At 72.2% G+C, this 457,500-nt stretch carries 437 protein-coding genes and 9 pseudogenes (1 of these 446 running past the window's edge); 193 read left to right on the forward strand and 253 right to left on the reverse strand.

Going from position 1 to position 457,500, the window contains the following annotated elements:
• Positions 1-1,542, forward strand: partial view of an aminomethyl-transferring glycine dehydrogenase gene (gcvP, locus tag O7620_RS08740; RefSeq protein ID WP_278122624.1) — the 3' portion only. It extends 1,281 nt beyond the left edge of the window; only the last 1,542 of its 2,823 coding nucleotides appear in the window; the start codon falls outside the window, past its left edge; its stop codon occupies positions 1,540-1,542.
• Between the two features lie 101 nt (positions 1,543-1,643).
• Here the strand turns inward: gcvP and O7620_RS08745 are convergent, their stop codons facing one another.
• Positions 1,644-1,844, reverse strand: a complete 201-nt coding sequence (locus tag O7620_RS08745) for a DUF5999 family protein (RefSeq protein WP_139582101.1) — start codon at positions 1,842-1,844, stop codon at positions 1,644-1,646.
• A gap of 96 nt (positions 1,845-1,940) precedes the next feature.
• Between O7620_RS08745 and O7620_RS08750 the strand changes: the two genes are divergently transcribed.
• Both O7620_RS08750 and O7620_RS08755 read left to right on the forward strand, forming a co-directional pair.
• A complete protein-coding gene (locus tag O7620_RS08750; RefSeq protein ID WP_278126915.1) occupies positions 1,941-3,191 on the forward strand; it encodes a chorismate-binding protein in 1,251 nt (416 codons plus the stop codon).
• A gap of 31 nt (positions 3,192-3,222) precedes the next feature.
• On the forward strand, positions 3,223-3,732 hold the full coding sequence (locus O7620_RS08755) for a peptide deformylase (protein WP_151489629.1): 510 nt from the start codon (positions 3,223-3,225) through the stop codon (positions 3,730-3,732).
• Between the two features lie 4 nt (positions 3,733-3,736).
• On the opposite strand, the gene O7620_RS08760 is transcribed toward O7620_RS08755, so the two are convergent.
• Both O7620_RS08760 and O7620_RS08765 read right to left on the reverse strand, forming a co-directional pair.
• Positions 3,737-4,507 (reverse strand): GNAT family N-acetyltransferase, encoded by a 771-nt coding sequence (locus O7620_RS08760; protein ID WP_278122625.1) that lies wholly within the window; start codon positions 4,505-4,507, stop codon positions 3,737-3,739.
• Entirely contained in the window at positions 4,507-5,280 is a 774-nt protein-coding gene (locus tag O7620_RS08765) for a TSUP family transporter (protein ID WP_278122626.1), read from the reverse strand. The genes O7620_RS08760 and O7620_RS08765 overlap by 1 nt, the downstream gene beginning before the upstream one ends.
• A 184-nt stretch (positions 5,281-5,464) precedes the next feature.
• Here O7620_RS08765 and O7620_RS08770 point away from each other — a divergent pair, with 184 nt between their 5' ends.
• The 3 genes from O7620_RS08770 to O7620_RS08780 all read left to right on the forward strand — a co-directional run bounded on the left by O7620_RS08770 (position 5,465) and on the right by O7620_RS08780 (position 7,377).
• The gene (locus O7620_RS08770) at positions 5,465-6,244 is read left to right on the forward strand and encodes an endonuclease/exonuclease/phosphatase family protein (protein WP_151490257.1); all 780 of its coding nucleotides are present in this window, start codon (positions 5,465-5,467) and stop codon (positions 6,242-6,244) included.
• A gap of 31 nt (positions 6,245-6,275) precedes the next feature.
• Positions 6,276-6,662, forward strand: a complete 387-nt coding sequence (locus O7620_RS08775) for a hypothetical protein (protein WP_278122627.1) — start codon at positions 6,276-6,278, stop codon at positions 6,660-6,662.
• A 76-nt stretch (positions 6,663-6,738) separates the two neighbouring features.
• Positions 6,739-7,377 carry a fasciclin domain-containing protein gene (locus O7620_RS08780; protein ID WP_278122628.1) on the forward strand — a complete coding sequence of 213 codons (639 nt, stop codon included), beginning with the start codon at positions 6,739-6,741 and terminating at the stop codon, positions 7,375-7,377.
• A gap of 6 nt (positions 7,378-7,383) precedes the next feature.
• On the opposite strand, the gene O7620_RS08785 is transcribed toward O7620_RS08780, so the two are convergent.
• On the reverse strand, positions 7,384-8,385 hold the full coding sequence (locus O7620_RS08785; RefSeq protein WP_278122629.1) for a tyrosine-type recombinase/integrase: 1,002 nt from the start codon (positions 8,383-8,385) through the stop codon (positions 7,384-7,386).
• A 60-nt stretch (positions 8,386-8,445) separates the two neighbouring features.
• Here O7620_RS08785 and O7620_RS08790 point away from each other — a divergent pair, with 60 nt between their 5' ends.
• On the forward strand, positions 8,446-9,129 hold the full coding sequence (locus tag O7620_RS08790; RefSeq protein WP_278122630.1) for an AAA family ATPase: 684 nt from the start codon (positions 8,446-8,448) through the stop codon (positions 9,127-9,129).
• A gap of 123 nt (positions 9,130-9,252) precedes the next feature.
• On the opposite strand, the gene O7620_RS08795 is transcribed toward O7620_RS08790, so the two are convergent.
• Both O7620_RS08795 and O7620_RS08800 read right to left on the reverse strand, forming a co-directional pair.
• A complete protein-coding gene (locus O7620_RS08795; protein WP_278122631.1) occupies positions 9,253-9,993 on the reverse strand; it encodes an alpha/beta hydrolase in 741 nt (246 codons plus the stop codon).
• Positions 9,994-10,223: 230 nt separating this feature from the next.
• Complete coding sequence (locus O7620_RS08800; protein WP_278122632.1) at positions 10,224-11,855, reverse strand: beta-N-acetylhexosaminidase; 1,632 nt, start codon at positions 11,853-11,855, stop codon at positions 10,224-10,226.
• Between the two features lie 191 nt (positions 11,856-12,046).
• Between O7620_RS08800 and zwf the strand changes: the two genes are divergently transcribed.
• Positions 12,047-13,426 (forward strand): glucose-6-phosphate dehydrogenase, encoded by a 1,380-nt coding sequence (gene zwf / locus O7620_RS08805; protein ID WP_278122633.1) that lies wholly within the window; start codon positions 12,047-12,049, stop codon positions 13,424-13,426.
• A 51-nt stretch (positions 13,427-13,477) separates the two neighbouring features.
• Complete coding sequence (locus tag O7620_RS08810; protein WP_278122634.1) at positions 13,478-14,320, forward strand: hypothetical protein; 843 nt, start codon at positions 13,478-13,480, stop codon at positions 14,318-14,320.
• A 168-nt stretch (positions 14,321-14,488) separates the two neighbouring features.
• Here the strand turns inward: O7620_RS08810 and O7620_RS08815 are convergent, their stop codons facing one another.
• Both O7620_RS08815 and O7620_RS08820 read right to left on the reverse strand, forming a co-directional pair.
• On the reverse strand, positions 14,489-14,686 hold the full coding sequence (locus O7620_RS08815) for a DUF397 domain-containing protein (protein ID WP_278122635.1): 198 nt from the start codon (positions 14,684-14,686) through the stop codon (positions 14,489-14,491).
• On the reverse strand, positions 14,677-15,444 hold the full coding sequence (locus O7620_RS08820; RefSeq protein ID WP_151490242.1) for a Scr1 family TA system antitoxin-like transcriptional regulator: 768 nt from the start codon (positions 15,442-15,444) through the stop codon (positions 14,677-14,679). The genes O7620_RS08815 and O7620_RS08820 overlap by 10 nt, the downstream gene beginning before the upstream one ends.
• A gap of 202 nt (positions 15,445-15,646) precedes the next feature.
• Here O7620_RS08820 and O7620_RS08825 point away from each other — a divergent pair, with 202 nt between their 5' ends.
• The 4 genes from O7620_RS08825 (at position 15,647) to O7620_RS08840 (ending at position 17,856) form a co-directional block, all read left to right on the forward strand.
• Positions 15,647-15,940: a hypothetical protein gene (locus O7620_RS08825; protein WP_278126917.1), complete on the forward strand. Its 294-nt coding sequence runs from the start codon at positions 15,647-15,649 to the stop codon at positions 15,938-15,940.
• Positions 15,941-16,017: 77 nt separating this feature from the next.
• Positions 16,018-16,188, forward strand: a complete 171-nt coding sequence (locus tag O7620_RS08830; protein WP_278122636.1) for a hypothetical protein — start codon at positions 16,018-16,020, stop codon at positions 16,186-16,188.
• 133 nt (positions 16,189-16,321) lie between these two features.
• Positions 16,322-17,734: an OFA family MFS transporter gene (locus O7620_RS08835; protein WP_278122637.1), complete on the forward strand. Its 1,413-nt coding sequence runs from the start codon at positions 16,322-16,324 to the stop codon at positions 17,732-17,734.
• Entirely contained in the window at positions 17,731-17,856 is a 126-nt protein-coding gene (locus tag O7620_RS08840) for a hypothetical protein (RefSeq protein WP_255473694.1), read from the forward strand. Before O7620_RS08835 ends, O7620_RS08840 begins: the two co-directional genes overlap by 4 nt.
• A 31-nt stretch (positions 17,857-17,887) precedes the next feature.
• On the opposite strand, the gene O7620_RS08845 is transcribed toward O7620_RS08840, so the two are convergent.
• Positions 17,888-18,616, reverse strand: coding sequence for an SDR family oxidoreductase (locus O7620_RS08845; protein ID WP_151490239.1), 729 nt, complete (start codon positions 18,614-18,616; stop codon positions 17,888-17,890).
• Between the two features lie 184 nt (positions 18,617-18,800).
• Between O7620_RS08845 and O7620_RS08850 the strand changes: the two genes are divergently transcribed.
• Together O7620_RS08850 and O7620_RS08855 are read left to right on the forward strand one after the other, a co-directional pair.
• Positions 18,801-19,262, forward strand: a complete 462-nt coding sequence (locus O7620_RS08850) for a peroxiredoxin (protein ID WP_278122638.1) — start codon at positions 18,801-18,803, stop codon at positions 19,260-19,262.
• A gap of 73 nt (positions 19,263-19,335) precedes the next feature.
• The gene (locus O7620_RS08855; RefSeq protein ID WP_278122639.1) at positions 19,336-20,016 is read left to right on the forward strand and encodes a hypothetical protein; all 681 of its coding nucleotides are present in this window, start codon (positions 19,336-19,338) and stop codon (positions 20,014-20,016) included.
• Between the two features lie 341 nt (positions 20,017-20,357).
• On the opposite strand, the gene O7620_RS08860 is transcribed toward O7620_RS08855, so the two are convergent.
• The 3 genes from O7620_RS08860 to O7620_RS08870 all read right to left on the reverse strand — a co-directional run bounded on the left by O7620_RS08860 (position 20,358) and on the right by O7620_RS08870 (position 25,118).
• Positions 20,358-22,448: a hypothetical protein gene (locus O7620_RS08860; RefSeq protein ID WP_278122640.1), complete on the reverse strand. Its 2,091-nt coding sequence runs from the start codon at positions 22,446-22,448 to the stop codon at positions 20,358-20,360.
• A gap of 244 nt (positions 22,449-22,692) precedes the next feature.
• A complete protein-coding gene (gene cydB / locus O7620_RS08865) occupies positions 22,693-23,691 on the reverse strand; it encodes a cytochrome d ubiquinol oxidase subunit II (RefSeq protein ID WP_278122641.1) in 999 nt (332 codons plus the stop codon).
• 14 nt (positions 23,692-23,705) lie between these two features.
• The gene (locus tag O7620_RS08870) at positions 23,706-25,118 is read right to left on the reverse strand and encodes a cytochrome ubiquinol oxidase subunit I (protein WP_151490234.1); all 1,413 of its coding nucleotides are present in this window, start codon (positions 25,116-25,118) and stop codon (positions 23,706-23,708) included.
• A gap of 167 nt (positions 25,119-25,285) precedes the next feature.
• Between O7620_RS08870 and O7620_RS08875 the strand changes: the two genes are divergently transcribed.
• The 5 genes from O7620_RS08875 (at position 25,286) to O7620_RS08895 (ending at position 30,063) form a co-directional block, all read left to right on the forward strand.
• Positions 25,286-26,059: a lysophospholipid acyltransferase family protein gene (locus O7620_RS08875; protein WP_278122642.1), complete on the forward strand. Its 774-nt coding sequence runs from the start codon at positions 25,286-25,288 to the stop codon at positions 26,057-26,059.
• Positions 26,060-26,194: 135 nt separating this feature from the next.
• Complete coding sequence (locus tag O7620_RS08880) at positions 26,195-27,037, forward strand: SDR family NAD(P)-dependent oxidoreductase (RefSeq protein WP_278122643.1); 843 nt, start codon at positions 26,195-26,197, stop codon at positions 27,035-27,037.
• A gap of 74 nt (positions 27,038-27,111) precedes the next feature.
• Positions 27,112-27,879, forward strand: coding sequence for a glycerophosphodiester phosphodiesterase (locus O7620_RS08885; RefSeq protein ID WP_278122644.1), 768 nt, complete (start codon positions 27,112-27,114; stop codon positions 27,877-27,879).
• 16 nt (positions 27,880-27,895) lie between these two features.
• Entirely contained in the window at positions 27,896-29,290 is a 1,395-nt protein-coding gene (locus O7620_RS08890) for an MFS transporter (RefSeq protein ID WP_278122645.1), read from the forward strand.
• Between the two features lie 164 nt (positions 29,291-29,454).
• Positions 29,455-30,063, forward strand: coding sequence for a thymidine kinase (locus O7620_RS08895; protein ID WP_225854687.1), 609 nt, complete (start codon positions 29,455-29,457; stop codon positions 30,061-30,063).
• Here the strand turns inward: O7620_RS08895 and O7620_RS08900 are convergent.
• The gene (locus O7620_RS08900) at positions 30,030-30,188 is read right to left on the reverse strand and encodes a hypothetical protein (RefSeq protein WP_278122646.1); all 159 of its coding nucleotides are present in this window, start codon (positions 30,186-30,188) and stop codon (positions 30,030-30,032) included. The genes O7620_RS08895 and O7620_RS08900 overlap by 34 nt on opposite strands.
• Positions 30,189-30,682: 494 nt before the next feature.
• Between O7620_RS08900 and O7620_RS08905 the strand changes: the two genes are divergently transcribed.
• The gene (locus tag O7620_RS08905) at positions 30,683-31,450 is read left to right on the forward strand and encodes a DUF5753 domain-containing protein (protein ID WP_278122647.1); all 768 of its coding nucleotides are present in this window, start codon (positions 30,683-30,685) and stop codon (positions 31,448-31,450) included.
• Positions 31,441-31,632, forward strand: a complete 192-nt coding sequence (locus O7620_RS08910; RefSeq protein WP_278122648.1) for a DUF397 domain-containing protein — start codon at positions 31,441-31,443, stop codon at positions 31,630-31,632. The genes O7620_RS08905 and O7620_RS08910 overlap by 10 nt, the downstream gene beginning before the upstream one ends.
• Positions 31,633-31,715: 83 nt before the next feature.
• Here the strand turns inward: O7620_RS08910 and O7620_RS08915 are convergent, their stop codons facing one another.
• Entirely contained in the window at positions 31,716-32,174 is a 459-nt protein-coding gene (locus O7620_RS08915) for a hypothetical protein (protein WP_278122649.1), read from the reverse strand.
• 137 nt (positions 32,175-32,311) lie between these two features.
• Between O7620_RS08915 and O7620_RS08920 the strand changes: the two genes are divergently transcribed.
• Together O7620_RS08920 and O7620_RS08925 are read left to right on the forward strand one after the other, a co-directional pair.
• Positions 32,312-34,015: an acyl-CoA dehydrogenase family protein gene (locus tag O7620_RS08920; RefSeq protein ID WP_278122650.1), complete on the forward strand. Its 1,704-nt coding sequence runs from the start codon at positions 32,312-32,314 to the stop codon at positions 34,013-34,015.
• Between the two features lie 30 nt (positions 34,016-34,045).
• Positions 34,046-35,221, forward strand: a complete 1,176-nt coding sequence (locus tag O7620_RS08925; RefSeq protein WP_278122651.1) for a hypothetical protein — start codon at positions 34,046-34,048, stop codon at positions 35,219-35,221.
• A gap of 84 nt (positions 35,222-35,305) precedes the next feature.
• On the opposite strand, the gene O7620_RS08930 is transcribed toward O7620_RS08925, so the two are convergent.
• Positions 35,306-36,304: a tyrosine-type recombinase/integrase gene (locus tag O7620_RS08930; RefSeq protein ID WP_151491744.1), complete on the reverse strand. Its 999-nt coding sequence runs from the start codon at positions 36,302-36,304 to the stop codon at positions 35,306-35,308.
• Between the two features lie 952 nt (positions 36,305-37,256).
• On the opposite strand from O7620_RS08930, the pseudogene O7620_RS08935 reads away from it, so the two are divergent.
• Positions 37,257-37,363, forward strand: a pseudogene (locus tag O7620_RS08935) (IS5/IS1182 family transposase); the annotation flags it as partial.
• 525 nt (positions 37,364-37,888) lie between these two features.
• On the opposite strand, the gene O7620_RS08940 reads toward O7620_RS08935, so the two are convergent.
• The 3 genes from O7620_RS08940 to O7620_RS08950 are packed head-to-tail and all read right to left on the reverse strand — an operon-like array spanning position 37,889 to position 40,030.
• Positions 37,889-38,473 carry a GNAT family N-acetyltransferase gene (locus O7620_RS08940; protein WP_151491745.1) on the reverse strand — a complete coding sequence of 195 codons (585 nt, stop codon included), beginning with the start codon at positions 38,471-38,473 and terminating at the stop codon, positions 37,889-37,891.
• Positions 38,474-38,495: 22 nt separating this feature from the next.
• Positions 38,496-39,002 carry a DUF664 domain-containing protein gene (locus O7620_RS08945; protein WP_151491746.1) on the reverse strand — a complete coding sequence of 169 codons (507 nt, stop codon included), beginning with the start codon at positions 39,000-39,002 and terminating at the stop codon, positions 38,496-38,498.
• The gene (locus O7620_RS08950; protein ID WP_278122652.1) at positions 38,999-40,030 is read right to left on the reverse strand and encodes an aldo/keto reductase; all 1,032 of its coding nucleotides are present in this window, start codon (positions 40,028-40,030) and stop codon (positions 38,999-39,001) included. The genes O7620_RS08945 and O7620_RS08950 overlap by 4 nt, the downstream gene beginning before the upstream one ends.
• 110 nt (positions 40,031-40,140) lie before the next feature.
• On the opposite strand from O7620_RS08950, the gene O7620_RS08955 reads away from it, so the two are divergent.
• Positions 40,141-41,691 carry a glycosyltransferase family 39 protein gene (locus O7620_RS08955; RefSeq protein WP_278122653.1) on the forward strand — a complete coding sequence of 517 codons (1,551 nt, stop codon included), beginning with the start codon at positions 40,141-40,143 and terminating at the stop codon, positions 41,689-41,691.
• A gap of 7 nt (positions 41,692-41,698) precedes the next feature.
• On the opposite strand, the gene O7620_RS08960 is transcribed toward O7620_RS08955, so the two are convergent.
• Positions 41,699-42,115 carry an Rrf2 family transcriptional regulator gene (locus O7620_RS08960; protein WP_278122654.1) on the reverse strand — a complete coding sequence of 139 codons (417 nt, stop codon included), beginning with the start codon at positions 42,113-42,115 and terminating at the stop codon, positions 41,699-41,701.
• Between O7620_RS08960 and O7620_RS08965 the strand changes: the two genes are divergently transcribed.
• Entirely contained in the window at positions 42,102-42,752 is a 651-nt protein-coding gene (locus O7620_RS08965; RefSeq protein WP_278122655.1) for an NAD(P)H-binding protein, read from the forward strand. The genes O7620_RS08960 and O7620_RS08965 overlap by 14 nt on opposite strands.
• Before the next feature lie 765 nt (positions 42,753-43,517).
• Positions 43,518-43,979, forward strand: coding sequence for an HNH endonuclease (locus tag O7620_RS08970; RefSeq protein WP_151493202.1), 462 nt, complete (start codon positions 43,518-43,520; stop codon positions 43,977-43,979).
• 67 nt (positions 43,980-44,046) lie between these two features.
• Here the strand turns inward: O7620_RS08970 and O7620_RS08975 are convergent, their stop codons facing one another.
• Complete coding sequence (locus tag O7620_RS08975) at positions 44,047-44,541, reverse strand: GNAT family N-acetyltransferase (RefSeq protein WP_278122656.1); 495 nt, start codon at positions 44,539-44,541, stop codon at positions 44,047-44,049.
• A 40-nt stretch (positions 44,542-44,581) separates the two neighbouring features.
• On the reverse strand, positions 44,582-45,064 hold the full coding sequence (locus tag O7620_RS08980) for an NUDIX domain-containing protein (RefSeq protein ID WP_278122657.1): 483 nt from the start codon (positions 45,062-45,064) through the stop codon (positions 44,582-44,584).
• A gap of 75 nt (positions 45,065-45,139) precedes the next feature.
• Between O7620_RS08980 and hemC the strand changes: the two genes are divergently transcribed.
• Positions 45,140-46,117, forward strand: a complete 978-nt coding sequence (gene hemC / locus O7620_RS08985; protein WP_278122658.1) for a hydroxymethylbilane synthase — start codon at positions 45,140-45,142, stop codon at positions 46,115-46,117.
• A gap of 136 nt (positions 46,118-46,253) precedes the next feature.
• On the forward strand, positions 46,254-46,988 hold the full coding sequence (locus O7620_RS08990) for an alpha/beta hydrolase (protein WP_278122659.1): 735 nt from the start codon (positions 46,254-46,256) through the stop codon (positions 46,986-46,988).
• Positions 46,989-47,326: 338 nt separating this feature from the next.
• Here O7620_RS08990 and O7620_RS08995 read toward each other — a convergent pair whose 3' ends face one another.
• Together O7620_RS08995 and O7620_RS09000 are read right to left on the reverse strand one after the other, a co-directional pair.
• Positions 47,327-48,055, reverse strand: a complete 729-nt coding sequence (locus O7620_RS08995) for a maleylpyruvate isomerase family mycothiol-dependent enzyme (protein ID WP_278122660.1) — start codon at positions 48,053-48,055, stop codon at positions 47,327-47,329.
• Between the two features lie 62 nt (positions 48,056-48,117).
• Positions 48,118-48,708, reverse strand: a pseudogene (locus O7620_RS09000) (DUF6596 domain-containing protein); the annotation flags it as partial.
• Here O7620_RS09000 and O7620_RS09005 point away from each other — a divergent pair.
• Entirely contained in the window at positions 48,632-49,117 is a 486-nt protein-coding gene (locus O7620_RS09005; RefSeq protein ID WP_278127237.1) for a hypothetical protein, read from the forward strand. The pseudogene O7620_RS09000 and the gene O7620_RS09005 sit on opposite strands and share 77 nt — an antisense overlap.
• A 63-nt stretch (positions 49,118-49,180) precedes the next feature.
• Positions 49,181-49,654, forward strand: coding sequence for a hypothetical protein (locus O7620_RS09010; protein ID WP_151491774.1), 474 nt, complete (start codon positions 49,181-49,183; stop codon positions 49,652-49,654).
• Between the two features lie 59 nt (positions 49,655-49,713).
• Here O7620_RS09010 and O7620_RS09015 read toward each other — a convergent pair whose 3' ends face one another.
• Entirely contained in the window at positions 49,714-50,301 is a 588-nt protein-coding gene (locus O7620_RS09015) for an ABC transporter permease (RefSeq protein WP_278122661.1), read from the reverse strand.
• Between the two features lie 106 nt (positions 50,302-50,407).
• Between O7620_RS09015 and O7620_RS09020 the strand changes: the two genes are divergently transcribed.
• On the forward strand, positions 50,408-50,983 hold the full coding sequence (locus tag O7620_RS09020; RefSeq protein WP_225854692.1) for a maleylpyruvate isomerase N-terminal domain-containing protein: 576 nt from the start codon (positions 50,408-50,410) through the stop codon (positions 50,981-50,983).
• A 528-nt stretch (positions 50,984-51,511) separates the two neighbouring features.
• Here O7620_RS09020 and O7620_RS09025 read toward each other — a convergent pair.
• From O7620_RS09025 to O7620_RS09045, 5 genes are all read right to left on the reverse strand, one after another.
• Positions 51,512-52,117, reverse strand: a complete 606-nt coding sequence (locus O7620_RS09025; RefSeq protein WP_278122662.1) for a GNAT family N-acetyltransferase — start codon at positions 52,115-52,117, stop codon at positions 51,512-51,514.
• Positions 52,096-52,587, reverse strand: a complete 492-nt coding sequence (locus tag O7620_RS09030) for a DUF1992 domain-containing protein (protein ID WP_278122663.1) — start codon at positions 52,585-52,587, stop codon at positions 52,096-52,098. Before O7620_RS09030 ends, O7620_RS09025 begins: the two co-directional genes overlap by 22 nt.
• A gap of 365 nt (positions 52,588-52,952) precedes the next feature.
• On the reverse strand, positions 52,953-53,765 hold the full coding sequence (locus tag O7620_RS09035) for an SDR family NAD(P)-dependent oxidoreductase (RefSeq protein ID WP_151491768.1): 813 nt from the start codon (positions 53,763-53,765) through the stop codon (positions 52,953-52,955).
• The gene (locus tag O7620_RS09040) at positions 53,762-55,096 is read right to left on the reverse strand and encodes an NAD(P)-binding domain-containing protein (RefSeq protein WP_278122664.1); all 1,335 of its coding nucleotides are present in this window, start codon (positions 55,094-55,096) and stop codon (positions 53,762-53,764) included. The genes O7620_RS09035 and O7620_RS09040 overlap by 4 nt, the downstream gene beginning before the upstream one ends.
• A 55-nt stretch (positions 55,097-55,151) precedes the next feature.
• Positions 55,152-55,799: a TetR/AcrR family transcriptional regulator gene (locus tag O7620_RS09045; protein ID WP_278122665.1), complete on the reverse strand. Its 648-nt coding sequence runs from the start codon at positions 55,797-55,799 to the stop codon at positions 55,152-55,154.
• Between the two features lie 57 nt (positions 55,800-55,856).
• Here O7620_RS09045 and O7620_RS09050 point away from each other — a divergent pair, with 57 nt between their 5' ends.
• Together O7620_RS09050 and O7620_RS09055 are read left to right on the forward strand one after the other, a co-directional pair.
• Positions 55,857-57,227, forward strand: a complete 1,371-nt coding sequence (locus O7620_RS09050; RefSeq protein WP_278122666.1) for an MFS transporter — start codon at positions 55,857-55,859, stop codon at positions 57,225-57,227.
• 26 nt (positions 57,228-57,253) lie between these two features.
• Positions 57,254-58,411, forward strand: a complete 1,158-nt coding sequence (locus O7620_RS09055) for a hypothetical protein (RefSeq protein ID WP_278122667.1) — start codon at positions 57,254-57,256, stop codon at positions 58,409-58,411.
• Positions 58,412-58,423: 12 nt separating this feature from the next.
• On the opposite strand, the gene O7620_RS09060 is transcribed toward O7620_RS09055, so the two are convergent.
• The gene (locus O7620_RS09060; RefSeq protein ID WP_278122668.1) at positions 58,424-59,905 is read right to left on the reverse strand and encodes a peptide MFS transporter; all 1,482 of its coding nucleotides are present in this window, start codon (positions 59,903-59,905) and stop codon (positions 58,424-58,426) included.
• 222 nt (positions 59,906-60,127) lie between these two features.
• On the opposite strand from O7620_RS09060, the gene O7620_RS09065 reads away from it, so the two are divergent.
• On the forward strand, positions 60,128-60,469 hold the full coding sequence (locus tag O7620_RS09065) for an RNA polymerase-binding protein RbpA (protein WP_046564157.1): 342 nt from the start codon (positions 60,128-60,130) through the stop codon (positions 60,467-60,469).
• A gap of 63 nt (positions 60,470-60,532) precedes the next feature.
• On the opposite strand, the gene O7620_RS09070 is transcribed toward O7620_RS09065, so the two are convergent.
• The 9 genes from O7620_RS09070 to O7620_RS09110 all read right to left on the reverse strand — a co-directional run bounded on the left by O7620_RS09070 (position 60,533) and on the right by O7620_RS09110 (position 70,829).
• The gene (locus tag O7620_RS09070; RefSeq protein WP_278122669.1) at positions 60,533-61,057 is read right to left on the reverse strand and encodes an FxsA family protein; all 525 of its coding nucleotides are present in this window, start codon (positions 61,055-61,057) and stop codon (positions 60,533-60,535) included.
• Between the two features lie 67 nt (positions 61,058-61,124).
• Positions 61,125-61,934 (reverse strand): polyprenol monophosphomannose synthase, encoded by an 810-nt coding sequence (locus tag O7620_RS09075; protein WP_151490057.1) that lies wholly within the window; start codon positions 61,932-61,934, stop codon positions 61,125-61,127.
• A 34-nt stretch (positions 61,935-61,968) separates the two neighbouring features.
• Positions 61,969-63,552 carry an apolipoprotein N-acyltransferase gene (gene lnt / locus O7620_RS09080; RefSeq protein ID WP_278126919.1) on the reverse strand — a complete coding sequence of 528 codons (1,584 nt, stop codon included), beginning with the start codon at positions 63,550-63,552 and terminating at the stop codon, positions 61,969-61,971.
• A 535-nt stretch (positions 63,553-64,087) separates the two neighbouring features.
• Positions 64,088-65,425, reverse strand: coding sequence for a glutamate mutase L (locus O7620_RS09085; protein ID WP_278122670.1), 1,338 nt, complete (start codon positions 65,423-65,425; stop codon positions 64,088-64,090).
• Positions 65,426-65,465: 40 nt separating this feature from the next.
• Entirely contained in the window at positions 65,466-65,873 is a 408-nt protein-coding gene (locus O7620_RS09090; protein WP_151490054.1) for a hotdog domain-containing protein, read from the reverse strand.
• A complete protein-coding gene (locus tag O7620_RS09095) occupies positions 65,870-66,619 on the reverse strand; it encodes an OAM dimerization domain-containing protein (RefSeq protein ID WP_278122671.1) in 750 nt (249 codons plus the stop codon). The genes O7620_RS09090 and O7620_RS09095 overlap by 4 nt, the downstream gene beginning before the upstream one ends.
• On the reverse strand, positions 66,616-68,175 hold the full coding sequence (locus O7620_RS09100; protein WP_278122672.1) for a lysine 5,6-aminomutase subunit alpha: 1,560 nt from the start codon (positions 68,173-68,175) through the stop codon (positions 66,616-66,618). Before O7620_RS09100 ends, O7620_RS09095 begins: the two co-directional genes overlap by 4 nt.
• A 34-nt stretch (positions 68,176-68,209) precedes the next feature.
• Positions 68,210-69,775: an amidohydrolase gene (locus O7620_RS09105; protein WP_278122673.1), complete on the reverse strand. Its 1,566-nt coding sequence runs from the start codon at positions 69,773-69,775 to the stop codon at positions 68,210-68,212.
• Positions 69,776-69,779: 4 nt separating this feature from the next.
• Positions 69,780-70,829, reverse strand: a complete 1,050-nt coding sequence (locus O7620_RS09110; protein WP_278126920.1) for a zinc-binding alcohol dehydrogenase — start codon at positions 70,827-70,829, stop codon at positions 69,780-69,782.
• 153 nt (positions 70,830-70,982) lie between these two features.
• On the opposite strand from O7620_RS09110, the gene O7620_RS09115 reads away from it, so the two are divergent.
• The gene (locus O7620_RS09115) at positions 70,983-72,374 is read left to right on the forward strand and encodes a lysine 2,3-aminomutase (protein ID WP_278122674.1); all 1,392 of its coding nucleotides are present in this window, start codon (positions 70,983-70,985) and stop codon (positions 72,372-72,374) included.
• 7 nt (positions 72,375-72,381) lie between these two features.
• Here O7620_RS09115 and O7620_RS09120 read toward each other — a convergent pair whose 3' ends face one another.
• Positions 72,382-73,500, reverse strand: a complete 1,119-nt coding sequence (locus O7620_RS09120) for an NAD(P)/FAD-dependent oxidoreductase (RefSeq protein ID WP_278122675.1) — start codon at positions 73,498-73,500, stop codon at positions 72,382-72,384.
• Between the two features lie 53 nt (positions 73,501-73,553).
• On the opposite strand from O7620_RS09120, the gene O7620_RS09125 reads away from it, so the two are divergent.
• Positions 73,554-74,246 (forward strand): TetR/AcrR family transcriptional regulator C-terminal domain-containing protein, encoded by a 693-nt coding sequence (locus O7620_RS09125; RefSeq protein WP_278122676.1) that lies wholly within the window; start codon positions 73,554-73,556, stop codon positions 74,244-74,246.
• A gap of 17 nt (positions 74,247-74,263) precedes the next feature.
• On the opposite strand, the gene O7620_RS09130 is transcribed toward O7620_RS09125, so the two are convergent.
• The 5 genes from O7620_RS09130 to O7620_RS09150 all read right to left on the reverse strand — a co-directional run bounded on the left by O7620_RS09130 (position 74,264) and on the right by O7620_RS09150 (position 77,123).
• Entirely contained in the window at positions 74,264-74,986 is a 723-nt protein-coding gene (locus tag O7620_RS09130; RefSeq protein WP_278122677.1) for a hypothetical protein, read from the reverse strand.
• A 104-nt stretch (positions 74,987-75,090) separates the two neighbouring features.
• Positions 75,091-75,441, reverse strand: coding sequence for a sigma factor (locus O7620_RS09135; RefSeq protein WP_278122678.1), 351 nt, complete (start codon positions 75,439-75,441; stop codon positions 75,091-75,093).
• Positions 75,442-75,496: 55 nt separating this feature from the next.
• On the reverse strand, positions 75,497-76,177 hold the full coding sequence (locus O7620_RS09140; protein WP_225854505.1) for a polysaccharide deacetylase family protein: 681 nt from the start codon (positions 76,175-76,177) through the stop codon (positions 75,497-75,499).
• A gap of 336 nt (positions 76,178-76,513) precedes the next feature.
• Positions 76,514-76,855, reverse strand: a complete 342-nt coding sequence (locus O7620_RS09145; RefSeq protein WP_151490045.1) for a YnfA family protein — start codon at positions 76,853-76,855, stop codon at positions 76,514-76,516.
• A gap of 73 nt (positions 76,856-76,928) precedes the next feature.
• Positions 76,929-77,123 (reverse strand): CsbD family protein, encoded by a 195-nt coding sequence (locus tag O7620_RS09150; RefSeq protein WP_278122679.1) that lies wholly within the window; start codon positions 77,121-77,123, stop codon positions 76,929-76,931.
• 156 nt (positions 77,124-77,279) lie between these two features.
• Here O7620_RS09150 and O7620_RS09155 point away from each other — a divergent pair, with 156 nt between their 5' ends.
• Positions 77,280-77,891, forward strand: coding sequence for a histidine phosphatase family protein (locus O7620_RS09155; RefSeq protein WP_151490043.1), 612 nt, complete (start codon positions 77,280-77,282; stop codon positions 77,889-77,891).
• On the opposite strand, the gene O7620_RS09160 is transcribed toward O7620_RS09155, so the two are convergent.
• From O7620_RS09160 to O7620_RS09170, 3 genes are all read right to left on the reverse strand, one after another.
• Positions 77,821-78,327, reverse strand: coding sequence for an Lrp/AsnC family transcriptional regulator (locus tag O7620_RS09160; RefSeq protein ID WP_151490042.1), 507 nt, complete (start codon positions 78,325-78,327; stop codon positions 77,821-77,823). The genes O7620_RS09155 and O7620_RS09160 overlap by 71 nt on opposite strands.
• Positions 78,328-78,435: 108 nt before the next feature.
• Positions 78,436-79,578 carry an acyl-CoA dehydrogenase family protein gene (locus O7620_RS09165; RefSeq protein WP_278122680.1) on the reverse strand — a complete coding sequence of 381 codons (1,143 nt, stop codon included), beginning with the start codon at positions 79,576-79,578 and terminating at the stop codon, positions 78,436-78,438.
• Entirely contained in the window at positions 79,575-80,684 is a 1,110-nt protein-coding gene (locus O7620_RS09170) for a Xaa-Pro peptidase family protein (protein ID WP_278122681.1), read from the reverse strand. The genes O7620_RS09165 and O7620_RS09170 overlap by 4 nt, the downstream gene beginning before the upstream one ends.
• 203 nt (positions 80,685-80,887) lie before the next feature.
• Here O7620_RS09170 and O7620_RS09175 point away from each other — a divergent pair, with 203 nt between their 5' ends.
• Positions 80,888-82,258, forward strand: coding sequence for a glycosyl hydrolase family 18 protein (locus O7620_RS09175; RefSeq protein ID WP_278122682.1), 1,371 nt, complete (start codon positions 80,888-80,890; stop codon positions 82,256-82,258).
• Positions 82,259-82,296: 38 nt separating this feature from the next.
• Here the strand turns inward: O7620_RS09175 and O7620_RS09180 are convergent, their stop codons facing one another.
• Complete coding sequence (locus tag O7620_RS09180) at positions 82,297-83,184, reverse strand: winged helix-turn-helix transcriptional regulator (protein WP_278122683.1); 888 nt, start codon at positions 83,182-83,184, stop codon at positions 82,297-82,299.
• A 408-nt stretch (positions 83,185-83,592) separates the two neighbouring features.
• On the opposite strand from O7620_RS09180, the gene O7620_RS09185 reads away from it, so the two are divergent.
• Both O7620_RS09185 and O7620_RS09190 read left to right on the forward strand, forming a co-directional pair.
• On the forward strand, positions 83,593-83,820 hold the full coding sequence (locus O7620_RS09185) for a hypothetical protein (protein WP_278122684.1): 228 nt from the start codon (positions 83,593-83,595) through the stop codon (positions 83,818-83,820).
• A gap of 58 nt (positions 83,821-83,878) precedes the next feature.
• Positions 83,879-84,805, forward strand: a complete 927-nt coding sequence (locus O7620_RS09190) for a 5'-3' exonuclease (RefSeq protein ID WP_151490035.1) — start codon at positions 83,879-83,881, stop codon at positions 84,803-84,805.
• Positions 84,806-84,846: 41 nt separating this feature from the next.
• Here O7620_RS09190 and O7620_RS09195 read toward each other — a convergent pair whose 3' ends face one another.
• Both O7620_RS09195 and O7620_RS09200 read right to left on the reverse strand, forming a co-directional pair.
• Complete coding sequence (locus tag O7620_RS09195) at positions 84,847-85,563, reverse strand: isocitrate lyase/phosphoenolpyruvate mutase family protein (protein ID WP_278122685.1); 717 nt, start codon at positions 85,561-85,563, stop codon at positions 84,847-84,849.
• A 13-nt stretch (positions 85,564-85,576) separates the two neighbouring features.
• Positions 85,577-85,891, reverse strand: coding sequence for a GNAT family N-acetyltransferase (locus O7620_RS09200; protein ID WP_347403793.1), 315 nt, complete (start codon positions 85,889-85,891; stop codon positions 85,577-85,579).
• 79 nt (positions 85,892-85,970) lie between these two features.
• Between O7620_RS09200 and O7620_RS09205 the strand changes: the two genes are divergently transcribed.
• A complete protein-coding gene (locus tag O7620_RS09205) occupies positions 85,971-86,675 on the forward strand; it encodes a DUF1223 domain-containing protein (protein WP_278122687.1) in 705 nt (234 codons plus the stop codon).
• A 67-nt stretch (positions 86,676-86,742) separates the two neighbouring features.
• Here the strand turns inward: O7620_RS09205 and O7620_RS09210 are convergent, their stop codons facing one another.
• Both O7620_RS09210 and O7620_RS09215 read right to left on the reverse strand, forming a co-directional pair.
• The gene (locus O7620_RS09210; protein ID WP_278126921.1) at positions 86,743-88,038 is read right to left on the reverse strand and encodes an endo-1,4-beta-xylanase; all 1,296 of its coding nucleotides are present in this window, start codon (positions 88,036-88,038) and stop codon (positions 86,743-86,745) included.
• 418 nt (positions 88,039-88,456) lie between these two features.
• On the reverse strand, positions 88,457-90,238 hold the full coding sequence (locus O7620_RS09215; RefSeq protein ID WP_278122688.1) for a family 43 glycosylhydrolase: 1,782 nt from the start codon (positions 90,236-90,238) through the stop codon (positions 88,457-88,459).
• 559 nt (positions 90,239-90,797) lie between these two features.
• On the opposite strand from O7620_RS09215, the gene O7620_RS09220 reads away from it, so the two are divergent.
• Positions 90,798-90,956, forward strand: coding sequence for an AbfB domain-containing protein (locus O7620_RS09220; RefSeq protein WP_278122689.1), 159 nt, complete (start codon positions 90,798-90,800; stop codon positions 90,954-90,956).
• Positions 90,957-90,962: 6 nt separating this feature from the next.
• Here the strand turns inward: O7620_RS09220 and pdxY are convergent, their stop codons facing one another.
• Positions 90,963-91,814, reverse strand: a complete 852-nt coding sequence (gene pdxY, locus O7620_RS09225) for a pyridoxal kinase PdxY (protein WP_278122690.1) — start codon at positions 91,812-91,814, stop codon at positions 90,963-90,965.
• Positions 91,815-92,122: 308 nt separating this feature from the next.
• Here pdxY and O7620_RS09230 point away from each other — a divergent pair, with 308 nt between their 5' ends.
• A complete protein-coding gene (locus tag O7620_RS09230; RefSeq protein WP_278122691.1) occupies positions 92,123-93,316 on the forward strand; it encodes an endo-1,4-beta-xylanase in 1,194 nt (397 codons plus the stop codon).
• A 46-nt stretch (positions 93,317-93,362) separates the two neighbouring features.
• Here the strand turns inward: O7620_RS09230 and O7620_RS09235 are convergent, their stop codons facing one another.
• From O7620_RS09235 to O7620_RS09270, 8 genes are all read right to left on the reverse strand, one after another.
• The gene (locus O7620_RS09235; RefSeq protein ID WP_278122692.1) at positions 93,363-93,692 is read right to left on the reverse strand and encodes an NIPSNAP family protein; all 330 of its coding nucleotides are present in this window, start codon (positions 93,690-93,692) and stop codon (positions 93,363-93,365) included.
• Positions 93,693-94,301 carry an LUD domain-containing protein gene (locus tag O7620_RS09240; RefSeq protein ID WP_192580315.1) on the reverse strand — a complete coding sequence of 203 codons (609 nt, stop codon included), beginning with the start codon at positions 94,299-94,301 and terminating at the stop codon, positions 93,693-93,695.
• Positions 94,298-95,719, reverse strand: coding sequence for a LutB/LldF family L-lactate oxidation iron-sulfur protein (locus O7620_RS09245; RefSeq protein WP_278126922.1), 1,422 nt, complete (start codon positions 95,717-95,719; stop codon positions 94,298-94,300). Before O7620_RS09245 ends, O7620_RS09240 begins: the two co-directional genes overlap by 4 nt.
• 20 nt (positions 95,720-95,739) lie before the next feature.
• Positions 95,740-96,489, reverse strand: coding sequence for a (Fe-S)-binding protein (locus O7620_RS09250; RefSeq protein WP_278122693.1), 750 nt, complete (start codon positions 96,487-96,489; stop codon positions 95,740-95,742).
• A 19-nt stretch (positions 96,490-96,508) separates the two neighbouring features.
• A complete protein-coding gene (locus tag O7620_RS09255) occupies positions 96,509-97,258 on the reverse strand; it encodes an SDR family oxidoreductase (RefSeq protein WP_278122694.1) in 750 nt (249 codons plus the stop codon).
• The gene (locus tag O7620_RS09260; protein ID WP_278122695.1) at positions 97,255-98,106 is read right to left on the reverse strand and encodes a fumarylacetoacetate hydrolase family protein; all 852 of its coding nucleotides are present in this window, start codon (positions 98,104-98,106) and stop codon (positions 97,255-97,257) included. Before O7620_RS09260 ends, O7620_RS09255 begins: the two co-directional genes overlap by 4 nt.
• A gap of 108 nt (positions 98,107-98,214) precedes the next feature.
• Positions 98,215-99,099 (reverse strand): MHYT domain-containing protein, encoded by an 885-nt coding sequence (locus O7620_RS09265; RefSeq protein ID WP_278122696.1) that lies wholly within the window; start codon positions 99,097-99,099, stop codon positions 98,215-98,217.
• 165 nt (positions 99,100-99,264) lie between these two features.
• Positions 99,265-102,066 carry a DEAD/DEAH box helicase gene (locus O7620_RS09270; protein ID WP_278122697.1) on the reverse strand — a complete coding sequence of 934 codons (2,802 nt, stop codon included), beginning with the start codon at positions 102,064-102,066 and terminating at the stop codon, positions 99,265-99,267.
• A gap of 86 nt (positions 102,067-102,152) precedes the next feature.
• Here O7620_RS09270 and O7620_RS09275 point away from each other — a divergent pair, with 86 nt between their 5' ends.
• Positions 102,153-102,923, forward strand: coding sequence for an HAD-IA family hydrolase (locus tag O7620_RS09275; RefSeq protein ID WP_278122698.1), 771 nt, complete (start codon positions 102,153-102,155; stop codon positions 102,921-102,923).
• A 134-nt stretch (positions 102,924-103,057) separates the two neighbouring features.
• A complete protein-coding gene (locus tag O7620_RS09280; RefSeq protein WP_225854581.1) occupies positions 103,058-103,969 on the forward strand; it encodes an EamA family transporter in 912 nt (303 codons plus the stop codon).
• Here O7620_RS09280 and O7620_RS09285 read toward each other — a convergent pair.
• The 6 genes from O7620_RS09285 to O7620_RS09310 form a co-directional block, all read right to left on the reverse strand.
• The gene (locus tag O7620_RS09285) at positions 103,932-104,855 is read right to left on the reverse strand and encodes a diacylglycerol kinase (protein ID WP_278122699.1); all 924 of its coding nucleotides are present in this window, start codon (positions 104,853-104,855) and stop codon (positions 103,932-103,934) included. The two genes, O7620_RS09280 and O7620_RS09285, sit on opposite strands and share 38 nt — an antisense overlap.
• Before the next feature lie 137 nt (positions 104,856-104,992).
• Positions 104,993-105,943 (reverse strand): twin-arginine translocase subunit TatC, encoded by a 951-nt coding sequence (gene tatC / locus O7620_RS09290; RefSeq protein ID WP_278122700.1) that lies wholly within the window; start codon positions 105,941-105,943, stop codon positions 104,993-104,995.
• An 18-nt stretch (positions 105,944-105,961) separates the two neighbouring features.
• Complete coding sequence (gene tatA, locus O7620_RS09295) at positions 105,962-106,273, reverse strand: Sec-independent protein translocase subunit TatA (RefSeq protein WP_139584298.1); 312 nt, start codon at positions 106,271-106,273, stop codon at positions 105,962-105,964.
• 169 nt (positions 106,274-106,442) lie between these two features.
• Complete coding sequence (locus O7620_RS09300) at positions 106,443-106,688, reverse strand: hypothetical protein (RefSeq protein WP_278122701.1); 246 nt, start codon at positions 106,686-106,688, stop codon at positions 106,443-106,445.
• Positions 106,689-106,698: 10 nt separating this feature from the next.
• A complete protein-coding gene (locus O7620_RS09305) occupies positions 106,699-107,745 on the reverse strand; it encodes a YafY family protein (RefSeq protein ID WP_278122702.1) in 1,047 nt (348 codons plus the stop codon).
• A complete protein-coding gene (locus tag O7620_RS09310; RefSeq protein ID WP_151490693.1) occupies positions 107,742-108,740 on the reverse strand; it encodes a WYL domain-containing protein in 999 nt (332 codons plus the stop codon). Before O7620_RS09310 ends, O7620_RS09305 begins: the two co-directional genes overlap by 4 nt.
• Positions 108,741-108,869: 129 nt before the next feature.
• On the opposite strand from O7620_RS09310, the gene O7620_RS09315 reads away from it, so the two are divergent.
• The 3 genes from O7620_RS09315 to O7620_RS09325 all read left to right on the forward strand — a co-directional run bounded on the left by O7620_RS09315 (position 108,870) and on the right by O7620_RS09325 (position 111,326).
• Positions 108,870-109,877 carry a cation diffusion facilitator family transporter gene (locus O7620_RS09315; RefSeq protein ID WP_278122703.1) on the forward strand — a complete coding sequence of 336 codons (1,008 nt, stop codon included), beginning with the start codon at positions 108,870-108,872 and terminating at the stop codon, positions 109,875-109,877.
• Positions 109,878-109,938: 61 nt separating this feature from the next.
• Entirely contained in the window at positions 109,939-111,024 is a 1,086-nt protein-coding gene (locus tag O7620_RS09320; protein ID WP_278122704.1) for a DUF3866 family protein, read from the forward strand.
• 116 nt (positions 111,025-111,140) lie between these two features.
• Complete coding sequence (locus O7620_RS09325) at positions 111,141-111,326, forward strand: hypothetical protein (protein WP_151488933.1); 186 nt, start codon at positions 111,141-111,143, stop codon at positions 111,324-111,326.
• Between the two features lie 99 nt (positions 111,327-111,425).
• Here O7620_RS09325 and O7620_RS09330 read toward each other — a convergent pair whose 3' ends face one another.
• From O7620_RS09330 to rfbA, 4 genes are all read right to left on the reverse strand, one after another.
• Positions 111,426-111,620 carry a hypothetical protein gene (locus O7620_RS09330; protein WP_151488934.1) on the reverse strand — a complete coding sequence of 65 codons (195 nt, stop codon included), beginning with the start codon at positions 111,618-111,620 and terminating at the stop codon, positions 111,426-111,428.
• Positions 111,621-111,687: 67 nt separating this feature from the next.
• Complete coding sequence (pafA, locus tag O7620_RS09335) at positions 111,688-113,046, reverse strand: Pup--protein ligase (RefSeq protein ID WP_278122705.1); 1,359 nt, start codon at positions 113,044-113,046, stop codon at positions 111,688-111,690.
• 68 nt (positions 113,047-113,114) lie between these two features.
• On the reverse strand, positions 113,115-113,738 hold the full coding sequence (gene rfbC / locus O7620_RS09340) for a dTDP-4-dehydrorhamnose 3,5-epimerase (protein WP_151488936.1): 624 nt from the start codon (positions 113,736-113,738) through the stop codon (positions 113,115-113,117).
• Positions 113,735-114,625: a glucose-1-phosphate thymidylyltransferase RfbA gene (rfbA, locus tag O7620_RS09345; RefSeq protein WP_151488937.1), complete on the reverse strand. Its 891-nt coding sequence runs from the start codon at positions 114,623-114,625 to the stop codon at positions 113,735-113,737. Before rfbA ends, rfbC begins: the two co-directional genes overlap by 4 nt.
• A gap of 87 nt (positions 114,626-114,712) precedes the next feature.
• Between rfbA and rfbB the strand changes: the two genes are divergently transcribed.
• Genes rfbB through O7620_RS09375 form a run of 6 tightly spaced genes read left to right on the forward strand, consistent with a single transcriptional unit; the run spans position 114,713 to position 119,992 of the window.
• Positions 114,713-115,714: a dTDP-glucose 4,6-dehydratase gene (rfbB, locus tag O7620_RS09350; RefSeq protein ID WP_151488938.1), complete on the forward strand. Its 1,002-nt coding sequence runs from the start codon at positions 114,713-114,715 to the stop codon at positions 115,712-115,714.
• Positions 115,711-116,598: a dTDP-4-dehydrorhamnose reductase gene (gene rfbD, locus O7620_RS09355; protein WP_278122706.1), complete on the forward strand. Its 888-nt coding sequence runs from the start codon at positions 115,711-115,713 to the stop codon at positions 116,596-116,598. The genes rfbB and rfbD overlap by 4 nt, the downstream gene beginning before the upstream one ends.
• Positions 116,595-116,966, forward strand: a complete 372-nt coding sequence (locus O7620_RS09360) for a DUF2304 domain-containing protein (RefSeq protein WP_139584287.1) — start codon at positions 116,595-116,597, stop codon at positions 116,964-116,966. The genes rfbD and O7620_RS09360 overlap by 4 nt, the downstream gene beginning before the upstream one ends.
• Positions 116,959-117,660: a glycosyltransferase family 2 protein gene (locus tag O7620_RS09365; RefSeq protein WP_151488940.1), complete on the forward strand. Its 702-nt coding sequence runs from the start codon at positions 116,959-116,961 to the stop codon at positions 117,658-117,660. Before O7620_RS09360 ends, O7620_RS09365 begins: the two co-directional genes overlap by 8 nt.
• Positions 117,657-118,967: a polysaccharide biosynthesis protein gene (locus O7620_RS09370; protein ID WP_278122707.1), complete on the forward strand. Its 1,311-nt coding sequence runs from the start codon at positions 117,657-117,659 to the stop codon at positions 118,965-118,967. The genes O7620_RS09365 and O7620_RS09370 overlap by 4 nt, the downstream gene beginning before the upstream one ends.
• Positions 118,964-119,992: a glycosyltransferase family 2 protein gene (locus O7620_RS09375; RefSeq protein WP_278122708.1), complete on the forward strand. Its 1,029-nt coding sequence runs from the start codon at positions 118,964-118,966 to the stop codon at positions 119,990-119,992. The genes O7620_RS09370 and O7620_RS09375 overlap by 4 nt, the downstream gene beginning before the upstream one ends.
• Positions 119,993-120,062: 70 nt before the next feature.
• Here O7620_RS09375 and prcA read toward each other — a convergent pair whose 3' ends face one another.
• From prcA to arc, 7 genes are all read right to left on the reverse strand, one after another.
• A complete protein-coding gene (gene prcA / locus O7620_RS09380; protein ID WP_151488942.1) occupies positions 120,063-120,884 on the reverse strand; it encodes a proteasome subunit alpha in 822 nt (273 codons plus the stop codon).
• A 61-nt stretch (positions 120,885-120,945) separates the two neighbouring features.
• Entirely contained in the window at positions 120,946-121,785 is an 840-nt protein-coding gene (gene prcB, locus O7620_RS09385; RefSeq protein ID WP_278122709.1) for a proteasome subunit beta, read from the reverse strand.
• Positions 121,704-122,183, reverse strand: a complete 480-nt coding sequence (locus O7620_RS09390; protein ID WP_278122710.1) for an endonuclease VII domain-containing protein — start codon at positions 122,181-122,183, stop codon at positions 121,704-121,706. Before O7620_RS09390 ends, prcB begins: the two co-directional genes overlap by 82 nt.
• Positions 122,184-122,418: 235 nt before the next feature.
• Positions 122,419-122,634 carry a ubiquitin-like protein Pup gene (locus O7620_RS09395; protein WP_278122711.1) on the reverse strand — a complete coding sequence of 72 codons (216 nt, stop codon included), beginning with the start codon at positions 122,632-122,634 and terminating at the stop codon, positions 122,419-122,421.
• A 108-nt stretch (positions 122,635-122,742) separates the two neighbouring features.
• Positions 122,743-124,260 carry a depupylase/deamidase Dop gene (dop, locus tag O7620_RS09400; protein ID WP_347403757.1) on the reverse strand — a complete coding sequence of 506 codons (1,518 nt, stop codon included), beginning with the start codon at positions 124,258-124,260 and terminating at the stop codon, positions 122,743-122,745.
• Between the two features lie 110 nt (positions 124,261-124,370).
• Positions 124,371-126,362, reverse strand: coding sequence for a hypothetical protein (locus tag O7620_RS09405; protein WP_278122712.1), 1,992 nt, complete (start codon positions 126,360-126,362; stop codon positions 124,371-124,373).
• A 164-nt stretch (positions 126,363-126,526) separates the two neighbouring features.
• Complete coding sequence (gene arc, locus O7620_RS09410) at positions 126,527-128,311, reverse strand: proteasome ATPase (RefSeq protein ID WP_278122713.1); 1,785 nt, start codon at positions 128,309-128,311, stop codon at positions 126,527-126,529.
• 178 nt (positions 128,312-128,489) lie between these two features.
• Between arc and O7620_RS09415 the strand changes: the two genes are divergently transcribed.
• On the forward strand, positions 128,490-128,780 hold the full coding sequence (locus tag O7620_RS09415; protein ID WP_278122714.1) for a ferredoxin: 291 nt from the start codon (positions 128,490-128,492) through the stop codon (positions 128,778-128,780).
• Between the two features lie 51 nt (positions 128,781-128,831).
• On the opposite strand, the gene O7620_RS09420 is transcribed toward O7620_RS09415, so the two are convergent.
• The 4 genes from O7620_RS09420 to O7620_RS09435 are packed head-to-tail and all read right to left on the reverse strand — an operon-like array spanning position 128,832 to position 131,753.
• Positions 128,832-129,404 (reverse strand): hypothetical protein, encoded by a 573-nt coding sequence (locus O7620_RS09420; RefSeq protein ID WP_278122715.1) that lies wholly within the window; start codon positions 129,402-129,404, stop codon positions 128,832-128,834.
• Positions 129,401-129,604, reverse strand: a complete 204-nt coding sequence (locus tag O7620_RS09425; protein ID WP_278122716.1) for a hypothetical protein — start codon at positions 129,602-129,604, stop codon at positions 129,401-129,403. Before O7620_RS09425 ends, O7620_RS09420 begins: the two co-directional genes overlap by 4 nt.
• Positions 129,601-130,554, reverse strand: coding sequence for a tRNA (adenine-N1)-methyltransferase (locus O7620_RS09430; protein ID WP_278126925.1), 954 nt, complete (start codon positions 130,552-130,554; stop codon positions 129,601-129,603). The genes O7620_RS09425 and O7620_RS09430 overlap by 4 nt, the downstream gene beginning before the upstream one ends.
• Positions 130,555-130,598: 44 nt before the next feature.
• Entirely contained in the window at positions 130,599-131,753 is a 1,155-nt protein-coding gene (locus O7620_RS09435) for a M50 family metallopeptidase (protein WP_278122717.1), read from the reverse strand.
• 77 nt (positions 131,754-131,830) lie between these two features.
• Between O7620_RS09435 and O7620_RS09440 the strand changes: the two genes are divergently transcribed.
• From O7620_RS09440 to O7620_RS09455, 4 genes are all read left to right on the forward strand, one after another.
• The gene (locus O7620_RS09440) at positions 131,831-132,745 is read left to right on the forward strand and encodes a PD-(D/E)XK nuclease family protein (protein WP_278122718.1); all 915 of its coding nucleotides are present in this window, start codon (positions 131,831-131,833) and stop codon (positions 132,743-132,745) included.
• 207 nt (positions 132,746-132,952) lie between these two features.
• Positions 132,953-133,639: a response regulator transcription factor gene (locus tag O7620_RS09445; RefSeq protein ID WP_278122719.1), complete on the forward strand. Its 687-nt coding sequence runs from the start codon at positions 132,953-132,955 to the stop codon at positions 133,637-133,639.
• Positions 133,640-133,973: 334 nt separating this feature from the next.
• Positions 133,974-134,741: an ABC transporter ATP-binding protein gene (locus tag O7620_RS09450; protein ID WP_278122720.1), complete on the forward strand. Its 768-nt coding sequence runs from the start codon at positions 133,974-133,976 to the stop codon at positions 134,739-134,741.
• Positions 134,741-137,296: an ABC transporter permease gene (locus tag O7620_RS09455; protein ID WP_278122721.1), complete on the forward strand. Its 2,556-nt coding sequence runs from the start codon at positions 134,741-134,743 to the stop codon at positions 137,294-137,296. The genes O7620_RS09450 and O7620_RS09455 overlap by 1 nt, the downstream gene beginning before the upstream one ends.
• 51 nt (positions 137,297-137,347) lie before the next feature.
• Here O7620_RS09455 and O7620_RS09460 read toward each other — a convergent pair whose 3' ends face one another.
• Both O7620_RS09460 and O7620_RS09465 read right to left on the reverse strand, forming a co-directional pair.
• Positions 137,348-137,998, reverse strand: coding sequence for an HAD family phosphatase (locus O7620_RS09460; protein WP_278126927.1), 651 nt, complete (start codon positions 137,996-137,998; stop codon positions 137,348-137,350).
• Between the two features lie 122 nt (positions 137,999-138,120).
• On the reverse strand, positions 138,121-138,864 hold the full coding sequence (locus O7620_RS09465; protein ID WP_278122722.1) for a neutral zinc metallopeptidase: 744 nt from the start codon (positions 138,862-138,864) through the stop codon (positions 138,121-138,123).
• Between the two features lie 164 nt (positions 138,865-139,028).
• Here O7620_RS09465 and O7620_RS09470 point away from each other — a divergent pair, with 164 nt between their 5' ends.
• Together O7620_RS09470 and O7620_RS09475 are read left to right on the forward strand one after the other, a co-directional pair.
• The gene (locus O7620_RS09470; protein ID WP_278122723.1) at positions 139,029-139,391 is read left to right on the forward strand and encodes a hypothetical protein; all 363 of its coding nucleotides are present in this window, start codon (positions 139,029-139,031) and stop codon (positions 139,389-139,391) included.
• A 299-nt stretch (positions 139,392-139,690) separates the two neighbouring features.
• A complete protein-coding gene (locus O7620_RS09475) occupies positions 139,691-140,035 on the forward strand; it encodes a hypothetical protein (protein ID WP_278122724.1) in 345 nt (114 codons plus the stop codon).
• 23 nt (positions 140,036-140,058) lie between these two features.
• Here the strand turns inward: O7620_RS09475 and O7620_RS09480 are convergent, their stop codons facing one another.
• Entirely contained in the window at positions 140,059-141,159 is a 1,101-nt protein-coding gene (locus O7620_RS09480; protein WP_278122725.1) for an ionic transporter y4hA, read from the reverse strand.
• A 90-nt stretch (positions 141,160-141,249) separates the two neighbouring features.
• Between O7620_RS09480 and O7620_RS09485 the strand changes: the two genes are divergently transcribed.
• Positions 141,250-141,612, forward strand: a complete 363-nt coding sequence (locus O7620_RS09485) for a metalloregulator ArsR/SmtB family transcription factor (protein ID WP_278122726.1) — start codon at positions 141,250-141,252, stop codon at positions 141,610-141,612.
• A complete protein-coding gene (locus O7620_RS09490; protein WP_278122727.1) occupies positions 141,609-142,124 on the forward strand; it encodes an SRPBCC family protein in 516 nt (171 codons plus the stop codon). Before O7620_RS09485 ends, O7620_RS09490 begins: the two co-directional genes overlap by 4 nt.
• A gap of 46 nt (positions 142,125-142,170) precedes the next feature.
• Here the strand turns inward: O7620_RS09490 and O7620_RS32050 are convergent, their stop codons facing one another.
• Together O7620_RS32050 and O7620_RS09500 are read right to left on the reverse strand one after the other, a co-directional pair.
• Entirely contained in the window at positions 142,171-142,980 is an 810-nt protein-coding gene (locus O7620_RS32050; RefSeq protein ID WP_347403758.1) for an alpha/beta fold hydrolase, read from the reverse strand.
• Between the two features lie 51 nt (positions 142,981-143,031).
• Positions 143,032-143,298 carry a hypothetical protein gene (locus O7620_RS09500; RefSeq protein ID WP_278122729.1) on the reverse strand — a complete coding sequence of 89 codons (267 nt, stop codon included), beginning with the start codon at positions 143,296-143,298 and terminating at the stop codon, positions 143,032-143,034.
• Between the two features lie 80 nt (positions 143,299-143,378).
• Between O7620_RS09500 and O7620_RS09505 the strand changes: the two are divergent.
• Positions 143,379-144,395, forward strand: a pseudogene (locus O7620_RS09505) (XRE family transcriptional regulator); the annotation flags it as partial.
• Here O7620_RS09505 and cutA read toward each other — a convergent pair.
• Complete coding sequence (gene cutA / locus O7620_RS09510; RefSeq protein WP_192580186.1) at positions 144,370-144,693, reverse strand: divalent cation tolerance protein CutA; 324 nt, start codon at positions 144,691-144,693, stop codon at positions 144,370-144,372. The pseudogene O7620_RS09505 and the gene cutA sit on opposite strands and share 26 nt — an antisense overlap.
• 231 nt (positions 144,694-144,924) lie before the next feature.
• On the opposite strand from cutA, the gene O7620_RS09515 reads away from it, so the two are divergent.
• Together O7620_RS09515 and O7620_RS09520 are read left to right on the forward strand one after the other, a co-directional pair.
• Positions 144,925-145,227, forward strand: a complete 303-nt coding sequence (locus O7620_RS09515; protein ID WP_278122730.1) for a flavin reductase — start codon at positions 144,925-144,927, stop codon at positions 145,225-145,227.
• Positions 145,197-145,427, forward strand: coding sequence for a hypothetical protein (locus O7620_RS09520; RefSeq protein WP_278122731.1), 231 nt, complete (start codon positions 145,197-145,199; stop codon positions 145,425-145,427). Before O7620_RS09515 ends, O7620_RS09520 begins: the two co-directional genes overlap by 31 nt.
• Before the next feature lie 129 nt (positions 145,428-145,556).
• Here O7620_RS09520 and O7620_RS09525 read toward each other — a convergent pair whose 3' ends face one another.
• On the reverse strand, positions 145,557-146,057 hold the full coding sequence (locus O7620_RS09525; RefSeq protein ID WP_278122732.1) for a hypothetical protein: 501 nt from the start codon (positions 146,055-146,057) through the stop codon (positions 145,557-145,559).
• Complete coding sequence (locus O7620_RS09530; RefSeq protein WP_278122733.1) at positions 146,054-146,368, reverse strand: hypothetical protein; 315 nt, start codon at positions 146,366-146,368, stop codon at positions 146,054-146,056. Before O7620_RS09530 ends, O7620_RS09525 begins: the two co-directional genes overlap by 4 nt.
• A 205-nt stretch (positions 146,369-146,573) precedes the next feature.
• Here O7620_RS09530 and O7620_RS09540 point away from each other — a divergent pair, with 205 nt between their 5' ends.
• The 4 genes from O7620_RS09540 to O7620_RS09555 all read left to right on the forward strand — a co-directional run bounded on the left by O7620_RS09540 (position 146,574) and on the right by O7620_RS09555 (position 152,099).
• The gene (locus O7620_RS09540) at positions 146,574-147,317 is read left to right on the forward strand and encodes a methyltransferase domain-containing protein (RefSeq protein WP_278122734.1); all 744 of its coding nucleotides are present in this window, start codon (positions 146,574-146,576) and stop codon (positions 147,315-147,317) included.
• Between the two features lie 44 nt (positions 147,318-147,361).
• Positions 147,362-147,718 (forward strand): CPBP family glutamic-type intramembrane protease, encoded by a 357-nt coding sequence (locus O7620_RS09545; RefSeq protein WP_347403794.1) that lies wholly within the window; start codon positions 147,362-147,364, stop codon positions 147,716-147,718.
• Positions 147,719-147,999: 281 nt separating this feature from the next.
• The gene (locus tag O7620_RS09550) at positions 148,000-149,184 is read left to right on the forward strand and encodes a ThuA domain-containing protein (RefSeq protein ID WP_151488964.1); all 1,185 of its coding nucleotides are present in this window, start codon (positions 148,000-148,002) and stop codon (positions 149,182-149,184) included.
• An 86-nt stretch (positions 149,185-149,270) separates the two neighbouring features.
• Positions 149,271-152,099 carry a PQQ-dependent sugar dehydrogenase gene (locus tag O7620_RS09555; RefSeq protein ID WP_278122736.1) on the forward strand — a complete coding sequence of 943 codons (2,829 nt, stop codon included), beginning with the start codon at positions 149,271-149,273 and terminating at the stop codon, positions 152,097-152,099.
• Positions 152,100-152,171: 72 nt separating this feature from the next.
• On the opposite strand, the gene O7620_RS09560 is transcribed toward O7620_RS09555, so the two are convergent.
• From O7620_RS09560 to O7620_RS09570, 3 genes are all read right to left on the reverse strand, one after another.
• The gene (locus O7620_RS09560) at positions 152,172-153,116 is read right to left on the reverse strand and encodes an acyltransferase domain-containing protein (protein ID WP_278122737.1); all 945 of its coding nucleotides are present in this window, start codon (positions 153,114-153,116) and stop codon (positions 152,172-152,174) included.
• A gap of 50 nt (positions 153,117-153,166) precedes the next feature.
• Positions 153,167-153,751 (reverse strand): hypothetical protein, encoded by a 585-nt coding sequence (locus tag O7620_RS09565; RefSeq protein ID WP_278122738.1) that lies wholly within the window; start codon positions 153,749-153,751, stop codon positions 153,167-153,169.
• Positions 153,752-153,818: 67 nt separating this feature from the next.
• A complete protein-coding gene (locus O7620_RS09570; protein ID WP_278122739.1) occupies positions 153,819-154,517 on the reverse strand; it encodes a hypothetical protein in 699 nt (232 codons plus the stop codon).
• Between the two features lie 113 nt (positions 154,518-154,630).
• Between O7620_RS09570 and O7620_RS09575 the strand changes: the two genes are divergently transcribed.
• A complete protein-coding gene (locus O7620_RS09575) occupies positions 154,631-155,542 on the forward strand; it encodes an NAD-dependent epimerase/dehydratase family protein (protein WP_278122740.1) in 912 nt (303 codons plus the stop codon).
• A gap of 5 nt (positions 155,543-155,547) precedes the next feature.
• Here the strand turns inward: O7620_RS09575 and O7620_RS09580 are convergent, their stop codons facing one another.
• Positions 155,548-155,985, reverse strand: a complete 438-nt coding sequence (locus O7620_RS09580; protein ID WP_278122741.1) for a GNAT family N-acetyltransferase — start codon at positions 155,983-155,985, stop codon at positions 155,548-155,550.
• Positions 155,986-156,130: 145 nt separating this feature from the next.
• Here O7620_RS09580 and O7620_RS09585 point away from each other — a divergent pair, with 145 nt between their 5' ends.
• The 3 genes from O7620_RS09585 to O7620_RS09595 all read left to right on the forward strand — a co-directional run bounded on the left by O7620_RS09585 (position 156,131) and on the right by O7620_RS09595 (position 159,792).
• Positions 156,131-156,364 (forward strand): hypothetical protein, encoded by a 234-nt coding sequence (locus O7620_RS09585; protein ID WP_278122742.1) that lies wholly within the window; start codon positions 156,131-156,133, stop codon positions 156,362-156,364.
• A gap of 48 nt (positions 156,365-156,412) precedes the next feature.
• Positions 156,413-156,925, forward strand: a complete 513-nt coding sequence (locus O7620_RS09590; RefSeq protein WP_278122743.1) for a hypothetical protein — start codon at positions 156,413-156,415, stop codon at positions 156,923-156,925.
• Positions 156,926-157,188: 263 nt separating this feature from the next.
• The gene (locus O7620_RS09595; RefSeq protein WP_278122744.1) at positions 157,189-159,792 is read left to right on the forward strand and encodes a M48 family metalloprotease; all 2,604 of its coding nucleotides are present in this window, start codon (positions 157,189-157,191) and stop codon (positions 159,790-159,792) included.
• Between the two features lie 306 nt (positions 159,793-160,098).
• On the opposite strand, the gene metH is transcribed toward O7620_RS09595, so the two are convergent.
• Positions 160,099-163,614: a methionine synthase gene (gene metH, locus O7620_RS09600; RefSeq protein ID WP_278122745.1), complete on the reverse strand. Its 3,516-nt coding sequence runs from the start codon at positions 163,612-163,614 to the stop codon at positions 160,099-160,101.
• 262 nt (positions 163,615-163,876) lie between these two features.
• Between metH and O7620_RS09605 the strand changes: the two genes are divergently transcribed.
• Together O7620_RS09605 and O7620_RS09610 are read left to right on the forward strand one after the other, a co-directional pair.
• Positions 163,877-164,746, forward strand: a complete 870-nt coding sequence (locus O7620_RS09605) for a PAC2 family protein (protein WP_278122746.1) — start codon at positions 163,877-163,879, stop codon at positions 164,744-164,746.
• Between the two features lie 125 nt (positions 164,747-164,871).
• Positions 164,872-165,663 (forward strand): GntR family transcriptional regulator, encoded by a 792-nt coding sequence (locus O7620_RS09610; RefSeq protein ID WP_278122747.1) that lies wholly within the window; start codon positions 164,872-164,874, stop codon positions 165,661-165,663.
• A gap of 380 nt (positions 165,664-166,043) precedes the next feature.
• Here the strand turns inward: O7620_RS09610 and mshC are convergent, their stop codons facing one another.
• The 4 genes from mshC to O7620_RS09630 all read right to left on the reverse strand — a co-directional run bounded on the left by mshC (position 166,044) and on the right by O7620_RS09630 (position 169,625).
• Positions 166,044-167,282 (reverse strand): cysteine--1-D-myo-inosityl 2-amino-2-deoxy-alpha-D-glucopyranoside ligase, encoded by a 1,239-nt coding sequence (gene mshC / locus O7620_RS09615; protein WP_278122748.1) that lies wholly within the window; start codon positions 167,280-167,282, stop codon positions 166,044-166,046.
• Between the two features lie 66 nt (positions 167,283-167,348).
• On the reverse strand, positions 167,349-168,188 hold the full coding sequence (locus O7620_RS09620; protein ID WP_278122749.1) for an SCO1664 family protein: 840 nt from the start codon (positions 168,186-168,188) through the stop codon (positions 167,349-167,351).
• Complete coding sequence (locus O7620_RS09625) at positions 168,185-168,769, reverse strand: DUF3090 domain-containing protein (RefSeq protein ID WP_278122750.1); 585 nt, start codon at positions 168,767-168,769, stop codon at positions 168,185-168,187. The genes O7620_RS09620 and O7620_RS09625 overlap by 4 nt, the downstream gene beginning before the upstream one ends.
• A gap of 142 nt (positions 168,770-168,911) precedes the next feature.
• The gene (locus O7620_RS09630; RefSeq protein ID WP_278122752.1) at positions 168,912-169,625 is read right to left on the reverse strand and encodes a histidine phosphatase family protein; all 714 of its coding nucleotides are present in this window, start codon (positions 169,623-169,625) and stop codon (positions 168,912-168,914) included.
• A gap of 706 nt (positions 169,626-170,331) precedes the next feature.
• On the opposite strand from O7620_RS09630, the gene O7620_RS09635 reads away from it, so the two are divergent.
• Positions 170,332-170,892 carry a hypothetical protein gene (locus O7620_RS09635; protein ID WP_278122753.1) on the forward strand — a complete coding sequence of 187 codons (561 nt, stop codon included), beginning with the start codon at positions 170,332-170,334 and terminating at the stop codon, positions 170,890-170,892.
• A 156-nt stretch (positions 170,893-171,048) separates the two neighbouring features.
• Here O7620_RS09635 and O7620_RS09640 read toward each other — a convergent pair whose 3' ends face one another.
• Together O7620_RS09640 and O7620_RS09645 are read right to left on the reverse strand one after the other, a co-directional pair.
• Positions 171,049-171,885, reverse strand: coding sequence for an undecaprenyl-diphosphate phosphatase (locus O7620_RS09640; RefSeq protein ID WP_151490386.1), 837 nt, complete (start codon positions 171,883-171,885; stop codon positions 171,049-171,051).
• Complete coding sequence (locus O7620_RS09645; protein WP_151490385.1) at positions 171,882-172,934, reverse strand: LLM class F420-dependent oxidoreductase; 1,053 nt, start codon at positions 172,932-172,934, stop codon at positions 171,882-171,884. Before O7620_RS09645 ends, O7620_RS09640 begins: the two co-directional genes overlap by 4 nt.
• A gap of 186 nt (positions 172,935-173,120) precedes the next feature.
• On the opposite strand from O7620_RS09645, the gene O7620_RS09650 reads away from it, so the two are divergent.
• Entirely contained in the window at positions 173,121-174,092 is a 972-nt protein-coding gene (locus O7620_RS09650; protein WP_278122754.1) for an aldo/keto reductase, read from the forward strand.
• A 296-nt stretch (positions 174,093-174,388) separates the two neighbouring features.
• Positions 174,389-174,580: a DUF5703 family protein gene (locus tag O7620_RS09655; RefSeq protein ID WP_013734349.1), complete on the forward strand. Its 192-nt coding sequence runs from the start codon at positions 174,389-174,391 to the stop codon at positions 174,578-174,580.
• A gap of 66 nt (positions 174,581-174,646) precedes the next feature.
• On the opposite strand, the gene O7620_RS09660 is transcribed toward O7620_RS09655, so the two are convergent.
• Both O7620_RS09660 and O7620_RS09665 read right to left on the reverse strand, forming a co-directional pair.
• A complete protein-coding gene (locus tag O7620_RS09660; protein WP_278122755.1) occupies positions 174,647-175,309 on the reverse strand; it encodes a hypothetical protein in 663 nt (220 codons plus the stop codon).
• A gap of 32 nt (positions 175,310-175,341) precedes the next feature.
• Positions 175,342-176,649 carry a M20/M25/M40 family metallo-hydrolase gene (locus O7620_RS09665; RefSeq protein WP_278122756.1) on the reverse strand — a complete coding sequence of 436 codons (1,308 nt, stop codon included), beginning with the start codon at positions 176,647-176,649 and terminating at the stop codon, positions 175,342-175,344.
• A gap of 161 nt (positions 176,650-176,810) precedes the next feature.
• Here O7620_RS09665 and O7620_RS09670 point away from each other — a divergent pair, with 161 nt between their 5' ends.
• From O7620_RS09670 to O7620_RS09680, 3 genes are all read left to right on the forward strand, one after another.
• Complete coding sequence (locus O7620_RS09670) at positions 176,811-177,419, forward strand: hemerythrin domain-containing protein (RefSeq protein WP_278122757.1); 609 nt, start codon at positions 176,811-176,813, stop codon at positions 177,417-177,419.
• 85 nt (positions 177,420-177,504) lie between these two features.
• The gene (locus O7620_RS09675) at positions 177,505-178,476 is read left to right on the forward strand and encodes a LysR family transcriptional regulator (protein WP_278122758.1); all 972 of its coding nucleotides are present in this window, start codon (positions 177,505-177,507) and stop codon (positions 178,474-178,476) included.
• Between the two features lie 68 nt (positions 178,477-178,544).
• Positions 178,545-178,790, forward strand: a complete 246-nt coding sequence (locus O7620_RS09680; protein WP_151490379.1) for a hypothetical protein — start codon at positions 178,545-178,547, stop codon at positions 178,788-178,790.
• A 55-nt stretch (positions 178,791-178,845) separates the two neighbouring features.
• Here the strand turns inward: O7620_RS09680 and O7620_RS09685 are convergent, their stop codons facing one another.
• Genes O7620_RS09685 through O7620_RS09695 form a run of 3 tightly spaced genes read right to left on the reverse strand, consistent with a single transcriptional unit; the run spans position 178,846 to position 181,960 of the window.
• Positions 178,846-179,196 carry a DUF3140 domain-containing protein gene (locus tag O7620_RS09685; protein ID WP_151490378.1) on the reverse strand — a complete coding sequence of 117 codons (351 nt, stop codon included), beginning with the start codon at positions 179,194-179,196 and terminating at the stop codon, positions 178,846-178,848.
• Entirely contained in the window at positions 179,196-179,408 is a 213-nt protein-coding gene (locus O7620_RS09690) for a hypothetical protein (protein ID WP_151490377.1), read from the reverse strand. Before O7620_RS09690 ends, O7620_RS09685 begins: the two co-directional genes overlap by 1 nt.
• Entirely contained in the window at positions 179,405-181,960 is a 2,556-nt protein-coding gene (locus O7620_RS09695) for an ATP-dependent Clp protease ATP-binding subunit (RefSeq protein ID WP_278122759.1), read from the reverse strand. Before O7620_RS09695 ends, O7620_RS09690 begins: the two co-directional genes overlap by 4 nt.
• Before the next feature lie 139 nt (positions 181,961-182,099).
• On the opposite strand from O7620_RS09695, the gene O7620_RS09700 reads away from it, so the two are divergent.
• The 7 genes from O7620_RS09700 to O7620_RS09730 all read left to right on the forward strand — a co-directional run bounded on the left by O7620_RS09700 (position 182,100) and on the right by O7620_RS09730 (position 187,947).
• A complete protein-coding gene (locus O7620_RS09700; protein ID WP_151490375.1) occupies positions 182,100-182,480 on the forward strand; it encodes an NYN domain-containing protein in 381 nt (126 codons plus the stop codon).
• A 152-nt stretch (positions 182,481-182,632) separates the two neighbouring features.
• Entirely contained in the window at positions 182,633-182,893 is a 261-nt protein-coding gene (locus O7620_RS09705; RefSeq protein WP_151490374.1) for a hypothetical protein, read from the forward strand.
• Positions 182,894-182,899: 6 nt separating this feature from the next.
• On the forward strand, positions 182,900-183,940 hold the full coding sequence (locus O7620_RS09710) for a hypothetical protein (protein WP_278122760.1): 1,041 nt from the start codon (positions 182,900-182,902) through the stop codon (positions 183,938-183,940).
• The gene (locus O7620_RS09715) at positions 183,933-186,608 is read left to right on the forward strand and encodes an FtsK/SpoIIIE domain-containing protein (protein WP_278122761.1); all 2,676 of its coding nucleotides are present in this window, start codon (positions 183,933-183,935) and stop codon (positions 186,606-186,608) included. The genes O7620_RS09710 and O7620_RS09715 overlap by 8 nt, the downstream gene beginning before the upstream one ends.
• Positions 186,605-187,267 carry a hypothetical protein gene (locus O7620_RS09720; RefSeq protein ID WP_151490371.1) on the forward strand — a complete coding sequence of 221 codons (663 nt, stop codon included), beginning with the start codon at positions 186,605-186,607 and terminating at the stop codon, positions 187,265-187,267. Before O7620_RS09715 ends, O7620_RS09720 begins: the two co-directional genes overlap by 4 nt.
• Before the next feature lie 36 nt (positions 187,268-187,303).
• Entirely contained in the window at positions 187,304-187,618 is a 315-nt protein-coding gene (locus tag O7620_RS09725) for a hypothetical protein (protein WP_278122762.1), read from the forward strand.
• Positions 187,615-187,947 (forward strand): hypothetical protein, encoded by a 333-nt coding sequence (locus O7620_RS09730; RefSeq protein WP_278122763.1) that lies wholly within the window; start codon positions 187,615-187,617, stop codon positions 187,945-187,947. Before O7620_RS09725 ends, O7620_RS09730 begins: the two co-directional genes overlap by 4 nt.
• A 1-nt stretch (position 187,948) precedes the next feature.
• Here O7620_RS09730 and O7620_RS09735 read toward each other — a convergent pair whose 3' ends face one another.
• Together O7620_RS09735 and O7620_RS09740 are read right to left on the reverse strand one after the other, a co-directional pair.
• Complete coding sequence (locus tag O7620_RS09735) at positions 187,949-189,217, reverse strand: cupin domain-containing protein (protein WP_151490368.1); 1,269 nt, start codon at positions 189,215-189,217, stop codon at positions 187,949-187,951.
• Positions 189,218-189,226: 9 nt separating this feature from the next.
• A complete protein-coding gene (locus tag O7620_RS09740) occupies positions 189,227-189,532 on the reverse strand; it encodes a hypothetical protein (protein WP_007459745.1) in 306 nt (101 codons plus the stop codon).
• 156 nt (positions 189,533-189,688) lie between these two features.
• On the opposite strand from O7620_RS09740, the gene O7620_RS09745 reads away from it, so the two are divergent.
• Positions 189,689-190,468 carry a DUF72 domain-containing protein gene (locus tag O7620_RS09745; RefSeq protein WP_278122764.1) on the forward strand — a complete coding sequence of 260 codons (780 nt, stop codon included), beginning with the start codon at positions 189,689-189,691 and terminating at the stop codon, positions 190,466-190,468.
• 43 nt (positions 190,469-190,511) lie between these two features.
• Here the strand turns inward: O7620_RS09745 and O7620_RS09750 are convergent, their stop codons facing one another.
• The 12 genes from O7620_RS09750 to O7620_RS09805 all read right to left on the reverse strand — a co-directional run bounded on the left by O7620_RS09750 (position 190,512) and on the right by O7620_RS09805 (position 202,218).
• Positions 190,512-190,940 (reverse strand): DUF2267 domain-containing protein, encoded by a 429-nt coding sequence (locus tag O7620_RS09750; RefSeq protein WP_151490365.1) that lies wholly within the window; start codon positions 190,938-190,940, stop codon positions 190,512-190,514.
• Positions 190,933-191,118: a hypothetical protein gene (locus O7620_RS09755; protein ID WP_151490364.1), complete on the reverse strand. Its 186-nt coding sequence runs from the start codon at positions 191,116-191,118 to the stop codon at positions 190,933-190,935. The genes O7620_RS09750 and O7620_RS09755 overlap by 8 nt, the downstream gene beginning before the upstream one ends.
• Before the next feature lie 124 nt (positions 191,119-191,242).
• The gene (locus tag O7620_RS09760) at positions 191,243-192,112 is read right to left on the reverse strand and encodes a DUF72 domain-containing protein (protein ID WP_278122765.1); all 870 of its coding nucleotides are present in this window, start codon (positions 192,110-192,112) and stop codon (positions 191,243-191,245) included.
• A gap of 48 nt (positions 192,113-192,160) precedes the next feature.
• Complete coding sequence (locus O7620_RS09765; RefSeq protein ID WP_151490362.1) at positions 192,161-192,559, reverse strand: TraR/DksA C4-type zinc finger protein; 399 nt, start codon at positions 192,557-192,559, stop codon at positions 192,161-192,163.
• Between the two features lie 164 nt (positions 192,560-192,723).
• On the reverse strand, positions 192,724-193,371 hold the full coding sequence (locus tag O7620_RS09770) for a uridine kinase (RefSeq protein ID WP_278122766.1): 648 nt from the start codon (positions 193,369-193,371) through the stop codon (positions 192,724-192,726).
• A gap of 55 nt (positions 193,372-193,426) precedes the next feature.
• Positions 193,427-194,437 carry a helix-turn-helix transcriptional regulator gene (locus tag O7620_RS09775; RefSeq protein ID WP_278122767.1) on the reverse strand — a complete coding sequence of 337 codons (1,011 nt, stop codon included), beginning with the start codon at positions 194,435-194,437 and terminating at the stop codon, positions 193,427-193,429.
• A gap of 95 nt (positions 194,438-194,532) precedes the next feature.
• Positions 194,533-198,846, reverse strand: a complete 4,314-nt coding sequence (locus tag O7620_RS09780) for a S8 family serine peptidase (RefSeq protein ID WP_278122768.1) — start codon at positions 198,844-198,846, stop codon at positions 194,533-194,535.
• A gap of 441 nt (positions 198,847-199,287) precedes the next feature.
• A complete protein-coding gene (locus O7620_RS09785) occupies positions 199,288-199,893 on the reverse strand; it encodes a winged helix-turn-helix domain-containing protein (protein ID WP_151490360.1) in 606 nt (201 codons plus the stop codon).
• A gap of 260 nt (positions 199,894-200,153) precedes the next feature.
• Positions 200,154-200,708 carry a winged helix-turn-helix domain-containing protein gene (locus O7620_RS09790; protein WP_278122770.1) on the reverse strand — a complete coding sequence of 185 codons (555 nt, stop codon included), beginning with the start codon at positions 200,706-200,708 and terminating at the stop codon, positions 200,154-200,156.
• Positions 200,709-200,759: 51 nt separating this feature from the next.
• Positions 200,760-201,242, reverse strand: coding sequence for a rhodanese-like domain-containing protein (locus tag O7620_RS09795; RefSeq protein ID WP_192580292.1), 483 nt, complete (start codon positions 201,240-201,242; stop codon positions 200,760-200,762).
• Positions 201,243-201,294: 52 nt separating this feature from the next.
• Entirely contained in the window at positions 201,295-201,750 is a 456-nt protein-coding gene (locus O7620_RS09800; protein WP_151490357.1) for a cysteine dioxygenase family protein, read from the reverse strand.
• Positions 201,751-201,831: 81 nt separating this feature from the next.
• A complete protein-coding gene (locus O7620_RS09805; protein ID WP_151490356.1) occupies positions 201,832-202,218 on the reverse strand; it encodes a signal peptidase I in 387 nt (128 codons plus the stop codon).
• Between the two features lie 64 nt (positions 202,219-202,282).
• Between O7620_RS09805 and O7620_RS09810 the strand changes: the two genes are divergently transcribed.
• Together O7620_RS09810 and O7620_RS09815 are read left to right on the forward strand one after the other, a co-directional pair.
• The gene (locus O7620_RS09810) at positions 202,283-202,675 is read left to right on the forward strand and encodes an ankyrin repeat domain-containing protein (protein ID WP_151490355.1); all 393 of its coding nucleotides are present in this window, start codon (positions 202,283-202,285) and stop codon (positions 202,673-202,675) included.
• A 32-nt stretch (positions 202,676-202,707) separates the two neighbouring features.
• Positions 202,708-203,658, forward strand: a complete 951-nt coding sequence (locus tag O7620_RS09815; RefSeq protein ID WP_278122771.1) for a DUF3500 domain-containing protein — start codon at positions 202,708-202,710, stop codon at positions 203,656-203,658.
• Between the two features lie 389 nt (positions 203,659-204,047).
• On the opposite strand, the gene O7620_RS09820 is transcribed toward O7620_RS09815, so the two are convergent.
• From O7620_RS09820 to O7620_RS09850, 7 genes are all read right to left on the reverse strand, one after another.
• Positions 204,048-204,812, reverse strand: coding sequence for a class I SAM-dependent methyltransferase (locus O7620_RS09820; RefSeq protein WP_278122772.1), 765 nt, complete (start codon positions 204,810-204,812; stop codon positions 204,048-204,050).
• A 62-nt stretch (positions 204,813-204,874) separates the two neighbouring features.
• A complete protein-coding gene (locus tag O7620_RS09825) occupies positions 204,875-205,366 on the reverse strand; it encodes a DUF2231 domain-containing protein (protein WP_151489163.1) in 492 nt (163 codons plus the stop codon).
• Between the two features lie 116 nt (positions 205,367-205,482).
• Positions 205,483-206,223: a GAF and ANTAR domain-containing protein gene (locus O7620_RS09830; protein WP_151489162.1), complete on the reverse strand. Its 741-nt coding sequence runs from the start codon at positions 206,221-206,223 to the stop codon at positions 205,483-205,485.
• 177 nt (positions 206,224-206,400) lie between these two features.
• Entirely contained in the window at positions 206,401-208,692 is a 2,292-nt protein-coding gene (gene secA2, locus O7620_RS09835; protein ID WP_278122773.1) for an accessory Sec system translocase SecA2, read from the reverse strand.
• Between the two features lie 73 nt (positions 208,693-208,765).
• Positions 208,766-210,514: an ABC transporter ATP-binding protein gene (locus O7620_RS09840; RefSeq protein WP_278122774.1), complete on the reverse strand. Its 1,749-nt coding sequence runs from the start codon at positions 210,512-210,514 to the stop codon at positions 208,766-208,768.
• 41 nt (positions 210,515-210,555) lie between these two features.
• Entirely contained in the window at positions 210,556-211,644 is a 1,089-nt protein-coding gene (locus O7620_RS09845; RefSeq protein ID WP_278122775.1) for a zinc-binding dehydrogenase, read from the reverse strand.
• Positions 211,637-212,647 carry a Gfo/Idh/MocA family oxidoreductase gene (locus tag O7620_RS09850; protein WP_278122776.1) on the reverse strand — a complete coding sequence of 337 codons (1,011 nt, stop codon included), beginning with the start codon at positions 212,645-212,647 and terminating at the stop codon, positions 211,637-211,639. Before O7620_RS09850 ends, O7620_RS09845 begins: the two co-directional genes overlap by 8 nt.
• A 230-nt stretch (positions 212,648-212,877) precedes the next feature.
• Here O7620_RS09850 and O7620_RS09855 point away from each other — a divergent pair, with 230 nt between their 5' ends.
• From O7620_RS09855 to ctaD, 5 genes are all read left to right on the forward strand, one after another.
• Positions 212,878-213,861 (forward strand): glucosyl-3-phosphoglycerate synthase, encoded by a 984-nt coding sequence (locus O7620_RS09855; RefSeq protein ID WP_225854282.1) that lies wholly within the window; start codon positions 212,878-212,880, stop codon positions 213,859-213,861.
• Between the two features lie 22 nt (positions 213,862-213,883).
• Positions 213,884-215,041, forward strand: a complete 1,158-nt coding sequence (locus O7620_RS09860; protein ID WP_278122777.1) for a glycosyltransferase — start codon at positions 213,884-213,886, stop codon at positions 215,039-215,041.
• A gap of 98 nt (positions 215,042-215,139) precedes the next feature.
• Positions 215,140-215,586: a DUF4383 domain-containing protein gene (locus tag O7620_RS09865; protein ID WP_278122778.1), complete on the forward strand. Its 447-nt coding sequence runs from the start codon at positions 215,140-215,142 to the stop codon at positions 215,584-215,586.
• A gap of 93 nt (positions 215,587-215,679) precedes the next feature.
• Positions 215,680-216,408, forward strand: coding sequence for an STAS domain-containing protein (locus O7620_RS09870; protein WP_151489154.1), 729 nt, complete (start codon positions 215,680-215,682; stop codon positions 216,406-216,408).
• Between the two features lie 124 nt (positions 216,409-216,532).
• The gene (gene ctaD / locus O7620_RS09875; RefSeq protein ID WP_278122779.1) at positions 216,533-218,524 is read left to right on the forward strand and encodes a cytochrome c oxidase subunit I; all 1,992 of its coding nucleotides are present in this window, start codon (positions 216,533-216,535) and stop codon (positions 218,522-218,524) included.
• Positions 218,525-218,590: 66 nt separating this feature from the next.
• Here the strand turns inward: ctaD and O7620_RS09880 are convergent, their stop codons facing one another.
• Together O7620_RS09880 and O7620_RS09885 are read right to left on the reverse strand one after the other, a co-directional pair.
• A complete protein-coding gene (locus tag O7620_RS09880; protein ID WP_278122780.1) occupies positions 218,591-219,733 on the reverse strand; it encodes a SigB/SigF/SigG family RNA polymerase sigma factor in 1,143 nt (380 codons plus the stop codon).
• 223 nt (positions 219,734-219,956) lie between these two features.
• A complete protein-coding gene (locus O7620_RS09885) occupies positions 219,957-221,360 on the reverse strand; it encodes a hypothetical protein (protein ID WP_278126931.1) in 1,404 nt (467 codons plus the stop codon).
• Positions 221,361-221,544: 184 nt separating this feature from the next.
• On the opposite strand from O7620_RS09885, the gene O7620_RS09890 reads away from it, so the two are divergent.
• A complete protein-coding gene (locus O7620_RS09890; RefSeq protein WP_278126932.1) occupies positions 221,545-221,775 on the forward strand; it encodes a CDGSH iron-sulfur domain-containing protein in 231 nt (76 codons plus the stop codon).
• Between the two features lie 52 nt (positions 221,776-221,827).
• On the opposite strand, the gene O7620_RS09895 is transcribed toward O7620_RS09890, so the two are convergent.
• Genes O7620_RS09895 through O7620_RS09905 form a run of 3 tightly spaced genes read right to left on the reverse strand, consistent with a single transcriptional unit; the run spans position 221,828 to position 225,872 of the window.
• A complete protein-coding gene (locus tag O7620_RS09895; protein WP_278122781.1) occupies positions 221,828-222,952 on the reverse strand; it encodes an iron-containing redox enzyme family protein in 1,125 nt (374 codons plus the stop codon).
• Positions 222,953-223,000: 48 nt separating this feature from the next.
• A complete protein-coding gene (locus O7620_RS09900; RefSeq protein ID WP_278122782.1) occupies positions 223,001-224,755 on the reverse strand; it encodes a thiamine pyrophosphate-binding protein in 1,755 nt (584 codons plus the stop codon).
• Entirely contained in the window at positions 224,748-225,872 is a 1,125-nt protein-coding gene (locus O7620_RS09905; protein WP_278122783.1) for a Vms1/Ankzf1 family peptidyl-tRNA hydrolase, read from the reverse strand. Before O7620_RS09905 ends, O7620_RS09900 begins: the two co-directional genes overlap by 8 nt.
• A 142-nt stretch (positions 225,873-226,014) precedes the next feature.
• Between O7620_RS09905 and O7620_RS09910 the strand changes: the two genes are divergently transcribed.
• The gene (locus tag O7620_RS09910) at positions 226,015-226,563 is read left to right on the forward strand and encodes a hypothetical protein (protein ID WP_278126933.1); all 549 of its coding nucleotides are present in this window, start codon (positions 226,015-226,017) and stop codon (positions 226,561-226,563) included.
• Positions 226,564-226,602: 39 nt separating this feature from the next.
• On the opposite strand, the gene O7620_RS09915 is transcribed toward O7620_RS09910, so the two are convergent.
• Positions 226,603-226,941 carry a DUF3817 domain-containing protein gene (locus O7620_RS09915; RefSeq protein WP_151489165.1) on the reverse strand — a complete coding sequence of 113 codons (339 nt, stop codon included), beginning with the start codon at positions 226,939-226,941 and terminating at the stop codon, positions 226,603-226,605.
• 132 nt (positions 226,942-227,073) lie between these two features.
• Between O7620_RS09915 and O7620_RS09920 the strand changes: the two genes are divergently transcribed.
• Positions 227,074-228,552, forward strand: a complete 1,479-nt coding sequence (locus tag O7620_RS09920; protein WP_278122784.1) for a glutamate--cysteine ligase — start codon at positions 227,074-227,076, stop codon at positions 228,550-228,552.
• Positions 228,553-228,781: 229 nt separating this feature from the next.
• Here the strand turns inward: O7620_RS09920 and O7620_RS09925 are convergent, their stop codons facing one another.
• The 5 genes from O7620_RS09925 to O7620_RS09945 form a co-directional block, all read right to left on the reverse strand.
• A complete protein-coding gene (locus tag O7620_RS09925; protein ID WP_278122785.1) occupies positions 228,782-229,129 on the reverse strand; it encodes a GNAT family N-acetyltransferase in 348 nt (115 codons plus the stop codon).
• Positions 229,130-229,256: 127 nt separating this feature from the next.
• Positions 229,257-229,643 carry a DUF2267 domain-containing protein gene (locus tag O7620_RS09930; RefSeq protein WP_278122786.1) on the reverse strand — a complete coding sequence of 129 codons (387 nt, stop codon included), beginning with the start codon at positions 229,641-229,643 and terminating at the stop codon, positions 229,257-229,259.
• A 129-nt stretch (positions 229,644-229,772) separates the two neighbouring features.
• Positions 229,773-230,417 (reverse strand): hypothetical protein, encoded by a 645-nt coding sequence (locus O7620_RS09935; RefSeq protein ID WP_278122787.1) that lies wholly within the window; start codon positions 230,415-230,417, stop codon positions 229,773-229,775.
• Positions 230,418-230,570: 153 nt separating this feature from the next.
• The gene (locus O7620_RS09940) at positions 230,571-231,743 is read right to left on the reverse strand and encodes a zinc-dependent alcohol dehydrogenase (protein WP_278122788.1); all 1,173 of its coding nucleotides are present in this window, start codon (positions 231,741-231,743) and stop codon (positions 230,571-230,573) included.
• A 26-nt stretch (positions 231,744-231,769) separates the two neighbouring features.
• Positions 231,770-232,720 carry an SRPBCC family protein gene (locus O7620_RS09945; RefSeq protein ID WP_278122789.1) on the reverse strand — a complete coding sequence of 317 codons (951 nt, stop codon included), beginning with the start codon at positions 232,718-232,720 and terminating at the stop codon, positions 231,770-231,772.
• 241 nt (positions 232,721-232,961) lie between these two features.
• Between O7620_RS09945 and O7620_RS09950 the strand changes: the two genes are divergently transcribed.
• From O7620_RS09950 to O7620_RS09970, 5 genes are all read left to right on the forward strand, one after another.
• The gene (locus tag O7620_RS09950) at positions 232,962-233,327 is read left to right on the forward strand and encodes an SCP2 sterol-binding domain-containing protein (protein ID WP_278122790.1); all 366 of its coding nucleotides are present in this window, start codon (positions 232,962-232,964) and stop codon (positions 233,325-233,327) included.
• A gap of 8 nt (positions 233,328-233,335) precedes the next feature.
• Entirely contained in the window at positions 233,336-235,378 is a 2,043-nt protein-coding gene (locus tag O7620_RS09955) for a glycogen debranching N-terminal domain-containing protein (protein WP_278126934.1), read from the forward strand.
• A 298-nt stretch (positions 235,379-235,676) separates the two neighbouring features.
• A complete protein-coding gene (locus O7620_RS09960; protein WP_278122791.1) occupies positions 235,677-237,179 on the forward strand; it encodes a DUF1996 domain-containing protein in 1,503 nt (500 codons plus the stop codon).
• 208 nt (positions 237,180-237,387) lie between these two features.
• Entirely contained in the window at positions 237,388-237,945 is a 558-nt protein-coding gene (locus O7620_RS09965; RefSeq protein WP_278122792.1) for a hypothetical protein, read from the forward strand.
• Between the two features lie 102 nt (positions 237,946-238,047).
• Positions 238,048-238,755, forward strand: coding sequence for a carbonic anhydrase (locus O7620_RS09970; protein ID WP_278122793.1), 708 nt, complete (start codon positions 238,048-238,050; stop codon positions 238,753-238,755).
• Positions 238,756-238,797: 42 nt separating this feature from the next.
• On the opposite strand, the gene O7620_RS09975 is transcribed toward O7620_RS09970, so the two are convergent.
• Positions 238,798-239,241 (reverse strand): DUF5990 family protein, encoded by a 444-nt coding sequence (locus O7620_RS09975; RefSeq protein WP_278122794.1) that lies wholly within the window; start codon positions 239,239-239,241, stop codon positions 238,798-238,800.
• A gap of 335 nt (positions 239,242-239,576) precedes the next feature.
• On the opposite strand from O7620_RS09975, the gene rph reads away from it, so the two are divergent.
• Positions 239,577-242,129 carry a rifamycin-inactivating phosphotransferase gene (gene rph / locus O7620_RS09980; RefSeq protein WP_278122795.1) on the forward strand — a complete coding sequence of 851 codons (2,553 nt, stop codon included), beginning with the start codon at positions 239,577-239,579 and terminating at the stop codon, positions 242,127-242,129.
• Between the two features lie 526 nt (positions 242,130-242,655).
• Complete coding sequence (locus tag O7620_RS09985; RefSeq protein WP_278122796.1) at positions 242,656-243,687, forward strand: hypothetical protein; 1,032 nt, start codon at positions 242,656-242,658, stop codon at positions 243,685-243,687.
• A gap of 163 nt (positions 243,688-243,850) precedes the next feature.
• Here the strand turns inward: O7620_RS09985 and O7620_RS09990 are convergent, their stop codons facing one another.
• Together O7620_RS09990 and O7620_RS09995 are read right to left on the reverse strand one after the other, a co-directional pair.
• Positions 243,851-244,750, reverse strand: a complete 900-nt coding sequence (locus O7620_RS09990) for a hypothetical protein (RefSeq protein WP_278122797.1) — start codon at positions 244,748-244,750, stop codon at positions 243,851-243,853.
• Positions 244,747-245,148, reverse strand: coding sequence for a hypothetical protein (locus O7620_RS09995; protein ID WP_278122798.1), 402 nt, complete (start codon positions 245,146-245,148; stop codon positions 244,747-244,749). Before O7620_RS09995 ends, O7620_RS09990 begins: the two co-directional genes overlap by 4 nt.
• 74 nt (positions 245,149-245,222) lie before the next feature.
• On the opposite strand from O7620_RS09995, the gene O7620_RS10000 reads away from it, so the two are divergent.
• The gene (locus O7620_RS10000; protein WP_278122799.1) at positions 245,223-248,021 is read left to right on the forward strand and encodes a CHAT domain-containing protein; all 2,799 of its coding nucleotides are present in this window, start codon (positions 245,223-245,225) and stop codon (positions 248,019-248,021) included.
• A gap of 16 nt (positions 248,022-248,037) precedes the next feature.
• On the opposite strand, the gene O7620_RS10005 is transcribed toward O7620_RS10000, so the two are convergent.
• From O7620_RS10005 to O7620_RS10035, 7 genes are all read right to left on the reverse strand, one after another.
• Complete coding sequence (locus O7620_RS10005; RefSeq protein ID WP_278122800.1) at positions 248,038-249,150, reverse strand: tetratricopeptide repeat protein; 1,113 nt, start codon at positions 249,148-249,150, stop codon at positions 248,038-248,040.
• Positions 249,151-249,428: 278 nt separating this feature from the next.
• Positions 249,429-250,733, reverse strand: a complete 1,305-nt coding sequence (locus O7620_RS10010; RefSeq protein ID WP_278122801.1) for a nucleotide disphospho-sugar-binding domain-containing protein — start codon at positions 250,731-250,733, stop codon at positions 249,429-249,431.
• An 81-nt stretch (positions 250,734-250,814) separates the two neighbouring features.
• A complete protein-coding gene (locus O7620_RS10015; RefSeq protein WP_347403759.1) occupies positions 250,815-251,978 on the reverse strand; it encodes an ABC transporter substrate-binding protein in 1,164 nt (387 codons plus the stop codon).
• A 164-nt stretch (positions 251,979-252,142) separates the two neighbouring features.
• Positions 252,143-253,213 carry a branched-chain amino acid ABC transporter permease gene (locus tag O7620_RS10020; protein ID WP_278122803.1) on the reverse strand — a complete coding sequence of 357 codons (1,071 nt, stop codon included), beginning with the start codon at positions 253,211-253,213 and terminating at the stop codon, positions 252,143-252,145.
• A complete protein-coding gene (locus O7620_RS10025) occupies positions 253,210-254,091 on the reverse strand; it encodes a branched-chain amino acid ABC transporter permease (RefSeq protein ID WP_151491790.1) in 882 nt (293 codons plus the stop codon). The genes O7620_RS10020 and O7620_RS10025 overlap by 4 nt, the downstream gene beginning before the upstream one ends.
• A gap of 41 nt (positions 254,092-254,132) precedes the next feature.
• Positions 254,133-254,858 (reverse strand): ABC transporter ATP-binding protein, encoded by a 726-nt coding sequence (locus O7620_RS10030; protein WP_278122804.1) that lies wholly within the window; start codon positions 254,856-254,858, stop codon positions 254,133-254,135.
• Positions 254,855-255,643, reverse strand: a complete 789-nt coding sequence (locus O7620_RS10035) for an ABC transporter ATP-binding protein (protein ID WP_278122805.1) — start codon at positions 255,641-255,643, stop codon at positions 254,855-254,857. Before O7620_RS10035 ends, O7620_RS10030 begins: the two co-directional genes overlap by 4 nt.
• Positions 255,644-256,041: 398 nt before the next feature.
• On the opposite strand from O7620_RS10035, the gene O7620_RS10040 reads away from it, so the two are divergent.
• On the forward strand, positions 256,042-257,565 hold the full coding sequence (locus O7620_RS10040) for a DUF1996 domain-containing protein (protein ID WP_278122806.1): 1,524 nt from the start codon (positions 256,042-256,044) through the stop codon (positions 257,563-257,565).
• Positions 257,566-257,674: 109 nt separating this feature from the next.
• On the opposite strand, the gene O7620_RS10045 is transcribed toward O7620_RS10040, so the two are convergent.
• On the reverse strand, positions 257,675-258,676 hold the full coding sequence (locus O7620_RS10045; protein WP_278122807.1) for a hypothetical protein: 1,002 nt from the start codon (positions 258,674-258,676) through the stop codon (positions 257,675-257,677).
• Between the two features lie 246 nt (positions 258,677-258,922).
• On the opposite strand from O7620_RS10045, the gene O7620_RS10050 reads away from it, so the two are divergent.
• Positions 258,923-259,294: a hypothetical protein gene (locus O7620_RS10050; RefSeq protein WP_278122808.1), complete on the forward strand. Its 372-nt coding sequence runs from the start codon at positions 258,923-258,925 to the stop codon at positions 259,292-259,294.
• Between the two features lie 3 nt (positions 259,295-259,297).
• Here O7620_RS10050 and O7620_RS10055 read toward each other — a convergent pair whose 3' ends face one another.
• Both O7620_RS10055 and O7620_RS10060 read right to left on the reverse strand, forming a co-directional pair.
• Positions 259,298-260,572, reverse strand: a complete 1,275-nt coding sequence (locus O7620_RS10055) for a helix-turn-helix domain-containing protein (RefSeq protein WP_278122809.1) — start codon at positions 260,570-260,572, stop codon at positions 259,298-259,300.
• Positions 260,559-260,720 (reverse strand): hypothetical protein, encoded by a 162-nt coding sequence (locus O7620_RS10060; RefSeq protein ID WP_278122810.1) that lies wholly within the window; start codon positions 260,718-260,720, stop codon positions 260,559-260,561. The genes O7620_RS10055 and O7620_RS10060 overlap by 14 nt, the downstream gene beginning before the upstream one ends.
• A gap of 224 nt (positions 260,721-260,944) precedes the next feature.
• On the opposite strand from O7620_RS10060, the gene O7620_RS10065 reads away from it, so the two are divergent.
• Together O7620_RS10065 and O7620_RS10070 are read left to right on the forward strand one after the other, a co-directional pair.
• Positions 260,945-262,306: a hypothetical protein gene (locus O7620_RS10065; RefSeq protein ID WP_278122811.1), complete on the forward strand. Its 1,362-nt coding sequence runs from the start codon at positions 260,945-260,947 to the stop codon at positions 262,304-262,306.
• A gap of 40 nt (positions 262,307-262,346) precedes the next feature.
• Positions 262,347-262,880 (forward strand): NUDIX hydrolase, encoded by a 534-nt coding sequence (locus O7620_RS10070; protein ID WP_278122812.1) that lies wholly within the window; start codon positions 262,347-262,349, stop codon positions 262,878-262,880.
• A gap of 429 nt (positions 262,881-263,309) precedes the next feature.
• On the opposite strand, the gene treZ is transcribed toward O7620_RS10070, so the two are convergent.
• From treZ to glgX, 3 genes are read right to left on the reverse strand one after another with little or no spacing between them, the layout of a single operon-like run.
• Complete coding sequence (treZ, locus tag O7620_RS10075; protein WP_278122813.1) at positions 263,310-265,040, reverse strand: malto-oligosyltrehalose trehalohydrolase; 1,731 nt, start codon at positions 265,038-265,040, stop codon at positions 263,310-263,312.
• Positions 265,040-267,343, reverse strand: coding sequence for a malto-oligosyltrehalose synthase (treY, locus tag O7620_RS10080; protein ID WP_278122814.1), 2,304 nt, complete (start codon positions 267,341-267,343; stop codon positions 265,040-265,042). The genes treZ and treY overlap by 1 nt, the downstream gene beginning before the upstream one ends.
• 1 nt (position 267,344) lies before the next feature.
• Positions 267,345-269,462, reverse strand: a complete 2,118-nt coding sequence (gene glgX, locus O7620_RS10085) for a glycogen debranching protein GlgX (protein WP_278122815.1) — start codon at positions 269,460-269,462, stop codon at positions 267,345-267,347.
• Positions 269,463-269,916: 454 nt separating this feature from the next.
• Between glgX and O7620_RS10090 the strand changes: the two genes are divergently transcribed.
• Positions 269,917-271,188, forward strand: a complete 1,272-nt coding sequence (locus O7620_RS10090; protein WP_278126936.1) for a glycosyltransferase family 4 protein — start codon at positions 269,917-269,919, stop codon at positions 271,186-271,188.
• Between the two features lie 302 nt (positions 271,189-271,490).
• On the opposite strand, the gene O7620_RS10095 is transcribed toward O7620_RS10090, so the two are convergent.
• The 4 genes from O7620_RS10095 to O7620_RS10110 form a co-directional block, all read right to left on the reverse strand.
• Entirely contained in the window at positions 271,491-272,774 is a 1,284-nt protein-coding gene (locus O7620_RS10095; protein ID WP_278122816.1) for a citrate synthase, read from the reverse strand.
• A gap of 174 nt (positions 272,775-272,948) precedes the next feature.
• The gene (locus tag O7620_RS10100) at positions 272,949-274,979 is read right to left on the reverse strand and encodes a sulfatase-like hydrolase/transferase (RefSeq protein WP_278122817.1); all 2,031 of its coding nucleotides are present in this window, start codon (positions 274,977-274,979) and stop codon (positions 272,949-272,951) included.
• On the reverse strand, positions 274,972-276,396 hold the full coding sequence (locus tag O7620_RS10105; protein WP_278122818.1) for a methyltransferase: 1,425 nt from the start codon (positions 276,394-276,396) through the stop codon (positions 274,972-274,974). The genes O7620_RS10100 and O7620_RS10105 overlap by 8 nt, the downstream gene beginning before the upstream one ends.
• A gap of 17 nt (positions 276,397-276,413) precedes the next feature.
• Positions 276,414-276,563 carry a hypothetical protein gene (locus O7620_RS10110; protein WP_167517342.1) on the reverse strand — a complete coding sequence of 50 codons (150 nt, stop codon included), beginning with the start codon at positions 276,561-276,563 and terminating at the stop codon, positions 276,414-276,416.
• 193 nt (positions 276,564-276,756) lie between these two features.
• On the opposite strand from O7620_RS10110, the gene O7620_RS10115 reads away from it, so the two are divergent.
• The gene (locus tag O7620_RS10115; protein ID WP_278122819.1) at positions 276,757-277,614 is read left to right on the forward strand and encodes an arginase family protein; all 858 of its coding nucleotides are present in this window, start codon (positions 276,757-276,759) and stop codon (positions 277,612-277,614) included.
• A 12-nt stretch (positions 277,615-277,626) separates the two neighbouring features.
• Here the strand turns inward: O7620_RS10115 and O7620_RS10120 are convergent, their stop codons facing one another.
• The 5 genes from O7620_RS10120 to O7620_RS10140 form a co-directional block, all read right to left on the reverse strand.
• Complete coding sequence (locus O7620_RS10120) at positions 277,627-278,856, reverse strand: glycosyltransferase (RefSeq protein WP_278122820.1); 1,230 nt, start codon at positions 278,854-278,856, stop codon at positions 277,627-277,629.
• Positions 278,853-281,276, reverse strand: a complete 2,424-nt coding sequence (locus O7620_RS10125) for a glycosyltransferase family 39 protein (RefSeq protein ID WP_278122821.1) — start codon at positions 281,274-281,276, stop codon at positions 278,853-278,855. Before O7620_RS10125 ends, O7620_RS10120 begins: the two co-directional genes overlap by 4 nt.
• A gap of 44 nt (positions 281,277-281,320) precedes the next feature.
• Entirely contained in the window at positions 281,321-282,772 is a 1,452-nt protein-coding gene (locus tag O7620_RS10130) for a HAMP domain-containing sensor histidine kinase (RefSeq protein WP_278126937.1), read from the reverse strand.
• 31 nt (positions 282,773-282,803) lie between these two features.
• Complete coding sequence (locus O7620_RS10135; RefSeq protein WP_151491094.1) at positions 282,804-283,550, reverse strand: response regulator transcription factor; 747 nt, start codon at positions 283,548-283,550, stop codon at positions 282,804-282,806.
• Positions 283,551-283,647: 97 nt separating this feature from the next.
• Positions 283,648-283,938, reverse strand: a complete 291-nt coding sequence (locus O7620_RS10140) for a hypothetical protein (RefSeq protein ID WP_225854618.1) — start codon at positions 283,936-283,938, stop codon at positions 283,648-283,650.
• Between the two features lie 142 nt (positions 283,939-284,080).
• Between O7620_RS10140 and O7620_RS10145 the strand changes: the two genes are divergently transcribed.
• From O7620_RS10145 to O7620_RS10165, 5 genes are all read left to right on the forward strand, one after another.
• Positions 284,081-285,019: a serine/threonine-protein kinase gene (locus O7620_RS10145; RefSeq protein WP_278122822.1), complete on the forward strand. Its 939-nt coding sequence runs from the start codon at positions 284,081-284,083 to the stop codon at positions 285,017-285,019.
• A 69-nt stretch (positions 285,020-285,088) separates the two neighbouring features.
• Complete coding sequence (locus O7620_RS10150) at positions 285,089-285,514, forward strand: OsmC family protein (protein ID WP_278122823.1); 426 nt, start codon at positions 285,089-285,091, stop codon at positions 285,512-285,514.
• Between the two features lie 368 nt (positions 285,515-285,882).
• On the forward strand, positions 285,883-286,644 hold the full coding sequence (locus tag O7620_RS10155; protein ID WP_278126938.1) for a hypothetical protein: 762 nt from the start codon (positions 285,883-285,885) through the stop codon (positions 286,642-286,644).
• Between the two features lie 42 nt (positions 286,645-286,686).
• Entirely contained in the window at positions 286,687-287,520 is an 834-nt protein-coding gene (locus tag O7620_RS10160; RefSeq protein WP_278122824.1) for an inositol monophosphatase family protein, read from the forward strand.
• On the forward strand, positions 287,486-287,821 hold the full coding sequence (locus O7620_RS10165; RefSeq protein ID WP_347403760.1) for a hypothetical protein: 336 nt from the start codon (positions 287,486-287,488) through the stop codon (positions 287,819-287,821). Before O7620_RS10160 ends, O7620_RS10165 begins: the two co-directional genes overlap by 35 nt.
• 21 nt (positions 287,822-287,842) lie before the next feature.
• On the opposite strand, the gene O7620_RS10170 is transcribed toward O7620_RS10165, so the two are convergent.
• The 5 genes from O7620_RS10170 to O7620_RS10190 form a co-directional block, all read right to left on the reverse strand.
• Complete coding sequence (locus O7620_RS10170) at positions 287,843-288,391, reverse strand: ATPase (protein WP_278122826.1); 549 nt, start codon at positions 288,389-288,391, stop codon at positions 287,843-287,845.
• A gap of 112 nt (positions 288,392-288,503) precedes the next feature.
• A complete protein-coding gene (locus tag O7620_RS10175; RefSeq protein ID WP_278122827.1) occupies positions 288,504-288,950 on the reverse strand; it encodes a response regulator in 447 nt (148 codons plus the stop codon).
• 69 nt (positions 288,951-289,019) lie between these two features.
• Positions 289,020-289,367, reverse strand: a complete 348-nt coding sequence (locus O7620_RS10180) for an STAS domain-containing protein (protein WP_278122828.1) — start codon at positions 289,365-289,367, stop codon at positions 289,020-289,022.
• Between the two features lie 105 nt (positions 289,368-289,472).
• Entirely contained in the window at positions 289,473-290,522 is a 1,050-nt protein-coding gene (locus tag O7620_RS10185) for a cobalamin-dependent protein (protein WP_278122829.1), read from the reverse strand.
• Complete coding sequence (locus O7620_RS10190) at positions 290,519-292,285, reverse strand: PP2C family protein-serine/threonine phosphatase (protein WP_278122830.1); 1,767 nt, start codon at positions 292,283-292,285, stop codon at positions 290,519-290,521. The genes O7620_RS10185 and O7620_RS10190 overlap by 4 nt, the downstream gene beginning before the upstream one ends.
• A 210-nt stretch (positions 292,286-292,495) precedes the next feature.
• Between O7620_RS10190 and O7620_RS10195 the strand changes: the two genes are divergently transcribed.
• Positions 292,496-292,936: an STAS domain-containing protein gene (locus O7620_RS10195; RefSeq protein WP_278122831.1), complete on the forward strand. Its 441-nt coding sequence runs from the start codon at positions 292,496-292,498 to the stop codon at positions 292,934-292,936.
• Between the two features lie 76 nt (positions 292,937-293,012).
• The gene (locus O7620_RS10200; RefSeq protein ID WP_278122832.1) at positions 293,013-293,357 is read left to right on the forward strand and encodes an STAS domain-containing protein; all 345 of its coding nucleotides are present in this window, start codon (positions 293,013-293,015) and stop codon (positions 293,355-293,357) included.
• Between the two features lie 68 nt (positions 293,358-293,425).
• On the opposite strand, the gene O7620_RS10205 is transcribed toward O7620_RS10200, so the two are convergent.
• On the reverse strand, positions 293,426-293,740 hold the full coding sequence (locus O7620_RS10205) for a hypothetical protein (protein ID WP_278122833.1): 315 nt from the start codon (positions 293,738-293,740) through the stop codon (positions 293,426-293,428).
• 202 nt (positions 293,741-293,942) lie between these two features.
• On the opposite strand from O7620_RS10205, the gene O7620_RS10210 reads away from it, so the two are divergent.
• The 3 genes from O7620_RS10210 (at position 293,943) to O7620_RS10220 (ending at position 296,921) form a co-directional block, all read left to right on the forward strand.
• On the forward strand, positions 293,943-294,917 hold the full coding sequence (locus tag O7620_RS10210; protein ID WP_151491938.1) for a DUF2267 domain-containing protein: 975 nt from the start codon (positions 293,943-293,945) through the stop codon (positions 294,915-294,917).
• A 79-nt stretch (positions 294,918-294,996) separates the two neighbouring features.
• A complete protein-coding gene (locus O7620_RS10215; RefSeq protein ID WP_151491939.1) occupies positions 294,997-295,782 on the forward strand; it encodes a fused MFS/spermidine synthase in 786 nt (261 codons plus the stop codon).
• A gap of 65 nt (positions 295,783-295,847) precedes the next feature.
• Positions 295,848-296,921 carry an AI-2E family transporter gene (locus O7620_RS10220; protein WP_278122834.1) on the forward strand — a complete coding sequence of 358 codons (1,074 nt, stop codon included), beginning with the start codon at positions 295,848-295,850 and terminating at the stop codon, positions 296,919-296,921.
• On the opposite strand, the gene O7620_RS10225 is transcribed toward O7620_RS10220, so the two are convergent.
• A complete protein-coding gene (locus O7620_RS10225) occupies positions 296,892-298,193 on the reverse strand; it encodes an NAD(P)/FAD-dependent oxidoreductase (RefSeq protein WP_151491941.1) in 1,302 nt (433 codons plus the stop codon). The genes O7620_RS10220 and O7620_RS10225 overlap by 30 nt on opposite strands.
• Positions 298,194-298,248: 55 nt before the next feature.
• Positions 298,249-300,402 carry a glycogen debranching N-terminal domain-containing protein gene (locus tag O7620_RS10230; RefSeq protein ID WP_278122835.1) on the reverse strand — a complete coding sequence of 718 codons (2,154 nt, stop codon included), beginning with the start codon at positions 300,400-300,402 and terminating at the stop codon, positions 298,249-298,251.
• A gap of 119 nt (positions 300,403-300,521) precedes the next feature.
• Between O7620_RS10230 and O7620_RS10235 the strand changes: the two genes are divergently transcribed.
• On the forward strand, positions 300,522-301,970 hold the full coding sequence (locus O7620_RS10235) for a M20/M25/M40 family metallo-hydrolase (protein WP_278122836.1): 1,449 nt from the start codon (positions 300,522-300,524) through the stop codon (positions 301,968-301,970).
• A 64-nt stretch (positions 301,971-302,034) separates the two neighbouring features.
• On the opposite strand, the gene O7620_RS10240 is transcribed toward O7620_RS10235, so the two are convergent.
• Positions 302,035-302,577: a GNAT family protein gene (locus tag O7620_RS10240; protein ID WP_278122837.1), complete on the reverse strand. Its 543-nt coding sequence runs from the start codon at positions 302,575-302,577 to the stop codon at positions 302,035-302,037.
• A 47-nt stretch (positions 302,578-302,624) separates the two neighbouring features.
• The gene (locus tag O7620_RS10245; RefSeq protein ID WP_278122838.1) at positions 302,625-303,563 is read right to left on the reverse strand and encodes a LacI family DNA-binding transcriptional regulator; all 939 of its coding nucleotides are present in this window, start codon (positions 303,561-303,563) and stop codon (positions 302,625-302,627) included.
• Between O7620_RS10245 and O7620_RS10250 the strand changes: the two genes are divergently transcribed.
• Positions 303,538-304,095, forward strand: coding sequence for a CGNR zinc finger domain-containing protein (locus O7620_RS10250; RefSeq protein ID WP_278122839.1), 558 nt, complete (start codon positions 303,538-303,540; stop codon positions 304,093-304,095). The two genes, O7620_RS10245 and O7620_RS10250, sit on opposite strands and share 26 nt — an antisense overlap.
• Positions 304,096-304,279: 184 nt before the next feature.
• On the opposite strand, the gene O7620_RS10255 is transcribed toward O7620_RS10250, so the two are convergent.
• The 3 genes from O7620_RS10255 to O7620_RS10265 all read right to left on the reverse strand — a co-directional run bounded on the left by O7620_RS10255 (position 304,280) and on the right by O7620_RS10265 (position 307,590).
• Entirely contained in the window at positions 304,280-305,008 is a 729-nt protein-coding gene (locus tag O7620_RS10255) for a VOC family protein (RefSeq protein ID WP_347403761.1), read from the reverse strand.
• A gap of 495 nt (positions 305,009-305,503) precedes the next feature.
• Complete coding sequence (locus O7620_RS10260; RefSeq protein WP_278122840.1) at positions 305,504-306,679, reverse strand: alginate lyase family protein; 1,176 nt, start codon at positions 306,677-306,679, stop codon at positions 305,504-305,506.
• Positions 306,680-306,855: 176 nt separating this feature from the next.
• Positions 306,856-307,590, reverse strand: coding sequence for an SDR family oxidoreductase (locus tag O7620_RS10265; RefSeq protein ID WP_278122841.1), 735 nt, complete (start codon positions 307,588-307,590; stop codon positions 306,856-306,858).
• On the opposite strand from O7620_RS10265, the gene O7620_RS10270 reads away from it, so the two are divergent.
• Positions 307,526-307,873, forward strand: a complete 348-nt coding sequence (locus O7620_RS10270; protein WP_347403762.1) for a TetR family transcriptional regulator C-terminal domain-containing protein — start codon at positions 307,526-307,528, stop codon at positions 307,871-307,873. The genes O7620_RS10265 and O7620_RS10270 overlap by 65 nt on opposite strands.
• A 48-nt stretch (positions 307,874-307,921) precedes the next feature.
• Here O7620_RS10270 and O7620_RS10275 read toward each other — a convergent pair whose 3' ends face one another.
• The 5 genes from O7620_RS10275 to O7620_RS10295 all read right to left on the reverse strand — a co-directional run bounded on the left by O7620_RS10275 (position 307,922) and on the right by O7620_RS10295 (position 311,347).
• A complete protein-coding gene (locus tag O7620_RS10275) occupies positions 307,922-308,215 on the reverse strand; it encodes a DUF6510 family protein (RefSeq protein WP_278122843.1) in 294 nt (97 codons plus the stop codon).
• Between the two features lie 41 nt (positions 308,216-308,256).
• Entirely contained in the window at positions 308,257-309,021 is a 765-nt protein-coding gene (locus O7620_RS10280) for a ferredoxin reductase (protein WP_278126940.1), read from the reverse strand.
• Positions 309,022-309,028: 7 nt separating this feature from the next.
• A complete protein-coding gene (locus O7620_RS10285) occupies positions 309,029-309,628 on the reverse strand; it encodes a sulfite oxidase-like oxidoreductase (RefSeq protein ID WP_278122844.1) in 600 nt (199 codons plus the stop codon).
• A 76-nt stretch (positions 309,629-309,704) separates the two neighbouring features.
• Positions 309,705-310,727: a TerC/Alx family metal homeostasis membrane protein gene (locus tag O7620_RS10290; RefSeq protein ID WP_278122845.1), complete on the reverse strand. Its 1,023-nt coding sequence runs from the start codon at positions 310,725-310,727 to the stop codon at positions 309,705-309,707.
• Positions 310,728-310,936: 209 nt separating this feature from the next.
• A complete protein-coding gene (locus tag O7620_RS10295) occupies positions 310,937-311,347 on the reverse strand; it encodes a DUF2267 domain-containing protein (protein WP_151492379.1) in 411 nt (136 codons plus the stop codon).
• A gap of 177 nt (positions 311,348-311,524) precedes the next feature.
• Between O7620_RS10295 and O7620_RS10300 the strand changes: the two genes are divergently transcribed.
• Both O7620_RS10300 and O7620_RS10305 read left to right on the forward strand, forming a co-directional pair.
• A complete protein-coding gene (locus O7620_RS10300; RefSeq protein WP_151492378.1) occupies positions 311,525-311,797 on the forward strand; it encodes a DUF2795 domain-containing protein in 273 nt (90 codons plus the stop codon).
• Between the two features lie 42 nt (positions 311,798-311,839).
• Entirely contained in the window at positions 311,840-312,508 is a 669-nt protein-coding gene (locus O7620_RS10305) for a DUF1345 domain-containing protein (RefSeq protein ID WP_278122846.1), read from the forward strand.
• A 205-nt stretch (positions 312,509-312,713) separates the two neighbouring features.
• Here O7620_RS10305 and O7620_RS10310 read toward each other — a convergent pair whose 3' ends face one another.
• From O7620_RS10310 to O7620_RS10330, 5 genes are all read right to left on the reverse strand, one after another.
• The gene (locus tag O7620_RS10310; protein WP_278122847.1) at positions 312,714-313,382 is read right to left on the reverse strand and encodes a hypothetical protein; all 669 of its coding nucleotides are present in this window, start codon (positions 313,380-313,382) and stop codon (positions 312,714-312,716) included.
• An 85-nt stretch (positions 313,383-313,467) separates the two neighbouring features.
• Positions 313,468-314,439: a pirin family protein gene (locus tag O7620_RS10315; RefSeq protein WP_278122848.1), complete on the reverse strand. Its 972-nt coding sequence runs from the start codon at positions 314,437-314,439 to the stop codon at positions 313,468-313,470.
• Between the two features lie 189 nt (positions 314,440-314,628).
• The gene (locus O7620_RS10320; RefSeq protein WP_278122849.1) at positions 314,629-315,420 is read right to left on the reverse strand and encodes a hypothetical protein; all 792 of its coding nucleotides are present in this window, start codon (positions 315,418-315,420) and stop codon (positions 314,629-314,631) included.
• 293 nt (positions 315,421-315,713) lie between these two features.
• Complete coding sequence (locus tag O7620_RS10325; RefSeq protein WP_278122850.1) at positions 315,714-316,274, reverse strand: hypothetical protein; 561 nt, start codon at positions 316,272-316,274, stop codon at positions 315,714-315,716.
• A gap of 691 nt (positions 316,275-316,965) precedes the next feature.
• Entirely contained in the window at positions 316,966-317,277 is a 312-nt protein-coding gene (locus O7620_RS10330; RefSeq protein WP_151492973.1) for a MazG-like family protein, read from the reverse strand.
• A 179-nt stretch (positions 317,278-317,456) separates the two neighbouring features.
• Between O7620_RS10330 and O7620_RS10335 the strand changes: the two genes are divergently transcribed.
• Positions 317,457-318,824: a hypothetical protein gene (locus O7620_RS10335; protein ID WP_278122851.1), complete on the forward strand. Its 1,368-nt coding sequence runs from the start codon at positions 317,457-317,459 to the stop codon at positions 318,822-318,824.
• A gap of 66 nt (positions 318,825-318,890) precedes the next feature.
• Here O7620_RS10335 and O7620_RS10340 read toward each other — a convergent pair whose 3' ends face one another.
• From O7620_RS10340 to O7620_RS10360, 5 genes are all read right to left on the reverse strand, one after another.
• Complete coding sequence (locus O7620_RS10340; RefSeq protein ID WP_278122852.1) at positions 318,891-319,625, reverse strand: hypothetical protein; 735 nt, start codon at positions 319,623-319,625, stop codon at positions 318,891-318,893.
• Between the two features lie 195 nt (positions 319,626-319,820).
• Complete coding sequence (locus O7620_RS10345) at positions 319,821-320,936, reverse strand: DUF3626 domain-containing protein (protein ID WP_278122853.1); 1,116 nt, start codon at positions 320,934-320,936, stop codon at positions 319,821-319,823.
• Positions 320,920-321,390 (reverse strand): VOC family protein, encoded by a 471-nt coding sequence (locus tag O7620_RS10350; RefSeq protein ID WP_278122854.1) that lies wholly within the window; start codon positions 321,388-321,390, stop codon positions 320,920-320,922. Before O7620_RS10350 ends, O7620_RS10345 begins: the two co-directional genes overlap by 17 nt.
• Before the next feature lie 410 nt (positions 321,391-321,800).
• Positions 321,801-322,430 (reverse strand): MBL fold metallo-hydrolase, encoded by a 630-nt coding sequence (locus tag O7620_RS10355; protein WP_151492967.1) that lies wholly within the window; start codon positions 322,428-322,430, stop codon positions 321,801-321,803.
• Positions 322,430-323,515: an S-(hydroxymethyl)mycothiol dehydrogenase gene (locus O7620_RS10360; protein ID WP_151492966.1), complete on the reverse strand. Its 1,086-nt coding sequence runs from the start codon at positions 323,513-323,515 to the stop codon at positions 322,430-322,432. Before O7620_RS10360 ends, O7620_RS10355 begins: the two co-directional genes overlap by 1 nt.
• Positions 323,516-323,701: 186 nt before the next feature.
• On the opposite strand from O7620_RS10360, the gene O7620_RS10365 reads away from it, so the two are divergent.
• The 3 genes from O7620_RS10365 to O7620_RS10375 all read left to right on the forward strand — a co-directional run bounded on the left by O7620_RS10365 (position 323,702) and on the right by O7620_RS10375 (position 325,966).
• Positions 323,702-324,121 (forward strand): hypothetical protein, encoded by a 420-nt coding sequence (locus O7620_RS10365; protein ID WP_151490426.1) that lies wholly within the window; start codon positions 323,702-323,704, stop codon positions 324,119-324,121.
• Between the two features lie 24 nt (positions 324,122-324,145).
• Entirely contained in the window at positions 324,146-324,430 is a 285-nt protein-coding gene (locus O7620_RS10370; RefSeq protein WP_278122855.1) for a low temperature requirement protein A, read from the forward strand.
• A 75-nt stretch (positions 324,431-324,505) separates the two neighbouring features.
• Complete coding sequence (locus tag O7620_RS10375) at positions 324,506-325,966, forward strand: cryptochrome/photolyase family protein (protein ID WP_278122856.1); 1,461 nt, start codon at positions 324,506-324,508, stop codon at positions 325,964-325,966.
• Here the strand turns inward: O7620_RS10375 and O7620_RS10380 are convergent, their stop codons facing one another.
• From O7620_RS10380 to O7620_RS10395, 4 genes are all read right to left on the reverse strand, one after another.
• Complete coding sequence (locus O7620_RS10380) at positions 325,967-326,857, reverse strand: SDR family NAD(P)-dependent oxidoreductase (protein WP_278122857.1); 891 nt, start codon at positions 326,855-326,857, stop codon at positions 325,967-325,969. It lies immediately after the preceding gene.
• A 22-nt stretch (positions 326,858-326,879) separates the two neighbouring features.
• Entirely contained in the window at positions 326,880-328,388 is a 1,509-nt protein-coding gene (locus O7620_RS10385; protein WP_278122858.1) for an NAD(P)/FAD-dependent oxidoreductase, read from the reverse strand.
• A gap of 68 nt (positions 328,389-328,456) precedes the next feature.
• Positions 328,457-328,915 carry a hypothetical protein gene (locus O7620_RS10390; RefSeq protein WP_278122859.1) on the reverse strand — a complete coding sequence of 153 codons (459 nt, stop codon included), beginning with the start codon at positions 328,913-328,915 and terminating at the stop codon, positions 328,457-328,459.
• A complete protein-coding gene (locus tag O7620_RS10395) occupies positions 328,915-329,394 on the reverse strand; it encodes a hypothetical protein (RefSeq protein ID WP_278122860.1) in 480 nt (159 codons plus the stop codon). The genes O7620_RS10390 and O7620_RS10395 overlap by 1 nt, the downstream gene beginning before the upstream one ends.
• 44 nt (positions 329,395-329,438) lie before the next feature.
• Between O7620_RS10395 and O7620_RS10400 the strand changes: the two genes are divergently transcribed.
• Genes O7620_RS10400 through O7620_RS10410 form a run of 3 tightly spaced genes read left to right on the forward strand, consistent with a single transcriptional unit; the run spans position 329,439 to position 332,545 of the window.
• The gene (locus O7620_RS10400; protein ID WP_278122861.1) at positions 329,439-330,458 is read left to right on the forward strand and encodes a WYL domain-containing protein; all 1,020 of its coding nucleotides are present in this window, start codon (positions 329,439-329,441) and stop codon (positions 330,456-330,458) included.
• A gap of 45 nt (positions 330,459-330,503) precedes the next feature.
• Positions 330,504-331,127, forward strand: a complete 624-nt coding sequence (locus O7620_RS10405) for an ABC transporter ATP-binding protein (protein WP_278122862.1) — start codon at positions 330,504-330,506, stop codon at positions 331,125-331,127.
• A complete protein-coding gene (locus tag O7620_RS10410; protein WP_151490417.1) occupies positions 331,124-332,545 on the forward strand; it encodes a DUF6297 family protein in 1,422 nt (473 codons plus the stop codon). The genes O7620_RS10405 and O7620_RS10410 overlap by 4 nt, the downstream gene beginning before the upstream one ends.
• A gap of 14 nt (positions 332,546-332,559) precedes the next feature.
• Here O7620_RS10410 and O7620_RS10415 read toward each other — a convergent pair whose 3' ends face one another.
• Complete coding sequence (locus tag O7620_RS10415) at positions 332,560-333,591, reverse strand: PHB depolymerase family esterase (RefSeq protein WP_278122863.1); 1,032 nt, start codon at positions 333,589-333,591, stop codon at positions 332,560-332,562.
• A gap of 244 nt (positions 333,592-333,835) precedes the next feature.
• Here O7620_RS10415 and O7620_RS10420 point away from each other — a divergent pair, with 244 nt between their 5' ends.
• Positions 333,836-334,483 carry a hypothetical protein gene (locus O7620_RS10420; RefSeq protein ID WP_278122864.1) on the forward strand — a complete coding sequence of 216 codons (648 nt, stop codon included), beginning with the start codon at positions 333,836-333,838 and terminating at the stop codon, positions 334,481-334,483.
• A gap of 40 nt (positions 334,484-334,523) precedes the next feature.
• Here O7620_RS10420 and O7620_RS10425 read toward each other — a convergent pair whose 3' ends face one another.
• Together O7620_RS10425 and O7620_RS10430 are read right to left on the reverse strand one after the other, a co-directional pair.
• Positions 334,524-335,126, reverse strand: a complete 603-nt coding sequence (locus O7620_RS10425; RefSeq protein WP_278122865.1) for an MBL fold metallo-hydrolase — start codon at positions 335,124-335,126, stop codon at positions 334,524-334,526.
• 54 nt (positions 335,127-335,180) lie between these two features.
• The gene (locus O7620_RS10430) at positions 335,181-335,789 is read right to left on the reverse strand and encodes a hypothetical protein (protein WP_278122866.1); all 609 of its coding nucleotides are present in this window, start codon (positions 335,787-335,789) and stop codon (positions 335,181-335,183) included.
• A 178-nt stretch (positions 335,790-335,967) separates the two neighbouring features.
• Between O7620_RS10430 and O7620_RS10435 the strand changes: the two genes are divergently transcribed.
• The 3 genes from O7620_RS10435 (at position 335,968) to O7620_RS10445 (ending at position 338,371) form a co-directional block, all read left to right on the forward strand.
• A complete protein-coding gene (locus O7620_RS10435) occupies positions 335,968-337,065 on the forward strand; it encodes a DUF5919 domain-containing protein (RefSeq protein WP_278122867.1) in 1,098 nt (365 codons plus the stop codon).
• A gap of 76 nt (positions 337,066-337,141) precedes the next feature.
• Entirely contained in the window at positions 337,142-338,029 is an 888-nt protein-coding gene (locus O7620_RS10440; protein WP_278122868.1) for a pentapeptide repeat-containing protein, read from the forward strand.
• 105 nt (positions 338,030-338,134) lie between these two features.
• Positions 338,135-338,371 carry a preprotein translocase YidC gene (locus tag O7620_RS10445; RefSeq protein WP_278122869.1) on the forward strand — a complete coding sequence of 79 codons (237 nt, stop codon included), beginning with the start codon at positions 338,135-338,137 and terminating at the stop codon, positions 338,369-338,371.
• Positions 338,372-338,379: 8 nt separating this feature from the next.
• On the opposite strand, the gene rnhA is transcribed toward O7620_RS10445, so the two are convergent.
• The 3 genes from rnhA to O7620_RS10460 form a co-directional block, all read right to left on the reverse strand.
• Positions 338,380-338,853, reverse strand: a complete 474-nt coding sequence (gene rnhA, locus O7620_RS10450) for a ribonuclease HI (RefSeq protein WP_151490409.1) — start codon at positions 338,851-338,853, stop codon at positions 338,380-338,382.
• A 123-nt stretch (positions 338,854-338,976) separates the two neighbouring features.
• Positions 338,977-340,212 (reverse strand): lycopene cyclase family protein, encoded by a 1,236-nt coding sequence (locus tag O7620_RS10455; protein WP_278122870.1) that lies wholly within the window; start codon positions 340,210-340,212, stop codon positions 338,977-338,979.
• A 57-nt stretch (positions 340,213-340,269) separates the two neighbouring features.
• Positions 340,270-341,541 (reverse strand): MFS transporter, encoded by a 1,272-nt coding sequence (locus O7620_RS10460; RefSeq protein ID WP_278122871.1) that lies wholly within the window; start codon positions 341,539-341,541, stop codon positions 340,270-340,272.
• Positions 341,542-341,918: 377 nt separating this feature from the next.
• Here O7620_RS10460 and O7620_RS10465 point away from each other — a divergent pair, with 377 nt between their 5' ends.
• The 6 genes from O7620_RS10465 (at position 341,919) to O7620_RS10490 (ending at position 346,180) form a co-directional block, all read left to right on the forward strand.
• Positions 341,919-342,365, forward strand: a complete 447-nt coding sequence (locus tag O7620_RS10465; protein WP_278122872.1) for a hypothetical protein — start codon at positions 341,919-341,921, stop codon at positions 342,363-342,365.
• Between the two features lie 82 nt (positions 342,366-342,447).
• A complete protein-coding gene (locus O7620_RS10470) occupies positions 342,448-343,059 on the forward strand; it encodes a class F sortase (RefSeq protein WP_278122873.1) in 612 nt (203 codons plus the stop codon).
• A gap of 99 nt (positions 343,060-343,158) precedes the next feature.
• Complete coding sequence (locus tag O7620_RS10475; RefSeq protein WP_278122874.1) at positions 343,159-344,277, forward strand: magnesium and cobalt transport protein CorA; 1,119 nt, start codon at positions 343,159-343,161, stop codon at positions 344,275-344,277.
• Between the two features lie 200 nt (positions 344,278-344,477).
• Positions 344,478-344,897: a YchJ family metal-binding protein gene (locus O7620_RS10480; protein WP_278126941.1), complete on the forward strand. Its 420-nt coding sequence runs from the start codon at positions 344,478-344,480 to the stop codon at positions 344,895-344,897.
• A gap of 201 nt (positions 344,898-345,098) precedes the next feature.
• Positions 345,099-345,797: a hypothetical protein gene (locus tag O7620_RS10485; RefSeq protein ID WP_278122875.1), complete on the forward strand. Its 699-nt coding sequence runs from the start codon at positions 345,099-345,101 to the stop codon at positions 345,795-345,797.
• On the forward strand, positions 345,794-346,180 hold the full coding sequence (locus O7620_RS10490; protein WP_278122876.1) for a VOC family protein: 387 nt from the start codon (positions 345,794-345,796) through the stop codon (positions 346,178-346,180). Before O7620_RS10485 ends, O7620_RS10490 begins: the two co-directional genes overlap by 4 nt.
• Before the next feature lie 43 nt (positions 346,181-346,223).
• Here O7620_RS10490 and O7620_RS10495 read toward each other — a convergent pair whose 3' ends face one another.
• A complete protein-coding gene (locus O7620_RS10495; RefSeq protein WP_278122877.1) occupies positions 346,224-347,486 on the reverse strand; it encodes an MFS transporter in 1,263 nt (420 codons plus the stop codon).
• Between the two features lie 373 nt (positions 347,487-347,859).
• On the opposite strand from O7620_RS10495, the pseudogene O7620_RS10500 reads away from it, so the two are divergent.
• The 3 genes and pseudogenes from O7620_RS10500 to O7620_RS10510 all read left to right on the forward strand — a co-directional run.
• A pseudogene (locus O7620_RS10500) lies at positions 347,860-348,012 on the forward strand (IS3 family transposase); the annotation flags it as partial.
• Between the two features lie 832 nt (positions 348,013-348,844).
• Complete coding sequence (locus O7620_RS10505; RefSeq protein WP_278122878.1) at positions 348,845-349,165, forward strand: integrase core domain-containing protein; 321 nt, start codon at positions 348,845-348,847, stop codon at positions 349,163-349,165.
• A 189-nt stretch (positions 349,166-349,354) separates the two neighbouring features.
• Positions 349,355-350,470, forward strand: a complete 1,116-nt coding sequence (locus O7620_RS10510) for a hypothetical protein (protein ID WP_278122879.1) — start codon at positions 349,355-349,357, stop codon at positions 350,468-350,470.
• A 7-nt stretch (positions 350,471-350,477) separates the two neighbouring features.
• Here O7620_RS10510 and O7620_RS10515 read toward each other — a convergent pair.
• Positions 350,478-351,037: pseudogene (locus O7620_RS10515) on the reverse strand (transposase family protein); the annotation flags it as partial.
• A gap of 78 nt (positions 351,038-351,115) precedes the next feature.
• On the opposite strand from O7620_RS10515, the gene O7620_RS10520 reads away from it, so the two are divergent.
• Together O7620_RS10520 and O7620_RS10525 are read left to right on the forward strand one after the other, a co-directional pair.
• The gene (locus O7620_RS10520) at positions 351,116-351,607 is read left to right on the forward strand and encodes a winged helix-turn-helix domain-containing protein (protein ID WP_278122880.1); all 492 of its coding nucleotides are present in this window, start codon (positions 351,116-351,118) and stop codon (positions 351,605-351,607) included.
• Positions 351,571-352,191, forward strand: a complete 621-nt coding sequence (locus O7620_RS10525) for an IS630 family transposase (RefSeq protein WP_278122881.1) — start codon at positions 351,571-351,573, stop codon at positions 352,189-352,191. The genes O7620_RS10520 and O7620_RS10525 overlap by 37 nt, the downstream gene beginning before the upstream one ends.
• 5 nt (positions 352,192-352,196) lie before the next feature.
• On the opposite strand, the pseudogene O7620_RS10530 reads toward O7620_RS10525, so the two are convergent.
• Positions 352,197-352,322, reverse strand: a pseudogene (locus O7620_RS10530) (transposase family protein); the annotation flags it as partial.
• A gap of 183 nt (positions 352,323-352,505) precedes the next feature.
• Between O7620_RS10530 and O7620_RS10535 the strand changes: the two are divergent.
• The 6 genes and pseudogenes from O7620_RS10535 to O7620_RS10560 form a co-directional block, all read left to right on the forward strand.
• Positions 352,506-352,832: a hypothetical protein gene (locus tag O7620_RS10535; protein ID WP_278122882.1), complete on the forward strand. Its 327-nt coding sequence runs from the start codon at positions 352,506-352,508 to the stop codon at positions 352,830-352,832.
• A gap of 91 nt (positions 352,833-352,923) precedes the next feature.
• On the forward strand, positions 352,924-354,039 hold the full coding sequence (locus tag O7620_RS10540) for an IS701 family transposase (protein WP_278122883.1): 1,116 nt from the start codon (positions 352,924-352,926) through the stop codon (positions 354,037-354,039).
• A gap of 120 nt (positions 354,040-354,159) precedes the next feature.
• Entirely contained in the window at positions 354,160-355,440 is a 1,281-nt protein-coding gene (locus O7620_RS10545; RefSeq protein ID WP_278126943.1) for an IS701 family transposase, read from the forward strand.
• A gap of 138 nt (positions 355,441-355,578) precedes the next feature.
• Positions 355,579-357,039 carry an NF041680 family putative transposase gene (locus O7620_RS10550; protein WP_278122884.1) on the forward strand — a complete coding sequence of 487 codons (1,461 nt, stop codon included), beginning with the start codon at positions 355,579-355,581 and terminating at the stop codon, positions 357,037-357,039.
• 69 nt (positions 357,040-357,108) lie between these two features.
• Positions 357,109-357,888 carry a transposase family protein gene (locus O7620_RS10555; protein WP_278122885.1) on the forward strand — a complete coding sequence of 260 codons (780 nt, stop codon included), beginning with the start codon at positions 357,109-357,111 and terminating at the stop codon, positions 357,886-357,888.
• Between the two features lie 1,021 nt (positions 357,889-358,909).
• Positions 358,910-359,098: pseudogene (locus O7620_RS10560) on the forward strand (IS701 family transposase); the annotation flags it as partial.
• Between the two features lie 920 nt (positions 359,099-360,018).
• Here the strand turns inward: O7620_RS10560 and O7620_RS32055 are convergent.
• From O7620_RS32055 to def, 3 genes and pseudogenes are all read right to left on the reverse strand, one after another.
• A pseudogene (locus tag O7620_RS32055) lies at positions 360,019-360,741 on the reverse strand (hypothetical protein); the annotation flags it as partial.
• 114 nt (positions 360,742-360,855) lie between these two features.
• Positions 360,856-361,458 (reverse strand): DUF998 domain-containing protein, encoded by a 603-nt coding sequence (locus O7620_RS10570; RefSeq protein WP_278122887.1) that lies wholly within the window; start codon positions 361,456-361,458, stop codon positions 360,856-360,858.
• Positions 361,459-361,486: 28 nt separating this feature from the next.
• Positions 361,487-362,032 (reverse strand): peptide deformylase, encoded by a 546-nt coding sequence (def, locus tag O7620_RS10575; RefSeq protein WP_151491118.1) that lies wholly within the window; start codon positions 362,030-362,032, stop codon positions 361,487-361,489.
• A 17-nt stretch (positions 362,033-362,049) separates the two neighbouring features.
• Between def and O7620_RS10580 the strand changes: the two genes are divergently transcribed.
• The 5 genes from O7620_RS10580 to O7620_RS10600 all read left to right on the forward strand — a co-directional run bounded on the left by O7620_RS10580 (position 362,050) and on the right by O7620_RS10600 (position 366,739).
• Positions 362,050-362,760 (forward strand): sigma-70 family RNA polymerase sigma factor, encoded by a 711-nt coding sequence (locus O7620_RS10580; protein WP_278122888.1) that lies wholly within the window; start codon positions 362,050-362,052, stop codon positions 362,758-362,760.
• 115 nt (positions 362,761-362,875) lie between these two features.
• Positions 362,876-364,006 (forward strand): N-acetylmuramoyl-L-alanine amidase, encoded by a 1,131-nt coding sequence (locus tag O7620_RS10585; RefSeq protein ID WP_278122889.1) that lies wholly within the window; start codon positions 362,876-362,878, stop codon positions 364,004-364,006.
• Positions 364,007-364,136: 130 nt separating this feature from the next.
• Positions 364,137-364,316, forward strand: a complete 180-nt coding sequence (locus O7620_RS10590) for a hypothetical protein (RefSeq protein ID WP_278122890.1) — start codon at positions 364,137-364,139, stop codon at positions 364,314-364,316.
• Positions 364,317-364,346: 30 nt separating this feature from the next.
• Complete coding sequence (locus tag O7620_RS10595; RefSeq protein ID WP_278122891.1) at positions 364,347-365,921, forward strand: FMN-binding glutamate synthase family protein; 1,575 nt, start codon at positions 364,347-364,349, stop codon at positions 365,919-365,921.
• Positions 365,922-366,166: 245 nt separating this feature from the next.
• Positions 366,167-366,739, forward strand: coding sequence for an N-acetyltransferase (locus tag O7620_RS10600; protein WP_278122892.1), 573 nt, complete (start codon positions 366,167-366,169; stop codon positions 366,737-366,739).
• Here O7620_RS10600 and O7620_RS10605 read toward each other — a convergent pair.
• Complete coding sequence (locus tag O7620_RS10605; protein ID WP_278122893.1) at positions 366,660-367,697, reverse strand: WYL domain-containing protein; 1,038 nt, start codon at positions 367,695-367,697, stop codon at positions 366,660-366,662. The two genes, O7620_RS10600 and O7620_RS10605, sit on opposite strands and share 80 nt — an antisense overlap.
• Positions 367,698-367,791: 94 nt before the next feature.
• On the opposite strand from O7620_RS10605, the gene O7620_RS10610 reads away from it, so the two are divergent.
• The 3 genes from O7620_RS10610 (at position 367,792) to O7620_RS10620 (ending at position 369,758) form a co-directional block, all read left to right on the forward strand.
• A complete protein-coding gene (locus O7620_RS10610; protein WP_278126945.1) occupies positions 367,792-368,229 on the forward strand; it encodes a VOC family protein in 438 nt (145 codons plus the stop codon).
• A 61-nt stretch (positions 368,230-368,290) separates the two neighbouring features.
• Positions 368,291-369,286 carry a DNA polymerase IV gene (locus O7620_RS10615; protein WP_278122894.1) on the forward strand — a complete coding sequence of 332 codons (996 nt, stop codon included), beginning with the start codon at positions 368,291-368,293 and terminating at the stop codon, positions 369,284-369,286.
• Positions 369,287-369,392: 106 nt separating this feature from the next.
• A complete protein-coding gene (locus O7620_RS10620; RefSeq protein WP_151491125.1) occupies positions 369,393-369,758 on the forward strand; it encodes a hypothetical protein in 366 nt (121 codons plus the stop codon).
• A gap of 68 nt (positions 369,759-369,826) precedes the next feature.
• Here O7620_RS10620 and htpG read toward each other — a convergent pair whose 3' ends face one another.
• Entirely contained in the window at positions 369,827-371,743 is a 1,917-nt protein-coding gene (gene htpG / locus O7620_RS10625) for a molecular chaperone HtpG (protein ID WP_278122895.1), read from the reverse strand.
• A gap of 160 nt (positions 371,744-371,903) precedes the next feature.
• Here htpG and O7620_RS10630 point away from each other — a divergent pair, with 160 nt between their 5' ends.
• Positions 371,904-372,602 carry an SDR family oxidoreductase gene (locus O7620_RS10630; RefSeq protein WP_278122896.1) on the forward strand — a complete coding sequence of 233 codons (699 nt, stop codon included), beginning with the start codon at positions 371,904-371,906 and terminating at the stop codon, positions 372,600-372,602.
• 106 nt (positions 372,603-372,708) lie between these two features.
• Here O7620_RS10630 and O7620_RS10635 read toward each other — a convergent pair whose 3' ends face one another.
• Both O7620_RS10635 and O7620_RS10640 read right to left on the reverse strand, forming a co-directional pair.
• Positions 372,709-373,215, reverse strand: coding sequence for a hypothetical protein (locus O7620_RS10635; RefSeq protein WP_278122897.1), 507 nt, complete (start codon positions 373,213-373,215; stop codon positions 372,709-372,711).
• A gap of 135 nt (positions 373,216-373,350) precedes the next feature.
• A complete protein-coding gene (locus O7620_RS10640) occupies positions 373,351-375,108 on the reverse strand; it encodes a M28 family peptidase (protein WP_278122898.1) in 1,758 nt (585 codons plus the stop codon).
• Positions 375,109-375,312: 204 nt separating this feature from the next.
• Between O7620_RS10640 and O7620_RS10645 the strand changes: the two genes are divergently transcribed.
• Positions 375,313-378,147: an ATP-binding protein gene (locus O7620_RS10645; RefSeq protein ID WP_278122899.1), complete on the forward strand. Its 2,835-nt coding sequence runs from the start codon at positions 375,313-375,315 to the stop codon at positions 378,145-378,147.
• A gap of 12 nt (positions 378,148-378,159) precedes the next feature.
• Here the strand turns inward: O7620_RS10645 and O7620_RS10650 are convergent, their stop codons facing one another.
• Complete coding sequence (locus tag O7620_RS10650; RefSeq protein ID WP_278122900.1) at positions 378,160-378,915, reverse strand: hypothetical protein; 756 nt, start codon at positions 378,913-378,915, stop codon at positions 378,160-378,162.
• Positions 378,912-379,415 carry a SigE family RNA polymerase sigma factor gene (locus tag O7620_RS10655; RefSeq protein WP_278122901.1) on the reverse strand — a complete coding sequence of 168 codons (504 nt, stop codon included), beginning with the start codon at positions 379,413-379,415 and terminating at the stop codon, positions 378,912-378,914. The genes O7620_RS10650 and O7620_RS10655 overlap by 4 nt, the downstream gene beginning before the upstream one ends.
• 139 nt (positions 379,416-379,554) lie before the next feature.
• Here O7620_RS10655 and O7620_RS10660 point away from each other — a divergent pair, with 139 nt between their 5' ends.
• The gene (locus tag O7620_RS10660) at positions 379,555-380,412 is read left to right on the forward strand and encodes a DUF3152 domain-containing protein (protein WP_278122902.1); all 858 of its coding nucleotides are present in this window, start codon (positions 379,555-379,557) and stop codon (positions 380,410-380,412) included.
• 7 nt (positions 380,413-380,419) lie between these two features.
• Here O7620_RS10660 and O7620_RS10665 read toward each other — a convergent pair whose 3' ends face one another.
• Complete coding sequence (locus O7620_RS10665; RefSeq protein WP_278122903.1) at positions 380,420-381,058, reverse strand: hypothetical protein; 639 nt, start codon at positions 381,056-381,058, stop codon at positions 380,420-380,422.
• 293 nt (positions 381,059-381,351) lie between these two features.
• Here O7620_RS10665 and O7620_RS10670 point away from each other — a divergent pair, with 293 nt between their 5' ends.
• From O7620_RS10670 to O7620_RS10700, 7 genes are all read left to right on the forward strand, one after another.
• Positions 381,352-381,921, forward strand: coding sequence for a hypothetical protein (locus O7620_RS10670; protein ID WP_151491186.1), 570 nt, complete (start codon positions 381,352-381,354; stop codon positions 381,919-381,921).
• 88 nt (positions 381,922-382,009) lie between these two features.
• The gene (locus O7620_RS10675) at positions 382,010-382,690 is read left to right on the forward strand and encodes a response regulator transcription factor (RefSeq protein WP_278122904.1); all 681 of its coding nucleotides are present in this window, start codon (positions 382,010-382,012) and stop codon (positions 382,688-382,690) included.
• 14 nt (positions 382,691-382,704) lie between these two features.
• Positions 382,705-384,102, forward strand: a complete 1,398-nt coding sequence (locus O7620_RS10680) for a HAMP domain-containing sensor histidine kinase (RefSeq protein ID WP_278122905.1) — start codon at positions 382,705-382,707, stop codon at positions 384,100-384,102.
• Positions 384,099-385,010 carry a Gmad2 immunoglobulin-like domain-containing protein gene (locus O7620_RS10685; protein WP_278122906.1) on the forward strand — a complete coding sequence of 304 codons (912 nt, stop codon included), beginning with the start codon at positions 384,099-384,101 and terminating at the stop codon, positions 385,008-385,010. Before O7620_RS10680 ends, O7620_RS10685 begins: the two co-directional genes overlap by 4 nt.
• Before the next feature lie 140 nt (positions 385,011-385,150).
• Complete coding sequence (locus tag O7620_RS10690) at positions 385,151-385,780, forward strand: TetR/AcrR family transcriptional regulator (protein WP_278122907.1); 630 nt, start codon at positions 385,151-385,153, stop codon at positions 385,778-385,780.
• Between the two features lie 33 nt (positions 385,781-385,813).
• Positions 385,814-387,307, forward strand: a complete 1,494-nt coding sequence (locus O7620_RS10695; protein ID WP_151491190.1) for an MFS transporter — start codon at positions 385,814-385,816, stop codon at positions 387,305-387,307.
• 109 nt (positions 387,308-387,416) lie between these two features.
• Positions 387,417-388,208, forward strand: a complete 792-nt coding sequence (locus O7620_RS10700) for a maleylpyruvate isomerase family mycothiol-dependent enzyme (protein WP_278122908.1) — start codon at positions 387,417-387,419, stop codon at positions 388,206-388,208.
• 48 nt (positions 388,209-388,256) lie between these two features.
• On the opposite strand, the pseudogene O7620_RS10705 reads toward O7620_RS10700, so the two are convergent.
• From O7620_RS10705 to O7620_RS10720, 4 genes and pseudogenes are all read right to left on the reverse strand, one after another.
• A pseudogene (locus O7620_RS10705) lies at positions 388,257-389,456 on the reverse strand (RtcB family protein).
• 404 nt (positions 389,457-389,860) lie between these two features.
• Positions 389,861-390,745, reverse strand: coding sequence for a maleylpyruvate isomerase N-terminal domain-containing protein (locus O7620_RS10710; protein ID WP_278122909.1), 885 nt, complete (start codon positions 390,743-390,745; stop codon positions 389,861-389,863).
• Between the two features lie 73 nt (positions 390,746-390,818).
• Complete coding sequence (locus O7620_RS10715; RefSeq protein WP_278122910.1) at positions 390,819-391,757, reverse strand: hypothetical protein; 939 nt, start codon at positions 391,755-391,757, stop codon at positions 390,819-390,821.
• A 275-nt stretch (positions 391,758-392,032) separates the two neighbouring features.
• On the reverse strand, positions 392,033-393,343 hold the full coding sequence (locus O7620_RS10720; protein ID WP_278122911.1) for an RICIN domain-containing protein: 1,311 nt from the start codon (positions 393,341-393,343) through the stop codon (positions 392,033-392,035).
• Between the two features lie 158 nt (positions 393,344-393,501).
• Between O7620_RS10720 and O7620_RS10725 the strand changes: the two genes are divergently transcribed.
• Positions 393,502-394,689, forward strand: a complete 1,188-nt coding sequence (locus tag O7620_RS10725; RefSeq protein WP_278122912.1) for a spore photoproduct lyase family protein — start codon at positions 393,502-393,504, stop codon at positions 394,687-394,689.
• Positions 394,690-394,714: 25 nt separating this feature from the next.
• On the opposite strand, the gene O7620_RS10730 is transcribed toward O7620_RS10725, so the two are convergent.
• Positions 394,715-395,545, reverse strand: a complete 831-nt coding sequence (locus O7620_RS10730; RefSeq protein WP_278122913.1) for a M15 family metallopeptidase — start codon at positions 395,543-395,545, stop codon at positions 394,715-394,717.
• Positions 395,546-395,584: 39 nt separating this feature from the next.
• Entirely contained in the window at positions 395,585-396,553 is a 969-nt protein-coding gene (locus tag O7620_RS10735) for an acetylxylan esterase (RefSeq protein WP_278122914.1), read from the reverse strand.
• A gap of 233 nt (positions 396,554-396,786) precedes the next feature.
• On the opposite strand from O7620_RS10735, the gene O7620_RS10740 reads away from it, so the two are divergent.
• Entirely contained in the window at positions 396,787-397,824 is a 1,038-nt protein-coding gene (locus tag O7620_RS10740) for a LacI family DNA-binding transcriptional regulator (protein ID WP_278122915.1), read from the forward strand.
• 115 nt (positions 397,825-397,939) lie between these two features.
• Here O7620_RS10740 and O7620_RS10745 read toward each other — a convergent pair whose 3' ends face one another.
• The 3 genes from O7620_RS10745 to O7620_RS10755 all read right to left on the reverse strand — a co-directional run bounded on the left by O7620_RS10745 (position 397,940) and on the right by O7620_RS10755 (position 400,818).
• Positions 397,940-398,785, reverse strand: a complete 846-nt coding sequence (locus O7620_RS10745; protein ID WP_278122916.1) for a peptidylprolyl isomerase — start codon at positions 398,783-398,785, stop codon at positions 397,940-397,942.
• 70 nt (positions 398,786-398,855) lie between these two features.
• Positions 398,856-400,058 (reverse strand): serine hydrolase, encoded by a 1,203-nt coding sequence (locus O7620_RS10750; RefSeq protein WP_278122917.1) that lies wholly within the window; start codon positions 400,056-400,058, stop codon positions 398,856-398,858.
• Between the two features lie 10 nt (positions 400,059-400,068).
• Positions 400,069-400,818: a MerR family transcriptional regulator gene (locus O7620_RS10755; protein ID WP_278122918.1), complete on the reverse strand. Its 750-nt coding sequence runs from the start codon at positions 400,816-400,818 to the stop codon at positions 400,069-400,071.
• A 161-nt stretch (positions 400,819-400,979) separates the two neighbouring features.
• Here O7620_RS10755 and O7620_RS10760 point away from each other — a divergent pair, with 161 nt between their 5' ends.
• Positions 400,980-403,274: an excinuclease ABC subunit UvrA gene (locus tag O7620_RS10760; protein ID WP_278122919.1), complete on the forward strand. Its 2,295-nt coding sequence runs from the start codon at positions 400,980-400,982 to the stop codon at positions 403,272-403,274.
• A gap of 57 nt (positions 403,275-403,331) precedes the next feature.
• Here the strand turns inward: O7620_RS10760 and O7620_RS10765 are convergent, their stop codons facing one another.
• The 3 genes from O7620_RS10765 to O7620_RS10775 form a co-directional block, all read right to left on the reverse strand.
• The gene (locus O7620_RS10765; protein WP_278122920.1) at positions 403,332-403,745 is read right to left on the reverse strand and encodes a protein-tyrosine phosphatase family protein; all 414 of its coding nucleotides are present in this window, start codon (positions 403,743-403,745) and stop codon (positions 403,332-403,334) included.
• A gap of 670 nt (positions 403,746-404,415) precedes the next feature.
• On the reverse strand, positions 404,416-404,976 hold the full coding sequence (locus tag O7620_RS10770) for a hypothetical protein (protein WP_278122850.1): 561 nt from the start codon (positions 404,974-404,976) through the stop codon (positions 404,416-404,418).
• 603 nt (positions 404,977-405,579) lie between these two features.
• Positions 405,580-406,362: a DedA family protein gene (locus O7620_RS10775; RefSeq protein ID WP_278122921.1), complete on the reverse strand. Its 783-nt coding sequence runs from the start codon at positions 406,360-406,362 to the stop codon at positions 405,580-405,582.
• A 52-nt stretch (positions 406,363-406,414) separates the two neighbouring features.
• Here O7620_RS10775 and O7620_RS10780 point away from each other — a divergent pair, with 52 nt between their 5' ends.
• From O7620_RS10780 to O7620_RS10795, 4 genes are all read left to right on the forward strand, one after another.
• Entirely contained in the window at positions 406,415-407,131 is a 717-nt protein-coding gene (locus O7620_RS10780; RefSeq protein ID WP_278122922.1) for a carbon-nitrogen hydrolase family protein, read from the forward strand.
• A 159-nt stretch (positions 407,132-407,290) separates the two neighbouring features.
• Complete coding sequence (locus tag O7620_RS10785) at positions 407,291-407,731, forward strand: VOC family protein (RefSeq protein WP_278122923.1); 441 nt, start codon at positions 407,291-407,293, stop codon at positions 407,729-407,731.
• 46 nt (positions 407,732-407,777) lie between these two features.
• Complete coding sequence (locus O7620_RS10790; RefSeq protein ID WP_278122924.1) at positions 407,778-408,275, forward strand: DinB family protein; 498 nt, start codon at positions 407,778-407,780, stop codon at positions 408,273-408,275.
• Positions 408,276-408,294: 19 nt separating this feature from the next.
• Complete coding sequence (locus O7620_RS10795; RefSeq protein WP_278122925.1) at positions 408,295-408,819, forward strand: GNAT family N-acetyltransferase; 525 nt, start codon at positions 408,295-408,297, stop codon at positions 408,817-408,819.
• Here O7620_RS10795 and O7620_RS10800 read toward each other — a convergent pair.
• The 7 genes from O7620_RS10800 to O7620_RS10830 form a co-directional block, all read right to left on the reverse strand.
• Positions 408,809-409,450 carry a histidine phosphatase family protein gene (locus O7620_RS10800; RefSeq protein WP_278122926.1) on the reverse strand — a complete coding sequence of 214 codons (642 nt, stop codon included), beginning with the start codon at positions 409,448-409,450 and terminating at the stop codon, positions 408,809-408,811. The genes O7620_RS10795 and O7620_RS10800 overlap by 11 nt on opposite strands.
• A 33-nt stretch (positions 409,451-409,483) precedes the next feature.
• Complete coding sequence (locus O7620_RS10805) at positions 409,484-410,932, reverse strand: serine/threonine-protein kinase (RefSeq protein ID WP_278122927.1); 1,449 nt, start codon at positions 410,930-410,932, stop codon at positions 409,484-409,486.
• Positions 410,933-411,025: 93 nt separating this feature from the next.
• The gene (locus tag O7620_RS10810) at positions 411,026-411,220 is read right to left on the reverse strand and encodes a hypothetical protein (RefSeq protein WP_225854173.1); all 195 of its coding nucleotides are present in this window, start codon (positions 411,218-411,220) and stop codon (positions 411,026-411,028) included.
• Between the two features lie 2 nt (positions 411,221-411,222).
• Positions 411,223-412,266: a LacI family DNA-binding transcriptional regulator gene (locus O7620_RS10815; RefSeq protein ID WP_278122928.1), complete on the reverse strand. Its 1,044-nt coding sequence runs from the start codon at positions 412,264-412,266 to the stop codon at positions 411,223-411,225.
• 191 nt (positions 412,267-412,457) lie between these two features.
• Positions 412,458-413,300, reverse strand: coding sequence for an SAM-dependent methyltransferase (locus O7620_RS10820; RefSeq protein ID WP_278122929.1), 843 nt, complete (start codon positions 413,298-413,300; stop codon positions 412,458-412,460).
• A gap of 87 nt (positions 413,301-413,387) precedes the next feature.
• Positions 413,388-414,275, reverse strand: a complete 888-nt coding sequence (locus tag O7620_RS10825; RefSeq protein ID WP_278122930.1) for a helix-turn-helix transcriptional regulator — start codon at positions 414,273-414,275, stop codon at positions 413,388-413,390.
• Between the two features lie 128 nt (positions 414,276-414,403).
• Positions 414,404-414,643 carry a DUF397 domain-containing protein gene (locus O7620_RS10830; protein WP_151488475.1) on the reverse strand — a complete coding sequence of 80 codons (240 nt, stop codon included), beginning with the start codon at positions 414,641-414,643 and terminating at the stop codon, positions 414,404-414,406.
• Between the two features lie 267 nt (positions 414,644-414,910).
• On the opposite strand from O7620_RS10830, the gene O7620_RS10835 reads away from it, so the two are divergent.
• On the forward strand, positions 414,911-415,561 hold the full coding sequence (locus tag O7620_RS10835) for a GGDEF domain-containing protein (protein WP_151488474.1): 651 nt from the start codon (positions 414,911-414,913) through the stop codon (positions 415,559-415,561).
• Between the two features lie 18 nt (positions 415,562-415,579).
• Here O7620_RS10835 and O7620_RS10840 read toward each other — a convergent pair whose 3' ends face one another.
• A complete protein-coding gene (locus O7620_RS10840) occupies positions 415,580-416,578 on the reverse strand; it encodes an aminoglycoside phosphotransferase family protein (protein WP_278122932.1) in 999 nt (332 codons plus the stop codon).
• 136 nt (positions 416,579-416,714) lie between these two features.
• Between O7620_RS10840 and O7620_RS10845 the strand changes: the two genes are divergently transcribed.
• Positions 416,715-417,362, forward strand: a complete 648-nt coding sequence (locus O7620_RS10845; RefSeq protein WP_278122933.1) for an NAD(P)H-dependent oxidoreductase — start codon at positions 416,715-416,717, stop codon at positions 417,360-417,362.
• Between the two features lie 16 nt (positions 417,363-417,378).
• Here the strand turns inward: O7620_RS10845 and O7620_RS10850 are convergent, their stop codons facing one another.
• Positions 417,379-417,870: a type II toxin-antitoxin system PemK/MazF family toxin gene (locus O7620_RS10850; protein ID WP_278122934.1), complete on the reverse strand. Its 492-nt coding sequence runs from the start codon at positions 417,868-417,870 to the stop codon at positions 417,379-417,381.
• A 66-nt stretch (positions 417,871-417,936) separates the two neighbouring features.
• Here O7620_RS10850 and O7620_RS10855 point away from each other — a divergent pair, with 66 nt between their 5' ends.
• Together O7620_RS10855 and O7620_RS10860 are read left to right on the forward strand one after the other, a co-directional pair.
• Positions 417,937-418,452 carry an NUDIX domain-containing protein gene (locus O7620_RS10855; protein WP_278122935.1) on the forward strand — a complete coding sequence of 172 codons (516 nt, stop codon included), beginning with the start codon at positions 417,937-417,939 and terminating at the stop codon, positions 418,450-418,452.
• Between the two features lie 26 nt (positions 418,453-418,478).
• A complete protein-coding gene (locus O7620_RS10860) occupies positions 418,479-419,717 on the forward strand; it encodes a hypothetical protein (protein WP_278122936.1) in 1,239 nt (412 codons plus the stop codon).
• Between the two features lie 157 nt (positions 419,718-419,874).
• Here O7620_RS10860 and O7620_RS10865 read toward each other — a convergent pair whose 3' ends face one another.
• From O7620_RS10865 to O7620_RS10875, 3 genes are read right to left on the reverse strand one after another with little or no spacing between them, the layout of a single operon-like run.
• A complete protein-coding gene (locus O7620_RS10865; RefSeq protein WP_278122937.1) occupies positions 419,875-420,012 on the reverse strand; it encodes a hypothetical protein in 138 nt (45 codons plus the stop codon).
• A 15-nt stretch (positions 420,013-420,027) separates the two neighbouring features.
• On the reverse strand, positions 420,028-420,219 hold the full coding sequence (locus tag O7620_RS10870) for a DUF397 domain-containing protein (protein ID WP_278122938.1): 192 nt from the start codon (positions 420,217-420,219) through the stop codon (positions 420,028-420,030).
• Entirely contained in the window at positions 420,210-420,977 is a 768-nt protein-coding gene (locus O7620_RS10875; protein ID WP_278122939.1) for a DUF5753 domain-containing protein, read from the reverse strand. The genes O7620_RS10870 and O7620_RS10875 overlap by 10 nt, the downstream gene beginning before the upstream one ends.
• Positions 420,978-421,188: 211 nt before the next feature.
• On the opposite strand from O7620_RS10875, the gene O7620_RS10880 reads away from it, so the two are divergent.
• Together O7620_RS10880 and O7620_RS10885 are read left to right on the forward strand one after the other, a co-directional pair.
• Positions 421,189-421,524: a hypothetical protein gene (locus O7620_RS10880; RefSeq protein ID WP_278122940.1), complete on the forward strand. Its 336-nt coding sequence runs from the start codon at positions 421,189-421,191 to the stop codon at positions 421,522-421,524.
• On the forward strand, positions 421,521-421,757 hold the full coding sequence (locus tag O7620_RS10885; protein ID WP_151488490.1) for a flavin reductase: 237 nt from the start codon (positions 421,521-421,523) through the stop codon (positions 421,755-421,757). The genes O7620_RS10880 and O7620_RS10885 overlap by 4 nt, the downstream gene beginning before the upstream one ends.
• A 71-nt stretch (positions 421,758-421,828) precedes the next feature.
• Here the strand turns inward: O7620_RS10885 and O7620_RS10890 are convergent, their stop codons facing one another.
• From O7620_RS10890 to O7620_RS10955, 14 genes are all read right to left on the reverse strand, one after another.
• Positions 421,829-427,333, reverse strand: a complete 5,505-nt coding sequence (locus O7620_RS10890; RefSeq protein WP_278122941.1) for a non-ribosomal peptide synthetase/MFS transporter — start codon at positions 427,331-427,333, stop codon at positions 421,829-421,831.
• Positions 427,330-430,446 (reverse strand): amino acid adenylation domain-containing protein, encoded by a 3,117-nt coding sequence (locus tag O7620_RS10895; RefSeq protein WP_278122942.1) that lies wholly within the window; start codon positions 430,444-430,446, stop codon positions 427,330-427,332. Before O7620_RS10895 ends, O7620_RS10890 begins: the two co-directional genes overlap by 4 nt.
• Positions 430,443-430,631: an MbtH family NRPS accessory protein gene (locus tag O7620_RS10900; protein WP_151488463.1), complete on the reverse strand. Its 189-nt coding sequence runs from the start codon at positions 430,629-430,631 to the stop codon at positions 430,443-430,445. Before O7620_RS10900 ends, O7620_RS10895 begins: the two co-directional genes overlap by 4 nt.
• Positions 430,631-431,584, reverse strand: coding sequence for a TauD/TfdA family dioxygenase (locus O7620_RS10905; RefSeq protein WP_151488462.1), 954 nt, complete (start codon positions 431,582-431,584; stop codon positions 430,631-430,633). Before O7620_RS10905 ends, O7620_RS10900 begins: the two co-directional genes overlap by 1 nt.
• Positions 431,585-431,607: 23 nt before the next feature.
• Positions 431,608-437,061, reverse strand: a complete 5,454-nt coding sequence (locus tag O7620_RS10910; RefSeq protein ID WP_278122943.1) for a type I polyketide synthase — start codon at positions 437,059-437,061, stop codon at positions 431,608-431,610.
• Positions 437,062-437,075: 14 nt separating this feature from the next.
• The gene (locus O7620_RS10915; protein ID WP_278122944.1) at positions 437,076-440,612 is read right to left on the reverse strand and encodes an amino acid adenylation domain-containing protein; all 3,537 of its coding nucleotides are present in this window, start codon (positions 440,610-440,612) and stop codon (positions 437,076-437,078) included.
• Entirely contained in the window at positions 440,609-442,918 is a 2,310-nt protein-coding gene (locus tag O7620_RS10920) for a lantibiotic dehydratase (RefSeq protein WP_278122945.1), read from the reverse strand. Before O7620_RS10920 ends, O7620_RS10915 begins: the two co-directional genes overlap by 4 nt.
• Entirely contained in the window at positions 442,915-446,013 is a 3,099-nt protein-coding gene (locus O7620_RS10925) for a thioesterase domain-containing protein (protein WP_278122946.1), read from the reverse strand. Before O7620_RS10925 ends, O7620_RS10920 begins: the two co-directional genes overlap by 4 nt.
• Positions 446,010-449,591: an AMP-binding protein gene (locus tag O7620_RS10930; RefSeq protein WP_278122947.1), complete on the reverse strand. Its 3,582-nt coding sequence runs from the start codon at positions 449,589-449,591 to the stop codon at positions 446,010-446,012. Before O7620_RS10930 ends, O7620_RS10925 begins: the two co-directional genes overlap by 4 nt.
• 319 nt (positions 449,592-449,910) lie before the next feature.
• Positions 449,911-450,321 carry a DUF2267 domain-containing protein gene (locus tag O7620_RS10935; RefSeq protein ID WP_278122948.1) on the reverse strand — a complete coding sequence of 137 codons (411 nt, stop codon included), beginning with the start codon at positions 450,319-450,321 and terminating at the stop codon, positions 449,911-449,913.
• Positions 450,322-450,387: 66 nt separating this feature from the next.
• Positions 450,388-450,786 (reverse strand): NUDIX domain-containing protein, encoded by a 399-nt coding sequence (locus O7620_RS10940; protein WP_278122949.1) that lies wholly within the window; start codon positions 450,784-450,786, stop codon positions 450,388-450,390.
• Positions 450,787-450,846: 60 nt separating this feature from the next.
• Complete coding sequence (locus O7620_RS10945; RefSeq protein ID WP_278126946.1) at positions 450,847-452,169, reverse strand: hypothetical protein; 1,323 nt, start codon at positions 452,167-452,169, stop codon at positions 450,847-450,849.
• Between the two features lie 38 nt (positions 452,170-452,207).
• The gene (locus O7620_RS10950) at positions 452,208-453,029 is read right to left on the reverse strand and encodes a sugar phosphate isomerase/epimerase family protein (RefSeq protein WP_278122950.1); all 822 of its coding nucleotides are present in this window, start codon (positions 453,027-453,029) and stop codon (positions 452,208-452,210) included.
• Positions 453,030-454,067 carry a zinc-binding dehydrogenase gene (locus O7620_RS10955; protein WP_278122951.1) on the reverse strand — a complete coding sequence of 346 codons (1,038 nt, stop codon included), beginning with the start codon at positions 454,065-454,067 and terminating at the stop codon, positions 453,030-453,032. It abuts the gene before it with no gap.
• Positions 454,068-454,183: 116 nt separating this feature from the next.
• Here O7620_RS10955 and O7620_RS10960 point away from each other — a divergent pair, with 116 nt between their 5' ends.
• From O7620_RS10960 to O7620_RS10970, 3 genes are read left to right on the forward strand one after another with little or no spacing between them, the layout of a single operon-like run.
• A complete protein-coding gene (locus tag O7620_RS10960; RefSeq protein WP_278122952.1) occupies positions 454,184-455,578 on the forward strand; it encodes an extracellular solute-binding protein in 1,395 nt (464 codons plus the stop codon).
• Complete coding sequence (locus tag O7620_RS10965) at positions 455,575-456,531, forward strand: sugar ABC transporter permease (RefSeq protein ID WP_278122953.1); 957 nt, start codon at positions 455,575-455,577, stop codon at positions 456,529-456,531. The genes O7620_RS10960 and O7620_RS10965 overlap by 4 nt, the downstream gene beginning before the upstream one ends.
• Positions 456,531-457,397 (forward strand): carbohydrate ABC transporter permease, encoded by an 867-nt coding sequence (locus O7620_RS10970; RefSeq protein ID WP_278122954.1) that lies wholly within the window; start codon positions 456,531-456,533, stop codon positions 457,395-457,397. Before O7620_RS10965 ends, O7620_RS10970 begins: the two co-directional genes overlap by 1 nt.
• Positions 457,398-457,500 lie beyond the last annotated feature (103 nt).

Raw genomic sequence — 457,500 nt, forward strand, 5'->3', positions numbered from 1 at the left:
GTGTGGGCGGCGTTCGGTGTGCCCGCGTTCGACGGCGCCGGCGACCCGGCCCTGCCGGTCGACCTGGCGCGCCGCAGCGACTTCCTGACGCACCCGGTGTTCCGCAGCCACCACTCGGAGACGGCGATGCTGCGCTACCTGCGCCGGTTGTCGGACTTCGACTACGCCCTGGACCGGGGCATGATCCCGCTCGGGTCGTGCACGATGAAGCTGAACGCGACCACCGAGATGGAGCCGGTCAGCTGGGCGGAGTTCGCGAACATCCACCCGTTCGCGCCAGACGCGCAGACCGTCGGGTACCGGGAGATGATCGGTCAGCTGGAGTCGTGGCTGGCGGAGGTGACCGGCTACGACGCGGTCAGCGTGCAGCCCAACGCGGGGTCGCAGGGCGAGCTGGCGGGCCTGCTGGCGATCCGCTCGTACCACGCGTCGCGGGGTGAGTCGCACCGCGACGTGTGCCTGATCCCGTCGTCGGCGCACGGCACGAACGCGGCGTCGGCGGTGATGGCCGGCATGCGGGTCGTCGTGGTGGCCTGTGACGACGACGGCAACGTCGACCTCGTCGACCTGGACGCGAAGATCGACAAGCATCGGGACGCGCTCGCCGGGATCATGGTGACGTACCCGTCGACGCACGGCGTGTACGAGACGGGCATCGCGTCGCTGTGCGCGAAGGTCCACGACGCCGGCGGGCAGGTGTACGTCGACGGGGCGAACCTCAACGCGCTGGTCGGGTTCGCCAAGCCCGGCCAGTTCGGCGCGGACGTGTCGCACCTGAACCTGCACAAGACGTTCTGCATCCCGCACGGCGGCGGTGGCCCGGGTGTGGGTCCGGTGGCGGTGCGCGCGCACCTGGCGCCGTTCCTGCCCGGTGATCCGCTGGGCGCGCACGTCGACGCGACGCCGGCGATCTCGGCGGCGAAGTACGGGTCGGCGGGGATCCTGCCGATCCCGTGGGCGTACCTGCGGATGATGGGCGCCGAGGGGCTGACCCGGGCGACCGGCGTGGCGGTCCTCGCGGCGAACTACGTGGCGGCGCGGCTGCGCGGGCACTTCCCGGTGCTGTACGCCGGCAACAAGGGCCTGGTGGCGCACGAGTGCATCCTCGACCTGCGGCCGTTGACGAAGGCGACCGGGGTAAGCGTGGACGACGTGGCGAAGCGGCTCATCGACTACGGCTTCCACGCGCCGACGATGTCGTTCCCGGTGGCGGGGACGCTGATGGTGGAGCCGACCGAGAGTGAGGACCTGGCGGAGCTGGACCGGTTCTGCGACGCGATGATCGCGATCCGGGCGGAGATCGAGCAGGTCGCCTCCGGGCAGTGGCCGACGGGGGACAACCCTCTGGCGAACGCCCCGCACACCGCGGCGATGGTCAGCGGTGACGAGTGGCCGCACCCGTACCCGCGGTCGGTGGGCGCGTACCCGGCCGGGGTGGACCGGGCGGGGAAGTACTGGCCGCCGGTGCGGCGGATCGACGGCGCGTACGGCGACCGGAACCTGGTCTGCTCGTGCCCGTCGCCGGAGGCGTTCGAGGACTGACGACGGGCGTGCCGGGGCGGGCGGTACGGGCCGCCCCGGCAGCCGCTGTGACCTGGACTAGCCTGGTCGACGGCGGCTGTACGGTGACGCTGAGTGGTCGATCAGGCCACGAGGGCGTGACGGGCAGGGCCGCGGTGCGGGGCGATGCTGCTGCCGTCGGGGAGGAGCTCGCCGGTGTCCTCGAAGACGATGACACCGTTGCAGAGCAGGCTCCAGCCCTGCTCAGGAAAGCAGGCGAGGACCCGGGCGGCTTCGCGGTCGGTCGCTGCGGCGGAGGGGCAGGTCGGTTGGTGCTGGCACATCGGGTTCTCCGGACTGTGGGGGCACTGTGTCATGGTTCACATGACCAGTGACGCACAGTACCAAGCGAAAGTGTCCAGCATCGAGCAGGTGTCGGCCTGGCGCACGGGAAATCCACTGAACGGATGAGGAAGGTCGGACCATACGGCGTGGAAACGCTCCCACAGGTGTATGCCGCGTCGTCCCGCGGCCCGGCGGCGTTGGTCGACGCACCCGCGGCACCGCGCGCGTGCCGCCACACTCTCGTCGAACGGGCCCGCCTGCACTGGCGCCGCACCGACGGCGGCGACCCCGCCGCGCTCGCCGAGGAGTTCCTCGCCGCCCACGGGCTGGCCCTGCACGACCTGAGCCGACCCACCCCCACCCACCACGACACCAACCCCTGCGGTGCCGCGCTCTACCTCTCCGCCGCCGCCGGGGCGCTGCTCGCCGGCGCCCCCACCGGGGCACCCGAACCCGCGCCGAGGGTGCCCGACCTCGCCGTTGTCGTCTACGACCACGGACCCGCCCGAGCGACCCCGAGCGGCCCCCCGACACCCTGGTGGCTCGGCACGTGGACCGACAGCTGGACACCGCGCCAGCACGCCGCCGCCGTCGACGCCGTCCGCGCCGCCATCGGCCGCGGCGACGTCTACCAGAGCAACCTCGTCGGCCACGCCGCGGCCCGCTACACCGGCGACCCGCTGCCCGCCCTGCGCCGCCTCGGCGCGCTCCCCGGCGCCCGCTACGGCGGCGTCCTCACCGGCGACGGGTGGGCCATCGGCTGCGCCTCCCCGGAAACCCTCATCGAGGTCACCGACGGGCACCTGATCACCCGGCCCATCAAGGGCACCCGCCCCGCCACCGCCGCCGGCCGCGCCGACCTGCTCGCCAGCGCCAAGGAACGCGCCGAACACATCATGATCGTCGACCTGGAACGCAACGACCTCGCCCGCATCGCCCGCACCGGCACCGTCACCGTCGACGACCTGTTCGCCGTACGCCGCTGGTGCGACCTGTGGCAGGCCGAATCCACCGTGCGCGCCACCGTCGCCGACGGCCTCGGCCTCGCCGACCTGCTGCGCGCCACCTGCCCCGGCGGCTCCGTCACCGGCGCGCCGAAACTCGCCGCCCTGCACCAGATCGCCGCCCTCGAACCCGTCGGCCGGGGCGCCAGCATGGGCGCCCTCGGCTGGGTCGCCCCCGGCCACATCGACCTCGGCCTGACCATCCGCACCGCCGCCGCCGACGGCGAGCGGCTGCACACCTGGGCCGGCGGCGGCATCACCTGGGACAGCGACGCGGCCGCCGAGGTCGCCGAGGCCGCCGCGAAGACCGCCCCGATCCGCGCCACCCTGGCCGGCCGCTGAGCCCGCCACCGCCGGCGATACGCTGACCCGCATGACCATGCGGCCCATCCGGATCATCGGCGACCCCGTCCTGCGCACCGAATGCGACCCGGTCACCACCTTCGACGCGGAGCTGCGCGCCCTGGTCACCGACCTGATGGACACCCTGCTCGGCGCGCCCGGCCGCGCCGGCGTCGCCGCACCCCAGATCGGCGTCAGCGCCCAGGTGTTCGTCTACGACGCCGACGGGCACCGCGGGCACCTCATCAACCCCACCCTCGAACTGTCCGACGAACTCCAGGACGACGAGGAGGGCTGCCTGTCCATCCCCGGGCTGTACTTCCCGACCGCCCGCGCCCTACACGCCACCGCACACGGCGTCGACCAGAACGGCGAACCCCTCAGCATCACCGGCACGGGCTTCCTCGCCCGCGCCCTGCAACACGAGACCGACCACCTGCGCGGCACCCTGTACGTCGACACGCTGCGCGGCGACATCCGCCGCCGCGCCCTACGGGAGATCCGCGCCGGACGCTTCGACTCACCCAGCCGCCGCCGCTGACGCCCTACCGGGCCGTCACCGTCCACTCGTCGTAGTCGGCCACCCGGGTGAAGCCCACCCGCTCGTACAGGCGCACCGCCGCCGCGTTGTCCGCCTTCACGTTCAACGTCACATGCGTGACGCTGTCCCGCAGCCGGCCGCACAACCCGGCCACCACCGCCGCGCCCACACCCCGCCCCCGCCAGCGCGGATGCGTCGTCACGTTGCCCACCGCCGCCACCCGGTACACCGGCGAGAACACGTGCACCCCGGCCACCGCGATCAGCTCACCGCCGGCACGGACCCCCAGGTACTGCCCGGTGTCCAGCATCCGCGCGTCGAACCAGTTCCCCGGGTACGACCGCGCGTACAGCTCACGCACCTGCGGCAGATCCGCCGCGCCGAGCACCACACCCTGCGGGGCAACCGCCGCGAGCCGCGCCGGGTCCGTCAACGCCATCCGGTGATGCCGTCCACCGGAGTCGCACCGGAACGACCCGGACAGGGCGTCGACCAGCCCGGGGGACAGGTGCGCGTACAGCCGGGCCGGCAGCACCGGCGCCAGGTCGGCCAGCAACGCCGCCATCGCCGCGGTGTCCGCCGGCGCGGCGAACGCCAGCACCGTCGGCGGATCCACCCCGTGGTACAGCAACACCACCTGCTCACCCCGACGAAACCACGACGTGTACGGCCAGAAGAAGTCGTCCAGGTCGCCCAACTGGTAGGCGTGCAGCACCGGATCACGACCCAGCAGCCCGGCCAGGACCACCCGGTCGTGCTCGGCGCGCACCGGCATCAGCGGGCCACCCACTGGTCATGGCCCAGCTTCGCCACCAACGCCACGACCACCACCAGCAGCACCACCCGCACGAACCCCGACCCGCGACGCAACGCCATCCGCGCCCCCAGCACCGCTCCGGCGATGTTGCACACCGCCATGCCCGCGCCCAGCAACCACCACACGTGCCCGGTCACCCCGAACACCACCAGCGCACCCAGGTTCGTACCCGCGTTGACGACCTTCGCCATCGCCGAACCGTGCACGAAATCCGCACCGACCAGCGCCGTGAACGCCAACACCAGGAAGGTGCCCGTACCCGGGCCGATCAGACCGTCGTACAGGGCGACACCCACCCCGGCCACCGCGACCACGGCCACCACCCGCCGCGGGGTCCGCTTCGCCGGCGCCGCCACCACCCCCAGCCGGGGGCGCAGCAGCACGAACACCGCCACCGCCACCAGCACCACCAGCACCACCGGCCGGTACGCCGACGCCGGCACCGCCCCGGCCAGCGCGGCACCCACCCCCGCGCTGAGCACCGCCAACCCCGCGGCCGGCCCCGCCACCCGCCAGTCGACCGTCGTGCGCCGCGCGTACGTCACCGCCGCCGTGCCCGTCCCGAAGATCGCCGCCAACTTGTTCGTGCCCAACGCCGTCGCCACCGGCAACCCCGGCGCGGCCACCAGCAACGCCGGCAACAGCAACAACCCACCACCACCGACCACGGCATCGACCCACCCCGCCATCGCCGCGGCGGCCAGCAGCGTACTCAACGAAACGGCGTCCACGGGCCGCCATTCTCCCCACCCGACCCCACCCGACCAGCACCCGAGTGGCCAGCCTCACCCACTCACCGACCCCGCGTACGCCGCAACCACACCCCCACCGCGCCAACCGCCACGAACACCAGCACGGAACACAGCAGCACCTTGACCACCCGGCAACCCTGCCACGGGGACGTAGGGTGCAGGAGTGCGCCTGGCCACCTTCAACCTGCTGCACGGACGATCCCTCACCGACGGGCTCGTCGACTCCGACCGACTCACCGCCGCCATCGGCGCCCTCGACGCCGACGTGCTCGCCCTGCAGGAGGTCGACCGCGACCAGCGCCGCAGCGGCAACCTCGACCTCACCGCCATCGCCGCCCACGCCCTCGACGCACCCCACCACCGCTTCGCCGCCGCCGTCGTCGGCACCCCCGGCGAACAGTTCCGACCCCTGCGCCACGACGACGACGGCCACGGCGAACCCTGCTACGGCATCGGCCTGATCAGCCGCTACCCGGTGCGCAGCTGGCAGGTCACCCGCCTCAAGCCGGCACCCGTGCGCTCCCCGGTCTACGTGCCCGGCCCCCGCGGCGGCCTCATCCTGTTGCACGACGAACCCCGCGTCGTCCTCGCCGCCGTCCTGGACACCCCGCACGGCCCCCTCACCGTCGCCGCCACACACCTGTCCTTCGTCCCCGGCTGGAACGCCCGCCAACTCCGCCAGACCGTCCGCGCCCTGCGCGCGCTGCCCGCACCCCGCGTCCTGCTCGGCGACCTCAACCTGCCCGCCGGCCCGGCCCGGCTCATCTCCGGCTGGCAACCCCTGGGCCGACGCCCCACCTACCCCGCCGGGCAACCCCGCGTCCAACTCGACCACGTCCTCGCCGACCGGCACGCCCTCGACCAGCTGCCACCCGTCCGGGCCGTCACCGCTCCGCTGTCCACCATCTCCGACCACCGCCCCCTGCTGGTCGACCTCGGCTGAAGTCACCGACCACCGCGGCCACGAATGCCCCGTGGTCGTCACCGGGTTCACCTGCGCCACCGACGCCACCATCAACGGCCCCGTCACCGTCCGCGCCGGCGCGGCACTCGTCACCACCCGAACCACCATCAACGGCCCCGTCACCACCACCGGCGCCGCCGGCATCCTCCTCGCCGACAGCACCATCAACGGCCCGGTCCGCATCGCGAACACCACCGACGCCATCTCCCTCATCGACGTCACCACCGCCGGCCCCGTCCACCTGTCCGCCAACACCACCGGCACCGACACGCCCCTGCTCGCCGACAACACCATCCGCGGCCCGCTCAGCTGCACCGGCAACAACCCCACCCCGAGCAACCTCGGCATCGCCAACACCGTGCACGGCCCCCGCACCGCACAGTGCGCGGCACTGTGAGCACCACCTAGCCGCACCGGTGTGCCGGCGGCGCGCGGATCGCGCCGCCGGCACCCCCCGACCCGTGGAGACCGCCGTGGCACACCCCACCCCCGCACCGCGGCACCCCCGCGCGCTCCGACCCCTCACCGCACTGCTGCTGGCCGCCACCGCCTGCGCCAGCACACCCCCACCAGACCCGCGACCGACGCCACCTCAGGTCACCGGACCACTCTGCGCCGCCCTGCCCACCGGCACCGAACCCGGCAACCCGACCTTCCTCGCCAACCAACCCGTCGACGAGGCCCTGCGCTGGATCCCCACCCTCCCCACCTTCGAGGCGGCCCTACGCACCAGCGGCGTCCTCACCGACCTGCCCGCCGGCACCGCCGTCACCCTCCTCGCGCCCACCGGCGACGCCTTCGCCGCCACGTTCTCCGAGGACAACTGGGACGACCTCATGACCCACCACACCGACCAACTCCGCACCCTGCTGAGGGCACACCTCAGCACCGGAGCCCACTCGATCGACGAACTGGCCACCACCGGCACCGTCACCACCCTCGACGGCGCCACCCTCACCGCCGTCCGCACCGGACCCACCACCCGCCTCGCCGACCGCGCCGACACCGTCTGCGCCGACTACCGGGCCACCAACGCCCGCATCCACCTCATCAACGCCGTCCTCGGCCCACTGCCCGTCACCGCCGACGGCACCGGCCACCGCGCCCACTGACCCCACTCACTCCCGGTCCACCGCCACCAGAGCCGCCAACGCCCGGTTGGTCCGGTTGGCCCGCACCGCGTCGCGCTGCTGCCCGGCCGTCACCTCGATGTACGTCTGCGACGACGCCAACGACGCGTGCCCCAGCAACCGCATGATCTCCGCGGCGCTGGCACCGTCCTCCGCCAACCGCGTCGCGAACGTGTGCCGCAACGCGTGCAACCGCGCCCCACGCGGCACCCGGTCACCGATGCCCGCCCGCCGGTAGCATGAATCGACGAGATACTGCAGCCCACCACGGCGCAGCGGCTCACCGTGCCGATCCACCAGCAACGCCGAGTCGGGGCGTACCGACCGGGCCCCGAAACGCCGACGGCGACTGTCCAGATAGTCCAACACCACCCGATCCAGATCCGCCTCGATCGGCACCACCCGGGGACGCCCACCCTTGCCGGTGACCTCGACCCGCCGCTCACCGGGCCGCCCCGTCAGCGACCCAACCCGCAGCGCCAGCAGCTCCGACAGGCGCAGCCCCGCGCACAGCGCCACCGCCAGCACCGCCACATCCCGCTCCGGCCACGGGTCACGCTGGCGGCCGTCGTCGCGCGCGACCGACGCCAGCAGCACCTCGGGGGTGTCCGCGCCACGCAGCGGCTTCGGCTGGGGGAGTAGCGCACGGGGCCGGCCGACCGCCGGCATCGGATTGCCCGCCACCACCTGATCGGCGACCAGGAACGTGAAAAAGCTGTTCCAGGTGGACCAGGCACGGTGCACCGACGCGGGCGCCCGGGGTGCGGCGAACCGGGCGAACGCCGACCGCAGCACGCGGGGGGAGATGTCGGTGATCGACAGCTCGTCGAGGGGGAGGGGAGTGGCGTCCCCGTCGGCGACCAGGGCGGCCACCGCGTACAGGTCCCGCCGGTAGGCCGCCAGGGTGTGCGGGGAGGGCTTGCGGGTGGCCCGGGCGGTCAGGAACTCCTCGATCAGCACCCCGAGCGATTCGTCCTTTTTGTCATGCATAAGGGATATTATGCAGCATTCTCGCGTTTCCGGGAAGCGCGGGGAGAGGAAGAGAAGACCATGCCCGAACCACTGCGGTACGTCCTGACCGGAGCGCCCAGCGCCGGCAAGACGACTGTGCTGGAGGCGCTGCGCCACCAGGGATACGCCACGGTGCGGGAGGCCGCCACCGACGTCATCGCCGAGCGCCAGGCGCAGGGCTGCGCCGAACCATGGCGCGAGCCGGCGTTCGTCGACGCCGTAGCCGCCGTGCAGCGCCACCGCCAGATCGAGGCCGACGGACCCCCTGTCGCCCCCGTCGATCATGGACTTGTGGTGGCGGATGAACTGCGCAATCAGGGTGACGCCGGGCACCACAACTCCATGATCGACGCGAGTCTCCTGCGGCGGCCGACGCGGCTGTACGACCGGTCGCCCCTGTGCACGCTGGCCCTGACCCGACACCTGGGCAGACCAGCCGGCCCGACGCTCGCCGCCGAGGTGGACCGGATCGCGCGGCAGCGCATCTACCAGCGCACGGTGTTTCTGGTCAGCCCGCTGGGCTTCATCACCCGCACGGCCGCACGCCGGATCAGCTACGCCGAATCGCTGGCCTTCGCCCGCGTGCACGAGCAGGTGTACGAGGCGTACGGGCACCACCTGGTCCACGTGCCGGCTGGGCCGGTCCCGCAACGGGTCGCCCTGATCGAGGAGCACCTGTCCGCGCTCGGCGGGGACGGCCTCGGATCGCCTAACTTTACATAATGTTCATTATCGAATCGGAGCTTCGGCTCGGCAGAGGCACCAGGCGCACGGGTACTCATGACAAAAGTCAGGTCCGCGCGGCCGGCGGGCGCCCGGGACGCGCTCGGGTGCTCGCCGCCCAGGTCAGTCGCGGGTGCGGCGCAGCCAGTGGTGGGTGTGCGCGCGCAGCAGGGCGGGCTGCTCGTAGGGCAGGTAGTGGCCAACCTCGTCGATCACGCTGAAGGTGCCGTGCGGGTAGCGGCGCATGGCGTGGAACTGGTCGGCGTAGCCGACGATGCCGTCCTGCCGGCCGGTGAGCACGCTGACCGGGCCGTCGAAGACGGTGTCGGCGGTCTCGTCGGGCAGCGCGTACCCGGGTCCTGTGCGGAGGTCGTGTTGGAATGCGTCGTCGCCGGGGCCGCCGGAGTTCAGCGCGGCGAGGACCGTGGCGACGACGCCCGGGGTGCGGTGGCCCAGCGCGGTGTCGAGGTGCGGGTGCAGGTCGGCGGGGGCGGCGTCGAGCCAGCCGGTGGGCGCCGTTGACGGGTGGGGGTCGGGCAGGGTTCGGCTGGCTGGTGCGATGGTGACGCCCGGGCAGACGAGGAGCAGGCCGCGGACCAGGTCCGGTCGCTGGCGGGCCGATCCCGGCGGCGAGATAGGCGCCGTAGGACGCTCCGGCGAGCAGGACGGGCGCGTCGGTGTGGCGGTCGAGCCATGCGCAGACGGTGTCGAGTATGGCTTGGGAGGCGGGGTGGTCGGTCGCCGGTGAGTCGCCGTGGCCGGGCAGGTCCAGGTACGTCTCGTGCAGGCCTGCGCCGGCGAGGGCGGGGCTGAAGGCTGCTGCCGTGGCGGCGCGGGTGGTGCTGAACATAGGCAGGCAGACAATCGTCGGTCCGGTTCCCGTTGTTTCGTCAACCGCCAGGTCCATTCCGGGAGCCTAGCGAGCGGACGTGGAACGGGTGTGCGTCGCCTGCTCGTGCTGGCCCGACTGCGCTGCCTGCGATCCGTCGCCGGCAGCGGATCGCAGGCAGCGCCGAGTCCGTCGGCGGACACCTCCTGCGGTCGCTGAGGGATGCCGGGGCGCCGGCTGGGTTCGGTCGGCGCCCCGGGTCGGCTCAGATCCAGGGCACCTGGGGGGACGGGTAGAAGTCGACCTGTTGCAGCCGCCAGCGGGGTGCCTGCTCCCCCAGCCGGGTCCGGAATGACTCCCAGTCGTGGCTGGTGGTGGTCGACCAGCCGAGTTCGGCGATCGCCGGCAGGCGGGGGAAGGCCATGTACTCGATGTCGTCGAGGCTGCGCAGGGTCTCGGACCACAGGGGCGCCTCGACGCCGAGGACCGCGCTCTCGCCGACGCCGGTGACGCGCGTGGCGGGGTCCCAGCCGTACGCGTCGGACACCTCGATGAGGCCGGCCCAGCGCAGTCCGAGGCGGGTGGTGGCGTCGTACTTCATGTCCAGGTAGGACTTGTTGGCCGGGGACATGATGACCTTGGTGCCGCGGGTGACGGCGTCGACGAGGTCGGCGTTGGTGGTGCCGGTGCCCCAGAACTGGGCGACGGCGTCGGCGGGCGGATCGGCCTGCGCGATCTCGTTCCAGCCGGAGGCGCGTTTGCCGTACTTGCTGACCAGCGGCAGCACGCGGTTCATGAACGTGCGGTAGTCCTCGTCGGTGGTGGCGTGGGCTTCGTCGCCGCCGATGTGCAGGTACGGGCCGGGGGTGATGGCGGCGAGTTCGCGGATGACGTCCTCGACGAAGCGGTAGGTGAGCTCGTCGTTGATGCACAGGGAGCTGTAGCCGACGGCGATGTCGGTGCGTGGGGGCGGTGCGACGCCGTCGCAGTTGAGTTCGGGGTAGGTCGACTGGGCGGCGTTGGTGTGCCCGGGCATGTCGATCTCGGGGACGATGGTGACGTGCCGGGCGGCGGCGTATGCGACGACGGCCTGGTAGTCGGCTTTGGTGAGGTATCCGGGGCCGACGCCGTCGACGCCGGTGCCGGGCCCGCCGCCGACGGTGGTGAGGCGGGGCCAGGAGTCGATCTGGATACGCCAGCCCTGGTCGTCGGTGAGGTGCAGGTGCAGGTAGTTGATTTTGTACTGGCTGATGAGGTCGACGTACGCGGTGATCTCGTCGACGGTGTGGAAGTGCCGGGCGAGGTCGAGCATGGCGCCCCGGTAGGCGAAGCGCGGGTAGTCGATGATCCGTCCGCCGGGGATGGTCCAGGTGGTTCGTTGCCGGGTGGGTGCCTCGATGTCGGCGGGTAGGAGTTGGCGCAGTGTCTGGGTGCCGGCGAACAGCCCGGCGGGGGTGGTGGCGCGGATCGTCACGCCGCGGCGGGTGACGTCGAGCTGGTAGCCCTCCTGGCCGACGCGGTGGTCCGCTCCCCCGAGGACGAGGGCGATCTCGGGCAGTGGTGTGGAGGGCACGGGCAGGACGGGCAGGGGGTAGCCGGTGGCGGGGCGCAGTGTGTCGGCGAGTTGGCGGCCCACCTGCCAGGCGGCGGAGGAGCCGGGTGCGGTGCGGATGACCGTGAGGGGGCTGAGCCGGAATGCGGCGCGGGCGTCGGGGCGGGTGTCGACGGGCGCGGGGATCACGTCGGTGAGCTGTCGGGCCGGGGTGCTCGGTGTGGCGACGGCGGGGGCTGCGGAGAGGGTGAGCGGTAGCGCGAGCGCGGCTATGGCCAGCAGCCGCGTCGTGGTGTGTCGGCGACGCACGGATACCTCCAGGCCTTCGTCGTGATCGGTGGTCATCGATCCGATTCGCACGCTACCCGGGACGCGACCGGACTGTAAACCTTCCTAATCGTTGATCCGGGGACACCGCCGTCCCCGGGTGGTGCGGCTGTCGCCGTGCTCACGGCCACCCTGTCGGGGGAATGCGCAGGTGGGCCGGGCCGTTCACCGATTGGAAGATCAGGTTCACATGATCGGATGGAAGTGCCATGCCCATGCGCTCAGACGCGGTAGTGCTGTTCGGCGTCACGGGAGACCTCGTCTCGAAGAAGCTGTTCCCGGCGCTGTACGAGCTGACCCGCCGCGGCCGCCTCGACGTCCCGGTGATCGGCGTGGCCCGCTCCCCCTGGGACGATCAGCAACTGGTCACCACCGCCCGCAAGTCGGTCACCGAGGCCAACGACGAGGTCGACGACGAGGCGTTCGACGCCCTGGCGGGCAACCTGTCGATGATCTCCGGCGACTACGCCGACCCCGACACGTACCGGCGGTTGGCCGAGCGCCTGCGTGACGCCGAGCGGCCGATCTTCTACCTGGCGATCCCGCCGGCGGTGTTCGGCGCCGTCGTCGAGGGCCTGGCGGCGGCCGGCCTGGCCGACCGGGGCCGGGTGATCGTGGAGAAGCCGTTCGGGCGTGACCTGGACTCGTCGCGGGAGCTGGACCGGACGCTGCGCGCGGCGTTCGACCCGCAGCGCGTCTTCCGCATCGACCACTATCTCGGTAAGGAAGCCGTCGAGGGCCTGTACGCCTTCCGGTTCGCCAACCGGTTGTTCGAGCCGCTGTGGAACCGCGACCACATCGACAACATCCAGGTCACCCTCGCCGAGGGGTTCGGCACCCAGGGCCGTGCCGGTTTCTACGACCACGTGGGCGCCACCCGCGACGTGCTGCAGAACCACATCCTGCAGGTCGTCGCGTTGATCGCGATGGACGCGCCGGCCGCCGACGACACCGACGCCTTCCGTGCGGCGGAGAGCGCGGTGCTGCGCCAGATCGAGGCGCTGTCGCCGGAGAGCACCGTGCGGGGCCAGTACGCGGGCTACCGCGACGAGCCGGGCGTCGCGCCGGGCTCGAACACCGAGACGTTCGTGGCGACCCGGTTGACGGTCGACTCCCCCCGCTGGGCCGGAGTGCCGTTCTACCTTCGCACCGGCAAGTCCCTGCCGGGAACGGCCACCGAGGTGGTGGTCGAGTTCAAGCAGCCCCAGCGGACGCTCATCCCGGCCGAGGGCGGGGCCGCGGCGCCGGCGAACCTGCTGCGCTTCCGGCTCGGCCGCGGTGACGGCATCACGATGTCGATCCAGGCGAAGAGCCCGGGCGCCGAGGTGACCAGCCGGCCGGTGGACCTGTCGGTGGACTTCGGCGCGGCGTTCGGTCGCCGTCAGGAGGCGTACGAGCGGCTGCTCGACGACGCGATGGACGGGCAGCATCTGCGGTTCGCGCGCGCCGAGACGATCGAGGAGGAGTGGCGCATCGTCGGGCCGATCCTGGACCTGGCCGACGAGGTGCAGCCGTACGACAAGGGCACCTGGGGTCCGGCGGACGCCGACGCCCTCGCCGGCGGCTGGCACACCCCCGACCTGCGGTAGTGGCGCTGCTCACGGTGCCGGCGCCGCCGGCGTCGTGGCAGGCTGTGCCGGGTGACAGGTGATCATCAGGGTCAGGACGCGGTACGCGCGCTCGCCGAGCTGGCGGAGGCCGAGTTCATGTTCCGGTACGAGTCGGGGGCGCCGGCCGACGTCCGGGACGCGCTCGGCATCCGCACCGCCCGGATCGGTGGCGGGGTGGTGCTGTCGATGCGGCACGACCCGACCGGCTACTGGAGCAAGGCGCTCGGGTTCGGCTTCGACGAGCCGGTCACCGGTGACCTGATCGCCCGGGTGTGCGACGTGTACCGCGCCGAGGGCACTCCCGGTGCGGTCATCCAGATCGCGCCGGACCGGTTGCCGGCGGACTGGGACGAGATCTGCGCGCGGGAGACCATCACCCCGGGGAGCGTCTGGGTGAAGATGGCCGGCGAGATCGCGGCGCTGCGGCCTGGCCGCACGGACCTGCGGGTCGGACCGGTCCCCGACGAGCTGGTGGACGAGTGGACGTCGGTGGTGCTGCGGTGCTTCGGCATGCCCGAGCAGCACCTCGCGCCGATGCTCGCCGCCGGTGTGCGCGATCCCGGCTTCCGTCCGTTCGCGGCCTGGGACGGCACGCAGATGGTGGCCGCCGCCAACCTGTTCGTGCACGGCGAGGTCGCCTCGCTCAACACCGGCGCGACCCTGCCGACGCACCGGGGTCGGGGCGCGCAGTCGGGCCTGTTGGCGGCCCGGGTGGCCGCCGCGGCGGCGGCGGGCTGCCGGTGGGTCACCGCCGAGACGGGCCGACCCGATCCGGGTACGTCCAACCCGTCGCTGGACAACATGCGACGCCTGGGTCTCACGCTGCTCTACGAGCGGCGCAACTGGGTGTGGCGGGCGCAGCCGGCCGGCTAGCGGCGATCGGTGGCAGCTCAGACGCGCGACGCCCGGCGTGTCGCATTGCTCATCTGCCAACGATCAAAGGGCGCCCGGCCCGTCCGGCTCGGTTTCCTGGAAATGGGGTATCCGACCGTCGTCGATACCCCATTTCCCGCGAAACGGAGTCGATCGCGCGGGCGCTGGTCAGGCGGCGTCGAGGGCCTTCGCGAAGCGGACGAAGCCCTGCCACTGCGCGGAGCCGAAGCTCAGCGTGCCACCGTCGCGGTCCTTCGTGTCACGGACGAGGACGACGCCAGGCAGGTTGTCGGCGACCTCCAGGCAGTTGCCGCCGTTGTTGCCGCTCTTCGTGCTTTTACGCCACTGCGCACCCGTCACGTCCATGATGCTGCCGCTTCCTTAATGAGGTCGAGAGACTGCGCCCGCGGTAATGCCTCACCGCTGATCCGCGCCCACCGCCGGTCAAGGGTAGCAATATCGACCGCTGACTCGATGATTTGTGCCTGCGCTTGGCCGTCGACGTGCGCGACACGTATGCCGTCGCGCATCTCAGCGATGCTGAACGGCCCACCCAGACCGGGATACATGCCGACATTGGCTGGAACAATGTGGACTTGCACGGTGGGCAGCGTCGCATACGAGGCGAGTTGTTCGCATTGCTCACGCATCATGTCCCGGTCGTCTCCCAGCGTCCGGCGCAACACGCCTTCGTCGATGATGGCAACGAAGAGCGGTGCTCGATCGCGATGGAGAAGGGTTTGCCGGGCGATGCGCGCCGCTGCGAGTTCGTCGACTTCCTCGGCACTCAGCGCCTCTCCCGCCAGCGTCGCCCGGGCGTAAGCCTCCGTCTGTAGGAGCCCCGGCACCCAGGCGAATTCAAAGCCGCGCAGGGACAGCGCCTCGCGCTCGATGTCCGCCCAGGGTCGGAACCACGCCGGTTCGCGACGGGTCAGGACGTCCGGCCATAGTTCACCGACCTCCTGACCGAGCAGGCGAGCGACCTCGGCGCGGTGTCTCGCGCGGGGAATGCGTCCCGGGTTGGCCCACCGTGCGGCCGTCTTCGGATCGACCCCAACCTGGCCAGCGAGACTCTCGGCTGTTTCGCCCGCCTCGGCCATCGCTGCGATGAGTACGTGGTTCACTGCGCGCCTTCCCTCTGACGTCCCGAACGTCCCAGAAAAATGCTTATACGGAGTGTATGCGTCCCGCAACCCCCAGCGAAGGTGGGAGGTAGACGGCGCGGCCGGTAGGGACCCGAACCCGGCGGACGCGTTCGTAGCGGGGCCGCCCCACGGGCGAGCACTCACCGGGGCGGCCCGCACATCCGAGGGGAAGACCGTGCCCATCGAGAAGCTGAAGCCCGCCGGCGCGAGTGCACGGGAGGTGCGCTCTGGCGACCTGCTGCACCTGACCCGTGCCGCGAGTCCGCAGTTCGTCCGGCCCATCACGGTGTGGGTGATCCGGGCATTGAGCGACCGGCACACGTACGACGGCTGGCTGTGGATCGACGCGTACCAGCTCGGCCGCAACGGCGACGCCGTCGCGCGGCGCGAGTTGTACCTGATGCCGGCGGGCGCGCGATGGTTGACGGCGGTGCCGGCGCCCGTCCGCCGTACTCCGGTGGGGGTTGGTCGGTGACCCGTCGTCGGTTCGCGCATCTGCCGACGCGACCGACCTGGCGGTGTCGGGCGTGCGGCATCGCCTGGCCGTGCTCGGTGGCGAAGCTGAACCTCCTCGCCGAGTACCGCGAGGATCGAGCCGCCCTGCTGGATTATCTGACGACGCTGCGCGACGATGCTGTGGCACAGCTCAGCGCCGAGCTACTTGACGGCGTGCCGCGCGCTGATATGACCGAACGGTTCACCGGCTGGGCGTCCGCCCGGTAGTTCCTCGGCCCGAGGGGCTGACTGACCGCTCAGCTCACGGCATCGACCGTCCGGCGCTGGCGAGGTTTGCCGACGAGGCGCGGTGTGGGCATGTGGAGGACGTCTCCCGTCCGCTCCGGAGAGGAAGCAGCGCATGCTTTCCGCACTCGATCGTCGGCACACCGTCGCGCCGCCCGGCTACAGCCGGTGGCTCATCCCTCCGGCGGCGTTGGCCATTCACCTGTGTATCGGTCAGGTCTACGCGACCAGCGTGTACAAGAACTCGCTGATCGCCCACTTCGACGCCAGCCAGACCGCGATCGGGGTCATCTTCAGCATCGCGATCGTGATGCTGGGGTTGTCCGCCGCGGTCGCCGGGACGTGGGTGGAGGCGAACGGGCCCCGCAAGGCGATGTTCGTCTCGGCCTGCTTCTGGGCGGCGGGCTTCCTGGTGGGCTCGCTGGGCATCGCCACGAAGCAGCTGTGGCTGCTGTACGTGGGTTACGGGCTGCTCGGCGGCATCGGCCTGGGCATCGGGTACATCTCCCCCGTCTCCACGCTGATCAAGTGGTTCCCGGACCGGCCGGGTCTGGCCACCGGTCTGGCGATCATGGGTTTCGGTGGTGGGGCGATGGTGGCCTCCCCGCTGTCGCGGCAACTGCTGTCGTTCTACGACCCCGCCTACGACCCGTCCAACGCCGGCTCCACGGCGTCGGGCAGCGCGCTGGTGTGGCTGTTCGTGACGCTCGGCCTGGGCTACTTCGTGATCATGATGTTCGGGGTGGCGAACGTGCGGGTGCCCGCCGAGGGGTGGCGTCCGGACGGCTTCGACCCGGCGAGCGTCGCGGCCAAGCCCCTGGTCACCACGGCGAACGTGTCGGCGGCCAACGCGGTGAAGACCCGCTCGTTCTGGCTGCTGTGGGTGGTGCTGTTCTGCAACGTGACCGCCGGCATCGGCATCCTGGAACAGGCCAGCCCGATGATCCAGGACTTCTTCCGGGACAACGGCACCTCGGCGGTGACGGTGGCGGCGGCCGGCGGGTTCGTGGGCTTGCTGTCGCTGTTCAACATGGCCGGTCGGTTCGTGTGGTCGTCCACCTCGGACGTCATCGGACGCAAACCGATCTACCTGGTGTACCTGGGGGTCGGCATGGTGCTGTACGCGCTGCTGGCGCTGGTCGGGCAGACCGCGACGGCGCTGTTCGTGCTGCTGGCCTGCGTGATCCTGTCGTTCTACGGCGGCGGGTTCGCCACGGTGCCGGCGTACCTGCGGGACCTGTTCGGGACGTACCAGGTGGGTGCGATCCACGGTCGGCTGCTGACCGCCTGGTCGGCGGCGGGGATCGCCGGCCCGCTGATCGTCAACGGGTTCCTCGACGCGCAGGGCGAACCGGGCACGTTGACGGCGGCGGCGTACCGGCCGGCGCTGTTCACCATGGTGGGCGTGCTCGCGGTGGGCTTCGTGGCGAACCTGCTGGTGCGTCCGGTGCCGCAGCGCTACCACGAGCCGGCGCGGGGTCAGAGCGCGGACGAGGACACGGCGGTCGAGAGGAGCGGTACGCGATGAGCGACGACGGTCGGCACGGGCAGCAGGCCCGGTTGTGGATCTCCTGGTTGGTGGTGGCGGTGCTGCTCGGCTACGGGGTCGTGCAGACGGTGATCACGGCGGCGAAGCTGTTCACCCACTGAGGCGGTGAGCCGGGGCGCACCACGCCCCGGCTCACAGGCCGCCGGAGACGCGCAGCACCGTGCCGGTGGCGTACGAGGCGTCCGGGCCGAGCAGCCAGGCGATGGCGGCGGCGATCTCGTCGGGTTCGCCGGCGCGGCCCATCGGGATGCGGCCGGCGGCGCTGTCGGCGCGATCGGGCACGCCGGAGTCGGTGTGGATGTCGGTGCGCACCAGGCCGGGGGCGACGGCGTTGACGCGGATGCCGCGGGGCGCGAGTTCCTTGGCCAGGCCCACGGTGAGGGTGTCGGTGGCGGCCTTCACAGCGGCGTAGTGCACGTACTCCCCCGGGCTGCCGAGCGTCGCGGCGGCCGACGACACGTTGACGATGGCGCCGCCGTCGCCCAGCCGGCGGGCGGCCTGCTGGGCACACAGGACGTAGCCGACGAGGTTGACGTCGACGACGCGGCGCAGGTCCTCGACGCGCAGCTCGGTGAAGGGGCCGATGAGGCTGGTGACACCGGCGTTGTTGACCAGGCCGGTGATGGGGCCGAGACGTGCGGCGGCGTCGAACAGCGCGACGACCTGCTCGGGGTCGGTGGTGTCGGCGCGTACCGCGACGGCCTGCACACCGGTGGCCCGCAGGTCGGCCAGGACCGCGTCGGCGGCGGCGTCGTCGCGGCGGTAGCACAGGGCGATGTCGTGCCCGGCGCGGGCGAGCCGGCGGGCGGTGGCCGCGCCGATGCCCCGGCCGCCGCCGGTGATGACGGTGACGGGTGCCACGGTGCCTCCAGGGCTGTCGGGTGGGATGGGCCGACGCTACCGTGACCGGCGCGGATCAGTCGTCGAGAGGAGGGTCACATGCGGCGGGCGGTGGTGCTCGGCGGTGGTGGCGGACGAGGTGTCGGCGCTCTGGGCGTGATCGCTTACGCTCACCGCGCGTTCGATCGGACAACGGAGGTGCGCGGTGGCGGGTGTGGGTGTCGGCGACGTGGTGGAGGACTTCGAGCTGCCGGATGAGACGGGCACGCCGCGGCGGCTGTCGGAGTTCCTGGCGACCGGTCCGGTGGTGCTGTTCTTCTACCCGGCGGCGATGACCCGGGGCTGCACGGCGGAGAGCTGCCATTTCCGGGATCTGGCCGCGGAGTTCACGGCGCTGGGCGCGTCGCGGGTGGGCATCAGCCGCGATCCGGTGGCGAAGCAGGCGGAGTTCTCGAAGCTGCACGGCTTCGACTACCCGCTGCTGTCGGATGTGGACGGCACGGTGGCGCAGGCGTTCGGGGTGAAGCGGCGGGTGCCGTTGGGGCCGCTGAGCATGAAGCGGATGACGTTCGTGATCGGCGCCGACCGGCGGGTCATCGAGGTGATCCACAGCGAGGTCAGCATGAACGACCACGCCGACCGGGCGTTGCGGGCACTGGGCGGCTGAGCCCCGTGCGGCGGGTGTCGCAGCGGGCTGGTATCAAGACAGCAATCAAACAGGTGTACGGAAGAGGGTTGTGATGGATGCCGGCCAGGGTTTGTCCACTGACGAGGTGCAGAGCATCCGGGAGGCGTTGGCGGCCGGGCGTAAGCCGCGGGTGGTGTTCACCGCGTCGGCGGGGCAGATCGCCGGTCAGGTCGGCCAGGTGGTCGAGCTGACCGACCCCGAGGTGTCCGACGAGTTCGTGGTGGTGCGGTTCGGTCGCGACGAGCTGCCGTTCTCCGCCGCGGATCTGGCGGTGGCACCGAAGGGTGCGGGCCGTCGGGTGGTGGAGCCGGAGCCGGAGCCGTCGGTGTCGCCTTCGGTGCCCGCGCCGGAGTTCGTGTTGGACACGCCGCGGGTGCCCGCGCCGCGACAGGAGGAGCCGAAGGTGGAGCAGACGGAGAAGGCGCCGGCGCGGCGGGCGGTCAAGGCCGTCAAGCCGAAGAGCCCCACCGGCCTGACGGTGACGCTGGCGTACGCCGACGGCGAGTGGACCATCGCCGCGCAGCAGGGCAGCAAAGCCCTGGCGAAGCCGTACGTGGTGAAGCCGGCGGAGGCGTTGAAGATGGTGGCGCTGGTGGATGTGCCGGGTGTGCAGGAGGCGGTGGAGCAGATCCTGGGCGCCGAGCGGGCCGAGGCGGAGCAGCAGGCGGAAAAGCTGCGCGCGGAGTTGGCCGAGATCGAGGCCCGATTGGCGGAGCTGCGCGAGGCGAGCTGAGTGCTGGGTTTTGCTCGCGGCGGGTCTGCCCGGTTGGGTGGGCCCGCCGTGGTGGTGTTGCGGTCAGTGGCCGCCGTGGTGCTCGAGTAGTCGGGTGAGCAGGCGGGTCAACATGCCGTTGCGGTGCCGGGTGACCCTCTCGTACAGAGTACGGTGGCGGCACGCCGTCCGCCTCCCACCCGCAGGCACGGTACGGGGCGCGGGCAGGCCCAGCTATCCGGGCCGCGCCCGCCCTCGGCGACAACCACCGGCCGGCAGCCCGTCGATGTCGGGTTTGCGGGGGCGTAGGGCCAGCGCTCCGGCGTGCAGGGCGGCAGCTGCGGAAGCAGGGTCGCCACCGGTCATTGTCGACGGACGGCCTGGCTGAGTCCGGCGCCCAGCGCCGCGGCGAGCAACCAACCGATGATGATCATGAGCCAGGTCCAGCCGAGCAGGAACGTCGACCACCAGCCCCTCGTGGCGTCCGGCACCCATTTGTCGACCTCGTGCAGATTCGACACCGGGATGAAGAGCTGGATGGAGTAGGCGAGCGGGTTGAAGCACGGAAAGTCGGTGGGGCAGTGCTTCACATTGTGATGCTCCTGGCTCTCCTTCGCGCCCACCGACTCCATCAGGTTGTGGTGTTCGGCCGTGTGGTAGATCGGGAAGTTCAACACCACGAGGGCGAGCGCGATGACGAATGGCCGCCAGAGCCGGTAGCCGTACCCGACGGTGTGTTCCAGGAACAGGTTCCACATCCGCTGCGGCCACTTGAGCTTGCCCCGGTTGCGATAGTCGCGCAGACCGGCGATGAGGACCTCTCGCTCTTCCTTCGTCTTGCTCGCCTCCCGGTAGACCTTGCCGAGCTGCCGGTACGGCTGAAGCGAGAAGGCCTTCGTTCCTTGCAGGATCTCGATGCGCCCACTGCACGGGATGTTGCTGACGCTCTGGTAGGTGAGGCCCTCCATCGAGGTCTGGCGAGTGGGCCAACTCGACGGCGAGTCGTTGAGTCGCCTGACGTCGGCGAACCGCACATCGACCTCCGCCTTCGGCGGCTGCGCCAACTGGAACGTGAAGGTGCCGCCGACCCGAAGGCCGAACGCGTCGAACACCTTCGTGCCGGTGCCCTCCAGGTGCGCGGTGGACAGATCAACGTCGCGGCTGACGTCGGCGTCGCGCATCCGCACCTGGCCCGCCGCGCGGAAACCCGATGTCAGCAGGACGTCCCCGTGCCCGACCAGGCCGGTCAGGTCCAGTGCCGGGTTCTCGGTCGAGACGAACGAACTCGCGCCGCAGTCCAGTTGACGTCCGATCGTGGCACGGCTCAGCCGTACCCGGCCGACGGCGCGGAACCCCTGGTTGAGGCGTACGTCGCCGACGGCGTTCAGCCCGTCGGCGTCGAGCGCGACGCCACCCGGGAACTCGAACAGACCACTGCTGCACACGAGTGACTCACCGATGCTGGCGCCGCACATCTGCACCCGACCGTGGGCGTGGAAACACTGCTCGTGCTGCGGATCCTGGTTGAGGTAGACGCTGCCCGTGCAGGTGATGCCGGTCAGGTCCAACGCGTCGCCGGCCGGGTTCTCGAAGTGGCCGCCGGTGCAGGTGAGCTGGCGGGCCAGTTGCGCGCCGACCAGCCGGACCACACCGTCGGCGCGGAAGCCCCGGTCGAGGTACACGTCCTTGGCGACCAACCGCTCGGCCTCGATGGCCGCCCCGGAAGCGCTGGTGAAGGTGCTGGCGGTGCAGGCTAGCTCACCGTCGATCTGCGCGCCCACCAGCCGCACCGTGCCGGAGGCGGTGAGCCCCTGGTCCAGGTAGCAGCCGAGGCTCACATGGATCGAGTCGGCCCGCAGCGCCACGCCACCGGGTTTGTGGAGTTCCGCCGCGCGGAAGGATATCGAGGACATCCGCCCCCAGCACAGCCGGATCTCCCCCCGAGCCGTGAAGCCGTCGTCGCCGCGCAGCTGTCCGCCGACGATCACGGACGTCGCGTCGAGCGCCAGGCCGGCGCCGTTGTCGAGGTGCGCGGAGCGCAGGTCGAGATCTTGGCCCACGTGACTGAAGGGGATTCGCACCTCCCCCGTGATCCAGGTTTCGTCCAGGCGTAGCGACTTCTCGATCACCATGTTCGGCCCGTGTAGCGCCACATGGTCGACCTCGTGCGAGAGGCGGCTCTTGCTCAGTCGTAGGTCCTCGGTGATCTGCGCGCTGGCGAAACTCACCCTCCGCAGCTGACAGTCCACGACGCTGAAGCCCTTACGGGCGATGATGTTGTCGGCGTGCAGGTCGTTCAGCTCGCAGCCGACGAACTGGATCAGCTCCTCGCACACCGCGCCACGGAGGTCCACCCCGTCGTCGAAGTGGCAGTCGCGAAACAGCAGCCCGTGCGCCAGGTGCTGTTGGGACAGGTTCAAGCGGCCCTGGACGGTGACCCCTGTCAGCGTCACCCGATCGGTGTCGGACCGGCCAACGGGGCACCTGCTCAGCACGACATCGGCGGGCAGGGTCTGCCCTGTGAGCTGCTGGCAGTCGGTCTCGGGCTCGCGTTTCCTGCCGCACATGACGCCCCCCGTGCGACCGTCGGGTTCGACGCCGGGTCTGAATCCGGCCCTCGAATCGTATCGTCCGGTCACGCTCCGTCAGGGGCGAATGCCGTTCATCGGGGGCCGGCACGCCGGCCCCCGATGACGGTCAGTGTTGCGGGATGTTGGCCACGCCGATGCGCTTGCGGAACACCCAGTACGTCCACGCCTGGTAGGCCAGCACGACCGGCGTGAAGATCACGGCCACCCAGGTCATGATCTTCAGGGTGTACGGGGTGGAGGCGGCGTTGGTGGCCGTCAACGTGCCGGCCGCGTCCAGGGTGGACGGCAGCACGTTCGGAAACAGCGCCGCGAACAGGGTCGCCACGGCCAGGCCGATCGCCACGGCGGTACCGGTGAACGCCCAGCCCTCCCGTCGTACCCGGGCGGCGGCGAGACCACCGAGCAGGGCGAGGGCCGCGCCGACGGCGAGCACGACGGCGGCCGCGCTGGAGCGGATGCTCAACGTCCAGGTCAGGAACCCGACCGCGAGCACGGCGGCGCCGACGCCCAGGCGCACCGCGAGCGCGCCGGCGCGCTCGCGGATGTCGCCGGTGGTCTTCAGGGCGAGGAACACCGCGCCGTGGGTCAGGAACAGCGCCAGGGTGGTCACGCCACCCAGCAGGGCGTACGGGTGGAGCAGGTCCACCAGGCCACCGACGTACTCGTGGTCAGCGTCCAGGGGCACGCCGCGCAGGATGTTGGCGAAGGCGACGCCCCACAGGATCGCCGGCAGCAGCGACCCGAGGAAGATCGCCGCGTCCCAGCGGCGCTTCCAGGACGCCTCGGGCCGCTTGTGCCGGTACTCGAAGGCGACCCCGCGGGCGATCAGCGCCAGCAGGATCAGCAGCAGCGGCAGGTAGAAGCCGGAGAAGAGGGTGGCGTACCACTCGGGAAACGCGGCGAACATGGCGCCGCCGGCGGTGATCAGCCACACCTCGTTGCCGTCCCACACCGGGCCGATGGTGTTGATCAGCACGCGGCGCTCGCGGTCGTCGCGGCCCAGCACGGGCAGCAGCATGCCGACGCCGAAGTCGAAGCCCTCCAGGATGAAGTACCCGGTGAACAGCACGGCGACGAGGAGAAACCAGATGGTGGTCAGGTCCACGATGGGCTCCGGGGTCAGTAGGCGAAGGCGAGCGGACGCTCGGCGTCGTCGGTGTCGTCGGTGGGGTTCTCCTCGCTGACGTCGGGCACCCCGGCCTTGGCGTAGCGCAGCAGGAGCTTGACCTCGATCACGGCGAGGGTGGCGTAGATCAGCGTGAAGGCGGTGAACGAGGTGAGCACCTCGGTCAGCGAGACGCTGCGGGACACGCCGTTGCGGGTGAGCATCTCGCCGAAGACGATCCACGGCTGGCGGCCCATCTCGGTGAAGATCCAGCCGAAGGAGTTGGCCAGCAGCGGCAGCACCGGCATGGCCAGCCCGGCGCGCAGCAGCCACCGGCTGCTCGGGGTGCGGCCCTTGCGCTGGCTCCAGAGCACCAGCAGGGCGATCGCGCCGGCGGCCATCCCGAAGGCGATCATGAAGCGGAAGCTCCAGTAGGTGACCGGGATGATCGGGGTGTAGCTGCCCGCGCCGTACTGGGTGGCGTACTGGGCCTGCAGGTCGTTGATGCCCTGCACGGTGCCGTGCGGGTCGCCGGTGCCCAGGTACGACAGCAGGTACGGGATCTTCAGGGCGAACACCTCGCGGCTGCCGTCGAGGCTGCCGATCGTGAGCACGGAGAACGAGGCGGGGCTCTCGGTGGTGTACAGGCCCTCGGCGGCGGCCATCTTCATCGGCTGCACGTCCGTCATGATCTTGCCTTGGATGTCGCCGGTGAACAGCACGGCGGCGGAGGCGACCAGGACCACCCAGGAGCCGAACTTCGTGGCGAAGCGGTACGCGCCGGTGTCGGCGGAGTCGCGGTTGCGGATCACATGCCACAGCCCGACCGCGACGATCAGCGACCCGGCGACCAGAAACGAGCCGGCCAGGGTGTGCGGGAAGGTGATCAGGGCGACCTTGTTGGTCAGCACGGCCGGGAAGTCGGTCAGCTCGGCGCGTCCGCTGTCGGGGTTGATCCGGAAGCCGACCGGGTTCTGCATGAACGAGTTCGCCGCGAGGATGAAGTACGCGGACAGGTTCGTGCCGATCGCGGCGGCCCAGATGCTGGCCAGGTGCGCCCGCTTGGGCAACCGGTCCCAGCCGAAGATCCACAGGCCGATGAAGGTGGATTCGAGGAAGAACGCGACAAGCGCCTCGATGGCCAGCGGCGCGCCGAAGATGTCGCCGACGAAGCGGGAGTAGTCGCTCCAGTTCATGCCGAACTGGAACTCCTGCACGATGCCGGTGACCACGCCCATCGCGAAGTTGATCAGGAAGAGCTTGCCGTAGAACTTGGTGAGCTTGAGGTAGCGCTCGTTGCCCGTGCGGTGCCACATCGTCTGCAGGATGGCCACCAGCACGGACAGGCCGATGGTCAGCGGAACGAAGAGAAAGTGGTAGACGGTGGTGACACCGAACTGCCACCGGGCGACGTCCAAGGCGTCCACCTGAATACCCCCAGCTATGCGTACTACGAGACGTAGTAAATACTACTGCTCGTCGTAGAGAATCGGGCAGGGTCGGGCGGCCCGAACCGGCCCGGGACCAATGACCCTGATCACCCCGGCCAACCAGCCCTCGCGACCGGGCCGACGCGTGCGACGATGTCGCGCTGATGGACACCGCGAACTCCACCTGGCAGCCGCCGCTGATCTGGCGCGCCGCCCTCCTGCTGGCCCGAGCCCTGGTCGGCCTGCTCGCCCGCCTCGAGGTCAGCGGCGACGTGCCCGCGCACCTACGCCGCGGCCCACTCGTGCTGGCCGCCAACCACATCAGCCCGTTCGACCCCGTCGTGATGGCCGCCGCCTGCCAGACCCGCGGCATCGCCCCCCGGATCATGGCGACCGCCGGACTGTTCCGCGCCCCGGTGCTCGGCGCCGCCATGCGTCACGCCGGCCACATCCGCGTCGACCGGGGCACCAGCGCCGTGCACCGGGCCCTCGACGACGCCGCCACCGCCGTCGCCCGAGGGTCGGTGATCCTCATCTACCCCGAGGGGCGCATCGGCCTGGACCCCGGCATGTGGCCCGAACGCGGCAAGACCGGCGCCGCCCGACTCGCCCTGGCCTGCGCCGCCCCCGTCATCCCGGTCGCCCAGTGGGGCTCCCACGAGGTGCTGCCCTACCAGGCGCCCCGGGGCATGCTGCGCGGCGTCGCCCGCGCACTGTGGCGCCGCCCGGTGATCCGGGTGCACTTCGGCACGCCCGTCGACCTGGCCGAGACGACCGCCGCCACCCCGGGGGCGGCCCGCAGGGCCACCGACCGGATCATCGACGCGCTCACCGACACCCTGGCCCCGCTGCGGCCCGACGAACCGGACCTGCCCCGCCACGTCGACCCCGGCCGCCCGAGCGACCCCAGCCGCGCCCACCGCCGCCGCCCAGCCTGAACCAGCACCCCGCCGCCCCCCGCGATCGGGCGGGTGCCGGGCATCTCCCGGCACCCGACGCCAGCCCTGGCCATACCATGCGGTGACCCTCATCAGAGTTCACGCGCAGCCGCCCGGGCAGGAAAGCAGGAAATCATGAGCGAGCAGACGGTGCTGATCACCGGCACGTCCACCGGCATCGGGCTGGAGATCGCACTCGGCTGCGCCCGCGCCGGCTGGCGCAGCGTCGCCACCATGCGCGACGTCGGCCGCGCCGAGCGGCTGCGCGCCGCCGCCGACGCCGCCGGGGTCGCCGACCTGATCGACGTACGCCGCCTCGACGTGACCGACCCCGACTCGGTGAGCGCCTGCGTCGAGGAGGTCGTCGGCACGTACGGGCGGCTCGACGCGGTGATCAACAACGCCGGCGCCGGGCATGTCGGCACCCTGGAACAGGACACCGTCGACGACGTGCGGGCCGTCATGGAGGTCAACTTCTTCGGGGTCCTGCACGTCAGCCGGGCCGCCCTGGCGCACCTGCGGGCCAGCCGGGGCCGCCTGATCACCGTCTCCAGCGTCGGCGGGATCGTCGGGCAGCCGTTCAACGAGGCGTACTGCGCCGCGAAGTTCGCCGTCGAGGGGTACATGGAGTCCCTCGCCCCGCTCGCCGCCACCACCGGGGTACGCGTCACCGTCGTCGAGCCGGGCGCGGTGGCCAGCGAGTTCGTCGCCAACATCGGCATCGACTCCGACGCCGCCAGCGCCGCCGCCGGGGTGTACGGGCCGGCGCTGCGCGCGTACCTCGCCCGCACCGGGCAGGCGTTCGCCGCCGCGCAGTCCGCGGCCGACGCCGCTGCGGTGGTGGTCGCCACCCTGACCGACCCGGCGCCGCCGGCGCGGGTGCAGACCTCCGACGGCGCCCGGCAGTTCGTCGGCGTCAAGCTCGCCGACCTCGACGGCTCCGCGGTGGCCCGGATGACCGGCGGCTGGCTGGCCTGAACGTCGTCACGCCGGACGACGAATGTCGCCGGGAGGTCACCCGGCCTCCACCGGCGGCAGGCATACTGCGTCGCGTGCTGACCCGATTCGGCTACCTCGACGCGCCCGCGCCGCTGGCGTTCGCCCACCGTGGCGGCGCCGCAGACGGCGACGAGAACACCACCGAGGCGTTCGCCCGCGCCATCGGGCTCGGCTACCGGTACGTGGAGACCGACGTGCACGCCACCGCCGACGGCGTCGCGGTGATCTTCCACGACCCGACTCTCGCGCGGGTCACCGGCGAACCGGGACGCATCGCCGACCTGCGCTGGGCCGACCTCGCCTCGGTACGCGTCGGCGGTGCTGCCGTCGTACCCCGCCTCGACGAGGTGCTGGGCGCCTGGCCGCAGGTCCGCTTCAACATCGACGTGAAGGCCGACGGCGGCGTCGAGCCGACGGTCGCCACCGTGACCCAGGTCGGCGCCGCCGACCGGGTGCTGCTCGCCTCGTTCAGCGACGCCCGGCTGACCCGGCTGCGCGCCCTCACCGGGGGACGGGTCGCCACCAGCCTCGGCATGCGCGGGGTCGCCCGGCTGCGGCTGGCCTCCCTGCACGGACGTCCGCTGCGCCTGCCCCCCTCGGTGGTCGCCGCGCAGGTGCCCCCGCGCTACGGGCGGGTGCCCGTGGTGGACCGCCGGTTCCTCGACTACTGCCACCGCCTCGGCCTGCAGGTGCACGTCTGGACGATCGACGAACCCGCCCAGATGCACGACTTACTGGATCGTGGCGTGGATGGCATCATGACCGATCACGTCGGCGTGCTGCGCGACGTCTACCGCAGCCGCGGCCACTGGGCCGCCTGACCATCAAGGACCCCCGATGGCCGAGACCGTGACCCCCACGGTGCACGACACCCCGCCTCCGGCGAGCACTCGCCGGGAGCGGCGCGGCTGGTACATCTACGACTGGGCCAACTCGGCGTTCCAGACCACCGTCATCACGGTGTTCCTGGGCCCGTTCATCACCACCGTCGCCGAGCTGGCCGCCGGGTGCGAGCTGGGCGCGGACACCTGCGACGGGTACGTGCACCCGCTGGGCATCCGGGTGGCGGCGGGGTCGTACTACCCGTACCTGATCTCGCTGTCGGTGTTCCTCACCGTGTTCGTGCTGCCGGTGATCGGGGCGATCGCGGACCGGTCGGCGCACAAGAAGCGGCTGCTCGGCGGCGCCGCGTTCACCGGTGCCGGCGCGACCATCGCGATGGCCTTCGTGACCGGCGACCGCTACCTGCTCGGTGGCGCGCTCTTCCTGATCGCCAACATCTCCTTCGGCGCCGCGATCGTGGTGTACAACTCGTTCCTGCCGCAGCTCGGCGGCCCCGACGAGCGCGACGGCATCTCCAGTCGCGGCTGGGCGCTGGGCTACCTGGGCGGCGGGCTGCTGCTGGCGTTCAACCTGGTCGCGGTCACCCTGTTCAGCGAGGACGACAACCCGCAGCGCACCCTGGACCTGGCCCGCTGGTCGATCGTCTCCGCCGGGGTGTGGTGGGCGGTGTTCACCCTGGTGCCGCTGCGCTGGCTGCGGGAACGCCCCAGCGCGGAGGCGGCCCTGGGGCAGCGGGGCAACGTGCTCCTCGACGGGTTCCGGCAACTGGGCCGCACCCTGCGCGAGATCAAGGCGTACCCGCTGACGCTGTTCTTCCTGCTGGCGTTCCTGGTCTACAACGACGGCATCCAGACCGTCATCACCCTGGCCAGCCAGTACGGCACCGAGGAGCTGCGGCTGGAGCAGAGCACCCTGATCGTCACGATCCTGCTGGTGCAGTTCCTCGCGTTCGGCGGCGCGTTGAGTCTCGGCGCGCTGGCCCGGCGCATCGGCGCGTGGAAGACCGTGCTGCTCAGCCTGGTTCTCTGGACCGGTGTGATCATCGCCGCGTTCCGGCTTCCCGCCGAGGCGCCGGTGCCGTTCATGGTCCTCGGCGCGGCCATCGGCCTGGTCCTCGGCGGCAGCCAGGCGCTGAGCCGGTCACTGTTCAGCCAGCTCATCCCCGCCGGCAAGGAGGGCGAGTACTACGGCTTCTACGAGATCAGCGACAAGGGCACCAGTTGGCTCGGGCCACTCGCCTTCGGGCTGGTGTTCCAACTCACCGCCTCCTACCGGGTGGGCCTGGTCTCGCTGCTGATCTTCTTCGTGGTCGGGTTCCTGCTCCTGGCGGCCGTGCCGATCCGCCGGGCCATCGTCGCGGCCGGCAACACGCCACCCCGGGTGCTCTGAGCACGCATCCCGCACCCGACAGATCAGGCACGGTCGATCGGCTAGGCTGCCCGACCGTGACTGACGACGCCGCTGCCGCCCCGACCTGCCTGGCCCACCCGTTCCCCGGCCAGCCGCACGCTCCGGCGGGGTGCGCGGCGGCACGCGGTCTCGACGGGCGTCCGGTGCACGCGGCGGCGTTGAAGTTCTTCTGGGGGCCGATGGACTGTGGCAAGTCCACGATGGCGTTGCAGATGAACTACAACCACGCCCGGCAGGGCCGCCGCGGGCTGGTCACCACCCGCATCGACCGGTCGCTGGGCCCGCAGGTCACCACCCGCATCGGCCTGGCCCACGAGGCCATCGAGGTCACCGACGACCTGGACCTGCGGGCTCTCGTGCGGGGCCGGTGGGCCGACGGGGTACGCGTCGACTACCTCATCTGCGACGAGGCGTGCTTCTACACCGTCGAGCACGTCGAGCAGATGGCCGAGCTGGTCGACAGCTACGACGTGGACGTGTTCGCGTTCGGTCTGGCCACCGACTTCCGCTCCAGCCTGTTCCCCGCCGCGCAGCGTCTGTTCGAGCTGGCCGACGAGGTGGCCCGCATCCAGGTCGAGGTGCTCTGCTGGTGCGGCCGGGAGGGGCTGCTCAACGCCCGCGTCGTCGACGGTCGGGTGGTCCGCGAGGGCGCCCAGGTCGTCATCGGCGATACCGTCGACACCGCCGACGTGCGCTACCAGGTGCTGTGCCGCCGGCACTACCGCAGCGGCGACCTCGGCCCCCGCGTCTGACCACTCCCGCCGTCGCCGCGCGGACGGACCCATTGCAGGAACCGTTCGACGTACGCCGCCGGGTCGGGCGTCAAACCCAGCTTCACCGCGTCGGTGTACGCCTCAGTGAGCAGGGTCGTCAGCATGAGCACCATCCCGACGCGGTCGCCGTGCCACCGGGAGAGCAGCGACAGGCGTGCGGGCGAACACGGCCAGGGGGCACCGCAGCGCCGGCACCGCCAGTGCGGCAGACCGGGATGGTGTGCTCGCGCGGCCGCCGTCATCCGGTGACCCAGCGGTGCGCGGGGGCGAGGTTGCGGAACACCCGGTCGGGTCGCGGCAACGGTGGAGCGGGAAACCCGATCGGGTGTTCCGGCGGGAGGCTCGGCGGTTCCGGCTTCTCGGGTTCTGCGGGCTTCGGCGCTTGCGGCACGGCTGTCCCCCTGCGTGTCGTCGGGAGGGGGCCCGGCCTCGGTGCTCGCCGTCGTGCCAGCCGGGCCCCCGGCCACGACGCGCCCGCGGACAAGGGCCCCTTACCGTCAGTCACGTCGTCTACAAAAAACCTTGCCAGGGGTTGCGGTACGCATACACTCCGTAGCAGGGTTCCCTTGGGACGTTCGGGACGTCAGGAGGGGACGCGATGAATCAGGGACTCATCGCCGCGATGGCTGAGGCGGGAGTAACCGCTGAAAGCCTCGCAGGTCAGGTGGGAGTCGATCCGAAGACCGCCGCGCGTTGGGCCAACCCGGGACGCACGCCGCGCAGCCGGCACCGCGCCGACGTGGCGCGGGTGCTTAGCCGGGACGTAGCCGACCTGTGGCCGGAGGTGATGACGCGACGGGAACCGGTCTGGTTCCGGCCCTGGGTCGACATCGAACGCGAGGCGGTGACATTGCGGGCCTTTGAACTCGCCTGGATACCTGGCCTGCTGCAAACCGAGGCGTACGCCCGGGCGACCCTGGCCGGCGGCGTGCTGGCGGCAGACAAGGTCGCCGAGCTCGCGGAAGCCCGGATGAGCCGACAGTCGATCCTGACCCGCGACGGCGGGCCTCTGCTGGTCGCCGTGCTCGACGCCGGGACGCTCAGTCGACGCGTCGGTGACGATCGCGCCCTCATGGCGGCGCAACTCGCGCACCTGCTCGCCTACGCCGAACGGGGGACCGTCCAGCTTCACATCGTGCCGGCCGACGCCCCCAGCTACCCCGGGCTGGACGGTCCCTTCACGATCGCGGACATGCCGGACGGGACCCGGGTGGCACACGTCGACAGCCCGGCACGCGCTCAGATCCTCGACCAGCCGGCAGATCTTGTTACGCTCGAACGACGTTGGGAACGCATTCGAGGCGAGGCACTTCCCCGAGGGCGCTCCTTGGAATTTCTCAGAGAAGCGGCAGCATCATGGACATGACCGGCGCGCAGTGGCGTAAGAGCACCAAGAGCGGCGGTAACGGCGGCAACTGCGTCGAGGTCGCCGACAACCTCCCGGGCGTCGTCCTCGTCCGCGACACCAAGAACCGTGACGGTGGCACCCTTTCCTTCACCCCCGCGTCGTGGCGCGGCTTCGTCGCGATGGCGAAGACCGCTCGCTGACCGACCGACCGCAGAGCCCCCGGCGCAGGCCGGGGGCTTCTTGCGTGCCACAGCAGCCCCGGCAATGCTCGCGGACCGGCGGCTCAGAACGGGTCACCGCACACCCGCCAGTCCCCGTCCTCACGGACCACCGGCAGGCGGCGCTCCTCGCTGATCCCGCCGTCGCGGGTGACCATCACCGTCACCGTGCCGTGCGGGCGCCCGCTCCTGGTGGCCACCGACACGTCGGTGATCTCGTAGTCGGTGACCATCGGCGGGGTACGCACCCAGCTGGTGAAACCGATCGCGCTCCAGCGGCTGCGCGCGTCCTTGCACAACCGGTCGTACGCGCCGGTGGTGTCGCCGAGGGTCACCTCGTTGAGGAAACCGTCGGCGGTCTCCCGGATCGGGCCGGCGGCCCCACGAACCGTCTGCAGGTTCCAGGCGGCCAGCCCCGCCACCCCGACGCAGCACAGCGCCACGCCGAACCCGGCGAACGCCAGCCCGGTACGCATCGGACGGGTCCGCCGGGCCGGTCGGCTCCACGGCTGGCCGGCACCCACGACTACCGACCGTAGAGAACACCATCACGCCGCAGCGGGACAAGTCAGAAATCCGGTGCGCCGGTGCGCCCTGTTCGGACTGGCCACGGATCGTCTACCGTCGGCGCACACCCCCGAGCAGTGCCAGGAGCCGATCGATGAACCGCTTCGTGCAGCCGGTACCACCCCCCGCCGACCCGTACGCCGACGACACCCTGCTGCGGTCCTGGCTGGAACGTCACCTCGGCCCGGCCGGGCACGCCGCCGCGAAGGGCCGCCTCGCCGACCTGGCGGCCGACGTCAGCGGGCCGCTGCGCGCGGCGCACGCCGACGCCGAAGCGCACCCGCCGACGCTGGTCCGCTACGACCCGTGGGGCGCTCGCGTCGACCGGATCGAGGTGTCCGCCGGCTGGCAGACGCAGCGTGCGGCCGCCGCCCGGCACGCCGTGGTCGCGTTGCCCTACCTGCCGGACGCGCGCGGCACCTGGGGCGCCGCCGCGCGGGTCGTCCAGCACGCCCTGCTGCACCTGTACGGCCCGGAGTCGGCGACGTTCTCCTGCCCGGTGGCGATGGCCGACGGTGCGGCGGCGCTGCTCAGCATGCCCGACGTCGACGCCGTGGTCCGGGACGCGTGGCTGCCCCGGCTGATCTCCACGGACCCGGCCACGGCGATCACCAGCGGGCAGTGGATGACCGAGTCGCAGGGCGGCTCCGACCTGGGCCGATCCAGCACCGTTGGCCGGCCCGCCGCCGACGGGTCGTGGCGGCTGACCGGCCAGAAGTGGTTCTGCTCGGCCGCGGACGCGGCGATGGCGGTGGCGTTGGCCCGGCCGGAGGGCACCGGACGGGGCAGCCGGGTGCTCGCCCCGTTCCTGGTGCCCCGCTACGCGGCCGACTCTCCCCTGGCCGACGGGGCCGCCGCCGACGCGCCGGCGCCGGGTGTCACCGTGCACCGGCTCAAGGACAAGCTCGGCACGCGGGCGTTGCCGACGGCCGAGATCGGCCTGCACGACGCGTACGCGCTGCCGCTGGGCGACCCGGCGGTGCCCGGCCTGGTCCGGGCGATGACCCTGGTCGTGGTGACCCGGGTGCACAACGCCGCGGCGGCGGCCGGTGGGATGCGCCGCGGTCTCGCCTACGCCCGGGCGTACGCCGACGTGCGGCACGTCGCGGGCGGCGCGCTGGCGTCCTCGCCACTGCACCGGGCCACCCTGGGCGCCCTCGCGGTCGACGCGGCGGGTGCGTTCGCCCTGGCCGGGCACGCGTTCGCGCTGCTCGGACGCGTCGAGGTGGGCGCCGATCCGACGGCCGCGGCGGAGCTGCGCATCGTGGCACCGTTGGCGAAGCTCGCCACCGGCCGGCTCGCCGTCGGCTCGGCCAGCGAGTACGTGGAGAGCTTCGGCGGGGCCGGCTACGTGGAGGACACCGGGGTGCCCCGGCTGCTGCGCGACGCGCAGGTGCTGCCGATCTGGGAGGGCACCACGAACGTGCTGGCCCTGGACGTGCTGCGCGCGTTGACCCGGGAGGACGCGGGGGCGCCGCTGCTGAGCCGGCTCGCCGCCGCCGTGGACCTGGCCCGGCCGCTGTCGCCGGCGCTGGCCGACACGCTGGCCGCGGCGACCGCGCAGCTGCGGGACACCATCGCCGCGGTGACCGCCGACGCGGGCGCCGAGGCGGTCGTCGCGGGTGCCCGTGGGCTGGCGCTGCGCCTGTCGTACGCGCTGACCACCGCCCTGCTCGTCGAGCACGCCGCCTGGGGTGACGAGCAGGCGGAGCTGGCCGCCCGGCTGTGGGCGCGACGCTGGCTGCGGCACGAGGAGATCGCCGAGGACGCCCACCACCACCTGGACCTGCTTTGCTGAACGGCCGGCGCGAGCGGAGGGCGGGCACCCGTGTCGGTGCTGATCGAGTTGGGCGACACCCGGGGTGCGCCCCCGGACGACGAGCACCGGCCGCCGGCCGGGCCGTCGCCGCGCTGGCGGGTGGCGCTGCTGCTGGCGATGTGTGCCCTGCTCGGCGGTGCCGCCGCGCCGGCGCGGCTGAGCGCCCAGGTGGGGCCGGCACTGCCGAGCCGGGCGATCCTGCTCAGCGCGGGCCCGCTGTTGCTGGTCGTCGATCCGGGGGCCGACCCGCCGACGCTGAGCGCGTACGACACGGCGGCGTCGTACCGCACGCCACGGTGGCGGGTCGGCATGTCGCCGGCCACCGGATGGTCCGCCGAGATCGCCGGCGACCTCCTGCTGATCACCGAACGCGACCAGCTGCGCCGGGCGTCGGCGACGACGGCCCGGTCGGTGCGGACCGGCCTGCCGCTGTGGCGGCGACCCGAGCGGGTGTACGCGGTCGGCGACACGGCGGTGGCGGTCAGCGAGGTGCGCAGCGCGTCCGAGCCGGGGCGGCGGGTGGAGGGGGTGGTGCATGGCGTCGACGCCGGCACCGGCGCCACCCGGTGGTCGGTGCCGGTGCCCTCGACGGCCGTGCTGGAGGTGCTGCCCGATCCACCCGCGCGGGTGCTGCTGGTGCAGGACGACGGGCTGGCCCGGCTGCTCGACGCGCGTGACGGCAGGGTGCGCGGGCAGGGGTCGTTGCCGCCTGCGGACTACGGCCCGGACAACCCGCAGGCCGTCGGCGGGCACCTGGTGCTGCGCCACCCCAGTGGTGCGGGGGTGACGCTGACCGGGTACGACCTGCCCGGCCTGGTGCCGCGCTGGCGGATGCCGGTCGAGGCGGGTGACCTGACGCTGCGGGCCTGTCAGGGTCTGCTCTGCGCGCAGGACCGGGGCGGCCGGTGGGCGTTCGACCCGGGATCCGGGACGCGCGCCTGGACGTGGCCGGCCGGGCAGCGGTGGCGCACGGTGGCGGGCGCCCGGGGTGCCACCGACACGCTGGTGCTGTTCGGGACGGCGGCGGACGGGCGGCGGACCCTGGTCGCGACGGTGGGTCGTGACGGCCCTCGGGTGCGCGGCGTCCTCCCGGCCGGGATCACCGACTGCCGCCGGGCCGGCGCCCGGCTGGTCTGCCGCGAGAGTGCCGCGCGGGTGTCGGTGTGGCCGCTCGACGTGCGCTGACCCACGATGCGCGGCGGGTCGGGAATCGCCGGCGTACCTGACAGTGGCTGGCAGGTAGACCGGGGCAGGAAGGGGGTACGACGCTCAGCCGCGTCGCCGCGAGCGCGCCGCCCACACCACGTACGCCGGATCGCGGTCGAGGTTGTGCCGGTCGCGGTCGTAGCGGCGGGTGGTCCGTGGGTCGGCGTGCCCCATCGCGTCCTGCACATCCTCCAGAGGGACGCCCTCGGAGCGGGCGGTGGTGGCGAAGGCGTGGCGTAGGGAGTGCGGGGACAGTCTCGCCCAGGCCGGGATGCCGGCCGACCGGGCCAGCCGGCGGACCATCCGGAACACCGAGTGTCGGTCGAGCCGGGCGCCGCTGGCGGTCACCAGCAGCGGTCCGGTGAGCTGCGGCACCGGCACGCCGGTGGCGGCGGCCCGTTCGGCCAGGTAGGCGTCCACGGCGTACCCGGTGCCGGGGGTGAGGGCGCGGCGGCGCTGCTTGCCGCCCTTGCCGACGAAGCGCACGCTGCGGTGGCCGCGTTCGGTGCCGAGATCGGTCAGGTCCAGCGAGATCAGCTCGCCGACCCGCAGGCCCAGGTCGGCGAGGAGCGCGATGGCGGCCCGGTTGCGCGCGGCGGTTGGGCCGGTCTCCGCGTCGGCGGCGCCGAGCAGCGCGTCGACCTCCTCGGGGGTGAGCCCGACGGTGGCCGAGTGGTCCCGGTCGACGCGGGGACGGTCCGCGCCGGCGACCGGGTTGGCCGGCACCGCGCCGAGCTTGACGAGGAAGTCGTACCAGCTGGACAGCGCGGAGAGCCGACGCGCCACGGTGGCGGGGGTCAGCGGTCGGCCGCTGCGCGCCCCGATGGTGGACTCCAACGCCCGGGCGTACTCGTTGACATGCAGAAACGTGGCCCGCAGCGGATCGAGGTCGCGGCCAGCGCACCAGGTGAGCCAGCCGGTGACGTCCCGCCGGTACGCGTCGCGGGTGTGCTCGGACAGTCGCCGGTTGCGCAGCCACGCCTCGGTGACGTCGACCGGCCCGCCGGGCAGGGCGGGACGGGCGGCGGGGCGGACGAGCACCGGAGCGTCGGAGGACACCATGTGAAAAAGGTTCTCAGGCTCGGATGGATTGGCGGTGCAGGCGCGCCGAGGCCGGGCGCTACCGCATCCGCACCGGCAAGAACACCGGCTTCGGCCGATCCCGTCCCAGGTCTTCGCGATCAACCAGGCCTGCCTCCAGTTGGCCGCGCGGTAGTTTCCCGCGAAAAACAACTCCAGCGCTGGTCAAGGCGACCCTGCTCGGACGTCTGGAGCCCGGCATGATCAGCCCGTGTGACCAGCGCTGGAGTTGTTTATGGTCTGGAAACTACGGACGGGTCCACTCCCAACTGACACACGGTCTTAGGGCAGCCCTTCACCAACGGCCAGGGCCCCGATTAACCGACCATCTGTTGCGGCCAAATGGGAACACATTCGATAGACGGGAAAGGCGGCCGCCAGCACCTGCCTCAGGCCCACCACCCCGCGCTTTGCCAAACACTGTCCGTTGAGATCGGCTCGCAGCAGCAGCCGCCACCCGAGCCTGGCGGCGCGCTTCTGTAGCTCGGATGCGAGCTTGAACCGCCGCCTCGTCGGCTAGCTCTCTAAAATCTCGCTCATGCTCATAAATTCGACGAGCGAGATCGTGTGCCGTCACCGCACGGCCGTCTTGATTAGACCCCGCAGTCCACCCAGGGGTCAGGCGGTTGTCGAGGGCAAAGTCAGCCCACTGCCGAAAATGAGCTGCGGCAGCATTCTGGTCATGCGCGTCCCACGCCTCCATACCCTTTGAATAAAGTTCTCTATACGTGGATTTAATCTCGTCCAGATTCTCTGGCATTCGTCGCCTCCAATGGTTGTCATGACTCGCCGCTGCTGCGTGACACCTTCGAAGCGTTCAGCGCCCAACTCCACCGCCCCTGGCCTGAGTAGGTCGCGACCCCCCCTCGATCGCGGCTACGACAGCAACCGCACTCGTGAGATCTCTGCTCGACGATATCGGCGCGTCGACGCCGATATCGCCCGCAAGGGAGTGCGCCCGCCCCGGTCCAAGTCGGCAAGCAGTGGGTGGTTGAGCGCACGAACTCATGGATCAACCGATCCGGCGAGATCCGCCGCTGCACCCGGCCAACAACCCGCCGACTCAGGTGACGCCTATTGGCCGGTCGCTGTTAAACCACCAAGTCGGGCACGCCGCTCGCGGCGACGATCAGAACGCCATCTGCGGGGACTGCACCTATAGGTGTTGCGCCGTCCCGCGGTCAGCCGGGTGAGCGCTCCCAGGCTAGGCCCCGATTGTCCTCCGGAAGGAGCTCCAAGGGTCTCTGTACACCTGACTTCCGCCGGGCCAGGCGGGTCCGACCCCGCCGCCCGCAAGTGCCGCTACATGCCGATTCTCCCTTGAGCTATTGGTGTGGAGCGCATGCCGCGATCAAGTGGCACACCTATGTAACGGGACCACCAGAGGCCGTGGTTCAGTGAGGTGATCTCGAACTTCGATCCGCCAGATGGCTTCGCGACCTGTCTGAGCATGTCGGCTTGACCGTTTTGTCCGCTCGGGGTGGGTGCGGAGGTGCCGGGCCGAGGGTTTCACCCGCCGTACGAGCAGCCGTAGTGCGCCGGTGATTCGATCCGCCCGCTGAGGCGTCACATCGGGTCGGTGCGCAGCCGCGCGTGCAGGTGCATGTCGTGCCAGCCGTCGGCGTGCCGCACCGACCCGCGCAGCACACCCTCCACGGTGAACCCGGCCCGCGCGGCCACCCGGCACGACGCCGCGTTGGCGGTCGAATGCTCCAGGGCCAGCCGGTGCAGCCCGGCGCGCGTGAAGCTCCACCGGGTCAGCGTCCGCGCCGCCGCGGCGGCGACACCCCGGCCACGGGCGGTGGGCAACACCCAGTACGACAGGTGCGCCGACGCCTCGCTGAGCAGCACACCCCGCCACCCCACCTGACCGACCGGCCGGTCGTCGGCGTCGACGATCGCCCAGCTGGCGGCCGTCTCGGCACGCCACCGGCCGGCCCACTGCGCCGTCCACGCCCGCGCCTCGTCGTCGCCGTCGAAGCGGCGCACATGCCACCGCTGGATGTCCGGGCAGTCGAAGGCGACCCGGACGAGCGGGGCATCGCCGTCACGCCACGGTCGCAACGCCAGCCCGGGGCGTACCGGAAGGTGGGGCTGCTCCTGCCCGCCGACGCTCCCGGCGGGCAGGGCAGGTGCGACGAGCAGCGGCATCGTCCCAGTATCGCGGCTGGCCTCACTCGCCGGTCGGGCCGCCGGCGAGTTCGGCGACCACGTCGAGGTGGCCGAGGTGACGGGCGTACTCCTGCACCAGGTGGAACAGCACACGCTCCAGCGACGCCGGTTCGGCGCCGTTCCACCGCGGGCCCGGCGCCCCGACCTGCGCCAGGTCGTGGCCCGTCACCACGGAGCTGGTGTGCGCGCCCTGCGCGCGCAGTGCCGCCACCAGGTCCGCGCGGGTCTCCTCGGGCGCCACGTACCAGCGCTCCCCACGACGGTCACCCCACGGCTCGGCGACCTGCCGGCCCTGAAAGCCCCACTCGATCCAGCGCAGCTCGACGTGGCGCAGGTGCGTGAGCAGTTCCAGCGGCGTCCAGCCCGACGGCAGCCGGCTGCGTCGCACCTCCGTCTCGTCCAACGCCGACACCTTGGCCAGCACGGACTCCCGGAAGTAGTCCAGGTAGCGCAGAAAGACCTCGCTGCGACTGCCGGCCGCCGCGGTGGGCTCGGGAAACGGGATCACGGTGCGGTCGGCAGGTCGCGGCCGCGCTGGCGCACCCCCGCGCCGCCGTACGGGTAGTCACCCACGGGCGGGGCGCTCGCCTCGTCCAGCAGCCGCATCTGCTCGGCGTCGAGGACCAGGTCGGCGGCGGTCAGGTTGTCGTCGAGCTGCTCGATGGTGCGCGCGCCGAGGATCACCGAGGTGACCGCCGGTCGGGCGGCCAGCCAGGCCAACGCCACCGCCGACATGGACACGCCACGTTCCCCGGCGACCTGGCCGACCGCGTCGAGTACCCGCCAGGTGCGCTCGTCGGCGTTGCGACCCGCGTACGCCTCGACGCCGCGCTGCGGGTTCTCACCGAGGCGGGTGGCGCCGGTGGGCGTGCTGTCGCGCTGGTACTTGCCGGTCAGCCAGCCGCCGCCCAGCGGCGACCACGGCAGGATGCCGATGCCCTCGTTCTCGCAGACCGGCACCAGCTCGAACTCGATCTCGCGGGCCAGCAGGTTGTACTGCGGTTGCAGCGTCACCACCGGGGTGAGGTTGAGGTGCTGGGTGAGCAGGGTCGCCTTCTGCAACTGCCAGCCGGTGAAGTTGCTGACCCCGGCGTAGCGGATCTTGCCCGCGCGGACCGCGTCGTCGAAGAACCGCAGCGTCTCCGGCAGCGGGGTCAGCGGATCCCAGGCATGCGCCTGGTACAGGTCGACGGCCTCGACACGGAGCCGCCGCAGGCTGGCGTCCAGGGCGCGGGTGAGGTGCACCCGGGACAGGCCGGCGTCGTTCGCGCCGGGGCCCATCGGGAAGCGGCCCTTGGTGGCGATCACCAGGCGGTCCCGCACGCCCGGCCGTTCCGACAGCCACCGCCCGACGATCTCCTCGGAGATGCCGGCGGAGTAGACGTCAGCGGTGTCGATGAAGGTCCCGCCGGCGTCGACGAAGCGGTCGAGCTGCGCGAAGCTGCCCGCCTCGTCGGTCTCGGCGCCGAAGGTCATCGTGCCCAGACACAGGGTCGACACCACCGTGCCGGTGGCGCCCAGAGTGCGATATCGCATGTCGTCCTTCCGGTCCGAGTGACGAAGCTGATCTTCGCACCCGGCCGGGGCACCTGCACCCGGAGGCTCGCGGGCACCCGCGCGGCGGCCACGGGGGCGATGATGGGCGGGTGAGCGAGTCCGCGATCGGCATCGACCGACCTCACCAACCGGCCCAGCCCTCACCGGGTCGGCCACCGCAGCCCGGCCCGCGCGCGCTCGGCCCGTGGCTGGCGGCCGCGGCGACCAGCCTGACGTTGCTGCTGCTCGCCGGCCGCTACGGCTACCACCGCGACGAGCTGTACTTTTTGCTCGCCGGCCGACACCTCGACTGGGGCTACGTCGACCAGGGTCCGCTGGTTCCGGCGCTGGCCCGGCTGCTCGACACCATCGCGCCGGGCAACCTGGTGCTGCTGCGTACCCCCTCGGCGGTGCTCGCCGGCGTGGCGGTGCTCCTGGTCGCCGCCATCGCCCGGGAGCTGGGCGCCGGCCGGGGCGGGCAGAGTTTCGCGGCGGTGCTCGCCGCGTTGTCCGGCATCGTGCTCGCCGGCGGGCACCTGCTCAGCACCACCACCGTCGACCTGCTGGCCTGGCTGGCCGCGGCCTGGTGCGCGGTACGGCTGCTGCGCACCGGTGACAGCCGCTGGGCGCTCGGTATCGGGCTGGCGCTCGGCGTGGGCATGCTCAACAAGCTGCTGCCCGCCCTGCTGGCCGTGGGTCTCATCGCCGGGGTGCTCATCGCCGGGCCGCGTCGGCTGCTGCGCGACCGGTGGGTGCTCGCCGCCGCCGGGGTCGCCGTGCTGCTGGCCACACCGAACCTGATCTGGCAGGCGACGCACGGCTTCCCGCAGCTCGGAGTGGCGGCCTCCATCTCCGAGGGCGACAGCTCCTACAGCGGTCGCCTCGACGCGTTCGTCCTCCAGTTCGTCATCATCAGCCCGTACGCCGTACCGATCTGGATCGCCGGTCTCGTCGCGCTGCTGCGCCGGCCGGTGTGGCGGGCGTACCGGGCGGTGGGCTGGGCCTGGCTGGTCGTGATCGGCGTCGTGCTGATCGCCGGCGGCAAGGGTTACTACGACGCGCCGCTGCTGCTGGTCCTGACCGCCGCCGGCGCGGTCGTGACGGTGGCGTGGGCCTCGCGCGGGTCGGTCCTGCGCCGTCGGGGACTGCTCGCGGTGGGCGCGGTGCCGTTCCTCCTGCCCACCGTGGTGCTGCTGCTGCCGGTGCTGCCGGCCGAGCGGTTGCCCGGTTTCGTGGTCGACGTCAACTACGACGCCGGTGAGACGATCGGCTGGCCGGCGTTCACCGACTCTCTCGCCGCCGTCCATCGTGGCCTGCCGACGCAGGAGCGTTCGCGAGCGGTCATCCTCACCGGCAACTACGGCGAGGCCGGTGCCGTGGCCCGGTACGGTCCGGCCCGTGGCCTGCCCCGCGCCTATTCGGGGCACAACAGCATGGCCGACTTCGGCCGACCGCCGGCCGACGCGGACGTGGTGGTCGCCGTCGGCTGGGAGCGCCCCGACCGGTTGACCGCCTGGTTCGACGCGTGCGCGCTCGCCGGGCGGGTGGACCAGCGGGTCGAGGTGGACAACGACGAGAACGGCGGCCCGATCTACGTGTGCCGGGGGCTGCGGCGTCCGTGGGCGCAGATCTGGGACACCGAGGTACGCCACACGGGCTGACCCGTGCTCAACCGTCCTTGTCGCCGCCGAGCCAGGCGCTGACGCTGACCAGGGCCTCGGGGCCGGAGTCGACGTCGACGTCGCGGGCCAGGTCGGCGATCGTGACCCCGGCGAGCGCCTGGCGCCACGCGTCCTCCGCCGCCCACATGGCGCGGGCGATCGGGCACGGGCTGGTGCAGGCGGCGGCCGGGGTGGACAGCGGGCCGCGCTGGCGGATCTCCGTGCAGACGAACGTGGGGCCGGGGCCGTCGACGGCCCGGACCACGTCGAGCAGGGTGATGCTCTCCGGAGCGCGGGTCAGCACGTAGCCGCCCGACTTGCCCTGCACGGAGTGGATCAGGCCGGCGCGTGCGAGCGACTGCAACTGCTTGGCGAGGTAGCTGCTGGAGACGTCGTGCAGCTCCGCCAGCTTGGCCGCCGGCACGGGCGCGCTGCTGGCCGACGCCCTCACCGGCGCCGACGCCGTCGTCAACCTGACGAACTCGCCGACCTTCGACGACGCCTCCCCCGCCTTCTTCCAGACGACCATGGACAACCTGCTCGCCGCCGCCACGAACGCGGGCGTGGGCCACGCCGTGGTGCTGTCCATCGTCGGCGTCGACGAGGTGCCCGACCTGGCCTACTACCGCGCCAAGGTCCTGCAGGAGGACCTCCTCAAGGCCGGCCCCATCCCGTACTCGATCGTCCGCGCCACCCAGTTCTTCGAGTTCGTCGACGCGATCCTGTCCTGGACCGCCGACGAGAACACCGTCCGGCTGCCCGCCACCCCAGTGCAGCCGATGGCCGCCGCCGACGTGGCACAGGCCGTCGCCGACGTCAGCATGGGCGCCCCTCTGGGCGGCGTCCGCAACGTCGCCGGCCCGGACGTCTTCGGCCTCGACGACCTGGGGCGGATCACCCTCGCCGCCCACGGCGACCAGCGCACCGTCACCACCGACAACAGCGCCGGCATGTTCGCCGCCGTACCCGGCGACGCCCTCATCGCTCCCGACGGCGCCGTGATCGCCCCCACCGCCTACCGGGACTGGTGCCGGCGGTCGCCCAGCCAGGCGCGCCGATAGCCGCCGCCGGCCGCTCAACCCATGAACCTGTTAGTGCGCTCACGGGTTGAGCGGCCGGTTTGCATCGCTAAGCCCTGCGGCTTTGCCCCGTGGACGGCGCCGAACCGCTGTCCCGCCGCATCGCGTTTCGGCGAGCGAGCGTGGGTTGGGCTGCAGGGGTATTCCGACCAGGGGTGCCCGCAGATGTCGACGATGTGAGGGAGGCAGCAGAGGCAATCGCCGCCATGTGGTCGACCACGCCTGGTGTAACTCGTCCTGCGGCTGCTCGGCCACCACTTCTCTGACGCGCGACCGCGGCGACGCCGGGGGCTTGGAGCAACGTCAGATCGGAGTATCGATGCTCGCGCCGGCTCGGGCCACTGTCCGCGGGCGCCGAAGCCGGAGAGGATCCGTCGACACCGTGTGCGAGGGATTCGCTGGCGGATCTTCCGGTGAGGTTCTCGGCCCGCCTCGGCATGTCTCCATCGAGAGTATGCGCGAGGAATTCGCGGGCAGATTCCCCGGTGAGGTTCTCGACTTTTCTAGGCATGAACTATTTCTCCTCCGACAATCGTGAACGAACCATGCGAGGCCACCTGGCCGCGCCACCATCCGTGCCGGGCCAGCCAGGACGACTGCGGCAGCCGACATGGCAGGAACGGCTCCCGCCCTCTTAAGTTCACGGCAGGGGTACCGCCGGTTCCTGACCTCGGTGGCGACGGCGTGGGTGGGTTCGTGCGCCGGGCCTGAGCAGGCGTATCCGCGACGCGCGGGTACGGTGACATCGTGCTCTCGGCCGTGCGGGGTCTGTCCCGCTACCACACCGAGGAGTCGCTGCGCGCGTACCTGCTGCAACGCGCACACCGCACCGACGGCGGCTGCCTGGTCATCCACGGCTACGGCTCCCGCCGCGGGGTCCACCAGAAGGTCGCCGGCCGGGCCTGGGCGCACATCGCCGCGTACGTGGTCCTGGTCGGCGGGTACGACCCCGCCCTCGACGTCGACCACACCTGCGGCGCCGCGGACTGCATCGAGCCGACACATCTGCGTCAGGTCAGCCGCTCCGAGACCCGCCGCGGCCGCACCCAACGCGCGCAGTGCCGCAACGGCCACGACCGCGAACTCGACGAGAGCACCGGCCGCTACCGCCGGGTCTGCCGGGCGTGCAACCGGGAGGCGCAGCGCCGGTGGCGTGAGCGCGAGGCCGCCGAGGTGGCCCAGGCACGTGCCGCGTACGGCCGCTCGTAGTCGTCAGCCCCGCGGCCGCCACTCGTCGGACAGGACGGCGAAGACAAGCTGGTCCGCCCACTCTCCGTCATACAGGTAGCTCCGCACATGGTGGGCCTCCCGGACGCATCCCGATCCGGGCCATCAGACGGGCTGACGCCTCGTTGCGGGCATGACACCGACCGAAGACCCGGTGCAGCCCGGCCTCGTCGAACCCCCAGTCCACCAGCGCCGTGACCGCCTCCGTGGCCAACCCACGACCGCCGTGGTCGGGGTGGAAGACGTACCCGAGTTCCGCCGTGCGGTCACGCTCGCCGTGCCACACCAGCTCGACGGTCCCGATCACCCCCGTGTCGCCGACCACGGCCACCGTCAGGCAGTCGCCCTCCGCGCGCCACGCGTCCTCACCCGCCATGACGCGCACCGACGCCCGCGACTGCTCCCGGGTACGCGGCTCGGCCCCGAGCATCCAGCGGACGACGTCGCGTCGGCTCTGATACGCGTACACGTCGTCGAGGTCGTCCATCGTGACCGGGCGCAGCGTGAGCCGCTCGGTGCGGATCGGGTAGCTCGGCTGCACCATCAGGCGATCGTAGAGAACCGGACCGACTGGTGCCGAGAATTCAGTGTCGCAGCAGGGCCGTCATCGGGATCGGCTCCATGTGCCCGGTGGGTGGCGCGCCGCGGTGCAGCTGAAGTCCGATGTCAACCACCACGGAACGCTCCAGGGTGGCGACCCGCGTCATCGGTATCCAACGCGCCAGGTCGGTCGTGCCGTCCGTCTCGGGTCGAAGCTCACCGCCCACGATCCGGGACCGATAGAACACGGCCAGCATGTGCAGCTCGACGACGTCGCTGTCGGTGCGCTCGACGTGCCGCGTTCGCGAGTTCACCCCGAGCAGATGCTCGACCCGCGCCTCGTACCCCGTCTCCTCGGCCACCTCCCGCACGACGGCGTCGAACGGATCCTCGGCGTGCTCGACCCCTCCACCGGGCAGCGTCCAATGTCGCCGCGCCCCGTCGGGCGAGACCCAGCGGGCGAGCAGCAGATGCTCATCTCGCAGGCACACCGCGTACGCGGCGACCCGGAACCGTTGCGTGATCACGTCGCTCTCCTGATCCTCTGGGTGCCCGCGCACCTGGTCGTCCGTGCTGGCATCGGCCGGACTACCCTCGCGGACATGTCCGACTCCCGCCTGCTGCGCATCGGCACCCGCAACTCTCCAATGGCCCTCGCCCAGGTCGAGCGGGTCCGCGCGATGCTCGCCGACCGGCACCCCGACGTCACCGTGGACGTGCTGTCGATGTCGACCAGCGGGGACCGGTGGCACGGTGACCTGGCCGCGCTGGGCGGCAAGGGGGCGTTCACCAAGGAGGTCGACGCCGCCCTGATCGCCGGAGACGTGGACATGGTGGTGCACTGCGTCAAGGACATCCCCGGGGACCGACCGGCACCGGCTGACACGGTGATGGCCGCCTACCTGGCCCGCGACGATGTCCGGGACTGCCTCGTGCACCCGGGCGGGCTGCGGATCGACCAACTGCCCGCCGGCACCCGGATCGGCACCTCCGCCGTCCGGCGGGTCGCGCAACTGGCCCTGCACTGGCCGACTCTGGTGCCGGTGTCCATCCGGGGCAACGCGAACAGCAGGCTCGCGAAGCTCGACGCCGGTGACACCTACGACGCGCTGCTGCTCGCGGTCTCCGGGCTGGAGCGGATCGGGCAGGACGCCCGGATCACGCACCCGATCGACGTCGACACGATGGTCCCGGCCGTCGGCTCCGGGACCCTCGTCCTGCAATGCCGGGACGACGACCTCAGCACCCGTGACCTGGCAGCCAGCCTCGACGACCCGCGGGCCCGGCAGGAGACCGTGGCCGAACGGACCATGCTGCACATCCTGCAGGGCAACTGCCACTCCCCGATCGCCGCGCTCGCCCGCACCGAACCCGACGGGCGCCTCGGCCTGCGGGCGAGGGTGCTCGGCCTCGACGGTAGGACGGTGCTCGACGTGCACGAGTGGGCGGCCGACCCGATCACCCTCGGCACCTCCGTCGCCGCGGCCCTGCTCCGGCAGGGCGCCCGCGACCTCCTCGACCCGCCCGCCCACGGGGCCTCCGCGGAAACCCGTTTGGCGGATCACGGCGGCCGCTGCTAGTTTCCGGGAGGCCGTGCGAGAGACCGAGGAGGTGGTACCCGTGAACGTTTCGACATGGGTGCTCCCCTCTGGGGTCACGGTTGGGCGATAGGTCGTCCGGGAGCGCCGTTCACGAGCACTCCCGAAAGGCACGACCATGCGATTCACCACTGAGCGGCGCCTCGATGACGGCGTCCTCGAACGCGAATTCACCCTCGGCGAGATCCCCGGCATCCTGTGGACACCCGCAGCCGCATCCGCACCGGTGCCGCTGATCCTGCTCGGCCACCCCCCGCTCGGGCTGCGCACGATGTACCCCCGTCTGGTGGCCCGGGCCCGGCGCTGCGCGGCGGATGGCTTCGCCGCGGCCACCATCGAGCTTCCCGGTAGCGGTGACCGGCCCCGTTGGGCCGCCGCCGAGCAGGCCCGCGCCGACCTGCGCCGGGCGCTGGAGGCCGGCGAGCCGGTCCGCGACGAGATCATCGACGCCCTCATCCTGCCGCTCGTCGACAAGGCGGTCCCGGAATCGCAGGTTGCCCTGGATGCCCTCCTGACGCTGCCCGAGATCGGCGGCCCGGTCGGGTACTCGGGGGGAGTGATCTCCGTCGGGATCCGGCTTGCGGTGGTCGAGCCGCGCATCGTGGCCGCCGGCTTCTTCGCTGGGAGTTTCGTGCCGCGCGCCATGGTCGAGGAGGCCCACCAGGTCACCATTCCGCTGCATGTCCTGCTGCAGTGGGATGACGAAGGGAACGATCGGCAGGCGGCCCTGGATTTGTTCGACGCCTTCGGCTCCACGGAGAAGACGCTGCACGCCAACATGGGCGGACACACCGGTGTCCCGCAGTTCGCGGGGGAGGACGCGGCCCGGTTCTTCGCCCGGCACCTGCGCTAGCCGCGGGCAGGGGCCGCCGTCAGGCCAGCGCTGGCCGGCGCGCCGCTCTCCGAGGGAAGACGCCGGCCCTCCTCGGTGGCGGTGGCCAGCTCTGCACAACCGCCCCGATCGCGGCGGTGTCGCGAGGCCCAATACATCAGACACAATGCTTACGCACAAGAACTGTCATTATGATGCGCGCACCTTATGCCCGTTTCGTGGCGAGTATTTGTTGGATTAGCGTTACCGATAATCCAATAAATAGCTGATGCTGAAGCCGGTCCTGCCCCGCGCTGCGCTGAGGGCTTCGTCAGGAGCTGACCGAGGAGCGCGCCACGTCCTCGTCACCGAGGTCGGGGTCACGTCGCTGACCAGACGGGACCGTCGACGCAGCCGTAGCAGGACATGACCAGCTCATTGGCCGTGCCGCGGGCGGAGACATAGGCCACCTCCGGGCCCTCGGCGGCGACCGGCGCGGGGAGGCGGGCGGCCCGGGCGCCGTCGGCGGAGAACCAGAGCCGCCAGGAGCGGCCCTCGGTGGCGTGGTAGTCGATGACCGCGGGCTTGTGCGGCCACGCGGACGTCGTTGCGACGCAGGTGGTCACGAACTCGTCGACACCGTCGAGGGCCACCTCGTCCGGCAGCGGCTGCGGGGCACCCACGGCGACCTGGGCGTCGTAGGTGTGCACGGCGACCTGCTGAAGCTGGTGCCGGGCGACGGCAACAGTCGTCTGCGGTGACTGCGACGAACCCCACCACGTCCAGCAACCACGATCCGGGCCGGCCTCCCGCAGCGCGTTCAGCAGCTCCTCCGTCGACGCGGCGAACCAGGCCAGTAGGGCGTCACGCTCCCGGGGCGCCATTGGGGCCGACCAGGCCGGCGGAGCGTCGGCGGGCCCTGCGGCCACGATGGCGGCCCACCTGCGGCGCCCCTCGCCCAGGTGCTGCACCAGGTCGAACAACGTCCACTCAGGGCAGGTCGGCACCCGTACGTCGAGGCTGGGTGCTGCGGCGACCGCCGCCCGGAACGCGGTCGATCGGTCGTCCATCAGCCGCAACAGGTCGGCGAACTCCAGAGACCTTTCCACCGCGGCTTTCTACCACCCCGCTTCGACAACCGGCATCGGGTTTTCCCCACCCAGGGTCTCGTCGCGGCCTGCAGCTGGTAGCGCCCGGGCGGGTCACCGCCGGCCGCCACCGCCTCGACCCGCTCGCGGATCAGTGCTCTGCCCTCGGCGATGAGGGCCCGGTCCCAGGCCCCGCGGTCCTGTTCGTCGAGGGTCACCAACTCCCCGGTACGGGACACCCGCGCCGGCCGCCGGGCGTCCGTGAGGAGCATCAGGGCGAGCAGGCCGGTCACCTCACCGTCGCCCGGGAGGAGAGTGCGGAGCAGGCGGCCGAGCCGGATCGCCTCGTCGGTCAGGTTGACACGCACCGCTTCGCCGCCGGCACTGGCGAGATAGCCCTCATTGAAGACGAGGTAGACGACCGCGAGCACGCCGGCGAGTCGCTTGTGGATGTCGTCGGCCCGGGGCACCCGGTAGGGAATGCGGGCCGCCGTGATCTTTGCCTTGGCGCGGGTGATCCGTCGCGCCATCGTCGTCTCCTGCACCAGGAAGGCGCGGGCGATCTCGGCAACGGTGAGACCGCCGAGCAGACGCAGGGTGAGCGCCACCCGAGCCTCCAGCGCGAGCGCGGGGTGGCAGCAGATGAAGACCAGCCGGAGCCGGTCATCCTCGACCGGACCGGTCGAAACCGGACAGTTGGTGGCGCCGTCGGACGGCCCGGTCTCCTGGACCGCGCACGCCGACCTGGCCGAGGCCGCAGCCATCGCCCTCACCGAGGACGTCCTCGACGGGATCACGGCTGCGCTGACCGCACCGGAGATGCTCGACCTCGCAGCGGTGGCGGGCATCCTCACCGAGATCACCGGACGCGCCATCACCCGAGTGGTCCTCGACGACGAGGAGTGGAAGGCTGCCGCCGTCGCCCGTGGCATGCCCGCGGCGGCAGCCGACTTCACCCTCGGCATGTACCGCGCGGCGCGACGCGGAGAGTTCGCCGTGACGGACCCGACGTTGGAAACCCTCATCGGTCACCGGCCGGCATCCGCCCGCTCGGTGCTGGAGGCCATCGTCGCCCACGCCTGAGGCGTCCCGGCGGTACGTCCCTCGGTTGACCGTCGACCTGGTCGAGGCCCGAACATCGGCGGCATGAACGAGCCGACATCAGACCCGACCATGACCCGCATCGGTGCGGCGGTGCAGCTCGGCCGATCGGGGCAGAAGGCCCTCGCCCGGGACACCCTCACCGCCCTGTGGGACGAGATCGGTGCCGACGGCGACGCCCTGCACCGCTGCACCCTCGCCCACTACCTCGCCGACCTGCAGGACAGCACCGAAGCGGAGTTGAGCTGGGACGAGCGTGCCCTGGCGGCCGCGTCCGACCTGACCGACGAACGGGCTCAGCACCAGCTGTCCTCGCTCCGGGTCCAGGCGTTCCTGCCGTCTCTGCACCTCAACCTGGCCGACTGCCACCGGCGTCTGGGCAACACCGCACTCGCCATCGAGCACCTGTCCCGGGCGCGCGAGCATCTCGGGCATCTGCCGGACGACCCGTACGGCGAGGCGATCCGCACCGCCATCCGCGACTTCCGGGTGGACGACCCGACCGACCTGCGGAGGTAGGGCAGGCCGACCGCGGGCGCGCCGACGCTGAGCTGGGCGCGCCCGCGGACCGAGGCAGGTCAGCGCAGCATCGCCCGGGTCATCCGGCGGGTGGCGACGTACATGGCGATCGAGCCGAACGCGACGAGGTAGACCACCGGGATCAGCAGGTCCCAGCCGAGGTGGCCCAACGCGGGCTCCCGGACCAGCTCGATGCTGTGGTAGAGCGGCAGCGCCCGGATCAGGGGCTGCACCGCCGCCGGATAGACCGACAGGGGGTAGAACGTCGTCGCGAACAGGTACATCGGCAGCATTACGAGCTGGATGTACTGGAAGTCGGGGAAGTCGCGCAGGTACGTCGTGACGGCCAGCCCGCCGGCGGCGAAGGCGTACGCGATCAGCACCGACGCCGGTAGGGCCAGCTGATACACGTCGGCCTCGGCTCGGCGGACCAGCTGCGAGGGTCGAGTCGAATCCAGCGACGGGTACCGCAACGACGTCAGCCGGATCCGGCCGAGATCGATGGCCCGGGCGTACCCGACGAAGTTGTCCAGGTGGGCGCTGGTGATGTGCGCCGGCGCCGTCTCCCGAGCGACCAGGGCGTACCAGAAGTCGAACCTCTCCGCGGGCGGCAACACCGTCGTGTCCACCAGCAGGTTGGGCAACACTCTGCTGACCTCCCTCAGGTCCGAGGGAGGATTCTCGCATGCTTCGATCTGTCCTGCCCAGCACAGCGTTCCCGACGCGTACCGGTGCCACCTCGCGAGTTGGCGGGTGGCAGCGGTGATCGGCGCCGACCTGCTCGCGGCGGCCGACGAGATGACCCGGACGCTGATGCCGCACCGCGAACGAGACTGGTCCGTGCCCGCCGGCACGCTGACGTGGAGCTGCTGGACCACCGCCGCGCACGTCGCGCACGACCTCCTCGCGTACGCGGGCCAGGTCACCGGCCGCCCGGATGACAGCTACCTGCCGTACGACCTGAGGGTCTCCCCCGCCGCGAGCCCGGCGCAGACCCTCGCCGTGGTGCGGGCCTGCGCTGGTCTGCTCGCCGTCGCCGTCGACGCCGCCGGACCGGACGTGCGGGCCTGGCACTACGGCCCCTGCGACCCGGCCGGGTTCGCCGCGATGGGTGTGGCCGAGACCCTGCTGCACACCCACGACATCACCCTCGGCCTCGACGTGCCCTGGCAGCCGCCGCAGCGGCTGAGCGCGCTGGTGCTGCGGAGACTCTTCCCGGACGCCCCGGCCGGGGCGGCTCCCGAGGTGCTGCTCTGGATGACCGGCCGCGGCGAGCTGCCCGGCCGGGCGAGGCGCACATCCTGGACCTGGCGGGCCGCGGTGGACTGACACGCACCGGCGGCGAGGGGGTGGGTGGTTGACCACGAAGAGGAGCACCACCAGGGCCGGCGCGGGCAGGTCCGGCAGCGCCGCCAGCGGGATGAGCGCCGCGCGACCACAGTCGCACGCGATCATCACGCTTCGCCGGGGGAACCGGTCGGCGAGACCGGACAGCAGCGGTCCGCCCGTGAGCCAGGCCAGATAGGAACTGGCGTAGGCGGCCGCCGCCAGTGCGGCCGAGCCGGTTTCGCTGAAGACGAGATACGCCACGGTCACGGCCGTGAGCTGGTCGCCGGCCAGGGACAGCAGGTACGCCCCGAACAGGTGGCGGTATTCGCGCACCGCGAACACCTCGGCGTACGTCGCGGTGCGCTCGGTCACGTCGCCCCGTCTCCTCCCGCGCCGGCTCTCGTCCGGGCGCTCGGCCCAGACCGTAACCGCGTTCGCGCCGTCGGGCGGGCGAGCAGGCGTTCGGAGCTGTTCGGATCCGTTCGCGGCGGGTTCGGACGGCCGGCGGGGAGGTGTCGTGCCGCCCGGCTAACCGGCGTCGAGCGTGTGCCGGTGACCGTCGAGCGGGAAGGGCGGCCGGGCCGGCACGAGCTCCTGGAACACGAAGCCAGACTTCTGTGCCACCCGGCAGGACGCGACATTGTCCACCTGGTGCAGCAGGTCCAGACGCGCCACGTCGGGGAACCGGTCGAACGCCCAGCGACTCAGTGCGGTGACCGCGCGCGGGGCGACACCGCGACCACGTGCCCACGACGCCGTCCAGTAGCCGACCTCCGGGACCGGACGCTGCGGCGTGATCCCCTTGAGCACCACGTTGGCCACCAGCCGGGGCCCGTCGGTCTGCTCCTGGAGCACGGCGAAGGTGTACCGCCGGCCGTCGTCCCAGTCCTGCCGCGCGCGGTCAAGCCACCGTCGTCCCTCGGCGAGGCTGGTCACCGGCACCGAGGTCCACCGGCGCAGCACCGGGTCCCGGTACGCGTCCAGCAGCGCCCGCAGATCATCGTCTTGCCACGGTCGCAGGGTGAGGTCCGGCGTCGCGGAGATGCCCGACGCCCGCAGCTCGATCATCATCCGCACAGTCTGCCGGTGGCGTACCCGACCGGCCAGCCCGCTCAGCGCGGCCGGCGCCGCCACGGCAGCCACCAGGTGCGGCGGGACCGGCGCGGCGTGGCGGCGGCGGTCACCGGCTCGGTCGTGGGGGTGACGGTGCGGGGCGGTGTGTGCTCGGCACGCCAGCGGCGGACCACGTCCTCGGTGTTCACCGGACGCACCGTCACCCGGGGTCCGTCGTCGGGAAAGCGCAGCCACGCCACGATCTGCGCGTTCAGCTGCCCCACGAAGTCGCGGACGGCCTGTTCGGTGGGCAGGTCACGGACCTCGTCGGGGACCTGCTCGACGCGTCGGCGCAATTGCAGCGAGGTGGGCAGCAGCAGGTCGCTGGGCAGTGCCTCGCGCTCCAGGAAGCTCTTGATCCACCACGCCTCGTCGTACGGCATCCCGCGCCCGGGGATCGGCTTGCCCATGCCGGGCAGGTTGTCGAACTCGCCGCGCTGCACGGCGTCCTGGATCTTCGCCTCCACGGACGCTTTCCATGCCTCGGTCACCGTGCGGCACCTCCCTGGCCACCGTAACGCGCCACCTCCGGCCGGCGACGCGTACCCGCAAGGGGTCAGCGCGCCCGCGACGGTGACCATTCCCGCCGCAGGTCCCGGGCTCTCACCGCACCCGAGCGGAGCACGCTGGGCCGCGGGCCACGGCCTGTCGGGTGGCCCTGGGCCGGGATGTTCATCCTGATTGCGGTCGGTGTGGGGACTATCGAACGGAGGACGCGTGATGGTGGGTTCGGGTGCGCTGCTGGGCATCGCGTTGGTGGCTGAAAATGCTCACGCCCGGCCCGACCATGGTCTACCTGGTGTCCCGTTCGGTGGCGCAGGGCCGCCGGGCCGGTCGCCGCGACCTGACCCGACGCTCACCGCCCCCGGTGGCGACGCAGCATCCCGGCGGCCAGCGGCGCGGCGTCCAGGTCGCCGGCGGTGAGCCGGGCGGCGAGGGTACGGCGCACCATCCGGTCGGCCAGCGCCGGCGCGTGCCGGGCCACCGCCATCTCCAGTCGTCCACGCCGGGTGGTCGCCACGTCCCGGGGCGCGCGGCGGGCGGTGGCGGCCCGCAGGATCGCCGTGACCACCCCGTCGACGGGTTCCGGGCGGGACACCCCGCGCAGGGACAGGCCGGCCGCGGCGGTGCTGTCGTGGATCGGGGAGGCGACCATGCTCGGGTAGACGACGCTCACCCCGACGTGGGTGCCCACCTCGTGGCGCAGCGCGTCGGCGTACGCGACCAGGGCCCGCTTGCTGACTCCGTACGCGGCGGCGAGCGGCAGGGGCAGCACCGCCATCCGGCTCGACACGAAGATCACCCGCCCGCGTGCCGCGACCAGCGGGGGCAGCGCGGCGGCGGTGGTCCGCCAGGCGGCGAGCAGGTTGACCTCCAGCTGCTGGCGGACCACCTCGTCGGGCGGCAGTTCGGCGGGCGCGGGGCCGCCGACCCCGGCGTTGTTGATGAGCAGGTCCAGCCCACCGAGCCGCTCGACCGCGGACCGGACCGCCGCGGGCACGGCCGCCGGGTCGGTCAGGTCGCAGCCGAGCACCGGCGGGTCGTCGGCGGGGTGCAGGTCGAGCCCGACGACCCGGGCGCCGCCGGCGCGCAGGGCGGCGCCGAGGTGCCGGCCGAACGTGCCGCTCGCCCCGGTGACCAGCACCCGCCGGCCGGTCAGACCGGTCACCGCCCGGCTCCGGTCGACGCGTTCGGGCGGGCGCGGCGGGCGCCCGAGGCCAGCTCCCGGGTCAGCTCGGCCAGGTAGGCGTCGAAGTCCACCCGCATCGCCGGCCGGCGCTGGCCCCAGCGGGCCGTCGCCGCGCGCAGCTCCGCCCGGCAGGCGGCGCGCTGCCGGGCCGGCTCGGGCAGCGCGTACCGGCCGGCGAGCTGCGCGGCGATCAGTTTGGCCTGCGCCTCCACCAGGGGGAACGCGGAACCGGTGGACTGCATCAGCCCGACGAACGTCAGGCCGGGCGCGTCGGGGTGGAACACGTGCCGGTACAGCGGCACAGTGTCGGCGCCGCCGCCGAGCAGTTCCGGGTCGAGAAACGGGATCTCCACCCGGTAACCGGTGCACCAGACGATCAGGTCGACGTGGTCGCTGCGCCCGTCGGTGAACTCGACCCGGTCGCCGTCGAGCGCGGCGACGCCGGGCCGCGCCTCGATGTCGCCGTGCGTGAGCCGGGACAGCAGCCCGTCGGAGAGCGTCGGATGGTCCTGCAGGAAGCCGTGCGTCGGCGCGGGCAGGCCGTAGCGGGTGGGGCTGCCGACGGTCGCGGTGAGCATCGTCTGACTGATGCGCTGGCGCAGTCGCCACGGCAGCCGGCGGGCCAGCGCGCCGTTGAGGGTGTCCGAGGGGCGGCCCAGCAGGTACTTGGGCACCACCCAGACGCCGCGGCGCAGCGACAGCAGGGTGCGCCCGGCGGCGTACGAGGCGTCGACGGCGATGTCCATCGCGGAGTTGCCACCGCCGACGACCAGGACCCGTTTGCCGGCCAACTGCTCGGGGCCGCGGTAGTCGTGGCTGTGCAGCTGCTCGGCGGTGCAGGTGCCGGCGTACGGCGGGTGGGGCAGCCGGGGCACCCGGTTGTGGCCGTTGGCGACGACGATGGCGTCGACGGTGACCTCGACGGGCCCGTCCGGTCCACTCGCGCGCACCGTCCACCGGCCGGCGGGATCCCGGGTGACCCGCTCGACGGTGTGTCGCAGGCGGATGCTGTCGTGCAGGCCGAAGCGGTCGGCGTAGTCGGCCAGGTAGCCGGCGACGCGACGGTGGTCGGGGTAGTCGGGCCAGTCACCGGGCATCGGGTGGTCGGCGAACTCGGTGCGGCCACGGCTGGTGTTCAGGTGCAGGGTGCGGTACGCGGGCGAGTCGGGCGCGCCGTACACCCACAGGCCGCCGACCTGGTCGGTGGCCTCGAAGCAGACCGTCGGCCGGCCGGCGTCGCGCAGTGCCTTGACGGCGGCCAGCCCGGCCGCGCCGGCGCCGATCACCGCCACCTGAGGTGGTACGCCCATTGCCGCCCCCACTAATCCAACGTCCGATGGATAATCGTCGCGTGGCGTCGGCCCGTCAAGGGGCCGGGGTTCCGTACAGCCCGTCCAGCAGGCGGTGCACGAACACCCGGAACTCGCGCCGTTCCCGGGCGCCCGGCGCTCCGGCGGCCAGCGCCACCACGTGCCCGTGCGTCGCCCACACCAGGCTGCGCACGGTGATGTGCGGGGTCGGCTCGGCCAGCGCGCCGGCCGACGCGGCGGCGGTGAGCAGTTCCGCCACCAGCCGGTAGAGCGGTTCGGCGTAGCGCTGGTCGAGGTCGGCGTGCCGCTGCGGTTCCAGCCAGCGGCGCAGCCACAACGCGGTGGTCTCCGGCCGGTCCTCGAGGAAGTCGACGAAGACGTCGACCAGATCGTGCAGGGCCCGTCGCGCGGCGTCCGGGCCGGCGTCCAACGCGCGGTGGGCCTGCTCGGCCGCCTCGGTCAGCACCTCCCGTTCGGCGGCGAACACCCGCGCGAAGCAGGCGTCGTAGAGCGCTGCCTTCGTACCCGTGTGGTGGGCGACCGTGGCCACGTCGACGCCGGCGGCGGCGGCGACCTCCCGCAGCCCGACGGCGTCGAAGCCGCGTTCGGCGAACAGCGCGGTGGCCGCGTTGAGCACGACCTCGCGCGTCGGTCGGGTCTCGTCGCGCCGGGGCCGACCGGGACGGCGACGGGGCATGGTCATGGCCGCCATTCTGCCCCTAGAATCCAGCAACCGTTGGATTGCGGAGAGGAAGCGGCGATGACCGGGCTCGACCGGCGGCCCGCGGCCGCCACCGACACGCGGCTGCCCCGTGGCCCCCTGGCGGGGTTCGCCGCCGGCTCGATCGGCATGGGCGTCTGGGTGACCGTGCCCGGCCTGCTGCTGCTCTACTTCCTGACCGACGTGCTGGCCGTCGGGCCGTGGCTGGCCGGCCTCGCGCTGCTGTTGCCGAAGATCGCCGACGTGCTGCTGCACCCGTGGGTCGGGCACCGCGCCGACGTCGAACAGGCCCGCCGGGGCGACCGGCGGCGGTTGCTGCTGCTCGGCTGCGTGTTGCCGGTCGTGTTCGCCGCGCTGTTCGCGGTGCCCGGCGGCCTGACCGGCGCGTCGGCCGCCGGGTGGGTGGCGGTGTTCTTCGTCGCCGGCAACCTGCTCTTCGCCGCCTACCAGGTCCCCTACCTGTCCACCCCGGCCGACCTGCGGATCGGCTACCACGAACGCACCCGGCTGATGGCGTTCCGGATGGTCGTGCTGACCCTGGGCATCCTGCTCTCCGGGCTGCTGGCCCCGCTGCTCACCGGCGGGGACGCCGCGACCCGCGCCGGATACCAGCGGATGGGGCTGGTCCTCGCCGTCGGGATGCTGGTCGCCATGCTGATCGGCGTGGCCGGCATCGCCCGGCTGCGCGCCGGGGCGGCGGACCCCGCCCCAGCGGGGCACGGCGGGTGGCTGGCGCTGCGCACGGCGCTGCGCGACCGGCAGTTCCGCTGGCTCGTCGCCGCCTACCTGGCCATGTCCACCACCACCCACCTGGTGCTGGCCGGGGTGCCCTACTACGCCGAGTACGAGTTGCGCGCGCCCGGACTGACCACGGTGCTGGTGGCCGCGTTCGTCGCCCCGGCGCTGCTGGTCACCCCGGGGTGGCTGGTGCTGGCCCGCCGCGTCGGCAAGCAGCGGGCGCTGCTCGGCGCGCAGGGCGCGTTCGCGCTCGGCTCGGTGGTGCTGGCGGTGGGCCGCCCGGCCGGGCTGGCGGTGCTCATCGGCGCCGTGGCGGTGCTCGGGGTGGCCTTCGCCGGCATGCAGCTGCTGCCGTTCTCGATGCTGCCCGACGTGATCCGCGCCGCCGATGCCAGCGCCGCCGAGCCGGGCGCGACCGGCGCGGGCACCTACACCGGGGTGTGGACGGCCACCGAGGCGACCGGCGCGGCCCTGGGCCCGTACGCGTACGCCCTGTGCCTGACCATCGGCGGTTTCGTGGCCTCGACGGCCGGTGAGTCCCCGGCGCAGCCGGACGCGGCACTCGCGGCGGTCCGCTACGGGTTCGGCCTGCTACCGGCGGTGGCGATGCTCGCCGCGCTGCTGCTGCAACGCCGCTACACCCTGGACGCGACGGCCCGGGCCACCAGCTGAACGGCCGGCACTAGACTTCGCCCTCGATGGACGCGCAGCTCACCCCCGCCGAGACCCGTCCGTGTGCCCACTGTGGACGGCCGGTGCCGCAGCGTGTCGGCGCCGGTCGGCCGTTTCGCTACTGCCGGGACAACGACGGCGCCTGCCAACGGGCGTCGCGCAACAGCCGGATGCGCCACCGCAACGCCCCCGGCCTGCCCGGGCAGGTGGCCCGCACGTGGGAGGCCGTGGACCGGCTCGACCAGATCGTCGAGACGTTGACCGAGGCGCTGCACGCCGAACTGTCCCCGGTGGGGGTGCAGCGACAACTCGCACAGGCCCGCGCCGAGGCGACCACCGAGATCGCGGCGGCGCAGACCGAACGCGACGAGGCCCGCGACGACGCCGAGACCGCCGCGGCCGACGCGGCGCGGGCGCGGGAGCAGGCCCGTACCGCCCGGGTCGAGGCCGACGACGCCCGCCAGCGCGCCGAGCGGGCCGGGCAGCAGGTCACCGCCGCCGACGAGCGGGCCCGGCTCGCCGAGGCGGCCCGGGACGAGGCCCGCCGCGACGCCAGCGCGGCGCAGGCGCTGCGCGCCCAGGCCGAACACGACCGGGACCAGGCCCGCCGCGACGCGGACGAGCTGCGGGTGGCACGCGACGCGGAGCGGCAGCGGGCGGCCGACCTGACGGTGGAGCGCGACGCGGCGCGCGCCGACGCGCAGCGGGCCACCCGGGCCGCCGCCGAGGCCACCGAGCGGGCCGGGCGGTGGCAGACCGAGGTGCAGGACGTCCGGCGCCAGATCGACCAGGCCCGCGCCGACGCCGCGCGGACCCGCGCCGAGGCCGCCGACGCGGCCCGCGCCCGCGAGCAGGCCGAACGCGCCCGTGACCGCGCGCAGGTCGCCGCCGACCAGGCCGACACGGCCCGTCAGGAGGCCGCCGAACTGGCCGTGCGGCTGCGCGCGGAGCTGACCGCCACCCTCGCGCACCGCGACGCGCTGACCGCCGAGCTGACCGCCGCCCGGCACGCCGCGGCCACCGCCGAGGGCCAGGTCAGCACCCTGACGGTACGACTGGACGCCGCCGAAGCCGACCGGGACGTGGCCCAGCGGCGGGTGGCGCAGCTCGGTGACCAGGTCAGCGACCTGGCGCTGGCGTTGGCCCGCCTCGGCGCCGCCACGCCCGACGACGCCACCGGCTGACCGCCGGGCCGGTCAGTGGATGCCGGCCATCAACGCGCGGATGTGTCGGGCGAACATCACCGCGCCCACCCCGAACGCCACCGACGCCAGGCCGAAGGTGAGGAAGTAGGTCGACTCGGACCAGGTCTGCGCGAGCCGGGCCACCTGACCGCCGATGGCGTCGCCGACGGCGGTGGCGAGGAACCACAGCCCGAGCATCTGACTGGCGTACTTCACCGGCGCGAGCTTCGTGGTGGCGGACAGGCCGACGGGGCTCAGCGACAGCTCACCGGCGACCTGGATGGCGTACACCGCGACCAGCCACCACGGTGACACCCGCTCGCCGCCGACGGCGGCCTGCGCCGCGGCGGCCATCAGCACGAACGACAGGCCGTTGAGGATGAGCCCGACGGCGAACTTCACCGGGGTGGACACCCGGTTGCCGGCGCGCAGCCACAGCAGCGCGAACAGCGGCGCGCCGATGATGATCAGGATCGGGTTGACCGACTGCAACCACGACGCGGGGAAGGTGAACCCGGCGACGTCCCGGTCTGTGCGGTCGGCGGCGAAGATGTTCAGCACCGAGCCGGCCTGGTCGTAGATCAGCCAGAACGCGGCGGCGAACACGAACAGCCACAGGTACGCCCTCATCCGCAGACGTTCGGTCGTGCTGAGCTCCCGGTCGGTCATGATCCGGGCGAAGTAGCCGATGGCGACGAGCACGGTGACCGCGGTGAGCACGTTCACCACCGTGTTGACGGTGAACAGCTCGAGCAGGGCGAGGACGGCCACGACGACGAGCAGCGCCACCAGCGCCAGGCCGGCCTGGGTCAGCGCCCGCCGGCGGTCGGCGCCGAGCAGCGGGTCGGCCGGCCGGTCCCCCGTGTCGCCCAGGTTGCGCCGGCCCAGCACGTACTGGATCACGCCGGCGGTCATGCCGACCGCGGCCACGGCGAACCCCAGATGCCAGTTGATCTTTTCGCCGAGGAAGCCGGTGATCAGTGGGGCGAGGAACGCGCCCAGGTTGATGCCCATGTAGAAGATCGAGAAGCCGGCGTCGCGGCGCGGGGAGTCCCGGTCGTACAGGGCGCCGACCATCGTGGAGATGTTCGGTTTGAGCAGCCCGGTGCCCAGCACGATGAGCGTCATCCCGGCGAACACGCTCCACCGCACCGGCACCGCCATCACGTAGTGCCCGGCGGCGATCACCACCCCGCCCCACAGCACGCTGCGGCGGGCGCCGATCAACCGGTCGGCGACCCACCCGCCGGGCAGCGCCAGCAGGTACACCATCGCGTTGTACGTGCCGTAGACCGCGTTGGCGCTGGCCTCGCCCAGCCCCAACCCGTCGTCGGAGACCTCGGCCGTGAGATACAGCACGAGGATCGCCCGCATCCCGTAGAAGCTGAACCGCTCCCACATCTCGGTGAGGAAGAGCGTCGCCAGGGCCCGGGGATGCCCGAAGAACGTGCGCCCGGTTGCGGCTCGGCGTTCGACCGGGACGTCCTGGGCCATCGCAACCTCCACTGCGCTCGGGCGGTTAACATCCCCGGTGGCAGCCGAAACACTCCACCAACGCGACCCGCCCGGGGATCACCTGGCCGGGTGGCCGCCCCGGCCGGCTACCCTTGGTCGCGGCCCACCCGTGGACGCCTCACGCCCTCGGGCGGGAATGGGGCGACGGGCACGCACCGTTACACCCAGAAGACCAGCACCACGAACGAGGGGAAGTCGATCATGGGCGAGCGTATGCTGCGCGGAAGCCGCCTGGGCGCGGTCAGCTACGAATCCGACCGCAACACGGAGCTCGCGCCGCGTCAGACCCGCGAGTACCTCTGTGCCAAGGGCCACCAGTTCGAGGTGCCGTTCGCCGTCGACGCCGAGGTCCCGACGACCTGGGAATGCAAGTTCGACGGCAGCGTCGCCCGACTCGTCGACGGCAGCGAGCCGGAGCAGAAGAAGGCCAAGCCGCCGCGTACCCACTGGGACATGCTGCTGGAGCGGCGCTCGATCGCCGAGCTCGAGGACATCCTCGCCGAACGGCTCCAGGAGGTTCGTACCCGTCGCGGCCGCGCCTGAGCCGCACACCGCACGACACGGCGCCCCCGGGGTTCTCCCCGGGGGCGCCGTCGTGTCGTAGCGTCAGTTGCGGCCAGGCTCGATGATCTCGCCCTCGATGGCCCCGCCACCGTCGACGACCACCGGCTGCTGCGGCTGCGCGCTCGGCGTCGGCTGCGGTGCACCCTGGCGCACCCGCACCGTCCGCGGCCCGAACAGGTCACCGGCGACCATCGACGACACCCGCCGCTCGGCGGTGCGTTGCACCCCGCAACGGGCCAACCGTCGCAGCGGCGGCACCATCAGCAGCAACCCGACCAGACCGCTGACCAGGCCCGGCACCGCCAGCAGCAGCGCACCGGCCAACCCGACGAGCCCGTCGGTCACCTGCCGCCCCGGTGGCTGCCCGGCCGCAGCGGCGGAACGGAACCCCCGCCAGGCGCGCATGCCCTCGCGGCGCAGCAGCACCAGCCCCAGCAGCGACGCGGCGAACACCAACAGCACCGCCGCGCCGAACCCCAGCGCCCGCCCCACCGCGACGAACACCGCCAGCTCCAGCACCACCGTCAGCAGCAGGGCCAACGGCACGAACCTCAGTCCTCGGCGCATCTCACCTCATCGCCATTCCCGCGACACCATGGGCGTGTCCCGCCCATCCAGCATGACACGGCCGCGCTCACGGCCACCGCACCTGACCGGTGGGGGTGCCGTTGAGGCCGCGGCGTACCGCCTGGCGCCGGTCCTGCACGCCCCACGTGGTGATCCGCCACAACGCCTCGGCCACGATGCGCGGGCTCATCTTGCTGTCCCCGCGTTCCCGTTCGGCGAACGTGATCGGCACCTCCACGATCCGCACGCCGGCCTGATGCGCCAGCCGGGACAGCTCCACCTGGAACGAGTAGCCCTGGGAGCACACCGAATCCAGGTCGATGGCGTCCAACGCGCTGATCCGGTACACCCGGTAGCCGCCGGTCGCGTCGGACATCGGCATGCCCAGGGCCAGCCGCGCGTACAGGTTGCCGCAGCGCGACAGCAGCAGCCGCCGCAGCGGCCAGTTCACCACCCGCGCGCCGCTGGTCCACCGTGACCCGATCACCACGTCGGCGTCTCGGGCGGCCGTCAGCAGCGCCGGCAGGTCCTCCGGGGCGTGCGAACCGTCGGCGTCCATCTCCACGACCGCGTCGTAGCCGCGCTCCCGCGCCCACCCGAACCCGGCCAGGTAGGCGGCGCCGAGGCCCTGCTTGCCCTCGCGGTGCAGCACCTGCACGTGCGCGTCGCCGTCGGCGAGGGCGTCGGCGATCGCGCCGGTGCCGTCGGGGCTGTTGTCGTCGGCGATGAGGATCTGCACGGCCGGGGCGGCCCGGCGGACCCGCCCCACGATCGCGGCGACGTTGTCGGCCTCGTTGTAGGTGGGGATCACCACCAGCACCCGGCCCACGCCGGGCACCTCGTCGGGACGCCGGATCGTATCGGTCGCCTGGATCACGGTTCCTCCGCTCCCGCCGGCGTACCGGCTGCTGCTATCCGGGCATGACCCGCTGCCGCCGGCGCAGCACGGCCGCGCCGACCAGGGCCGCCGCGGCCAGCCCGGCGAGCGCCACCTCCGGCCACCAGCCGAGGCGGGTGGCGAGGGTACGTCCGCCGTCGAGCCGCATCTGCCGCACCACGACCTCCCGGGTGTTGAACCCGGTGGCATCGCTTACCCGCCCGTCCGGGGCGACGAACCCGGACACCCCGACCGTGGAGGCCATCAACGCCGGCCGGCCGTGCTCCACCGCCCGCAGCCGCACCATCGCCAGCTGCTGGCGGGCCTCAGCCACGTTGAAGGTGGCGTTGTTGGTCTGCACGACGAGCAGCTGGGCGCCGCCGGTGACGGTGTCGCGGACCACCTCGTCGTAGGCGACCTCGAAGCAGATCACGTCGCCGAGCACCGTCGGGCCGGCGCGTACCACGCCCGGGGTGCTGCCGGCCACGAAGTCCGACCGGATCAGGTCGACCTTGTCGCTGACCATCCGTGCCACGTCGCGCAGCGGCACGTACTCGGCGAACGGCACCGGGTGGCGTTTGGCGTACAGCTGGCCCAGGTCAGGGCCGGTGCCGGGCCGCCACAGGATGCCCACGTTGCGGACCTGACCGGCGCCGGGGCCCTGCAGGACCGCGCCGACGAGGATCGGCGCGCGGACCGCGTCGGCCGCCTGCGAGATCCGCGCCCCGGCGGTGGGGTTGCGCAGCGGGTCGATGTCGCTGGAGTTCTCCGGCCACACCACCAGGTCGGGTTGGCGTTGCACGCCGGCGGTGACCTGCGCGGCCAGCAGGAGCGTGGCGTCGACGTGGTTGTTGAGCACCGCCTGGCGTTGCGCGTTGAAGTCCAGGCCCAGGCGCGGCACATTGCCCTGCACGATCGCCACGGTGACCGTGTCGCCGCCGCCCGTGACGGCGACCGGCACGAGCAGGCTCGCGGCGGTCAGCGCCACCGCCAGGGCGGCCGGTGCGGCCACCGGCGCCCACCGGGCGGCCGACGGGCCGTCGCTGCGCGCGGTGGTGCGGGCGGCGACCCAGCCCCGCCAGACGGCCGTGACGAGCAGACCACCGACGAGGGCCACCGCGAAGGTGACCAGCGGCGCGCCACCGAGCGCGGCCAGGCGCAGCAGCGGCGACGAGTCCTGGCTGAACGCCAGCCGGCCCCACGGGAACCCCCCGAACGGGGTGCGGTCGCGCAGCGCCTCCTGCCCCACCCACAGCAGGCCGGTCAGCGCCGGCCACGCCCAGCGGCCGCGGTCGGCCAGCGGCGACACCCAGGCGGTGGCCATGCCCAGCAGCGCCAGGTAGCCGGCCTGCAACAGGGACAGCAGCACCCACGGCAGGTAGCCGGTGTGCAGGTTCGTCCAGGCCAGCAGCGGCGCGAACAACGCCACGCCGGTGAGGAAGCCCAGGCCGGCGCCGGCGCGCAACCGTCGGCGGTGCGCCGCGGCGGCCAGCAACGCCACGCCCACCGGCGCGAGCGGCCACACCCCGTACGGCGGGAACGCCACCAGCAGGGCCAGCCCGGCGGCGACCGCCATCAGCGCGGCGGCCGGCAACGGCAGCGGCGCGGCGGCGACCACCGGACGGGTCGACGCCTGCGGGGTGTGGGTCTCGTCCCGGTCCAGCGTCGTCACCGCAGCTTCACCTCGATCACCCGGCGAAGGCTACCTGGCCGGCGGTGGTGTCGGCCGCATCGGGCCGTGAGGGACGATCCGCCCGGCGGACATGAAATCGGGGCGCGGCTCGCGCCGCGCCCCGATGCTCCCAGGCCCTCCCCGGCCGGTGTGGCGAGGATGTGGCACGCCGACCTTCGGACCGACCGGACGCGGACTGGCTGCCCCCGCCGGGCCGTTGTCTACTGGCCGTGCACCTCACCCTGCCCGTACACCGGTAACCGCGACCGGTTCGCGCCGCCCCGCCGACCCCCGCCCGCTGGACCTGGCCGCCGCGACGATGACGCTCAAAAATGTCGCTCGGCCAGCGGACGAAGGGACGAAGCGAACAACAGCCGCTTCCCGTGGTAGGACTCAAAGACGGTACGTGCTGCACCCCGTCTCCTGTCAACCCACGCCGGCCTGTCGTGTGTTCCGACACGGCGTGTCGGGTCGGCACGTCTCAATGCGTACGCAGATGGTGGCGCAGCAGAGTCCCCGCCGCCGCCCGGTGTTCATCGGCGAGCAGCCCAGCGGCGGCCAGCACGTAGTCGACGTCCACCACCGCGTCCGCGGCGCGGGGCAGCGGCCACCCGCCGGCGTAGTCGCCGAGGACGGCCGCCAGCACCCGCCCGGCCGCGTCCGGCGGCGCGTGCCGCAGCACCCCGCCGGAGCCCACCATCAGCCGCACGTCGCGCAGGTCCCGTCCGGCGCGTTCCCCGGTGGCGGCGCCGCGGGCGTGCCGGCGCAGCGCCACCGTCGCCGCGAGGGCCGCGATGCGGGCGTCCACGGCCCGTTCGGCGTCATCGACGGCGAGGAACCCCGGGTCGGTGCCGCGGCGTGCCGCGGCGGCGGCGAGGATCTCGGCTTCACCGGCGGCGAGCAGCCGCTCCTCGGCGGCGGCGCGCACCACCCCAGGCGCGCTCCACCGCATCCCCAGGTCACCCTCCACGGTGCGGGCCCGCCACAGGCTGCCGGCGACCTCCCGGCCCGGCCCGGTGGCCCGCTCGTCGGGGGTGAGCACCGAGTACACGTCGGTGGTGGCGCCACCCACGTCGACGACGGCGAGGTCCCCGCCGATGGTGTCGGCGAGCACCTCCACGCCGGTGAGGACCGCGTCGGGGGTGGCCGCGCGCACCAGCCGCGCGAACCGGCCGCCCTTCGACAGCCGCTTACCGCCGATGACGTGGCGCAGGAACACCGCCCGGATCGCGGCGCGCGCCGAATCCGGGGCGAGCAGCCCGATGCGGGGCAGCACGTTGTCCGCGCCGGTCACCGGCACCCCGGCGGCCTCCAGCAGCCCGGTCAGCTCCGCCCGCACGTCGGCGTTGCCCGCGTACACCACCGGGATCCGCCAGCGGGCCCGCGCCAGCCGGGTCGCGTTGTGGGTGATCGTGTCGGCGTCACCGCCGTCGGTGCCGCCGACGAGCAGCACCACGTCGCATCGGGCGGCCCGCAGCGCCGTCAGGTCCGCCGCGCCGAGCCGCCCGGCGGCGGTGTGCACCACGTGGGCGCCGGCGGACAACCCGACCCGCCGACCCGCCTGCGCGGTGACCAGCGGCTCGTAGCCGATCACGGCCAGCCGCAGCCCACCGCCGGCCGACGAGCACACGTACCACGGCACGTCGCGGACCCCGAGCCCGGCGGTGGCCGCCGTGACCGCGGCGTCCAGGCCGTGCAGCACGTCGCTGCCGACCGTGGTGGGCGCGGCCGCCGCGCCGACGAGGACACCGGCGGCCACGTCCACCACGGCCACCTTCGTGTACGTGGAGCCGACGTCGGCGCAGACCGCCAGGGTCACGAGTTTCCCTGTTCGCGACTGCGGGGCTCGCAACCCCGGCTCACTCCTCGCGACTCACGCTGGCGGCGGGAACGACCACGGTGCCGGTCGCGGTGACCGCCACGATCGGCGGGTCGAGGACCTCGGCGGCGGACTCGGAGCGGTCCGGGCGGCCCCGGCACACCACCGCGCAGCTCAGCTCCAGGGTGCGGCTGCGGGCACCCACCCGCGACACCTGGGCGGTCACCTCCACCACGTCGCCGGCGCGGATAGGCGCGGTGAACCGCACGTCGGAGTACCCGGCGAACAGTCCCTCGTCACCATCGGTGCGGATGCACACCTCGGTGGCGACGTCGCCGAACAGCCCGAGGGCGTACGCCCCGTCGACGAGGTTGCCGGCGTAGTGGGCGTGCGCGTACGGCACGTAGCGCCGGTGCGTCACCGTCAACCCGAGCCTTGCGTCGGTCATGCCATCGCCTTCCGCTGCGTGATCAGGGCGTGCACCAGGTAGCTGGCGACCTCGCCGGGCGTGGTGCCCCGGCCGAAGATCCGGTCCACGCCCAACTCGTCGGTCATCGTCTCGTCGAAGCGGGGACCGCCGACGATCAGCAGCGGACGCCGTCCCGCCGGCATCGCCTCACGGAACGCCGCGGACATCTCCCGGGTGTTGTGCAGGTGCGCGTCGCGTTGGGTGACGACCTGGGAGACGAGCACCGCGTCGGCCTTCTCCGCCCGGGCGGCCTCCACCAGCTCCGGCACGCTCACCTGCGCGCCCAGGTTGGTGACCTTCAACTCCCGGTAGTACTCCAGGCCCTTCTCCCCCGCGATGCCCTTAACGTTGAGGATCGCGTCGATGCCCACGGTGTGCGCGTCGGTGCCGATGCACGCCCCGACCACGGACAGCTTGCGCCGCAGCCGCTGCTTGACCACCGTGTTGACCTCCTTGGCCGACAGCAGCGCGAAGTCGCGTTCCACCACCTGCACCGCGTCGAGGTCGACCAGGTGGTTGACCCGCCCGTACACGACGAAGAAGGTGAACCCGTCGCCCATCGGCTTGGCGTGCACCACCATCGCCGGGTCGATGCCCATCTTGTTGGCCAACTGCACCGCCGCGCCCTCGGCCCGCTTGTCGTGCGCCACCGGCAGCGTGAACGACACCTGCACCATCCCGTCGCCGGTGGTGTCCCCGTACGGCCGCACGATCTGCCCACTCACGCCGCCGCCTCCAGGATGTCGGTGGCCGGGTTGCAGTAGTCGGCCTCGTGCGCGGCGACCCCGTCGAGGCCCTTGCCCCGGTCCGCCGGCCGCTTCATGATCCCGAACGTGCCCTCGGCGATGGCGGTGAGCAGCGTCTGCTCCCCGATGCGCTCCAGCAGGTCCAACGCCTCACCGAGGACCTGGTTGGCGCGGCGGCGGATGAACCCGCCGGGCGCGGGCACGAAGTCCTCGTGCAGCCCACCGGCCGCGCCCAGCACGTAGCGCACGTTCTGCAGGGCGATGTCGCGGTCGGACAGCCACGGCGTCACCACCGCCTCGGTCATCATCCCCACCAGCAGGATGCCCTGCCCGGTGAGCGTGCCCGCCAGGTTGAAGAACCCGTCGAGCAGGTTGCCCCGGAACACGTCACCGGTCATGTGCTTCGTCGGCGGCATCCACTTCAGCGGCGCGTCCGGGAACAACTCCCGCGCCAGCAGGGCGTGCGCCAGCTCCAACCGGAACGACTCCGGCACCTCCGGGTTGATCTCGAACGCGTGCCCGAGCCCCAACTGCCAGTCGGCCAGGCCCGCCTCGTGCGCGAAGAACTCGTTGAGCAGCTGCGACACCGTCACCGTGTGCGCCTCGTCGACGGCGTCGGCGGTGGTCAGGTAGTTGTCCTCACCGGTGTTGATGATGATCCCGGCGCGGGCGTGCACCTGCCGGGAGAACCGCTGGTCGACGAACGTGCGCACCGGGTTGATGTCGCGGAACAGGATCCCGTACATCGAGTCGTTGAGCATCATGTCGAGGCGTTCCAAACCGGCCAGGGTCGCCATCTCCGGCATGCACAGCCCCGACGCGTAGTTGGTCAACCGCACGTAGCGGCCCAACTCCTTCGACGACTCGTCCAGCGCGGCGCGCATCAGCCGGAAGTTCTCCTGCGTGGCGTACGTGCCGGCGAACCCCTCCCGCGTCGCGCCCTCGGGCACGTAGTCCAGCAGCGACTGCCCCGTGGAGCGGATCACCGCGATCACGTCCGCGCCGGCGCGCGCCGCCGCCTGCGCCTGCGGAACGTCCTCGTAGATGTCCCCGGTCGCGACGATCAGGTAGATCCACGGCCGCTGCCGCGGGTCACCGTGGCGCGTGACGAGCCGGTCCCGCTCGGCGCGCCGACGGTCGATGCGCCGCACACCCGCGCCGACGGCCCTGCGGGCCGCCGAGCGGGCCGCCGTCGCCGCCCGTCCGGTGGGCAGCGCGAAGCGCACCGACCCGGCGGCGGCCTTCTGCGCCAGCAACGTCACGTCGGTGATGCCCTCGCGGGCGAGGGCATCGAACACCGGCACCGCCACCCCGTGACCCAACCCGACGTCCGCGACGACCGCGTCGACGAGCCGGTTCACCCACGGAATGCCGTCCGGGTCGGCGCCGGTCACCCCGGCCAGCCGCAACACCGCCCGCTCCACCGACACGGTGGTGTGGCTGCGCGCCAGGTCCACCACCGGCTGGCCGGCCCGCCGCGCCAACTCCCGCGCCCGCGCCACCAACACCGGGTCAAGATCAAGCTTGCCGGTCACGCCGTCGCCCCCGCCACACCGCTCGTCCGCTCGTTCACGACGACCCTTCCTCGTAGATGACCTCACCGCGCAGCACCAGACGCCGGCACACCGGCAGCGGCGTCGGATCGTCCGGACCCCGCACCTCCGGGTCCTCGGCGAGCAGCACCGGCAGGCCCCGCTCCACCCCCGCCGGCGTCGACCACACCGCGAACGTCGCCGGCGCGCCCAGGGCCAGGACACCCTCGACGTCCAGGTGCACCGCCCGCCACCCACCGCGGGTGTGCGCGGCGAACGCCGCCCGCACACTCATCCGCTGCGCCGGGTTGTGGTGCGCCGCGGCGGCCCGCACCGAACCCCACGGGTCCAGCGGCGTCACCGGCGAATCCGACCCGAACGCCAACGCCACCCCGACCGAGTGCATCGCACCCATCGGGTTGGACTCCAACGACCGGTCCAGACCCAACCGCGACTCGTACATCCGGCCCGCGCCGCCCCACAACCGGTCGAACGCCGGCTGCATGCTCGCCACGATCCCGTACTCCACGAACCGGGCGATCATCGCCTTGCTCATGATCTCCGCGTGCTCGACGCGGTGCCGCGCCGCGCGTAGCCGCTCCACACCCACCGTGCGGGCGGCCTGCGCGAACCCGTCGAGGACGGTGCCGATCGCCGCGTCACCGATCGCGTGGAACCCGCCCTGCAGGCCGTGCGCCGCACAGTCCAGCAGATGATCGCGCACCTGCTGGACCGTCAGGTAACCGTGCCCGCAGCCGTCCCCGTCACCGTACGGCTGCGACACGTGCGCCGTGCGTGACCCCAACGCCCCGTCGGCGAACAGGTCACCACCGGCGCCCACCGCACCCAGCTCCCGGGCCCGCGCCGCGCCGCCCAGCTCACCCCAGTACCCGTACACCTCCGGCAGCCCGGCGCCGGAGATGCCCAGCAGGCCGGTGAAGTCCTCCTCGTCGGAGATCTCCGGGCCACCGCACTCGTGCACCGCCGCGATGCCCAGCGACGCCGCGTGCGCCAGGGCCACCCGCTGCGCGGCGACCCGCTGCGCCCGACTCACCGACGCCTGCGCCGCGGCCCGCACCACGTGGTGCGCGTCGCGCCGCAACCAGCCCGACGCGTCGAACCCCGCCGCCCGCGCCGCCTGCGGACACGCCGCCAGCAGCGCCGACGACACCAGCGCCGAGTGGATCGACGCCTGCGACAGGTACACCCGCCGGCCCCCGGCCGCCCGGTCCAACGCCGCCGCGTCCGGCAACGCCGGATCCGGCCAACCCGACTCGTCCCAGCCGTGCCCCAGCACCACCGCGTCCGCCGGCAGACCCGCCGCGAACCCCGCCACCGCGTCGAGCAGCTGCCCGGCCGAGCGCACCGCGGACAACTCCAGCCCGGACAACGTCAACCCGGTGTCGGTGGCGTGCACGTGCGCGTCCACGAACGCCGGCGTCACCAGCGCCCCGTCCAGGTCCACCACCCTGTCCGCCGGCGGCGCGTCACCGTCGGTCCCCAACCAGGTGATCCGCCCACCGGACACCAGCAGCGCGGTCGCGCTCGGGTCGGCGGGGCAGTGCAGCACGCCGCCGCGGTACAACGTCGAGGGGTTCGTCATGGCCTCAGTCTGCCGCGACCCGCGCCGCGAACAGCTGACGCACCCCCGGCTCGGCGCGCAGCAGCCCCAACGCCAACTCCGCGTGCCCCGGCACGTACCCGTTGCCGACCAGCATCGTCACGTCCGCCGCCAGCCCCTCCGCGCCCAGCGCCGCCGCGGAGAAACTCGTCGCCATCGAGAAGAAGACCACCGTGCCGCCGTCCGCGGTGGCCAGGACCGCGCCGTGCTCGCAGCCGGGCACGTCCACGCACACCACCGTGACGTCGGCCGGGGCGCCCAGCGCCGTGGTCACCGCCGTGGACAGCCCCACCGGGTCGCGCGCGTCGGCCAGCGCCACCACCGAGGCCAGACCGGCGGCCGTCAGCGCGTCGCGCTCCGCGGCCACCGGCACCACCCCGACGGTACGAGCGGCGCCCGCGCGCCGCGCCGCGGCGAGGGACAGCGATCCGCTCTTGCCGGCCCCGCCGATCACCGCGACCCGCACCGGCGTCGGATCATCGGTACGCCGACGGTCCTCGACGTAGCGCGACACCACCCGGGCGGTCAGCGCGGGTGCCCCGCACACGTCCAGCACGGCGAGGGACAACTGCGGGTCCTCGTCGTCGGGCAGCACCGCGGCGATGGAACGGGCGAACAGGATCGCCCACCCGTCGCACGGCACCTGCTCGCTGCGCCCGTCCCAGCGCGCCAGCCCGTCGGTGATCACCAGCGGCGTCAGCGTCAACGACACCAGCGTCGCGACCCGCTCACCGGCCTTGAGCCCGAGCGGGGACCGCCGGCCGGCCTCCTCAACCGTGCCGATCAGCATCCCACCGGACCCGGTCACCGGGTTCTGCATCTTGCCCCGCGTGGAGACGATCTCCAGGACCTCGGCGCGGACCGCGTCGCCGTTCCCGCCGTGCTTCTCCGACAACTGCCGGAAGCTCGCCGCGTCCAGGTTGAGCCGCTGCACCCGGATCCGGACCTCGTTCGGCGCGATGGCGGCGGACGCGTCCAGCCGCCAGGCCGCCTGCGGCAGCACCCCCGCCGGTTGCACGACGCGGTGCAGTCCCACCGGTGACGTCACGCCGACCTCCCCTGTCCAGCCGCCCGAAGCCCCGGTCAAGGCTCGCGTAACGGGAAAACTTACGGCAGACTAATTTCTTTGCCGAATATTTTCCAGTAGCCTTCGAGCTTCGATGATCAGCCGCAGCACCAAGGAGGGGCCGTGACCCACACCATCCCGCACCCCCGTCACGCCCCGGTCGACGCGCCGACCGCCGGGCAGCCGTACGAATACCACCGCCGCCCCCTCGTCGAGCCCGACTGGACCCGCTTCCCCGGCTGGCGTCACGTCACCCGCGACCAGTGGGAGTCCGCCCAGTGGCAGCGCGTCAACTGCGTCAAGAACATCAAGCAGCTGCGCACCGTCTTCGGTGACCTCATCGACGACAGCTTCTACACCGACCTCGAGGCCGATCAGAAGGCCCTGGCCACCATGTCCATGCTGGTGCCACCCCAGATGATCAACACGATGGTGCCGTTCGCGCCCCTCACCACCGAGGCGCTGCTTGCCGACCCCATCCGCCGCTACATGATCCCGGTCGCCTCCGACCGGCGCACCGACTGGCCGTCACACCCCTACGCCAGCCGCGACAGCCTCCACGAGCACGACATGTGGGTCGCCGAGGGCCTCACCCACCGCTACCCCACCAAGGTCCTCGCCGAGCTGCTCTCCACCTGCCCGCAGTACTGCGGGCACTGCACCCGCATGGACCTGGTCGGCAACTCCACCCCCGCCGTCGACAAGCTGAAGCTCACCCTCAAGCCCGTCGAGCGCTACGACGCCCACATCGCCTACCTCAAGGCCCACCCCGGTGTCCGCGACGTGGTCGTCTCCGGCGGCGACGTCGCCAACGTGCCGTGGCGCAACCTCGAGTCGTACCTCATGCGCCTGCTGGAACTGGAGACGGTCCGCGACATCCGGCTCGCCACCAAGGCCCTCATGGGCCTGCCCCAGCACTGGCTGCAGCCCGACGTCGTCGAGGGCCTGGAGCGCGTGGCCCGCACCGCCGCCCGGCGCGGCGTCAACCTCGCCATCCACACCCACGTCAACCACGCCCAGTCGCTCACCCCGCTGGTCGCCAAGGCCGCCCAGACCGCCCTCGACGTCGGCGTCCGCGACGTCCGCAACCAGGGCGTGCTCATGCGCGGCGTCAACGCCACCACCCCGGAACTGCTCGACCTCTGCTTCGCGCTGCAGGGCGAGGCCGGGATCCTGCCCTACTACTTCTACATGTGCGACATGATCCCCAACGCCGAACACTGGCGTGTCCCCGTCTGGCACGCCCAGCAACTCCAGCACGACATCATGGGCTACCTGCCCGGCTACGCCACCCCCCGCATCGTCTGCGACGTCCCCTTCGTCGGCAAGCGGTGGGTGCACATGCTCACCGACTACGACCGTGAGCGCGGCATCTCCTACTGGACCAAGAACTACCGCACCTCCATCGAGTCCGCCGACCTGGAGGCGCTCAACAAGCGCTACGCCTACTACGACCCGATCGACACCCTCCCCGAGGGCGGGCAGCAGTGGTGGGCCGACCACCGCGACGACTGACCACCGGTCAGGACGGCTGAACGTGGTCGAAGAGGGCGACGGCTTCGGCAGGGTCCGGGCTCACGAGGCGTTCCAGACCGGCCGTCGTGATCTCCGCCCACCTGCCGGCCCGTGCCCACATCCGCTCCTCGAAGGCGCGGACGGCCTCGTCCAGCTCCTCCGGGTCGGCAGCGACGGACTCCGCGAGCTCGGCACCATCCAGCATCGCGAGGTTCGCGCCCGCCCCCAACGGTGGCATCAGGTGGGCGGCGTCGCCCAGGAGCGTCACGCCACGTACGTGCGCCCAGGTGTGGGATCCGGGCAGGACGAAGAACGGGCGGTGGACGAACGCGCCGCCGCGGCGAAGCAGGTCGAGCACGGGCTCGGCCCAGCCGTCGAACAGCGCCAGAAGGGCCGACCGCGTGGCCTCGGCGTCGGCCAGGTCCAGGTCCGCGTGCCAGTCCAGGGGCGCGCGGAACTTGGCGTACACCTTGACGTGACCGCCGCTGTTGCGCTGGGCGACGAGAGACCGATTCACGCCGTACGCGGCCACCGAACCGTCACCGATCAACCGGGCGAGATCGGGGTGGCGGGCGTCGACGTCGTCGAGAGAGGTCTCGACCGAGGTGACGCCGGTGTACTGCGGCGTCACCGTCGAGACCGCCGGGCGGACCCGGGACCAGGCGCCGTCCGCGCCCACCACGAGATCGAACGTCTCCTGCCGTCCGTTGGCGAACTGGACCAGCACGCCATCCCCGCTGCCCGGCACCACCCGCGTCACCTCGCTGCCCCACCGCACGTCGAGGGAGCCGAGCAGCAGGTCACGCAGGTGCCCGCGGTCGATCTCCGGATGGGCCCGCTCATCCGGAGACGGTCGCCAGTCCCGCAGAACGGTCCCGGCGGTGTCCAGGATGCGCATGGCCTGCCCCTCGGGACGAGACAGCGCCTCGAACTCTGCCCGCAGCCCCGCCTTGTCCAGTGCCAGCTGGCCCAGCCCCTCGTGCAGATCCAGCGTGCCGCCCGGAGGACGGGAGTCGGGTGCCAGATCGCGTTCGAGGACGGTGACGGGGTGGCCGTGGCGGCGCAGGACACGGGCGAAGGTGAGGCCCCCGGGGCCACCCCCGACCACGGCGATACGGTGTCTCATGGCGATACACTGTATCGGGGCCGTACACTGCGCCGCAACAGCAGGGAGTGACCATGACCGTGTGGGACCGGCCGGAACCACCGAATCCCCCCGTGCCGCTCGACCGGGAACAGATCATCGCCGCCGCCATCGCGCTGGCCGACGAGGGCGGCCTGGCGGCGGTGTCGGTCCGCAAGGTCGCCGCCCGGCTGAACGCCGGCCCGATGCGCCTGTACGGATACATCTCCACCAAGGACGACCTCTTCGACCTCATGCTCGACCAGGTCCACGCCGAGATCCTCCCCGCAGAACAGCCCGACGACTGGCGGGACGCCCTGCGCACCCTCGCCCACCGCACCAGGCAGGCCGCCCTGCGTCACGAATGGCTGGCCGACCTGCTCGGCGGCCGCCCATCCCTGGGCCCGAACGGCCTCGCCCTCACCGAGACAAAACTGGCCGCCCTCGACGGCCTCGCCGACATCGACACCGTCCTGCGCGCCACGGAAACTGTCAGCGCCTACGTCACCGGCGCGATCAGGCGCGAGATCGCGAACCGCCGAGCCGAACACGCCACCGGCCTGTCCAAAAGCGACTGGCAGCGCGCCTCCGGCCCGCGCCTGACGACAATGCTGGCCACGGGCCGCTATCCCGCCCTCACCAAGGCCGTGCACGACGGCGCAGACGCGGACGCCGAGCAATCCTTCGCCACCGGCCTGGACTGGGTCCTCGACGCCGTGGCCGCCAAACTCACCCGACCGCCGGCGTAACCCCCGCTCCGGCCAGGTCAGGCACAGCCCAGACCCTGGGAGTAACCGGCCCGCAACGTCCCCGCCGCGGCCTCATCGGCGTACCCCCAGAACACCTCCGGCCAATCACCGGCCCGGTCCAACTCGCGCAGCACCCGCCACCCGTGACTACCGCGCAGCACGTCCGCGGCCCGCCGCACCGCCGCCTCATCCCCACTCGCCCGCGCCCGCTGCCACTCCGCGATCCACCCACACCCGACCCGGGACATCACACCCACACCGAACTGGTAAGCGTCACTCACACCAATGTCCTCCAGGGCGGCGACATCGAACCCGGGTGGCAACGGCACATCGGCGAGCACCGCCGCCGCCCGCTCCCCCACCGGCGCGACCATCTCCGCCGGAAGCGCCGCCAACCACGTCCGCGCATCCACCCGGACAATGTCTGCGACAACCCGGTCCAGATCCTTACGCGACCAGTTGCCCGAGGTACGCATCTCGACGAACACCCCGTCACGCGGACGCACCAGCACCGCGAAATCACCGGCGACGTACTGGAACAGATCAGCCGGCCACCGGTCGACCTGCACCGACGTCGCGGGCCCGACACCGAGCCGGTCGGTACGGCGCTCCGCATACCCGGACGCCGGATACCAGTTCATCTCCAACTCCTGCCCACCCCGGCGGAACACGACCGTGCCATGCTCCTCGACGAACCCGTACAGGCTGGTCACCTTCCAGCCGGACCGGTTGATCAGCAACCGCGGGTGCCTCTGCGCCGCCGCCACCGCCAGCGGCGAATAGACGGCCTGAGCGTCAGCGGTCGCAATGGGCGACGCCCCACCATCCACCGACTGCCCCCGCATCACCACAACGCCGCCCGGACCGCAAGCCGCTCCGGCACCTCACCACCCGGATCGGCGACCGCCGCCACGATCTGCTGACGTAACCGCTCACCGAGCCGCTGCCGGCGAACACCACCACGGTGATAGTTGGCCAGCACACGACGGGCCACCCCGTACAACCACAGCCGCGCCTCACCCTCAACCGGAATGTCCCGCCTGCGGCGCCACGCGACGAGGAAGGTCTCCGCGACGACATCCGCCGCGTCCTCGGAGTGCGCCACCCGCCGCAGCGCATACGCCAACAGCGACTCGAAGTCCTCGGCGTAGACACGCCGGAAGCGATCCTCGTCGTTCATCTCCCCGGAACTCACAACAACTCCATGTCCGGGGCGACCTCAACCGTGACAGGCCACGGGAGGCTGAACCTCAGGCGCCGGCCAGGACCTCCGACAACGGCGCCGGCGCCAGACCCCGCTCGCGCAACCCGGCCAGGATGTGCGGCAGCGCCTCATCGGTCATCGCGGCGTTCGCCTCGGTCACATGCATGATCACCACCGACCCGGGGCGCACGCCGTCCAACACCGCCCGCACCAACGGCTTCCACGCCGTCGCGAAGGGATCGCCACTCACCACGTCCCCGTCGACCACCGTCACGCCCAGCGGCGCCAGGGCGTCCAGCGCCGCCGCGTCATGGCACAGCCCCGGAAAGCGGAAGTACCGGGTCTGCCGACCCCCGTACGGCTCGATCACCGCGAACGTCCTCGCCACGTCGTCGGCCAACTCGCCGACGGGCAGGCGGGGCAGGTCGTAGCAGTCGTCGGTGAACGCCGCGTGCCCGTAGGTGTGGTTGGCCAACTCGAAGCGCGGATTGCCGGCGATCCGCCGGGTGACCTCCGGGTACCGCTGCACCCACTTGCCGGTCAGGAAGAACGTCGCCGGCACCTGCTCCCGCTCCAGCAGGTCGAGGATGCGCAGGTTGGCGTACGACTTCACCCGACCGGCCCGCAGGTTGGCCAACATCCCGTCGGTCATGTCCGCGTCGAACGTCAACGCCACCCGGTTGCCGGTGCGCGGCCCGTGGTCCACCACCGGCGCCCTGGTCCCCACCCACGTCGCCCCGGACACCATGGCCGTCGGAGCCACCTGCGGTGTCGTCGGTCCGGCCGACGGCATGGCTGCAGAGGCCGGAGCGGCCGCGGTCGCAGAGGTCGAGGGCGCGGGCGCAGAGGCGGACGTGCCGACGAAGACCGGCTGGTCCGGCGGTGGCACCCGCGACGCCGTGCATCCGGCAGCGGCGACGACGGCCACCACAACCAGTACGCCACACCAGAACGGGCGAAGCCGGGGTCCGATCACGCCGCCGATCATCGCAGACGCGAGGATCCCTCAGTGTCCCGCGCGAGTCGCCCTGACGATCGCAGTCGATCCAGGAGACTGCACCGGCTACGCGGGACCGCCTCGCGGGGCGTACATGATGACGGCCACGCCGAGCAGGCACAGCGCCGCGCCCGTCACGTCCCACCGGTCCGGGCGGAACCCGTCCACCACCATCGCCCAGACCAGCGAGCCCGCCACGAACACCCCGCCGTACGCGGCCAGGATCCGGCCGAAGTTCGCGTCCGGCTGGAACGTGGCGACGAAGCCGTAACAACCCAACGCGATGACACCGGCGGCGATCCACCACAGGCCACGCTGCTCACGCCAGCCCTGCCACACCAGCCAGGCGCCACCGATCTCGGCCAGCGCCGCCAACGCGAACAACACCAGAGAACGCAGCACCGTCACCCCGCGACCCTAACCGCCGCACACGGCGGTCCCCGGACGACCGTGCCGCCCGGGGACCCGCCAACCGCTCAGGTCACTTCGTGAAGGAGTCCTTCACGTTGCGGCCGGCGTCCTTGACGTTCTGACCGGCCTGCTTGGCGCGCGCGTCGCTCTGCTGGCTGGCACCCTCGCCACGCATCCGCTCGTTGTCGGTCAGGTCGCCGACCCGCTCCTTCGCGGCACCGGCCATCTGCTCGGCCTTGTTACGTGCCTTCTCGGTGAAGCTCATCGCGCCTCCTCGGTCTGGCGTGTGTCCCGGTTCGGTTGCCCGGTCTTCGGGTGCTGAAACCGGCGGTGCCGGTCCGCACACCCGCTAGGGCATCCTAGGAAGATAGGTTGAGGCAGGGCCGCATGTCGGCCCGCCCACCGATGGTTAACTGGCCGCATGGGAGAGCTCCTGCTGATCCGGCACGGCGAGACCACCTGGAGCGCCAGCCTGCGGCACACCTCGTACACCGATCTGGAGCTGACTCCCGACGGTGAGCGCCAGGCCCGCACCCTCGCGGCGTTCCTGGCCGGCCGCCGGTTCGTCACCGTCCTCGCCAGCCCCCGCTCCCGGGCGCTGCGCACCGCGCAGCTCGCCGGGCTCACCGTCGACACCGTCGACGAGGACCTCAGCGAATGGAACTACGGCGAGTACGAGGGCCGCACCACCGTCGACATCCACGAGGACGACCCGCACTGGAACATCTGGACCGACGGCTGCCCCGGCGGGGAGTCACCCGCGCAGGTGGGTGAACGGCTCGACCGCGTGCTGGCCCGGGTCACCCCGCTGCTCGACCGGGGCACCGTGGCGCTGGTGGGCCACGCGCACAGCCTGCGGGTGCTCGGCGCCCGCTGGATCGGCCTGCCCCCGTCCGCCGGCGGCCGACTGCGGCTGGACACCGCCACGGTCAGCGTGCTCGGTCACGAACACGGACGGCAGGTCATCCTGCGGTGGAACCAGCCGGCTCCTCCGGCACCCGGGACCGCGACCGACTCGGCGCCCCAGCACTGATCTTCGGCGGACGGTTCTCGTACGGGGTGGACAGCACCACCGTCGTCCGGGTCGTCACGTTCGCCGAGGTGCGGATCTCCTGCAGCACCCGCTCCAGGTCCGCCGGGCTGGCCACCCGCACCAGCAGCAGGTAGAAGTCCTCCCCCGCCACCGAGTAGCAGGAGTCGATCTCGGGCAGGTGCGCGAGCCGCTCCGGGGCGTCGTCGGGCTGCGACGGGTCGAACGGGCGGATCGCCACGAACGCGGTCAGCGGCAGGTCCAACGCCTCGAACGACACCCGGGCGGCGTACCCCTTGATCACCCCGCGCTGCTCCAGCCGGCGCACCCGCTGGTGCACCGCGGACACCGACAGGCCCACCTTCTCGGCCAGATCCGTGTACGACAGGCGGCCGTCAGCGGTCAACGCTGCGACGATGGCGCGGTCGATCTCCTCCACGGCGAGCAACCTACCGCGAAAACGGCCCGACGGCGACAAAGCACCCGCCGCACGCGCGGACGGCGGGCCGCGGTGGACCGACCGCGGCCGCGCCACCACGTACCGTCCTCAGCCCTTCGCCAACGAACGGGAGATCACCAGCCGCTGGATCTGGTTGGTGCCCTCCACGATCTGCAACACCTTGGCCTCACGCATGTACCGCTCCACCGGGTGATCGCTCACGTAGCCGGCGCCGCCGAGCACCTGCACCGCGTCGGTGGTCACCCGCATCGCCATGTCGGTGGCGAACAGTTTCGCCTTCGCCGCCTCGATCGAGTACGGACGGCCGGCGTCGCGCAGCCGGGCCGCCGCGAGGGTCAGCGCGCGGGCGGCGGCGATCTGGGTGGCCGCGTCGGCGAGCAGGAAGCCGAGCCCCTGGAAGTCGATGATGGACCGGCCGAACTGCTGCCGCTCCCGGGCGTAGGAGACCGCGTAGTCCAGCGCCGCCTGGGCCAGCCCGACCGCGCACGCCGCGATGCCCAACCGACCCGAGTCGAGGGCGGACATCGCGATGGTGAAACCGACGCCCTCACCGCCGATCAACCGGTCGGCCGGCACCCGCGCCCCGTCGAACGCGATCTGCGCCACCGGGGAGGACCGCAACCCCATCGTCCGCTCGGCCGCCTGCGGGGCGATGCCGGCGGTGCCGGCGTCGGCGAGCAGGCAGGAGATCCCCTTCGCGCCGGGCCCGCCGGTGCGGCAGAAGATGTTGTAGAAGTCGGCCGTCCGGGCGTGCGTGATCCACGCCTTGGTACCGGAGACGACGTACGCGTCGCCGTCGCGTACGGCCCGGGTGCTCAACGCCGCTGCGTCCGAGCCACCCTGCGGCTCGGACAGGCAGTACGCGCCGAGCAGCTCGCCGCCGAGCATGTCCGGCAGGAGCTTGCGCTGCTCGTCCGTGCCGAACGCGGCCACCGGGTAGCAGGACAGGGTGTGCACGCTGACCGCCTCGGCGACCGCCAGCCAGCGGCTGGCCAGGACCTCCAGCACCTGCAGGTACACCTCGTACGGCTGGGCCGCCCCGCCGTGCTCCTCCGGATACGGCAGGCCGAGCAGGCCGGCCCGGCCGATCGTGCGCAGCACCTCGCGGGGGAACTCGGCGCGTTCCTCGAAGGCGGCGGCCTTTCCGGCGAGCTCGCGGTCGGCGATCTCGGTGGCGAGGTCCAGCAGGTCGTGGGCCTCGTCGGTGGGGAGGATCCGGTCGACAGTCATAGCGCGATGAGCTCCGTGGGGGTGGTGTTGAGCCGTTGCACGCCGTCGGTGGTGCAGACGACGATGTCCTCGATGCGGGCGCCGTGGCGGCCCGACAGGTAGATGCCCGGTTCGATGGAGAACGCCATGCCGGCCTCCAGGGGCCGGTCGTTGCCGGCCACCAGGTAGGGCTCCTCGTGACCGTCGAGCCCGATGCCGTGCCCGGTGCGGTGCAGAAACGCCGGGCCGTAGCCGGCGGCGGCGATCGGTTCGCGGGCCGCGGCGTCGGCCTGCGCGCCGGTGATGCCGGGCCGCACCGCCGCCACCGCCGCGCGCTGGGCGTCGCACAGCACCGCGTAGTAGTCCCGGAAGTCCGCCGGCGCCGGCTCGCCCGCCACGTAGGTGCGGGTGCAGTCCGAGCGGTAGCCCGACGCCATCGTGCCGCCGATGTCGACCACCACCGGCTCGCCGGCGCCGATCGGCCGGTCCGAGGTGCCGTGGTGTGGGCTGGCCCCGTTCGGTCCGGCGGCCACGATGACGAAGTCCACGCTGACGTGCCCGGCCGCCCGGATCGCCGCGGCGATGTCGGCGGCCACCTCCACCTCGGTGCGGCCGGGGCGCAGCCACTCCCCCATCCGCAGGTGCACCTCGTCAATCGCCGCGCCGGCCTCGGCGAGCGCCGCGACCTCCGCCGGGGACTTGCGGATCCGCAGCTCGCGCAGCACCTCGCCGGCGAGCCGCTGCGCGGCGCCGGGCAGCGCCGCGCGCAGGGCGAGGACCTGCTCGGCCCACATCCGGTCGGTGAGCCCGACCGCCGCCGGCGGGCCGTCGAGGGCGGCCACGACCAGGGGGTACGGGTCGGTGCCGTCGGGGTGGTCGACGATGCGGACGCCGGTGTTCGGTGCCGCCTCAGCCGCCGGACGTTCCAGTCTCGGCACGATGAGCGTGGGCTCACCCTCGGCGGGCAGCACCAGGCAGGTCAGCCGCTCACCGGCGTGGGCGTCGTACCCGGTCAGGTAGCGCAGGTCGGAGCCGGGGGTGAGCAGCAGGGCGTCCAGGCCGGCGGCGGCCGTGGCGCGTCGCGCGGCGGAAAGCCGGTCCGGCGGGTACAGCTCGTCGGTTCCCACCCCGTCAGCTTAACGGTCGTTTGGGCCTGATCCGAATTCGGACAACCGGCACGAAGGAAATCTACCGACGTTGATTGACGTCGACAGTTAACACTCTTTAAGATTTGGCTGCCTCGAGGCCCACCCGTCCCTGCTCCCGCACCTCCCGCCCGCGACAACCCTGCGCGGGCGGGCGTCGTCCCCCGCCCACGGGAAGGCCCCCGATGTCCTCACCACTGCGCCGCGCCCTCGCCGCCGGCCTGCTCGCGCTGGCCACGGCCGGCGCCACCCTCACCCTCGTACCCACCGCGGCGCAGGCCGTCGTGCTGCCGAACAACTTCAAGAGCGTCGGCTACATGCCCTCGTGGGCCGGCAACGTCAACAGCATCCAGTACAACAAGCTCACCCACATCAACTACGCCTTCGTGCTGCCCAACAACGATGGCAGCCTGCGCGCCGTGGAGAACCCGAGCAAGCTCTCCTCGCTGGTCTCTCTCGCGCACGCCAACAACGTCAAGGTGTCGATCGCCGTCGGCGGCTGGAACGACGGCAACGACTCGGCGTTCGAGGCCCTCGCGGCCAACTCCGGCAGCCGGACCACCTTCGTCAACAACCTGGTCAACTTCGTCAACCAGTACAACCTCGACGGCGTCGACATGGACTGGGAGTACCCGGACCCGGGCGCCTCGGCCACCAACTACACCCAGCTCATGACGCAGCTCGGCAGCGCCATGCACAGCCGCGGCAAGCTGCTCACCGCCGCCGTGGTCTCCGAGGGCTACTACCTCGACGGCGTACCGACGGCCGTGTTCAGCCAGGTCGACTGGCTCAACATCATGGCGTACGACGGCGGCAGCCCGCACTCCAACTACGACTGGTCGATCAACAGCATCAACCTGTGGAAGGCCCGCGGACTGCCGGCCAGCAAGGCCGTCCTCGGCATCCCGTTCTACAGCCGCCCCGGCTACTACACCTACTCGGCGCTGGTCGCGATGGACCCGGCCAACGCCAACCGGGACTGCACCACCGCCGGCGGCGCGCAGCAGTGCTACAACGGCGTCCCGACGGTCAAGCGCAAGACGCAGTGGGCCCTCGCGAACGCCGGCGGCGTGATGAACTGGGAGCTGTCGCAGGACACCACCGGCTCGACCTCACTGGTCAGCGCCATGTACGACACCATCATGGGCGGCACCACCCCGCCGCCGACCGGTCGTACCGGCCGGATCACCGGCATCGGCGGCAAGTGCGTCGACGTGGCGGGCGCGAGCACCACCAACGGCGCCGCCATCCAGCTCTTTGCCTGCAACGGCACCGCCGCGCAGACCTGGACCGTGGCCAGCGACGGCACGCTGCGTGCCTTCGGCAAGTGCGCCGACGTCACCGACCACTCCACGGCCAACGGGGCCAAGGTCCAGCTCTGGGCCTGCACCGGCGGCGGCGCCCAGGTGTGGCAGGCGCAGTCCAACGGCACGCTGCGCAACCCGCAGTCGAACAAGTGCCTGGACGCCACGGACAACAGCTCGGCCGACGGCACCCGGCTGCAGATCTGGGACTGCTTCGCCGGCGCCAACCAGCGCTGGACCCTCCCGGCCTGACGGTGCGTTCCGCAGAGGTCCCCGGTCGACGCCCGGCGTCAGCCGGGGACCTCTGCGTACTCGCGGACCAGGGCGAGCATCTCGTCGACCGAACCGGCCGGATCGGTGACCGGGAACTGCACCGACCGGACCACCGACCCCGGGTCGACCAGGAGCGTCATCCGCTTGAACCGGGTCAGCCCTCCGGCCCGGAAGACCGGCAGCAGCAACCCGGCGCCGAACCGACCATCCTGGTCGGACAGCAGCGGGAACGGCAACCCGGCGTACGCGGTGAAGGCGGCGAGCTGGTCCGGCCGCTGGGTGCTGATCCCGTACACCCGCGCCCCGGCGGCCCGGAAGTCCGGGTGCCGGTCGGCGTAGGTGCTCGATTCGAGGGTGCAGCCCCGGGCGCCGGGGATTCCCTCCCAGCCGGGCGGATAGTCGTGCGCGTCCGGCGCGTACGCCCCGGGGAAGAGGTAGAGGACGCTCCAGGCGTCCGACGTGGTCAGCGGGACCGGCCGGCCGTCCGGGCCGGGAAGGGCGACCTCGGGTAGCCGCCGCCCGACCAGGTCCCGCACCCGGCGCGCCTCGGCCGACGCGGCGTCGGCGGTCGCGGTCAGATCACCGTCACCCATCAGATGCCTCGTTCCCCAGTCCTGCAGGGCGATCAGCACCGGCAGCAGTCCCTCGCCCTTCGCGGTGAGCAGGTAGTCGTGCCGTGGCGGGTGCGCGGAGTACGGGCGGCGTCGCAACACGCCGTGCTCGACCAGGGCGGTGAGACGTTCGGTCAGCGCCCGCCGGCTGACCCCCAGGTCGCGTTGAAGCGCGTCGAAGCGGGTCGTGCCGCCGGCGACGTCGCGCACGATGAGGAACGTCCACCAGTCCCCCAGCACGCCGAGCGCCTGCGCGATGCCGCAGTCCGCGTCGGCGAGATCCTCTCGTCGCACCCGCTTCCCCCTCTCGTCTCTCGCGACTATAGTCCGTTCCAGATTGAAACGCATCGACGTCGGGAACGCGTCGGCACGGCGGACGGGGGCCGGCGACACGCGCGTCGACGAACGGACCGGGGTGTTCCGGCGATGGTGGACCGCCGGCACGACCAGCATGGTCGGGTCGGCGGTCGGCGTGCCCAGCCCGGCCACTGACCGCGCCCACCCTCGGCGATCGGTGACCTCGGCGCCCGACCACAGGCCGTCGGCCACCCGGCGAACCCGGGTCGCGTCGCCGAGCACGTACCGGTCGGCGCCGCGCGGTGTGTGGGCCGGCCCGCGCGGTGGTTTTCCTGGTCGGACGGCAGCGGGGGCCATAGCCTGGGATCGGGTCGCCCGCGCGGGCAGGCCCGACCGGGAGGACCAGTGGCAGCGAACGAGGCGAACCGGGCGGCGACACGCCGTCGCTGGCAACTGTGGGCCGGAGTCCTCGCGCTCGTCGGCCTGGTGCTGCTGATCATCGGCCTCACCGCGGCCGACGGCGTCGCGGCCTGGGTCGAGGTGCTGGTCGCGATCCTGCTGCTGGTGACCAGTTACGTCGTGCAGCACCTGGCCCGGCGGGAGACCGTCTACCGGCACGACGAGCAGCGCTGATCACGTCGACGGCCGGGCGTACCCCTGATCGTCGGAGGGTTGTGCCAGGCTGTCCGGCGTGGCACACCGATCCCCGATCCTGCTGATCGACGCACCCAGCCTCTACTTCCGGGCGTACTTCGGCATTCCGGAGTCCGCCGCCCGGGCCGAGGACGGCACCCCCGTCAACGCGGTGCGCGGCTTCCTCGACATGCTCGCCACCCTCATCCGGGGGCGCGGCGCCGACCGGATGATCTGCGCTCTGGACTACGACTGGCGGCCGGCGTGGCGGGTCGACCTGCTGCCGTCGTACAAGGCGCACCGGGTGGCGCCGCAGGGCGGCGAAGTCGTACCGGACACGCTCTCCCCGCAGGTGCCGATGATCCTGGAGGTGCTGGAGGCCGTCGGCATCACCGCCGTCGGCGCGACCGGCTACGAGGCCGACGACGTGCTCGGCACGCTGTCGGTGACGCAGCCGGGTCCGGTCGAGGTGGTCTCCGGCGACCGGGACCTGTTCCAACTCGTCGACGACGCCCGGGGCGTCCGGCTGCTCTACATCGGGCGTGGCGTGGCCAAGCTCGATGACTGCGACGACGCCGCCGTGCGGTCGCGCTACGGCGTGCCGGCCGACCGGTACGCCGACTTCGCCGCGCTGCGCGGCGACCCCAGCGACGGCCTGCCCGGGGTGGCGGGTGTCGGCGAGAAGACCGCCGCTCGGCTCATCGAGCGCTACGGCAGTATCGCCGGCATCCTGGCCGCGCTGGACGACTCCGACTCGTCCTTCGCTCCAGGTCTGCGCACCAAGCTGGTCGCCGCCCGCGACTACCTGGGTGTGGCACCGACCGTGGTCCGGGTCGCCCTGGACGTCCCCCTGCCGGAGCTGCCCACCGCGCTGCCCACCGCGCCCGCCGACCCGGACCGGCTGCTCGACCTGGCCTCCAGGTGGAACCTGGCCGGTTCCGCCCGCCGCCTGGTGGACGCCCTCGCCGCCCGCGCCGACGCCTGAGGGCCGAGCGGCCCGCGGCCGACGCTCCAGGGCCTGAGCTCTCAGGCGCGCAGCGCCGCCGCCAGGTCGGCGATCGCCCCCATCGCGTGGCGCTGCATGCCCGGGCCGAAGGTGATCCGGGTGGCGCCGAGCCGGGCCAGCTCGGCCACCGACTCCCGGGCAGGGCCGGCGGCCATGGTGAGCGGACCCTCGATGCCGTCGCGCAGCACCGGCAGCACCGCCGTCGGCGCCAGGATCGGGTAGACGCAGTCGGCGCCGGCGGCAACGTACAGCCGAGCCCGCGCCACCGCGTCCGCCGGGTCGCCGGTCCCGACCAGGAACGTGTCGACGCGCGCGTTGATGAACAGGGCGTCGCCCGCCGCCGCGCGCACCTCGGCCAGCCAGTCCGCGTGCCGCCGCGGGTCCTTGAGGGTGGTGTGCCCCTCGGAGTCCTCCAGGTTGCAGCCGACGGCGCCGGTGTCGAGGATCCGCCCGACCAGCTCGTCGGGTGCGAGACCGTAGCCGCCCTCGACGTCGGCGGACACCGGCACGGAGACGGCCCGGACGATCCGCGTCACCGCGGCGAACATCTCGGCCGGCGGCGTCGAGCCGTCCTCGTAACCGAGCGACGCGGAGACGCCGGCGCTCGGGGTGGCCAGCGCCGGGAAGCCGGCATCGGCGAGCACCCGGGCGCTGGCCGCGTCCCAGGGACCCGGCAGGACGAGCGGGTCGCCGGCGGTACGGCCATGGTGCAGGGCACGGAAGGCGACGGCGGTCACGTCTTTCCGTCCCCTATTTCACCTTGCGGGTCGATCGGGCCACGATGTCCTCGTATTCCGGATGCTTGGTCAGCCACTCGGCGAGGAACGGGCAGATGGGCACCACCGTCCGGCCCCGGGCCCGCGCGTCGTCCATCACCGCGCGCGCGAGTGTCGAGCCGATGCCCCTGCCCTCGAACGCCGGATCGACCTCGGTGTGGGTGTAGGCGATGATGCCGCCGGTCAGCTGGTACGTGACGAACCCGGCGACCACGCCCGCCTCGTCGCGCGCCTCGAAGCGTTCCCGCGCCGGCGCGTCTGTCACGGAGTACTGCACCGGATCATCCAACCACAGCGGCGAGCAGGCATTGTCGCGGCCGTAACGGGAACCGCAGAGCCGCCCGCAGGCCCCTGGAAGGAGATGCGCCGTGACGGACCCGTCGACCGGCGGCGGTTTCGCCGTCGTGGAGCTGTTCACCTCCCAGGGCTGCTCGAGTTGCCCGCCCGCGGAGGAGCTGCTCACCGAGATCGACAGCGACGCCCGGACGAGGGGGCGGCCCGTGTTCGCCCTCGGCTTCCACGTCGACTACTGGGACGACCTGGGTTGGCCGGACCCGTACGCGGACGCGGTGCACACGGCGCGGCAGGAGGCGTACGCCCGCGCGTTCGGCTCCGGGCGCCTCTACACCCCGCAGATGGTCGTCAACGGCACGGAGGAGTTCGTCGGGTCCGACCGGCGACGGGCGGCCGACACGATCGCGTCCGCGCTGACGTCGGCCGCCACCACGCCCCTCGCGCTGTCGGTGCGGAACCGTGACGGGGGCCGTCGGGTGGAGGTGGACTACCGGGCCGAGCGGCCCCCGCTGGACGCGGTGGTGAACGTGGCGGTCGTGGAGCGCGGACTGCGCAGTGCGGTGGCCCGCGGGGAGAACGCCGGGCGGGTGTTGCGGCAGGACAACGTCGTACGCGCCTTCACCTCGGTGGCGCTGAACGCGGGGCAGGGCCGGGTGGATCTGCGGACGCCGCCGGACCTGGACCCCCGGCAGGCCGCGGTGGTCGGCTACGTGCAGCACGACGGCAACCAGGCCGTCGTGGGTGCCACGGCTATCGAACTGCCCGTCGCGTCCGAGTGAGGCGGCCCCCGCAACAGGCGGGTCGGTGCGGAGGACCGGTGGTGGTCCTCCGCACCGACGCCGTGATTCAGCTGGCCGAGCAGGTGGGGGTCAGGCCGGCTCCGCTGCCGTTGCCCTGGAAGCCGAACTCGGTGACCTGGCCCGCGCCGAGCCGCCCGTTGTAGTCCACACTGGTGAACCGGACGGCGCCGGTGGAGCCACTGGCCGTGGCGCTCCAGGTGTTGGTGACGCTCGCACCACCCGGAAGCGTCATGCTGACGGTCCAGCCGTTCGTGCCGGACGAACCGGCGGTCACCGTCACGGTGGCCACGAATCCACCGGTCCACGAGTTCAGCGACACCGACGCGGAGCATCCACCCGGGCCCGGCGGCGGGGTCGTGGGCGGAGGCGTGGTGGGCGGCGGGGTCGTGGGCGGAGGCGTGGTGCCGCCGGCGTTGAGGGCATTGAGGACGGAGGTGTACGCGGCCTTCTTGTTGCCGCCGCAGTCGAACAGCAGGGCGTTGTCCGATCCTCGCCAGGAGTCGCAGTCGCGCACGCCCCACACCGTGATGCCGGTGCAGCGCGAGACGTTCATGCAGGCCCGGGTGACCGTGCCGTAGATATTGGCCTGGTTGCCGCCGGTCATCACGTCCAGCTCGGTGATCTGCACGTCGACACCAAGATCGGCGAAACGCTGCAGGTTCGCCTGGTAGTCACCGGGAATCGTGGTGCCCAGGTGCGACTGGAAGCCGACGCAGTCGATCGGCACGCCACGAGACGTGAAGTCCCGCACCATGTTGTAGATACCGGTCGACTTCGCGTTGATCCCGTCGGTGTTGTAGTCGTTGTAACACAACTTCGCACCCGGATCCGCGGCCCGCGCGGCCCGGAACGCCGCCTCGATCCAGTCATTGCCGGTGCGCTGCAGGTTCGAATCACGCCGACCACCGCCGCCACCATCGGCGAACGCCTCGTTCACCACATCCCAGGCATAGATCTGCCCCCGGAAATGCGTCGCCACCTGAGTGACATGGTTGATCGCCGCACTGCGCAACGCACTGCCGGACATCCCCTGCGCCCAACCGGGCTGCTGCTGGTGCCAGAGCAGGGCATGACCCCGCACGCTCATCCCGTTGGCGCGCGCGTGACTGACCAGACGATCACCACCGGTGTAGCTGAACCGGCCCTGCTGCGGCTCGGTGGCGTCCCACTTCATCTCGTTCTCGGCCACGACACTGTTGAACTCGCGGTTCAGGACGGTCACGTACGTGTTGTCGGACAGCTTGCCGGTCGCGACGGCCGCGCCGAAGTAGCGGCCCTTCTCGGCCGCCGACGCCCCGAGGGTCGTCCCGGCACTGGCGGCGGTGGACAGCGTCATCGCCATCCCGGCGGCGAGCACGCCGGTGACGGCGATGGTCACCGCCGCTCGCAGGGCTCTTGCGTGGTTCATGTGGGTTCCTTCTCTGTGGTGGTGTTCCAGCGGTGAAGGTGCGGCGTCGGAGGCGTCGACGATGTCGACGCCGGTCCGACCGCGTTTTCGTCCCAAGCTGGCGAGACCATGACGGGCAAGAGCCCGGTCGCCGTCAACGGCACCCACTGATGGGAGTCCTGACACGACGCCCGGCATGCCCTGGGCGGACGTCGTGCTCCGAGGTACGGCCAGCGGGCTCGCCCGGTGAACCTCGGGTGCGGCCGTCCTCAACCATCGACTGTGAGCGATAACATGCCGTTCGTCAAGTCGTAACGAATGCCGGTGCGTCGGGTGCCGGAGCCGCACGCAGGCGACCCCGGCACCCCGTGCGTCACTGCAACGAGACGTCGTCGACGAGGAGGCTGTCGGTCCCCTCCGCGGTCTCGACGTAGAAGGTGGCACCGGTCAGCGTCCCGCTCCACGACGCGGTCGCGGTGCCGGTGAGCTGGGTCCACCCGTTGGCGTTCACCCCGGTCGCCGGGGTCAGTTGCAGGTAGTTCGTCGTGCCGTTGGCGGTCAGGGAGAGGGTCGCCTTCGCCGACGGCGTCCCGCTCTGCGACCGTACCCAGACGCTCGTGGTGTAGCTCTTGCCGTTGGTGAGCTTCGACGTCACGTCCTGGCCGGGGCCGTTCCACGACGCGGTCCGGCCGGTGATCGACAGCGAGCCGGTGCCGCCGTGCACGACGGCCGTGTTCGACGACAACGTGCCGCTGCCCACCACACCCCAACCCGTCGTCCCGCTCTCCAGGTTGCCGTTGGTCAGCAGGTTGCCACCGCTGCCGCCGGTGCCGCTGAACTGCCACCAGTTCACGTTGAACAGGTTGCCGCTGCCACCCGCGAAGCGGAGGAACACGTCGCGCGTCCCGGTCGCCCCGCTCACCGCGCAGGTGCTGGTGGTCCAGGTCTGCCAGCCACCGGTGACCGGAACGGTGCAGGTACCCACCAGCGGGCCGGTGCTGTTGTCGAGCCGCACCTCGATGCGGCCACCGCTGCCCGCCGAGGCGACCCGGGCGGCGAACGAGGTCGCGCCCGCGCCGAACGCGACGCCCTTGACCTTGATATAGTCGCCGTTCTCGATCCAGCCGACGTTCATCCCGCCCTCACTGGACGGTTCCGTCTCGATGCCGGAGCCCCAGGCGATCGTCTCGGCCTCCTGCCGCACGTACGGGTTCAGCGTGCCCACCTGCGGCGCACCCGTGGTGGTCATGTTGATCGTCGGGAAGGTGCCGTTGGAGTTGTAGCTGAACTTCTCCACCGCGACCGAACGGGTGTAGCCGCCACCACCGGGCAGGGCGCCGTTGTGGTAGAAGAAGTACGAGCCGCCGTTGACGTCGACGACGCCGGCGTGGTTGGTGAAGCTGCCGCCCTGCCGGGGCATGATGGTGCCCCGGTAGGTCCACGGTCCGGTGGGGCCGGGGGCCGTCGAGTAGGCGATGAACTCGGAGCAGCACTCCGCCGCGAACACGTTGTAGTACGTGCCGTTGCGCTTGTAGACCCAGGGCCCCTCCTCGTAGAGGGTGGGCCTGCTCGCGTTGCCGTTTCGGGTGCCGAATCCGGCGGTGGTGAGAGCGATCCTCGTCGCCGCACCGGAGTAGGAGATCATGTCCGGGTTGAGCTTGACGTACCACAGGTTCGGGTTGCCCCAGTACAGGTACGCCTGACCGTCGTCGTCGATGAACACGGTCGGATCGATCTCGCCGTTGCCCACCAGGGGTCGGCCGATGGCGTCGCGGAACGGTCCGGTGGGGCTGTCGCCCACCGCCACGCCGATCGCCATCGAGTTGGTCGCCCGGTTGGTCACCGGCACGTACCAGTAGAACCTGCCGTTGCGGGCGACGACCTGGCCGGCCCACGCGTTCGCGCTCGCCCAACTGAAGGTGCTGATGTTCAGTGGCGAGCCGTGGTCGGTCCAGTTGACCATGTCGGCGGAGGACCAGACCCGCCACTCCTTCATCGTGAAGTACGTGGAGCCGTCCTCGTCGTGGCCGGTGTAGAGGTACACCCTGCCGTTGTACACCAACGGGGCCGGATCGGCGGTGTAGATGTGCTGGACGATCGGGTTGTCCGCCCTGGCCGTGCCCGGGACCAGTGCGAGGACGCAAACCAGGCTCATCAGCCAGGCGATGCCGCGCCTGGCGCCGGACCTGCTGCGTGCTGTGGTTCGGTGTGCCACCTTCACGGTTACTCCCTGAGAGTCGCGGCGGCCTGCCGCGACGCCGGCTGCCGATCGACCGGATCCCATCCCGGACCGTGATCGACGTGATTGCTCGTGATCTGTTAGCGCTAACACCTTGCCAAGGGCACCTCCCGAGCCCGCTTGTCACCTGCTTGACCTGGGATTTCAGGGTGTGCAATGTCAACGACGTAATCGCGTTGCCGCATTGTCGTATCGACGTTGACATCTAAGATTTACGATGGACCGTACTGAGCGGCACGCCGGCCGTCAACGGAGGAACCGCACTTCTCGCGCTGACCCTCCGTCACGGACGACGGCGGATGGCGTCGACACGCGGCGCGACCGCGCCCCGGATCGGCCGCCGTCCGGGCCTGCGGCCGTGGCGCACCCGGGGGCATCGCCGCGGTGGCACCCCGGGCGGCGTCGGTGCCGACCGACAAGGGGTTGCGAGGGCTCGCACCCACCCGAGCCGCTACCCATCCAGATGTGGCGAACGGTGCCCGGCCTCGCCGACGCCACCTGGACGTCGTTGCGCTCCTACAACATCCCGACCCGCTACCTGCGACACGCCACCTACCTGCCGCGCATCGACCCGCTCGGCGGCAGTTCGAGCGCCGCTGACCGGCAGGACGCCACCTTCCGGATCACCTCGTAGGTCGCCTCAGCGCAGTCGCCGGGCGGCGAACCGCGCCGGCGGCGCGGCGATCGCGTCCTGGGCAGCGATGAGCTGGATCTCCCGGGTGCCCGCCGCGAGGGTGGCCTCCAGGACGGCGAAGACGGAGGAGACGGTGCGTTCCAGCGCCGTCGCGGGCGAACCCGTCGTGCACAGGTGCGCGAGGTAGAGCGCCGCGGTGACGTCGCCGCCACCGTTCGGGTTGATCGGCAGCAGGGGCGTGGTCACCGACCAGGCGCCGTCGTCCGAGACGGCCACCACCTCCAGTGATCCCGCCGGCACGTCGGCGTGCAACACGCTGGTCACCAGCACGTGCCGTGGCCCGGTCGCGCGTACCGCGTCGACCGCGTCCAGCACCTCGGCCAGGGTGGTGGTCGCACGGCCGGCGAGGAAGTCCAACTCGAAGTGGTTCGGGGTGATGATGTCCGCGCGCGGGACCACGACGTCGCGCATGTACTCCGGGATGCCCGGGCGGACGAACATGCCCCGGCCGACGTCGCCCAGCACCGGGTCGCAGCAGTACACGGCGTCCGGGTTGGCCGCCTTGACGGTGTCCACCGCGTCGAGGATCACCGCGCCCATCGCCGGGTCGCCCTGGTAGCCCGACAGCACCGCGTCGGCGCTGCCGAGGACCCCCCGGTCCGCGATCCCCGCGATCACCTCGGCCACCTGGGCCGGATCCAGCAGCGGCCCGCGCCACGCGCCGTACCCGGTGTGGTTGGAGAAGTGCACGGTCAGGACCGGCCAGACCTCGTGCCCCAGCCGTTGCAGGGGGAATGCGGCGGCGGAGTTGCCGACGTGGCCGTAGGCGACCGACGACTGGACGGACAGGATCTTCACCGGACCATCATGGCCGGTCCCGTCAGTGCCCCGCGTCCTGCCCGGCGATTCTGTCCGCTGGCCCACACCGCGCCCTCCGCCGCCGAAACTTTCGGTCGCGCTCCACCCGACCGGATCGCAGGTCATCGGACGTATTTCCGAAGTTTCCACGGTTGACGCCGGACATCGATCGGCTTAACGTTTCGGGCACGTTTCCGGCCCCGCTCCGGAACGACCGGCACCGGCCCCGCTCCCCCGCACATCCGCACCGGACCCGAACTCTCGCGCCCATGATCGAAGATTGTCGATCACCGTCGAAGGGAAGGCAGATGAAGCCAAGGCAGTGGCTCACCGTCGGGGTGGTCGCCGTCGCGACCGTCGCGGCGCTGAACACCGTGCCGGCCACCGCGAGCCGGCCGTACGACCCGACCACGCAGAGCCTGGCGACGCTCGGCCAGCGCCACGGCCTGCACATCGGCACCGCCGTGAACGCCACGGCCCTCAACGACGCCACCGACCCGCAGTACCGCCGGCTGGCCAGCACCGAGTTCTCCTCGGTCACTGCGGAGAACGCGATGAAGTGGGAGAGCCTGGAGCCCACCCGCGGCACCTACAACTGGGCCGAGGCCGACCAGCTCGTCGAGTTCGCCAAGCGCAACCGGCAGAGCGTGCGCGGTCACGTGCTCGTCTGGCACAACCAGTTGCCCACCTGGCTGACCAGCGGCGTCGCCGACGGCTCCATCAGCAAGCAGGAGCTCCGCGAGCTGCTCCGCAAGCACATCACCACGGTCGTCAACCGCTACAAGGGCAAGATCTGGCAGTGGGACGTGGTCAACGAGGCGGTCAGCGACCCGTGGGACACCCCGTCCACGCTGCACTACAAGGGTTTCTGGGCGCAGAACCTGGGCCCCGGCTACATCGCCGACGCGTTTCGCTGGGCGCGCGCCGCCGACCCGAAGGCGCTGCTGTTCTACAACGACTACAACATCGAGGCGTTCGGCTCCGGCAACCCCGCCGACGACAAGACGCAGTTCGTGTACGACATGGCCAGAGACCTGCTCCGGCAGGGCGTCCCGATCGACGGCGTGGGCTCACAGGGCCACCTCGGCACCCAGTACGGCAACTTCGACACCCTCCAGGTGACCGCCGCGCTGAAGAGGTTCGCCGCGCTGGGCCTCGCCACGGCGTTCACCGAGGTGGACGTCCGCAGCCAGCTGACCGAGGCGGTCCAGGCCGGCGCCGCGAACGAGATCAACCCCCGTCTGCAGGCGTCGGCCGCCAACTTCAGCGTGCTGATGAAGGCGTGCCTCGCCGTACGGAGCTGCCTGTCGTACACCGTCTGGGGTTTCACCGACAGGTACTCGTGGGTGCCGGACTGGTTCAACGACCCCCCGGAGGGTCTGGCCACCATCTACGACGAGAACTACCAGCCCAAGCGGGCGTACCAGGAGCTGAAGTCCGACCTGATCGTCGCCGGGCCGCCGTACGTTCTGCCCCGCAGCACGCCCAGGCCGCGCCGCTGAGCTGACACGGACCGTGCGGGGTCCACCCTTCCCCGCACGGTCCGCGTCAGCGCGCGGCGGCCGCTCCGTCGTCCGGCAGGAGTGGACGCATGAAGGTTCGTTCGTAGCGGAGCACACAGCCCGACTCGTCGCGGATGCGGTCCGCCGCCACGACATCCGGGTCGCTGCCGAAACGGACCCGGTACCGCTCGTACGCCGCCAGGCTCTCGAAGCTGAACAGCGCCTCGGCCCGGTCGCTGGCGCCCTCGGCCGGCAGGAAGTAGCCGTGGTGCACACCACCGTGCCGGGCCACGAGCTCCATCCACGCGCGGGCGAAACGCTCGAACGCCTCGATCTGCGCCGGGTCGATGGTGTAGTGCACGACGCACGTGATCATTCATTCACGATAGGGCAGCAGGATGACGTGCAGCTGGCGCGGGCCGTGCACACCCTCCACCCGGATCAGTTCGATGTCGCTGGTGGCCGAGGGACCGCTGATCCAGGTCAGCGGACGGTGCGGCGTCAGCCGGGCGAGCGCTTCCGGCACGGTGGCCACCACCTGGTCGGCCCGGAGCACGCACACGTGCCGGTCCGGCAGCAGACTGAGCACCCGCCGCCCCTGGTCGGGCGAGCCGTCGAGGACGACCGTGCCGGTCTGGGCGACGGCGACGGCGGCGCCGGTCACGACGGCGTCCGCGGCGCCGATCCGCATGTTGTCGAGGCCGTCGTCGGGCAGGGCGGTCACCGTCGGCGGCAGCCAGGCCGGGGGCAGACCCGGGGGTACGACGACGGTGCCACCGGCCGGCAGGATGTCGGCGATCGTGTCGGCGACGGCGGCCTCGACGACCCGGTGCACGTGCGCCCGGTAGTCGGTCAGCCGCTCCACCAGCTGGTCGAGGTCGAGTGTGCCGGTGTGCCGGTAGTCGCGCGGCACCTCGACCGGGGCATGGGCGCCGGAGGCGAGTGCGGCCCGCAGTCGGCCGAGGACGAGATCCCGGGCGCTCATCGGTCGGCCCACCACTCGCGGAACGTCTGCGCCGGCGGCTCCGGCAGGTCCCGGCTGCCGGTCCAGCCGTTCAACGGCGGCGGCAGACCCCGTCCGCGCCGGCCGGCGACCCGGCTCATGCGGGCGGCGCGCTGCGCGGCCTCGTACAGCCGGGGATGATCCATCGTGTACGCGGCGGCGGCCATCGCGATCGACTCGGCGGTGGGCCGGCGACGCGCGTCGACCGCCTCGGCACGCAGGTGCACCAGCACCTCCGGAATGTTGATCTTCACAGGGCAGGCGTCGTAGCAGGCACCGCACAGCGTCGACGCGTACGGCAGGGACGCGTTGTCGTCGATGCCGGTGAGCTGGGGCGACAGCACGGCACCGATCGGCCCCGGATACACCGACCCGTACGCGTGCCCACCGGCACGCTCGTACACCGGGCACACGTTGAGGCAGGCCGAACAGCGGATGCACCGCAACGCCTGCCGCCCGACCTCGTCGGCGAGCACCGCGCTGCGCCCGTTGTCCAACAGGACCAGGTGGAACGCCTGCGGCCCGTCGCCCGGGGTGACCCCGGTCCACATCGACGTGTACGGGTTCATCCGCTCCCCCGTCGACGCCCTGGGCAGCAGTTGGAGGAACACCTCCAGGTCCCGCCAGGTCGGCACGACCTTCTCCACGCCCATCACCGTGATCAACGTTCGGGGCAGGGTGAGGCACATCCGCCCGTTGCCCTCGGACTCCACCACGGCCAGGGTGCCGGTCTCGGCGACGGCGAAGTTCGCCCCGGACACCGCGACGGGCGTACTCAGGAACGTCTCCCGCAGAAAGCGGCGCGCGGCGGCGGCGAGGGCCGCCGGATCGGCGGTCAACTCCGGGTCGACGCCAGGCATCTCGCGCAGGAAGATCTCCCGGATCTCGGCCCGGTTGCGGTGGATCGCGGGGACCAGGATGTGGCTCGGCCGGTCGTCGCCGAGCTGCACGATCAGCTCCGCCAGGTCGGTCTCGACGGCGGTGACGCCGGCGGCGTGCAGTGCCTCGTTGAGGCCGATCTCCTGGGTGGCCATCGACTTGACCTTGATGACGCGGTCCGCGCCGGCCGTCCGGACGAGGTCGGTCACGATGGCGTTGGCCTGCACCGCGTCCGCCGCCCAGTGCACCACCCCACCGGCCTCGGTGACCCTCGCCTCGAGCTGTTCGAGCAGCTCCGGCAGCCGGTGCAGGGTGTCGGCCTTGATCGCCGCGCCGGCCGCCCGCAACTGCTCCCAGTCCGACTGTTCCGCGATCACGCCGGCGGACTTGGCGCGGATCGTGGTCGTCGCGTGCCGGAGGTTGCGCCGCAGTTGCGGGTCGGCCAGGCTGCGTCGCGCGGCCGCCGGGAACGACTCGTCGCCGCGCAGGTGCCCCACGCCGGGCGGGGCGGTCGTCGGCATACCGAGGAACGTCCGGCGGGTCACCGTCGCACCGCCGATTCCTGCTCGGTCGAGGCCAGGATCTCGGCGAGGTGCACCGTCCGCACGCCGGTCCGCAGCCGGGACAACCCGCCGCCGATGTGCAGGAGACAGGAGGCGTCGCCGGCGGTGCACACGTCGGCGCCGGTGGAGAGCACGTGGCGCATCTTGTCCGCCAGCATTGCCGTGGAGGTCTCCGCGTTCTTCACGGCGAACGTGCCGCCGAACCCGCAGCACTGCTCCGCGGCCGGCAACTCGACCAGGTCGAGGCCGCGCACCGCCGCCAGCAGCGTCCGCGGCCGGTCGGCGACCCGCAGCATCCGCAACGAGTGGCAGGTCGGGTGGTACGTCACCCGGTGCGGGTAGTACGCGCCCACGTCCGTCACCCCGAGCACGTCGACCAGCAGCTCGGACAACTCGTAGGTGCGCGCCGCCACCGACTCGGCCCGACTGGTCAACGCCCGGTCGCCGGCGTGCCGGGCCACCATCGCGTGCTGATGCCGCACCGCCCCCACGCACGAGCCCGACGGCGCGACGATCACGTCGTACGGGTCGAAGACCCGTACGTGCCGGCGCACCAACGGCACCGCGTCGGACCGGTAGCCGGTGTTGATGTGCATCTGCCCGCAACAGGTCTGCCCCGGCGGAAAGACCACCTCGTGGCCCAGCCGTTCCAGCAGGCGCACCGTTGACGTCGCCGCCTGCGGGAACATGGTGTCGGCCAGGCAGGTCACGAACAGCGCGATCCGCACGGCACACCCCCGACCGTCGTCACGGCCGCACCCGCAGGTGGGTGACTCCACCGTCGACGTCCAACACCGTACCCGTGGTGGAACCCGCCCTCGGCGACGCGAGGTAGACGATCGCGTTCGCGACCTCCTCCGGCGTCACCAGGCGTCCGATCGGCTGGCGGGCCCGCAGCGCCACCCGCTCGGCGTCCGGATCCTCCGCCTGCGCCAGCAGACGCCCGACCCACGGTGTGTCCGCCGTACCGGGGCACACGCAGTTGACCCGGATGCCCTCGCGGACGTGGTCGGTGGCCATGGCGAGGGTCAGCGACAGCACCGCACCCTTGCTGGCCGAGTAGAGCGCCCGCCCCGGCAGGCCGTTGAGCGCGGCGATGGACGAGACGTTGACGACCGACGCGTGCTCGGAGCGGCGCAGCCACGGCAGGGCCTCGCCGACGACTCTCGCCATGCCGACCACGTTGACGTCGAGCACGCGGTGCCACTCGTCGTCGCTGTTGTCGACAACGGTGCCGGTCGCTCCGACCCCGGCGTTGTTGACCACCACGTCGATGCCGCCGAGCGCGTCGGCGGCCGCGGCAACCGCCGTCGCCACCGACGGACGGCTCGCCACGTCGGCGGCGAAGCCGGCGATGTCCTCGGCGAGCCCGCTCGGGTCGAGGTCGAGGACGGCCACCCGGGCACCCCGGGCGCGCAGCTCCTCGGCGGTGGCGCGACCGATGCCGGACGAGCCACCCGTGACGATCGCGCTCAGCCCGTCGAACTCCCCGCTCATGCCACCACCAGCGTCTGGCGCGCCCGCCCCAGGCCGGTGATCTCCAGCTCCACCACGTCACCGGCGCGCAGGTACGGATGATCCGGCAGCCCGAGCGCCACCCCGGCCGGCGTCCCCGTGTTGATCACGTCGCCGGGATACAGGACCATGAACTGGCTGAGATACCAGACGACGTGCGCGACCGGAAAGATCATGTCCTTGGTCGTGCCGTCCTGGCGGAGCAGCCCGTTGACCCACAACCGCAGCGACAGCGCCTGCGGATCGTCCACCTCGTCCGCCGGCACGAGGCACGGCCCCAGCGGGTTGAACGTCTCGCAGCTCTTGCCCTTGTCCCACTGACCGCCGCGCTCAAGCTGGAAACCACGCTCCGAGACGTCGTGCGACACCGCGTACCCGGCGACGTGCCGCAGGGCGTGCTCCGGGGACCCGGCGTAGCGAACGGTCGTACCGATGACGACCGCGAGTTCGACCTCCCAGTCGGTCTGCGTCGAGCCGCGCGGGACGTGGACGTCGTCGAACGGCCCGACCATCGTCATCGGGTCCTTCATGAAGACCACCGGCTCGGCGGGGAGCGGCGCACCCGTCTCCGCGGCGTGGTCACGGTAGTTCAGTCCAATGCAGACGATCTTGTTGGGGCGCGCGATGGGCGCCCCAACCCGCAGTGTGTCCGCGTCGGGCAGCTCGACCAACTCGCCGCGGTCGAGCGCGGCCCGGGTACGCGCGATCCCGTCCGACGACCAGAACACCCCGTCCAGATCGGCGGTGAGGGCGCGCAGGTCGAAGGTCGTACCGTCACGCTGGACGACCGGGATCTCCCGACCGGCCGGGCCGAGGCGCAGAAAGTTCAACTCTGTCTCCTGTGGTTGCCGTGCCGAGCCGCTGTCGAGAGCGGCTCTCACATTCAACACCGACACCACCTGCGGATGGCAGAGCGGGAGACCTGACGCCGGGATCGCCTACCGGGGCGGGTTGTCCCGCCGGGACGGGAACGGAGTGCCGGGCTGACCGAGGGTGGAGCGGGCACGCAGCCCGACCGGGTCCGGTGCCGCGGTGGGTGCCGCCGGGGCCGCCTCGGGCAACCGCCGTGCGTCCAGGTACGCGGCGGCGGCCCGGTCGTCGTCGGTGGGGGCGGCGAGCAGCGCGTAGAGCAGACCGACCACCCCGAAGATCACCGCGAGGACGATCGGCACCAGCAGCGCGCCCACGCTGGCGCCGGTCACCGCACCACGGGTCTCGTGCTGGTGCACCGAGACCGCGCTCATGCCGGTGAAGTGCATGCCGTTCACGGCGACGCCCATCACCAGCGCGGAGCAGAAGATGGCCACCGCGCGGCGGACGGTCATCGCGAGCCACAGCGCGACGGTGGCCGCCACGACCGCGATGACCACCGAGAGCACGACCCGGGTGGTGTCGTAGCCGAGGTCGCCGTTGAGGCGCATCGCCGCCATGCCGGTGTAGTGCATGGCGGCGACGCCGGCGCCGGTGAAGATGCCGCCGGCGATCAGCCGTGCCGGGTTCAGGCGGCCGGTGCCGACGATGGCCAGGCCGATGGCGACCGCGACCACGGCGATGGCGGTGCTGGCGGCGGTGAGCGGCACGTCGTAGCGGATCCGGGTGCCGTCGACGGCGAAGCCGAGCATGGCCATGAAGTGCATGGCCCAGATGGCGGTGCCGCCGAGCGCCCAGGCGGCCAGCAGGCCCCACCAGGCGCGCTGCCCGGCGGTGCGGGCCGTACGGATGCGCCCGGCGCAGACCAGCCCCAGGATCGACCCGAGCACGGACAGCGCGTAGCTCAGCGCGGGCGTGATCCACCCGTACTCAAAGTGATTGATCTCCGCCACGGCGGCCTTCTCCCCATTCGTTACCGGCGCGTAAACACGGCGCTCGGGCAATGATCAGGGGTGCTCCGAGCAGCCGCAACAGCGCCCCCCGAGCTATCCGGGGGGTGCCGTCGCGGTGACCGTCCGATGCGTCGATTCGATAGCGGCGTTGACCGAAAGTGATGATCAGGCAGAGGTGTGGTATGCCAGTACACCCCGGTTGATGGCCGCTATCGCCTGCCGGGCGGTGGAGCGCAGCTCCGGCGACGCGCCCCCGGAGTCGGAAAGCTGACCGAGCAGGTCGACCACCTGCCGCGCCCAGCGGACGAAGTCACCGGCCGGCATCTCGCCGTCGATCTCGTGCCCGCTGCCGAGCACCTTGGCCAGCGCCTCACCCCGCGCCCACCGGAAGACCGGCCAGGCGAAACCGAGATCCGGTTCGCGGGTCGCGGTCAGGCCCCGGGCCGCCTCGTCGGCCTCGATCTCGCCCCACAGCTTCAGCGTCTCGTCGACCGCGTCGGCCACCGGGCCACGCGGCAACGACGCGCGCTCGTCGACGTCGCGGCGCGCCTCGAAGACCACCACGGACACCGCGGCCGCCAGTTCAGCCGGGGAGAGGCCGTCCCACACGCCCCGGCGCAGGCACTCGGCGACCAGCAGGTCCGCCTCCGTCCAGATCCGCCCCAGCATCCGGCCGGCGTCGGTCACCGCACCGTCGCCGGCGAGGTAGCCACGGTCGGTCAGCAACGCGACGATCCGGTCGAACGTGCGAGCGAGCGACCCGGTACGCCCGGAGACCCGCTCGCGCAGCTCCTCGGTGTCGCGCTCCAGCCGTCGGCGTCGCTCCGCCCACCGGGCGTGCTCCTCCCGCTCCGGGCAGGCGTGACAGGGGTGGCGGCGCAGCTCACCGCGCAGTTGGGTGAGCCGGTGGTCCTCGCCGGCCACCTGCCGGGAACGGCCGCCCCGGCGGCCACCGTGCCGGTCCAGGCCGGTGCCGCTGACCTCGGCGGCCAGATCCCGGCGGGCACCCGGCGACCGGTGGTTGAAGTGCTTGGGCACCCGGATGCGGGCCAGCACCTCGGCCGGGGTGGTGAAGTCGCCGGGGCTGACCCGACCCGCCCAGCGGTCCTGGGTGAGCACCAGCGGCCGGGGTTCACCGAACCCGCCGGTGGCCGGGTCCAGCACGACGGCCAGGCCGGCGCGGCGGCCGGACGGCACCCGGATCACGTCGCCGACGCGTAGCCGCTCCAACGACGCCACGGCGGCGGCCTTGCGCTGCGTCTGCCCCTGCCGGGCGATGGCCTTCTCCCGGTCGGCGATCGCCACCCGCAGCGCGAAGTACTCGTCGAAGTCGCCGTGGTGGCAGGCGGCCTCCGCGCCGTACGCCTCGATGGTCTCGGTGTTGCGCTGCACCTGCCGCGCCAGGCCGACCACCGACCGGTCCGCCTGGAACTGGGCGAACGACGACTCCAGCAACGCCCGGGCGGGTTCCGCGCCGACCGTGCCGACGAGGTTCACCGCCATGTTGTACGAGGGCCGGAAGCTGGAGCGCAGCGGGTAGGTGCGGGTGGAGGCGAGCCCGGCCACGTGCCGCGGGTCGGTCTCCGGGGACCACACCACGACGGCGTGCCCCTCGACGTCGATGCCCCGCCGGCCGGCCCGACCGGTGAGCTGCGTGTACTCCCCCGGGGTCAGGTCGACGTGCGCCTCGCCGTTGTACTTCACGAGGCGTTCCAGCACCACGCAGCGCGCCGGCATGTTGATGCCCAACGCGAGGGTCTCGGTGGCGAAGACCGCCTTGACCAGACCGCGGACGAACAGCTCCTCGACGACCTCCTTGAACACCGGCAGCATGCCGGCGTGGTGGGCGGCCAGACCGCGCTCGAGGCCGTCGAGCCACTCCCAGTAGCCCAGCACCGACAGGTCCTCGCCGGGGATGGCGGTGACCCGGGACTCGACGACCCGGCGGATCTCGGCGCGTTCGTCGGGCGAGGTGAGCCGCAGGCCGGCGGCCAGGCACTGCTGCACCGCGGCGGCGCAGCCGGCCCGGCTGAAGATGAACAGGATCGCCGGCAGCAGACCCTCCCGGTCCAGCCGGTCGACGATGTCGGGGCGCATCGGGCCGCGCCACCGGGGGCCGCGCCGACCGGAGCCCGGCCCGGCGCTGCGGCCCTCCCCCAGCTCCAGGCGGCGCATCTGGTCGCGGGTGTAGCGCAGCAGCTCCGGGTGCACGTCGTGCTTGCGGGCCGCGTCGGCGTCGTGGAACAGGTCGAACATCCGCTTGCCGACCAGCATGTGCTGCCACAGCGGCACCGGCCGGTGCTCGCTGACCACCACGGCGGTCTCGCCGCGCACGGTGACCAGCCAGTCGGCGAACTCCTCCGCGTTGGAGACGGTCGCCGACAGCGAGACCAAAGTGACCGAGGCGGGCAGGTGGATGATCACCTCTTCCCACACGCCGCCGCGGAACCGGTCGGCCAGGTAGTGCACCTCGTCCATCACCACGTACGCCAGCCCCTGCAGGGTGCTGGAGCCCGCGTAGAGCATGTTGCGCAGCACCTCGGTGGTCATCACCACCACCGGCGCGTCGCCGTTGATCGCGTTGTCGCCGGTGAGCAGGCCGACCTGCTCGGCGCCGTACCGGGCGACCAGGTCGTGGTACTTCTGGTTGGACAGCGCCTTGATCGGCGTGGTGTAGAAGCACTTGCGCCGGGTCGGCGGCGTCGCCGGGTCGTCGGCCGCCGCCGGGTCGCCGGGCCGCCCGCGCAGAGCCAGGTGTACGGCGAACTCGCCCACCACGGTCTTGCCGGCTCCGGTCGGGGCGCACACCAGAACGCCGCTGCCCCGCTCCAGCGACTGGCACGCCTCCCGCTGGAAGTCATCGAGGTCAAACCCCAGGTCAAGGGCGAACTCGTCCAGCGCCGGGAACTGTGCGGCCTGCGCGGCTCGGCGGCGCGCCGCTGAGTACCGCTCGGCGGGGCTCGACATGGCACCAAGATTAGTGCGTGCCAGGACAGGACACCCCACAAGGCCGTCCGGAGGGGTCGTCGGCGGGGCTCGGTAGGGTGCACGGCGTGCCGGACCATGCCGAACCGCCCCAGACCCCTGCGCCGGGCAGCGCCGAGGCCGCGGCCGCCCCGCGGGCGTCCCGACGGCCCGTCAAGGCGGTGCTCTTCGACTTCCACGGCACCCTCGCCCAGGTCGAGGAGCCCCGGCAGTGGGTGCTGGAGGCCGCGGCGGCCTGTGGGGTCACCCTGGACCGGGTCCGGGCCACCTCGCTGGCCGACCGGCTGCTGACCGCCGGGCGCGCCGGAGGGCCCCTGCCGGCGCGGGTGCCGCCCCGGCTGGCCGAGCTGTGGGCCGACCGGGATCTCTACCCGCACGCCCACCGGGGCGCGTACACCGGTCTCGCGGAGACCGTCGACGCGGGCATCGAGGGCTTCGCCGACGCTCTCTACGAGCGGCTGCTGATCGCCGAGGGTTGGCTGCCGTACCCGGACACCGCCCCCACGTTGACCGCGCTGCGTGACGCCGGGGTGCGGGTGGCGGTGGTCAGCAACATCGGCTTCGACCTGCGGCCACACTTCGACGCCTGGGGCCTGACCGACCTGGTCGACGCGTTCGTGCTGTCGTACGAGGTGGGGCGCTGCAAACCCGACCCGGCGATCTTCTGGCGTGCCTGCGGGATGCTGGGCGTCGACCCCGAGCAGACGCTGATGGTCGGCGACACCCCGGCGGACGCGGGCGCGGTCGCCGCCGGCTGCGCGGTGCTGGTGCTCCCGGCCGCCGACCCGGGTCGGGAGAACGGGCTCGGCGCCGTCCTGGACCTGGCCCTGCCCGCCTGACCCGCGGCTGCGGTGCCGTCGGACGGGCATGCGGCTCACCGGTAGCTCGCCGTCGCCGTACCGGCCGCCCTCCGCCGCCAGGATGGTGGACACCGCCGGGAGGTGGGCGACGGCGACCGCCTAGCGTCGTGCCCGTGACCGACACCCTGCTGCCCACACCGCGACCGGCCGACGCGCCTCTGCAGCGCCGTGGTGGCGTCGCCGCCGTGGGGCTGGTGCTCGGCGGGGCGCTGTCGGTGCAGTTCGGCTCCGCCGTGGCCGCGCTGATCTTCCCGCGTACCGGGGTGGCCGGCGCGGTGACCCTGCGGCTGACGATCTCGGCGATGCTGCTGCTCGTCGTGTGCCGGCCCCGACTGCGCGGCCACGACCGGTCGGCCTGGCTGGCCGCGGGCGGCTTCGGGTTGGCGCTGGCCGGCATGAACTCGCTGTTCTACCAGGCCATCGAACGCATCCCGCTCGGTCCGGCGGTCACCCTGGAGGTGCTGGGGCCGCTGGCGCTGTCGGTGTGCACGGCCCGCCGGCTGGTCAGCTGGTGCTGGGCGGGTCTCGCCCTGGCCGGGGTGGCGCTGCTCGGGCAGGGCGGCTTCGACCGGCTCAACCCGGCCGGGGTGGCGTTCGCGTTCGGCGCGGGCGCGATGTGGGCCGCGTACATCGTGCTGAGCGCCCGGGTCGGCGGCCGGTTCCCGGGCGCGGACGGGCTGGCCCTGGCGCTGACCGTCGCCGCGCTGGTGACCCTGCCGCTGGGCATCGTCGACGGCGGCGCGGTACTGCTCGACCCGCCGGTCCTGGCACTCGGTACGGCCCTCGCGGTGCTCGCCTCCGGCCTGCCGTACACGCTGGAGCTGCTGGCGCTGCGGCGGATGCCCACCGCCACCTTCGCGGTGCTGATGAGCCTCGGCCCGGCCATCGCCACGCTCGCCGGGTGGCTGGTGCTGCGTCAGGCGTTGACCCTGCTGGAGTGCGCCGCCATCGTGCTGGTCATCGTGGCGAGCATCGGCGCGGTGCGGGTCAGCGCAGCAGCTTCAGGGCGCCCGGCACGGCGCTGATCGTCACCGGCAGCTTCAGGGAGCGCTCCCCGTCGGCGTACGTGGTGATGCCCTCGCCGGCCAGCTCCACGGTGCGGGCCCGGTAGCTGGTCACCAACGGGTGGCTGACGTGGGTGCCCTGGTAGATGCGCGGCTTCACCCGGATCAGGGTCCGCCGGTTGACCCGGCCCGCCACCACCACGTCCAGCAGCCCGTCGGTCGGGTCGGCATCGGGGCAGATGCGCATCCCACCGCCGTAGGTGGGGCAGTTGCCCACCGCCACCAGCACCGCGTCCAGCTCGTGCGGCACCCCGTCAAGGCGCAGCGTGTAGCGGCGGGGCCGCAGCCGGGCCAGCTCGACCACGATCGCCAGGTCGTACCGGCGGGGGCCGCGCGGCCAGCGCATCCGGTTGGCCCGCTCGTTGACGATCGCGTCGAACCCGGCCGCGAGGACCGCCCCGTACCAGCGTTCGACGCCGTCGGCGCCGGTCATCCGGGCCAGGTCCACCACGTGGGTCCGGCCGGCACGCAGCGCGTCGGCGATGACCGCCACCGCGGCGAGCGGATCGGCGGGAAAGCCGGTGTCCAGCGCGAAGTCGTTGCCGGTGCCCGCCGGCACCGGCCCGAACGGCACGCCGGTGCCCGCGACCGCCTGCAACGCGCGGTGCACGGTCCCGTCCCCGCCGATCGCGACGAGCGCACCGGCGCCCTCGGCGACCGCGGCACGGCACGCCGCCTCCGCCTCGGCGGGACTGGACGCCGACAGCAGCCGGACCGGCCGGCCGGCGACGGCCAACCCGTCCAGCAGCCGGGGCAGCACGGCGCGGTGGCGTCCCCGCCCCGCGGTCGGGTTGGTGAGCACGGCGACCGGGCCGGGCAGGTGATCGTCTGCGGTCACGGGCAGCACCGTACCGGTCGGACACCCGCCGTTCACCGGGGGCAGGCACCGTCACGGCCGGTCCCGGCGCCGGCGCGGCGGGTGACGCGGCGACGCCGCCCCCGGACAACGGGGACGGCGTCGGCGAACCGGGCGGCGCGCAGCCGTCAGGTCATGTCGTCGTAACGACGCTCGATCGGCGCTGGCTTCGCGATCGGCTCGGGCGCACCGATCGGCGCGGACGCGTCGACCCGCTGCCCGGCCACGACCGGATCCGCGTCGTACTCCAACGGCGACACCTCGTCGTCGTCGATGCCGGCGTAGATCTCCTTGCCACGCCCGCGCCGCCGGTCGTTGATGAAGGCGATGCCCACCGCACCGAAGTAGAGCGCGGACAGGCAGATCGCCAGGGCGGTCATCCCGAACGGGTCCGGGGTGGGGGTGACCACGGCGGAGAACGCGAAGAACACGAAGATCGCCACACGCCACCAGCTGAGCAGCCGCTTCGCGCTGGCGATGCCCACGAAGTTGAGCATCAGCACGATCAACGGGAACTCGAACGCCACACCGAACAGCAGGATCAGGTTGGTGACGAAGGAGATGTACTTGGTGATCTCCAGTGTCGTGCTGATCTCGCTGTCCGAGATGCTGAGCAGGAACTCCAGGCCCTTGGCCGTGACGAAGTACGCCAGCACCGCACCGGCCGCGAACAGCGGCGCGGCCAGAGCGGTGAAGAAGTACGCGTAGCGCCGCTCGTGCCGGTGCAACCCGGGCGCGATGAACGCCCAGAGCTGGTAGAGCCACACCGGCGCGGCCACGATCAGGCCGACCCAGAGCGCGACCTTCAGGTTGAGCAGGAACAGGTCGGCCGGGCCGAGCTGCACGAACTCACACTTGCCGTTGACGATCCGGGCCTGCGGCAGGTCACAGTAGGGCTGCTGCAGCAGGTGCAGCACCGGCTTGGCCAGCCACACGCCCAGGCCGAAGCCGATCAGGATCGCCACGGACGCGCGGAAGAGACGGTTGCGCAGCTCGCGGACATGCTCGATGAGCGTCATCGAACCGTCGGCGGCCCGCTCGAAACTGCTCGGGCCGCGTTTACGCAGTGCGAAGGCCACGGGACTCGGGCCCTTCGGTCAGTTGTCGCGGACGCGGTGCACCGGGTCGACGACCGGCTGCTGCGGCGGGGCCTGGTACGGAGCCTGCTGCGGCTGACCGGCGTACGGCGCCTGCTGCCCGGCGTGCGGCGGCAGCGGCTGGTAGCCGGCCTGCGCGTCGGCCTTCTCGGCGAGGTCGCGGTCGTCGTCCTGCAGGCTCTTGGTCTCGGCCTTGATGATCCGCAGCGAACGGCCCAGCGAACGGGCCGCGTCAGGAAGCCGCTTCGCGCCGAAGAGCAGGATCAGCACAACCACGAGAACTGCGATGTGCCACGGCTTGAGGGCACCCATGAGAAGCTCCAGTCGCTCTGTGTCCGGGGGTGGTACGCAGCCCATCGTACGTGCGGATCGGTCGGTTGCCACCCGCCGGGTGGTGGTGGTCCGCCCCGGCCGGTGAAGTCTTGACCAACGCGTGATGATCCGTCAACCGCCGCGGGTGGGGTGCGGCGACGCCGGTCGGTCAGCCGCGCTTGGCCTTGATCACCGCGAGCCGCCGCTGCGCGGTGTCGCGCTGCCGCTGGACCCCCTCGGCGCGTTCCTGCAACGCCTCGGCGGACTCCCGCAGCGTCTCGGCCTCGGCGGCCCGCCGCTGCAACGCCACGGCCGCCCGGCGCAGGCGGGGCAGCCGGGTCAGCACCGGACGCACGGCCAGCGCCAGCGCCACGAGCGGGAGCAGCACCACCGCGAGCACGATCCAGATCAGCACGGCGGTCAGCCTACTGGGTGCGGCCCGCCACCGCCGGGTCGCCCGACGGCGCGCCACCGAGCACCGCCGGGTCGACGGCCGCGGGCGCGGGCACCGCGTACGCGTCCAGCGCGGCGGCCGCCGTCGCCCGGACCTGCTCGGCCAGCTCGGGCGGGGACACCACGGTGACCTCCGGGCCGAGCCCGAGCACGAACCGACGCGCCCACCCCAGGTCGGTCACCCGCAGCGAGACGAGCCACTGGTCGCCGTCGCCGGCCTCCACCCGCTCGCACGGGTAGTACTCGGTGATCCACCGCTCACCCCGTCCGACCCGCAGGGTGATCAGCGGCAGGTCGGGCGAGGGACGGAAGACGCCCTCGGTGAGATCGTGCGGCACGGCCTGCGGCGGCACCGTCGCCGGCTCGTCCAACTCGGTGATCGCGTCGATCCGGTCGGCCCGGAACAGCCGGACCGCCTCAGCGCGTCGACACCACGCCTCCACGTACGCCCGGCCACCGACCATCAGCACCCGCAGCGGGTCGATGACCCGTTCGGTGGTCTCGTCCCGGGCCGCCGTGTAGTAGGTGATCCGCAGCGCCTTCCCGCCCTCCACGGCCGCGCGCAGCGCCTCCACCCGCCGGTTGTCCCCAGGCAGCCGGACCGCCACCGGCGCGCCCACCAGGTCGCCCGCGTCCTCGATCTTGGCGAGGGCCCGCTCGACGGCCTCCCGGTTGGCCACCCCGGGCGTCTCGGCGAGCATCCGCAGCGCCACCACGAGCGCGAGGGCCTCGTCGGGGGTGAGCCGCAGCGGCCGGTCGATACCGGCGTCGTAGGTGATGGTCACCCGGTCACCGTCGAAGGCCATGTCGATCAGGTCACCGGGGCCGTACCCGGGCAGGCCGCACACCCAGAGCAACTCCAGGTCCTCCCGGAGCTGCCGCTCGGTGACACCCAGGTCACCGGCCGCCTCGGCGATCTCGATGCCCGGCCGGGCCAGCAGGTACGGCACCAGGTTGAGCAGCCGGGCCAACCGGTCGGCGGACGCGCGGGAGCCACCCCGGGCGGCGGGACGGGTCACCGGGCACCTCCGGTCACGGTCAGCTCGTCGTGGCGCACGGCGATCTCCTTGAGCCGCTGGATGACCGCCTCGCGGACCTCCGGCGGGTCGAGCACCCGCACGTCCGGGCCGTACCCGACGAGGTGCCCGGCCAGCCCGTCCGGGTCGGCGTACGGCAGGACCAGCCGGTCGCCGTCGGGCCCGGCGGTCACCTCGACCGCCCAGCGGCGCAGCCCGGCGGCCCGGCCCGGCACGGCCAACACGGTGGCGCGGCCGGTCCGTTCCACCGGCCCCGACCAGCGGGCCACGTGGTTGATCAGGTCCTCACCGGCCGGCGGCTGGTAGGCGCCGGGCGCGCCGGTCACCCGGACGGCACCGACCACCCGGGACAGTCGGAAGCAGCGGGTCGCCGCGCGGTCCAGGTCGTGGCCGACCACGTACCACCGGCCGCGCCAGCAGACCACGCCCCACGGTTGGAGCCGGCGGCGGCTGGGCGCGTCGCGGTCGGGCACCCGGTAGTCGAAGCCGACCTCGCGGCGGTCCCGGGCGGCGGCGGTCAGCGGCGCGAACGCCGGGTCGACGGTGACCATCGGCTCCAGGCCGAGGGTGGCCTGCGGGTCCACGTCCACGCCGGCGGCGCGCAGCTTGGCCAGCCCGGACGACGCGGCGGCGGCCAGCCCGGCGTGCTGCCACAGGCGGGCGGCGATGCCCACCGCAGCGGCCTCGTCCGGTTCCAGGGGGATGTCCGGCAGCGCGTACTCACGGTGGGCGATCCGATAGCCCGGTTCGGCGTCGAAGGCGCTGGCCGTCCCGGTCTCCAACGGCACGCCCAGCTCACGCAGCTCGGCCTTGTCCCGTTCGAACTTGCGCTGGAACGCCTCGTGGTCCCGCGCGTCGTCGGGATCGTGCTCGTAGCCGGGCACGGTCGCGGCGATCTGCGCGGCGGTCAGGAACCGTCGCGTGGACAGCAGGCAGATCACCAGGTTGACCAGGCGTTCGGTGCGGGTCCGCGACACGGGTAGACGCTAGCAGCCGACGCGCCCGAGCCGTGCACCCGCGCGGGCGTGCCGCACATCTGTTCGGATCGGTGGTGTCGCGGGCCACTACCGCGGCGCGCCGCCACCACCGGTCATAGGGTGGCTCTCATGTCGCAAGCGGAGGCCAGGCCGGAGAGCGAGAGCGTCGGCACCGTGGTCGTCGCGGGCGCCGCGAACCTCGCCATCGCGGTGGCGAAGCTGATCGCCGGACTGATCTCCGGGTCGGCCGCGATGCTCTCCGAGGCGGCGCACTCGGTCGCCGACACCACCACCGAGGTGCTGCTCTTCCAGGCGCTGCGCCGCGGCGCCCGGCCGGCCGACCAGCGGCACCCCTTCGGGTACGGCAAGGAGAGCTACGTCTGGGCGTTCTTCGCCGCCATGTTCACCTTCGTGGCCGGCGCCGGGTTCGCCGTCACCCACGGCGTCACGACGATCCTGGTGCACGAGCACAGCGGCGACTACCTGATCTCGTACATCGTGCTCGGGGTGTCGTTCGTCATCGAGTCGATCTCGCTGGCCCGGGCGGTGCGCCAGGTCCGTCGCGAGTCCCGCCGCTGGGAGACGACCCCGTGGCGGTTCCTGCGGCTGACCGCCGACACCACCGTCAAGGCGGTCTTCCTGGAGGACAGCGCGGCCCTGATCGGTCTGCTGCTGGCCGGCCTCGGCGTCGGCCTGTCGCACGCCACCGGCGACGAGGTGTGGGACGGCGTCGCGTCGATCCTGATCGGTCTGCTGCTGCTGACCGTCGCCGGGATCCTGGCCGCCAACAACCTGTCGCTGCTGGTCGGCCGGGCGGTCCCGGCGCGGCTGCGTCGGGAGATCGAGCGGGAGCTGGCCGAGCTGCCCGAGGTGGAACGCATCGACACCCTGCTCACCATGCAGCTCGGCCCGGACGACATCCTGGTCGCCGCGAAGGTCGACTTCCGCGACGAGGCCACCGGCGCGCAGATCGAGGCCACCGCCGACGAGGCCGAGCGGCGACTCACCGAGCGGTACCCGGAGATCCGCTTCGTCTTCCTCGACCCCACCCGCTCGCTGCCCGGCGCCACCGGCACCGCCCGGCACACCCAGGCCCGGCCGAGCCCGGACGCCGGCGGCGGCCCCGAGCAGACCTGAACCACGCCACGGCCCGCACCCGGGCGCGGGCCGCCGGGCACGCGCGGCTAGCGTGCCCGTCATGGTGCGATGGCGTACGGGGACGGTGGCGACGCTGCGACGGCAGTGGACCGGGGCGGTGGAACTGGACGTCGACCTGCCCGACGGCACGCGGATGCGGGCGCTGGCGTACCCGGAACTGGTCGGCACCCCCGCGCCCGGCGACCGGGTGCTGCTCAACGCGGGAGCCCTGCTGATGGGGCTGGGCACCGGCGGTTACGCCCTGGTGGTGGCCCTGCCGGACCGGTTGCCGCCGGACCCGCCGGACGCCGGTGACACCCGCGACGCCGGACACCTCGTGAAGGCCCGGTACACGCCGCTGCAACCGATCCTGCTCGGCGTCGACGAGGAGGCCTCCCCGCACCGCGACGTGCTCGCCGACTCCGACGACCTGGCCGGCCTGCCGGTGGTCACCGCCGACCTGCACTCGGCCCTGCCGGCGATCCTGGCCGGCATCCGGGCCGACGCTCCGCACGCCCGGGTGGCGTACCTGCTCACCGACGGCGGGGCACTGCCGGCCTGGTTCTCCCGCACCCTCGCCGGGCTCCGCGGCGACCTGGCCGGCACGATCACCGTCGGGCAGGCGTTCGGCGGCGACCTGGAGGCCACCACCCTGCACGGCGGCCTGCTCGCCGCCCGACACGTGCTGCACGCGGACGTGGCCGTGGTCGCCCAGGGGCCCGGCAACCTGGGCACCGGCACCCGGTGGGGCTTCTCCGGGGTGGCCGTCGGCGAGGCCGTCAACGCGGTCGCCACGCTGGGCGGCCGGCCGGTCGGATCGCTGCGGATCTCCGCCGCCGACCCCCGCCCCCGCCACCGGGGCGTGTCCCACCACAGCCTCACCGCGTACGGCCGGGTCGCGCTCGCCCCGGCGGACCTGGTGCTGCCCGACGACCTGGAGCCGGACCTCGCCGCCGAGGTGGACGCCGCGCTGGCCCCCCTGGCCGCCCGGCACCGCGTCGTCCGGGTGCCCACCGGCGGCCTCGACGCCGCGCTGCGGGCCAGCACCGTGCCGCTGTCCACGATGGGCCGTGGCCTCGACGCCGACCACGCCTACTTCCTGGCCGCCGCCGCGGCCGGTCGGCACGCCGTCACCCTGCTGCCCTGACCGGTGTCCGTCGCCACCGCGCGGCGCTGCCGACCGTGGCGGGCACGGTGACAGCGCCAACAAATCCCAACCGGACCCTCACGGGTTTCTGACAAGTCGACGTTAGCGTCGTGCCCATGAGACGACACGTCATCTGGGCAGGCACCGCAACGACCGGTCGCGCGGCCGGCACCGGCGAAGACTGGCACACTTCGACCGCCGACACGAGCGGCGAGGACTGGCTGGCCGGGGCCGCCCACAGCCCGGGTGGCGGCGGAACCCACCGCCGCACGCCCACGGTCCGGGGCCGCCTCGACTCCTGACGTCCGCCAGCGCTCGGCGCGACACGGACGGCGCGTACGCCGGTGCGGGCTGGATGGTCCCGCGCAGCAGCCCGCACCGCGTACCGGCCCGCCGCGGGGTCAGGCCAGGAAGATCAGGGCGAGCCAGCCGCCGACGATCAGCACCAGCGCCAGGGCCAGCACCCAGGTCGGCACGGTGTACTCGCCGCGGCGGTTACGGTCGATCTCGGCGCGGATCTTCTCCCGCCGGCGTTCGACCCAGTTCTGCCGCTCGGTGCCGCGCTCGGGGCGGTCGGAAGATCCAGAAGTCGTCATGGCGCGCCCAGCCTACCGGGCCGGCCGGCCTCGGCGACGGATACCACCGCCGGGGCCGGCACACCCGTCACATGCTGGCGATCAACCGCTCCACCCGCTCGTCGTAGGCCCGGAACGGGTCCTTGCAGAGCACGGTGCGCTGCGCCTGGTCGTTGAGCTTCAGGTGCACCCAGTCGACGGTGAAGTCCCGCCGCTTCTCCTGGGCGTGCCGGATGAACTCGCCGCGCAGCCGCGCCCGGGTGGTCTGCGGCGGGGTCTCCTTGGCCTCGAAGATCTCCGGGTCGGTGGCGACCCGGTCCACCTCACCACGGCGCTCCAGCAGCCCGTAGAGGCCCCGACCCCGGCGCAGGTCGTGGTACGCCAGGTCCATCTGCGCGACCCGGGGATGCGACAGCGGCAGGTCGTGCTTGCGCTGGTAACGCTCGATCAACCGCAGCTTGGTGACCCAGTCGATCTCACGGGAGACCGGCTCCAGATCCCCGGTCTCCACGGCGTTGAGCACCCGGCCCCACAGCTCGACGACCCGCTTGGCGGCCTGGTCGCCGCCCCGGCGCTCCACGAACTCGGTGGCCTTGGACAGATACTCCTGCTGGATGTCCAGGGCGCTGACCTCCTTACCGGAGGCCAACCGGACCTTGCGACGCCCGGTGATGTCGTGCGACACCTCCCGGATCGCCCGGATCGGGTTCTCCAGGGACAGGTCGCGCATCACCACCCCGGCCTCGATCATCCGCAACACGATGTCGGCGGTGCCGACCTTCAGCAGCGTGGTGACCTCGTTCATGTTGGAGTCCCCGACGATCACGTGCAGCCGCCGGTAACGCTCGGCGTCGGCGTGCGGCTCGTCGCGGGTGTTGATGATCGGACGGCTGCGGGTGGTCGCCGAGGAGACGCCCTCCCAGATGTGCTCGGCCCGCTGTGACAGGCAGTAGACCGCGCCGCGCGGGGTCTGCAGAACCTTGCCGGCCCCGCAGATCAACTGCCGGGTGACCAGGAACGGGATGAGCACGTCGGCGAGCCGCCCGAACTCGCCGTGCCGGGAGACCAGGTAGTTCTCGTGACAGCCGTACGAGTTGCCGGCCGAGTCGGTGTTGTTCTTGAACAGGTAGATCTCACCCGCGATGCCCTCGTCGTGCAGCCGCTTCTCCGCGTCGACGAGCAGACCCTCCAGGATCCGTTCGCCGGCCCGGTCGTGGGCGACCAGGTCGGTCACCGAGTCGCACTCCGGTGTCGCGTACTCCGGGTGCGACCCGACGTCCAGGTAGAGCCGGGCCCCATTGCGCAGGAACACGTTGCTCGACCGACCCCAGGAGACCACGCGACGGAACAGATACCGCGCGACCTCGTCCGGGGACAGCCGCCGCTGCCCGCGATAGGTGCAGGTGACGCCGTACTCGGTCTCGAGGCCGAAGATTCGCCGCTCCATGGTGTGACATTAGCCGCCCGGAGGCCCGGTTCGTCACTGTCACACCGCAGGTCGTGCCTCGGGGGCGGTCACATACCGGCTGAGTGCGACATTCCGTCCGCCCCGAGGCTCGAAACGAACCGCCGGCACGCGTCGTACTCCGGCAGCAGGCCCCGCTCGCGGGCCTGGGCGAGGGTCGGCGCCGCGTCGTCGCGCGCCGACAGCAGCGGGACGTCGGCGGGCCACTCGATGCCCAACTCCTCGTCCAGCGGGTGCACCGCGTGCTCACCCGTCGGGTTGTACGTCGCCGAGCAGAGGTAGCTCAACGTCGCGTCGTCGGTCAGCGCGCAGAAGCCGTGCCCCAGGCCCTCGCTGAGGTAGACGGCCCGGCGGTCGGTGTCGTCGAGCCGGACACCCTCCCACCGGCCGAACGTCGGCGAGCCCACCCGCAGGTCCACGATCACGTCGAGGACCGCGCCACGCACACACGTGACGTACTTGGCCTGGCCGGGCGGCACGTCGGCGAAGTGCACGCCACGCACCACGCCACGCGCGGAGACCGACAGGTTGGCCTGCGCCAGGCGCAGCGGGTGCCCCACCGCCTCGGCGAGCCGGTCGAAGCGGTACCACTCCATGAACATGCCGCGCGCGTCACCGTGCTGCTGCGCGGTGATCTCCCAGGCGCCCTCGATGCTCAGCTCCCGCAGCTTCACCAGGACACCCCGTGGCTGCCGTCGCGCTCGTCCAGGAGGCGAAGCAGGTAGTCGCCGTACCCGCTCTTGGTCAGCGGCGCGGCCAGCGCGCGCAGCTGGTCGTCGTCGATCAGGCCGGCCCGCCAGGCCACCTCCTCGACGCAGCCGATCTTGAGGCCCTGCCGCTCCTCGACCACCCGGACGAACTCGGCGGCCTGCATCATCGAGGTGAACGTGCCGGTGTCCAGCCAGGCGGTGCCCCGGTCCAGCACGGTCACCGACAGCTCGCCGGTCTCCCGGTACACCTCGTTGACCGCGGTGATCTCCAGCTCGCCCCGGGCGCTCGGGGTGAGCTTGCGGGCGATGTCGACCACCCGGTTGTCGTAGAAGTACAGACCGGGCACCGCGTAGCGGGACTTCGGCCGGGCCGGCTTCTCCTCGATCGAGAGCACCCGGCCGTCGGCGTCGAAGTCGACCACGCCGTACTCCTGCGGGTTGGCCACCTGGTAGGCGAAGACCCGCCCGCCGACGGGGTCACCGTGGTCGGCGAGCTGCCGGCCCAGACCCACGCCGTGGAAGATGTTGTCGCCGAGGATCAACGCCACCGACTCGTCGCCGATGAAGTCCGCGCCGAGGATGAACGCCTGCGCGATGCCCTCCGGGCGCTCCTGGGTGACGTAGTCCAGCCGCAGCCCGAACTGGCTGCCGTCGCCGAGCAGCCGACGGAACTGGTCCTGATCCTCCGGGGTGGTGATCACCAGGATCTCCTGGACCCCGGACATCACCAGGGTGGAGAGCGGGTAGTAGACCATCGGCTTGTCGAAGACCGGCATCAGCTGCTTCGAGACCGCCCGGGTGATCGGCCAGAGCCGGGATCCGGTGCCGCCGGCAAGTAGGATTCCACGCACCGGGGAAGCCTACCGGCACGGCTACGGAACGTGCGTGGGGGTCGCGTCCCACGCCCCGGGCGCAACTTCGCGTACACTTCCGGACCCGTGAGGATCCTCGTCACCGGCGGAGCCGGATTCATCGGGTCGGAGTACGTTCGTCTGCTCTTGGGCAAGCCCCTGGGCAGCGCCGAGGGCGTGCCGCCGCTCGAGCCGGCGGTCGTGACCGTGCTCGACAAGCTGACCTACTCGGGCAACTTGGCCAACCTCGACCCCGTACGCGACGACCCGCGACTACGGTTCGTGCAGGGCGACATCTGCGACCCGGTCGTCGTCGACCAGGTCGTCGCCGACCACGACGTGATCGTGCACTTCGCCGCCGAGTCGCACGTCGACCGGTCGATCGAGGGCGCCGCGCCGTTCGTCACCACCAACGTGCTGGGCACCCAGACCCTGCTCGACGCCGCGCTGCGCCACCGCACCGGCCGGTTCGTGCACGTCTCCACCGACGAGGTGTACGGCTCCATCGACGAGGGCTCCTGGACCGAGACCTGGCCGCTGGCCCCCAACTCGCCGTACTCGGCGTCCAAGGCCGGCTCCGACCTGCTCGCCCTGGCCTACCACCGCACCCACGGCATGGACGTGGTCGTCACCCGCTGCTCCAACAACTACGGCCCGTACCAGTTCCCCGAGAAGGTCATCCCGCTGTTCGTGACCAACCTGGTCGACGGCGGGACCGTTCCGCTCTACGGCGACGGCGGCAACATCCGCGACTGGCTGCACGTGCACGACCACTGCCGCGGCATCGCCCTGGTCCAGCAGAAGGGCCGCGCCGGCGAGGTCTACAACATCGGCGGCGGCACCGAGCTGACCAACAAGGAACTCACCGGCCGGCTCCTCGACGCCTGCGGCGCCGGCTGGGACCGCGTCGTGCCCGTCACCGACCGCAAGGGCCACGACCGCCGCTACTCCCTCGACATCAGCAAGATCAGCGCGGAGCTGGGCTACCAGCCCAGCATCACCCTCGACGAGGGCCTCGCCGACACCGTGCGCTGGTACCAGGAGAACCGGGCCTGGTGGGAGCCGCTGAAGTCGGCGCCCACCGCATGACCCGACTACTCGTCACCGGCGCCGGCGGGATGCTCGGTCGGGACCTGGTCACCGTGCTGGGGGCCCGGCCCGACCTGAAGGTCACCACCGCCGCCCGCGCCGACCTGGACGTCACCGACCCCGCCGCCGTGCGCGCCGCGGTCGCCGGACACGACGTCGTGATCAACGCGGCGGCGTGGACCAACGTCGACGGCGCCGAGGCCGAGGAGGCCGCGGCCACCGCCGTCAACGGCCACGGCGTCGCGAACCTCGCGGCGGCGTGCGCCACCGGCGGCACCCAGTTGATCCAGGTCTCCACCGACTACGTCCTCTCCGGCGACGCCGACACCCCCTACCCGGAGGACGCGCCCACCGCGCCGGTCAACGCGTACGGCCGGGGCAAGCTGGTCGGCGAGCAGGCCGTCGCCCGACTGCTCCCGGACACCGGGTACGTGGTCCGGACCGCCTGGCTGTACGGGGCGCACGGGCCGAACTTCGTGGCCACCATGCTGCGGCTCGCCGGGCAGCACGAGCACCTCGACGTGGTCGACGACCAGCACGGGCAACCCACCTGGTCCTACCGGCTCGCCGAGCGGCTGGTCGCGCTCGCCGACGCCGCCCTGGCCGGTCGGGCGGCGCCCGGCGTGTACCACGGCACCTGCGCCGGCCAGACCACCTGGTACGGGCTCGCCCGCGCCGCGTTCACGCTCGCCGGACTGGACCCGGACCGGATCCGACCCACCACCAGCGACCGGTATCCTCGTCCCGCCCCCCGTCCGGCGTACAGTGTGCTAGGGCACAACCGCTGGGCGGCCGCGGGTCTGCCGCCACTTCAGGACTGGCACTCCACCCCGGTTGACGCGTTCCACTCCCCCGCTCCACCCGCCCCGTGGAAGGTCGCATGAAGCTCACCCTCGTCACCGGCCTGACCGGCCTGCTGCTGCTCGGCACCATCGTCGAGCTGCTGCGCCGTCGTCAGCTGCGCGAGAAGTACGGCATGCTCTGGCTCGCCGTACTGATCATCGTGATCCCGTTGTCCCTGTTCCCCCGGCTGCTCGACAACGTCGCCGAACTCCTCGGCGTCGCCTCCGGTGTCAGCCTGGTGCTCTTCCTGGGCATCGTCTTCCTGCTGCTGGTGTGCGTACATCTCAGCTGGGAGGTCAGCGCCCTGGAAGAAGAGACCCGCACCCTGGCCGAAGACTTCGCCCTGCTCCGCGCGCAGATCGACGCGGACCGGGCGGCCCGAGACGAACTGGTGTCCACCGATGGTTAACGGCAAGCGCACCTTGATCATCATCCCGGCCCTCAACGAGTCGGGCTCCATCGCCGACGTCGTCGGGGAGGTCCGCGGCGAGCTGCCCGGCGTCGACGTGCTCGTCGTCGACGACGGCTCCACCGACCGCACCGCCGACGTCGCCGCCGCCGCCGGCGCCCGGGTCGCGAAGCTGCCGTACAACCTCGGTGTCGGCGGGGCCATGCGCCTCGGCTACCGCTACGCCCGCGACAACAACTACGACGTCGCCATCCAGATCGACGCCGACGGCCAGCACGACCCCCGGTACGTGCCAAAGCTCGTCGACCTGCTCGACGACAACGACCTGGTCATCGGCGCCCGCTTCGCCGGCGAGGGCGACTACAACGTCCGCGGCCCCCGCCGCTGGGCCATGGTCATGCTCTCCGCCGTGCTGTCCCGGGTCGCCCGCACCAAGCTCACCGACACCACCTCCGGCTTCCGGGCCGCCAACCGGCGGGTCATCGAGATGTTCGCCGGGTGGTACCCGGCCGAATACCTCGGCGACACGGTGGAGACCCTGGTGCACACCGCCCGCCGCGGCTTCCGCATCCGGCAGGTGCCGGTCGCCATGCGCAAGCGGATGGCCGGCACGCCCAGCCACTCCCCCGCCAAGGCGATGATCTACCTCGGTCGCGCGTTCGCGGTACTCACGCTGGCGCTCATCCGCCGGTGATCCGTCGCCTGCTGCGCCTGATCCCGCCCGGCACCATCGCTGTTGGTGCCGGGCTGGGTCTTCTCGGCCTCGCCTCCTACGTCCACCTCGCGGTCGCCGGCCACAACCTCACCGAAGTCGACTACTCGTCGCTCTCGGTGCTCTGGTCGATCGTGTTCACCCTCGGCATCGGCATGTTCATGCCGGTCGAGCAGGAGGTCGCCCGGGTCGTCGCCGCCCGACACAGCCAGGGGCTCCCCCCGGGGCCCGTGCTGGCCCGCGGCGTCACCGTGGCCGCCGTGATGCTCGCCGTGCTGGTGCTGGCCGTCACCGCCGGCCGCCAGCTGCTCGCCGACAAGCTCTTCCACGGCGACGGCACCATGGTCACCGTGCTGGTCGGCGCGCTCGCCGCGATGGCCGTCGCCTACGCCACCCGCGGCGTCCTCTCCGGCCTGCAACTCTTCCCCTGGTACGGCACCCAGCTCGGCGTCGACGGCGGCCTGCGGATCATCCTGGTCGCCCTGCTCGGGCTCGCCGGAGTGACCTCCCCCGTCTGGTACGGCCTCGTCCTGGTCGCCGCCCCACTGGTCAGCGTCCTGCTCACCCTGCCCCCGGTGCTGCGCGTCATCGGCGGCGGCGCACCCGTGGCCTGGGCCACCCTGCTGCGCGGCCTCGGCCTGCTCACCGCGTCCAGCCTGCTCTCCCAGGTCGTGGTCAACATCGGCGTGATCAACGTGCAGTTGCTCGCCCCCACCGAGACGGCCGCCGCCGGCGCCCTGCTCTCCGCCCTCGTGCTGGTCCGCATCCCCCTGTTCGTCTTCGGCTCACTCCAGGCGTCCCTCCTGCCCGGCCTCGCCACCACCGCCACCACCGGCGACCAGGCCGGCTTCCACAGCCTGCTGCGCCGCGCACTCGGCATCGTCACCGCACTCGGCCTCACCGGGGCGCTCGGCGCCGTACTGATCGGCCCATGGCTGGTCCGCACCCTCTTCGACGCCCCCGACGTGCTCGGCCACGGCGACTTCGCGTGGCTGGCCGTCGCCACCCTCGCCTACCTCTGGGCCATGGTGCTCGGCCAGGCCCTGCTCGCCCTCGACCGGCACCGCGCACAGGCCCTCGCCTGGACCGTCGGCGTCGCCGCCCTGGTCGCCGTGACACTGATCCCGGCCCCGGTCACCCTGCGCGTCGAACTGGCCTACACCGTCGGCTCCGTCGTCGTCGCCGCCACCATGGCCGTCCTGCTGCGCGGCGGCTTCCGCCGACCCACCACCCCCACCCGGCCCCTCGACGACGCCGTCGCCCCTGCCGTAACCGGAGGCATCCGATGACCCGCCCACAGGTGACCGCGGTGATGCTCGCCTACGGCACCGAGCCGTACCTGGTCGACGCCGCCCGTGCCGTGCTGGCCAGCACCGACGTCGACATCGACCTGGTGGTCGTCGACAACGGCTGCACCGGCGACGGCATCGACATCGTCAAGGGCTTCCCCCAGGTCCGGGTCGTCCGACCCGAACAGAACACGGGCTATTCCGGCGGCTGCCGCGTCGGCGCCGCCGAAGCCACCGGAGACTGGCTGGCCTTCGTCAACTCCGACGCCATCGTCGCCCCCGACGCCCTCGCCAAGACCGTCGCGGTGGCCGCCGAACCGGGCGTCGGCGCGACCATGGCCTCCATCCGGCTCGCCGACAACCCCGAGCTGATCAACACGTCCGGCAACCCGCTGCACTTCACCGGGCTGTCCTGGGCCGGCGGCAACGGCGAACCCGCCACCGCACACGCCGTACGCACCACCGTGCCCTCCCTCAGCGGCTGCTGCTTCGTGATCAGCCGCGAACGCTGGCAGGACCTCGACGGCTTCGCCGCCGAATACTTCGCCTACCACGAGGACACCGAACTCAGCCTGCGGCTGTGGCAACGCGGCCTGCGCCTGGAGTACGTCCCCGACGCCGTTGTCCGCCACCACTACGAGTTCTCCCGCAACGACCTCAAGCTCTACCTGGTGGAACGCAACCGACTGGTCACCCTGCTCACCGCCTACCAGACCCGGACGCTGGTGGTGCTCGCCCCGATGCTGCTGCTCACCGAGGCAGCCATGCTCGCCGCCGCGCTCGCTGGCGGCTGGACCAGGCAGAAGACCCGCGGCTGGGGCTGGCTGTGGAGCAACCGCGCCTGGGTGGGTTCCCGCCGCCGTCAACTCCAACGCGAACGCACCGTGCCCGACGGGGTCATCGCCGACCTGATGACCGCCCGCGTCGCCCCGTCGAACGTCGATTCGCCGCCCGGCATGGGCGTGTTCAACGCCGTCGCCGCCGGCTACTGGGCCCTCGCCCGACCGCTGCTGCAACGCCGCTGACCCACCCGACAGACAGACCGAAGCGCCGGCGCCCACCTCACGTGGGCACCGGCGCTTCGTCGTCACACCGTCAGTTGTCGGGCTGACCCGGCCGGTCCTCCAGATCCGCGGAACCCGCCGAACTGGTCGGCTTACCGGCCTCCCCGGTCGGCACGCTCGGCGTGTCCGGTCGGTCGCTGGTCGGCGGCGTCGACTCCCCGTCCAACAGGGCGGTCAGCGCGGCCCCGGTGATCCGCCGGAACGTCCGACCGACCCGCTGACGGTCCAGCACCGCCACCTCAAGCTGGTTCGCGGCGATCGTCCGGGCGGCACCGCCCTCCCCACCGACGGTGCTCAACGCCTGCACCGCCACCTTCGCCGCCTCGGCGAGCGACATGTCCGGCCGGTGGTTGGACTTCAACACGCCGGTGATCGCCTCGGCCTGCCCGCCCATCGCCATCCGCCCCGGCTCGTCGTTGACCGAACCGTCGTAGGTGAGCCGGTACAACTCGTCGTCGGCGGGTGTCGGCCCGACCTCCGCCACGCAGATCTCCACCTCGAACGGCTTCGACTGCTCCGTGAAGATCGCACCCAGGGTCTGCGCGAACGCGTTGGCCAGGGCCCGGCCGGTCACGTCCCGACGGTCGTAACTGAGCCCGTTCAGATCCGCCATCCGCACACCGGCGCGACGCAGATTCTCGAACTCGTTGTACCGGCCCACCGCGGCGAACCCGATCCGGTCGTAGATCTCACTGACCTTGTGCAGGGCACTGGAGAGGTTCTCCGCGACGAAGAGCACCCCGCCGGCGTAGCTCAGGACCACCGCGCTGCGGCCCCGGGCGATGCCCTTACGGGCCAGCTCGGAACGGTCGCGCATGATCTGTTCGGGCGAGGCGTAGAACTGCATGGCCACGGCGGCGATTCTCCTAACGGCGCTGTGCTGACGACTGCTGGCTGGTGGGGGTGGGCGCGGCTCAACCGCCCGGGTTCTCCATCCGACCGGCGACCACGCCCTCGGCGATCGTCGCCGTCTCGGCGTCGGTGAGCCGGTGGGTGCCCTCGGCGGTCGCGGTCATCACCACCGGGTAGATCCGCCGGGTCAGGTCCGGGCCACCGGTCGCGGTGTCGTCGTCGGCCGCGTCGTAGAGCGCCTCGACCGCGAGCCGGGTCGCGTCCGCGACGGACAACCCGGCCCGGAACCGCTTCTTCAGCGCGGACTTGGCGAACAGCGACCCGGAACCGATCGCGTCGTAACCGGTCTCCTCGTACGGGCCACCCGTCACGTCGAAGCTGAAGATCCGACCGGCCTTCGCCGGATCGGCGGCGGCCAGGTCAAAGCCGGCGAAGAGCGGCACCACGGCCAGCCCCTGCATGGCCGCGCCCAGGTTGCCCCGGATCATCGAGGCCAACCGGTTGGCCTTGCCGTCCAGCGAGAGCATCGCGCCCTCGATCTTCTCGTAGTGCTCCAGCTCCACCTGGAACAGTCGCATCAGCTCGATACCGATGCCCGCGGTGCCCGCGATACCGACCAGCGAGTACGCGTCGGCCGGGTGCACCTTCTCGATGTCGCGCTGGGCGATCAGGTTGCCCATGGTGGCCCGCCGGTCGCCCGCCATCACCACACCGTCAACGGCCGCGATGGCCACGATGGTGGTCGCGTGCGGCGCCAGGTCGGCGGCCATGCCCGGCGGCAGCGGTCGCCGGCCGGGCAGCATCTCGGGTGCCACCCGGCTCAGAAACGTCGTGAAGGAGGACGTCCCCGCGTTGGTGAACACATCTGGTAGACGCCCGGATGGATCAAAGCCCGCTGCCACGTGGTTCCTCTCAGGTACGTGATTGCCCTGGCCAGCCTCGTGGGACTGTCACGGAACTGGCCAAGACCACCGTTGCAGTTGAAGCAGAGTATCCCGCGCACCCATCCGGTGCGATGATCGTGGTCCAGATGTTGCGGGTCCGCGCCGCCGCAGATCGCGCAGAAGCCGCCCTGCTCGGCCAGGAACTCCTGGAACTCCTTCTCCCCGACGCCGTAGCGCCGCCGCAGGTGATACTCGCGGTTACCCCCGTACAGGCACTCTTTCGTCTCTTTGGTCTTGGTGTTGTGGCAGGGCTTGCAGTAGGTGGCGTAGCCGGAGGTGTCCGCCCGGTTGCGGGGGAAGGCATCGAACGGCTCGACCGCGTCGCAGGCCGGACAGTGCTTGTACCCCTCCGGCACGACGCGACCTCCGCGCACCTCGCGGCCAAAATCGGCTCTCACCCGCCGCGCGTAGCTTGCCTTGGATCGCTCGTTGAAGCTGAGCTTGCAGTAGCTACCCCGCCCGCCCGCCCGCCCGGCCTCTTGGAGCTCACACAGAACTGATCGAACGCCTTCCATTCGCCGCAATCTCGGCAGCGACGGAGCCCGTCACGATCATCGCTCGCTTTAGCCATGTCCGAATTGCCCTATATGTTCACTGACCTCCCTTTTGAACGTAGCCCCTCACAAACTCTTCTGCGTTTTCTTCGAGAACCTCGTCGATCACGTCGAGGAGGTCCTTGGTGTTTTCGGTGGTCTCGGCGTGCCGCTCGGCCACCTCGGGGTTGACCTCGGTGACGACGTCCTCGATCTCCTCGCCCTGGCGGGACTTGCCGGACTGCGACTGACCGCCGCTGTCATGAGTGGCCATAGCTGTCTCCTCCACGATCGTCTGCGATGAACTTACCTCGCGCGGACGACGAAAAGCCCGCCGCGCGCCGGCTCGCGGCACACACATGACGGACTTTCGGGCCCGTGCTCAGCCACCGGTCAGCGTCTCCAGCAGGTCCTTGGCGCTGGCGCAGCGGTCGAACAGCGCCCCGACATGCGCGCGGGTGCCCCGCTCCGGCTCCATCATCGGCACCCGGACGAGCGACTCCCGACCCACGTCGAAGATCACCGAATCCCAGCTGGCGGCAACCACCTCGGAGGCGTACTGGGCCAGACAGCGGCCCCGGAAGTAGGCCCGGGTGTCCTCCGGGGGCTCGGTCATCGCCGAGCGCGTCTCGTCGTCGGTGAGCAGCGTCTTCATCGCCCCCCGGGTGACCAGCCGATTGTAGAGGCCCTTGTCCGGCCGGACGTCGGAATACTGCAGGTCGACCAGCTGGAGCTTGTGTGAGCCCCAGCCGAGCTTCTCGCGTTCCCGGTAGCCCTCCAGCAGCCGCAGCTTGGCCACCCAGTCGAGTTCGTCGGCGCACAGCATCGGGTCGCGGCCGAGCCGGTCGAGGACGCTCTCCCAGCGGTCGAGCACGTCCACGGTCTGCTCGTCGGCGTCGGTGCCGTACCGGTCGTCGACAAAGGACCGGGCCCGCTCCAGGTACGCCCACTGCAGGTCGAGGGCGGTGAGCCGGCGGCCGTCGCGCAGCCGCATCAGGTGCGACAGGGCGGGGTCGTGGCTGACGGCGCGCAGCTCGCTGACCGGGTCGGCGATGCCCAGGTCGGCGCCGAGCGCCTTCTCCTCGATCATGGTGAGGATCAGCGCGGTGGTGCCCACCTTGAGGTAGGTGGAGATCTCGGAGAGGTTGGCGTCGCCGATGATGACGTGCAGCCGCCGGTACTTGTCGGCGTCGGCGTGCGGCTCGTCGCGGGTGTTGATGATCGGCCGCTTGAGGGTGGTTTCCAGGCCCACCTCGACTTCGAAGAAGTCGGCACGCTGGGAGATCTGGAAGCCGCTCTGCCCGCCGTCCTGGCCGATGCCGACGCGGCCGGCGCCGCAGACGATCTGCCGGGTGACGAAGAACGGCGTCAGGTACGCCACGATGTCGGCGAACGGCGTCTGCCGGCGCATCAGGTAGTTCTCGTGGGCGCCGTAGCTGGCGCCCTTGTTGTCGGTGTTGTTCTTGTACAGGCGGATCGGTTGGCTGCCGGGGATGGTGGCGGCACGGCGGGACGCCTCGGCCATCACGCGCTCGCCGGCCTTGTCCCAGCGGACGATGTCGCGGGGAGTGGTGACCTCGGGGGTGGAGTATTCGGGGTGGGCGTGGTCGACGTAGAGGCGTGCGCCGTTGGTGAGTATCACGTTGGCCAGGCCGAGGTCCTCGTCCGCGAGGGCCTCGGCCGGATCGTAGGCCGCGCCGGAGTAGGTGAAGCCGCGGGCGTCGCGCAGCGGCGACTCTTCCTCGTAGTCCCAGCGGGCCCGCCCGCCCCGGTTGAGTTCGGGGCGGGCCCCGTAGGCGTTGACCACCTGCGATGAGGTGACCATCGGGTTGGCTCCGGCCTGGCCGGGAACGGAGATGCCGTACTCGACCTCGGTGCCCATGATCCGACGTACCGTCATGCGACCACTCGCTTCGCTCGCCCCACGGAGCCGGCGTGCCCGCCGCTCACACCATCGAGACTAGTCTGCGTGGTGGCCGACCGCGCGGCCCCGCCGGTCGGCGCGGCGCGTTACCGCGCCGTGGCGGGCTTGAGTGGCACCAGGGTCAGGCCGTCGCGCAGGGTCGGGTCTGCCGTGAGCGCGCCGTCGATGGCCCGCTGGGCAGCCGGGTCGGCGACGATGAGGCGCAGCGGGCGGGGAACGCGGCGCAGGATCTCCGCGGTCCGGGCGGGTTCGTCGTAGATCCGGAAGTAGATGCCGGGTTCGGTCTGGCCGCTGGTGCCCTGCATGGCGGAGAGGAAGATCGACTCCCGGTAGCCCTGGAGGCCCTGCTTGTCCACGACAAGGGTGACGGTGCCGGGGATCGCCGGGTAGTTGCGGTAGGCGATGGAGGTGACCGACGCGGAGCGGGTGATGTTCCGGACGTCCCGGCTGGCCCAGTCCTTCGCCCACGTGCCGTTGCTGCCGGTGCGGTGGAAGTAGCCGCCGGTCCAGCCGAGCACGCCGGTGCCGGCGAGCACCGCGAGCGTCACGAGGGCGGCGGTGGCGACGGCGGGGAGGGCGCCGGTGATGGGGCGTCGCCGTGGCTCGGAGTCGGTGCTCTGGGCGGGCACGGGCAGCAGTCGGGCGGGTGCGGCGGCGCCGATGATGAGGACGGCGATGACCAGGTGGGCGGTCTTGCCGAAGTAGTAGGCCGGTTGGGTGCCGTTGGCCAGGTTCACGGCGGCCATGCTGGCGGAGAAGAGCAGGCCGACGCCGAGGGTGACGAGGTAGCGCCGCCAGGTGGACTCGGCGAGGTTGGTGCGGACGAGGATGGCGGCGACGACGACCGCGCCGAGGCCGAGCATGGTGTTGTAGGTCTCGACCGGGGGTGTGCCGCCGGGGGCGGCGAGGGCCTCGCTCTGGCCGGCGACGAGCAGGCCGAGCAGGGGGATCAGCGGGGCCAGCGCGGCGGTGGGCACGGCGATGGCGGCGACGGTGCCGGGGCGGGCGCGAAGTCGGCGCCGGTCGGCGATGAGCCAGCAGAGCACCATGGCGCCGGTCGGGAAGAGGAAGAGGTAGTAGCTGAAGCCGATGCCGATGAGCAGCGCCCCAACGAGCAGGAGTTGTTCGCGCAGCCGGTTGAGGGGGCGGACGACGAGGGCGACGAGGATCGCGGACAGGCTGAGCCCGAAGGTCTCGCTGGGGTAGCCGGCGACGAGCAGGCGGGGCAGCTCGGTGCCGAGGGCCAGGGCGGCGACGGCGACGATGAGGACCAGGCGGCGCAGTGGGTGCAGGGGGCCGGCGACGTGCTGGGCGGCCCAGCTGAGCGCGAGCAGCAGCCCGGCGAAGGTGAGGAGGCACCAGAGCACGTAGTGGTCCATGAGTCGCGCGCCGGTGGGTGGGTCGCCGGCGCTGCGCAGGAAGCCGTCGAGCAGGGCGGTGGTGAAGTGCCAGCCCTGCGGGTAGTGCACGAGGCCGGAGAAGATGTTCTCGCGGGCGGTGTCGGCGTCGAGGAAGAGGTAGCCGCCGAGGCGGCCGATCACGTCGAAGAGGGCGGGGTGGCGTCCGTTGTCCTCGCCGACCATGGCGAGGTTGAGTCGCTGACCGAAGGTGTCGGCCCGCAGGTAGGGGGTGGCGAGGTAGCCGGCGGCGAGGGCCGCCACGGCGAGCGTGGCGAGGTCGGACCAGCTGGGGCGGGGCAGCCGGGGTGCGCGCCGGGACAGCACGGCGGCCAGGGTCAGGACGGTCAGCGCCAGGCCGGTGACGGGGACCGGGTGCAGGCCCCAGGGCCACACGGTGAAGAGCAGCCCGGTGGCGCAGGTGAGGCCGGCGAGCAGGGCGAGGGCGAGCATCATCCGGTCGAGCAGGGTGCGGCCGGAGCGCAGCAGGCTGGCCGTGCCGAGCAGGATCACCGGGGGCAGCAGCCACGCGGCGTGTACGGCGTTCGCGGCGAACGGGACGAGCCAGCAGGCGAGCAGGATGGCGAGCAGCGGGCCGATTCCGAGGCGTCGGGCGGCTGGTGGCGCGGGCGGCTGTTCGGCCGGCCTCCGGTTGTCGGTGCCACCTGGCACTGCTGGCATTTCCATGGTGGCGTCGGCACGCACGGGAGTCCTCGTTCGGTTGGTCGGCGGAGTCGCCGCAGTCTAGCGGGAACGGGCGCGGCCGTTGGCCCGCCGGTGGGGTGGGTGTCGCACATGTGCAGCGGCGGCACCGGACGACGTGTCCGGTGCCGCCGCTGGGTGGTTCAGAGGTACTGGCCGGTGTTGCTGGCGGTCTCGATGGACCGGCCGGCCTCGGTGCCCTTGCCGCCGGAGACGAGCGTGCGGATGTAGACGATCCGCTCGCCCTTCTTGCCGGAGATCCGGGCCCAGTCGTCGGGGTTCGTGGTGTTGGGCAGGTCCTCGTTCTCGCGGAACTCGTCGACGCAGGAGTCGAGCAGGTGCTGCAGGCGCAGCCCCTTACGGCCGGAGGTGAGGAACTCCTTGATGGCCATCTTCTTGGCCCGGTCGACGATGTTCTGGATCATCGCGCCGGAGTTGAAGTCCTTGAAGTAGAGGACTTCCTTGTCACCGTTGGCGTAGGTGACCTCGAGGAAGCGGTTCTCCTCGGTTTCCGAGTACATCCGCAGCACCACGGCGTCGATCATGGCGGCGACGGTGGCCTGCGGGTCGGCTCCGTGTTCGGCCAGGTCGTCCGGGTGCAGGGGCAGCCCGGAGAGGATGTACTTGGAGAAGATGTCCTTGGCCGCCTCGGCGTCCGGTCGCTCGATCTTGATCTTCACGTCGAGTCGTCCGGGGCGCAGGATCGCCGGGTCGATCATGTCTTCCCGGTTGGAGGCGCCGATGACGATGACGTTCTCCAGCCCCTCCACGCCGTCGATCTCGCTGAGCAGCTGCGGAACGATGGTGTTCTCCACGTCGGAGGAGACACCGGAGCCACGGGTGCGGAAGATCGAGTCCATCTCGTCGAAGAACACGATCACCGGGGTGCCCTCGCCGGCCTTCTCCCGAGCACGCTGGAAGATCAACCGGATGTGCCGCTCGGTCTCGCCGACGTACTTGTTGAGCAGCTCGGGGCCCTTGATGTTGAGGAAGAAGCTGGTGTGCTTCTCCTTGCCCTGCCGTTCGGCGATCTTCTTGGCCAGCGAGTTGGCCACCGCCTTGGCGATCAGCGTCTTGCCGCAGCCGGGCGGGCCGTAGAGCAGGATGCCCTTGGGCGGGCGGAGTTGGTGCTCACGGAACAGTTCCGCGTGCAGGAAGGGCAGCTCCACCGCGTCGCGGATCTGCTCGATCTGTGACTGGAGGCCACCGATGTCGGAGTAGTCGACGTCGGGCACCTCCTCCAGGACCAGCTCCTCGACCTCGCTCTTCGGGATCCGCTCGTACGCGTACGCCGAGCGGGGCTCGATCATGAGCGAGTCGCCGGCCCGGATCGTCGAGCCGATGAGCGTCTCGGCGAGGTGCACGATGCGCTCCTCGTCGGAGTGGGAGACCACCAGTGCCCGGTCACCCGGCCCGCCGCCCGGACCCTCCAGGATCTCCTTGAGCATCACCACCTCGCCGACCCGCTCGTAGCCGAACGCGTCGACGATGTTGAGCGCGTCGTTGAGCAGGACCTCCTGCCCCCGGCGCAGCTCGGCCACGTCCAGCGAGGGCGAGACGGCGACGCGTAGCTTGCGGCCGCCGGTGAAGACGTCCACCGTGCCGTCGTCGTGCTTGGCCAGGAAGACGCCGTAACCACTCGGCGGTTGCGCGAGGCGGTCGATCTCCTCCTTGAGCGTCACGATCTGCGTGCGAGCCTCCTTGAGGGTGCTCACCAGCCGGTCGTTGTTTTCGGTCAGCCGCGCCAACTGTGCCTGGGTGGCCGCCAGCCGCTCTTCGAGCTGCCGGACGTGTCGGGGGCTTTCGGTCAACTTACGCCGCACCAGGGCGAGTTCCTCTTGAAGAAACGCGACCTGCGTGGAGAGATCGTGGGCTTCCTTCTCCCACCGTGCGGCGCGCGAGTCCGCGTCGTCGCTGCGTGCTGCCACGTCCCACCTCCCCGGGGGGCTTGAACGTTCTGCCCTAACACTAGCCGCTATGAGGCCGATTCGGTCCCATGCAACACCCTCGTCACCGAACCTTGATCGCCAAGGGTGGCCCGGCGGGCCGGTACTGGCGTTCGGGTACCGTCGGAGGCTGGTACGGGAGAACATGGGGGGTGCACCGGTGGCCGAGGTCGCGACCGACCAGTTGCAGGTCTGGGTGGACCAGGATCTCTGCACGGGCGATGGGCTCTGCGTGCAGTACGCGCCGGAGGTTTTCGAGTTCGACATCGACGGCCTGGCGTACGTCAAGGGCGCCGACGGTGAGCTGCGGATGGCGCCGGGCAGTCGCGTCGACGTGCCCGAACACCTGCGACTCGAAGTGATCGACTCCGCGAAGGAGTGCCCGGGCGACTGCATCCACGTGATGCGCGGCGACGGCGTCGAGGTCGCCGGCCCGGACGCCGAGGACTGAAGCCCACCACCGGCCGGGCCGCGCGGCCCGGCCGGTGGTGGGGGGTACGCCTCAGAGCATCGGGCGGCCGACCACCGAGGCGACGAGCCGGGCGAACTCCTCCAGGCGGGCGATCTGCCCGGCGCCACCGTCGTCGAGGGTCTTGCCGAAGCGCAGCGCGTCATGCCGCGGCGTGCCGGCCATCTCCTCGCTCGGCGGCGCCTCGTCCAGCGAGGTGAGCAGCAGGTAGACGTCGATGCTGTCGACCCGGATCTCCCCGCTCTCCAGGCGGTTGAGCCGACGCCGGCAGCCGACCTCGGTGACGGTCGACACCGGCACCACCCGTAGCGACGAGGTCATCGACCCCGGCGGCCCCTCCCCCGGCGGCACGTCCTCGCCGTGCCAGAGGATCAGCCGGCTGCCGTCGCAGACCACGACCTCCTGCCACACGCCGTTGACCTCGTTGACGAAACGCTCCAGGGTGAAACCGAGCACCGACGCGCCCCGCAGCACCCCGCCGAGCGCCTCCAGGGCCACGTCCGGGTCGCGCAGGTACGCCCGCGCCGCCGACTCCAGGTCCTGGTAGGGCGACCAGTCCGGAAACACCGCGGGTAGGTCGCCGCCGCCGTAGCCCGGTCGGCTCATGCCGCCGCCTCCCCCCGCCCGGCGGGGCCGGCACCCAGCTCGATCCGCCCGGCGGGGCCGGCACCCAGCTCGATCCGCCCGGCGGGGCCGGCGCCCAGCTCGATCCGCCCGGTCACGCCGGCGCCCAGCTCGATCCGCCCGGTCACGCCGGCGCCCAGCTCGATCCGCCCGGTCACGCCGGCGCCCAGCTCGATCGTCACGGCCTGTCCATCTCCCCCGTCGCGTCGGGCTGCGCGCCGGCCGCCTGCGAGGCGGCCGCCTGCCGGGCCGCCTCCGCCGCGCGCAGGTCCTGCCGGCGCTGCGCGTACGCCTCGGTGCCCTTGCTGGGCTTGCGCCGCCGGGGCGGGGCGGTGACGCCGGGGGCGAGCTTGCGCGCGGAGACCAGGAACGCGGTGTGCGCGATCATCCGGTGGTCCGGGCGGACGGCGAGGCCCTCGGCGTGCCAGTCGCGCACCAGCGACTCCCAGGCGCGCGGCTCGGTCCAGCCACCGCGCTCGCGCAGCGCCTCGACCAGCTCGGAGAGCTGCGGTGTGGTGGCCACGTAACCGATGAACACACCGCCGGGCACCAGCGCCCGCTCGACCATGTCGAGGGTCTCCCACGGGGTCAGCATGTCCAGGATGATCCGGTCGAAACCGGTCTCCTGGCACTGTGCCACGTCGCCGACGTGCAGGTTCCAGGACGGGTGCGGGCCGTTGAAGAACGCCTCCACGTTGCGCTTGGCGATCTGCGCGAAGTCGTCGCGCACCTCGAACGAGTGCAGCTCACCCTCGGTGCCGACGGCCCGCAGCAGTGAACAGCTCAGCGCGCCGGAGCCGGCACCGGCTTCGAGGACCTTCGCGCCGGGAAAGATGTCGCCCATGGCGACAATCTGCGCCGAGTCCTTCGGGTAGATCACCTGTGCGCCGCGCGGCATGGAGAGCACGTAGTCCGACAGCAGCGGCCGCAGCGCCAGGAACGCCGTGCCGCCGCCGGCGGTGGTCACCACGCTGCCGTCGGGCAGCCCGATCAGCGTGTCGTGCGCCAGGATGCCCCGGTGGGTGTGGAACTCCTTGCCGGGCTCCAGCGTCACGGTGTGCATCCGCCCCTTCGGGTCGGTCAGCTGCACCCGGTCGCCGGGCCGGAAGGGCCCACGGTGCACGGGTGTCAGTGCCGGGGTGGCGGCGTCGGCCGGGACGGTGGAGGACGTTGCGGTCACGATGTCATCTTCCGGTTGGGTTCGAGGAGCTGTGCCAGGTCCCCGATGTGCAGAATGCCGACGACATCTTCGCCTGACGTCACCACGTACTGCGCGCCCGGGTGGGTCTGTACGGCATCCATCACCCGCTCCCCGTCGAGCCCGGCCGCGAGGGTGGGCAGCGCGCCCAGCGACCAGGCGACGGCGTCGACCGCCAGCCAGGGGCGTCGCTCGGCGGGCACCGCCTCGGCGGCGGCCGGGTCGACCAGCGCGACCGGCCGGCCGGTGGAGTCGGTGACCAGCAGCGCGGCGCCGGGCTGTCCCGCCTCGGCGCGGCGGCGTTGCGCCTCGGCCAGCGGCGTGCCGGTGGGCACCGGCCAGACCGGTCGGGCCAGCCGGGACAGGTCGATCAGCGGGAACCGGCGGCTGACCCGAGCGGCGCGGATGGCCTGCCCGGCGCCGCGCCACAGGGTGAAGGCGACCAGCAGCATCAGGGGCAGCGCCAACGGCGCGAGGTAGTCGGCGAGGGTGAGCAGCAGAACCAGGGCGGCGGTGCCGACGGCGACCGCCCGTCCCGCCCAGCCGGCGACTTCGGTGCCGCGGTGCCGGTCGCGGGTCAGCCCCCAGACCAGGGCGCGCAGTGCCCGTCCGCCGTCGAGCGGCAGCCCGGGCAGGCTGTTGAACACCGCGACGATGACGTTGCTCACGGCGAGCTGCAGGGCGAGCTGGTGGGCGACGGTCCGTTCGGGCAGCGCGACGGTGGCGGCGACGGCGAGGACGCCGAGCACCGCGGAGACCGCCGGGCCGGCCAGCGACACCAGCAGGTCGACGCGGGGTGACGGGGCGTCGCGGTCCATCTCGGTGTAGCCGCCGAGCAGTTCCAGGGTGATGCCGCGCACACCGATGCCGTAGTGCCGGGCGGTGAGCGCGTGGCCCAGCTCGTGCAGCAGCACCGAGCCGAGCAGCGACACCACGAACCCGAAACCGATCAGGTAGCCGGCGAGCTGTGGCAGGTCCAGCTGGCGGCGGGCGAATTCGGCGTACAGCACGGCGACGAGCACCGCGAGCAGGACCATCGACCCGTTGAGGTGCAGCGGCACACCGAACACGCGTCCCACGCTCAGGCCGGGACGCCGGTCGGGCCGGCGCGACGGGCGGGATGTCTGCTCCATCGCAACGATGCTACGGACCGGTGCTGCCCGGGGCGGGTGGCGGTGGGTGTCACACCGGTGCCCTAACCTTTGCCGACATGACGGCGGAACCGGTCACCACCACCCAGTCCCCCCTACCGGCGCAGGTCCCGCCGACGGTGCGGGCGTCGCTGTCCCCGTCGCGGGCGGCCGATTTCAAGACCTGCCCCCTGCTCTACCGGTTCCGCAGCATCGACCGGCTGCCCGAGCGCACCACCGTCGAGCAGGCCCGGGGCACGTTGGTGCACGCGGTGTTGGAGCGCCTGTTCGACCTGCCGGCCGTCGGGCGTACGCCGGCGGCGGCCGGCGACCTGGTGGCCCCCCAGTGGGACCGGCTGGTTACCGAACAGCCCGACCTGGCCGAGCTGTTCGACGGGTCGGAGCCGGCCGGGCCGGTGGAGTTCCTGCGCTCGGCGGCGGGGCTGCTGGAGGGTTACTTCGCGGTGGAGGATCCGACCCGGCTGGAGCCGGCCGAACGGGAGAGTCTGATCTCCGCGGTGGTCGACGAGGAACTGCTGATCCGCGGTTACCTCGACCGGCTCGACGTGGCCCCGGACGGCGCGTTGCGGGTGGTCGACTACAAGACCGGTGGCGCTCCGCGGGAGGCGTTCGAGGCGCGGGCGCTGTTCCAGTTGAAGTTCTACGCGCTGGTGCTGTGGCGCACCCGCGGCGTGGTGCCCCGGGTGCTGCGGCTGCTCTACCTGCGCGACGCCGAGGTGTTGGACTACACGCCGGACGCCGACGAGTTGGTGCGCTTCGAGCGCACGGTCGTGGCGTTGTGGCGGGCGATCGAGCAGGCCACCGCCCGGCAGGACTTCCGGCCCCGGCCCAGCCGGCTCTGCGACTGGTGCAGCCACCAGGCGCTGTGCCCGAGCTTCGGCGGCACTCCGCCACCGTTCCCGGTCGCGGCGACGGGCGCCGACCCGCTGCGCGACGCCCGGTCCGCTCCGGTGACGCCCGGCGCCGACGAGTGATCCACCGGTAGCCGGGTCCGCGCGCCGTCGACCGGGTGGCGTCCGGCGCCCACCGGAGCCGGCCTCGCGACCGGACCCGACCGGATCGGTGCCACGCCGATCGGGACAGGGCGCCGGGTCCGTCTCTACCGTGGTCCACGACGCACCGGCCCGCGTACGGGAGGATGACCGGTGCGGCGGCACGGCGTGGGCGGGACGGGAGACGAGATGACCGATCGGGTGGCCTCGGCGCGGCCGGTGCGGATCCTGCTCGCCGACGACCAACCGCTGCTGCGGACCGGCTTCCGGATGGTGCTCGGCACCGAGGGCGACCTGGACGTGGTGGCCGAGGCCGGCGACGGCGTGGAGGCGGTGGAGCTGGCCCGTCGGCTGCTGCCCGACGTCGTGCTGATGGACATCCGGATGCCGCGGATGGACGGGGTGGCCGCGACCCGGGCGATCGTCGACGCCCGGCTGCCGGTGCGGGTGCTGGTGCTGACCACGTTCGACCTCGACGAGTACGTGGTGGGCGCGTTGCGGGCCGGTGCCAGCGGGTTCCTGGCCAAGGACGTGCCGGCCGAGGAGTTGATCGCGGCGATCCGGACGGTCGCCGGTGGGGACGCGGTGGTGACACCGCGGATCCTGCGGCGGCTGCTGGACCGTTTCGCCGAGCTGCTGCCCGATCCGGCGCGGACACCGTCGGCGGCCCTCGACGCGCTCACCGACCGGGAACGCGAGGTGCTGGTGCAGATGGCGCGCGGGTTGTCCAACGCCGAGATCGCCGCGGTGCTGTCGGTCAGCGAGACCACCATCAAGACCCACGTCGGGCACCTGTTGACCAAGCTGCGGCTGCGGGACCGGGTGCAGGCGGTGGTGCTGGCGTACGAGTCGGGGCTGGTCCGCCCTCGGGCGTAGCCGCGCCGGGCCGGAATACCTCACCCGGCGTACCCGAAGATCCCTCCGTGGGGTGACGGCCGCCGTTGCCGCCGTCACCTACCGTGACCGGAGACGGTCTGGCGGGGTTGACCCTCCTGTGACGTGAGGGGGCAGGCTCGCGAAACACGCTCGACCGACCATCGGGTCAGGGGCAACCCTGATCCGGCATGGGGGTGCACCCGCAGCGGGAAATCCGCGCCGAGTCCCCCCAGGGGCGGACGGGACGGGCGTGTGCGGCACCAATGATTGAACAGTCGCGCCGGACCATCGGGGGGCGGCGTGCATTTTCGGACAGACGGAAGAGGTAGATGACGTGACCGCGACGGTAGGCCAGCAGGCGCAGGCCGCGGCCCGGGCGAACGACGTGTGGAAGGTGTACGGCAGCGGCGAGGCTCAGGTCATCGCGCTGCGGGGCGTCAGCGCCGAGTTCGAACGTGGCCGCTTCACCGCGATCATGGGCCCGTCGGGTTCCGGCAAGTCGACGCTGATGCACTGCCTGGCCGGCCTGGACTCGGTGACCCGGGGGACGGTGTCGATCGGTGAGACGACGGTCACCGGGCTGGGCGACGGCGGGTTGACGAAGTTGCGCCGCGACCAGGTCGGGTTCATCTTCCAGCAGTTCAACCTGCTGCCCACGCTCACCGCGAAGGAGAACATCCTGCTGCCGTTGTCGATCGCCGGGCGCAAGCCGGACCCGGCCTGGTACGACACGGTGATCGACACGGTGGGTCTGCGGGACCGGTTGGACCACCGGCCAGCACAGCTCTCCGGCGGGCAGCAGCAGCGGGTGGCGTGCGCGCGGGCGCTGGTCTCCCGCCCCGAGGTGATCTTCGCCGACGAGCCGACCGGCAACCTGGACTCGCGTTCCGGCGCGGAGGTGCTGGGTTTCCTGCGCAACTCGGTACGCGAGCACGGCCAGACCATCGTCATGGTCACCCACGACCCGACGGCCGCCGCGTACGCCGACCGGGTGGTCTTCCTCGCCGACGGGCAGATCGTGTCGGAGCTGATCGAGCCGACGGCCGACACGGTGCTGGACACCATGAAGAAGCTGGACACTCCGGCCGAGGTGGGCAACTGATGTTCCGGGCGACACTGAAGAGTTTGCTGGCCCGCAAGGTCCGGCTGATCCTGTCCGGGTTGGCGGTGGTGCTCGGGGTCATGTTCGTGTCGGGTGCCTTCGTGCTCACCGACACGCTGGGCCGCTCCTTCGACTCGGTCTTCGCCGACGGCTTCTCCGAGATCGACGTGAACGTCGCGGCGAAGCCGAAGGTCGAGATCAGCGAGTTGGAGGGCGAGCAGACCGCCTCCCCGCTGCCGGCCGCCGTGGTGGACCGGGTCAAGCAGGTGCCGGGGGTCGCCTCGGCGACGGGCATCGTCAACGCCGACGGTGCCCGGGTGATCGGCAGCAACGGCAAGGTGGTGACCTCGTTCGGTCCGCCCCAGTTGGGTGAGAACTGGACCGGCGAGAGCGACCTGCTGCAACTGCGGGAGGGACGCGCTCCGCAGGCCGAGGACGAGATCGTCATCAACCGGGCGTTGGCCACCACGGCGAAGGTGCAGGTTGGCCAGAAGGTCGGCGTGCTGACCGCGTTCGAGTCGAAGAAGCGCGAGTTCACCCTGGTCGGCGTCGCCGGTTACAGCGGTGACCGGGACTCGATCGGCGGGGTCAACGAGGTCTTCTTCACCACGCCGGTGGCGCAGCGGCTGATGCTGGGCGAGCCGGACACGTTCAGCAGCGTCACGGTGCGCGCCGCGGACGGCGTGTCGGACGAGGCGCTGCGCGACGACGTGGCCCGCACCCTGGGCGCCGACTTCGAGGTGAAGACCGGCGAACAGGTGGCCGCGGACGCCTCGGCCAGCCTGAAGGAGGGTCTGTCGTTCTTCAACAAGATCCTGCTCGGCTTCGCCGCGGTGGCGCTGCTGGTCGGCACCTTCCTGATCCTCAACACCTTCTCCATCATCGTGGCGCAGCGCACCCGGGAGTTGGCGTTGATGCGTGCCATCGGCGCCAGCGGTCGGCAGATCATCGGCTCGGTGGTGCTGGAGGCCATCGCGGTCGGGTTGATCGCGTCGGTGCTCGGCCTGGCCGCCGGCATCGGTGTGGGCGCGCTGCTGGCGTTCCTGTTCGGCAAGCTGGCCGGTGGGCTCACCCTCGCCGGGATCGGTGTGCCGGCGGCGGCGGTGATCGGCTCGTTCGCCGTCGGTCTGGTGATCACGGTGGTGGCGGCGTTGCTGCCGGCGCTGCGGGCGTCGCGGATCCCGCCGATCGCAGCGATGCAGGACGTGGCCACCCCGGACCGGCCGTTGACCAAGGTCACGGTGGCCGGGTCGCTGGTCACCGGCATCGGCGCGGTGCTGCTCTTCCTGGGTCTCAGCGGCAACGCGGGCGGGCAGACCCTGGCGACCATCCTGGGTGGGGTGCTGTTCGCCTTCATCGGCGTGGCGCTGCTGACCCCGCTGATCAGCCGGCCGGTGGTGAGTCTGCTCGGCGCGATCTTCTCCTGGTCGGTGCCGGGCAAGTTGGGCCGGCTCAACTCCGGGCGCAACCCGCGCCGTACGGCGATCACCGCGGCGGCGCTGATGGTCGGCATCGCGCTGGTCACCGGCGTCACGGTGATCCTCGACTCGGCCAAGGGCAGCCTCAGCGCGCTCGCCCAGGACACCATCAAGGCCGAGCTGGTGATCTCCGGGCAGCAGGGCGGTCCGCGTCCGCCGAGCTTCGACCCGGGCGTACTGGACCGGACCAAGGCCCTACCCGGTGTGCAGCTGGTCGACGGCGAGTACGGCGACATGGCGAGGATCGACGGCGAGAGCACCTGGGTCACGGCGAGCAGCGACATCGCGTCCCTGCGGCAGATCTTCGGCGCGAAGGCCACCGCCGGTGACATCGACCGGCTCGGGCCGACCCAGATGCTGGCCAGTTCGGACACGGCCACGTCGCGGGGCTGGTCGGTGGGCTCGACGGTGAACGTGCAGCTGACCCGGGGTGAGGCGCGCACGTACACGGTCAGCGGCATCTACGAGTCGACGCAGTTGACGAACCCGGTGACGCTGCCGGCGACGGCGGCGAAGGACTTCGCCATCCCGCAGCCCATCCAGGCCTTCATCCAGCTGGCCCCCGGCGCCCGGGTGGCCGACGTGCAGCCGCAGGTGGAGACGCTGCTCGCGGACAGCCCCGAGGTATCGGTGGCCGACCGGGACGCGTTCATCAAGCAGCAGACCAGTCAGCTCGACGGGCTGCTCACGATGATCCAGATCCTGTTGGCGTTGGCCATCGTGATCGCCGTGCTCGGCATCATCAACACCCTCGCGCTGTCGGTGCTGGAGCGGACCCGCGAGTTGGGTCTGCTGCGGGCGATCGGCCTGCGCCGTGGTCAGACGATGGGCATGATCACCGTGGAGGCGGTGGTGATCTCGGTGTTCGGCGCGCTGCTCGGCGTGGCGGTCGGCACCGGACTCGGCGCCGCGGTGGTCGAGGCGCTCAAGGACGAGGGCATCACCGATCTGATCCTGCCGTGGGGGCAGATGGGTGTGTTCCTCGGTCTCGCCGCCGTCATCGGTGTGGTGGCCGCGGTGCTCCCGGCCGTGCGGGCCGCCCGGATCAACGTCCTGGGCGCCATCGCCCACGACTGAGTGCCCGGCAGGAAGGGGGCCCCGCGAGCCGCGGGGCCCCCTTCCCTGTCGCTAGGCCGCGGCCCGGTCGGCCAGCAGGGCCGCGAGCAACTCCAGGTCCACGCCGGTGAGGCTCTCCGCCTGGTGTACGCCGGCGATGTCCGGCAACGCCACCTCCGCCGGTACGGCCAGCACCGCCGCGCCGGAGGCGAGCGCGCTGGCCACCCCGGTCGGCGAGTCCTCGATCGCCACGCACCGCTCGATCGGCACGCCGAGCAGCCGCGCCGCGGTCAGGTACGGCTCGGGGTGTGGTTTGGCCGCGATCACCTCGTCACCGGCGACCACCGTGTCGAAGTTGTCCCGGCCCAGGGTGTCCAGGGCGATCTCGACCAGCGCCCGAGGGCTGGAGGTCACCAGGGCGGTGGGGATCTCCGCCGCGCGGACCGCGCGCAGCAGGGCGAACGCGCCGGGACGCCAGCGCAGGTCGGTGCGGAACAACTCCAGGATCCGTGCGTTGATCCACGCGGCGCTGATGTCCGGATCCCGTTCGGGTTGCCCCAGGTCGTCGTGCAGGATGCGCATCGACTCGGCCATGGCGGTACCGATGATCGACTGGCGGGCGTCGGCGGAGAGTTCCCCGCCGTACTCCTTCGCGAGTTCCTGCAACGCGACGTCCCACAGCTTCTCGCTGTCGACCAGCGTGCCGTCCATGTCGAAGAGCACGGCGGCGGGGTGATGGCTGTTCAGCGGATCCTCCAGGGTCACGGGCCGACACCGGCGATCCTGCCAGCACCGCCCGTCGCCGGTGGCGGCAACGGGCGCCAGGGTGATCCGGGCAACCCCGCTCAGCCCAGGTCGCACTCCCCCAGCGAGCGCTCGTAGCCGCGGAAGAACGAGTCGGTGCGCTGCTCGGCGGTGCCGTGCGCGCCTTCGGCGAACCACGGCTGGTCCGGGTCGTCGCCGACCGCCGCCACGCCCTCCCGGAACTCGTCCAGGTCACCCTCGGCCAGGGTGAGGGCGCCGGCGCGCACCGAGTCCCCGAGGTACGCCCCGGCCATGCAGTCGGCCTGCAACTCCTGCTGGATGGTGAAGCTGTAGTTGATGCCGAGACGCACCTGGATGCCGTGGGCGTACTCGTGGCCGAGCAGGTAGAACACGAACGCGTCCCCGACCTGCCGGAACGCGCCCACCGACCAGGCCACGTCGTACGCGATGAAGTCGCCCTGGGAGCAGTAGACCGCGTTGTTGCGCGGCAGCGGCTGCCCGCCGCAGGACACCTCCCCGGCCCGCTGGTACGGGGTGATCTTCCGGATGGGTTGGAAGCGCTGCCCGGATTCCTTGAACTGGGCCGCCCAGTACCGTTCGGCGATCTCCTGCGCGTCGGCGACGTCCTGCTCGAACTCGGCGACGCTGGTGGTGCTGTCGGCCCGGGTGGTGCTCGGCCCGGGTGAGGCGGCGGGCGGGTTCGCCCCCGGGCGGTCACCCTCCGGCTCGGCAACGCCGCCGCCGGCGCAGGCGACCGACACCAGCGCGGCGATCAGCAGGCCCGCCAGCGGACCTCGGGCGTCGCGTCCTGACCGTGCCCCCACTGTGCCTCCCCAGACATCGTGCTCGCGGTGCGCAGTACCCCGACGGTACGACCGCCACGCACGTCACCGGATTCACGCGAGGCGTGCCCGGACGGTTCACCTGGGCGGGGCTGGGCCGCCACAATGGCCCGGACGGGTGTGACCGCCCGCCGAGGAGGGTCGCGATGCACGAGTTGGGCAGCCGTCTGCGGCGTCAGCCGGCGCCGGCGCACGTCGTGTGGCGTTCGCTGCGTGACCCGTACCAGGCTGGCAGCCGGCCGTGGCTGGAGTTGCGCGACGACGAGGTGGCACCCCGGGTGGTGGCGGGCTACGCGCCGGTGCTGCTGGTGTGGTCGTCGTTGTGGCCGCACCGGCCGCTGGACCGCGTCCGCTTCGACCTGACGTCCGGGCCGCCCGGCGGGGACTGCGCGCTCCGCTGGACGCTCACCACCGACGGCGACCTGCCGAGCGAGAGCACCCTCGGCTACCTGCGACACCGCCTCAACTACCTGATCAACCACCGGCTGCGCCGTTCCTACGGCCAGTAACCCCACCCGCGGGGCTCCCGCTCCCTCCGCCTGGGTGATCACGAGGTTGGCGTCAGCCCGACCGGCGTGTCGTGACGCGAACTTCTTGATCACCGAGGTTGCTGGGTGAGGGTGTCCGGGGACGGGGGGCGGGTTCGACGTTTCTGGTGGACGGTGCCAGCCGGCACCAGGGACAGGAGGAACCATCGTGAAGTACATGATTCTGCTCTACGGGTCGCAGCAGGACTACGACGTGCTGTCGGGGCGGGCTTCCGACCGGCCGGCGATATCGGCGGAGCAGATCGCCGCCATGCGCGGCCGTGCACGACGAGGCGCCGAGCGCGGCGGCGACCGACTGGGCGCAGATCACCGCCCTGTACGAGGTGCTGCTGGGCTTGTCCGACAATCCGGTCGTGTCGCTCAACCACGCGGTGGCGGTGGCGATGAGCCGGGGCGCGCCGGCCGGGTTGGCGCTGCTGGCCGACCTGGCCGACGACCCCCGGCTGCCGGCCGCCCGCGCCCACCTGTGGGAGCTGGTCGGCGAACGGGTGGCGGCGCGGGAGGCGTACCGGATGGCGGCGTCGCGGTCGACGAACCTGGCGCAGCAGCGCTACCTGAACGCCCGCGCGGACCGGCTGGCGGACGACCCGCCGGACGCCGGCTGAGCCGGCGGTCGAGCGGCGAACGGTCAGGGACTGGCGGCCAGGAAGACGAACGCGGCCAGCAGCACCAGGTGGACGCCGCCCTGCAACACGTTGGCCCGGCCCGGCACGACGGTCAGCACGGCCGTCACGGCGGTGAGCGCGAGCAGGGCGAGTTGGGTGCCGCCGAGGCCGAGCAGCAGCGGGCCGTCCAGCCAGATCGAGGCGATGGCGATGGCCGGGATGGTCAGGCCGATGCTGGCCATCGCCGAGCCGAGAGCGAGGTTGAGGCTGATCTGCACCCGGTCGCGGCGGGCGGCGCGGGCGGCGGCCAGGGTTTCCGGCAGCAGCACGAGCAGGGCGATGATCACGCCGACGAACGCGTGCGGCAGGTTCGCCGCCGCCACCCCGGCCTCGATGGTCGGCGAGACGGTCTTGGCGTCGCCCACCACCGCGACCAGTGCCACCAGCAGCAGCCCCAGGCTGACCAGGGCCGCGCGGGTCGTGGGTGGCTGGGCGTGCTCCTCCGCGTCGATGACCCGGCCCTGGCTGTCGACCGGCAGGAAGTAGTCGCGGTGCCGGCCGGTCTGCACGAGCACGAACAGCCCGTACAGGGCGAGCGAGGCGACGGCGGCGAACGTGAGCTGGGCCGGGCTGAACTCCGGGCCGGGCCGGGCCGTGGTGAAGGTCGGGATGACGAGACTCAGCGTGGCCAGGGTGATCACGGTGGCCAGGGCGCCGCCGGTGCCCTCGGGGTGGAACACCGCGACCCGTCGCCGTAAGGCGCCGAGCAGCAGGGACAGGCCGAGGATGCCGTTACAGGTGATCATGACGGCGGCGAAGACGGTGTCCCGGGCGAGCGACTGGGTCTTCTCCGGTCCGCTGATCATCAGCGTGACGATGAGGGCTACCTCGATCACGGTGACCGCGACGGCGAGGACCAGTGAGCCGTACGGCTCCCCCACCCGGTGGGCGACCACCTCGGCGTGGTGCACGGCCGCCAGCACCGCGCCACCCAGCAGCAACGCCACCACCACGATGACCGGTCCGGGCAGGTCCCGCCCCCAGGTGGCGATCAACACCAGGACGGCGAGCACGGGTACGACGAACGTCCAGTCGGTCAGGCGGGATCGAAGCAGGGCGGCCATGACCCCAAGAGTGCCAGGTCACGTGATCATGTGCCCACCATCGACGCGGCGCGGTGCGCAAACCCGTAACTCATAGGTTACGCTTTGGGGGTGGATGAGGTGGCCACCGCGATCGCGGACCCGGTACGACGGCACATCCTCACCCTGCTGCACGACGAACCCCTCTCCGCCGGCGACATCGCCCAGCGGTTCACGATCAGCCGGCCCGCCATCAGCCGCCACCTGCGGGTCCTGCGCGAGAGCGGGCTGGTCCGTGACGAGGTGATCGGCCGGCAGCGGATCTACCGACTCGACGTCGGTCCGCTCGCGCCGCTGCTCGACTGGCTCACCGGGCTCGTCGCCACCGACCGGTGGGGACGGCATCTCGACGCGCTGGAGACCGAGGTCTATCGCACCCGCCGAGAGCGCCGCGCCCGCGGCCCGGCGGAGCACCGAAGGGAGCACACGGCATGACCCGCACACCCGCCGGACGCCTGTTTCGCACCGCCACCGGCCACGATCTCGTCCTCACCCGCACGTTTCGCGCCCCGGCGGCGGACGTGTGGGCCAGCCTGACCGAGTCGGAGCGCACGGCCCGCTGGTTCGGGCCCTGGGAGGGCGACGCCGGGCCCGGACGGACCATCCGGGTCCAGATGGCGTACGAGGACCAGCAGCCCTGGTGCGACGTCCACATCGACGCGTGCGAGCCGCAGCGGCGCCTCGCCGTGTCGACGACGGACAGCTACGGCACCTGGCTGCTGGAGATGTCGCTGGCCGAGACGAACGGCACCACCGAGCTGCGGTTCGTGCAGCACCTGAGCAGCGTGGAGGGCATCGCCGAGGTGGGTGCCGGCTGGGAGTACTACCTGGACATGCTTGTCGCCTCGCGCGACGGTTCGGCCCGGCCCGAGTTCGACGAGTACCACCCTGCCATGCAGTCCTACTACCAGGGCCTCACGGCCGAGGAGGCCGTGCCGCACGCCTAGCGGCGTCGCCGCCGCCGATGATCGCCGCCAAGGCCGCGAGCCCTCGTCAACCGCGCCGGCTCTTGGACATCTGCATCGACGGCGCGGTGGCGCGGGCGGCGCTGTCGATGAAGTCCGCGACCGGGCCGGGTTGCGAGACCGCCACCGCGTGGGAAGCGGCGATCTCCATTGTCGTGGACCCCGCCCTCTCGGCCAGGAAGCGCTGCAGGTCTGGCGGGATGCCCTGGTCCTGGGCGCTGATCAGCGCCCAGGAGGGAATCGTCTTCCAGGCGGCCTTGGTCACGCTCTCCTCCTGGGTGCTCGCGGAGGCGGGCCGCTGCGTCACCGCCATGAGTTCTGCGGTGCCGGCGTCGACGTCGGCGGCGAACACCTCGTGGAACTTCTCCTGCAGGATGTGCTCGCTGTGTACTAGGAACTCCGTCACCACGCGGCGGTCACCTCTGCGAGCGGCGTCGACAGGACGGTGGCCAGTCTGACGAACGCGCTGAGCGACAGCCACACGCCCAACTTCAACTTGGCCCGCGCCCTCGACGAGCACACGGCCATGATGCGGCGCTACGTCGAATCCCTCCAACGCTGAAGGACCGGGCGGAGACGGTCGATCTGTTCCGAGTTGAGCGGTGGCGCTTCCCGCACGGTCGCTTCGATGATGTGACTGGGTACGTGAGGCGGCGGGGCGGAAGCCAGAAGGCGGGCGAGCGTCGCTCGTTGAGCGTCGTCCAGCTCCGGCCAGTCGGCGGCAGTCTGCTTGGCCTGCTCCTCCATGTACTGCTGAAGCCGCGGGATCCTGTATCGGGGCACGTCGTAGCTTCGGCAACAGAGATGATCTCAGAGTGACAGCAAGATTAAATAGCACGTACGCCGAGGTTGCGGCGGAGGGACGCCGGTGTCGGGCGTCCCTCCCGCGTCACCGTCTGGCGGCCTTCCGCTGGTCCTGATACTTGCACTCGGCCGCCACTTCCTCAGTCGTCGGATCGGCGGCGCCGGGCGGCAGGATCTTCCAGAAGCCGTCCCCGAAGTCAACTTCGAAGACACGCCCCTCCCATTCACTCGAATGAGTTGCGGCGATGACCCTCCGCTCGTAACCCTCGACGGGTTCCTCGTGAACATGCTCGCGGCCGTCGCGGTAGACCCCGTACCTCTCCTGCACAAGCCACCCGACGACCGGGTCCACTCGAAGGCTGCCGTCGTCGTCAATGAAGCATGCGCGCCATCCATGGACCTGCGCGGGCCGGAAGTCAATGGTCCGGTACCGGTGAACTCGTCGCCCTCGCCACCCAGCCCACCATTCGGCGCCGCGAATTCGTGGCCGCCGCCGGACTCGCCGCCGCCCTACCCCACACCCTGCTCGGCCACGGCCGACACGTCGGTCCCGGAACCGCCGGACGGCTCGCCGAACGCACCGCCCGACTTCGCCGCCTCGACAACTTTCTCGGCGGCGCCGACACCCACCGCCTGTACCAAGCCGAAGCGGACTCCACCACCCGACTCATCCAAGAAGGCTCCTACAGCGAACCCGTCGGCCGGCAACTCCTTGCCGTCCTCGCCGAGCAAACCCAACTCGCGGGATGGGCGGCATTCGACTCCGGACGGCACGCCGACGCAGAACGGCTGTACCGGACCAGCCTTTCCGCTGCCCGCGACGCCGACGACCACGCCCTCACCGGCAACGCATTCGCGTTCCTCGCCTACCAGCAACTTGCACTCGGCCAGCCCGCCGCCGACACTGCCGCAGCCGGATGCCAGACCGCCTCGACCGCAACGCCAACCGTTCGCGCGCTGCTGCACCTGAGGGCCGCCTGGGCGTACGCCGTCGAGGGCAACGCCGCAGCCGCCGACCAGCAGCTTGCGCACAGCACCACGTGCCTGACCGAGCACGACGATCGGCCCGAGCCTGACTGGGTGTACTGGGTCGACCATGTGGAAGGCGAAATCATGACCGGGCGGTGCTGGACGGTCCTGCGCAGGCCGATGCGCGCCATCCCCGTGCTGGAACGCGCCCTCGCCCGATTCGACGACACTCACTCCCGCGACAAAGCCCTCTACCTGTCGTGGCTGGCAGACGCCTACCTCGACGCCAACGAGGTCGAGCAGGCGTGCGCCACTGCCGGGACCGCGATCGGCCTCGCCGGTGGGGTCGGGTCGGTGCGGCCCGCCCAGCGCCTCAACACGTTCCTCAACCGGCTGGAGCCCCACGCCGAAATGCCGTGCGTCGTTGAACTGCGATCCCTGGCCGCCGAGGCGTCTACACGCCCTCGACTGTCCGTGTGATCCATTGCAGGTAGGCGGCCGAGCCGCGAACAACCGGGACGGCGGTGACCTGCGGGTTGTCCCAAGGATGAGCGTCTAGCAGGTAAGCCTCTAGCTGCGGATACCGGTCGTCGGTCGTGTACAGCAGCACCTGCCACTCCTCGCCTGTGCCTTGCTCGCCGAGGTGCCAGAAGACTGATGTCACCGGGCCGACGACTTGAGCGCCGGCCGCCAATCGTGCCGCTGCTGCTCCTTCGGCCAGCTTCACCGCCGCATCCCGGGTGGGTGCGGCCGTCGACACCTGCACGTAGTCGCTCACCTGTACAGGCTAGCGGGGAGGGTGTCCGCGGACGGTTGCGGACAGTCGGCGGACAGCCGACCCCACCTCACCGCCCTTGGTTGTCCGTAGCGTCCGATTGACGGGACGGCCGTGGTGAATTCCGAACCTATGCGATGTGTGCGGCGACCACGGCCGTCCCGCCGAGAGGCGGGGGGCGTCCGCGCCGGAGATGACCGGGCGCCCCTCCAGCCACTGACGGAGGGGGCAGCGTTGATCTCGGAGGCACCAACCACCATCCGCGACGCCCGGCGAGCCGACCGCGAACGCGGGCGCAAGGCCGTCGACCGGCGGCTCGACGGCCAGCACACGCCGCGCCGGCCGCAATGGGACTGCGCCGGCTGCGGTGCCGACTGGCCGTGCGCCCCGGCGCAGGTCCGCCTCGGCGAGGCATACGGCAGGGACCGCATCGGCCTAGCCATGTACTGCGGCGCGCTCTACGCCGCCGCCGTCAACGACCTGCCGGTCACGACCAACGGTGAGACGTGGGCACGGTTCGTGAGCTGGGTGCGCTGACGCTCGGCGTGGGGAGCATCCACCGCGGCGACGAAGGGTTGCACCACTCGGACTGGTCGCACCGCTGGTCCGGTGGCCCGGCCGACGAAGCGGGGCAGGCCACGTGGCAGGCGGCGCTCAAGACGCACATGGAGGATCACCAGCGGGGCTTGGATGTGCGCCGGCCCCGAATCGACGACAACGCCCCGCCGACCCGGTGAAGGGTCGGCGGGGCGTCTCGTCGGGCCTGCCGCTGGGGAGTAGCAGACCAGCTCATGGGCGTTCCCGACGGGAACGGTAATTCTCGGGGGTACCCCCAAACGGGGGCTCCGGGTTGGGCCAAACCGGTCTTACTGCTTGGGGCTGTCGGTGGAGTTGGGCACGACGTACACGCCGAGCGCCCCCAGCACGGCCAAGGCCACCGAGATGCCCTCGGTGGCGGTCAGGGTGTCGTCACCCATGGCCACGGTGAGGGCAACCCCACCAGCGACGACGACGGCGACGATGGTCTTGGCGTAACTGCCGATCTTCACGGATGCCTCCCGGGCATGAAGAAACCCGCTCCGGCAGGTCCGGGCGGGCACGATAGGTGGGTCAGATGGCAACAGGATTCGTCCGCTACGGGCAGTTGAACCGCTGCCCCGCAGCTCGCGCAACCGGTCGGCGATCTTCTTGCCCGTCGGAGTCTGCGGCGGCGTCTCTCGATAGGCGTCATCGAACGTGGACCGCAGATCGCACCACTTGCGCTCCGACGCAGCCGCTGCACGATTCGAGTACGCCATCGATGCCGCCCCGGTCAGCACCGCGAACAGCAGCGCCACCACCAAGGTTTGCCAGGCTCGGAACGTCACGACGAATCACCCGCCCCTGACGGCGCGGGCGACGGTGATGATGATGGCGGCGGTGAGCCCGAACCCGGAGAGGGCAACGGCGGCAACGTTGTACCGGTAGCGCCACTGCTCCGCAGCGACAGCAGCCCCACGCCGGCCGGGATCCCCAACACCGACACGGCCGCCACCAGCAGCGCCTCGGACGCCTGCCCCGGCGGCATCACCACCGTCTGATGGATGATCACGCCCAGACCAGTCACGATGCAGCCGAAGTCCAGGCTCAACCGTTTGACGCGTTCTGCTCTCGTCACCACGCACAGTCCCTTCAACAAGGGCGATCCGATACGCGGTCACCCCGAGGATCGCCACCCAGCGCGGCCGGTACCGCTCCGCCTTGACCGCCAGGCCGGTGACGCCCGCCACCAGCTCCGCCGCCGTCAGCTCGGCGGCGCGGGCGGTGGCCCGGTTGCTCAGGCTGGTGATGCCGACACCCTGTCGCGGCGTGCGCCGTCAATCGCGACTTGGCACCCTCAACGGATGCAGGCAACCGACCACCTCGCCGCCAGCCGCTACGCACGGATGCGCTGGAACACGCCCCTGTCCGAGGAGCACGCCGCGCTGCTGCTGCAACGGCTCGACGTACGCCCCGGCGCGCGGGTGCTCGACCTCGGCTGTGGCTGGGGTGAGCTGCTGCTGCGGGCCGTCGCGGCCGGTGGCGTGTCCGGCCCGCTCGCCACCCGGGGCGTCGGTGTCGACACCGACGACGACGCGCTCGCCCGAGGGCGGCGGCTCGCCGCAGGTCGGTCGCTGAACCGGCATGTCGCGTTCGTGATGGGCGAGGCGGCGGCCTGGCAGGAGCCCGCCGACCGGGTCCTGTGCATCGGTTCGGCACACGCCTTCGGTGCCACCGGTGCCGCGCTGGACGCGCTCGCCACCGTGGTCCGGCCAGGAGGCCGGCTGTTGTTCGGCGACGCCTACTGGGAACGACCCCCAAACCCGGCGGCCGAGCAGATCTTCGGCACCGAGGTCACGGCACTGGCGGGCCTCGTCGAGGCAGCTCGGGAGCGTGGCTGGCGGGTGCTGCACCTGAGCACCGCCGACCAGCGGGAATGGGACGACTTCGAGTCCACCTGGCTCGCGGGCCGGCAGGAGTGGCTGTTCACGTACCCCGAAGACCCCCGCGCCGCAGAGGTCCGCGCGGAGCTCGACGACCGGCTGCGCCAGTACGTCGGCACCTACCGAGGGCTCCTTGGCCTGGCCTACCTCGTCCTCGGTCGCTGACGACCGTCGTTGACGCCGCTGCATACGCCGCGGGTGGTGAACGACTGCCGGCCTGGCAGGCGGTCATCGGGCAGGCGGTGCTGTTCACCCTGTTCGGGTTCCTCGTCGGGGCAGCCCGATCCCCCGGCCGGCTCGCGCTGTTCGTCGTCTTCGCGCTGCTGCTCGGCGGCTTCCGGGCGGCCACCGGGAACATCTGGGCGGGCATCGGCTTCCACGTCGCCTTCCAGAGCGTCGCCCAACTGTTCGGAGATGTCGGCGGGGTCTTCGACGTGACCGGGTCCGACGTTCTGGGGCTCGTGGCGCTGGGCGGCCTGCCCTTCGCCCTCGGCTGGATCGTCATCGAGCGACGACACCGGCATCACCTGAACTGGCAGGCCCTCGAACCGGAGCCCGCCTCCTGAGGATTCGTCGGCGGCACGGTTCCAGCCTGTGGACGCGGCCGATCGTGGGCTTGACGGGGCCCAGACATCGGAGGTTTACTGCCTCAACGATGCCAGTCGATGTTCCTGACCGTCCACACTGGGTGGTCGGAGTCGCCGGCTGGTCCACCGCACCACGACACCACCACCTCGCACCACCTCAGCCGAGCATCGGCGGCCCGGCTTCCGCACCACCGCCACCCTGGCCCCCGGCGTGCCCTCGTGCACCGCCCCGGGCCGACGCTCAGCAGAGGAGCACCACCATGCGTTCCCGTCCCCGTGTGCTGGCATTCGTCACCGGCCTGGCCGTGTTACTGGCCGGCCTGGTCGCCCTGCCGACTCCCGCCTCGGCGGCCCCGCTGACCAAGGTTCTGGTCTTCAGCAAGACCGCGGGCTTCCGCCACTCGTCCATCCCCAACGGCATCGCCGCGATCCAGCAACTCGGCTCGGCCAACGGCTTCACCGTGACCGCCACCGAGGACGCCGCCCAGTTCACCACCTCCAACCTGGCGCAGTACCAGGCGGTGGTCTTCCTGTCGACGACCGGCGACGTGCTCAACGCCTCCCAGCAGACGGCCTTCGAGTCGTACATCGCCGCCGGCGGCGGGTACGTCGGCGTGCACGCCGCCGCCGACACCGAGTACAGCTGGCCGTGGTACGGCGGGCTGGTCGGCGCCTGGTTCGACTCGCACCCGGCGATCCAGACCGCGACCGTGCGGATCGAGGACCAGACGAACCCGTCGACCGCCCACCTCGGCACCACCTGGGTCCGCTCCGACGAGTGGTACAACTACCGCACCAACCCCCGCTCGGGCGCGCGGGTGCTCGCCAGCCTCGACGAGTCGTCGTACAGCGGCGGCAACATGAGCGGGGACCACCCGATCACCTGGTGCAAGGCGTACGGCGGCGGGCGGGCCTGGTACACGGGTCTCGGGCACACCGAGGCGTCGTACACCGACCCGAAGTTCACCCAGATGCTGCTCGGTGGCCTGCGCGTCGCGGCGGGCGCCGTGACGGCCGACTGCTCGCCCCGCACCACCACCCCGCCGCCCACCACCAGCGGCTCCACCCTGCGGGCCCGGGCCAACAACCAGTACGTGAGCGCGCCCAACGCCACCACCGCGCTGATCGCCAACAAGACCTCCGCCGGCACCACCGAGCGGTTCGACCTGGTCGACCTCGGCAACGGCAACGTGGCGCTGCGCTCGAAGGGCAACGGGCAGTACGTCGCGGCCGAGAACGCCGGTGCCGCCGCGCTGATCGCCAACCGGGCCACCGCCGGCGCGTGGGAGACGTTCCAGCTGATCCGCAACTCCGACGGCACGGTGAGCCTGCGGGCCACCGTGAACAGCCGCTACGTCGCCGCCGAGAACGCGGGCGCGTCCGCGCTGATCGCCAACCGGACCTCGATCGGCCAGTGGGAGAAGTTCGACCTCGTCACCAACTGACCTCGGGCTGGCACACCTCTCACCACCCCCACCTGGCCGTGGTGCGCCCCCGCACGCCCGGCCCCGGTCGTCGAGGAAGGACGATCATGTTCTCGTACCCCCGGCGCTGGTCCCGGGTCCTCGTCGCGGCGCTCACCGCCGCCGCGAGCGTGACCCTGGCCGTTGCCGCACCATCCACCGCTCAGGCGGCGGTGATTCCCGCGTCCGACTATCAGCAGGTCAAACTCGCCACCGGCTCGGCCGAGCTGGGTGAGGCGATGTCCCTGGCGGTCCTGCCGAACAGGTCGGTGCTGCACACCGCCCGCAACGGCGTCCTGCGGGTCACCGACGTGGCCGGCAACACCAAGGTCTCCGGCACCCTGTCGGTCTACACCCACGACGAGGAGGGGTTGCAGGGCGTCGCCGTCGACCCCAACTTCGCCACCAACCGGTGGATCTACCTGTACTACTCCCCCACGTTGAGCACCCCGTCCGGGGACGCCCCGACGACCGGCACGCAGTCCGACTGGGACCGGTGGAAGGGGCACCTGCGGCTGTCCCGGTTCACCCTCAACTCCGACGACACGCTCAACCTGGGCAGCGAGAAGATCGTGCTCCAGGTCGCCAACGACCGTGGACAGTGCTGCCACGTCGGCGGTGACCTCGACTTCGACGCCGCCGGCAACCTGTACCTGACCACCGGCGACGACACCAACCCGTTCGAGTCGTCCGGCTACGCGCCCATCGACGAACGGACCGACCGCAACCCGCAGTTCGACGCCCAGCGCTCGGCGGCCAACACCAACGACCTGCGGGGCAAGGTGCTGCGGATCAAACCGCAGGCGGACGGCACGTACACGATCCCGTCGGGCAACCTGTTCGCGCCCGGCACGGCCAACACCCGGCCGGAGATCTACGCGATGGGTATGCGTAACCCGTTCCGGATGAGCGTCGACAAGGCCACCGGCGTCGTCTACCTCGGCGACTACGGCCCCGACGCCGGGTCCACGAACTCCAGCCGTGGTCCCTCCGGTCAGGTCGAGTTCAACCGCATCACGGCACCCGGCAACTACGGCTGGCCGTACTGCACCGGCAGCAACACCAGCACCGAAACATACAATGAATACACATTCCCGTCCGGGCCGTCGCAGTCCAAGTACAACTGCACGGGCGGGCCGACGAACAACTCGTTCCGCAACACCGGGCTCACCACGCTGCCCGCGGCGAAGCCGGCCTGGATCAAGTACGCCGGCGACTCCGGGTCACCGTCGGAGTTCGGCAGCGGCTCCGAGTCGCCGATGGGCGGCCCGGTGTACCGGTACGACGCCTCGCTCAACTCCAGCATCAAGTTCCCGGCGTCGCTGAACGGCCAGTTCTTCGCCGGCGAGTACGGCCGCCGCTGGATCAAGGCCATCGCGGTCAACGCCGACGGCAGCCGCGGCGAGATCTCCAACTTCCCGTGGAGCGGCACCCAGGTCATGGACATGGCCTTCGGCCCGGACGGCGCCCTGTACGTGCTGGACTACGGCACCGGCTCGAACAACCAGGCGCTGTTCCGGATCGAGTACATCGGCGGCGGCAACCGCAGCCCCATCGCGGTCGCCTCGGCGAACCCCACGTCGGGGGCCAACCCGTTGACGGTCACCTTCTCGTCGGCCGGCAGCTCCGACCCCGAGGGCGGAGCGCTGAGCTACCTGTGGACGTTCGGCGACGGCACCACCTCGACGGCGGCGAACCCCACCAAGACGTACACCACGAACGGCACGTACTCCCCCACGTTGAAGGTCACCGACCCGACCGGCCTGTCCGGCACGGCGAGCCTGGTCGTGACCGTGGGCAACACCGCTCCGACGGTGACGCTGACCTCGCCGGCGGACGGGCAGCTGTTCACCTTCGGTGACACGGTGCCGTACACGATCTCGGTGAGCGACCCGCAGGACGGCACGATCGACTGCTCCAAGGTGAGCCTGACCTACGCGCTGGGCCACGACAGCCACGCCCACCAGATCACCTCGAAGACCGGGTGCAGTGGCTCGATCACCGTCCCGACCGACGGGGAGCACGACGCGGCGGCCAACATCTACGGCGTCTTCGACGCCGCGTACACCGACAACGGTGGGCTCACCACGCACAGCATCCGGACCCTGCAACCGAAGCACCGCCAGGGTGAGCACTTCGGCGCCCAGTCGGGCGTCCAGGCCACCGACCACACCAGCGCCGAGGGTGGCCGCACCGCCGGGTTCATCGAGAACAACGACTGGATCTCGTACCAGCCGTACAACCTGTCCAACGCGAATCGCATCACCGTGCGGGCGTCGTCGGCCGGCGCCGGCGGCACCATCGAGGTACGGGCCGGTTCGGCCACCGGGACCCTGCTGGGCACCGTCACGGTGCCGGTGACCGGCAACTGGGAGACCTTCACCGAGGTGTCCACGACCATCACCAACCCGCCCGCCTCGACGACCACGCTGTACCTGGTGTTCAAGGGCGGGTCCGGCTACCTGTTCGACGTGGACGCGTTCACCTTCACCACCGGCACGACCGGCGGCACCGGGGTGATCAGTCTGCGGGCGCAGGTCAACAACCAGTACGTGTCGGCGGTCGGCACCGCCGCCTTGATCGCCAACAAGGCCAGCGTCGGAACGACCGAGCAGTTCGACCGCGTGGACGCCGGCAACGGCACCATCGCCCTGCGGTCGCGGGCCAACGGGCTGTACGTCTGCGCCGAGAACGCGGGCGCGGAGCCGCTGATCGCCAACCGCACGACGATCGGAGCGTGGGAGACGTTCCAACTCGTCACCAACACCGACGGGACGGTCAGCCTGCGCGCCACGGTCAACAACCAGATCGTGGCCGCCGAGAACGCCGGTGCGGGATCCCTGATCGCCAACCGCACGACGATCGGCGCCTGGGAGAGGTTCACGCTGACCGGTTAGCCGGTGGTGGGTCCGGCCCGCCCTGGTCGGCGGCCGGGCCGGACCCACCGAACCACCGGCTGCGCAGAGCCCTCAGACCGGGAAGCGGCCGTGCCGCCACTGCCAGTGGCGGCCGGCCCTCAGGTGGTCGACGACCGCGCGCTGCAGCGCGGTGCGGCGGGGCAGCTCGTCGAGCGGCGTGCTCAGGGTACGGAACACGAAACGCAGCACCTCGACGTCGGCGTCCGGCCCCTCCTGCTCCTCGTAGGGGGTCAGCTCGAACCGCCGCTGGAATCGGACGATGTTCGACTCCGCCGGCAGGTACTCCCGCAGCTGCGGGTCGAGCAGCCACGAGCCGCAGGAGAACGCCTCGTAGTGCTCGTCGGGAAAGTGGCGCGGGAAGAACGCGCGGGCCTCGTCGAGGGACGCCTCAACCGCGTCCGGGGTCAACGGCCCCGCATCGGGGACGTGCAGGGCGATGGCGCTGCCGCCGCGGTGGTGCTGCAACCGACCCAGCTCGTAGACGCTGCCGCGTACGTGCAGCGTCAGCCAGCTCTGCATGACCGGCCAACCCTCACCGCGCATCCGCCGGTCGATCGCGAGGTTGCGGCCCAGATCGGCGAGGCTCAGCCACGACACCGCGTCGGCGATGCCATGGTCGCGGTGATAGGCCCGGGCGACGTCGACCAGGGCGAGGTACGCGTACACGTAGAGGTGCCGCGAGGCGAGGCCACGCTCACGCGGCAGCTCCGGACCCGGCGGCAGCCACTCGTGGCCACCGAGATCGGCGCGGACCAGGGCGATCGAGCGGTCGAGCAGCCAGCGCAGCTCCGGGGTCCACAGTGGGGAATCCGGGTCGGGCCAGCCGTCCATGATCTCGACCGCGTCGTCCGGTGGCACGCCGAGCCGGTCGAGGATCGCGGGCGCATCGGCCCGGGCGGGCAGCGGAGCCGAGGGTCGGTCGCCGGCGAGCCGGTGCACGCGGTCGACGTCCTCGACGGGTACGCCGAGCCGTGCGGCGGTGTCGTCCAGATCCACGAGGGCGACCCTACCGGCGAGGAGGGCTCCCGGTGGCCCGCCCCGAGGGCTCAGGAGTCGGCGGGTACCCCGGCGTCGAGCTGGCCGATCATCGGCGCGAGGAGGTCGTTGAGTTCCCGAGCCAGCACCACGACGGCCCGACGCGCCGCGGACGCGACGTCGTCGTCCGGGCCGCCGGGGGCCGGCGGCAGATCGTCGAGCGGGACCGGCGCCTGCACCTGGAGCAGCGCGCGCAGATGGGGGCGGCGCGTCTGGTCCTGCTCCGTGGGGTCCGTGAACTGGCCGAACAGCCGGGGCCAGTCCTGCCAACCACGGTCGCGCTGCCACTGCTTGGTCCAGGTGAGCTCCGCCGGCCAGCGGGACGCCACGGTCACCGCGCAGACCATGCTGCCGTCCCACGGGCTGCGCGCGCAGTCCGCCGAGATGATCCGCCGGTGCCAGCGGACGAATCCGGGCGACAGCTCGCTGGCCACCCGCCAGGCCGTCGCCGCGAACGCGACGGGCGCGAAGTCACCCCACGTGTCGGCGAACTCGTCGATCCGGGCGTGCACCTCAACCTCGTAGCGACCCCGCCCGTCGGTGCCGTGTTCGCGGTCGAACTGCTCGTCCAGCCAGAAGGCGCGCGTCTCCGGCATTCTTCCCCCGTTCATCACGGCGTGAGGACTACTCATGCGGGCGGTGCGTCCCACAGTCGGGCAACCGTCACTGAACGTATACGACTCCACCACTATGGATCAACAACTCATGCCGAGCGACGGCGGTGTGCCGTTCGGGTGTCTCGTGCACAGGCTCGGGTCGACCCGAGCCCCCGTACGCGGCCGCGTCTACACGCCGGAGGCCATGAGGGCCGTGCGTGCCGTGTCGAGTGCCTGGTCCGCCGGCACGGGCACATCGGGGACCACCCCGACGCCCTCCCAGTTGGTGCCACATCGCGGCTCCCTCCGGCGCGCCACCGGCGCAGCCGCGCAGGTCCAGGATGAGCGCGGAGCTGAGGGCGACCAACTGCATGGCCGCGCCGATCGCGGCGGCGCCTTCATCGGCGTACGCGATGCGCCGCACGTCGATGAGCCCGACGTTGCCGTCCAGGTGCTCGACACGGCGGATCCCCTGGTTCTCCGCCCTGAGCAGCGCGAGGAACGCGGCGCGCCCCCCGTCCTCGTCCGCCGGATCCAGCGACTGCGGCTGGTCCACCCACAGCAGCCGCAGATGCTTGTCCGGGCACACCTGCTGAAGATGAGCGGTGACCGTCTCGCAGAGCACCGGCCCGTCCAGGTCGTCGTACTCGCCCACCGCGAGACGGCGCCGGATCGCGGCGTCGATGTCCTCGACCTTGTCAGCAAAGACGTACCCTGCCTCGATCCGATCCAGGGCCTGTCCGATTATCTGTTCGTTTGAGAGCACGGCGGGCCACGGTAGACCCCAAACGGTCTCGACACTACCGACATTCGAGAGCCGCCCCGCCCGGTGCCGATCGTGACTTGACAAACGACCGGGTCCAGAGTGGACGATGCAGCGTGCGAATTCTCGTGGTGGGTGGCAGCGGTCTGATCGGCGCGCATGTCGTGGACGTGCTGCGCGAGCGGGGCCACGCCGCGACCACAGTGGCGCGTACCGCCCAGCCGGGCGTCGACCATCTCGTGGATGTCGACGCCGCCTCGATCGACGAGCTGCGGGCGCTGCTCGCCGGCCACGACGGCGTCGTGTACGCCACCCGCACCGACGAGCAGCGACCGCTGCCCAAGCCGATCTATCCGCGGTTCCGCCGGGACAACGTCGAGCCGGTGGTACGCCTGTTCACCGCCGCCCGCCAGGAAGGTCTCACCCGCGGCGTCGTCATGGGCTCGTACTACACCTATTTCGACCGGCTGCACCCGCAGTGGCGGCTCGCGGAGCGCCACACGTACATCCGCTGCCGGGTCGAGCAGGCCGTGGAGGGGCGGGCGGCGGCAGGCCCGGACCTGCCGATCGCCGTACTCGAACTGCCCTTCGTCTTCGGTCGGGCCGGCGACCGGCTCCCCAACTGGGCCGGGCCGCTGGACCGGTGGGCCCGCTCCCGTACACCCCTGGTAGCCCCGACCGGCGGGACCGCCGCGACCTCGGCGCGCAGCGTGGCCGAGATCGCGGTGGACGCCCTGGAGCAGGCCCGCGGTGACGACATCCCGGTCGCCGACGAGAACCTCACCTGGACGGACATGATCGGCCGCATCGCCGAGGCGGTCGGCCGACGCCGCCGGGTGGCGCGGATGCCGTCCGGCGCCGCGCGGGCCGCCCTGCGACTGGGCGGCGCGCTACAGGCCCTCGGCCGCAAGGAGTCCGGCGTCAACCCGAGCCACCTGGCCGACCTCCTGCTCGCCGACCTGTTCGTCGAGCCGACGACCGGGCGGTCGCTGGACTCCGCGCTGCGCGAGACGTTCCCCGCCACCTAGCCCCGTCACGACGGCCGGGCCAGGTACGCCGTCTTGGCGTCCGGGGAGAACCCGCAGGCCCGGTAGAAGGTGTGGGTTCCCGGCGTCCGCGAGCCCGTCATCAGCATCGCCTTGTAGCAGCCCGCATCCCACGCGGCCTGAAGTGTGCCGGCCATGATCTGCCGGCCCAGGCCGGTGCCGCGCCGCGACTCGTCGACGACGACGTTCTCGATGACCGCGTACGGCGACGCCGACCGGGTGAGGTTCGGGATCACGTTGAGGTACGTCGTGGCGACGACGACCCCATCGACGTCGAGGACGAACAGGTGCAGCGCCGGCGAGTCCAAGATCTGCTGATAGGCCGCCGCGTCAGATCCGTCGTCGAGAACCGGATCGTCGGGATTCAACTGCCGGTAGAGGTGGACGATCTGCGCGAAGTCGTCGGGCCGAGCCGTACGAAACATGTCAGGAGCCTAACCACGGCGCGGCACGCCGGCGGACCCTTGCGTGTGGGCTGGGCGGCTGGCGTCCCGACAACCATTTCGAATGGCCGGACTCAGTCGTTTGTGACATCAGGCGGCCCGCCACCGCTTCTTGGGATCCTTTGCGGTGGTCGTACACACCATCGGCTTGCCCGTCTTCGTCACGCCGCGAGCGCCCTGCTTCGACCAGAACGATCCGGGATGCACTGTCGAGACTGTTGGCGGATTGGTTTTGGTGGTGGCCGGCTTCGGTTTCGGCGCTGCCGTTGTCGACTTCGGTTTGGGTTTACTGGTCGTCGGCTTGACGGCCGGCCGAGATGTCGACTTACTAACGGCAGCAGCCCTGTCTTCTGCCCGATGAGGCTGGCGGACGTTGCGTATCCTAATGCCTACTCTGTGGAGGGTGGGCATGGTCGACACGCACACGCAGTTGCCGGGCCTCATTGAGGCCGCCGCACGCGCCGGGGTGGCCCGGCTAGCCCCCGAGGAGCTGGCGGTCTTCGCCCCGGTCGCCCAGAAGTGGCGGCGGGACGGGTCGTCGCTACGGGGCCGACCGGCGCCTGGCGGGTCGATCGGGTTCGGGATCGACTCGGTCCTGGTCAGCGAGATCGCACTGCAGGCCGTCACGTCGGGTCTCGCTGACATCCTCGCGACCGGTGCGACCGCGGCTGGTGCCGGTTGGTGGCGCAGCAGGCGCCGGTTACGCCGGTCGACGGCTCCGGCAACGGTCGAGTCGGGCGGCGACGAACCCCAGCCGGTCATCGACGGGGACCGGCTGGTGCTGACTGATGCGCAGGCACAGGCTCTACGTGAGGCATGCCGGCGCCACGGAATCACCCTTGGGCTCACCGAGGAGCAGGCCGTCCTGTTGGCCGACGCGGCGGTGGGAGCCCTGCACGTCCGCAGGTCCGCACCGGAGTGATCCGCACCGACGCGCCGCCGCCGGCTGCTCCGCAGGCCCGGAGACCCGGCGGACATCCCACCCCACTGCTCTGGCTCTATCTCCAAGTCGTTGGCGTGGTGGGTGGCGTCGGTGTCGCGCTGGGCACAGTTTTCTTCTTCGGTCGCCGTCCACTGGCGCAGCCCTACGCGCAGGCGACCGTCCGGTGTTCCCGGACCTATGACATCGACCCAAGCAGTTCCGCCGAGTTCGATGCCACCCGGACAATGCAATTCCTGACCTGCATGTCCGACCCGTCCCGGATACGCGGGTTGGTCATGCTCACCGGCGGCGTCCTGCTGCTAGTCGGGCTCGCCCTGGTCGTCACGCTCACCCCGGTGGTCGATCACTGGCGGCTGCGTCGCCACCGACTCCCGGGCACCATCGCCGGTGCCGAGCAGCGGTTTGCCGAGCTCTGCGATCAGCAAGGGCTGCACAGTCGGCACCGGCCCCGGCTGTTCGTGGCGGGACCATCGGTGCGGCAGGCGTTCACCACCGTCCGGCCCGGCGGCCGACCACTCGTGGTGCTGCCAGCCGCGGTGGCGGTGGGTCACCGGGATCCGGCGCGGTTCGACCCAGTCGTCCAGCACGAGTTGGCGCATGTGCAGGGTCGGGACGTCCGGTGGGTCTCCGCCGTGCGTGGTCTGCTGTGGCTGGTCGTACCGGCGGTGGCGGTGGCCAGCGTTTCCGAGATCCGCCGGGAAGGGCTCACCGAGATCCCGGTCGTCACGCTCAGCCGGGCGCTGCTGCTGGTGCTGCTGAGCGCCCTGCTGCGGGCGCAGGTGCTGCGACTGCGCGAACACGAGGCGGATCAGCAGGTCAACCGGACCGGTGATCGGACCGCGCTGGTCTGGCTGCTGGACGCCGCCGCCTCGATCCGACCGCACCGCCCCGGGCGGCTGCGCCGGCTGTTCGCCCGGCACCCGACGCCGCAGCGACGGGCCGCCGCGCTGCGTGGCGGGCAGCAGGTGTCGGTTAGTGGCCCGATGCAGGCTGCGGTGACCGGGGCGGTGACGGCGATCGTCGCGGGGGCGGCGACCCAGGCGGTCAGCGCATTGGCGATTGACCGGGATCTCTCCGTGCTGCCGGCCGGTCTGGTCGGTGTGCTGCTCGGGTTCGGGCTGACCCCCGCGCTGCGCCGCAGGGCGCTCACCGGTGCGCCGTCGCGGCGTTGGCTCCCGGTCGTCGCGGCCGCTGCCGGTCTCGCCGTGGGCGGCTTCCTCTTTCCTACCGGGACGACCGGTGGCGGTGCGTCGTTCCCGGCCGGCACGGCCAGTCTGGGCGTCAGTCTGCGGTTCGCGATCGTGGTCGCACTGGCCGGCGTGGTCGCCGTCACGACCTGCACCGTGCTCGCCGAGATCGCGGCCCGCCGGGGCCCGGACCGGTACACCCGACTCCGGCGAGGGTTCACCTATCTGGCGGCCTCCGCGACCGTCACGGCGATCTGCTGGCCGTTGCAGCCCCTCGTCGTCGGCCTGGAACGGCCGGTGCCGGTACGTGCCTGGCTGGTCTACGCGCTGCCCGACGCGCCGTGGCCGTGGCTGGGCCTAGCCTTGCCAGCGGCGGTCGTGGCCCTGCTCGGTTGGCGCCGGGTCGCCACCCGTGCCGTCCTGTCCATCGTGGTGGTGACGGTGCTGATCGGTGGGAGCCTCGCATCGGCACAGGCGCTGCGGCACCCACCGATCACGCTGGACGCCGCGCTCTCCCTTTCCCAGCAGCGATGGTGGATCTGCGCCCTGGCCGGGTGGGCGGCGCTCGTGGTGCTCGCCATCGGACGTGGTGACCCCGGTCTGGGGCGGGCCCTTGTTGCGGGTGCGGGTGTCGCGGCGCTGGCCGGGTCCTCGCAGTTCGTGCACCAGATAGTCGCCGGTCGCACCTCGGATGCGACCCTGCTCCGGCTCTATGTCGGTGTGCCGGTGATCTGGTGGCTCTACCTCGCGGTGCTCACGATGCCCGTCCTGATCGGGCTCTCCGCTCTCACCGGACGGCTCGGACAACGACCCGACCCAATCGGATGGCCGCCCGGCCGGGCTGACACGCGACCGCAGGTGTGGCCGGCGGTGGGTCCGGTGACGGCGGTGCTCCTGGTCGGGGCGGCGGCGGTCATCGGCCTGCCCGGTGGGCCGGTGCTGCTGCTGCCCACAGGGGCACCGGCCACCACCGGCCCGGCGGTCGTGGTGGTGCCGTCATCGACCACCGCCGGGCCGAACGCCAGCGTCTCGTCCGGTGCGCGGACCGGTGCGGATCCCGGCCGGCTGCTTACCGTCGCGGAAGCCGGTGCCGCCGCCAGCGCCGTCCGGGGGCCACTGCCGGCGTTCTGGAAGCCGGAGCCGCAGGAGCAGGAGACCGAGGACCCCGACACCGTCATCGCGCCGGCGGCCTGCCGGGAATTGGCCCGGGACGACTATCTGCGCCGGATCGAGTCGGACGAACGGGTCGACGAGATTCGCGGCTTTGCCACCAGGAAATTGCCGAGCAGCATCAGGCAATCGACCGTCATCGTGATCGTCACCTCGTACGCCCACCCCGTGCCCGACACCCTTCTCGACGAGGCCGAGGCAGCCCGCGCCGCGTGCCCCCGGTTCGACACTACCGTCCCCGGCAGCTCACCAGTGCGGTTCGCCGTGAGCGCCCAGCCGGCTCCCCAGGTGGGGGAAGAGTCCTGGGGGGTGCGGTATGACCTCTCCCTCGGCAGTGGTTCGAGCAGGATCACCGGTACAACCCTGTTCGGCCTGGTCCGGATCGGTCACAACCTGGTGCAGGTGCAGCTGACCGCCATCGCGGAGCCGCTGGACGAGGCGGTGTTCAATGCGGCGGTCTCCTTGACGGTGGCTGCCCTCAGCCGCTAGGCCTGCGCGGGATCCGGTGGTCATGATGCTGTTTAACCTACGCCTCGGTCCTTCTGGACGCCGGGGAGAGCATCAAGGCCCCTGTCGACGCACCTGGGCCATGCCGACCCCGGGTTCACCCGGCGGACCTACACGCATCTCCTACCGACCAGCGAGGACCGGACGCGGCGCGCCATCGACACCGCGTCCGGCGAGAACCAGGCCGCCCAGGATGGACCGGCACCCGTTGACGGCCTGGAGACGGCATGATCATGGTTCAGTGGCCTTCCGGACGGCCTCAGGTGCAGGTCAGGGCACCTGTGCCCGTCACTTGGCGTTGAAGTAGCTTGCCTCCGGGTGGTGGACCACGATCGCGTCGGTGGCCTGCTCCGGCATCAGCTGGAACTCCTCGGACAACTCCACCCCGATCCGCTCCGACCCGAGCAGGTCCACGATCTTCGCCCGGTCCTCCAGGTCGGGGCAGGCCGGGTAGCCGAACGCGTACCGGCAGCCCCGGTAGTCGTTGCGCAGGATCCCGGCCAGATCCGTCGGGTCGTCGTGGCCCAGCGGACGTCCGTCGGGCAGGGTCAGTTCGGCGCGGATACGCCGGTGCCAGTACTCGGCGAGCGCCTCGGTGAGCTGCACCGACAGGCCGTGCACCTCCAGGTAGTCGCGGTACTCGTTGCGGGCGAACAGCTTCGCCGCGTACTCGCTGACCGGCTGACCGACGGTGACCAGCTGCAACGCGACCACGTCGAGCTGGTCGCCCTTGGGCCGGAAGAAGTCCGCGAGGCAGAGTCGACGCTCCTGCCGCTGCCGGGGGAACGAGAACCGGGCGCGCTCCGCGTGCCCGTTCTCGTCGAGCACCACCAGGTCGTTGCCTTCGGAGTACGCGGGGAAGTAGCCGTACACGACGGCTGCCTCGAGCACCTGGTCGGCGATCAGCCGGTCCAGCCAGTACCGCAGGCGCGGGCGACCTTCGGTCTCCACGAGTTCCTCGTAGGACGGTCCGTTGCCGCCGCGGGCGCCGTTGAGCCCCCACTGCCCGCGGAAGGTGGCCCGCTCGTCGAGCAGTGCCGCGTAGTCGGCCATCGGCACGCCCTTGACCACCCGGGTGCCGAAGAACGGCGGGGTGGGCACCGCCACGTCCGCGGCCACGTCGGAGCGGACCGAGGAGTCGTGCAGCTCCGGCAGCGACTCGGTGACCATCGACCGCTGCCGCTCCCGGCGGGCGCGACGGGCGGCGAGGGCCGCCTCCCGCTCCGGGTCGATCACCGGTGCGCCGCCGCGCTTGGCGGTCATCACCTTGTCCATCAGGGACAGCCCCTCGAACGCGTCCCGCGCGTAGTGCACCTGCCCGGGGAACATCGACCGCAGGTCGTCCTCGACGTACGCCCGGGTCAACGCCGCACCACCGAGCAGGACGGGCCAGCGCTCCGCGACCCCGCGGGTGGCCATCTCGGCCAGGTTCTCCTTCATGATGACGGTGCTCTTGACCAACAGGCCGGACATGCCGATCGCGTCCGCGCGGTGCTGCTCGGCGGCGTCGAGGATGGCGCTGATCGGCTGCTTGATGCCGATGTTCACGACCTCGTAGCCGTTGTTGGACAGGATGATGTCGACCAGGTTCTTGCCGATGTCGTGCACGTCGCCGCGCACGGTGGCGAGCACGATGCGGCCCTTGCCGCCGTCCTCGCTGGTCTCCATGTGCGGCTCCAGGTACGCCACCGCGGTCTTCATCACCTCGGCGGACTGGAGCACGAACGGCAGCTGCATCTGGCCCGAGCCGAATAGCTCCCCGACGACCTTCATGCCGTCCAGCAGGATGTCGTTGATGATCGACAGTGGGGACCGGCCGCCGGCCATCGCCTCGTCCAGGTCGGCCTCCAGGCCGTTGCGCTCACCGTCGACGATCCGCCGCTTGAGCCGCTCATCCAGGGGCAGCGCCGCCAACTCCTGCGCCCGGCTGGCCCGCGCGCTGGTCACGTCGACGCCCTCGAACAGCTCCAGGAAGCGCTGCACCGGGTCGTAGCCCTCGCGGCGACGGTCGTACACCAGGTCCAGTGCGACCTCGCGCTGCTCCTCGGGGATCTTCGACATCGGCAGGATCTTGCTGGCGTGCACGATCGCCGACGTCAGACCGGCCTGCACGCACTCGTGCAGGAACACCGAGTTGAGCACCTGCCGCGCCGCCGGGTTGAGTCCGAACGAGATGTTCGAGATGCCCAGGGTGAAGTTGACCCCCGGGTACCGCTGGGCGATCTCCCGGATCGCCTCGATCGTCTCGATGCCGTCGCGGCGGGTCTCCTCCTGGCCGGTGGCGATCGGGAACGTCAACGCGTCGATCAGGATGTCGGAGCGGTCCATGCCCCACCGGCCGGTCAGGTCGTCGATCAGCCGCGCCGCGACCCGGACCTTCCACTCCTGGGTACGCGCCTGGCCCTCCTCGTCGATGAGCAGCGCCACCACCGCCGCGCCGTGCTCACGGACGATCGGCATCACCCGCGCGTACCGGGAGTCGGGGCCGTCGCCGTCCTCGAAGTTCACCGAGTTGACCACACAGCGGCCGCCGAGCATCTCCAGCCCCGCCTCGACGACGGCCGGCTCGGTGGAGTCCAGCATGATCGGCAGCGTCGACGCGGTGGCGAACCGGCCGGCCAGCTCCCGCATGTCCCGCGTGCCGTCGCGGCCGACGTAGTCCACGCACAGGTCCAGCAGGTGCGAACCGTCGCGCGCCTGACTGCGGGCGATCTCCACGCAGGCCCGGAAGTCACCGGCGAGCATCGCCTCCCGGAACGCCTTCGAGCCGTTGGCGTTGGTCCGCTCCCCCACCATCAGCACCGAGGCGTCCTGGGCGAACGGCACCGGGTGGTACACCGAGGAGACGCCCGCCTCGTGCCGCGGCTCGCGCGCCGGGGCGGTGACGCCGTGCAGCCGCTCCGCCAGCACCCGGATGTGCTCGGGGGTGGTGCCGCAGCAGCCGCCGACCAGCCCCACGCCGTACTCGGTGATGAACCGCTCCAGGGCCTCGGCCAGCTCCACGGGAGTCAGCGGGAAGTACGCCCCGTCGGCGGTCAGCACCGGCAGGCCGGCGTTCGGCATCACCGACAGCGGGATGCGGGAGTGCTGCGACAGGTACCGCAGGTGCTCGCTCATCTCGGCCGGGCCGGTGGAGCAGTTCAGCCCGATCAGGTCCACCCCGAGCGGCTCGATCGCCGCGAGGGCGGCACCGATCTCGCTGCCCACCAGCATCGTGCCGGTGGTCTCGACCGCCACGTGACAGATGATCGGCACCGACTGGCCCAGCTCGGCCATCGCCCGCTTCGACCCGACGACGGCCGCCTTGACCTGGAGCAGGTCCTGGGAGGTCTCGACGATCAGCGCGTCCGCGCCGCCGGCGATCAGACCGGCGGCGTTCTCCTGGTACGCGTCGCGCAGGGTCGCGTAGTCGGCGTGCCCGAGGGTGGGCAGCTTGGTGCCCGGCCCGATCGAGCCCAGCACGAAGCGGGGGCGCTCCGGGGTGCTGGCCGCGTCGGCGGCCTCCCGGGCGATCCGGGCACCCGCCTCGGACAGCTCCCGGATGCGCTGCGGGATGTCGTACTCGGCGAGGTTGGCCAGGTTGGCCCCGAACGTGTTGGTCTCCACGCAGTCCGCGCCGGCGGCCAGGTAGGCGTCGTGCACCCCACGCACCACGTCCGGACGGGTGACGTTGAGGATCTCGTTGCACCCTTCGAGGCCGTCGAAGTCGTCGAGCGTGAGGTCCGCGGCTTGCAGCATCGTGCCCATCGCCCCGTCGGCGATGAGAATCCGGTCGGCCAGCACATCCATCAACGAAGTCCGCACCCGTTCAGGTTAGTGCGGTACCGACCGAGCCCCGAGTCCCTCGGCACCCGATCCCATATTGTGTCAGCGGGATCACGCTGTCTGGTTCGCGGGCTTATGTCCGGTTGTCGGTGCGGCCGACCGGCGCGGCCGACGGGCCGCGCCCCCGCCCGGCACGTAGGCTGGCGGACGTGAAGGACAACAGGGACTCCGCCGTGCACCACGGCCCGACGACCGGGCGCGGTCCCGGCGCCGGCCGCGACGAGCAGGGTGAGGTGACGGCGTGACCGAGTTCGACGGACTGCCGGTGCTGCGGTCCCCGGTGGCCATCGCCGCGTTCGAGGGCTGGAACGACGCCGCCGACGCGTCCACCGCGGCCGTGGAGCACCTCGAGCAGGTCTGGAACGCCCGACAGATCGCCGAGCTGGATCCGGAGGAGTTCTACGACTTCCAGGTCAGCCGACCCACCATCACCATGGCCGACGGGGAGACCCGGCGGGTGGAGTGGCCGACGACCCGGTTCATGGTGGCCAGCCCGGAAGGCACCGAGCGTGACGTCGTGCTGATCCGGGGCATCGAGCCGAGCATGCGCTGGCGGACGTTCTGCGAGCAGGTCCTGGAGATCTGCCACAGCCTCGAGGTGGAACGGGTGGTGCTGCTCGGCGCGTTGCTCGCCGACGTGCCGTACACCCGGCCGTTGCCGATCAGCGGCAGCGCCTCGGACGCGCAGGCCGCCGAGCGCTACCAGCTCACCCCCACCCGCTACGACGGGCCGACCGGCATCGTCGGCGTGCTGCACGACGCGTGCGCCCGCGCCGAGGTGGACGCCGTGTCGTTCTGGGTGCACGTACCCCACTACGCCAACAACCCGCCCTGCCCGAAGGCCACCCTCGCCCTGCTGCACCGGGTCGAGGAGGTCGTCGACCTGCCGGTGCCGATGGCCGACCTCGCCGAGGAATCCGCCGAGTGGGAGCAGCGGGTGCGCAGCGCCGCCGAGCAGGATGCCGAACTCGGCGAGTACGTGCGCGAGCTGGAGGAACGGGTCGGCGACGAGGGGATCACCCCGCTGACCGGTGACGAGATCGCCCAGGAGTTCGAGAAGTATCTGCGCCGCCGGGGCGGTTCGGCCGGCCCCACCGCCGGCTCCTGGTAGCACCGTCTTCGCCGCGGGCCCTCGGACCTTCATGGTCCGGGGGCCCGTTTCTTTGCGTGTCCGGGCTGGCGCCGTCACACCCTCTAGGGCATCCTAGGAACCTAGATGTGATCAAGGAGGCGGGTGTGCAGATCAATCCCGGTGCCGCGGAGTTCCCACACCGACAGATCGCCGCGCAGCTCAAGGCCCAGGTCCGCCGCGGCGACTGGGGACCCGGCGAACGACTGCCGTCCATCCCGGCCATCGCCGAGATGTTCGGCGTCGCCAAACAGACCGTGCAACGCGCCGTCGACCAGCTGCGGGTCGAGGGCATCCTGATCACCAAACCCGGCTCCGGTACGTACGTCCGCGGCACCCGACGCCGACTCAACCGGCTCTCCCGAGGCCGGTACGGCGGATTCCGCGGCTACCACACCGACCTCGCCGCCCGATACCGCCAACAACTCGTCTCGGTCGGCCGCTCCCCCGCACCCGCCGAGGTCGCCGACGCGTTCGGAGTGAGCGACGGCACCGAACTGCTCTGCCGGCGACACCTCGTCCGCACCGACGACTCCCCCGTCGAGGTGGGCGCCTCCTGGTTCCTGCCCCGCGACACCGCCGGCACCTCGCTGGAGCGCACCGAGGCGTTCGGCCGGCCGCTCTACCAGGAGGCCGAGGAGGCCACCGGCCGGCGGTACGTCTCCGCCACCGACACCATCAGCGCCCGCCAGCCCAGCCGGGAGGAGGCCGAGACCCTCCAGATCCGGCCGGACACCCCGGTGCTGCACCTGCTGCACGTCGCGTACGACGCGAACCGCAAGCCCATCGAGGTGTCCCAGGCGACCTGGCCCGGCCCCATGACCACCCTCACCGAGGAGTACAAGATCCCCGGCCCGACCCCAGACCCGGAACCCGACCCGGGCCTGGTCCTCGGCTGACCCTCCACGGGTCAACGGGCTACCCAGCAGGCCGGCGGCGGAGGGCGGGGTTGGTGGTTGCGCCCTGTCGAGCTGCCCCATGTTCGGGGCAGGGCAGCCCGGACAATCGGGTCCGCGGCGACCCGAAGGTGACCCGGGACAGCTCGACCGGAGACCGCATCAGCACCGAGCGCCCGCCCAGCGCCGCACATCCGGGCAGCTCGCCGGAGACCGCATCAGCACCTGACGCCCGCCCCACCGCCCCACCGCCCCACATCTGGGGCAGCTCTACAGGGCACCGCACAGCCACGCCCACCCGGCCGGCGAAGTCCCCTCGGAACACGCTGCAGGAGTGCCGCAACGGGCCGGCCTCGCGGGGCCGCGAGGCCGGGGCGTACGTGTCAGAGGCGGATGCCCAGGAGGGCGTCCACCGTGTTCGCGAAGAGGGCGGGCGCTTCGGGGTCATCCGTGGCGCCCGCCAGGGTCGCGTCGGCCCAGCGGTCGGCAGCCGCCAGGGCTCCGGGGGTGTCGAGGTCGTCGGCCAGACGTTCGCGTACCCCGGCCAGCAGCTCGGCCCCGGACGGCCCGGCGGGCGCGGTGGCGGCCCGCCGCCAGCGGTCCAGGCGCTCCTGCGCGGCCGTGAGCAGCTCGTCGGTCCAGGTGCGGTCGCTGCGGTAGTGCCCGGAGATCAACGCGAGCCGGATCGCCATCGGGTCGACCTTGTCGGCGCGCAGCCGGGAGACGAAGACCAGATTGCCACGGGACTTGGACATCTTCTCGCCGTCCAGGCCAATCATCCCGGCGTGCACGTAGTGCTCGGCGAACGGCGCCTGGCCGGTCAACCGCTCGGCGTGCGCGGCGGACGCCTCGTGGTGCGGGAACAGCAGGTCGTTGCCGCCGCCCTGTACGTCGATCCGGTCGCCGAGCAGGTTCAGGGCGATCACCGCGCACTCGATGTGCCAGCCGGGGCGGCCCATGCCCAACTCCCCGCCCGGCCAGGACGGCTCACCCTCGCGGGCGCCACGCCACAGCAGCGGGTCCAGTGGGTCGCGCTTGCCGGCCCGGTCCGGGTCACCGCCGCGCTCCGGGAAGATCTTCAACATCTGCTCGCGGGTCAGGTTGGACTCGTAGCCGTAGCGGCCGGTGGCGGAGATGTCGAAGTAGACGTCGCCGGTGCCGTCGTCGAGGCGGTACGCGGCACCGTCCTTGACCAGCACCTCGACCTTGTCGACGATGTCCGGGATCGACTCGACCGCACCCACGTAGCGCTCTGGCGGAATGATCCGCAGCGCTTCCATGTCCTCCCGGAACAGCGCCGTCTCCCGCATCGCCAGGACCACCCAGTCCTCGCCGTCGCGGGCGGCCCGCTCCAGCAGCGGGTCGTCGATGTCGGTGACGTTCTGCACGTAGCGCACCGGGCGGCCGGCGTCGCGCCACATCCGCTGCACCAGATCGAAGGTGATCATCGTGGCGGCGTGGCCGAGGTGGGTGGCGTCGTACGGGGTGATGCCGCAGACGTACATGCGTCCCGCGTCGGCCGGCGCACTCGGGTGGACACCCTGTCGCGCTGAGTCGTACAACGCCAACGACTCGCCCCTGCCCGGCAGCCGTGGCACCTCGTGTCCCGCCCAAGACTCCATGGCCTCAGCCTAGCCAGCCTCGCGACGGCCCCGGGCCGCCCCACAGGTGATCAAGATGACAGCGGATCACATGGGGGGCCAGGGCACCGCCGGCCAGTCCTCGGGCGGCTGCGGGAAGCGACCGGTCTCGCGCAGCCGGTCGACGCGGGCGGCCACCTCGGCGACCTCGCTGATCGTCAGGTGATCGGCCAGTTCCGCGCCGAGCGCCCCGGCGACCTGGCCGGCGAGCCCGTCGAGCATCTCCACCGCGTCCGGCGGCAACTGCTTGCCGGCCCAACCCCAGAGCACCGTACGGAGCTTGTCCTCCACGTGGAAGCTGACCCCGTGGTCCACGCCGTAGATCCGGTCGTCCGCGCCGACGAGCACGTGGCCGCCCTTGCGGTCGGCGTTGTTGAGCACCGCGTCGAGCACCGCCAGTCGAGCCAGCCGCGGGTCGTCCGCGTGCGCGAGCGCGTACGCGGTGCCGTCGTCGTCCCGTGCCGCCGCGATCGGGAACCAGCGCGGCGGCAACGCCTCCGCCGGCACGAACCCGACCAACGGCTCAGCGGTCTCCGGCTCGTCGATCCACAGCTGGCAGGAACCCGGCCCGAACGGCCCGTCGCGCAGCACCGTCGGCGGCACCAGGTCCCAGCCGGTGGCCCGGGACACCAGGTACGCCGACACCTCCCGGCCGGCGAGGGTGCCGTCCGGGAAGTCCCACAGCGGGCGCTCCCCACGGACCGGTTTGTAGACACAGCGGGCCGTGGCGCCGTCGAGGGTCAGGATGCCACGCAGGGTCGTGTTCGACGCGTCGACGAGCCGCCCCTCCAGATCGAGCGTGCCGTCGCGCAACAGCCGCAGCGCGACGTCGCCGTCCTGGCGGGGCTGGTCGCCGTCCTGGCGGGGCTGGAGGCCGGACGAGGTCACCGGTGGTAACCGTTGTGCCGCGGGCACAGGTGCCCGGCGGGGTCCAACGGCTGGCCGCACAGCGGGCACGGCGGCCGGCCCGCGTTCACCACGCGCCGGGCCCGCTCGATGAACTGGCGGGTCGCCTGCGGGGTGAGCCGGACCCGAAGCCGGTCCAGGTCCTCGTCCGGCTCGTCGTCGTCCTCGTCGTCCTCGTCGTCGTCGTCCTCGTCGCCCAGCTCGACCTCGGGTTCGACCTCGCCCGCCGCGATCGCCTCGATCACCACGGTCGCGGTGTCCACGTCGAAGGCCAGCCCGAGAGTCCCGACGCGGAACTCCTCGTCGACCGGAGTGTCCAGCGGCTCGTTGTCGCCGATCACCGGGGCCAGCTCGGGCAGGTCCACCCCGAAGCGGCGCTGCGCCTCGGTGAGCAGTTCCTCCAGCTTTTCGGCGAGCAGTGACACCTGGACCTTCTCCAGCGCGACGCTGACCAGCCTGCCGCCGCCGCGGGCCTGCAGGAAGAACGTGCGCTCCCCCGGCGGCCCGACAGTCCCGGCGACGAACCGCTCCGGCGGTTCGAAGGCGTGCACCTGGTGGGTCATACCCACGACCCTATCCGGCCCGCCATGGCATCGCGCACCCCACCGACGCGAATCGCCGCAGGGGCGGCGCGCCCGGCGTACCAGGGGTTGCACCCGGGCGTGGCGGCCGTGGGGGCCGTCGGCGGGGGTGTCGTGACACGCGTCACCGGGACGCACCCGCCCCGCCGCCGACGGCCGCGTCCGAGTCGGCCGCGCGGGCCGCCCGCCGGCGCCGCTTCGGAGGCGGCGGCACCAGCACCGCCAGGTCGCCGCCGGTGTCGTTCAGCCGGACGAGGAACGGCCGCAGCGGCGTGAACCGGATCGCGGTCACCGACGCCGGGTCGGCCACGATCCGCTGAAAAAGATCCAGGTGTACGCCGAGCGCGTCCGCCACGATGGCCTTGATCACGTCACCGTGGCTACAGGCCAGCCAGACCGCCTCGGGCCCGTGCTCCGCGGTCACCCGGGCATCCCACGACCGCACCGCCGCCACGGCGCGCGCCGCCATCGCCGCCATCGCCTCCCCGCCCGGGAAGACCGACGCGCTGGGATGCTGCTGGACCACCGGCCAGAGCGGCTCCTTGGCGAGCTTCTTCAGCGGCTGCCCCTCCCAGCTACCGTAGTCGCACTCGATCAACCCCTCCTCCACCACCGGGGCAGCCTGCGGAAGCGCCAACTCCAGCGTCTGCCGACAGCGGATCAACGGGCTGGTCACGACGGCGGCCAGAGGCACCGCCCGTAGCCGTTCGCCCACCGCGGCGGCCTGGGCGCGCCCGGTGTCGTCCAGCTCAACGGGTTGCCGGCCGGCCAGGCCGCCGTCGGCGTTCGCCGTGGTCCGGCCGTGTCGCAGAAGCAGAAGGGTCGCCACCCTGACCACCCTAGGGCCTCCGCCGCACCCCCCGACCGCCACGGGCTCCGGCCCGCCCACCGGGTCCTGCGACATGCGAGGTGCCTGTCGGAGCCCGGGTGAATCGGGCGTTTCGGCCGGGCTGGGCTGGTTGCCCAATGATTGTCGACTCGATTTCCTGGAATCCGGGGGTGTCACCCCGTGTCTCGGATACCGCGTTTTCGCTGAACCTGAGTGGATCACCCGGTGATTGCCCGACGGGGGTCGTGGTCGGTCGCGTCGGGGTGGGTGGTTTGTCCGGTGGTGGGGGTTTGTGGGTTGTGACCGGCTGCACTCGGGTGGTGGAATGGTGGCTGGCCGGGGGTCGTTGCACACCCTGACGATCGCAGGACCACCGCGGCCGGCTCGACCCCGGGTGCGGGGTGGGAATGCCCGGCCCGGTGCGGTCGTTGCAGACCCGGCCAGCGACCAGGCGCCGCCGTGATGCGGCCGCCGGCTCGACCGGGCGGCCTCGGGGAATGACCCCCGGCAGCTGGTCGTTACATCCGGTCCCGGCGCCGCGAGCCCCCCGGGCTTGGTAGGCCGCCGACATCGGCGCCGCGAGCCCTCGGGCTCGTAGGCCCCCAGACTTTTCCCCCGTGTGTTTGTGCGGCGCCGGATGAGGTGCTCACACCCTGCCCGCCGTTTTCCCCCTTTTGGCGGTGTGGGTGTTTCTACCCCCGAAGGAGCTACCCCCATGACCACGATCTTCCGTAAGAGTGTGCTGTCCGTTGCGGGTCTCGCGTTCGCCGGTGGCGTGTTCGCCGGTCCGATCGCCGCCCACGCCAACCCGGTCGACGCCAAGCCCGTCGCGGTGGCGGTGCAGACGGGTGCGCCGAAGCCGCAGGGCGAGCAGTCGCACATCACCCTCAACGGTGAGCAGACCGCGAACGTCAAGGCGATCATCGCCGCGACGAAGAAGGCCCGCCTGCCCGAACGCGCCGCGGTCATCTCGATCGCGACGAGTTTGCAGGAGTCGAAGCTGGAGAACCTGGGTCACCTGGGTGACGCCAACGACCACGACTCGTTGGGCCTGTTCCAGCAGCGCCCGAGCTCCGGTTGGGGCACGCCGGAGCAGATCACCGACCCGGCCTACTCCACCACCGCGTTCCTCAAGGGCCTCACGCAGGTCGACGGTTGGCAGGACATGGCGCTGACCGACGCCGCGCAGACCGTGCAGGTGTCGGCCTACCCGGACGCCTACGCCCAGTGGGAACAGCAGGCCACCGACCTCGTCAACCAGCACTGGAACAGCTGACCCGCAGAACAACACCGAAGGCCGGCACCCGCACAGGGTGCCGGCCTTCGCCGTACCCAGACGTGAATCGTGGACATCTTCCGTCAGCAGCCGACGGGAACCCCCACCTGCGCCGAGCCGGGGCCAGGGGAATGAACCGCCGTTGACGGGTGGCGATCAGGTGGCGTCGATCGCGCCGGTCAGCAGGAGGGCGAGGACCAGGGTGCCCAGCGCGACCCGGTACAGGACGAAGACGTACAGGGTGTGGTGGGCGACGTAGCGCAGCAGCCAGGCGATGGCCGCGTACCCGATGCCGAAGGCGATCACCGTCGCCACGATCATCTGGGCCACGGAGGGCACGGATGTGCCGGGGGCCGACGGTTCGAAGACGTCGCCGAGGCTGAATACGCCGGACATGACCACGGCCGGGATGGCCAGCAGGAACGAGTACCGCGCCGCCGCCTCCCGGGTCAGGTTGAGCAGCAGGCCGGCGGTGAGCGTTCCGCCGGAGCGGGACACGCCGGGGACCAGCGCCATGGCCTGGGCGAAGCCCATCACCACGCCGTCCTTCATCCGGAAGTTCTCCAGGGTGCGGGTCTGCCGCCCCCAGTACTCGGCGAACGCCAGCACGAACGCGAACACAATCAGCGTGGTCGCCACGACCCACAGGTTGCGTCCGGCGGTCTTGATCTGGTCCTTGAAGAGGAACCCGAACAGCCCGATCGGGATCGAGCCGACGATGACGTACCAGCCCATCCGGTAGTCGAGGCTGGAGCGCACCGAGCGGTCGCGCAGCCCGACCAGCCAGGTACGGGTGATCCGCCAGATGTCCTTGGCGAAGTAGATCAGCACCGCCGCCTCGGTGCCGAGCTGGGTGACCGCGGTGAACGACGCGCCGGCGTCGCGGTCGAAGAAGATCGCCGAGGTGATCCGCAGATGCCCCGACGAGCTGACCGGAAGGAACTCGGTCAGTCCCTGGACGATGCCCAGGACGATGGCCTCGACCCAGGTCACTCGCCGACTCCCGAGAGCTCGAGAGCCTCGGCGACGGTACGCAGGGTCTGCACGCCGCTGTCCCGGTCGGCCACGAACAGGGTGACCGACAGCGTGGTGACTCCGGCGGCGGCGTACTCCCGCATCCGCTCGGCGATGCGCTCCTTGGGGCCGAGCAGCGAGGTGCGGTCGATGAACTCCATCGGTACGGCGGCGGCGGCATCACGCTGCCGCTTGGCCAGGTACAGGTCCTGCACCTCGCGGGCGGCGTCGCCATAGCCCATCCGGGTGGCGAGCTGGTTGTAGAAGTTCTGCTGCCGGCTGCCCATCCCGCCCACGTAGAGGGCGGCGTACCAGCGCACCAGTTCGGCGCAGGACGCCACGTCGTCGCCGATCACCACGGGCACGGACGGCACCACGTCGAAGCCGGCCAGTTCCTTGCCGACCTTGGCGCGTCCGGCGGCGACGGAGGCGAGCTGCTCGTCGGCGAACTCCGGGGCGTAGAACACGGCGAGCCAGCCGTCGGCGATCTCGCCGGCCAGTTCCAGGTTCTTCGGGCCGACCGCGGCCAGGTAGATCGGTATGTGTTCGCGGGGTGGGTGGAAGCCCAGGCGCAGGGCCTTGCCGGGGCCGTCCGGCAGCGGCAGCGTGTAGTGCTCGCCGTCGTACGCGACCTCCTTGCGGGCGATGGCGAGCTTGACGATGTCGACGAACTCACGGGTCCGGCCGAGGGGCTTGGCGAAGCGCACCCCGTGCCAGCCCTCGGAGACCTGCGGGCCGGAGACGCCCAGGCCGAGCCGGAACCGGCCGCCGGAGAGCGCGTCGATGGTGGCCGCGGTCATCGCGGTGGCGGCCGGCGTACGGGCGGGGATCTGCATCACCGCGGCGCCGACGTCGATCCGTTCGGTCTGGCCGGCCATCCAGGCGAGCATGCTCGGCGAGTCGGAGCCGTAGGCCTCCGCCGCCCACACCACCGAGTAGCCGAGCCGGTCGGCCTCCTGGGCCAGCGCCAGGTGGTCGGCCGGCGTGCTCCACGCCGTCTGGTATCCGAGGCTGAGCCCGAGTCGCACTGGTCCTCCCCCATCCGTGGCACAGGTCGCATCAGGTTACGCAATGCCGACAACGGACTCGATCACCGGCTCTCCTCCAATGGTCCCCCCTCCATCGGGGCAGTCCACGGCGGCGGAACCGGCAGAACCGGCAGAGATACGGGAGCGAGGATATCCGTGGCGGCAGGTTCGAAATAAGGTTCACCCATGCAACAGCGACCGCTCGGCCGAAGCGGGCTGGCGGTTTCCCGGCTCGCACTCGGCACCATGACCTGGGGTCGGGACACCGACGCCGACGACGCGGCCGCCCAGCTGAAGAGTTACCTGGACGCGGGCGGCAACCTGATCGACACCGCCGACGTGTACGGCGACGGTGACGCCGAGTCGGTGATCGGCTCGCTGCTGGGCACCCTCGTCCCCCGCGACGAGTTGTTGATCGCCACCAAGGCGGGGTTGCGCCCGGGCAGCGGCCGGCGCCGGGACGGCTCCCGTGGGCACCTGCTACGGACGCTGGACGCGTCGCTGCGGCGGCTCGGCACGGACCACGTCGACCTGTTCCAGGTGCACGGGTACGACCCGGACACCCCCCTTGAGGAGACGCTGGCCGCTCTGGACCACGCGGTGGCCAGCGGCAAGGTCCGCTATGTGGGGGTGTCGAACTTCTCCGGTTGGCAGACCGCGCGGGCCGCCGCCTGGCAGACGGCCTGGCCGGGTCGGGCACCGGTGGTCGCGTCCCAGGTCGAGTACTCGTTGCTGGAGCGGGGGGTGGAGCGGGAGGTGCTGCCCGCGTGCGACGCGCTCGGCCTGGGCATGCTGCCCTGGTCGCCGCTGGGCCGGGGGGTGCTCACCGGAAAGTACCGGCACGGCCGTCCGGCGGACTCGCGGGCCGCCTCGCCGCACTTTGAGCGGTTCGTGGCGACGTACCTGGAGCCGCGCTGCTCCAGCATCGTGGAGGCGGTGGCGACCGCGGCCGGCGGGCTGGGCGTGTCGCCGTTGGAGGTGGCGCTGGCGTGGATCCGGGACCGGCCGGGGGTGACGGCGCCGATCCTCGGCGCCCGGACGGTGGGGCAACTGCTCGGCGCGCTGCAGGTGGAGCGGATCACCCTGCCCGAGGAGATCACCACCGCGTTGGACGACGTCTCCGCGGTGCCGGTCGGCTACCCCGAGCGCGACGGCTGACCCGTCGACCAGGCCGGGGCTACCGACGGGTCACGGCGACGGACGCCAGGGCCACCGACGGGTCACGGCGACGGACGCCAGGGCCACCGACGGGTCACCGCCGTCGCGCGCTACCTCCTCGACGCCGTCAGCGACCCGCAGGGTGACCCACGGCCGGCTGTCCGACGGCATTCTGGTCGACCCGGTCGGGAGGGACCACGCGGGCGCGCACAGGGAGGCACGAACCGCCACGGCAGCGGCGTTGGTCACCCCGGAGGGGGTGGCGGACGGCCGCTGGGCTGGGCAGCATGGGTGGCATGGACTACGAGTACGCGCCGCTGCGGCTGCCGCCGAACGTCGACCGGTTGACCGCCGCGGCGCAGTTGGCGATCCAGGCGGAGTTCTCCGGATGGGAGTTGGCCCGGGTGCGGCTGTACCGGGACGGTACGCGGCAGGTGGTGCTGCGCCGTCGGCGGGTCAACCAGCCGCAGCCGGGCCTGTCGTACTGAGGGCCGGGCGGAAACGACGCCCGGGGCCCGGTCGGTGACTCGACCGGGCCCCGGGCGTCGTACGGCCTAGTGCTGGTGGCCGGCGTGGTCGTGGTCGTCGTCGAGCTCCAGGAACGGGTGCTCGTCGAGGCGGCCGACCAGCCGGTCGTCGGCCCCCGGTTGGAACGGGCCGACGGCGTCGTCGTCGTCGAACGACTCCAGGTCGACGGGAGTGCCCACCTCGCTGACCATGACCACCCCGTCGAGGGGCTCCAGCTCGGGGACGTCCAGCGCGCCGAGTGAGCCGTCGCCGCTCTGCAGCAGCTCCAGCACCGCCTCGCCGACACCCTCCACGGGTGCCGGCTCGTCGTCCTCCGGGGTGCCCTCGCGGCGGGCCGCCTCGGCGACGCGCAGCAGCGCGGAGACACTCGGCACCCGGTAGTCGCGGCGTTGGCGTACCGAGATCACGCGGGGGTGCGGGTCACTGGCCTCGGAACCCTCGGGGCCGCCGAATCGCTCGTCGGCCTCGTCCGGGTCGATCGAGTCGACGTCCCACGGCGTCACCTCGCCGAAGGCGTCGAGCAGACGCTCGTCGTACGCGTAGGACGCGTTGTTCAACGCGACGTACGCCTGCCAGACGTCGTCGTCGTCGACGCGGCCCTGCGCGGCGCGTACGGCGGCCAGGTGGTGGCGGGCCGCTTCGATCACCCGCTCGAGAGCGGCGTCCAGCTCACCGTGCTGGTCGGTCATGTGGGGCAGTCCCTTCACGATGGGGGAAACGGCTAGCAGGTGCGGAGGAACCGGTCGAGAACCCGCACGCCGAACTGTAGTCCGTCGACCGGAACGCGCTCGTCGATGCCATGGAACAACGCGGAGAAGTTCAGATCGGCGGGCAGTTGCAGCGGGGCGAACCCGAAGCAGCGGATGCCGAGCTGGGAGAACGCCTTGGCGTCGGTGCCGCCGGAGAGCATGTACGGTACGGGCCGGGCGCCCGGGTCCTCGGCGCGCAGCGCCGCCGACATGGCCTCGACCAGGTCGCCGTCGAAGGTGGTCTCCAGGGCCGGCTGCCGCTGGACGTACTCGATGGCGATGTCCGGGCCGACCAGCTCGCGCAGCTGCCGTTCCAGCAGCTCGGACTGGCCGGGCAGGCTGCGGCAGTCGATGGTGGCGGTGGCCCGGCCGGGGATGACGTTGTCCTTGTAGCCGGCGCTCAACCGGGTCGGGTTGGCGGTGTTGCGGATGGTCGCGCCGATGATGTTGGCGATGGGGCCGAGCTTGGCGATGGCGGTTTCCGGGTCGTCCGGGTCCAGTTCGATGCCGAGCAGGTCGGAGACCTCGGTCAGGAAGGCCCGCACGGTGTCGGTGACCACGACCGGGAAGCGGTGCCGGCCGATCCGGGCGACGGCCTCGGCGAGGGCCGTGACGGCGTTGTCGTCGTGCATCATCGAGCCGTGCCCGGGGCGGCCCTTGGCGTGCAGCCGCAGCCAGTCGATGCCCTTCTCGGCGGTTTCGATGAGGTAGAGCCGCTGGCTGTCGCTGACCGAGTAGGAGAAGCCGCCGACCTCACCGATCGCCTCGGTGCAGCCGTCGAAGAGGTCCCGGTGGTTGTCCACCAGGAACCGCGCGCCGTAGTCGCTGCCCGCCTCCTCGTCGGCGGTGTACGCGAGCACGATGTCGCGCGGGGGTCGCACGCCGGTGCGCTGCCAGTGCCGCACGACGGCGAGCACCATGGCGTCGAAGTCCTTCATGTCGATGGCGCCCCGGCCCCACAGGTAGCCGTCGCGCAGTTCGCCGGAGAACGGGTGCACCGACCACTCGTCGGCGTCGGCGGGCACCACGTCCAGGTGGCCGTGCACCAGCAGCGCGCCCCGGCTCGGGTCGGTGCCGGGGATGCGGGCCACGACGTTCGCCCGGCCCGGGGCGGATTCGTGCAGGACGGCTTCGACGCCCACCTCGGCGAGCTTCTCCGCCACGTACTCGGCGGCGCGGCGCTCGCCGACGCTGGTGCCGTTGTCCCCCGTGTTGGTGGTGTCGATACGCAGCAGATCGCGGCAGAGGTCCACGACCTCGGCGGTGGGTTCGCTCGTCATCGCCTCTTCATACCAGCCCGAGGTGGCCGGCAGGGCAGCGCACCGGCCTGCGCGGGCGATGCATCGACGGGCCCGGTTTCACCACGAGCGGGTCCGGGTATCGCCGCTCACGACCGCACATCCCCTGCCGGAGCTTCCGCCCGCCAGTCGAGGAGGGCACCATGTCCGCCGTTCCCCTGCCGCCGCTGCCGCCCGCGCCCACGCCCGACGAGGGCTTCCGCCCCGGTGGCCGCAGCATCGCCGACATCGTGGACCGGGAGCACCAGCAGTTGCTGGCGCTGCTGGACCAGCTGACCGGCCCGGACACCACACCGCAGGAGGGCCTGGCGGTGCTCACCGCCGCGCTGTCGCGGCACCTGTCGGCGGAGGAGCAGTACCTGCTGCCGGCGGCGCGGGCCGCGCTGCCGAACGCCGACGAGCGGGTGGACGCCGAGATCGCCGCCGACGCCGCGCTGCTCAGCGTCCTGAAGGGGTTGTCGGAGGAGGCGCTGACCGAGGTTGCCGCGCGGGTGCGCCGGCACGTCGAGGGGGTCGGCGCGCTGGTCGTCGAGCTGCGCACGGTGGCCACCCAGGAGGAGCTGATCCGGCTGGGCAACCGGCTGGAGATCGCCGAGGAGGCGGCGCCGACCCGGCCGCACCCGGGCACCCCGGCCACCCCGCCGTGGAACCGGATCGTCGAGCCGGCGGTGGGTGTGGTGGACAAGGTCCGCGACGCGGTGACGCGGCGGCCGACGTACCTGACGGACCTGCCGGAGCCGCCGCGCGGCTGACCGGCGGCGACACCACCTGTGCATTCAATCTCACCAATCCCCTCGGGCTCTTCCGCACGCTGCGGCGTGGTCCTACCGTCACCGTATGAACCTGGAGTTGCGTCACCTGCGGGTGGTCTGCGCGATCGCGGAGACGGGGAGCGTGACCAAGGCGGCGTCGGCGCTCGGCCTGGCTCAGCCGGCGCTCACCGCTCAGCTTCAGCGGATCGAACGGACACTGGGCGGACCGCTGTTCGACCGGGACCGGCGCGGCGCACGCCCGACCGCGCTGGGTGAGTTGGTGCTGGCCCGGGCCCGGGTGCTGCTGCCGGCGATGAAGGGGCTGCAGGACGAGGCGGCCCGGCTGGCCGGTTCCGGTGACGCGCCACCGTGCTACCGGTTCGGCGGGGTCAACAGCCCGATCCTGGGTCGGTTGGTGCACCGGTTGGCGGCCGAGCACCCACCCGCCCAGATCACCACGTACGCCTCCTGGTCGGTGGACGAGTTGGCGCAGCTGGTGGCGGGCGGCCGGCTGGACTTCGCGCTCGCCGGCGTGTGTGGCGACGCCAGCCCGTCGGCCGGGTTCGGGTTGAGCTGGCGGGAGGTGGCCATCGATCCGGTGCTGGTGTTGCTGCCGGAGACCCACCCTCTCGCGGGGCGCGCCGAGGTGCGGCTGGCGGACCTGCGCCACGAGCAGTGGGTGGCGGCGCCCGGCGACGGCTGTTTCGGCGACTGCTTCGCCGCCGCCTGCGCCCGCGCCGGTTTCACTCCCCGCAAGATGTACGAGACCGACATCCGCGGCTGCGTCGACCTGGTCGACGCCGGCGTGGCGGTGGCGTTGTGCCAGGCGACGTTCCGGCCGGTGGCAGGGCTGGTCACCCGCCGGTTGGCGGGGATTCCGCTGCGCTGGCGGCTGCTGCTGGGCTGGCATCCGGACTCTCCCGCCGCGCGGGGCGCGCAGCTGGTGTTGGAGACGGCCAAGGCGGCGTACACCGACTCGCTGGCGCCGCACCCCACCTACCTGGACTGGCTGCTGCGCAATCCGGGGTTCGGTGTGCGGCAGCCCAGCGGGGTGTGAGCCCACCCGGCCGGGTGATGACCCGCCGGTGGCGGTGCGAACCGGCGTTGGCGGGGTATCAGGCGGACATGACCGACCTCTACCCGCCCGCCGACGACCGGGAACTGCTGCGCCAGGCGGCCGCCGCGCACACCGCCGCCACCCGCGAGGTGGAGGCGTTCCTGCGCCGCCTGCCGGAGGTGCCCGACCCGGCCGACGTCACCGAGTACGCCAACCTGCTCAGCCGCGAGGACCAGACCCGCGGCGACCGGGACGCCGCGGCCGACGCGGCGGGGCTGACCATCGCCAGCATGGAACCCGACCAGGGCCAGTAGCGGGGCACGACGGTGCCGCCCCGAGCCGGGGCGGCACCGTCGGGTGTGGCACCGTTCAGCGTTCGACGAGCGGGTCGTGGCCCAGGTCGAGCAGCGAGTGCCGCCAGCTGTCGTCGGCGTTGCCGCGCTTCGGTTTGGCGTCCATCAGCTCGCGGATCCGCTCGACCGCCTCCCGCATCACCTCGATGTCCTCGCCGGTGAGGTCGACCTTGCGCTTGTTGAGCACCTTGAGGATCTCCCGGCCCGGTTGGGGCAGGTCGAGGTTCGGGTTGGACCCGAACGAGTCCTCGCCGGACCCCCGGGTGAGCAGCCAGGTGCGCAGCTGCTCCGACGGGACGTTGACCTCGGCGTGGAAGTCCTCCCAGAGCACTTCCACCTCGGGGTCGAGCCGAGCTTCGCGTACCATCAGGTCTCCTCTCGCGGGCGGTGTCCGGACGTCTCCGGGTCGTCCTGGTCGGTCTTCGGGTGCAGGCCCTCGGGTGGCACCCGCGTACGGCGGGGGTTCGCGGTGGGCGACGCCACGATCGGGTCGGGATGGTCGTCCTCGTCCCGGGTCTGCTCGGAGTCCGCGGGTTGGTGCGGCTCCTCGTGCTCGCCTCGCCGCGCCGCCCCGCTCATCGCGGGTGTGTTGTCGTGGCGGCGGTGTACCCCCGCTCGCCCGCGGTGACGTCGAAGGTGAGCTGCCCGTCGCGGGCGTCCACGGTGACCTTCTGTCCGGGTGAGATCGCCGACTCCAGCAGCATCCGGGACAGGTGGTTGTCCACCTCGCGTTGGATCACCCGGCGCAGCGGACGGGCGCCGAACTCCGGCTGGTAGCCGTGCTCGGCGAGCCAGTCGACGCCGGCGGTGGTGAACTCCACCTGGATGTCCTGGGCGTGCAGCCGACGGCGGGTCTCCTCCAGCAGCAGCGCGGTGATGTCGCGCAGCTGCTCGGCCTCCAGCCGACGGAAGATGATCACCTCGTCGATGCGGTTGAGGAACTCCGGGCGGAAGTTCTCCTGCAGGCGACGCATCAGCCGTTCGCGGAGCTCGTCGTTCTCCTGCTCGCTGCCCGGCTCCCCGGTGCCGAACCCGACGGCCCGTTGGGTACCGGTGATCAGCTCGGAGCCGAGGTTGCTCGTCATGATCAGTACGGTGTTCTTGAAGTTCACCGTGCGGCCCTGGCTGTCGGTCAACCGCCCGTCGTCGAGCACCTGGAGCAGGATGTTGAACACGTCCGGGTGGGCCTTCTCGATCTCGTCGAGCAGCACCACCGCGTACGGGCGGCGGCGCACCGCCTCGGTGAGCTGGCCGGCCTCCTCGTAGCCGACGTACCCGGGTGGGGCACCGACCAGCCGGCTGACGGTGTGCCGTTCCTGGAACTCGCTCATGTCGACGCGCACCATTCGGTCGGCCTCGCCGAACAGCGCCTCGGCCAGGGCGCGGGCCAGCTCGGTCTTGCCGACGCCGGTCGGGCCGAGGAACAGGAAGCTGCCCATCGGGCGCTCCGGGTCGGCCAGCCCGGCGCGGGAGCGGCGGACGGCCTCGGCGACCGCGCTGACCGCGTCGTCCTGACCGACGACCTTCTCGTGCAGGTGGCCCTCCAGGCGCAGCAGCCGGTCGCGTTCCTCCTCGGTGAGCTGGCTGACCGGGATGCCGGTGGCCCGGGAGACCACCTCGGCGATCTCCTGTGGACCCACCTCGGGCACCTGGGAGCTGGTGCCGTCGTCGCCGTTGGCGCGGCGCATCTCCTCCTCCAGCTCGGAGATCCGGTCGCGCAACGCCGAGGCGCGCTCGTACTGCTCGTCGGTGACGGCCTGTTCCTTGTCCCGGCGTACGTCGTCGAGTTCCTGTTCCAGCTCCCGCACGTCGGACGCCGGGGTACGGGTGCGCAGCCGCACCCGGGCGCCGGCCTGGTCGATGAGGTCGATGGCCTTGTCCGGCAGGAACCGGTCGGTGACGTACCGGTCGGACAGCTCGGCGGCGGCGACCAGCGCCTCGTCGGTGATGCGCACCTGGTGGTGGGCCTCGTAGCGGTCGCGCAGCCCGCGCAGGATCGCGATGGTGTCGTCGATGCTCGGTTCGGGCACCAGCACCGGCTGGAAGCGCCGGGCCAACGCGGCGTCCTTCTCGATGCTCTTGCGGTACTCGTCGAGCGTGGTCGCGCCGATGACGCGCAGCTCACCGCGGGCGAGGGCCGGTTTGAGCATGTTGGACGCGTCCATCCCGCCCTCGCTGCCGGCGCCGCCCGCCCCGACCAGGGTGTGAATCTCGTCCATGAAGATGATCAGCTCGTCCCGGTGCGCGCGGATCTCGTCGATGACCTTCTTGAGCCGCTCCTCGAAGTCACCCCGGTAGCGGGTGCCGGCGACCAGGCCGGCCAGGTCCAGTTGGACGACCCGCTTGCCGAGCAGGGTCTGCGGCACGTCCCCGTCGCAGATCCGCTCGGCGAGGCCCTCGACGATCGCGGTCTTGCCGACGCCGGCCTCGCCGATCAGCACCGGGTTGTTCTTGGTCCGCCGGGACAGGATCTCCACGGCCTGCTCGATCTCGTCGGCGCGGCCGATCACCGGGTCGATCTGGTCGTTGCGGGCCAGGTCGGTGAGGTCCTGGCCGTACTGGTCGAGCGTGGGGGTGCCGCGGTCGGGCTTCGGCCCGGTCATCGGCCCGCGCTCGGCGTTGGCGGCCTGCAACGACTCGGGTTGGATCCGGCCGGCGGCCAGCATCCGCCCGGCGGGCGACTCCGGGTTGAGCGGCAGCGCCATGAGGATGTGCTCGGGGCCGATGTAGTTGGCGCCCATCGCCCGGGACAGCTGGTGGGCGTCGAGCAGAGCCCGCTTGGCCGCCGGCGTCAGCGACAGGTTGGGCGGCACCTCACCGCGCGGCGCGCCGTCACCCTTGCCGCCCAGCGCGTTGAGCAGGGTGTCCGGGTCGGCGCCGGCACGGCGGACCAGGTCACGCAGGGGTTCGCGTTGCAGCGCCGCCCACAGCAGGTGGTCGGTGTCGAGGTCGCTGCTGTGCCGTTGCGCCGCCCGCCGGGCCGCGTCGGCCAGCATCTCCCGCGCGTCGGCCGTCATCAGGCGGGTGATGTCGACCCGGTGCGGCGGTCGGCGTCCTCCCTCACCCCGGCCGAAGTACCGGGCCAGGAATTCGTCCCACGGGTCGGAGCCGAGGTCACCGGGTCCCATCATGTCTGTCCTCCGCAGTTGGGTGCGGCACGGTCGGCAGGGGCTACCCGGCGCGCGCCCCGACAAACGCCGCACGATTGCCCTCGGGTGGTTCCGGGTGTGGCGTCGGGCCCGCGCCGCCCGGTGGTGGCAGGCTGGTGGCATGGATGAGACCCCGCTGCTGATCGTGGACGGCGCCAACGTGGTGGGCTCCCGCCCGAACGGGTGGTGGCGGGACCGGGCCGGAGCCGCCGCGCGGCTGCGAGACTCCCTCGCCCCGGTGGCGACGATCGGGCTGCCGGCCCGGCTGCCCGCTCCCGTCGAGGTGGTGCTGGTGGTCGAGGGCGCCGCGCGGGACGTGCCCGGCACCGACGGCGTCCGGGTGGTCTCGGCTCCCGGCTCCGGCGACGACAGCGTGGTCGACCTGGTCGCGGGCGCTCCGCAGCGCCGCCGGCTGGTGGTCACGGCCGACCGGGAGTTGCGCGAGCGGGTCACCGCCCTGGGCGCCGAGGTGTACGGGCCCCGCTGGCTCCGCGAGAATTGAGAATTTCTCGCACTGGGACTCCCACAGAACGGACTCCCGACACTTCCGGGTGCCTTCCGGACAGGCGGGCAGGAACACCGACAGGGCGGATGTTCTTTCGCTGCCGCCGATAAGCTCTAATGGAGATCTCCCCGCCCCCAGGAGGTTCCGCCGTGGCGAGCGTCGCCGAGCTGAAGGCTGCCATCGATGTCGCCCTCCAACAGATCTCCGACGGGCAGACAGCCGTGCAGGCCGCCGGTGAAAAGTTGGCCGAGGCGCAGCAGACCCTGGCCGGCGCGCTGGAGGGCAGCGGACACGAGACCGTCGAGACGGCCCAGGCGTCCCTGACCCAGGCCAGCCAGGAGCTGGAGGAGTGCCTCGCCGCGACACTCGTCGCGGTGGAGCAGGCGCAGCTCTACGTCGCGACCCTGTAGGCCGCCGTGTCCATCATCGAGGATGTCGGTGGGCAGGTCCGCGCCGCCAGCGAGGAGTTCCCGGTGGCGCTGCTCGGGCAGGCGCTGGAAAAGTTCGGCCTGGCCGCGGAGCGGCTGCGCTGGGTGCGCCAGGAGTCGTCCAACCCGATGGGGGTGCCGGAGCTGTCCGCCGCCACGGAGCACGCCGAGAGCGCCGGCTACGCGCTGCGGGTGGCGCAGGAGCAGCTGTCGGCGTACCTGGCCGCGATCGGCCTGGCCGCCGATGGCGCCCCACCACCCCGCCCGGAACAACGCGCTCCCCGGCACGACACGCCGCCGGAGGCCGGGCCGACCACCGTGGCGCCGGAGCCGGCCGAGCAGGTCCGGATGCGCCGCTGGTGGTCGGTGCGGGTGGCCGAGCTGACCGGCGGGCGCGAGGGCGCCGACGACACACCCGACGAGCGCCTGAACGACTCCCAGGAACTGCTGCGCCGGGTGGTGGGTGGCGTCCGCTCCGGTGACCGGGACCGGCTGCGCGCCGAGCTGCGCCGCGCCCCGGCCGACGTGGGGTTGGGGATGGCCGCGCTGGCGCCGCCGCTGCTGCGCGAGCTGGCCGGCGAGCTGCTGGGGCACCCGCCCCGCGCCGCCGACCTCGGCCGGCTGCGCGGCGAGCTGGACGGGCGGGTACGCGACCTGCTGCCCGGGTTGCCGCCGCCGGTGCTGGAGACGCTGCTGACCCGGGTGTGCCGGATGCCTCCACCGCGTGGCTCGGGAGAGCCGCCACACGCCGCCGACTCGGCGGTGACCGCCGGTGTGGCGACCGGGCTGCTGCTCGCCCGCCTCGGCCGGGATCTGCCGGCGGGCGGCGCGGGTCGAGAAGCGGACACGGGCCGGCAAACCAGCGCGGACCGGCAAACCGGTACGGGCCAGGCAGCCGGCGCGGTTTCCCGTCCCGGTCCCGCCGCGCGGCGGCCGGGGGACGCCGGCGGGCAACGCTCCGGTGGGCTGCCGCCGCGCTCGGTCAGCCCCTGGCGGGACGCGCCGACGCGTCGGGGCTCCGATGGCTGACCGGCGTGGCCAACTCGCCAGTCGGGTCCGGGAGACCCTCGCCGAGGCGTTGGGCGCCACCCGTACCCGCCTGTCCGCCGCGCAGGCCGAGCTGACCGCCGGGCGGGAGCGGCTGGCCCGGGTCCAGCGGGCGGCGGCAGCCGTGCCGGAGCGGGTGGGCGCCCAGCGGGATCGCCGCATCGCCGAGATCGACGCCCGGTATTCTGCGCGGATCACCGAGCTGGCCCAGCGCGCCGCCGAGGCGGCCCGTGCGGAGGCGCCCGGGTGTGCGCGGGCCGACTGGGCGGGATGGGCGCCGACGCCGACCCGACGGGCGGAGCCACCCGGCGCGCTGCGGGTCGGCACGGTCCGCATCGACGACGTCGACCCGGTGCCCGCGCTGGTGCCGCTCCTCGACGCCGGGCACGTCCACCTCACCGGCGACGATCGGGCCGGCTGCGACGCGGTGGTGTCCGCGTTGTTGCTGCGGGCCGTCGGCCGCGCCGACCCCGGGGCGGTACGGCTGGTCGGGTACGACCCGGAGCAGCTCGGCGGTGGCCTGGCCGGGTTCGCGCCCCTGGGCACGGCGGGGCTGCTCACCTTCGTGGGCCCCGGCGGGCTGGGTCCCCTGCTCGACGACCTGGTGGAACAGATCCGCCGGATCAACGAGACGGTGCTCGCCGGCGAGTACGCGTCGCTCCGCGAACTCGCCGCGGCGACCGGCCGGCGACCCGAACCGTGGCGGGTGGCGGTGCTGCTCGGCGGTGACGAGCTGAACCGGCACGAGCGCGGCCAGTTGGACCGGATCGTTCGCGCCGGCCCGGCGTGCGGGGTGCACCTGGTGGTGCACGGTGTGCCGTTGCCGGACGATCCGACGGTGACCCGGGTGGTGGCCGGGGCGTCCGGAGCGCGGATCGGCGGGTCGGCCGGTCTGCCGATCCGGCTGGACCCGCCGCCACCGGCGACGCTTGTCACCGAGACCTGCCGGGAGATCGCCGCCCGGGTGAACGCGGGCCCACCGCCGACCCCGTTCGCCGACCTGCTGCCCCCGCCCGAGCTGATGTGGCGGGAGGACTCCGCGGACGGGTTGACCGCGCCGATCGGTGAGGGGCCGCAGGGCCGGCCGGTGCGGCTGACGTTGGGTGACTACCCGCCGCACGCGCTTATCGGCGGGCCGTCCGGCACCGGCAAGACCAACCTGATCTTCGCGTGGATCGGTGCCCTCGCCGCCCGCTACTCCCCCGCCGAGCTGGAGTTCTACCTGCTCGACTTCAAGGAGGGGGTGTCCTTCGCGCGGTTCGCGCAGGGCCGGCGCGACCCGAGCTGGTTGCCGCACATGCGGCTGGTCGGCATCAACGTCAACACCGACCGGGAGTTCGGGTTGGCGCTGCTGCGGTTCCTCGCCGAGGAGCTGCGCCGGCGTGCCGACGCGGCCAAGAAGCACGAGGTGACAAAGCTCGCCGAGCTGCGGGCCGTCGACCCGACCGGGCACTGGCCACGGATCGTCGCGGTGGTCGACGAGTTCCAGATGCTGCTGGCCGGCCGGGACGTGGTCGCCCGGGAGGCGGCCGACCTGCTCGAGGACCTGGCCCGACGCGGCCGGTCGCAGGGCATCCACCTGGTGCTCGCCTCGCAGGACGTCCGAGGCATCGAGGCGCTGTGGGGCCGTCCCGCGCTTGTCGCCCAGTTCACCCTGCGCATCGCCCTGCCCAAGGCGCTGCGGATCCTCGCCGAGCGCAACGACGCGGCGCAGTCGTTGCCCCGCTGGCACGCGGTGGTCAACGCCGAGTCGGGAATGGTGGAGGGCAACGAGGTCGCCCGGATCCCGTCGGCGAGCGACTGGGAGACGTGGAGCGGGTTGCAGCACCGGCTGTGGCGGATGCGCCCACCCGACGCGGCACCGGCCCGGCTCTTCGACGGCGACGCCATCCCCCGGCTGGCGGACGCGCCGGACTTCCGGGCGCTCGCCGTGCCCGCCGACCAGGCCACGCCGCGTAACCCGGTGGCGCTGCTCGGCGAGATCATCGACGTGCAGTCCCGATCGGCGGCGCTGCGGCTTCCCCGCGCCCCCGGGCGCAACCTCGCGGTGCTGGGCACCAGGGTGGACGAGGCGTGCGCGGTGCTGGACGCGGCGGCCCGGTCGCTGGCCCGCCAGCACCCGCCGGGCACCGCCCGGTTCTCCATCGCCTGCCTCGACGCGGACGCCGACCCGATGGCCCGTGCCCTCTACGACGACCTTGCCGACGACGCCGCCTGGTACGACGAGGAGACCGTTGGCGAGCTGATGGCCGAGACCGCCGACGGGCTGACCGGGCCGGGCAGCCCGCACTATCTGCTGCTGTTCGCGGTCGACGCGGCGGCCGGCGCGCTGGCCGCCCGCGCGGGTCGGCGTACCGGCCTGGAGCAGCTCCGCCGAATCCTGCACGACGGGCCGGAACGGCGCACCCACGTGCTGGCCTGGTGGCGGGGCGTGGCCCGGATGCGCGCCGACCTCGGTGGGCCGGCCGCCCGCACCGACCAGATCGGTGCCTGGGTGGCGCTTGACGCACACGGGGGCGAGCTGGGTGCCTCGCTGTACCCGGGCACCGGCGGCCCAGACTGGTATCCGCGCCCCTGGCGGGGGCTCTTCTTCGACCGGGCGGTCCACCGCACCGGACAGGTCATCATCCCGTATGGACCGTCACGATGAACGAACCAGTGGCCAGCCAGACGTACGCGGCGCAGTTGCGGCGGCTGGCCGACATCACCGCACGCGTGCGGGAGCAGCGGGCCGAGGCGCACACCTGGTACGAGCGGCAGTGCGCCGCCGCCGAGCGGGCCGTCGCGGAGGCCACCGAGCAGGTGCGGCACGCCGAGGAGGAGCTGGTCGAGGCACGCGAGCAGCAGGAACGGGTTGACGCCGAGGTGGCGCACCTGTGGCAGCAGGTGCGGACGCGCCTCGGCGCCCGTCGCCTCGGCGGCCCGCCCGCACCCGTCAACGGCGGCGGGGGCACCGACGCGGTGCTGCTGCTGACCCGGGCCCGGGACCTGCTCGACCGGGCCGGGCAGCCGGGTGAGTTGCCGGGTTCGGTCAACCCGCTGCTGGCCCTCTGCGGGGTGGCCGGGGCCGTGGTGGCGTACGCGCTGGGGGCCGGCGCGCGGGCGTTGGGCGTCGGGTACGGCGGCGACCTGGCGGTCGGGCTGCCGGTGCTGGCGCTTGTGGTGACGCTGCTCGGGCCGCTTGTCGGCCTCGTGCCGGCGCGGGTGCTGGCCGACCGCCGGCACGCGGTGCTCGGGCCCCGGCCGATCACGGTGGTGCTCGGCGCGGGCCTGCTGACCACCGCGCTGCTCCTCACGCTCGGCCGCTGACCCGGCACGGCGCGAGGGACTGTCGAAGAACCGACCGTGGGCGCAGCGAATCGCGGTCAGAACTTCGACAGCGTACGCGAAATGGTCAGCTTCTTTCTCAGCTACCGCGCGGACGACGGGGGCTTCGTCGCGCGCTCGATCGCCGGTGCGCTGCGTGACCGATTCGGCAAACACCGTGTCACCAGCAATTGTCGCTCCTTTGTCGGCAATCCCGGGCTTTCGGCGGCGATTCGGAAGCGCCTGGCCGGCACGACAGCACTGATCGTCGTGATCGGGCCGCGATGGCGCGACGGCGTGGACGGTCTGCTGGGGCCTCTTTCGACAAGCTTGCGGCTCTCCGAGTGCCGGTGATCGGTTGGAAGGTCAGGGGGAGCGGCAGCCGCTCCCACCAGAAGACCCACGCCATCGACATCACGCTCGTCGCCAAGGATCTCCAGGAGCGGCACGAGCTGCGCCACAGCGCGGTCGAGGCGACCCTGGTGGACGCGATCACCACGATCCGCGCCGTGGTCGCCGCCGGGACCGGGGGCGACGACCCGCTGGTGCTGAAGGCCGGCACTGCGGAACTCGTCTTCGGCGTCACCGACCAGGGCACGATCTCGTTCGGCGCGGAGGGTGAGCTGACCGACGAGATCACGAACACGCTCCGGATCGAGCTGGTCGCGGCCACCGCCGGGTAGCTCAGGCCGGGATCAGGACGGCCTCGCGCAGCAGGCGTCGGGCCAGGGTCACCCGGTCGGCGTCGTCGGGCAGGCCGGGTAGGTCACCGACGCGGGTGACCGCGCCGGTGAGCAGGGCGCGGGCCGCCGCCTCGCAGCTCGCCGGCAGGGTGATGGTGCGGTCGAACAGCCGCAGCGCCACCGTGTCCGCCCCGTGCGGCACGAGCTGCCAGCGCAGACCCGGCCGCAGGGTGAGCCGGGAGTCGGCGTCCAGTGCGGCGAGTGCGTCGGCCTGGGCGAGCGGCCGGATCGGCGCCGGTCGGGCGGCCGGCCAGGCACGCTGGCGCAGCCGCGCGGCGACGGCCGCCGGGTCGGCGCGCAGCAACCAGTCCCGTAGGGCCTCCACCGTCTCGGTCAGCTCCGGTTCGATGGCGTCGGGGTCGGCGACGTCGGTGCCGAACGGCAGGCTGGCCCGCAGCCGCTGATCCTCGGAGGCCAGCGTCAGCAGCTCCTCGACCAGGGCGTACCGGGTGAGCGCGCGGATGCCCACGGTCAGGTGCAGGGAACTGGCGTCCTGCGCCTGCGCGCTGTGCAGCCAACCGCGCGGCAGGTAGAGCGCGTCGCCCGGGGCGAGCACCACGTCCAGTGCGGCGGGGCCCTGCGCGGTGGCGGAGACCTCGTCGGCGCGGCCGCCCCACGGCTGCTTCTCCAGCGGGTCGGGCAGCACCGGCGGGTGGATCCGCCAGTGCTTGCGGCCATCGACCTGCAGCACGAACACGTCGTGGGTGTCGTAGTGGGTGGCAAAGCCCTGACTGCCCGCCGGCGTGAGGTAGGCGTTGATCTGGAGGGGCTGGTTGAGCGCGAGACCCAGGTCGCGGGCGAAGTCGACGAGCGGCGGCCAGATCCGGTGCAGCCCCTGCAGCACCAGCGTGGCGCCGGCCGCGTACTGCTCCAGGACCCGCTCGTCGAGCACCTGGTCGCCGATCTCGGCCCCGGCGCCGCCGCCACCGGTCCAGCGGGCCGCCGGCACGAGCTGGCCGTCCTTGGCGACGCGCAGGAACGGGGTACGCAGGCCGCGCCGGCTGAGCAACTCGTCGGCGTCGGCGGGGCTGAACAGGTCGGTGAAGCCGGACGGGTCGGGCAGTTCGGCGGCGCGCGACAGCAATGGGGTGTGCCCCCAGTGCGCGGCGGCGAACTTGGCCGGCTCGACCGAGACACAGCGGGCCAGCGCCGCGGCGGTGGACGAAACCGCCGGGCGGCCGTGGCCGCCCGGCGGGTCGAGGTACGTCATGACGGGCCGTTACCGGGCACTGCCGTCGGCGCCGCCGTCCTGCTGGCCGGGGGTCGCGCCACCGTCGGCCGGACCCTCCGCGCCACCGTCGGCGCCACCATCCTGGTGACCCGGAGTCGCACCGCCGTCGGCCGGACCCTCCGCGCCACCGTCGGCGCCACCATCCTGGTGACCCGGAGTCGCGCCACCGTCGGCCGGACCCTCCGCGCCACCGTCGGCGCCACCATCCTGGTGACCCGGAGTCGCACCGCCGTCGGCCGGACCCTCCAGGCCGCCGCCGCCCGTGGTCTGCATGTCATCGTCGTTGAGTGCCATCGGTACTCCCTCGGGTGTGCCGCCCCGCCGTACGCCGGGGTCCGTCGTGCTGCGGGTGGTACCCCACGCGCGATCTTCTCTAACCCTCACCGTAGACGTCGAACCGGGGCGACACGGGCGGTTCACCTGCGGCGGGGGTGCTGCCAGGATGGTGGGGTGATTCTGGTGGGCACGTCCGGCTGGCAGTACCGGGACTGGCGGGGCCGCTTCTACCCGGAGTCGACGCCGCAGCGGCTGTGGTTGAAACATTTCGCGGAACGGTTCGCCACCGTCGAGGTCAACAACGCGTTCTACCGGCTGCCGGAGCGGGACACCTTCGCCGCCTGGCGGGCACGGACGCCGCCGGATTTCTGCGTGGCCGTGAAGATGAGCCGCTACCTGACGCACATCAAGCGACTGCGCGACCCGGCCGAACCGGTGGCCCGGTTCCTCGGCCGGGCCACCGCGCTCGGTGACCGGCTCGGCCCGGTGCTGCTGCAGCTCCCACCCAACCTGCGGGCGGACGTCGACGCGCTCGACGCGACGCTGCGGCTGTTTCCGGCCGAGGTGCGGGTCGCGGTGGAGCCCCGGCACCCGTCCTGGTGGACCGGCGCCACCCGGGCGGTGCTGGAACGCCGCCGAGCCGCGCTGGTCTGGGCGGACCGGCTGGGTCGTCCGGTCGCCCCGCGCTGGCGTACCACCGACTTCGGCTACCTGCGGCTGCACGAGGGGCGGGCCCGGCCCTGGCCGCACTACGGGCGTACCGCGCTCGGCTCCTGGGTGGGGCGGCTGGCCGACGCCTTCGGCGCGGACGAGCCGGCGTACGTCTACTTCAACAACGACCCCGGCGGCGCGGCCGTCACCGACGCCGTCACCTTCGCCGCGCTGGCTCGGCGGGCCGGCCGCCTGGTGTCACGGGTGCCGTCCCCCGCCGAGGCGGACACCTCGGACGGCTGAGCCCGCCCGAGGTGTTCCCGGGCGGGCCCACGACGTCACCGCGTCACGGCATGAACGTGGCGAGATCCTTGGGCATGGTGTCCTTCACGTCCTGCCACTCACCCTGGGTGACGTGCTGGCGCAGGGTGTCCAGCACCACCTGCGTCACCCGCTCCGGGCCGCCGTCGACGTCGTACGGGAAGCCCTGGCGGACCTCGTAGAGGAAGTCGTCGCGGTTGAGCTTGATCGGTACGTCCGACGGGTTCCAGCCGTCGAAGTAGATCCCCCGGACCAGCACCGGCAACTGCTGGGCGAACTCCACGCTCTCGTCCACCGGCAACCGGTCGCGCAGCAGGTGCAGCACCGTGCGCAGAGCCGCGTACGACTGGTTGCGCCGATCCTTCGGCCAGCCGTAGGCGGTCTCGATGTCCTTGAGGATCAGGTTGGTCTTGTCCAGCGAGGACTCGAATGCGGAGATCATCGCGTCAGCCATCGGTCGACCTCCGTTCCGTGGTCTCCCACCGTCGGTCGTCGTCGCGGCGCGGCGGCCCCACCGGGCCGCGTCGAGCCCGCACCGGGCTGCGCTGCGGCGCGCCGCGGGCGTCGTCGGCCGCGCCGACCACGTGCAGGACGGCGCCACGCCGTCGATCCGTCACCACTCGAACCGTCATCCCCGTCACCTCCGTGTCGTCTCCGGCGTGGGCCGCCCAGGGGCGACCGCACGCACCGTGTCCACCCTGCCGGCGCGGCGGGTGAGACGGCCCCACCCCGATCAGGTGAGCCGGCGACGGGAGGTCAGTCGACGAGGAGCCCCGCGAGGGTCGTCGCGTTCGTCTGCGCGTAGTCGCGGTAACAATTGTTCATGAGCACGTGGGTCTGCCCCGTGTCGTCGGCCAGTTCGCGCAGCTTCGGCGCCCAGTCGGCCAGCTCCCGCGTGGAGTAGTGGTAGCCGAACTTCTCGTGGATGTCCTTGCTGGTCCACTTGTCGCTGTGGCCGTGAAAGCGCACCACCGCGAGGTCCGCGGTCGCGGCCAGCACCGGCGGCACCGACGAGCGGTGGCCCTGCGGCATGTCCACGCAGACGTACGGCAGCTTGTGCTCGCGCAGGAAGGCCAGCGTCTCGGCGGCGTTATCGCCGTCGAACCAGGACGCGTGCCGGAACTCGTACACCGGCCGCAGCGGTGCGCAGCGCTTCGCCACCTCCAGCAGGTACTGCTTGTTGGCCCGCTTGATCGTGAACCAGGGCGGGAACTGGAACAGCACCGCGCCCAGCTTGCCCGCCTCGACCAGCGGGTCCAGCGCGGACAGGAAGCGCGTCCACACCTCCTCGTACGACTGCGCGGGCAGGTCGTCGGGGTAGACGTTCTTCTTGTCGGTCTCCGGCCGCAGATCCTTGTAGAGCGCGCTGACCCGGGTGGGATGCCCGGTCAGCAGGCTGAACGCCTTGATGTTGAAGGTGAAGCCGGCCGGGGTGCGCTCGGCCCAGAGCTGCGCCGTCGCCTCGGCGGGCGGGGAGTAGTAGGTGGCGTCCACCTCGACCAGCGAAAACTGCCGGGCGTAGTAGGCCAACCGCTTCTCCGGGGTGTCCGCGGTCTGCGGATACCACCCCGAGTCCAGCAGTGTGCGGTCGGTCCAGGACGCGGTGCCCACCAGAATGTCACCCATGGGTGGAGTCCATCGCGTCGTCGACCGACCGGCAACCGCTGGCCTCGCTCAGGCGGCCCGCCGCTCGCGGGTCTGCTTGCACGTCACACAGGTGGTGGCGGCCGGGAAGATCTCCAACCGCTCCACCGGGATCGCCGCCGAGCAACCCTCGCACCAGCCGTAGGTGCCCTCCGCGAGCCGGCCGAGTGCGTGCTCGTACTGGGCGCGACGGTCGAGGATGGTGCGCAGGAGAGACTGCGCGGTGTCCCGTTCGGCGGTCTTGGTGCCGCTGTCGGCCTGGTCGTCGCCGGCGGTGTCGCCGACCTCCACCAGCCGCAGCACCTGACTCTGCAGCACCGCCTGCTCGTACTCCGCGGTCAGCTCGTCGTAACGGGCCTGCAGGGAGAGCCGGATCTGGTCGATCTCCGTCTGGGGACGGCTCGTACCGACCGTGTCGTGGACGAGCATCGCTGCCTGCCTTTCCTGGGCCTGTGGCTCAAGGTGAACCGGGTGCCGGCGGCGTGTCGCCCCGGTCACGGTCGCATGCGGTACGCGGGCGGTCACCCACGCTCTGTGAGCCGGGCGAGTACCCGTCCGGTGAGCCGACCAAACCGGCCAGTTTCCGGCGGTTGTCAGGCGTCCTCGTCGGCCTGGACGAGCGCGGGGTGGCGGGGGTCGTCGGCCCGTACGACCACGTCGGCGAAGCTGGCCGGCACGACCTCCTCGGCGTACCGGTCGAAGGCGGGCAGGGTCCAGTCCTCGGCCGGTGGGGTGCGGCGGCGCAGCGCGGCCGGCGACAGCTCCAGGTGGACGGTGACGTCGACGGGCAGGCCACCGCCGAGCAGCAGCGCGCCACTGACGAGGACGACGCCGCCGGGTGGCAGGGTGACGTAGCGGGCGCGGCTGGCCCGGTCGGCGTCGGCGTCCCACAGCGACGGGAGCAGCCGGCCGGTGCCGCCGGGGCCGGCCGGGTCGAGCACCTCCCGGCGCAGCCCCGCCTCGTCCACCCAGCTCTCGTAGTAGGCGTCCGGGTTGGTCCGGCCGAGTTCGAAGCGCAGCGACGCGGGTCGCAAGAAGTCGGTGGCGCGGACGTGCAGCACCGGACGGCCCCGGGCGCGCAACGGGTCGACCAGCGCGGCGGCGAGGTCGTCCGGGCCGGCGGCGGGGGCGCCGTCCACGGCGACCCGCAGCCGGGCGGGCTCGGCGGCGGCCGCGGCGGCGGCGAGCCGGCCGGTCAGCTCGACAACGAGCAGTTCGGGTGAGATGGGGCGGATGCGCACCGAACCATCCTGCCCCCGCCGCGCACGGCGCGAGACGGCCGGGGCGGTGACGGCATCAGATCCAACCCTCGCGTACGGCGTGCGCACCGAGCTGGAACCGGCTGAGCGCGCCCACCCGGCGTTCGAGGTTGCCGACGATACGGGTGACCGTGCTGCGGGAGAGGTTCAGGCGGCGGGCGATCAGGTCGTCGTTGGCACCGGCGGACAACAGGCTCAGGATGGTGCGCTCACGGTCGGTCACCTCGGGCCCGGTGAGCAGGTGGCCGGTGGGCGACACCGGGGTGGCGTGCGCCCAGTAGAACTCGAAGACGTCGACGAGGGCGCGCAGCAGGCCGGAGGGGTGCACGACAAGCGTGGCCGTGTCCGAGTGGTGTGCTGGATCGAGTGGCATGACAGCACGATCGTCGTCGATGAGAAACAGTTTCATCGGTAGGCTCGCCAGCGAACGTGCCTGCTCGCCGCGGGCGATGGCGGCCAGCGCGACCCGGGCGTGCTCGGGCCGCGTCCACGTTTCGTGTTCGTAGATGGCCCGGTAGGTGATTCCGTCCATCATCCGGTCGGTCTGGATGCCCGACTGGGTGGCGATCCGGTTGGGACGTCGCTCGGAATAGTAGGGCGGACGGTCGAAGACCCGGATCTGCCGGCGGGCGCCGAGTTGCAGAGCAGCCAGCGTCTCCATCACCACGACCTGGTCGGAAATGACTTCGACGCCGTCGTACCAAGCGTCGGAGCGCTGTCGCCAGTAGATCTCGGTGAGCTGCTGCATCGCCCGGGCGTGGGCTCGCAGGTCGGCGATCCGCTCCTGCTCGCGAGCCAGCGCGGCGTCGAGAGTGTCGGGCGGCTGCTGCGCCTCCCAGCGCGCCGGGGTGTCGGATTCGGTCAGCGGGATCGCCAGCCGGTCCAGGTGCAGCCGCCGGAGCAACTCCGCGGTCTCCGACCCGGTTCTCGTGAGGGCTTCGGCCAACTCGTCGACGGTGGCCCCGGGACGCTGGACGAGCAAGTGATAGAGGTGCAGCAGCCTGTCGTCGAGGGCACCCCGCGGGGCTTGCCCCAGGTGGGTGCTCATGCCGAGCATCTTGGCGGCAACGACTGTCCGCGCGCTGGAGAGACAGTGAAGCCGGGCCCGCGGCGGCGGGCCCGGCTTCACTCACCGCAGCGGTGTCACCGCTTCGATGCGGGCTTCTGCACCACGTCGATTCCGCTCGTGGTCCGGCCGCTGCCGACAGTCACCGGCACGGCTTGCGCCGGTACCGGGCTACCGAATCCCGCCCAGACGGCGTCCCGATGGCACGCCGACTCGATCTGCGGGTCGAGGGAGAGCGCGCAGAGGTAGTACGTCCCGGCGGACAGGCGCCTGACCTGGTACTTGCCGGTGCTGTCGGTGGAACTCAGTTGCAGCATGTCCCCTGCGGCGTTCATCGCCATGACGAGCACCTGCTGGGGCTTCCCGGAGACACCGGTCACCGTACCGGTGACCACACCGGCGATCTCCAGAACCAGGTCCTGCGTAGTGATCTTGCCCGGAACCAGGACCGATGTCGGGTACGTCGAATCGACCGGTGAGAGACCGTCCCAGGCATTGCCACCACACTGGTCGAGGTACCCGCCGCCCGGCGCGTTGTCCAAGGCGAAGGCGGCGGTGCAGATGTGCACGTCGCCCTCGGGCAGACCACTGATCCGGTAGCTTCCGTCGCTGCCGGTCGTGGTCTCAGCGATCTTCTTTCCTGCTTTGTCGAACACGAGGACCGAAGCGTCACGCACCTTCGTCCCCGCCTGGTCGACCAGGGTTCCGCTGACTCCGGCACCCGCCGGCAGCGTCTGGACGATGCCGGTCGCCGGGGCCTTGACCGCGCGGCTACCAGTCGGCGGCGGGCCGCTGCCGTCCCAGGCCTGCTGGTCGTAGCACTGACTCAGGTATCCGGCGGGCAACGGACCAATCGCCTCCGAGGCGTTGAAGCACAGGCTGTAGGAACCGGGGGTGAGGCCACCGATGGAGAACCGGCCGGTGGAGTCGGTGATGCCGTAGTCGGCGACCGATCCGTCCGGGGAGTAGGCGATCGCCTTCACCTTCGCCACGGGTGCGTCCGGCGTGCCGATGGTTCCCGTGATCGACGGCGTCTTCGAACCCACCCGGTAGTGATAGGGCAGCGCGGCCACGACCTGGTAGGTGGAGACCTGGCCCGGGGCGAGCAGACCCCCGTACACGCCGTCGTTGCCCTTCTGCACGATGTTCACCACGCCGGAGACCTCGGTGCCGATCTTCGCCGTCGGGCGCAGCCGTAGGGTGAGCGTGGCGGTGTGGCCGGCGGGGATGGTGACGCCGGTCGCGGTGCTCAACCGCGAGGTGAACGGGTCACCCCCCTCGGCCTCGATGGAGGGGTCGAACGCCGGAGTCGTCGCAGTCGCCGTTCCGACGGCTACGGCACTCGGCGCCGCGCTGCCGCCGTACGGCCCAACGCTGCCGGCGAGCGCGGAGTAGTTGCCGGTGGTCAACGTCCCGGACGACACCGACATGGTTGCGGTGGACGTGGCGGTCCCGTTGACCGGCAGACCCGCCCCGCCCAACGCGTTCGGGCCGCTGAGGAGGACCGGTGCGGTCGGGCCGGAGAGGAGCGTCCGCAGGGGTACCGGCGCGTTCAGGGTCGCGGACAGGCTCGTCGTGCCCGGCGGCACGAGCAGGTTTCTGAGCACCGCGGCGGTGACCGGCGTCGGCATCACCGCCTGGATCGATCCCAGCTGGACCTGTTCGAGGCGGGTGGTGCGGGGGTCGGCGTAGTAGGTCTGCGGCGCGCCGGTCGGGTTTGTGATCTTGACCGCGACCGCCGTGTACTGGTCGGCCGGTACACCAGCACTGCGCGTGCTCAACCCGGAAAGCTCGGGGCTGGTCACGCTCCCCGAGGCCAGCTTCACCGTTGCGGTGAAGGGCACCACGATGTCCTGCCCGGTGGAGGGCGCCACCGTGCGGACCACGATGTGCCACCGCCCCGGCACCGGATTCGCGGTCGTCGCCACGACGGTCCGGGAGACGGCTGACTTTCCCGCAGCCGGATCGGCGTTGTTCTGGGTGCTCTGCACCTGGCCGTTGGGGCCGACCAGCGACACCAGCAGACGCGGGATCGACGACGACGAAGCGGTGTTGACGGTGACGTCCAACGCCGGCCGACCGGCCGGCACGTCGACCGCGAACGTCTGGGTCTGGGCGGGCTGCAGGGCGCGGCCGTTCCCGCCGGTGATCCCACCGGTGAATCGCCCGGTGCCAGCCGGCATGGCAACCAGGACCCGCTGCACGATCGCTACGCTCGCCTGGCTGACGGTTTCCGGAGCACCGAGGGTCAGGGTTGCCGACGAGTCACCCGCCGCGCCGGGCATCCTGGTGGACACGGCGAACGTGGCGGTACTGCCGGCACCGACCTTGGCACGGGCCGGGCTGACGACACCCGCGCTGACCCACTTGTTCTGCGTGACGGAGACCTGCACCGGGCCGGTGTACGCCGGGCCGGGGATGGTCTGCCCCAAGAAGGTGGTGCTCGTCGGCATGGTCGAAACGATGGCGGTCCAGGTTCCCGCCTGGGGACGGACAATGTCGATGTTGCCATAGTTGGACGAGCCGCTACCGCCCTGGGGTCGACTGTTTCCGGCGTAAGCCCCGTCCGGGTCGAGGAGGCTGACCGATACCTGCGGCTGGCCGCCGCTGGACTCAAAGTCCGACGCGCTGGGGTAGCTGAGGGCGATCGCGACGTGCGCGGCGCCGGGCTTCACCGTGAACCTGACCTTCTGGTAGGTGACCACCGACCCGCTCGCACCGTCGAGCCGGGGGTCGGTCTTAGGATTCAGCTGCACGGTGACGGTGTGCGGCGCGGCGATCGGGGACAGGCGTCGCACCTGTGGTTTCAGGGGGACCGCCGCAGTACCGGTGTTGGTGACCTTGATCGTGTTGACCGCGCTGCTGCCCTGGGCGCCAACGTTGGTGAACTGGTCGTTGGACAGCAGCAGCGTGCCGTCGGCCTGGGGCTTGCCGTCGTACCCCTTGGCCAATCGTACTGCCGCGAGCGCGTCCACCTGCCCGGCGCCCTGCTCGAAGCTCGGCGCCCCGAGGTCGGTGGCGGTGCTGGTGAGGATCTGTCGGATCACCGCCGGGGAGGGCGACTTGCCGCGGTGGCTGTCCCGGTACGCCTGGATGACCAGTGCCGCGGCACCAGCGATGAACGGCGCCGACTGGCTGGTGCCGCCGAAGAGCTCGATCGACGACGGGCGGGGGCGTCCTTGCGCGTCGGTGCTCATGGTCGTGCAGCCGGGCATCAGGGTCTTGTCGGTACAGGCCGCCCACCCGGCGTCGGCGGGCGCGGTCAACACCGGGACGGTTCCGCTGCTGGTGTAGCCACCCGAGGAGATCGAGGCGATGTTGCCGTTGATCCACTTTCCGTTCGAGAGGCTCGTGCCGGTGTAGCCGACCTGCATGTGCGACCGGAGCGTCGTCGAGCCGGCCGCCGAGATCACCAGCGGATCGGCGGCGGGGCTCAGGATCGTCCCGGTCGTGCCGGCGTCGCCGGCGGCGGCCACCACGGTGACGCCCGCGCGCACGGCCGCATCGTTGAACTGCTGCACGACGTCGGCGGCACCCGGCGAATCGGTCATGCCCATCGCGCCGACCGACTCGCTGAGCACGTCGACGTGCCCGACGGTCACCGCGTAGTCGATGGCCTGTGCCATGGAACTGGCGGTGGCGTAGTCGTAGCCGGTGCCTTCGCTGAGAATCTTGAGGGCCACCACCTCGGCGTTCGGCGCCATGCCCCGGATCTGGATGGTGCAACCGGCCGGCAGTGGGTGCGTGGCGTGGACGAAGTCGGCGAGGTCGTGAACAACCCGACCCTGCGCCACCAGCGCCGACGCGTCACCGAAGATCTCTTGCCCGTACGTGTCACCGGCCGTCCCATCGGGCACGCCGGAGAAGTCCTGGTAGTCGACGATCGCGCTGGTTCCGTCGGAGCGGATGTAGTCCGGGGCATCCGGATCGATCGCCTCGGCGAACACCGCGATCCGCACCCCGCTCCCCGTTGCCTGCTGCTGGGCCTGGGTGGCCCGCAGGGTGGTCAGCGCTTCGGGCTCCAGCAGCGGTTTCGTCGGCTTCTTCGGGCAGATCGCGGCGGAGTCACCCGCCGGGGTCGCTGGACGGGCGCGGGTGTTCGGCGTACCCCCCGGGGCCGCCGTCTGCGGTCCGGTCGCGTCGACGTCGACCGTGCTGTCGGCCACCACGGATTTCACCGCCGGATCGGCGGCGAGCTTGGCCGCCTGCGCTGCGGTGACGTCCGCGGCGAACCCGTTGACCAGCGTGTAGTGGACGACACGCTGGTCGTCTGGAATGCCCGCCGCGACGAGCACGTCCTTCTGCTGCGCCTTCGCTCGCGTGCGACGCTCACCGATCCCGGAACGGCCGGCCGGAGCGGACGCGAGTTGGTCGTCCAGGGTGACGATCACGCGTCCTTGCGCGACAGCCGGAGCCGCCGGCGGTGCCGCGCTCACGGGGGCCGGAACGACCGCCACCGCGGCAATCACGGTGCTGACTGCGATCCCGGCGACGAGACCCGAATGTTTCATGGGAACCTCCGAATAGTTCCCCGCCACCTTCCGGCAACTTCGTTACTGCCAACCGTTTCCTGGGTGAGCTGTTTGTGAGCGCGCACAAATGTGTCGCCCACCGACCCCTCAAACATGACGCAGAGTGTCGACAGGAACGCTCTCGGGCACGGATTGCGAACGGCCGACCCAGATGAGCTGGACTTCAATGTTTCCGGGAACGGCGACGGGCGCTACCGAGCGTTAATATGGCCATCCGAAAGGGGCCCAGCGCGTCCCGGGCCGGGCGTGAATTCACCGGCGACCGACCGGGGAGGGGCCGGCCCCGCATCGCGGCACCGGTCAGCCGGTGCGGTCGATGGTGACGCGGGCGTCGTCGGCCAGCCGGTAACCGACACCGTAGACGGTGGTGACCAGGGGAACGTCCACACCGACCTTGCCGCGCAGCCGGCGTACGTGCACGTCCACGGTACGGACACCGGCGTGCTCGTAACCCCAGACGGCGTTGAGCAGTTGCAGCCGGGTGAACACCCGCCGGGGATGCGCGACCAGGTGCAGCAGCAGGTCGAACTCCAGGCGGGTCAGGGGCAGCGGCTCGTCGTCGCGCAGCACCGAACGGGACGAGGCGAGGATGTGCAGGGCGGGGATGGTCGGGCTGAGCGCTCGGCTCGGCGCCCGGTTGGCCGGCACCGCGTCGGCGCGGCGCTCGACCGGCGCCGAACTGGTGATGACGGCCTCGCCCCGCTCCAACATCTCGCGGGCCGCCTCGAGCAGCCGACGCGCCGGCGGCGTCAGCGTGTCCTCACAGGCCAGGGGGATGGACAGCGTCACGGTGAGCATGGGCGCGGCCGTGTTCGCCGGACGACGCTGGCCGCCGGGGGGTCGACCGGGCACCGAGGGTTGGGACGTATGCCATCCGGCGCGCGACGAGGCGGGGCTGACCGACATGGTCCTCCTTGGGCTTGTCCGGGTATCTCCCCACGGCCCGGGACGCCGCTTCATCGATGCTTCCCGGCGCCCGGGCGAGGGTCAAGAGGCGGCTGCGTTGCATGAATGTGACAATTGACGAACGCATCGGAGCCGGGCGCTCGCTCTGCGTACGAAGCCAGATGATTACAGCAGAGCCTCCGAGATGCCCCGTTACGGGGGTCCCCGCCCGGTTCACCGGAGCCTGTCACGCCACCGTCGAGCCGCCGCCCGACCCGAGGTCAGCGGGAGTGGTCCACCCTGATCCGCGCCTCGTCGGCGAGCCGGTAACCGACCCCGTACACCGTGGTGACCACCTCGGCACCGGCCAGTTTGGCGCGCAGCCGCCGGACGTGCACGTCCACCGTCCGGGCCACCGCGTGCTCGTAGCCCCAGACGCTGGCGAGCAGTTGCAGCCGGGTGAACACCCGCCGGGGTCGCTCCGCCAGGAACAGCAGCAGCTCGTACTCGATGCGGGTCAGCGCGATGACCTCGTCGCCCCGACGGACCATCCGCGAGCCGGCCAGGATGTGCACGGCATCGGCGCCGGCGGTCGGCTCGGTGACGACGGTGGGGCTCGGGGCCGCGCGCGGCAGCGGAACGGCGTCCTCCACGGCGCGCAGCTGCCCCTCCCCCGACTCGGCCAGCTCGCCGAGGAGCTGCACGAGCCGGGCCAGCCGGGGACTCAGCGGCCCGGCCGCGAGGTCGAGGGTGATGGTCAGCGTCGGGCCGGTGCGGGTGCGGGCGGCGCGGACCGCCGGGTGGTGGGGGCGCGTGGGGATGGCGACGACGGACATGGTGCCTCCTGAGATGGCGGTACGACCGCCACGCCCGGTGCGGCGTGGCGGTCAGCGGCGCGCCGACCCGGCGGTGACCGGGGACGCGAGGGGTGATGCGCGGTGCAGCGGGGTCGGGCCGAGGGCCGGCAGGCCGGCGATCCGCCAGGCGGCGAACCCGCCGACCACGTCGGTGGCCCGGTGCAGGCCGATGTCCTGCAACGCGGCGGCGGCCAGTGACGAGGTGTAGCCCTCCTGGCAGAGGATCACCACCGGCACGTCGTAGTCGACCGCCTCCGGCAGGCGGGCCGGGCAGCGCGGGTCGAAGCGCCACTCCAGCACGTTGCGCTCGATGGTGAGCGAGCCCGGCACCATGCCGTGCGCGGCCCGCTGGGCGGCCGGCCGGATGTCGACCAGCAGCGCGCCGGTCCGGTACGCCAGGTGCGCCCGCTCCGGGTCCAGCCGGTCGAGTCGGGCGCGCGCGGCGGCCAGGATCTCGTCGATGCCCCGGGAGCCCGGCGGCGGCACGGGGGCCGGACAGTGCTCGGCGGTCATCTGCATGATCGGTTCCTTCCGGTGCGGGAGATGGTTCGTGGCTGGGCGGCGCTCACCAGGAGCGTCCGGCCTCGGCGACCTCGGCGACGCGCAGCCGCCCGTCGAGGAGGTGGTAGCGGGTCATCCGGCGCAGCGCCGGCCGGTAGACGTGCACGCTGACCGCTGGCGTCGTACCCCGGTTGGTGACCTGGTGGACGTGGCGGGCGCCGAAGCGGCGACCGGCGCCGGCGGGCAGTAGGCGGGGGCGCAGCCGGCCGCCGGCGACCGTCTCCTCGGTGAGGGCACCGGCGACGACCCGGAACGCCCCGGCGGAGCCGCCGTGGTCGTGCAGGTCGGTGCCCTGACCGGGCAGCCAGCTCAGCGCCCACACCTCGTGGTCGTCGGTGGCGGCGAGTCGGGCGTACCAGCGCTCGGCGACGTCGAAGCGCAGCGGCACCGGCCAGGCCGTCGGGTCGGCCCACCGGGCGGCGACGGTGAGCAGGTCACGCTCCGGGCTGTGGTGGATCATGAGCAGTCCTCGCGAGGTCGTCCGGTGGGGTGCCTCCGTACTCTAGCCGCCAAACCCTATAGGTTTAGTAGGTAATTCCATTCAGTGGGACGGGCGCAGCACCGGCGGGTCCGCCCGGTAGCCGGGCACCGACGGCCACCGCACGGTCAGCACCACCGACGAGCACTCCGCGTACCACGAGTGGTCCACCCCACGAGCCCACACCACGTAGTCACCCGGCTCGGCCAACCGCACCGTCCGGTCCGGCAGCTCCACCCGGAAACACCCCTCGACGAGGACGAGCAGGGTGGTACGCCGCTCCCCCGTCGCCCACCGCGAGCGGGCCTGCCCCGGCGGGTGCACGCCCCACTTCACCTCCACGTCGGTGCTGTGCCGGACCTCCCCCGCCGGCGCGAAGTGCCCGAGCAGCCAGCCGGCGTTGGTGGCACCGTCGACACCCGCGTTGCCCACGTACACCGTCTCACCCATCGGACCCCTCTCCCCGCGCGTCGGCCGAGCAACGTATCAGGACCGCAGGGCCTAATCTGGAGCGGTGACCGAGGACCTCGACGCGGCGACGCTGGCGTTCGCACACCGGATGTTCGACCTGGCCCGCTCCGGCTCCACCGACGAACTCGCCGCGCAGCTCGACGCCGGCCTACCGGTCAACCTGACCAACGACAAGGGCGACACACTGCTGATCCTGGCCGCGTACCACGCCCACCCGGACACGGTGGCCGCCCTGCTCGACCGCGGGGCCGATCACACCCGGGTCAACGACCGCGGCCAGACGGCACTGGCCGCCGCCGTCTTCCGCAGCAGCACCGACGCGGTCCGCGCACTGCTCGCCGCCGGGGCCGACCCGGCGCACGGCACCCCCTCCGCGGTGGAGACCGCCCAGTTCTTCGACCTGCCGGAGATGGCGCAGCTGCTGCGCGCCGGCTGACGCCGGCCCCGACCGACCGGTATACAGAGTCGGTGGAAGATCCCCTGCCCGAGCAGATGCGCACCGCCGGCACCGCGCTGCTGGCCGCGCTCGACCCGGCGGCCCGCGACCAGGCCGTGCGCCCGTTCGACGACGAGCCCGCCCGACGCTGGCTGGAGTACCGGCCCCGCCCCCGACCCGGCGTCTGCCTCGCCGAGTTGGACGTCGCCGGACGCAAGGCCGCACACCGACTGCTCGCCACCGCGCTGAGCCCCTCCGCGTACGCGCAGGCGATGGCGATCATCGCGCTGGAGGAGGTCCTGGACCGCGCCGAGGGCTGGCATCGCGGGCGGCACAGCGGCGACTACTGGATCGCCGTGTTCGGCGACCCGGCACGCGACGACCGCTGGTCGTGGCGGCTGGAGGGACACCACCTGTCGGTGACCATGACCGTGGTCGACGACCAGGTCTCCCCCGCGCCGATCTTCTTCGGCGCCAACCCGGCGGCGGTCCGGTACGCGGGCCGCCCGGTCTCCCGGCCACTCGGCGTCGAGGAGGACATCGCCCGCGCCCTGCTCGACGCGCTGGGCCCGACCGGGCGAGCCGCCGCGATCATCGCCGACGAGGCGCCGGCGGACATCATCAGTGCCACCCGCGCACGCGTCGACGCTCCACTGGAACCGCTCGGCGTGCCGGCGGACCGGCTGGGGCCGACCGGACGGGCACTGCTCGACCAGGTCGTCGCGCTCTACCTGGACCGGCTACCGCCGGAGCTGGCCGCCCGCGAGGCACGCCGCCTCGACGGCGGCGAGCTGCACTTCGCCTGGGCCGGCCCGACCCGTCCCGGGAAGCGCCACTACTACCGGGTCCAGGGCGACAACCTGCTGATCGAGTACGACAACACCACCGACGACGGCAACCACGCCCACACCGTCCTACGCCGCCCCAGCAGCGACTTCGGCGCCGACGTCCTGGCCAACCACCACCAGTCCCACCCCCACTGACCCCCACCCCAGCCCCGCCCCACTGCCCCACTGCCCGGCTGCCCGGCTGCCCGGCTGCCCGGCTGCCCTACGCGCCCCGCGCCCGCCTCGCCCACCTCGCCCACCTCGTCCGCCCCCGCCCGCCCCCGCTCGTCCGCCCGCCCGCCCGCTCGCTCGCCCGCCCGCCCGCCCGCCCGCCCGCCCGCCCCGGACGATCATGGAGTTGTGGTGGGCGATTGATGGTGGTGTTCGGCTTATGTGAGGCACCACAACTCCATGATCGACGCTCGCGGTGAGGGGCGGGGCGGGGAGGCGGGGGCACAGGGAGGCGGGGGCACAGGGAGATGGGTAGGCGGGGAGACAGGGGGCGGGGAGGGAGGGGTGCGGGGAGGGAGGGGCGCCGGGGGGCGTTAGGGGTTGTTGCGGGTGGCTTCGATGAGGAAGCGGGTGGATCGGGCCTGGAAGGGGCCTGTCGTGGTGATGCGCTCGTGCAGGGCGTGCAGTTGGGGGCGGTAGCGGTCCACGGTGAAGTCGGGCACCGTCCAGATCACCTTGCGCAGAAACCAGACCACGGCGCCGACGTCGGAGAAGACCGCCCGCAGCGTGGCGCGGCGTAGATCGACCACCCGCAGCCCGGCGGCCTCGGCGGCGGCCACCGCGTCCTCGGGATGCCACTGCGTCGGCGGCGGCAGCGGGCCGAGGATGGCCTCGCTCAACTCCCGCATCGTGCCCGGCCCGATCTGCTGGGACAGGAACCGGCCGCCCGGGCGCAGCACCCGTGCGGTCTCGGCCCAGTCGGTGCGCACCGGATGCCGGCTGACGACCAGGTCGAAGGACGCGTCGCGGAACGGCAGGGGCGCGTCGGGCGCGACCGCCACCACGGTGGCGCCGACCCGCCGCAGGGTACGGCGCGCAACCTCCACGTTGGGCGGCCAGCCCTCGGTGGACGTCAACAGTTTCGGCGGCCGGGGGACCTCGGCGAGCACCTCGCCACCGCCGGTGTCGACGTCCAGTGCCGTGTCGGCCCGCGCCATCCGGTCGGCGACCAGCCGGGCGTACCCCCAGGGTGGACGGTCCTCGGTGGCCCGGCCGGCCAGCCAGTCGAAGCCCCAGCCGTCGACCGGCGCGGCGGCCGCCTCCGCGATCAACTCGTCCGCGTCCCGCTCGGTGTTCATGGCGGTCAGCGTCACCGGTCGGCGGGGCTGCCGGCAAGCCATTTGCCGGCGTGCGCGCCCGGTCAGGGGCGGGGGCGGGCGACCTCGACGGTGGCGCCGGCCAGCGCGTCCAGGCTGCCGGCGTCGGTGCGGCCGTTGTCGAACTGGCGCATGAGCCGGGCGCCCAGGTGGACACCGACGCCGCCGGCGGCCAGCGCGACGATCTCGGTGAGCAGGATCGCGACGGTCGCGCCGCGCTGCGGTGAGTGGGCGCGCACCAGACAGGTGACCAGGAACAGACCGGCCATGGCCGCATTCACCAGGTTGAAGGCGATGGCGGTGCGGCGGGTGCGGTCCACCGGCACGTCCCACAGGTCGACCATGCCGGCGACCGCGGTCATCGCGGCGGCGAACAGGGCGGCGACGCCGGTCCAGTAGCCGACCTCGCCGAGGAACGTCGGCCCGCCGATGACGTCGGTGAGGTCGAAGACGGTGGCGCTGACGAAGAGCCCGAGCGGGAACGTCACCAACATCGGTTGGATGGGGTGCCCCTGCACCCGCAGCCGGCTCTGCATCGTTCCTCCCCAGGGTCGGCGCAGCTCACCAATTCCAGAGTGCTACCCGAGCCCGGCTCCGGCGAAACGATGCCGCCCGACTCGCCGCCGAGTGGGAGAACGGGCACCCGGGCGGGTCAGCTCTCGCGTTGGCGGGAGACCGTCCGAACCAGACGCTCAGCCACTTCGCGCAGCGGGATGTCCAGCGAGGACGCGGCGGTGCGCAGCACGTCGAGGGCCTCGGCGGGTGGGCAGCCCCGCTGCGTCATGATCACGCCGACGGCCTGGCCGATCACACCGTCGATCAGTAGTTCGGCGTCCCGCTCGCCGGCCATGTCGGCCTGCCGGCCCCGGTCCCGGACGGCGGCCAGCAGCAGGCCGGCGTGTTCGGCGAGCAGCATCGCGGTGAGCTGGTGCTGTGGGGTGAGCAGGTTCGGTGCGGAGGCGTACAGGTTGATGGCCCCGATCACCTGGTCGTCGATGTCCACCGGCGCGGAGATCACCCCGCGGACGCCGAGGTCGCGGGCGCGCGCCGTCCAGGCCGGCCAGCGTGGCTCACCGGCCAGGTCCACGGCGAGGATCATCTCGCGGCGCCGGATCGCGCTCATCGCCGGCGAGTCCGGCCCGTGCCGCAGGTCGTCCAGGCCGGCCAGGCGCTCGTCGGAGGCGGCCACGCCGGCCGGCTCGCCGGCGCGCAGCGCCGTGAACCCGCACCAGCGCACGCCGGCCACCGCGTCCCGGGTGATCCGGACCAGCGCCAGCAGCGCCTCATCGAAATCGGTCAGCGTGATCAGCCCGGCGGTCAACTCCCGCAACAGGGCCGCGGTCTCCAGGACGCCGAGGTTGTGCACCACGGGTTCCCGCGTGTCCAGATTCACTGGTCCGCAGCTCCCGTACGCCCCCGTGCCTGCCCAGCCGGCATCGTCACCTGTGTCATCGTCTGCTCTCTCCCGACTTGACCGACCCGCCCTACTACCCTGCGAAACCCAGGTCGAAACGGCGTAAATCGGGGCTCCGGCCGCACCGAGGGCGCGATCAGGAGCCCCGCGGGAGCGTCAGCGCGGCGCGCCGCTGAGCCGCCGGCCGATCGAGGCGATCAGGCGGTCGAGCTCGGAGCCGAACGGGTTGTCGTGCACCAGGTAGGTCCACGTGGCGGTCGGCCGTACCAGGGTGCCGTCCTCGGGCTCCCAGGTCTCGTCGAATTCGGTCTCGGTGAACGTGGCGATCGTGCGGGCCTCGATCTCCGGGACCAGGTTGTTGAACGCCGGCACGGCAGCCCGGTGGAACTCGTCGAGCGGGTCAAGGCGGCCCAACGCGCGCAGGTGCACGCCCTCGCGGACCTCGGACAGCTCGGACAGGTGCTCGGCCCAGAGCCGGTCCAGGTGGTAGAGGGCGATCGACCGGGCCACCCGGGCGAGCAGGTCCTCGTCCATCTCGCCGGCCTTCTCGGGCTCCTTGTCCAGCAGCATCAGCGCGGCCACGTCGCTGGTCAGCAGCCGCTCCCGGCGCTGGGCGAGGGCCTTGCGCTGCTGCTCGATCACCACGCTGTAGCGCCAGGTGTTGCGGTGGATCTCGTGGTTGACGCCCTCGGCGACCCGCTGGGCGTGCTCCACCGCGTAGTCGACCTGCTCGTCGGTGACCAGGCCGTCGGCGTTCATCCGCGGCGACGCGGGCACCGAGTCGGCGGCGTGCCGGACGACCAGGTCGTCCTCCAGACTGACGAAGAAGACCGACCCACCCGGGTCACCCTGCCGGCCGGCGCGGCCGCGCAGCTGGTCGTCGACGCGACGGCTGTCGTGCCGACCGCTGCCGATCACGTAGAGCCCGCCCAGCTCACTCACCCGGGCCTGGTCGGACTGGTCGCTGCCACCGAGGCGGATGTCCACACCGCGGCCGGCCATCTGGGTGGAGACGGTCACCGCGCCGTACGCGCCCGCCTCGGCGATGATCGCCGCTTCCTCGTCGTCGTTCTTGGCGTTGAGGACCACGCAGGGCACCCCGGCCGCGTTCAGCCCGGCGGCCAGCCCCTCGGACTCCTTGACGTCGAGCGTGCCGACCAGCACCGGCCGCCCCCTGGCGTGCCACCGCTGGATCTCCTCGATCAGCGCCTCGTCCTTCTCCGCCCGGGTGGCGTAGATCCGGTCCGGTTCGTCCTCCCGGACGCACGGCGTGTTCGGCGGGATGACCGCCACCTCGAGGCCGAAGAACTCCCGCAGCTGGTCGCCGACCAGCACCGCGGTGGCGGTCATCCCGCACACCTTCGGGTAGAGGGCGATGAACGCCTGCACGGCGATGGTGCCCAGCACCTCGCCCTCGGCGGTGGCGTCCAGGCCCTCCTTGGCCTCGACCGCCGCCTGGAGGCCGTCGGGCCAGCGGCGGCGCTGGGCCACCCGGCCGCGCATCTCGTCGATCAGCTCGACCGAGCCGTCCCGGACGATGTAGTCCACGTCACGGTGCAGCAGGGCCTGCGCGTGCAGCGCCACGTTGACGGCGGAGAGCTGCTCGACGTGCTCCTCGTCGTACAGGTCGATGCCCAGCTTGGCCTCGACGGCGGCCAGGCCGGCGGAGGTGAACGCCACGCTACGGCCGTCCTCGGCGACGGTGAAGTGCCGGTCCTTGCGCAGGCCGCGCACCAGCGCGGCGGCGGCGTGCACCGGGTCCTGCTCGCCCGGCACCGCGCCGGCGAGGACCATCGGCACCCGCGCCTCGTCGATCATGATCGAGTCGGCCTCGTCGACGATCGCGGTGGTCAACGGCGGCTGCACCCGGTCGGCCACGTCGGTGACCAGCTGGTCGCGCAGGTAGTCGAAGCCCGCCTCGCTGACCGAGACGTAGGTGACGTCGCAGGCGTACGCGTCGCGCCGCTCCTGCGGGCTGGACGCCTCGTTGACCCAGCCGACGGTCAGGCCGAGCAGGGTGTAGACCGGCTCCATCCACTGGGCGTCGCGGCGGGCCAGGTAGTCGTTGACGGTGAGCACGTGCACCGGCCCGTTGCCGAGCCGGACGTGCCCGTACGCGCCGATCGCGGCGGTCAGGGTCTTGCCCTCACCGGTGGCCATCTCGGCGACCTTGCCGGAGAGCAGGGCCATCGCGCCGAGCAGCTGCACGTCGTACGGCCGCTGGTCGAGGCCGCGGCGGGCGGCCTCGCGGCCGATCGCGCAGATCTCCTCGTAGCCGGCGGCGGCACCGGCGGCCTCGGTCAGCTCGGCGTCGTCGAGCGCGGCGAGGTCGTCCTCGCGCGCCGCGATCGCCGGCAGCAGCTTCTCCAGCGGAGCAAGATCCACGGTCGAGCCCGGACGCTGGAGGAACCGCCGGAACTTGCTCTTGAACCGTTGCGACACACCCATGAGCGGCAACGGTACGCGATCCGGGCCGGCCCGCGGGGCCCGGCCGCCGGCATGTCGGCCCCGGGCGAGGGGGTCAGGCGACCAGGAGCTGGTGGGCGGCCAGCTCACGGTACAGCGGGTCGGTGGCGCTCAGCTCGGCGTGCGTGCCCACGGCCACCACCCGGCCGCCGTCGAGGACGACGATCTGGTCGGCGTCGACCACGGTGGCGAGCCGGTGCGCCACGATCAACAACGTCCGGCGGACGGCCACCGCGTCGATGGCGCGGCGCAGCGCGGCCTCGTTGCGCGAGTCGAGGTTGCTGGTCGGTTCGTCGAGCAGCAGCACCGGCGGGCCGGCCAGCAACGCGCGGGCGATTGCCAGGCGCTGCCGTTCACCCCCGGAGAGCAGCACGCCGCCCTCCCCTACCTGGACGTCCAGGCCCTGCGGGGTGCGCTGCGCCAGGTGGCCGAGGTTGACCTCGTCGAGGACCTCGTGCAGCCGGTCGTCGGTGGCGCCCGGCGTGGTGATCAGCAGGTTCTCGCGCAGCGTGCCGGCGAGCACGGGCGCCTCCTGCTCGACGTAGCCGAGCCGGGCCCGCAGCACGTCGCGGGGCAGGTCCCGCACGTCGGTGCCGTCGAGGCGGACCGCGCCGTCGCTCACCTCGTAGAAGCGTTCGACCAGCGCGAGCAGTGTCGACTTGCCGGCGCCGGAGGGGCCGACCAGGGCGGTACGCGTGCCCGCCGGCACCGCGAAACTGACCTCGCGCAGCACCGGCTCACCACCGGGATAGCCGAACCCCACCCCGTCGAACTCGATCATCGGCGCGGGTCGGTGCGGGGTCACCGCGGAGGCGGGGGCCGGTCGGTCCGTCGCGCCCTCCGCCGGCACGGTCAGGATCTCCTCGATGCGGTGCAGCGCGCCCAGGCCGGACTGCAACTGGGTGTACGCGTTCAGCACCTGGGCCAGCGGCAGGGCCAGGAAGAACAGGTACATGACGAAGGCGACCAGGTCGCCGACGCTGATCGCACCGGCGGCCACCCGGGCGCCGCCGATGCCGAGCACCAGCAGGAACGCGCCCTGCACGGTGACCGAGCCGACGGGTCCGACCACCGCCTGCACGCGGGCGACCCGCAGCCCCGCGTCGTACGCGTCGCGGGCGCTGCCGGTGACGGTCTCGGTCTCCCGGGCCTCGGCGCGGCTGGCCCGGATGGTCCGGGCGGCGGAGATGGCCCGCTCCACCGCCGAGGTCATCTCGCCGATGCGTTCCTGGGCGACACGGGACAGCGCCCGGACCCGCCGGGCGAACGTGAGGGCGAAGCCCAGGCCCAGGCCCACCCCGAGCAGGGTGACGCCGAACAGCAGCGGGTCGAGCAGCACCATGGCGGTGCCGGCGCCGAGCACCATGACCGCACCGGTGACCGTCTCGAACAGCCCGGAGGTGACCACCGCACGCAACAGGGTGGTGTCCGAGCCCACCCGGGAGAGCAGGTCACCGGTGCGCCGGCGGTCGTACTCGGCGATCGGCAGCCGCAGCAGGTGCCCGGCCAGCCGCCGCCGGGTGCCGAGCACCAGCCCTTCGGCGGTGCGTTGCAGCAGATAGGTGCGCAACCCGCCGATCGCCGCGCCGAGCAGCACGAGGGCCACCAGCGCCGTCACGAGGTCGGACACCCCGACACCGCTGCCGACCCGGTCGAGCACCGACCGGGTCAGCAGCGGTTGGGCCAGTGACGCCGCCGCGCCGGCCAGCGACAGCGCGCCCACCACGGCCAGGGTGCCGCGGTGCTCACGCAGGTACGGCAGCAGCGCGGCCAGGCCGGGCGGCCGGCTCACTGGAGCGGTCATGCCAGGAACGGTAGTCGGCCCGGTCACGCGCCGACGCCAGGTCAGCCGGCCAGCACCACCTGAAGCTCCTGGCGGCGCCGCTGCGCCAGGTCGGTGAGCAGGGTGGGGGCCTCGTCGAACGGCACCACCGCCGAGACCGCATGCTTGCGGATCACGTCCCCGTACGTGCGCAGCAGCTCGACGGTCTCGGCGGAGAGCCGCTCCCGGTCCCAGGTCGGGGCGAGCCCGCGCGGCACCCGGCCGATCTGCGCGCAGCGCAGCGCCAGCCCGTTGTGGTGGAACTCCTCGCCGAGGCGCACCGCGTCCGCGCCGCCCTGATAGAAGGCGAGGTCGATGACCGTGCCCTGCGGTCGCAGCAGCCGCAGCGCGAGCTGCAACGCCCACGCCTGCCCCCGGCACTGGAACACCACGTCGGCGCCCCGGTCACCGGCGGTGTGCGCCCACCGGGTCTTCAGCACGGCCGCCGGGTCGTCCCTTTCGGGGTCGAGGGTCTCCAGGCCGAGTGCCTCGGCGACCTGGCGGCGCTGCCCGGTGGGGTCGAGCACCACCACCGAGGCGGCACCGTGCCGCCGGGCGAACAGGGCGGTCAGCAGCGCCACCACGCCGGCGCCGACCACGGCGACCCGCCGGCCGCGTACGCCGTCTCCGAGCGAGCGGACGTCGGTGCCGTGCAGGTCGGCGGCGGCGTGCAGCAGACCGTTGGCGCAGATCGGGCCCATGTGCGCGACGTAGACGCCGAGCAGCGGGTCGAGGTCGTCGGGCAGTGGCACGAACCGCTCGGCGACCGGGTCGGCCAGCCAGCCGGTACGGTGCCCGTAGGTCATGGCGCCGACCGCGCCCACCGCGACCGCCGGGGTGGCGCTCTCCACCACCCGCCCGACCTGCATGTACCCCAGCCGGGTCACCGGGTACGGGGTGCTCGCCGCGCCCGGCTGGAACAACCCGAGGTCGGCGTTCCAGGTGACGTTCAGGTAGGGATTCGTGCCCTTGACGTAGCTCAGCTCGGTGCCGGCGGAGACGCCGCTGAACAGCGTCTCCACCCGGAAGGTGCCGGGGCGCAGCGGCGCGGCGTCCTGGTCGACCAACTCGACGCGGCCCGGCCCGGTGACCACCACCACCTTGTCACGCATCGACGGTCACCCCGGTGCTGAGCAGCGCCGGGTTGGTCGCCGTGGCGAGCCGCACGGTCTCGCCGGTGCGGGCCGAGTCGGCCACCGCGAGGGCCAGCCGGTGGGTACCCAGCGCCTCGGCATACGGCACACGCACGTCGTCACCGACGTCACGCACCGCGTCGACGAAGGCGCGGTCCACGGCCACCCGGGCGGCCTCCGGGTCGGCCGGGACGTGCCGTTCACCGTCGGCGTCGCGGACGGTCAGGCCCTCCTCGGTGAGCGACAGCGCCAGCCCGTCGGCGAGGATCTCCAGCCCGGCGCGGTGCTTCCAGCCGAGCACACAGGCCGCGCCGAGGGTGCCCACCGCGCCGTCGGCGAAGCGCAGCACGGCGGTGGTCACCGAGTCGATGTCCGCCCCGTCCACCGGGGGCGGCGTGCCGTTGCCGTACGCGGTGACCTCGGTCACCTCCCCGACCAACGCCCGGATCAGGTCCAGCACGTGGGCGGCCTGCTCGACGACCGGGCCACCGGAGCGGTCCCGCCGCGCCCACCACGCCACCGGCGGCACCTTGTCCAGCCAGGCGCCGCTGACCATCCGCACCGGACGGTCGGCCAGCAGCTCGCGGGCCTCGTCGAGCACGCTGAGGTAACGCCAGTGGTGGCCCACGGCGGTCCGCAGCCCACGGCGGGTCACCTCGTCGGCGATCCGTTCGGCGGTGGCCAGGTCGACGGCGACGGGCTTCTCCACGAACATCGGCAGCCCGGCGTCGATCACCGCCTGCTCGGCCGGACCGTGCGCGAACGGCGGCACGCACACGTACACCGCGTCCGGCCCGGCGGCCAGCAGCTCGGCCACGTCGACGTACGCGCGCGCCCCGTGCTGCCCGGCCAGCGCGGCGGCCGCGTCGGGCACCACGTCGGTCACCCCGATCAGTTCGACGTCATCGAACCCGGCCAGCACCCGGGCATGGCGCTGTGCCACTCCCCCGGCACCGACCAGACCCACCCGGCATCTACGCATCCGACAACCCCTTCGAGGACGTTTCATGACCGATGGGAGCAGTCCCCTGAGCTGTGCGCAATCAAACGTTCATCCCCCGGGAACGCAGTGTCGTCACCTCCGTGATCAAGCTGTTGCCCTGGAGGCGGTTAGCGCGCGGTGAAGAGTGGGAACAACAGAACTCGGTTTTCTCCGCCCACGATTCTTAAGGGGTGCCAGTGCGGGATACGACATCGAGCGTGTCACCGGTGGTGGAGGCGTGGGCCACGTACCGGACCACTTCGGCGGCGGACTGGCCGGCACGCCGGCTGCTGCGCGCCAAGGGAGACAGCCGGGTCAGCGTGGTGCTGCCGGCGCGTAACGAGGAGGCCACCGTCGGCGCGATCGTGTCGACCATCCGGGAGCACCTGATGGACCGGATCGCCCTGGTCGATGAGCTGATCGTGGTGGATTCACGGTCGACCGACCGCACCGCGCAGGTGGCCCGGGCGGCCGGCGCGGAGGTGGTCAGCCAGGACGCGATGACCCGGGGCCTGCCCCGGCTCACCGGCAAGGGCGACGCGCTCTGGGCCGGCCTGGCCGCGGCCGAGGGCGACGTGGTGGCGTTCATCGACGCCGACCTGCGGGAGTTTCGGCCGCACTTCGTCAGCGGGCTGCTCGGCCCGCTGCTGACCGACCCGTCGGTCGACTTCGTGAAGGGCTTCTACCATCGGCCGTTGGTGGGTACCGCCAGCGTCGAACAGGACGGTGGCGGGCGGGTGACCGAGCTGATGGCCCGGCCGCTGCTCAACCTGTTCTGGCCGGAGCTGGCCGGCTTCGTGCAGCCGCTCGCCGGTGAGTACGCCGCCCGGCGCGACGTGCTCGCCCAGGTGCCATTCGTCTCCGGGTACGGGGTAGAGACGGCGATGCTGATCGACCTGCTGGACCTGGTCGGTCTGGATGCCCTGGCGCAGGTCGACCTCGGTGAGCGCAAGCACCGCCACCAGGACACGGCGGCGTTGGGCCGGATGTCCGCGCAGATCATGTTGACCGCGTGGTCCCGGTTGCAGCGGCGCGGCTGGGCGAGCGCGGGGCTGTCGCCGGAGGCGCTGCTGACCCAGTTCCGGCGGGGTGGCTCGGACACGCTGCCGAACCTCGACCGCGAGATCGTGGTCAGCGATGTATCCATCGAGGAGCGTCCGCCGCTGGCCGAGCTGCGCCACCGGGTGCCCCGCCGACGGGTGGCCGCGGCGTGACTGTCCGGGAGGGTGGCGTCCGATGAGCCTCACCGTGTTGATGAACGCCGGTCCGTGGCTGTCCGTGCCACCGCCCGGCTACGGCGGGATCGAGAACGTGATCGCCACGCTGGTGCCGGAGCTGCGGCGACTCGGCGTACGGGTGGTGCTCGCCTCGGTGGGCAGCAGCACCCTGCCGGTGGACGACCGGATGTCGGTCTTCGCCGACGGGCAGTTCGCCGCGTTGCAGCGTCCGTACAACCAGGTCTGCGGGATCGCCCAGGCGCACCTGGCCGGGGTGGTCCGCGAGCTGCACTCCCGCGACGACATCGACCTGGTGCACGACCACGTGGAGGCGGTCGGGTTGGCCACCCTCGCCGCGATGGGGCCGGCCGGGCCGCCGACCCTGCACACCCTGCACTGGGACCTGGCCAAGCACCCGGCGCTCTACGGCGGCCTGGACGGCGGCGACCGGGTCCGGGTCAACGGCGTCTCCGCGTCGCAGCTGGCCCGGGCGCCGCTGGCGCTGCGGGAGCACTCGGTGGGCCACGTGCACCTGTCCACCCCGCTGGCCGTGGACGCCGATCGTCGGCCTGGGCCGGAGAAGGGCGAGCACCTGCTGATCCTCGGCCGGATCAACCCGGGCAAGGGGCAGGACGTGGGCGCCAGACTCGCGCACCGGGTCGGGATCCCGCTGGTGCTGGCCGGTCCCGTCGGTCCGTACCATTCACCGGCCGCCCTGGCCTCGGCGGGCGACGAGGCCCGGCAGAACCCGGACGTCCGGTTCTTCCTCGACGAGGTGGCCCCGCACGTCGACGGCGACCTGGTCCGCTGGATCGGGACGGTGGCCGGTCAGGAGCGCGACGACCTGCTGGCCAGCGCCCGCGCCTCGCTGTTCCCGCTGCGCTGGGAGGAGCCCGGGGGTACGGCGGTGGTCGAGTCGCTGGCCCTGGGCACGCCGGTGGTGGCCACCGCCCGGGGTTGCCTTCCGGAGCTGATCGAGCACGGCCGCACCGGGCTGCTCACCACCGACGAGGAGGAGCTGGGTGACCTCGTGCTGGCCGCCGAGCTGCTCGACCCCGACGAGTGCCGGCGGGTGGCCGCGCGGCGGTTCACCCCGGCGGTGATGGCGCAGCGCTACGTCGAGCTGTACCAGCGCGTTCGCGAACTGGCCGGCGCACCGCGCCTGCAACCTGTCTGACCTGCCCTGGTGCCGCCGGCGGTTTGCCGTGGGCGACAACGGGTAGCCGGCAGCGCGCACACCCGCCGCGCAGCGAGGAGCCGGTGATGGTCGGACCGATGGCGCACTCAAGGGCCCGGGCCAACCCGGCCGACGGCAGACCGCCGGTACGGCGCGCGGCCGCGACGGTGGCCGTGCTGTTCCTGCTGATCGGCGTGCTCGGTTTCGTGCCGGGCATCACCAGCGGTACGGGCAACCTGCGGTTCGCCGGCCACGGCTCGGCTGCCTTCCTGTTCGGCACCTTCCAGGTGTCGGTGCTGCACAACCTCGTCCACCTGCTCTTCGGGGTGGCCGGCCTGCTGCTGGCGCGGACGATCAGCGGTGCCCGCACGTTCCTGATCGGCGGCGGCGCCGTCTACCTGGCGCTCTGGCTCTACGGGCTGGCCGTGGACCACGACACCGGCGCGAACGTCCTGCCGGTCAACGACGCCGACGGCTGGCTGCACCTCGGCCTCGGCGTCGGCATGATCGCGCTGGGCCTGCTGACCGGTCGGCCACGGCGGTGACCTGCGTCCCGCCCACCGGTCGGTCCGGTTTGGCGCTGCGAGGCCTCGGGTAGTTGGCAGGTCCCGACCCACCAGCGAATCGAGGGACCTCCGATGCCCAGCCGGATCACCTGCGAGGTGCGCGACACGGCACCGGTGGCGGTCGTCCGGCTCACCGGCGCCCTGGACCTGGCCACCATGCGCTCGGTGCACCAGTCCCTGCAGGGGGCGCTGGCCACCCAGCCGGACGCCCTGGTGGTCGACCTCGCCGACGTCACCGTGCGGGACCGGCTGGCGCTGTCGGTCTTCGCCGCCACGGCCCGGCGGGCCGAGGAGTGGCCGGCCGTGCCGGTGGTGCTGTGCGCTCCCCCGCCCGACGCCGCGCGCTGGCTGGCCGAGTCGACGACATGCCGGGTGGTCCCCGTCTCGCGGGACTGCGCGGAGGCGACCCGGATCGCCGGTGCCTCCAGCGCGCCTCGGCTGCGGGCCCGCCTCGATCCGGTCGCCGGAGCCTGCCGGCGGGCCCGGGAGCTGGTCGGTGACGCGTGTGCCCGGTGGAACCTGCCGGACGCCGCCGGCCCGGCCGCGCTGGTGCTCAGCGAACTGGTCGGCAACGTGGTCCGGCACGCGGGGACGCCGATGCAGGTGACGGTGACCCTGCGCCGGCCGTACCTGCACCTGGCCGTGGTGGACGGCAGCCGGGCGGCGGCCGAGCCGGCCGGGATGGACCTGCGTGCCGAGGGTGGGCGCGGGCTGCTGCTGGTCCGCGAGCTGGCCCAGCGGTGGGGCAGCGTGCCGGCCGGTCACGGCAAGGCCGTCTGGGCCATGCTGCCGGCGACCTGAGCGTTCGAGGCGGTTGCGCCGGTACCGGCGATCTGACCGAAATTACCGCTCTGGCCTGGTTACATGGTCAGAGGGCCGGGTAGGCACGCCCGTCCTTTCTGTCGTCACGACGGGGTGAGCAGCCATGCCCAAGCGGGTAACCACGGAACCCAGTCGCGATCGGGGTCCGGCGATCCTGGCACCGGCACGCTTCGGGGGCTTCCCCGGAGCGGTACGGGCGCCGATTCCCGGCAACTCGTTGATCAAGTTCCTCGCCACCACCGACCACAAGCAGATCGGCCTGCTGTACCTGCTGACCTCCTTCGGGTTCTTCCTGCTGGCCGGGCTACAGGCGATGCTCATGCGCGCCGAGCTGGCCCGTCCGGGGATGCAGTTCCTCTCCTCCGAGCAGTACAACCAGCTCTTCACCTCGCACGGCGCGGTGATGCTGCTGCTGTTCGCGACGCCCGCGGCCTTCGGCTTCGGCAACTTCATCGTGCCGATCCAGATCGGCGCGCCGGACGTGTCGTTCCCCCGCCTCAACGCGCTGGCCTACTGGCTGTACCTGTTCGGCGGGCTCATGGTGGTCGGCGGATTCCTCGCACCGGGCGGTTCGGCGGACTTCGGCTGGACGGCGTACACCCCGCTGAGCAGCGTGGAGAACAGCCCCGGCGTGGGCGCGAACATGTGGGTGGTCGGCCTGGTCGTCTCCGGGTTGGGCACGATCCTCGGCGCGGTCAACCTGATCACCACGATCCTGACCCTGCGCGCACCCGGGATGACCATGTTCCGGATGCCGATCTTCACCTGGAACATGCTGTTCACCAGCGTCCTGGTGATCCTGGTGTTCCCGCTGCTGGCCGCCGCGCTGCTGGCGCTGTCGGCCGACCGGCTGCTCAACGCGCACGTGTTCGACGCGGCGACCGGTGGCCCGATGCTCTGGCAGCACCTGTTCTGGTTCTTCGGCCACCCCGAGGTGTACATCATCGCGTTGCCGTTCTTCGGCATCATCACCGAGATCATCCCGGTGTTCTCCCGCAAGCCGCTGTTTGGATACACCGGCATCGTGCTGGCCACCATCGCGATCACCGTGCTGTCCATGACGGTCTGGGCGCACCACATGTTCGCCACCGGTCAGGTGCTGCTGCCGTTCTTCAGCATCCTCAGCTACCTGATCGCGGTGCCCACCGGTGTGAAGTTCTTCAACTGGATCGGCACCATGTGGAAGGGGCAGATCACCTTCGAGACGCCGATGCTGTTCGCCATCGGCTTCCTGGTGACGTTCCTGCTCGGCGGCCTCACCGGGGTGCTGCTGGCCAGCCCGCCGGTCGACTGGCACACCCACGACAGCTACTTCGTGGTGGCGCACTTCCACTACGTGGTGTTCGGCACCGTCGTCTTCGCGCTGTTCGGCGGCTACTACTTCTGGTGGCCGAAGATGACCGGGCGGCTGCTCGACGAACGCCTCGGTAAGGCCCACTTCTGGACCATGTTCATCGGCTTCCACGGGACCTTCCTGGTGCACCACTGGCTGGGCAACGAGGGCATGCCCCGCCGGTACGCCGACTACCTGCCCAGCGACGGTTTCACCACGTTGAACACCGTCTCCAGCGTGTTCGCCTTCATCCTGGGCCTGTCCACCCTGTTCTTCATCTACAACGCCTGGAAGTCCTGGCGGTACGGGGCGATGGTGACGGTCGACGACCCGTGGGGCTTCGGCAACTCCCTCGAGTGGGCCACCAGCTGCCCACCGCCGCTGCGCAACTTCGACCGGATGCCCCGGATCCGCTCGGAACGGCCGGCGTTCGACCTCAAGTACGGCCCGCTCGTCGCCGACCTCGGCCGGGACCTGCCGCAACGCACCACCAAGCCACCACAGCACTTCGCCGAGGAGCTGCGCATGGAGCACCACGCTCCCGAGTCGCCCGCCGCCGAGGGCGCGCACGGCGCCCGCGACGCCGTCGACTACCAGCCGGCGCCGCGCTCCGGCGCCCGGCCGGTGGACGTGCCGGAGCCCGAGGGCGTACGCCGGCCGAGCTTCGAGCAGAGCGACGCGCCCAAGGACAGCGAGGACGCGCCCAAGCCGCACGAGCGGTGGCGGCACCCGCACAGCGACGGCAACCCCGAGGACCGCTGATCGGCGTACGCCGGAAGAGGGCCGACACCCCACGGGTGTCGGCCCTCGTCGCGTGCGATGGGCAGGTCAGTCCCGCGCGGGCGCCAGTCCGGCGGCGGTGAGCGAGCGGCGTACCGCGGGCTGCACCCGGGTCAGCCGCAGCGGCACCCCGGTCCGGGCGGCCGCGTCCCGGCCGGCCATCAACGCGGCGATTCCGCCCGCGTCGAAACCGCCCGCGCCGACCAGGTCGACGACGACCTCGCTGGGTTGACCGGTGACCGCCTCCAGCATGGCCCGGCGCAGCTGGTCCGCGCCGTCGCGGTCGACCTCGCCGCCGACCTCCACCACCACCCGGTCGCCGTTCTGCTTCACCGAGATCCGGGTCTTGCCCGGGTCCGGTTCGGCGGCGCCGTTCTGCCAGGGCGGCGGCGCGTCGGCGAGCATCGCCTGACGCAACCAGGTCAACGCCCGCGACAGCAGCCGGGACACGTGCATCTGCGAGATGCCGAACCGGGCGGCGATCTCCGCCTGGGTCTGGTTGCCGTAGAACCGCATGGCCAGGATGCGCCGCTCCCGCCAGGGCAGTCGGTGCAGCAGACCGCTGACCGTGACCCGGTCGTCGACCGATTCCAGCGCGTTGTCCGACTCGCCGACCAGGTCACCGAACTCGGCGGAGCTCTCGCCGCCGACCGGCGCGTTGAGCGAGGCCGGGCTGTAGCCGGCCGCCGACTCCAGCGCGGCGAGGATCTCCTCCTCCGGCGTCTCCAGCCGGGCCGACAGCTCGGCCACCGACGGCGCCCGGGACAGCTCGCTGGTCAGCGCGGCGGTGGCCTGCCCCACCTCGAGGATCAGGTCGCGCAGCCGGCGGGGCACGTGCACGCCCCAGGTGCGGTCCCGGAAGTGCCGTTTGATCTCGCCGACGATGGTGATCGCGGCGTACGCGGTGAAGGAGCCCCGTTCCGGGTCATAGCGGTCGACGGCGTTGACCAGCCCCAGGCGGGCCACCTGCTCCAGATCCTCCAGTGGCTCTCCGCGCCCCCGGTAGCGGCGGGCGAGCCGGCCGGCGAACGGCAGTGCGAAGCGGACCAGGTCGTCGCGTGCCTCTCCACGCCGCTCGGGCGGCAGCCCGGCGATCCGGGCCGCGTACGCCAGCGCCGCCGCGTCGAGGTCCTCCAGACCTCGCTCGGTGGGTGGTGGTGTGGTCGTGGTCGTGCTCGTCTGTCCGAACATCCGCGCCTCCCTCAGGAAGGTCCCCCGCCCGGATCGGGAAACCGGTCGTGCGCGTGGTCGAGCCACGCACCGGGCCGGAAAAGGTGGGTCAGTGACTGGGATGCCAGCGGGTGACAACGCCTGCACGCGACGCGATCAGGGCGTCGCAGCCAGCGATGTTCCCGCTCCGTAGGTACTCAATCACGGGACCCCGGGTTCGCGAGGATGTTTCGGCGTCCTCGCCTCAGGAGACCAACAACCCCTGGTGGCGGCCACTCTCGCCCAGGATGGAGAGGGCCTCTGCGGCCCCCAGCGAGGGCGGCGTGGGAAGGTCGTACGGCTGGGCGCGCAGCACCTCCGTGGCCCGGCGGGTCGGTACCGAGGTCACCGGGTAGCCGCGGGCCGCGGTGCGGTCCAGTGCCCGACGACGCCGACCGAACCCGGCGACGGCCAGCCACTGCGGCAGGCCCGCGAGCGCGGGCGAGCGCATCCCGGGCGGTTCGGGCAGCACGTCCACGGAGGTGAACGCCTCGCTGCCGGCCAGCCACCACTCGGCCTCGTCGACGCTGCGCCGGGTGGCGTTCTCACACCAGTACGGCACCAGCCCCGCCCGCACCACCTGCCACGGATCGAGCAGCCGGCCGCACTCCACCACCAACCGGTCACCGGTCTTGCCGGCGGCGCGCAGCCAGCGCCGGTACAGGTCGGCGACCCCCGCGCTGAGCGCCGCCGGGCGAGGCACGAGCACCCGGTGCAGCGGGTGTTCGCGGCGGGCCGCCCAGTCCCGCACGGACAACTCGAAGCCCGAGTCGACGCCGTGCTCGGCGTAACCGGACGGCGCGGACATCTGCGGTGGTTCCCACCGGGTGGCGTCACCGCCGACGGAACGCAGCACCTGCCGCAGCGCGTGGCTGTCCGGGTGGAAGTCCACCGGGTCCAGCCCGCTGGCCGGGCAGCCGACCTGGAAGCTGTGCCCCGCGCTGTGCTCCAGCACGGGCCAGGTCCGCGCGTCACGGACCAGCACGACCGGGGCGCCCGGGGCCAGCCGGTCGGCCAGGAACTGCCCGTACGCGGCCGGCAGGGCCTGCCAGGCGGCGGCCAGCGACACGGTCACCCCGGTCAGCGGTCCCCGGCTGGCCGGGCAGTGCACCTGGCGCAGGTGCAGGTCGGCGTTGCCGGCGAGCAGCCGGGTGGCCAGTGCCGCACCGTGTTCCAGCGCGTCCGCCGGGCGGTCCACCGCGCCGTCGGTCCAGTGCACGGTCATCTCGAACCCGGCCGGGAGCCACGGAACGCCGAGGGCCACCGCGAGGTGCGCCGCCGCGCCGTGCGGCGACCCGATCAGCACCCCGGGGTAGCGCTGGCGCGGGTACTGGTCGACGAACCAGCGGGCCACCCGGGCGGCGTCCACCTCGTCGACCTGGGCGGCGGTGAGCGCGACCCGACCGGCGGCCCGGCTGACGGCGGCGCGGCGCACCGGCTCGGGCGCGCCGGGGAACCGGGACATCGGCCCGGCGTGCCCCAGGTCGGCGCAGTCCGTGCCGCGCAGCGCGCGGGCGGTGGCGGCGACCAGCACCCGGGCGGCGCTGCCCACGGCCACGACCCGGTCGCCGGCCAGACCGGCACCGTCGGCCGTGAGCCCCTTGCGCACCTTGTGCACCGGCCCCACCTTGCCTCGTTCGCTCACCACGCGGCCCGGCTTCCCGTCCCGATGGGGTTCAAACGGGGCATCACCCTCCCGGCGGCACAATCCGCTGGTCGGCGGGGTGCGCCGGTCATCACCGGCGTTCGGTCGCTCGGGTTTCGGCGGGGCCAGGGTGGGCACTTCCGGGGCCATGCGCACCGACGACGCCAGCGAGCCCGCCGCCGCCACGATCACCCCGTACGAGGACGGACCGCTCCTGGTCCGCGGCGACTTCGCGCTGGTCACCCCCGCCGGGGAGCGGATCGACGCCCGCCGGGGCACGGTGGCGTTGTGCCGCTGCGGCACGTCGGCGCTCAAGCCGTTCTGCGACGGCACCCACAAGCTGGTCAACTTCCGCGCGGGCACGGCCCGCGAGGGCTGAGCCGCCGCTCCCCGCCCGTCGCCGTCCCGCGAATGTGCCCCCGCTGCGCCGGTCAGGCGACGGTGGGCTGCGCCGGCGGCACCATGGCGGTGGACGCCCTCGCGGTGAGCGAGACGGTGGGCGGCAGGGGCGGCGGTGCGACGGGTGAGACGGTGGGGACGGCGGAGCGCAACGAGCTGCGGCCGGCGGCCCAGCTGTCCAGCAGGTGCGCGGCGAACAGCCGGTCCACCGCGAGCCCGGCCGCCGCGCCGAAGAGCACGTCGGGGGCGAGGGCCGGCTCGGCGCGGACCAGGCCACCGCACAGGTCGTGCGCGGCGATCTGCTCGTGCACCGCGTCGGCCTCGACGTGCTCGTCGTAGAAGCGGGTGGCGACCTCGTCGAAGCCGAGCCGGCGCAGCCCGTTGCCGTAGCGGCGGTTGGGCAGCGAGGACGTCATCTCGAACGCGGCCAGGTGCCCGAGCAGCGCTCCCCGCAGGCGTCGGTGCAGCCCGAACAGCGACATCAGGTTGTTGGTCGCCAACGTCACGGCGGGCGCCGCGTCCAGGTGGACGCCGTAGCCGGTGTCCAGGCCCAGACGGTCGAGGGTGCGCCGGAACAGCTCCGCGTGCATCCGGTCCAGCCGGCCATTGCCGTACTCGTCGGTCTGGATCTCCACGAGGGCGGCCTTGGCCTCCCCGCCGATGCGGGGCAGCGCCCAGCTGTGCGGGTCCGCCTCGCGCAGGTGGTAGACGCAACGGTGCACGACGAACTCGCGGAACTGGGCGAGGTCGGCCCGCCGCTGCAGGGTCGCGGCCAGCGCCGGCCCGTCGTCGGCCGCGACCAGCTCGGCCAGCCCGGCCGCCACCCCGGCGGCCGGCACCCGTGGGGCGCCGACCAGCCGGCGCAGCGCCGCCTCGAAGGGCCGCTCGGCGCGGGCGCGCAGGCCCAACAGCGTCGGCTGCCACTCCCAGTCCTCGTCGACGCCCCGCCAGCCGCGGTAGTGCAGCTCGTAGCAGAGGAACAGGGTCAGTTGCAGGTCCTCGTCGGTGAGCGGGTCCGCCGGGTCGAGGTCGGCGCCGAGGCTCGCCGGCAGGTCGTGCGGAGCACGCCGCAGGGCGTCGGTCACCGCCGCGGACAGCGCACCGCGCGGCTGCGGCAGGGGCGCGGGACCGTAGCGGCGGTCGGTGGGCTCCGGCATGTGTCCTCCAGCGTCGTCGGCCGGTACTGATGCCCCTGAGCAAGACGCCTAAACGAGATCCTGCGCGGCCACCGTACGTTCGGTCTGCTCCCGCACCTTCCGGGCGGCCGCCCCGTCGGCATACAGGCCGCGCAGGTCGGCGAACGCCGGCTCCGGCGGCGCCAGCGGCACCGCCGGGTCGACGACGGCCTCCAGTACGCAGGGACGGTCCGCGGCGAGGGCCTCGTCCCAGGCCGCGCCGATCAGTTCCGGGCGGTCCACCCGGACGCCGTGCAGCCCGAGCAGCCGGGCCCAGCCGGCGTACGGCACGTCGGGTCGGCGTTGGGTGGGGTCGCCGGACGGCTGCCGCCCGCCGCCCATGCCGTTCTGGTCCCGGTTGTTGAGCACCAGCACCACCAGTCGCGGGTCGCGCCACGACTGCCAGTGGTGCGACACGGTGATCAGCTCGGCGAGTCCGTTGAGCTGCATGGCGCCGTCGCCGACCAGGGCGACCACGGGTTGGTCGGGTACGGCCAGCTTGGCGGCCACCGCGTACGGCAGGGCACAGCCCATCGAGCCGAGGGTGCCGCAGAGCTGCGCGTTCACCCCGGGAGGCAGGGCGAGGTGCCGGGCGTACCAGTAGAGGACCGAGCCGACGTCGACCGCGACCGAGCCGACGCCCGGCAGCCGGCTGGACAGCTCCTGGAGTACGAGCTGCGGGTTGATCGGTTCGGCCGGCGCTGCGGCCCGGTCGGCGGCCTCGGCCCGCCAGCGGTCCACCGAGTTCTCCACGGTGGCCCGCCACTGCGGGTTGGGTCGGTCGGGCACCCGGGCCAGCAGTGCCCGCAGCGTCTCGGCGGCGTCGCCGACCAGCGGCACGTCGGCCGGGTAACGGGTGCCGATGCGCCGGCCGTCGATGTCGATCTGCACCGTGCGGGTCTGCCCCGGCATCGGGAAGTAGTCCGTCCACGGGTCGTTGGTGCCGACCAGCAGCAGCGTGTCGCAGCCGCCCATCAGCTCCACCGCGGCCGGGGTGCCGACCTCGCCCAGCACCCCGGCGTGGAACGGCAGCCGCTCGTCGAGGACCGGCTTGCCCAGCAGCGAGGTGGCCACCCCGGCACCGAGCCGGTCGGCCAGCTCGACGATCTCCGCGGCGGCGCCCCGCCCGCCCTGGCCCACCAGGATCGCGGTGCGCTGACCGCTGCCGAGCAGCTGCGCCGCGGCTTCCAGGTCCACCTCGTGCGGCAGGACCCGGGCCAGCGGCTCACCGGGCGTCGCCGAGATCACCCCGACCGCGTTGGTCTGCAGGTCGGGCACCAGGGCCTCCTGCAGATGCCGGGGCAGCACCACGCAGGTCGGGCTGCGGGTCGCCGCCGCCGTACGGAACGCCTGGTCCAGCAGCCCCGGTACGTCCTGCGGACTGCGGCCGTAGCGGACGAACTGGTTGCACACGTCGGCGAAGAGCCGGCTCAACCCGATCTCCTGGTGTGCGCCGCCGAGCGGCCCGGAGATGTCCTCGCCGACGATCGCCACGACCGGTTTGCTGTCCAGTTTGGCGTCGTACAGGCCGTTGAGCAGTTGGACCGCGCTGGGTCCCTGGGTGGCCAGGCACACGCCGATGCCGCCGGTGAACTTGGCGTGCCCGGTGGCCATGAACGAGGCCGTCTCCTCGTGTCGGGCCGGGATGAACGCCGGGTCGCCGCCGGTACGCTCCAACGCCTCGATGATCGGCGCGATCGCCTCGCCCGGGTACCCGAACACGCGGGGTACCCGCCAGGCCAGCAGCCGCTGCACGACGAGGTCGGCCACGTACCGCTCAGCCATTGCCGCGCCCCGGAGTGCTGGGGTCGACGTAGCGCAGCACCGCGCCGACGCCGTCGGCGAGTTCGGGTGCCTCGTCCGGGCCCAGCACGGTCAGCGCCGCGTCGGTGCCGACGAGGGCCCGGATCAGCGCCGCGTCGGCGCGGACCCGCTGCGGGTCGGCCACCGACATGGCGGCCAGTTGCCCCGCGTCGACGGCGATCTCGGTGGGTTCCGGGCCGATCCACAGCTCACCGTTGGCCGACGGGTCGTCGACGATGATCATGGTGTCCACCTGGTTGCGTTGCAGCGCGGAGACGACCGCGTCGAGACCGGCGCCGACGTCCTCCTGCACACCGAACTTGTCCAGCGCGGCGGCGATCCGCTGGTCGGCGACCTCCGCGATGGTCTGCACGGTGAGGTCGTCGAGCAGGCTCTGGTCCGCGCCGCCAGCCCGGGAGCCGGCGTCGGTGCGGACCACCAGGTCCTGCCAGCGCTCGGGCATCTGGGCGGCGATCATGCCGGTGGCCCGTACGTCGCCGGCGACCACCACCACGTCCGCGCCGACCTTGTCGGCCAGTTCCACGGTCGCCGCGGTGACGTCGCCGGCGTTCTGGTGCCACGCCTCCATGGCGGCGCGCTGGTACCGCGACTGGGACCAGCCGCCGGGCTGCACGCGACGCAGCGGGAAGCTCGCCCGGCCGGCGACGTGCGCCCGTCGGGGCACCCCGCCGGCGCTGACGGCCATCGCGTCGGCGCCGACGCGGTCGGCCACCACCCGCACCCAGGCCACCTGTTCGCCGCGCTGGGCGAGCAGCGGCATCACGTGCGGGAGCGGCCCGTACGTGGCCAGGTCGCGCAGTGGCGGCGCGGACAGGTACTCGGAGAGCACCACCCGGCCGTGGCTGGCGAAGACCGCGAGGCCGTAGTCCCCGACCATCGGGTCGTGTCCACGGATCACGCGGTCCAGCGCGGCGGTGCTCGCCTCGTCCGCCCCCTGCTCACTGAGGCGACTCTGCAGGGCACGCCAGCGCAGGTCCAGCGCGGGATGGGCGTCCTCCGTGTCGGCGGAGGCATCCAGGTACACCGAGCACCACGGCCCGGGATGGTCGTAGAGCGGGCGCAGGAAGGACAGCTGCATGCTCGACCCCTTTCCAGCTCGGCCCCCCGCTTACCCTGCTCGCCCGGGATGTCACCTCGCGGCCGTGAGCCCGTGACCAGGTTTCATTCACGTCGTTCAACCGGCGAGATCGATACGATCAGTGAACGGAAGCGGACTCTCGGTGGTGGAAATGGACAGCGGACTCGATACCCGACGCATCGTGCACCCGACGGAGCGGATCGTCACCGGACGGTTGATCCGCCTGCTCGACGGCTACACCCGCGAGGTACGCATCGGTCAACCGGTGCTGGTGGCCGTGCTCTCCGCGGCAGCTGTCGCCCGGCTCCCCGCGCTGCTGCTGCGCTCGCTGTTCTCGTTCGGCGGTGGAGGCACCCGGCGGCGCTGGAAGCAGTTGAAGCAGGGTCCGGAATACCTGGTGACGCCGGTCCGGCTGCGCAACACCGCCGGTCAGCTCTGCGAGGTGGAGTTGCACGGCCACCTGCCGCAGAGCGCGCTGCACCCGGCGGACCATCTCCAGCTCACCCTGCGCCCGCAACGTGACCCGGAGCTGCCGCCCCGCATCGAGCGGATCGTCAACCTCACCACCGGGCAGTTGCTCACCCCGCGTACCGCGACGCTCTGGTCGCATCTCGGCCCGCCGCTGCTGTTGCAGGCGATGCTGGGGGCGCTGCTGCTCGTCGGCGTCGTGGCCTGTTCGGCGCTGACCTGACCGCTGGGGCCGGGAACCCGGCCCGAGTGCGGAAAGGGGTCAGCCGACCGGGGCGGGCTCGCGGGCCGGTTCGCGGTCGACGCCGAGCATCCCCCGGCGGCGGGCCCAGCGCTCGTAGGCCAGGGTGGCGAACGGCGGCACCGCGCTGGCCAGCGCCACGACCGTCGCGAGCAGGCTCCACCGGTGCAGCCGGGCGACCGCCAGCACCAGCAGGACGTACGCGACGAACAGGCCGCCGTGGATCGGGCCGAAGATCTTGACGCCCAGCTCGTTGCCGGGCGGACCGTACTTGACGGCCATCCCGATGAGCAGGGCCAGCCAGGAGCACGCCTCGGCGATCGCCGCCGCGACGAACAGTCGGGTCACCTTCTCGCGCATCCCCACGCCACCACCTTCCGGGGCGCAATGCTAGCTGGGCGCCTCAGCTGGGTAGGAAAGAACCATCGGGTCTTCCCCCGCCCGCCGATCACGTGCGAGGTTAGGGGGACCAGCGGTGACAGGGTGGTGACCATGGGCGAGGACGTCGGCGTGCGAACCTTCAGTCGGGAGGATCGGGCCCGCTATCGCGAGAAGGTCCGCCGCTGCCTGGATGTCTTCGCCGAGATGTTGCGCGAGTCGCGGTTCGACGTCGACCGGCCGATGACCGGCCTGGAGATCGAGCTGAACCTGGTCGACGAGGCGTCCAATCCGGCGATGCGCAACGCCGACGTGCTGGCGGCCATCTCCGACCCGAGCTTCCAGACGGAGCTGGGCCAGTTCAACGTCGAGATCAACGTGCCTCCGCGTCGACTGACCGGCACCGGCACCGCGGACTTCGAGGAGACCGTGCGGGCCAGCCTCAACGCCGCCGAGGTGAAGGCCCGGACGATCGGCGCGCACATGGTCATGATCGGGATCCTGCCGACGTTGCGCCCCGAGCACCTGACCGCCGAGACGCTCTCGGCCAACCCCCGCTACAAGCTGCTCAACGAGCAGATCTTCGCGGCCCGCGGTGAGGATCTGCCGATCGCCATCAGCGGCGTGGAACGGTTGGCGGTCACCGCCGACACGATCACCCCGGAGGCCGCCTGCACCAGCACGCAGTTCCACCTGCAGGTCAGCCCCGCCCAGTTCGCCGACTACTGGAACGCCGCCCAGGCGGTGGCCGGCATCCAGGTGTCGGTGGGCGCGAACTCACCGCTGTTCTTCGGCCGGGAGTTGTGGCGCGAGACCCGGATCCCGCTGTTCCAGCAGGCCACCGACACCCGGTCGGAAGAGATCAAAGCCCAGGGGGTACGCCCCAGAGTCTGGTTCGGCGAGCGGTGGATCACCAGCGTGTTCGACCTGTTCGAGGAGAACGTGCGCTATTTCCCGGCACTGCTGCCGGTGTGCGACCCGGAGGACCCGACGCAGGCCCTCGCGGCCGGTGAGGTGCCCAATCTCGCCGAGTTGCGCCTGCACAACGGCACCATCTACCGGTGGAACCGCCCGGTGTACGACGTGTCGCGCGGCCGACCGCACCTGCGGGTGGAGAACCGGGTGCTACCGGCCGGCCCCACCGTGCTGGACACCATCGCCAACGGGGCCTTCTACTTCGGCCTGGTCCGCGCCCTCGCCGAATCGGACCGGCCACTGTGGTCGCAGATGTCGTTCAGCGCCGCCGAGGAGAACTTCACCAGCTGCGCCCGGCACGGCATCGACGCGCAGGTGTTCTGGCCCGGTCTCGGCTACCTGCCCGTCACCGAGCTGGTGCTGCGCCGGTTGCTGCCGATGGCGCATCACGGCCTGGACCGGTGGGGGCTCGACCCGGCCGAACGCGACCGACTGCTCGGCATCATCGAGCAGCGCTGCCTGACCGGCCGCAACGGGGCGAGCTGGCAGGTGGAGACGCTGCACCGGTTGGAGTCGGCCGACCACCTGGACCGGCCGGCGGCGCTGCGCGAGGTGGTCCGCCACTACGTGGATCTCATGCACAGCAACCGCCCGGTGCACGAGTGGCCGATCCCCTGAGGAGGGCCTACTCCCGCGGGCGGACCCACGGGGACGGGTCGTCGCGCAGCCGGCTGTAGAGGTAGCCGTCCTGCCACCGGCCGGCCCGAAACTCGCAGGCACGCACCACACCGTCGAGCTGGAAGCCGGCCTTCTGCAGTGACCGCTGCTCGGCGACGTTCTCCGGGTGGGTGCCGGCCTGGATGCGGTGCGCCGGGGTGTGCGCGAACAGGTAGTCGCAGAGCAGCGCCTACGCCCGCCAGCCGACGCCCCTGCCCCGCCACTCGGGGAGCAGCACGATCCCGACCTCCCAGTACGAGGCCCTGCCGCCGTAGCGGCCGGACAGGTAGCTGACGAAACCGGCGGCGTGGCCCTGCTCGACCTCGACGATGAGGCGCCCGTCGTCGACACCCAGCCAGCCGTCGACGGCGAAGCGCCGCACGGGCGCGCCCGGGTCGCGGAAGCCGGCCCAGTCGAGCCCGATCAGGCCGGGCTCGACGCAGAACCGCCGGAACATCGCCAGGTCGGCCTCGCCCACCGGCCGCAGCCGAACGGCGAGCCCGTCCCTCGTGGATGCTGCCGGGTCCGCACTCTCCATTCACGACACGCTAGCCGCCCCGACGCGCGGGCGTGGGCCCCGCAGGGCCATCGATCCGGCCGACCAGGAGACCCTCGACGCCGGCCCGGTGGTGCTGACCTGCTCCGCGTCGGCTGCGAGGCGGCGATCAACCGCGCGGCGTGGGCACCCCGAAGAGATCGATGATGCCGCCGGGCAGCTGGGCGAGCAGGTCGTGCCGATCGTCGTCGTCGAGCGCCTCGGCGACGGTGCGCAACACCGCCTGAGCGTGTTGACGCACCTGGTCCGCGTCCGCGACCTGCTCCCGGTCGCCGACGTGCTTGAGGAACTCGCCGATGTCCCACTTCCGGCCCTGCGGATTACGGGTGACGGACGTGTCCAGCCGATCCGGTAGCTGCGCCGCCAGGTTGTCGGCCTCCCGTCCGGCGAGCCGTTCACCGAGCACCGACAAGACGGCCTGCACCGACCGCACGGCCTCGTTCTCCCCGAGGCCCGCGCGCTGCCGTACCGTGGCGATCATCTGCTCGTAGTCCATGACCCGCTCCTTCGGTTTCCCTCGGTGTTGAGGCCTGCCGTTGGACGAACGGGGCGAGTTCCCCGGCTCGCTGACCACAAACGGGTGCGCACGCCGAGCCGGACGTGGCGGCAGCGGGCGGGCAGGGCCTCAGATCTCGCCGCGAACCAGGCGCAGCAGGCGGTCGAGGACATGGCGTCCACTCACCCGCAGGCCGTCGTGCTCGTACTCGTTGGTGACCCAGGGGCGCAGGCCGCGCACCGCTCGCGCCGTGACCAGCGAATCGTCCGTGTCGACGTACATGTCGTCGTGGTAGATCGCGGCGGCGACCGGCACCTCGTTGCGGGCCAGCTGCTCCGGGTCGTACAGGTCCGGCCAGTCCGTCCGCTGCGCCAGCAGCTCCGCCACCGCGCCGAGCGGGGCCAGCGCGGGATCGGTGTCGACCATCCACGGGTAGATCATCTCGCCGGTCAGCAGCACCGGCCGGTCCCCCGCCAACGCCCGGTCGACGTCGAACCGCGGGAACTCGGCCCGTACCCGCTGGGCCGCCCACCCGGTGGCGTGCGGCGTCACCGCACGCTGGCCGTAGGTCGCCTCGTGCAACAGCGCGTAGAGCGGGCGGCCCGCGTACGACAGGTGGCGCTGCACCTCGGCAAGGAACGTGTCGGAAAGCTGCTGGTCGGGCATCCCGGGCAGGAAGGCGTCTTCGAGCAGATAGTGCAGGGCGTGCGAGCCGTCGCTGGCGCGCCTCGGCCAGGACCATTTCCAGCAGGGCCGCGCCGATCCCGCTGTCACGCAGTTCCGGCACCACGTACACCGCCTGCACGTCCCCGGTCCGGCGGTGCCGGTGCGTGGGTGCCGGCACCCGGTCAGCGACCATCAGCCAGGCTCCACAGGCACCGCACCCCCCGGGGGGGGTCGGGCATCGCCACAGCGACCCACGCCCGCTCAGACCGTGAGGAGCACCTTCGTACAGTCGTCCTGCTTCTTCTGGAAGATCTTGTAGCCCTTGGGTGCGTCGCGCAGCGGCATCCGGTGGCTGACGATGAAGCTCGGATCGATGTCGCCGCGCCGGATGCGGTCCAACAGCGGTCGGGTGTAGCGCTGCACGTGGCACTGACCGGTCCGCATGATCAGTGACCGGTTCATGAACGCGCCCATCGGGAACTTGTCGACGAAACCCCCGTACGCGCCGACGACCGAGACCACCCCGCCGGAGCGGCAGGCCAGGATCGCCTCCCGCAGCGCGAACGGCCGTTCCGTCTCGGTGCGGGTGGCCTGCTTGGCCCGGTCGTACGCGTACATGGCGGCGTTGCCGTGGTGGCCCTCCAGGCCGACGGCGTCGATGCAGGCGTCCGGCCCCCGCCCGGCGGTCATCTCGTTGAGCGTGTCGAGCACGTCGGCCTCGTCGTAGTTGATCGTCTCGGCGCCGGCGTGCTCCTCGGCCAGCCGCAGCCGGTACGGGAACCGGTCGATGACGATCACCTGTTCCGCGCCGAGCATCCGGGCGCTGGCGGCGGCGAGCAGCCCGACCGGCCCGGCACCCCACACGGCGATCACCTGCCCGGGCTTGATGTCGCACATCTCGGCGCCCATGTAGGCGGTGGGGAACACGTCGGCGAGCAGGACCGCCTGGTCGTCGGGGACGTCCTCGGGCACCTTGAGCGGGCCGACGTCGGCGAACGGCACCCGCGCGTACTCGGCCTGGCCGCCGGCGTACCCACCGAGCAGGTGCGAGTAGCCGAAGATGCCGGCCGGCGAGTGGCCCATGACCTTCTCGGCGATACCGGCGTTGGGGTTGGAGTTCTCGCACACCGAGTAGAGGCCACGCTGGCAGGAGGAGCAGTGCCCGCAGGCGATCGGGAAGGGCACGACCACGCGGTCGCCGGGCTTGAGATTGCGGACCTGCGGACCCACCTCGACCACCTCGCCCATGAACTCGTGGCCGAGGATGTCGCCCTTGCGCATGGCGGGGATGTAGCCGTGGTAGAGGTGCAGGTCCGAGCCGCAGATCGCGGTGGTGCTGATCCGGACGATCGCGTCCCGCGCGTTCATGATCGTCGGGTCGGGTACGTCGATCACCCGGACGCTGTCGGTGCCCATCCAGACGTTGGCCTTCATTCTCGGTCCCTTCGACGTTCGGGCGGTCAGCGGCGGGACGCCGGCAGCGGCTGCGCGGGACGCTGCATGGCCTGCTGGCGTACGGAGATGCCGTTGGGGCTGCCCTCGGAGCGGACCACCTCGCCGGTCTCCAGCACCTGCTTGAACCGGCGCAGGTCATCGCGGACCTGCTGCTCGGGCTCCTCGCCGAACAGCTTCGCCACCACCCGACCGAGCGCGCCGGCGGGCGGGGCGTAGCGCAGTCGCACCCGCACCTCCGTGCCCCGGTCGCCGGGGGCGGGCACGAAGGCGACCCGCCCGGCATTCGGCACACGGGTGCCCGGTAGCGACCGCCAGGTGATCGACCTGTTCGGTTGGTCGTCGACGATCTCGGCGCGCCACTCGACGCGGTGACCGGCCGGGCCACGGGCGATCCAGTGCGAGCGGCGCAGGTCGTCGACGTGCACCGACTCCAGGTGTGCCATGAACCGGGGCAGGTTCTCCATGTCCCGCCAGAACCGGTACGCCTCGGCGGGCGACCGGTTCACCGTCACCGCGACCTCCATCCGGATCACGCGGGCGCGGGCGCGACGGGCACGGCCGGCGCCGATCGCGGCGGCCACGTCCAGGGCGGCGATGCCGGCGACCGCGGCGGTGGTCAACGCCAACCTGCGGCGTCGTTCGCCGCGTCGGTCGGCCATCGTCCGGCCGAGCAGGGTCAGGTCCAGCGCGTCGCCGGCCACCCTCGTCCACGCCCAGGCGGCGGGTCGACGACCGCTGAGCAGGCCGACGGCGTGCACCACCTCGCGCGCGCCGACGGCCGGGATCGCGGCCTGCGCGGCTGGCGAGTCGTCCACGCCGGTCAGCTGGGCGAGGGGGCGGGGCGCGACCAGGGCACCCACGCCCAGGGCCAGGCTCAGCAGGCCCAGCGTCCTCGGCAGTGCCGTCGGCACGGGCCCGTCCAGCTCCGGCAGGAGCATGGTGTCGACACGGTCCATCTCCGGTTCCTTCCCGGTCGGCGTGACCGCCCGCGGACGGCGGATCGGCGGTGAGGTTCGCCCCCGTGACGCTATGCGGTACGTCCGCCCCATGAGCCCGGTTCGAGGTAGAACGTCCGATGTCACGACGGGAGCATCCGGCTACCAGCGGCGCGACCGACGAGGGTGACCGCAACGCCGCGTTAGCAACGACCGACATCGGGTAGGCGACGTGCGCTTCCAACGGTGGCCGGGAGGTCGGATGACCGCGACCAGGGCCTTTTTCGAGCGGTTGGCCGTGGCCTGCCAGGACCCGCGCTTCAGCAAGGTGTGTGGGAGCGTCCGCTTCGACATCGGGGGCGGGGACCACCTGGAGCAGTGGCTGCTGATCATCGATCACGGCCACATGCGGGTGACGAGGAGCCCCGACCCCGCCACGACTGTCATCAGGGTGTCCGCGCAGGTCGCGGATGCGATGGCGCGCGGTGAGGTGAACGGCCTGGCGGCGATCACCCGGGGCGAGATCATGGTCGACGGTGACCTCGGTCTGGCGTTGCGGATCGGGCGGCTGTTTCCCCGGACACCCGATCCGCCCGCGCCGAACGGTTCGGAGACGGGACGGAGCTGATGAGGGACATCCCGGGCACGGTGGCGTGTATCGACGGGAACACGTTCATGGTGTCCGACGCCAGTGGCGACGTGGAGTCGTCGCCCGCCACCCCGGTCGGACTGTTCGCCGCCGACACACGCTTTCTGTCCCGCTGGGTGCTCACCGTCAACGGTGAGCGCCTGACCGCGCTGTCGGTGGACGACAGCCAGTACTACGAGGTCACGTTCTTCGTGGTGCCCGGTGGCGCGGTCGACTACGTGGAGGCCGACGTCTCGGCCATCCGGCGCAGGCGGATCGGGGCGGACCTCACCGAGTCGTTGACGATCTTCAATTACGGCGAGCAGGACGTCGAACTCGACGTACGGCTGGAGGTGGCGGGCGACTTCGCCGACATCTTCGAGATCAAGTTCGACATCGGCGACAAGGCCGGCAGTCACTACACCGAGGTTCGTCCGCACGAGTTGTGCCTGGGTTACCGGCGCGACACCTACCGGCGTGAGGTTGTCGTGTCGGCGAGTGAGCCGGTCGAGGTCGACCCGCACGGCCTTCGGTTCGCCGTCCGGGTACGCCCCGGCGAGCAGTGGTCGACGCGGCTGCAGGCCGTCCTGCGGGCGCTGCGGCCGGACGGCGTCGACCTGCGCTCCGCACTCCGGGTGCAACGGCCGGACGACTCCACCCTGCCGGCGAGCGTGCAGGCGTGGGTCGCGGCGGCACCGACACTGGACACCGAGAGCGTCGCCCTCCAGCAGGTGTACAACCGCAGCCTGGTGGACCTGGCGGCGCTGCGCTTCGCCCCGCTCTCGCTCGGCGGGGCGACCGTGCCGGCGGCCGGGCTGCCCTGGTTCATGACCCTGTTCGGCCGGGACAGTCTGCTGACCTGCCTGCAGACCCTGCCCGTCACACCGTCGTTGACCCCGCCGACGCTGCGGATCCTCGGCTCGCTGCAGGGCGCCCGGACCGACGACGTGCTGGAGGAGGACCCCGGCCGCATCCTGCACGAGTTGCGCTACGGGGAGTCGGCCGCGTTCGAGGAGCAGCCACACTCCCCCTACTACGGCACGGTGGACGCCTCGCCACTGTTCGTGGTGCTGCTCGACGAGTACGAGCGGTGGAGCGGCGACACGGCCCTGGTGACGGAGCTGGAGCAGGAAGCTCGCGCGGCTCTGGCGTGGATCGACCAGTACGCGGACCTGACCTCCACCGGCTACATCTGGTACGAGCGACGCAACCGCGCCACCGGCCTGGACAATCAGTGCTGGAAGGACTCGTGGGACAGCATCTCCTACGCCGACGGACGACTGCCCGGTTTCCCGAGGGCCACGTGCGAGACCCAGGGGTACGCCTACGACGCGAAGCTCCGCGGGGCGCGGCTGGCGCGTACGGTCTGGGGTGACCCCGACTTCGCCGACCGGCTGGAGCGTGAGGCGGCGGCGCTGTACGACCGTTTCAACCGGGATTTCTGGCTGGAGGACCGCGGCTACTACGCGCTCGCGCTCGATCACGACGGCACTCCGGTGGACAGCCTGTCCTCCAACATCGGGCATCTGCTGTGGAGCGGGATCGTGCCACCGGATCGGGCCGCGCGGGTCGTGGAGCACCTGATGGGTCCGGCGCTGTTCTCCGGCTGGGGGGTGCGCACGTTCGCCGAGGGGCAACGGCGGTACAACCCTCTCGGCTACCACAACGGCACGGTCTGGCCGTTCGACAACTCCTTCATCGCGTGGGGTCTGCGCCGTTACGGGTTCTACGGTGAGGCGGCCCGCATCGCGGAGGGCATCCTCTCCGCCGCCACCTACTTCCAGGGTCGGCTGCCTGAGGCGTTCGGCGGCTTCGACCGTGAGACCACCCGCTACCCGGTCCGGTACCCGACCGCCGGCAGCCCGCAGGCGTGGTCCAGCGGGGCGTGCATGCTGCTCATCCGCACCATGCTCGGCATCAATCCTCACGAGGACCACCTGGTCGTGGCCCCGGCGCTCCCGTCCACCTTCGGGCGGGTGGCGCTCCTGGACATCCCCGGCCGCTGGGGCAAGGCGGACGCGTTCGCCCGCTACCGTACCGATCAGTCATAGGAGCAGCTCGCCGCGAACTCCGGGAAATCGGAGCAGAATTCATTCTTGGAAGGTGTAATAATCGAGACGGGTTTCGTCGGCGAGCCGCTGACCAGGCAAGGAAGCTCCTCCGCACACGTAAGACAAACTTAAGGCTGGACGGGCAAAAAAGTGTTATCCGGAGCCGGCAACGCGGCGACCAGGAGACATTCGGACCACCCTCCTTAATTCTTCTTCCGCAGATTGATGCACGCTCCGGAACTGCTCATACTTCCTGTCGACAAGAGCTTTATCGTCGACTCGAAGGAAACCACTGGTAATGCGGACTCCCCCCGCGCATGTCGCACCGCCGGACCGGGCGCGCAAGCGTCGTCGCCTCACCCGCATCACGCTCGCCTCCGCGGTCGTTGCCGCGCTGGGCGGCAGCGGCGTCTACATTGCCGGCGCCCAGGCCGAGGAGGTCGCCGTTCCCGGCCGGGTCCAGGCGGAGGCCTTCGCGGCGCAGTCCGGGGCGCAGACCGAGGGCACCGGCGACGCCGACGGTGGCCGCAACGTCGGCTGGCTGGCCAGCGGCGACTGGCTGCGCTACGACGGCGTCGCGATCACCGGCACCGACCTGACGGCCCGGGTCGCCTCGCACAACGCCACCGGCGGCACGGTCGAGCTGCACCTCGGCTCGCAGACCGGCCAGCTGCTGGCCAGCTTCCCGATCACGCAGACCGGCGGCTGGCAGAAGTGGACGACCGTCACCGCGAAGGCGTCCGGTGCACCGGCCGGACCGCAGACCGTCTTCGCCGTCATGACGAGCACCTCGACATCGGACTTCGTGAACCTGAACTGGTTCACGTTCGGCCCCGCGACGGGCACGTCGCCGAGCGCGTCGGCCACGCCGAGCACGTCGGCCGTCCCGAGCGCCTCACCCACGCCGACTTCCACCCCCTCGACGTCCCCGCCGACGTCCGCGCCGGCCGGCGGCTGGGTGCCGGTCGACCAGGCCAAGTGGAGTAAGGAACTGGCCGCCTTCAACGCCATCAGGCCGAAGGCCGTGCCGCCGGGCACCACCCGGGTTCCCGAGTTCCACACCGACTGCGGCGTCGCGAACTCGGCCCCCGACGACCCGATCGTCCTGCCCGGCCTGTCGGGCGCCTCGCACATGCACACCTTCTTCGGCCCGAAGATCGACGCCTTCACCACGACGGACAAGCTGTTCTCGGCGGCGAACACCTGCAACGCCCCGGGAGACAAGAGCGCCTACTGGACCCCGGAGCTGCGCAAGGACGGCAAGCCCGTCCCGATCAAGAGCATGCGCATCTACTACGGCTCGCGGGTCAAGGACCCGTCGACCGTCAAGCCGTTCCCGCCGGGCCTGGTGGTGGTCGAGGGCGACGCCAAACGGCAGGTGGACACTCCGAAGAACGCCGGCGGCAACCAGTTCTGGTGCGCGGGCAGCGCCGAGATCGGCCGCAGCGCCGACGGCAACTGGCCGCGGTGCGCCCCGGGCGGCAACCTGATCTTCCAGCTCGTGTTCAAGGACTGCTGGGACGGCAAGAACATCGACTCGCCCGATCACAAGTCGCACATGGGCGACCCGGTCAACGGCGTCTGCACCGGCAAGTACCCGGTGGCGGTGCCGGACCTCTCCTTCATGGTCAACTACGAGTCGCTGGGCGGTGACGGCCTCAGCCTCTCCTCCGGCAAGCCGTCGTCCATGCACGGTGACTTCATGAACGCCTGGGAACCGGATCGCCTCGGTGACCTGGTGAAGTCCTGCCTCAACCAGAACGCCAAGTGCGGCATCGACACGACGTTCGCCGGCGGCTGACCACCGCCCCCGCAGCACCATCGTCGGACGGCCCCCACGCCTCAGCGTGGGGGCCGTCCGACGCGAGTCGCGCTGTCCCCGCACCCCACCGTCGAGCCCGTCACGGGTCTCGCGGGACAACCGGATACGAACGGCGACCTGACCGGTTCCTGACATGCCTGCGCCAGGGTGTACCGCGTCAACTACGCAACCCAGGAACGAGGCAATCATGGTGAGGTACCGCAGGCTGTCACTGGGAGTCGCCGCGGCCGTCGTGGTGCTGACCACCGGATGCTCCTCCGGCGGCGCGACGCCCGGTGCCCCCGACGTCGCCACGCTGGAGACATCGTCCGCCGCCGCGCCGGCTCCGAGTGCGTCGCCGACCGGGGAGGCCCCGAGGTTTCGACTCGACGACACCGAGTCGGACAGGGCCGCCAAGATGAAGCCGTACACCACCTGCATGAAGAGCCACGGCGTCGATGTGATGGCCATCCGGCAGAAGAAGGTCCCGGCCCCCGGCGACACCGTCACGCAGGCCGCCAACAAGGCGTGCGATCCCCTGTACCCTCGCCAGCCGTGGGAGAAGGACCCCACCAACCCGAAGGCGCGGGAATTCGTGTACGCCGTCGTAAAATGCCTGAAGGCCAAAAATGTCGACGTTGAGCCGTCGGCCGACGGGTTGAGCTACGGCTTCGCCGGATCCGACGATGACCCGGGTGCGGCCGGCGCCGGTCTTGATCTTGCCATCGCCTGCGAGCGGGACGTGGCGCAACACGCCACCTACTAGGAGGCTCGTGTGCCGCCACGCCCTCCAAACCGGGGCGGGCCCCATTGTGGAGGGTGAGCTGATAGGAAGAAGGTTCTCATCCCCACCCTCTGGGAGATAATCGTGGCGCCTTCCCCCCTGTCTCGCCGTTCACTGCTGGTCGCCGGTGGCGCCGTCGTCGCGCTCGGCGCGGCGGGGGCGAGCCCGTCCGCTGCCGCGCCCACACCGTCCGACGACTCGATCGGTACGCCGGCCGAGGCGCTGCGCAACCTGCTCGCCGGCAACCGGCGGTTCACCTCCGGGCACGGCCGGCACCCGCACCAGGGCCTGGCGGACCTGCACCGGCTCGCCGCCGGCCAGCACCCGTTCGCCATCACCGTCGGCTGCGCGGACTCCCGGGTGGCGCCGGAGGTGCTGTTCGACCAGGGGCTGGGTGACCTGTTCGACAACCGGGTCGCCGGCAACATCGTCGACGACCTGCTGCTGGGCAGCGTCGAGTTCGCCGTGGAGGAGTTCGGCAGCCTGCTGATCGTCGTCCTCGGGCATGAGCGCTGCGGCGCGATCACCGCCACCATCGACGCCATCCGCACCGGCGGCGAGGCACCCGGGCACATCGGCACCATCGTGGACAGCCTGCGCCCGGTGGTCGAATCGGTGCTGGACCAGCCCGGTGACCCGGTGGAGAACGCGGTCCGGGCCAACATCGCGGCCCAGGTGCGGGCCCTCTCGGCGCGCAGCTCCATCATCGCCGAAAAGGTGCACCAGGGCGCTCTGCGGGTGGTGGGCGCCCGCTACGACCTGGACAACGGGCGCGTGTCGCTGGTCGCCTGACGAGTCTCTACGGACCGGGTCGGTCGGGTTGGGGCGGTCGGGTCACTCCACCGTCCAGGCGATGGCGGGAGGGTGCACCCGGGCGCACAGCGGTCCGCCGCTGGCGTCGGTCAACCCGACCCGGCCGACCAGAGTCCCTGCGCCCTCGTGAGCGGCGCGCAGCAGTTCGGTCGGGACGTCGGTGAACATCAGCTTCGCCCTTCTGAAATTCGCGAAGTCGCCGTCGGTCACGGCGCCCCAGCTCAGGTAGAGAAACCGTGCGCCGGCGCGGCCGTGCACCCACGGGCCGCCGACGTCCAGTGCCCCGTCGATCTCCCGGCTGGACACCTCGATGTGCCAGGTCGCCGTCGCCGCGTCGGCGGGCACCCGATCGACGACCTCGGCCCTGCGTTGGACGCCGACGTGCACGTTGCCGAGCCGCAGCGCGTCGGCCTCGGCGCCGGCGCGTCGCCCGGGCAGGTCGCTGGCGTCGATCCGGATGCGCATACCGCCGACTCTAGTTACCTGGCCACCGGCCCTTCGCGGTGCCGGTCGACACCGGTCACGAGGGCAGCTTGCCGGCGGCTGCCCGGTACGTGCGCTCCTGTTCCCGGTGCCGCTCCTGCCACCGCGCGTGCAGGGGCCACGATGACCGGGAGCGGTCGATGGATCCCGGCCCGCCACGGTCGACACACAGCAAAGGCAGGGAGATGTCACTCCCTGCCACTTCTAACGTATATCGCACCGGGGGGCTTGCCGCAAGACCCGGGGTGTGCCGCAGAATCGGCGGCCGTACCAGCACCGATCAGGCACATGGGGGGCACGACGTGGGTGTGTTGTCGATGCACGGGGGCCGCGGCGACCTCGAACCGCTGGTGGATCTCCGGGAGGTTGACGAGACGCACATCGCGGTCGTCGGCGGCAAGGCCGCGCAGCTGGGCGGGCTGTCGCGGATCGAGGGCATCCGCGTGCCGGCGGGGTTCGTCGTGACGACGGCCGCCTTCCGGCGGATCATGGCGCAGGCGCCGTCGATCGACGAGCGGCTCGATCGGTTGTCGCGCCTGAACCCGGATGACCGGGAGGCGATCCGCACGCTCAGCGCGCAGGTCCGCATGGCCATCGAGGAGACCGCCATCCCGGTCGATCTGGCGGCGGCGATCACCCGCGCGCTCGTCCGGTTCGGCGAGCAGAACGCCTACGCCGTGCGGTCCAGCGCGACGGCGGAGGACATGCCGACGGCCTCCTTCGCGGGCCAGCAGGACACGTACCTCAACGTCGTGGGACCGGCGGCGGTCCTGGAGCACGTCAGCCGGTGCTGGGCGTCGCTGTTCACCGAGCGGGCGGTGACGTACCGCCTGCGCAACGGCTTCGACCACCGCACGGTCCACATGGCTGTCGTCGTACAGAAGATGGTTTTTCCGGACTCGGCCGGCGTCCTGTTCACGGCCGACCCGGTGACGGGCAACCGGAAGGTGGCCACCGTGGACGCCGTCTTCGGGCTCGGCGAGGCCCTGGTCTCCGGTCTGGTGAACCCGGACGTCTTCGCGGTGCGCGACGGCGAGGTCATCGCCAGGGCGGTCGCCGCCCCGGAGCAGCAGCCGGCGCTGACGGATGAGCAGGTCGTGCGGCTCGTGCGGGTGGGACGGCGGATCGAGGCGCATGTCGGCCGCCCGCAGGACATCGAGTGGTGCCTGGTCGACGACGACTTCCAGATCGTGCAGAGCCGACCGATCACCACGCTGTTCCCCATCCCGGCGGCCGACGACGGGGAGAACCACGTCTACCTCTCCGTCGGTCACCAGCAGATGATGACCGACGCGATGAAGCCGCTGGGGCTCTCCATGTGGCAGCTGACGGCCATGGCGCCGATGCTCGAGGCGGGCGGGAGGCTGTTCGTCGACTCCACCCGGCTCCTGGCATCACCCGCGAGCCGCGCCGGCTTCCTGGACCTGGTCGGACGCTCGGATCCGCTGATCAGGGACGCGCTGGAGACCGTCCTGGACCGTCGCGACTTCGTTCCGACGCTCCCGGACGGTGGTGGTCCCGCCGGTCCGACGGTCGGCGGCGCGTCCGCCCCGATCGAGGCCGATCCGGCCATCGTCGCCGAGCTGATCGAGCGCAGCCAGGAGTCCCTCGAGGCCCTGCGGCGCGACATCGCGACGGTGACCGGACCGGCGCTGTTCGACTTCCTGCTGGAGGCTTTCCAGGAGCACAAGCGGATCCTCCGTGACCCGTTGAGCATCAGGGCGATCATGGCGGGGATGGAGTCCACCTGGTGGCTCAACGACCGGCTGTGGGAGTGGCTGGGCGAGCGGAACGCGGCCGACACCCTCACGCTGTCCGCCCCCGGCAACATCACGTCGGAGATGGGCCTCGCGCTGCTCGACGTCGCGGACGTGATCCGCCCGCATCCGGAGGTGGTGGCGTACCTGCAGGGCGTGGTGGACGACGGTTTCCTGGACGAGCTGCCGAAGCTCCCCGGCGGGACCGCGGCGCGCGACGCCATCGAGAGCTACCTCGACCGGTACGGCATGCGCTGCGTCGGCGAGATCGACATCACGAGGCCCCGCTGGAGTGAACGCCCCAGCACGCTCGTGCCCGTCCTCCTCGACAACATCAAGCTCTTCGAGCCGGGCGCCGCCGAGCGGCGCTTCGCGCAGGGACGGCAGGACGCGCAGGACAAGGCACGGGAGGTGCTGACGCGCCTGCGGGCGCTGCCGGACGGGGAGCGGAAGGCCGCCGAGACGACGCGCATGATCGAGCAGGTCCGGACCTTCATCGGCTACCGGGAGTACCCGAAGTACGGCATCATCAGCCGGTACTTCGTCTACAAGCAGGCCCTCCTCGCGGAGGCCGAACGCCTCGTACGGGCCGACGTGCTCGCCGACGCCGACGACGTCTTCTACCTCACGTTCGGCGAGTTCCACGAGGTCGTGCGCACACACCAGGTGGATGCCGACCTGATCCGGCGGCGCAAGGACGCGTTCCGGTCGTACCAGGCGCTCACGCCACCTCGGGTGCTGACCTCCGATGGGGAGGCCCTCAACGGGGCGTACCGCCGCGACGACGTGCCGGCCGGCGCCCTGATCGGCCTGCCGGTGTCGGCCGGGACCGTGGAGGGGCGCGCCCGCGTCATCCTGGACATGGCCCAGGCCGATCTCGAACCGGGTGACATCCTCGTCACGGCCCACACGGATCCGAGCTGGACGCCCCTCTTCGTCGCCGTCGCCGGCCTGGTGACGGAGGTCGGAGGATTGATGACGCACGGCGCGGTGATCGCACGGGAGTACGGCCTGCCGGCCGTGGTCAGCGTCGTCGACGCCACCCGGCTGATTCGCGACGGGCAGCGGATCCGCGTGCACGGCGGCGACGGGTACGTCGAGATTCTGTCCTGATTGCGACCGTGCCGGGCGGACGGCCGTTCGGTCCGGAGGTGGACGCCTTCGAGCAGGCCGCCGGCCGGTCAGTCGTGACGCCTTGGACGCCTCGGTGGCGAACCGTCGCAGGGCGGACCCACTGTGCTGTCGCCGCCGGTGGCGGCCAGCGTGGTCAGGTCTCGCCCGAACACGGTCAGGATCTCCTCTGTCGACGACTCCCCGGACACCGCGGCCTGCACCATGTCCGCCGCCATCGCGTCGCCGACCTTTCACCGACTCGCAGAGCTGCCTGTCGCTCGTGGCCCCAGGCGTGCCTGTGGAAGCAGGCGTCGGGGGTCCGGCGGTCGTCGCCGCATCGACGGTTGACAGCTACTGGAGACTCTGCACTGCCGAGGCCGTCGAGGATCAGCCCGAGCCCTGGGTCCGCCCACCCAGGCCGAGGGCCGATCAGGGCACGCAGCCGGGCCCGAGTGCCGTGAACCGCTCGGCCCATCTATGCGTTTGATGCATGACGGCAGCGTGTCCCACAGACGGGAGGCACCTGATGTTCCCGAATCAACAGCAGATCGATCGACAGTACACCGAAAATCTGCACAAGCTCTGCAAAATAATTTTTGCTGCGACAAAGGATTGCGTGCCCGTGGGCGCGGGGAATCAGAAGGCTGACCTGGCGGCGTCGCGAGGCCGCAGCGCCTACCTGACGTACCTGGCCCAGACGAGTTTGATTGGCAGTCGCGTCACGAATCTGACGGATTACGTCGGGGCGCGGGCGGCGGCCGCGCACGGAACAGGAGCGGGCAACTGCGAAGACCAGGCGGCCGTCGCGTTCTCTATCGCAAACACGCTCGCTTACAATGCTAGGCAGAAAGACGAGATTCATCCTCAGGTCCAGATCGCTTTCGTTTCGGTACCTGGGCATCGGTTCACGATTGTTGGCATAAAGGACAACCGCGACCACCAGTTCGTGGTGGATACCTGGCTAAAAGGGTCTCGAGTGGTGACTGCTGGCGAATACAAGAACAGCCCGTTGGACACGGCGACGTATCAGTGGCACACCGCCGACGGCAGGAACCTGGCAGCGGATGCGGTAAGCCGCGGCCTGGTCAACCCGCAGGCGTTCAGCAAGGTGCACAAGAACCTCAAGATGCACCCTGCCACCCTGGCGAGCTTCGTGAGCCCTCAGACACATGACGAGCACATGCCCGCCCCTACCGCCCCCCGGCCAGCAGCCGCCGCCCCCCAGCATGGGTACGTCCCGATGAGGGGTGGGAGCTTCTCCCACGTCACCACACCTGCTGCCGCTGCCACCCCTTCTCACGCAAACCCTTACGCTGCTCACGCCGCCCCTCCCGCAGGGCCTTTCTACCCGTATGGTCCCGCCGCCGGCGCCTATGGCCCTCCCGTCGGTTCTGCTCCTCACGCCGCCGGCGCGTACGGCGCTCCCGCCGGTTATGTCCCTCCCGCCGCCGGCGCTTACAGTGTCCGCGCCGGCTATGGCCCTCCCGCCGGCGGCGCTTACAGTTATGGCGCTGGAACGTCCACCTATGGCGCTGGAGCGTCGACTTTTCGGCACTGAAGATCGCCGGTTGTCCATGTGCAAGGGCCTGCGGCGGCGGCGAAGGTGAGCATGTTCGCCAGCGCCACGACGATGACCGCGACGCCGACCTGGATGGCGAGTACGACCCAGTCCCAACGCAGCACGTTCCCGGAAACCCCGCACCCGGCACCGAAGCCCGGGATCACCGGTCCTTGCGCAGCAGGACGGTCAGGGCCTCTCCGTCGGCCGTGCCGAAGGTGCCGTCGGTGGGATGTCCCAGCGCGGCGCCGAGGGTACGCACGTGCAGATCGACCACCGCCTCCACCAGGTCGGCCAGCACGGACACCGTGCTGCGACCCCGTCGCCAACCCACCACGCACAGCCCGAGGCCGAGGACCACCGCGGGCCACCACAGCAGACCGAGCGCCAGATACAGCAGCCCCCAGCCCACCCGTCGGGCGGCGGCGGCGAAGTCGGCCTGCGCGAGGGCGAGCGGGTCCCGGGTCTCCTCGGGCAGCAGCAACCACAGTCGGGGCCAGGCGGCGGCGAGGTCCAGGCCGTAGCGGGCACGCACCCGTACCGCCGTGGCGAGCATGCGGTCACCGATCCACGTCGGCCGGTCCGGTTCGGTCAACGCGATCCGGTCGCAGGCGCGGGCGAGCGCCTGGGTGTCCGGCAGCGGTCCGGCGGCGTCGCCGGATCGCAACCGCCGTGCCTTGTCCCGCAGGGCGGTCTCGTACCGGTCCATGGCGGCGTTCCACCGGCGCCGCCGCCGGCGGGTCACGGCATCGCCGACCCGACCCCAGTCCTGGGTCCAGAAGGCCACGACCAGGCGTTCCAGGCTCTGGGCGGCCATCGCGGCGACGACGCTGGCCACCACGACACCGAGCACGATCAGCAGCGCGGAACCGGTGCCCCGTGCCGGCGCCCCGAGGGCGAGCCGCTCCACCTCCTGCCGCAGCAGCCGCAGGTCCCACCAGTGGGCGTGCCCGAGCCGCACCGCCGCGGCGGCCACCGCCACGAACACCACCCCGGGCAGCGCCAGTCCGGCGAGCCACCGCTCGGCCAGTTTCCCACCGAGCGAGGCGATGAGGGCATTCACCGGTCCATCCGAAACGCCGGCAGCGGGCAGTCCCACACGGCGCAGCGCGGCGGCGGGCCGGCGTCCGGCCGCGGGATCTCCACCCGGTCGCACAGGTCGCCGGGGCACACCTGGACCACTTCCGGGCGGCGGCCGCGAACGCCAGCCAGCGGCAGGTAGCGGTGCCCCCGGGCGGGTGTGTCACCACCGACCAGCCCTCTGGCGCGCATCAACTCGGTCACCTCGGCGAGCACCACGTCCACGCTCTGGTCGGACAGCGAGGTGTCCCGCAGTCGCGTCAGGGCCTGGGCCGGCTCCGGCCCGAGCAGGTCACCCACCTGCGCGATGTCCGCGCAGATCCGGGCCAGCCGGGCCGCCCGGTCATCGTCGAGTCGCCTGTCCGGCACCGATTGACTCACCGGCCGATTATCTCCTGTCGATGTCGGCGCGCGACTGGCAGGCTGGGGAGCGTCGCGGACGGGGAGGTGCGCCGGTGAGTCGCTGTGCGAGGGAGACGGTCGAGCACTGGCGTCGTGCCGCGGCCGGGCAGCCGCGCGGCGACCGGCGATGGGCCGAGGCCCAGGTGGAGCTGGGGGCCGCGCTGCTCCACAGGTACGGGGCGGACCACGCGCGGGAGGACCTGATCGAGGCCACCGTCGTGCTGGAGGCCGCGATCCGCACCATGGCCGACTCCTTTCTGGCTGAGGAGTTGGGTACGCCGCACGGCGTCCTCGCGCTGGCCACGTACACCGATGTGCTGCTGGCCAGAGCCCGGGTGGAGAACGAACCGCAGCTGCTGGACATCGCCGAGCGATATCTGCAGTTCGCCGAGGACGCCTCGGCCGACCTCGCCACCAGCGCGTTGCTGAGGCTCAAGACCTGCCAGGTCTATCGGGTCCGGCACGACTTCGACGGCTCGGTCGACACGCTCTACCGGCTCACGGCCATCGCCAAGCTGGCCGAGCGGTGGATCAGCGAGGAGAATCGGCCCGCGTTGCGCGGCATCCACGCGGAGGCGCTGTTGCGTGCGTACCAGCTCACCGGGGTGGAGGACTACGTCGACGAGGCGTTGGAACTGGTGTCCTCGGTGGACGCGACCGGGCCCAACCAGGACCAGATCGTCGTGCTGCGAGCACGTTGCCTGCTGGCCAGGGCGGCCGGGACCACCCACACCGCCGATGCCGAACGGGCCGTCGCCGTGCTGCGGGAACACACCCCGCAGAGCAACGCCCCGCGGTTCCTGACCGGGCAGACGTTGCTCACCCTGGTCGACCGCACCGGCCGCGTCGAGATGCTCGGCCAGGCGTGGCAGGAGTTCGCCGCCGTGCTGAACACCGTGCCCGAGCGGCATCCGGACCATCGGACGGCGCTCGCCAGCCTCTCCACCGTCGGCATGAAGACGCACCAGCTGACCGGCGACATCTCCGCTCTGGAGACGGCTGTCGGCCTGCTGCGCCGGGCGCTCGCGCTGTCCGTACGCGGCGAGGCCAACCACGCGTTGTACCTGGACCAGTTGGGCTACAGCCTTCGGTTGCTCTACGACGCCACCGGTGAGCCCGCCTACGTGGAGGAGGCGCTCGACCTGCTGCGCAGGGCGCTGGACGCCCTGCCCGCGCGCGATCCGCAGCGTGTCGAGACCGGGTTGTCCATCGCCCAGGCGTTGCGGGCGACCTACCTGCGTACCGGTGAGCCGGCCCTGCTGACCGAGGCCGCCGAACGGGCGCTCGCCGCCGGCCGCACCGAGTCCGGCGCCGTGCCGGTCCGGATCCAGGCGTTCGACAAGGCGGCCTACTCGCTGACCGCGCTGAACCGGTGGAAGGAGGCGACGGATGCCTTCGACGAGGCCATCACGTTGCTGCCGCGGCTGGCCTCCCGCGGGCGTACCCGGCACGACCAGTACGCCGACCTCGGCTCGACGGCCGGGATGGCGGCGACCGCCGCCTCCTGCGCGATCGGCGCCGGGCAGCCGGAGCGGGCCCTGGAGCTGCTGGAGCGGGGCCGGGGCCTGCTGCTGCACCAACGGTTGACGGCGGACGGCGAGTGGGCGGCGCTCCAGCGTGCCGACGGGCGCCTGGCGGCCGACTTCCAACGGATGCGCCGGGACTTCGAGGCGCCCGTCCCCGAATCGCCCCGCCCCACCACCTTCGGCCGGGACCGGGAGACCGAGTGGAACGTGCTGCTGGCGACGATCCGGAAGCTGCCCGGCCTGGGCGACTTCCTGCGTCCGCCCAGCGCCCGGCAGCTGCTCGACCAGGTCGACGGGACCGTCATCGTGCCGATCGCGAGCGAGTTGCGCTGCGACGCGCTCATCCTGCGCCAGCACCGGGTGACGGTGCTGCCGCTGCCGGATCTGTCGCTGGCCGACGCGATGACGCAGCTGCGGTTACTCCAGGAGGCCACCACCACGGCCTACGATCCGGCGGCGGACGCGCGCAGCCGGCTGCGCGCCCAGTCGGAGCTCGGCGGCGTACTCGATTGGTTGTGGAATGCCCTCGTCGGGCCGGTGCTGGACCGGCTCGACGCGCCGGGGGTGGCCGGGGAGCTGCCGCGCGTCTGGTGGTGCCCGGTCGGCCCGCTGGCGTTCTTCCCCCTGCACGCCGCGCAGGCCGACGCCGCCCGGTCGGCCCTCGACCGGGTGGTCTCCTCCTACACCCCGACCGTGACCGCGCTCGCCCGCAAACGCACCGCAGCGCGGCCGTCCCGGCCGGACGCCCGGTCCTGCGTGGTGGCGATGCGCGCCACCCCCGGCGGCCCGGGGGCGTTGCCCAGCGCCGAACGTGAGGCCGAGTCGGCGGCGCGGGCGCTGCCCCAGCCGTGGCTCGGGCTGGACGCGACGGCCACCCGGCAACAGGTCCTGGACCGGTTGGCCGACTCGGCCTACGCGCACTTCGCCTGCCACGCGGTGGCCGAACCGCACGACCCGGCGCAGGGCCGGCTCCTCGTACACGATCATCAGGACAGCCCACTCACCGTGACCGACGTGTCCCAGCTGGACCTGGACGCGGAGTTCGCCTTCCTGTCGGCCTGCGCGACCGCCCAGGCCCCGTTGACGCTGGTCGACGAGTCGCTGCACATCACCGGCGCCTTCCAGCTCGCCGGGTTCCGGCATGTCATCGGCACCCTGTGGGAGGTCGACGACGCGGTCTCCCTCGCCCTGACCACCGCCTTCTACGCGCACGCCGACCCTACCGGGTCGGCGGCGTACGCGCTGCACTCGGCCGTGCGGGGGCTCCGGGACCGCTACCCGCTGGCGCCGACGCTGTGGGCGGCGCACATCCACACCGGCGGCTGAGCGACACCCGTCGGTGTCAGCGGGTGCGCCGGACCAGCGCCCGGGCCTTCTCCGTGTCGGGATGAGTCGGGCCGTGCGCGCGTTCGCAGCCGGCCAGCGCGGCCCGCGCCTCCCGGCCCGCCCGCCGGTCGCCCGCCTCGACCAGCAGCAGGGCGAAGAGCGTCCGCATCTCCAGGGTCGCGGGATGGTCGACTCCTCGGCCCCGTTCACTGTCCGGCAGCGTGTCGGCCAGCAACCGGATCGCCTCGTCCCGCCGGCCCACCCCAGCGAGGGCTCTGGCCAGGGAGTGCCGGGCGTGCAGGGACACCCCGTCGGTGGTGCTCAGGGCGCGCCCGGCGTCGTCGGCCAGCGACCGGGCCGCGTCGAGGGCCTCGGCGGCCCGACCGGAGTCGAGCAGGACGACCAGCAGGTTGCTGCGGGCCTGCAGCGACACCGGGTTGGTGGGGCCCAACGTCCTGGTCAACCGCCGGACCACGTCCCGCAGGGCACGCTCGGCCTGCTGGCTGTGGCCCTGCAGATGCTGGATGCCGGCCAGTTTCATCTGGCAGGCCAGAGTGTCGGTGTCGTTCCTGCCCAGCGTCCGCGCCATGCCGTCGGCGACCCGCCGCAGCAGGGGCTCGGCCTCGTCGAGCCGACCCAGCTCGATCAGCAGCCAGCCGAGGTTGTTGCCGCTACGCAGCGTCTCGGCGTCCGCGTCGCCCAGCACCCGACGCCGCGCCTCGTAGACGTCTCGTTGCACCCGTTGCGCCTCGGCGTGGGAGCCGCGCTGCCACAGCGCGAAGGCCAGGCTGTGCTTGCTGCGCAGGGTGTCCGGATGTTCGGACCCGAGCGCCGAGCTGCGCAACCCGACGACCACCTGATAGACGGCCACGGCCTCGTCGATGTCGTTGGTGCGCATCAGCTCCTGCGCGTAGCGGGTCCCCGCCTCCAGCGTCCGCGCGTCGGTCGCGCCGTACTGGTCGTGGAAGGCGTGGTACTGCAACCCGAAGGCGGTCGGACCGCCGATCGTCGTGCTGACCGGGCGACGACCGCCCCCGGAGACGGTGATCTCGATGACCGGCCCCGGCGACGTCGATTCGCGCGGCGGCTCGTCGTCGCGTTTACGGCTGCGGTTGAACCATCTGCCCACTGTGCGCACCTCCTGCGCTGTCGACGACCTCACGGCCCGTCACGGACAGCAGACTACGCGTCAACGGCCATCAATGGGTGAGGCCGACCACCGTCCCACACCGGCCTGACCCTCGACGACTCAACCTGACCATCCAAGATCTCTGCCGCTGGTCGCCTGAGCCTTCGACCCGTGCAGGGTCGGAGGCTCAGGCGACGCGGCGACGACAGCCGGAGCCGCCCGACGCACATCATCGAGCCAGTGGTCGGGCGTCTCGGCGATCCGTTGTCGCCGGTCGGTCAGCTCGTCGACGCAGCGAGAGACTGCTCGACCGCAGCGGCGATTTCGGCAAGTGCGTCGTGGCGTGCGTACTCATCGCTGAGTTCACCGGCGCGTTTGCGGTACCGCGGGTCGTCGAGCACCGTTTCGACCGCCGACCTGATGGCTGCCTCGTCGGGACGTGACGTCGCCAGATTGATGGCTGCGCCGGCCCAGGCGACGCGGGCGGTGACCTCGGTCTTGTCCTCGCTCTGCCCGGCGAGCACAAGCGGGACGCCGTGCACGAGTGCCTGCTGCACCCCGCCATAGCCGCCGTTGTGCACGAGGAGGTCGACGTGCGGCAGCAGGAGGTCGAAGTCGATGAACGGGGTTGTCCGCGCGTTGTCCGGAACGTCGGAGAGGGCCGCGTCTCGCCCGGTCGCCACGACCACCAACACATCGAGGTCGGCCAGGGCTTTCATGGTCGGCTCGATCAGCTCACCGAAGTCGCGGTTCGCCTGCGTCCCTTGCGACACCGCGATCACTGGACGTGCACTGTGGACGACGTCCTCCCACCACACCGGCGGTGGCCCATGGTCACGGCGAGCCCCGATGGGCAGTGCGCCCACAAAGTGCAGACTTGCGGGCGCATCGCTACGGGGGTACTCAATTCCCTCGATGGAAAGCTGCAGGTACCGACCAGGAAGGGTCACTACGCCGTCGAGGATGAACGGCGGTGGATGTGCCGCGCCGAGGCCGCGTAGCACCTCGTCCACGCCGCGTTGGGTGTGTGGTAGCCCGCTGTCTCGAAAGACGCGGTTCAGTTCCTGGTTGCGCCGCCGGCCTCGCGGGGAGGTGTCCGGAGGCAGACCTGAACGGAACGGCGCCGTGTCGACGCTGGTCATGGTGATCGGCAGGACGCCGATCCCCAGTACGGGAACCCGCCTGGCCACCGGCGCCCCGAGCAGTGCCGGCCACATACCCATAAACATGGTCTCCTGCAATACCACGACAGGCAGGCTTCCGGCCTTGGCTATCTCGTTCTGCATGGTGTGGTGCTGTGCCGCGAGGGTCTCGACGAAGACGTGGGACATGGCGAGGTCGAACGCCTCGTCCCGTGGCAGGGCGAGGAGTTCGGGGTGCCGTTGATGCAGGGTTCGGGAATCGACGTCCGCCGCGCCAGAAAGCGGGGCGAAGTGGACGCCGTCGCGTTCGACGCCGTCGCGGTACGCGGAGCCGGTCACGAAGGTCACGTCGTGACCCCGTCGGACGAGGTCGGCGGCGATGGCTCGCATCGGAACGATGTGGCCGTAGGACGGGTGCGCGCCGACGATGACCTTACCCACTGGCCACGCTCCTATGATCGCCGGTCAGGGCACAGCGCATATTGATAAAAAACAATTTCTTCATGGAGGTCGCCTCCTCGGTCAGCCAGCCTGCGGGATGCCGTTGGCCGGGGGTGCCGCGCGAGGAGTGTCGTACTCGGTCACGGGAGCGTCCGCCTCATCCGTCTGGTAGGTGGGGCCGAAATAGGCCTGCACTCCGTTGGTGACCCTGGTGAACCGCTCACCGCCGTATCCCGAGTGGTCGGTCGGCGAGTGCCGCAACGGCGCGAGGCCCGGCCCCTGGTAACCGCCCCGCTCGACCGCCTTGATCAGCGATTCGCGGGTGAGGTCCCGGCCGGCGGCGAGCAACTCCTGGACGAACAGATAACCGATCGACATGCCGAAGATCGCATTGCCATCCAACGGCGCACCACCGTTGTACTCCCTGTTGACCTTCGTGAAGAGCTGGATCCAGGGGTCGGCGGTCTCGGTGTAGAGCGGCAGGTAGTTGAGCCCGACGAGGCCTTCGGTGAGCTTCGCGTCAGCACCGAGCTGCTTGGCCAGCGTCTGGTAGTCGCCGCCGGTGTTGAACACCAGGAAGCTCGGAGTGAAGCTGAGCTGCTTGGCGACGCTGAGCGAGCGAGCGGTGAAGCCCGGGATGGTGGCGAGCACCACCACCTGGCAGCCTTCCTGCTTGAAGCTGCTGATCTGCGGCTCGACGTTGGTGTTGCTCGTGACGTACGTCCGTTTGACGGCCACCGCGCCGAGGACCTTCTCCAGCCCGGCGAGACCGTCGCGGCCGAAATCGTCCTCCTGGCCGAGGAAACACACCTTCTGCCCCTGGTACTGGGACTTGATGTGGGCGCCGAGCACCTTGCCCTCCACGACGTAGTCGGGTTGGAAGGCGAAGGTGTTCGGATACTTGGTGGGCTGATCCCAGTTGCGGGTGCCGGAGGCGGGGAACAGGTCCGGTACGCGGTTGCTGTTGAGGAAGTCCAACACCGAGGTGTGGGTCGGGGTGCCCAGTCCGTTGAGGATGGCGAACACCCGGTCCTGCAGGACCAGTTGCCGCACCACCTGCTGCGTGTTCGCGGGGTTGTAGCCGTCATCCTTGATCTTGTAGGTGATTTTGCGACCGTGCACACCACCCTGCGCGTTGACGTAGTCGAAGTACGCGCGCGTGGCGGGGGCGATCGTGGAATAGCCAGCCGCGGCCGGACCGGTCAACGGGGTGTGCGTGCCGACCACCACCTCGGTGTCGGTCACCCCGGGCACCGCGGCGGACCCACCTGATCCGTCCGCGCCACAGGCAGCCGTCCCCACCAGTATCAACGCCGCTGCGGCCGCAGCCGACACCCGCCTGACAGTCAACATGATCAACCTCTTTCTCCGCCCGTCGCCGGCCGGTGCTCGCATTGGTAACGATGGTGTTAGGGGGTCTCCACCCTGGGGTTGGGCCGTCGCGCCCGCCACCGCTCGGCCGCGGCCCGCACGACGCGTCGTTGCAGCCCGCTCACCCCGGTGGGCGCGACGGCCATGACCGTGATGAGCATCAGTCCGAACGCCGCCGTCGGCAGGTTGCCCTCCCAGCGCTGCGCCTCGCCGGGTGGGAACGAGAACAGTCCCGTGACCGACTGGGCGAGGTCGGGCAGGGCAACCAGGAGCAGCGCTCCCCAGATCGCACCCGTCAGGCTGTCCAGGCCACCGATCACGACCGCCATGAGCAGGAACACGGAGAGCGTGAGCGGGTACGAGCCGGGCGAGGCGACCTGCGTCAGGACCGCCAACAGAGCACCACCGAGGGCGGCGCATCCGGCGCTGACGGTGAACGTGACAACGCGGGTACGGGCCACGTCGATCCCACTCAGGCTGGCCGCGACCTCGTGGTCTCGTACGGCCCGCATGTCGCGGCCCAGGCGGCTGTGGACGAGATTGGTGAGCAGCAGAATGGTGGGGAGGGTGATCGTCCAGGCCAGCCAGACCTGCCAACGCTCGTACGGGATTGTCGCACCGAGGGCGAGTGGCGGCTGGGCGGCCTGCACCGGCAACCCCTGCTCACCACCGAAGAGGGCGTCGAAGGTGGTCGCCAACGACGGGACGATCACCGCCACGCCAAGCGTGAGTCCGGCGAGGTGTGGCCCCTGCAACCGGGCGGCGGCGAGCCCGATCACGGCACCGGCGGCGACGCCGACCGCCAGCGCGCCGAGCAGCGTCGCCACCAGGATCCAACCGGCGGCCAGCTGACGTCCGCCGAACGCGTCCTGGATCAGCGCCACGGTGTACGCGCCGCTGGCCATCAGCGCTCCGTGCCCGAGGGAGAGTTGACCGTTGAGCCCGGTGAGGACGGTGAGGCCGGCGGTGGCGCAGAGATAGGCGGCGATGGTGGCGAACTGGAAATTGCGGAACGGATCCAGAACCTGACTGGCGATGAGCACCAGCAGAGCGGCCAGCGCCGTGAGCAGGACGCGACCCAGTGGGCTCGTTCGAAGGAGCATGTTCATACCCGCCTCACCTTGGCCCTGGTGATCAGCCCTTCCGGCCTGACGAGCAGCACCGCCAGTAGCAGGAGCAGGGTGGCCAGTGGGCTGAGGTCACCACCGAGATATCCCGAGACGTACGACAGCGTCAGACCGACGGCCAGCCCGCCGACGACCACGCCGGGTGGGCTGTCCAGCCCACCGATGACCGCTGCGGTGAACGAGGCGACGAAGACCAGGTCCATGGCGTGCGGATGGAGCGCCAGCTCGGTTGGAACGACAAGCATGCCGGCGATGGCGCCCAGGCCCGCGGCCAGCGCCCAGCCGAGGGTGAGCATCCCGCCGACGTTGACACCGAGCAGCCGCGACACCTCGGGGGCGAACGCTCCGGCCCGCATCCGCAACCCGACCGGCGTACGGCCGAACAGCCAGGCAAGCGCCGCGACGGCGGCGGCCACCGTACCGATGACGAACAGATCGAACGGCGAGAGCAGCACGAACTCACCGACGGTGATCGCCGTACGGTCGAACGGGGCGGGTGTCGGCAGGTACTCGTTGCCGTAGGCGATGCCGAGCACCGCTTGGATGATGAGCACCAACCCGAGCGCGATGATCACGGAGTTCAGGTGCGACGCCGTCCCGGCGGCCAGGCGCATCACGCAGAAGTCCACCGCCGCGCCCAGAACGAGCCCCGATGCCACGGCCGCGCCGAATCCGGCCCAGTACGAACCGGTCGCCGCGGTCACGCTGTGCGCGACGTAGACGCAGGCCACCGCCATCGCGCCCTGGGCGAAGTTGACGACTCGGGCGGCCCGCCAGATCAGGACGAGCGCCAGCGCGAAGGCCGCGTAGGCCGTCCCTCTCGCGAGGCCGTCCAATGTCAGAAACACGAACCGTTCCAACAACATCCCTTTCCGGGCCGGGTGCGCGAAGCGTCGGCGGGTCAGAACCCGAGGTAGAGCTGACGAAGGTGCGGGTTGTCACGCAGGTCTTTCGCGGGGGCCGTGAAGACCAGTTGCCCCTGCGACATGACGATGCCCCGGTCGGCGACCGACAGCGCACCGCGCAGGCTCTGTTCAGCCAGGAGTACAGCCACGGCGGACTCGTCGCGAAGCCGACGCAGGAGGGCCATGGTCTGTGCGACGGCCTTTGGCGCCAGGCCGAGTGACGGTTCGTCGAGGAGTAGGAGCCGGGGCCGACCGACGAGCGCTCGTCCCAGGGCCAGCATTTGACGCTCGCCGCCGGAGAGCTGATGCCCCGCGTGTCGCCGCCGCAGGGCCAGTGGCTCGAACATCTCGTAGACCTCGGCAACAGCCCGGCGGGCGTCGGCGCGGTCCCGGCGCCACAGGCCGCCGAGGCGGAGGTTTTCGTCGACGGTCAGCTCGGCGACCACGCCGTGGCCCTGTGGGACGTGCGCGAGGCCGTGCCGGACGCGCCGCTCGACCGGCACCTCCCGCAGGTCCACGTCGTCGAAGCGCAGCTCACCGGCGGCGGGGCGGATCAGGCCCGACAGCGCGCGCATCAGGGTGGTCTTGCCGGCGCCGTTGGCGCCGACGACGGCGGTGATGCTGCCCGGTTCGACATCGAAGCTGACGGAGCGCAGAACGGGCGCGGCATTACCGTAGCCGGCCACGAGGTCGCGCACGGTCAACAGGGGTGCGCCGCTCATGCGGCTGCTTCGACGGTGGCGCCCAGGTAAGCCTCGGCGACTCTCGGATCGTCGCCCACCTGATCGGGTGTGCCGGTGATGAGCACTCGACCGAAGTTGAGGACGACGACCTCGTCGCACACTCCCATCACCAGATCCATGTGGTGTTCCACGAGGAGGACGGAGCAGGGATGGTCGGCCCGTCGCGGCAGGTCTTGGATCAGCGTGCTGAGCTTGTCGATGTCTTCGGGGCCGAGTCCGCCGGCCGGCTCGTCGAGTAGCAGCAGTCGTGGACGTGCCGCCAGCGCCCGGGCCAGTGCCACCCGCTGACGAATGGCGTAGGGCAGCGACGGCGGCGATGCGTCGGCGAACCCGCTGAGGCCGAGTTCGTCCAGGACCTCCCGCGCGTGATCGCGTAGTCGCCGCTCGTCGCGCCCACTCCTGGGCAGCCCGAACAGGGCGGAGGCGAAGCCCGCACGAGCCCGGTTCGTCGCGCCGGCCATAACGTTCTCCAGCACGCTGAGCCCGTCGAAGAGGCCAACGTCCTGCAGGGTGCGGGCGACACCGAGCCGGGTGAGCTGGTGTGGGCGCAGCCGTCGAAGGGCGCGCCCGTCCATGAGCAGCCGCCCGGTGTCGGGCCGCAGCAGCCCACAGATGACGTTGAACAGCGTGCTCTTTCCCGCGCCGTTCGGACCGATGACGCCGACCACCTGCCCGGGAGGCACCCGCAGCGACACGTCACTCAGCGCGGTGAGGCCGCCGAAGCGGAGACCAACACCTTCGAGCATCAGGCCCGACGACTCCATCTTCCACTCCATTGCCAACTGGGAACACTCCATTGCCAACCGGGAAGCGGCCGTCCTGCATTGCGGCTCCGAACCAGTCCACAATAGACAGACTGAATTGACTGACTCTGGAGGACCACTGGATCGATCCTGAGCTGCGGCATCGTCGAGGTGGCCGGGGTCACTGGCCTGCCCGGCGAAGCCGCCTTGACCACCCGGCCAGGTCGACGGCGACAGCTTTAAGAAAATTTAAGAGAAAAAGATTCCCAAAAATTGTTATCCGTAGCCCCTACGTCGGCCGCCAGCGGATACGCGGCGCTGCCCTCTTGAATCTTCTTCCGCACGTTGATGCCGATACGCTGACCGCTCATACTCTTTTCGGCATCAGCCCTATCCTCGACCCGAAGGAAATACTGGTAATGCGGACTACCGCTGCGCACGTCGCACCGCCGGACCCGGCGCTCAAGCGTCGTCGCCTCACACGCATCACGCTCGCCTCCGCCGTCGCCGTCGCCCTCGCCGGCAGTGGCATCTACATCGCCGGCGCCCAGGCCGAAGAGGCCGCCGTGCCCGGCCGAGTCCAGGCGGAGGAGTTCGCGGCGCAGTTCGGGGCGCAGACCGAGGGCACCGGCGACACCGGCGGCGGCAGGAACGTCGGCTGGCTGGCCAACGGCGATTGGCTGCGGTACGACGGCGTGTCGATCACCGGCACTGACCTGACGGCCCGGGTCGCCGCGCACAACACCGACGGCGGCACCGTCGAGCTGCGCCTCGGCGCGCAGTCCGGCACGCTGCTGGCCAGCTTCCCGATCGCCGGCACCGGCGGTTGGCAGAAGTGGACGACCGTCACCGCGAAGGCGTCCACGGTTCCGGCCGGCGCGCAGACGGTCTTCGCTGTCATGCGGAGCACGTCCCGGTCGGACTTCGTCAACCTGAACTGGTTCACGTTCGGCCCTGCGGCCGGCACGACGCCGAGCGCTTCGCCGACGCAGAGTCCCGCCCCGTCGACGCCGACGCCCGCACCGGCCACCCCGGGCACGCCCACGACGCCGGGCACGCCCAACACGCCGGGGACGCCGGGCACGCCGGCCGCGGGCTGGGTGCCCGTGGACCAGGCCCGGTGGGCCAAGGAACTGGCCGCCTTCAACGCGATCAGGCCGAAGGCGGTGACGCCGGGAACCACCCGCGTTCCCGAGTTCCACACCGACTGCGAGGTCGCCAACTCCGCTCCGGACGACCCGATCGTCGTACCCGGCCTGCCGGGCGCCTCGCACATGCACACCTTCTTCGGCCCGAAGATCGACGCCTTCACCACGACGGACAAGCTGCTCTCCGCGAAGACCACCTGCAACGCCCCGGGCGACCTGAGCGCGTACTGGACGCCGGAGTTGCGCAAGGACGGCAAGGCTGTTCCGATCAAGAGCTTCCGCGTCTACTACGGCTCGCGGGTCAAGGATCCGTCCACCGTGAAGCCCTTTCCGCCGGGCCTGCGGATGGTCGAGGGTGACGCCAAGCGGCAGGTCGACACTCCGAAGAACGGCGGCGGCAACCAATTCTGGTGCGCCGGCAGCGCCGAAACCGGACGCAGCGCAGACGGCAACTGGCCGGTCTGCGCCCCGGGCGGCAACCTGATCTTCCAGCTCGTGTTCAAGGACTGCTGGGACGGCAAGAACATCGACTCGCCCGACCACAAGTCGCACATGGGCGACCCGGTCAACGGCGTCTGCACCGGCAAGTACCCGGTGGCCGTGCCGGACCTCTCCTTCATGGTCAACTACCAGTCGCTGGGCGGTAGCGGGCTCAGCCTCGCCTCCGGCAAGGCGTCCTCCATGCATGGTGACTTCATGAACGCCTGGGATCCGGCACACCTCGGCGGCCTGGTGAAGTCCTGCCTCAACCAGAACGCCAAGTGTGGCACCGAGGTGGCCTTCGCCGGCGGCTGACCTGCGAACCCGCACCGACGGACGGCCCTCACGCCGTTCAGTCGGGCACCATCGCCGTCGCGGCGGGACCCATCCGGGTTCCGCCGCGACGGCGTGGTCCGGCCCGGCGTCAGGCGGTTTTCATACCCCGCGTCGCCAGCTCGCTGAGCGACGCGCTGCCGTTACCGCCGAGCGCGGCTCGCGCCACCGCCGGTTTGCGCAGCTCGAACACCTCGATGAGGATCGTCGGCGTCTCGGACCGGCGGCGGATCCCGTCGACCTCCTGCCGGTCAGGGTTGAACGGCAACGTCCGCCACTGGTTCGCGGTCTCCTGCCAGTCGGACGAGGTGGCCGCGACCAGGCCGTCGAGCATGCTCTCGTAGTTCTCCGGGCTGATCGGGCGACCCAGCCCGTACCGCTCACGCAGCGCGAGGATCTCGGCCGACGGATCTCCGGAGTAGCTGTCGTTGATGCCCAGCCACCAGTGGGCGAAGTAGCTGCCCTGGTAACCCTGTGCCAGGTAGCGCGACCCGTCGTGGTGCACCTCGACGACGAAGTTGTGCACCTGCGGGAACTGGCAGTCGAGCAGCAGGACGGTCGCGGCGCTGGCGGGCTTGACGAGTAACGCCTTCTTGAGCACGTCGCCGTTGCCGGCCCGGTAGGTCTCGCCCGACAGGCGGACGGGCTCGCCGCCCTTGTCGCGCAACTGCTCGCGGATCTGGAACGCCGCCATTCCGCAGTTCGCCCACTTGCGGCTCTCGTCGCGCAGGGCGATCTGCGGGTCGCCGGTCCGCCCCGTACTCGCCAACGCCACGTTGAGTTTCGTCAGGTCGTCGCCGCCGACAGGCTCGTCACGCTGCCGCTGGCTGTCGTCGGTGGCGAGGGCCTTGTCGTTGCGCGCGAAGCGGGTCGCGGCAGTGACGGCCTCGGCCCAGGTCGCGAAGCTTCGGTGCGGCAGCAGGATGCTCGCCGACCAGTTCACCAACGCCCCGACGACCTCGAGCTTGAGGTCGCCGGGCAGGAGCGCCTCGATCCGGCTCACGATGTCGTCGGACGCCTTCTCGTCGGTCTCCAGGTTGGGAATTTGCCCGTTCGGTGGGTAGGTGTCCCGCTCCTCGGCGATGATCAGCATCCGATACCTCCATTGTGTACGGCCGCCCTCACGGCGGGCCGTACTCCAGATTGGACCGTGGGTAAGCAAGCAGACACGCAACGTCGGTCTTCCGTCCCGGATCAAGTGTTGTCGCCAACCGGGTTGACACTGCCCCCGTCAAAGGGGTCACCGTCTTCGACCAGCGGCGCCGGGCAGCGAGTGGAGCCGTGACCATGCCCACATCTCACGTTCGCGGAAACCCGCCCCGATAGGCTGACGGGCACCATGCTGTTCTTCGAGAACGGCTATCGCGGCCTCGACCAGTTCGGCCAGTGGTTCGCCGACCCAGCCGACCTCGGCGGCTCACCGGAGACCCGCGGTGCCGCCCGCGCCGCCACCATCACGACGGAGGCGGCGGCGATCGAAGAGGTAGCCCGGATCTGGGCAGCCTCGGGCTACGTCGACCCCAGCGACCAGTACTACGTCTTCTTCGACTCGCACGACGTCGACGACGACCGCGCCGAACGCGCCACCCTGCTCCCGCTGATCGAACTCCTCGGCCTCGAACGGGTCGACGCCCCGGCCGACGCCGCCGCAGGCGAGGTCTGGGTGCGCACCGACCCCCGCCTCGCTGCCGAATGTGCCCGCTGGTCGTGAGCGTCAGCGGTTGAGCCCGACCAGCGTCGCCAGTCGCGCCACGCCGGCCGGCGCCGGCTGCGCGCAGGCACAATCGGCGATGAGAGTACGCGCCAGCGGCCGTCCCCGAACCTCAGCCGGCGCGACACTGTCCGCGTCGACCAACGCGCGCGCCGCCCCGCGCAGGTCACCGGCGTGCAGGTAGATCCGCGCGACATCGAGCAGGTAGGCACCCCGATACTCGGCCGGCAACCGCCGCCACCCCTCCCGCCGCACCACGGTCGAGTGCCTGCGCAGCGCCTCGACGGCGTCACCCCGCGACGCCGCCACCACCACCCGCGCCACCTCGACGACGATCGGCCCGAAGCTGGTGCGGTGCGGATCGTCGTACCCCCGAAGGCCGGCGGCGACGCCCGCGGCCCGGTCGGTCAGCTCGCCGGCCCGGCGGTGCTCGCCGCACCCAGCGGCGGCAAGAGCAGCCTGCACCAGCAGCGTCCCGCCCACCGCCCACTCTGCCGCGCTCCCGCCGTTGCCCCCGCCCTCGCCGTCGCCCCCGCCCTCGCCGTTGCGCCCGCGCCCGCGCCCGCCTCGGTGATCATGAGGTTGACGGGCGATTTGATCTCCCCAGCGCCGGTCAACCTCATGATCACCGGGTCGGGACGGGGGTGGGAGGAGGCGGGTTGCGGCCTCCAGGGCCAGGGGGTTGCGGTTGGCGGCGCGGAGCGCCTGGGTTATCGAGATGGCTGCTGCTGCCGCGAGGACTCGGTTGTCTCCGGCGGTGGTGATCGCGCGGTCGGCGGCCAGCCAGGCCAGGTCGGGTTCGCCGAGCTTCACCAGCAGGGACGAGGTGATCCGGTACGCCTGCACCAGCAGCTCCGCCGACTGCGCACCCTGGGCGGCGTAGAGCAGACCCGGCAGCAGGCGCACCAACTGCCCGTAGTGCGCGTGCTGATAGGTCAACCAGGCGTGCCCGACCTGCCTGTTCAGCTCGTCCGGCGTCTGGGTCGGGATCTGCCGCAGGTCGTAGTGGGCGAGAGCGGCCCGGATGTCGTCCACCCCGTCCGGTGTGCCCGCCGGGGTGCTGCGCGGCTGGCCGAGCAGCACGTCTGGATCGACCCGCAGGACGTGGGCCAGTTCCTGGATGACCGAGTACCGGTCCAGGGTGCGGGCACCCCGCTCGATCTTGTCGACCCAGCTCTTCGACCTGCGCAGCCGGTCGGCGAGCATCTGCTGCGTCATCTGCCGCCGCACCCGCCAGCTCGCCACGCGGCGGCCGATCGGAAGGTCATCGCTGGTCACGCCGCCACCGCCGGTCCGGGACCGCGCGGGTCGTGTCGTCCACGGGTACGCGGTCCGCCTCGGCCTGGGCCAGGAGGCGCTGCTTGGCAGCCTCCCGCTCGGCGGCCTCGGCCTGCTCACCTTTGTTCGCCGACTCGTCGCGATTCATCTCCACCTCCGTCAGGTGGGCGCGGCTGATGGATTTTCGCTGTCGCGCCCATGGATTCGCGATCAGTCAAACTGGCTGCCCGGGGAAGGACCAGATGGCAAGCGATGTGCTCCATTGCGCTGCTCAGGACGTGGGTTGCGCTGGGTTGCGCCGGTCCCCAAAGGACCGCAGCAGCGCATAGGCTGATTACTGCTGATAGTTGGCTGATGCCTGGAGGCAGAACCATGGCGCGACCGGTGACGAACTCGGCGTTCGAAGGGCTGCTGAGTGCTGCCGGTTACGGCAACGCCCACGCCGCCTTCGCTAGGCAGCTCAACCACGCCGGTCGCAACGAGGGCGCTTGGCGATACGACGCTGCCAGCGTCTACTGGTGGTTGCGTGGTCGCCGGCCTGGGGAGCACGTCCAGGCCGCCATGGCCGAGACAATTGCCCGCAGGCTCGGTCGATCAGTCGCCATCACAGAGCTGGGGTTCGGCGCAGCCGACAGCATCGGAATATATGTCTACCCCGCGTCCGTCGACGGGGCGATCGATACCGCCGAGCAGATCTGGACGAGGTTGGCCAAGCACTTCAACCAACATGCCAGCGGAGTGTTCGACAGCGGTAAAGCGTTAGAGGCGGCCCTCGGCTGGCGGTATGACCTGCCCGACGAGGCGGTCAGCCGGAATGGCCGGCACCAGGTCACTTCCACCGATGTTCAATCGCTGTACTCGCTGGCGGACCACTTCACCGATCTCGATCGGCGTCACGGCAGCGGCTCGCCGCGCGCCCGTGCCGTCATGGCCGACTTCCTCGTACGTCAGGTCGCGCCCATGCTGCGCGGCACCTACACCGATGCCGTAGGTCGCGACCTCATGCGCGCGGCAGCAACGCTCGCTGGCCAGCTCGCCTTCATGTCGTACGACGCGGGCGAACATGCCATGGCACAACATCATGTGACGCTCGGCCTGCGGCTCGCCAAGGCCGGTGACGACCGTCTCTACGGCGCTCACCTGCTAGCGAACCTCGCCACCCAGGCTGTGTTCATGGGGCACGCCCGAGAGGCGGCCCGGCTCGTCGAGGCGGCCATCGACGGGGCCGGCCGCGCGCCCGCCGCCGTCCTCGCTCGGCTGCATGCCACCGCAGCTACTGCCTATGGACAGTCAGGCGAGCGACGAGCCTGTCAACTCGCCCTCGCTAGGGCTGAGCGTGCTCTCGATCGGGCGGCGGGCACAGATTCCGGCCCACGCTGGGTCGGCTACTTCAGCCCTGCCCACCTGGCCGGGGCCGCGCTGAGGTGCCTAGGCGACCTGCGTCTGTACACGCAGGCCCTTCGACATGCCCCCGACGCGCTCAACCTCGACAGCCAGAACACCCGGACGCGTGTCCTGCACACCGCCCTCATCGCCATGACTCACGCCCGTGCTGGAGACACCAACGCCGCCTGCGACTGGGGCCGGAAGCTGGCGCAGCACGCTGGGGGCATCCAGTCGGCACGTGTTCAGCAACGCGTCCGCGAACTCATTACCGCGCTCAACATGCAGCAGGCCTCGCCCGAGGTCAACAAACTGCTGCATACCCTCGCGGGAGTGCCAGCAACCAGGTAGAGCGGTAGCGCAGCCGGACATATCCGCTAGCGTCACCGAGGTGACCTGGACGGAGCCCGCCACGTGGTACGCGAACCTGGCGTCCTTCTACGCCGCTGCTGCGGCCTTCATAACCGATCCTGACGGGAATGTGCTGCTCGTCAAGCCCACCTACCGCGACCATTGGGCCTTCCCTGGCGGCTATGTGGACGACGGCGAGTACCCGCATGAGGCCTGCGCCCGCGAGGTCCGAGAGGAGTTGGGGGTCGTTGTGCCCGTGGGTGACCTTCTTATAGTCGACTGGGCGCCGCCCGCTGGGCAACGGCCGCGGGCTATAGTCAGCTTCACTTTCGACTGCGGATGCATCGCAAACCTAGACGGCTTCAAGCTACCCGGTCAAGAGTTGGAGGAAATCGGCTTCTTCTCGCGCGAAGAGGCTGAGCAGCGTCTTCCCGACAACGTCGCCACTCGAGTTCAGATGGCATTCCGTGCCCGCGACGAACGCGGCCCCATTTACCTTTCTGGAGGTTCGGCCGCCCCGTCTGACTGTCGGCCTGCAAGTTATCGAGCCGAAACCGCGCCGCAGACCGAGTGAATAAGTTCCGCTGTGCATGACACCCGGCCTGTCGCCTACCGAGTTAGCCGCTGCCACCGGCGATGACCCTGCTAAGCCTCTGGTCGCTCGCGGCCACTTGGACATTCTTGGCGGCTCGACGACGGCCTAGACGGTCGGCGGAAAGACAGCAGTCTGTCTGGCCAGGGTCTTTCGTCGTTCCATCCGAACTCGATCGCTACACCGTCGCGTCCAACTTGCGCGAGCAGTCTGGCTCGCCTCTACGGATGAAGCCGGGGCGGTGGCTCGCGCCTCGAAGCAGTTCGTGTAGGAGATCGCCGTCTGGCGGAGACCAGGTGCTGCCGTTGCCGCCCCGGACTCGGGCTCCGGCCCGGACTTGAGCCCTGGCTCGGCCTGCGCCGCCTCGGCGGCGCAGAGGCAGTGCGATTAAGATGTCCTGAGGTACCCCGGTCAGAGCGCCACGATCGCCGCAGTCTCCGCCGGCAACTGGATCCGGTCCCGCATCACGGTGACGCCCTCCCCCGTAGCCAGCAGCACTCGCCGCGCCACCCCAGGCAGCGACACTCCCTGCCCCCGCCCAGCCAGGTTCGCCACAACCAGCGTGTCCCCCCGCCGCATCAGCAGGAACTGGTCCCCATGCTGCACAGAAACCGCATGCAGCCGAGGATCCGAGAGATCAGGAAGAGACCGCCGCAGCCCGATCAACCGCTGGTAGAACGCCAGCATCGACGCATGCTCGGGCTTGTCCAGCTCAGCCCAGTCCAACCGCGACCGTACGAACGTCTGCGGGTCCTGCGGATCGGGCACGTCCCCCTCAGCCCACCCGTGCGAAGCAAACTCCCGCCGCCGCCCCAGCGCCACAGCGGTAGCCAGCTCAGGCTCCGGGTGCGAGGTGAAGAACTGCCACGGCGTGGAGGCAGCCCACTCCTCCCCCATGAACAACATGGGGGTGAACGGCGCGGTAAGCAGCAACGTGGCCCCGACCCGCAGCAGCGAAGGCGAGAGCGAGGCCGAGATCCGATCCCCGGTAGCCCGGTTCCCGATCTGGTCGTGGTTCTGGAGGTAGGCCACGAACCGGTGCCCAGGAATCCGGGGATCAACCGGTCGCCCATGGTGCCGGTTCCGGAAGCTGGACCAGGTCCCCGCGTGGAAGAACCCACCGGTCAAGACGTCAGCAAGGGTCTCCAGCGAGCCGAAGTCCCCGTAGTAGCCCTGCCGCTCCCCCGTCAGCAGCGTGTGCAGCGCGTGGTGAGCGTCGTCGTTCCACTGCGCGTGCAGGCCGAACCCACCCGCCTCCCGAGGGGTGATGAGCCGTGGATCGTTGAGGTCGGACTCGGCGATCAGCGACAGCGGCCGGCCCAGATGAGTCGACAAGGATTCAACGGAAACAGCCAGCTCTTCCAAAATGGGGACAGCCCGCGAGTCGTGCAGGGCGTGCACGGCGTCCAGACGCAGCCCGTCGACGTGGTAGTCGCGCAGCCACATGAGCACGCTGTCGATGATGTAGCGGCGTACCTCGTCGGAGTGCGGGCCGTCCAGGTTGACCGAGCGGCCCCAACTGTTGCTCTGCTCGGCGAGGTAGGGCCCGAACTGCGGCGCGTAGGCCCCGGAGGGCCCGAAATGGTTGTAGACGACGTCGAGGATCACCCCCAGACCGCGAGCGTGGGCGGCGTCGACGAACCGTTTCAGGCCGTCGGGGCCGCCGTAGGGCTCGTGCGGGGCGTACCAGCAGACGCCGTCGTACCCCCAGTTGTGTTCGCCGTTGAAGGCGTTGACCGGGAGCAGCTCGATCAGGTCGACGCCCAACGCGACCAGGTGGTCGAGGCGGTCGATGGCCGCGTCGAAGGTGCCGTCCGGGGTGAAGGTGCCGATGTGCAGCTCGTAGAGGATGCTGCCGGGCAGCTGCCGGCCGGTCCATGAGCTGTCGGTCCACTCGAAGGCGGACTGGTCGTAGAGGCGGCTCGGCCCGTGCACACCCGCAGGCTGCCACGGCGACCGGGGGTCGGGCAGCGGGGTTTCGTCGTCGTTCAGCAGAAAGGAGTAGTCGGTGCCGGGGCCTGCCCCGGGCACCTCGACCTGCCACCAGCCGTCGGCGGCGGCGCGCATCTCGTGGTCGGCGTCGCCCGGCAGGTGCAGCCGTACCCGGGTGGCGTCCGGCGCCCAGACGGCGAATTCGGTCATCACGCAGCCTCCGCGTCAGTGGTGGGAGGAGCCAGCAGAGCGACGGGATAGTCGGCCAGAAGGTCGGCCAGCAAAGTCTCTCCGCCACTGTAGACCCGGCCGGTGAACAGGTCCTTCACCTCGTTAACGGGAAGCGACAGGACTGTGTCGCGCCACCCACCGGCGCGCGCCAGACCGAGCGGGAGGCGGGTCGCGACGGCGATCGCGCCACCCCGGTCGAAGGCCACCACGTGCCGGGCCGCCGGCCCGTGCACGGGCACCGGCCGGTAGCCGGTGAACAGCTCCGGGTGCGCCCGCCGCAACCGCAGGGTCCGCGACACGACGAGCAGCTTCGCCGCTCCGTCGGTGTCGATCGGGGGACGCCAGCCGTCGTCGAGCCGTGCCAGCATCTCTCGGCGTACGTCGAAGTCGACCGGGCGGCGGTTGTCGGGGTCGACGAGGGAGTTGTCCCACAGCTCGGTGCCCTGGTAGTTGTCGGGCACGCCGGGCATGGCGAGTTGCACGAGCTTCTGGCCGAGCGAGTTGCACCAGCCGGCGGGGGCGAGGGCGGCGGCGAGTTCGGTCAGCTCGGCGTGCAGCTGCTCGTCGTCGTACATCCGGTCGATGACCGCGTGCATGGCCTGTTCAAAGGTCGGGTCGGGGTCCGCCCAACTGGTCGAGGCCGCGGCCTCCCGGGCGGCCTTCTCGGCGTACGCGTGCAGCCGCTCCCGTTCGATCGGCCACGCGCCGACGGCGGTCTGCCACAGCAGGTGGGCGAACGCCGGGTCGGGCAGCGGGGCGTACTCCATCCAGGCCGTGACCTGCTCGCCCCAGCGGCCCGGCAGTTCGCTGAGCACGGCGAGGCGGGCGCGGACGTCCTCGCCGCGTTTGGTGTCATGGGTGGCGGTGGTGGTCATGCTGGCCGGCCAGCGGACGTGGCGCGCGTTGGCGAAGCGGTGGAACTCGGCGAGCGGCACGCCGAAGTGGGCGGGGCTGCCGCCGACCTCGTTGAGCGCCACGAACCGGGTCCACCGGTAGAACGCCGTGTCCTCCACGCCCTTGGCCATCACCGCGCCGGTCAGCTGCGGGAACCGTTGGCCCAGCTCGTCGTCGGGGTCGCGCAGCCGGCGAGTGATCGCGTCCAGGGCGGTCGCCAGATCGGGTCGGCGGCGGCCCGCCTCGGAGCGGGCGGCGGCGAGGTGCCGGGCGCCGTGCGGCGGGTAACCCCGGTAGACGGGGAACGCGGCGGCCAGCTCGGCGAGCGCGGTGCGCGCCTGTTCGGTCGGCACCTCGGGGGCGAGCGCGGCCAGCCGGGTCAACTCGGCGGCGAGCAGGTGGGTGGCGGCGGCCAGTTTCGTGGCGTGGGTCAGGTCCTCCCACGAGGTGTGCCGGCCGGTCAGCCGGGTGTCCAGCACGGTGAAGTCGCCCTCGGCGTCCGGGTCGACGAACAGCCCGTTCACCGCGGCGAGGGCGTCGTAGCCGGTGGTGCCATCCACCGGCCAGTCCGGCAGCTCCTCGCCGTACTCCAGAATCTTCTCCACCACGATCCAGGCGTCCGGCGCGGCGGCCCGCAACCGGGTCAGGTAGCCGGCCGGGTCGCGCAGGCCGTCCGGGTGGTCGACGCGGATGCCGTCGACCTCGCCGGCGGCCGCCCAGCGCAGGATCAACTCGTGGGTGGCGGCGAACACCGCCGGGTCCTCCACCCGCAGACCGGCCAGGCCCGCGATGGCGAAGAACCGGCGGTACGTCAGCTCGGCGTCACCGCGCCGCCAGGAGATCAGCTCGTAGTGCTGACGGTCGTGCACCGCTCGGGCGTCGCCGTCGCCGGTGCCGTCGGCGATCGGGAAGCGGTGCTCGTGGTAGCGCAGCTCACCGTCGACCAGCTTGAGGTCGTCGAGGGCGGCCGGGTCGTCGGCCAACACCGGCAGCAGCAGCCGGCCCCGGTCCCAGTCGATGTCGAACCAGTCGGCGTACGACGAGTCGCGCCCCCGACGCAGCACGTCCCACCAGGCCGGGTTGGCCGGGGGTACGGCGACACCGGCGTGGTTGGGGACGATGTCGACGACCAGGCCGAGCTGCCTGTCTCGCAGTGCGCGCAGCAGCCGTTGCCGAGCGGCCTCGCCGCCCAGCTCCGGGCCGACCGCCCGATGGTCGACGACGTCGTAGCCGTGCTGGGAGCCGGGGGTGGCGGCCAGCAGGGGTGCGCTGTAGAGGTGGCTGACGCCCAGGTCGGCGAGGTAGTCGACGACGGCGGCGGTGGCGTCCAGGTCGAAGCCGGGGCGGACCTGGATCCGGTAGGTGGCCTTCGGAGGGGTGGCCGGCATGTCAGATCGTCCTCTCCAACACCACCAGGGAACGGTCCGGCACCCGGATGGTGCCGCCCGCGCTGATCACCGTGACGTCGTCCGGTTCGGGTTCGGCGGTGCTGATCACCCGTTCCCACTTCTGCCCGTACTCGCTGCCCGGCAGGGTGAACTCCAGCGGCGCGTCGTGGGCGTTGAAGCAGAGCAGGAACGAGGCGTCGTGGTGGCGCTGGCCGTACTGGCCGCGCTCACGGATGCCCTCCCCGTTGACGAACAGGGCCACCGAGCGGCCGAAGTCGTTGCCCCAGTCCTCGCCGGTCATCTCCCGCCCGTCCGGGGTGTGCCAGGCCAGGTCGGGCAGCGGCTCGTCGGTGCCGCGCCCGCCGACCGGCAGGCCGGTGAAGAACCGGCGGCGGCGGAACACCTGGTGCCGTTTGCGGAACGCGGTCAGCGTCTGGACGAACTCCAGCAGCTGCGAGTCCGCGTTCTCCCAGTCGACCCAGGCCAGCTCGCTGTCCTGGCAGTAGACGTTGTTGTTGCCGTGCTGGGTGCGGCCCAACTCGTCGCCGTGGGCGATCATCGGCACGCCCTGCGACAGCATCAGGGTGGCCAGGAAGTTGCGCCGCTGCTTGGCCCGCAGCGCGAGCACCGCCTCGTCGTCGGTGTCGCCCTCCACGCCGCAGTTCCACGACCGGTTGTGGCTCTCGCCGTCGCGGTTGTCCTCGCCGTTGGCCTCGTTGTGCTTGTCGTTGTACGACACCAGGTCGTTGAGGGTGAACCCGTCGTGCGCGGTGACGAAGTTGATGCTGTGGAACGGACGGCGCCCGTCGTCCTGGTACAGGTCGGCGGAGCCGGAGATGCGCGACGCGAACTCGGCGAGGGTCGCCGGCTCACCGCGCCAGAAGTCCCGCACGGTGTCGCGGTACTTGCCGTTCCACTCGGTCCACAGCGGCGGGAAGTTGCCCACCTGGTAGCCGCCCGGGCCGACGTCCCACGGTTCGGCGATCAGCTTGACCTGGCTGACCACCGGGTCCTGCTGCACCACCTCGAAGAAGGTGGACAGCCGGTCCACCTCGTAGAACTCGCGGGCCAGGGTGGCGGCCAGGTCGAAGCGGAAACCGTCGACGTGCATCTCGGTCACCCAGTAGCGCAGCGAATCCATGATCAGTTGCAGCGAGTGCGGGGCACGGACGTTGAGGCTGTTGCCGGTGCCCGTGTAGTCGACGAAGTAGCGGCGGTCCTCCTCGCTGAGCCGGTAGTAGCTGGGCGCGTCCACGCCCTTGAAGCTCAGCGTCGGGCCGAGGTGGTTGCCCTCGGCGGTGTGGTTGTAGACCACGTCGAGGATGACCTCGATGCCCGCCGCGTGCAGCGCCTTGACCATGCCCCGGAACTCCTGCACCTGCTGGCCGAGGTGGCCCAGCGCCGAGTAGCCGTGGTGCGGGGCGAAGAAGCCGATCGTGTTGTAGCCCCAGTAGTTGCGCAACCCCAGGTCGACGAGCCGGTGGTCGTGGACGAACTCGTGCACCGGCATCAGCTCGATCGCCGTCACCCCGAGCCGGGTCAGATACTCGATCATCGGCGGGGAGGCGATGCCCGCGTACGTGCCGCGCAGCTCCTCCGGGATGTCCGGGTGCCGCATGGTCAACCCGCGTACGTGCGCCTCGTAGATCACCGAGTGGTGGTACGGGGTGCGCGGCGGCTTGTCGTTGCCCCAGTCGAAGTACGGGTTGACCACCACCGACTTCGGCATGAACGGCGCCGAGTCGGTCTCGTTCATCTTCTCCGGCTCGCCCAGCTCGTAGTCGTACACCGCCGGATCCCACGTCACGTCACCGTCGATGGCCTTGGCGTACGGGTCGAGTAGCAGCTTGTGCGGGTTGCAGCGCAGCCCGTTCGCCGGGTCGTACGGGCCGTACACCCGGAAGCCGTAGCGCTGGCCCGGCTCGATGCCGGGCAGGTACGCGTGCCACACGTACGCGTCGACCTCACGCAGCTCGACGCGGCGCTCCGCGCCGGTGTCCCACTCGTCGAACAGGCACAGCTCGATCCGCTCGGCCACCTCCGAGAAGATGGCGAAGTTGGTGCCCATCCCGTCGTAGGTGGCGCCCAGGGGGTACCGCTCGCCCGGCCAGACCTGCATGTCGCTCCCTCAGAACACGGTCATGTGCGGCCGGGTATTGCCCTGCGCCCCGGCGCGCCAATCCATCCTTTCAGGCGATGGCCGAAAACCACCTGTCTGATGGGCGCTACACCCTTCAGGTGTCCTCCGTCACGATGACCCTTTTCGGGATGCGTTCTTGGGCTCGATGCACTTTCCTTGACCGGGGACAAGCGTTCGCGCGTGCCCGCCAGGCCCTCGGCCACCTCTTACACCCCCTCGTTCTGCCGCCACTGACGTCGGCGCGTCCCACCATGCATGGACGGAGATTGATGTGACCCTGCGGGTCGACGAGCAGCACACTGCCACCAAGGACCGGGCCCACCGGCCCACCCTGACCTCCCGGCCCCAGATCCCCGCGCAGCCCGGTCTCCCCGGCGCGGCCGTGCCGCCGCAGCCCGGCCCGGGAGTGCCCCCGCAGAACCGTCGCATCCTGATGCTGTCGTGGGAGTACCCGCCGGTGCTCGTCGGCGGCCTCGGCCGACACGTGCACGCCCTCTCCGTCGCCCTGGCCGCCGCCGGCCACGAGGTCACCGTCGTCACCCGCCACGCCGAGGGCGCACCCCTGGAGGAGTACGCCGACGGCGTGCGCATCCTGCGCGCCCCCGAAGACCCGGTCACCTTCCCCTTGGCCACCGGCTCCCTGCTCGCCTGGACGATGGCGTTCAACCACACCCTCACCCGCACCGCCCTACGCGCCACCCAGGCCGACAGCTACGACGTCATCCACGCCCACGACTGGCTCGTCGCGCACACCGCCATGACCCTGCGCGACCACCTGGACATCCCCCTCGTCACCACCATCCACGCCACCGAAGCCGGCCGGCACCAGGGCTGGCTACCCGAGGAGATGAACCGCACCATCCACGGCGTCGAGCAGTGGCTCAGCAGCGAGTCCGGTCGCCTGATCGTCTGCTCCGGTTACATGCGCGACGAGGTGAACGCGCTGTTCGGCGTACCGGCCGGGCGGGTCGACGTGGTCGCCAACGGCGTGGAGCCGCACCGCTGGAAGGTGCCGGCTCGCGCCGTGGCCGCCGCACGCGCCCGGTTCGCCGGGGACGGCCCGCTGGTCACCTTCGCCGGCCGGCTCGTCTACGAGAAGGGCGTCCAGCACCTGATCGCCGGCCTGCCGCGTCTGCGGGAGCGCCACCCCGGGCTGCGTGCCGTGATCGCCGGCGACGGCCCGTACCGCGCCGAGCTGGAGGCCGAGGTGCACCGCCACGGCCTGGGGCACATGGTCACGATGCCGGGCTTCCTCGGCGGCACCGACCTGCCGGCGCTGATGGCCGCCTCCGACTGTTTCGCGGTGCCGAGCATCTACGAGCCGTTCGGCATGGTGGCCCTGGAGGGCGCCGCAGCCGGAGCGCCCCTCGCCGTAGCCGCCACCGGCGGCCTCGCCGAGATCGTCGAACCGGGCGCGACCGGCATGACCTTCCGCCCGCACGACCCCGACGGGCTCGCCGACGCCGTGGACGCGCTGCTGTCCGACCGCGAGCGCGCCCGCGCCATGGCCCGCCGCGCCCGCCGGATGGTCCACGACCAGTACGGCTGGGCGGCCATCGCGCAGCGCACCGCCGCCAGCTACGCCGCCGCCATCGCCACCGACGCCGCGTTCACCGCCGAGCGCGCCGAGCAACGCATGTCCCACGGGCGGGCGCTCCCGGCGCTGCCCGAGGGCAACCTGCTCGCCGCCGCCGGCCTGCGCTGAGGTGCACGTCGCGCGCTGACGCCTCTTGATCGACGCCAGTTCGCGCTGATCGCCGCCGGCTTGGGTGGCGCAGCGCGCGCGGGCTGGCGGGCGGGCTGGCGGGCGCAGACCATCTCCGCCTTCGGAGCCGGACAGCCCTCGCCGGCCCAGCAGGCTTCGTCCTGATGAGCGTGATGCCGGTGAGTCATCTTGATGACTCACCGGCATCACGCTCATCAGGGAACCCGTGGCGGGGGCCGGAACACCGCAAGCCGCCGACCCCGGATCGGGTCGACAGCCTGCGGTGGTGCGTACGGCGAAGGTCAGCGCTCGTTGAAGGGGACGTAGTCCCGCTCGGCGGAGCCGACGTAGACCTGCCGCGGACGGCCGATCTTGGTCTCCGGGTCGCTGATCATCTCGCGCCACTGGGCGATCCAGCCGGGGAGCCGGCCGAGCGCGAAGAGGACCGTGAACATCTTCGTGGGGAAGCCCATGGCCTTGTAGATCAGGCCGGTGTAGAAGTCCACGTTCGGGTAGAGCCGACGGGAGACGAAGAAGTCGTCGGCGAGCGCGATCTCCTCCAGCTCCATGGCGATGTCCAGCAGCGGGTCCGGCTTGGCCATCCGGCCCAGCACGTCCTGCGCGGCCTTCTTGACGATCGCCGCCCGCGGGTCGTAGTTCTTGTAGACCCGGTGGCCGAAGCCCATCAGCTTGACGCCGTCCTCCTTGTTCTTGACCTTGCGGACAAAGGAGCGGACGTCGTCGTCGCCGGCGTGGATCTGCTGGAGCATCTCCAGCACCGCCTGGTTGGCGCCGCCGTGCAGCGGGCCGAACAGCGCGTTCACGCCGGCGGACACCGAGGCGAACAGGTTGGCGTTGCTGGAGCCGACCAGCCGGACGGTCGACGTGGAGCAGTTCTGCTCGTGGTCGGCGTGCAGGACGAACAGCATGTCCAGCACCTTCGACATCACCGGGTCGACCTCGTACGGCTCCGCCGGCACGCCGAAGGTCATCCGCAGCAGGTTGTCCACGTACCCCAGCGAGTTGTCGGGGTAGAGCAGCGGCTGCCCGATGGACTTCTTGTACGCGTACGAGGCGATGGTGGGGACCTTCGCCATGAGCCGGACCGTGGAGATCTCCACGTGCTCGGAGTCGAACGGGTCCAGGCTGTCCTGGTAGAAGGTGGAGAGCGCGCTCACCGCGGACGACAGCACCGCCATCGGGTGGGCGTCGCGGGGGAAGCCGTCGAAGAACCGGCGCATCTCCTCGTGCAGCAGCGAGTGCCGCCGAATCCACTCGGTGAACTCGGTCAGCTGCTGCTCGGTCGGCAGCTCACCGTAGATGAGCAGGTACGAGACCTCCAGGAAGGAGGACTTCTCGGCCAGCTGCTCGATCGGGTATCCCCGGTAACGCAGGATCCCCGCGTCGCCGTCGATGTAGGTGATCGCGGATGCGGCAGCGGCGGTGTTGACGAAACCGGGGTCGTACGTCGTCATCCCGGTTTCCTTCAGCAGCTTGCTCACCCCGATACCGGCGGGGCCCTCGACCGCGGGATGTACCGGCATCGACAGCTGCCCACCGGGGTGATCGAGCTTGACTTCCGTCATGTGGTTCCTCGCTTCGCCGGCAGATCTACGTTGAATTGCCTTCGCTTCTACCGTAATTGCGGCTCGGGGGACAACGCCCGCCGTGGTACGGCGGTGAGGCATGCGTCACCCGATTCCCGACCAGACGGCCGGGAAAACCCATTCCCGGCCGGCGGGAGCGAGCGCCGACCCGGATCAGGACAGCGCGAGGCGGCGCAGCGTACCGTCCCCCGCGACCTGGTAGACGTCCAGCTGGTTGGTGCCGGCCCGGAACAGCCGGTCGTCGGTGAGCAGCGCGGCGAACCGTCGTCCGCCGGGGTCCGGTGGCACCACCGGGACGACGGCGCCGACGCGGCCGTTGACCGCCACGGCGAGCAGGGTGCCGTCGGGTATCCCGTCCGGTACGTCACCCCAGACGAGCGCCGGGAGGGTGCCGGTGTCCGGGTCCGTCGACCGGAACGCGGCCAGGTCGGCCACCCTCGCGTTGCCCTCTGTCGCGCCGGCGCGGACCTCGGTGCCCACCAGGGGGTGCGGCGTCGGCAGGGGCGGCGGGGCGGGCACCCCGCCGGGGAAGGTGACCGGTTCGCCGGGCCGGTCGTAGAAGTGCTTCGTACCGTCGGTGCGGGGGGCCTGTCGGGCGGAGCGGCCGTCGACGCGCCAGGGCAGGCGGACGCCGGCCTCGTCGGCGACGGTCGGCAGCAGGTCGACGTGTTCCCAGTTGCGGTCGTCCACCCGGCCGGTCTGCTGCCGGGGTTCCTTGATGACCATCGGCACCCAGGCGACCTGCCCGGCGGCGGCCTTGATCGCGTCCATGCCCCGGCCCTGGGCGCCCGGTGTGAAGCTCACCCCGTGGTCGGCGGTGACCACGACGAGAGCCTGGTCGTAGAGGCCGCTGGCGCGCAGTGTGCGCAGCGTCTCGCCGATCAGCCGGTCGGTGTAGCCGAGCTGCGCGAGGTGGCGCTGCCGGGCCAGGTCGATCCAGCCGGCGCCGTCGTTGGGCAGGTCCTCCGGGGCGTCGTAGCGGGCGCCGGACGGCAGGTACGCCCACGGCGAGTGCGGCATCAGCAGGTGCAGGAAGTGCAGGGTGGGTCGGGCGGTCGGCTTCAGGCCGGCCAGGAAGCTCGTGAACCGGGCCGGCTGGTTGTCGTCGAGGCTGTCCCAGCGGAACTTCGGGTCGTCCGGCACCGGCTCGGCGGCGTCCAGGCCGGCCTCGGCGCGGGTCCTCTCCCGGTAGGAGTCCTCCGGGTCGACCGCGCTCTCCGTCGGCCCGGCGACCTGCCCGAGCAGCTTGCCGGTCTCGCGGACCAGCACGCCGAGGCCCTGTTCCGGGGCGACCGGCTGTTCGCAGCGGCTGGGCGGGCAGAGTCGGGTGATGCTCTCCTCGGCGCGGATGTCGTACAGGCCGCCGAAGGCGGTGAAGAGGTTGTCCGGGTACTGCGAGTAGTGCGGGGCGACCTGCCGCTGCGGGTACTTCCCGGTGAGCATGGCGGGCAGCGCGTTGGGGGTCCAGCCGCTGACGCCGGTGGCGTTGCGGTACCAGGTCGAGGCGCCGACCAGCTCGGCGAAGTTCGGGTACCGGGCCGCGTCGATCCGCCCGTCCGCGCCGAGCAGGCTGACCAGGGGCAGCTCGTCGAGGATCAGCATGACCACCGGCGGGTGCACGCCCGTACCCTGTGCGGTGCCGGCGGCGCCGCCGTCGCCGCGCGGCAGCACCACCGCCGAGGTGGGTGAGACGACCAGGAAGAGCGCCACGAACACCAGGGGTCCGACGGCGGCCAGCCGCAGCGCCCGGCCGGGCGCCCGCCACCGCCGGTGCGCGGCAGCGCCGGCCGCGCCGGCCAGCAGGGCCACAACCAGCAGGGGTACGCCCCGAAGCGGCGTCACGTGCCGGCCCACCTGCACGGCGAGGGCGGCCAGCAACAGCCCGACCAGCCCGGTGTGGGCGCTGGCGCGGACGGTCCGGCCGGCGAGTCGACTGAGCGCGCCGAGCAGCGCCACCGGTACGGTGGGCACGACCGCCACCAGGGCCGTCAGCAGCAGGATCTGCCCCGGGTCGGCGCGGTGGAACAGGAAGAAGTCGGGGCTGCGGCCCAGCACGTCCAGCAGCGGTTGGGTGACCACCAGCCCGACCAGCGCCACGACCTCCAGCAGCCGGCCCAGCTCACCGCGCCAGCCCCGGTCCCACCGCCCGACATCGGGTGGTGGCACGGCGACCGGTTCAGTCACCCCGCACCGCCCGGTAGAGCGTGCGGGTGCCCGAGGGCAGCTCCAGACGGTCGGTGACCCGGCCACGGGCGGCGAGCAGCCCCTCGAACACGTCCCGCCGGTAGTCGGGGAAGAGGCCCTCGGGTTTGTTGGCGAGCAACCGCCGGGCCATCGGGTCCTCGGGGTGGACGAACTCCACCACCACCGCCCCGCCGGGCGCGGTCAGCCCGGCCAGCCAGTCGACGACCTCCGGCAGCGGCACGTTGCGCCCGATCGCCAGGTGGTGCACCACCGCCAGGGCGAGCACGGCGTCGGCGTCGGCCCGCTCGGCGAACCCGGCCCGCTCGACGCCCCGCCAGCCGCCGCCGGGTGACGGGTCGGCCAGGTCCAGCACCAGCGGGAGGATGCGCTGCTGCCCCTCGGAGCGCAGCGCCCGGTACAGCTCGTCGACGACGGCCGGGTCCTGCTCGACGGCGACCACGTAGTCGGCGTACGCGGCGGCCAGCCGCGAGTAGCGGCCGTCGTTGGCGCCGAGGTCGAGCACCAGGCGGGGGCGGGTGCCGGCGGTCAGCGCGGCGGTCACGAACTGTTCCTTGGCCGTCCGGTCCTGCGCGGAGTAGCCGCAGGTGCGCTGGTAGTCCGCCCAGTGGCTGTCGGCCGGGCGGCGGTCGAGGCGGTGCAGCAGCTTGTCGATGCCGCGCACGGTGGCCAGCAGCAGATCGCGGGAGAAGCCGGCGGCGCGCAGCTGGTCGCGTACGTCGGTGCTGCTGGCGGCGGCGTTGCGTTGCTGCATCGCGCCGTGCAGGTGCAGGTGGGTCAGGACGCCGGGGCGCAGCCGGCGGGTGCCGCCGAACAGCGGCCGGAGCTGCTCGGCCTCGATGCCGTCGACCTGGGCGCGCAGCCACGGTTGGAAGTCGACGCCCAGGTGGGCGGTGAGCAGCAGCGGGTAGAGCGCGGTCTGGCAGAACTGGCGGTAGCCGGCCCACGGTTCGCCGTCACGGACCGGCTCGAAGGAGCCGATGTCGATGAAGACGGGTTGGGCGCCGTGCCACTGCAGGTTGTAGGCGGAGCCGTCCTTGGTGGTGAAGCCGTCGCCGAGCGCCGCCCGCAGGATCTCGGTGTGCAGCAGCGCGGCGTCGCGCAGCATGGTGAACGACCACTCGTACGGGTGCGAGACGAACGGGATCCGCTCGTGGCGCAGCACCGCCGCCCACGGCGTACCGGCGGGCACCAGCGCCGGCGGTGCGTCCTCGGTGGCGCAGACCTTGCCCGCGGCAACCAGTGCGGGGAAGAACGTGCTGGCGCGCAGCGCCCGCCAGTGTTCGGCGGCCCGCGCGTCCAGCCCGCGCAGCACCTCGTCGCCGACGTGGAAGACCCGGTTGGCCGGGTCGCGGAAGGAGGCCGGCTCGGGGCGTACCCGGGTGGGTGCGGTCGTCATCGCCGGAACGGACCGGGTCACCGCTGGTCGGTGGGCTGCCGGCGGAACCGGTCGACCAGCCGCCGCCAGTAGAGCTTGGCGGCGACCGCGACGCCGGCGACCCCGCCGACGACCGCCTGCACGATCAGGCTGCCGGACCCCGCGTCCAGGTAGGCCAGATGGATCACCGATCGCTCCTTGTCCTCGCCCCGTCTCAACGCCGGCGTCCCGGGAGTTCAGCGGTGAGGCTTTTGACCCAGAAAGCCGGACTTGTCTGACACCGTACGCCGATCGTCAGCGCCGTCGCGGGCACATCGGCGGACTCCCAGGCTCACCACAGAATGTGGCCGGGACGTCCGCTCCCGCCGGTACGCTGCGGACGTGCGCTGGACGATCGTGGACGCGCCACTGGACTCCTCCGGCGCGGGACGCGGCGAGGAACGGGCCCCGGCCGCGCTGCGCGGCGCCGGCCTGCTCGACGCCCTGGCCGCCGACGACGGTGGCCGGGTGGACGAGGCGTCGCTGCGCGGCACGGCCCGTGATCCGGCGAGCGGGGTGATCGGCGCCGCCGGCCTGGTCCGGGCCGGCGCGGCCATCACCGCCCGGGTCGTGGCGCTGATCGCCGACGGCCGACGGCCGTTGGTGCTCGGCGGGGATTGCGCCATCCTGCCCGGCGTCTGCCGTGCCCTGCCGCCGGCGACGGAGCTGTGGTTCGTCGACGCCCACCCGGATTTCCTCGACGGCGCGACGTCGCCGACCGGCGAGGCCGCCGACATGGACCTCTCCGTCGTCACCGGGCACGGGCCGGCCGCCGCCATCGGGTGCGACGGCGCGCTGCTCGACCCCGGGCGGGTGCACCTGCTCGGGCACCGCCCGTCCGACGACGACAGCGGCCGGGTCGAGGTGGCCCGGATCGACCCGGCGATCCACCAGGTGACCGCCGCCGACCTGCTGCGCCAGGGTGCCGGGGCGGTCGGGGCCAGGCTTGCCGCCGGCGGCGACGGGCCGGCGTGGCTGCACCTCGACCTGGACGCGGTGGACCCGCGCGACCTGCCGGCGGTCAGCTACCCCGAACCGGACGGGCTGCGCTGGCCGGACCTGATCGCGCTGGTCACTCCCCTGGCCCGCGCCGACCGGCTGCTCGGGATCAGCGTGACCGACCTGAACGTCGACGAGGACCCCGACGGGCGCCACACGCGACGCGTCGTCGAGGTCCTCGCACAGGCGCTGGCCGCCTGACCGGTCGACGCCTCAGCCGCGCCGGTGGTGCATGCCGAGGCGCAGCAGCACGAACCGCAGCACGGTCGCGGCCAGGTTCGCCGCCACCAGCACCGCCAGCTCCACCGGCCGGGCGGGTGCGGCCTGCACCGCGTGCAGCACGGCCAGCGAACCACTGGTCAACGCCAGGCCGAGGCCGAAGGCGAGCAGGCCCTGCACGTGGTGCCGGCCGGCGTGCCGTCGCCCGCTGATGCCGAACGTCAACCGCCGGTTCGCGGCCGTGTTTGCCACCGCGGTCACCAGCAGGGCCAGCAGGTTCGCCGGCTGCGCCCCGAGCGCGCCCCGGGTGGCGACGAAGAGCAGCAGGTACGCGAGCGTGCTGGCCACCCCGACCGCGGCGAACCGGACCAGCTGCCGGGGCAACCCGACCGGCACCTGCGCCGGCGGGGCGACCAGCGGCGCCCGGCCGAGCTGCGCGCGCAGCTCGGCCAGCGGCAGCGCGCCGGTCAGCAACGCCCGCGCCAGCCGGCCCATGCCGCGCAGGTCGGCCAGGGCCGTCGCGACGATGTCGACGCGGCTGTCCGGGTCGTCGACCCAGTCCACCGGCACCTCGTGGATGCGCAGCCCGGCCCGCTGGGCCAGCACCAGCAACTCGGTGTCGAAGAACCAGCCGGTGTCGCGTACCAGCGGGAGCAGTCGGCCGGCCACGTCGGCGCGGATCGCCTTGAACCCGCACTGCGCGTCGGAGAACCGCGCCGCCAGGGCGCCGCGCAGCAGCAGGTTGTACGCCCGCGAGATGACCTCCCGTTTGGCGCCGCGCACCACCCGGGAGGTCCGCGCCAGCCGGGTGCCGATCGCCACATCCGAGTGCCCGGAGATCAGGGGCGCGACCAGCGGGAGCAGCGCCGCCAGGTCGGTGGACAGGTCCACGTCCATGTACGCCAGCACCGGCGCGGACGACGCCGACCAGGCTGCCGACAGCGCCCTGCCCCGGCCCTTGGCCTCCAGGTGCAGCACCTCGACGCCGAGCAGCTCACCGGCGATCCCCTCGGCGACCTTCAGGGTGTCGTCGACGCTGGCGTTGTCGGCGATGGTGATCCGGAACGGGTACGGGAAGTGCTCGCTGAGGTGGGCGTGCAGCCGCCGTACGCACGGCCCGAGGTCGGTCTCCTCGTTGTAGACCGGGATCACCACGTCCAGCACGGCGCCGGCGGTGGCGGGGCGTGCCTGAACGGCGGCGCGGGGCACGCTGAACGCGCTCACGACGCGTTCCCGCCGGTGCTCAGGTCGTAGACGGTGACCCCGTCCACGGTCTGCGCCGTGAAGGTCTCCGCGACCCAGGTGGAGATCTCCTGCGAGGCGGAGCTGCCGCCGTTGGCCCGGAAACCGCCACCACCGACGAAGTAGTGGATTTTCTTGTCGGCGACGTAGCGCTGGAACTGCGCGAGGGTCGGTGACGGGTCGCTGCCGTTGAACCCGCCGATCGGCATCACCGGATCGCCGGTGGCGAGCTGGTAGCCGGAGGCGTTGTTCGAGCCGATGGTGGCCGCCACCCAGGTGTAGCTGTCGCTGTCACGCTCCAGCAGCTCGCGCAGCGCGGCGCTGGGCTCGCGGGCGTCGAGCAGCCCACCCATGCCGCCGCCGGCCTCGCGACCCTGCCCGCCGCCGGGGAAGCCCGGCAGCTGACCACCGCCTGGGACGCCGGGCAGCTGACCACCGCCCGGGATACCGGGAACCTGACCGCCGCCCGGGACGCCGGGAACCTGACCACCGCCCGGGAAGCTCGGCAGCTGGCCGCCGTTCTGCCCACCCGGGACCTGGCCGCCGTTGGGTCCGCCGCCGGGGAAGCCCGGGACCTGACCGCCGTTCTGCCCGCCGGTGCGGCCGTCGCCGGGGAACTGACCGCCGCGCGGGAACTGCATCCCACCGGGCGGTCGACCACCGGGGAAGCCGCCGCGCCCGAACCCACCCTGCACGGCCGGGCCGGCGCTGGGGATCGACCCGGTGTGCGGGGTCGAGGCGGTCTGCGCCGCGTACGCCGCCGGGCCGGTGAGGGCCGCCGCCACGCCGAGGCCCAGCACGACCGGCACGAAGCGGCGGGGCAGCCGGGTGACCAGCAGGAGCAGCGCCGCGCCCAGCAGGCCGGCGACGAGCACGACGACCCGCAGCCACGGGTACCAGTCAGGGCTACGACCGAGCAGCACCCACGCCCACCAGACGGTGACCGCGAGGGTGCCGGCGAGCGTCACCGTGGCGGCGAGCGGACGCCACCGCCGCCAGCGCGGCGCGGCAGCCACCGGGGCATCGCCCGACGACGCCGGCAACGGCTCGGCCGACGACGGCAACGGCCCGACGGCCGAGGGCGGCAGCGGCTCGGCGGCCGACGGCAGCGGCTCGGCGGCCGACGCTGGCGACGGCTCGACCGCCGATGTCGCCGGGTCGACGGTGGCCGGGACCGGCTGGCGCTGGTGCCACAGCAGCGTCGCCCCGATGCCGACCAGCGCGCCGACGGCTGGGGCGAGCGCCACCGTGTAGTAGGCGTGGAAGATCCCGGACATAAAGCTGAAGATCAGCCCGGTGACCAACAGCCAACCACCCCAGAGCAGCAGCCCGGCCCGGGTCCGGTCGGTACGCGCCGCACGCCCGGCCACCACCAGCCCGGCGACGAACAGGATCACCGCGGCCGGCAGCAGCCAGGAGACCTGACCGCCGATCTCGCTGTCGAACATGCGCAGCAGGCCGGTCTGCCCGGAGAACGGGCCACCGCCTCCCCCGCCCATCCGGCCGCCCCCGCCGCCGACGCTGCCCACCTCGTCGCCGGTGATCCGGCCGAGGCCGTTGTAGCCGAGGGTCAGCTCCAGGATGCTGTTGCCCTGCGACCCGCCGATGTACGGCCGGGCGCTGGCCGGGACCAGCTCGACGATCGCCACCCACCAGCCGGCGGACACCACCACCGCGAGGCCGGCGAGCAGCAGGTGCCGGACCCGCCGCCACAGCCCGGTCGGCGCGGCGAGCAGGTAGACCCCGGCGAAGACCGGCACCAGCAGGAACGCCTGGAGCATCTTGGTCAGGAAGCCGAAGCCGACCAGCACGCCGACCACCACGATCCACCGGGTGCTGGCCGTTTCCAGGGCGCGGACGGTGGCGTACGCGCCGGCGACCAGCAGCAGGACCAGCAGCGCGTCGGGGTTGTTGAACCGGAACATCAGCGTCGCGACCGGGGTGACGGCGAGGACCGCACCAGCGATCAGGCCGGCCACCGGCCCGTACCAGCGCCGCACCGTCGCGTACAGCACGCCCACCGAGGCGACCCCGCAGAGCGCCTGCGGCACGAGCATCGCCCAGCTGTTCAGGCCGAACACGCGTACCGACAGGGCCATCAGCCACAGCGAGGCGGGTGTCTTGTCGACGGTGATGGAGTTGGCCGCGTCCGACGAGCCGTAGAAGAACGCCTTCCCGCTCACCGAGCCGGCCTGCACGGCGGCCGCGTAGAACGAGTTGGCCCAGCCGGAGGCGCCGAGGCCCCAGATGTAGAGCAGGGCGGTGGCGAGCAGCAGGACCGCCAGCGCGGTCCGGGTCCAGGCCGGCGAGCGGCGCTGCGGCGGCGGGTGCTCGTCGGGGCGCGTGGCCGCCGGCGGGTCGGGTTCGGCGGGCGTCGTCAGCAGGGCCTCTGATGTGTCCATGCGGCCAGCCTTGACGGCGGGGCTGGCGCGAGGCCGTGCGTCGCCTATGCGTCAGCTGTGGGATGGGGCAGCCGGACGGTGAACACGGTCCGCCCCGGGCGACTGTCCACGGTGACCGTGCCGTGGTGGGCCTCCACCACGGCGGCGACGATCGCCAGGCCGAGACCGGTGCTGCCGTGCGCCCGGGACCGAGAGCTGTCGCCGCGGGCGAACCGCTCGAACATCTCCGGTCGCAGCTGCGGCGGCACCCCCGGCCCGTCGTCGGCGACGGCGAGCACGGCCGCACCCGCCGCGACGCTCAGCGTGGTGGTCACCGTCGTGCCGGGCGGTGTGTGCACCCGGGCGTTGGCCAGCAGGTTCGCCACCACCTGGTGCAGCCGGGCGGTGTCGCCGGGCACCCGGATCGCCACCTCCGGCAGGTCGAGCTGCCAGCGGTGCTCGGGGCCGGCGACGTGCGCGTCGCTGACCGCGTCGACCACCAGGGCGGTCAGGTCGACCGGTTCGACGGCCAGCGGCCGGCCGGTGTCGAGTCGGGCCAGCAGCAGCAGGTCGTCGACGAGGCTGGTCATCCGGGTGCTCTCCGACTCGACGCGACGCAACGCGTGCGCCACGTCGGCGGGGACCTCGTCGCGGCCGCGCCGGGCCACCTCGGCGTATCCCCGGATCGCGGCCAGGGGTGTGCGCAGCTCGTGGCTGGCGTCGGCGACGAACTGGCGTACCCGGGTCTCGCTGGCCTGCCGGGCGGCGAGGGCGTCGGCGACGTGGCCGAGCATCCGGTTCAGCGCGGCGCCGACCTGGCCGACCTCCGTACGCGCGTCGGTGTCCTCGGCCGGGACGCGGACGGCGAGGGCCACCTCGCCGCGATCCAGCGGCAGCTCGGTGACCCGGGTGGCGGTGGCGGCCACCCGGTTCAGTGGGCGCAGCGTGGCGCGGACGATCAGCGCCCCGGCGGCCCCGGCGATGACCAGCCCGACGGCCGCCACCGCGGCCTGCGCGGCGACCATCCACCAGATGGTCTCCTGGACGCCGGACAGCGGGATCGCGACGACCCGTACCCGGCCGTCCCAGTACTGCCGGGCGACGGCCCGGTAGTCGCCGCGGGCGCCGAGGTCGACGGTACGCGGGGCGACGCCGACCGGCAGGTCCGCCAGGGTGGTGACCTCCCCGACCGGGACGGACTGCTCGTCGGGGAACGGGTCGGCGCCGGACGGGCTGGTGGTGAGGGTCCGCGCGCTCGTCACCCGGCCGTCGGTGATCTCGGCGACCACCGTGCCGGACGGCAGCCCGGGTGGGACGGCGGGGCCGCTGCCCGGGAACGCCGGCCGCCCCGGACGGTCGCCGCGCATGGCCGTCGCGGGCGCCAGTTGGCCGTCGAGCCGGTCGATCAGGAAGTGCCGCAACGCGATCGTGGTCAGCCCGCCGATGGCGACGCTGACCACGGCGAGCAGCGCGACCAGGGCGAGCACCAGTCGCGTCCGCAGGGACCGGCCGGCCATCCACCGTCGGGCGGCGCGCAGCAGCCGGCGGCTAGTCGGCGGGTTTGAGGACATAACCCGCGCCGCGCAACGTGTGGATCATCGGCGCCCGACCGGCGTCGATCTTCTTGCGCAGGTACGAGATGTACAGCTCGACCACGTTGGCCTGGCCGCCGAAGTCGTAGTTCCACACCCGGTCGAGGATCTGCGCCTTGCTGAGCACCCGGCGCGGGTTGCGCATCAGGTACCGCAGCAGCTCGAACTCGGTCGCGGTGAGGGTGACCAGCTGCCCGGCGCGGCGGACCTCGTGGCTGTCCTCGTCGAGGCTGAGGTCGCCGACGGTGAGCACCGCGTCCTCGCGGGCAGCGACCGCGAAGCCGGAGCGGCGCAGCAGCGCGCGCAGTCGGGCGATCACCTCTTCCAGGCTGAACGGTTTGGTGACGTAGTCGTCGCCGCCGACGGTCAGGCCGGCGATGCGTTCCTCGACCGCGTCGCGGGCGGTCAGGAAGAGCACCGGCACGGTGGGGGCGTGCTCGCGCAGCCGGCGCAGCACCTGGAAGCCGTCCAGGTCGGGCAGCATCACGTCGAGCACCACGGCGTCCGGTTGGAACTGCCGCGCCGCGCTCAGCGCCGCCATGCCGTTGCCGGCGCTGCGCACCTGCCAACCCTCGTAGCGCAGCGCCATCGACAGCAGGTCGGTCAGCGTCGCCTCGTCGTCGACCACCAGCACCCGGACCGGCTCGCCGTCGGGACGGCGCAGCTCGATCCGGCCCGGCGCGGCCTGCCCGTCCATGACCATGCCCCCCATCGTGGGCGCGGCACCTGTGCCCCACCCCTGCGGCACCTGTGTGCCAGCTGTGCGGCCGGGTCGGCGGCCGGTGCGCGTCACCGCCCGGTCACTCGGACACCCCGAACGCGTCGGTGCGGACGAACCGCATGCTCCAGCCGCCCAGACCGTCGGGCTGGTCGCGTTCGTAGAGGTGGTCGGGGCCGGGCTGGGTCGGGCCGGTGCCGTCGGGATGTCGCATGATCCAACGCTGCGGCGGGGCGCCGTCCGGATCGGCCGGGACCTGCCGGACCAGGCCGTCCGCGGGCCCGCCGACGAAGCGTACGGTGACCTCGCTCATCGCGGCGTTCCCCTCGGTGACCGCGCCGGCACGCTCGGTGCGGCCGGCTCTGGATCGCAAGCTACCGCACCCACCGTCACCCCGCAGCGGGGTACGGCGGGATCGGCCGCGCACGCTTCCCGCGCCGGTTTGCCCTGCTCGGAGCCCGGGTACCGCGAACGAAGACACCCGCCGCCGGCGGGTCGGGGACGAGGAGCAGTCGATGCGGACGCTGGACGGGCGGTACCGGCTCGAACAGCGCATCGGCGTCGGTGGGATGTCGGAGGTGTGGCGGGCCCACGATCAGGTGCTGGACCGGCCGGTCGCGGTGAAGCTGATCCTGCCCGGCCCGGACGGGCAGCACGACCCGGTGGAGCGGATCCGGGACGAGGCCCGTTCGGCGGCCCGTCTCGTGCACCCCAACGTGGCGAGCGTGCACGACTTCGGCACCTCCTGCACGCTGCCCGGTCGCCCGGTGCCGTACATCGTCATGGAACTGGCCGAGGGCGAGACACTCGCCGCGCACCTGCGGGCCGGTCCGCTGGACTGGCGGATCTCCACGCGGGTGTGCGCGGAGGTGGCCGCGGCGCTGGCCGCCGCGCACGCCAGCGGCATCGTGCACCGCGACGTGAAGCCGGCCAACGTCATGCTCACCCCGGCCGGGGTGAAGGTGCTCGACTTCGGCATCGCCACCCCGACCGGCGCACCGGACCCGCTGCCGCCCGGGATGCTGATGGGCACCCCGGCGTACCTGGCGTCCGAGCAGCTCGGCGGCGCGCCGGCCACCCCCGCGGCCGACATGTACGCCCTCGGCGTGCTGCTCTACTACAGCCTCACCAGCCGCCTGCCGTACCAGGCGGACAGCACCAGCGAGCTGCTCGGCGCGCGTCGGCGCCGGCCGCCGGACCCACTGCCGGAGATCGACGGGCTGCCGCCGGAGGTGGCCGAGCTGTGCCACTCCTGCCTGGCCGACGATCCGGCGCAGCGGCCGACCAGCCTGGTCGCCGCGCTGCTGCTCGCCGAGGCCGTGGACGCCCGGGTGTACGTGCCGATGCTGGTGCCGAGCCCGCGTGAATCGGCTTCCACGTCGCCGTGGACCGAGCGGGCGGCGACGGAGGTCACCGAGGCGGTGGCGGTCTTCGACGGGCGGGACGGGCGCTGACCGTGGCGCTCGCGGCGTTTCGCCGGGCCACGGCCGGGTAGCCGAGCCGTGAGCGACGGGAGAAACGCGATGCCGGATCAGAGTTCCTGGCTGCGTGAGGCCACCGCGACCGCCGAGGGCGGTCACGTACGCACCGATGATGGCGGGCTCTCCACCGCGCTGGCGTCACCGCTGGCGCCGCACTGCACCGGCCTGACGCCGGAGCAGTTGCTGGCGGCCGCCTTCGCGTCCTGCCTGCACCACGCGGCGGTGGAGGTGGCTGGGGAGATCACCGACGAGGCGCACACGGTCCAGGTGCGGGCGGAGGCGAAGCTGGGGCGCGACAACGACGGCCGCTACCGCGCCGACGTGCACGCCGAGATCTCCTCGGCCGGCCTCAGCCGAGACCAACTCGCCCACCTCGTGGAGTACGCCGACCGGCTCTGGCCGTTCTCCAGCGGCGACAACACCCGGCACCGGCTGACCGTCACGCCGGCGGAGAACGGCCGGCACTGACTCGGTCCGACCGACGGCCAGGCGGCCGAGGTCAGCCGTTCGGCGGATCGGCTGATCGCCCGTACGGGTGAGGTCGGACGGGCGGCCGGAGTCGGCGCGACGGCTCGACCCGGTGACCGCATTCGCCCGGCCAATCGGAAATACCCGTCTGGCCCGATCAGCGAGGTTGCGCGTACTCGGAGGGCCTTTGCCGCTTATCGCGCGCATGATCCGGGCAAATTGTGGCGCATGCCACCTTAAGGGCCGATGGCATCGCGCACTGAGCTATCTAGCCTCGTCGGGTGCATCCCGACGACCCCGCCGACCATGAGCTGACCGACGCGCGCCCGACCACCCTGCTGGGCGACGCCGCATCAACCGAACGGACGATCGGCCGTCACCGGGCCCCCGAACCACCCCGCCGGACCCTGCTGGGCTCGACGCCGGTCCGGGTCGCCCTGGCCACCGGTGTCACCTGCTGCCTCGGCCTGGCCGCCGTGGTCACCGCCCGAGGCGCCGAGGACGACACCCGGCCCGTGGAGCCGCTCGCCGAGGCGATCGCCGACCGCGCCGCCATCGCCGACGAGCGCGCCTCCCGCTCGCTGGACCGCGACCTCGCCCCCGCCCGGGTCACCCCCAGCCCGGTGGCGACGCCCACCCCCAGCCGCGCGGCCGTGCGCAAGACCCCGAAGAAGCCTCCCAAGCCACGTCGGCCCCGCCCGGTCGCCGGCCTCGACCAGGCCCAGATGGACAACGCCAAGGTCATCGTCGACGTCGGCCGGGAGATGAAGATGCCGCGGCGCGCCCTGGTGGTCGCGCTGGCCACCGCGATGCAGGAGAGCAACCTCTACAACCTGGCCAGCGACGTGCTGCCGGAGTCGTTCGACTACCCGAACCAGGGCAGCGGCTCCGACCACGACTCGGTCGGCCTGTTCCAGCAGCGGCCCAGCAGCGGCTGGGGCACGGTGGCCGAACTGATGCGCCCGTCGTACGCCGCACGGGCCTTCTACTCGGCGCTCAACGAGATCCCCGGCTGGCAGGACATGAGCGTCACGGCCGCCGCGCAGGCCGTGCAGGTCTCCGCCTACCCCGACGCGTACGCCCAGCACGAGGAGCGGGCCACCACCGTCGTGGCGGCCCTCATCGCCTGAGCGGGGCGGCGCCCAGCGGTGGCCGCATCTATGGTGCGTGGCATGTCGATCAACGACCGGGATCTGGTCATCGAGGCGGCCACCGCCGGAGCTGCGGTCGTACGCGCTCACTACGGGGCGTCGTTGACCCGCTTCGAGAAGTCCGGCGGGGACTTCGCCACCACGGCCGACATCGAGGCGGAACGGGCCATCCTCGACGTCCTGCACGCCGCCCGCCCGGACGACGTCGTGGTCGGGGAGGAGAGCGGGCGCACGGGCACCGGCGGGAACGGACGCGAGTGGCTGGTCGACCCGCTGTGCGGGACGCTGAACTTTGCCGTACACACCATGCTGGCCTCGGTCAACGTGGCGCTGCGCGCCGGGACGCGGGTCGTCGTGGCCGCCTCGGCGGATCCGTTCGCCGATGAGGTGTTCTGGACGGACGGCGCCGGCGCGTACGTGCGGCGCGGGGGCGTGGACGAGCGACTCGTCCCGTCGGCCGGGTCGACGCTGGTGGATGTCAACCTTGATCCACCGTTTCCCAACGCGTCGGTCTTCCGCGCCGCCCGCCTCCTTGCCGACGACGGTTTCATCGGGCAGTTCCGTCCACGCGTCGTCTCCACCACCCTGGCGGTGGCGTGGGTCGCCGCCGGGCGCCGCGCCGCCTACGTCACCGACGGGCACCTGCACGACAGCGTCCACTTCGCCGCGGGCATCGCCCTCTGCCAGGCGTCCGGCTGCGTGGTGAGCGGGATCGACGGCCAGCCGCTGCACACCGGGGCGGGCGGTCTCGTGGTGGCCGCCGACGAGCGGACGCACGCCGCCCTGCTGGCCCTTGTCGGCAACCAGCGGGCACCCGTCAGTGCGGACGGCGTGCTCCCGGCCCAGGCGACGTGAGGGCAACGCCCCCGACGTCATCGTGCACGGCGACCACGGCGCGCTCCGCCTCGCCGAGCTGACCCGCACCGCCCGGCCGCTGCTGCTGGACTCCACGGGCGCCTTCGCCGAGGTCGCCGCGCCCTGGCGAGACCGGGTCGACGTGATCACCGGCCCGCTGCGGGGCACCACCGCGACCGCGTTGCTCGTCCGCCCCGACTGCTTCGTCGCCTGGTCCGCCGGGGACGCCGACACCCTGCGCGCCGCACTCACCCACCACTTCGGTCCGGCCCGATCACTGTCCGCCAGCGCGTCGGCGTGATGCCGGCAGGGCCGCGGACACCTACCGGGTGTCGGTCGCGGCCCGCCCACTCGGCGGCTCGGCGGCCCGGCCGCCGGCGGCCACCCGGATCGCCGGCACGCCGGCAGCCGCCGTCACGGTGTCGGCGGGCACCGGCTCGGCGGCCCCCTCGCTGTCGACGGTCACCCCGCTGAGGATCTCGTCCGCCCGGGCCGCACGCCGCCGACGGGCGTGCAGTGCCGCCTCGAACTCGCGGCGGGCCTGCACGGCCTCGGCGTACGCCCGCTCACGCACCAGCCGCGCCTCCGCGCGGGCGTCGTCCAACTCGACGCGGGCCTGTGCCAGGATCTCCGCCGCCTCCCGGCGCACCGTGTCACCGGCGTACCGGGTCACCGCGGCGTCGCCCAGATCGAGCCGCTGGAGCAGCCCGCTGAGCCAGGCCGCCTCCTCGCGGATCTCGTCCCACTCCCGGGTGGCCCCGGCCACGCTCTGCGCCCGCGCGGCGAGCCGGGCCAACCGGACTCCCAGCTCATCCAGGCAAAAATCGACCTGCCGCTGGTCGTAACCGGTCTCAACGACGGAGAACCTCATACTGTCGCCCCCCAGGCAGCTGCTGTTACTTCCCCACCTGGATCCTCGACGGCGGCGGCAGTGGTCGAGGGGGTTCGGGAAAAATGTTCAGCATCCGAGGGGCGCGCCTGGGTCAGGGGCGCTTGGGCAGGACGACCACCCGTCCGAAGAACTCGTCGATGCGGCGCACCACGTCGTTGAAGTCGTCCAGGTCGATCGGCTTCGTGACGTACGCGTTAGCCTGCAACGTGTAACTGCCGACGATGTCGGTGTCCGCGTTGGACGTGGTCAGCACCACGATCGGGATGGTACGCAGGTCCTCGTCCTGCTTCACCGCGCCGAGCACCTGCCGCCCGTCCATCCGGGGCATGTTCAGGTCCAGCAGGATGACATCGGGGCGTCGTGCCTGCTCGTGGCGGCCCTCGGCGCGGAGGAACTCCATCGCCTCCTCGCCGTCGCTGACCACGTCGATGATCTTGTCGACGTCGGAGTCCGCCAACGCTTCCTCGATCATCAGCACGTCGCCCGGGTCGTCGTCGACCACCAGGATGCGTACCGGCTGCGGGCTGTCTACGCCCATCACTACCTGCCTCGAAGTCAGCGGAGGCGGGACCTGACGGTCACCGCGCTGGCGGGGAAATCTAGCCCATCAGGGGGCGCTGTGGGACGCCGGGTCGACAGTGTCCGGTTCGTAGCGCAACACCTCGGCCAGGCCGGTGACCCGCAACACCCGCTCGACCCGGCCGTTGGCACCGACCACCCGCAGCCAGCCGCCGTCGGCCGCGGCCCGGTTGTCCCCCCGCACGAACACGGCCATCCCGGTGGAGTCGCAGAACGTGAGGTCGGTGAGATCGAGCAGCACCCGGCGCTCGCCGGCCTCGGTGAGCCGGTCGATCGCGGCGGTCAGCTCAGGGGCCGTGCTCAGGTCCAGTTCACCGGCGAGCCGAAGACAGGCGCCACTGCCGTCACGCCCGGCGTACCTGACGCTGAACGTCACCGTTCTCCCCCTCGCTCCACCGCTGGGTGGGACGTTTGCAGTGCGGCAAGTATACGCAGGGGCGCCCCGCCGACCGCACGGCGCGGTGATCCACCGGGGGTGCCGTCAGCGGGCGGCGCGGGAGCCGGCGGCGGACGTCTCGGCCCGGCCGAGCGCCAGCGCGTACGCCGCGCGGGGAAAGTCCCGCAGCACGCCCGCGTAGTGCTCCAGGGTCAGGTCCGCCGCGGCCGCTGGCACCCCTCGACTCGACAGGATCCCCACCAGCCACTCGACGAACTCGGCGAACAGCGACGGGTCGTCGACGTAGAGCGCGGCGGCCAGGAAGTCCACGATGTGGCCCAGGTCGCTCACCGTCGCGTCGAGCTGGGCGACCGTGTAGTCGCGGGCGGCCGGCACCCGCTCCCGCAGGTCGGCCAGCGCGCTGTCGATCAGCTCGCCCCGGCGCCGGATGAGGCTCGCGTACTCGTCGTCGGCCAGGTGCGACAGCTGCGCCGGCGCAACCCGACGCAGCGCCCGCTCGTCGGCGACCAGCTCGGCCGCCGCCGGTGCGCTCGGCGCCCACGCCGCGCCGAGCTTCGCGGCCCACCGCCCGTCCGTGCCGAACCCGCGCCCGCCCACGACCACCGGTACGTCCGAGCGGCGGCACGCCTCGATCATCCGGTGCGCGTGCGGCAGCCGCATCGGCATCGCGCACGCCAGCGCCACCGCGTGCGCGTCGTGCCGGTGCAGGTACGACACCAGGTGCGCCGCCGGCACGCTGGCGCCCAGAAAGGTCACCTGCCAGCCACGCAGCCGCAGCACCTCGGCGACCAGCCGGGGAGGCAACGCGTGCCACTCCCCGTCCATGCAGGCCACCACGATGCGCCCACCGGTCGGGCGGGTGTTGGCGTGCGCGGCCACCGCCGCCACCACCCGCTCGCTGATGTGCGTGGCGGCGTGCTCCTGCGCCACGCTCCACTCGTTGCGCGCCCAGCGCTCGCCCACCTCGGCCTGCGCCGGCGCGACCAGGTCGAGCAGCACCCGTTCGGCGGGCACGCCCGCGTCGAGCAGGGCAAGCGCCACGTCGATCGCGGCGTACTCGTCGGCGTCGGTGAGACAGTCCAGGTAGCCGCGGTACGCGTCGGTCGGGTCGGCGGCGGCCGTCGGAGCGCTCACGCGTCGGTCTCCCTCTGCTGCTCGGCGCCGACCGGCTCGGGCACCGAGTGCAGGTGCCGAGGGGCGCGACCGCTCGGGCCGACCGCGCGCAACGCCAGCACCGCGATGTCGTCGTGGTCGCCGTGCCCCAGCCAGTCGCAGGTGACCTGCTCGACCCGCTCGGCCAGGGCCGGCGCCGGCATCCGCTGACAACCGGTCACCGCGGTGACCAGCCGCTCCGGGCCGAACTGCTCGTCGCCCCGGCGCCCGCCCCGGGCCTCGGTCACCCCGTCGCTGTAGAGCAGGCAGGTCTCGCCCGGTGCCAGCCGGACGGTCACCTCGCCGACGCGCGGATCGGGCACCACGCCGATCAGCATGCCGCGCAGCGGCACCGACTCGACCTCGCCGGACGCGCGCAGCACCAGCGGCGGCAGGTGCCCCCCGCCGGCCATGGTGAGGGTGAGACCACCGTCGCGGTGCGGACGGGCCACGCCGAGCACCATGGTCGCGAAGCGGCCCTGACCGTGGGCCTGGGTCGTCTCCAGCAGGGCGTCGTTGAGCAGCCGCAGCAGACGCCCCGGATGCGACTCCAACCGGTGCAGCGCCTGGAGGCACTGCCGCAACTGACCGGTGAAGACCGCCGCCTCGACACCCTTGCCCGACACGTCGCCGAGGAAGAACACCGAACCGCCGTCGGCGAGCCGGTGCGAGCCGTAGAAGTCGCCGCCGATCCGCAGCCCCGCCTGCGCCGGCCGGTACGCGGTGCCCCACTGCACGCCGGCGGCCTCGACCGGCTCCACCGGCAGCAGGCTGGCCTGCAGGGTGTCAGCCACCTCCGCCTGGTCGCGATAGAGCAGGGCGGTGGTCAGCGCGGCGCCGGCCCGGGCCGCGAAGGCGCGGATCAGCTGCACGTCGTCCTCGTCGTACCAGCGGGTGTTGCGGCGGGCGACGAGCAGCACCCCGACCGGGGCGTCGCGGCCCGGCAGCGGGACCACCCGGGCGGCACTCTCGGCGCCGCTGAGGCCGGGCAGCCAGCCGGCGTCGACCGCCTGCTCCACCAGCCAGTCCACCGCGTGCGGCTCCACCCCGGTCAGCCCGTCGGCGATGGCCGCCGGCAGGTCGACGCCGGGCAGCACCCCGCTGTCCACCAGCGGCGTCTCGTCGTCGCAGCGGGAGGCACGCCACCAGCGGGCCCGGCCGGCCCGCGGTGCGAGCACCAGCACGGCCACCTCCGCCAGGGACGGAACGGCGAGGCGGACGACCGCGGCGGCGGCCCGGTCGGGATGCAGGGGGTTGCCCAGCTTGTCGCCGACGACGGCCAGGAAGGCCGAACGTGCCCGCTCGGCCAGCAGCGCGTCGGCGCGGCTGGCGCTCTCGGTGACGTCCTCGACGTACCAGCAGCACCGGGCGCCGGAGAGGGGCACCTGACGAGCGGTGAGCTGACGCCCGCGATGGGTGAAGGTCACCGGGCTCCCGTCACCCAGAGCGGGCACGCCGGCGGCGCTGAGCAGCTCGCCGGGGACCACCTCGGGCAGCAGTCGCTCGGCCACCGGGCTGACGTGGCGCACGACGCCGGCGGCGTCACAGACCACCAGGCCCTCGCGGAAGTGCTCGACGACCTCGGACCAGTCGGGCTCGGCGCCACCCCGGTCGGGCGCCAGCGGCGGCAGGGCGGCGGCGGGCCGGAGCGAAGCGTCGGCGGACCGCGCCAACGCCCGCGTGGTACTCGGCGTGGAGATCCGTCCGTCGCCCGGGTCGAAGCCCCTGACGTCGGATGCAGTCACCAGCTGAGCCTCACTCCTTCGTCGTCCACCGAATCCGCGCGGGAACCGGCGTCGGGGGTCAAATCTCTCCAGCCCACCCTACGCCGGTACGCCGAAACCGGCATCTCGCGGCAGCTCGCGGGCCCTCGTCGCGTACCCGGCGGGCCCGGTCGCGGGTTGTTACGATCCCCCTCGAACCGGCCGGAGCGGCAGCGGTGGAAAGGCGTGATCGTGACATCCCCAGTGCGGCGACCCAGGACCAACCCACTGACCACGACCGTCGATCTGTCCGACCCGAACGCGCCCCTGATCCGGGTCGGCGGCGAACTGGCGTACGCGACGTCCGCGCCGCTGCGTGTCGAGGTCGACCGGCTGCTCGCCGACGCGCCACCGACCGTTGTTCTGGACTTCGCCGACCTGCACTTCATCGACAGCACCGGCCTCGCCGTGATCGTGTACGCGTGGCGCGAGGGCCGGCAGGTCGGCACCGCGATCCGACTGCGGGCGGTGCCCCGGTTCCTGGCGTCCATCCTCGACATCACCGGGGTGGCCGGGCTGCTCGCCCGGCCACTGCCGCAGGCACTGCCCACGCAGGCACTGCCGCAGGCGCGGCCCACGCAGGCACTGCCGCAGGCGCGGCCGGGTGACCAGCGGCCGGCGGCGAGCGCCTGAGCGTCGCCGGCACGACGCGGGTCACGTGTCGGCACCCCGGCTTTGCGTTCGGGCCGAGGACTGGGAACATGGTGGGGTGCCCGACCAGCTGCTGACCATCGAGGTGACCCGGCTCGACGCCGGGCACGTCCAGCTGCGGTTGACCGGCGAGCTCGACTACGACACCGCACCCGAGCTGATCGAGGCGGCGGCGGAGCTACGCGAAGCGGGCCGCCAGCAGGTGCTCATCGACCTGGCCGGAGTGACTCTCTGTGACTCCTCCGGGCTCAGCGCGCTGCTGGTGGTGCACCGTGGCGCCGAGTCGATCCGGTTGACCGGGGTCAGCCCGCAGCTGCGGCAGATGCTCGACCGCACCGGCCTGAGCGAGCTGCTGGCCGTGGAGCACACCGCGACCGGCGACGACCTGCGCGCCATCGGCTGATCGGCGCCACCCCGCCAGCCGGGGTGGCCCCCGACCCTGGGACCTGGGGTCGGGGGCCGGAGAAATGTCTAGGGCGCCGTCATCGGCTGGAGCCGGGGGCCGTCGTCGCGCAGCTCGCCGATCGGCGACGCGTCGGCGTCCTCGGGAGCGCCGGAATCGGGCGTCTGGTACAGGTAGCGGACGAACTCCCCACCCGTCTCGTTGTCGTCCGCGCCGGGCCATTGGCCGATGCAGTCCATGCCGACCACCTCGCGGCCGGTCCCGTCGGCCTCCTCCAGCAGCGCCCACAGGCTCACCGGGTAGCACCGGGTGGCATCGGGCGTGAGCTGCCAGCGGGCGTACCAGCCGGGTCGGGCGGGGACGATCTCGACGATCCGCTTCATGACGACCTTCCTTCCGCGTACCTCGGAAGAACTCCGGTCCTGCACCCGATCGTGCGGGCCGTGCGGGTGAGCGCCCATCACCCGTGGCGGATGAAGCCCGCCGAGGCCCGGCCGGCCCACCCGGCAGCGTCCGTTTCGGCTCCCTGTAGGGCGGGAAGGCGACGGACACAGCCACGATCCGCAGCGGAAGGGGTGCGTCACCATGCGCAAGCAGATGGAGGGCGACAACCAGCGGCGCCGGGCACTGGCCCGGCAGGCCCGCGAGCAGGGTCGCCAGCCCAGCGAGTTCGGCGCCAGTCTGAGCGCCTCCAAGCAGATCACCAGTCTCGACCAGAGCAAGCGGGCCGGCCCGGCAGCGGCCGGCCAGCACAAGCAGGACTCCACGCGCGGAGGGCCCGCCCCGCCCGCGGTCGGCACCGCGGACAATCCTCGACCGCAACCGTCCCCGCCGGCCGGTGCCGCCGGAGTGAACAGCGTGGGCTACCAGGATCTCGTCGGTGAGGTGGGGCGCCGGGCCGGCGTGGACTTCCAGTCGGCCAAGGTCGGCACGGAGGCGACCGTGCTGGTCCTGGCCTTCGCCCTGGAGGCCGCCGAGCGGCAACGTCTGCTCGACGCGGTGCCGAACTCGCTGCACGACGTGCTGCCGGTCGACGGTATCGAACGGCACCATGACCTGCCCGGCTTCCTGGCCGAGGTGGGCCGGATCAGCGGCCGCACCCCGGAGCAGGCCCGCTACCAGGCCGAGGCGACGCTCGCGGCGCTCGCCGACCAGGACGGCGACCTCGTCGAGTCCCTGCACGTACCGGACGGGCTGCGCGAGTTGCTGAACCCGCCGGAGGCCGGCGGTGGCATCGTGGGCGCCTCCACCGCCACACCCACGCTGGACCAGGCCCAGCTCGATGCGGCGCTGGACGACCTGCCGTACTGGGCCGGTGACAGTGACGGCCTGTACCGCGTGGTCGCGCTGCCGCCGGACAACCTGGACCGGGTGCTCGACCGCCTCGACCGGCTGCGCCAGGAGACCGGACGCGGTCCGAGCATCGGCCGTCCCGGCGGCACGGCCGCCGTGCTGACCGTGCGGACCAACCAGGCCGACGGGGTGACCGCGCTCGACGTGGACCTCGCCCACCGGATCGACGACGCGATCGACGAGATGGGTGCGGGGATGGCCGGCTGACCGGCCACCGCGGCGTATGGCGGCCGGCGGACGCGGGGTACGCCCCGCTCCGCCGGCCGGCTCGGCTAGCGTGCCGGTCATGAACCGCGCCGCCGACCGGCTCGAGCTGGTCACCGATCCGGTCCGCCGGACCGGGCGGACCCTGCTCTCTGCCGGCGTCGAGCAGTCGTACGTGGATGTCGAGGATCCTCGGCACCTGCATTTCGAGTACGTCCGACGGATCGCCGCGGCGGCGGAGCTGACGGCCCCGGCGGGCGTCCCACTGGACGTCCTGCACCTGGGCGGGGGCGCGTTGACGCTGCCGCGCTGGCTGGCGGTCACCCGTCCCGGGTCCGCGCAGCGGGTCGTCGAACGCGACGCGGCGGTGGTTGAGCTGGTCGCCCGGGAGCTGCCACCGCTGCCGCCCGAGGTGCGGGTGGAGGTGGCCGACGCCCGGGAGGCGGTCACCGCCACCGCGGCGGGCAGCTACGACCTGGTGATCGCCGACATCTACCGGGCGGCCCGGATGCCCCGGCACGTGCGTACCGTGGAATTCGCCGCCGAGGTGGCGCGGACCCTACGCCCGGACGGGTTGTACCTGGTCAACGTCACGGATCTGCCGCCACTGGTCGGCACCCGTGTGCAGGTGGCCACCCTGCGGGCCGTCTTCGGGGACGTGTGCGTGCTCGGGGACCGGCGGATGCTGCGCGGCCGCCGCTACGGCAACCTGGTGCTCGCCGCGACGCCCCGGCCCGGTGGGCTGCCGGTCGGCCGGCTGGCGGTGGCCGCCCTGCGTGACCCGGTGCCCGGGGGTCTGCTGCACGCCGCCGCGCTCGACACGTTCGTCGCGGGCGCCCGACCCTCCACCGACGACGACCCGCACTGACGGGGCCGACCGCAATCAGCGGTGATGCCGGGTTTCCGACGGTGTGCGCGGGGAAGGCCCGGCGGGTGAGCGACGCCGACACCCGGACGACCGCCCGCCGAACCCTGATCGTGATCGGTCTGGTGCTGGCGACGGCGTTCGCGCTGGCCTTCGTGTACGCGACCCGCCGGGTGCTGGTGTGGGTCGTGGTGGCCGCCTTCTTCGCCATCGCGCTCAAGCCCCTCGTCGACCGGCTGCAACGCCGGCTCGTACGGCGGCGGGCGCTCGCCACGCTGCTGGTGTTCCTCGCCGCGCTCGTCGTGCTGGCGGCCCTGGCCGCCGTCATCCTGGCGCCGCTGGTCAACGAGGTGGGCCGGTTCGCCGACCGGGCTCCGGAGCTACTGCACGACGCCCGTGCCGGTCGTGGTCCGCTGGGGCAGGTGCTGGAGCGCACCGGCGTCCGCCGCTACGTCAGCGAGCACTCCGACCAGGTGCGCGACCTCGGCTCCCGACTGCGCCAACCCGTGGTCGGGGTGCTGCGCGGCGTGGTGGAGACGGTCGCCGGGCTGGTCACGGTCGTCGTGCTGGCGTACCTCATGGTGCTGGAGTCGCCGCGAATCACCGGCGGCCTGCTCGCGGCGGCCGGGGACGGTCACGGTGAGCGGTTGCGCCGGGTGGGGCGGGAGGTGTCGCGGGCCGTCACCGGCTACCTCACCGGCAATCTGCTGATCAGCGTGATCTGCGGCGGGTTGACCTTTCTGGTGCTGACCGTCACCGGCGTGCCGTTCGCCGCCGTGATCGCCCTGCTGGTGGCGGTGGCCGACCTGATACCGCTGGTCGGCGCCACCCTCGGCGCGGTGATCGCGGCCGGCGCCGGCTTCCTGCACTCCCCCACCGCCGGCGTGGTGGTGCTGGTCTTCTTCGTGATCTACCAGCAGCTGGAGAACCACCTGCTCCAGCCCCTCATCCTGTCCCGCGCCGTCCGGCTCAACCCGCTGACCGTGCTGGTCAGCGTGCTGCTCGCGGCGGAGCTGGCCGGGCTGCTCGGCGCGTTGCTGGCCATCCCCGCCGCCGGCATCGTGCAGACCCTGTTGCGCGAGTACGGGCCGAGCCGCCTCCGTCCGGGCCGCTCAGCGGCCGCGGGCCGCGACCTCGGGTGAGGTGCTCTCCAGCGGTACGGCGTCCGCCGGCACCAGCCCGAGCTGGACCGCCGAGCGGGTCAGCGCGGCGTCCAACACCCAGTCGGCCCCGACGCGGGTGCGGTTCCCCGGCATCGCCATCAGGTGGTACGCCCGGGTGACCGCCTTCGCGGGCAACCCGGCCAGGTTGACGTGCAGCGGGTTCGCGGCCGCGTCCTTACCGCCCAGGTCGACCACCCAACCCAGGTCATGATGCTTGTACGGCTTGCGCCGGCCGAAACCGTACGACGCGGCGATGTTGTGCGCGGCGAGCTTGCCCTGCCGCTGCGCGTGCTGGGCCGTCATCCCGCAGATCTGTCCCGGGTTGACCAGGTCCGGCACGGCGGCGGCGTCACCGCAGGCGAACACCTCCGGGTAGCCGGGGACGTTGAGGTACTCGTCGGTCACCAGCCGGCCCCGCTCGGTACGCAGCCCCAACTCGTTGACGAACGGGTCGGGGCGCACGCCCACACACCACACCAGGGTGCAGGTCGGCACGTACTCGCCGTCGGTGAGCTTCACGCCGTCACAGGTCGCCTCGGCCACCGAGGTGCCCATCCGGACGTCCACCCCGCGCCGGTTGAGGACCTTGTGCGAGGTGTCCGACATCCGCTTGTCCAGCTCCGGCAGCACCCGGGGCGCCACGTCGAGCAGCATCCAGCGGGGCCGGACGGTCAGCCGGGGCCGCTGGGCGTGCAACGCGTCGGTGAACAGCTGCCCGTGCGCGGCGACCTCGGTGCCGGTGTAGCCCGCGCCGACCACCACGAACGTCGACCGGGCCTCCTGCTCGGCCGGGTCCTCGGCCTGCTCGGCCAGCTCGATCTGCCGCACGATGTGGTCGTGCAGGTAGACGGCCTCGGGCAGCCCGCGGAAGCCGTGCGCGTACTCGGTCACCCCGGGGATCGGCAGCAGCTTGTTGACGCTGCCCACGGCGAGCACCAGCCGGTCGTACGCCAGCCGGTTCTTCTCCCCCTCCGGCTGGGTGAAGCCGACCCAGCGGTTCTGCAGGTCCACGTGGTCCGCCTCGCCGATCACCACCCGTACGCCCTTGAGCGTCCCGGTCAGCGGCACGGCGATCCGTCTGGGCTCGACCACCCCGGCGGCCACCTCGGGCAGCAGCGGCAGGTACAGGAAGTAGTCGGTGGAGTTCAGCACCACGATCTCGGCCCGGTCCCGGGCGATCCGGCTCAACGTCTTCGCCGCGTGGTAACCGGCGAACCCGGCCCCCACGATCACCACACGAGGTTTCGTCATTGCGGGCCGTTTCCCGTCGCAGCCCCGGACAAACGTCGGTAGCGCCTGTGTGCGGTCAGCTCCGCTCAAGCCAGACGCGACCGCTGGAGCCCGTCGCCTCCACACCCCACTCCTCACCGAAGGCCCGCACCCGGTTGGCCGAGATCTGGCCGACCTCCGGTGGGATCGCCGGGTCGAGCACGAGCCGACCGTCGACCGGATTGAGCCCCAGCATCGCGCGGACCAGCGCCAGCGGCGTGCCGGCCGCCCACGCCTGCGGGCTGCACGCGGTGGGATACGGGATGGCGAACAGCAGCCGTTGCCGGTCGGCCCCGCTGAGCGCCTCGGGCAGCCGGTGGCCGAACTGCTCGGCCGCGTCGATCATCGCCAGGCTGATCCGGTTCGCCTCCGCCCGATAGCCGTAGCGGGCCAGGCCGAGCGCGATCAGCGAGTTGTCGTGCGGCCAGACCGTGCCTAGATGGTAGCCGAGGGGCCGGTAGAGGCGTTCCTCGGCGGACAGCGTCCGGATGCCCCAGCCGGAGAACATGTCCGGTGACATCAGCTGGCGCACCACCGCGTCCGCCCGCCCCGGCGGCACGATGCCGCTCCACAGCAGGTGACCCATGCTGGACGTCTTGGAGTCGACCACGTTCTTGTCGCCGTCGAGGGCCACCGCGTAGTAGCCGCCCCGCTCGTCGACCCAGAAGTCCCGGTTGAACCGCTTGTACAGGGTGCCGGCCTCGTCGCGCAGCCGTGCCGCCAGGGTGGGGTCGCCCAGCGGGCCGTCGAACAGCTCGGCCAGCCGCACCTTCGCGTCGAAGGTGTAGCCCTGGATGTCGGCGGTTGCCAGCGGCAGCACCGGGATCCGCCCGTCGGCGAAGCAGACGCCGTCCGGCGAGTCCCGCCAGCACTGGTTGCCCAGCCCCTCCGGGGACCGGGTGGCGTACTCCACGAAGCCGTCGCCGTCGCGGTCGCCGTACTCGTCGATCCACCGCAGCGCGGCCACCGCGTTGTCGCGCAGGTGCCGGACGGTCTCGTCGTCGCCGGTCCAGCGCCAGTACTCCGAGAGCAGGATCAGCCAGAGCTGGGTGGCGTCGGCGGTGCCGTAGTAGGGGCCGTACGGCTTCTGGCCGGTGCGGGTCAGCTCGCCGCTGCGGACCTCGTGCAGGATCTTGCCGGGCTCCTCGTCGGTGAAGTCGTCACAGGCGTCGCCCTGCAGTCGGGCGAGCGCGAGCAACGCCCCCTTCGCCAGCGCCGGCCCAGCTACCAACGTCTGGTACGCGGTGATCAGCGTGTCCCGCCCAAAGACGCTGAGGAACCAGGGCAGTCCCGCGCCGGGCAGCAGGATCCGCTGACCTTTGACCTCCAGGTCGAGCCGCAGCGCCGCCAGGTCGTTGCGGGACTGGCGGACGGTGCACTCCAGCGCCTGGCTGTCGCTGCGCAGCACGGCCCGGTCCTCGGTCCACCGGCGCAGCGGGTCTTCGGCCCGGCCTTGAATGACGTCGATGATGTCGCCCCGCACCGGCTCGACCACGCCCAGGCCCGGCGCCAGCGGCACGTGCAGGTCTACCAGCCAGCTCTCGCGCGGACGCAGGTGCAGGTCCCAGACCAGATCGTCCCCCTCGATCCGGTCCGCCGGAGTCGCGCAGCGCACCCGGGTCTCGGCGGTGAAGTCTCCGTTGCGGTAGGAGAAGCACAGCTCGGAGCCGTCGGCGGCGTGGCCGCGGACGATCTGCGCGGAGCGGTCCCGGACCACCGACTTGACCTCGAACAGGTCGGCGAAGTCCACGTCGACGGCGAGGCGCAGCTCCACCCGCACCGGCTCGGGCTGGTACGACACCAGCTCCAGCCGCTCGTGGAAGCCGTCGCCGACGTAGCGCAACCGCCGGACGGCGAGACCGTTGGGCGGCAGCCCGGGCAGCTCCGGATTGGTGAGCACGTACTGCGCGGAGTAGTGCTCGATGGTCTCGGCCCGCAACACCAGCAGCTCACCGCCGTTGACGGTCAGCGTCCAGCCGCTGATCAGGCGGGTGTCCAGGTGGACCAGCCCGCCGATGCTGCCGGGCGGCACGTCGCCACGCGCGTTCGAGTACAGGAACGTGGGGCCGCTGAGAACGGCGAGCGAGTCGGGGCCCAGCTCGGGCGGCATCGCCCGCTGGTCGCCGCTCGCCCCCGTCACGGGAGCCATGCCGACGGTCGGGTCGGCGGGGGTCGCGCGCACGACAGCCATGACACCCACCGTAGGAACGGTCGCCACGCGGTGTCATCACCCGGTCCGGGTGAAAGCTCCGCAGCCATCCACGCTCAACGATATGGACAGCCACCATCATCGATGGGCAGGATGCCGGAATGGGATCAGACGACACCGGCGCACGACCCACGAGGTCCACCCGCCGCACCTTCCTGTCCACCTCGGCCGCCGCCACCGTGGCGACCGCCGCCACCGTCGCGGTGCCCGCGCTGGCCGCACCCGCCGCCGCGACCGCCCTTCCGGCCGGCCCCGGGCACCCGGCCCGCGCCCAGCGGCCCGACCGCGAGCTGCGCGACCTGCTGCGCCAGGTCGACCCGCGCCGGATCGAGGCGATCGTGCGCCGGCTGGCCGCGTTCGGCACCCGGCACACGCTGTCCAGCCAGGACGACCCGCAGCGGGGGATCGGCGCCGCCCGGGACTGGATCTACACCCGCCTGCAGGAGTACGCGGCCACCTCGGGCGGCCGGATGACCGTCGAACTCCAGTCGTACGTCCAGCAGCCCGCGTCGCGGATTCCCACCCCCACCCGGATCACCAACGTGGTGGCGACCCTGCGCGGCCAGAGCACGCCGAACCGCACCTACGTGGTGACGGGCCACTACGACTCCCGGGTCACCGACGTGATGGACGCGGTCAGCGACGCGCCCGGTGCCGACGACGACGCCTCCGGCGTGGCCGTGGTGCTGGAGCTGGCCCGACTGATGGCCACCCGGCCCACCGCCGCCACCATCGTGTTCGCCGCGGTGGCCGCCGAGGAGCAGGGCCTGTACGGCTCGGCGTACCTGGCCGCGCAGCTCAAATCGGCCGGCGCCGACGTGCAGGGCATGTTCAGTGACGACATCGTGGGCAGCAGCACCGCCGACGACGGCACCCGCGATCCGTACGCCGTGCGGCTGTTCGCCGAGGGCGTACCGACCGCGGAGACGCCGGCGGAGGCCACCACCCGCCAGTCCGTCGGGGGCGAGAACGACTCACCGTCGCGGCAGCTCGCCCGGTTCGTGCGCGACGTGGCGGAGAACGACGCCACCGGCATGCTGGTACGCGTGATCTACCGGCGGGACCGCTACCTGCGCGGCAGCGACCACATCTCGTTCCTGCGCGAGGGCTGGCCGGCGGCGCGGTTCACCGAGCCGAACGAGGACTTCGCCCACCAGCACCAGGACGTCCGGGTGCAGGACGGGCAGCAGTTCGGTGACCTGCCGGAGTTCTGCGACTTCGCGTACATCGCGCGGGTGGCGAGGGTCAACGGCGCGGCGCTGTGGTCGCTGGCCCAGGCGCCCGGCACGCCCAAGGGCGCCGTCATCGTGACCACCGACCTGACCAACAACACGACGCTGCGCTGGCAGCGTGGCGACGAGCCGGGGCTGGCCGGTTACGAGGTGGTGTGGCGCGAGACCACGGCCGCCGAGTGGCAGCGGGTGATCGCGGTCGGCGACGTGACCGAGGTGAGCATCGACCTGTCCAAGGACAACGTCTTCTTCGGCATCCGGGCGGTCGACCGCGCCGGCCGTCGCAGCCCGGTGGCCTTCCCCCGCCCCGGCGCCTGAGGTCCCCTTGTGATCAAGAGGTTTGCGTCACGACACGCCGTAGCCGATGACGCAAACCTCTTGATCACGCGGATGGGGCGGGTGGGGTGGGTAGGGCGGTTATGGCCCAGCGCTCGTGGTCGCGCCACTCGCCGTCGACGAACAGGTAGTTGGGGGAGAAGCCCTCCAGGCGGAAGCCGAGCTTGCGGGCCACCCGCCGGGACGGCTCGTTGCCCGGCTGGATGTTCGCCTCCAGCCGGTGCAGACCGGCCGTGGTGAACGCATGGTCGATGACCAGCGCGATGCCCGCCGAGGCGTGCCCGGTGCCGCTGAACGGCGCGAACGCCGCGTACCCGAGGAAACCGCCGCGCAGCGCGCCCAGCACGATCCCGCTGATGTTCACGTAGCCGGCGATCGCGCCACTGGCCCGGTCGCAGATCAGGTAGCCGGCGCTGTCCCGGCGGCGGATGCGGGCCAGGTAGCGGTCGTACTCCTCGGCGCTCGTCGGCGCGACCAACCACGGGTGGTGCAGGTCCCGACTGCGTCGCGTGGCCGCGACGAACTCGTCGGCGTCGGTGGGCCGGGGCCGGCGGATCGCGGCCAGAGCGCCGGTACGCAGGTATCTCACGGCGGACCACTCTGGCCGACCGCCCCGGTCGTTGTCCAACCGGTCGCTCAGCGTGCCGGGACGTCGGTGCTCTCCCGTGCGAGGACGGTGTGCGGGGCGATGACCTCGGCGACGGTGGTGTCCGGGTGCTCGATCCGAGCGGTGAGGCGGGCCACGGCCTCCCGGGCGAGGAACCCGGTGTCGACCGCGACGGTGCTCAGGGTGGGCCGCGAGTAGCGCCCCTCCTCGATGTCGCCGACACCCATCACGGCGACGTCCGTGGGGACGCGCAGTCCGGCGTCGAAGGCCGCCCGCATCGCGCCGATCGCGAGCGGGTCCGAGAAGCAGAAGATCGCGTCCGGCCGGTCCGGGCCCGCGAACAGGTCGCGGGCCGCGCGGTAGCCGTCGGCCCGGCGGTCGTGCCGCCCCGGCAGCAGGTAGCCGGGCACAGCCGTCACACCAGCGTCGCGCAGCGCCCGGTGATAGCCGACCGTGCCCGGCCGCGGCACACCGTCCGGCCCCACGGGGTACGCGCCGACCGCGGCGATCCGTCGACGGCCGGCGCGCAGCAGGTGGGTGGTGGCGTCCTCGGCGGCGGCGGCGAGGTCCACACGGATCTGGTCGCACCTCGGGTCAGGGACCCCGCCTCCGACCAGGACGACGGGTCGCCCCGCGGCGGTCGAAGGGGACGCCGGCGCACCCAGTAGGACGCCGTCGACCGGCATCGGGCGGGCGTCGTCCTGGCCCGGCGACGGGTGCCCGCGTTCGACGACGACGCGGTAACCCCGCCCCCCGGCAGCGTGCACGACCTCCCGGGCGAACTCGTCGGCGTACGGCAGGTCGGCGTCGGGCAGGACCAGCGCGAGGATGCCCGTGCGCCCGGTCCGCGGGGTCCGGGCGGACGCGTTCGGCCGGTACCCCAGGTCGACGACGGCGGCCTCGACCCGGCGGCGCACGTCGGCGCTCACGTGGGGATAGCCGTTGACCACATTGGAGACGGTCTTCACCGACACCCCGGCGAGCGACTTCGTGAACACCGTCGAGCCACAGATCGCCGACGAGACGCTGACCAGCCCGGAGCGGCTGCGGGACTGGCTCGTCGAGCGGCGCCTGCTGCCGGCCGACGTACGCCTCGGGCCGGCCGACCTCGACGCGGCCGTGACGATCCGGGAGGGCCTGCGCGCCGTGCTGCTCGGGCACGCCGGCCACGCCGGTGACCCGGCTGCCCTCGACCGCCTCAACCAGGCCCTGGCGGCGACGCCCGTCGCGCCGCGCTTCACCGCCCACGGCCACCACCTGGTCGCCGTCGGCGGCGCGCCGCTCGACCCGGCGGTGGCCGGCCTCGTCGACGCCATCCGGCAGTGCGATGTGGACGGCTCCTGGCGGCGGCTGAAGGTCTGCGCCCGGGACACGTGCCGCTGGGCCTACTACGACGCCTCCCGCAACCAGGCCCGCCGCTGGTGCTCGATGGCCGGCTGCGGCAACTACGTCAAGATGAGGCGGGCGTACACCGTGCGCACCGGCCGCACGCCCGCCTAGACGAGCACGTCGCCGACGCCGCAGACCTCGCGGGCCTCGCGCGCGGTGGCCACGGACGCTGACCCGTGGGGCCGACGGCCAAATCCCCGGCCGGCCGGCAGCGATCACCGTCAGTCACCTCCGTCGGGGCGGGAGGTTGCGCTCGCGGGCCCCAGGTCGGTGTTGCCGGGGACAGCCGACCGCTCTAGCGGGACGTCAGCAGCCGGAAGTGGGTGCCGTCGGGATCGGCCAGCACGACCGCGCCCTCCTGGTCGGCGTCGACCAGGGTGGCACCGAGGGAGAGCAGACGGTCGACCTCCGCCTGCCGATCACCGTCGCCGCTGACCGCGAGGTCCAACGTCACCCGGTCCCGGTCACCTCTGGGCATCAGGGGTGGGCCACCCCAGGTGATCTTCGGGCCGCCCAGGGGTGACTGGATGGCGGTTTCCTCGTCCTGATCCCAGACGAGCGGCCAGCCGAGCGCCTGACTCCAGAAGTAGCCGACGGCCTGCGAACCGTCGCAGGAGACGTCGCCGAGGAACCCGCAGCCGGCGAGGAACTTGTTGCCGGGGCCGAGGACGCAGAACTCGTTGCCCTCGGGGTCGGCGAGCACCTCGTGGTCGTCGTCGGGGTCCTGGCCGATGTCGACGTGCCGTGCGCCCAGCTCAAGGGCGCGGGCGATCGTCTGCTGCTGGTGGTCCAGCGACTCGCTGGTCAGCTCGATGTGCCCCCGGTTCTGGAGCACCTTCGGCTCGGGGATCGCGGGAAAGCGCAGCCGGAAGCCGGTTTTGTCGTCGGGCAGCACCAGGGCGCCGTCGCGGGGGTCGTCGACCAGCTCCCGACCGAGAATCTCGGACCAGAACCGCGCGACGACGAGGGGGTCGTTGGCACCGAAACACACCGCGAACAGGTCACTGGCCATCGTCGCGCTCATCTCCAATCCGGGAAGGTCGGGACCCAGTCGGCCCGGGGACCGGAAGCCTACGAGCGGCCCGGGCCACGCGCACGCGATTAATCGACGCCGAGCGACGCCAGGCCGAACTGGCCCCCACGAGACGGGGGCGACGCCAAGCCAACCCACGACGCAGGCCGACGTCGACGCCGACGCCGGGATGATCCACTCGACATCGCCGATGTCGGGGTATCCCGGCGCTCGGACAGCCCCACGTCGGTGAAGCGGAGTCGATCACGTAGCCGGCCGAGCCGACGGGCCTGACGGCAGGGGTCAGTGGCGCTTGGCGAAGGTCACGAAGGCGCGCCAGGCCGCCGGGGCGACGACCAGCACGGCCGCCGACACGACCAGCCGAGCCCGCAGCGGAACGTCGCGCCACAGACCGGTGCTCATCCGGCCAGTCTGCCGCTGGCGCTTCCGGGCCTCGGCTCAGGGGCCATCCCGTGTCGAGGCCCGGAAGCGCGCGTTCGGCGCGGGCTACGCCGGGTTGTTGGCGTGGGTCAGGGTCTCCCAGGCGACGAAGAGGTTGTTCGTGCCCTGGGGACGCTTGCGCTCGGTGTAGCTCTGGGTGTTGGCCATGCCGATACCCATCCGGTTGTGCAGCGCGTTGAAGCCGACCTCGGTGATCGGGCCGAGGCCGAGGGTCACCGAGCCACCGCACACGCTCGACGGGACGGCGGTGCCGTTCTCGAACTTGGTGTGGAAGCCGAGCGCGTGCCGCAGCCGGTCCTGGAGCTCGGGGTAGAGGTCGCCGCCCTGGATGCGGGTGGTCTCGGCGACGTGCGAGATGGCGGAGAGGCTGTAGCCGGTGTGGACCCAGTCGCGGCAGGTCTCCTGCGCGTGGCCGTCGGTGTAGGTGGCCTGGCCGTGCCAGCGGGAGACGAGTTCGGCGGGCGTGTCGACGCTGGTGGCCGGCGGGTACAGGGGCCGAACCCCGTCCGCGGCGATGTAGATGGAGGCGGCGGCCGCTGCCCGGAACCGGGCGAGCGCACGGTCGTACGACGTGCGGTCCTCAAGGAAGATCGAGATGCCGATGGCCGCCTCGGCGAGGGTCAGGTCCCAGTTGCTGGTGCGGGAGTCGCCAGCGATGACCACGGGCAGGTAGACGGTGCGCAGCATGGTGGCGAACCGCGCCTGGTTGGGCCAGTTGCCGTACGTGTAGCGGATGATCTCGGCGGCGCGTGGCCACACCGAGCCGGCCCAGCCGGTCTGCAACGGGGCGTTGGAGTTGGTGTGCCGCTGGATCGTTGCCGACCAGGCGTCCATCAGGGCGATCGACTTCTGCGCGTACGCCGAGTTGCCGGTGATGTACCAGGCCAGCGCGTCGGTGTACGCGGCGATGGCGTCTTCGCGCTCGTCCGTGCAGCCGTAGTTCGGGTTGGATGTCTGGCCGCACTCGACGGTGGCCCGGGGCGCGGGGACTCGGGACAGCGAGGCGTACCGGCTGCTCATCATCTGGTTGTAGGCGTTGCGCCACGGCTGTTCGCCGGCCTGCACCTTGGCCTTGACGAAGTCGAGTTGTGGGCGGCTGACCAGCACGCCGGGGTGGGTGAAGGTGGCCGGGGCAGCCTGTGCGCTCGGAGGTTCGGTGATCGTCACCGCGCCGGCGGCAAGCGCGATGACCACCGCCAGAGGTACGCGTCGACAGCGCATGGGGGTCTCCTCAGTACGGGTGAATGAATAGACAGCTGTCTTAACAGTTGTCGGACATCCGACCCCAGGCCGCGAAACCGAGCAAGAAGACATCGATAAATTTAAGATTATGCAAATCTAGTATCTATCCAGTTTCATCGATCGGGGCTGAGCCCCCCGACCGGTGACGAGGGGGCTCAGCCCGGCAGAGAGCTGAGCTCGCCTCCGTTGGCGATCACCGCGGTTCCGTTGACGTAGCTGCTGCGGTCATCCACCAGGAACAGGACGACCTCGGCGATCTCGTCGGGCGCCCCGATCCGACCGCGGATGTTGACCGTCCCGAGCATCTCCACGTTCCCGCCGAGCATCTCTTCGGTGCCTTCGGTGCGCACCGGACCGGGCGAGACGGCGTTGACGCGGACTCCGTTGGCCCCGAACTCGGTGGCCCAGGAGCGGGTGAGGATCTCGGCGGCGGCCTTGGAGGCGCCGTCGGCACCACCGACGGGCGCGGCCAGGGTGGCGGCGGTCGACGTGACGTTGACGATGACGCCGTGGCCGCGCTTGGCCATGCCGGGCGCCAACGCACCCACCAGGAGGAACGGTGCCCGCGTGCAGATCGCGACGTGCCGGTCGAAGCTCGCCGTGCTGGTGTCCGCCGTGCTGGTGAAGTCGTAGATCCCGGCGTTGTTCACCAGGATGTCCACCTCACCGGCGGTGGCCGCCAGCCCGATGACCTGCTCGGCGTCGGCGAGGTCGGCGGCCACGACGCGCGCCCGGCCACCCCGCTGACCGATCTCGGCGACCAGGTCGCCGCCCCGGCGCGGATCCCGCCCGTGCACGACGACCTCGGCGCCGCGCTCGGCAAGCTTGAGGGCGACGGCGCTGACGCGCAAGGGACGGGCGACCCGCGAGCGCATCGTGCGAGCGGCCACCGACCTCATCGCCGCGCATGGCGTCGCCGGGACCAGCACCGAGGACGAGGACCTCAACCAGGGCTTCCTGCGGTGGCAGGCCCTGCTGCTCGACGGCCTGAACGCGATGCGGGACCGGGGCGAGCTGCGCGCCGACGCAGACCTCGGCGAGCTGTCCCTGGTGCTGCTGACGGCTCTGCAGGGCGGGGCACTCCTGAGTCAGACGATGCGCAACACCCAGCCGATGCGCGCGTCGATGGACTCCGCCCTGGCCTACATCCGCTCGTTCACACCGGTGCCGTAGTCGCCGCCGCGTGCTCGCCGGATCGGCAGGTGTGGCGCAGAGTTCTCGTCAGAGCGGCTCGGGAATTGCCTGCTCCATCGGCATCGGCACCTGGAGGTAGGTGACGCCGCGCATGTCCAGCCAGGCCCGGTCCGGCCCGCGCACCAGCCGCACCATCACCGACTCGCAGGACGGGCAGCGGGCGACCAGACCCGGCGCGTGCGAGTAGACGTGCAGGCTCGCCATCGAACCGGTCATCCCGCAGTTCTCGCAGCGGCCCATGGCGGTGCTCAGATCGACGGCGAACAGCTCGCGCAGCGGACCGTCGAGCATGTTGCCGTCCAGGTAGGACATCTCGGTCATCGGGTCTCCTCGACGTTGCAATGGGCGAGCGGGGTGGGCGGTCAGCCGGTGGGGCCGAAGCGTTCGGTCTTGATCCGCCGCGACGGGTGCCCCAACCCGACCAGCAGGTCGGCCACGGCCTCCACGAACCCGGTTGGGCCGCAGACGTAGGTGAGCGGTTGCAGGTCCGGCGGCCAGCCGTGGGTGTTCACGTCGGCCAGCCCGACCCGGTGCGGCTCACCGCGCCAGTCCTCGGGTGCCTCGCGGGTGTACACGTACGCCACATCCAGGCCGAAGTCGTCGCGGACCCGGCGGCGCAGCTCGGCGGCGTAGATCACGTCCTCGGGCGTGCGCACCGAGTAGATCAGCCGGAACGGCACCTTGCTGCCGGTCGCCCGGCGCGACCGGATCATCGCCATCAGCGGCACGATGCCGGAACCACCGGCGACGAGCTGCACCGGCTCGGTCTGCTCCGGCCGCCAGATGAACCAGCCACCGAGCGGTCCGCGGACCTCCATCGGGTCGCCGTCGGCAAAGACATCGATGAGGTACGGGGACACCTCGCCGTCGTGCACCCGCTGGACGGTCACCTCGATCCGGGGGCCGCCCGGGCCGTCCACGGCCGGCCCGGCGATGGAGTACGACCGGGCGGCCTGGTAGCCGTCCGGCGCGGTCAGCCGCACGTCGACGTGCTGCCCGGGCAGGTGCCCTGGCCAGTCCGGCACCTGGAGCACCAGCGTCTGTGCGGTGGGTGTCTCCACCCGGCGCTCCACCAGCCGGGCCACCTGCCACGTGATCGGAGCGCGGGCCGCAGTGCCCGTCGCCACGGCGCGCTCAGTCACCCTGGTACCGCTGTTCGCGCCACGGGTCGCCGTAGTCGTGGTAGCCGGCCGTTTCCCAGAACCCCGGCTCGTCCATCGTCTTGAGCCGGATGCCGCGCACCCACTTGGCCGACTTCCAGAAGTACAGGTGCGGCACCAGCAGCCGCGCCGGGCCACCGTGCTCGGCGGGCAGCGGCGCGCCGTCGAAGGTGTGCGCCACCCAGGCCCGGCCGCCGCGCAGGTCGTCCAGGGGAAGGTTCGTGGTGTACCCGCCGTAGGAGTGCGCGACCGCGAAGTGCGCGCCCGTGTCCACACCGTCGAGCAGCGTGTCCAGGGAGACGCCCCGCCAGGTGGTGCCGAGCTTGGACCAGTGGGTGACGCAGTGGATGTCGACGGTCGGCGTCTCCTGCGGAAGCGCCATCAACTCCTGCCACGACCACCGGTACTCGGAGCCGTTCTCGGCGGCGATGACGAACTCCCAGGTGTCCAGAGACACCCGCGGCGTCGGGCCGGCCGAGAGAACCGGGAAGTCCTCGGTCAGGTACTGACCGGGTGGCAGGGCCGGCTCCTGTGATCGGGGCCGGCCCTGAAAGCCCGGTGACACGATTCCCATTGCACAGTCGTACCACCCGCGCCGGGCGGGGCGGGAGCTTTCCCGCGTACCCCCTCGTCGTCGCGGCGCGGCGCGGTCAGTGCCGTTCCGTGACGACCTCGCGCTCCTCGGGGGTGCCGCCCCGGGTGGCGCGCAGGCTGGTCAGGGTGACCACCACCAGCACACCGATGATCACGCCGAGCGAGGCCAGGGTGGGGATCTGCGGCACCGACTCCCAGATCCCGTGCGCCCAGTGCAGGCCCAGCTTGAGACCGATGAACGCCAGGATGATCGCCAGGCCGTAGCTGAGGTGCACCAGCCGGCTCAGCGCCGCGTGCAGGACGAAGTAGAGCGCCCGCAGGCCGAGCAGGGCGAACGCGTTGGTGGCGAAGACCAGGTACGGGTCCTCGGTGATGCCGTAGACCGCCGGCACCGAGTCGACGGCGAAGACCACGTCGGTGGCCAGCACCGCGACCACCACCAGGGCGAACGGGGTGAGTGCCCGCTTCGCGCCCTGCCGGACCGTCATCCGGGTGCCGTGGTACTCGTCGACCACGGGCATGATCTTGCGCAGCAGCTTCACCGAGCGCATCTTGTTGATGTCGACTTCCTGCTGGTGCCCGGAGAGGGCGTCGCGCAGCAGCTTCACCGCCGTGGCGATGAGGATGACCGCGAAGAGCAGGAACGCGAATTCGAGGGTCTGCAACGCCGCCGCACCGAGGGCGATGAAGACCGCCCGCAGCACCAGAGCGCCGGCGATGCCGTAGAGCAGCACCCGCTGGGCGAGCACGGCCGGCACCGCGAACGCGGCCAGCAACAGCATGAAGACGAAGAGGTTGTCGACCGAGGGCGACTTCTCCACCAGGTAACCGGTGATGTACTCCACGCCCTGCTGAGAGCCGTAGCGCGCCCAGATCCAGCCGCCGAACGCCAGCGGCAGGGCTATGTAGAACGCGGACCAGCCGAGCGCCTCCCGCATGGACACCTCGTGCGGGCGGCGCGTGACCAGGAAATCCAGCACCAGCAGGGCGAGCACACCGGCGATGGTCACCGCCCACAGGGTGGGCGTGCCCACCGAGGACAACTCGCTGGCAGCGGACAGGTACGACGCTTCGGTCATGGGGCCTCCTCGAACACCGTGTCATGTTCGAGGTCTCCTTCACCCACCACCTGGTGGGCAATCACCCGAGGCGCGCCGGGCGCGCCGTACTGACCGGAATGATTCGTGGGAAGTACTCCCCTCGCACGGACAAGGTTAGGCCAGGCTGATTCGCCACGCCAAGCGGGACGTCGATGGTTGCCCTGGTAAACCGCTGTACGAGGCCGGTGTCAGGCGCGGCGCAACGTCGCTCCCGGGGCCATCGCCTGCTCCACCAGGCCCCGGTAGTCGCGCGGCAACTGGGTCGCCACGTCGTCGAACTCCCCACCGGTGATCGCCTCCCGCAGCGTCGTGAAGACCGCCCGTACGGCGTCGCGGGCCGCCGGCTCCTGCACATTGGCACGCAGTGCCACCCGCGCCACGAACTCGGCCGCCCCGAACCGGTCCGCCTGCTCGGTGCTCGGGCTCGGCTTGAGCACCAGTTGCAGCGGCTGCGGCATCTGCGCCGCCAGGTCCAGCACCTCGCCACCGGTCAACCGCTCGGCGAACGTCTCCAACACGGCCCGCGTCAACTCGACCGCCCGCTCGGACGACGTCGACGTGCGCTGGGAAACCTGGTCGATGAAGGTGTCGTAGTTCATCCGCGTACTCCCTCGGGCTGGCGTCGGCGCTGCGGGTACCCGCGGCGGCCGGGTGGAAACGGCACCGATGACCGCCCGGGCGCGCGTGACATTTCCCGGCGGGGCGGGCGTGACGCGACGGCGGGCGGGTAACCGCCGCCGGTCGTGACCACATCGATGCCCGAGGGAGCCGCTGCCATGGCGAGCTACGCCGACGTCCTGCAGTACCTGTCGAGCCTGGACTACCCGGCCGAGAAGAACGACGTCGTCCGCGAGGCCGAACGGGAGGGCGCCCCGCCGGACGTCCTGAAGGCGTTGCGCGCCCTGCCGCCGGTGGACTACGCCAACGGCACCGAGGTCGCCCGGTCCGCGGGCATCGAAGCGGCCCCCGAGGTGGGCCCCTCGCAACGTGCCGCGCAGGCCCGGGACAAGAAGCACAACCGGGTCTCGCAGCACCTGCGCGGCATCTGACCCGGCGGTGACGGCCGCAGACCTGACACGCCGGTCGTCGGGATGACCCGCACCGGGCCGCTGTCCCGCCCGCCGGACGGGCACACCCCGGCCGCCGCGCAACTCGCCCTGGTGGGGGTCGTCGGCGTCGTCGTGGGCGTTGCCCTGGCCCTGGTGCTGCCACCGTCGCTCGCCCCCCTCGCCGGCTGGGACGCGGCCGCCCTGAGTTGGCTGGTGCTGGTGTGGCGCAAGATCTGGCCCCTGGACGCCGGACGGACGGCCGCGCTCGCCGTGCACGAGGACCCCAACCGGGCTATCCGCGACGTGCTGCTGCTCATCGCCTGCCTGACCAGCCTGCTGGCCGTGGGGCTGGTGGTGGCCAGCGCGCACGCGGCGCCCCCCGGCCTCGCCCGCGACCTGTACGGCGGACTGGGCGTGTTCAGCGTGCTGCTGTCCTGGCTGGTGGTGCACACCGTGTTCGCCGCCCGGTACGCCAGGATCTACTACACCGGCCCGGACGGCGGGGTGAACTTCAACCAGCCCGAACCGCCGCGCTACTCGGACTTCGCGTACGTCGCGTTCACCATCGGGACGACGTTCCAGGTCTCCGACACGAACCTGACGAGCAACGAGATGCGGCGCACGGTGCTGCGGCACTCCATGCTGTCGTACCTGTTCGGCGCGTTCATCATCGCCGTCACGGTGAACCTGCTGGCGGGCCTGGCCCGCTGATCGCCGGGACAGGCGGGCGCCCCCGGGTCACGAACCGCGACCGGGGGCGCCAAACCTGCCCAGGCGGTGAAACGCGCCCGAACCGGGCGCGACCACCAAGCGGTGGATGCCCGCTCGAACCGAGCGGCCAGCACTGCCGAGTCCAACCATACGACAGAACATCCTCCATACGGTCAGTTTTTGCTGAACTGTGGGCCAGGGCACGTCAGGGCCGACCGGTCAGCTCCCCGTACCGGTGCTCCAGATCGACCCGTGCCAGCGCCCCCACCAGCCACGCCAGCCGTTCCGACTCCCCACTGGCCAGTCCCGCAAGGTCAGCCGCGGAACGGCCCAACCCGAGCCGCCGCGCCGCGGCGAGAGCCCGCCGGTCCGCCACCGGGGCCACCTCCCGCCACAGCGCCTGAGCCTCCCGCAGGAACAGGTCGATGACCTGACCGTCCACGCCGGGCAAGTCGGCCAGCAGCGCCCGCTCCCGGACCGGATCGTGGTGCGCCGCCGACCGCAACCGGCGCAGATCGCCCCGATAGCGCTCGACGACCGCACGAGCCAGGTCACCCACCACGACGGCCACCGCGTCCACGTCGCCGCGCTGACCGCTGTCGCGCAACACCCGCACCCGGTCCTCATGCAGCGAACGGGCCAGCCGGGCAGGACTGTCCCACCCCGCGTCGCGCAGCGCCCGCGCACCGTCCAACGCCCGCCGGAAGTCCCCCCGACGGGCCAGCAGCACCGCCAGGTAGAGCACCTGGAACAGGCTCGCCGGATTGTTGGTGACCCGGAACCCGTACTGCTCGGCGAAGCCTCGCCCGCTGCCGGCGAGCCGGCGGGCCAGACGCTTCCGGTCCTCCACGGGGGTGATCAGAGTGGTCGGCATGCCGGCGACTACCCGCGCGACCGCCGGTCACACGACCGCCTGTCACCGCCCGTTGGTCGCCGGTCCGTTGGTTGGCCGCCCGGTTTCAGCCGTGCAGGTCGCCGGTGCGGTCGCGGGCCTTGAGCCGGGTGGTGGGCAGGGCCGGTGCCGGCAGCGGCGGCGCCGGATCATCCGCGACCACGCCGAAGCGCCGCCCGGCCATCCAGTCCTCCCGGGCCTCCGCCACCTCCTCGTGCGAACGGCCCACGAAGTTCCACCACATCACCAGCGGCTCGTCGAACGGCGTACCACCCAACAGCAGCAACCGCGCCCCCGCGCCACCGCGGACGGTCACCTCCCGCCGACCCGACCCGAGGTAGAGCAGCGCCCCCGGCTCGAACCCCACCCCCGCCGCCTCCGCCGACCCGTTCATCGCCAGCAGGGCGTACTCGAAATCGGGCCGCAACGGCAACGTGGTCGGCGTCGTACCACCCAACTCCAGCTGCGCCCCCATCAGCGGGGTGTGCACCACGGCCGGCGACCGCTCGCCGGCAAGCTCACCAACCAGCAAGGTGACGTCCAACTCGCCGTCGCGCCATCGCGGCAGGTCGGCGTGGTGGGCGAAGTCCGCCGCACCGGCCCGCGCCGGATCCGGCAGCGCCACCCACAGCTGCACGCCGTGCATCACCGGCGGATGGACGGCCGGCGACCGCTCGGAGTGCGCGATGCCCCGCCCCGACGTCATCACGTTCAACTGACCCGGCCGGATCGCCTGCACGCTACCGAGGCTGTCCCGGTGGATGATCTCGCCGTCGAGCAGCCACGTCACCGTCTGCAGCCCGGTGTGCGGGTGCGGCGGCACCTCCATGCCGGGCCGCTGCGCCACGTCGTCCGGGCCAAAATGGTCGACGAAACACCACGCGCCGACCATCCGGCGGGGACGCTGCGGCAAGAGCCTCCGCACCGTGGTGTAGCGGCCGAGCGGCACGTCGTGGCCCGGCAGCAGCACGCTGCCGGGATCGGCGTCGGCCACGCCAGGCGGTCGGGTCTGCGCCAGCATCGATTCGGTACGCTCCACCGCCCGACTGTACGCTCGCGCCCACCCGCGACCCCGACGCTTCACGCCGTTGCCAGGTTCTCGGGTCGGTGGCAGGCCCTCGGGTCGGTGGCAGGCTCTCGCGGCGGCGCTTGCGTCTACCGACCGCCGGTTGGCTGACGTGGCCGGCGTTTTCGCTGGCGGGCGGTTGGCGGGCGGGCTGCGGCGTGTTCAGCGGGGGCCGGTGTCCACCGTCACGCTGTTGGCCCCCGCCGCCAGGTCGAGGTAGAGCCGGTCCGTCGACCGGTCCCAGCCCGGCGCACCCAGCAGCGAGCCCGCAGCCACGCCGTTCCACCGTTCGTCGCCGACCACGACGGAGCCGGCACCCGCGCCCACCCGCACCCGTACCGGAGGCTGGCCGGGCACCCGCACGTCAAGCTGACTCGTGCCGCCGGTCAATCGCACGGTCATGGTGCCGTCGACCGCCGGCAGCAGAACCTCGGTACGGCTCGAGCCGCCGGAGAGTTCCACCCCCAGCAGCCGGGCCCGGCTCAGGTCCAGCACCTGGCCGCTCACGCCGCCGGTCAGGTGGAGACGCCAGGCAGCCCGCTCGTTGAGCAGCACCCGCACGGCCTTCGTCCCGGACGCACCCGTGTCCACCAGGCCAAGGCGTACCGTCTCGCCCCGCACCTCCGGCCGGGCCGCCACGCCCGAGCCCGCCGGGGTGCTGATCCGGTAGAGATCGTCACCCAGATCGGCCACCCGCAGATCGAACGACGACAGCCCGTCCACCAGCACGAAGGTGGCCCGCTGGCGGCCCGCCAGCGGTGCGGTGATCATCTGTTCGGCAGCCGCTGCGGCACCCGAACCGTCCGGCCGACTGCCATCGGGTCGGGAGCGATCGGGTCGGGAGCCATCGGGTGCGCCGGAGTAGGCCGTGCCGAGGCGATGCGGGTCGGCCACGATCACCGCCACGGCCGCGGCACCGAGGATCAGTACGACCGCCGCGGCGGCCAACAACATGCGAGCGCCGATCGACCACCGCCCGGGTGCGGTATCGGTTCGCGGCTCTGCCGCCGGTTGGAGTTCCGGCTGCTGGCCTGCCTCGTGAACTGCTTCGTGCTCGGTGCCGTCACCCACTGCGGCCATGCCTCGTCCCTCCGCCGGTCCCCCACCGGGAGGTACGTACCCGTCCGCCGATCGGATCACTCCGCGCCGATCACGCCGCTCCGCTATGTCGTCCCCGCCGATCACGTCTGGGTACGGCGAAGGCCGGCACCCTGTGCGGGTGCCGGCCTTCGGTGTTGTTCTGCGGGTCAGCTGTTCCAGTGCTGGCCGACCAGGTCGGTGGCCTGCTGCTCCCACTGGGCGTAGGCGTCCGGGTAGGCCGACACCTGCACGGTCTGCGCGGCGTCGGTCAGCGCCATGTCCTGCCAACCGTCGACCTGCGTGAGGCCCTTGAGGAACGCCGTCGTGGAATAGGCCGGATCGGTGATCTGCTCCGGCGTGCCCCAACCCGAGCTCGGGCGCTGCTGGAACAGGCCCAACGAGTCGTGATCGTTGGCGTCACCCAGGTGACCCAGGTTCTCCAACTTCGACTCCTGCAAACTCGTCGCGATCGAAATGACCGCAGCGCGTTCGGGCAGGCCGGCCTTCTTCGTCGCGACGATGATCGCCTTCACGTTCGCGGTCTGCTCACCGTTCAGGTCGATGTGCGACTGCTCGCCCTGCGGCTTCGGCGCACCCGTCTGCACCGCCACCGCGACGGACTTGACGTCGACCGGGTTGGCGTGGGCGGCGATCGGACCGGCGAACACACCACCGGCGAACGCGAGACCCGCAACAGACAGCACACTCTTACGGAAGATCGTGGTCATGGGGGTAGCTCCTTCGGGGGTAGAAACACCCACACCGCCAAAGGGGGAAAACGGCGGGCAGGGTGTGAGCACCTCATCCGGCGCTGCACAAACACACGGGAGAAAAGTCTGGGGGCCTACGAGCCCGGGGGCTCGCGGCGCCGATGTCGGCGGCCTACCAAGCGCGGGGGCTCGGGGCGCCGGGACCGGATGTAACGACCGGCGGGCCGGGGTCATTCCGGGGGTGGCCCGCCCATAGGCAGGCACCTGCATCACGGCGGCGCCTGGTCGCTGGCCGGGTCTGCAACGACCGGACCAGGCCGGGCATTCCCACCCCGCACCGGGGTCGAGCCGGCCGCGGTGGTCCTGCGATCGTCAGGGGATGTAACGACCCCCGGCCAGCCACCATTCCACCACCCGGGTGCAGCCGGTCACAGCCCACAACCCCCCACCACCGGACAAACCACCCACCCGACGCGACCGGCCACGACCCCCGTCGGGCAATCACGGGGTAATCCACTCGGCTTCGGCGAAAACGCGGTATCCGGGACAGGTCGACACCCCGATTTCACCGAAATCGAGTCGATCACCAGCCGGGGCCGACGTCTCGCCGCACGCGAACCGCCCAACGGACGCCAAACCCGACCCCGGGGCCTCTCCGACGGGACGGGCCACGCTTCCCGTCGCCGCTGTGGATTGTGGCGGACGGAGGTCACTCCGCGAGGCGGGAGCGGACCTTCGCGGCGCAGGCGCCCAGGACCGTTTGCGCGTCGAGCCCCAGGCTCTCGATGGCCACCAGCGCGGTGAACGCCACGTCGGCCAGTTCCGCCGCCACGTCCTCGCGCGTGTGGGTGACGCCCTTACGCGGATTCTGGCCGAGCAGGCCGATCCAGGCGGCCGACGCCTCCCCCGCCTCCTCAGTCAGTTTGAGGATGCGGCAGGTCAGTTCCGTCTGCCCGGTGCCGTTCGCGGCGTCCAGCCAACGTCGCGAGGCCCGGGCCGCCTCCCAGATCGAGTCGTCCACGGCGACCAGTCAACTCGACCGCCCGGCCCGGCCTGACACTCGGGGCCTGCCTGACCGGTCGGTCAGCGCAGCCATTGACTCCGGTCGACGGCGGTTCTAGGTTCAGGGCGCTACCGGCCGGTAGGCAACCGTCCCGCCTGGTCGCCCCCGCGGCGACATCCGTCCGATGGGGAGCATTGATGCTGTCCACACCCGTTCGTACCCTCCGCCGCCTGGTCGCGGCCACCGCGACACTGACCCTGGCCGTCGGGCTGGTCGGTGCCGGGCCCGCCGCCGCCACCGACCGCGATCCCGGGGGCGGTCAGCCGCTGCCCGGGTACACCATCGAGAATCCGCCGCTGGCCCCGCTGGTCGTGGGCGGCAGGCCGACGACCGTACGCCAGGGTGTGTACCGCCACGCCGGGTACATCATCGAGGTCCCCACCCGGTGGAGCGGTGACCTGGTGTTGTGGGCCCACGGCTATCGGGGCCAGGGCACGGTGCTGACGCCGGAGCAACCCGGGTTCGGGCTGCGCCAGCGTCTCCTGGAGCAGGGGTACGCGTGGGCGTCGTCGTCGTACGACCGCAACGGCTTCGACATCCGCTCCGGGGTGCTGGGCACGAAGGACCTCGCCGACCACTTCGGACGAACGGTCCGCCGGCCGCACCGCACCTTCATCGCCGGTGTGTCGATGGGCGGGTACGTCATCGGTCGTTCCCTGGAACAGTATCCCGGTTACTACGACGGGGCGCTGCCCATGTGCGGGGTGCTCGGTGACCAGACGTTGCTCGACTTCTACCTCGACTACAACCTGGTCGCGCAGGCCCTCGCCGAGGTGCCGGCGTATCCGACGCCGGCGGACTACCTGAGCACCGCGGTTCCCCGCATTCAGGTGGCGCTCGGCCTGGCCGGGCTGACGCCCACCGGGCCGGACACCACCACCGACCGGGGCAAGCAGTTGCGGGCGATCACGGTAAACCGTTCGGGCGGGCCTCGTCCCGGGGCGGACGCCGCGTTCGCGGTGTGGAAGGACTTCCTCTTCTCGATCAGCGTGACCAGTGGTGGTGACTCCCCCGCCCAGCGGCCCGGTCAGCTGTCCACGAATCTGTTCACCCGCTACGCCCCGAACAGCCCGGTCGACGTCAACGCCACGGTGCGGCGGGTCGCCCCGGAGAACGTCGTGCAGCGTCTCCTGCCGACGCTGACCGAGGTGCCGCGGATCGCCGGCCGTCCCAGCGCGCCGGTGCTCAGCCTGCACGGGCTCGGTGACCTGTTCGTGCCGTTCAGCATGGAGCAGGCGTACGCCACCGACGTGGCCCGGCACGGTCGCGGCCGGCTGGTGGTGCAGCGGGCCATCCGGGCCACGCAGCACTGCGAGTTCACCCCGACCGAGGCGGGCGCCGCGTGGGACGACCTGGTGTCCTGGGTACGCACGGGACAGCGCCCGGCCGGTGACACCGTGACCGATCCGGCGGTGGTGGCCCGGCCCGACTACGGCTGCCGGTTCAGCGACCGGGCCGCGTACGCGGCCGGGGTCGGCACCCGCCGCCTCTACCCGGCCTGCTGAGGTAGGCGAGAAACAGGAACCGGCCGGCTCCCGTCGAAGGGAGCCGGCCGGCCTCGTGTACGGGTGTCACCAGAGCTGCTGGACGATGTCTGCCGCCTGCTCCTCCCACTGCGCGTACGCGTAGGGGAAGGCGGAGACCTGCACGGTCTGCGCGGCGGCGGTCAGCGGCAGGTCCTGCCAGCCGCCCACGTTCTTCAGCGCGGAGAAGAACGCCGTGGCGGAGTACTCCGGGTCGGTGATCTGCTCGGGCGTGCCCCAACCGGACGACGGGCGCTGCTGGAACAGGCCCTGCGAGTCGTGGTCGTTGTACGCGCCGAGGTGGCCGAGGTTGTACAGCTTCGACTCCTGCAACGAGGTGGCGACGCCGATCACCGCGCCCCGATCACCGACGCCGGTCTTCTTGGCGGCGTCGACGATCGCCCGAGCGTTGTCCAGCTGCGCGTCGTCGAGCGGGATGCGCGACTGCGCGCCCTCGATGCCGTGCGGGATCAGCTGGTCACGGCTCGGCTTGCCGGCCGGCGGCTTGCCGGTGGCGGAGCCGGTGGTCAGGCCGGACTCGACGGGCTGGTCGTCCTGGCGCGCCGTGGTGGTGGCCTCGCCGGTGGTGGCGGTGGCCTTGCCGGTGGCGAGGTCGATGGCGGCGACGGCGCCCTCGTGCGGTCCGGAGGTGACCGGAGCGGCGGCCGCGGTGGGCGCGAGCGCCAGGCCGCCGAGGGCAGCCACACCCACCACGCTCAGCGCGGTCTTGCGGTACGAGTCCTTAGCGATGGCGGGGAGCCATCGAGTGAAGTCGACCTTCACGATGGTTGCCCTTTCGATCGTGCGGAGCGCTCCGGGGTGAACACTCCTCGGGAGATGACCGCGGAAAAGGGTTTGGGCTCCGGCGGTACGGGGGACACAACCAGGTTCACGTGTCGGGCATTCCGGAAATGTGCCTGCGGTGGCACGTCGCGGTCCCGGCCGCGCCACGAAACCGGACGATCGCCGCAGCGCAGGTCAGCGGGTGCGTGGGCCGCCGAACCGGACGAGGACGTGCCAGAGCTGCTTGAGGTGCTGAAGGGTGTCCGCGACCGGGCCGCGATCCACCCAGCGCTGCGGCTCGGTGACCACCGACACCGCGCCCCGGCCGATCAGCGCCGCGTCCACCGGGTCGCCCGGTCGGGCGAACTCCCGGTGCAGGCGCGCCGCCAGCACCGGGATCTCGGGGCCTCGGAACTCCGCGTCGACCTGGTCGACCGCCAGCGTGAAGCCGGGGTGCCACCGCAGGGGCAAGCCGTAGCGCCTGGCGATCAGCTCCAGCGTCGCGCCCGTCGGGGTGCCGGCGAAGGACGGGTCGACCACCAGTTCCTCGACGTCCTGGGCGAGGTCGAGGGTGCCGTGGATCTGGGCCTCCACGTAGTCGTCCAGCGCCCGACCGACGGCGGGCGGCGTGGTCGGCGCGTTCAGCACCGTTCGCGCCAGGAAGGCGACGTCCGTCCCGGTACGTCCCAGACAGTCACCGGTGGCGGCGACGCCGGCCAGCAGCCCGGCGAGCACCGCCTCGAAGGCGTCGGCGGTGCCCACCACGCTCGGGCCGAGGTGGCTGTCACCGAGGCAGAACGTCGCGCGGGTCAGCACCTGCGGACGCAGCCGCAGGTGGCACGAGCCGAAGCGCGGGCAGGCGCCGTCCAGGTGGTCGAGCAGGTTCAGACCGCCGTACGTGGGCCGTTCCGCCGGCGTCACCCCGGGCCGCTGGTACGCGCCGCCGAACATCAGCTGCTCCCAGCGGTCCCGGTCGCCACCGGGGTACGCCATGAGCTTGCCGTTGGAGATGCCGGTGACGAACTGGCTGCGGTACACCCCGTCCTCGGCCAGAGCCGACGCGACGCTACGCCCGTCGGCGCACAACCGGTCGGGGTGGAAGTTGACGGTCAGTCGTCCACGCTGGACGGCGGCGGCGACCAGCTGCTCCGGCCGGTGGCCGACGTCGACGGCGGCGAGTTCCCGGGCGACGCCGGCGAGCGCGGCGGGACGCTCGATCACGGCCAATGACCGTACGTGCGCGAGGGCAGCCGTCTGCGCCGAGGTGAGCGCCGCGGCGTCGAGCCCGCCCCGCTCAGACGTCGCCGTCATGGTCGACGTCCGCGGCATCGGTGTCGGCGCGCTCGTCCGGCACGCCCAGTTCCTCAAAGACGGTGATCTGCAGGTCGGCCGGAGCGTCGAGGCGGGAGTTGAGCGAGTTCCAGGGCGTACGCGTCGGCGGTGCGATCTCGCTGGCCCCGGCGGCGACCAGCCGGGCGGTGGTCGCCTCGGCGTCGTCCACCTCGAACGCCACCCGCAGGCGCGGCGCGACCTGTCGACCCACCTCAACCTCGTCGATCATGCGCTTCTGCGCCGGGTTGGCGATCTCCAGGGTGGCCCGACCAGCGTCCAGAATCATCACCCGGGCGTCTCCCTCGCCGCTGAACGCCGCCTCCTGCGGCAGGCCGAGCGCGTCCCGGAAGAACGCGACGGCGGCGTCGTAGTCGGCCGCCTCCACCACGAGGCGCAACTGGCGAACAACGGGTACGGGGTGCTCGGCGGGCATGCGCGCGATCATAATCGCCGTAGGCTGGCACCCTCCGGAAGGGAGCGAGGATGGTCGACGAATACCTCCTGCGACCGGTCGGGTGGGTCTCCTCGCCGCTGACCGAGGCGGCGAGCGCGCCGCGGCAGGGCGACGAGGGCGCGCCGGAGGCGTGGCTGGTCTTCGATCCGCAGGTCGAGCGCGCCCTGCGCGACGTCCAAGTCGGCGCCGACCTGCTGGTGCTGACCTGGCTAGGCGCTGGACGGCACCCCGATCCTGGACGTCAAGCCGGTGCTGGGCGCGGCCGACGAGCGCTGAGCCCGTCGACCGCGCACCACCCCCGCCGCCGGCACGGAAGCCGGCCCAGCAGGCCAGCACGGACACCAGCCAGCTCGCACAGCCGGCCAGCACGGACAGCCAGCCAGCGCAGCTCAGTGGCCGCGGGCCAGCCACTCCTGCAGGTGCGGTGCCTCCGCACCGATCGTGGTGTCGGCACCGTGACCGGTGTGCACGACCGTCTCCGCCGGCAGGGTCAGCAGGCGGGTGCGGATCGACCGGACGATGGTGTCGAAGTCGCTGTGTGAGCGCCCGGTCGCGCCGGGTCCACCGTTGAACAGGGTGTCGCCGGTGAACACCACGCCCAGGTCCGGGGCGTGGAAACTGCACGCGCCGGGGCTGTGCCCGGGGGTGTGCAGCACGCGCAGCGTCGTGCCGGCCACCTCGATCTCCTGCCCGTCGTGCAGCTCGCCGTGCGGCGGCAGGTACGGATGGACCATGTCCCACATCACCCGGTCGGCCGCGTGCAGCAGCACCGGCGCGCCGGTTGCCTCGGCCAGCTCGGGCGCCACCCGGACGTGGTCGTCGTGCGCGTGGGTGGCCAGGATCGCCCGGACCCGGCGCTCGCCCACCAGGGCGAGGATCGCCGCCACGTCATGCGGCGCGTCCAGCACGACGCATTCGCTGTCGTCGCCGATCACCCACACGTTGTTGTCCACCTCGAAGGTCTCACCGTCGAGGGAGAACGTGCCGGCGGTGACCGCGTGGTCGACCCGGGCGGTCATCAGAACACCACCACCGAGCGCAGCACGTCGCCGCCGTGCATCCGGTCGAACGCGTTCTCGACCTGGTCGAGCGTGATCTCCTCGGTGACGAACGCGTCCAGGTCGAGGCGACCCTGTAGGTACAGCTCGGTGAGCATCGGGAAGTCCCGGCTGGGCAGGCAGTCGCCATACCAGCTGGACTTGAGGGCACCACCGCGCCCGAACACGTCCAGCAGCGGCACCTCGATCTGCATCTGCGGGGTCGGTACGCCGACCAGCACCACCGTGCCGGCCAGGTCCCGGGCGTAGAACGCCTGCTTCCACGTCTCCGGTCGACCCACCGCGTCGATCACCACGTCGGCGCCGAAACCGCCGGTGGCGGCGCGGATCGCCTCGACCGGGTCGGTCTCGGAGGCGTTGACGGTGTGCGTGGCGCCGAAGGTGCGGGCCCAGTCCAGCTTGCGACTGTCGGTGTCCACCGCGACGATCGTCGTGGCGCCCGCGAGGGCCGCGCCGGCGACCGCCGCGTCACCGACGCCGCCGCAGCCGATCACCGCGACCGAGTCGCCGCGGGTGACGTTGCCGGTGTTCATGGCGGCGCCCAGCCCGGCCATGATCCCGCAGCCGAGCAGACCCACCGCGGCGGGCCGCGCGGCCGGGTCCACCTTCGTGCACTGCCCGGCGTGCACCAGGGTCTTCTCGGCGAACGCGCCGATGCCCAGCGCGGGGGCGAGTTCCGTGCCGTCGGTGAGGGTCATCCGTTGGGTGGCGTTGTGGGTGTTGAAGCAGTACCAGGGGCGACCGCGTCGGCAGGCACGGCACACCCCGCAGACGGCACGCCAGTTGAGCACCACGAAGTCACCCGGTGCGACGTCGGTGACGCCCTCGCCCACCTGCTCGACGATGCCCGCGGCCTCGTGGCCGAGCAGGAACGGGTAGTCGTCGTTGATGCCGCCCTCGCGGTAGTGCAGGTCGGTGTGGCACACGCCGCAGGACTGGATCCGGACGATGGCCTCACCGGGGCCGGGGTCGGGCACAACGATGGTGGTGACCTCGACCGGCGCGCCCTTGCTGCGGGAGATGACTCCCCGGACTTCCTGGCTCACTTCGCCTCCTGCTGGTGGTGTGCGGCGGGGCCGGGTGCCGGGGCGGGGCGGGTGTGCCGGGCTCGGCGGTGGGCCCTCGGGCGAACCTACCGCGATCACCACGGCCGTCCCAGCCGGCCCGGCGGGTTATCGCGGGCTCCGCGGGGTACGCGGGCCGCATTCGGACCACGGCCACCGGGAGTGATCATGAAGCTCGCGCACCTGCCGCTGCGGGTCAGCATCGGCGCGTACTTTCTCAACTCGGGTCTGGGCAAGCGCACTCTGGAGGGCACCGCCGCGGAGGGCCTGCACGGGATGGCGGTCGCCGCCGTGCCGCAGCTCGGCCAACTGGAGCCTGCCCGCTTCGCCAAGCTGCTGTCGTACTCCGAGATCGCCCTGGGCGCCGCGTTGCTCGCGCCGTTCGTCCCGGCGCCCCTGGTCGGGCTCGGCCTGACCGCGTTCGGCGCGGGGCTGGTGCAGCTGTACCTGAAGACGCCGGGGATGCGGGAGCCCGGCAGCATCCGCCCGACCCAGCAGGGCGCGGGGCTCGCCAAGGACGTCTGGCTGGTCGGCGCCGGCATGACCCTGGTGCTGGAGGGGCTGACCCACGGCCGTCGCCGGCGCTGACCCGGCCAAATCCGGGGGACCGCGGTGACCCATTCCCGTTCGGTGCGGCCGTTCTACCGGCCGATGCGGCCCCGCAGCCGCGACGAGCCGAATCGCGCGGCGACGCCGCTGGAACTCTTCTTCGACCTGTGCTTCGTGGTGGCCGTGGCGCAGGCGGCCGGCAACCTGCACCACGACGTCTCCGAGGGGCACCTCGGCCACGCGCTGACCAGGTACCTGATGGTCTTCTTCGCGATCTGGTGGTCGTGGATGAACTTCACCTGGTTCGCGTCGGCGTACGACACCGACGACGACGACGATTCAGGCTGAACTCGGCCGCCACCGGATGCGAACATCCGGCCAGCCACCGGGCGTGTCCGCCCGAAGGTGGGCAGAATTGCGGGCATGCTTCGCCGCCGATGGTTGCTGGCCGATCAACTCGGGCCGCACTTCCTCGACGACCCCGATCAGCCGGTGCTGCTGGTGGAGATCGGGGACCTGTTCCGCCGTCGACCCATGCACCGGCAGAAGGCGCACCTGATCCTGTCCGCGTTGCGCCACCGCGCGGCCGAGCTGGGTGACCGGGCGCTGCTGGTGCGGGCCGACACGTTCCGGGAGGGGCTGGCACAGGTCGGTGAGCCCCTCGAGGTGTGCCATCCGCACTCCCGGGCGGCGCTGGGCTTCGCCCGGTCGGTGCCGGAGCTGACCGTGCTGCCCCCGCGCGGCTTCATCACCAGCCAGGCCGACTTCGCCGGCTGGGCCGACCGCACCCGGCGCGGTCAGCTGCGGATGGCCGACTTCTACCGGCACGCCCGACGCCGGCACGACGTGCTGACCGCCCCGGCCGGCGGGGCCGCTGCGACGCGACGCTCCCGCGCCGAGGGCCACGGCACGCCGACGGCACCGCCGCCACCGCCGCCGATCGTCGAGGACGACATCGACGCGCAGGTACGCCGTGACCTGGACCGGTGGGCCGCCGACGGCGCACGGTTCGTCGGCCGCGACGGCCCCCGCCGGTACCCGGCCACGCACGCCGAGGCGCGGGCCCGCCTGGAGCACTTTCTGACCCATCGGCTGCCCGAGTACGGCCGCTACGCCGACGTAATGAGCGTCGACGACCCGCTGTTGGCGCACTCCGCGCTCTCGTCGTCGTTCAACCTCGGGCTGCTCGACCCGGAGCCGGCGGTCCGCGCCGCCGAACGGGCGTGGCGAACCGGGGCGGCCCCCCGTACGGCGGTGGAGCCGTTCATCCGGGGTCTGCTCGGTTGGCGGGAGTTCCTCTGGCAGCTCTACTGGTACTTCGAGCCCCAATACCGCGGGGCGAACTGGCTGGCCGCGACCGAGCCGCTGCCGCAGTGGTTCGCCGAGTTGGACGCGGACACGGTGGAGGCCCGCTGCCTGGCCGACGTGCTCGCCGCCGTACGGGACCAGGCGTGGACCCACCACACCCCCCGCCTGCTGGTGCTGGGCAACTACGCGTTGCACCGCGGCTGGCGCCCGACCGACCTGGCGGACTGGTTCCGGCAGTGCTTCGTCGACGGCACCGACTGGGTGATGAACGCGACCGTCGTCGGCATGAGCCAGTACGCCGACCTGGCCCGGCTGGACACCCGCCCGTACGCGGTGGGTGGCACCGACATCGACGAGATCAGCGACTACTGCTCCGGGTGCCGCTACGCGCCCGAGCGGGCGCTCGGCGATCTGGCCTGCCCGTACACCGGGGGGTTCGAGAGTTTCCTGCACCGCAGCCGGGGGCGGTTGGTGGCCGATCCGCGGCTCGCCGCCGAGCTGGACAGCCGGGACGATCCGGAGCACCGCGAGGCGGTGCTGGCGCAGGAGGAGAAGCGGGGCAGCACACCGCCGTGATCAGACCGCCTCCTGGGCGGGGTCGGCGGGCCGCTGCGCGGGCACCGGCGGCGCGGGGCGGGCGACGCCCCGGTTCAGGCCGGTGACCAGCAACCGGTTGTAGGAGGCCGGCATCACCCGGGCCAGCAGGTCGGGCAGCTTCGCCGACCAGCCGATCAGCACCCGACCCCGACGCCGCTCGACACCCCGCAGGATCACCTCGGCGGCCCGGTCCGGCGCGATGGTGAGCAGCTTCTCGAACTGGGCGCGCCCGGCGGCGTACTCCTCGTGGGAGACGCCGCTGCCGATCCGCGCGTTCTCGGTGATGCGGGTGCGGATGCCACCGGGGTGCACCGAGGTCACACCGATGCCGTCGTCGACGAGTTCGTGGCGCAGCGCCTCGGTGAGGCCGCGCACCGCGAACTTGCTCGCCGAGTACGCGGTCTGCCCGGCCGGTGCGATCAGCCCGAACAGGCTGGAGATGTTGACCAGGTGCGCGCCGGGCTCCGCCTTGAGGGTGGGCAGCAGCGCGTGGGTCAGCTGCGCCACGGCCCGGAAGTTGACGTCGATCACCCAGCTGAACTCGTCGAACGTCACCTGGTCGAACCGGCCACCGAGGCCGACGCCGGCGTTGTTCACCAGCAGCCGCACGCGCGGATGCCGCTGGCTGATCTCCTCGGCCGCCCGGGCGGTGGCCGCCGCGTCGGCGAGGTCCACGACGTGGGTGTGCACCTGACGGTCGGGATGCGCGGCGCGGATCGCGGCGGTGACCGCGTCCAGCCGTTCGGCGTCGCGGTCCAGCAGGACCAGGTCGCTGCCCCGGCGGGCCAGCGCGTGCGCCAACGCCGCGCCGATGCCGCTGGCCGCGCCGGTGACGACGGCGGTGCCTCCGGTGAAGGTGAACCTCTGCACGGTCGGGCTCCTCTCCTGGCGGTTACCGGCGACCAGCCGGATCGGAACGCGTGGCGCCGGCGGGCACGGACACACCCTCGGCGCGGGAGAACCGCACGCCCTCGTCGGCGAGCCGGCCGTGGCGCATCAGCAGCACGTCGCGGGCGTAGTTCTGGTGCAGCCGCCACGGCGCGGTCGCACCCTGCTTGGGCAGCGCGTCGACGCTGCGCAGCACATATCCGGAGCGCAGGTCGATCAGCGGCACCCGCTCGTCGTCGGGCGGCGGGAGCGGGGTCACGACCTGCTGTCCGGTGCGGTCCAGATGGCGGAGCAGACGGCAGACGTAACCGGCGACCAGGTCGGCCTTGAGCGTCCACGACGCGTTGGTGTAGCCGAGAGTCAACGCGAAGTTCGGCACCCCGGACAGCATCATGCCCTTGTAGGCGACGGTGCCGGCCAGGTCGACCTCGGCGCCGTCGACGCTGAGCGTCAGGCCACCGAGGGCGAGCAGGTTGAGCCCGGTCGCGGTGACCACGATGTCGGCCGGCAGCTCAACGCCGGAGGCCAGCCGGACGCCGTGCGCGGTGAACGTGTCGATGGTGTCGGTGACCACCGACGCCCGGCCCTCCTGCACGGCGGTGAACAGGTCACCGTCGGGCGCCACGCAGAGCCGCTGGTCCCACGGGTCGTAGCGGGGCGAGAAGTGCCGGTCGACGTCGTACCCCACCGGGAGCCGGCCCTTCGCGGCGCGGCGCAGCAGCCGCTTCACCAGGCCCGGGGCGCGCCGGCTGAGCTGGAAGTTGAGGGTGGACAGCAGGACGTTCTTCCAGCGCACCACCGGATACGCGGCCTTCGCCGGCAGCCGGCGCCGCAGCGCGTCGGCCAGCCGGTCGCGGGAGGGCAGCGCCAGGACGTACGTGGGTGAGCGTTGGAGCATCGTCACGTGGGCGGCGCGGTGCGCCATGGCCGGCACCAGGGTCACCGCCGTGGCGCCGCTGCCGATCACCACCACCCGTCTGCCGGTGTGGTCGAGGTCGTCGGGCCAGTGCTGCGGGTGCACCAACCGCCCGGTGTACGCCTCGACGCCCGGCAGGGGCGGGGTGTAACCCTCGCCGTAGCGGTAGTAGCCGGTGCAGGCGAACAGGAACGCGCAGGTCAGGACGACCGGCTCGGCGGTGTCGGTGCGCTGGGCGTGCACCGTCCAGCGGGCGGTGGCGCTGTCCCACTCGGCGCGCAGCACCCGATGGTTGAAGCGGATGTGCCGCTGCACGTCGTACTCGCGGGCGGTGTCGCGCACGTACTCCCGGATCGTCGCGCCGTCGGCGATGGCCTTCGGGGCGGTCCACGGCTTGAACGAGTAGCCGAGGGTGAACATGTCCGAGTCGGACCGGATACCGGGGTAGCGGAACAGATCCCAGGTGCCGCCGACGGCGTCGCGCGCCTCCAGCACCGCGTACGTCTTGTCGGGGCAGTCGCGGCGCAGGTGGCAGGCGGCGCCGACGCCGGACAGGCCGGCGCCGATGATCAGCACGTCGACGTGGTCGGAGGCCATGGGCGTTCCTCCATCCGGGGCAGTGGACGGACACTAACACCGCGCCCACCGCCCCGCCGAAGGCCGAGTCAGTCGGCCGCCCGGGTGGACGTCATGATCCAGTTGGTTTCCCAGGTACGTTCGCCGTCGACCGAGAACGCCTGTTCCCAACGGGCCGTGGTCGCGGTGATCTCCGACCAGATGAACCGGCACCGGACCGGCCGCCCCTCGTGCTGGTCGTCGGCGTAGAAGTGGCCCACCCCGTCGACGAAGCGGCCCGCCATCGGCGGTTGTTCCAACTCGCCGCGTCCGCTGTTCATCCAGTAGATCGACCACTGCTCGGTGGCCGGATCGAAGATCCGCAGCGTCGCGCCGGCGAAGCCCTTGGTCGGGAAGGTGATCTCGTCGAAGTTGCCGCCCCCGCCGAAGAAGCTGTGCGCGACCGACACTCCCGGAAACTCGTCCCACTCGTCGCAGCCGGTCAACCGCTCGCGCAGCCGTCGGTTGACCACGTGCCAGGTGCCCACGTAGAAGTCGAAGTCGCCCATCAGTGGCCCACCGGCCCTTCCACTCGCGTGTCACGTAGATAGCCGGTCAGATCAGGGCCCGCCGGCAGCAGCATGTGCCGCACCCAGGCGGCCCGCTCGTGCTCCAGCACCGCCAACTCCCACACGCAGCCAACCTCGCGCCGGCCCAGCTCGACGAAGTGGGTCGGGTCGTCGTCCGGGCAGTCCAGCACCGGCTGCCCGGCCACCGCGATGTGCACCTGCAACGCGTTGTCCCACACCCAGGTGTACGCCAGCAGGTAGGCGCCGGTGTCCGCGCCCCGGTGCAGCACCACCCATCCGGCGGCCGGGGTGCCGTCGCTCACCGCGCGGGCCAGCAGCGCTGGCAGCACGTCGTACGCGGCCTTCTCCACCGCCGGTTCGATCGGCCGCTCCGGCTGGTCGATGTGGTAACGCTTGAGCTGCCAACCGTCCACCGTGACCGGTCCCGGCGTTCGGAGATCCTTGTCGCTAAATGCCATGCCGGGACGGTAGGACCACTCCCCTGACAGCTAGTGTCAGTGAAGTGCGAGCGAGTCGACTTCTCTCCGTCCTGCTGCTGCTCCAGGCGCACGAACGGCTGACCGCCGCGCAGCTCGCCGAGCGACTGTCCGTCTCGCCGCGCACCATTTACCGGGACGTGGAGTCGCTGCACGCCGCTGGCATCCCGCTGTACGGGGAGGCCGGGCACGCCGGCGGCTACCAGCTCGTCGACGGCTGGCGGACGAGGCTGACCGGGTTGACCGCCGAGGAGGCCGACCGTCTCTTCCTGGCCGGACTGCCCGGCCCCGCCGACGAGCTGGGCTACGGCGACGTGGTGGCGGCCCTGCGGCTCAAGCTGCACGCCGCGCTGCCGGCACCGCTGCGCGACCGGGCCGTCCAGCTCCAGCAACGCTTCCACCTGGACACGCCCGGCTGGTACGCCGACGGCGACACCTCCCCCGAGCTGGCCCGCACGGCGGAGGCGGTGTGGCGGCAGCACCGTGTCGAAGTGCGCTACCGCAGCTGGAACGGCGAGGCGACCCGGGTGCTGGAGCCGTACGGGCTCGTGCTCAAGGGCGGCCGGTGGTACGTGGTGGCCGACCGGCCCGGCCGCGGCAGACCCGCCACCTACCGGGTCAACCAGATCCTGGAGCTGACCCCGCTGGCCGAGGAGTTCGAGCGGCCCGCCGACTTCGACCTGCCGACCTGGTGGCGGGCGCACGTGGCGCGGTTCCGGGCGCACCTGCACCGCGACGAGGCCACCGTGCGGCTCTCCCCCGGCGGCCGGGAACGGCTGCGGGAGATCGGCAGCGATCCCGTGGTGGCGGCGGTCGACGCCAGCGCCGGCCCTACGGACGCGCGAGGCTGGGTGACCGCGGTGCTCCCGATCGAGTCGCTCACCCACGCCCACGGTGACCTGCTGCGCCTCGGCGCCGACGTGGAGGTCCTGAGCCCGGTGGCGCTGCGGGAACGGCTGGCCGCCACGGCGGCCGGGCTGGCCGCCCTCTACGCCCCGACCCCCCAACCGGACGCCCCCGCCGATACGTCCCGTCACCGGGCGTGACGTGGGTCGCTCGTGCTGGTCGGTGGCACCGGTCTGGGAGAGTGTGTGATCGTGGATGCGCTCTCGGTGCGGGGACTCGGCCGCAACTTCGGCAACCTGGTCGTGCTCGACGACGTGAGCTTCACGCTCCCGGAGGGCCGGATCGCGGTGGTTCTCGGCCCCAACGGCAGCGGCAAGACCACCCTGCTGCGCTGCGTCGTCGGCGCGGACCGGCCCGACACGGGCGAGGTGCGGGTGCTCGGCTACCGGGCCGACGAGACCGACCCGCAGGTGCGGGCGCTGGTGGCCGCCGCCCTGGACGACATCGACTTCTTCCCCGACCTGTCCGTCGTCGAGCACCTGGAGCTCGTCGCGTACGCCCACGGGGGCAGCGCCGAGCCGGTCGAGGAGGTCCTCACCGAACTGGGCCTGGGCCCGGCCCGCGACCAACTGCCGGTCACCCTGTCCAGCGGCCAGCGCCGCCGGCTCGCGCTGGCGTCGTGTTTCGTCCGGCCGCGTCGGGTGCTGATCCTCGACGAGCCGGAGCAGCGCCTCGACGTCGCCGGCCGACAGTGGCTCGCCGATCGGCTGCGCCGGGAACGCGACGCCGGCACCGCCGTGCTGCTGGCCTCGCACGACCCGGAACTGATCGACGCGGTCGTCGACGAGCGGATCGAGATCGGCCGGTGACCGCCCCGCCGGCCACGATCGCGGCGACACCCGCCGGGCTGCCGACGGCCCGGCAGGTCCGTACGCACCTGCGCCAGGCCCGCCGCCGGCACCACGAGCACTCCCTCGGCGACGTGCTGGGCGACGCGTACGTCATGGTCCTCTTCGTCGGCATGTACGGCTGGTTCGCGATCAGCGCCAGCCGCGACATGCTGGACTCCCCGACCGTCGGGCAGGCCGAGCCGGGGGTGCGGTGGTGGCTGGCGGTCGCCACGCTGCTCGCCGGCGCCGGGCTCGCCTGGCGCGGCCTGCGCGCGCTCGGCCCGCTGCTGGTCACCCCGGCCACCCAGAGCTGGGTGACCAGCGCGCCGGTCGACCGGCGGGCCTGGCTGGCGCCGCGCCTCGCGGTCCTACTGGCCGGCGCCGCGGCCGGCACCGCCGCGCTCGGCGTGGCCGTGGCGGCGCTCGGCGGCGTCAACGACCCGGCCGCCCTGGGCTGGGCGGCGGCCGCCGGCGCGGGATGGGGTGCCGCGGCACTGGCGTTGAGCGTCGTCGCACAGGGCAGCCGGACCGGACGGCGGTGGCCGACCCTGGCCGGCGCGGCCCCGATGGTGGCCGCCGCCGTCATCACCGGCCTCGTGGTGCTCACCGGCCGCCTCGGCGACGGGCTGCCCCGACCGGCGTCCACGCCGACCGTCGCGCTGGCCGCCGTCGGCGTGCCGCTCGCGGTCGCCGGCACGATCCTCGCGGTACGCGCGCTGCCCCGCGTCGACCGGGCCACACTGACCACCGGCGCGCAGTTCGCCAACGCCGCCGCCACGGCCACGATCCTGCTCGACCCGAGCCTGCTCACCGGCCTGGTGGAGAGCCGCCGCTGGCGTCGGATCGGCCGGGTGCGCAGCAGCCGGTTCCTGCCCGGCCCCGGCTGGTGGGCGCTGCTGCAGGCCGACGTGCGCCGGCTGCGCCGCCACCCCAGCGCCCTGCTGATCTGGGCGGCGCTGATCGGAGTCCAGTACGCTGCCGCGCTCGCCCTGCCTGGGCTGGCCGGCGCCGCGCAGGTGGTGCTCGCCTACGTCGCCGCCGACCGGCTGACCGGCGGGCTGCGCTCGATCAGCCGGTCCCCCGGCCTGCGCCGGGCGCTCGGCGGCAGCGACGCCCTGCTGCGCGGTATCCACGTGGTGGTGCCGGCCCTCGGCGCGGGCCTGTGGTGGCTGCTGACCCTGCCGACCGTCGACCCGGGGCCGCAGTGGCTGGCGCCGACGCTGGCGCTCGGCGTGGTGGCCGCCGCCTTCCGGGCCGGCACCCGCCCACCCATCGACTACGGCGGCGCGACGGTCAACACGCCGTTCGGGATGATCCCGGTCGACCTGCTGCGCCAGGGCTCACGCGGGCCGGCGCTGCTCGCCGTGCTCGTCCTGGTCCAGCTGTTCCTGGGCTGACCGGCCCCTCAGCCTCAGCCGTCCAGCCGCCGGACCATGTTCATGATGGTCTCCACCTGCGCGCCGCCCTTGATCGGGAAGTTGGTCGCCCCGAGGTAGCCCCACCAGTCCCAGCAGCCGTTCGGGTTGCTGAGGGCGGTGCCCGCCTGCGGGTAGAGGACGATCAGGTTGTTGGTGTCGGCGTACTGGTTGAGGTTGGCCCGGTCGACGAAGGCCGTGCCCACCGCGCCGTAGCCCTGCGCGCAGCCGTGCAGGGCCACCAGCAGCCGGCACGACTGGCCGGCGGCGCAGGCCGACGGGACGTACGCGAAGCCGTTCGCGTCCATGCTCAGCCCGTTGGCCCAGCCGTTGACGGCGAACGTGTTCTGGCTGAACCGGATGAGCGTGCCGCCCAGCGCCCCGGTGTTCGGCGCGTTCACCCCGCCGAGCAGCTTGCGCAGCAGAGCGTTCTGCGGGTCGGTGCCGCAGTCGTTGAGGTACGGCGACGCGGTCGCCGTACACCCCTGCGTCCCGTACGGGGTGACCCAGGAGTGGCCGGCCGCCGAGCCGCTGTCGTACTGCACGCTGGCCCCGAAGTGCTGGTAGTAGCGGACCAGGTCGTCGGTGACGGACTTCTTCACCGTGGTGTCGTTGGCGCCGTGGAACACGTACACCGGGTCGCCGGACAGGTTGCCCACCGGGTCGACCCAGCCGTACGACGCCCAGGTCCGGGTGTACGTCTGTAGGGCGGAGACGTTGGTCGGGTAGAGGTTGTCGCCGCAGCCGTACAACGCCTGCGCGACGGTGTTCTGCGAGCAGTAGTACGGCCCGGCGGCGAAGACGGCCGCGCCGCGGATCCGCGACGAGTAGGCGACGTGCAGCTGGGTGGCCATGTAGCCACCGGAGGAGACCCCGGCGACGTACACCCCGGAGACGTTGTACGTGCCCAGCGAGCCCACGACCGGCGGCTTCGTGGACGGGGTGGCGGCCTGGGCGGGAGCCGCGACGGTCAGGACCAGCAGAAGGACGGCGGCGAGGACGGTGGTGGCTCTGCGCGGTGTGGACATGGACGCTCTCCTTTGGAGCGCCAACGGGGCGTCGGCGTGCGCGAACGCTACCGTGACATAGACCACACCAGACATGAGTGCGATCGACACGTCCGGCGACGCCGATGTGGTCTCCCGCTACGTCCGACGGTGGTGCCACCATTCGGCCAGACGGGCGTTTGCCCAGCTCACAGCCTTGACGTGGATGCCTCGGCCAGCGACCCTCGATGCCGGATTGTTTCTGTTTCGGAGGATTGGCGGAGAGATGAGACGTTTGCTGATCGCGCTGGCCGCCACGGTGGCTCTCACCCTGCCAGCGGCCATGACCCCGGCCGCGTCGGCTGCTCCGGTGCCACAGCCCGACCCCCTGACCACCCGGGTCAGCGTGGCCAACGGCCAGGTCCAGGGTAACGACCGCAGTGCCGCCAGCAGCAGCTCACGCAGCGGCCGGCACGTCTCCTTCGAGTCGCTCTCCACGAACCTGGTGCCGGGAGACACCAACGGCGTCGTGGACGTATCCGTCCGGGACCTGCGGACCGGGGTGACCCGACGGGCGAGCGTCGCCACCGGCGGCGGTCAGCGCATCGGCGTCAGCAACCAACCTGCGCTCAGCGGGGACGGCCAGCGGGTCGCGTTCGTGTCCAATTCGTTTGATCTGGTGCCGGAGGACACCAACTACGCCGACGACGTCTTCCTGCACGAGTGGTCCACCAACACCACCACCCGGTTGAGCGTTTCGCCCGAGGGGACTGAGGCCAACGCCTCCAGCAACGATCCCTCCATCGACCACCGCGGCCGGCACGTCCCCTTCACCTCGTCTGCCACCAACATGGTGGCCGACGACACCAACCAGCGGCTCGACGTGTTCGTCCGCGACTCGCCGCGCTCCACCGCCCAGCCGCCGCCGAGCTGACCGGCGCGGTGGCCCCGGGCGCGGTCGCCCACGCGTCCGCTCAGGCGGTGTCGCCGGGGACGAGATGGCGATAGCCGGGGATGGTCTCGCCGAACCAGCCGGCGACGCTGGCCAGGCCGCGCTCGTTGAGCTGCGCGTCGTGGATCGGGTACGCCCGTTCGGCGCCCACCGCGGCGGCGAACCGGATCGCCTCGTCGAGGCGCAGCCAGGACCCCTGCGCGGGCACGAGCAGCGTGTGCACCGGTTCGTCCGGCACGTGCAGCGAGTCGCCGGGGTGGTAGAGCCCGTCGCCGACCAGGTAGCCCAGGTTGGGGCAGTCGGGCTGACCCTCGTGGATGGGGGCGTGCCGTCCGCCGTGGGCGCTGACGTCGATGCCGGCCGCCGTGAAGCGCCGCCCCGCGCGAACCCGGGTCACCGGCAGCGGGGCGAGATCGGGCAGGCGGGCGCCCTCGGGGGCGTACACGGGGACGCCGAGGCCGGCGAGGCGCAGCACGTCCACGTGGTCGGTGTGCTCGTGGGTGACCAGGACGGCGTCCGCCCCGGCCAGGGCACGCGGTTCGCTCCAGGTGCCCGGGTCGATCACCAGCACCCGACCGTCGTGCTCGACGCGGACACAGGCGTGCGTGAATCGGATGATCCGCATCCGGCGACGGTACGCCGAGCGGACCACGACCGGCTGGCGAGAAATCGAGCGTCGTCAGACCCGGCGACCCGCCGACATGCGGACGATGTACGCGAACTGCGCCGCGAACGCCACCAGCGCGACCACCACCCCGGCGAGGATCGTCAGCCAGTGCGCGGCCCCGACCGCGCTGACCACCAGGGCGACGCCCAACCCGACCAGCGCCGCGTTGACCGCGCCCACCAACGCGGCCGTGGTGAGCAGGAACTCCCAGCGCCCCGGCCGGGTGCCGACCAGGATCCAGGCGGTCTCCGCGCTGTCCTCGGACGCCACCGCGTCGGCGAAGAAGTCGTGTTCACCGGCGAGGCGGTCCTGGTAGTAGGCGCGGATGCGCTGGATCCGTTTCAGGTCCAGCGCGTTCTCCACCGTGGTCTCCACCAGCCGCAGGAAGGTCAGCACGCCGATGACCACCAGGATCGGCAGTACGGCGCCCAGGTACGGCCGGATCACCCGGTCGTTGCCGGAGACGAAGCCGAGGCCGATCAGGGCCGCCGACAGCACGGACAGGAAGATGGTGGCACGGCCGGTGGCCTCGGTGATCGTGCCGGCGCGGGACGTCTGCAGGGCGTAGTGCTCGGTGGTGAGGACGCTCAGCAGCGCCTTTTCGCGTTCGGCATCGTCCATGCCACCACTCTCCGCAGTCGCCCGGCCTCGTTACCGTCACCCTATGGGCGGCCCGGAGGGTCCGGCCGGTGAAACGATCGCTCTCGAAGGGGACAGCGAGCGGCAAAGCGGGCACGTATCCTCCGCATGCCGGTGATCAGTGGGCGGCGGGGTCGGCCGACGGGCGGAAGGGGACCGGATGCCGGGGTGGTCTGGTCGGGGCGGTCGGCAGCGACGCGCCCTCGCCGTCGGTGGGCCGCTGCTCGCCGTCGCCGTCGTGATGCTGCTGGCCGCCTGGCGCAGCACCGGCTTCCTCAGCGACCTCCTGCTCAACCTCGGCGCCAGCGTGGTGCTCGCGGCCATCTCGTACGTCATCTTCGACCCGCTGTTCGAAGAGGCCCGCAAGGCCCGGGTGCAGGAGCACCTGAGCTTCGACCAGCAGGCGTTCGTGACGCGGCTGGACCGCTCCGCCCGCCGGGTGCGCATTCTCGACACCTGGACGATCCTTCTGGAACAGCGGCACCGCGAGGAGACCCTGTCCGCGGTACGCACGGCGCTCACCAACGGCGCGCAGGTGCAGTTGCTGCTGCTCGACCCGGACTGCACCGCCGCTCAGCAGCGCTCCGAGGAGTTGGAGCGGCAGCGGGTGGACGTGCCGCGACAGATCCGCACCAACCTGCGCCACCTGGCCGCGTTCTCCGACGCCCTCGACGCCCGGCTGCGGCAGCGGTTGCAGGTCCGGCTCTACGACGCGTCCCCGTCGATCCAGCTCTACCAGTGGGACGGGCGGGCGCTGATCTCGTTCTTCCCGATCGGCAAGCTCTCGTTCAACGTGCCGCAGCTCGAGGTGGACATGGACAGCCCGTGGGGCGGGTTCGTGCACGCCCGGTTCGAGGAGCTGTGGGAACACGAGCAGGCCACCCTCAACCTGGAGCGGTACTGGTCGGTCACGGTCACGCTGCGTCACGACGACCTGGACGTGGTCGAGGTGCGCGTGCCGTACGTGACGGTGGACGGGCAGCACTACGTCGACTGCCAGGGGTTCCGGGTGACCGGGCCGCTGACCGTGCGGGCCGTGCTGCCGCCCCGCGCGCCCGGCGCGACCCCGGCCGTGTTCGGGCTGGCCGAGCCGGCCGACGGGGACCGCACGCCGGCCACCATCGTGAGCCGGCACTTCGACCAGAAGTACGGGCACGGCGACGGGGAGCGGGCGATCCGGCGGCTGGTGCCGGCGCCGGGCGCTCCCCGTACCCCGGCTGCCCGGGCCGGGACGGCCGACGACACGCACGGACGGTGACCCCCGTCCCGCTCGGGGCCCTGGCGAGCGGGACAATGGTGGGCGCACCGCACCGATCGCCAGGAGGTCCGTTCGCATGCCGCCCAGCCCCGCACCGCCGCCCGGGTCCGCGCAGTTGCGCGCCGACTGCGGGCGCTGCTTCGGGCTGTGCTGCGTGGTGCCGGCGTTCGCCCGGTCGGCGGACTTCGCCATCGACAAACCGGCCGGGCAGCCCTGCCCCAACCTGCGCACCGACCACCGCTGCGGCATCCACACCGAGCTGCGGCAGCGCGGGTTCCCCGGTTGCACGGTGTTCGACTGCTTCGGCGCGGGGCAGCAGGTCGCCCAGGTCACCTTCGGCGGTCGGGACTGGCGGGACGCACCGGGGACGCTGCCCGCGATGGCGGAGGCGTTCGCGGTGCTGCGACCACTGCACGAGCTGCTCTGGTATCTCACCGAGGCGCTGACGCTGCGCCCGCCCGCCGACCTGCGCGTCGAGCTGGAGCGCGCGCACGCCGAAACCTGGGCGCTCTGCGGCGCTGACCCGACGCGACTACGCGCGGTGGACACCGCCGCGCACCGCGACCTCGTCAACCCACTGCTGGCGCGGGCCAGCGACGCGGCGCGTTTTCCGGGAGGCGCCGATCGTCGGGGTGCCCAGCTGCTCGGGTCCGACCTGCGGCGGGTCGACCTGCGGCGGGCCAACCTGCGCGGGGCGCTGCTGGTCGGCGCGGACCTGCGCGGCGCCGACCTGAGCCTCGCCGACGTGACGGGCGCGGACCTGCGCGGCGCCGATCTGCGCGGCGCGGACCTGCGGAGCACCCTCTTCCTGCACCAGGCGCAGCTGGACGCGGCGCGGGGTGACACCCGCACCGGGTTGCCGGCGGCGCTCACCCGGCCGGCGCACTGGACCGCGCTGGCGCTCACCCCGGTCCGCCAACCCTCCCGGTCGGCGACGTCCACCCGGCGCGGCCGACGCCGCTGAGCGCGAGGTTTCGGCCGTGACGACGCCGCTGAGCGCGAGGTTTCGGCCGTGACGACGCCGGGTAGCCAGCGCCGACGCGGACCGGCATCGACGGGGGGGCACGGCGTGGGCTACCGAAAGCGCGACGGTGAGCTGCCGGGCGACCCGCAGCACAGCGAGGACGAGGCCGGCCAGGTCCCGTTGGTGCAGGTCGAGGCCGACACCGAGGTCCCACCCCCGGACGACACCGACGTGCCACCGGACATCGTGACCGAGGACAACAGCTCGGGTGTCGCGGGTGGGTCGTCGGGCAGCAGCGGCGGCGGGTCGAGCATGCCCGGCCACCCGGACGCGACCCGCTGACGCTCTGGTCAGCGGCTGGCCAGCGCGGCCCGTGCCTCGGTCATGCCCTTGTTGGCCAGTCGGTCGGCGCGCTCGTTCTCCGGGTGCCCGTTGTGCCCCTTGACCCACAGCCAGGTGACCTGGTGCCGCTCGCAGGCCGCCTCCAGGCGCTGCCACAGGTCGGCGTTCTTCACCGGCTGCTTTGCGGCGGTCAGCCAGCCGTTGCGCTTCCACGACGCCAGCCAGCTGGTGATGCCGTTGCGCACGTACGTGCTGTCGGTGTGCAACTCCACGGTGACCGGGCGGTTCAGGCTCTCCAACGCCTGGATGGCCGCCATCAGCTCCATCCGGTTGTTGGTGGTCGGCGTCGCCTCGCCGCCGCACAGCTCCCGCTCGTGGTCGCCGTAGCGCAGCAACGCGCCCCAGCCGCCCGGCCCCGGGTTGCCACTGCACGCCCCGTCGGTCCAGATCTGCACGCCCCTGCCGGCCGCCGCGTCCACCATGCCCGGCAACCTACCGGGCGGCCGGGCCGCACCCGCCGATCGGGGGCCGCGACACGGGACCGACCGGCGCCGACCCCTCGGGGGGTCAGCCGGGCGGCGCATCCGGCCCGACACCGGGGCCGATCAGGTCGGGGAGGCGCCACCCACCACGGCCGCCGGGATGGCTGGCACGGGCCGGGGCGGTCCGACCCGGTCGCGCAGGCGGTGCGCCGCGTCGCCGGCCGTGGCGGCGATCATCGGCAGCAGCCGGGTGGAGTTCATGACCGCGACCTCCTCGGCCGGGGTGGTGACGCCGTCGAGGAACCGCAGCACCCGCTCGGCCGGATTGCGGTCGAAGAGCCGTTCGAAGAACTCGGGACCGCTGACCCCGCCCCGGTCCAGGGCGCGCAGCGCCACCGCGTCCATCCAGCGGTGCCGGCGCGGGTACGCGGGCTCCGGCACCGGCGGCCGGCCGGCGGCGAGCGCGCGCGCCACCTGGTCGGCCTGGCGGTACATGGCGGAGAAGGTGAAGCCGGTGGAGGGGCGGGTCGCGCCCCCGGCCGTGCCGAGCCGGACCACCCGCGGCGACGGCCGGGCCGGGAACGGCGCGTCGGTCATCGGGATCACCCCGTTCTCCACCTCGCGCACCCGCAGCCCGGCCGGGTCCAACCCGAGCAGATCGCGGTACGCGGCCAGCGCCGCGTCGTACCCGGCGTCGGTGAGCAGGCCCGGGGAGAACTCCGTGTACTCGACCAGGGCGTAGCGGTCACTGACCGGCAGCACGTAGCCGAAGGACACACCGCGGGGCGGCTGCGGGGTGCGGAAGTCCATCAGCACGGCCCGCCCGGGGTCGAACACCGGCCGGTCGGCCTCCAGCCACCAGCCACGAAAGTGTTGCAACCAGGTTGTCCGCCCGGCCCGCGCCGGTGGGCGGGGGCGGGAGTCGAGCACCCAGCCGGCTCGTACGACCGGGCCGCCGGCGGTACGTACCAGCACGCGGGTGCCGTCGTCGGTCACCGCCTCGGCGGGCGCGACGACGCGGGTGGCGTGCAGGCGGCGCTCGGCGACGGCAGCCCGGTCGTAGACCGGGCCGGAGCGCAGCATGGCGTACCTCAGCGGGGTCAGGTCCAGGACGCGGCGCCGCGCCGGCGTGGCCACCTCGACCTGTGGCCAGCTCGCGCTGAGCAGCGGGTCCAGGTCGGGGTCCGGGCTGCCCCAGAAGGCCCAGGTGCGGTCCTGGCCGCGTCGGCGCACCGGGTCGACGACGGCGATCCGCAGGTCGCGGACGTCGTGCCGGTCCAGCGCGGCGAGCAGCAGCGACGCGGCGCCACCACCGCCGAGCAGCGCGAGGTCGACGTCGAGCGGCGCGGAGTCGGTCACCCGCACCACGCTGCCACACCGCCCGGTGCGTCCACCCGTCGCCCGCCCGGCGAGCGCTCAGGCCACCGGAGCGGGTGAGTGCTCGACCGGGGGCGGGTCGGCGTAGGCACGCTGCACCGTCGCGCGGTCGAAGACCCGCCAGGTGGCGGCGGAGACGCCGATCGCCACCACCAACCCCACCCAGTACGGCGCGGTGATGCCGATCCAGGAGGCCAGCAGCCCACCGAGCAGGGCGCCCACGCAGTTGCCACCGGCCGCCACGAAGAGGGTCGTGCTGGCCACCCGACCCTGCAGGGTCGGTGGGGTGAGTCGCTGGCGCAGCGAGTTCGCCACGATGTTCCACAGCGCGCCGTGCACACCGAAGGCGAAGAGCGCGAACCCGACCACGAGGGTGCTACGCGACGCGGCCAACGCCAGGTGCAGTCCCGCCTCGACGAGCAGGCCGACCCGGACCGTCCAGGTGGCGCTGATCCAGGAGACGAGCCGGTCGCCGTGGAGCGCGCCGAGCACCCCACCTGCGGCCATGCAGGTGAACAGCAGCCCGTAGCCGACGGACCCGAGTCCCAGCCGCTCGTCGGCGAGCAACACCAGCACCGCGAGGGCGGCGGTGAGGGTCACGTTGAGCAGGCCGATCAGCACGGCCATGGTGCGCAGCAACCGCTGGTGCGCCAGCCAGCGCAGCCCTTCGACGATCTCACTGCCCATCGAGCGGGCCCGGCGTCCGTGCGCCTCGCCGGCGACGGCCCGGAAGTCCCCGCCGATCAGCGCCACCAGCACGGCGCTGAGGGCGTACGTGACGGCGTTGACGAGGAACGGGCTGCCCGCCGAGAGGGCGAACAGGAAGCCGCCGAGCGGTCCGGCGAGCATGCCGTGCATGAGGGTGGTGCCGCCGCCCAGCCAGCCGTTGGCGCGTTCCAGGCGGTGCCGGGGCACCACGGTCGGCAGCATGGCCTGGCTGGCCGCGCGGAACACGATCTCACCGGTGTTGACCACGAACAGCACCGCGTACAGCAGCGCCACCCCGCCTCGATCGGTCATGATCGCCGCGGCCAGAACGGCGAGCGCGACCACCCGGACCAGGTCGATGACGATCATGAGGCGGCGGCGGTCCATCCGGTCCACCAACACCCCGCCGGGCAGGGCGAACAGCAACCAGGGCAGCCAGGCCACGGCGGACGCGGCGGCCACCACGAGCGGATCGTCGGTACGCGACGCGACGAAGAGTGGCGCGGCCACGGTCGCCAGCCCGCTGCCCAGGGCCGACAGGGTGCTGGCCGCCCACAGCCGGGCGAACGCATGTCCCAGACCAACCCCCGCGTCCCCTGTCACGGCGAGCGAACCTACCAGCGCCTCCCGGGGTCCACCGGGATTTATCCCGCCGGCAGAAGCGTGCCGGACAGGCGACGCGATACCTCGCCATCGCCTCAGCGACGACAGCCCGACCGGAGCAGACATCGACCGGAGCACCCGTGCCGGTCGGGCCGTCCGGGCCTTTCCGCAGCTCTCCCCACCTTCGGGTGGACACGTGACGGCAACGAGGATTTCTCATTTTCACCTGATCGAGGCCCCAACCCACCTAGTGTTGGGCACACCGGTGCTAGTCACGGAGTTGGCCACCCGAACGACGTCCCACGCAGTCAGCGGACGAAAAGTGAGGGAAGACGCGTATGAAGGTCTCAACAGCACTCTGTTCAGCGTCGCTCGGCGTGGGCCTCGGCACGCTCCTGCTGCCAGGCGCCGCGCTGGCCGACACCACCGTGTCACCGGCCACCACCCCGGTCGGTGGAACCGTCGTGCTCACCGCGACGACCTGCAACCCGAAGTCGGGTGACGCCCTGTTCCGCGTCACCGGCCCCAACCGCGACCAGAACGTCCGATCCACCACGGCGGCCGCGGGCGGCGGGCTGAGCGCCGAACTCTTCACTGCCGGGTTCACCCTGGGCACCTACACGGTGGCCGCCACCTGCGGCGACGGCAGCTCAGCCGGCAGCTCCACGTTCACCGTCACCCCGATCGGCGGCGCGCCCGCCGGCTCCGGCGGCGACAGCCGCGACAACGGCGCCCTCGCCGCCGGAGGCACGCTGCTCGGCACCGCCGCGGCCGGCGCGGTGATCCTGTTCCGCCGGCGCCGTCCGGTGTCCGCCGTCGCCTGACCGGCGACCCGCTCCATCCCTGAGGACGGGTGCCCGCGCCGGTGGCGCGGGCACCCCGACGATCCCGTACGGAGGTGCGCACGTGTGGTGGCGGCGGACCCTCCCGGCCGTGGTCGCCCTGCTCGGCATCAGCGGGCTGGGGCTGATCACGGTCGGCCTCACCGCCGACCCGGCGCGGCCACCACGGCCACCGGCCGGAACACCGGCACGCACCCATCCCGCACCGGACCTGGCGCCGCTGACGCGCGCCGCGCCGGTCCGGGTGCAGATCCCCGCCATCGGGGTACGCGCCGAGATCGTCCCCGTCGGCGCGGACGCCGCCGGGGTGCTGGAAGTGCCACCCCTGGACCGGCCGACCCTCGCCGGCTGGTACCGACACGGGGTCAGCCCCGGCGAGACGGGCAACGCCGTCCTGGTCGGACACGTCGACTCCCCCAGCGGGCCGGCCGTCTTCTTCGACCTCGGTCGCCTGCGCGCCGGGCAGGAGATCCAGGTCACCCGCACCGACGCGCGGATCACCACGTTCACTGTGGACGACGTGCGCGCGTACCCCAAGGACCGCTTCCCCACCGCGCTCGTCTACGGCCCGGCGGACGCCGCCGGGCTGCGCCTCATCACCTGCGGCGGACGGTTCGACCACGCCACCGGCAACTACGTCGACAACGTCGTCGTCTTCGCCACCCGCACCGCCTGAGCCGGGGCCGCCCGCCTGTCGGGCGCCGGACCCCGCTCGGCAGAATGCGGTGGCACCATCCCTGATCGGGGCGGTACGCCGGCGACGGGGAGGCACGTGGTGGATCAGCGAGCGGTACGGGACCGGGCCGGCCGCGGCGTACGCGCGCTCGCCCGTCGACTGCTCGGACGGGTCGAGGGCGGCTCCCCCACCCCACGCCGGTCCAACCCGGACGCGGTGGTCGACTGCGCCGTCTACGTCAACGGTCGACGCGAGCCCGGCCGCCCGCACTACGCCGACGCGTACGCCCACGCCCGGCGCGGCCGCGACGCGTTCGTCTGGTTGGGCCTGCACGAGCCGGGGCCGGCGGTGCTCGCCGCGGTGGGACGAACGTTCGGCCTCGACGAGCTGATCGTCGAGCAGGCGCTCACCGACGGGCACCGGCCCACCGTGCAGCGCCACGGGCCGGTGACGGTGCTGGTGCTGCGCACCGCCGGGTACGTCGAGCACGACGAGCTGACCGACACCTCCGAGGTGATCGACACCGGCGACGTGATGGTGCTGCTCGGCAACCGGTTCGCCATCACCGTGCGGCACGGCGCCACCGGTGCGCTGCGCAGCGTCCGCGCCGACATCGAACGCCGGCCCGCGCTGCTGGCCGCCGGCCCGTGGGCGGTCGCCTACGCGGTCTGCGCCCGGATGGTCGACACCTACCTGGAGGTGGCCGGGCACGTGGAACGGGACCTGGAACGGGTCGAGGAGGCGGTGTTCGCCCGGGACCGTTCCGCCGACATCCAGCACATCTACCAGCTCAAACGGGAGGTCGTGGAGTTCAAGAGGGCGGTCCTGCCGTTGCAGGCGCCGATGCGCACACTGCTCGACACCGACGGCTCGGACGGCTCCGACGGCCCGCCGCGTACGCTGCACCGCTGGTTCGTCGACGTGGACGGCCGACTGAGTCGGGCGGTGGACCGCGTGGCCGCGTACGACGACCTGCTCACCTCGATCGTCCAGTCCCGCCTGGCGCAGCTCGCGGTCGAGCAGAACAACGACATGCGCAAGATCGCGGCGTGGGCGGCCATCGCGGCCACCCAGACCGGCATCGCCGGCATCTACGGCATGAACTTCGACCACATGCCCGAGCTGGCCTGGCGCTACGGCTACGCCGGCGCGGTGGCCCTGATGGCCCTGGCCGCCCTGGCCCTGTACCGCCTGTTCCGCCGCTCCGGCTGGCTCTAACCCCGCGCAGGTCAGCCCGCCCCCGCGCAGGTCGCCCGCCCCGCGCGGATCACCCCGCCCCGCGCAGGTCGCCCGCCCCGCGCGGATGACCCGGGGCCAGCGGCACGGCGGCCGATCGCGTCATGCCCGCGAGCGTAGGGACGACCGTCAACCCGTCGGCCAACGTCCGGGGCCGCGCGGCGGTGCGGCAGGATGACGGCGTGGGCAAGGATGGCAGGCGCAGACGGGCGAACGCGACGGCGGAACGGGTGTGCCCGTGCGGCTCGGGCCGGACGTACGCAGACTGCTGCGCGCCGGTGCACGGCGGCGCGGCGCAGGCACCGACGGCCGAGGCGTTGATGCGCTCCCGGTTCAGCGCCTTCGCCCTCGGCGACACCGGCTACCTGCTGCGGAGCTGGCACTCCTCGACCCGACCGGCCCGGCTGGAGCTGGCGCCGGGGCAGCGGTGGATCTGGCTGGAGATCGTCGACACCGACCGGGGCGGACTGCTCGACGCCACCGGCACCGTGACGTTCCACGCCCACTACCGCGACGCGGGCCGCGCGGGCACGCTTACCGAACACAGCCGGTTCGCCCGCGAGGACGGCCGATGGGTCTACCTCGACGGCGATCAGCCCTGACGGCTGCGCCGATGGCCGGGCTGAACGTATGATGACCCCGGCGTAGTCCTGCGCCGCACCTCCCTCCCGGCGCTCACGCCGCCGGCCACGCGGAGGCAAAGGGGGCCTGGAGCCCTCGGGACGTGGTGCCACATGCCCCACTCCGGCGGGGTCGACGGGAGCGTGAGTCCCGGTGACCGTGCCGTTGACCGGGAGCATGTGATGACCAACCAGAGATCGTTCAAGACCCGGGTCCGCGCCCGGATGGCGAAGACCGGCGAGAGCTACACCACGGCCCGCCGGCACCTGATCAACCGGGCCGCCGGGCCCGACCCCGAGGCGCCTCCGGCACCCGCCGCCGCACAGACCGAGCGGATCGCCGACGACCTGCTCCGCGACCGGACCGGGCGGGGCTGGGCGCAGTGGTTCGCCGTGCTCGACGCCGCGTCCGCCGCCGAGCGGACGCACACCGAGATCGCCCGTCACCTGGTGGCCGAGCACGAGGTTCCGGGCTGGTGGGCGCAGAGCATCACCGTCGGGTACGAGCAGGCACGCGGCCTGCGCTCGCCCGGTCAGCGGCGCGGCGGCGGCTTCGAGGCCAGCGCCAGCCGGACGGTGGCGGCGCCGGCAGCACGGCTGTTCGAGGCGTTCGCCGACGAGACGGCGCGCGCCCGCTGGCTGCCCGACGTCGAGGTGCGGGTCCGTACCGCCACCGCGCCGCGCAGCTTCCGGGCCGACTGGGCCGGCGGGCCCACCCGGATCGTCGTCGGCTTCGACGCGGTCGGCGAGTCGAAGACCCGGGTCAACGTCCTGCACGAGAAGCTGACCGGAGCCGAGCAGGCCACGCAGCTCAAGGCGTACTGGCGGGAGCGGCTCACCGCGTTGAAGGTGCTGCTCGAGTCGAACGGAGACAACCGATGACCATGACCTTCATCAACCTGCCGGTGCGCGACCTGACCACCGCCGCCGAGTTCTACCGGACGCTCGGCTTCACCACCGACCAGACCGGGCCGGACGGGGACAGCATGATGCTCACCATCTCCGACACCACCCGGCTGATGCTGCACGTCAAGTCGGCCTTCGAGGCGTACACCGGGGTGGCCGCCACCGACACGGCGACCAGCCGGGAGGTCATCGTGGGGCTGTCGGCGCAGAGCCGGGAGCAGGTCGACGAGCTGGTCGATCGGGCTGCGGTCGCCGGTGGGGAGCCGCTCGGGCCGGGGATGGCCAACGGGCCGATGTACATGCGCGGCTTCCGGGACCTCGACGGTCACCAGTGGTCGTTCCTGCACATGGCTGGCTGAGCGAGCGCCCGGCGGCGGCCCTTCCGGTCGCCGCCGGGCAGGGTCAGCGCCGGCCCCGCGCGGCCACCCCGGTGGTCACCGCCGCGGGGCGCCGGCGGCGGCGCAGCAGCGCCAGCGCCACGATGAGGTACGGCCCGGCGGTCACCGCGAACGCCACCGCGTTGCCGGCCGCCGTGGCGACGAGCCCGTACGCGCCATACGTCACGATGATCAGTACGTCGGTGGCCATCCCGGCCAGGGAGGTGACGGTCGCGCGGCTGCTGCCGGTGATCCGCGCCTGCAACCGCGCGTCAGCCAGCACGGTGGCCAGTTGCGCGGCCCCGAACGCCACCGCGAGCAGCACGAACCCGGCCGGATGCCGCAGCAGCGCGCCCCCGGCCAGCGCGACGGCGACAACGGTCAGCAGGCCGGCATAGCCCCGGCCGCCCAGCCGCTCCCCCACCGGGGCGAGCAACCCGCCGACGGTCACCCCGGCCCAGAGCAGCAGGAGCAGCAGGGGTACGACCTGCGCCCCGACGCCGGTGTCCAGGGCCAGCAGCGGGGTGAACTCGTCGAGCGCGCCCCAGTCGGCGGCCACCACGGCGACCAGGAGCACGGCGCCCCGCACCGGCGGGTGGGTGCGGACCTGCGTGACCCCGGCTCGCAGGGTCTCCCACCAGCCCGCGTCGCCGTCGTCATCGTCCGGACCGGACGGTGGTCCGACCGACGCTGCGGTAGAGCGGCGGTGTTCGGGAAACCGGGCGGCGACGGCCGTGGCGAGCAGACCGGCGAGCACGCTGGCCGCGCCGATCGCCGGGTACCCGCCGGCGGCGAGCACCGGGCCGGCGAGCACTCCGGAGAGCACCACACCCAGGACGCCCGCCGTGCGCGCACGGCCGAGCACCCGGGCGTACCGGCCGGCCGCGCCGAGCCGATCCAGCTCGGTCCAGACCAGCGCCTCCAGCGCGCCGGAGACCAAGGCCCCGCCGGCGCCCCAGAGCAGGAACCCGAACGCGAACGCCGGATACGACGGCGCCAGCACCCACAGCGCGTACCCGCCCGCGGTCACCAGCGGGGCGAGACACAGCAGCAGCCGGCGGGACACCACGTCGGCCCACGCGCCGGAGGGCACCTCGACGAGGATGCCGGCGGCCGACCAGATGACGAAGAGCGACGAGATCTGCCCCACCGACAGGCCGGTGTCGGCGAAGAACACCACGTACAGCGGGTAGAGCAGGACGAGGTCGCTGAGGAACGCGTACCCGTAGAGGGTCAGGGTGAGCCGGCGGACCGCCGGGTCGGGTCCGTGCGAGACGATGCGGATCATGGGGCCTTCCCATGGGAGTGGAGACGGACACCGGACGTGGAAAGCGCGACCGCCGGGCGCTGTGTGATTGCGGTCCAGCTTCGGAGTGAAGCGCACTGTTGAGATGGGGAGCGCCGTGTAGCCGCCCGCGGTGGGACGGGCGGATCGGAACGTCCACCCGGCGTTGACGCGGGTCGCGGCCGAGCTGGACCGGCCGTCGCGGTGAGGGTCGCGTTCGTCGACTCTGAGAAGGAACAGCACGGTGTCCAGTCGGTCTTGCGGGCGTTGGAAGACACTCCGGCACAGATCGCACCGTCGACCTACTACACCGTCAAGACCGTACGGCCTCGGCCCGGTCACGGCGCGACAGCGAACTCACCACGATGATCAGGAGATCCACGCCGAGAACTACGGCGTCTACGGCGCCCGAAAGATCTGGCACGAGCTGCACCGCCAGGGCGTCGAGGTGGCCCGGTGCACGGTCGAACGGCTGATGCGCGCCGCCGCGCTGCGCGGGCTGCTGCGCGACAGGTCAGCACGCACGACACGGCCTGAGGCCGAGACCGACCGGCCTCGTGACCTGGTCAAACGTGACTTATTGACCCGAAGGACAAACATGTGCTGATCAGCCAGCGGCGTAGCGGACCTCTGGCTTGCCGAACAGGGACTTCACTGCCTCGGGGTGGCCCGTCCACTATCAAGTGGATCTTCCGCCCGAGGTGTCGTACGAGGCGGTCGAGCCAGGCCAGGAACACCGAACCGTTTACCGGTCTTGCTCACCACCGGGGTGCACCCGACCGGCGCCCAGGTGGTCCCCACCGAGGCGTCGGAGCGTAGTCCGGTCTGATCCAGCCACAAGATGACCGCTTTCTCCTTCTTCGCTTGTCTCTCGATGGCGGGGTACTCCGCCTCCAGCCACCGTGCGACCGCCTCGGGGTTCCGCTCGTACGCTTTGCGGATCGGCTTCTGCTTGACAGCCCCCACGAGCGCAGATACTTGCCGATCGTGACCAGGGACAGGCCGATACCGAACCAGGTGCGTACCAGTTGGCGGACCTGCGGGCGAGTCCACACCAGGCCGGGCAACGCGACCTGGTCGGGGTACCTACTCACCACCGCTCGCCGTACCCGAGCTTCCTGCCTCGGGTCGAGGCTTCTGCTCACCCGGACGCCGCCCCCGCTTGCCGGCCTTGAGTGCCTTGTTCCCCTTGCGGTCAAAGGCGTTGACCCACCGCGAAACCGCCTGCGGTGACACACCGAGCACTGTGGCCACCGCCGCCTGCGTGTGCCCGGCCTTGACCGCCGCTACCGCCCTGCGACGCAGATCCTCTTGTGCCTGCGGGAAGGGCCGCCGCGACCCGCGGCGGCCAGGTCGACGCAGTGATCTTCCACAGCGACCGCGGCAGCGAGTACACCGCCGCCGACTATGCCAGAGCCTGCAAGCGTGTCGGCGTCCCGCAGTCGTTGGGTCGGGTCGGCTGCGCCCTGGACAACGCCGCCGCCGAGGCGTTCAACTCCACCATCAAGGTCGAGTACATCCACCGGCAGCGCTTCCGGACCCGAGCCGAGGCCCGCATCAAGATCGCCACCTGGATCGTCGACTTCTACAACGTCCGCCGACGCCACAGCGCCTGCGACGCCATGTCACCGGTCGACTACGAACACTTCATCGCCGAAGCCCGCCGGGCCCAGGCAGCTTAAACAACCCTCCACACTTCCAGGGGATTGACAGTGTGTGAGCCATCCGTCACAACCGGCAGTGATCGTGCCGTCGTCCACCGAACGAACACAGGCCGAGATGATCGCGACAGGAGTGAACACGACAGCCCTTCATTCCGTTGTGATGGCGAGGGCCCAGCACAGAGTAGACCACCCGATGGGAGATTGCGCGTGCCAGAAGAACGTTTTCAGCAAGTAGAGTCCAGATTTTATCTAGAGGTAACAGACTATCTCAAAAGGATAAACCTGATGGGGAGGATGCTTCGAGATACACCCGAATTGACTGAAATGCCGGACTATCGGCATTGGGTAGAACGTCATAAAGAACTGCAGAGTGTCGCTGAGCTCCGCCGGAATGAGCTTGATGACCATCAATTAGAAGGAGCTAGAATTCTGCACGACGAAGCCAAAAACAGGCGTGCATATGCGGTGCTGAGCAGTCGAAAGCAGCATTTGAAACAGCAATTGGAAGGCATTTCAGAGGCTCATGACCAGATGACCGCAGAAGCCTCTGGTCTGGCCGCGAGGCGGGCAGGCCCAGAGAGGGCGGGTGGCGTTATGCAACTACTTCGCCTTCGCCGCGCCGAGGCGAAGAGGCTTGATTCAGAAGAAGCAGATCTTCGCAGCCGGCAGAGCAATCTCTATAGAGAGCTTCGTCAATGCCTCGCCGAGACAGAGGAATGCACGGGTGAGATCCGAATAAATCGAGCTGAGGCAGACGAGCTATCGAGGCGACGCCGTGAGTTTGACGGAAGGTCTCAACGCCTGAGTCGCTGGCGCAGCAGTCATAGCATCGCTTTAACCTTGATGGAATTCAAGCAGGCGCACTTTGATTTCATGAGGCCCAAAAAAATTAAAATTTCCCGCGCCTGGGATGACTGCAGGGAAGCCCTCGTGCAACCCTATTACAATAATCACAATACCGTTGGGCGCGACGGCCGATCCGCTGTTCGCATACTCGACGAATTGCTTTCGCGAGATGCGCTGCCGAACGGAGTTCCAGCGTATGCCCTCGCGCGGCCCCCGTCGTACGATTCCCTTTCACACACCTCCGGAACTCTCCGAACGACCGGCCAGATGACTACCCTGAGCGGCCAGCCATCGACCTCTCAAATTTCTCCTCCGCAAAGGAATACCCGCCCGGACCTTCCGCTGGCCGCGGCGGTGGCCACCTCTCGCCAACATGGCTCAGCCCAGTCGGGTACTCAAGCCTCCTGGCAACTCGCACCTCCTCCCGCCTATTCGGAACAACAACCACGTTCCCGGCCCGAGCGTCGAGGACAATGAGCCATTTTCATCCTGCGTGGCGGTTCGCTTCGACGTGGTGCAGGACGAGGGTGGCCTGGACGATCGCGGTGGCTCGGCGTGGGCAGGATCGCAGCTTGACCAGGATCTTCCAGGTCTTGAGTGTGGCGATCGCTCGTTCTCCGCGGGCGCGGATCTTCGCGTGGGCCCGGTTCACGGCCTTCTGCCTGCGTGACAGCTTTGGCCGGAAGCGGCGCGCCGCTTGAACGGGGTGCGGACACTACCGTGCGCGCCCTGGTAGCCCTTGTCGGCGAAGGTCATCACGTCCGCGCTGGTCAGGGCGTCGATGATGCCGTGATGGCGGGGGGCGCTCAGGTCGTGTGCCGAACCGGGCAGTGCCGGTGATGCCCACACGAGCCGGCCGGCGGCGTCGGAGATGACCTGCACGTTCACACCGTGGCGTTTGTGTTTGCCGCTGTAGTAGGGCTTCTGCTCGGCGATCCGGTCGATCGGGATCAGCGTGCCGTCAAGGATCGCGTACGCCAGTAGCCGGATGCGTCGCATCGCGGTGTCCAGGTCGTCGGCTGCCGAGCTGAGCAGGGCTACAGATCTTGAAAGGTCAGGTTTGTCCACTGTGGGTCGGCGTGTCGGCGTGATCTTCGCGGGTCGGGGGCGTAGGCCGGAGGGATGAGGTATCCCGACGGAGGTGGGCTGTCCGAGCGAGGGCGGGTGAAGCGTGAGGCGGTGCGGCGGCAGGCGGCCGGGTGGTTCGCGCAGGACGTGCCGGTTGCGGAGGTCGCCCGGCGGTTGCGGGTGTCGCAGACAGCGGTGTACGGCTGGCGGAAGCGGTGGCGTGCCGAAGGTGAGGCCGGGTTGGCGTCGAAAGGGCCGAGTGGTTCCCGCTGCCGCCTGGACGCCGGCCGGCTGCGGCGCCTGGCCGATGCCCTGGATGAGGGGCCAGCCGCGCACGGGTTCGGCGAGGACCAGCGGTGGACCCTGGCGCGGGTGTCGGATCTGATCGCTCGGATGTTCCGCACCCGGTACACGCTGCGCGGCACCTCGTATTTGCTGCATCGCATCGGCTGGTCGGTGCAGGTTCCGTCGCACCGGCCCGTCGAGCGTGACGAGGAGGCGGTCGCGACGTGGCGGCGGGAGGTGTGGCCGGCGGGAAAACGGTAGCGGCGCAGCGCGACGCGTGGATCTGCTTCGAGGACGAGGCCGGTCAGACGCTGCGCCCACCGAAGGCCCGCACCTGGGGCCGACGCGGCGAAACTCCGGTGATTCCGGTGTCAGGTAAGGGTTCTGGCCGGGTCTCGATCGCGGGGCTGGTCTGCGTGAAACCGGGCCGACGCAGCCGGTTGATCTACCGAACGATCACCCACCGCGGCCGCAAGAACGAACGACGCAGCTTCACCGAAACCGATTACATCGCCCTGCTCGACGCAGCCCACCAGCAGCTCGGCGGTCCGATCGTGCTCGTCTGGGACAACCTCAATACCCACATCAGCGCCGCGATGCGGCAGATGATCAACGGCCGGGACTGGCTACACGTGATTCGTCTGCCGGCCTACGCCCCCGACCTCAACCCCACCGAGCAGGTGTGGTCACACCTCAAACACAGCATCGGCAACCTCGCCGTCCGCGGCGTCGATCATCTCCAGGCGATCGTCAAGAACCGACTCAAACGCATCCAGTACCGGGCCGACCTGCTCGACAGCTTCCTCGCCCACACCGGCCTGACCCTCGAACCCGACTCAACCTAACCATTCAAGATCTGTATCGCCTCCTGGACGTAGCGCCAGGCGGTGGCGACGCCGATCTCGAAGCCGGCCGCGAGTCGGGTGTAGGTGTCGCCGTTACGGAGATGGGCCAGAGCCAGCAGCGCCTGCCGGCCCTCCACACTTCCAGGGGATTGACAGTGTGTGAGCCACCCGTCACAACCGGCAGTGATCGTGCCGTCGTCCACCGAACGAACACAGGCCGAGATGATCGCGACAGGAGTGAAGACGACAGCCCTTCATTCCGTTGTGATGGTGAGGGCCCAGCACAGAGTAGACCACCCGACGGGAGATTGCGCGTGCCAGAAGAACAAGAAATGTCCAGATTTTATCTAGAGGTAACAGGCTATCTCAAAAAGATAGAACTGATGGGGAGGATGCTTCGAGAAACACCCGAAGTGACTGAAATGCCGGGGTATCAGTTTTGGGTAAAACGTCATAAAGAACTGCAGAGTATCGCTGAGCTCCGCCGGGATGAGCTTGATGACCATCAATTAGAAGGAGCTAGAATTCTGCGCGACGAAGCCAGAAACAGGCGTGCATATGCGATGCTGAGCGGTCGAAGGCAGCATTTGGCACAGCAATTGGAAGGCAATTCAGAGGCTAGTACGGCAGCCGCCGTTTGAGATGCCGCTGGTGGGGGGTGGGGTGGACGCGAGGCGGCCACCGCATGATCGTCTGTATGTTGTGGACATAACTTCAGATCCGGCGGTGGCCGTGTGCCACAGCGTAGACGTTGCCCGGTGGCGGTGGGTTCTGGCCGGGGTGCTCGCCTGTTTCGCGGGCCGGTTCGGGCGGGTGGAGCCGCGTCGCACGGCGGCGGCGTTCGTAACCGGGTTGCTGGCCGATATCGAGGTCAAGACGTGTTGGCAGTTGGCGGAGCAGGCCGGACACGCCCGGCCGGATGCGATGCAGCGGCTGTTGTATCGGGCGGTGTGGGACGCTGACGCTGTCCGCGATGACCTGCGGGCGGTGGTCGTCGACCGGTTCGGTGACCCTGACGCGGTCCTGGTCGTTGACGAGACCGGGGATCTGAAGAAGGGCCTGCGTTCGGTCGGGGTGCAACGGCAGTACACCGGTACCGCCGGCAGGATCGAAAACGCGCAGGTCGGGGTGTTCCTCGGCTATGCCAGCGGGCACGGGCACACCCTGATCGACCGACGCGTGTATCTGCCGGTGTCGTGGACCGAGGACCGGGACCGCTGCCAGGCCGCCGGTGTCCCGGACGAGGTCGAGTTCGCCACGAAACCCGACCTTGCCGCCGACATGATCACCGCAGCCGTCGCCGCCGGCGTGCCAGCCGGGTGGGCCGCCGCGGACGAGGCCTATGGCAACAGCAGCGTCTTCCGCAGCCACCTGCGCGAACATCGTCTCGGCTATGTCCTGGCCGTGTCCCGCAGCCACCTGGTACCTCTCGACGCAGGCAAGACCCGGGTCCGCGCCGACCAGGTCGCCACCGAACTACCCGCCTCGGCGTGGCAGCGCCGCAGCGCAGGGGCCGGGTCGAAAGGGCCCCGCTACTACGACTGGGCCTGGCTCGACGACGTGACCACCGATGCCGACCCCGACGAAGGCGGCCACCACAGCCTCCTGATCCGTAAGAACACCACCACCGGCGAGCTGGCCTTCTACCGCTGCTGGACCCCGCAACCGGCCACCCTCGCCCAACTCGTCCGGGTCGCCGGGATCCGCTGGACCGTCGAGGAATCCTTCCAAGCCGCCAAAAGCCAGGTCGGCCTGGACCAGCACCAGGTCCGCCGCTGGGACTCCTGGCACCGCTTCACCACCCTCGCCCTGGCCGCCCTAGTACGGCAGCCGCCGTTCGTGAGGTGACCTCGGATCCCGCAGGCACGAGGACGGCCACCGCATGATCGTCTGTGCGTTGTGGACACATCATCCGACCCTGCGGTGGCCGAGAGCCACAGCGTAGAGCCTGCCCGGTGGCGACGGACCATCGACCTGGTTACCAGCTCGTTCGCAGGCCGGTTCGCTCGGGTCGAGCCTCGCCGAGCGGCCGCCGGCTTCGTCACCGGCCTGCTCGCCGACCTTCAGATCAAGACGTGCTGGCAGTTGGCCGAGCAAGCCGGGCATGGTCGCCCGGATGCGATGCAGCGGTTGCTCTACCGGGCGAAGTGGGACGCCGACGCGGTACGTGACGACGTGCGGCAGGTCGTCGTCGACCGGTTCGGTGACCCCGACGGGGTCCTGGTGGTCGACGAGACCGGCGATCTGAAGAAGGGCGTGCATACCGTCGGTGTCCAGCGCCAATACACCGGAACCGCCGGCCGGATCGAGAACGCCCAGGTCGGGGTCTTCCTGGCCTACGCGAGCCGACACGGGCACACCCTGATCGACCGGCGGGTCTACCTGCCGAAGTCATGGACCGACGACCACCAGCGTTGTGAGCAGGCCGGCGTGCCGGACACCATCGGGTTCGCCACCCGGTCCGAGCTGGCCGACGACATGATCACCGCCGCTGTGCAGTCCTTGGTCCCGGCCAGATGGGTCGCCGCGGACGAGGCCTACGGCAACAACGCCCACCTGCGGACCCGGCTGCGCGAACTCGGCCTCGGTTACGTCCTGGCGGTCTCCCGCGACCATCTCGTGCCGATCGACGGTGGTAAGGCCCGCTGCCGTGCTGACCGCTTGGCCGCCGACCTGCCCGCCACCGCGTGGACCCGGCGCAGTGCCGGTGACGGGTCGAAAGGGCCACGGTTCTACGACTGGGCCTGGCTCGCCGACGTCGGCGCCGACGGTGACCCGGACAGCGACGGCCGGCACAGTCTGCTGATCCGCCGCAACAACACCAGCGGTGAGCTGGCCTTCTACCGCTGCTGGACAACCGGGCCGGCCGCCCTCGCCCAGCTCGTGCGGGTAGCGGGAGTCCGCTGGATCGTGGAGGAATCGTTCCAGGCCGGAAAGGGCCAGGTCGGTCTTGACCAGCACCAAGTCCGCCACTGGACGTCCTGGCACCGGTTCACCACCCTGGCCCTGGCCGCGCTCGCGGTCCTCGCGATCTGCGCCGCCGACGCCCGCACCTCAGACCGCCACGCTCAGCCCGACATGATCGAGCTGACCGTCAACGAGATCCGCCGCCTGATCAACGTCCTACTGATCCACCCGACCCGCAGCATCGTCCACCGTTTGCGCTGGTCAAACTGGCGACGCCGACACCAAGCCCGAGCCAAACGAGCCCATCACACCCGCCGCCTCAACCTCGAACGGCAGCCATGATCACGATTGGCGGCTGCCGTACTAACTTGATCTTTAACCCTCTGAGGTCCTGCGGGGACCCCGAACGATCACGGAAACAGCCCTTGGTTGATGATCTTCTTGTCTAGGGAAGAACATCAATAACCAAGGGCTGTTCTGGTGATCAGTGTGCATGACCGTGGTTCGGCTGATGCCGTTGGGGACCTGGACCGGTTCCGGCGGGAGTTCTACGACTGCTTGACCGCTCGGGCTGACGCGTTGTTCGACCTGACCGACGCGGTGTTGTGCGCCGACGGGCCGGTCCGGTCGCTGGTGGAGTTGTCGCTGGTGGGTGAGCACCGCCGGGGTCACGGGGCGTTGTATGACGCCCTCGCCTGCGGGAAGTTGGACATTGACCGGTTGCGCACCGCTCTCGCTGGGGTGCCGCTGCCCCGGGCAGCTGACGGCCGTCTCGTCCTGGCGGTGGACATCACCTGCTGGCTGCGGCCGGACGCGCACACCTCACCACAGCGGATCCTGTGTCACACCTACGGACGCGGCAAGGATCAGACCATCATGATCCCGGGCTGGCCGTATTCGATGGTCGTGGCCCTGGAGTCGGGCCGTAGTTCGTGGACCGCACCGTTGGACGCGGTGCGGCTGGCGCCTGGCGACGACGCGGCCACGGTCACCGCTGGGCAGCTGCGAGACATGGGGCGTCTGATCGCGGCCGGGCAGTGGCAGGCTGGGGACGCGGAGATCCTGGTCGTGGCCGACGCCGGCTACGACGCGCCCCGACTGGCGTTCCTCCTGCGTGACCTGCCCGTGCAGGTCCTCGCGCGAATGCGATCGGATCGGGTGCTGCGTCGGGCAGTGCCGCCTCGGCGGCCGGGAACGGTCGGCCGTCCGCCCCGCCACGGCGGCGAGTTCGTCTTCGGTGATCTCGCCACCTGGGGTGAGCCGGACGCGGCCACTGTCGCCGACACCCGTCTCTACGGCACGGCGTGGGCCCGTGCCTGGGACCGGTTGCACCCTCGGTTGACCCACCGATCCGCCTGGACCGCCGCGGCTAAAGTACTGCCGGTCATCGAGGGGACCGTCATCCGCCTGGAAGTCGACCACCTACCCAGCGGCGCTACACCGAAGCCGGTGTGGCTGTGGTGGTCCGGCGTCGACGCCACCTCGGATGACGTGAACCTGCTCTGGCAGACGTTCCTACGCCGCTTCGACATCGAACACACGTTCCGCCTGTTCAAACAGACCCTCGGCTGGACCTGCCCGAAGATCCGCACCCCGCAAGCCGCCGACCTATGGACCTGGCTGATCCTCGCCGCCTACACCCAGCTCCGTCTGGCCCGCGCCCTCGCCGCCGACCTGCGCCGCCCCTGGGAGCAACCCGCACCACCGCAGCGTCTGTCACCCGCCCGCGTCCGCCGAGGGTTTCGGCACCTCCGCGCGAAGGCGACCTGCCCGGCCGGTGCACCCAAACCCGCCCGGCCAGGCCCGGGGCGACCACCCGGCCGCCGCAACACCCACCCCACCCCGCGATACGACGTCCACATCGCGACCACCACGAACGCCAAAACATCGGCCACAAAGAAGACGAAGACTGTCAATCCCCGGCCACGCCGCACAGGTTAAAGATCAAGCTAAGGGATGTCTCGTAACCCTGGTGTCTGTCCGTTGGGGATGGTCGGGCAGGATGCCGGGGTGCAGGTGATCACGGCAGCTCGCCCGGAGTGGATCTTCCCGTTCACCGGGCTGCAGCCACCGCAGTTCCGCACGCTGGTCCGGTTGGTTGCCGAGCGTGGCGGTGACGGCATAGCTGACGGTCGGCCGGGCCGGCAGTGGGCTCTTGACCTCGCCGATCGGGTTTTGCTGGTGGCCGCGTACTGGCGGACGAACCTGACGATGCGCCAGATCGGTCCGCTGTTCGGGGTGTCGCACTCCGCGGCGCACCGGGTCATCGACACCCTCGCACCGCTGTTGGCCCTGGCGCCGGTGCGTAAACGGCCGGTCGCGCAGATCGCGATCGTTGACGGGACGCTGGTCCCGACCCGCGATCACCGGCTGGCCGCCCGGAGCAAGAACTACCGCTACTCCACAAACCTGCAGGTCGCCATCGACGCCTCCACCCGCCTGGTCATCGCCGTCGGCGACCCACAGCCCGGCAACCGCAACGACACCATCGTCTACCGCACCAGCGGCATCCAGGAGAAGCTCGACGGGCGGCCGGTGATGGCCGACGGCGGCTACCGGGGCAACCCTGAGGTGATCATGCCGTACCGCAAACCCGCCGACGGCAGCTCGCTGCCGGACTGGAAACAAGCCCTCAACGTCGAGCACCGCACCGTTCGAGCAGGGGTAGAACACGCCCTGGCCAGGATGAAGAACTTCAAGATCCTGCGCGACTACCGCCGCGCCGGCCACACATTGACCGACGCCGCTTCCGGCATCGCCAACCTCCACAACATCATCCTCACCGGCTGACCACCGGCCCGGCCCAGGGCAACGCCTTCACCCAGTTACGAGACATCCCTTAGCCGTCCTGGCGATCTGCGCCGCCGATGCCGCCACCGACGAACCCGACGAACCCAACCTGATCCCACTGACCGTCAACGAAGTCCGCCGGCTGATCAACACCCTCATCATCGAGACGATCCTCAGCCTCGCCCACCGTCTGCACTGGTCACACTGGCGGCGCCGCCACCAGGCCCGAGCCCGACGATCCCACTACGCCCGACGCCTCAACCTCGAACTCCAGCCATGATCCCGAACGGCGGCTGCCGTACTAGAGCCCAGATGGCCGTAGAAGCCTCTGATCTGGCCGCGAGGCGGGCAGGCCTAGAGAGGGGTGGCATTATGCAACGACTTCGCCGCGCCGAGGCGAAGAGGCTTGATTCAGAGGAAGCAGATCTTCGCAGCCGGCAGAGCGCTCTCGTTAGAGAGCTTCGTCAATGCCGCATCGAGGAAGCGGAATGCACGGGTGAGATCCTAATGAATCTAACTGAGGCACACGAGGTATCGAGGCGACGCCGTGATTTTGACGGAAAGTCTCAACGCCTGAGTCTCTGGCGCAGTTATGACATCGCTTCCACCTTGATGGAATTCGAGCAGGCGCACGAATTGCTTTCGCGAGATGCGCTGCCGAACAGAGTTCCAGCGTATGCCCTCGCGCAGCCCCCGTCGTACGATTCCCTTTCACACACCTCCGGAACTCTCCGAACGACCGGCCAGATGACTACCCTGAGCGGCCAGCCATCGACCTCTCAAATTTTCCTCCGCAAAGGAATACCCGCCCGGACCTTTCGCTGGCCGCGGCGGTGGCCACCTCTCGCCAACATGGCTCAGCCCAGTCGGGTACTCAAGCCTCCTGGCAACTCGCACCTCCTCCCGCCTATTCGGACCAACAACCACGTTCCCGGCCCCAGCGTCGAGGACAATGAGGTGATCTCAGCAAGGAATGGCGCCTAATTTGCTACGACACGGGCAAATGCCTGCGTATTAGACAGTGAGCCTTTTTCATCCGGGACCGAGGCGACGGGCTCGGCAGTACCTGTCCGGGCTGGTCGCCGGCCTCGATCGCAAGAACGGCTGGACCCTCGCCGAGCAGGCCGGTGACCTGTCACCGGACGGAATGCAGCGGCTGCTGCGGTGGGCCGACTGGGACATCGACGCCGTCCGCGACGAGGTCCGGGATGGCACGGCCTGGCCGATCCTCGCGGCGCGGCCGGTGGCGCGCTTCATCAGGGAGGCGCACGAGTCCGGCCGGGCCGAGGTCTTGGGATCTAGCGGTCCTCGCAACGCCCAGATCTTCTGGGAGTTGCGCGGACCGTGTCCGTTTCCGCTGAGCTCAAGGCAAAGTTCTTCGAGATCTTTGATCGCGATGGCAGTGTCGCCGCTGCTGCTCGCGAAGCCGGTAACAACCAGAACACCGCGTACGGGTGGGCTCGTCGAGCAGGGCGCCGCTCAATACCCAGGTCGCGGCGTCATCCCCGCAGGGATGACGCCGCTGGATCAATGTCGCCAGGTCATGTCGGCGATGCTAGACAAACCTCCCGGCTCCGGCCAGCGCTTTCGGCGTGGCGGACGACGCGACGCGGGGCGGGGGCCGACCGGCCCCCGCCCCGCTGGTGCTGCCGCGTGTCAGCGCCGGTTCGGGTCGACCGGCGGGATGACCGTGGTGGCCTCGCTGTCGTCGCTGGTGCGCTGGCCGGGCACCGCGCCACCGGCACCGGTGCCCACCACCTGCGTCGTGTCGGAGTCCCCACGGCCACGGGTGACGAACTGGGTCGTGTCGGCGTCCCCACCCCCCGGGGTGACCACCTGCGTCGTGTCGGAGTCCCCACGGCCACGGGTGACGAACTGGGTCGTGTCGGCGTCCGGGTTGCTTCCGCTGACGACCTGGGTGGCGTCCGGGTCGCCCGATGCACTCGCCACCGGGGCCGCGTCCAGGTCGGCCGGTCGGGTCACGATCTGGGTGGCCTCCGGATCGGACGGCCGGGTGACGATCTGGGTGGCCTCCGGGTCGGTGGCGGTCGCGGGCGGCCTGGGCAGCCCCGCGTCCGACCCGGTGGTGGCGGCCGACGCGCGGGCCAGGTCAGCCTCGGCCGACGCGCGGGCCAGCTCGGCCTCGGCGTCGCGGCGGCTGGCCCGGTACGCCTGGGCGTGCGCCGCGATCAGCTGCGACTCCTGCTCGGCACGGGTCAGCCACGCCTCCCAGCGATTCTGCATCGGACGGATCAGGCCACCGCCGACACCGACGACGAGGATGCCGCCGATCGTGGCCAGCACGGCGATCAGCACGGGAGTGGTGACCGCGGTGGCCACGCCGATCTGGTTCAGCGCGGCGATGACACCGAGGCCGAGGATGAACACCGAGGCGATGTTGGCCAGCACCCGGCCGTACGACAGCCCACCGAGCGCGCCGCCGATGATGTCCTTGACCGCGTTGGCGATGGCGGCGGCCACCACGACGATGACGATGGCGACGAAGGCACGGGGCAGCCACGAGATCACCGCGCCGAGCAGGTCGGAGATCGGATTCGGTCCCCAGATGCCGAAGGCGAGCTGGAGGGTGAACAGCAGCACCGCGTAGTAGACGAGCTTCGCGACGATGTCGCTGGCGTCGTACCGGGATCGGCTCAACGCGCGGCGGACGCCGCCGCGCTCAACGGCGCGGTCGAAGCCGACCCGCTCCAGGACCTTCTCCACGATCTTCAACACGGCCTTGGCGATCAGCCAACCGGCCACCAGGATCGCCACGAAGGCGACGGCCTTGGGCAGGAAGAGCATCACCGAACGGAGGGCGTCACCCACCGCGTCGCTGACGTTGTCACTCATATGGTCATTCCTCTACGGAGCAGCCGAGACGGTCGGGACCGACCTACCCGCACCGGCTCGCGAGGAAACGCCCACCGGCCCGGATCGACCCGCCCGGCGGCGCTCCCCGTGCCATCACCTGACCGCGTCGGCATCGGCCGCGGCCGGACGCCGTCTCGACGTCGCAAACAGGCTCACCGCCACGATGAGGGGCCAGGTCGCCTGTGCGCCCGCCGCGATCCGTTCGGCGAGCCCCACCAGGTTGCCGCTCTGCAACGCGGCCCCGAACCACGCGACGAGGGCGAGTAACGTCAGCCCGGCAATGATCGTGAACGGTCGTCGTACGGTCCACGGCGCGTCCGGGGAGCCGCCCACCGCGAAGAACGGCCAGGCGGCCAACGCGATGAAGGCGACGCCCGCGGACACCCCGTGAGCTGTCGGGTCCGCCGGCAGCGGAAACACGGCGACCATGATGGTCCCGACGCCACCGATGGCGAGCAGCAGTCGTCCGACCCGCGCGACCTCGGTCAGGCCGAATGCCGTGCACAGGTAGGCGAGCCCGGTGCCGACGAGCCCGGTGGTCATCACGCCCCGGTCACGGGCGTCCAGCGCGGCCAGCTGACTGATCGTGTCGTGCAGGGGGTCGAAGCCGGGGGGCTGCAGCGACTCGGCGACGGTCCAGCCGCCGATGAGCAGGATCGGCGCCGCCGCGGCGGAGATGAGCGCAACTGGTCGCAACAGGTGCTCCGAGAGTTCAGACGGACGATCAGTGTGGGCTGACTTTGACAACCGGCTCCCGGCCGTCGACCTGGTCGAACCAGGACGCCGCACGCAGCGTCTCGATGATTCGTTGCTGCCGTTCGGCGTCCTGGCGGTCGAGGAAGAGCACACCGTCGAGGTGGTCGGTCTCATGCTGGATGCACCGCGAGAGCATGCCCGAACCGACGATCTGCACCGGGTCGCCATGGAGGTTGAAGCCGGTGGCAACCACGTTCATCCGCCGCTTCGTGTCGAGGTAGACGCCGGGAATGGAGAGGCAGCCTTCGGGGCCGTCCTGCTCGTCCTCGTCCGGGAAGGTGATCTGCGGGTTGACCAGGTGGTCGAGATCCCCGTCGGAGAGCTTGGGATGGAGGGCGAAGACTCGCAGCCCGACACCGATCTGCGGGGCGGCCAGGCCGGCGCCTCCGCTGTCGCCCAGTGTCTGCTGCAGGTCCTTGACGAGGCGTCGCAGCTCCGCGTCGAACGTCTCGACCGGCGTGGCCGGCTGACGCAGGACGGGATCCCCGACGAGTCTGATCGGAAGAACTGTCACACCCTTTTCATCGCACGATGATCGCGTTCGTTCAACCGAAGGCCGCGATCCTTGCCAACGGCCCGCGCAGGCCGCGACGACGACCTCGTCGCGGATCCGCCGAAGCTGGTCCGCCGGGCCGACGACGGGGAAAACTCTCCGTGCAGACGCTGTCCAGTTGCGCGCCCTACGCTGCCCGAGTCGGTCCGGTCAGACGATGGGAAGAGATGGTGGTTCGCCCACGACCCGGCGATGACGACGCGCGCATTCGCTTTCAACACCTGGTCTCGACGCAGGGGCCGCCGCTGATGCGATTCGCGCTCACGCTGAGCGGTGGGAACCACTCGCGAGCCGAGGACATCGTCCAGGAGACAATGGTGCGGGCGTGGCGCGGGGTCAGCACTCTTCCGGCCGACGACGTCGACCTGCGCCGCTGGCTGTTCACGGCGGCCCGCCGATCATCGATCGACGAATATCGCCGCCAGCAGGCGCGCCCACTGGCGACCGAGGAACTCGACCCCGACACGGCCGCCACGCACGATGACGTGTCCGCCATGGTTGTCGCGAACGACGCGCTTCGCGACGCCGCACGCCGCCTGAGCGCACATCACCGCGACGTTCTGCACCAGGTGTTCTACCTGCACAGGTCAGTCGACGAGGTGGCCGACGAACTGAGCGTCCCGGTGGGGACCGTCCGCTCCAGGCTGCACTACGCGCTCCGCTCCATCCGGCGCGCCCTCGCCAACTGAGTCGGGCATGGCGGTGACACTAGCGCGCGGGCGAGTCTTGGCAATATTCTCCGGAGTGCGTGCGGCCACTGGAGCTACTTTTCATCCCCCGCCGTCGGCCGCAGGAGGAGATGTGATGCACGTCGACCACTCCGAAGTGGACCGCCGGACACTGCTGCGAGCCGGTCTCGGCGCCGCCACGGTCGCCGTCGTCGGGAGCGAGCTGGCCTTCCCCGCCACGGCACAGGCCGCCCCCGGCACCGACCTGGACTGGATCATCAGCTGCGACGAGTGGGCCGCCCGTCCACCGAAGGACCCGCTGTCGGTCAGCGCCATCCCCACCAACAAGATCATCGTGCACCACATGGCGTTCCCGAACGTCACCGACTACTCCCGTGAGCAGGCGGTCAAGCTGGCCCACGACTGCCAGGACCTGCACATCGACGGCAACGGCTGGTCGGACACCGGCCAGCACTTCACGGTCAGCCGTGGCGGCTACGTGCTGGAGGGCCGCCGGGGCAGCCTGGAACGCCTCGAAGCCGGCGACCGGCAAATGATCTCGGCGCACTGTCCGGGCGAGAACGGTCGGGCCATCGGCATCGAGAACGAGGGCACCTACGTCACCGAGACGCCGCCGAAGGCGCTGACCGACTCGCTGGTCACGCTCTGCGTCGCGATCTGCCGCCAGTACGGGCTGCACGCGCACGACATCTTCGGCCACTGGGACTTCCGTACCACCGACTGCCCGGGCGCCGCCTTCTACCGGGAGTTCCCGGCACTGCGCCGGCGGGTGTACGCCGCCCTCGGCACCAAGCTGGGTGACGTGCCGGCGCGCCGCTGGCCGGACCTGTGGCGCTTCGTCAACTCGCCGTCGGTCCGGGTCGTGCAGCACCTGCTCATCCACCGCGGCTACGCGGTGACGGTCAGTGGCACGTTCGACGCCGCGACCGTCGCGGCCGTGCAGGACTGGCAGGCCCGCAACGGCATCCCGGTGGACGTGGACGCCACGCTCACCACCCCGACCTGGGAGACCCTGGCACCGGAGCTGGACCAGCACGCCACCGGCGCGCCGGTCACCGCGGTGCAGGAGATCCTCGCCACCAAGGGGTACGCGGTCGCCGTCACCGGGGCGTACGACCACGCCACCCGGGCGGCGGTGCAGGACCTCCAGGCCCTGCACGGTCTGCCCCGCGACGGCAAGCTCAGCACGAGCACGTGGTGCGCGATCGTCGGCGGAACGGTCCGCCAGACCTTCCGGCACCGCTGAGCCCAGGGCGGCGGTGCGGGCGCCCCCGCACCGCCGCCGGGTCCGCCACCAGCGCTAACACGGGCGCGTCTCGTTGTCCACCCTGTGCCGGTCTGCCACGATGACGTCGACCAGGACCAAGGAGGGTGCCGTGCAGACGCGACTCAACCCGTACCTGAATTTCCCCGGCACCGCCCGGGACGCGATGGAGTTCTACCACCAGGTCTTCGGCGGCCAGCTCAGGATGAACACCTTCGGCGAGTTCGGCAGCACCGAGCCCGGTCTGGCCGACCAGATCATGCACGCGATGCTGGAGTCCCCCGACGTTTGATCCGCCGCACCGGCGGAAAGAGTCCCGGGCATGACATGGGCCCGTCGAGCCGTACCCGCCGTCGCCGCCGCCGTGGCGGCGCTCGCCGCGCGGGACCTCATCCAGCGCGACCACGCGCTGCTGCGCAACTTCCCGGTGCTCGGTCGCGCCCGGTACCTGCTGGAGGCCATCGGGCCGGAACTTCGGCAGTACATCGTGGCCGGCAACAACGAGGAGCGTCCGTTCACCCGCGACCAACGGCGCTGGGTGTACGCGTCGGCGAAGCAGGAGAACAACTACTTCGGCTTCGGCACGGACAACGACATCGAGTACACCGCCGGGTACCCGATCATCAAGCACCGCACCTTCGGCCGGGCCGTGCCGCCGTCGTCACCGACGGCCGGGCACGACGTCCGGCTGCCGTGCGCGAAGGTGCTCGGCGCGGCCCGGGGGCGAGCCCACGCGTTCCGACCGGAGTCGGTGGTCAACGTCTCCGGGATGAGCTTCGGCTCGCTCTCCGGCAACGCCATCACCGCGCTCAACAAGGGGGCGGCGCTCGCCGGCTGCCTGCAGAACACCGGCGAGGGTGGGCTGTCGCCGTACCACCGCAACGGCGGTGAACTGATCTTCCAGCTCGGCACCGCGTACTTCGGCTGCCGCGACGAGCAGGGCCGATTCAGCCTGGACCGACTGAAGGACCTGGTCGCCGACGCCCCCGTGCGGGCGTTGGAGATCAAGCTCAGTCAGGGTGCCAAACCCAGTCTCGGCGGGCTGCTGCCCGGCGCGAAGGTGTCCGCCGAGATCGCCGCGACCCGGGGCATCCCGGCCGGGCAGGACTGCGTCAGCCCGTCGCGGCACGCCGAGTTCTCCGACTGCGACAGCCTGCTCGACTGGGTGGAGTTGCTGGCGGCCGAGACGGGCCTGCCGGTCGGTATCAAGTCGGCGGTCGGCGACCTCGGTTTCTGGCAGGAGCTGGCCACCCTGATGCGCGACACCGGCCGGGGCGTCGACTTCGTGACGGTCGACGGCGGCGAGGGCGGCACCGGCGCCGCACCGCTCATCTTCACCGACTCGGTGTCACTCCCGTTCCAGCAGGGCTTCTCCCGGGTGTACAAGGTCTTCGCCGAGCACGACCTGCACGAGCAGGTGGTCTTCGTCGGCGCCGGCAAGCTGGGCCTGCCGGACAACGCCATCGTGGCGTTCGCGCTCGGCTGCGACATGGTCAACGTTGGTCGGGAGGCGATGCTGTCGATCGGCTGCATCCAGGCACAGAAGTGCCACACCGACACCTGCCCCACCGGGGTCGCGACGCAGAACGCCTGGCTGGCCCGGGGCCTGGACCCGACGCTGAAGTCGGTCCGGGCGGCCAACTACCTGGGCACGCTGCGCCGGGACCTGACGAAGGTCGCCGAGGCGTGCGGCGTCGAACACCCCGGCCTGATCGGCACCGACGCCGTGGAGATCCTGGACGGCCGCACCGGCTCCACCCCACTGCATGAGGTGTACGGCTACCGGCCGGGATGGGGTCTGCCCTCGCCCGCCGACCAGGCGGAGATCATCCGGCTGATGACCCCGGAGGTGCCCCGGGGCGGCAGCGCGCCACCCTCGTCGACCGCCGTCGGCTGAGGTCACGGCCACGCCGACCACGGGCGCGGCGATGGTGGCGCGGGGTCGTGAGATGCGGGGTCGCGCGTCGGCCGCAGGGGCCGGCGCCGTGAGGTCCGCCATGAGCGTGATGCCTGTGAGGCATATTGATGACTCACAGGCATCAGCCATTCCCGCGCGATGTCCGCTGAACGCCGCCCGCCGGGCACAGCGGCATGCGCGTAAAACCCGTGGAGCCGGCGGCACACCACACCTATGGTGGCGCGGTGCTGATCAGACGCGAGACAACCGCCGACGTCGACGCCGTCCGCGCGGTCCATGCCGCCGCCTTCGCCAAGGCCGACGGCGGTACTGGCGTACCCGTCGGGGCCACCGTCGAGGCCACCGTCGAGGCCACCGTCGAGGCCACCGTCGAGGCCGCACTGGTCGACGCGCTGCGCGCCGACGAGGGCTGGCTGCCCGCGTACTCCCTGGTGGCGACTGATACGGACGGCCAGGTGGTGGGGCACGTGGTGGCCACCCGCGGCCGGGTGGCCGGTGAGCCGGTGGCGTTGGGCCTGGGACCGCTCGGCGTGTTGCCCGGATGGCAGCGGCGCGGGGTCGGCACCGCGTTGATGCACGCGGTGCTCGGCGCGGCCGACGCCCGTGACGAGCCGCTCGTCGTGCTGCTCGGGCACCCCGACTACTACCCGCGCTTCGGGTTCCGGCCCGCCGTCGAGCTGGGCGTCACCCCGCCGCAGCCGTGGGGGCCGCAGTACTTCATGGCCCGGCCGCTGACCGCGTGGCGCGAGTCGATCCGGGGCGAGTTCCGCTACGCCGCGCCGTTCGACGATCTGTGATGCCACCGGCATCCGCGATCAACGCGAGGCGGCGGGCGAGACGGGCGGCGGCCTCGCGCAGCTCCGGAGGCTCCAGCACCTCCACCTCGTAACTCAGGCGGGCGACGTGCGCGGCGAGCCATTCCAGGCTATCGCCGCCGACGACCAGCACACACCACCCGTCGCGGTCGTTCTCGACACGACCCACCTGGGGCGGCACCACCGCCCGCACCTCGTCGGGTTGGGCGCGAACCCGCACCCGGGCGAGATGCCGGTACGGCGCCTCGGTGACCGACCGCTGCACGAAGGCGACGGGATCGGGATGCTCGCGGGTGCGAAAGCGCCAGCTCGTGGCCTCCGCCGCACGCATCCGGTCCAGGCGGAACGTGCGCCAGTCGTCGCGGTCGACGTCCCAGGCCATCAGATACCAGCGACGACCGGTCGTCACCATCCGGACCGGCTCGACCGTCCGCTCGCGCTCCCCGTCACGTCCGGTGTAGCGGAACCGGACGCGGACGGCGTCACGGCAGGCCCGGGCGAGCATCACCAGCAGCTCCGCGTCGATCTCGACCACCGGGCCGATGAGCGTGTCGGTGGAGCCGTGCACGGCCCGCACCTCGGCGCGCAGTCGTGCCGGCATCACCTGGTCGAGCTTGGCGAGTGCCCGCAGGGCGGCCTCCCCCGCCCCGGCGACCGTGCCCCCGGAGGCCAGCCGGAGCGACACCGCCGTGGCGATCGCCTCCTCGTCGTCGAGGAGCAGGGGCGGCAGCCGGGTGCCCGCGCCGAGCTGATAGCCGCCGCCGACGCCGGACACGGCGTGCACGGGGTAGCCGAGCGCCCGCAGTCGCTGCACGTCACGGCGGACGCAGCGGTCGGTGACCCGCAGCTCGGCGGCGAGTTCGACGGCCGTCCACGACGGCCGCCGCTGCAACAGCGCCAACAACCGCAGCACCCGCTCGGTCGTCGCCTCGACAGTCACGCGCCGATCGTTGCACAGATCGAGGAACGCTCCTGTCCGCTATTCGCGAGAGGCTGGGATCATGACCGACCAGATCAGGAAGCAGGGAGCTGCCATGGCCCGCGACGTGCAGATCACCGTCGACTGTGCCGACCCGGCCGGGTTGGCGCCGTTCTGGGCCGAGGCCCTCGGCTATCAGGTGCAGGGCCCGCCCGGGGACTTCGCGTCGTGGGAGCAGGCACTGAACGCGATGGGCGTGCCGCCCGAGCGCCACAATGACGCCTCGGCGGTGGTCGACCCCGAGGGCTCGGGGCCACGGCTGTTCTTCCAGCGCGTGCCGGAGGGCAAGCGGGTCAAGAACCGCGTCCACCTGGACGTGCGGGCCGCTCCCGGGCTCGCCGGCGAGGAGCGGATGGCGGCGCTCGAGGCGGAGGCCGAACGGCTCGTCTCGCACGGCGCCACCCGGCTCAGCCGCCACGAGCCCGCTCCCCCGCTCGGCGCCGGTCACCTCGTCATGGCCGACCCCGAGGGCAACGAGTTCTGCCTCGACTGAGCCGACGTTCGGCCGCGTTCGCCCAGCTCACTGCCGCGACACCCGGATGCCATGCGAACATGTGTACGTATCGTCCGGGGCCAGCATCCTGCACGCCGACCTGGACGCCCTCTACGCGGTGTTCGAGATCTTCCGACGCACCACCCCGCTGGTCGAAGGGCTCTCCATCGACGAGGCGTTCCTGGACGTGGGTGGTCTGCGTCGGCTGGTCGGGCCACCGGCCGCCATCGCCGACCGGCTGCGTCGGGAGGTCCGCGAGCAGGTCCACCTACCGATCACGGTGGGCGTGGCCCGCACGAAGTTCCTGGCGAAGGTCGCCAGCGGTGTGGCGAAGCCGGACGGGCTGCTGGTGGTCGCCCCCGACGGTGAGCTGGCGTTCCTGCATCCGCTGCCGGTCGAGCGGCTGTGGGGCGTCGGCCCGATCACCGCCGCGAAGCTGCGCGAACGCCGCATCCGTACCGTCGGCGATGTGGCCCGGCTCGGCGAGGCGGCGCTGGTTTCGCTGCTCGGCGCGGGCGCCGGCCGGCACCTGCACGCCCTGGCACACAATTGCGACCCACGGCCGGTGCAGGTGGGCCGCCGGCGCGGTTCGATGGGCGCGCAGCACGCGCTGAGCCGTGACCCGCACGACCCGGCGGAGCTGGACGCGATCCTCGCCGGCCTGGTCGACCGGGTCACCCGACGGATGCGGGCCGCCGGCCGGGCCGGACGCACGGTGGTGCTGCGACTGCGCTTCGGTGACTACACCCGGGCCACCCGCTCACACACCGTGGGCAAGGCGACCGCCGACACCGCCCCGGTGCTCGCCGCGGCACGGGCACTGCTGCGCACGGCCCAACCGGAGATCGACCGCCGCGGGGTCACCCTCATCGGCGTCTCGGTGGGCAACCTGGACGACAACCCGGTCCAACCGGAACTTCCCTTCCACCCGGATCCGGGGGCCGAACTGGACGCCGCCGTGGACGCGGTCCGCGACCGGTTCGGATCGGCGGCGCTCACCCGGGCGGTGCTGCTCGGCCGCGACCCGGGTGTCGAGATGCCGCTATTGCCGGACTAACCACCCCGCATCCCTGCGACCAGAGACACATCACAGCAGGTCGGCGGTTTAGCCGGCGGCGCACGGGTGACCCTTGAGGGGAACAGCCTGACGAGGGGGGCCCACGATGTCCGACGACACCAGCAACCGACCGAGCCGTAGCGTCGAGCGTCCGCACGACGTGACCGACCCTCTGCTCTGGCAGCTCGCGGTCGACGTGCTGAGCGCCCACGAGCCGGACGACGAGGGTCACTGCCGCAATCTGCAGTGCGCCGGCCAGGGTTGGCCGTGCGCGGCCCGCACCGGTGCCGAGCAGTCGCTGCGGCTGGCCCGCAGCACGCCCACGTCGGTCGAGCTGACCGTCGAGGAGGACAGCGGCCCGGTCGGCACCGGCTGGCCCGGGGAGGCCGTGGTGCCGGCCCCGCGCTGGGGCTGGAACGCCGGCCCGGCGGCGTCGCAGCGAGGACCGAAGGCATCCGCCTCGGCGGCGTGACGGTGACCCGTGCCCGGCCGGCGGGGCCCGACTGATCGGGCGGCCCGCCGGCCGGAAGCGCACGTCATCTACAGGGTGCGGGCCAGCCGATCGGCGAGCGTCCGGGTGAAGCGGGCCGGGTCGGTCAGCTCGCCACCCTCGGCGAGCACCGCCAGGCCGTACAGCAGCTCGGCGGTCTCGGTCAGGGTCTGGCCCGAATCGCCCTGCTCGTGGGCCTTGCGCAGCCCGGCGACCAGCGGGTGCCCGGGGTTGATCTCCAGGATCCGCTTGGTCGACGGGATCTCGTGCCCCATCGCCCGGTACATCTTCTCCAGGGTCGGAGTGAGGTCGTGCGCGTCGCCGACGACGCAGGCCGGTGAGGTGGTCAGCCGCGACGACAGGCGGACCTCGCGGACGCTGTCGGCGAGGGTGGTGCCCAGCCACTGCACCAGCGCGGCGAACTCCTGTCGCTGCTGCTCGCGCTCGGTCTCGGCCTGCTGCTTCTCCTCGTCGGTGTCCAGGTCGACCTCGCCCTTGGCGATCGAGCGCAACGGCCGGCCGTCGTACGTGCCGACCCGCTCGACCCACACCTCGTCGACGGGGTCGGTGAGCAGCAGCACCTCGTGGCCCTTGGCCCGGAACGCCTCCAGGTGCGGGGAGTTCTCGATGGTGGCCCGGGAGTCGCCGGTGGCGTACCAGATGTCGCTCTGGCCGTCCTTCATCCGGGAGACGTAGCCGGCCAGGTCGGTGGGCTCGGCCGGGTCGTTGGTCGACGCCACCGACAGGATCTCCAGCAGGGTGTCCCGGTTGTCCGTGTCGTCGATCAGCCCTTCCTTGACCACCGTGCCGAACTCGGTCCAGAAGGTGCGGTAGCGCTCAGGGTGGTTGGTCTTGAGGTCCTTGACGGTGCTGAGGACCTTGCGGACCAGGCGGCGGCGGACGATCTGGATCTGCCGGTCCTGCTGGAGGATCTCGCGGGAGATGTTCAACGACAGGTCGTGCGCGTCGACCACGCCCTTGACGAAGCGCAGGTAGGTGGGGACCAGCGCCTCGCAGTCGTCCATGATGAACACGCGCTTGACGTAGAGCTGGACGCCGCGGCGGCCCTGCGGTGCGAACATGTCCAGCGGGGCGTGGCTGGGCAGGAACAGCAGCGCCTCGTACTCGAAGGTGCCCTCGCCCTTCATGTGCACGACCTCGAGCGGGTCGGCCCAGTCGTGGCTGACGTGCTTGTAGAACTCGTTGTACTCGGCGGCGTCGACCTCGTCGCGGGGCCGCGCCCAGAGCGCCTTCATCGAGTTGAGGGTCTGCACCTCGCTGGTGGCGGCCTCGCCGTCGGCCCCGGGGCGCTCGACGCGCATCCGGATGGGCCACGCGATGAAGTCGGAGTAGCGCTTGACGATGTCGCGGACGGTCCACTCGGCGGTGTAGTCGTGCAGGTTGTCCTCGGTGTCGGCCGGCTTGAGGTGCAGGGTCACCGACGTGCCCTGCGGCGCGTCGTCGACGGCCTCGATCGAGTACGTGCCCTCGCCGGTGGACTCCCAGCGGGTGCCGCCGGACTCGCCGGCCTTGCGGGTCAGCAGGGTGACCGTGTCGGCGACCATGAACGCGGCGTAGAAGCCGACGCCGAACTGCCCGATCAGGTCCTGCGAGGCGCGGGCGTCGGACGACTCGCGCAGCTGGCGTAGCAGCTCGGCGGTGCCCGACTTGGCGATGGTGCCGATCAGCCGGACCACCTCGTCGCGGGTCATCCCGATGCCGTTGTCCCGGACGGTGAGCGTGCGGGCGTCCCGGTCGACCTCGATGGTGACGTGCAGGTCGTCGGTGTCGGCGACGAGGTCCTTGTCGACCAGGGTGGCCAGCCGCAGCTTGTCCAGCGCGTCGGACGCGTTCGAGATGAGTTCCCGCAGGAAGACGTCCTTGTTCGAGTAGATCGAGTGGACGACGAGTTGGAGGAGCTGACGCGCCTCGGCCTGGAACTCCAACGTCTCGGCCTGGTTGCTCACACCGTCTCCCTTCTGAGCTCGTGCGGAGGTTCGCGCAAAGGATACGAGTCGTCACCGGTCGGGCGGTGACGGCATCCGGGTCGTATTCCCGATCCGGGCGGATCCGCGTCGTGACCTAGCTGACTTTGCTCAACAGAAGTCAGCCCGATAACCTGGCCGCATGAAGATCGCTGGAAGCACCGCCCTCGTCACCGGCGCGAACCGTGGCTTCGGCCGACGCCTGGCCGCCGAACTCCTCTCCCGGGGCGCCACCGTCTACGCCGGCGCCCGCAACCCCGACACCGTCGACCTGCCCGGCGTGACGCCGGTGCGCCTGGACATCACCGACCCCGCCTCGGTGGCCGCCGCCGCCGCGCTCGCCGGGGACGTCAACCTCCTGATCAACAACGCTGGCATCGAGACCGGGACCAACCTCCTCGACGGCGACCTGGACCTCGTCCGGCTGGAGCTGGAGACCCACTACTTCGGCAACCTGTCGATGATCCGGTCGTTCGCCCCGATCATCGCGGGCAACGGCGGCGGGACGATCCTCAACGTGCTCTCCGTGCTGTCCTGGGTCAACTTCCCCAACATCGGGGCGTACGGCGCCGCGAAGTCCGCCGAGTGGGCGATGACCAACGCACTGCGCGTCCAGCTCGCCGAGCAGGGCGTCCGGGTCGCCGGCCTGCACGTCGGCTACATGGACACCGACATGGCCGCCGAGGTCACCGCCCCGAAGTCCGACCCGGCGCAGATCGCCCGGATCGGCGTGGACGGCATCGAGGCCGACGCGTACGAGATCGTCACCGACGACATCAGCCGGCAGGTGCAGGCCGGGCTCGCCGGCGGCGTCACCGCGCTCTACCCGCAGCTCCCCTGAGCGGCGACGCCACGGACGTGATCGGGCCGCCGCCGGCTCCCCGGCGGCGGCCCGTCCCCGGGTACGCGGTCAGCGCCCTGCGCGCATCCTGCTCGGCACCCGTCGCTCAGCAGCCACCACAGGTGTAGAAGAGGATGTCCCAGTGACTGCCCTCCCTGGTGTAGAGATTGCCCGAGGGGGCGCGGTACTGGTAGCCGAAGCCGGAGATGTAGCCGACGTAGGTGTAGTTCGCCGAGATGTAGTTCTGGACGCAGGTGCTCAACGCGATGTCGAGCTTGTAGCCGTTCCAGTGGCTGTACGTGCCTCCGGCGTGCCCGACCTCGGTGCCGGCGGTGATGGTCACCGCGCAGCCGCTGGCCCGCTTGAAGGTGATGATGCCGTCGATGGTGGCCTGCCGTACCCCGTCGAACGAGGTGCAGGTGGCCACGTTGCGGTCGCTGCAGTTGCCGCTCGAGGTCCAGGAGATGCCGGCGGCGCGCAGCTGCGAGGTGGCGCTGGAGTGGCTGATGGCGAAGGCCGGTGCGGCCAGGCCCAGCGTGGCGCCGACCGTGGCGAGGGTGGCCACGACCAGCGTGAGCAGGCGGCGGCGCAGGGTGGATCGGGTGGGTGACATGGCACTCCCGTTTCGCATGAGGGGTGGGATTTTGCGAATCAGGGGCCGGCCTTGAAGGATTTCTACCAGAGATAGACAGACATGACCAGATGTCGGGCGGAGGGGAGGCCCGTCCCCTCCGCCCGACCGCGACCGTCAGCTCGCCTGCAACGTCACGTCGTCGATCACGAAGCTGGTCTGCAGTGAGGCGTCCTCGGTGCCGGTGAACGTCAGCGTCACCGTCTGCCCCGCGACGCTGGCCACGTTGAAGCTGCGCTGGACGTAGCCGGAGGCGGCGTTCAGATTCGAGTACGTCGCCAGCGTGGTCGAACCCACCTGCACGGTGAGCCGGTCGTACGCCGTCGAGGTGGTGGTCTCGGCAGTGTCGACGTGCAGCCAGAACGACAGCGTGTAGCTGGTGCAGCCGGCCGGCACGGTCACCGACTGGGACAGGGTGTCGGTGTGGGTGCTGCCGTACCCGTCGAGCCACGCCTTGTACGACCCGGTCCGGGCCGGCTGGCTGCTGGAGTTGGTGATCACGCCGGAGGACGCGGTCCACGGCGTGCTGCCGCTCTCGAACCCGCCGTTGCCGATCACCTGGCCGCCGGCACAGCCGCCGGTGCCGGTCACGGTCAGCGTGAGGCTGGCGGTGCGGGTGACCGAGCCGGTGCCGGTGACCGTGACGGTGAAGGTGCCGGTCGCCGCGCTGGCCGAGGCGGTCAGGGTGATCGTGGCCGAGCCGCCGGAGGTCACCGAGGACGGGCTGAACGAGACGCTCACCCCGCTGGGCGCGCCGGAGGCGGTGAGGCTGACCGTCTGCGCCGACCCGGCCGTGGTCGCGGTGCCGACCGTGGCGGTGGTGCTGGCGCCCCGGGCGACGCTGCGCGAGGTGGGGTCGACCGAGATTGAGAAGTCGTTGGTCGGGGTGCCGCCGCCCACGGCGAGCTGCCACAGCGCGTACGCGACACCGTCCGCCGAGCGGTTCAGCACGGTGGCGCTGACGTTGGCGGTGGTGTCGCAGGCCCGGTGGTAGCAGGCGTCGTACGCGGCGTTGGCGGTGCCGCCCCACTTGGCCGCCTGGGCGCTGGTCTTGCGGGCGCTGGCACCCGCGGCGTAACCGGAGGTGGGGATGCCGGCCTGCTGGAAGTAGTAGTCGTCGGAGCGGCCCTGCCCCTCGACGTTCTCCTCCGGCTGCAGGCCCAACGAGTCCCAGTACGCCTTCAGCGGCGCCGCCGTGGTCGAGGTGACCCGGTTGATGAAGTAGCCGCCGTTGGTCGAGCCGACCATGTCGAAGTTGTAGTAGCCCTTGATGTAGCCGCGCTGGGTGGAGCTCAGCGAGTTGACGTAGAACCGGGAGCCGTTGAGCCCCTGCTCCTCGTCGGTCCACCAGGCGAACCGGACCTTCTTCGTCATGGTCGGGTTCTGCGCGGCCAGGACCAGCGCGTTCTCCAGGAGGGTGGCCGAGCCGGTGCCGTTGTCGTTGATGCCCGGGCCGGCCGAGACGCCGTCGAGGTGGGCGCCGAACATGACCACCTGGTCGGCCGGGCCGCCGGGCCACTCCGCGATCAGGTTGTTCGAGGGGTACGTGCAGCTGGAGCAGTACTGCTCGGTGACCGTGTAGCCGGCCGACTGGAGCCTGGTCTTGACGTAGGTGAGGGAGGCGGTGTAGCCGGCCGAGCCGGCCCGTCGGTTGCCGCCGTTGCTGGTGGCGATGGAGTTGAACTGGGTCAGGTGCGCCTGGACGTTGGTGACGGAGATGTCCGGCGCTGCCAACGCGGCGGCGGTCGCGGCGATCGGCCGGGCCACCGTCGTCGTGGTCGTGGGTGACGCGGTCACCGGCTGGGCCGCCAGCGTCACCGTCATCCCGGCGAACACGGCGAGCGCGGTTCCCGCGCTCAGCGTTCTGCCTCTCATGGGGGCTCCTCGGGGGTTGGAGAGATAACCGCGACACTGACAGATGTCGATGTCTGTGACATCGGTCGTTCGTCTGGAACCACCGCCGGTTCGACGGTGGGTACCGGCGTCGGCACAGGTGAGTAGAGATGCCAGGATGGGTAGGTAACACCAGCAGGGGTCGTTAGGCCCGGAACGGGGGCTTGCGATGGGGCCGGGTCGAACGTGACGCGCCCCAGCACGGATCTCTTCACCGACGGCGGTGACACCGGCCGGTTGATGGCGGCCCTGGACTGGACCGGCACGCCGCTCGGCCCGGTCGACGGCTGGCCGCAGAGCCTGCGCGCCGCGGTCCGGGTGGTGCTCTCCTCCCGCTACCCGATGCTGCTGCTCTGGGGTGACCACCTCACCCAGCTCTACAACGACGCGTACTCCGCGTTGATCGGCGACAAACACCCGGCCGCGCTCGGCGGCGACGTCCGCGTGACGCTGGCCGAGGGCTGGGACGTCCTCGCCCCGCTCATCGAGCAGGCCATGGCCACCGGCGTCGCCAGCTGGGTGCCCGCCCTGCGGCTGCTGCTCGAACGGGCCGGCTACCGCGAGGAGGCGTACTTCAGCGTCTCGCACGCCCCGGCCCGCGACGACGAGGGCCGTACGGTGGGTGTGCTGACCGTGTGCAGCGAGGTCACCGAGCAGGTGGTCGGCGAGCGGCGGCTGCGGCTGCTGCGCGACCTGTCCGTCAACGGCGACGGACGCACCGTCGACGTGGACGCCACCTGCGCCCGCCTGATCTCCGCGATCGGCGGCCACCCCCTGGATGTGCCGTTCGCCGCGATCTACCTGCGCGACGGCGGGGTCCTGCGGCGCGCCGCCTGCGTCGGCGGCGAACCGGGTCGCACCAGCGTGCCGCAGGCGCTGCCGGAGGCCGTGGACCTGAGCGACCCGGGTCGGGCCGCCCACGCCTGGGGGCTGCCGCACGCCGCTGAGGGCCGACCGACCGAGGTGACCGGTGTCGCCGAGCGACTGACCCTGTCCGGCGGCGCGTGGGACGACCCGGTCCGCACCGCGCTGGCGCTGCCGCTGCCGTCGGCCGACCAGGAGCAGCCGCTCGGCGTCCTGCTCGCCGGGGTCAGCCCCAGCCGGCGGCTCGACGAGGCGTACCGGTCCTTCCACCACCTGCTGGCCCAGCAGGTGTCCGTGGCGTTGCGCAACGCGCAGGAGTACGAGCAGGAGCGGCGCCGGGCCGAGGCGCTCGCCGAACTGGACCGGGTGAAGACCAGCTTCTTCACCAACGTCAGCCACGAGTTCCGTACCCCGCTGACGCTCATGCTCGGCCCGCTCGGCGACGCGCTCACCGACGCCGCCGCGCCGCTCGCACCCGTGCAGCGGGAGCGGGTGGAGACCGCCTGGCGCAACGCCACTCGCCTGTTGACCCTGGTCAACAGCCTGCTGACCTTCTCGAGTCTGGAGGCCGGGCGGGCCTCCAGCGACGCCCGGGTGATTGATCTCGCGGCCCTCACCGCCGAGCTGGCCGGTGTCTTCCGGGCGGCCGTCGAGCGGGCCGGTCTGGTGCTGGAGGTCGACTGCCCGCCGCTGCCGCGTCCCGTCACGGTCGATCCGGTCAACTGGGAACGGATCGTCACCAACCTGCTCTCCAACGCGCTGAAGTACACGTTCATCGGGCGGATCCGGATCGCTCTGGACGCCGACGACGAGGAGGTCCGTCTCACCGTCGCGGACACCGGCATCGGGATCGCCGAGCAGGACCTGCCGAAACTCTTCGAACGGTTCCACCGGGTGCAGGGCACCCGCTCCCGCAGTCATGAGGGCACCGGGATCGGTCTGGCCCTCGTCAACGAACTGGCGCGCCTGGAGGGTGGGGAGGTCCGGGTGGCCAGCCGGGTCGGCGTCGGCACGACCTTCACGGTGGCGCTGCCCTGGTCGACGTCGCGCCGTGCCGCGGTGACCGGCCCGCCGTCGGGCGGGCGGGGTGACGCGGCCCGTGCCGCCGTCGCGGAGGCGATGGGGTGGCTGACCGAGCCGGCCGGCGGTGGGGAGCAGGCCGCCGCGGCGTCCGGGCCGGCCGCCGACGAGCTGGCCGGGGCGGACATCCTGCTGGCCGACGACAACAGCGACATGCGGGCGTACCTGAGTCGGCTGCTCACCGGGCAGGGCTGGCGGGTGCGGGCCGTCACCGACGGCCGGCAGGCCCTCGACGCGATCCGCCGCGACCCACCGGACGTGGTCCTCACCGACGTGATGATGCCGGTGCTCGACGGCTTCGACCTGATCCGCGAACTGCGCGCCGACCCGTCGACCCGGACCCTGCCGGTGCTGGTGCTCTCGGCGCGCGCCGGCGAGGAGGCCAGCGTCGCGGGCCTGAGCCTGGGCGCCGACGACTACCTGGTGAAACCGTTCGCCGCCGCCGAGCTGATCGCCCGGGTGCGGGCCGCCATCCGCCGGGCCCGCGACGTCGGGTCAACCGCCGGGAGCGCCCCGCCGACGCTCGACCCCCCGGCGGCCCCGCCCACCGCGGTCACCACCACCACGCCGGCGCTGGCCGCCGGCCGACCGGCCGATCCCCGACCGACCGGGCCCGCCGACCAGACCGACCCGCCCGGTACGACCGCCGAACCGGCCGCCACCGCATCCACGGAGAAGGTCGGCCCGGACGGCGACGTACTGGACGTCGGCTGGACGTACCTCTCGGCGCCCACCTCGGCCGCCGCGCTGCGCCGCGACGTACGGCTGACACTGGGTGACCTGGGCGTCGGTCCGGACCTGCTGGAGGACCTGCTGCTCGCCGCGTCCGAGGCCATGAACAACGCCGTCGAGCACGCGCAGCGGCCCAGCCGGCCGGAGGTGCGGGTGCGGCTCCAGCTCGGCGGCGGCCTGGTCCGGATCTCGGTACGCGACTTCGGCACCTGGCGCGACCGCCGGCCCGCGATGGACCGGGGGCGCGGCGCGCTGCTGATGAACGCCTACGGCGACGTGCGGCTGGTCTCCACCGCCGACGGGACGACGGTCACCATCGAACGCCGGCTGGACGACCCGGTCTGAGGCGACCGGCCGTCAGAGTCGGCGGCCGCTGCTGTCGCGGGCGATGATGCCGTCCAGCCGGTCGCCCGGGGTCAGCTCGGTCGGGTCGAACCAGAAGATCACCACCTGGTTGTCGACGCTCCAGAAGGTCAGTCGAGCATCGACCTGCCGGCCACCCACGGTGCCGATGATCCGCTTGGCGGGGCCGACGAAGTAGCCGAAGGTGGGCACCGGCACGGCGGACGACCGCTCGTCGTAGCCGATCTGGTGGAACCCCGGCCTCCGGTCGACCCCCTGGACGTCGTTGACCAGGATGTCCGTGGTCAGCGTGCCGTCCGGGGCGCGCCGACCGGCGGCCAGCCCGATGGACACCCCGGGCTCGCCGGGCACCGACACACCGACGACGTAGTACACCCGCTGGTCCGTGCCGTTGCGCACCCCGCTGTCGATCACCACGCCCATCGGCTTGAGCGCTGGCGTCGGGGGTGGCGTCGGCGGCGGCGTGGGTGTCGCCGACCTCTGCACCGGCGAGGCGGCAGCGGTCCCCGGCGGAGCGACGGCGACCGGCGGCGGACGGTCCACCCGCGGTGGATCGCTGGGCCAGGCGCCGACCGCCACCACGACGAGGGTGGCGGCCAACCCGGTCGCCATTGTCGCCGCGCCCACTCCGGCGAGCCGGCGACGGGTACGCAACCGCCGTCCCGCACGCATGACGGCGACCAGGTCGAGGGTGGCGCCGCGACGCTCGGTCGCCCGCATGGCGTCGCGGAGCCGATCCAGCTCGCTCATCGGCGCGCCTCCTGGTTGTCGGCCGCCCGCGCCCCGGCGGCACGCAGCTTCTCCAGGGCGCGCGAGCTGGTGCTCTTGACCGTGCCCACGGACACGGCGAGTTCCCGGGCCACCTGCGCCTCCGGAAGGTCGAAGTAGTACCGCAGCACGACGATGGCCCGCTCGCGTGGGCTCAGCGCGCCGAGGATGGCGATCAACCAGCGCCGGGTGGCCACCTCGTCGGCCACGTCGCCGCGCCGCTGCTCCGGCACCTCGTCGGTCGGGTACTCCCGCATCGGCCGCCGCCACCCGTCGACCAGATGGTTGACCAGGGTGCGGCGGGCGTACCCGTAGGCGTCGTCGTCGTGGATCCGTGGCCACGACGCGTAGGTGCGGACCAGGGCCGTCTGCGCGGCGTCCTCGGCCTGGTGGTGGTCGCCGGTCAGCAGGTACGCGGCGTGCACCAGTCGCGCGGACGCGGCCCGCGCGAACTCGACGAACTCCGCGTCACCCCGCGCCACCGCGAACCCTCCCCCGTGCCACACCGTCAGAGACGAGCGAGGGTGGCAAAAGGTTGAGCCCTGGATCACAGCAACTTTTTCCCACCGTCACCCGTCTTCTCCTCCGCGCCGCCACCGAGCGACGCGCGAGGGGAGAGACATGTCGACGAAGGTTACCCGCCGTGGCCGCGCCGCCTCAGCGGCGTTACTGCTGGTGGTGGCGCTGCTCACCGGTTGCGGTCTGCCGGCCGGCGGAGGGCCGGCGACCGATCCCTCGGTGGCCGGCCCCACCACGAGCGGGCTGACGCACGGCGAGCAGCCCGCGGCGGGGCAGGGCGCGACCGGGCGACCGGCCGCCGCCGCCGCGAGCGCCGGCACCGCGCCCACCCCGATCGTGATCAGCTATCCCGCCACCGGTGGCAACCGCTGGTCGGTGGCGGCGGCCGAGACGACGGCCGGCGGTGGCAGCGCCGGTCAGCTGCTGCGCTACCGGATCGCGGTCGAACGGGACATCCGGGGGCTGCCGGTGGCCGACGTCGCGGCGGCGGTGTCCGCGACGCTGAACGACCCGCGCGGATGGACGGCCGGTGGGACGTGGCGGCTGCGCCGGGTGGGCGCCAACGCGGCGGCCGACTTCACCATCTACCTGGCGACCCCTGGCACCCGCGACACGCTCTGCCAGGGTGTGCCGGACGGCTACACGTCGTGCCGCAACGGCGACCGGGTGGTGCTCAACGTGGCCCGCTGGGTCAAGGCCGTGCCCGGGTACGGCGCGAACCTGGCCACGTATCGGCAGTACGTGGTCAACCACGAGGTGGGGCACCGCCTCGGGCTGGGCCACGAGCGGTGCCCGAGGCGCGGCCGACCGGCGCCGGTAATGCAGCAGCAGACGCTGGGTCTGCACGGCTGCACCGCCAACGCCTGGCCGTACCCGCTCGGCACGAGCCGCTACACGGGGCCGGTGGGGGCGTATCTCGACGAGGTCCCGCCGCGCGAGGGCGCTCGGCCCGCGCACTGACCCCTGCTCAGGACCGGCGCCCGCGCTCCTGGTCGAGCCGCTCGTCGAGGCGGCCCAGCTCGTAGATGGCGTTGAGGTTGGTCGGCAGTCGACTGACGTTGTCCGGCACCGGCCCGGGATCCGGCTCGGGAGCGGGCGCGGGCGCCGGTGCGGCGGCAGCCGGCGGGGCCGCCGGCGGTCGGCGCCGCACGAGCAGCAGCAGCGCCAGCACCGCGAGGACACCGGCGAGGACCAGGTAGTACGCGGGCGGCCAGTCGCCGCGAGCGGGGTCGGTGTACGTCGGCGCGGCCGGAGCGGGGGCCTCGCCGTTGCGCACCGGCACCGTGGCGTCGGGGGCACCCGGGCCACCTGCGGGGCGAGCGGGCGCGCCGGGCGCCGCCGGTGGCTGGGCTGCCGATCTGGTGGGCGCGACGCTCGCGGGCGGCCCCGCCGGGCTCGACCGTCCGGGGGTCGCCGACGTGCTCGGGGTGGGGGCCACGCTGGGGGCCGGTGTCGGTGAGGTGCTCGGCGCCGCACCACCACCGAGCAGGTCGTCGACGATCTGCCCGACGCCCCCGAGGAGTTCGCCGACCGGCCCCGAGGTGCTCGACGGGGACGGCGCGGGGGCGAGGGCGAGGGTCAGCACGAGGGCGACGACAGCAGGCATGAGTCCACCTCGGAGGTGTCGATGTGCCCCGCACGGTACCGCAGTGCGGTAACGCATGGGTGACACCTCGGCGCGGCCAGAGTGGCGGCGAACAGCGACTTCACCCACGACGCCTCGGCCGAGCCGGATTACGCGGTGCGGCAGGAGACCGGGTGGCGCGGATCCTCTTCCGCTGTTACGTGCCTGTTACGCCGCAGCGAAGTGGCCGTTCCGAGGCGCGACCACGGTCGAGGTCGAGGGCCACCGGCAACGCCGCCGCGACGTGGCTCCGCACAGTGGACGGAGACACCACCATGAGGATCAGAAGCGCACTGACGGCGCTCGCGGTCGTACTCGCCGGCCTGGTCGCCGGCTCGGGTAGCGGCGCCGCGGCGAGCACCACCACCGCACCGCCGTACTGCGGCATCACCTGGGGCAGCACCGATCGGACGGCCGGCGCACTGAGCGGCGCCCCGCTGGTCGACGTACGGACCGGCCGGCACGACTGCCACGACCGCGTGGTGTTCGAGTTCGCCGGCCCGGTCGACGGCTACTCGGTCGGTTACGGCGAGACGTTCACCGAGGGCGAAGGGTTGGCGCTGTCGCCGTACACCGCCGGGGGCGCCGTGCTGCGGGTCTCCCTGCGGGCACCGGCGTACGACGAGAGCCACCAGGGCACCGTGCCGTACGCGGTCGGCGCGCACGCCGCGAACCTGCTGCGCTACCCGACGCTGCGCGACGTCGTCTTCGGCGGCAGCTTCGAGGGCTACAGCACCTTCGCGGTCGGCGTGCGGGCGCGGCTGCCGTTCCGCGTGCTCGTGCTCGCCGGTCCGGGCACGCACAGCCGGATCGTGCTCGACGTGGCCCACCGGTGGCAGGAGTGACCACGGCGGTGTCGGAGATCCGGCCGGACCTCCGACACCGACCGTTCCGCCAGGCGAAGGGCCACGACATCGGGTCTACGCTCGAGTGGTGGAGGGCCGCGTGCTGGTGGTCGAGGACGATGCCTCCATCCGGGAGGTGACCGCCCTCGGTCTGCGCCGCGCCGGCTTCCGGGTCGACACCGCCGTCGACGGGCGGCAGGCGCTGGTGGCCTGGCGCGCCCGCCCGGTCGACGTGATCGTGCTCGACGTCATGCTTCCCGGGCTGGACGGCCTGCAGGTCTGCCGGGAGATCCGGCGCACCAGCCAGGTGCCGATCCTGATGCTCACCGCGCGCACCGACACGCTCGACGTGGTGGTCGGGCTGGAGTGCGGCGCGGACGACTACCTGCGTAAGCCCTTCGACCTGCCCGAGCTGGTGGCGCGGGTCCGCTCGGTGCTGCGCCGGGCGAGCGCGCCGGTCACGTCGAGCACCATCGAGGTCGGCAGCCTGGAGATCGACCCGGGCGGCTTCGTCGTACGACGGCACGGCCACGAGGTGCCGCTGACGGCCACCGAGTTCCGCCTGCTGCTGGAGCTGGCCCGCCGACCCGGCCAGGTCTTCACCCGGGAGCTGCTGCTGGACCTGGTCTGGAACCACGGCTTTCTCGGCGACTCCCGGCTGGTCGACGTGGCGGTCCAGCGGCTCCGCGCGAAGGTCGAGGACGACCCGGCGCACCCACGGTTGGTGCAGACCGTGCGCGGTGCCGGTTACAAGCTGTCCACGGGCTGACGGGAGGGTCGGCGATGGCCGGACGCGCGGTGCCCCCGGGCCGGCTGCGGCGCCGGCTGACCATCGCGTTCGTGCTGGTCGCCGGGGTCTCCGCCGGCCTGCTCGCCGGCGGGACCGGGCTCCTGCTGCGACAGTCCTGGTGGGACGCCTCGCTGCACCAGGCCACCGCCGACGCCCGCTACCAGCTCGTCCTCGCCGGACAGTTCCTGCCGCTGACCGAGCAGCGCAGCACCGAGTTGCTCACCAGCTTCGAGGGCAGCGGCCGGCACGTGGTGCTCGTCGACGGACCGGCTCGGCCCTCGCACCCCGCGTACGCCCCGACGCTCGGCGCCCGACTGCGGACCGCCGTCGCGGCCGGGCAGCTGGGCTACCAGCGCTCCGCGCCGGCGCAACGGCCCCGCCTGCTGGTGGTCGGCGGCCGCATCCCCGGCTCGACGGCCGAGCTGTACGTGCTCACCGTGGAGGACGACATCGCCGCCGACCTGGGTCAGCTCCGCACCGCGCTGCTGGCCGGCTGGGTGCTGGTGGTGCTACTCGCCGCCGCGGTGGGGCACACGCTGGCCCGCCGCACGCTGGAGCCGGTGGGCCGGGCCAGCCGGGCGGCGCGGGCGCTCACCGAGGGTCTGCTCGCCACCCGGCTGCCGGTGCGCGGGCGCGACGAATTCAGCGTCTGGGCGGCGTCGTTCAACGAGATGGCCGAGGCGCTGGAGTCGAAGATCGCCGCGCTGTCGGCGGCGCAGGCCCGGGAGCGGCGGTTCACCGCCGACGTCGCGCACGAGCTGCGTACCCCGGTGACCGCTCTGGTGGCCGCGGCCTCGCTGCTGCGCGAGCACCTGGACCGGTTGCCCGACGACGCGCGCCCGGCCGCGCGGCTGCTGGTGGGCGACGTGGTCCGGCTGCGTCGGCTGGTCGAGGACCTGATGGAGATCTCCCGCCTGGACGCCGGGCGGGAGCGGCCGAGCGTCGAGCGGGTGGACGCGCCGGCGCTGCTGCGCGGGATCGTCGCGGCGCGTGGCTGGTCGCAGCGGGTACGGGTCGACGGCGACCCGGTCGTGGTGCGTACCGACCCGCGCCGGCTGGAGCGGGTGCTCGCCAACCTGGTCGCCAACGCCGTCGAGCACGGCGGCGGCGAGATCCTTGCCACCGTGGCCGGGGCGGGCCCGCTTGTCGTCTTCGAGGTCACCGACCACGGCCCGGGCATCCCGGTGGAGCACCTGCCGCGCGTGTTCGACCGGTTCCACAAGGTCGACCCGTCGCGCTCCGCGCCCGGCAGCGGGCTCGGGCTGGCGATCGCCCGGGAACACGCCACCCTGCTCGGCGGCGTGCTGAGCGTGCACAGCGAACCGGGCGCCGGCGCCCGGTTCCGGCTGGAGCTGCCCGCCGGGCCGCCGCCGGTGGGCGGTGCGCCGTGAGCCGGCGGGATGCGGCCCGGCTGACCGCGTCGCTGCTCGTCGCGGCGGTGGTCGTCGCCGCCTGCGGCACGCCCCGGTCCGGCGATCTCGGCCCCGCGCCCACCGCCGTGCCCTCCACCGCCGTCGCGGCCACCGGGCCGCCAGACCCGGTACCCGCCTCGCCGGCGGCACCGCGACCCGCGCCGAGCGGCACCGACGCCACGGTCCGCTCGCCAGCGCGGAGCACCGACGCCAGCCGGCCGGCCACCGTGACCATCGAGCTGTGGTACGTCCGGGCCGGGCTGCTCGCCCCGACCCGGCGCGCCCGGCCGGCGACCGTCGCGACGTCCCGGCTGGCGCTGACCGAGCTGGCCGCCGGGCCGACGCCGACCGAGGCCGCCACCGGAATGACCACCCTGCTCCCGGCCGGTGTCGAGGTCACCCGGATCGCCGACGGCGTGGCGACGCTCGGTCCCGTGCCGGCCGGGGACGACCCTCCGCCCGAGCGGCGGCTGCGCGAGGCGCAGGTGGTGTGGACGCTCACCCAGTTCCCGACCGTGCGGCAGGTCCGCTTCGACGGCGGGGCACCCCTCGGCCGCGCCTCGTACACCGATCTGCTGCCGCCGATCGTGGTCACCGGCCCGGTACCCGGCGACCGGGTGTCCGCCCCGCTCACCGTGACCGGCACCGCCGACGTGTTCGAGGCCACCGTCAGCGTCCGGGTGCTCGACGCCGCCGGCCGGGAGGTCGCGTCCGGTTTCGGCACGGCCGGCTGCGGCTCCGGCTGCCGGGGCGGGTACCGGGTGGTGGTGGGCTGGCGCACGACCCGGGAGCAGCGCGGGACCGTCGAGGTGTACGAGGTGTCCGCGCGCGACGGCTCCCGGATCAACACGGTGGCCGTGCCGGTGGTGCTGGCGCCGGGACCCTGACCACCGCGTTCATCTGCCGGACGCCGGGGAGAAACGTAATCGTTTCGTCTACCCGGTGCGACGGAAGTCATAAAAACCTGCACGGACGCTGACCACCGCACTAGGTTCAGTACGACATCGTTTCGCGGGGGGGTGCGGGGATGCTGGGTGGTCAGCAGGTGGGCGCGGGTGCCGGTGTTCCGGCGGCCCGGGGCGCGCGGTGCTCCGACGGCGACCTGTTCGCCGTGGTCATCGACCTGCTGCGCGAGGTCGGCTTCGACCGGATGACGATCGACGCCGTCGCCGCCCGCGCCCACGTCAGCAAGGCGACCATCTACCGGCGCTGGGACGGCAAAGCCGAGCTGGTCGTCGCCGCCCTGCGCGACCGGCACGTCGGGGTGCACAACCCGCCCGACACCGGTTCCCTGCGCGGCGACCTGATCGAGTTGCTGCGGGCAACCGTCGCGATCTGCGTCGCCGACTGCGACCTGATGCAGGCGTTGACCTTCGCCATGCGGACCAATCCCGAGCTGGAGCGCCTGGTCCGTCACCAGGTGCTGCCCGCCGGGCGGGTGGCCAGCACCGCCATCCTGGTCCGCGCCGCCGCCCGGGGGGAGATCCCCCCCGAGGCCGGCGAACGGGACCTGTTCCACGATCTGGCGCCCGCGCTCACCATGTCCCGCATCGTCGCGCACGGCCTGCCCGCCGATGACGCGTTCCTCACCCAGGTCGTCGACCAGGTGCTGATACCGGTGCTCCGCTACCCCGCCGACCGCCCGTCCCAGGCCTGATCCATCGACGCACGCAACACGGAAGGCTTCACCATGCCCGGAACCACCTCGACCGCTCCGGGCGCACCCGGCGCCGGGACGTCGACAGGCGCGCCGCACCCGCGGCGCTGGATCGCGCTGGGGGTCATCGCGATCTCCCAGCTCATGGTGGTCCTGGACGCCACCATCGTGAACATCGCACTGCCGCAGGCCCAGGCCGATCTGGGGATCACCGACGCGAACCGGCAGTGGGTGATCACCGCCTACACGCTGGCCTTCGGTGGCTTGCTGCTGCTCGGCGGCCGGATCGCCGACTACTGGGGTCGCAAGCGCACCTTCCTGGTCGGCATGACCGGCTTCGCGCTGGCCTCCGCGCTCGGCGGTCTGGCCACCAGCGGCCAGATGCTCTTCGCCGCCCGCGCGTTGCAGGGCGCCTTCGGCGCGCTGCTCGCCCCGGCCGCGCTCGCGCTGCTCACCGTCCTGTTCACCGAGGCGGCCGAGCGGGCCAAGGCGTTCGCCGTGTACGGCGCCATCGCCGGCGGCGGGTCGGCGGTCGGCCTGCTGCTCGGCGGGGTGCTCACCGAGTACGCCGACTGGCGCTGGTGCCTGCTGGTCAACATCCCCGTCGCCGCCATCGCCATCGCCTTCGCGATCCCGCTGGTGCCGGAGAGCCGGGCGCACGGCAACACCCGCTACGACGTGCCCGGCGCGATCGTGGTCACCGCCGGCCTGGTCTCCCTGGTGTACGGCTTCACCAAGGCCGCCGAGGACGGCTGGGACGCCACCGCGACCCTCGGTTTCATCGCCGCCGGTGTGCTGCTGCTCGCCGCCTTCGTGGTGATCGAGCTGCGCTCCAACCACCCGCTGCTGCCGCTGCGGATCATCCTGGACCGCAACCGGGGTGGGGCGTACCTCGCGTCGACGCTCATCGGAGCCGGCCTGTTCGGCGCGTTCCTCTTCCTGACCTTCTACTTCCAGGTGGTGTTGCAGTACAAGCCGCTGGAGGCCGGGCTCGCGTCGCTGCCGGTCACCGCCGGCGTGCTGATCGCGGCGGGCGGCGCCAGCCAGCTGATGCCGCGGGTGGGCGCCAAGCCGCTGATGGTCGGCGGTGCCGTGCTCGCCGCCGGGGCCATGCTGGTGCTGACCCAGATCGACGTGGACACCTCGTTCCTCACCCTGCTGCTGCCCGCCCAGGTCGTCCTCGGCATGGGTCTGGGCTTCACCTTCGTGCCGCTGTCCAGCCTCGCGCTGGTGGGGGTGCCGGAGCACGACGCCGGCGCGGCCAGCGCGACGCTCAACGCCACCCAGCAGATCGGCGGCTCGTTGGGCACCGCGCTGCTGAACACCTTCTACACCAGCGCGGTCGCCGCGTACCTGGTCGGTCGGGTGCCGAACCCGGTCAACCAGGTCGAGGCGCTGGTGCACGGGTACCGCGTGGCGTTCGCCTGGGGTGCGGCCCTGATCGTGCTCGCCGGGTTGGCCACGCTGGTCCTGGTCAAGGTCCGCAAGGAGGACATCCCAACCGGCAACACCGTGCACATGGGCTGAGCCGACCGACGCGGCCGCCGGCCGGACCGCCCCGAGCGTGGGGTGGACCGGTCGGCGGCCGCGTCGGGTAGCGTCCCGACCATCGTCGAAAGTCCGTTTGAGGAGACCTATGTCCACCCCTGCCGACCAGATCATCACCGCTCTGCGCGCGGGCCACGAGGAGCTCGCCGCGCTCGTGCGGGACCTCAAGGAAGACGACCTGCTCCGCCCCTCGGGGGCCAGCGAGTGGCAGGTGTCCCAGGTGCTCAGCCACCTGGGCAGCGGCGCGGAGATCAACCTCGCGGCGCTGACCGCGGCCCGCACCGGCGCGCCCGGCCCGGACGGCGACGTCAACCGCGGCGTCTGGCAACGCTGGGACGCGATGCCCCCGGCCGAGCACGCCGCCGGGTTCCTCGCCGCTAACGAGCGGCTCGTCGAGGCGTACGAGGCGTTGGACGCCGACACCCGGGCGTCGCTGCGGATCGACCTCGGGTTCCTCCCCGAGCCCGTGGACGTCGCCACCGCCGGCCGGTTCCGGCTCAGCGAGTTCGCCCTGCACCAGTGGGACGTGGAGATCGCCGTCAACCCGTTCGCGGCGGTGACGCCGCTGGCCGTGTCGCTGCTGCTGAACCAGATCGGCGGCATGCTGGGCTGGACCAGCCGGCCGCAGGAGCTGGCCGGCCGGCAGGCCACGCTGCTGCTGCGCCTGAGCGAGCCGGAGCGGACGTACGGGCTGCGGCTGGGCGAGACGATCGAGCTGGTCGACGCGCCCGAGCAGCCCGACGGTGAGCTGACCGCGCCGGCCGAGGCGTGGCTGCGCCTCGCGGTGGGCCGGCTCGGGCCGGCGTACACCCCGGACGGGGTGCGGGTGACCGGGCCGGTGACCCTGGACGACCTGCGCCGGGTCTTCGTCGGCTTCTGAGCATCGCCGTACCGCCGTGCGGGCCGGTGACCCGGCCCGCACGGCGGCTCAACCCTTCACGCAGACCACCTGCTTGAGGTGCGCCACCACCTCCACCAGGTCCTCCTGCTGGGCCATCACCTCGGTGATGTCCTTGTACGCGCCGGGGATCTCGTCGACCACCCCGGCGTCCTTACGGCACTCCACTCCGGCGGTCTGCGCGGCCAGATCGTCCGTGCTGAACGTCCGCTTGGCCTGCGCCCGCGACATCCGCCGCCCCGCCCCGTGCGATGCCGAGCAGTACGCGTCCGGGTTACCCCGACCCCGCACGATGTACGACCCGGTGCCCATCGACCCGGGGATGATGCCCAGGTCGCCCCGGCCGGCCCGGATCGCGCCCTTGCGGGTGACCAGCACGTCCACCCCGTCGTAGCTCTCCTCGGAGACGTAGTTGTGGTGGCAGGAGATCGGCTCGTCGTAGCCGACCTGCGGGAGGTGCTCGCGCACCACACCGCACAGCAGGGCCAGCATGACCGCCCGGTTGCGCCGCGCGTACTCCTGCGCCCACCACAGGTCCCGCCGGTAGGCGTCCATCTCCGGCGTGCCGGTGAGGAACACCGCCAGGTCCCGGTCGGGCAGGTCGGCGTTGTGCGGCAGCCTGCGGGCCACCCCGATGTGCCGCTCGGCCAGTTCCTTGCCGATGTTGCGCGACCCCTAGTGCAGCATCAGCCACACCCGGCCCTCGTCGGCGCCGCCCTCCTCCAGGCAGACCTCGATGAAGTGGTTGCCCCCGCCGAGGGTGCCGAGCTGCCGGCGCGCCCGCGTCTCCAGCTGCGCCACCCGCCGGTCCAGGCCGGCGAACCGGCTCCAGAAGTCGTCCCAACCGGCCTGCTCCAGACCGCGGATCCGACGCGTGTCGACCGAGTCCTGCCGCTGGGCGAACCCGACCGGGATGGTGGCCTCGATCGCGGACCGCAGCGCGGCCAGGTCGTCGGGCAGGTCGGCGGCGGTCAGCGAGGTGCGTACCGCCGACATTCCGCAGCCGATGTCGACGCCGACCGCGGCCGGCGAGACGGCCTGGCGCATGGCGATGACCGAGCCGACCGTGGCGCCCTTGCCGAAGTGCACGTCCGGCATGACGGCGACGCCCTGCACCCAGGGCAGCGCGCCGATGTTGCGCAGCTGCCGGGCGGCCTGCGGCTCGATGGCGTACGGGTCGGTCCAGACCCGCACCGGTGCCCGGGTGCCGGCGAGAGGGGTGAATCCCATCGTGGTCTCCTGATGTCGTGCCGATGTCACCGTCGAACGGTGACCGATAAAGATCATGCGTTGCCGGGCGGTGGCGCGGCGGGAGAAGGGGTGGATACGAAGAAGCCGCCCGATCCCCGGTGGGGTGGGCGGCGCGCGGACGCGTGAGCGTCGGCGTCAGTCGCGCCACCCCGGCAACAGCCCCTGCTCTGGGCAGTGCCGGTATCGGGTGCCGGTGAGCAGCGGGGCACCGGCACACGGCAGACACCGTGTGGCGTTGGTGCGGACGCGCTGCGACACGGCGTACTCCCCCGGGGGTGCTTGTGGTTGACCTTGCACCGACGAGAGTAGGAGGACGGTGGCGCGTCCGCAATGGATATCGGCGACCGCCCGCTACCGGGCGCTCCCGCCGCCCGTCGGCGGGATCAGGCCCGCCGTCGCGCCGGCGGCGGCGCGAGCCTGCCGTTGGGCATGTGCACGACCCGGAGGAACGCGGGCAGCCGCCACGGCCGCGGCCCGCCGACGACGACGTCGCGCCGCAGCACCGCCTGCGCGATGCTGATCCGGCCGAACATCATCAGGTTGAACCGGGCGGGGCGGAACGTCACGCGCGCGTCGAACGGACCGTCGGGCGGCGCGATCCACACCCGGCGGTCGCCCAGCGTCAGTGTGGTGGTCGGCGTGTACCGCGATCGGAACTGCACCGACACGGGGTGACGGGGCATCGGCAGTTCGGTGTTGAGCAACACCCCGTACGAGTCGCGCAGCATGTCGTACATGAACAGGTCCCAGTAGAGCGCGGCGTGCGCGTCCGGCATCGGCCACGGTCGGCGCAGCGCCCGCGCGATGTCCCAGCCGTGCACGAGCAACTCGTTGGTCAGGTGGGCGAACAGACCGCCGACGGTCACCCGCGAGTTGCCCAGCCAACTCACCGTGGATCGCGGATCCGCGGTCGTGGCCAGGAGGGTGTCGACCGCGGTGTTCAGCTGCGACAGCAGGACCCCCGGGTCGCGTTCGGTGAAGTGGGCGAGCACGTGGCTGTTGACGTCGGCCACCGTGTCGACGTTCGTGACGGCCAGCATGTCCTCCAGGCCCGGCACGCGGATGACGACCTCGGTGCCCTGCAGTCTCGACACGTACAGCACCGCGATCGACACCACGTGCGCGACGGTGTCGGCCACGGTCCAGTCGGCGGTCGCCATGACATTCGGCGACGGCGCGGCGGCCACCAGATCGCCGAAGCGATCGGCGGCCGTCCGCAGTGCCGTGTTGGCCAGGCCCCAACGATTCGGATCCCCCGCGTCAGTCATATCGACAAGCATCGGGGATTCGCCGTACCCGGGTCATCTTCGAACGTGCACTCTTCACGGGCGCCGGTGGCCGTCAGTGGTTGTAGAACATGGTGGGGAACCAGCCGAAGCCGAAGATGGCGGGCACCCGGACATCCCAGTAGACGACGGTGAAGACGCCCAGACCGATGAGCAGTGCGCCGCTGAGCACCATGCTGCGTCGCACGTCGGCGGCGAGCCAGCTGATGAACCGGCCGCGCGTCACCACGACCAGGAGCGCGAACAGCGCGGTGACCACGACGATGTTGCCGAGGGACTGCAACACGAACGCGGCCGAGCCGTACAGCGGGTTGCCGCTGTCGACCGCCCAGTGGAACAGCTTGTTGAACAGCGGGTACGGCCGGCCGATGAGGAACCCGCCGATGAGCGCGCCGAGGGTCACCACCCGCGCGACCGGCCGGTCGGCGAACACGTCCGGCACCGTCCGGATCGCGGCCAGCCCGAGGTAGATGAGGGCCAGCCCGATAATGCCGAACACCACCGACGACTGGATGATGCGCACCGGCACTCCGCCGGCCGTGTCGGTCGACAACTGCGGCAGCCGGTCGCCCAGCAGGACCCCGATGAACCCGTACACCGCGGCGACGGAGACCATTCCCAGGGTGAGGTAGCCGACCGGCCGCAGCAGCAGCCGGAGCCGGTCACCGCTGCCGCTGCCGGCCGCGCCGAGCGGCCCGATGGACGCGAGCATCGCGATGTTGCACGCGGTGAACGTGCCGGCGAGGCCGGACACGAACGCGAACAGCAGGCCCGCGGCGGTACCGGAGATCGCCGTCGCCTTCGCGTCGTGACCGAGGATCCCGCTCGCGACGGTGTCACCGATGACCGAGTCGACGAACTCGAAGGACCACAGCACCGACAGCAGGACCCCGGCCGCCACGCTGGCCGCGATGATGACGCCGTTGCGGTGCGGTCGCCCGTCCACCGGGACGCGCGACGGGTTTCGGGTGGCGGTGACTGGCGTTTGCGTCATCGATCTCTCCCCGGGTCGATTGACGTGTTGATTACCGCGCGCGGCGATAATGTCACTGTGTGCGCTCGGGCTGCATCTCGAAACGTGCGCACCCGTCGCACGACTGCGGGCAGCCGCTCCGAGCCCGACCGGATCCGATCCCGGGTTGCTCGACCCACCTGAGCTGCGCGCCGTGCTGAGCGATGTCGCCGCCCGGTTCGGTCGCGCGGCTCAGGTGTCGTAGCAGCCGTCTCAGGGCGGGTCGAAGCCCCGATCGCCGGGGACGAATTCGGCGCCTATGGCTGCGCCACCAGCCGGAAGGACTGGGCGACGGTGCCGTTGCAGGTGTACTGGATGAGCTGGACGCTGTCGGCCGTGGACGCGCCGGGCACGTCGAGGCACTTGCCGCTGTTGCGGTTGACCAGCCGGTAGTAGCCGCCGCCGTCGGATTCTGCCCGCCACTGCTGGTTGTTGCCGCCACTGTAGGACCAGAGCTGGATGGGTGCCTCGTCGGCGGTCGACCGGTCGGTCACGTCGAGCACCTGGGCGCTGTTGGTGCGGTTGTTGACCCGCAGGTAGCCGCCGCTGGTCGGGACGAGTTGGTACTGCTGGGCGGCGCTGCTGTTGCAGGCGTACTGCTGGATGGCGGTGCCGTTCGCGCTGCCGGCGGCCCGCGCGTCCACGCACTTGCCGCTGCCCTTGTTGACCACGGTGTGCCAGGCGGTCGGCGAGATCGGGCCGTCGCTCGGCGGGGGCGTCGTCGGGGGGACGGTGCTGGCACCGGCGAGCCAGTGCAGCCCGTCGATGAGCAGGCGGTTCTGCTGCTCACTGTCGAACGTGGACGACAGCCCGGTGTTGGTGCTGTAGTTCATCGCGTTGTGGCCGAAGTTGGCGTACAGCATCTTGTACTGCCGGTTGCTCCAGACCAGCGGGTAGTAGCCGCCGTACCAGGACTGGCTGGGGTCGGTGCCGACCGGGAAGCTGGACGCGTCGACCGAGGCCAGAATGTCGATGTTGGGGTTCTGCCGCAGGTCGTTGCTCCAGGAGTACCACTCGCTGATCGACGACGGGAACGTCGCCGGAAGGTTCCGGGTGGCGGCGTGGGTGCGGTTGTCGGCGCGCATCGTGACCCGGGTCGGCGACCAGGTGTTGGTCTGGAACGAGCCGCTGCCGAGGAAGGTGTTGTAGTACCAGCTCCAGCTCGACGGGTTGTCGGTCCACGCGCTGACGTGGAAGCCGAACCATCCCCCGCCGTTCTGCATGTACTGCTGGAACGCGGCGCGCTGCGCGGTGGGCGGCGCGTCGTCGAGGAACATGATGACCTTGTACTGGGCCAGGTTGGCGGTGTTCAGCAGGCTCCAGTTGGTGGTGGCCTCCCAGGAGAAGCCGTACTGGGCGGCGGCCTGCGGGAACCAGGCGCGGGCGTCGCGGACGAAGTCGATGTGCGCGGGATCCCAGGTGCCGTTGTAGAAGGCCAGGACCTTGAACGTCGGCGCGGCCTGCGCCGGTCGCGAGGCGTTGACGGCGACGCCGACGCTCAGCGCGACGACGAGGGCGACGAACAGCGACAGGATCCTTCTGGTACGGGAGGAGAGTTCTGCGATCACCTGATCGTCCCTTCGGTGGGGACGCGCGCCGCCGCGTCGATGAGCATCTGTTCACAAGGTTTACAGATAGATGAAAGGTTATGCTTTGTCGTCGGGTAGCGTCAATCGTGGGCCGCCGGATCGGGTGGGATTCCTGCGGTAACGGGTACCCCGCCCGGATGACCAGCCCGGACGCCGTCGACGTCGACCAGCCGCTCGCCGTGGACGTGCCCGCCGCACCGCACGACGCCAGCGGCGAGCGGGTGCCGATCCGCGACCTGGCCGGGCTCGCGCCCGCAACCCGGCCGGCGCGCCGCTGGACTCCGGGCCGGGTGGTGATCACGCCGGCCGCGCTGGAGCACCCCCACGGTCGGCGGATCATCGACCGCGTGCAGGCGCAGGGCATCGAGGTGGAACACCTACGGTCCAACCGGCTCACCGGGGTACGCGGGCAGACCGACCGGGATACGTACGCCCGGGCCAAGGCGACCATGGCGATCGTGGTGAGCCCACCCTCGCGGCGCGCCCTGCAACCCATCGCGCCCAGCGCCGACTGGCGGGTCGACCTGGCCGAGGGCTGCCCGGCGCACTGCCAGTACTGCTATCTCGCCGGTTCGCTCTCCGGCCCGCCGGTGACCCGGGTGTACGCGGACCTCGACGACATCCTCGCCGGGCTCGCCGCGTACGCCGGACGCGGGACGGTGACCAGCCGCAACGCGCGACGCGCCGACGAGGGCACCACGTTCGAGGCGTCCTGCTACACCGACCCCCTCGCGTTGGAGCACCTGACCGGCAGTTGGCGGCGCGCGGTGCAGCACTTCGCCGCCTGGGACGCGCCCGTGCAGTTGCGCTGGACCACCAAGTACGCCGACGTGGACAGCTTCGTCGGGCTGCCGCACGCCGGCCGGACCCGGGTCCGGGTCAGCGTCAACTGCGCACCGGTCAGCGAACGGTTCGAGGGCGGCACCGCCCGCGTACCGGACCGGCTGGCCGCGCTGCGCCGACTCGCACTCGACGGCTATCCGGTCGGGCTGACCATCGCACCGATCATCGCCCTGCCCGACTGGCGGGAACGCTACGGCGAGCTGCTCGACCAGGTCGCCGCGGCCGTCGACGGGGTGCCGGAACTGGACCTGACCACCGAGCTGATCACCCACCGGTTCACGCCGGGCAGCAAGGAGGTGCTGCTCGGCTGGTACCCGCGCACCCGGCTGGAGATGGACGAGGAGTCGCGCAGCCGCAAGCACGGCAGGTTCGGCGCGGTGAAGTACGTCTACCCCCGCGACACGATGGCCGAGCTGCGCGGCTGGTTCCAGACCGAGCTGGCCGCGCGGGTGCCGGCGTGCCGCATCCTCTACTGGACCTGATGCTCAGCTCTACTGGACCTGATGCTCAGCCGACCGACGAGCGGGCCACCGGCGCGGCGAAGAACGTGTCCGGGTACGGCTCGTCGCGGAGGCTGTAGTGCCACCACTCGCGGTCGTAGTTGACGAACCCGGCGTCGGTCATCAGCCGCAGCAGCAACCGCCGGTTGTCCCGTGGCGTACCGGTGACGCGGGGGTCGGCGGTGTGCGCGCGGGAGTCGAAACAGTCGAAGCCGGTGCCCATGTCGATGCTGTTGTCGGCGAAACGCTGCCCGCGCGGCCTGGTGCAGGCGACCAGCGGCTGCCCCGGGCGGTACGGCGGCTGGCCGGCGGCCGGCTCGTCGACCAGGGTCAGATCCATGGTGCTGCCCCGGCTGTGCGCCGTCGGCGCCCCGATGTAGCCGTCGGCGAAGAGCCGGTCCTTCGCCACGTCCGGGTAGAACTCGGCCTTGGTCTGCTGCTCGCCGGGTCGTTTGGACCAGGCGACGAAGTCGTCCACGGCCGGCTGCGGGCGATAACAGTCGTACACCTTGAGGCTGTGCCCACCGGCCAGCGCGGCGCCCTGTACGCGGCGCAGCGCCTCGGCCGCCTGCCGGGTGAGCAGGCACAGCGGCTCCGGGTAGCCCGTGATCGGGCGGCCGACGAAGTTGTGCGGGGTGGCGTAGCGGATGTCGGCGTGGATACGCGGGTCGACGTCGGTCAGCACCACGAACCCGGGTAGCCGCTCGACGGGCGTCGACGCGGGGGTGGGGCTCACCGGGGTCGGTGGTGGCACGGCCGGCGCGGGACGGGGCTCGGGTCGCGAGCAACCGCCGAGCAGCGCGCCGAGCACGAGCACGACGCCGATGCGGGAACGCACCAGTCCTGTCTATCAGCCCTGGCCGGGCCGCACGCCGGATCAGCCGTCAAGGAGGTGCTCCCGCAGGAAGAGCAGCGCCGCCTCGTCGTCGTCGATCCCGCCGGCCTCGTGACCGTTGTACCGCCACACCGACAACTCGGTCGGTCCCGCGTGGGCGTTGACGGCCGCGTACACCGTCGACGGCGGCACGATGTCGTCCATCAACGCCACCGAGAACCGGGTCGGCCGGCGGCAGCGCCGCGCGAAGTTGACCCCGTCGACGTACGCCAGGGTGGTCAGCACCCGCTCCTCGGCGTGGCGGTGGACCGCCAGGTAGTCGCGGATCTCCCGGTACGGGCGGGCGTCGGTGGTCACCACCGCGCGCGGAATGTCGCAGAGGAACGGCACGAACGCGACCACCGCCCGCAGGCCGGGTGCCAGAGCACCGGCCGCGAGCGCCAGCCCGCCGCCCTGGCTGTGCCCGAGCACCGCCACCCGGGTCGGGTCGACCATCGGCAGGGACCGGACGGCGTCCACGGCCCGCACGGCGTCGGTGATCAGCCGGCGGTAGTAGTACGTGCGCGGGTCGGCGATGCCCCGGGTGGCCACCCCGGGCGCCTCGGGGCCGGCCGCGCCGGGGTCCGGGGTGTCGCCCCGGCTCCAGCCCGACCCTTGACCCCGGGTGTCCATCTGCAGGTGCGCGAACCCGGCCGACGCCCAGAGCAGGTTCTCCAGCGGGTGCCCGCGCCCGCCGCCGTAGCCGGCGTACTGGACGACGGTCGGCAACGCCGCGCTGGCCCCGCGCGGCAGGCGCAGCCAGGCCCGCACCGGCTGGCCGGCGAAGCCCGCGAAGGTCACGTCGAGGACGTCGATGCCGGCCAGCCCGGTCGCCACCGGTTCGGTCCGCACCGGCCAGCCGGCGTCGCGCGCCTCGGTCAGCGTCGCGGCCCAGAACTGGTCGAAGTCCCCGGGATCACGCACCGCGCTGTGATACCCGCGCAACTGCTCCTCGGCAAGGTCGGTGTACACGTGACGTCCTTTCGACGCTGCGTCGGACAGCCGACCGGCGGGCCGGTGCGGCGAAACGGGGCCGAAATATGTCCGGAAACCTTCCGCAACTTCGGCGAACGCTAGAACCGACCTGGCATGTCGTCAACCCCTGCCGGTGAGGCAAGATGGCGCGAGGAACGGTGCACGCCGTTCCGGGACACACACGGTGGCGACGGCTTGCGGTCGCTTCCGGACCGGTGAAGGAGACGCGGGTGGGCGCGGACGACGGACGCAGGGTGACCATCACCGCGATCGCACGGGAGGCGGGCGTGTCGGTGCCGACCGTCTCGCGCGTGCTCAACGGACGCTCCGATGTGGCCCCGGACACCCGGGAACGGGTCGAGGAACTGCTGCGCCACCACGGCTACCGGCGGCGCAGCAGCCGCAGCGTCCGCCGCGCCGGCCTCGTCGACCTGGTCTTCAACGACCTGGACAGCCCCTGGGCCGTGGAGATCATCCGGGGCGTCGAGGACGTCGGGCACGGCGCCGGCGTCGGCACCGTGGTCTCCGCGATCCACCGGCAGCCGACCGCCGCTCGGCAGTGGTTGCAGAACCTGCGCACCCGCGCCACCGACGGCGTCATCTTCGTGACCTCACACCTGAGCCCGCCGCTGCACGCGCAACTGCGCCGCCTCAACGTGCCGGTCGTGGTCGTCGACCCGGCCGGCGTACCCGCCATGGACGTGCCCACGATCGGTGCCACCAACTGGTCCGGCGGGCTCGCCGCGACCGAGCACCTGCTCTCGATCGGGCACCGGCGCATCGGGTTCGTGGCCGGGCCGACGCACCTGCTGTGCAGCCGCGCCCGCCTCGACGGGTACCGGGCCGGGCTGGAGGCGGCGGGCATCCCCATCGACGACAAGCTGGTCTACCCGGGCGACTTCTACCACGCCTCCGGGTTCTCCGGCGGCACGGCGCTGCTCGATCTCGACGACCCACCGACCGGCATCTTCGCGGCCAGCGACCAGATGGCCTTCGGCGTCTACGAGGCCATCCGGCGGCGCGGCCTGCGGGTTCCGGACGACGTCAGCGTGGTGGGCTTCGACGACCTGCCGAAGGCACGCTGGGCGTCGCCGCCGCTGACCACCGTGCGCCAGCCATTGGTCGAGATGGGCCGACTGGCCGCCCGGACCGTGCTGCGGCTGGCCCAGGGCGAGGGCATCGACTCGCCCCGGGTGGAACTGGCCACCGAGTTGGTCGTCCGGGACAGCACCGCCGCGCCGCCGACCGGGTCACCCGCCTCGTCGTGACGGGTGGAACCGCCTCGGACGCTGATCACGCCGTTCCGGATCGGCTCCCGAAAGTTCCACCGGCAGCCGGTCGGCGCGGTGAGCGGCCCCGGGCCGCCCACCGCGCGCCGAACACTCAGCGGTGGTGCGAACGGACCGCCCGCCGGATCTCCACCGGCAACGCCGGTGCCCCGTCGACCGGGGCCGGGTCCTCGGCCGTCGGCGCCACTCCCCCGGCCGCGATCCGGTCCAGGGTGGCCAGCCCGGCCGCGTCGACCTCGCCGAAGATCGTGTAGTTCGGGCGCAGCGCCGAGTTGGCGTACACCAGGAAGAACTGGCTGCCGTTGGTGTCCGGCCCGGCGTTGGCCATGGCCAGCACGCCCCGGGCGTAGACCCGGCGCTCTCCGGTCGGGTCGGCGGGCGGCAGGTCGGTCGGCAGCTCGTCGCGGTACCGGTAGCCCGGGCCACCCTCGCCGGTGCCGGACGGGTCACCGCACTGCAGCACGCTCAGCGTCGGGTACGCGGTGAGCCGGTGGCACGGGGTCCGGTCGTAGAAGCGCTTGGCGACCAGGTGCAGGACGCTCTGCACGGTGCACGGCGCGGCCTCCCGGTCCAGGGTCAACCCGATCGGCCCGTGGTTGGTCGACAGGGTCACCCGGACGTTGCCGCGGGCCGGGGTACGCCGCGGGTCGGGCGGCAGCGGCACCGGCCGGGCCGCCGGCTCGTCGGGCGTCTCGGTGTACGCGCACGGGCCGTGGGTGGTGCGCGGCGGGCGGGTGGCGGCGTCGGCGGCGGACGCAGCGGGCGCGGCAGCCGGTGCGGGCGCGGCAGCCGGTGCGGCGGCGGACGCCGCAGGCGCGGCGGCGGCGATACCGGCGACCAGCGCGCCGGCGAGCAGCGTCACTCCCGCGAGGCGGGTCAGGGCGCGTACCGGTCGGCGGGGTGCCGCCGTCCCGGGGCGCGGTTGGAGTTCACTCGGCACAGGGATCCTCCTGGACTCGTGGTGCCAGAAAGACCGGAGTCTATGGACGCCGGGGCCGGTTGTCGATGCGTCAGGGCAGCCGGCGGCGCCGCCGCCACAGCAGCCCGCCCAGCAGCACCAGCACTCCGGCGCCGCTGATCGCCGTCACCGACCAGAGCCACCCCGAGCCGGAATGCCCGGGCCCGCTGGCCGCCGCCGGTCGAGCCACCCCGGGTGCCGCCAGCGCCGACGGCGCGGCCGACGGGGTGGCGGTCACCTCCCCCGGCTCGACGAGACGACCGACAGCGGCGTCGCGGGGCAGCGTGAACCCCCAGTCCAGCAGCGCCGCACCCTGCTCCCAGCCGCGCTTGGGCGCCGACTCCGCGCCCAGCAGGGTCACCACCAGCCGCCGTCCGCCGCGTTCGGCCGCGCCGACGTAGGTGTGCCGGGCCAGATCGGTGAAGCCGGTCTTGCCGCCGAGCGCACCCGGGTACCGGTAGATGAGCTGGTTCTCGTTCTGGATCTGGAACCCCTTGGTCCGCTGCGCCGGCTGGACCGGGATCCGCGCCTCCTCGGTGAGCGCGTACCGACGGAAGGCCGGCTGCGCGAAGCAGGCCCGCGCGATCAACGCCAGGTCGTACGCGCTGGTGAACTGCCCCTTGCCGTCGAGCCCGGACGGGGTCACCGCATGCGTCTGGAGCGCGCCGAGCCGGTGGGCCTGCTCGTTCATCGCGCGTACGCCGGCGGCGGCGCTGTCCGTCCCGCTGCCCAGTCGCGCCAGCGCGTTGGCGGCCTCGTTGCCGGAGTTGAGCAGCAACCCGAGCCAGATGGTCTCGATGGTGTATCGGCCACCCGCGACGAGACCGACGGCGGAGGAGCCGGGCTCGATGTTCATGTCCTCGTCGGTGACGGTGACCGTCTGCTTCGGGTCCAGCCGGGGCATCATCGTGGCCGCCAGCAGGAGCTTCTGCACGCTGGCCGGGGTGCCGTACTCGTGCGGGCCGCAACCGCCGAGCACCTGGCCGCTGTCCAGGTCGGCAACCAGCCACGAGGTGGCGCTGACCGCCGGTGGCGCACCGGCGCCGGCCGGCACGACCAGCCCCTCGGTGGCCAGTCCGGCGCCGCCGACCATCCGCTGCGCGGGCACCGCGGGCGGCGGCGAGGGGCGGGCGGGCCGGGACGTCGCGGGCACCCGCGGGCACCGCACGGTCGCGGTGGCGCCCGGGGTCGCGGCGACCGGCGCGGGAGCGAGCAGGACGGCGGACGTCGTGGCCGCCAGCAGCGCAGCTCTCATGAGCCCGACCCTAGTCAACAAGATCGCCCGGCGGGACCGGATGGGCTCGCTCGTGCAGGTAGTCGTGCAGCGCGGCGCTCCCCCGCAGCCGGCGCAGGCTGCGCGCGTGCAGGTCCTGCTCACGGCGGGCCAGCTCGGCGCGGACCCGCTGGGCGCTGCCGGTGGTCCGCAACTCGCCCAGCACCGCCTCGATGATCTCGAACGGGTACGCGCCCCGGCGCAGCAGCGCGACGACCTGCGCGGCGCGCAACTCGGCCTCGTCGTACACCCGGTAGTTGGTGCCCGGCGCGCGGGTCGGGCGCAGCAGCTCGCGCGCCTCCCACAGCCGCAGCTGTGAGGTCCGGACCCCGACCACTGCGGCGACCTCGCCGATGCGGGCGCCCCGGCGCGGCGCGGGCCGGGCCGCCGGGGCGGCGGCCAGCACGGTCTCGAAGGCGCCGAGCACCCGGCGGATGTCGGCGCGCTCCCGGTCCAGTTCGGCATGGCCGCCGTCGAGCGCCGCGAGCGCCGCCGGCAGGTCGCCCCGGTGCACCGCCGCCATGATCTCCCGGGTACGACCCCAGCCGTGCCCCTCGGCGAGCCGGCGCGCCACGGTGAGCGCCCGGGAGTGCTCGGTCGTGAAGATCCGGTAGCCGCTCGCGGTGCGCCGCACCGGTGGCAGCACGCCCTGCTCGACGTAGTTACGCACCTGCTGCACGGAGATCCCGACGGTGGCGGCCAGGTCCACGGCGCGCAGGCGGTTGTTGCTCCCGACGTCCACGCCGGCAACCGTACCGGTTGACATGTGATTTGAGACTTCGCCGTTCATTTCAACGCAGCATGCGCGGATTCTTCGGCAAAAGGCTCTACATGAGGATGAATGAGACAATGGAATCCGCCCGGCGGGAGGAAGCTCCCGCCACGATCTCGTGAAGGGTTCGCATGTCGCAGCCAGCAGGGTCCGCCGCCGACAGCCACGACATGATCGAAGTACGCGGAGCGCGGGAGAACAACCTCGCCAGCGTCTCGGTCGACATCCCCAAGCGCCGGTTGACCGTCTTCACCGGCGTCTCCGGCTCCGGCAAGTCGTCGCTGGTCTTCGGCACCATCGCCGCCGAGTCCCAGCGCATGATCAACGAGACCTACAGCGCCTTCCTCCAGTCGTTCATGCCCAACCTCAACCGGCCGGACGTCGACTCGCTACGCAACCTCAGTGCCGCCATCGTCGTCGACCAGGAACGGATGGGCGTCAACTCGCGCTCCACCGTCGGCACCGCCACCGACGCGTACGCCATGCTGCGGATCCTCTTCAGCCGGCTCGGTCAGCCGTCGATCGGCGGGGCCGGTGCGTTCAGCTTCAACCTGCCCGAGGGCATGTGCCCGACCTGCGAAGGGCTGGGGCGGGTCTCCGACCTCGACGTCAACGAGCTGGTCGACGTCGAACGCTCCCTCAACGACGGGGCGATCACCGTGCCCAACTTCGCCGTCGACTCCTGGTACTGGCAGACGATCGTCGGCTCCGGCCTGTTCGACCCGGACGTCAAACTCCAGGACTACACGCCCGCGCAGTGGGAGGACTTCCTCCACAAGCCGGCCACCAAGATCAAAATGGGCAGCAACAACTGGACGTACGAGGGCCTGGCCGTCAAGGTCAAGCGGCTCTACCTCGCCAAGGACCGCGAGTCGATGCAGGCGCACATCCGGGCCTTCGTCGACCGGGCGGTCACGTTCACCACCTGCGCGGACTGCGGCGGCACCCGCCTCAACGCGGCAGCCCTGTCCTCCCGCATCGCCGGACGGAACATCGCGGACTGCTCGGCGATGCAGATCAGCGACCTGGCCACGTTCGTGCGAGCCGTCGACGACCCGGCGGTGGCACCCCTGATCGCCAACCTGCGCGACCTGCTGGACTCCCTCGTCGAGATCGGGCTGGGCTACCTCAGCCTGGACCGCGAGTCGGCGACCCTGTCCGGCGGCGAGGCGCAGCGGGTCAAGATGGTCCGGCACCTCGGCTCCAGCCTCTCCGACGTCACGTACGTCTTCGACGAACCCACCGTCGGCCTGCACCCGCACGACATCGCCCGGATGAACGACCTGCTGCTGCGGCTACGCGACAAGGGCAACACCGTGCTGGTGGTCGAACACAAACCGGAAACCATCGCCATCGCCGACCACGTCGTCGACCTCGGCCCGGGCGCCGGCGCCGACGGGGGCCGGATCTGCTTCACCGGCGACGTGCCCGACCTGCGCCGCTCCGACACGCTCACCGGCCGGCACCTCGACCACCGGGTGACCCTGCGCGACCACGTACGCCCACCCACCGGCCACCTCGCCATCCGCCAGGCCGACCTACACAACCTGCGCGACGTCGACGTCGACATCCCGCTCGGCGTCCTCACCGTGGTCACCGGCGTCGCCGGCTCCGGCAAGAGTTCGCTGATCCACGGGTCACTGCGTCGCCGCTCCGGAGTGGTGATCGTGGACCAGTCCCCCATCCGCGGATCACGGCGCAGCAACCCGGCCACCTACAGCGGGCTGCTCGACCCGATCCGCACCGCCTTCGCCAAGGCCAACGGGGTCAAGGCGGCCCTGTTCAGCGCCAACTCCGAGGGCGCCTGCCCAGCCTGCAAGGGCATCGGACTCATCTACACGGACCTGGCGATGATGGCCGGCGTGGCCAGTGTCTGCGAACGCTGCGAGGGACGACGGTTCACCGACGAGGTGCTCACGTACACGCTGCGCGGCAAGAACATCAGCGAGGTGCTGGCCATGTCGGTCACCGAGGCGTACGCCTTTTTCCCCGGCGGGGCCGCGCACCTCATCCTCGGTCGGCTCGTCGACGTCGGGTTGGGCTACCTGAGCCTCGGTCAACCCCTGACCACCCTGTCCGGCGGTGAACGGCAACGACTCAAACTCGCCATCCACCTGGCCGAGAAGACCAGCACGTACGTGCTGGACGAGCCCACCACCGGCCTGCACCTCGCCGACGTGGACCAACTCCTGGCCCTGCTCGACCGGATGGTCGACGCCGGCAACACGGTCATCGTCATCGAGCACCACCAGGCGGTCATGGCGCACGCGGACTGGCTCATCGACCTCGGCCCCGGCGCCGGACACGACGGCGGGCGGATCGTCTTCACCGGCACACCAGCCGACCTGGTCGCCCACGGCGACACCCTCACCGCCACCCACCTGCGCGAGTACGTCAACCAGCCGGCATCGACGCCCCAGGGATAACGGCCGGATCGGGCGGCCGGGCGGCGCAGTTCCTCCCCGGCGCTCGGCGCGGGGTGGTCAGGCGACGCGGCGGAGCCAGCGTCGCTGCCAGGGGGTTTCCACCGCCTTCGGGTGGTAGCCCGCTCGCACCCACGGCACCGCCCGTTCGGCCGGCAGGCCGTCGAGGATCGCCAGCGAGGCCAGGGCGGTGCCGGTGCGCCCCACCCCACCTCGGCAGGCCACCTCGACGCGCTCACCGTCGTGCGCGCGCCGCAGCGCCTCCCGCAGGGCGTCGAGCGCATCGGCCCGATCGAGCGGCACCCAGAAGTCGGGCCACCGGATCCGCCGATGCGCCCAGGTCGGCTCCGGGCCGGGAGCCAACAGCAGGGCGAAGTCGGCGGGCGAGGCGGTCGCAGCGACGCGGCGTCCGCGCACGCTCGCGCCACTCGGCAGTACGAGGACATCGGGCTGTTCGGACCAGGGCTGAGTCACCCGAGCATTGTGCCGCCACCGCCCTGCCCGGCAGGTACGGACAGCGCCGCCCCCGGCCGGTGGGTCGGGGGCGGCGCTGGTGTCGGTGTGCAGGTCGCCTCTCGGCGAGTGGCGCGACGCGGCTCCAGCCAAACGGAAATCCGCGACGGCAATATTAGGTGAGGCCCGGGGACACTGAGTCACACCGACACCCACCACAACCAGCCCGCCCCCGACGTTGTTCCCCCACCCCGCCGCGCCGACCCGATCGCATCGCCCGGCTGGCTGCCTGGCTGGCCTTGCGGGGTTCCATCCCACGCGTCGGTCGCACCGCCAAACCGTGGCCGAGACCCGATGGCCGGTGGCCGGTGGCCGGTGGCCGGTGGCCGCCTCGCCGCACCGGCGGTTGCTTCACGACCACCACACCCACCCACCGTCGCGCCGCGCTTCGACCACACGCCGGCAGATCTTGGACAGTTTCCGTTCGCGCGGAACGGAAACTGTCCAAGATCCGCCGGCAGCCACCGACCGAACCACACACCATCCGCTGGCGCACCGGGCGGCATCCGCCGTAGGCAGCCAGTGACCCACACGCCACACACCTACGGGCGAAACGGAAATACCGCTGGCCGGCACCCCGGATTGCGGGTGCCGGCCAGCGGTCGGGTCCTGCTGTGGAGCTGTTCGTAGGTCAGCTGTTCCAGTGCTGGCCGACCAGGTCGGTGGCCTGCTGCTCCCACTGGGCGTAGGCGTCCGGGTAGGCCGACACCTGCACGGTCTGCGCGGCGTCGGTCAGCGCCATGTCCTGCCAGCCGTCGACCTGCGTGAGGCCCTTGAGGAACGCCGTCGTGGAGTAGGCCGGGTCGGTGATCTGCTCCGGCGTGCCCCAACCCGAGCTCGGACGCTGCTGGAACAGGCCCAACGAGTCGTGATCGTTGGCGTCACCCAGGTGACCCAGGTTCTCCAACTTCGACTCCTGCAAACTCGTCGCGATCGAGATCACCGCGGCGCGCTCGGGCAGGCCGGCCTTCTTCGTCGCGACGATGATCGCCTTCACGTTCGCGGTCTGCTCACCGTTCAGGTCGATGTGCGACTGCTCGCCCTGCGGCTTCGGCGCACCCGTCTGCACCGCCACCGCGACGGACTTGACGTCGACCGGGTTGGCGTGGGCGGCGATCGGACCGGCGAACACACCACCGGCGAACGCGAGACCCGCAACAGACAGCACACTCTTACGGAAGATCGTGGTCATGGGGGTAGCTCCTTCGGGGGTAGAAACACCCACACCGCCAAAGGGGGAAAACGGCGGGCAGGGTGTGAGCACCTCGTCCGGCGCTGCACAAACACACGGGAGAAAAGTCTGGGGGCCTGCGAGCCCGGGGGCTCGCGGCGCCGGTGTCGGCGGCCTACCAAGCCGGGGGCTCGGGGCGCCGGGACCGGATGTAACGACCAGCTGCCGGGGGTCATTCCCGGGGGCGGACCCATCCATCGGCGCCCGCATCACGGCGGCGCCTGGTCGCTGGCCGGGTCTGCAACGACCGGACCAGGCCGGGCATTCCCACCCCGCACCGGGGTCGAGCCGGCCGCGGTGGTCCTGCGATCGTCAGGGTGTGTAACGACCCCCGGCCAGCCACCATTCCACCGCCCGGGTGCAGCCGGTCACAGCCCACAAACCCCCACCACCAGACAAACCACCCACCCCGACGCGACCGGCCACGGCCCCCGTTGGGCAGTCACGGGGTAATCCACTCGGCTTCGGCGAAAACGCGGTATCCGAGACGGGGTGACACCCCAGTTTCATTGATGCCGAGTTGATCGCAACGTCGGGCTGAGGATGGTTCCGACAAGGGCGGGTCTAGCTCTCATCGGCGGGCCAGGAGCCGCTGCGGTAGAGCGTGCCCCGGCCGCCCGGATCGGGGATCCCGTGCAGCGAGCGCCGCTCGGGGTCGGTCGGCTCGGGGTTGCCGGCGGCGCGGCGGGCTCGTCGCACGCGGGATCCGACGAACCAGGCGACGGCCGCCCCGCAGGCCACGATCACCACGTTCTGCAGCGCGCCGACGTAACCCTCGACGAGATGCCAGTTGTCGCCCAACAGGTAGCCGGCGAGCACGAAGGTGGTGTTCCAGATCAGGCTGCCCAGCGTGGTGTAGAGCAGGAAGGTGCTGACCGGCATCCGCTCCACCCCGGCCGGGATGGAGATCAGGCTCCGGAAGATCGGGATCATCCGCCCGAAGAAGACCGCCTTCACGCCGTGCCGCAGGAACCACGCCTCGGTCCGGTCCACGTCGGCGAGCTTGACCAGCGGCAGCCGGGCCACGATGGCGCGCATCCGGTCGCGGCCCAGGGAGGCGCCGATCAGGTAGAGCGCCAGCGCGCCCACCACCGAGCCCAGCGTGGTCCAGAAGATCGCGCCGAGCAGGCTGATCCGACCCTGTGCGGCCACGAACCCGGCCAGCGGCAGGATGACCTCGCTGGGGATCGGTGGGAACAGGTTCTCCAGGGCCACCGCCAGGCCGGCGCCCGGCCCGCCGAGCCGTTCCACCAGGTCACTGGCGTAACCGACGATGCCGCCCTGCGGAGGTTCCGCCGCGGCGGTGGGGGTTCCGGTGGCGAGCACGGCGTGGGACGTTCGAATCATGACCCCAACGCTACGAAGTGATCCTGAGAACCGACCGGGAGGCGGTCAGCCAATGTCGTCGGACGTGCACACCACCGGCCGTACCCCACTGCGGCTCGCGGTGGCGCAGCCGCCGTGCGTACCCCTGGATGTCGCGGAGAACGCGCGGGCGCACGCTGCCGCGGTCCGCGCGGCGCGCGCCCGGGTGGTGGTCTTTCCGGAGCTGTCGCTGACGGGGTACGAGTTGGACGCCCCGGTCGTGCCGGTCGACGACCCGCGGTTGGCGCCGCTGGTGGGGGCGTGCGCCGAGACGAGCACGCTGGCGTTGGCCGGTGCGCCGGTCGCCGGTGACCACATCGCGGTGTTGGCGGTGACCGGCGCTGGTGTGACGGTGGCGTACCGGAAGATGTGCCTGGGTGGCGCGGAGCCCCGCCGGTTCGTCCCGGGTGACACACCGGGTGTGCTCGATGTGGACGGTTGGCGGATCGGCCTGGCGGTGTGCAAGGACACCGGCGTCGCCGCGCACGCGCAGCGCACGGCCGCGTTGGGGATCGACGTGTACGCGGCGGGGGTGCTGGAGTTGGCGAGCGACGCCGCCGTGGTGGACCAGCGGGCACACCGGATCGCCGTCACGTACCGGGTCTGGGTGGCGGTGGCGAGTTTCGCCGGGTCGACCGGTGGTGGCTTCACCGAGGCGGCGGCGCGCTCCGGCGTCTGGACGCCACAGGGCGAGGTGCGCGCGCGGGCGGGTACGGCGCCGGGCGAACTGGTCCGGGTGAGCATCGACTGAGCGGCCGACGCACTGCCCGCCGGGCGCCACCGCACCCTGCCCGGTGAGTGGCACGGCGTGTCCGACGAGGTGCTGGCACCGGTGCTCGCCGAGCATTTCGCCGGTTGACCGCCGCCCGTCGAGGCGCGGCCTGTCGTACGGCGCGGCCACAATCCCTGCATGGCTGTGATTCCCGCTCGGCTGTCCGTGGTCACCCTCGGCGCACGCGACATGGGCCTGCTGCGGTCGTTCTACCGATCGTTGGGCTGGCCGGAGCTGCCGTCAGCTGACGACGGCTGGTCGGCGTTCCTGCTCGGTGGTGTCCTGCTCGCCCTCTATCCGCTGCCGGAGCTGGCCGCCGAGGCGGCACCCGGCGTTTCCGATCCGGCCGGCGGCTGGTCCGGGGTGACGCTGGCGTGCAACGTCGACGGTCGTGCGGACGTCGACGTGGCCTTCGCGGCGGCCGTCGCGGCGGGGGCGACGGTGGTGGCGGAGCCGACCGACCGGTCCTGGGGTGGGCGCTCGGCGTACATCGCCGACCCGGAGGGCAACCGGTGGGAGATCGCCTGGGCGGGCACGGCCGTCTTCGACGAGCGCGGCGCCCTCGTCTCCTTCGGTTGAGCGTGCCGTGGTTGCTCCCGGCAGGCGAGCTTGGAATGCTTCGGCCATGACTTCCTTCCCGGGGACCTTCGCCGCCGATGTCATCGGTGAGTCGGCTCGGACGCAGTTCGAGACGTTCATCGATGAGCACCGCAGGGCGCTCGACGACTCCCTGGACGGGCTGACCGAGGAGCAGGCGCGCCGGTCGTTGGTGCCGTCGCGGACCACGCTGCTCGGTCTGGTGAAGCACGCGACGTTCGTCGAGAAGGTGTGGTTCGACGAGGCGGTCACCTGCCGGTCGCGCGCCGAGATCGGCATCCCCGCGACGCCGGACGAGTCGTTCATCCTCGACGACGGCGACACGATCGCCACCATCCAGCGGGCACACCGCGAGGCGTGCGAGGCGTCCCGCCGTGCGACGGCGTCCCTGGGCCTGGACGACGTGCTCCGCGGCAACCGGCGTGGGCCGCTGCCGCTGCGCTGGGTCTACCTGCACGTGTTGCGCGAGCTGGCTCAGCACTGTGGGCACGCGGAGATCCTGCGCGAGCAGATCCTGAGCGAGTAGTGCCGAATATCATCGCCGCATGCCCGAGCTGATCGCGCCCACCGTCCGTCTGCACGACGCCTGGCTCGAGGCGCACGACGAGTGGGGGCCGGGTCTCCACGAGGATGGTTTCGGGCTGCGGCCGTCCGACGGGGTGCGCTCGCCAGACGGGTTCGCGGCGTGGGTGACCCGGCTCAACGACCGGTCGGATCCGGCGATGCCGCTGGACGCCGGTCAGGTGCGGTGCACGTACCGCTGGATCGTCGAGGACGGCCGGGTGCTCGGTGGGATCGCGCTGCGGCACGACCTCGACGATGTCCTGCTGCGGGTCGCCGGGCACATCGGCTACGGCATCCGGCCGTCCGCGCGCCGCCGCGGGTTGGCGACCTGGGCGCTGGGCCGGATGCTCGACGCGGCGCGGTTGCTCGGCCTGCAGCGGGTGCTGATCGCCTGCGCGGCCGACAATGTCGCGTCGGCGAGGACGATCGAGCACCACGGTGGCGTCCTGGAGGACATCCGGGACACCACGCTCGGCCCGACCCGCCGTTACTGGATCACGCTCTAGGCCATCCGCTGGTGTCGCCGAAGCGGCGCAGGGTCCAGCGGGCCGGCGGCCAGGTGCCGGTGTCGTGGTCGGTGGTCCATTCGGTGATCGAGGCCGGGGGGATGACCAGGTCGAACCCCCGATGCAGCGGTTGGGCGGCGAGCGCGTGGAAGGCGACCTCGACCGTCGCGGTGTGACCGATCAGCAGCACGGTGGAGCCCTGGTGCCGGTGGGCGATCTCCATGATTGCGCGGCCGACGCGGGCCACCAGCTCCGCCCAGCTCTCGTTGCCGTTCTCGAACGGCCGGAACAGCCCTCCGCCCACCGCGGCGTGTTCGGTCCGGAAGCGGGCGACGGGCAGCCCGTCGGCGTACGGGGGCGTGTGCCAGGTGCACAGACCGCAGTCGGCCACCGGGCGGAGGCCGAACGCCGCAGCGATCGGTTGCGCGGTTTCGACGGTGCGGCGCAGCACGGACGAGTAGACCGCCACCGGCCGGTCGGTGGCGTGGTCCTCGGCGAGCCGTCTGGCGAGCCGGTGTGCCTGGTCGTGGCCGAGCGCCGTCAGGCCCCGGCATCCGTGCGGGCCGCCCACGATCCCGTCGATCTGGTGGACCGACTCGCCATGACGCACGAAGATCAACCGTGTCCGCATCGGCCCATCATGCCAGTGAGACCGGCGGATGGATCAGTCGTCCGTACGGCCGGTGGAGAAGGTGCTGGCCTGATCGAGTAGTTCGTCGAGTTGGGCGCCGGTCCGCGCGGGGAGCCGGTCCCGGTCGACCAGCTCGGCGATGTGGTCACGCAGGTCGGCGACCCGCTTGGCGCGGTCGCGGGACCGGCGGTTGAGGTCGGCGAGGTCGTCGCGCAGGTCCTCGGCGGTTTTGCGGTCGATCTCGCCGCGGGCCTGGGCCGCGGCGAGCACGGCGGTGAACTCGTCGGTGACCTGTCGCAGGCTGACCGGCACCTGCTGGCCCACGGCCGAGGGCGCGGCGCTGCTGGCGGCCGAGGGTGTGGACGGTGCCGCCGGCGTCGGCGACTGGGTGCTGGGCGTGGGCGCCGGAGTGGTGGTCGGCGACGGGCCGGCGACCTGCGCGGGGCGCTCGGGAGCGTCGAGATTCTGGGCGAGCAGCGCGCCGAGGCCCACGACGGCCGCGAGGCCGGCCGCGACCAGCACGACGGCCGATCGACGTGACCGGCGGCGCGGCGCGGCATCCACCGGTACGGGGTGGGGGCGGACGGCGGCGCGGTCGATCAGGGTGGGCGGATGGGCGCTCGGCAGGATGCGCAGCAGCTCGGTGGGCGGCTCGACCGGCTGACCGGCACCGAACCGCATGGCCAGACGCGCTGCCGTCGGCCGGCGGGCCGGGTCGGCGGCCAGGCAGGCGAGGGTCAGCTCGGCGATGTCGGCGGGCAGGCCGGCCACCCGCAGCGGCGGCACCGGCGTGCCCCGCCGGTGCACCTCAAGGGCGTCTTCCCAGCTCTGCACGGGCAGCGGGGCCTGCCCGGTGAGGGTGCGGTAGAGCAGCGCGCCGAGGGCGTACACGTCGCTGGCCGGGTCGGGTGGGCCGGCGGCGAGGCGTTCCGGGGCGAAGTAGGCGGGTGTGCCCATGAGCGGTTCGCCGGACTGGCTGTCGAGCCCGCCGAGCGCGGCGATGCCGAAGTCGAGCACCTTGGCGCCGGTGTCGGTGAGCATGACGTTGCCCGGTTTCACGTCGCGGTGCACCACGCCGATGCGGTGCGCGGCGGCCAGCGCGGCGGCGATCTGCCCGGCCACCCGGACCGCCTCGGGCCAGGGCAGCGGGCCGCCGCGCAGCCGGTCGGCCAGATTGTGCCCGTCGACCAGCTCCATCACCAGGTACGGCACGACGGCGCCGTCGGCCAGGGTCGCCTCGGCGTAGTCGTACACCTGGGTCACGTGTGGGTGGGTCAGCCGGGCGGCCGCGCGGGCCTCGCGTCGGATGGTGGCCCGCAGGTGCGGGTCGGCGGCGAGCTGCCCGGCGAGCACCTTGATCGCCACCGGCCGGCCGAGCACGTCGTCGTCGGCACGCCACACCTCGGACATGCCGCCGAGACCGATCCGCTCGTGCAGGACGTAGCGGTCGTGGAGACGGAGGGTGGGCGTGAAGGGTGACATGGCCTCACCAGTCTGCCTGGCGAGTTCCCACTCGACCACCCTGCGTGCCCGGCCCGGTGCCGCCTGTCCCCGACGTACCGAAATGGGCGGTTGTCAGGAGCAGCGGGGCAGCGGTCGGGGCTGGATCCGGTCGGCGAGCCGGCGCAGGGCGACGGCGGTCGCCTCCCGGGTCGGGGCGAGCAGCGCCCGGCGGGTGCGCTCGACCTGGACCGGCGCGTCCGGTCGGGCCGAGTTGACGTGGCGGTTCATGGCGTCGAGAGCGGTGACGTATCCGGTCGGGTATTCCATGGTCAACTCCTCGGGACGGGTCCGGTGGAGTCCCGGACGACGAGTGCGGTGGGCAGCAGCACATGACCGGCTGCGGCGTCCGCGGGCGGGTCGAGCAGCAACTCGGCGGCGATGCGGCCCTTCTCCTCGGCCGGCTGCCGGACGGTGGTGAGGCCGGCCGCCGCGGCCTCGGGGACGTCGTCGAAGCCGGTCACCGAGACCGGCGGGTGGGCGCCGCCCGGCCGTTGGGCCAGCGCGTCCAGCACGCCGAGGGCGAGCACGTCGGAGCCGGCCAGGACGGCGGTGGGGGGCGCGGGCCGGTCGAACAGCCCGGCGACGGCGGCGACCGCCGCCTGGCGGCTGTTGCCCCGGGCGTTGACCAGCGTCAGCTCGGCCCAGTCGACGCCGACCTCGGCGAACGCGTCGGCGAAGCCGGTGAGCCGGCCGCGCGTGGTCGGGTGCAGGGCCTCGTGCACGCCGGACAGGGTGAGTGGGCCGGCCGGCGCGTCGGGGAACACGGAGTCGGCGAGCAGGGCCACCCGGCGGTGACCGAGACCGGCCACGTGCGCGGCGACGCTGCGCGCCGCGGCCCGCTCGTCGATGCCGACGAACCGCTCGTCGTCGCCAGCGTCGTCGCGGGCGGCAGTGCTCACGTACGGCAGCCCGCGCGCCCGGATGACGTCCAGCGCCCATTCCTCGTCGGCCACGCAGTAGACGCAGAAGCCGTCGACGGCGGCGTTCTCCACGGCCCGGCGGGCGTCGGTCTGTGCCGGCGGCAGCGGCACGAGCAGCATGCTGGTGCCGTGCCGCTCGGCGGCCCCGCCCACCCCGGCGAGGAAGCGGACCGCGAACGGGTCGGTGAAGGCGTACGACAGCTGCGAGGTGAACAGCACCCCGATCGAGCCGACGAAGCCGCGGCGCAGGGAGCGCGCGGTGGGGTTGGGGCCGGGGTAGCCGAGGTGGCGGGCGGCGTCCAGGATCCGCTCGCGCAGGGCGGCGGAGAGCTGGTCGGGCCGGCTGTAGGCGTTGGACACCGTGCTGCGGGAGACGCCGACCGCGTCCGCCACGGCTTGCAGTGTTGGCTTCACCGGCACCCCTCTGTATCGATTCAGACTGGATCGATACAGAGACTAGCTCGATCGGTCGGCGACGGTCAATACGACGGGCCGACGAACGTCCGGGCACCGACCGGCGTGGCGCACGCCGGCGGGCGACCGCGACGACGGGACAGGTGCCCGGACTCCCCCAGCGGCGGCGGTCAGGGCAGGCGGGCGACCGCGCCGTACATGCTCACCTCGACCACCGAGGGGCGCGGCTGCGGCTCGCCCTCGGCCCGCCACTCGGCGACCGAGGTGATGCCCGGCTCGACCACGTCGAGGCCGGTGAAGAAGCCGGTGAACTCCGCCCGGGTACGCAGGTTGATCAGGCCGTGCGGGCCGCCACCCTTGGCCGCCGCCCTGGCCTCCTCGGCGACGGCGGGCGGCAGGTACTCGTGGGTGGCGTGCGAGGCGGCCAGGTAACTGCCCGCCGGCAGCGCGTCGAGCAGCCGGCGCACCAGCGCGTACGGGTCGTCGCCGTCGGGCACGAAGTGCAGCACCGCCACCAGCATGAGCGCGACGGGTTGCGACAGGTCGATGGTGCGCAGCAACTCCGGGTGCGTGAGGATCCGTTCCGGATCGCGCAGGTCGGCGTCGATGTACGCGGTGGCGCCCTCCGGAGTGCTGCTCAACAGCGCGCGGGCGTGCGCGAGCACGATCGGGTCGTTGTCCACGTAGACCACCCGGGCCTCGGGCGTGACGGCCTGGGCGACCTCGTGGGTGTTGTTGGCGGTCGGGATGCCGGTGCCGATGTCGAGGAACTGCCGGATGCCGGCCTCACGGGCCAGGAAGCCCACCGCCCGCTGCAGGAACCGGCGATTCTCCAGCGCGGAGGTGCGGATGGTCGGGAAGGCCGCCGCCATCGCGTCGCCGGAATCACGGTCGGCCTGGAAGTTGTCCTTGCCACCCAGCCAGTAGTTGTACCGGCGGGCCGGGTGGGGCAGCGAGGTGTCGATCCGGTCGCTCGGTGAGCCCGCCGGCGTGCCCGAAGTGTCGGTGGTCAAGGCTGCCTCCGCGCTGGCGTCCGTCCACTGTCGCCGGTCGCCGACCATGCGAGTGCCGCGCGCACGCTCGCGTGACCCCGGCCGGGGTCACGCCGGGTAGTGCTCGTCGAGCAACCGGCCGAGGATCTCCGGCGTACGCTCCGGCGGTTCGGCCTCGACGCAGAGCCGTTCCATCGCCACCGCGTAATATTCCAGGTCGTCGCGCTTGTCCAGGTAGATCGCGCTGGTGAGCTGTTCGATGTAGACGATGTCGGGCAACTCCTGGTCGCCGAAGCGCAGGATGGTGAAGGCACCGCCGGCCGCGGCGTGGCCTCCGGCGGCGAAGGGGATGACCTGGAGGCGGATGTGGGGTGACTTGGTCGCCTCGATGAGCGCGGTGAGCTGGCCGCGCATCACCTCAGCCCCACCGATCGGACGGCGCAGGGCCGCCTCGTCCACCACGGCCCAGAGCTGCGGCGGCTTGTCCCGGCGTAGCAGCTGCTGGCGCTGCATCCGCAGGGCGACCCGACGGTCGATCTCGGCGGCGCCGGCCGTGCCGTGCCCGAGCAGCACGACGGCGCGGGCGTACTCCCGGGTCTGCAACAGCCCGGGCACGAACTGCACCTCGTAGCTGCGGATCAGCGCGGCCGCCGCCTCCAGGCCCAGGTACGACTGGAACCAGCTGGGCAGCACGTCGCCGTAGCGGTGCCACCAGCCCGGGCTGTTGGCGTCGCGCGCGAGCTTGAGCAACGCCTCGCGCTCACCGTCGTCGGTGACGCCGTAGAGGGTGAGCAGGTCGGAGACGTCGCGTTCCTTGAAGCCGACCCGGCCCAGCTCCATCCGACTGATCTTGGATTCGGACGACCTGATCTCCCAGCCGGCGCCTTCACGGGTCACCCCACTGGACTCCCGTAGCCGACGCAGTTGGGCACCGAGCAGCATGCGCAGCACGGTGGGCCCGGTCGTCGGGCCGCCCTCGGCGGGAACCATCGTCACCTGCGGACCTCCGGATACCGACCATCGCGGACGGGAACCCGGCCCGGCCGACGTGTAAGCATGCCATGGACCGACAGTGAGGTGAACTCCTCCCGGCCCGGCGATTCCGTCCGGCCGCCGGAGGACGGTCAGTTGATCAGATGGTCGAAGTCGCCGTCGCGTGCGCCGAGCACGAAGGCGGCGATCTCGTCCACTGTGTAGATCAGCGCCGGCCCGTCCGGATGTCGGGAGTTGCGGACCGCGATGCCGGCTCCCCCGGGCAGTTCGGCGAGTTCGACACAGTTGCCGCTGGGGTTGCTGCGCCGGCTCTTCTGCCAGGTCAGCGGGGGCAGCTGATGGATCGGGACACCATTGGGTGGCTGCTGCATGAGGAAGTCTTTCTGCTCACGAGCCCGCCGGTGCCCGTGGGAGGAGCGGTGACGGCGAGGGGTGCGGTATCGACATTGGACGCTGCTGCACGTGCATCTGCTATTGCATCTGCACCGGACGGCGAGCATGATAACGCACGTGAATGGTGCCCATCCGTTCACTTTGAGTAACCCCTGGCTGGGCAACCACCAGGGGAAACGGGGGTCCGGCACGGTGTGCGCCGCGTCGGCCGGAGACTGGAGGCGGTCGCGGCGATGGGAGGGCTCGTGCCGGATCCGATGAGTGTCGCCTCCGGCATCTGCGCGGCAGGCGCGCTGCTCTCCTCCTGGCAGTTGCGCCGCAGGGCGGTGCGCGCCGAGGCCGAGATCGGGCACCTCCAGGCCGAGTTGGCCGCCGAGCGGCACGCCGCCAGCCACGACCCGCTCACCGGGCTGCCCAACCGTCGCGCCTTCTACCGCCTCGCGGCCGCCCTGCTCACCGACGCGGCCGGGCAGCCGCTGATTGCCGTCGTGCTCGACCTGGACGACTTCAAGCAGATCAACGACCGGTACGGTCACGCCGCCGGCGACCAGGTGCTGATCAGCGTGGCCGAGCGGCTCGCCGGGTTCGCCGGCGACAACCTCGTGGCCCGCCTCGGCGGGGACGAGTTCGCCGGGCTGCTCGCCAGCCCCACCATCGACCGGCGCTGGATCGAGCACGCCACCCGACGGCTCAGCGAGACCGTGGCCGCACCGATCCGGCTGTCCGGGTGCAGCGTCCGGGTGACCGCCTCCGTCGGGCTCGCACCGGTGACCGGCCCGGCCCAGCTCACCGACGCGCTCAGTCGCGCCGACGCCGCCATGTACCAGGCCAAGAGCCTCGGCGGCACCCGCGCACCCCGGCAGCTCGTCGACAGTGTCCCGCTGGGCGAGCACTGAGCCGGCGCACCTGCGCGCTCACCGCCGGTCGAGGTCGCGCAGCGCCACGTCGGCGAGGGTGACCAAACCGTCCGAGGACACCAGCCCCCGCACGATCCGGCCCGCGAAGGCCCGCTCGGCCTCGTCGGCGCCGGGATCCAGAGCCTGGCGGGTCCAGTCGCTGAGGTCGTCGAGCGCGCGGATCGCGAGGAACCAGGCCAGGCGCGTCCGATCCACGTCGGCCGTGCCGTAGCCGGCGAGCACCGCCTCCTGTTGCTCGGCGCTGATCGGCGCGAACGCGAGCACGCCGCCGATGACGAACATCAGGTCACACTCGGGCGGGGCGAGCACCGCGTCGTCCCAGTCGATCAGCCAGACCCGGCCCTCCGGGCCGAGCAGCAGGTTGCCCAGGTGCGGGTCGCCGTGGCAGACCACCGCCGGCCCGGGCCGGTCGCGCAGCTCGGCGGCGAGGCGTTCGACCGCGTGGGTCAGGGTGGCCACCCGGTCGGCCGCCGCCGACCAGATCGCCGCCAGGTCGGCGGCCGACGCATCCGACCGCTCCGGGCCGCGCAGCCGTCGCGCCATCGCCCGCGTCGCGGCCACGATCCGGGGGTACGCGGACCCGCCGCGGGGCAGCAGCCGCGCCAACTCGTCGGTCACCGGCACCGCGTGCACCGAGGCCAGCACCTCACCGTACGACCGCCAGTGCGCCTCGGTCATCGGACCGTCGAGCGCCCGCTGGTCGGACACCCACGGCACCACCGTGAGGCGACAGCCGTCGCGCTCACCCCACAACCGCCCGTCTCGGGTCCGCAGCGGCGCGGGAATGCCCGGCACCCCCTGCTCGGCCAGGTACGCCGTCACGGCCAGCCCCGCCGCCGTGCCCCCGCCGCTGAGCTTGACGGCGTACCGCGTGCCGTTGGCGGCTCGGGCCAGCCAGAGGCGGGCATGCTGGTCGGCGCCGTGGGTCACCGCCTCCAGCGTGGTCAGGTCGAGCCCGAAGTCGCTACGAACCCAGCCGATCACCTCAAGAGACATGCCGACACCCTGCCCCGCGCGCGCCGCCGAGCCCACCGAATAAGCCGGCGGCCAGGTGGTGCCCATCGGGCACGTGTTTCGACCCGACGACTGGGTATGGGGGTGGCGGCCCCGTCCGGCGGCGAGAGGAACAGACGTGGCGATCCGCGCCCTCGTGCTCAACTGCACCCTCAAGCCGTCACCGGCACCGTCCAGCTCCGAGCAGCTCGGACGGGAGGTGCTCGCCGAACTGGCCGCGCAGGGCGTGCAGGGCGAACTGGTCCGGGTCGTCGACCACGACGTCCGCTTCGGGGTGTCGACCGACGAGGGGCACGGCGACGGCTGGCCCGCCATCCGCGCCAAGCTGCTCGCGGCCCAGGTGCTCATCATCGCCACGCCGATCTGGCTCGGCCAGCCGTCCAGCGTCTGCAAGATGGTCCTCGAACGCCTCGACGCCGAACTCTCCGAGACCGACGACGAGGGCCGACTCCTCACCTACGGCAAGGTGGCCGGCGTCGCCGTCGTCGGCAACGAGGACGGCGCACACCACACCATCGGCCAGGTGCAGCAGGCGCTCAACGAGGTCGGCTTCACCTGTGCCGCCGCCGGCGCGACCTACTGGGTCGGCGAGGCGCTGCACACGGTGGACTACCGCGACGTCGGCCCGAAGCCCGACACCACCGGCCGCACGACGAAGGCCCTCGCCCTCAACAGCGCGCACCTCGCCCGGCTACTCGCCGAACAGCCGTACCCGCCGCCGGACGCGCGCGGCGCCGCGGACGGCCCCAGCCGCGAGACGACCTGACCGGCCGCCGGGTCGGTCAGCGCCAGCCGTAGCCGGCGCGCAGGGCCTGCCCGACCCGCTCGAACCGGGGCCGATCGAGGACGGCACCCTCACGCCGGATGCTGTCCTCGCGCATGGTGAGCACCCGGTCCAGACGTACCCAGCTCGGCCGGTTGTCCCGATCCCACTCGCCGGGGCCGAGCGCGAGCCAGTGCCGCTGCCCGTCGCGTTCGCTCTGACTGGACAGCATCAGCCCGAACAGCGTGCGGCTGTGCCGGCCGACGACCAGCACCGGGCGGTCCTTGCCCTGCCGGGGGTCGTCCTCGTACGGCACCCAGGTCCAGACGATCTCGCCGGGATCGGCCTGACCGTCCCGCTCCGGAGCGTAGGTCAGCTCCCGCCGCTGCAACGCACTCACCTGGCGTCGGCGGGCCACCTGCGCCGGGCTCGGCCCGGTACGCCGCGGCGACGGGATCACCGCGCCCACCCGGGAGATGCGCGCTGCCACGTTCCTCAACAGACCAGCCACGGCGGGCAGCCTACCGGCCCCCGTTCACACGCCGGCGCGGGCGGTGCGCTGCGGCAGACTGCTCCCATGACTGATCTGCCCGACGACCTGCCGATCCTCGAACGGCGCGCGGTGCGGGTCGTGGTCCTCGACGACACCGACCGGGTGCTGCTGTTCCACACCCGGGATCCGGACCATCCGCGGCTGGGCACCTGGTGGGAGCTGCCCGGCGGCGGCATGGACGCCGGCGAGACGTACCGCGACACGGCGGTGCGGGAGCTGCGCGAGGAGACCGGCATCGACGTCAGCGCCGACCAGGTCGGCGCGCCGACCTGGCGACGGCGGGCGACCTTCCTGCACCGACAGGTGCGCCACGTCCAGGACGAGGTGGTCGTCGCGGTACGGCTGACCGGCCCCGGCCCGGACGTGGACGAGGCGCACCGGCTCGACTACGAGCGGGAGGACTACTTCGGGTTCCGCTGGTGGCCGCTGCCCGAGGTGGAGGCCAGCCCGGCCCGCTTCTACCCCGGTCAGCTCCCCCGGCTGATCGGTGGCTTCCTGGCCGGCGAGGAGATCGACGAACCGTTCGAGCTGTGGTCGTGAGGCGCGGCGGCGGGCAGAGTGGGGGCATGACGACCGAGCTGCACGGGCCGCTCGCCGCGTACGCCGCGCGGCTGCACGCCACGATCGGCGACCGGCACCACATCGCCTCCCCGTTCGGTGCCTGGCTGCTGCTCGCGCTGGCCGGGACGGCCGCGACCGACCAGGCCGACCGCCCGACGGCCGACGCGCTCGCGGATGCCCTGGGCACCGACCTGGCCGACGCCGCCGACATCGCCCGTGCGCTGCTGGACGCGCCGCACCCGCTTGTCGCGTCCGCCACCGCGCTCTGGCACCGGCCGGGTCAGGGCGACGGCGGCCGGGCCGGCTGGCGGGCCGCCCTGCCCGAGCGGACCGAGGTCGGCGCGCTGCCCGACCAGGCCGGGTTGGACGCCTGGGCACGCGAGCACACGCTCGGCCTGATCGAGACGTTCCCGCTGACGGTCGGGCCGGACGTGGTGGTGGCCCTCGCCAGCGCCCTGGCCACCCGCATCTCCTGGGCCGCGCCGTTCGAGGTCGCCGAGGCCCGCGCACTCGGCGCCGGCAGCGCCTGGGCGGGGCAGCTCCGGCGTACGCTGCGCAGCTCGGGCCACGGTCACCGCTGCGCCATCGCGGCGACCCCGGAGGCCGGTGACGTGATCGTGCACGCCGCGTCGGCCCGGGCGGAGGACGGCGCGGGCCTGGTCGTCGTCTCGGTGGCCGCCGCACCGCAGGTGCCGCCGGCCGATGTGCTCGCCGCCGCGTACCGGATCAGTGCCGGCGCGGCCGACGGCGCGCCACCGGCCGGTCGCCGCTCCCTCTTCGACCTGCCGCTCGGTGACGGTCCGCTGTGGACGGTCCGCGAGGAGAGAGTGCGGACCCGGGCCCGCGACGGCCGCGAGGAACGGCACACGGCGGTGCTGCCCTGCTGGTCAGCCCGCAGCGAGCACGACCTGACCGCGCCGGCGCTCGGCTTCCCCGCCGCCTCGGCGACCCTGGCGGCGGCGCTGGCCCTGCCCGTGCAGGACTTCGAGGCACGGCAGGTGGCGATGGCGCGGTTCGGGCGGTACGGCTTCGAGGCGGCGGCGGTCACCGGCATGTTCGGGGTGACGAGCCTGCCGCCGGAGGGTGTCGCCCGGATCGCCGAGTTGCGCTTCGGTCACCCGTACGCGGTGGTGGCCGTCGCCACCGACACCCGGCCCGATCGCAGCACCGGGCCGTGGCACGGCGTGCCGGTCTTCTCCGGCTGGGTCGCCGAGCCCGAGGATCTGCCCGACACCGACGCGTAGGGCCGCGCCCCGCGCGCACCCGCGGCGCGTGATCAACTCGATTTCAGCGAAGACGCGGTATCCCGGTCGGCCGGGACACCGCGCTTTCAGGGAACGCGAGTCGATCATCGGCCCCCGGAGGTATGACGACAGGGCCGCCGCGGAGGAGACGGCCACCTTACGATCGAGCACCTCCGGTGGCCCCCGGCAGGCTCCACTGGTTCGGTGAGACCGGCGCGTCCTCGTCGCGGTGCTGCAACAGCACCGCGCCCGAGCGATCGACGAGCAGCACGAGCGCGACCTCGTAGGTGGCCACCGCCGGGGACGCTGCTTACGAACGGGCGGTGACGTGGGTGACGAACGCTCGCCAGGCCGTCGGGGCGAAGACCAGGGTGCCGCCGTCGCGGTTCTTCGTGTCGCGGACCAGGACGACGCCGGGGAGATTGTCCGCAACCTCGACGCAGTCACCGCCGTTGCTACCGCTCCTGGTGCTCTTTCGCCACCGTGCGCCGGTCACGTCCATGATGCTGCCGCTTCTCTCAGGAGGTCCAGGGACCGCCCGCGGGGAAGGGCCTCGCCCCGGATGCGTTCCCACCGTCGCTCGAGGGTAGCAAGCTCCGACGTCTGATCGACGATTTGCGCCTGCGCCTGACTGTCCACATGTGCCACCCGCGTGCCGTCTGGCAACTCCGCGAGTGTGAACGGCCCGTTGAGCCCGGGGTAGGCGATCGCCTCGCTGGGCACGACGTGAAGCTGAACGCTCGGCAGGTCGGCGCAGGCCAAGAGGTGAGCGAGCTGCGCAGCCATGAGCGGCCGCCCTCCGGCGAATCCTCGATGAAGGATTCCCTCATCGAGCACCGCGACGAACAATGGCCCACGTTCACGGGTAAGGACCGTCTGCCGATCGATGCGTGCCGACACCAGCTCTTCGATCTCAGCCGTTGTCAGCGCCTCCCACGCGAGTGTGGCGCGGGCGTACGCCTCGGTCTGGAGCAGGCCGGGGACCCAGGCGAGCTGGAAGGCGCGTAGGGCGACCGCCTCGCGTTCGATGTCGACCCACGGCCGGAACCAGACCGGCTCCCGACGGTTGAAGACGTCCGGCCACAGGTCCGCCACATCCTTACTCAGGATCTTTGCCACCTCGGCACGGTGACGGGTCTGCGGTACGCGTCCCGGGTTCGCCCAGCGGGCCACCGTCTTCGGGTGAATCCCCATGCGACCGGCCAGACTCTCGGCCGTCTCGGAAGCCTCGGCGAGCGCCGCGACGAATGCATGGTTCATGCCTGCGTCCCTTCGGGAGCCAATGGAGCGTTCCGAAGAAATCATCTAACGCTGTGTGATTGTCAGGCAACCCTCGGCAGGGGTCTTCGTAGACGGCGTGGGCGGTGGAGGCGACGAAGCCCGCCGCGCGCGTTCGTAGCGGGGGCCCGGCCGACCCGACGGCGAGCACCGAGGCCGGGCCCCCTTCCCAGAACGGACGTGAGGGGAAGCCATGCCCGACACACCAAGGACGCCCGACGCGACGCCGGCGAGGCCGGGTGTCGAGGCCGAGCCACGAACGATCCGGTCCGGCGACCTGCTGCGCCTGACCCGCGACGCGAGCCCGCAGTTCGTTCGCCCGATCACGGTGCGGGTGATCCGCGTCCTGAACGATCGGCACACGTACCACGGTTGGCTCTGGATCGAGTGCTACGAGGTGGGCCGTAACGGGAACGCGGTGGCCCGACGGGAGCTGTACCTGATGCCCGCCGGCGTGTGCCGACTGGCGGCTCCGCCCGTACCGCAGCGTCGCGGACGGCCAACCGGAACCCGGCGGGCGGCGGTGTGACCCGGCGACGGGACCACCTCCCCTCCCGACCCACCTGGCGATGCCGGGCGTGCGGGATCGCCTGGCCGTGCTCGCCCGCGAAGCTGCGCCTGCTCGCCGAGTACCGCAACGATCGGCCCGCGCTGCTGGTCCACCTCGCGACGCTGCGCGCGCAGGCCGCCGTCCATCTCGACGAGTCGAATTCGACGGCTGAGCTGGTCTCGCGCCTCACCGACCAGGCCACCGCCCGCTGAGCAGGCGGACGCCCCACTCGTCCGGATCCCAGGCGCGGGGTGCCGGCACGGCCGCACCGGCACCCGCCCCGTCACACCCCGACCGGCACCCGTTCCTCCTCGCGCTGAGAGGCGCGGGCTGCCATCCGGCGTTCCCGCTCCTGCGCCCCGATCAGGTCGTCGGGCAGCGAGTCCGGCACCTCCAGGTCGAAGCGTCGCAGCAGCCGGATCGCGAAGCCGCCCAGGGTGATCACGACCAGGGCCGCGCCGAAGCAGACGTACGCGAAGCCGATGCCCCGGCCCGCGCCGGTGCCGATCACCGCGCCCACCGACCCGGCGAGCGCCCCGTCCGGGGCGAGCAGCGGCTCGAACAGGCTGGTGGCCGCCGGCGCGAGCAGCGCGAACCCGATCGGCAGGGTCGACCAGGAGATGGTCTGGTTGAGGCTGAACACCCGGCCGTGGAAGCGTTGCGGCACCTTGACCTGCACGATGGTGGCGTAGATGGACTGCGCGGTGGTCATCGACATGGCCAGCCAGAACGCCCCAACGCTGATCATCACGACCGACGCGTCCAGGCCGACCAGGACGCAGCCGAGGGCGGTGCCGAGGTTGCCGATCAGCACACCGATCATCCGGCGGTGGCGGGGGCCACCCCACAGCGACATGAGGACGCCACCGGCCACCGCTCCGAGTGCCTCGGCGAGAGCCACCTGGGCGACCTGCGTGGCGCTGCCGAAGGACAGCACCAGCGGCGTGGTGAGCACCAGGGCGGGTGCCAGGAAGATGTTGCCCAGCGCGAAGTAGCCGAGCATCAGCCGGAAGCCGCGATGCCGCCACGAGTAGCGCAGGCCGTTGGCGATGGCCACGAGCAGCCGCTCCCGGGGCCGCCAGCCGAGCAGGTCGGGGAAGCGGACCACGGCCAGAGTGGCGATCGCGACCAGGTAGCTGGCCACGTCCAGCAGCAGGATGCCCTTGAGGTCGATGGCGGCCAGCAGACCCGCCGCGAACACCGGCATCAGGAGCATGGCAAAGCCGTTGGAGAGCTGGGTGATGCCCATCGCGTGCCCCAGGTAGCGCTTGGGCACGAGCTGCGGCACCGCCGACTGGAACGCGATGCGCTGGAACGACCCGGCCACCTGACTCAGCGCCACCAGCACGTAGATGTGCCAGAGCGCCAGGCTGCCGGTCCAGAGCAGCGCGGCGAGCACCAGCTGGACCGATCCGGCGCTGCAACTGGCGATCATCATGATCTTCCGCCGGCTGACCCGGTCGGTGACCGCCCCGGCGACCGGCAGCATCAGCACCCCGCAGACCAGCGCGAGCGCCCACAGCAGACCCAGGTCGGCCACCGACCCGGTGCGGGTGAACAGCCAGATCGGCAGGGCGAACGCGGTCAGCGCCGAACCGGTGGTGGAGACGAGCTGCCCGACGGTCACCGCCACGAACCGCGCCATGCTCGGCCGGACCAGCGGCTGCTCCGGCTCGGCGATCGCGTCGACCCCCCGGATGTCGACGACCGCCCAGCCGGCGTCCTCACCGCGCGCCTGCGGGGTCAGCGCGGAGACGTCGTCGAGCGCCGGATGGACCCGGGTGACGATCTCGGCCAGCTCCTGTGCCCGGTACTTGAGGAAGAAGTGTCCCGCCTGGTCGAGCACCACCAGCGCCAGGCGGTCGCTCAGGAACTGCCACTCGGCGTACCGCTCGGTGTGGTAGTCGGTGACCGGGTCCTCCGAGCCGACCACCGAGATGATCGGGGCGCGCAGCTTCGTCGCGCGCCGGTCGAGCAGGTCGGTGAAGTACTCCTCGGACGCACGGGAGTCGGCCCGCATGTTGCTGATGATCCGGTCGGCCTGCTCGGCGTCCAGCTCGTCGGTGTCGACGCCCATCGACTTGAGCCAGCTCGCGTAGTGCCGGTTGCTGCGCAGCTTCTCCAGCCGGGTCCGCACCGCCGCGAACATGCCCTTCGGGCGGGCGAACGGGAACATCGCGCCGATGTAGAGGGCCGTCAGGTCCCGGCCGGCGGCCTCCACCTTGCGGGCCACCTCGGCGACGATCGCGCTGCCCACCCCGCAGTGCCCGTACAGGGCGAGGGGGCCCTCGACGCGTTCCAGGATCTCCCCGGCGACCCGGGTGGTCAGCTCGTCGAACGGCAGCGCGGCCTCGGTGAGCCCCACGTCGTGCCCGGGAATGGCCAGGGACCACAGCGCGTGCCCGGCCGGCAGCGCGTCCGCGAGCGGCTGGTAGACGATGGCGCTGCCGCCGCCGTACGGCACGCAGACGTACGTGATGACCCGCCGGTCCGCCGGGACGGGTTTCGTCAGCTCGTAGAGCAGCCGACGTGGCCCGTCGCCACCGCCGTCGCCGGACATGAAGGCGGCCAGGTCACGGATGGTGCGCTGCTGGAACAGGTCCATCACGCCGACCGGCCGGCCGCCGTGCTCGGCCTTGCGGATGCGGGCCACCACCTGCGTGGCGAGCATCGAGTGACCGCCCAGGTCGAAGAAGTCGTCGTCGATGCCGAGAGCGTCCACGCCGAGGATGTCGGACCAGATCTTGGCGAGCAGCCGCTCGGTGTCGTCGCGGGGCGCCACGAGCGCCACCGACGCGGCGCGGGTGACCACCGGCGCGGGCAACGCCGTACGGTCCAACTTGCCGTTCGGGGTCAACGGGAACGCGTCCAGGGTGACGAACGCGGCCGGCACCATGTACTCGGGCAACGTCTCCTTCAGCGCCGCCTTCACCGTGTCGTGTGCGGCCGCGCCGACCACGTACCCGGTGAGGCGCTTGTCGCCGGGCGTGTCCTCACGGACCAGCACGACCGCCTCGGTCACCCCCGGCTGGGCGCGCAGCGCGCTCTCGATCTCGCCCAGCTCGATGCGCAGGCCCCGCAGCTTGACCTGGTGGTCGATTCGACCGAGGAACTCCAGCACACCACCGGGCTGGCCGCCGGGCGCGACCCGCCAGCGGGCCAGGTCGCCGGTGCGGTACAGCCGCGCACCCGGCTCGAGGGCGAACGGGTCCGGCACGAACCGCTCGGCGGTCAGCGCCGCCCGGCGGTGGTAGCCACGCGCCAGCCCGACCCCGCCGATGTGCAGCTCACCGGCAACGCCGACCGGGCACGGGTTGCCCCGGGCGTCCAGCACGTGCAGGCGCAGGTTGCTGATCGGCGCGCCGATCGGCACGCTGGTCAGCCCGGCCAGCAGCGCCGGATCGCAGGCCCAGGCGGTGACGTCGATCGCCGCCTCCGTCGGGCCGTACAGGTTGTGCAGGCCGCAGCCGGGCAGCCGCGCGGTGAAGTCGCGGGCCGCCGCGAGCGGCAGCTCCTCACCGCTGCAGATCACCCGGCGCAGCGCGGTGGCCGCCTCGACGCCGTCCTCGGCGAGGAAGACCGTCAACATCGACGGTACGAAGTGGGCGGTGGTGACCCGCTCGGTGACCAGCAGATCGCGCAGGTAGCCGGCGTCCTTGTGCCCGCCCGGCTCGGCCAGCACCAGCCGGGCACCCTCGCGCAGCGGCCAGAAGAACTCCCACACCGACACGTCGAAGCTGGCCGGGGTCTTCTGCAGGACGGCGTCGTCGGCGTCGAGGCGGTACGTGCGCTGCATCCAGTCGAGGCGGTTGACGATGCCCCGGTGGGTGTTCGGCACGCCCTTGGGACGGCCGGTCGAACCGGAGGTGTAGATGACGTACGCCAGGTTCGCCGGGCCGGCCGTCGGCGTCGGGTCACTGACCGGCTGGTCGGCCCAGACCGACTCGTCGTCCAGAACGAGCACGCTCGCGTCGGTCGTCGGCAGCACGTCGCGCAGGTCTCCCTGCACCAGCACCACCGGCGCGGCGGCGTCGGTGACCATGAACGCCAGCCGGTCGGCCGGATACTCCGGGTCCAGCGGCAGGTAGGCGCCGCCGGCCTTGAGCACCCCCAGCAGGCCCGCGACCACCTCCACCGACCGTTGCGCGCAGACCCCGACCAGCGTCTCCGGGCCGACCCCGGCGGCGCGCAGCCGGTGCGCCACCCGATTCGCCGCCGCGTTCAGCTCGGCGTACGTCACCGAGCGGCCGGCGAACCGCAGCGCCACCGCGTCCGGTGTCCGGGCGGCCCACTCCTCGATCGGAGCGTGCAGCGTCTGCTGCCGCGGGAAGTCGTGGTCGGTGTCGTTCCACCCGGCCAGCAGCTCCCGCTCGGCGGGTGCGAGCAGGTCCAGCGCGGACACCGGCAGGTCCGGGGTGGCGGCCACCGCGCGCAGCAGGGTGGTCAGCCGGTACGCCATCCGCTCGACGGTGGCCCGGGTGAACAGGTCGGTGTTGAAGACCAGCTTTCCCCAGAGCCCGGCACCGGTCTCGACGGCGTGCAGCTCAAAGTCGAAACGGGTGGCCCGCAACTCCATCGGATGCCACTCGAAGGCGACGTCGGCGTCGTCGGCCACCCCTTCGAACCGGCCCATCTCGTAGTTCTGCAACACGAACATCGCCTGGAAGACCGGCGAGCGGCTGACGTCGCGCGGCAACCCCAGCTCGTGCACCACCCGGGCGAACGGCACCTCGGCGTGCTCGAACCCGTCCAGCACGGCCCGCCGGGTCCGGTGCAGCAGCTCGGTGAACGTCGGGTCGCCCGCCAACTCGGTGCGCAGCGGCAGCATGTTGACGAACATGCCGACCACGTCCTCCAGTTCCGGCGCCGACCGCCCGGCCACCGACGCGCCGACCGCGAAGTCGTCCTGCCCGGCGTGCCGGGCCAGGAACACCTGGTACGCGGCGAGCAGCGTCATGAACAGCGTGCCGCCGTACGCGCGGGTCAGCGCGGCCAGACCCTCGGTGGTGGCCCGGTCCACGGTGAACTCGACGAAGTCCCCCCGGTAGGTCTGGGTCGCCGGCCGCGGCAGGTCCAGCGGAAGCTCCAGCGGGGTGATCCCGGTGAGCCGGTCCTTCCACCAGTCCAGGTGCCGGCGGGCGGCCGGCCCGGCCAGCTCCCGCGCCTCCCAGACGGCGAAGTCCCCGTACTGCACCGGCAGGGCGGGCAGCTCCCCGTCGCGGTAGCGGGCGATCAGGTCCCGCAGCAGCACGTCGACCGACCAGCCGTCGCCGACGATGTGGTGCTGGCCGAGGAACAGCACATGCTCGGTCGGCGCCAGCCGGATCAGCAGGGCCCGCAGCAGCGGCCCGTTGGCCAGGTCGAAGGGCTCGGCGGCGGCCCGGTCGACCAGGGCTTGCGCGGCGGCGGCGTCGGCCGCGTCGACCACGGTCAGCGGCACCTCGACCACGTCGTCGAGCACCACCGTCGGTCGACCGTCGACGTCGGCCGGGAACCGGGTGCGCAGCGACTCGTGCCGCCGGGTCAGATCGGTCAGCGCGCGGCGCAGCGCCGCGACGTCCAACGGTCCGCGGACCCGCAGCGGCACCGCGATGTGGTACGCCGCCTCCCCTGGCGCGAGCTGGTCCATGAACCAGACCCGCTCCTGGGCGTACGACAGCGGCACCTCGGCGTCCGGCGCACGGCCAGTGATCCGGGCGCCGGACGCGCCGGACGCCCGGCGGCGCAGCCGTTGGGCGATCAGCGCCTGCCGGGCGGCGTCGCGGGCGGTTTCCTGCACGTCGGTCATGAGCCGGTGTCCTTCTGCGCCGCGAGCAGAGCGGCGACCTCGGTTTCGGAGAGCTCGTCCAGTTCGGCGGCGATACGCTGCTCGATCTGGGCCGCCAGGTCGGCGACCACCGGGCTGCTGAACAGCGCCCGCATCGGCAGGTCCACGTCCACTTCGGCGCGGATGCGCGCCATCGCCCGCATGCCGCGCAGCGAGTTGCCGCCGAGGGCGAAGAAGTCGTCGAGGGCGCCGACCTTCTCCAACTGCAGGATCTCGGCGTAGACCTCGGCGACCAGCGCCTCGGCGTCGGTACGCGGAGCGAGGAAGCCGCCGGAGGTGACGACCGTCGGGGCCGGCAGCGCGGCGGTGTCCAGCTTGCCGTTCGGCGTCAACGGCAGCGCGTCCAACCGGACGAAGGCGCTCGGCACCAGGTGCGCGGGCAGGTCCAGGGCCAGGTCGGCGGCGACCGTCGTCTCGTCGACGTCGCCGACCAGGTAGGCGACCAGCGTCGGCTCACCCGCGTCGGCACGGACCACCACCGCTGCCGCGTCCACGTCCGCACGGGAGCGCAGCACCGACTCGATCTCGCCCAGCTCGATCCGCATCCCCCGGACCTTGACCTGGCTGTCGCGGCGGCCCAGGTATTCCAGCGTCCCGTCGGCCCGCCACCGGGCCAGGTCACCGGTGCGGTACATCCGCTCCCCCGGCGGCCCGTACGGGCAGGGCAGGAACCGCTCGGCGGTGAGCGCCGGCCTGCGCAGGTAGCCCCGGGCCAGTTGCGCCCCGGCGACGTACAGCTCGCCGACCACGCCCGGCGGCACCGGGTTCAACGCGGCGTCGAGCAGGTGTGCCCGGGTGGTCCAGGTGGGTTGGCCGATCGGCACCGGGCCGGCGGGCACCGGCTGGCCGGGGGCGATCCGGGCGGCGACGCAACCCACGGTCGCCTCGGTCGGGCCGTACTCGTTGACCACGGCGACGTCCGGGTGCGCCGACCGCCAGGCGGCCAGCTGCTCGCCGGTCAACGCCTCCCCGCCGACCACCAGGTCGGTGGTGGGCGACAGCGCGTCGTCGAGCAACGGCAGGTGGCTGGGGGTGACCTTGAGGAAGGTCGGCGGGCCACCGGCCCGGGCGGCCGGAGTGTCGATGCCGGCCAGCCGGACCGTGCCGCCCGCGGTGAGCGTGCCGAGCAGTCCCGTCACGGTCAGGTCGAACGTGACCGGGGAGTGCAGCAGGGCGGTGCCGGCCAGGCCGGGGTAGGTGTCCCGAGCCCAGGCCAGGTACGCGGTGACCGCCCGGTGCTCCATCAGCACACCCTTGGGCCGGCCGGTGGAGCCGGAGGTGTAGAGCACGTACGCGGGGTGCTCCGGGCGCAGCGGCGCCCGCCGGTCGTCGTCGGTGAGGTCGGTGTCGGCCCGGTCGGCGGCGGTCGCGGCGTCGAGCACCAGCGCGTCGGCCGGGGCGAGGGCGGCCGTCCCCGCGGTGGCCAGCACCAGCGTCGGTTGCGCGTCGGCGAGCAGGTAGCCGATCCGGTTCGCCGGGTGGTCGGTGTCCACCGGCAGGTACGCCGCGCCGGCCTTGAGCACCGCGAGGATCGCCACCAGCAGCTCCGCCGAGCGGGGCAGCAGGAGCGCGACGACGGTCTCCGGGCCGGCACCCCGCTCGACCAACAGCCGGGCCAGCCGGTTTGCCCGCGCGGACAGCTCGGCGTAGCTCAGCTCCACCCCGTCGCAGAGCACCGCGACCGCCGCCGGGGTCACGGCGCACTGCCGCTGCACCTCGGCGACCACGGTGCTCGGGGTCACGTCGCCACCACTGCCGGTCCAGGTGAGCAGCAGGTCCCGCTCGGCGTCGTCGAGCAGGGGCAGCGCCGACAGTCTGGTGGCCGGGTCGGCGACCACGGCGGTGAGCAACCGCAGGTAGCGGGCCACGATCGTCTCGGCGGTGGCCCGGTCGAACAGGTCGGTGCGGTAGACCAGCCGGCAGGTGCCCCGGGTGATGTCGAAGGCCAGGTCGTCCTTGGTGGTGCCCAGGGCCACCACGTCCAGGCCGGAGTCCGGAATGAAGTTCAGCGCGGTCTGGAACACCGGCTGCACCGACGGGTCGCGCTGCCCGGCGACGGCCTCGACGACCCGCTGGAACGGGGTCTGCCCGTGCTCCATCGCCTCCACCAGACCGCCCCGGACCCGGCCGAGCAGGTCGGTCACGCTCGGGTCGCCGGTCAGGTCGCAGCACAGCGCGACCGGGTTGACGAACATCCCGATCAGCGGGGTCAGCTCGGCGGTGTCCCGGGCAGCGGTGGAGACGCCCACCACCACGCGCGTGTCGCCGGAGATCCGCGACAGCAGGGCCGCGAAGGTGGCCAGCAGCACCATGTACGAGGTGGCGGAGGTGCTGGCGGCGAGTCGACCGACCTGGTCCAGCAGCCCGTCGGGCAGGTCGAAGCGGACCTCGTCACCGGCGAAGCCGAGCTGGGTGGGGCGCGGTCGGTCCAGTGGCAGAGTGGTCACGGCCGGCGCGCCGGCCAGGTGGCCGCGCCAGAAGGCGAGCTGCCGGTCCAGTTCGTCACCGCTGAGCTGGTCGCGCTGCCAGACGGAGAAATCGGCGTACTGGATGGGCAGCACGGGCACGTCGGCGGGCGCGCCGGTCAGCGCGGCGCGGGCGAACGCGGACAGCTCGGTGTCGAGGAGCACCGCGGAGTGGCTGTCGAAGACCGCGTGGTGCACCACGAACTGCAACCCGACCCGGTCGGCGGCGAAGTGCACCAGCCGGGCCCGCCACAGCGGCGGGGCGTCCAGCGGGATCGGAGTCCGGGCCAGCTCGGCGAATGTCTCGTCGTAGCGGGCGTCCTGCTCGTCGGCGGGCAGGGCGCTCAGGTCCAACTCCGCCAGCTTCAGCGGCTCGACGGCCCGGACGACCTGCGTCAACGTGCCGTCGACCATCCGCAGGTGGGTCCGCAGCGCCTCGTGCCGGGCGACCACCAGCGCGAACATCTCGGCGGCCTGGGGTGCGGTGACACCGACCGGGAAGCGGCACGGCGCGGAGATGTTGTAGACCGGTGAGCCGGGGTCGAGCTGGTTGGCCGTCCACACCCGCTCCTGGGCGAACGAGGCCGGAAAGGTCCACTCCCGGGTCATGACGCCGTCTCCCGCACCGAACGGGGACGCATGTCGGTCCAGACGGAGTCGATGTGCGCGAGGCACTCCTCGCGGGTGCCGGCGAACCCCTCGTCGTACCACCCCGCGGGGAGGTCCCGCTCGGCCGCCCAGATGGAGTACTGCTCCTCGTCGTTGCGGACGACCAGGAATCGGGATTCGGACATCACTGTGCTCCATCGGTGTCGGGGGTATGCGGCTCGGCCATCGCGACGGCGATCTTGCGGGGGCCGGTGAACGGCTCCCGGCCGTGCGCGGCGGTCATGTTGTCCACCACCAGCACGTCGTCGCGCTGGTAGTCGAAACGGACGCTGGCGGCGCGGTAGGCGGCGCGCAGGTGGTCCATGACGTCGGCGGGGATCTCGCCGCCGTCGCCGTAGTAGGTGTTCGACGGCAGCCCGTCGGCGCCGAACATGGCCAGCAGCCCCTCCTGGAGGTCCTTGGCCAGGCTGCTCACATGGAAGAAGGTGGCGTGGTTGAACCAGCGGGGGACGTCCGAGCCGGGCCGGTGGTGCACGGCGTCGCGCACCGCCCGGGTCCGCAGCCCGTCGCGGCCCACCCACTGCAGGGTGATCCGGTTCGCCGCCGCGTACGCCTCGACCTCGGAGCGGTCCTCGGTGCCGAAGACGTGCTGCCAGGTGGTACCGAAGTCCTCGTGGAAGTTGCGCATCAGCATCCAGCGACGGCGGATGAACTCCTCGCGGACCGCCGGGTCGATCTCCTGGTAGACGCGGCGGATGTCGGCCAGCGGGGTGGCGCCCAACGTCTGCGGCGCGGTGATGCAGTAGAAGAACAGCGTCAGCGGCCACCGCGCCTGGTACGAGTTCTCGTTGTGCAGGAAGATCTCCTCGTCCGGCGGGTAGTCGGTCGAGGTGTACACGCGGCCCTTGATGGCGTGCCGTGGTGAGGACCGCTCGGTGTAGGTCAGTGGCTCACCGGACAACGCCCGGACCACCCGGTCGAAGCCGTCCACCCCGCCCACGTCGAAGCCCCGGAACAGCAACCCGCCCTGCTCGGCCAGGGTGGCCCGCAGCTCGGCGCGGCGGTCGGTGATCAGGTCGGTCAACGCCCGACCGTCGGATTCGACGACCACGGGCAGCGTGGCGATCGTGTCGCTCATGGCTTTTCGGTCCTGCTTTCTCGTCAGGCGCGGGGCAGTCGCGGGATGGTGGGGATCGGTGCCGGGGCGGCCGGCTCGTCGACGGCGGCGGCGCGCAGCTCCTCGATGCGCGCGGCGAGCCCGGCCACGGTGGGGGTGTCGAACAGGCTGCGCATCGGCAGCCGCACGCCGGTCGCTTTGCGCATCGCGGCGATCAGCTGCACCGCGACCAGGGAGTTGCCGCCCAGGGCGAAGAAGTCGTCGTCGACGCCGACCTCGGTCACGCCGAGCCCGTCCTGCCACACCCGGGCGATGACGGACTCCAACTCGGTGCCGGGCGCCGCGCCGCCGCCGGACGCGGCGGGGGTGGCGTCGTCGGCGGTGAGGGTGTCGGTGGTGACCCGGCCGGCCCGGCGGCGGATGTCGTCGACGGTCCTGGTGGCGATGACCACCTGGGCCCCGAGGCCGGCGGTGAGGCTGCGCCGGAACGCCTCCGCCCCGTCCACCGGCCGGATGTCCTCGGTCGAGGTCGGCGTGGGCGCGTCCACCTCGGACAGTTGGACGAGACCGCCGGTGACCGCGTCCCGGTCGACGCGGCGCAGCACGAAGTCGCTGACGGCGACCAGCTCCACCCCGTCGGGGTCACGCAGCGACAGGTCGGCGACGACCACCTCGTCGCTGCCACCCGCCCGGTGCCGCAGCTCGCTGGTGAACCGGGTCGGCAACGGTCCGCGCACCACGATCCGGCCGTACGACAGCGGCAGGTAGGTGCCGCTGCCCTGGCCCCGGCCGAACGCGGTCGCCACGTCCAGCAACGCGGGGTGCAGGCCCCAGGCGGGCAGCTCGGCGACGGCCGGGGCGGGCGCCTCGATCACCGCCAGCTCGGTGTCCTCGGCGAGGTGGTGTTCGCGCAGGGCGGCCCAGCGCGGCCCGAAGGTGAGCATGCTGCCGCGGCCCCGACCGAACGAGGCGTCGTCGTCCACCCGGCGGCCCACCGCGGACGCCGCCCGTGCCGGTGGCGCCGGCTCGTCGGTCCAGCCGGCCACACCGCGGACGTGGGTGCGCAGTCGACCACCCGCCAGGCTGCGCACGACGAACTCGGTGCCCCCGTCATCGGCCGGCATGAACTCCACCCGGTACTGGGCGACCGTGCCGTCGGGCACCGCGAACGGCTCCAGGAAGACCACGTCCCGCAACTCCACCGCCGCGTCGGGGCCGGGTGCGGGCAGCGCGTCGACCACCGCGGCCCGCACCGCCTCCAGGTGCGCGGAGCCCGGGACCACCGGCACGCCGCCGATGCGGTGCTCGTCGAGCATCCAGTGGCTGCTGGCCGAGACCAGGCCGTGCAGCACCGTCTCCGCCGGCCCGGTGACCTTCGTGGCGAGGACCGGGTGGTCGACCGCGCTGGTCACCGTGTCACGACCGGCCGCCCGGAACCCGGCCGGCGCGGCGGTCTCCACGGCCATGCCCACCTCGGCCCAGCCACCCCAGTTCTGCGACAGCACCGGCGACCGCCAGCCCGCGCCGGAGCGGGCGTGCGCGTCCAGGAACGCGTTGGCGGCGCAGTAGTCGACCTGCCCGAAGCCGCCGACGACAGCAGTGATCGACGAACAGAGCACCACGAAGTCCAGCGGCAGGTCGCCGAAGACCTGGGCGAGGGCGAGCGTGCCGGCGAGCTTCGGGGCGAGCACCCGCTCGGCGTCGTCCCGTTCCTTGACCTCGGCCATTCCACCACCGGGCAGGCCGGCGGCGTGCACGATGCCGTCCAGACCGCCGTACGCGGACAGCGCCGCGTCGCGGACCCGACGCAGCTCCGCCGGGTCGGTGACGTCGGCGGCGAGCACCAGCACCTCGGCGCCGGCGGACTCCATCCGGCGGATCGCCGCGATGGCCCGCCCCGCCCGGTCGTCGCCGTGCACGGCGAGGTGGTCGTCCCACCGTTCGCGCTCGGGCAGCCCGGAGCGGGCCAGCAGCACCAGCTTCGCCCGCCCCCGGGTGGCGAAGTCCTCGGCCAGGGTGATGCCGACGCCGCCGAGACCACCGGTGATCAGGTACCGGCCGCCGTCGCGCAGCGCGCCCGGATCCCCCTCCGCGTCGATCGTCACCTGCTCCACGTCGGCCCGCCAGCGCCGCCCACCCCGCAGGGCCACCTCGGGCTCCCGGGGGCGGCGCAGCTCGGCGACCACCGCCGCGACACCGTCGTCGGACGGATCCGCGTCGACGAGCCGGACGCTCAGGCCGGGCAGCTCGGCGGGGAGCACCCGGGCCAGCCCGGCCAGGGTGGCGTGCTCCGGTCGGCGCAGGTCGTCACCGCGTACGTCGCCGGTGCCGGTGGTGACCAGCTCCAGGGCGACGCCGTCCTCGGCACCGGTCAGGCCGGCGCCGGCGAGCGCCTGCACGAGGTGCAGAGCGCTGAAGAAGCCCCACTCCTGGGCCGCCCAGGTCGCCGCGATGTCGATGCCGGCGGGTACGCCGTCGAGGGTGAACGCGTGCACCACCCGGGCCGGCGGCACGCCACCGTCAGCGGTGAGCGCGGCCACCAGGTCGTCGTAGTCGGCGCGTACCCCCGGGCGGAGCCGGTAGTCGCCGTCGGCGGCGAACGCGTCGCCGGGGCGCACCACGACCGGGTCGGCGCCGGCGGCCCGCAGGCCGGCGACCAGCGCGTCGCCGCGCGGACCGGCGGTCAACACCAGGCAGCGGCCCAGCGGCACGGTCGGCGGCAGCGGCGCGGCCTGCCGCCACACCGGCACGGCGAACCACTGCGGCAACGGTCGCGGCCCCACCTCGACCGGGGCGGTCACGACCGGCTGCTCCGGATCCGGGTCGAGCCAGAAGCGGCGGCGCTCGAAGGGGTATGTGGGCAGCGGCACCCGCCGGGCCGCCGGGTCGTCGTCGAAGCGCACGGGCACGGCGGCGGACCAGAGCGCGCCAGCGGCGCCGAGCAGGGTGGCCAGGTCGCCGGTGCCGTCGCCCGGCCCGGGCAGGCTGCTCAGCGGGGCGAGCTGGCGCTGCTCCGGGGCGGCCCTGGCCACCTGCATCCGGGCCAGGCTGGCCAACTGCCGGCCGGGGCCGCACTCAAGCAGCTGCCAGGTGCCCGCCGTCAGCAGGGTGGCGACGCAGTCGCCGAACCGGACCGGCTGCCGCAGGTGCGCAGCCCAGTACGCCGGGTCGGTGGCCTGCTCGGCGGTGATCCAGGCGCCGGTGACGTTGGACAGGAACGGCAGCGTCGGCGGGCGCAGCGTGACCGTGCCCATCAGCGCCGTGAAATCGGCCAGGATCGGGTCCATCATCGGCGAGTGGAAGGCGTGCGAGGTGCGCAGCATCTTGCTCTTGCCGTCCAGCGTGGCGGCGAACGCCTCGACCGCGGCGGTCGGGCCGGCCACCACGCAGGTGCCCGGGCCGTTGACGGTGGCGACCGCCAGCTCCGCGGGCAGGTGCGCGGCGACCACCGACTCGTCCAGCGCCACCGCCAGCATCGACCCGGTCGGCACCGACTGCATGAGCCGGCCCCGACCGGCGACCACCCGCAGCGCGTCGGGCAGGCTCAGCACGCCGGCGATGGTGGCGGCGACGTACTCGCCGATGGAGTGGCCGATCATCGCGGCCGGCCGCACCCCGGCGGCCTGCCAGAGGACGGCCAGGGCGTACTCGACGGTGAACAGGGCCGGCTGGGTGTAGCGGGTCTCGACGAGGCGCTCCCCCGCCGCCGGGTCGCGGCCGAGGATCAGGTCACGCAGGTCCAGGCCGAGTTCGGGGCGGAGCAGCTCGGCGCACTCGTCGACGGCGGCCGCGAAGCTGGGCTGCTCGGCGTAGAGCTGCGCACCCATGCCGGCATACTGGGCGCCCTGACCGCTGAACAGGAAGCCCACCTTCGGGGCGGGACTGACGGTCACCGGCTCCGGCCCGCGCTTGCGGGCACGCAGGGCGGCGGCAGCCGAAACCAGGTCGGTGGCGACCACCGCGCGGCGGTGCGCGTACTGCCGGCGGCCGACGCGCAGGGTGTGCGCGATGTCGGCGAGGTACTCCGGCCCGGCGTCGGCCGCGCTGTCCAGGTGATCGGCGAGGCGCCGCACCGCCGCGTCCAGGGCGGTGGGGGTGGCCGCGGAGACCTGGAGCAGGTGCGCCGGGCGCACCCGCCGGTCGTCCCGGTACGCCGCCGGCGCCTCCTCCAGCACCACGTGCGCGTTGGTGCCGCCGATGCCGAACGAGCTGACCCCCGCCCGGCGCGGCCCGCCGTCGGCGTCCCACTTGGTCAGCGTGTTCGCCACGAAGAACGGGGTGTCGGCGAACTCGACCGCCGGGTTCGGCGTCTCGAAGTTGATCGTCGGTGGGATCAGACCGTGCTCCATGGCCAGCACCGTCTTGATCACGCTGACGATGCCCGACGGCTGGCTGAGGTGCCCGATGTTCGACTTCACCGAGCCAATGCCGCACCAGCCCCGCTCGTCGGTGTCCTTCGAGTAGACCGCGGAGAGCGCGGCCACCTCGATCGGGTCGCCCATCGCCGTGCCGGTGCCGTGTGCCTCGACGTAGGTGATGGTGCGCGGGTCGACGTCGGCCATCGCCACGGCCTGGGCGACCACCGCCATCTGCCCGTCGACGCTCGGCGCGGTGAAGCCGACCTTGCCGGCGCCATCGTTGTTGATCGCGTTGCCGAGCACCACGGCGCGTACGGTGTCGCCGTCGGCGATGGCGTCGGAGAGCCGCTTGAGCAGGGTCACCCCGACCCCGCTGCCCCACACCGTGCCGTTCGCGTCGGCGTCGAACGGGCGGCACCGGCCGTCAGGCGAGGTGAAGCCCTCCATCCCCAGGTAGCCGACGTGCGGCAGCTCGATGTTCACCCCGCCGGCCAGGGCCATGTCGCACTCGCCGTTGCGCAGCGCCTCGCAGGCCAGGTGGAAGGCGACCAACGAGGTCGAGCAGGCGGTGTGCACGGTCATGCTGGGCCCACGCAGGTCCAGCCGGTACGACACGTTGGTGGCCACGTAGTTCGGCGAGTTGCCGGTGGCGATGGACACCGCGGTGTGCGGGTTACCGCCGGCCCGCTGGTTACGCAGCACGTTGCGCTGCAGGTACGTGTTGCCGCCGGTGCCCGCGTACACGCCGACCGCGCCGTCGTAGCGCGACGGGTCGTAGCCGGCGTCCTCCAGCGCGGTGTGGCAGGTCTCCAGGAACAGCCGGTGCTGCGGGTCGGTCAGCTCGGCCTCCCGGCTGGTCATCCCGAACAACCCGGCGTCGAACTCGTCGTACCCGTCGACCAGCGGGGCGCGGTTGACCCAGCCCGGATCGTCGACCTCGTTGACTGTCGCGCCCCGGGCCAACTGCTCCTCGCGGGTCAGCTCGGTCGCCGACTCGACGCCGTCGACCAGGTTGCGCCAGAACTCGCGCACGTCGGCGGCGCCGGGTAGGCGCGCGGCGAGGCCGACGATCGCGATCGGTTCGATGCCCTCGTCCGCCAGGTCATTGGCGTCGTCGGGCCGTGTGGTCGGGTTGCTCATCAGGCTGTCCTTCGTCACGCGGTGCCGCCAGGGCGGCGGGGAGGGATACGGCGGGTACGGCCACGGCGGGCGGCGGCCCGCATCGCGGCCCTGGCCAGCTCCGGCCGGTCGGCGGCGCCGTCCAGGCTGGCGGCGAGGGCCCGGACGGTGGGATGGCGGAACAGGTCGAGCATCCGGATCGAGCGGCCGGTGGCGGCGGTCAGCCGGGCGTGCACGGCGGCGAGCGCCAGCGAGTGGCCGCCGATGTCGAAGAAGTTGTCGGTGACGCCGACCCGGTCCCGCTCGAGGACCTCCCGCCAGATGCCGGCGATCAGCTCCTCGGTCTCGGTGAGCCCGTCCGGTCCGGCGGGCAGCAGACCGGACGGCGGGCCGGAGGCCTCCGCACCGGCGACGGTCATGGCACCGAGCTGCGGCACCCGTACGGTGGGCCGGGGCAGGTCCCCGGCCACCGTACGGGTCGGCGCGTGCGGCGCGGCGGCCAGCGCGTCCACCAGGTCCGCCAGGTCGGCGAGCAGGTCCTCGATCCGAGTGGCGTCGAAAAGGTCGGGGTTGTAGACCACCTCGATCCCGGCCCGGCCGTCGCGCTCCACCACGTAGACGGTGATGTCGAACGGCGAGCCGGGCTTCGGCACGGCCACCGGCTCGGCGCTCAGCCCGCTCAGGTCCAGCCGGGGCGGGGCGAAGTTGAGCACGTTGAACAGCACCTGCACCAGCGGCGCCCGGGCGGTGTCCCGGCCGACGCCCAGTGCCTCGACGATGCGTTCCAGTGGCGCGCCGGGGTGCGCCGTGGCCTCGTGCAGCTCGCCGGCGCACCGATCGACCAGCTCGGCGAAGCTCGCGCCGCCGGTCCGTACCCGGACCGGCACGGTGTCGATGAAGAAGCCGACCACGTCGTCGAAGGCGGCCAGCCGCCGGTCGGCGACGATCGCCCCGAGCACGTGGTCGTCGCCGCCGGTGAGCCGGGCGATCAGCTCACCGAAGGCGGCCAGCAGCACCGCGGCGACCGTGGTGCCGCGCCGCTCGGCCAGCTCCCGCACGGCGTGGTCGGCCGGCGCCGACAACCGGACGGACGCCTCCGCGCCCGCGTAGGTCTGCACCGCCGGCCGGGGCCGGTCGCGGGGCAGCTCCACAACGGTCGGCGCGCCGCTCAGGTGCCCGGCCCACCAGGCCAGGTCGGCCTGGCCCCGACGCCGGTCCCGCGCGTCCCGCCACACCGCGTAGTCGGCGTAGCGGGCGCGCAGCTCCGGCAGCGCCGGCGGCTGGCCGGCCACCGCCCGGCCGTACCCGGTGGCCAGATCGTCGTAGCAGACCCGCTCGGACCACCCGTCGAAGACCGCGTGGTGCCAGGTGACCGCCAGCACGTGCTCGTCCGGCCCGAGCCGGTAGACGGTCACCTGCCAGGGTGGCCCGGTGGCCAGGTCGAACGGGTGCGCGGCACCGGCGGCGAGCATCCGGGCCAGCTCCGCCTCCCGGTCGGCGCTGTCGGTCAGGTCGACCACCGGCACCGCCACGTCGGTGGGCTCCGCGCAGACCGCGTACGGCACGCCGCCGGTCTGCGGGATGCGCCACCGCAGCACGTCGTGCCGGACGGCCACGGCCCGCAGCGCGGCGCCGAGCGCGGCCGTGTCCAGCGGCCCGCGCAACCGGTGCGCCACCGCGATGTTGTACGGCGCGCTGGACGGCGCGAGCTGGTCGACGAACCAGAGCCGGCGCTGCGGCGGGGAGAGCGTCGGCGGGTTGCCGGTACTCAACTCGTCGCCGGCGCTCGGCGCGACGGCGACCTGCTCGACCAACCGGCCGAAGCCGCGCAGCGCGAACACCTCCCGGGTGTCCACCTGCCGGCCCAGCTCGGCGCGCAGGGCGGCCACCAGCCGCATCGCCACGATGGAGTTGCCACCGGCGGCGAGGAAGTCGGTGTCCGGGCCCGGTGGCGCGCCCAGCAGCCGGGTCCAGATCCCGGCCACCGTCGCCGCGACCGGGTCACCGGTCACGTCGGCGGGCACCGCCGCGTCGCCCGGCTCGGCCGGGGGGACGGTGAGGGCGGTGACGGCCAGCGCCCGCAACGCCGGCCGGTCCAGCTTGCCGCTGGTCGGGCTCACCGGCAGCGCGGCGCGGCGCAGCACCCGGGCCGGCAGCATCGCGGCGGTCAGCCGACTGCCGGCGTACGCGCGCAGCCGCGCGTCGTCGGGCGCGTCCGCCGGGGTGAGGAACGCGACCAGTTCGGTGCCGGCCGGCCCGGCCACCGCCTCGACGGCCACCGAGGCGACGCCGGGCAGGTCGGCCAGCACCGCCTCGACCTCACCCAGCTCGATCCGCTGCCCCCGGATCTTGACCTGCCGGTCGGCCCGGCCGAGGTAGACGATCCGCCCGTCCGAGTCGTGCCGGGCCAGGTCACCGGTGCGGTACAGGCGCTCACCGGGCAGGCCGGAGAACGGATCAGGGACGAAGCGCTCGGCGGTCAGCGCGGGGCGGCCCAGGTAGCCGTCGGCCAGCCCGGGCCCGCCGATCAGCAGCTCACCGGTCTCCCCCACCGGCACCAGGTCCAGCGCGGCGTCCACCACGTACGCACGGTGGTTGGGCAGCGGCCGGCCGATCGGCACCGGGTCCGTCTCGGCGGCGCTCAACGGGCCGCTGACCGCCAGCACCGTGGTCTCCGTCGGCCCGTACCCGTTGAGGAAACGCCGGCCGGGCGACCAACGCGCGGCCAACGCGGCCGGGACGGCCTCGCCACCGCACAGCACCGTGCGCCAGTCGGGCACCTCCGCCGGGTCGAGCATGGCCAGCACGGTGGGCGTGATGAAGCCCCAGTTCACCTCGTGCGCGACGATGAACCGGGCCAGGCGCACCGGGTCGGCGCGGTCCCCGGCGCCGAGCAGCTGCACGGTGCCGCCGAGCAGCAGCGGGACGAACAGGTCCATGGTGGCCGCGTCGAAGCCCAGCGAGGCGATGCCCAGGCTGCGCACGCCGGCGTCCGCTCCGCTGAGCGCGACCACGCCGCTGACGAACTCGACCACATTGCGGTGGGTGGTGAGCACACCCTTGGGTCGGCCGGTGGAGCCGGAGGTGAACAGCACGTACGCCGGATCGCCGGGGCGGGCCGGGCACGGCGCGAGGGGAGCCGGCCCGGGCAGGCCGATCGCCTCGACGCCGGGCGCGCCGCCGAACTCGGCCTCCGCGGCGTCGCCCACCACCAGGGACAGGCCCGCGTCGGCGGCGATCCCGCGCAACCGCCGACGCGGGCCGCCCGGCTCCAGCGGCACGTAACAACCGCCGGCCAGCAGCACACCGAGCACGGTGGCCACCAAGTCGGGTCGGCGGGTGCCGCACACACCCACCCGGGTCTGCCGACCGACCCCCCGGGCACGCAGCGCGGCGGCCACCCCGGCGGCCCGGGACAGCAGCTCGGCATAGCTGAGCCGGATGTCCCACTGGCGCACGGCCACCGCGTCCGGAGTGCGGGCGGCCTGCGCCACGACCAGCTCGGCGAGCGTCGCGTCCGGCCAGGGCAGCGACTCGCCCCGCACGGCGCTGACAGACAGGATGTCGGTCACGCGTTCCCCCCGGGGTAGCTGCTCGGATCGGTGACCTGCAGGCGGAGCTCGTTGACGTACCCGCGGCCCTCCGCGTCGGTCACCCAGCTGTCACCGGGCGTCGGCAGCAACTCGGTGACCACGATCGCGACGTCCGGCCCGGTACGGGCGGCGGCGTCGACCATCGCGCACAGCGACTGGGCGTAGAGCGGGCCGGTCAGATCCACATAGCAGGGCTTGACCTCGGTGCCGAGCTTCACGAACACCCGCTCCGGCAGGCCGAGCCGGGCACGCCACCGGCGCACCGCGAGGAACCGGCCAGCCTCCCCCTTCACCCCGGCCAGACCGCTGTCCCCCACCGTGGCCCGCCACGTCCGCCGGGCCACCACCAGGCGGTCGATGGTGATCCGGGGCGTGTGGGGCGCCGGGTCGAGCAACTTGAAGCTGTCCAGCAGCAACGACCCGAGCAGGTTGGCGAAGACCTCGACCAGCGGCCAGCGGCTGCCGTCGGGCAGCACCGCCTCCAGCCGGTCACCCGCCGGCACCACCCGCACCTCGGTGGCGGGGACCAACCGGTCGATCTCACCGCCGCGGGCGGTGTCGATGCCGAGCTGCCGGTCGGCCGCGCTGTTCAGCCCGTACGTGGTGCGGGTGGTCACCCGCGGGAAGCCCTCGGGGTAGAGCACCCGGACCCGGGCCGGGCCGAGGTCGGCGTCCAGCCCGGCGCGCAGCGCCACCGGGTCCGGGTGGAACGGCACGAAGACCGCGCTGTCGAAGGGCACGTGAGCCGGGTGCAGCTCGCCCAGCACCAGCAGGAACTCACCCCGGTTCAACGCGTCCAGGTCGACGGCGCTGATCTGCACGTCCGGGCCGTGGATCCGGCCGGACGGCCAACCCGGCGCGGTCGCCGGAAACACCCGGTGGGCCCGCTCGGTCAGCTCCGCGGCGCTGAGCCGCAGCTCCGACTGCCCCGGCGGCAGCGCGGCCAGGTCGAACAACTCCGCCCAGCGGGCGGTGAAGCCGGCTCCAGCGGCTGCCAGTGGCCCCTCCGGGGCGAGCAGCAGCCCCTGGGCCAGGGACCAGACGTCGGCCAGCCGCACCGGCCCGTCGGCGCGCAACTCCTCGTACAGCTCGCCGAGGAGTCGTTCGCAGGCGGCACCGATCTCCGCGGTCAGCCACCGCGCGGCCTGGAGCAGCACGGCCAGCGGCGCGGCGAGGGCATCGAGCACCCCCGCGCCGACGGTCACGCTGAGATCCCGGGTGGTCTCCTCGTACACCACGGTCCGGCCGGCGTACATCTGACCGGCCTGCCGGGTGGCGGGCCGGCCGGTGACCTCGGTGAACTCCGCGTTCAGCGCCTCCAGTGCGGCGCCCAACCGGTCCGGGTCGCCGGCCGCCGCGGCGACGTCGTCGCGGCGCGCACAGAGCCGATCGAAGCCGTCGATCACCTCGGCGCGCAGGTCGGCCGCGCCGATCGCGTCCAGCCGCTCCCGCAGCACCTGCTCGGCCCGGGGGCTGATCGGCAGACCGGCGTCCCAGGTCAGCAGGCCACGCTCGACCAGTCGGTCGAGCAGCAGGTACGCGTCGGCGGCGGAGCGCAGGCCGGCGTCGCCGTCGGCGAGGATCCCCTCGACCAGCCGCAGTGCCGACGTACGCCCGTCGCAGCCGGCCAGCAGCCGGGCCTCCAGCGTGGACAGCTCCACCGGGGGGTGCAGCGGCCGGTGCAGCCGCCGGCCCTCCACCGTCAGGTGCGGCGCCAGCGCCGGCGCCCACCAGCGACGCACGTCCAGGTCGTCGGCGAGCCGATCGGCGTACGCGATCAACGCCCACGCCTCGAAGCGCACCAACCGGCCCGACAGCAGCCCCGGCCCCGGCCGCAGCCGGGTCGGCTCCTCAGCGGGATCGAGGACGCCCCAGCAGACCGGGCCGAAGAAGCCGATCGTCTCGGCCTTGCCGCAGTAGCGCTGCCAGTAGCGCAGCAGGCTTAGCTCGCGCCGGCGCCGCCAGTGGTTGCGCACCGACGGATCGGTACGCAGCAACCCGTCCAGGGCGGTCACCATGGCCGGGTTCTGCCAGGTGACCGCCTCGCGCAACAGCGGGTCGGCGGCGATCTCGCCGGCGGTCACCGAGGCCCCGGCCAGGGCCTCGGCGAACGTCTTGTCGAAAAGGTCTGCGGTGTCCTCGCCGGCCAGCAGCGCGTCCGCGGCGGCGGCGGCCTCCGGGGCGGCGAAGGCGGCCAGGCCGTCGGCCGGAAAGCCGGCGGTACGCAGCACCACGTCGCGCCAGACCGACCAGCCCGTCGTGCCAAGGGGCAACAGGTGGTTCATCGAATCAGCTCCGGCTTGTCGGTGTCCACGATGTGCAGTCGTAGTTCGCTGAAGTAGCGCCGGCCCGCCGCGTCGGGCACCCAGGCGTCCTGCGGGGTGGGCAGCATCTCGCTGACCACCAGCGTCGTGGCGTCTCCGCCGTCCCGGCCGGCCGCCCGCACCATCGCGCAGAACATCGTGGCGAAGGCGGGACTGCTCAGGTCGACGAAGCAGGGCTTGGTCTCGGTGCCGAGCTTGACGTACACCTGCTCCGGCAGGCCCAGCCGGCGCCGCCAGTCCCGCACGGCCAGGAAGCGGGCCCGCTCCCCGGTCACCGCGCCCACGCCGCACGCGCCGACCGTGGTCCGCCAGGTCTGCCGCGCCACCACCAGCCGGTCCAGGGTGATCCGCGGGGTGTACGGCGCGGCGGCGACCAGTTTGAAGCCGTCGACCGTGTGTGTGCTGAGCAGCCCGGCGCAGACCTCGGTCAGCGACCAACGCTGCCCGTCGGCGGCGGCGACCACCAGCCGACCCGCCTCGTCGTGCACGGTCAGCGCCACGGTGGGCAGCACCCGGTCCGGGTCGGCGTTGGGCGCCGGCGCGAACGCCAACTGCCGGTCGGTCGGGCCGATCAGCGCCTCCGCGACCCGGCTCGTGCGCCGCGGCCAGTCGGTCGGGAAGAGCAGCCGGATCCGGTGCGGACCGAGGTCGGCGGCCAGCGCGTCGCGCAGCCGCTCCGCGTCCGGGTGCGACGGGGTCAACGCCTGGCAGTCGAACGACGGCCAGGCGGCGTGCAGCTCGCCGAGCACCACGGTGTAGTCGCCCCGGGCCAGCGCTGCCGCGTCGGCCGCGCAGATCTGCAGGTCGGGGCTGTGCAGCCGGGCGTTGGACCAGTCCGTCCGCACGGCCGGGAAGGCCTCGTCGACCCGGGCGGCCAGGTTCGCCACGTCGAGACGCACCTCGGTGGTGCCGGGAGGCTGCCGATCCAGCTCGAACAGCTCCGCCCAGCGGGCGGCGAACTGAGCGGCGACCGCGTCCACCGGGCGCTCACGGGTGCCCCAGAACAGCCCCTGGACCAGGAACCACAGGTCGGACAGGGCGACCGGGGCGTCGCCGGCCTCGGCGCGCAGCTCCTCGTACAGCTCCCGGAACACCGCCCCGTACGCGTCCTCGAGCGCGACGGCCAGCCAGCGGGCGGCCCGCAGCAGCACGGCCAGCGGCGCGGCGACGGAGTCCAGCAGCGGCGCTCCGAAGACCACGTCCAGGTCCCGGCTGGTGTCCTCGTAGCAGAGGGTCCGGCCGGCGTACATCTGTCCGGCCCGGCGCTGCGCGGACTGGCCGGTCAGGGCGGTGAACGTCGCGTCGAGCGCGTCGAGGGCCACCCGCAGCCGGTCCGGGTCGCCGGCCGCCGCGGCGACCGCGTCCCGGGCGGCGCAGAGCCGGTCGAAGCCCGCCTGGGCGGCGGCCCGGGCCGGGGCGTCGCCGACGGCGGCGATCCGCTGCCGCAGCACCTCCTCGGCGGCCGGACTGACCGGCAGTTCGGCGTCCCAGGTGACCAGCTCGCGCTGCACCAGCCGGTCCAGCAGCGCGTACCCGTCCTCCGGTCGGCGCAGCCCGATGCTCGGGTCGGTCACCACGTCGCGGGCGGTGCGGTGGCCGTCGGCGGCGGCGAGCAGGGCCGCCTCCACCGGGGACAGCGGGACGGGGGGCCGGCCCGGCCGACGCACCTCCCGGCCGACGAGGCACAGGTGCGGGGCGAGCCGGGGCGCCCACCAACGGCGTACCGCCGGGTCCTGACCGATCCGCTCGGCGTACGCGGTCAGCGCCCAGGACTCGAACCACACCCAGCGGCTGCGGGTCAGCGCGGCGCCGGGGCGCACCTGCGCCGCCACGGGCAGCTCGGGGTCGATGGTGGCCCAGCAGCTCGGCCCGAAGAAGCCGACGGTCTCGTTCTTGCCGCAGTACCGCTGCCAGTACTTGAGCAGCATGCGTTCCCGTTCCCGGCGTCGCACGTTGCGGACGGCGTCGGGGCCGCCCCGGGCCAGGCCGTCGAGGGCGATCAGCGCACTCCGGTTCTGCCAGGTGACCGCCTCGCGCAGCAGCGGGTCGGCGGCCAGCTCGCTCAGCCCCCGGCCGGTGGCGGCGATCGCCTCGGCGAACTCCTTGTCGAACAGGCCGGCACCGGTGCCGGTGGCGAGCAGCTCGTCGGCCGCGGCGGCGGCCTGCGGGGCGGCGAGCATGGTCAAGCCCACGGCGGGGAAGCCAGTGCTGCGCAGGATGGCGTCGCGCCACACCGACCAGCCGGTGTCGCCCAGCGGTACCCGGTGCCCGTCCGCCGCGGCGCGCGCCGGCCCGCCCGACGTCGGGGTGCGAGCGGCCTTCCGGTCGAGCGCGGCGCGCAGGTCGGCGCGGATCGCCGCGGCCAGCTCGGGCAGCGCGTCGTGCAGGAAGAAGTGCCCGCCGTCCAGCTCGTGCAGTGCGCAGCCGGCGGAGGTGTGCTCCCGCCAGGCGGCACTCTGCTCCCGGGTGACCGCCCGGTCGTCGCGCCCGCTGAACACCACGATCGGCACCGGCAGCGGCTCCTCGGGGCGGTACCGGTAGCCGTCCACCCGCTCGAAGTCGGCGCGCAGCAACGGCAGCAGCAGCTCGACCAGCTCGGGATGCTCCAGCACCTCGGCAGGCAGCCCGCCGCCGGCGCGCAGCCGGCGCAGCAGCTCCTCGTCGTCCACCTGGGACAGCCCGTCGAAGGCGCTGGGCGCGCTGATGTGCGGGGCGCGGGCGCCACCGACGTAGAGCCGCAGGGGCAGCGCGTGCCCGCCTCGGCGCAGCTCGCGGACCACGTCGAAGCCGAGCCGGCCGCCCATCGAGTGGCCGTAGATCGCGTACGGTCCGTCGACCCGCTCGGCGATGGCGGTGGCCACCTCGGCGACCCGGAACCGGGGGGTCTCGTTGATCCGGTTCTCCCGGCCGGGTAACTGCACCGGCAGCACCTCGACGTCCGGGCCGAAACAGCTCGGGAAGTGCCGGAAGGCGCTGGCGCCAGCACCGGCGTAGGGCAGGCAGAACAATTGCACCGGTGCCGGATCGCGGCTGCCGGCGGAGAGGAACCAGGTCACCGCACGCCTTTCTGAGGAGGATCGATCCAGTACCGCCGCCGCTGGAAGGGGTAGGTGGGCAGCGAGGTGCGTCGGATGGCGTCGGCCGGCTGCAGGGCCGTCCAGTCCAGGTGTTGGCCCGCCACCCAGCTGGCGGCCAGTTCGCGTAGCGCGCCGGGCGGGCCGGCGACCCGGGTGTCGGTGCGGAGCAGCTCGTCCAGCGCGGCGACCGCGCCGGCCGCGTCGATGGCGACCACCGCCGCCCGGCAGCCGAACTCGCGCCGGCCCAGCGCCAGCGTCGCGGCGACGTCGGCGAGGGTGGGTGCCGTGCCGGCCAGGTGCCGCCGCAGCCGACCGAGCGCCGCCCGCAACGCCACCGGGGTACGCGCCGAGACCGGTAGCAGGTGCGCGCCGGGCGCCCCGGGGTCCGGTGGCTCCACCGGAGGTGGCTGCTCCACCACGACGTGCGCGTTGGTGCCGCCCAGCCCGAACGAGCTGACCCCGGCGACCCGGCGCGGCGCGTCCGGCCAGTCCCGCACCTTCGTCGGCACGTAGAACGGGCCGGCGGCCAGGTCGATCTCCGGGTGCGGCCGGGTGAAGTGCAGGTTCGGCGGGATGACACCGTGCTGCACGGCGAGCACCGCCTTGATCAGCCCGGCGATGCCGGCCGCGGCGTCGAGGTGGCCGATGCTGGTCTTCACCGAGCCGAGCGCGCAGGTCTCGGCCGGCGCGGTGCCCTCGTACACCTCGTGCAGCGCGGCCACCTCGATGGCGTCGCCGAGCGGCGTACCGCTGCCGTGCGCCTCGATGAGGCGGACCTCGCCGGGGGTCACCTCGGCGGCGGCGAGCGCGCCGGCCACCGCGGCGGCCTGCCCGGCCGGGCCGGGCACGGCGAAGCCGGCCCGGTCGGCACCGTCGTTGGTGACGGCCCAGCCGGGCAGGATCGCGAGGACCCGGTCGCCGTCGGCGCGCGCGTCGGCGAGGCGGCGCAGCGCCACCACTCCCGCGCCGGAGCCGAAGCCGGCACCCTGGGCGGCCTCGTCGAACGCCCGGCAGCGGCCGTCGGGGGAGGCGAGCCCGCCGGGGGTGTGCCGGTGTCGGGGCCAGGTGACGCTCACGCCGCCGGCCAGGGCGAGGTCGCACTGGTAGTCGGCGAGGCTCTGCGCCGCGAGACAGACCGCGACCAGCGAGCTGGAGCAGGCGCTCTGCACCGCCACCGCCGGCCCGGTCAACCCCAGCCGGTACGCGACCTGCCCGGGCAGGTGGTCGGTGAGCTGCCGACCGACCAGCCGGGCCTCCCAGTCGTCCGGGTCGACGTCGCCGACCACGGCCGGGTTGTCCATCAGGTGGAACAGGAAGTAGCGGTTGACGGAGGTGGCGGCGTACACGCCGACCAGACCGGGGAAGCGGTCCGGGTCGTGACCGGCGTCCTCCAACGCCTCCCAGGCGGTCTCCAGGAACAGCCGGTGCTGCGGGTCGGTGCGGGCGGCCTCCTGGTCGCCGAACGAGAAGAACTCCGCGTCGAAGTCGGCGACCCCGTCGAGTCGGCCGGTGGCCTTGACGTGCCGGGGATCGGCGCGCAGGCCGGGGCCGACGCCCAACGCGGCCAGCTCGTCGTCGCTGTGGTCGTGGATGGCGTCCACGCCGGCGCACAGGTTCCACCAGAACGTCGCCGCGTCCGGCGCGCCGGGGAACCGGCCGGCGAGACCGACGACCGCGATCTCGTCCCCGGTGTAGTCGCGCGCGCCGACCGAGGCGGCGGGCGGGCCGGCCGGAGCCGGCGGCACGACGGCCGACGTCGAAACGGCGGCGGTCGACACGGCGGGGTTCGACCTCGACACGGCGGCGGTCGACACGGCAGGGTTCGACACGGCGATCGGGGCGGGCATCGGTGGGGTGGCCTGCGCGGGCGGGTCGACCAGCCGGGCCTGGGCGGCGACCGTCGGATGGTCGAAGAGCCGCAGCAGCGGCACCCCGACGCCGAACCGTTCGGCCAACCGCTGCTGCACCTGGCCGAGCAGCAACGACTGCCCGCCGACGTCGAAGAAGCTGTCGGTACGGCCGACCGCGTCCCGGCCGAGCACGTCGCACCAGATGTCGTGCACGACCCGCTCGGTCGGCGTGGCCGGACGGTCCGAGACCGGTACGGCCCAGGCCGGGTCGGGCAGCGCCCGCTCGTCGACCTTCCCGCTGACGGTCAGCGGGAACTCGGCGACCGGCACGACGGCGCGGGGCAACGCGTAGTCGGGTAGCTGGCGGGTCAGGGCAGCCCGCAGCGCGGCCGGGTCGGGTGACGCACCGGCCGGCCGGACGTACGCCAGCAGTTCGCCGCCGCGGGCGACGGCGCGTACCTCGGCGACGCCCGGCTCGGCGGCGAGCACCGCCTCGATCTCGGTCAGCTCGACCCGGAAGCCGCGGACCTTGACCTGCCGGTCGAGCCGGCCGAGACAGCGCAGCTCGCCGGTGGGCAGCAGCTCGCCGAGGTCGCCGGTGCGGTACGCGGGCACGCCGTCGGGGTCACGGCCGAAGGTGTCGCTGCTCTGGCCGAGGTAGCCGGGCGCGAGGTGCGGGCTGCGGACCACGATCTCGCCGTCCGGTGCCAGCCGCAGCGCGTACCCGGGCAGTGCCGTGCCGATCGGCAGCGGGCCGGTGGCAGTCGGGTCGACGTCGGCCAGCGGCAGCACGTGCCGGGCGGCGAACGTCATCTCGGTGGCCCCGTAGCCGTTGACGAGGACGCAGTCCGGGGCGAAGCGTCCCCGGGCGCGGGCGGCGTCGGCGTAGGTGGCCTGCTCACCTCCGAGCAGCAGCACCCGGACCCGGTCGAGCCGGTCGACGCCGGGGGCGTCCAGCAGGTGCCGGTAGACGGTCGGGGTGGAGTGGTAGATCGTGACGCCGTGCCGGGCCAGCTGCTCGACGGCGTACGCCAGGCCGTGCCGGCGCAGGTCGACCGGGACGACGGCGGCGCCGGTGAGCAGCGCCGGGTACAGGTCGGGGATGGCCGCGTCGAAGCTGAACGAGGCGAGCAGGCTGAGCCGGTCGTCCGGACGCAGGGCGAGCGTGGCGATCTGGTTGTCCACCACGTGCGTGAGGTTGCGGTGGGTCTGCCCGACGGCCTTGGGTCGGCCGGTGGAGCCCGAGGTGAACAGCACGTACGCGAGGGCGTCCGGGTCGACGGGCACCGGTCGCAGCGGTGCGGGTCGTACGTCGACGGCGGGGACGATCCGCAGGCCGGGACGGTCGGCGGCGAGGCGTCGGGCGAGTTCGGTGTGTTCGCCGCCGCAGAGCAGGGTGGTGACGTCGGCGCCGTCGAGCAGGTGGCGCAGCCGCTGCTCCGGGAAGCCGGGGTCGAGCGGCACGTAGGTGGCGCCTGCGGCGAGCGTGCCGAGGATGGCCGCGATGGTGCCGCCTCCGTGGGCGGTCAGCAGGCCGATCCGGTCGCCGGGCCGTACGCCGGCCGCGGCCAGCAGGTCGGCGTGCCCTCCGGCGAGACCGGCGAGGGTGGCGTAGTCGAGTGGATCGGTGTCGCCGAGCACGGCGGAGCGGTCGCCACCGCGGGCGGCGGACTCGCCGAAACGGTGGACCAGGGTCGAGGTCTTCATCTCAGAACGCGTACAAAGATCCACTATGGACGGACGCGCAGCGATGGACAGCGGTGATCATTCATCCCCCCCAGGACTTCACAATGGAAGGAGCATAGGGTTCGATGAGTGACGCGATAGATCATTGACTAGAGTCGACCCGAAGGGTCTACCGAAGGCTCCGACGAGGGACGGCGAACATCGTCCGATCATCCCCCTGGCGCGGCGCTTGATTTTCGCCTAAAGCGGCCAGCCGCAACCATTCTTCCGGCTCCGTACCATTTGCGTTAAGGAATTTCCCGGCCGAAAGCGCCTCGTCCGAATGGCGACATCGAAGCGTTCAGTCCCCGACAACGGGCGGAACGGCAGGGGTCACGCCGCCATCCGGATCGCGCGACAGGCCGTCCACCATCTGCCGGAACTCGCGCACCGTGACGGCCTCGCGCAGGGTCGCGAAGACCGCCCCGGTGCCGGCTCGGGCGGTCGCCTCGTCGACACCGGCCCGCTCGCCGACCCGCCGCAGGAACTCGGCCGGCCCCGGAGCCGGCGGCACCGATCGGGCCGCGCTCCGACCCGCGCCGCCGAGGTAGCCGTCCACCTCGTCGGGGAGGTGCCCGGCGAGGTCGGTGGCCGAGCCACCGGTCACCCGTTCGGCCATCGTCTGGAGAACGGCGCGCGCCACCACGGCGGCCTGCTCGGGCGGCAGCCCGGAGCGCCGGGACACCGCGTCGATGAAGCGGGGGAACCGCACACCGTCCTCCTGTCCACCACGGGTCGCGCGCTTACCCGGGCAGGCGGTCGGCAAACGGCGGTGCGGTCAGCGCAGTAGGCCGGTGGCCCGCAGGTGGTCGAAGATGATCTGGTCGACCGGGGAGGTGCGGTGCCGGTCGGCGTACTCCAGCCAGGCCGTCTCGGCGATCTCGTTCGCCGGGCGCAGGCGCCCCTCGTACCCGGCCCGGTAGCAGGTCATCCGCACGGTGACGCCGGCCGCGTGCCCGTGCGCCTGAGCCGTGAACGTGCCCAGGTGCACGGCGTCGCGCACGTCCACCTCGACGCTCAGCTCCTCGTCGATCTCCAGGCGCAGCGTCTGCAGGTCGGTCTCCCCCGGCTCGCGCTTGCCACCCGGCAGATACCACACGTCCTTGCCCCGCGACCGGGTGCTCAGCACCCGTCCGTCCTCGATGAGGATCCAGGCCACCTTGTCGATCTCGGACACGCCACCCTCCCGCCCGCGCAGAGCGGGCACGCTACCACCCGACGCCCGCCCGGAGCCCACTCAGTCGGCCAGCAGGTCGAGCAGCAGCGCCGCGGTCCACCCGAACGCCGGTGAGCCCAGCCCGACGCCGGTGTCCGGGTGGAAGTACTCGTGGCAGCCGGCACCGGCCACCAGTCCGATCATCGACCGGCGCAGCCCGGCCGCCAGCTCCGGGTGCCCGTGCACGGCGAGCCCGCGACGCACCAGCCAGCCGATGTTCAGCCAGCTCGGCCCCCGCCAGTAACGCAGCGGCTCGAAGTCCGCTGCGGTGCGGTCGTGGCTGGGCAGCGGCCGGTCCATCCGCCGGGCCACCCCGAAGCGCGCCGACGTCGCCTCGACGACCACCGCGTCGACCTGCCGGGCCGGCAGGTCGGGCAGGATCAGCGGCGTCAACCCGAGCACCGTCCGGGCACCGACCAGCCGGCCGGTGCGCAGGTCACGCGGCTGGAACGTGCCGGTGCCCGGGTCGTACAGCCGGCGGACGAGGGCGTCGGTGATCCGGGCCGCCCGGGCGCGGTGCGGGCCCGGGTCGGCGCCGATGAGCGCGGCGATCTCCGCGAGGGCGTGTTCGGCAGCGCCGAACGCCGCGTTGAACAGCGGGCACTCCACCAGGAACGGATGGCCGTCGGCGAGGCGCCGGTCGGCGTAGCCGTGGTCGCGGTAGGCGTCGACGATCGCCAGGTAGCGCGCGTAGTCCAGGTCCGTGGGGCGGTGCGCGGCGTCGGCGTGCGCGGTGTCGTGCCGGCGGTACGCGCGCATCACCGCTGCCTCGGCCCGGACCGCGGCCATCGGCTCGTCCCAGGCGGGGCTGTTGTCCAGCCCGGACTCCCACGGGTGCACGATGCAGACCAGGCCATCGCCGGCCACGTCCCGCCGCTCGGCCAGGTAGCGCTGCTGGGCCACCAACGCCGGATAGAGCCGGCCCAGCGCGGCCCGGCCGGCCTGCCCGGGTGCGCGCCGGTACGCCAGCCACGCCGCGAGCGCGTGCACCGGCGGCTGGACCAGGCCGGACGTGTCCACGGCCGGAGCGCCCTCCGCGTCCGCCGAGCGCCACAGATCCGGCCCCGGGAAGTACGCGCCGACCCGCAGCGCCGGGTTGAACACGATGTGTGGCACCCGCCCGTCGGCCCACTGCGCCCGGAACAGGCTCGCCAACTCCTGCCAGGCCCGTTCGGGGCGGACCTGGGCCAGCCCGACCGCGATGAACGCGGAGTCCCAACTCCACTGGTGCGGGTAGAGCGTGCGCGACGGCACGGTGTGGTCGTGCTCCCAGTTGGCGTCGAGCGTGTCGACCGCGAGCTGGCGCAGCCCGGCCGGGTCGGCGGGACCACCGGCACGGGCCACCGTGGTCCCGCCGACGCGTGTCGGCCCGGCGTCGGCGCTCACGCGGCGGCCCGCCGGGGCAGCGCGTGCCGCAGCACCGTGGCGGCCTCCTGCAGGGCTCGGACCGGGTCGCCGCGCAGCCGGCACTCCAGGGCCAGCCAGCCCTGGTAGTCCAGCTCCAGCAGGGTGCGCATCAGTGCCGGCCAGTCGAGGTGCCCGGCGCCCGGCTGGAAGCGGTTGGAGTCGCTGACCTGCACGTGCCCGAGGTACGGCGCGGCGGCGCGCAACGCCCGGTGCACGTCGTCCTCCTCAATGTTCATGTGGAAGGTGTCGGCGACCACCCGCACCGAGGGCAGTCCGAGTGCGGCGCACAGCGCGACCGCCTCGTCGAGGCGGTTGACCATGTGGTCCTCGTACCGGTTGAGGGGTTCCAGAAAGAGGGTGACGCCCTCGGCCTGGGCGTGATCGCCCAGCTCGCCGAGGGCGTCGAGGAGGACCTGCCGGTCGCCGGCCGGCGGGCGCGGCGGCTCGAACGGTGGCAGCCGCCGGGAGAACATCCCCCAGGCCGCCGGTGTCATCACCCCGACGCCGCCCAGCTCGGCGATGACGGAGAGTTGGGAGCGGAGGTTACGGACGGCGTCGGCGGACCGGTCCGGGTCGAAGTCGCCGATGAAGTGGCCCATCTCGACGCAGACGGTGGGCATCACCACCCCGGCGGCGCGGGCCCGGCGCAGCTCGGGCAACCGGCGGGCGAACGCGAGGTCACCGCGACCGCGCAGCTCGATCCCCTGGTAACCGAGGGCGGCGGCGAGGGCGTACTTCTGGATCAGGTTGGCGCCCGGCAGGAGTTGTTCCTGGCAGGCCAGCGCGATGGTGGTCATCTAGAACCTCAACACCACTTGGAGGACGTCACCGGCGCCGCGGTCGAGCAGCGCGAGGGCGTCGGCGACCGCGCTGGCGTCGACGATGTGGCTGACCAGCGGCAACGGGTCGACGCTGCGCTCAGCCACCAGGTCCATGAAGGTCTGCGCGACCCGGTCTCCGGTCCACCGGCCGGCCATGCTCGGCGCGGGGGTGGGCCCGGAGACCTGGGCGGCCACCAACTGGATGCGGTTGTGGTGGAACTCCTCGCCGAGGCCGAGTGCGTCGGCCTGGCCCTGGTAGAAGCCGGCGGCCACGACCCGACCGGCGTGTGCGGTGGACCGGATCGCCTCGTGCAGCGCCGGGTACGCCCCGGACAGCTCCAGGCAGACGTCCGCGCCCCGGCCACCGGTGGCACCGCGCAGCACGGCGGCGGCCGACTCGGCGGAGACGTCCACGGTGGATCGGGCGCCGTAGCGGGCGGCGTGCTCCAGCCGGCCGGGCATCCGGTCGACGGCCACCACCCGGGCACCGGAGAGCACCGCGAGCCGGGTGGCGAGCAGCCCGATGACGCCCTGCCCGAAGACGCCGACCCAGTCGCCGAGGTGCAGGTCACCGGCGAGCACGGCGGTCAGGGCGATGGCGCCGGGCCGGGCGAAGACCGCGACGAGCGGGTCCAGCCCGGCGGGCAGCGGACGGACCGTGTCGGCGGCGAGCACCGCCTCGGCCCGGTGACCCCAGATGCCCCAGACGAGCTGCCCCGGATGCCGGTCGGCCACGTCGGGCGCGACCTCGATGACCTCGCCGACCTCCTCGTAGCCGAAGCCGATCAGCGGGTAGGGCACCGGCGTCTGGCGGGGGACGAACATCCGGGCGGCGTCGTCCCAGTCCTTGCTGAGTCGGGGGTTGCTGCCCCGGTAGAGGGTCAGCTCGGTGCCGGCGGAGATGCCCGAGTAGCAGGTGCGGACCCGGACCTGGCCGGGGCCGAGCGGATCCGACGGGCAGGGCTCGAGGCTGATCCGTCGAGGCCCGGCGAGAGAGACCACCCAGTTGCCCATGTGTCACATCCCGGTAGCACCGGGCTCCAGGATAGACACAAAATCGCAATATGTCTTGTTATTGATCTATCGAAGGTGTTGAATCCGGCATGTACCCTTCGAGAGGAGTGCCACCGATGTCAGCACCTCCGAGGCGGATACTCGCCACCACCCTGATCATGACACTGGCAGCGTCCACCCTGCTGGCCTGCGGAGATGACGGATCCGACAGCAACAGCAAAAAGATCACCGTTTGGAGTCTGGAGGACGTCGCCGACCGCGTCACCGCCACCAAGGCGATCATCGCCGACTTCACCGCCAAGACCGGAATCCAGGTCGACCTCGTGACCGTCAACGAGGACCAGTTCCCCTCGCTGATCGCCGCCAACGCCGCCGCCGGCGAGCTGCCCGACGTGGTCGGCTCGGTCTCCCTGGCCGGCATCCGTACGCTCGCCGGCAACGAGCTGCTGCACGCCTCGGCGAACGCGGAGGTCGTCGACAAGCTGGGCAAGCAGACGTTCTCCCCCCGCGCGCTGGAGCTGACCTCCGACGACGGCAAACAGCTCTCCGTGCCCAGCGACGGGTGGGGGCAGCTGCTCGTCTACCGCAAGGACCTGTTCGCCGCAGCCGGCCTGCCGGTCCCCGACACGTACGAACGGATCACCGACGCCGCGGCGAAGCTGAACACCGGCGGCGTCGCCGGGATCACCGCGGCGACCAGCCCGAGCGACGTGTTCACCCAGCAGACCTTCGAGCATCTGGCGCTGGCCAACGGCTGCCAGCTCACCGGCGACGACGGGGCGGTCACCCTCGACTCACCGCAGTGCGTCGAGGCGTTCCGCTTCTACGGCGATCTGATCCGCACCAGTTCGGTGAAGGGCGCACAGGACGTCGACACCACCCGGGCCACCTACTTCGCCGGCAAGGCGGCCATGGTGATCTGGTCGCCGTTCATCCTCGACGAGCTGGCCGGGCTGCGCAACGACGCCAAGCCGACCTGCCCGCAGTGCCAGGCCGACCCGTCGTTCCTCGCGAAGAACAGCGGGTTCGTCACCGCGATCAAGGGCCCGAACGGCACCGAACCGGCGCAGTACGGCGAGATCAGCTCGTGGGCCGTGCTGGACGGCGCGGCGGCCGACCCGGCGAAGTCCTTCGTGGAGTACATGCTCGGCGACGGCTACCCGCGCTGGTTCGGGATATCCCCGGAGGGCCGCTTCCCGGTACGCAAGGGCACCCCGGCCGAGCCCGAGGCGTACCTCAACGCCTGGAACACCAGCCAGGCCGGCGTCGACGCCAAGAAGCCTCTCGCCGACGTGTACGGCGACGAGGTGCTGGCCACGCTGCGCCGCAGCCCGGACACCTTCCAACGCTGGGGGCTCAGCCAGGGGCAGGGCAAGCTGGTCGGCGCGATGCTCGGCGAACTGCCGGTGCCCAAGGTGCTGGCCGACCTCATCGCCGGCAAGTCCGACGCGGCAGCCGCCGCCGGTCGGGCCAAGAAGGACGTCGACGCCATTAAGCAGGGCGTCAATTGACCACCACCGCGCCCGGCCCCGGCCGCTCCCCCACCCGGGAGCGGCCGGCGCCGCCACGGCGCCGACCACTGACGCTGCGCCGCCGTGAGTCCCGTGCCGGGCTCGCGCTGGTCGCACCGACCCTGCTCGTCACCATCGCGGTCATCGGCATCCCGATCGTGTGGACCGTGCTGCTCGCCTTTCAGCGGGTCCGGCTCGCCACACTGCGCAAGACCGGCCTGTTCGGCGAGTTCACCATGGACAACATCGACCGGGTGCTGCACACCCCCGGCTTCGCCGAGACGCTGTGGGTCACGTTGATCTACAGCATCGGCGGCACGGTCGGGTCGATCCTGCTCGGCCTGGTCGCCGCCCTGGTCGTCCGCCGGCCGTTCCGGGGCCGCACCCTGGTCCGGGCGTCCATGCTGCTGCCGTACGTGGCACCGGTGGTCGCGGTGACCTTCGTCTGGCAGGTGATGCTCGACCCGCAGCTCGGCATCGTCAACGAGTGGGGCCAACGCCTGCTGGGCTGGGACGCCCCGGTGCCGTTCCTCACCCAGGAGTCCACCGCGCTGGCCACGGTCATCGTGTTCGAGGCGTGGCGGTACTTCCCGTTCGCGTTCCTGTTCCTGCTGGCCCGGCTCCAGGCGGTGCCCGGCGAGTTGGAGGAGGCCGCCCGGGTCGACGGCGCGACCCAGACCCAACGGTTCCGGCACATCCTGCTGCCGCAACTGCTGCCGGTCATCGCCCTGCTGGGCGTGCTGCGCTTCATCATGACCTTCAACAAGTTCGACGACGTCTACCTGCTCACCGGTGGCGCGGCCGGCACCGAGGTGGTCAGCGTGCGGGTGTACGACTTCCTCACCGCGCGTACCGACATCGGCGCGGCGGCCGCGCAGGCGGTCGTGCTGGCCGTCGTCCTCATCGTGTTCATGCTGATCTATCTGCGCTTCTTCGGACGAAGGGTCGGCTGATGGATCGGGACGTCGTCGAGACGGTGAGCCTGCGTTGGCTGCGCCGCCTGGTGATCGCCGCGTTCCTGGTGGTCACCGTCTTTCCCTTCTACTACATGCTGATGCTCTCGGTGCGCCCCATCGAGCGGCTGCTGCTCGACCCCGGCGCGCTCGTGGTGGCCTTCGGCGAGCTCACCGTCGCCACGTACGCCGAGGTGCTGAAGGCCACCGACGACGGCGGCCAGGGTTTCCTCACCTTCATCCGCAACAGCGGGCTGGTGGCCGTCGCGGCGACCGTGCTCACCCTGGTGGTGGCGATCCCCGGCGCGTACGCGGTGGCCCGGCTGCGGTTCTTCGGCCGTCGGCAGGTGGACTTCCTGTTCCTGGCGGTCTACCTGTTCCCGTCGATCGTCATCGCGATCCCGCTGTTCGTGGTCTTCACCCGGGCCGGGCTGCGCGGCTCCCTGTTCGGTCTGGTGCTGGTCTACATCTCGCAGACGTTGCCGGTCTCGGTCTACATGCTGAAGAACTACTTCGAGACCATCCCGGTCAGTCTGGAAGAGTCCGCCGCCATCGACGGCGCCGGACGGCTCGGCATCATCCGCCGCGTCAGCCTGCCCCTGGCCATGCCGTCGATCATGGCGGTCGCGCTCTACGACTTCATGATCGCCTGGAACGAGTTCCTCTTCGCGCTGCTGTTCCTGGTCGACAAACCCGACCGGTGGACGGTGTCGCTGGGGTTGTCCCTGCTCGCCGACGGGGTGGAGGTGCCCAAGACGGTGCTGATGGCCGGGTCGGTCGTCCTCACCCTGCCCATCGTGATCCTCTTCTTCGCCAGTGAACGGCTGCTCACCGAGGGGCTGACCAGCGGCGCGGAGAAGGGCTGAGCGACGGCGTACGGGCGCTGGGGCGGCGGGCCGCCGCCCAGCGCCCCACCGTTCCTTGATCGGTGGCAGCTGAGCGACTCGACACGCCGGGCACCGCCCCGCT

It is taken from the genome of Micromonospora sp. WMMD710, assembly GCF_029626045.1.
Taxonomy (GTDB): Bacteria; Actinomycetota; Actinomycetes; order Mycobacteriales; family Micromonosporaceae; genus Micromonospora.

Coding starts and splice junctions, on each gene's coding strand:
- O7620_RS08745 (WP_139582101.1), bottom strand. CDS start 1,844: ATGTGCCAGCACCAACCGACCTGCCCCTCCGCCGCAGCGACCGACCGC.
- O7620_RS08755 (WP_151489629.1), top strand. CDS start 3,223: ATGACCATGCGGCCCATCCGGATCATCGGCGACCCCGTCCTGCGCACC.
- O7620_RS08760 (WP_278122625.1), bottom strand. CDS start 4,507: ATGCCGGTGCGCGCCGAGCACGACCGGGTGGTCCTGGCCGGGCTGCTG.
- O7620_RS08785 (WP_278122629.1), bottom strand. CDS start 8,385: ATGCATGACAAAAAGGACGAATCGCTCGGGGTGCTGATCGAGGAGTTC.
- O7620_RS08790 (WP_278122630.1), top strand. CDS start 8,446: ATGCCCGAACCACTGCGGTACGTCCTGACCGGAGCGCCCAGCGCCGGC.
- O7620_RS08800 (WP_278122632.1), bottom strand. CDS start 11,855: ATGACCACCGATCACGACGAAGGCCTGGAGGTATCCGTGCGTCGCCGA.
- zwf (WP_278122633.1), top strand. CDS start 12,047: ATGCCCATGCGCTCAGACGCGGTAGTGCTGTTCGGCGTCACGGGAGAC.
- O7620_RS08815 (WP_278122635.1), bottom strand. CDS start 14,686: ATGGACGTGACGGGTGCGCAGTGGCGTAAAAGCACGAAGAGCGGCAAC.
- O7620_RS08835 (WP_278122637.1), top strand. CDS start 16,322: ATGCTTTCCGCACTCGATCGTCGGCACACCGTCGCGCCGCCCGGCTAC.
- O7620_RS08840 (WP_255473694.1), top strand. CDS start 17,731: ATGAGCGACGACGGTCGGCACGGGCAGCAGGCCCGGTTGTGGATCTCC.
- O7620_RS08855 (WP_278122639.1), top strand. CDS start 19,336: ATGGATGCCGGCCAGGGTTTGTCCACTGACGAGGTGCAGAGCATCCGG.
- O7620_RS08875 (WP_278122642.1), top strand. CDS start 25,286: ATGGACACCGCGAACTCCACCTGGCAGCCGCCGCTGATCTGGCGCGCC.
- O7620_RS08880 (WP_278122643.1), top strand. CDS start 26,195: ATGAGCGAGCAGACGGTGCTGATCACCGGCACGTCCACCGGCATCGGG.
- O7620_RS08890 (WP_278122645.1), top strand. CDS start 27,896: ATGGCCGAGACCGTGACCCCCACGGTGCACGACACCCCGCCTCCGGCG.
- O7620_RS08900 (WP_278122646.1), bottom strand. CDS start 30,188: ATGCTGACGACCCTGCTCACTGAGGCGTACACCGACGCGGTGAAGCTG.
- O7620_RS08905 (WP_278122647.1), top strand. CDS start 30,683: ATGAATCAGGGACTCATCGCCGCGATGGCTGAGGCGGGAGTAACCGCT.
- O7620_RS08910 (WP_278122648.1), top strand. CDS start 31,441: ATGGACATGACCGGCGCGCAGTGGCGTAAGAGCACCAAGAGCGGCGGT.
- O7620_RS08920 (WP_278122650.1), top strand. CDS start 32,312: ATGAACCGCTTCGTGCAGCCGGTACCACCCCCCGCCGACCCGTACGCC.
- O7620_RS08930 (WP_151491744.1), bottom strand. CDS start 36,304: ATGGTGTCCTCCGACGCTCCGGTGCTCGTCCGCCCCGCCGCCCGTCCC.
- O7620_RS08940 (WP_151491745.1), bottom strand. CDS start 38,473: ATGCCGCTGCTCGTCGCACCTGCCCTGCCCGCCGGGAGCGTCGGCGGG.
- O7620_RS08950 (WP_278122652.1), bottom strand. CDS start 40,030: ATGCGATATCGCACTCTGGGCGCCACCGGCACGGTGGTGTCGACCCTG.
- O7620_RS08975 (WP_278122656.1), bottom strand. CDS start 44,541: ATGGTGCAGCCGAGCTACCCGATCCGCACCGAGCGGCTCACGCTGCGC.
- hemC (WP_278122658.1), top strand. CDS start 45,140: ATGTCCGACTCCCGCCTGCTGCGCATCGGCACCCGCAACTCTCCAATG.
- O7620_RS08990 (WP_278122659.1), top strand. CDS start 46,254: ATGCGATTCACCACTGAGCGGCGCCTCGATGACGGCGTCCTCGAACGC.
- O7620_RS09010 (WP_151491774.1), top strand. CDS start 49,181: ATGAACGAGCCGACATCAGACCCGACCATGACCCGCATCGGTGCGGCG.
- O7620_RS09040 (WP_278122664.1), bottom strand. CDS start 55,096: ATGGGCGTACCACCTCAGGTGGCGGTGATCGGCGCCGGCGCGGCCGGG.
- O7620_RS09045 (WP_278122665.1), bottom strand. CDS start 55,799: ATGACCATGCCCCGTCGCCGTCCCGGTCGGCCCCGGCGCGACGAGACC.
- O7620_RS09050 (WP_278122666.1), top strand. CDS start 55,857: ATGACCGGGCTCGACCGGCGGCCCGCGGCCGCCACCGACACGCGGCTG.
- O7620_RS09055 (WP_278122667.1), top strand. CDS start 57,254: ATGGACGCGCAGCTCACCCCCGCCGAGACCCGTCCGTGTGCCCACTGT.
- O7620_RS09060 (WP_278122668.1), bottom strand. CDS start 59,905: ATGGCCCAGGACGTCCCGGTCGAACGCCGAGCCGCAACCGGGCGCACG.
- O7620_RS09065 (WP_046564157.1), top strand. CDS start 60,128: ATGGGCGAGCGTATGCTGCGCGGAAGCCGCCTGGGCGCGGTCAGCTAC.
- O7620_RS09070 (WP_278122669.1), bottom strand. CDS start 61,057: ATGCGCCGAGGACTGAGGTTCGTGCCGTTGGCCCTGCTGCTGACGGTG.
- O7620_RS09090 (WP_151490054.1), bottom strand. CDS start 65,873: ATGACCGACGCAAGGCTCGGGTTGACGGTGACGCACCGGCGCTACGTG.
- O7620_RS09105 (WP_278122673.1), bottom strand. CDS start 69,775: ATGACGAACCCCTCGACGTTGTACCGCGGCGGCGTGCTGCACTGCCCC.
- O7620_RS09120 (WP_278122675.1), bottom strand. CDS start 73,500: ATGAGACACCGTATCGCCGTGGTCGGGGGTGGCCCCGGGGGCCTCACC.
- O7620_RS09125 (WP_278122676.1), top strand. CDS start 73,554: ATGACCGTGTGGGACCGGCCGGAACCACCGAATCCCCCCGTGCCGCTC.
- O7620_RS09150 (WP_278122679.1), bottom strand. CDS start 77,123: ATGAGCTTCACCGAGAAGGCACGTAACAAGGCCGAGCAGATGGCCGGT.
- O7620_RS09155 (WP_151490043.1), top strand. CDS start 77,280: ATGGGAGAGCTCCTGCTGATCCGGCACGGCGAGACCACCTGGAGCGCC.
- O7620_RS09165 (WP_278122680.1), bottom strand. CDS start 79,578: ATGACTGTCGACCGGATCCTCCCCACCGACGAGGCCCACGACCTGCTG.
- O7620_RS09175 (WP_278122682.1), top strand. CDS start 80,888: ATGTCCTCACCACTGCGCCGCGCCCTCGCCGCCGGCCTGCTCGCGCTG.
- O7620_RS09210 (WP_278126921.1), bottom strand. CDS start 88,038: ATGGCGATGACGCTGTCCACCGCCGCCAGTGCCGGGACGACCCTCGGG.
- O7620_RS09215 (WP_278122688.1), bottom strand. CDS start 90,238: ATGAGCCTGGTTTGCGTCCTCGCACTGGTCCCGGGCACGGCCAGGGCG.
- O7620_RS09230 (WP_278122691.1), top strand. CDS start 92,123: ATGAAGCCAAGGCAGTGGCTCACCGTCGGGGTGGTCGCCGTCGCGACC.
- O7620_RS09235 (WP_278122692.1), bottom strand. CDS start 93,692: ATGATCACGTGCGTCGTGCACTACACCATCGACCCGGCGCAGATCGAG.
- O7620_RS09240 (WP_192580315.1), bottom strand. CDS start 94,301: ATGAGCGCCCGGGATCTCGTCCTCGGCCGACTGCGGGCCGCACTCGCC.
- O7620_RS09245 (WP_278126922.1), bottom strand. CDS start 95,719: ATGCCGACGACCGCCCCGCCCGGCGTGGGGCACCTGCGCGGCGACGAG.
- O7620_RS09255 (WP_278122694.1), bottom strand. CDS start 97,258: ATGAGCGGGGAGTTCGACGGGCTGAGCGCGATCGTCACGGGTGGCTCG.
- O7620_RS09270 (WP_278122697.1), bottom strand. CDS start 102,066: ATGTCGAGCCCCGCCGAGCGGTACTCAGCGGCGCGCCGCCGAGCCGCG.
- tatA (WP_139584298.1), bottom strand. CDS start 106,273: ATGGGTGCCCTCAAGCCGTGGCACATCGCAGTTCTCGTGGTTGTGCTG.
- O7620_RS09315 (WP_278122703.1), top strand. CDS start 108,870: ATGTCGCAAGCGGAGGCCAGGCCGGAGAGCGAGAGCGTCGGCACCGTG.
- O7620_RS09320 (WP_278122704.1), top strand. CDS start 109,939: ATGGTGCGATGGCGTACGGGGACGGTGGCGACGCTGCGACGGCAGTGG.
- O7620_RS09325 (WP_151488933.1), top strand. CDS start 111,141: ATGAGACGACACGTCATCTGGGCAGGCACCGCAACGACCGGTCGCGCG.
- O7620_RS09330 (WP_151488934.1), bottom strand. CDS start 111,620: ATGACGACTTCTGGATCTTCCGACCGCCCCGAGCGCGGCACCGAGCGG.
- pafA (WP_278122705.1), bottom strand. CDS start 113,046: ATGGAGCGGCGAATCTTCGGCCTCGAGACCGAGTACGGCGTCACCTGC.
- rfbD (WP_278122706.1), top strand. CDS start 115,711: ATGACCCGACTACTCGTCACCGGCGCCGGCGGGATGCTCGGTCGGGAC.
- O7620_RS09360 (WP_139584287.1), top strand. CDS start 116,595: ATGAAGCTCACCCTCGTCACCGGCCTGACCGGCCTGCTGCTGCTCGGC.
- O7620_RS09365 (WP_151488940.1), top strand. CDS start 116,959: ATGGTTAACGGCAAGCGCACCTTGATCATCATCCCGGCCCTCAACGAG.
- O7620_RS09375 (WP_278122708.1), top strand. CDS start 118,964: ATGACCCGCCCACAGGTGACCGCGGTGATGCTCGCCTACGGCACCGAG.
- O7620_RS09395 (WP_278122711.1), bottom strand. CDS start 122,634: ATGGCCACTCATGACAGCGGCGGTCAGTCGCAGTCCGGCAAGTCCCGC.
- dop (WP_347403757.1), bottom strand. CDS start 124,260: ATGACGGTACGTCGGATCATGGGCACCGAGGTCGAGTACGGCATCTCC.
- O7620_RS09405 (WP_278122712.1), bottom strand. CDS start 126,362: ATGCCAGCAGTGCCAGGTGGCACCGACAACCGGAGGCCGGCCGAACAG.
- O7620_RS09420 (WP_278122715.1), bottom strand. CDS start 129,404: ATGAGCCGACCGGGCTACGGCGGCGGCGACCTACCCGCGGTGTTTCCG.
- O7620_RS09435 (WP_278122717.1), bottom strand. CDS start 131,753: ATGGAGCAGACATCCCGCCCGTCGCGCCGGCCCGACCGGCGTCCCGGC.
- O7620_RS09440 (WP_278122718.1), top strand. CDS start 131,831: ATGACGGCGGAACCGGTCACCACCACCCAGTCCCCCCTACCGGCGCAG.
- O7620_RS09445 (WP_278122719.1), top strand. CDS start 132,953: ATGACCGATCGGGTGGCCTCGGCGCGGCCGGTGCGGATCCTGCTCGCC.
- O7620_RS09455 (WP_278122721.1), top strand. CDS start 134,741: ATGTTCCGGGCGACACTGAAGAGTTTGCTGGCCCGCAAGGTCCGGCTG.
- O7620_RS09470 (WP_278122723.1), top strand. CDS start 139,029: ATGCACGAGTTGGGCAGCCGTCTGCGGCGTCAGCCGGCGCCGGCGCAC.
- O7620_RS09480 (WP_278122725.1), bottom strand. CDS start 141,159: ATGGCCGCCCTGCTTCGATCCCGCCTGACCGACTGGACGTTCGTCGTA.
- O7620_RS09490 (WP_278122727.1), top strand. CDS start 141,609: ATGACCCGCACACCCGCCGGACGCCTGTTTCGCACCGCCACCGGCCAC.
- O7620_RS09540 (WP_278122734.1), top strand. CDS start 146,574: ATGCAGGCAACCGACCACCTCGCCGCCAGCCGCTACGCACGGATGCGC.
- O7620_RS09550 (WP_151488964.1), top strand. CDS start 148,000: ATGCGTTCCCGTCCCCGTGTGCTGGCATTCGTCACCGGCCTGGCCGTG.
- O7620_RS09555 (WP_278122736.1), top strand. CDS start 149,271: ATGTTCTCGTACCCCCGGCGCTGGTCCCGGGTCCTCGTCGCGGCGCTC.
- O7620_RS09565 (WP_278122738.1), bottom strand. CDS start 153,751: ATGCCGGAGACGCGCGCCTTCTGGCTGGACGAGCAGTTCGACCGCGAA.
- O7620_RS09580 (WP_278122741.1), bottom strand. CDS start 155,985: ATGTTTCGTACGGCTCGGCCCGACGACTTCGCGCAGATCGTCCACCTC.
- O7620_RS09590 (WP_278122743.1), top strand. CDS start 156,413: ATGGTCGACACGCACACGCAGTTGCCGGGCCTCATTGAGGCCGCCGCA.
- O7620_RS09595 (WP_278122744.1), top strand. CDS start 157,189: ATGTCCGACCCGTCCCGGATACGCGGGTTGGTCATGCTCACCGGCGGC.
- mshC (WP_278122748.1), bottom strand. CDS start 167,282: ATGGAGTCTTGGGCGGGACACGAGGTGCCACGGCTGCCGGGCAGGGGC.
- O7620_RS09625 (WP_278122750.1), bottom strand. CDS start 168,769: ATGACCCACCAGGTGCACGCCTTCGAACCGCCGGAGCGGTTCGTCGCC.
- O7620_RS09635 (WP_278122753.1), top strand. CDS start 170,332: ATGACCACGATCTTCCGTAAGAGTGTGCTGTCCGTTGCGGGTCTCGCG.
- O7620_RS09650 (WP_278122754.1), top strand. CDS start 173,121: ATGCAACAGCGACCGCTCGGCCGAAGCGGGCTGGCGGTTTCCCGGCTC.
- O7620_RS09655 (WP_013734349.1), top strand. CDS start 174,389: ATGGACTACGAGTACGCGCCGCTGCGGCTGCCGCCGAACGTCGACCGG.
- O7620_RS09660 (WP_278122755.1), bottom strand. CDS start 175,309: ATGACCGACCAGCACGGTGAGCTGGACGCCGCTCTCGAGCGGGTGATC.
- O7620_RS09665 (WP_278122756.1), bottom strand. CDS start 176,649: ATGACGAGCGAACCCACCGCCGAGGTCGTGGACCTCTGCCGCGATCTG.
- O7620_RS09670 (WP_278122757.1), top strand. CDS start 176,811: ATGTCCGCCGTTCCCCTGCCGCCGCTGCCGCCCGCGCCCACGCCCGAC.
- O7620_RS09675 (WP_278122758.1), top strand. CDS start 177,505: ATGAACCTGGAGTTGCGTCACCTGCGGGTGGTCTGCGCGATCGCGGAG.
- O7620_RS09680 (WP_151490379.1), top strand. CDS start 178,545: ATGACCGACCTCTACCCGCCCGCCGACGACCGGGAACTGCTGCGCCAG.
- O7620_RS09685 (WP_151490378.1), bottom strand. CDS start 179,196: ATGGTACGCGAAGCTCGGCTCGACCCCGAGGTGGAAGTGCTCTGGGAG.
- O7620_RS09690 (WP_151490377.1), bottom strand. CDS start 179,408: ATGAGCGGGGCGGCGCGGCGAGGCGAGCACGAGGAGCCGCACCAACCC.
- O7620_RS09695 (WP_278122759.1), bottom strand. CDS start 181,960: ATGATGGGACCCGGTGACCTCGGCTCCGACCCGTGGGACGAATTCCTG.
- O7620_RS09700 (WP_151490375.1), top strand. CDS start 182,100: ATGGATGAGACCCCGCTGCTGATCGTGGACGGCGCCAACGTGGTGGGC.
- O7620_RS09715 (WP_278122761.1), top strand. CDS start 183,933: ATGGCTGACCGGCGTGGCCAACTCGCCAGTCGGGTCCGGGAGACCCTC.
- O7620_RS09720 (WP_151490371.1), top strand. CDS start 186,605: ATGAACGAACCAGTGGCCAGCCAGACGTACGCGGCGCAGTTGCGGCGG.
- O7620_RS09735 (WP_151490368.1), bottom strand. CDS start 189,217: ATGACGTACCTCGACCCGCCGGGCGGCCACGGCCGCCCGGCGGTTTCG.
- O7620_RS09740 (WP_007459745.1), bottom strand. CDS start 189,532: ATGGCACTCAACGACGATGACATGCAGACCACGGGCGGCGGCGGCCTG.
- O7620_RS09750 (WP_151490365.1), bottom strand. CDS start 190,940: ATGGCTGACGCGATGATCTCCGCATTCGAGTCCTCGCTGGACAAGACC.
- O7620_RS09755 (WP_151490364.1), bottom strand. CDS start 191,118: ATGACGGTTCGAGTGGTGACGGATCGACGGCGTGGCGCCGTCCTGCAC.
- O7620_RS09760 (WP_278122765.1), bottom strand. CDS start 192,112: ATGGGTGACATTCTGGTGGGCACCGCGTCCTGGACCGACCGCACACTG.
- O7620_RS09765 (WP_151490362.1), bottom strand. CDS start 192,559: ATGCTCGTCCACGACACGGTCGGTACGAGCCGTCCCCAGACGGAGATC.
- O7620_RS09775 (WP_278122767.1), bottom strand. CDS start 194,437: ATGAGCACCCACCTGGGGCAAGCCCCGCGGGGTGCCCTCGACGACAGG.
- O7620_RS09785 (WP_151490360.1), bottom strand. CDS start 199,893: ATGTCGGTCAGCCCCGCCTCGTCGCGCGCCGGATGGCATACGTCCCAA.
- O7620_RS09790 (WP_278122770.1), bottom strand. CDS start 200,708: ATGTCCGTCGTCGCCATCCCCACGCGCCCCCACCACCCGGCGGTCCGC.
- O7620_RS09795 (WP_192580292.1), bottom strand. CDS start 201,242: ATGACCGCCGAGCACTGTCCGGCCCCCGTGCCGCCGCCGGGCTCCCGG.
- O7620_RS09800 (WP_151490357.1), bottom strand. CDS start 201,750: ATGATCCACCACAGCCCGGAGCGTGACCTGCTCACCGTCGCCGCCCGG.
- O7620_RS09805 (WP_151490356.1), bottom strand. CDS start 202,218: ATGGGTGAGACGGTGTACGTGGGCAACGCGGGTGTCGACGGTGCCACC.
- O7620_RS09820 (WP_278122772.1), bottom strand. CDS start 204,812: ATGAACACCGAGCGGGACGCGGACGAGTTGATCGCGGAGGCGGCCGCC.
- O7620_RS09825 (WP_151489163.1), bottom strand. CDS start 205,366: ATGCAGAGCCGGCTGCGGGTGCAGGGGCACCCCATCCAACCGATGTTG.
- secA2 (WP_278122773.1), bottom strand. CDS start 208,692: ATGGGTGTGTCGCAACGGTTCAAGAGCAAGTTCCGGCGGTTCCTCCAG.
- O7620_RS09840 (WP_278122774.1), bottom strand. CDS start 210,514: ATGACCGCTCCAGTGAGCCGGCCGCCCGGCCTGGCCGCGCTGCTGCCG.
- O7620_RS09845 (WP_278122775.1), bottom strand. CDS start 211,644: ATGCGTGACAAGGTGGTGGTGGTCACCGGGCCGGGCCGCGTCGAGTTG.
- O7620_RS09850 (WP_278122776.1), bottom strand. CDS start 212,647: ATGCGTAGATGCCGGGTGGGTCTGGTCGGTGCCGGGGGAGTGGCACAG.
- O7620_RS09860 (WP_278122777.1), top strand. CDS start 213,884: ATGAGCCTCACCGTGTTGATGAACGCCGGTCCGTGGCTGTCCGTGCCA.
- O7620_RS09865 (WP_278122778.1), top strand. CDS start 215,140: ATGGCGCACTCAAGGGCCCGGGCCAACCCGGCCGACGGCAGACCGCCG.
- O7620_RS09870 (WP_151489154.1), top strand. CDS start 215,680: ATGCCCAGCCGGATCACCTGCGAGGTGCGCGACACGGCACCGGTGGCG.
- ctaD (WP_278122779.1), top strand. CDS start 216,533: ATGCCCAAGCGGGTAACCACGGAACCCAGTCGCGATCGGGGTCCGGCG.
- O7620_RS09880 (WP_278122780.1), bottom strand. CDS start 219,733: ATGTTCGGACAGACGAGCACGACCACGACCACACCACCACCCACCGAG.
- O7620_RS09890 (WP_278126932.1), top strand. CDS start 221,545: ATGCGCACCGACGACGCCAGCGAGCCCGCCGCCGCCACGATCACCCCG.
- O7620_RS09895 (WP_278122781.1), bottom strand. CDS start 222,952: ATGCCGGAGCCCACCGACCGCCGCTACGGTCCCGCGCCCCTGCCGCAG.
- O7620_RS09900 (WP_278122782.1), bottom strand. CDS start 224,755: ATGGCTGAGCGGTACGTGGCCGACCTCGTCGTGCAGCGGCTGCTGGCC.
- O7620_RS09905 (WP_278122783.1), bottom strand. CDS start 225,872: ATGCAGCTGTCCTTCCTGCGCCCGCTCTACGACCATCCCGGGCCGTGG.
- O7620_RS09915 (WP_151489165.1), bottom strand. CDS start 226,941: ATGCGCGAGAAGGTGACCCGACTGTTCGTCGCGGCGGCGATCGCCGAG.
- O7620_RS09920 (WP_278122784.1), top strand. CDS start 227,074: ATGGGCGAGGACGTCGGCGTGCGAACCTTCAGTCGGGAGGATCGGGCC.
- O7620_RS09925 (WP_278122785.1), bottom strand. CDS start 229,129: ATGGAGAGTGCGGACCCGGCAGCATCCACGAGGGACGGGCTCGCCGTT.
- O7620_RS09930 (WP_278122786.1), bottom strand. CDS start 229,643: ATGGACTACGAGCAGATGATCGCCACGGTACGGCAGCGCGCGGGCCTC.
- O7620_RS09940 (WP_278122788.1), bottom strand. CDS start 231,743: ATGAAGGCCAACGTCTGGATGGGCACCGACAGCGTCCGGGTGATCGAC.
- O7620_RS09945 (WP_278122789.1), bottom strand. CDS start 232,720: ATGGACCGTGTCGACACCATGCTCCTGCCGGAGCTGGACGGGCCCGTG.
- O7620_RS09950 (WP_278122790.1), top strand. CDS start 232,962: ATGACCGCGACCAGGGCCTTTTTCGAGCGGTTGGCCGTGGCCTGCCAG.
- O7620_RS09960 (WP_278122791.1), top strand. CDS start 235,677: ATGCGGACTCCCCCCGCGCATGTCGCACCGCCGGACCGGGCGCGCAAG.
- O7620_RS09965 (WP_278122792.1), top strand. CDS start 237,388: ATGGTGAGGTACCGCAGGCTGTCACTGGGAGTCGCCGCGGCCGTCGTG.
- O7620_RS09975 (WP_278122794.1), bottom strand. CDS start 239,241: ATGCGCATCCGGATCGACGCCAGCGACCTGCCCGGGCGACGCGCCGGC.
- rph (WP_278122795.1), top strand. CDS start 239,577: ATGCACGGGGGCCGCGGCGACCTCGAACCGCTGGTGGATCTCCGGGAG.
- O7620_RS09985 (WP_278122796.1), top strand. CDS start 242,656: ATGTTCCCGAATCAACAGCAGATCGATCGACAGTACACCGAAAATCTG.
- O7620_RS10020 (WP_278122803.1), bottom strand. CDS start 253,213: ATGAACATGCTCCTTCGAACGAGCCCACTGGGTCGCGTCCTGCTCACG.
- O7620_RS10030 (WP_278122804.1), bottom strand. CDS start 254,858: ATGAGCGGCGCACCCCTGTTGACCGTGCGCGACCTCGTGGCCGGCTAC.
- O7620_RS10035 (WP_278122805.1), bottom strand. CDS start 255,643: ATGGAGTCGTCGGGCCTGATGCTCGAAGGTGTTGGTCTCCGCTTCGGC.
- O7620_RS10040 (WP_278122806.1), top strand. CDS start 256,042: ATGCGGACTACCGCTGCGCACGTCGCACCGCCGGACCCGGCGCTCAAG.
- O7620_RS10045 (WP_278122807.1), bottom strand. CDS start 258,676: ATGCTGATCATCGCCGAGGAGCGGGACACCTACCCACCGAACGGGCAA.
- O7620_RS10050 (WP_278122808.1), top strand. CDS start 258,923: ATGCTGTTCTTCGAGAACGGCTATCGCGGCCTCGACCAGTTCGGCCAG.
- O7620_RS10060 (WP_278122810.1), bottom strand. CDS start 260,720: ATGAATCGCGACGAGTCGGCGAACAAAGGTGAGCAGGCCGAGGCCGCC.
- O7620_RS10065 (WP_278122811.1), top strand. CDS start 260,945: ATGGCGCGACCGGTGACGAACTCGGCGTTCGAAGGGCTGCTGAGTGCT.
- treZ (WP_278122813.1), bottom strand. CDS start 265,040: ATGACCGAATTCGCCGTCTGGGCGCCGGACGCCACCCGGGTACGGCTG.
- treY (WP_278122814.1), bottom strand. CDS start 267,343: ATGCCGGCCACCCCTCCGAAGGCCACCTACCGGATCCAGGTCCGCCCC.
- glgX (WP_278122815.1), bottom strand. CDS start 269,462: ATGCAGGTCTGGCCGGGCGAGCGGTACCCCCTGGGCGCCACCTACGAC.
- O7620_RS10090 (WP_278126936.1), top strand. CDS start 269,917: ATGCTGTCGTGGGAGTACCCGCCGGTGCTCGTCGGCGGCCTCGGCCGA.
- O7620_RS10095 (WP_278122816.1), bottom strand. CDS start 272,774: ATGACGGAAGTCAAGCTCGATCACCCCGGTGGGCAGCTGTCGATGCCG.
- O7620_RS10105 (WP_278122818.1), bottom strand. CDS start 276,396: ATGACGACCGCACCCACCCGGGTACGCCCCGAGCCGGCCTCCTTCCGC.
- O7620_RS10125 (WP_278122821.1), bottom strand. CDS start 281,276: ATGGACACATCAGAGGCCCTGCTGACGACGCCCGCCGAACCCGACCCG.
- O7620_RS10130 (WP_278126937.1), bottom strand. CDS start 282,772: ATGGCCGGCCGGTCCCTGCGGACGCGACTGGTGCTCGCCCTGGTCGCG.
- O7620_RS10135 (WP_151491094.1), bottom strand. CDS start 283,550: ATGGTCATGGACGGGCAGGCCGCGCCGGGCCGGATCGAGCTGCGCCGT.
- O7620_RS10145 (WP_278122822.1), top strand. CDS start 284,081: ATGCGGACGCTGGACGGGCGGTACCGGCTCGAACAGCGCATCGGCGTC.
- O7620_RS10150 (WP_278122823.1), top strand. CDS start 285,089: ATGCCGGATCAGAGTTCCTGGCTGCGTGAGGCCACCGCGACCGCCGAG.
- O7620_RS10160 (WP_278122824.1), top strand. CDS start 286,687: ATGTCGATCAACGACCGGGATCTGGTCATCGAGGCGGCCACCGCCGGA.
- O7620_RS10170 (WP_278122826.1), bottom strand. CDS start 288,391: ATGAGGTTCTCCGTCGTTGAGACCGGTTACGACCAGCGGCAGGTCGAT.
- O7620_RS10175 (WP_278122827.1), bottom strand. CDS start 288,950: ATGGGCGTAGACAGCCCGCAGCCGGTACGCATCCTGGTGGTCGACGAC.
- O7620_RS10205 (WP_278122833.1), bottom strand. CDS start 293,740: ATGAAGCGGATCGTCGAGATCGTCCCCGCCCGACCCGGCTGGTACGCC.
- O7620_RS10210 (WP_151491938.1), top strand. CDS start 293,943: ATGCGCAAGCAGATGGAGGGCGACAACCAGCGGCGCCGGGCACTGGCC.
- O7620_RS10215 (WP_151491939.1), top strand. CDS start 294,997: ATGAACCGCGCCGCCGACCGGCTCGAGCTGGTCACCGATCCGGTCCGC.
- O7620_RS10225 (WP_151491941.1), bottom strand. CDS start 298,193: ATGACGAAACCTCGTGTGGTGATCGTGGGGGCCGGGTTCGCCGGTTAC.
- O7620_RS10230 (WP_278122835.1), bottom strand. CDS start 300,402: ATGGCTGTCGTGCGCGCGACCCCCGCCGACCCGACCGTCGGCATGGCT.
- O7620_RS10235 (WP_278122836.1), top strand. CDS start 300,522: ATGGGATCAGACGACACCGGCGCACGACCCACGAGGTCCACCCGCCGC.
- O7620_RS10255 (WP_347403761.1), bottom strand. CDS start 305,008: ATGAGCGCGACGATGGCCAGTGACCTGTTCGCGGTGTGTTTCGGTGCC.
- O7620_RS10260 (WP_278122840.1), bottom strand. CDS start 306,679: ATGCGCTGTCGACGCGTACCTCTGGCGGTGGTCATCGCGCTTGCCGCC.
- O7620_RS10275 (WP_278122843.1), bottom strand. CDS start 308,215: ATGACCGAGATGTCCTACCTGGACGGCAACATGCTCGACGGTCCGCTG.
- O7620_RS10285 (WP_278122844.1), bottom strand. CDS start 309,628: ATGGGAATCGTGTCACCGGGCTTTCAGGGCCGGCCCCGATCACAGGAG.
- O7620_RS10290 (WP_278122845.1), bottom strand. CDS start 310,727: ATGACCGAAGCGTCGTACCTGTCCGCTGCCAGCGAGTTGTCCTCGGTG.
- O7620_RS10295 (WP_151492379.1), bottom strand. CDS start 311,347: ATGAACTACGACACCTTCATCGACCAGGTTTCCCAGCGCACGTCGACG.
- O7620_RS10300 (WP_151492378.1), top strand. CDS start 311,525: ATGGCGAGCTACGCCGACGTCCTGCAGTACCTGTCGAGCCTGGACTAC.
- O7620_RS10305 (WP_278122846.1), top strand. CDS start 311,840: ATGACCCGCACCGGGCCGCTGTCCCGCCCGCCGGACGGGCACACCCCG.
- O7620_RS10310 (WP_278122847.1), bottom strand. CDS start 313,382: ATGCCGACCACTCTGATCACCCCCGTGGAGGACCGGAAGCGTCTGGCC.
- O7620_RS10320 (WP_278122849.1), bottom strand. CDS start 315,420: ATGTTGTTGGCCGCCGCGGCGGTCGTACTGATCCTCGGTGCCGCGGCC.
- O7620_RS10325 (WP_278122850.1), bottom strand. CDS start 316,274: ATGACCACGATCTTCCGTAAGAGTGTGCTGTCTGTTGCGGGTCTCGCG.
- O7620_RS10335 (WP_278122851.1), top strand. CDS start 317,457: ATGCTGTCCACACCCGTTCGTACCCTCCGCCGCCTGGTCGCGGCCACC.
- O7620_RS10345 (WP_278122853.1), bottom strand. CDS start 320,936: ATGACGGCGACGTCTGAGCGGGGCGGGCTCGACGCCGCGGCGCTCACC.
- O7620_RS10350 (WP_278122854.1), bottom strand. CDS start 321,390: ATGCCCGCCGAGCACCCCGTACCCGTTGTTCGCCAGTTGCGCCTCGTG.
- O7620_RS10355 (WP_151492967.1), bottom strand. CDS start 322,430: ATGACCGCCCGGGTCGACCACGCGGTCACCGCCGGCACGTTCTCCCTC.
- O7620_RS10365 (WP_151490426.1), top strand. CDS start 323,702: ATGAAGCTCGCGCACCTGCCGCTGCGGGTCAGCATCGGCGCGTACTTT.
- O7620_RS10375 (WP_278122856.1), top strand. CDS start 324,506: ATGCTTCGCCGCCGATGGTTGCTGGCCGATCAACTCGGGCCGCACTTC.
- O7620_RS10385 (WP_278122858.1), bottom strand. CDS start 328,388: ATGGCCTCCGACCACGTCGACGTGCTGATCATCGGCGCCGGCCTGTCC.
- O7620_RS10390 (WP_278122859.1), bottom strand. CDS start 328,915: ATGGGCGACTTCGACTTCTACGTGGGCACCTGGCACGTGGTCAACCGA.
- O7620_RS10395 (WP_278122860.1), bottom strand. CDS start 329,394: ATGGCATTTAGCGACAAGGATCTCCGAACGCCGGGACCGGTCACGGTG.
- O7620_RS10415 (WP_278122863.1), bottom strand. CDS start 333,591: ATGTCCACACCGCGCAGAGCCACCACCGTCCTCGCCGCCGTCCTTCTG.
- O7620_RS10420 (WP_278122864.1), top strand. CDS start 333,836: ATGAGACGTTTGCTGATCGCGCTGGCCGCCACGGTGGCTCTCACCCTG.
- O7620_RS10425 (WP_278122865.1), bottom strand. CDS start 335,126: ATGCGGATCATCCGATTCACGCACGCCTGTGTCCGCGTCGAGCACGAC.
- O7620_RS10430 (WP_278122866.1), bottom strand. CDS start 335,789: ATGGACGATGCCGAACGCGAAAAGGCGCTGCTGAGCGTCCTCACCACC.
- O7620_RS10435 (WP_278122867.1), top strand. CDS start 335,968: ATGCCGGGGTGGTCTGGTCGGGGCGGTCGGCAGCGACGCGCCCTCGCC.
- O7620_RS10440 (WP_278122868.1), top strand. CDS start 337,142: ATGCCGCCCAGCCCCGCACCGCCGCCCGGGTCCGCGCAGTTGCGCGCC.
- rnhA (WP_151490409.1), bottom strand. CDS start 338,853: ATGGTGGACGCGGCGGCCGGCAGGGGCGTGCAGATCTGGACCGACGGG.
- O7620_RS10485 (WP_278122875.1), top strand. CDS start 345,099: ATGACCAACCAGAGATCGTTCAAGACCCGGGTCCGCGCCCGGATGGCG.
- O7620_RS10490 (WP_278122876.1), top strand. CDS start 345,794: ATGACCATGACCTTCATCAACCTGCCGGTGCGCGACCTGACCACCGCC.
- O7620_RS10495 (WP_278122877.1), bottom strand. CDS start 347,486: ATGATCCGCATCGTCTCGCACGGACCCGACCCGGCGGTCCGCCGGCTC.
- O7620_RS10520 (WP_278122880.1), top strand. CDS start 351,116: ATGAGGTATCCCGACGGAGGTGGGCTGTCCGAGCGAGGGCGGGTGAAG.
- O7620_RS10580 (WP_278122888.1), top strand. CDS start 362,050: ATGATCGCGTTCGTTCAACCGAAGGCCGCGATCCTTGCCAACGGCCCG.
- O7620_RS10585 (WP_278122889.1), top strand. CDS start 362,876: ATGCACGTCGACCACTCCGAAGTGGACCGCCGGACACTGCTGCGAGCC.
- O7620_RS10595 (WP_278122891.1), top strand. CDS start 364,347: ATGACATGGGCCCGTCGAGCCGTACCCGCCGTCGCCGCCGCCGTGGCG.
- O7620_RS10610 (WP_278126945.1), top strand. CDS start 367,792: ATGGCCCGCGACGTGCAGATCACCGTCGACTGTGCCGACCCGGCCGGG.
- O7620_RS10620 (WP_151491125.1), top strand. CDS start 369,393: ATGTCCGACGACACCAGCAACCGACCGAGCCGTAGCGTCGAGCGTCCG.
- O7620_RS10630 (WP_278122896.1), top strand. CDS start 371,904: ATGAAGATCGCTGGAAGCACCGCCCTCGTCACCGGCGCGAACCGTGGC.
- O7620_RS10635 (WP_278122897.1), bottom strand. CDS start 373,215: ATGTCACCCACCCGATCCACCCTGCGCCGCCGCCTGCTCACGCTGGTC.
- O7620_RS10640 (WP_278122898.1), bottom strand. CDS start 375,108: ATGAGAGGCAGAACGCTGAGCGCGGGAACCGCGCTCGCCGTGTTCGCC.
- O7620_RS10650 (WP_278122900.1), bottom strand. CDS start 378,915: ATGAGCGAGCTGGATCGGCTCCGCGACGCCATGCGGGCGACCGAGCGT.
- O7620_RS10660 (WP_278122902.1), top strand. CDS start 379,555: ATGTCGACGAAGGTTACCCGCCGTGGCCGCGCCGCCTCAGCGGCGTTA.
- O7620_RS10665 (WP_278122903.1), bottom strand. CDS start 381,058: ATGCCTGCTGTCGTCGCCCTCGTGCTGACCCTCGCCCTCGCCCCCGCG.
- O7620_RS10670 (WP_151491186.1), top strand. CDS start 381,352: ATGAGGATCAGAAGCGCACTGACGGCGCTCGCGGTCGTACTCGCCGGC.
- O7620_RS10680 (WP_278122905.1), top strand. CDS start 382,705: ATGGCCGGACGCGCGGTGCCCCCGGGCCGGCTGCGGCGCCGGCTGACC.
- O7620_RS10690 (WP_278122907.1), top strand. CDS start 385,151: ATGCTGGGTGGTCAGCAGGTGGGCGCGGGTGCCGGTGTTCCGGCGGCC.
- O7620_RS10695 (WP_151491190.1), top strand. CDS start 385,814: ATGCCCGGAACCACCTCGACCGCTCCGGGCGCACCCGGCGCCGGGACG.
- O7620_RS10700 (WP_278122908.1), top strand. CDS start 387,417: ATGTCCACCCCTGCCGACCAGATCATCACCGCTCTGCGCGCGGGCCAC.
- O7620_RS10710 (WP_278122909.1), bottom strand. CDS start 390,745: ATGACTGACGCGGGGGATCCGAATCGTTGGGGCCTGGCCAACACGGCA.
- O7620_RS10715 (WP_278122910.1), bottom strand. CDS start 391,757: ATGACGCAAACGCCAGTCACCGCCACCCGAAACCCGTCGCGCGTCCCG.
- O7620_RS10725 (WP_278122912.1), top strand. CDS start 393,502: ATGACCAGCCCGGACGCCGTCGACGTCGACCAGCCGCTCGCCGTGGAC.
- O7620_RS10750 (WP_278122917.1), bottom strand. CDS start 400,058: ATGAGAGCTGCGCTGCTGGCGGCCACGACGTCCGCCGTCCTGCTCGCT.
- O7620_RS10760 (WP_278122919.1), top strand. CDS start 400,980: ATGTCGCAGCCAGCAGGGTCCGCCGCCGACAGCCACGACATGATCGAA.
- O7620_RS10770 (WP_278122850.1), bottom strand. CDS start 404,976: ATGACCACGATCTTCCGTAAGAGTGTGCTGTCTGTTGCGGGTCTCGCG.
- O7620_RS10775 (WP_278122921.1), bottom strand. CDS start 406,362: ATGATTCGAACGTCCCACGCCGTGCTCGCCACCGGAACCCCCACCGCC.
- O7620_RS10780 (WP_278122922.1), top strand. CDS start 406,415: ATGTCGTCGGACGTGCACACCACCGGCCGTACCCCACTGCGGCTCGCG.
- O7620_RS10785 (WP_278122923.1), top strand. CDS start 407,291: ATGGCTGTGATTCCCGCTCGGCTGTCCGTGGTCACCCTCGGCGCACGC.
- O7620_RS10790 (WP_278122924.1), top strand. CDS start 407,778: ATGACTTCCTTCCCGGGGACCTTCGCCGCCGATGTCATCGGTGAGTCG.
- O7620_RS10795 (WP_278122925.1), top strand. CDS start 408,295: ATGCCCGAGCTGATCGCGCCCACCGTCCGTCTGCACGACGCCTGGCTC.
- O7620_RS10800 (WP_278122926.1), bottom strand. CDS start 409,450: ATGCGGACACGGTTGATCTTCGTGCGTCATGGCGAGTCGGTCCACCAG.
- O7620_RS10805 (WP_278122927.1), bottom strand. CDS start 410,932: ATGTCACCCTTCACGCCCACCCTCCGTCTCCACGACCGCTACGTCCTG.
- O7620_RS10810 (WP_225854173.1), bottom strand. CDS start 411,220: ATGGAATACCCGACCGGATACGTCACCGCTCTCGACGCCATGAACCGC.
- O7620_RS10830 (WP_151488475.1), bottom strand. CDS start 414,643: ATGCAGCAGCCACCCAATGGTGTCCCGATCCATCAGCTGCCCCCGCTG.
- O7620_RS10840 (WP_278122932.1), bottom strand. CDS start 416,578: ATGTCTCTTGAGGTGATCGGCTGGGTTCGTAGCGACTTCGGGCTCGAC.
- O7620_RS10855 (WP_278122935.1), top strand. CDS start 417,937: ATGACTGATCTGCCCGACGACCTGCCGATCCTCGAACGGCGCGCGGTG.
- O7620_RS10860 (WP_278122936.1), top strand. CDS start 418,479: ATGACGACCGAGCTGCACGGGCCGCTCGCCGCGTACGCCGCGCGGCTG.
- O7620_RS10870 (WP_278122938.1), bottom strand. CDS start 420,219: ATGGACGTGACCGGCGCACGGTGGCGAAAGAGCACCAGGAGCGGTAGC.
- O7620_RS10875 (WP_278122939.1), bottom strand. CDS start 420,977: ATGAACCATGCATTCGTCGCGGCGCTCGCCGAGGCTTCCGAGACGGCC.
- O7620_RS10880 (WP_278122940.1), top strand. CDS start 421,189: ATGCCCGACACACCAAGGACGCCCGACGCGACGCCGGCGAGGCCGGGT.
- O7620_RS10890 (WP_278122941.1), bottom strand. CDS start 427,333: ATGACCGACGTGCAGGAAACCGCCCGCGACGCCGCCCGGCAGGCGCTG.
- O7620_RS10895 (WP_278122942.1), bottom strand. CDS start 430,446: ATGACCCGGGAGTGGACCTTTCCGGCCTCGTTCGCCCAGGAGCGGGTG.
- O7620_RS10900 (WP_151488463.1), bottom strand. CDS start 430,631: ATGTCCGAATCCCGATTCCTGGTCGTCCGCAACGACGAGGAGCAGTAC.
- O7620_RS10905 (WP_151488462.1), bottom strand. CDS start 431,584: ATGAGCGACACGATCGCCACGCTGCCCGTGGTCGTCGAATCCGACGGT.
- O7620_RS10910 (WP_278122943.1), bottom strand. CDS start 437,061: ATGAGCAACCCGACCACACGGCCCGACGACGCCAATGACCTGGCGGAC.
- O7620_RS10920 (WP_278122945.1), bottom strand. CDS start 442,918: ATGAACCACCTGTTGCCCCTTGGCACGACGGGCTGGTCGGTCTGGCGC.
- O7620_RS10930 (WP_278122947.1), bottom strand. CDS start 449,591: ATGAAGACCTCGACCCTGGTCCACCGTTTCGGCGAGTCCGCCGCCCGC.
- O7620_RS10950 (WP_278122950.1), bottom strand. CDS start 453,029: ATGACCACCATCGCGCTGGCCTGCCAGGAACAACTCCTGCCGGGCGCC.
- O7620_RS10955 (WP_278122951.1), bottom strand. CDS start 454,067: ATGGGCAACTGGGTGGTCTCTCTCGCCGGGCCTCGACGGATCAGCCTC.
- O7620_RS10960 (WP_278122952.1), top strand. CDS start 454,184: ATGTCAGCACCTCCGAGGCGGATACTCGCCACCACCCTGATCATGACA.
- O7620_RS10970 (WP_278122954.1), top strand. CDS start 456,531: ATGGATCGGGACGTCGTCGAGACGGTGAGCCTGCGTTGGCTGCGCCGC.